Below are 461,373 nucleotides of genomic sequence, written 5' to 3'. Positions count from 1 at the left end.
ACCCCCAACCTGGGCATCGTCACCGGCACGGTCCCGTCCTACGAGGCCTTCTCCGCCTCGGAGGCCTCGTCCCCGTCCGACACGACGCTGCTCCCCCAGTACGCGACCACCCTGGCAGCCCGCGGCCGCGCAACGGCCTGGCCGCCTCAGCGGGGGGTTGTGTGCTGGTGTGGGTCGGGGCGGGGGTATGGGGAGTGTCACGGGGCGTCCAACTAACCGAAGGAACGCCCGTGCTCTGGCCCTGGCCTGTCGGCCGGGGCCCCGTAGGTCGCTTCCGCCGGACACCCTCGCAGAGACCGGCCGCCTCGTACGACGCCCGTCGGTGACGGGGCAGCCACCGGCCGGATGAGCCCGGGGTTTGTCATGGCCGGCGCGTACGGAAGCCATCCCCCTGTGCATCGGGGTCGCGCTCGCTTGCCGCCGTACCCGAAGGCCGGCCGACCCCCACGCAGCGCCCGGTCAGCCGGATACCCAACAGGGGGTCCGGACAGGTCGCAAACCGCGACTCGTACTGACGTCTGTGGGCCTTCCTCAAACTCTTCTGCTAACTCGCCACGTCCCACAACTCGGTTGTCTACAACGGCAGTTGTTAGAGTCATGACATGGCGACAGAAAAAGACACGATTGTTCCCGGAAACGTGCGTACGCGCGCAGAGATCAGACAGGTCTTCGGGGGGAGCTCACAGGGCGGCATATGCCCCGCCGTCGAAGAACGAAGCGTCAACCTCTACTCGGACCCTGCAGTGGGGGAGGTCAACGGCTACTACGACGGCTGGTTAGCAGAGGAAGACAGCCTCGGGCCCATATTCGAGTACACAGGGGCTGGGAAGTCTGGCAATCAGACGTTCACTGGGGTCGCCGGCTCAGGCAACCGCGCCATCCTGCTTCACGTCGAGCAAGGTCGAGCGCTGCGCGTTTTCACGCAGGTCGGCCAAGTTCCTCATAGTGGCACCAAGACGCATGAGTATCTCGGCGAATTCACTCTGGACGCTCTGGAACCTTACGTGTGGCGCAGGGTGCACGGCGAAGACAAGAAGGAACGCAATGTCATTGTCTTTCGTCTGCGACCAGATGGAGAAGTCCAGCACTCGCCACATAACGTCATCCCAGCCGCAGAAGAGACGATGGGGGAAATCGTCCCCTTCGAGATAGTTACTGCAGCATCACTTCAAAGCGACCCTGCGACGACTGGCGTACTGCCCTCCCTACAGAACCAGAGAAGTAAAAGAAGTAGCTCCAAGGCCTTGCGGCAGGCAGCCGAAAATGCAGCTACTAGCGGCAGCCTTGTTGTTTCAGAAACCTTCAACAAGAGGATGAGCGTTCGCTCGTCCACCGCAGCCCATATCGCCGTGCACCGTAAGGCCGAGCTCACCCGCACTTACGTGGCCTACCTTAAATCCATTGGGCGCAAGACTGGTGCATTCCAGATCAAGGTCAAGGGGCTCACATCCACGTTGCGGACAGATCTCTATGACGCAACAGGGCACGTACTCTATGAAGCCAAAGGATCTCCAAGCCGCGAGGACGTGAGGATGGCTTTAGGGAAGATTCTCGACTACAGCCGCTACGTGCGGACCGAGGAACACCAAGAACCGCCCAAACGGGTCATCCTCCTCCCCGCAAAGCCCGATCTGGATATGTTTGACCTCTGCGAATCCTACGGAGTTGAAATAGTTTACATGGCGGAAAACGGTAGCTTCATTGGAGAATCGGTACCAGACGAGTCAGCTTTCTAAATTTCCACTTACGGACCTTCCAATATCCTGGGGGGCGTACCCGCGGGAGTCATGCGCCATCGGCGTGAAATGCTGCCGAGGCGAGTGGCTCCCGCATACGGTATGAGATCGAGCGGGTGCATCCAAGCATCCGAGAAGTGAATGTTCAAGTGGAGGGCGAGGGCCAGCAAGATGTCTTGAGTAGGATCTGCATCTATCTGTGCGAGCAGCGATCCTGGCTGAGGCGAACGCTCAAGAAGTTGAGTTTCAGGATTCTGCCATTGCAATTGCCCCTTACCAAGGATCCACACACTGTCCGGCCAATCCGATGGAGGCCTAGTCTGGCACCAGTTCATGAGATGGCCCCCGATGGTCTCCAACTTAAGACTGTCGAAGGCGACGATGATTCCTGAAGTGGGAAAAAAGTCGTAGATTTTTCCGTGAGCGACGGTTTTCCGCGGGATAAGGCCGGGCGTCGGGCGGAAGGAATTCTTCGACATGCGCCGCAGCTTGCTAATTTTGTTGCACGCGTCTAAGAGTTGATCCTTGTCTAGCTTGGTCTTTACTTCAACGACCCCATACACACACTCATTGGGAAGTATTCGATATCCGCTCAGCGTGGTGAAAGGCGGAGTCCCTCGATCTGCGAGGACGATGTCGCATTGCGGAGACGTCTCGCCTGATGCGGTGACGATCTCGGCGTTGTGTACCGTTTTCACATGAGATGGCAGATAGCTGGCGAGAAAATCCCGTACGAGCGCTTCCCGAGAAGTACCGGCTTCACCGTTATGACCGAAGTTTCTTGACTGCTCGAAATCTGCATGCATTCGCCGGGCTACCGAACGCAGGATATTTCCGAGTTTCACTTGAGACATGAAATGATTCTAAGGCAACACGGCATAGTTGGCACGTATCAGCATCGTCTTTAGGAGTGCCAGCGGGCCCATTACCTTCCCCCGGCCAGCTAGCGCCACCCCTCACGACCGCCGCTTGACGGCTTCACCGCATCGGATGTCTGATCACTGAGGGGCGCGGCCCCCATGCCAGTGGAAAACCGACGGACCTCTTCTACGTCCAGCGGTTGGTCAGCGCCAGCCCGCTGTCGGCGGCCTCTGTTAGACATGAGCAGAGCTACTTGAGCGACCAAGGGGATCAGCGTGTCCGAGTCGGGGGATCTGACGCAGCCGGCCGTGGGGGTGTACGAGGAACTCATCACCGTGCGCTTCGAACAGAAGTTGAAGGAGTTCGCGAGCCTCGGGTGGCATCCGGTGAGCGACGCAGTCGGGACCGAGTCCGTTCCCCATGTCCTGGCAGGACACATCGCCCGGACGGTACGCCACGTGCTACAGAACCTCCCCGCAGAGGAACGGGTATACGCGGCAAACCACATCTTGGACTCCATCAGCACGCTTGAGGGAGCGCAACAGTGGGTGGACCTGGTGGCAGACGGGCCTCGCCAACTCCTCGCGCTGACCAAGCAGGAGGCACCCGGGGTCTTCACACTGCGCCCCGGCATCCCGCTCTCTGACACTGCGCTCATCACCAACTCGCCCGAAGATCCAAGCCTCGGCTTCGAACTGCGCGCCGAACTCGCCACCGCCGACCGCGTCGATCTGCTCTGCGCCTTTGTGAAGTGGCACGGTCTACGCATCATCGAGCAGTCCTTGAAAGCCGCCCACGATCGGGACGTGCCGATACGCGTCATCACAACGACCTACATCGGAGCAACTGAGCGGCGCGCCCTGGACCGGCTGGTGCGGGAGTTCAACGCCGAGGTCAAGGTCAACTACGAGACGCGCTCCACTCGCCTGCACGCCAAAGCCTGGTTGTTCCGGCGCGGCAGTGGCTATGACACGGCATACGTCGGTAGCTCCAACCTCTCCAAGGCCGCCCTGCTCGATGGACTGGAGTGGAACGTCCGACTGTCTTCCATCGCCACTCCAGACGTCTTGCGTAAGTTCGAAGCAACCTTCGAGGCGTACTGGAGCGACCCCTCCTTCGAGACCTACAACCCTGATGCGGATGGAGCCCGCTTGCAGGAGGCGTTGGCGATCGCGGGAGGTACGTCCTCGACGTCGTCCGCGGCCCGAAGAATCACGCTGTCCGGCCTTGAGGTGCGGCCTTACCCACACCAGCGCGACATGCTGGAGCGACTCGAAGTTGAGCGCAGCGTTCATGACCGACACCGGAATCTGCTGGTGGCCGCGACGGGCACCGGTAAGACCGTCATGGCGGCTCTCGACTACAAGCAGCTGTGCAAGAAGCACGACCGCAACCTGCGGCTGCTGTTCGTCGCCCACCGCAAGGAGATCTTGCAGCAGTCTCTGCGGACCTACCAAGATGTCTTGGTGAACCCGAACTTCGGGGAATCCCTCCACAGCGGGGAAATCCCGGAGCGATGGACACACGTCTTCGCCAGCGTGCAGTCGCTGAACGCTGGCGCACTGACCCGGCTCTCTCCCGACCACTTCGACGTGATTGTGATCGACGAGTTCCATCACGGCACCTCGCCGACGTACCGGAAGATTCTCGATCACTTCCAGCCGTTGGAACTGCTGGGGCTGACAGCGACCCCTGAGCGCATGGACGGCAAGAACGTCCAAAATGAGTTCTTCGATGGCCGCATCGCTGCCGAGATGCGGCTGTGGGAAGCCTTGGAGAACGATCTCCTCAGCCCGTTCCACTACTTCGGAATCAGTGACAACACCGACCTGAGCACGGTGGAGTGGAAGCGTGGAGCGTACGACGCGAGCGCTCTAAGCAATGTACTTACGGGTAATGACGCGCGGGCTCGACTGGTTGCGAAGGCGGTCGAGGAGAAGATCGCTGAGCCTGGAACCATGCGCGCCTTGGGCTTCTGTGTGTCGGTCGCGCACGCGCACTTCATGGCCGAGTACTTCCGGGCAGCGGGTCTCCATGCCGTTGCTCTGTCGGGCGAGACCCCAACCAACCAGCGTGATCAAGCACTGGCCGATCTCCGGTCGGGGTCACTACAGGTAATCTTCTCGGTCGACCTCTTCAACGAGGGCCTCGACATCCCCGACGTAGACACACTGCTCCTGCTGCGCCCTACTTCCAGCGCGACCGTGTTCCTCCAGCAACTTGGCCGTGGCCTCCGTCGCACGGAGGGCAAAGCAGTGCTGACAGTACTGGACTTCATCGGTCAGCACCGTAAAGAATTCCGCTTCGAGAACCAGTTCAGAGCGTTGACGAACCTCACCCGTAAGCGACTCCTGGACAACATCGAGCATGACTTTCCGCAGCTCCCCTCTGGCTGCCAGATCATTCTTGAGGAGAAGGCTAAGAACGTCATCATCGCCAACATCAAGGAGCAGATCGGTGTCAATGTGACTGCTCTCGCTAGGGAAGTCGCAGACTACGCCGAGCCGAGGCTTAGCAAGTATCTAGACGAGAGTGGGCGGGAGCTACGGGAGCTCTACCGCGGAAACGGGAACTCATGGACTGGGTTGCTCCGGCGTTCTGGACTTCTGAAAAGCGAGGCGCCCGAAGGTGAAGCCACGCTACTCAAGCGCGTTTCCGCCTTCCTTCACGTGGACGACCCGCTGCGCGTCGCCGCGTACACGCGACTGCTGGAAGATGACGCCCCTGATTACCACGCATTGGACGAACAGGGACAGGCTTACGCCCGCATGCTGTTCTTCCAGATCTGGCCGCTCGGTGGAATCACCCGGAAGAGCTTCGCGAGTTATGATGCCGGATTTTCGACGTTGCGCCGCCAGCACGCCGTGCGCGACGAGCTCCGTCAGGTGTTGGCGTACAACCTCGCCCACACCGAGCATGTGCCCATCCCGCTGCTCGGGGTCGGCGGGAAGGCGGGCATTCCGCTGACGGTGCACGCCTCCTACAGTCGAGAAGAGATCCTCCCCGCGCTCGGCCAATCCTTCATCGGCGGCTTTATGCCAGGCGACTTCCGCGAGGGAGTCAAGTGGTGTGACTCGATCAAGACCGACGCCCTACTGATCACTTTGGATAAAGACGAGAAGGACTTCTCCCCTCAGACCCGCTATCACGACTATGCGCTGAGCGAGACCCGCTTCCACTGGGAGTCACAGAACCAGACCTCGGCCACTTCCCCTACCGGCCTCCGCTACCAGCACCACTCCAGGGAAGGTAGCCATGTCTTGCTCTTCGTTCGCCGCTACAAGAACGCTGATATCGGCGGAGCCCAGCCATGGATGTTGCTCGGCCCCGGCGAGTATGACGGGCACGAAGGGAGCAAGCCGATGGCGATCACGTGGAAGTTGGCACATGAGATTCCGGCGGACGTCTGGACATACTCCGCAATCGCTGCGGGGTAGCACCTCATAGTCGATCTTCTTCCCCCGCGCATGCTTCCGCCTCAAAGTGCCTCTGCGCGCGTTCCAGCGCATCGTCCACGTCGCGGCCGTGTGCTTGCAGCCAGTGGAGGAGATCAGTGATGACGTCGACTGCCGTTTCCGCCGCCATAGCCGCTGCCAGAGCTGAGGTGCTCGAGCTCGTGTGTCGGGCCGCCCTCGCCGAGCCATAGGCGCTGAGGAGGACGTCCGCTCTTGCTACGCCGGCACCACCAGTGTGGCTGTTGGGTGCGTTCAGACTGGTCGCCAGCTCACACCAGGTGACCTTTCGATCGGCATGGAGTTGGACGCCCCAGTGATCCGCAATCGCGCCGACGAGCGCCATGCCACGGCCACCTTCGGAGTCGGCACTCGCGTCAAGAAGCGTCGGGAGAGCCCTGGTGTCGGGGTCGTGGACTTCAATGCGCAGATAGGTGCCCTTTATTGAGACGGCGAGCGTGGTCGGGGTGCCCGGGCCGACATGAGTGATCACGTTCGAGACGAGCTCGCTGACACAGAGTTGGGCCGTATCAGTGGCTTCCCCTAAGCCCCAGAGCTCAAGTTGCAACCGCACGATGCGGCGCAGCGCGGCCACTTCCTCGGGTTCGGCCAGAAAGGCCAAGTCCCACGGCTTCCGTGACATGCACGCCTGTTGGATCACCGAGACCCCTCTCATCGACGGAACGCCATCCCCGTAGATTGACAGAGCGTTACGTACGCTCACACCGAGTGGCGTCGCTTGTCAGGATGGCGGCTGCGAATCCCCCCGTGCAATGTGCACGGGGGGATTCCCACTTCCGAGTGATTGGCACGCACCCCCCTTGGCGAAAGACTGAACGCCCGTTATCAGGGGAGGGGTTGGGATGGCCGGATCGCCGACTGCACGTCGTCGACGTCTCTCGATCGAACTGAAGAAGCTCCGCGAGCAGAGTGCGCTGACCTGCGCTCAGGTTGGTGCCGCGCTGGACTGGAGTGGCTCCAAGGTCAATCGGATGGAGACGGGCAGCGGCAAGATCCAGCCGTCCGACATCGATGCCCTGTGCCGGTTCTACGCCACAAGTGACGAGCTGCGTGAGTTTCTGAAGGCGCTGGCCCGGCAGGCAAGGACTCGGGGTTGGTGGCAGGTGCACGGCGCCGGGGTTCCGGAGTGGTTCTCCATCTACATCGGTCTGGAGCAGGACGCCTCCACGTTCCGCCAGTACCAGTGCGAGCTGTTGCCGGGGCTGATGCAGACCCCGGCGTACGCCGGTGAACTCCACAGGACCGGCGCGCATCTGTCCGCCCAGGACATCGACCGTGCCGTGCGGGTGCGGATGGAACGGCAGGCAATGTTGACGCGGGCCGGCGGTCCCGAGGCCTGGTTCATCGTGAACGAGGGCGCGTTGCGCAATGTCATCGGGGATCGAGCTCTCATGCGCGAACAGCTCGAACGAATCCTGGAATCTATCGAGTTGCCTAGTGTGACGCTGCAGGTGCTGCCCTTCGATGCGGGCACCTACCCGGCCACTGGTTCGTTCACGCTGCTCGGCTTCCCCGACCAGGAGGACCCGGACCTCGTCTATCGAGACGGCATCACCGATGCCGTATACCTCGAAGGCGAGCATCATGTGCGTGAGTACACGAGGGCCTTCGACGGACTGCGAGCAGCGGCTTTGAGCCCTCGGCGCTCCGCCGAACTGATCGAGACCGTCCTCAAGGGGTATGCGAGATGAACGTCGCACCGTCCATGGCCGCCCACACCTCCGGCTGGTTCACGTCCTCCTACAGCAACGGCGCGGGCGGCGAATGCGTCGAGTGCGCACGCGGCGTGGACAGCGTCCTCGTGCGCGATTCCAAGGAGACCTGCGGACCCGTCGTCGCCTTCCGCTCGCACCCCTGGCGGGCGTTCATACGAGGGTTGGAGGGCGACCGTCGGTCAGCCGTCCGTCCGGGTTAGCCTCGGTTTGTTCAGCATGTGCAGGTAAGTGCAGGCACAGGTAGGCGCAGGAGGCAGCAATGGCGAAGGTACCGGCCGCGGTGGTGGCCGCCGGTGGGCTTGTCGGTGGGTACGGCGTGGCCCGGTGGACGAAGAAGCGGCAGCTCGGCGGGGTCGTGCTGGCCGCCGCGGGGGCCGCGGCCGCGCAGCAGTGGCGGCGGCAGGCCGGCGGGAAGGCCGCCGGGGCGCTGACCGTCGCGTACGTCGCCGCCTTCGCCGGGTCGCATCCGCTGGCCAAGAAGGTGGGCGCCTGGCCCTCCGTGTTCGGGGTCGCCGGGGCCGTCGCCCTCGCCTCCTGGGCCGTGGCCGACCGGCGCGCCTGAGCACCGCAGCGAGGCCGAGCACAGAGCACGGAGGGCCGGCGCGCAGCGCGACCGCGCCTCCGCCTCAGGAGACCCGCTCCTCCGCCCCCTGAAACGCCCGCCGGTACGCGTACGGGCTCGTCCCCACCACCCGTTTGAAACGTTCGCGGAAGGCGGTCGGGGAGCCGAAGCCCGCCTGGGTCGCGATGCGTTCGACCGGGTACGTGGTCGTCTCCAGGAGGTACTGGGCGCGGCGGACGCGGGCGCGGTGGAGCCACTGGAGTGGTGTGGTGCCGGTCTGTTCGCGGAAGCGGCGGTTGAGGGTGCGGGTGCTCGTGCCGGCCCGGACGGCGATGTCCTCCAGGGTCAGGTCCCGGTCCGCGTTGTCCTCCAGCCAGCCGAGCAGCGGCTCCATGGTCGTGCCGGCCGGTGCCGGCGGCTGGGCGTGGACGATGAACTGGGCCTGGCCGCCCTCCCGTTCGAGCGGCATCACCGACAGCCGGGCCGCGTGCGCCGCGACGGCCGAACCGTGGTCCCGGCGGATCAGGTGCAGGCACATGTCGAGGGCCGCGGCCGCGCCCGCCGAGGTGAGGAACTGGCCGTTGTCGACGTAGAGGACGTTCGGGTCGACGGTCACGGCGGGGTGCAGGGCCGCCAGGTCCCCGGCCGCGATCCAGTGGGTGGTCGCGCGCAGCCCGTCCAGCAGGCCGGTGGCGGCGAGGACGAAGGCGCCGACGCAGATCGACGCGATCCGGGTGCCGTTCGCGGCCGCCGCGCGCAGCGCCTCGGCGACCCCCGGCGGGAGCGGGGCGGTGGGGTTCTCGGTCCCGGGCAGGATGATCGTGTCCGCCTCGGCCAGCGCCTCCAGGCCGTAGGGCGCACGCAGCGTGAACAGGCCCGCGCCGACCTCCTGGCCCGCCTCGACCGAACAGACCCGGATCCGGTACGCCGCGCGGCCGTCCGGCAGGCGCGCCCGGCCGAAGGCGTCGATCGGGACCGAGAGGTCGAACGGGATCACCTGGTCGAGGGCCAGTACGGCGACGGTGTGCATGGCCAGAGCGTAGGCGTCCGACGGATTATGGCCAAGGGGCCCCACTACCGCCACGGTGAGCCGCCGGTCGGTCCCGCTGCGGCGCCCTCAGCTCGTGCGACCCCTGTGGCCTCCTACGGGCCCCTTACGGACGCGTGCGGCCTCGTACGGCCCCCTACGGCCACGTACAGGTCCTACGACCCGTACGACCACTGAGGATCGGCACTGCGACAGCCGCTGGCGGGAATCCGTCGAGCCCTGGCAAAAGTGCCACTTCTCCAAGATCCAGGCCGCCCATAGCGTCGGCCCGTGACCAAGTTCCTTCTCGCTGTGCACGTTCTCGCCGCGATCGTCGCGATCGGGCCCGTCACCGTCGCCGCCAGCATGTTCCCGCCCGCCGCCCGTAAGGCGCTCGCCGAGCCCCGGGACGGTCAGGCCCGCTCCACCGTCCAACTGCTGCACCGCATCTGCCGGGTGTACGCGACGGTCGGCGTCGTCGTCCCCGTGTTCGGGTTCGCCACCGCCAGTGCCATGGGTGTCCTCGGCGACACCTGGCTGATCGTCTCCATCGTCCTGACGGCGCTCGCCGCGGCCGTGCTCGCGGCGCTGGTGCTGCCCCGGCAGACCGCGATCGTGGAGGGCATCTGGCACGACACCGACGTGGTGGGCCCCCGGGCGACGGTCCGGCTCGCCATGTTCACCGGCGTCTTCAACCTGCTCTGGGCGGCCGTGACGATACTGATGATCGTCCGACCGGGGTCCACCACGGGTGCCTGAGGGCTGTCCCGTAATCCCTGGCGGATCAGCGCGCGGTGTCAGATGCGGTGCCTCGCAAGGCGGAGGGTCGTCCTCATACCGCGGTGTGTCCGGGCGATCCGACAACGCGGCGAGGTGCCGTAGCTGTCGTCGTGCACCCGCCGGGGATTACGGACAGCCCTCAGCCGCAGGATCCGGCCCGACGGCCCGTGAGGAGCGGGGTGTCGGCCTGTTCCTCCAGGTCCGCCCTGAACTGCCGTGCCACCGCCGTCGCGACCAGCACCCCCGCCGCGACGACCAACGTGAAGGATGCCCACGCCAGTGGCCAGACCGCGGCGTCCGGGGGCTCCGGGTGGGCGTGGAAGGAGACGTACATCAGGGCGGCCGGCGGGGCCGCGACCAGCAGCAACGGCCAGGCCAGCGCGTCCCGGCGGCCGAAGTAGGCCGCCAGGAGCAGCAGGGCCCCGCCGAGCAGCACGATGCCGAGGACGGTCACCGGGGTCGTCTCGGTGAGTGACCCGGGCGTCTCGGGACGGTTGCGCAGGTCCCAGGGCAGGCAGAGGAGGTACGCCGCGCCGGAGAGGGCGGCGCCGAGCACGCGCGTCAGCCAGCGTTCCGGCCAGGGGCGCGTGCGCAGAGGGCTTAACAGCTTCTCGGTCATGCGTACGAGGGTTCCCGTCCGGACGGCGGCCCGACAGAGTACGCGTACTCAGATCCTCGTAACTCGGCGGACCGACCAGGTCCTCGTCCCCGGCGGACCGACCAGGTCCTCGTACCCGGCGGGCCGAATCCGCTCGGCGGACCTCCCCGGTTCGGTGCACGGAACCGGGGAGGCGGGCAGAACCGAGGCGGCGGGCGGAGCCGGGGCGGCTCGTCGTCCGTGAGGCGGGTCAGGCCGTCTTCTGGGACGTGCCGGACGAGGCCGTCGACAGCGGGGCGGCGATGTCCTCCAGGGAGCGCCCCGCGGCCTTCACCGCGAGGAACGCGGCCACCAGGCCCGCCGCGCACATCAGGGCCGCGCCGATCTGGAAGGCGAGCACCGTGTCGCCGACGACACCGGACGACGTGAGGTCCGCGAAGACCAGCGGTCCGCTGATACCACCGGCGGCCGTTCCGAGGGCGTAGAAGAAGGCGATGGCCATCGCGCGGGTCTCCATCGGGAAGATCTCCGAGACGGTCAGATACGCGCTGGAGGCGCCCGCCGAGGCGAAGAACAGCACGACGCACCAGCACGCGGTGAGCGTCATGGCGTTCAGCGAGCCCTGGCCGAAGAGCCACGCCGTGCCGAAGAGCAGCACGCCCGACAGCAGGTACGTGGAGGAGATCATCACCTTGCGGCCGACCGTGTCGAAGAGCTTGCCGAGCAGCAGCGGGCCGACGAAGTTGCCGGCCGCGATGACGGCGAAGTAGTAGCCGGTGCCGCCGGAGGGGACGTCGTAGAACGTGGTGAGGATGGCACCGAAGCCGAAGGTGATCGCGTTGTAGAGGAAGGCCTGGCCGATGAAGAGGGAGAGGCCGAGCACGGCGCGTTTGGGGTAGCGACGGAAGACGGTCTGGGCGATGAGCCCGAAGCCGATGCTCTTGCGCTGCTCGATGGTGATCTCGCCCTCCGCGCGCGGCAGCGGCCTGCCCTTCTCCCGCTCGATGTCCTGCTCGACGGAGGTGACCAGCTTGTCCGCGTCCTCGCCGCGACCGTGGATGAACTGCCACCGCGGGCTCTCCGGCACATGCCGCCTGACCAGCAGGACCACCAGCCCGAGGACCACTCCGAGGGCGAAGGTGAGCCGCCAGCCGACGTCCTTGGGGAAGATGTCCGTGTTCAGCATGACGATGGACAGCAGTGCGCCGCCGACCGCGCCGAGCCAGTAGCTGCCGTTGATGATCAGGTCGACGCGGCCCCGGAACTTCGCGGGGATGAGCTCGTCGATCGCCGAGTTGATGGCCGCGTACTCGCCGCCGATACCGAAGCCGGTGAGGAAGCGGAAGGTGAAGAACCACCAGGCGTCGAAGGAGAGCGCGGTCAGCGCGGTCGCCGCGAGGTAGACGACGAGCGTCACCATGAAGAGCTTCTTGCGGCCGTAACGGTCGGTCAGCCAGCCGAAGAAGAGGGCTCCCGCGCAGGCTCCCGCGACATAGAGCGCCGCGGCGACGCCGGTGACCTGGGCCGAGGAGATGGACAGACCGCTGCCGTCCTCGGAGAGCCGGCTCGCGATGTTGCCGACCGTGGTGACTTCCAGACCGTCCAGGATCCAGACGGTTCCCAGGCCGATCACGATCATCCAGTGCCACCGGGACCAGGGGAGCCGGTCGAGGCGGGAGGGGACACTCGTGGTGATGGTTCCCATGGAAGCGGGCACGGGGGCCGGCGGGGCTGGTGGGGTCATGGCTCCCTCTCCGTTCGACGAACCCTGACCGGATTCCCCGCCGCGGGGTGGTTACGCCCCCAGCGCTCGCGACACCACGTAGATCAGCAGTCCGGCCAGTGATCCCACCACCGTGCCATTGATCCGGATGAACTGCAGGTCACGGCCGATGTGTGCCTCGATCTTCCGCGTCGTGTGCTCGGCGTCCCAGCCGGCGACGGTGTCGGTGATCAGGGAGGTGATCTCCTTGCGGTAGGTCGTCACGACGTACACCGCGGCGCCCTCGACCCACCGGTCGACCTTGGCCTGGAGCTTGGGTTCGGTGGCCATGCGTGTGCCCAGCGAGAGCAGCGAGGCCCGCACCCGTAGACGCAGCTCGCTGCGCTCGTCCTCGGCGGCGGAAACGATCATGGATCGTACGGCCGTCCAGGCGGATGCGATCAGGTCCTGGACCTCACCGCGGCCGAGCACCTCACCCTTGAGGCGCTCCACCCGGGCGCGGGTGTCGGTGTCGGACTGGAGGTCGGCGGCGAAGTCGCCGAGGAAACGGTCGAGGGCGCCGCGCGCCGGGTGGGACGGGGCGTCGCGCATCTCGGTGACGAAGCGCAGCAACTCCTTGTAGACCCGCTCGCCGACCTTCTTGTCGACGAAACGCGGGGTCCAGCCGGGCGCGCCGCCCTGCACGGCGTCCATGACCTGCTCGTCGTGGAGCACCAGCCAGTCGTGGGCACGGGCGCAGATCAGGTCCACGACCCGCTTGTGACCGCCGTCCGAGACGATCTTCTCCAGCATCTTCCCCATGCCGGGCGCGATCTCCTGGGCATCGGCGCGGCGCGTGATGGCCTCGCCGACCACCGCCTGCACGTCGGAGTCGCGCAGGACGGTCAGTGCTCCCCTGAGGGCGGTGGCCAGCTCGGCCGTGACCCGGTCCGCGTGCTCCGGTTCGGCGAGCCAGACACCCAGCCTGCCGGCGATGCCGACGGCGCGCAGACGCTGGCGCACGACCTCCTCGGAGAGGAAGTTCTCGCCGACGAACTCGCCCAGCGAGACGCCCAGCTGGTCCTTCTTGGTGGGGATGATCGCGGTGTGCGGGATGGGCAGGCCGAGCGGATGGCGGAAGAGGGCCGTGACCGCGAACCAGTCGGCGAGCGCGCCGACCATGCCGGCCTCGGCGGCCGCGGCGACATATCCGGCCCAGGGGCCCGCACCCTCCTGGGAGGCCCACTTGGCGAGGACGTACACCAGTGCGACCAGGAGCAGCAGGCCGGTCGCCGTCGCCTTCATCCGGCGGACGCCGCGCTGCTTCTCCTCGTCGGCGGGACTGAACGAGGCCATCGTGCGGTTCGCCGGGCCGGGTGCCGTCGCCGCGCGGTGCGTGGTGCCGCCCGGCCGGGCGCTCTGCCCCTCGGTATCCGCTGCTTCCGGTTCTGTGCGTTCCATTCGCTCCACCCGTTCGCCGACCCGTCCGAGGCCTCGTACCCATTGTCCCTTCCTGACCGACTCCTGGAACGGAACAGGAGTTCCCGGCGTCTTGTTCGGATGGGGAGAACTCAGGGAGATCTCCGGGACGCCTCAGGGTCGTCCCGGAAGGGGCCCTGTCCTTCTCCGTCTACCCCATGACGCATCATGGGTTCATCACATCGGAGCCTCGGGCTCCCATCGCCCGAGGAGACACGCACCGCATGACCAAGCGTCACGGTTATGCCCTGCTGGCCGCGATCGTCGCCGTGATCGCGGTCATATCCGCAGCCATATACATGGGCGCCGCGGCCGACGACGGAAGCGGCACCCGCGACGCCCTCGCCGGCGCCCCCGGCCCGCGCAACTCCGCGGCCCCCGCCTCCGTGGGCACCTGGGTCGGCGCCTGGTCGGCCTCACCCGGCGGAGCCGAACCCGGCACCGAGGCGAGCGGCATGGCGGGCCGCTCCGTGCGCAACGTCGTGCACGTGGGCGTCGGCGGCACCAACGCCCGCATCACCCTCTCCAACCTCTACGGACAGCAGCCGCTGCGCATCACGCACGCCTCGATCGCGGTCGCCGCGGGCGAGAACGACGCGGCGGCGGCAGCCGGGACCATGAGCCGCCTCACCTTCGCCGGCAGCCCCGCGGTGGTCGTCCCGGCGGGGCAGCAGGTGATGAGCGACGGCGTACGGATCCCCATTCCGCGCGACACCGACGTCCTCGTGACCACCTACTCCCCCACCCCGTCCGGCCCGGTCACCTATCACCAGCACGCGCGGCAGATCTCGTACGTCGCCGAGGGCGACCGCACCGAGGACCCGACCGGCGCCGCGTACACCGAACAGACCCCGTACTGGCGCTATCTGACCGCCCTCGACGTGCTGAGCAACGAGTCGGCGGGCACCGTCGTCGCCCTGGGCGACTCGCTCACCGACGGCATCACCTCCACGACGGGCGCCAACCACCGCTGGACGGACGTCCTTTCGGAGCGGCTGCGCGCCGCGGCCGGTTCCGGGGACGTGCCGCGCTACAGCGTCGTCAACCAGGGCATCAGCGGCAACCGCGTCCTGGCCGACGGTCTCGGGCGGCCCGCCGACAACCCGAGCGGCCTCAACCGTTTCCGCCGTGACGTGCTCGACCGCACGAACGTCAAGGCCGTCGTCATCGACCTCGGCGTCAACGACATCCTGCGCAACCCGTACCAGGTAGACCCGCGCACGATCACCGACGGACTGCGCCGGCTCGTCCAGCAGGCGCACGCCCGGGGACTGCGCGTCGTCGGCGCGACCCTGATGCCCTTCGGCGGCCACCGCGGCTACACGAGCGGCCGCGACGCGGTGCGCCGGGCCGTCAACGAGGAGATCCGCGCGGGCCTGGTGTACGACGCCGTCGTCGACTTCGACAAGGCGCTGCGCGACCCGTACGACCCGCGCAGGCTCCGCTCCGACTACGACTCGGGAGACCATCTCCACCCGAGCGACAAGGGGTACGAGCGGATGGCGGAGGTCTTCGACCTGGACGACCTGAAGGGGTCGGCCCCGGCGGAGCTGTAGCGGGGCCGACCCGGTCCGGAAAACGGGCCGGCGGCGATCCGCCCCGTTCGGACGTCGCGGTGACGGCGGCCGCGCACCGTTCGGACGTCGCGCCGCCGGCGGCTGCGCTCCGCTCAGAAGTCGCGGTGGCGGCGGTGGCGTTCCTCACGGCGGGCCTCGTGGCGTTCGCGGCGCTCGGCGTGCCTTTGCCGGCGTTCCTCGTGGCGCTCGCGGATCAGGTCGCGGGCCTCTTCGAGCGCCTCGAGGTGGGCGTCGTACACGTCGTCGAGGCGGCCGCGCGAGCCGTCCTCCAGCGCCCCGCGGCCGGCCTTGCGCTCCAGCTTCTCCTGGCGGCGCTCCTCCCTCAGGCGCTGCCGCTCGGCGCGGGTGATCTTCCGCTCCACGCCGACCCCGCCCCAGAACGCGAAGCCCGTGACGATCACGCGCGGGGCCCCGGGGTCGCCCGGTCGCCCCTCCTCACGGTGGTCGAAGCCGCCCATGATGCCGATGCCGCGGACGACGACCTCCACGCCGGGCGGCACCACGACGTTCACGCCGCCCATGACGGCCACGCAGTTGATGACGACCTCACGCTCGGCGAAGTTCGCCTCGCGCAGGTCGATCTCGCCGCCGCCCATGAAGGCGAAGGAGCTGAAGCGCCGCGGCACGGTCCAGCGGCCCTTGCGCTCGAACCCGGACAGGATCGCGACCCCCCACGCGGACGATCCCTCCCCGCCGACGATCCGCGCGGCCCAACTCCCGCTCTCGGCTGGCTCCTTGACCATGTTCACGGGAGTCGCGGCGGCCGGACCCGGCAGATCCTGAGTGAGCGGCGCCAGGTCCCGGTAGGTACGGGCCTTGAACGTCGCCTCCAGCCGCTCCTCGAACTCCTCCATGTCGAGGCGCCCCTCCGCGAGGGCGTCCCTGAGCTTTTCGGCGACCCGTTCACGATCGGCGTCGGAGGCTCGTAGCTCCGGGCCCGCGGGTTCGGGAGCCCGCGGCACCGGGCGCTGGTCGTCGCTTCCCCGGGAAGGCACATCCTCGGTCATGGGGCCAGCCTACGAGAGAGCCTTCTCCTCGTACATGCGGCTGATGACGGCCTCGATGTCCGGCTCCCGCACCGAGAGGTCCACCAGGGGGTACTCGGCCGCGATCCGCGCCACCAGCTCGGCCGCCGACGCCGACGCGGGGAAGGCCAGCCACTGCCGGGGGCCCTCCACCTTCACCACCCGCGCCGACGCCACCTCGACGGGCGGCAGTTCGCGCTCCAGGTCCACCACGAGGGTCCGCTCGCTCTCCCCCACCTCGTGCAGCCCGGTCAGCGGGCCGTCGTACATCAGACGCCCGTGGTCGATGACCATCACCCGCCGGCACAACTGCTCGATGTCGGTGAGGTCGTGCGTGGTGAGCAGCACCGTCGTGCCGCGCTCGGCGTTCAGGTCGCGCAGGAACGAACGGACCTTGGCCTTGCTGATCACGTCCAGGCCGATCGTCGGCTCGTCGAGATAGAGGACCTCGGGGTCGTGCAGCAGCGCCGCCGCGATGTCCCCGCGCATCCGCTGGCCGAGGGACAGCTGCCGGACCGGTACGTCCAACAGCTCGCCCAGTTCGAGGAGTTCGACGCATCGGTCGAGGTTCTCGCGGTAACGGGCGTCGGGAATGCGGTACATGCGGTGCATCAGCCGGTAGGAGTCGATCAGCGGGAGGTCCCACCACAGCGTCGTGCGCTGCCCGAAGACGACCCCGATCCGCCGCGCGAGCCGGGTCCGCTCCCGTGACGGGTCGATGCCCGCGACCCGCAGCCGCCCGCCGCTCGGGGTGAGGATCCCGGTCAGCATCTTGATGGTGGTGGACTTTCCGGCGCCGTTCGGCCCGATGTAGCCGACCATCTCACCGCGCGGCACGGTGAAGGAGAGGGAGTCCACCGCGCGCACCTGACGGCGCTCGCTGCGCAGGAAGCCGGTCTTCTTGCGCACGTCGAAGACCTTCTCGACGCGGTCGAGTTCGATGAAGGCGTCAACCGGGTCCGCGACCAGGTCCGTTGTCATGTCGGTTCAGCTCCCCGTACTGCGATAGGAACGAAGTCCCGCCCGCCAGGCGGCTCCTGCCAGCACGCAGCAGCACGCCGCGACCAGCGGTGGCGCGAAGGCGACCCAGGCCGGCAGGTCGAGCGGATAGGGCCGCCCCAGGACGTAGAGGGCGGGCAGCCAGTTCACGAAGGCGAGCGGAAGCACGAAGGTGACACCGCGCACCAGGTCCTTGGCGAAGACGGTCGGCGGGTACTGCAGGAGCGTACTGCCGCCGTACGTGAAGGAGTTCTGCACCTCGGAGGCGTCCTGCGCGACGAACTGGAAGGCCGCGCCGGCCACGAAGACGGCCGAGAAGATCGCGGCGCCGCTCAGCACCATCAGCGGGACCAGGAGCAGCTTCAGCGGCGTCCAGGTGATGTCGAGTGCGGTGACCGCGTACCCGAAGACCAGCAGTCCCTGGGTGATCCGGCCCAGCCTGCGCAGTGCGAAGCGGTCCGCGGCGACCTGCGCGAGCACGGGCACGGGCCGCACGAGCAGCGTGTCGAGCGTGCCGTCGCGCACCCGGCGCCCGAGCCGGTCCATCGAGCCGAGCGCGAGGTCCGTGAGCCCGAACGCGGTGGCCGAGACGCCGTACAGGAAGGCGACCTCGGGCAGGCTGTAGCCGCCGAGCCGGTCGATCTGCGAGTACATCAGCAGGATCGCGACGAAGTCGAGACCGGTCGCCGCGAAGTTGCCGAAGGTGGTCATCGCGAAGGACGCGCGGTAGGCCATCGTGGAGCGGATCCACATGGCGGCGATCATGCGGTAGGCGCTCAGTCCGTCGCGCAGCCGGGCGTACGTCCTCTGCCGGGCCCACGGGTCCTCGGCCGTCCGGGACCGCCCGTCCACCGGACCGTCCAGCGGGCTGTCCATCGAGCTGTCCATCGGGCTAGCCACCCTGCACCACCACCCTTCGCGTCGCCGCCGACTGGAGGAGCCGTCCAAGCGCCAGCAGCCCGACCGCCCAGGCCCCCTGGAACGCGTACGTGCCGAGGGGGTCCGCCGTGCCGAGCAGCACGTCGACGGGCGCCTGGATCAGGGACGACCACGGCAGGGCGCGCACCACCTCGCCCAGCGCGCCCGGGAAGACGTTCAGCGGCAGCAGCATCCCCGAGCAGAAGACGCCCGCGATCATGGACATCTGTGCCGTGCCCGCCCCGTCCAGGAGCCAGAAGGCGGACAGGGCGACGAGATAACGGATGGAGAAGCTGACCAGCACCCCGAGGGCCACCGCGACCAGGAACTCCAGCCAGGTCAGCGGGTCGGTGGGCAGCGCGAGCTCGAAGCAGAGCGCGCCGAACGCCAGCGGGACCACGCCGCGCCCCAGCAGATGGAACAGCGCCCGGCCCGCGTCCTGGGCCAGCCACCACAGCTGGAGGTCGGCGGGACGGTAGAGGTCGATCGCGATGTCACCCGTACGGATACGCTCCAGGAGCTCGTCCTCGAAGCCGCCGCCCATGGTGGCGACCACCATGAGCAGCGCCTGGGACAGCCACACGTAGGAGAGCGCCTGCGCCTGGTCGTAGCCGCCGAGGTGCGGTTTCTCGTCCCACAGCGCTGTCATGATGTACGCCAGGATGAGCCCGAAGACGGTGTTCGTGAACACACCGGCGGCCGTCGCCGTCCGGTACGTGGCGTAGCGCCGGAACCCGCCCAGGGCGACGGCCGTGTACAACCGCCCTGTCCCCACGAGGTTGTCCTCCTTGCGCCGGGAAAGCCGTTTTCGGCCGAAGCGCAGGAGCCTAGCCCCACGGCGGCGCTCGCTGCCAGGCATTTTCCGGTGCGACACGTGCCGGAATCCGGGAACGGAACGCTTGGTGCGACAGTCTTCAAGAGGGGGCGCACAAGGCGTATGAGGTCGTACGGGTGCGTACGACGTGAAACAGGAGTCCGGCAAACAGATGAGCGACAAGCCGCAGCCGCAACAGGACGACCAGGGCTGGGCACCCAGGGAGCCCGAGCCGGCTGCCCAGGCGGCACCGGGCGGACCCGGTGAGCCCGGGAAGGCGCCCGGAAAGCCGGGGGACCCGGAGCAGCCGGAGAAGCCGGGAAAGCCGGAGGAACGCGCGACGCCGGAAGCGCCGGGGAAACCCGAGGAACCCGGACAGCCGGAGGAACGCGCGAAGCCGGAGGCGACCGGAAGGCGGGACGAACGCGCGACGCCGCAGGAGCCCGGGAAGCCGGAAGGAATCGGAAGGCCGGAAGAGACCGGGAAGCCGCGGGAACGCGCGACGTCGCAGGAACACGCGACACCGCAGGGCCCCGCGGCACCGGAACAACGCGCGACACCCCAGGAACCCGCGACACCGGAACAACGGGCGACACCCCAGGAACCCGGGAAGCCGGGGAAGAAACCGAGGCGGAGGCGTACCGGCTGGGGACGGCTCATCCCCACCTGGCGAGTGGTCCTCGGCACCTTCATCGGCCTCGTACTGCTGGTGGTCGGTCTCTTCGCGCTCGGCTACTACCTCGTCCAGATCCCGTCCGCGAACGCCGCCGCGACCAAGCAGAGCAACGTCTACCTGTACGCGGACGGCAGCCAGCTCGCCCGAGACGGCGAGGTCAACCGCGAGAACGTGTCGCTCGCGCAGATCGCGAAGGACGCCCAGCACGCGGCGCTCGCCGCCGAGGACCGGGACTTCTACACCGAGTCCGCCATCGACCCCAAGGCGATGATCCGCGCCGGCTGGAACACCGCCACCGGCAAGGGCAGGCAGTCCGGCTCCACGATCACCCAGCAGTACGTGAAGAACTACTACCTGGGCCAGGAGCAGACGGCCACCCGGAAGGTGAAGGAGTTCTTCATCTCCATCAAACTCGACCGCCAGCAGAGCAAGTCCGACATCCTCGAGGGCTACCTCAACACCAGCTACTACGGCCGCAACGCGTACGGCATCCAGGCCGCCGCGCAGGCGTACTACGGCGTCGACGCCAAGGACCTGACGGTCGGCCAGGGCGCCTACCTCGCCGCACTCCTCAACGCGCCGAGCGAGTACGACGTGATCGCCCACCCCGAGAACAAGGCCGCGGCCCTGGCCCGCTGGAACTACGTCCTCGACGGCATGGTCAAGAAGCAGTGGCTGACCCCGGCGGCACGCGGCAAGGTCACCTTCCCCGAACCCAAGCAGTCGGTGATCGCCACCGGCATGTCGGGGCAGCGCGGCTACCTCGTCAAGGCCGTGAACGACTACCTCGTCGAAAACAAGATCATCGACGAGGACACCCTGCAGACCGGCGGTTACCGCATCACCACCACCCTGCAGAGGCCCAGGCAGGACGCCTTCGTCAAGGCCGTCGACGACCAGGTGATGAGCCACCTCGACAAGAAGGACCGAAAGGTCGACCGCTACGTCCGCGCCGGCGGCGTCTCCATCGACCCGGCCACCGGCAAGGTCGTCGCCATGTACGGCGGCATCGACTACACCAAGCAGTACGTGAACAACGCCACGCGCCGCGACTACCAGGTCGGCTCGACCTTCAAGCCGTTCGTGTTCACCTCCGCCGTGCAGAACGACTCACGGACCGAGGACGGCCGCACGATCACCCCGAACACCTACTACGACGGCACGGACAAGCGTCCCGTACAGGGCTGGAACGGCGGCCCGTACGCACCCGAGAACGAGGACAACGTCTCCTACGGGCCCATCACCGTGCGCACCGCCACCGACAAGTCGGTCAACGCCGTGTACGCGCAGATGGCCGTGGACGTCGGCCCGTCCAAGGTCAAGGAGACCGCCGTCGACCTCGGCATCCCCGCCGACACCCCGGACCTCACCGCCACCCCCTCCATCGCGCTCGGCCCGTCCACCGCCAGCGTCCTCGACATGGCGCAGGCGTACGCGACACTCGCCAACCACGGCAAGCACGGCACGTACACACTCGTCGACAAGATCACCAAAGAGGGCGCGGAGGACGTGCACCTGCCCGAGCAGGCCACGAGGCAGGCGGTGACCCGGCAGGCCGCCGACACCACCACCTCCGTCCTGCAGAGCGTCGTCGAGGGCGGCACCGGCACGGCCGCGCAGGCCGCCGGCCGGCCCGCCGCGGGCAAGACCGGCACGGCGGAGGAGGACCAGGCGGCCTGGTTCGCGGGCTACACCCCCGACCTCGCCACCGTCGTCGCCGTCATGGGCCAGGACCCCGACACCGGCGTCCACAAATCCCTGTACGGCGCGCTCGGCCAGGCCCGAATCAACGGCGGCGGCTACCCGGCGCAGATCTGGGCGCAGTACACGAAGTCCGCGCTCAAGGGCACCAGCCCGAGCGACTTCGACCTGCGGCTCCAGCCGGGCGCCGAGGAACAGCAGCAGCTCCCGAGCACCGGACCCACCGACCAGTCCCCCGGAACCGGCGACCAGGACAACGGCGGCGCCGCGACCGGCGGCCAGGACACCCAGAGCCCGCCGCCCGGGGACAACGGCGGCCAGACCCAGGGCCAGACGGACGGCGGCACCACGGACGGGGGCGGCACCACCGACGGATCGACCACCGACGGCACCACGACCGACGGCGGCACCACCGACGGGGGCGGCACCACCGACGGCGGCACCGACGCGGGCACCACGACCGACGGCGGCGCCACCGACGGCGGCACCCCCGGCAACGGCGGCGCCACCGACGGCGGGACGACGGGCACCACCACCGGCGTGGGACCGCTGAACGGGCTCACCCAGAGAAGGCAGTAGCCGCGGGCGCGGATCGCGACGGGTCAGTGGCCGGAGGTGACCTTCAGACCGACCACGGCCACCAGCAGCAGACAGACGAAGAAGATCCGGGCGGCGGTCGCCGGCTCACCGAGCACGACCATGCCGAGCACCGCCGCACCGGCCGCGCCGATCCCCACCCACACGCCGTACGCCGTACCGATGGGCAGTGACTTCGCCGCGTACGACAGCAGCACCATGCTCGCGACGACGCCCGCGCCCGTGAGCACGCTCGGCACCAGCCGCGTGAAACCGTCCGTGTACTTCATCCCGATCGACCAGCCGACCTCCAGAAGGCCGGCGACGAGCAGCAGGATCCAGGCCATGACAGGCACCTCCGTCAGTGGGGCAACAGGGGTGCGTCGTCTTTGCGGGATCCCGGTACGGCGCGTCTCGTCGGGTGTCTCCACGGTAGCAAAGCACAGGCAAAAGGGGCTGGTGACCATGGTCACCAGCCCCTTTCGGCCCGCGGACTACAGGTAGAGGCCGGTCGAGTCCTCGGAACCCTCGAACCGGTCGGCGGCCACGGCGTGCAGATCCCGCTCGCGCATCAGCACGTACGCGATCCCGCGCACCTCGACCTCGGCCCGGTCCTCCGGGTCGTACAGCACACGGTCGCCCGGCTCCACCGTCCGCACGTTCTGCCCCACCGCGACGACCTCGGCCCAGGCGAGCCGCCGGCCCACGGCCGCCGTCGCCGGGATCAGGATGCCGCCGCCGGAACGCCGCTCGCCCTCGGCGGCGTCCTGCCGCACCAGCACACGGTCGTGCAGCATGCGGATGGGCAACTTGTCCTGGTGGGTGTTCTGCTTGTCCTGATTGGCGCTCACGCCCCGAACCTACCTGCCTTTGAGCCGTCCGTACGCAGCCGGGTCAGCGCTTGCGGCGCCGCGAGCCCACGGCGAGCAGCCCCACCACGCCCACCACCACGAGCGCCACGGGCACGATCCGCTCCAGCCTCGGCGCGCCCTCCTCGGTCACCAGCCGGCCCTTCACGTCGCCGACGACCCGGTGGACACCCACGTACGCCCGCCCGAGGGTGTGATCGACGTTCGCGACGACCTTGGCCTTCGCGTCCCCGACGATCGTCTTCGGGTGCACCCGCACACCGATCTCGTCCAGCGTCTCCGCCAGGGTTTCACGGCGGCGTTTGATGTCCGCCTCGATCTGCGCCGGAGTCCTGGTATCCGACGTTCTCGACGTATCCGACACCGCGCTGCCTCCGTGGTCGATTCTCGAACTCTGTGCCGTCGACAGTCTGTCAGCTCACGCTGCGCCTCACCCCTCGGCACCCCCCATTACGCTCAACCCGTAGTTCCGTAACCATCCCCCGGCCACGTGAGGTACCGATGAGCGAGCGACTCCAGCCCGGCGACACCGCCCCCGCCTTCACCCTGCCCGACGCCGACGGCAACGAGGTCTCCCTCGCCGACCACAAGGGCCGCAAGGTCATCGTCTACTTCTACCCGGCCGCCCTGACCCCCGGCTGCACGAAGCAGGCCTGCGACTTCACGGACAACCTCGACCTGCTGGCGGGCGCGGGCTACGACGTCATCGGCGTCTCCCCCGACAAGCCCGCGAAGCTCGCCAAGTTCCGCGAGCAGGAGTCCCTGAAGGTCACCCTGGTCGGCGACCCCGACAAGACCGTCCTGGAGGCGTACGGCGCCTTCGGCGAGAAGAAGCTGTACGGCAAGACGGTGGTCGGCGTCATCCGCTCCACGATCGTGGTGGACGAGGAGGGCAAGGTCGAACGCGCGCTGTACAACGTGAAGGCGACGGGCCACGTGGCGAAGATCATCAAGGACCTGGGGATCTGAGGCCACCCGGTCCTCCGGAAGGGGATCCACACACCGGGAGGCAGGTACGGCCGCTGCGGCACCGGCCTGCCTCCCCGCCCCTGCCGTCCCGCCCCTGACATCCCGACCGGCACCGCGCCCTGCCCGCGGGCCGACCTTCACCAGCCCCGGACACCGAGCGTGACTGTCCGATGAGCGGTTCGTTACTCCGTACGAGGTCGCGAACACGCGAGCGGAGCGGAGGGGCGAAGGGCATGGGAAACACACCGGGACCCGAAGGCGGGACAGTACGCGGAGGTGAGACCCCGCCGTCGGATCCCTGCGCAAGGGAGCGGCTCGCCCAGGTCGTCGCGGAGGCCCGCAATTGGACCGACCTGATGAGGCGACTCGGTTTCAAGCCCAGCGGCGGCCGGCGACGCGTGCTCCAGGAGAAGGTGGTCGCGTACGGACTGGATACCGGTCACTTCGTCAAGCGCACCCCGTGGCGGAAGTATCCCGACACCGCCCTCGCCGAGGCCGCCGCTTCCTCCTCTTCGCTGCGCGAAGTGGCACTGAGGCTGGGCGCGACCCCGGCGACGGGAACTCTGTCCCACATCCGCCGCCGTATCGCAGCGGCCGGCATCGACATCGGTCACTTCCCCGGCATCAAGCGCTCCGAGCCTGAACTTTCCTTCACCACCGAGGAGTTGAGAGAGGCGGCTGCCGCGGCGAACAGTGTCCGCGGCCTGGCCCGCTCACTCGGTGTGCCGGACGACAGCCGCTCACGCGCCGCGCTGGCACACATGCTGCGCACAAGGGGCGTGGACATCGAGCACTTCTCCCACCGGCGCCTCTCGATCCCCGAGGACCGGCTTCGCAGCCTCGTGGAACACTGCGCGAGCTACGCCGATGTCATGCGCGGTCTCGGGCTGGAGGTCAACGACACCAACCACAGACGAATCCGGCGCGCGGCAACCCGCATCGGCCTTGAGACGCGTCACTTCAAGCGTCGGAGCTGGGGACGGCCCGCAGACCCCGCACCCGCGGAGAGAGCGAGCAAGGTACTGGTCGTCCTGCCGGAGCGCGCGGGCCGGACCAACAGGACTCAGCTCCATCGGGCCCTGACCGAGATCGGGGTGCCGTACCTGTGTGTGGCATGTGGCAACACCGGTGAGTGGCTGGGCCGGCCCATCACCTTGCAGATCGACCACGTGGACGGGAACTGGCGGGACAACCGCAGGGAGAATCTGCGCTACTTGTGCCCGAACTGCCACGCGATGACGAGCACCTGGTGCAGGGGACGCGCCCGAAGCCGGAAATCGGCGTGAGACAAAACCGCCGCTCATCGACAAGCTCGCGGCCGGTACGATGGCAGGCGGTTGGCGGCGGTGGCGCAATGGCGACGCAGCAGACTTAGGATCTGTGGCCCGTGAAACGGCTTGAGGGTTCGAATCCCTTCCGCCGCACCTCATACGGCCTGCGAATCGAAAGATCCGCAGGCCGTATTCGTACGCCCCCTCAGACCGACAACTCCCGCAGCACCGGCACCAGCGCCCGGAACGCCTTCCCCCGGTGGCTGATCGCGTTCTTCTCGTCCGGGGTGAGTTCCGCGCAGGTGCGGGTCTCGCCGTCCGGCTGGAGGACCGGGTCGTAGCCGAAGCCGTTCGTGCCCGCGGGGGTGTGCCGGAGGGTGCCCCTCAGCTGGCCCTCCACCACCCGTTCCGTGCCGTCGGGCAGGGCGAGGGCCGCCGCGCAGGCGAAGTGGGCGCCCCGGTGCGGTTCGTCGATGTCGGAGAGCTGGGCGAGCAGGAGGTCAAGGTTGGCCTTGTCGTCGCCGTGCCGGCCGGCCCAGCGGGCGGAGAAGATGCCGGGCGCGCCGTTCAGGACGTCGACGCAGAGGCCGGAGTCGTCGGCGACGGCGGGCAGGCCGGTGGCCCGGGCCAGGGCGTGGGCCTTGAGGAGGGCGTTCTCGGCGAAGGTGACGCCGGTCTCCCGGACGTCGGGGATCTCCGGGAAGGCCTCCGCGCCGACGAGGTCGTGGGAGAGACCGGCGTCGGCGAGGATCGCCTTCAGCTCGGTGATCTTTCCGGCGTTGCGGGTGGCGAGGATCAGGCGGGTCATGGCCCTCAGTATCCCCAACCCCCGCGGGTGGTTCCTACGGGGTGCAGACCTTCGTCAGTTCTCCCGCGGCGTCGGTGACGGGGCTGATGTCGGGGGTGTCGTCCCCGTTCCTGACGGCCGTACGGACGTGGTCGACGGCCTTGCCGAGGTCGTCGACGGCCTTGTTGACATCCGTGTTGTCGGTCTTGTCGCCGATCTTGTCGAGGTTCTGCTCTATGGCGTTGAGGGACTGGTCGGTCTGCGTCGGGTCGTTCGCCGCGTTCTCCACGGCCTGCTGGAGGTTGGTGACGCTGTCGGCGATGGCGTCGGCGGTCTGGACGCAGTCCAGTGCCTTGTTGACGGCATCGCAGCCGACCGCCGCGGGCAGGGCGACGAGTGCGGCGGCGACGGCGATTGCGGCGGTGCGGCGACGGTGGCGCGCGGCCATGGAACGGTCCCTCCCCGTGGACAGGATGTGGTCGACCGGTGGTGCGGTCGGCCCGCCCCGTGGGGGGCCGGCGGGGCGCACGGCTGGACCGTACGCCCGTACCCCTAAGAACGCGAAGGGTTAACGCACGGTTGCCTCGAGCGCCGCCCGCTGGATCGCCGCGAGCTCGTCGCAGCCCGAAACGGCCAGGTCGAGCAGCGCGTTGAGCTCCTTGCGGTCGAAGGGCTCGGCCTCGGCGGTGCCCTGGACCTCGACGAAGCGGCCGTCGCCGGTGCAGACGACGTTCATGTCGGTGTCGGCCTTGACGTCCTCCTCGTAGCAGAGGTCGAGGAGGGGGACGCCGGCGACGATGCCGACGGAGACGGCGGAGACCGTGCCGGTGAGGGGCTTGCGGCCGGGCTTGACCAGCTTCTTGTTCTGCGCCCAGGTGACGGCGTCGGCCAGGGCGACGTAGGCGCCGGTGATGGCCGCCGTGCGCGTGCCGCCGTCGGCCTGCAGGACGTCGCAGTCGAGGACGATGGTGTTCTCGCCGAGCGCCTTGTAGTCGATGACGGCGCGCAGGGAGCGGCCGATCAGGCGGCTGATCTCGTGGGTGCGGCCGCCGATCTTGCCGCGGACGGACTCGCGGTCGCCGCGGGTGTTGGTGGCGCGCGGGAGCATGGAGTACTCGGCGGTGACCCAGCCTTCGCCGCTGCCCTTGCGCCAGCGCGGGACGCCTTCCGTGACGGAGGCGGTGCAGAACACCTTGGTGTCGCCGAAGGAGACGAGGACGGAGCCTTCGGCGTGCTTGCTCCAGCCGCGCTGGATGGTGATGGGGCGCAGTTGCTCAGGGGTGCGGCCGTCGATTCGAGACATGGCGCTGAGCCTAGCCGTATGCGGATGAGGGGCTGCCTCCGATGGCGGAAGCAGCCCCTCAGGGGTGAGCCGGGCTCGAGGGAGCGTGGCTCACATCATGTCTTCGATGTCCGCGGCGATCGGGTCGGCGTCGGTGCCGATGACGACCTGGATGGCGGTGCCCATCTTGACGACGCCGTGGGCTCCGGCTGCCTTCAGGGCGGCCTCGTCGACCTTGCTCGGGTCGATGACCTCGGTGCGCAGGCGGGTGATGCAGCCTTCGACTTCTTCGATGTTGTCGATGCCGCCGAGCCCGGCGACGATCTTCTCAGCCTTGGTGGCCATGTCCTACTCCCTGATCCGAACCGCTTTGTCGCAGTAACCCACAGTTGGCCCAACTTCGCGAGCGTTCATGCGGTGTGTACCGAATGATGGCGTTCACGACAGTGCGGCCGTTCGCCGACCGGTCTTCCCCGACCAGCCCACACCCGACTGGTCTACACCAGCTGACGGACGGTCGCCAAACCGGCTCCGCCCAAAGGACGCCCATGAGTGCCGACAGCGCCGCCGTACCCGCGCGCGCCCGCTGGAACAACTTGTTCCAGGGGCTGCAGAAGATGGGTCGCAGCCTTCAGCTCCCGATCGCGGTACTGCCTGCCGCGGGCATTCTCAACCGCTTCGGCCAGCCGGACATGTTCGGCTCGGACGGACTCGGCTGGGACAGCGTCTCCAAGGTCATGAAGGGGGCCGGCGGGGCGTTGCTCGACGGCTCGCTCGGGCTGCCGCTGCTGTTCTGCGTCGGTGTGTCCATCGGCATGGCGAAGAAGGCGGACGGCTCCACCGCGCTCGCGGCGGTGGCGGGGTTCCTCGTCTACTTCGGTGTGCTGCACCAGTTCCCGGAGAGCTGTGCGCAGCAGGCGAAGGTGATCCAGAACATCGGCTGTCAGTTGCCCGACACCTCGGTGACGGCGTTCACGTACCAGAATCCGGGGGTCTTCGGCGGCATCGTCATGGGGCTGCTGACCGCCTATTTCTGGCAGCGGTTCCATCGCACCAGGCTGGTCGACTGGCTCGGCTTCTTCAACGGGCGCCGGCTCGTGCCGATCATCATGTCGTTCGTCGCCATCGTGTTCGCCGCGCTGTGTCTGTGGATCTGGCCGCCGATCGGCGACGGCCTGCAGACCTTCAGCGACTGGCTGGTCAGTCTCGGCGCGTGGGGTGCGGGCGTGTTCGGTGTGGCCAACCGGGCGCTGCTGGTGATCGGTCTGCACCAGTTCCTGAACGTGCCCATCTGGTTCCAGTTCGGCAGTTACACCACGCCGGACGGGACGGTGGTGCACGGTGACATCAACATGTTCCTGCAGGGCGACCCGAACGCGGGTCAGTTCACCTCGGGCTTCTTCCCCATCATGATGTTCGCGCTGCCGGCCGCCTGTCTGGCCATGACCCACTGCGCGAGGCCGCATCGCCGCAAGGAGATCGGCGGCATGATGCTCTCGCTCGCGCTGACGTCGTTCGTCACGGGCATCACCGAGCCGATCGAGTACTCCTTCGTGTTCATCGCGCCGGTGCTGTACACGGTCCACGCGCTGCTCACCGGTGTCTCCATGGCGGTGACGTGGGGGCTGGGCGTGCACGACGGCTTCAGCTTCTCGGCCGGTCTCATCGACTACGTCATCAACTGGAATCTGGCGACGAGACCGTGGGCGATCATCCCGATCGGGCTGTGCTTCGCGGTCCTGTACTACGTGATCTTCCGGTTCGCGATCACCAGGTTCGATCTCAGGACGCCGGGCCGGGAGCCGGAGGAAGAGGTCGAGGACCTCACCAAGGCGTAACCCTCCCCCGCACTGCATTCATGCCGAAAGGCCCCCGGACCTGCGGGTCCGGGGGCCTTTCGGCATGAATGCAGGGGTATTTCCGGTATGGCCGAGGCCACAAAATTCGTGGGTTCCTTATCCAGCCTTCACCGTGCTACAACAGGTCTACACCACTGAGTGGTGTAGACCACGACGCCCCCACCCCTTCCTTGTCCCCCGGGCGGCGCCTTGTCCACTGGAGGAAGTTGTGACCACGGCCAGTGCCGCTCCCGCGGCCGACAAGAAGAAGGGCCCCGGCGTGATGTCTGTTCTGCAGCGCATCGGCCGCAGCCTGATGTTGCCGGTCGCCGTACTGCCCGCCGCCGCGCTCCTGGTGCGACTGGGCAACACCGACATGCTCGGCCGTCCGTCCTTCCCCACATTCTTCACCAAGATCGCCGGCTTCATGGCGGCCGGCGGCAACGCGATCCTCGACAACATGGCGCTGCTGTTCGCCGTGGGCATCGCGATCGGCTTCGCGAAGAAGTCGGACGGCTCGACGGCGCTCGCGGCGGTGGTCGGCTACCTGGTCTTCAAGAACGTGCTGGCGACCTTCACCGACAAGAACCTGCCGAAGGTGGCCACGGCCGTCGACGGCAAGGTGGTCATGGTCGACGCACCGGTGGACGCCAAGGTCCTGGGCGGCGTGGTGATGGGCATAGTCGTCGCCCTGCTGTACCAGAAGTTCCACCGCACCAAGCTGCCCGACTGGGCCGGCTTCTTCGGCGGCCGCCGGCTGGTCCCGATCCTGTCCGCCTTCGCGGGCCTGCTGATCGGCATCGTGTTCGGATACATCTGGCCGGTGCTCGGCACCGGTCTGCACAACTTCGGTGAGTGGCTGGTCGGTTCGGGCGCCGTCGGCGCCGGCATCTTCGGTGTCGCCAACCGTGCGCTGATCCCGATCGGCATGCACCACCTGCTGAACTCCTTCCCCTGGTTCCAGGCGGGCGAGTACCACGGCAAGAGCGGCGACATCGCCCGCTTCCTGGCGGGCGACCCGAGCGCCGGCCAGTTCATGACCGGCTTCTTCCCGATCATGATGTTCGGCCTGCCGGCCGCGTGCCTGGCGATCGTGCACTGCGCCCGCCCCGAGCGCCGCAAGGTCGTCGGCGGCATGATGTTCTCCATCGCTCTGACCTCGTTCGTCACGGGTGTCACCGAGCCGATCGAGTTCACCTTCATGTTCATCGCACCGGTCCTGTACGCCATCCACGCCCTGCTCACCGGCGCTTCCCTGGCACTGACCTGGGCACTCGGCATGAAGGACGGCTTCGGCTTCTCGGCCGGCGCGGTCGACTTCGGCCTGAACATCGGCATCGCGAGCAACCCGTGGGGCCTGGTCCTGGTCGGACTCTGCTTCGCGGTCGTCTACTACGTCGTCTTCCGCTTCGCGATCACGAAGTGGAACCTGCCGACGCCGGGCCGCGAGTCGGACGAGGAACTGGCGGAGCTGCTGAAGGCCGAGGCCAAGTAGACCCGCCCAAAAACGAGTGAGGGCCCCCGGAGAGTGATCTCCGGGGGCCCTCACTCGTCGTACGGCCGCCGATACCGCGGCACTAGGGCGTCTTTCGCAACACGCCCTAGATCTCGTACGACATCCGAGGCGTCGCCAGATCCGCCGGGCCCGAGTACGCCGTGCGGGCGTCGGCCAGGTTGATCCGGGGGTCCGTCCACGGCGGGATGTGGGTGAGCAGGAGACGCCGGGCGCCGGCGCGGCTGGCCGTCTCGCCCGCCTCACGGCCGTTGAGATGCAGGTCGGGGATGTTCTCCTTGCCGTGCGTGAACGCGGCCTCGCAGAGGAACAGGTCGGTGTCCCGGGCGAGTTCGTCCAGCGTCTCGGTGACGCCCGTGTCCCCGGAGTACGTCAGCGACCTCCCCCCGTGCTCGACACGGATGGCGTACGCCTCCACGGGGTGACGGACCCGTTCCGTGTGGACGGTGAACGGGCCGATCTCGAACGAGCCCGGCTTGACCGTGTGGAAGTCGAAGACCTCGCTCATCGAGGAGGCGGTGGGAGTGTCCGCGTACGCGGTGGTCAGGCGCTGCTCCGTGCCCTCGGGTCCGTAGACGGGGATCGGGTCGCAGCGGCCGCCCTCGTGGCGGTAGTAGCGCGCGACGAAGTACGCGCACATGTCGATGCAGTGGTCGGCGTGCAGATGGCTGAGGAAGATCGCGTCGAGGTCGTAGAGACCGCAGTGGCGCTGCAGCTCGCCAAGGGCACCGTTGCCCATGTCGAGAAGCAGCCGGAAGCCGTCGGCCTCTACGAGGTAGCTCGAGCAGGCCGATTCCGCGGACGGGAACGACCCCGAGCAGCCGACGACGGTGAGCTTCATAAGAGCTGGAACCTCCGCGCTGACAGGAAGTGCAGAGAGTAAGTGCGGTAGGCAACTACTCGGAGCAGATACGGGAACGGGGGTCGTGCGGTCCGTCGAGCGTAAGGCGCAAAAGGGCGGGTCGCTCCTCCGCCAGGGGCCGTTGTGGGCGAACTCACCTGTGCTGTCACCGGTTCGGATGGACGCTCGGACGAAGGTGGCACGGGCGCGTCGCGCGGGCGGGGGGCGCGGCGGGGTGCGCGCCGGTACCTTCTTTGGTATGGACACGTCCTGGTGGCTCGCGTTGGCGGCCGTGGTGCTGCTCGCGCTCGTCGCGACGCTGGTGGACGGCTGGGGGCGCCGTGGGCGCCGGCCCGCCGCGCGTACCCGGCCGCCCGGCCGTCCCGGCCGGCGCCCCGGCGGGGTGCGGCGGGGGACGCGGCCCCGGCCGGCGGAGATCTGGTGGGCGAACGTTCCCTACGAGGACATGTCCGGGGGGAAGGACCGGCCGTGTCTGGTGCTGGTGGTGCGGGGGAAGCGGGCGACCGTCGCGAAGATCACGAGCAAGTACCACGACGAGCGGGCCGGGGTGATTCCGCTGCCGCCCGGGGCGGTCGGTGACGCGCACGGGCGGGCGAGTTTCCTGGAGACGGATGAGCTGCGCGAGGTGTCCGTGGGGGAGTTCCGGCGGCGGGTCGGGGTGGTCGATCCGGTGCTGTGGGACCAGGTCCGCCACCTGGCCGACTGAGCCGCCTCGCCCACCTGACCCGCCCCTGGCGGCTGCGCCCCCAGACCCCCGCCAGGGGCGCTGCGCCCCCTGGACCCCCGCACCGCCCGAAGGGCTCGTCCTCAAACGCCGGACGGGCTGAAATGCGTGACCCCGGCGCCAGCCTCGAGGGCGGCCATCGGCGCGGGCTCGCATCTCCAGCGCGGGCCGGCCTATCCAGCCCGTCCGGCGATCGAGGACGAGGCCGTCCGGGCCGAAGCGGGGGTCCGGGGGCGGCAGCCCCCGGGTGGGGGCGAACCCCGCCGTGGGCCCTACGCCCAGAGCTGCCCCTGGAGCGTGGCGATGGCCTCCTCCGTCGTCGCCGCGGTGTAGACCCCCGTCGACAGGTACTTCCAGCCCCCGTCGGCCACGACGAAGACGATGTCGGCGCTCTCCCCCGCGGCGAGCGCCTTGCGGCCGACCCCGATCGCGGCGTGCAGCGCGGCCCCGGTGGAGACCCCCGCGAAGATGCCCTCCTGCTGGAGCAGCTCCCGGGTACGGGTCACCGCGTCGGCGGAGCCGACCGAGAAACGGGTGGTCAGGACGGACGCGTCGTACAGCTCGGGGACGAAGCCCTCGTCCAGGTTGCGCAGCCCGTACACCAGGTCGTCGTAGCGCGGCTCCGCCGCGACGATCTTCACGTCCGGCTTGTTCTCCCGGAGGAAGCGCCCGACGCCCATCAGCGTGCCGGTGGTGCCGAGACCCGCCACGAAGTGGGTGACGGAGGGCAGGTCGGCAAGGATCTCCGGCCCGGTCGTCGCGTAGTGCGCCCCCGCGTTGTCGGGGTTCCCGTACTGGTACAGCATCACCCAGTCGGGGTGCTCGGCCGAGAGTTCCTTCGCGACGCGCACGGCGGTGTTGGAGCCGCCGGCGGCCGGACTGGGGATGATCTCCGCGCCCCACATGCCGAGCAGCTCACGCCGTTCCTGCGAGGTGTTCTCGGGCATCACGCACACCATGCGGTAGCCCTTGAGCTTGGCCGCCATCGCCAGCGAGATGCCCGTGTTGCCCGACGTCGGTTCCAGGATGGTGCAGCCGGGTGTCAGACGGCCGTCCTTCTCCGCCTGTTCGATCATGTGCAGCGCGGGCCGGTCCTTGACCGAGCCGGTGGGATTGCGGTCCTCCAGCTTCGCCCAGATACGGACGTCCGCGGACGGCGAGAGCCGCGGCAGGCGCACCAGAGGGGTGTTGCCCACCGCGGCGAGCGGGGAGTCGTAGCGCATGAGTGACCAGCGGCCGATCAGGCCATACCGCCGGCCACGGCCGGCAGGATCGTCACGTTGTCGCCGTCGGCGAGCTTGGTGTTGATGCCGTCGAGGAAGCGGACGTCCTCGTCGTTCAGGTAGACGTTGACGAAGCGGCGCAGCTGGCCGTCGTCGACGATGCGTGCCTGGATGCCCGCGTGCCGGGTCTCGAGGTCGGCGAAGAGCTCGGCGAGGGTCTCCCCGCCGCCCTCGACGGCCTTCTCGCCGCCGGTGTAGGTACGGAGGATGGTGGGGATGCGGACCTCGATGGCCATGGGTTCGGGCTCCTGTCGGAAGGAAGTCGGTCGGTGGGCGCGCGGCAGCGCGGAAAAAGCATGGGGTACGCCGGTTGCGGATCCCCGAAGCCCTCGGCTTCGCCCGGGGTGCCCCGATGGCTCACGGCCGTACGGCGGCGGCAGGATCAGGGTGTACAGATGGCGCTCTGCAGCCTGCACAGGTCGACGTGCAGCCGCGCCACGAGCAGCACGCCCGGCGTCTTCTCGCTCACGTCCTGGGAAACCATGGGCTCATCGTATCGATTCCCGCCCGGGATCCCCGAGTGTGGTCTCGCATTCCGGATACTTTCGGGCCAGAGGGTGAGATCAGTAGGCCTCAACGACCTTGACCTCCTCCTCCGTCACCTCGCCCTCCAGGATCCGGTACGAACGGAACTGGAAGGGCCCGGCGTCGTCGGTGTCCGCGGTCGAGACGAGGACGTAGTGGGCGCCGGGCTCGTTGGCGTAGGAGATGTCCGTACGGGAGGGGTACGCCTCGGTCGCCGTGTGGGAGTGGTAGATGATCACCGGCTCCTCGTCACGGTCGTCCATCTCGCGGTACAGCTTCAGCAGGTCGCCCGAGTCGAACTCGTAGAAGGTGGGCGAGCGGGCGGCGTTGAGCATGGGGATGAAGCGCTCGGGGCGGCCCGCGCCCGCGGGGCCGGCGACGACGCCGCACGCCTCGTCGGGGTGGTCCTGGCGCGCGTGCGCGACGATCTGGTCGACGAGCGTTCGAGTGATGGTCAGCATGTCGGCCAGGATAAGCAGACGGGCCGCCCCGTACCGAGGAGTGGTACGGGGCGGCCCGTATGCCGGACGTCCGAGCGGCGGCCCGTGCGGGCCGGACGTCCGCGGCCGGTCAGCCGGCCTTCTCGAAGGTGGGCTCACGGCGCTCGGTGACCTGCGGGTTGCGCGTCTTGAGGACGGCCCAGCCCACGGCCAGCGCGACGGCCCAGACGGCCATCACGTAGAGGCAGATGCGGGAGTCGGCGTCGTAGGCGATCAGGCCCGTGACGAAGAGCAGGAACGCGACCGCGACCCAGCTGCACTTCGCGCCGCCCGGGGCCGGGAAGGACGAGGCCGGCAGGCGTCCGGCGTCGACCGCGCGGCGGTAGAGGATGTGGCTGACCAGGATCATCAGCCAGGTCCAGATGCCGGCCGCGGTGGCCACCGAGGTGACGTAGCCGAAGGCCTTCTCCGGGACGATGTAGTTCAGGATCACGCCGATGCCCATGAAGAGCACGGAGACCGTGATGCCGAAGGCCGGGGTCTTGGTCGAGGAGAGCTTGTTGAAGACCTTCGGCGCCTCGCCGTTGTCGGCGAGGGTGCGCAGCATGCGGCCCGTGGAGTACATGCCGGAGTTGCAGGACGACAGGGCGGCGGTGAGCACGACGAAGTTGACGATGCCGGCGCCGGCCGGGATGCCGATCTTCGCGAAGGCTTCCACGAAGGGACTCACCCCGGGGGCGAACTCCGTCCACTTCACGACGCAGAGGATGACCGTGAGCGCGCCGACGTAGAAGAGGGCGATGCGCCACGGGAGGGTGTTGATGGCCTTGGGAAGCGTCTTCTCGGGGTTCTCGGACTCGCCCGCGGTGACGCCGACGAGTTCGACGGCGAGGTAGGCGAACATGACGCCCTGGAGGGTCATCAGGGAGGAGCCGATGCCCTTGGGGAAGAAGCCGTCGAACTGCCAGAGGTTGGCGACGGAGGCGGTGTCACCGGCGGAGCTGAAGCCGAAGGTGAGCACGCCGAGGCCGATCACGATCATGCCGATCAGCGCGGTGACCTTGACCATCGAGAACCAGAACTCGATCTCGCCGAAGAGCTTCACCGAGATCAGGTTCGCCACGAAGAGGACGACCAGGAACACCAGTGCGGTCACCCATTGGGGGACGGCCGGGAACCAGTAGTGGACGTAGATCGCGGCGGCGGTCAGCTCGGCCATGCCGGTGACCACCCACATCAGCCAGTACGTCCAGCCGGTGAAGTAGCCGAAGAACGGGCCGAGGAACTCGCGGGAGTACTCCGCGAAGGATCCCGAGACCGGGCGGTACAGGAGCAGCTCGCCGAGTGCCCGCATGATGAAGAAGATGATCACGCCGGCCAGGGCGTACATGAGGATGAGGCTGGGGCCGGCCTTGGCGATGTTCGCCCCGGCGCCCAGGAAGAGACCGACGCCGATGGCGCCGCCGATCGCGATCATCTGGACCTGGCGGCTTCCGAGCCCGCGCTCGTACCCCTCTTCGGGGGCGTCGCCGCCCACGGCCTCACTGCCCGCACGCGGCTCGTCGGTCTGGTCGACCTGCGATGAGGTCATGTGTGGTGCGCCTTTCTCCATGCCGTTCCGAGCCAGTCCCCCTGGCTTCGGATCGGGTTCCGATCCCCCCGGATTGATGGAGCGTGTGCCTGGCCGGCGATCCGCCGGCTCGGTGGCGCACCCGACCGGACGTGGGTGGTGTCCTGTCGGGCGGTCGTGAAGATTTATCACGACCGCAACGGACGGGGCGGGCGGCGCGTGTTGTGCACACCACAGGGAGAAGCGGACAAAAAGACCACGACGCTATATAGCAGGCCGCAACGGTGACGGGATCGTTATCCGGATTTGAGCGTCCTCTGAGCGAACGCAGAAATGCGGAGAGATCACGGCATAAGGGTCTCGACGAGCGTCTCCTGGAGACCGCCCAGCCAGAGGTAGGCCATGACCATCGGCTTGCGCGGGTCCTCGTCGGGAAGGCGGTAGAGGAGGTCGGTGTCCTCCTCGTCGACGACGTCGAGCCGGGCGCCGATCGCCAGCCGCAGGTCGTTGAGCGCGCGCAGCCACGACTCGGACTCCGGGACGGAGAGCTTGAGGACCGCGCCTCCGTCGCCCGCCGTGGTGAGCGCGTCGAGGCAGCGGATCACCACGAGGGCGTTCTCACGCTTGCCCGCGCGCAGGTCGTTCTCGGTGAAGCGGCGGAACTCGGAGGAGTACGCCCGCTGCTCCTCGGCCTGCTCCGCCGAGGCGGCCTCGACGTCGGGGCCGCTGTAGGCGTCCGGGAAGAGGCGCTGCAGCACCGGGTCGGAGGGCGGCTCGCTCGGGCCCTCCGCGAACAGCTCCGCGAGCGGGTCGTCCGGGGCGTCCTCCGCGGGGCCGGGACCGATGAGCTCCAGGAGCTGCACGGCGAGGGAGCGGATGATGGAGATCTCGACCTCGTCGAGCGCGACGGCCGCGCCGCCGTCGGGGAGCGGTTCGAAGTGTCCTGGCATGGAGTGAGTTCGCTACTTCCGGTCCTGCTCGCGGTTTCGGGGCTTTTCGGTGGTCCGGTTACTTCCGGTCCTGCTGAAGGGTGGCCCACAGACCGTAGCCGTGCATCGCCTGCACGTCGCGCTCCATCTCCTCGCGCGTGCCGCTGGAGACGACCGCCCGGCCCTTGTGGTGGACGTCGAGCATGAGCTTGGTGGCCTTGTCCTTGGTGTACCCGAAGTACGTCTGGAAGACATACGTCACGTAACTCATGAGGTTGACCGGGTCGTTGTGCACGATCGTGATCCAGGGGACGTCCGGCTCGGGCACGGCGAAGACCTCCTCCGCCGACTCGGTCTTTTCGGTCTCTAGGGGTGCGGGAGCCGTCACACGGCCCATGCTGCCACCACAAGGGGGTGCCCGCACAAACGGGCCCCACAAACCGGACCCACAAATCGTCAGAGTGACGAGATGGGGGTACGATCCCGTGCTGTGCGGCGATCCGGGGGACGACCCCCGGCCCCCTCGGCCCCGTGCCGGGGGACACGGAGCGATGAGTGCGAGGAGAGCACAGTGAATCCAGCGGACCTCGGACTGCCGGTGGACGTGCCCTCCACGGCGCTCTTCACCGACCAGTACGAACTGACGATGCTGCAGGCCGCGCTGGCCGCCGGGACCGCCGAGCGGCGCTCGGTCTTCGAGGTCTTCACCCGGCGACTGCCCGAGGGGCGCCGCTACGGCGTCGTGGCGGGCACCGGGCGGGTCCTCGACGCCGTCGAGAACTTCCGCTTCGACGCCGACGTCCTCGGCTTCCTGCGCGAGCGGGCCGTCGTGGACGAGCCGACCCTGGAGTGGCTCGCCTCGTACCGCTTCCGCGGGGACATCTGGGGCTATCCCGAGGGCGAGGTGTACTTCCCGGGCTCGCCCGTGCTGCGGGTCGAGGGGTCCTTCGCGGAGTGCGTGCTCCTGGAGACCGTGATCCTCTCGATCCTCAACCACGACTCGGCGATCGCGGCCGCCGCCTCCCGGATGTCCTCCGCCGCCGGCGAACGCCCGCTGATCGAGATGGGCGCCCGGCGCACCCACGAGCTGGCCGCGGTCGCCGCCGCACGGGCCGCGTACGTGGGCGGTTTCACGACCACCTCCGACCTGGCGGCCGGCTTCCGCTACGGCATCCCGACCGTGGGGACCTCCGCGCACGCCTTCACCCTCCTGCACGACACCGAGCGGGACGCCTTCCAGGCCCAGGTGAACTCGCTCGGCCGGGGCACCACGCTGCTCGTGGACACGTACGACGTCGCCGAGGCCGTACGGACGGCCGTCGAGATCGCCGGGCCCGAGCTCGGGGCGGTCCGGATCGACTCCGGGGACCTGCTGCTGGTCGCGCACCGGGTGCGGCAGCAGCTGGACGAGCTGGGGGCGACCGGGACGAAGATCGTCGTGACCTCGGACCTGGACGAGTACGCGATCGCCTCCCTGGCGGCGGCGCCGGTGGACGCGTACGGCGTCGGCACCCAGCTGGTCACGGGGTCCGGCCATCCCACCTGCTCGATGGTCTACAAACTGGTCGCCCGTGCCGAGTCGGCGGACCCGAAGGCTCCGCTGGAGCCCGTGGCCAAGAAGTCGACCGGAGGCAAGACCTCCATCGGCGGGCGCAAGTGGGCGGCGCGACGGCGCGACGAGCGCGGGTTCGCCGAGGCCGAGGTGATCGGGACCGGGCCGGTGCCCGGCGGACTCGCCGACCAGCAACTCCTGGTCGAGCTGGTCAAGGGCGGCCAGGTCGTCTCCCGGGAGCCGCTCGACATGGCGCGCGACCGGCACGCGGCCGTCCGTGCCCGGCTGCCTCTCTCGGCGACCCAGCTGTCGCGCGGGGAAGCGGTGATTCCCACGGAGTACGTCTGAGGTTTCCCCCGGAGTACGTCGGAGAAGGACTACGCGTCCGTCGAGAAGGCGTCTGCGCGGCGGGGTCCCGGGCGGCGTCCGGCCACGCCCGCCCGCACACGTCCGTTGCGCCCAGGGTGCGCCGGGGTGTGCGCGGGCAGCGCCGTGGCGGCACCCGGCTTCTTCGGCCGCCCCCGGGCAAACACGAATGAACGGGCGGTCAGCGGGAATGCAACGGCAGCACGCACGAGCACAGCCGTCGGGGCCGACAGTACTGACCCAACCCCTCCCGCGCCGCACGTGAAGTCTCCAGGCGGGCCCGACAGGCCGGGCCCGCATCCCCACACCGACCCCATAGTCGAAGGACACCGACCATGCGCCGCGCCTTGATCGTCGTAGACGTGCAGAACGACTTCTGCGAGGGAGGCAGCCTCGCGGTGGCCGGGGGCGCCGACGTGGCCGCCGCCATCACGGAGCTGATCGGGCAGGCGCCCGCCGGCTACCGGCATGTCGTCGCCACCCGTGACCTGCACATCGCCCCCGGCGGCCACTTCGCCGACAACCCCGACTACGTCCACTCCTGGCCCGCGCACTGCGTGGCCGGCACCGAGGGCGTGGGGTTCCACCCGAACTTCGCCCCGGTGGTCGCCTCCGGCGCGATCGACGCCGTCTTCGACAAGGGCGCGTACGCGGCGGCCTACAGCGGGTTCGAGGGCGCCGACGAGAACGGGGTCGCGCTGGGCGACTGGCTGCGGGCCCGCGAGATCGACGAGGTGGACGTGGTGGGCATCGCGACCGACCACTGTGTACGGGCGACCGCGCTGGACGCGGTGCGGGACGGTTTCCGTACGCAGGTGCTGCTCGACCTCACGGCCGGGGTGTCCGAGGCGACCACGGAGCGGGCGCTGGAGGAGCTGCGGGGGGCGGGCGTCGAACTGACCGGCAAGCCGGTCGTGTGACGGCTGTCCCGATCACCCCGGGATCCGTCCGTCAGGGCTGAGGGGCCGGGCGTCTCAGGAGGGCTCTGATCGGGTGCCAGAGCTCCTGGGACGGGACCGGGCACGCGACCCCGCTGTCGGGGGCCGTACGCCATATCAGGCCGTCGGGATGGTGCAGGACGGCGGTGATCTCGTCGGGTGTGGGCGGAGCCCCGTTGCCACTGAGGTACACGGCGCGCAGGCCCAGGTTGCGCAGGCGGGTCAGGGCGCGGGCCCGGTTCTGGGCCAGCACCAGGAAGCGCACGCAGCCCAGCGCCGAGCCCGGCGGGCTGGGCAGGTTCAGCGCCACCACCACGCTGCCGTTCGGCAGCTTGCAGAAACCTCCTGCGGCCATGCAGTCACACCCCCGTGCGTCCCGGTGTCAATAAGAAATCCACAGGACGCACCTAAACACGATCGGCCGCAACCCGCCAGGGGGTCACGGTCGATCATGCTCTGACCTGCTAAAACATCGCTTACTTCGTCGACGGACCCACCAGGAGCGTGATCGTCGAGCCGTCCTTGGGCTCCTTCACGATCCGGATCTTGGTGTTGGTGTCAGTGACCTTGACGCCACCCGTGGGGTTCGCCGGGTCGTAGTACGAGCTCCTGCCGTCGTCGAAGACGGAGACCCCCTTCTGCGACTTGATCTTCAGCGCGACGTCGGCGTTGTGGAGCTTGAGCGCGTCCGTCGGATAGGTGCTGAAGGTCGAGTCGAAGGTCTGGATCTTGTTCCGGAGGATCGTTCCGTCGGTCCACTTCAGGGCCGCCGGGTGCGCGTCCACCGGCAGGATCTGACCCGCGCCCGGGTGGGCGCTGGTGTTGTTGTCCGCCTGGGAGGTGTCCCACTTCCAGATCAGCAGACCGTTCTGGTACGGGTAGTGCTCGACCCAGTCCGGACGCGTCGTCGAGAAGCCGAAGTTGTACGGGCCGACCTTGAGGGTCTTGTCGTACGAGACGTACTGGCGGTTCTCGGCGATGTAGTACTGCGCGTACTCGTCGGAGAAGGACGCGCCGATCCGGGAGAAGCCGGCGGCGGTCCACGCGGCGTCCGCGCTCTCCGCGTTGTCGGAGAAGAGCGGCGTGCCGTCGGCGGTCACGGTGATCTCGTCGGCCGTGAAGCCCTTCAACGCCACGCCACCGTCGCTCTGGTAGCGGAAGCGCAGGTCGATCTTCTTGCCCGCGTAGGCGTCGAGCGGGAAGGACAGCTTCTTGTACGCGTCCACGGAACCGGTCAGCGCGGGCTTGCCGCTGCCGTCCCGCGGGATCGCGGCGCCGTCCACCGTGCCGTCGAGAGCGGTCCAGTTGGCGCCGCCGTCGGTGGACACCTCGGTGTAGAGGTAGTCGTAGTCCTGCTCGATGTCGTACCAGCCGTCGAGCGTCAGCGTGGCCGCGGACTTGCCGGTGAGGTCCACCGAACGGGTCAGCGTGTTCTTGAGGTCGTTGCCGCTGCCGCTCCACCACTGGCTGGCGCCCTGTGCGGGCGTGACGACCGTGGTGGTGACTTCCTTGTCAGGCAGCGAGACCACGACGGCCTGCCTGTTCTTGGTGTTGTACTCGGCGACGCCCAGCTTGTGCTCCGACGTCACGCCGGCCTTGGCCCGGTCGTAGTCGAGCCAGCCGAGCTGCAGCTTGTCCCAGGCGTTCATGTCGCCGGGCAGGTCGCCGATGGCGTTCTTGCCGGTGCCGAGCCAGGAACCTGCCGACATCAGCGTCCAGAAGCCGGTGCCGTTCTCGCCGCCGCCGGAGGTGTCGTACTCGTCCGGGAGGCCGAGGTCGTGGCCGTACTCGTGGGCGTAGACGCCGAGTCCGCCGTTCTCCGGCTGGATGGTGTAGTCGCCGACCCAGATGCCGGTGTCGCCGATCGCGGCACCGCCGAGCTTGTTGCCGACCGGGCCGGTCGCACCGGCGTCGGTGCCGAACGCGTACCAGCGGTGGGCCCAGATCGCGTCCTCGCCCTGCGCACCGCCGCCCGCGGACTCGTCCTCACCGGCGTGCACGATCTGGAAGTGGTCGATGTAGCCGTCGGGCTCGTTGAAGTTGCCGTCGCCGTCGTAGTCGTAGCGGTCCCACTGGTCGTACTGGGCGAGGTCCGCCTTGATGGCCGCGTCGGACTTGCCGGCCGCCTTCTGGTCGGCGACCCAGGCGGTGACGCCGTCCTGGACCGCGTACCAGGCACCGGTGGACGCCTGGTTGGAGCCGTAACGGGCCTCGTTGTACGGGACCTTGACCCAGTCGGTGACCTCGCCGTCGACCGAGTAACGGCCCGAGGACTCCTTCTCGTAGTACTTCTTCAGCGACTCGGTGTTCTTGCCGGTGCCGAAGTAGAGGTCCTGGAAGTGCTTCTGGTTGTAGTCCGCCTGCCACGCCGTGCTGTTGTCCTTGGCGCGGTCGGGCGCGGCTATCTGGTTGTGCAGCGGGCCGGCGGTGCCGCCGTAACGGCTGTCCACCTGGTCGCCGAACTCGACGAGGATCGTGAAGATCCGGTCGGTCTTCTCGCGGCCGAGCTCGACGTACTTGCTCTTGCCCTTGTTCTTGCCCTTGAGCTGGACGACGCGCGAACCGTTGCGGTCCTGCACCTTGGCGTCGCCGGATATGACCTGATCCAGGGCTTCCTTGCGCTGTGCGTCCTGGGTCTTGCTGAGCGGGCCGTCGAGGTCGTGGTCGACCTTGTTCCTGGCCGGCTGCGGGTCGTGGCGCTCCACGGTCGACGGCGACGCGGCGCCGTCGGCCTGCGCAACGGCGAACGTCGAGAACGTGGCGGTGGCCGCCGCGAGGGCGACGCCCACCGCGGCTGCTCTGAACGTCCATGGTCTGCTGGTCACTTGAAATCCTCCCCCGCGTGTCCGTCCGCGCGGATGGGGGGATCCCGGTGTCACGCTCCGCGCGCGTATACGCGTGTCAAGTGACGACATTTGACCGGAGTTACCAAAGAAAAGACAGATCTTGACTTGCACAAGTCAACTGCACTATGTAGGAGCGCCCGTTCGGTATCCGAACCCCCACAAGTGCACCCAACGGGCGCGTCCACACGTCCACTTGATGGACGCGATGAATCCGTGCGCCCCCTGTGCACCGGCACCGTGGGTTAGGTCACGCTTACCGGGCGTTCCAGTCGGGCATGCAGGCGAATAGAGTCGATTGGCGCAACGCTGGAATGCCAACGGATCGACAGGCGGACAGCGTTGTCGCCCCGCGATTCACCGTTCCGTCCGAGCTCGCGGCTCCACCCGGGCTCGGGGCTCCACCCGAGTTCGCAGCACCGCCCGAGTTCGCAGCACCGCCCGAGTTCGCAGCACCACCCGAGTTCACAGCACCGCCCGAGTTCGCAGCTCCACCCCGTTGTTGTCCGCATCCTCCCCCATCTCGAGAGGCACGGGGGGAGTACCCCCACCCCGAGGAATCGCCATGCCTCGTCCGACCGCCGCACAGCTCGCCTACGGTTCCTGCACCGTGATCTTCTCGACGCTCGCCATGCTGCTGCTGTCTCAGACGAGTTCGGGCCTGGGGATCGCGGTGATCACCCTCTCGGCACTCGCTCTCGGACTGCTCGTCGCCGTAACGGTTCCGCTGCCGAAGCGCGCACCGTCGGCCGCCGCGGCCCCCGCCGTCCAGGCGCGGGTTCCGGTGCGGCGCGAGACCGCGTCCGTCGCCGCTTCCGTATCCGCGTCCGTCTCCGTGTCGCCCGAGCCCGTTCACGAACCGGCGGGTCAGTGACCCCACGCACGTCCGGCGGGCCCCCGAAGCGCGGACCCGCCGTCCCGGTCAGCCGTCTCCCCGTGGAGTGCGGCTGATCGCGTGTGTCAGCCGGTGGCCACCACCACCGTCTTGGCCGCCTTGTCGTGCAGACCCTGCTTGTAGGGCTTGTCGAAGAAGCTCCAGCCCCCCGCGATCGCGGTCCAGATGCACGCGCAGCAGAACGCGAACGGGATCCACAGCACCAGCGCGCGGATCAGCGAGGTCTGCGTGGAGGGTGTGGCGCCGTTGTCCAGGTCGGCCACCCGCATGTTGAACAGTTTCATGCCGAGGGTCTGGCCCGACTTGCGGATCAGGAGGGTGTCGTAGCCGGTGTAGAGCACCGCGGCGATCACGGACTGCCCGAGGCCCTTGCCGTACTCGACCCGGTCCGCGTTCACGTTGTACTCGGTGACCCCGAACGCCCAGGACAGCAGCCACACCACGATGCCCACGAGGATCATGTCGAGGATCCTCGCCAGCACGCGTTTGCCGCTGTCGGCGAGCGGCGGCATGCCCTCCAGCGGATCGCCGCCGTAGGGGCCGCCGGGTCCGTAGGGGTCGCCGCCACCGGAGCCGTAGGGGCCACCGCCACCGGCGCCGTAGGGACCGCCGCCGCCCGAACCGTAGGGGCCCCCGCCGGGGGGCGGGGGCTGCTGACCGCCGTGCGGCGGGGGCTGACTCCCGTACGGCGGAGTCCGGTTGTCGTGCGGGGAGTCGTACGGCGAACCAGAAGGCGGCGGGGGCGAGGTGCCGTCGTACGGGGAACCGCCGCCCTCAGCCGGCGGGGGCTGCTTCTTGAACGGGTCATCCTCCGGTGGCTGCCCGGAGCCGGGGGGCGGCGGTTCGCTGCTCATGGCCCGAGTCGACCGCGAACCCTCCGGCTCCGCATCCCGCGGGCGGCCGTCCGGGGGACCGCGGAGCCCGCCGCCGCCTGACCCGGACGGCAGACCTCAGGCGGAGGGCGGCTGGGCGGCCACGAAGGTGTGGGCCGCCTTGTCGTGCCAGCACTGCCGCCAGGGCCGGTCGAACAGACACCACAGGACGCCCACGACACCGATGCCCAGGACGCCGGTGACGCCGTAGACGAGCCAGCGGCGCAGCGCCGCACCGAAGGACGGGGGTTCGTGGCCCTCGATGTCCCGGACCTCGATGCCGCACAGCTTCTTGCCGAGGGTGCGGCCCCAGCGTGCGGTGGGCAACGCGTCGTAGACCACGCCGAACAGGAGCAGGACGGCGAGGCAGACACCCAGGTAGCCCGTGGTCGTGCCGTCCAGCAGCCACACCGTCACGGTCTGCCCGGACCGCTTGGCCGCGTCGATCTTCTCGTTGATGTGGTCGATCGCCTTGGTGCCCAACGGCACGGCGGCCACGGCGGTGACGGTGCCCAGCACCGCGGTGTCCACGATCCGGGCCACCAGCCGTCTGCCCAGGCCCGCGGGCCGTGCCGCGGAGTGGCGGCGGGCGGCGGCCTGGAACACGTCGTCGACCGGCGGCTTCCAGGGCGGGACGGGCCCCTCGTCGCCCGCGAGCCGGTGCACCTGCTGGGCCCAGGAGGGCTGTCCGCCACCGGCGCCGCTCGACAGCGGCGTGGCGGCGGGGCCGCTGGACTGCTGGGGCACGGCCGGGGCGGGCGGCTGCTGGGCGGCGGCGGCCTTGGCCGCCTGGGCGGCGGCCTGTCCGGCGCCGAAGCCGCCCCCGGCGCCCGTGGGGCCGTCCGCCGGCGCGGCCGCCCCCGCCGCGCCGCCAGCCGGGGCCGTGCTCCCGCCCCGCGCCCCGCCCTGCTGCTCCGTGCGCGGGGAGCGCGCGCGGAAGGTCATGGTGCCCTCGGAGGGGACGGAGTCCTGGGCGCCCGGGGCACCGGTGGCCGCGGACGCTCCGGGGCCCGTCTGCTGCCCCGGGCCGGCGAACCGCGCGCCGCTCGCCACGGCCGGACCGGCGTCCTCGCCCGCGGCCCCCGCGGCGCCGGTCGCCGCGCCGGGACCCGCCGCCGGGGGCCGGCGGTGGAAGACGAAGGTGCCGTCGGACACCGGGGGTTGCGAGCCGCCCGCCGGGTCCGTGGGCCCGAGCGTCGCCGTGCCGTCCGTGTGCGGCGTCTCGCCGCCCGGCGGGCGGACCGCTTCGGCGGGCTCCGCCGCGCGCGGCAGACGCGGATCAGCGCCCTGGGGCGCCCCCCAGGACACCCGGCGGTCCTGCTCGCCGCCGAAACCGGACTGGTGCGAGCGGTCGGCGCCCCACGCGGTCGCGGGCTCGGGCCGGCTGCCGTGCTGCGCCTCGGCCGGGGTCACCCGGCGCGGCTCGGCGGCCGGCCCGGGGTCCTCGTCGAAGAAGTGCGGTCCCGTCTCCTCGGTGGGCGCCGGTGCCGGAGCGGGTACGGGGGCCACCGGGCGCGTGCCGGGGGGCGGCGCGAGCGGCACGCCGTCGGACGGCGCGGGACGGCTCGTACCCGGTACCCAGGCGGCACCGTTCCAGTACCGGACATATCCAGGAATGGAGGGGTCCGGGTAATACCCTTCGCGGGGCCTGTCGTCACCGGGGGCCGGGGTTGGGGCGCTCATGTCCGTCGTCCCGTATCTGCTCGGGGGTCTTTTGGGGGCTCCACATCTATCAGACCGACGCACCCGTCAGCGGCGCTCCCGCGGTACCCACCTCTTTCGGGCAAGGATCCGCCACTTCCGATCACCGGCCGGACGGTCGGCTCCGGCCCGCCCGCCAAAAGATTTCTCCGAACCCGCGTAATGGTTCCGCGCCGGCGCGCTCTCCACTCGTACGGACCCGCCTTGGAGGCCCGTAGACGAAGGGAAGCGCACCGACATGCACATCGTGGTGGAACGCGAACTCGAACTGCACCTCGTCCTGTCCCCCGAGCGCAGCATCCCCGTGCCGGCCCGGCTCGGCTACCGCTCCGACGACCCGTACGCCGTCCACATCACCTTCCACATCGGCTCGGACCATCCGGTCAGCTGGACCTTCGCCCGCGAGCTGCTCGTCGAGGGGGTGTTCCGGCCGTGCGGGCACGGCGATGTGCGGGTGTGGCCGACGAAGGTCGCGGGACGCGGTGTCGTGCTGATGGCACTCACCTCGCCCGACGGCGACGCGCTGCTGGAGGTGCCGGCCGCGCAGGTGTCCGCCTGGCTGGAGCGCACCCTGCGGGCGGTTCCGCCGGGGTCCGAGGGCGAGCAGCTCGGCCTCGACGACGGCCTCGCCGAACTGCTCGCGCCCTCCCCCAGGTTCTCGGCCTCTCCCCCGGGTTCGGCCTCGCGGGAGCGCGGGGACCTCCAGGACCAGCCGGGATCCCTGCCGGCCGACGAGCTGTGGCTGCGCGACCCGTGGCCGTCGGACGAGTCGAAGGACGGGGAGTGAACCCACGCGCGGGCACGGCGCCGCACCTGCCCAGGCCGACGCCGCGACAGGAACCGGGGCGTGGTGCGAGAGTCCCGCCTGCCTCGCGACGCCTGCCGGGCGGACGACGGGACTCTCGCAACACGCCCTAGAACACCTTGCCCGGGTTGAGGATCCCGAGCGGGTCGAACGCGGCCTTGACGGCGCGCTGCATCTCCACCCCGACCGGCCCGATCTCGCGCGCCAGCCACTCCTTCTTCAGGACACCGACCCCGTGTTCGCCGGTGATCGTGCCGCCGAGTTCCAGACCGAGGGCCATGATCTCGTCGAAGGACTCACGGGCGCGCCGGGACTCGTCGGGGTCGGTGGCGTCGAAGCAGACGGTGGGGTGGGTGTTGCCGTCACCGGCGTGCGCGCAGACGCCGATGGTCAGGGAGTACTTCTCCGCGACGCGCTCGATGCCTTCGAGCATGTCGCCGAGCCGGGAGCGCGGCACGCACACGTCGTCGATCATCGTGGTGCCCTTGACCGCTTCGAGCGCGGTGAGCGACAACCGCCGTGCCTGGAGGAGGAGTTCGGATTCCGCCGCGTCCTCCGCCGGTACCACCTGGGTGGCGCCCGCGGCCTCGCACAGCGCGCCCACGGCGGCGAGGTCGGCCGCCGGGTCGTGGGTGTCGAAGGCGGCGAGGAGGAGCGCCTCGGTGGTCTCCGGCAGGCCCATGTGGGCCAGGGCGTTGACCGCCTTCACGGTCGTACGGTCCATCAGTTCGAGGAGGGAGGGCACATGGCCGCCCTCCATGATCCGGCAGACGGCGTCGCAGGCGGCCCGCGCCGACCCGAACTCGGCGGCCAGCACGAGTTGTCGGGGCGGCTGCGGCTTCAGGGCCAGCACCGCCCGTACGACGATGCCGAGCGACCCCTCCGACCCGACGAGGAGCCGGGTGAGGTCGTAGCCGGCGACCCCCTTCGCGGTGCGGCGGCCGGTGCTCATCAGCCGTCCGTCGGCGAGCACGACGTCCAGGCCGAGGACGTACTCGGCGGTCACCCCGTACTTCACGCAGCACAGACCGCCGGAGGCGGTGCCGATGTTGCCGCCGATCGTGCACATCTCCCAGCTGGAGGGGTCCGGCGGGTAGTACAGACCGTGTTCGTTGACCGCGCGCGAGAGCGTGGCGTTGACGACGCCGGGTTCGACGACGGCGATCCGGTCGACGGGACTGATCTCGAGGATCCGGTCCATCTTCACCAGGGAGAGCACGATGCACCCGTCCGAGGCGTTCGCGGCGCCGGACAGGCCGGTACGCGCACCCTGCGGGACGACCGGGATCCGCAGGGCGGTCGCGGTGCGCATGACGTGCTGGACCTGTTCGACGGTGCGTGGCAGGACGACGACGGCGGGTGTGCCGGCCTCGCAGAAGCTCGCCATGTCGTTGGCGTACGAGACCGTGACGTCCGGGTCGGTGAGGACCGCCTCGCTCGGCAGGCCCGCCAGGAGACGGTCGACGAGGGTGCCGGTGACGTCGTCGCGCGGGGCTTCGATACGGCTCATGATCACAGCGTCGCACTCGGGGCCATCGGTGTGAACCCCGTCTGCCGCACCCTTCGTGTGTCGGGATGTGGTCGTCGTACTGACGCATGGTGAGCGGCATGGAGATCGAGCAGCGAGAGCGGGACCTCACCGGGCCGGGATCCCGAAAGGCGTCCGGGCGGCGCCGCTCCCGCGCCGCCCGGCGCGCGCTGATCGGCGTGGTCGCGGGGTGTGCCGTTTTCGGCGGGGCGATGGTGCTGCTGCCCACCGTCGGGTTCACTCCGACGCCGCCCGCCCCGGGGCCGGTGGCCGGGGCGATGACGGCGGTGGCGGCCGGGATGCCCGTCTCGCTGCACGATCTGACGGCGCTCGTCCGCGACCGCGAGGCGTATCTGCGCACCCATCCGCGGGACGCGGCGTCGTGGGCGGTGCTCGGGACGGCGTACGTGGAGCAGGGGCGGCGCACCGCCACGCCCGGATACTTCCCGAAGGCCGAGCGGGCGCTGCGTGCGTCGCTGACGGCCGGGCCGACGGGGAACCTGGCCGCGTCGCAGGGCCTGGCCGCGCTCGCCAACGCCCGCGGCGACTTCCGCGAGGGCCGCACGTGGGGGGAGACGGCGCTGAAGCTGGCGCCCAAGCAGTGGACGACGTATCCGCTGCTGATCGACTCCTTCCGGGGCCTCGGTGACTACAAGGCGAGCCGCAAGGCGCTGGAGAAGCTGCAGAAGCTGCACTCCGGGCCGCCGGTGATGGCCCGCGCCGCCCAGGTGTACTGGGACCGGGGCTGGCGCGAGGACGCGGTGGCGGAGCTCTCGGACGCGGCGGCGGGCGCCCGGACGCCGGCCGAGCGGGCGGTCTGGCTGGCGGAGGCCGGCCGGCTGGCGTGGGAGCGCGGTGACCGGGCGGAGTCGCTGCGCTCCTACGAGGGCGCGCTGCGCATCGACCGCAACGAGCCGGCCGCGCTCGCCGGGCGGGGGCGCGCGCTGGCATCGCTCGGGCGCGTGCCGGAGGCGCTGCGCGCGTATCAGGCGGCGTTCGCCGGGCGGCCCGCGCCGGGGTACGCGCTGGAGCTGGGCGAGCTGTACCAGGCGCAGGGCCTCGACGCGGCGGCGCGTGCGCAGTACGACCTGGTGCGGGCGCGGGTGCGCACGGAGACCGCGGGCGGTGTCGACGACACGCTGGTCCTCGGACTGCTGGAGGCGGACCACGGGGATGCGGCGGAGGCGGTGCGGCGGCTGCGCGCGGAGTGGAAACGGCAGCCGGGTATCGGCGTCGCGGACGCGCTGGGGTGGGCCCTGCACCGGGCCGGGAAGAACAAGGAGGCCCTGACGTTCGCGGCGCGGGCGACGGACAAGGAGCACGGCGGCGGGGTACGCAGTGCGCTGTACGTCTATCACCGGGGGCAGATCGAGCGCGGCCTGGAGCTGACCGGGGCCGCCCGCCGGCACCTCGCGGAGTCCCTCCAGATCAATCCGTACTTCTCGCCCCTTCTCGCTCCCCTGGCCCGGCGAACGCTGGACACGCTGGGCGAGCCGTCCACGTCGTCCACGGCGCTCCCGAGCGAGCTGGACGAGGATCCGGCGTTCCCGGAACCGGAGGTCCCGGAGCCCGTCCGCACCCCACCGGCCGCTTCCGCGCCGGACGTGTCCACCGCGCCCACCGCGTCCGTCCCGGCCCCGGCCGGGTCGTTCGAGGCACCGGCACCGGCGGCCTCGGCGCCCCCGACGTTCTCGGCCGGCCCGGCGACGGGCGGGCAGCGGCCGGAGTCCTCGACCGCGCCCCGCCGTACCGCCCCGCACTGACCGGGCGGGCGGTACGGCGGGGCGGTACGGCGGGCGGCGCCGCTACAGGTTGCCGCGCTTCTCCTGCTCGCGCTCGATCGCCTCGAACAGGGCCTTGAAGTTGCCCTTGCCGAAGCCCATCGAGCCGTGCCGCTCGATCATCTCGAAGAAGACGGTCGGACGGTCCTGGACCGGCTTGGTGAAGATCTGGAGCAGGTAGCCGTCCTCGTCGCGGTCGACGAGGATCTTCAGTTCGCGCAGGGTGTCGACGGGGACGCGGGTGTCACCGGCCCACTCGCCGAGGGTGTCGTAGTACGAGTCGGGCGTGTCGAGGAACTGGACCCCGGCCGCGCTCATGGTCCGTACGGTCTGGACGATGTCGTTGGTGTTCAGCGCGATGTGCTGGACGCCCGCGCCGCCGTAGAACTCCAGGTACTCGTCGATCTGGGACTTCTTCTTGGCGACGGCGGGCTCGTTGATCGGGAACTTGACCTTGAGCGTGCCGTCGGCGACGACCTTCGACATCAGGGCGCTGTACTCGGTCGCGATGTCGTCGCCCACGAACTCCTTCATGTTCGTGAAGCCCATGACCTTGTTGTAGAAGCCGACCCACTCGTTCATGCGGCCGAGCTCGACGTTGCCGACACAGTGGTCGACGGCCTGGAAGGTGCGCCGGGCGGGGGGCTCGACGATCGGGGCAGCGGCCTCGTACCCGGGCAGGTAGGGGCCGTCGTACCCGGTCCGCTCGACGAGCGTGTGCCGGGTCTCGCCGTACGTGGCGATCGCGGCCAGCACGACCGTGCCGTGCTCGTCCTTCAGCTCGTACGGCTCGGTGAGCGCGCGGGCGCCGTGCTCGACGGCGTACGCGAACGCGGCGCGCGCGTCCGGGACCTCGATGGCGAGGTCGACGACCCCGTCGCCGTGCGCCGCCACGTGCTCGGCCAGGAAGTGGCCCCAGGGGGTGGAGGGCTTGATCACGGAGGTGAGGACGAAGCGCGCGGAGCCGTTCTCCAGGACGTACGACGCCGTCTCCCGGCTGCCGTTCTCCGGTCCGGAGTAGGCGACAAGCCGCATGCCGAACGCGGTGGAGTAGTAGTGCGCGGCCTGCTTGGCGTTGCCCACGGCGAAGACGACGGCGTCCATTCCCTTGACCGGGAAGGGATCGGCCTGCCGGGCGGTGTCGGGAGTCTGGTCTGGGTTCGCGTCGATGAGGGACATGGCCGCAGGCTCTCGCCCTTCCACAAGGTGCGCAATAGTTTGAGTATCGGCTGGGCAATGTGTTCAGCACACCGCCCCGAATGCCGGGCGGTCTGTACAGGATGACCACTCCGGAGGCGCGCGTGGCGATCGATCATCTGGACGGCCGGCTCATCGTGCTGCTGGCGCGGGAGCCGCGGATCGGCGTCCTGGAGATGTCCCGGCGGCTGGGGGTCGCGCGGGGCACGGTGCAGGCCCGTCTGGACCGTCTTCAGTCGAATGGAGTCATCCGGGGATTCGGCCCGCAGGTGGATCCCGCCGCGCTCGGATACCCCGTGACGGCCTTCGCGACGCTGGAGATCCGGCAGGGGCAAGGCCCGGACGTACGGGCTCACTTGGCGACCGTCCCGGAGGTGCTGGAGCTGCACACGACCACCGGCAGCGGGGACATGCTGTGCCGGCTGGTGGCCCGCTCGAACGCCGATCTCCAGCGGGTGATCGACCGGGTCGTCGGTTTTGATGGCATCGTCCGGGCCTCCACGGCGATCGTCATGGAGAACGCCGTACCGCTGCGGATCATCCCGCTGGTGGAGCAGGCGGCGGCCGAGCACTGACCGACGACAGGGTGAGGCGGCGTGAATTTCTGGGAGTACCTGAGCGGCCGCCGTCAGCAGTTGCTCGTGGACGCGTATCAGCACGCCAGCGTGGTCTTCCAGTGCATGGTCGTCGCAACACTCATCGGCGTGGTGCTCGGTGTGGTCACCTATCGCAGCGACTGGGCGGGCGGCCTCGCCACGATCACCACCTCCTCGATCCTGACCGTCCCGTCGCTCGCCATGATCGGTCTGCTGATCCCGGTCGTGGGGCTGGGCGTCCCGCCCACCGTGATCGCGCTGACGCTGTACGGACTGCTGCCGGTCGTGCGCAACTCGATCGTGGGCCTGCGCGGCGTCGACCCCGCGCTGGTGGACGCCGCCAAGGGCATCGGCATGTCACGGGCGGCCCGGCTGCTGAAGGTCGAACTGCCGCTCGCCTGGCCGCCGATCCTCACCGGCATCCGGGTCTCCACGCAGATGCTGATGGGCATCGCGGCGATCGCGGCCTACGCCTCCGGGCCCGGCCTCGGCAACGAGATCTTCCGTGGCATCGGGTCCCTGGGCAGCAAGAACGCGCTCAACCAGGTACTCGCGGGCACGGTCGGGATCATCATCCTGGCGCTGCTGTTCGACGCCGCGTACGTGCTCGTCGGGCGGCTGACCATCCCTAGGGGGATCCGTGGCTGAGACGACCGAGGCCGGGCGGGACGGACACGCCGCCGCTGTCGCGCACACGTCCACGACCGGCGCCACCATCGAGCTGGAGCACCTCACCAAGCGCTATCCCGGCAGCCATGACCCCGCCGTGGACAGCGTCAACATGGAGATCAAGGCAGGCGAACTCGTCGTCTTCGTCGGCCCGTCCGGGTGCGGCAAGTCCACCACCCTCAAGATGATCAACCGGCTGATCGAACCGACCGGCGGCCGTATCCGCATCGGCGGCGAGGACGTCACCGACATGGACCCGGTGAAGCTGCGCCGCAGGATCGGGTACGCGATCCAGTCGTCCGGGCTCTTCCCGCACATGACGGTCGCCCAGAACATCGCCCTCGTACCGAAGATGGTCGGCTGGCCGAAGTCGCGGATCAGGGCGCGGGTCGAGGAGATGCTGGACCTGGTCGGTCTCGACCCGGGCGAGTTCCAGGGCCGCTATCCGCGTCAGCTCTCCGGCGGCCAGCAGCAGCGGGTGGGCGTGGCGCGGGCGCTGGCCGCCGACCCGCCCGTCCTGCTCATGGACGAGCCCTTCGGCGCCGTGGACCCGATCACCCGTGACCATCTCCAGGACGAGCTGATCCGGCTCCAGCGCGAGCTGCACAAGACGATCGTCTTCGTCACGCACGACTTCGACGAGGCGATCAAGCTGGGCGACCGGATCGCCGTCCTGCGCGAGCGCTCGCACATCGCGCAGTTCGACACCCCGGAGGCGATCCTCACCAACCCCGCCGACGACTTCGTGTCGGGGTTCGTGGGCGCGGGCGCGGCGCTGAAGCGGCTCAACCTCACCCGAGTGCGGGACGTGGAGATCACCGACTATCCGACGGTCACCGTCAACGACCGGCTCCAGGAGATCTTCAACAAGCTCCGGAGCAGCGGGACGAACGAGATCCTGCTGCTCGACAAGCGGCGCCGTCCCTACAAGTGGCTGCGGCGCGGCGACCTGATGCGGGCCAAGGGCTCGCTGGCGCGGGCCGGCACGCTGGTGCACGACACGGTGACCCGGGACGCCACGCTGCGGGACGCGCTGGAGGCCGTGCTCACCGACAACACCGGCCGGGTCGCGGTGACCGGACGGCGCGGCGAGTACATCGGTGTCGTCGACATGGAGACGCTGATGAACTCCGTGCACGAGCTGCTGGAGGAGGACCGGCTCGAGGCGATGGAGCACCAGCACGAACTGGAGGACGCGCGCGCCCAGCAGACCCACTTCGAGCAGGAGGGTCCGGGCGGGGAGGCGAAGGCATGAGGACTCCCCCGTCCGGGCGCAGGCCCGAGGGCGAGCACGAGGTGAAGGGGCTCGCGTTCCGGGACGACGGCGCGTTCCCCGACGACGAGGTCCTCCCCGAGGACGCCGGTCCGCCCGACGAACGGGAGGGCGTGCCGCCGCCCGCCGCGCCGCGGCGCAGGATCAGCCGGCAGAAGCTGACCGTCCTGCCGGCGGTGCTGGTGGCCGTGCTGCTGGCCACCTGGCTGTGGTTCCAGCAGGCCACCCTCGACCCCATCTCCAGGAACGCGCTGTCGAACGGGCAGGTGTCGAAGGCCCTGTGGCAGCAGATCGAACTGACCGTGATCTCGACGTTCTTCGTGCTGATCATCGCCATCCCGCTGGGCGTGCTGCTCACCCGCAGGATGTTCCGCAGGGCGGCGCCGGTCGCGATGGCCTTCGCCAACATGGGGCAGGCCACCCCGGCGATCGGTCTGCTGGCGCTGCTGGTCATCTGGCTCGGTACCGGCCAGAAGGCGGCCCTGATCGGCATCACCGTCTACGCCATCCTGCCGGTCCTCTCCAACACGATCGCGGGCCTCAAGGCCAACGACCCGACGCTCCTGGAGGCCGCGCGCGGTATCGGCATGTCCCCGATGGGTGTCCTGTCCCGCATCGAACTCCCGCTGGCCGTCCCGCTGATCCTGGCCGGTGTCCGCACGGCCCTGGTCCTGAACGTGGGTACGGCCACGCTGGCCACCTTCGGCGGGGGCGGCGGCCTCGGCGTCCTGATCACCACCGGGATCACCAACCAGCGGATGCCGGTCCTGGTGCTCGGTTCGGTCCTCACCGTGACGCTCGCGCTGCTCGTGGACTGGCTGGCCTCGCTGGCCGAACTGCTGCTGCGGCCACGGGGGCTGGAGGCGGGCTCATGAGGCGGGCGGGTCCGTGCGCGCTGCTGGCCGGTGCGCTGGTCCTGGTCTCCGGCTGCGGTCTGACCAGCGGCTCCCCCATGGTCGACGACGTCTCTCCCGGCTCCATCGGGCAGGGGCTGCCGCTCAAGGGCGCCCATCTGACGGTGACGTCGAAGGAGTTCACGGAACAGCTGATCCTCGGCGCGATCATGGGTATCGCCTTCCAGGCGGCCGGTGCGGACGTCCTCGACCGGACCGGCATCCAGGGGTCGATCGGCGCCCGGGAGGCCGTCAAGAGCGGCGACGCGGACGGCATGTACGAGTACACGGGCACCGCCTGGATCACGTACCTCGGCAACAGCAGGCCCATCCCCGACCCGCAGAAGCAGTGGCAGGCGGTGCACGACGCCGACCTGCGGAACGGAATCACCTGGCTGCCGCCGTCCGCGCTCAACAACACCTACGCGCTGGCCATGAACCAGGCCAACTTCAAGAAGTACGGCACGAAGACGCTCTCCGACGTGGCCGCGCTGGCCAGGAAGGACCCCGGCGCGGTCACCCTCTGTGTGGAGAGCGAGTTCGCCAACCGGGCCGACGGGCTGCCGGGCATGGAGAAGGCGTACGGGATGAGCGTGCCCGCGAAGAACATCACACAGATGGACACCGGGATCATCTACACCCAGGTGGCGAAGGGGAGTTGCACGTACGGGGAGGTGTTCACCACGGACGGGCGCATCAGGTCGATGCACCTGGTCGTGATGGCGGACGACAAGAAGTTCTTCCCCAACTACAACGCGGCGCCCGCGATCAACTCCAAGGCGCTGAAGAGATATCCGGCGATCGCCCGGGTCCTCGATCCGGTGACGAAGAAACTGGACAACACGGTGGCGCAGGAGCTGAACGCCAAGGTGGACGTGCAGGGGCAGGATCCGCACGAAGTGGCGCTGGACTGGATGACGGCGGAGGGGTTCGTGAAGCAGGGCTGACGCCCTGGCGCCGCGCCTCGGTGTCCGGCGGTCGGCATCCAAAGACCTGGTTGCAAAGAAACCCTTGCAAGCACTTCTTTGCAACGCTACCTTTGCATGCATGCAGGAGCACGGAGAACCGACCGACCCGACCGACCCGAGCGCACTCGGTGCACCGGCCGAACCCGCCGCAGCCGAACCGTCCGTATCCGACCCGACCGCACCGGCACTGAGCGCCCGCACCCTCGACGCCCGCTCGCTGCGCGGCATCGCGCACCCGCTGCGGATGCAGCTGCTGAACGCGCTGCGGCGCGGCGGCCCGGCCACCGCGTCCCAACTGGCCGCGAAGCTGGGCGAGTCCAGCGGGGCCACCAGCTACCACCTGCGTCAGCTGGCCGCGCACGGCTTCGTCGAGGACGCGCCGGGGCACGGCAAGGGGCGGGAGCGCTGGTGGCAGGCGGTCGATCAGGCGCTGGTCTTCGACAACGACCGTCTCGACGGCTCGGACCCGGAGATACGAGGAGCCGCCGACCTCTTCCTGCACGAGGTCGCGACCACCCACAACCGCGAGCTGTCCACCTGGATCGCGAACCGGGACGACTGGCTGCCGGCCTGGTCGCGCGCCAGCGACATGAGCGACTGGACCCTGCGGCTCACGCCCGAGCGCTCCGCGGAGCTGGTCACCAGGATGCACGAACTCCTGGACACCTACCGCGCGGATGCCGCGGCCGCGGACGACCCCGAGGCCGCCGAGGTCCGCGTCCACAGCCACGTCTTCCCTGTCCAGAAGGGCTGAGCCCGCCCCACCGTCGCCACCTCGACAAGGACAGAGCCCGCCCCACCGACTCCCTTCACCAGGCACCGACAGGACCGAGAGGTACTCCGATGATCGACGCCCAGACGCACCTCGCCCTGCACCACGCCCGCACCGCCGAGCTCCGCGCCGAGGCCGACGCCCACCGGCTCGCCGTCGCCGCCCGCGTACCGGGCGAACTGCGCACCCGCCTCGGCTGGACCCTGGTGGAGGTGGGCCTGCGCCTCGCCGCCGCGCCCAGGCCGGCCGTCGCCTCCTAGGCCACGGCCCCTGCCCCTGCGCGCCCGGCAGGAGAGGCCGGCGACACGTCCTAGCAGCCCGGAACCGAGCCCTTCCCCTTCTCCAGGGACACCAGCGCGTCCACCGCCCCCTTGAGCGTGGTCACCGCCACCAGCCGCAGCCCCTTCGGGAGCTCGGCCTTGGCGTCCGAGCACTCCGCCTTCGGAACCAGGAAGACCGTCGCGCCGTCTCGCCGCGCGGCCTGCGTCTTCAGCGCCACGCCACCGACCGCGCCGACCTTGCCGTCCGCGTCGATCGTCCCCGTACCCGCGACGGTGCGACCGCCCGTGAGGTCGCCGCCGCTGCCGTCGCCGTCCAGCTTGTCGATGATGCCCAGCGTGAAGAGCAGTCCGGCGCTGGGGCCGCCGACGTCGGCCAGCTTGAGCGTGACCTTCACGTCGTTCTTCTCGTGCAGATAGGACAGCGCGGCCTTGGTGGCCGTGTCCTGCGACTGCTTCATCTCGTCGGCGTTGTGCTGCTCGATCTCCTTGACGCTGTTCCCGCTCGGGTAGACCGAGTCGCGGGGCATCACCGCCCGGTCCTCGGCGAACCAGCCGCTGATCACGTCACCGAGCGAGACGTGCGCGTCCGGCCCGGTCGCCTCGATCGTCGTCATCCGCAGCTGTCCGCGGGTGGGGCGGACGGGCGATCCGCTGATCGTGATCACCGGGTCGCCCTTGTTCTCGCCGAGGACGTTCGCCGTCAGTCCCGGCTGCGCGAGGGAGAAGGGCAGCGGCGCGAACACCGCCGTGGCGAGCAGGGCCACGACGGGAACGGCGCAGACGGCGACGGCCTTGGGACGTGTGAGGCGAGAGAGCACGGGATCAATCTAACGTCCGTGCCCTCCCGGATCTTCAGGGCGTCGTCCGCCGGGCCGCCGGACCGGCCTCAGCGCAGGGCGTCCGCGACCTCACGGGCCGCGTCCATGACCCGCGGCCCGACCCGCTCCGGCACGGAGTCCGCGAGCATGACGACGCCCACGCTGCCCTCGACACCGGTCACGCCGAGGAGCGGTGCGGCGGCCCCGCTCGCGCCCGCCTCCAGTTCCCCGTGCGTGAGCGTGTATCCGGGCTCGCCCACGGGCGCCTGCCGGGCGGAGAGGATCGCGCGGCCCGCCGCACCCCGGTCCAGCGGGTGGCGGAACCCGGCGCGATAGGCGACGTGGTAGTCGGTCCAGGTGGGCTCGACGACGGCGACGGCGAGGGCCTCGGTCCCGTCGACGAGCGTGAGATGGGCGGTGGCCCCTATGTCCTCGGCCAGCGCGCGCAGCGCGGGCAGCGCGGCCTCCCGCACCAGCGGATGCACCTGGCGGCCCAGGCGCAGCACCCCGAGACCGACCCGGGCGCGGCCGCCCAGATCACGGCGCACCAGCGCGTGCTGCTCCAGCGTGGCGAGCAACCGGTACACGACGGTCCGGTTGACACCCAGTTTGTTCGAGAGCTCGGTGACCGTCAGCCCGTGATCCGTGTCGGCGAGCAACTTGAGGACGCGCAGTCCCCGGTCGAGCGTCTGAGAGGTCTCCGCGGTCACGACGCCCACTCCTTAGTGGTGAGGTCGGCGGCCCCCTCCCGGCGGTCGCGGCACCGAGTCCCGTCGGCGACGCGCTTCAGAGGCCGCCGTCGGCTGACGACCCGGGCTCTTCCCGGGCGGAGTCGCTACACGGCTGCGCTCCGCGGCTGCGCTGCCACGGGGCGTGTGCGTAGCGTGACAGTAGCGAGCCGGTCCGCTCAGCGGAAGTCTCCGTCCAGAATCCGGGCATGGGCCGGTACGGACTCTCTCCCTTTGTCCCGTTACACGCCGCGCCCGCCACACGGCGCGCACCACCCCCGCACACAGCGCACACACCCCGGGTCACACGCCGTGGCGCACACAAAAGCGCGCGCCGACGTCGATCGGCGCGCGCCAGGGGCGGGCGGAGAAGGTGCACGGGCCGTCACCGCATCCGGGTGGCCCACTCCTGCACCTTGGCGATCCGCTGGCGCAGCTGCCCCGCGGTGGCCTCCGCGCTCGGCGGCCCGCCGCACACCCTCCGCAGCTCGGTGTGGATCACCCCGTGCGGCTTGCCGCTCTGGTGGACGTACGCGCCGACCATGGTGTTGAGCTGCTTGCGCAGTTCCAGCATCTCCTTGTGCGAGACCACCGGACGCCGGTCGGCGGGGAGTTCGAGGAGATCGGCCTCCTCGTCGGGCTTCTTGCGGCTGTGCGCGATCTGCCGGGCCTGCCGCTTCTGCAGCAGCATCTGCACCTGGTCGGGCTCCAGCAGCCCGGGAATGCCGAGGTAGTCCTGCTCCTCCTCGCTCCCCGGGTGGGCCTGCATCCCGAACTCGGCGCCGTCGTACAGCACCCGGTCGAAGACGGCCTCGGACTCCAGCGCCTCGAAGGAGAACTGCTCCTGCTCGCCGGTGTCCTCGTCCTGCTCCTTGTTCGCCTCGTCCATCTCCTTCTCGGACTCGGCGTACGGGTCCTCCTCGCCCTCCTTCCTGGGCTTGTCGAGGACGTGGTCGCGCTCGACCTCCATCTCGTTGGCGAAGCCGAGGAGGTCGGGGACGGTCGGGAGGAAGACGGAGGCGGTCTCGCCGCGCCGCCGGGAGCGGACGAAGCGGCCGACGGCCTGCGCGAAGAACAGGGGGGTCGAGATCGTGGTCGCGTACACGCCGACGGCGAGCCGTGGAACGTCGACGCCCTCGGACACCATGCGCACCGCGACCATCCACCGGTCGTCGCTGTGGCTGAACTCGTCGATGCGGTTCGAGGCACCCGTGTCGTCGGACAGGACGAGGGTCGCCTTCGTGCCGGTGATCTCGCGGATCAGCTTGGCGTACGCACGGGCCGAGTCCTGGTCGGAGGCGATGACGAGGGCACCGGCGTCCGGGATGCCCTTGCGCACCTCGGTCAGCCGCTGATCGGCGGCGCGCAGCACGCTGGGCATCCACTCGCCGCGCGGGTCGAGCGCGGTGCGCCAGGCCTGGCTGATGGCGTCCTTGGTCATCGGCTCCCCGAGCCGGGCCGCGATCTCGTCGCCCGCCTTCGTGCGCCACCGCATGTTGCCGCTGTAGGAGAGGAAGATGACGGGCCGCACGACCCCGTCGCCGAGGGCGGACCCGTACCCGTAGGTGTAGTCGGCGGAGGACCGCCGGATCCCGTCGTTCCCCTCCTCGTAGGTGACGAAGGGGATCGGGTTCGTGTCGGACCGGAAGGGCGTACCGGTGAGCGCGAGCCGCCGGGTGGCCGGCTCGAACGCCTCGAGGCAGGCCTCGCCCCAGGACTTGGAGTCACCGGCGTGGTGGATCTCGTCGAGGATGACGAGGGTCTTGCGCTGCTCGGAGCGGTTGCGGTGCAGCATCGGCCGCACGCCGACACCGGCGTACGTCACGGCGACGCCCTGGTACTCCTTGCTGAGCGGGCCCGCGCTGTACTCGGGGTCCAGCTTGATCCCTATCCGCGCCGCCGCCTCCGCCCACTGCTTCTTGAGGTGCTCGGTCGGCGCGACCACGGTCACCTGCTGCACCACGTGATGGTGCAGCAGCCAGGACGCGAGGGTCAGCGCGAACGTCGTCTTGCCGGCGCCGGGGGTGGCGACGGCGAGGAAATCGCGCGGCTGCTCCTGGATGTACCTCTCCATCGCCCCCTGCTGCCAGGCGCGCAGCTTGCCCGCGGTGCCCCAGGGGGCGCGCCCGGGAAAGGCGGGTGACAGGTGGTGCGAAGAGGACGCGGTGGCGGCGGTGGTAGTCACGGTCTCCGTGGGGTGGTCGAGCGGCTCGGCTACGTATGACAACCGGGCCACCCTACCGGCGACCCGGATGTGTCACGGCGCGGACGACGCCGGGGCACCCGCGGATGCGACCCACCTCACAGCGCGCGCAGCCGGGTCGTCACCCAGGCGCCCGCCAGTGCCACGCCCGCCATCGGCAGGAACACGGCGGCGAAGGCGGCGGGGTGGGAGCCGGCCGCCGAGGTGGCCGTGTCCGTGACCGTGCCGCCGCCCAGGGAGGCGAAGGCCGCGCCGCCCGCCGCGAGGAGGACGATGTTGGAAAGGGCGTCGGAGATCTGCAGCGAGGCGGAGTTCGCGCCGGCCTCCTCGGGCGCCGAGAGATGGAGCAGCAGCACACTGGTCGAGGCGATCACCAGCCCCATCCCGAAGCAGCCGAACCCCCAGGCGACCGCGACGGTCCACACCGGCACGGCGTGCACCAGGACGCTGGGCACGGCGGCGATCGCGGCCGCGACCAGCACCATCCCGAAGAACATCAGCCGCTCCCGGTACGGCTCCACGCGCGGTCGCGACTGCACGTACGAACCCAGCGCCCAGGTCCCGCCGCCCGCCGCGAGCGAGAACCCGGCGAGCGTCGGTGACAGTCCGCGCTGGGTGACGAGCATGAGCGGCACGAAGGACTCGGCGGCGACGAAGGCGCCGGCCGCGACCCCGCGCAGCAGCACCACGGAGGGCAGGCCGCGCGCGGCCCGGTAGGTGCCGGCCGGGAGCAGCCGCAGTACGGCCGGGACGAGCAGGGCGGCCCCCGCCGCGGCCGGGACGAGGGACAGCCATCTCAGGTCCTGGGCGGCGTACTGGAGCAGCCCCGCACCGAGGGCGATCCCGAGCGCCGAGCGGATGCGCCGCCGGCCCGCGGGCACGAAGGCGGCGTCCGCCGTACGTCCCCGCGTGCGCCGCCGGATCTGCGGCAGGGCGAGGGCGAGCGGGAGGACGACCAGAACCGGTATACCGACGAATACCCAGCGCCAGCCGAGGTGTTCGGTGACCGCGCCGGCCGCGAGCGGCCCGACCACGGAGGGCACCACCCAGGCCGCCGCGAAGCCCGCCATGATCGACGGCCGCAGCCGCTCCGGGTAGGCCTGCCCCACGACCACGTACAGCGCGACGATCACCAGGCCGCCGCCGAGCCCCTGCACCGCGCGTCCGAGCACGAACAGCCACATGCCGCCGGCCGTTCCGGACAGGATCAGTCCCGCCGCGAAGGCCCCGATTCCTGCGGTCAGCGAACCCAGGGGGCCGTCCCGGTCCGACCACTGGCCGGCGAGCACCATCCCGAACAGGCTCGTCGTGAAGTAGCCCGAGAACGCGAACGCGTAGAGGGCGACCCCGTCGAGTTCCCTGGCCGCCACGGGCATGGCCGTGCCGACCGCCGTCGCCTCGAACGCGATCAGCAGCACGACGGAGACGATCCCGACGCTGAGCGCCCGGTACGGCCCGCTCAGCACCCCTTCCCGGGCCTGGGCCCCGGTCTGCGGCCGGGCGGTTGCGGCGTCCCGTGGTTCCAGTGCGGTCATGGCCGTCAGCGTAAGGGGCGCAACCGGCACTGGCTCCTGTCCGAAGACCGTGATCAGCTGGTTCTTTGGTCGTACGACCACCCGTGCGCCGCATCCGCGCGGCGTTTCGTGAACGGCGTGTGGCAGTCCCGTTGCAGCCCGTGCGGACCTCTTGAGCCCCGCCGGTGCCTGCGCCTACGTTCGACCCATCAGGTTCGGAACGAGTGAGCCGTGCCGCACCTGAGAACGGCCGTGTGCCCGAGTGGTTCAGGGACTCGCCTGCAAAGCGAGTTACGCGGGTTCGATTCCCGCCACGGCCTCAAAAGGTCCGCAGCCCCCGCCCCGGGGCGGTCGAACGGGGCGCCGCGCGTGGTGGGTCCGCGCGGGCCCCGGTGTCGGCGGGCCGGTGCCCCGGTGAGGGCGGTCTCAGCGGGGCTTCTCGGTGGGCCGGAGGCCTCAGTGCGGCCCCAGGCCGCCGCTGCCGAACGAGCCGCTTCCGCCCTCGACCCAGCGTGGTCGCTCCTGCGACGCGCTCGGCCGGGACGAGTGGGCCAGCTCGTACGGGGTGAGGGCGTGCCCGCTCTTGTCCACCTTGGGGACCTCGGCGGCCTCTCGGATCTCACGGATCTCGTGGACCGCGCCGCCCGGTGGCAGCTGCGGCTGCTCCTCGGGACGCGGCAGCTGTTCGCGTGCTCGTATGCGGCAGCCCAGCCAGAGGCTGCCGGCCAGCAGGGTCACGAGGGCCACGGCGACCAGGAACAGCCCGAGGCTGAGCAGGCCGCTGGGCGCTGCAATCTGCATCGATGCGGTACTCATATCAGTCAAATACCCACAAAGGCCCTCGCCAATCGGCCACCCTGCCCGATACGGGGAGTCCTGCCCTGATAAGGACCGCCAAGGACCGCCATGACCCGATACGGGTTGCCTTGGTGCGAGGGGGCCCGCTACGCGTACAGCGTGCCGCCCGCCTGGTCGTCGAACGCCTCCGGCCAGTAGCGCCGGCCGTCGTCGCCGTCGAGCCCGGGGGTCGGGTCGCAGGCGACCGGGTCGACCGCGGCGAGGGTCTGCGCCATGGTCGCGGCGAGCTGCTCGTAGGAGTCGGTGAGGTCGTACGCCGCGTCGATCGACTTCTCGCGGTGCAGCAGCCAGAGGGTGAAGGCGAGCGTGGAGATGTCGGCGTTGAGCGGGCGCAGCGTGGCGTCCGGCTCGCTCCAGGCGAGGACCGCGCCCGTCGTGCCGTCCACGACGAGACTGGTGTCCTCCAGGAGATAGCCGAGGCGTACGAGCCGGTCCGCCGTCGCGGGCAGCTCCTCGGCGGTGAACTCCTCGGGACGCTCGTCCGCGTAGTACTCGGTGAGGGCCGGCAGCGGCACCTCCGTGTCCAGCTGGAAGAGCAGGCCGTCCTCCGGCAGACCCGTCTCGCGCAGGAAGCGGCGCGTCGGCTCGTGGACGAGCGCGGGCGGGAAGTCGACGTCCTCGAAGCGCATGATCGCGCCCGGACCGAACTCCTCGTCCAGCAGCCGCTGCGGCAGGTCGAGCAGGAGCCCCTCGCCGGGGCCCGCGATCCGCGCGAGGGGACGGATCAGCGCGGCCATCCGCCAGTACGCCGCCACCTCGCCGCCCGCGCCCGCCTCGAAGACCTCGGTCAGCGACTCGGAGGCCTCCATGACCGCCTTCGGCCCGAACCGGCCCCCGTGGGACGCGAACTGCCCCTGGGGCGCGGTCAGTTCCTCCGTGGCCGCCGCGAAACGCACCAGCGCCTCCAGGGACGGGGCCAGCGGAGCGAGGTCCATCAGGACGGGGTGGGAGGAGAGGTGCGTCGTGCCGACCTTTCCGGTCGACCCGTCCAGCACGATCGCCTCCAGGTCCCGGTCGAAGATCCGCAGCGCCCCGATGACCAGCTGGTCACGGAGCTCCTCGGCGAGCTTGTCGGCGTCCGAGGCCAGGTCCGTCACCCGGCGCAGACCGTGCTCCCGCAGGGCGCCGAACTCCAGCAGTGTGCCGTCGGACGGCAGTCCCGGGCCCGTCAGCCGGTGCCGTGTGTCCGCGTGTGTGATGTACGGATCCAGCTCGCCCTCGGTCAGCGTGATCGCGCCGACGACATCGGTGTCAGTCGTGCTCATGGCTCCCCCGCGCATGTGAACGCTTGTGTGCTTCCCCCGGGCAACACCCCACCGCCCAGCGGCTGTTCCCCACTGACCGAGAACCATACGCCGCCCCACTGACAACGCCGGAAACTCGCAGGCACACGGGGGGCACCGCCGGGAAACCTGCCGGTTCAAGCCACCCACGGCAGGACCCCGCACCCGGTGCGGGCGTCCCGCGCGCGGGGCGTCGAGCAGTCGGGCCCGCGCTCCGGCCCGTCGCCCTGGCCTCAGGTGAAGTACACGCCGCCCAGCACGACCGCCAGGGCCGCCACGAAGAACAGCAGCACCCAGATCATGAGCTTGCCGACACTGGGCGGGGGTTCGTAGCGCGGCAGGTCCCCGTCGCCGTCCTGCGGCTGCGGCTGGGGCTGCGCAGGCGGGGGCTCCTCCCCCAGGGGCCCTGGCGTGGTCATGCGGTCGTCACCACCGCGGCCTGCGGGCGGATCGGGAGGCGGTTGACCGGGCGTCCGGTCGCCGCCCGTACCGCGGAGGCGACGGCGGCCGGGGACGTCACGACCGGCACCGCGCTGGCCGCCTTCGCGCCGAAGGGCGCCACGACATCCCGCTCCTCGACGAGCTTGACGATGCGGATGTCGGGCGCGTCCAGGGCGGTCGGGAGGGCGTAGCCGGTCAGGTCGGGGTGGCGGACCAGGCCGCGCGCGGTGCGCAGGTTCTCGGTGAGCGCCGCGCCGACGCCCTGGGTGACGCCCGCCTCGATCCGGGCCGTGAGCTGCGCCGGGTTGAGGATCCGGCCGACGTCCTGGGCGAGCGCGAGTTCGACGACCCGTACCGAGCCCAGTTCGATGTCCACGTCCACCACCGCGCGGATCGCGCAGAAGGCGAGGCCCACGAAGGCGTCGCCCTGTCCCGTTTCGTCCAGCGGCTCGGTCGGGTGGGGGCGGCACTGCGCGGTGGCCCACAGCTCCTTGCCGTCCATCGCCTCGGTGACGGTCGTGGAGAGCACGCCGTCGTACGACGTGATCTTGCCGTCGGTGATCTGGAGCAGTTCGGTGGACATGCCGAACTTGTGCGCCAGGGGCTGCAGCAACTGCGTACGGACCATCTTCGCCGCGCGTTCGACCGCCCCGCCCGACACCCAGGTGTGGCGGCCCCGGCAGCTCGGTCCGGCGGGCGGCTGGTCGGTGTCGACCGGTGCCACGTGCACCTCGTCGATGCCGAGCGTCTCCTGGACGATCTGCCGGGCCAGCGTGGTGAAGCCCTGACCGGTCTCGACGGCCGCGCAGAGCACCGTGGCGACACCGTCGTGGACCTTGACCGTGGCCGTGGAGACCTCGTCCGTGCCCTCCGCGCCGAGCATGTGGACCATGCCGAGGCCGTAGCCGACCCCGCGGCGCACGGCGCCGGGCTCGCCCGCGCCCTCGGGGCCGCCCGGGAGCAGCCACTCGTCCTCGGGGGTGTCCTTGGGAAGCGCGGGGAGCGGGAAGTCCCGTACCGCTTGGAGGAGTTCCGCGACCGGGGCGGGGCAGGTCACCGTCTGGCCGGTCGGCAGCACGTCACCGGTGGCCATCGCGTTGCGCAGGCGCAGCTCCGCCGGGTCGACGCCGAGTTTCTTCGCCAGCTTGTCCATCTGCGCCTCGTAGGCGGCGCAGACCTGCATGGCGCCCTCGCCGCGCACATGGCCGGAGGGCGGGTTGTTGGTGCGTACGGCCCAGCCCTCGATGAAGGCGTTCGGGACGACGTAGGGGCCGCACGCGAAGGAGACCGCCGCGGCCAGGGACTCGGAGGACGTGTCGGCGTACGCGCCCGCGTCGAGCAGGATCTGCGCCTCGACCTTCACCAGCTTGCCGTCGCCGTCCGCGTGGTGGCGGTAGCGCAGCAGCGTGGGGTGGCGGTGGGCGTGGCCGAGGAAGGACTCCTCGCGCGTAGCGGTGAGTTTCACCGGGCAGCCGGTCTTCAGGGCCAGCAGTCCGAGCGGAAGCTGGAAGCCCTGGTCCTCGCGGTCCGCGGTGGCGCCGGGCACGCCGGTGACGACGACCTTCACGCGCTCGGGCTCCAGGCCGTAGCAGGCGGCGGCCGTGTCGCGGTCGGTGTGCGGGTCGGTGGAGGCGATGTAGAGCTCCACCCCGCCGTCGGGCCGGGGCACGGCGAGGCCGGCCTCCGCGCCGATCGGGGCCGGGTCCTGGCGGCCGATGCGGTACAGGCCCTCGACGACGATCTCGCCCGCCGCGTCGGGGTCGCCGTGGCGCAGCGGGATGTGCCGGATCAGGTTGCCGTCGGGGTGCAGCGGTTCGGCCTCGAAGGCCTGCTCCGGGTCGGTGACCGGGTCGAGCACCTCGTACTCGACGATGACGGCGGCCGCGGCCATCCGCGCGGTGTCGGGGTGGTCGGCGGCGACGGCGGCGATGGGCTCGCCGTGGTGGCGGACGACCTCGGAGGCGAAGACGGGACGGTCCGCCCTGCCGCGGCCGTGCAGGGCGGCGCCGGGCACGTCCTCGTGGGTGATGACCGCCCGTACGCCGGGCATCTCGCGCGCGTGGCTGGTGTCGATCGACACGATGCGCGCGTGCGGGTGGGGCGACCTGAGGACGGCCGCCCAGAGCAGGCCCTCGGCCCACAGGTCGGCCGCGTACGGGAAGGTGCCCTCCGTCTTGGCGCGGGCCTCCGCGGCGGGCAGCGACACGCCGAGCCCGTGCGGCAGCGGCTCCGGTCCGGTCTCGGTCGCCGCGGCAGTCGCGGTCACGGTCTCGTTGCTCACGCCTGGCCTCCGTCCTGGCCGTACGGCTGCTCGTACGGCGCCCGGGCGTCGTACGGAGCGGGGTCCTCGTACGCCGAGGGGTTGACTCCCCCGGCGCCGGGGCCCGCCTGGTGCGGGATGCGTGGTTCGTCCGCGTCCGGCACGGACTCGGCGGCGGCCGCGCTGTGCGCCTCGCGTTCGGCGACGACCTCGCGCACGGCGTCCAGGACCCCCCGGTAGCCGGAGCAGCGGCACAGGTTGCCGCAGAGCGCCTGGCGGGCCTCCAGTTCGGTGGGGGCGGGGTTGCCCTCCAGGAGGTCGTGCACGGTCATGGCCATGCCCGGTACGCAGAAACCGCACTGCACCGCACCGCACTTGGCCAGCGCGCGCTGCACGTCCGAGGGCTGGCCGTCGGTGGCCAGGCCCTCCACGGTGCGCACCTCGCTGCCCGCGGCGGTGACGCCCGGCACCAGGCAGGACGCCACGAGCCGCCCGTCCACCTGCACGTTGCAGGCGCCGCACTCGCCCTGCGAGCAGCCGTCCTTGGCGCCCGCGAGGCCGAGCCGCTCGCGCAGGACGTAGAGCAGCGACTCGCCGATCCAGGCGTCGGTCACCGGGCGGTCGGCGCCGTTGACGCGCAGGACGTACGAGGCGAGGGGGTGTTCGTCGTGCGCGGACGGCGTGCCGGAGGGCTCGTCCGGGGCGTCGGCGGCGACGTCGGTGTCGGGGGCCGTGGAGTCGTCCTCGCCGGAGGCGGGGCCGGGCGGCCGGGTGGAGTCCGGTTCGCGCGCTTCGCGGTCCGCGGAGAGGGCGCCCTCCGCGGACGGGGGTCCGGCGGCCGGTTCGGAGGCCTCGTGAGCGCGTTCCGCGGCCTGCTGGGCGGCCTCGGCGGGCCGTTCGGCACGGGTGGGCCGCGAGGGCGCCACGGGGGCCTCAGCGGCCTCAGGAGCAGCCGACGGCGGTGCGGCAGACCAGGGTTCCCCGATGGCCTCCGTCGTCGCCCAGGGCGCGGACGCGCCGCCGGGGAGCGTGGCGGGCGGGGTGCCGCCCCACTGCTCGACGAGCGCCGACGTGGTGAACTCACCCGATTCGTCCGGAAGATCACCTCCGGCGACCGGGATCGACCACTGTCCGGTGACGTCGTGCCCGGGCGCGCCGTCCGCGTGGTGTCCGCCGGAGGCGCCCTCCTGGGCCACCTCTCCGAAGTCCCACTGCCCGGTGGCGCCGGGGTGGTACGAGAACCCGTCGTGCGAGGTCCGGTGACGTCCGGCGTCCTGGTGCTCGGTGCCCGGCTCGGGCCATTGGGCCGCCTCGGCCGGCGCGCCCCAGGCGCCCGTGCCGCCCTGGTCCTGCGCCGGGGGCGCCGCGGTGATCTCCGGGGGCACGTAGCCGTGTCCGGGCGCCGCGAGCGGGCTGTTGCTGTTGCGGTCCCGTTCCGCGAGGAGGGCTTCGATGCCTCCCTCGGGGAGCTTGACGAAGGCGGTGGCGCCGTCGTCGTAGTCGCCCTGCGGGAGGGGATCCCAGCGGCCCCTGCCCTGCGGAGCGCCCTCTTCGTGCTGGTCGTCGGTCACGACAGTGCCCTCCCCAGTGCTCGTCGGGCCAGCGCGGCGACGGTGCGGCGCAGATGCAGTACGGCGGGCGGAAGTGGTTGTACGGAGCCGTCCTCGGCCGGGACGGGGTCGGGAATGCAGGCCGCCGCGACGTACTCGCCGAACGCGGTGAGCGCCTCCGGCACGATCGCGCGGTTGTTGTCCCAGTCGATCAGCTGGGCGACCCATGCCTCCGCGTCCAGCGGACGCAGCGGCATCGGAGCTATGGCTCCGACGGCGCACCGCACGCCGCGCCGGGCCGGGTCGAGGACCAGCGCCACGGACGCGATCGCCCGCCCGGGTCCGGTGCGTCCCGTCGCCTTCAGGAAGACCTGGGGGGCGTGCAGCAGCGGAACGCGCACGTAGCCGATGAGTTCACCGCCGCGGAGCATCTCCATGCCCGCGAGCAGGTGGGACACCGGGATCTCCCGGCGGGAGCCGCCCTGGCCCGCGATGACCAGCGTGGCCTCCAGGGCGGCCAGCACGGGCAGCGCGTCCCCGGTGGGCGCGGCCGAGGCGATGTTGCCGCCCAGGGTGCCCGCGTTGCGGATCTGCGGCGGCCCCGCGGCGCGCGCGGCGGCGGCCAGCGCGGGGATGAGGGCGGCGAAGTCGGGGCGCCCCATGCGGGCGTGGGTGAGGCCGGCGCCGAGCAGCGCGTGGCCGTCCTGGTACTGCCAGCCGCGGATCTCGCTGATCCGGCCGAGGCCGACGAGCGCGGCGGGCCGCAGCTGTCCGGAGTTGACCGCGGCCATGAGATCGGTGCCGCCGGCCACCGGGACGGCGGCGGGCATGGCGGCCAGCGCCGCCACTGCCTCGTCCAGCGAGGCGGGCAGCGTCACGGCCTGCGCCGCCTGCGGTGCGTGCGTGGTCAAACCGGCTGCCCCTTCCCGCTGCCCCACCTGGTCCCACCTGTGTTGCGCGTACGGTACGTGCTGACAGGGCGGACGTGGCAACTCTGGCACATCTTCCCCGGCCCCCGACGCGGGGGTCCGCTAGGAGGCATTCGCCCCCCTCACCAGGGAGATGGTCCGTTTTCGTACGGCATCGCCGGTCAGTGCGAATTGCCACTCTTCGGTGACCCTTGGGCCTCTTTTTCCTCGTCGGGCCCCGGTGGCGGACCCGGCGGTCCGGGACACGCCGCCCGGGAGCCGCCTCACACGTTTGGGGGCGCCCCCTCGATCGGGCGTCCGAGCACCCCCGGGCGCTTCTGCCACGGAAGCGGACCTCCGGGCGGGCGATACGCCACTCCCAGAGCGTCAAGTCGCCCGTAGTGGGCGGCCACCCGCCGCTCGAAGCCGGTGAAGTCACGCTCCGCGGGGGCCGGAAGCGCGCTCCAGGCGACCTCCGCGAAGGCCGCGAGCCGGGGGAAGACCTGGTAGTCCACGCGCGCGGGGTCCTCCATCACCTCGGTCCACACGTTGGCCTGAGTGCCCAGCACATGCCGCGCCTCCGCCTCGGTGAGCTCGGACGGAACGGGCTCGAAGCGGTAGACGTCCTCCAGGGTGCGGACGTAGGCGATGGGCACCGGCTCGTCCTCGCCGGCGTCCTGGCGGTAGTCCAAGTACACCTGCTGCTCGGGGCACATGACGACGTCGTGGCCCGCGCGGGCGGCCGTGATGCCGCCCTGGTACCCGCGCCACGAGGACACCGCCGCACCGTCCGCGAGTCCGCCCTCCAGGATCTCGTCCCAGCCGATCAGCCGACGGCCGCGCGCCGAGAGCCAGTTGTCGAAATGCCGGACGAACCAGGACTGCAACTCGTCCTCGTCCGCGAGACCCAGTTCCTCGATACGCGCCTGCGCGGCCGGCGACCGCTTCCACTGGTCCTTGGCGCACTCGTCGCCGCCGATGTGGAAGAAGTGCGAGAACGGCCCGGCGTCCGCCGGGAACAGGTCGAGGAGTTCCTCGAACACCCCCTCGTAGAAGCGCAGGGTGTCGTCAGTGGGGGCGAGTACGTTTTCGGAGACGCCCCAGGAGTCCCAGACGGTCAAGGAGGCGGTGTCGACGACGTCGGAGTTGCCCAGTTCCGGATACGCGGCGATGGCGGCCTGCGAGTGCCCCGGGATGTCTATCTCCGGCACGACGCTGATATGCCGCTCGGCCGCGTACGCGACGATCTCGCGGATGTCGTCCTGGGTGTAGAAGCCCCCGTGCGGCTTCTCCTCCCACAGCGGCGAGGCGCGGTGGCCGAATTTCGTGCGTGCCCGCCAGGATCCGACCTCGGTCAGCCTCGGGAAGCGCTTGATCTGAACACGCCATCCCTGGTCGTCGGTGAGGTGGAAGTGGAAGACGTTGAGTTTGTGCGCGGCCAGCAGGTCGAGGTGACGCAGGACGCCTTCCTTCGGCATGAAGTGCCGGGACACGTCGAGCATGAGGCCGCGCCAGGGGAATCGGGGAGCGTCCTCGACGGTCACCTCCGGCAGTTCCCAGTCCCGGCCCGGCCGCAGCGGAGCCCTGCGGTACGCGTCGGGGCCGAGCAGTTGCCGGAAGGTCTGCGCGCCCCAGAAGACGCCGGCCGGGCCGCCTCCCTCGATCCGGTGCGTGCGGCCGTCGACGACGAGCCGGTAGCCCTCGGGGGCGAGGTGCGGATCGATGGCCAGCACGATGCGGTGGTCGGTGTCGTGCCCGTCCGCCAGGCCGAACCCGGTGGCCGCGCCCAGCGTGGCCCGCAGCCAGCGCGCCACGCCCTCGGTGCCGAGCCGGGCCTCGATCGTCGTCCGCGCGTCGATGCCCGCCCGCCCGCCGGGACCTTCCCGCCGGGAGCGGGCCGGTGCCCACGCGAGGTGCCGCGGCGCCGGAATCAGCCCGGAATCCGTCATGTCCATCAGTCCTTCACCGCTCCGCCGAGGCCGGAGACCAGTCGTCGCTGTACGAGTACGAAGAAGATCAGCACGGGAATCGTCATCACCGTGGACGCCGCCATCACGCCGCCCCAGTCCGGTTCGTCGGGCTTGTAGAAGACGAGCAGGGCCATCGGCAGGGTGGACTGCGAGGTGTCGCTGATGATGAAGGACTTGGCGAACAGGAAGTCGTTCCAGGCCGAGATGAAGGAAAAGACGCTCGTGGCCACCAGTCCCGGGAAGACGAGCGGGAAAAGGATCTGCCAGAGGAATCGCGCGCGGCTCGCCCCGTCGATGTACGCGGCCTCCTCCAGCGCGTCCGGCACGGCCTTCACAAAACCCCGCAGCATCCAGATCGCGAAGGGCAGCGAGAAGGCGATGTGGGGCAGGATCAGCGAGCCCAGTGTGTTCAGCTGACCGAAGTCCCGCATGAGGAAGAAGAGGGGGATCGTCAGCGCCTCCACGGGCACCATCTGCGCGACCAGGAACATGATCAACAGAGTGGTCCGGAAACGGAAGCGGAATCGCGTCACCGCCGTCGCCGTGAGAAACGCGATCAGTGCCGAGACGACGACCACCGAGCCCGCCACCACAAGGCTGTTGAGGAAGTAGCGGCCGAATTCCTGCTGCCCGAAGACCCGCCGGAAGGAATCCAGGGAGGGCGAAAGCGTCCAGGGCCGGGGCTCGGTGGACTCGATCTCACCGGCCGGTTTGAAGGCGCTGAGCACCATCCAGTAGAGGGGGAAGGCGACGACCACCGCGATCAGCAGCGCCGACGCCTCCGCGGCGAGCCGCCACGGCCGGCGCACGGCGATCCGTGGAAGGCTCACAGTTCCTCCCCCTGCCCGCGCAGCAGCCTCAGGTACACGAGCGTGACCGCCAGCAGGATCACCAGCATCACCACACCGATCGCCGAGCCGAGGCCGTACTGCGAGGAGGCGAACGCCTTCTGGTACGCGTAGACGTTCAGCACGAGGTTCTGACCGGCGATGCCGCCTCCGTTCGTCATCACGTAGATCTGCGTGAAGACCTTGAAGTCCCAGATGACCGACTGGATGGTGACGACCACCAGGATCGGCCGGAGCATCGGCGCGAGCACCGAGCGCCAGATCCGCCACTGCGAGGCGCCGTCCAGCGCGGCCGCCTCCAGCACCTCGGCCGGTACGGCGCGGATCCCCGCGTACACCGTCACCATCACGAACGGGAAGGAGCACCACACCACTTCGAGCAGGACGAGCGCGAAGGCGCTGTAGCGGCCGTACGTCCAGGAGTGGTCCCCGAGGCCGAGCATCCGGTCGACGGGACCGAAGTCGGGGTCGAAGAGGAACAGCCAGACGGTGGAGCCGGTGACCGCCGGGGTCGCCCAGGCGCCGAGCGCGGCCAGCATCAGCGCCAGCCGCGGCAGGGCCCGCACCCGGGTGAGGAGCACCGCGAGCGCGCAGCCGACGGCCAGCGTGGAGACCACGCAGGCCGCCGCGAACACCACGGTGGCGGCCAGCACCTGCCAGAACTGCTCGTCGGCGAAGAGCGCCGTGTAGTTGCCGAAGCCCTCGAAGGTGGTCGGCTCGCCGCCGCTGACCTGCGCCTGGGTGTAGTTCAGGAACGAGATCAGGCCGAGCTGGTAGACGGGGTAGACGAGCAGCCCGCCGAGGACGACGAGGGCGGGGGCGAGGTAGAGCCAGGGGGCCGGGCCCGCACCACGGCGCCGGGGCCGGGCGGGCGCCGCTTCGGTCACCGGGGCCCGCTCGGCCACGGCCTCTTGCGTGGTCATCCGCTCAGCCCGCGGAGCTGAACGCGTCGTTCATCTTCTTCGCCGCGTCCTTCGAGGCCGCCGCCACGTCCTTCTTGCCGCTGATGACCTCCTGGAACATGGTCGGCAGGACGAGCGAGGCGTCGATCTGCGACCAGGCCGGCGACGCGGGCACGAACCTGGCACCCGAGGCGAGCGTCTTCACGAAGGGCGCGACGAACGGCTGCTTCCTGGCCACGTCGTCCCGGACGTCGGTGTACGTGGGCAGGAACCCCATGGCGTCGAAGAGCGCGGCCTGGGTCTTCTTGCCCGCCAGCGCCTCCATCAGGTCGACCGCGAGGGTGCGGTGCGAGGTGCTCCTCAGGACGCCGAGGTTGTTGCCACCCGCGAACGCCGGGGCGATCCCGCCCGCCTTCAGGCCCGGCAGCGGCACGACGGCGTACTTGCCCTTGATCTTCCCGGCCTCGATCGCGGCGTGGCTGAAGTCGCCGCCGATGGCCATGGCCGCCTTGCCGGAGGAGAACGCGGTGACCGTGTCGTTGCCGGTCATGCCCGCGCACTTGGCGGCCGGACAGTTGTCGTCGCCGAAGAGCGAGGTGTACGTCTTGATGCCCTTCTGGGCGGCGGCGCTGTCGATGGTCGCCGCGTACGAACCGCCCTTGCCCTCGGCGAGTTCACCGCCCCGGGCCCAGATGAACGGCATCGCGCCGTAGGTGTAGGCACCGCCGACCGCGAGTCCGTACAGGTCCGGTTCGGCCGCCCGGATCTGCCGGGCGGCGGCGACCAACTCGTCCTGGGTCCTCGGGACTTCGATGCCGAGGTCCTTGAAGATGTCGGTGCGGTAGTAAAGGGCGCGGACGCCGACGAAGAAGGGGGCGCCGTAGATCTTCCCGTCCACCGTCACCGACTGCCTGGCCGTCGGGTCGGTGTCCTTGGACTCGCTCCAGTCCGCGAACTCCTCGGTGACGTCGGCGAGTCCGCCGTCCTTGACGTACCCGGCGGTGTCCGTGTTGCCGTACTCGATGACGTCAGGGGCGCTCTTCGGGTCGCTGAAGGCGGCCTTCATGCGCTGCGCGCGGGTCTCCACGGGGATGTACTCGATGGTGACCCTGGTGTCCTCGTGGGCCTTCCTGAAGGTGTCGACGGCTGCGTCGACGACCTTCTCCTTCGGCGCGTTGCTGACCTCCTGGAAGAGCCAGACGCGCAGCGTGCCGGTCTTCTCGTCCTTCCCGGAGGCGGAGTTGCCGGAGCTCTGGGGGGCGCAGGCGGTGGCGGTGAGAGCGCCGACGGCGAGTGCCGTCGCGACGGCGGCCGTGCGGACGGAGAGATTCGCCGTGCGGGCAGAGAGGTTCAGCGGGAGCTTCATCGAGCGTCCTCCGTGGGGGTGCGTTGCAACATGCGCAATGGGGGTTTTGCTCTGCACAACACACCGGAGGCTATGGAGTACATGAACATGCCCACAAGAGGTCTCCACCACTCTGTGACCACAGGACGCACTCCGTGCAACGCGCGCACGACAGGACCGCGGCACCCCGCACAGGGATGCCGCGGTCCTGCTCGCTCCACGCGGCGAGCCGCGCCCGCGAGGGCGCGGGGGCTCTACTTCTTGTCGCCGCCCTTGTCCTTGTCGCCACCGGCGCCCATGGACTCGTAGATCTCCTTGCACATGGGACACACGGGGTACTTCTTCGGGTCGCGGCCCGGGACCCACACCTTGCCGCAGAGGGCCACGACGGGCGTGCCGTCGAGGGCGCTCGCCATGATCTTGTCCTTCTGGACGTAGTGGGCGAAGCGCTCGTGGTCCCCGTCGCCGTGCGACACCTGCGGCGTCGGCTCCACGAGGGTCCCCGTCCCAGTGCCGCGCTGGGGCTGGGTCTCAGGCTCAAGAGTGCTCATGGGAGCAAGGGTAATCAACGACGCGCCGCTACAGCGACGGGCCCGCGTCACAGATGGACGGCCGCACGAGGAGCGACCGCGCGTTCCCGGCCGTTCGCCCCGCCGGAAACCCCTGCCCGAGACCGGGCGCGGGGGCGGAATCCGGCCCGGAGCCCGCACGTCAGTTCAGGGAAGGGTCGTCCGGATACGTCGCCACCATCGCCAGCTCGTTGCGCTGGCGGCGCAGCACCTCGCGCCACAGGCGTTCCGGGGACGGGGACGAGACGTCTCCCGGTTCGGACTCGACCACGTACCAGGCGCCCTCGACCAGCTCGTCCTCCAGCTGGCCGGGGCCCCAGCCCGCGTACCCGGCGAAGATCCTCAGGGAACCGAGGGCCGAGGCGAGGAGTTCGGGCGGTGCCTCCAGGTCGACCAGGCCGATCGCGCCGTGCACGCGCCGCCAGCCGAGTGGCGCGCGCTCCCCGGACGCCATGCCGCCCGGGATCACCGCGACACCCAGTGCCGAGTCCAGCGACACCGGGCCGCCCTGGAAGACGACACCGGGCTCACCGGCCAGGTCCGCCCAGGCCTCCAGGATGTCGCTGACATCCACCGGGGTCGGGCGGTTGAGGACGACACCGAGCGAGCCCTCCTCGTCGTGGTCGAGGAGCAGCACCACCGCGCGATCGAAGTTCGGGTCCGCCAGGGCGGGCGTGGCCACGAGCAGCCGCCCTGTGAGCGAGGACACCTCGGTCATGCCAGACATGATCCCGCATCTTCCCCGCGTAGGGGGACCCAATACCCGTAACCGAGTGAATGCAGCTCAGGGCGCAGAGAAGCGCCCCCCGCGCACACGGGTTCCGGTGACCCGGTGTGCCCGATACGAAACGGTTCGTGTTGTGGCAAAGCTATGACGCTCTTGGGTGGTCCTCGGGCTTACGGAAGGGGGGTGGGCGGCGATTACCCTTGCTGTTCGGCTCCCGCCCAACAGGCCTGCCGATGCGCACCCCTGCCCAACTCTTCGGATCGCGAGACACATGACCGTCAACGGCTCTGACGATGTACTGATTGTCCACGGCGGAACCCCGCTCGAGGGCGAGATCCGGGTCCGCGGTGCGAAGAACCTCGTACCGAAGGCCATGGTCGCCGCCCTGCTGGGCAGCGAGCCGAGCCGGCTGCGGAACGTCCCCGACATCCGCGACGTGCGTGTCGTGCGCGGACTGCTGCAGCTGCACGGGGTGACGGTGCGCCCGGGCGAGGAGCCGGGCGAACTGGTGCTCGACCCCTCGCACGTCGAGAGCGCGAACGTCGCGGACATCGACGCGCACGCGGGCTCGTCCCGGATCCCGATCCTCTTCTGCGGTCCGCTGCTGCACCGCCTGGGCCACGCCTTCATCCCGGGCCTCGGCGGCTGCGACATCGGTGGCCGTCCCATCGACTTCCACTTCGAGGTGCTGCGGCAGTTCGGCGCGAAGATCGAGAAGCGGGCGGACGGGCAGTACCTGGAGGCCCCGCAGCGGCTGCGCGGCACCAAGATCAAGCTGCCGTACCCGTCCGTGGGCGCCACCGAGCAGGTGCTGCTGACCGCCGTCCTGGCGGAGGGCGTCACGGAGCTCGCGAACGCGGCCGTGGAGCCGGAGATCGAGGACCTCATCTGCGTGCTGCAGAAGATGGGCGCGATCATCGCCATGGACACCGACCGGACGATCCGCATCACCGGCGTGGACTCGCTCGGCGGCTACACCCACGCCGCTCTGCCGGACCGTCTGGAGGCCGCCTCCTGGGCGTCCGCGGCGCTGGCGACGGAAGGCAACATCTACGTCCGGGGCGCCCAGCAGCGCTCGATGATGACGTTCCTGAACACCTACCGCAAGGTGGGTGGCGCGTTCGAGATCGACGACGAGGGCATCCGCTTCTGGCACCCCGGCAGCCAGCTCAAGTCGATCGCGCTGGAGACGGACGTCCACCCGGGCTTCCAGACCGACTGGCAGCAGCCGCTGGTCGTCGCCCTGACGCAGGCCACCGGCCTGTCGATCATCCACGAGACGGTCTACGAGTCCCGCCTCGGCTTCACCTCCGCGCTCAACCAGATGGGCGCGCACATCCAGCTCTACCGCGAGTGCCTGGGCGGCTCGAACTGCCGCTTCGGCCAGCGCAACTTCCTGCACTCCGCGGTCGTTTCGGGCCCGACCAAGCTCCAGGGCGCCGACCTGGTCATCCCCGACCTCCGCGGCGGCTTCTCATACCTGATCGCCGCTCTCGCGGCCCAGGGCACCTCCCGGGTCCACGGCATCGACCTCATCAACCGCGGCTACGAGAACTTCATGGACAAGCTCGTGGAGCTCGGCGCGAAGGTGGAGCTGCCCGGCAAGGCGCTCGGCTAGACACGGTCGAAGGCGCCCGGCACGTCTCGGGCGCCGGCACGACGATGGGGCGGCCCCCCGGTGAAGGGGGCCGCCCCATTGGCGTTACCGGACCTCGTGCGCCGTCCCGCGGCACACGCAGGAACCTACTTGCCCTTGGCCGCTTCCTTGAGCTTGCTGCCCGCGGAGACCTTCACGCTGTAGCCGGCCGGGATCTGGATCGGGTCGCCGGTCTGCGGGTTGCGCGCGGTGCGAGCGGCACGGTGGGTGCGCTCGAAGGTCAGGAAGCCGGGGATGGTGACCTTCTCGTCGCCCTTGGAGACGATCTCGCCGACGGTCTCGGCGAACGCGGCCAGAACGGCGTCGGCGTCCTTGCGGGTCACCTCGGCGCGGTCGGCCAGCGCGGCCACCAGCTCACTGCGGTTCATGTTGTTACTCCCGTGTTCTTCTTGCCGTTGAGGCGTGCCACGCGGCGGAGCCGCATGTCGGATGCGGCGAAGCCGATGCTGCCAGGGTCCTCGGTCGGTCCCCGGACCCGGGTCCGTAGCCAGACCCTCGCGCCCGAAGACGCATCCTGCCCCCACCTGCGGCGGGAAAGCCAATCCGGCACCCCTGGGAGTCACACGAACACCCTTGGGAGTCACACGAAAAGCGCCACTGCCTCAGTGTGGTGACGCTCCGTCCGCTCCCGGCAGCGGACCGCAGGGCCTGCGAAGGCCTGAGCCTGGCCGCCACCCTAGAGGGCGCCCACGGGCCCCGCGTTCCACGACGCGCCGGTGCCGGACCGGCCGTGGCGATCGTCACAGCCGGTGCGCGCCCGGGCGTGGCCCGCGCCGGCGGTCCACGCGTCCGGCGCGCCCCCGAACCGGCGCGCCGGGGTCTACTCGGCCGCCGACGCCCCCGCCGCCTTCGCGGCGTTGCGCACCGCTCCGGCGACCGCGCCCGCGACCTTGTCGTTGAAGACGCTGGGGATGATGTAGTTCGGGTTCAGCTCGTCCTCGGTCACGACGTCCGCGAGGGCGGCCGCGGCGGCCAGCATCATCTCCGTGTTGACCGTGCGGGACTGGGCGTCCAGCAGGCCGCGGAAGACGCCCGGGAAGACCAGCACGTTGTTGATCTGGTTGGGGAAGTCGGAGCGGCCGGTGGCGACAACTGCCGCCGTCTGGCGGGCGATTGCCGGGTCGACCTCGGGGTCGGGGTTCGCGAGCGCGAACACGATGGCGTCCTCGGCCATGGCGGCCACGTCGTCGCCGTCCAGCACGTTCGGGGCGGAGACGCCGATGAAGACGTCGGCGCCGCGCACGGCTTCCTTCAACGTACCCGTGAGGCCCTCGGGGTTGGTGTTGTCGGCGATCCAGCGCAGGGCCGAACCGTGGGCCGCGTCGACGAGGTCCGCGCGGTCGGCGTGCACGACACCGTGGATGTCCGCGACGACCGCGTTCTTGACGCCCGCGGCGATCAGCAGCTTGAGGATGGCCGTACCGGCCGCGCCCGCGCCGGACATGACGACCCGGATGTCACCGATCGCCTTGCCCGCCACCCGCAGCGCGTTGGTGAGGGCGGCCAGGACGACGATCGCGGTGCCGTGCTGGTCGTCGTGGAAGACGGGGATGTCGAGGGCCTCACGCAGCCGGGCCTCGATCTCGAAGCAGCGCGGCGCGGAGATGTCCTCCAGGTTGATGCCCGCGAATCCGGGGGCGATGGCCTTGACGATCTCGACGATCGCGTCGGTGTCCTGGGTGTCCAGGCACAGCGGCCAGGCGTCGATGCCGGCGAAGCGCTTGAAGAGGGCCGCCTTGCCCTCCATGACCGGCAGCGCGGCCTTCGGGCCGATGTTGCCCAGGCCCAGCACGGCCGAGCCGTCCGTCACGACCGCAACGGAGTTGCGCTTGATGGTGAGGCGGCGGGCGTCCTCGGGGTTCTCGGCAATGGCCATGCACACCCGGGCCACGCCCGGCGTGTAGATCATCGAGAGGTCGTCACGGTTGCGGATGGGGTGCTTGGACTGCATCTCGATCTTGCCGCCGAGGTGCATCAGGAACGTACGGTCGGAGACCTTGCCGAGCGTGACGCCCTCGATGTGACGCAGCTGCTCCACGATCTCGTCGGCGTGCGACGTGGAGGTCGCCGCGATGGTGACGTCGATCCGGAGCTTCTCGTGACCGGAGGCGGTCACGTCGAGGCCGGTCACCGAGCCTCCGTGGGACTCGACGGCCGTGGTGAGCTGGGAGACCGCGGTTCCGCTCGCGGGCACCTCCAGCCGGACCGTCATCGAGTAGGAGACGCTGGGCGCCGTTGCCATGGCCGACTTCCTCTGCTTTTCACCGTGTACTGCCGTGTCGCGGGTATGCCGTCCGATCGTCGCACCTACCGCGGAGTACGTGGTAGCCGCCCCGGGTTGCGAACGTTTTGTTCGCGAGCGGGAGAACTTTTCGGAAAACTGATTCCACCATACGAGAACCCACCTGGCGGTGGAAGGGCGGACCGGGAAGGACCACGCGCCGCGAAAATGAACTTTCGGGACGGGAATTGCCTAGCGGGGATCCTTTGTTACCGTGGACGTGACACCGGCCCGATCCAAGCCCCCGGGCCCAACCTTCGTCGCTACGAGCGACCACTTGCCGCGAGGCGAGCATGGCGGGTCGGTGTCGTGAACGAACGAGAGGCCCACGTCACCCCGTGACGTGGGCCTCTCGCCGTAGCCCCGGACGCCCCAGCGCCCGGGCGGAGGGCGCGCTTCAGTCCCGCAGCAGGTCCGGCACCCCGTTCCCGTCCGGCTCGTCCCGCTCACCGGAGACGATGGTCAGCTGCTGCGTGGCCCGGGTCAGCGCGACGTACAGGACCCGCAGGCCCGCGGGCGACTCGTCGGCGATCTCCGCCGGCGAGACGACCACCGTCGCGTCGTACTCCAGCCCCTTCGCCTCCAGGCTGCCGAGCGCCACCACGCGGTCGCCCAGGCCCGCGAGCCAGCGGGCGGCCTCCTCGCGCCGGTTCATGGCCACGACGACGCCCACGGTGCCGTCCACCCGGTCCAGGAGGTGCGCGGCCTCGGCCCGCACGGTCTGCGCGAGCGAGTCCTCCACGACCGCGAAGCGCGGCGCCACGCCGGTGGACCGGACCGCCGACGGGGCCTCGGATCCCGGCATGGCGAGGGCGAGGACCTTGGCGGCCAGCTCGGCGATCTCGGCCGGGTTGCGGTAGTTCACGGTCAGGGTGAAGCGGCGCCGGGGACGGCTGCCCAGCGCCTCGTCACGGGCCTGCGCGGCCTCGTCCGGGTCGGACCAGGAGGACTGCGCGGGGTCGCCGACGACGGTCCAGGTGGCGTGCCGCCCGCGTCTGCCCACCATCCGCCACTGCATGGGCGTGATGTCCTGCGCCTCGTCGAGGATGACGTGCGCGTACTCGGTCCGCTCCTGGGCCAGCCGCTCGGCCCGCTCGCGCTGCGTCTCCTCGCGCACGGGCATCAGCTCCTCGAGACCGGTGAGCTGGTCCAGCGGGTCCAGATCGCGCCGCTTCCTGGGCCGCGCGGGCGCGCCGAGAATCGCCTGGAGCTCGTCCAGCATCGCCACGTCGTGCACGGAGAGCCCGTCCCGCTTGAGCGAGCGCGCCACCCTGCGGACCTCGCCCGGGTTCAGGATCCGCCGCGCCCACCGCCCGAGCCGCCGCTCGTCGGCCATCGCCTCCAGCACCCCGCGCGGGGTCAGCTCCGGCCACCACGCGTCCAGGAACGCGATGAAACTGTCCTCGGAGGCGACGTCCTCGTCGAACGACGAGCGCAGCTCCGCGGCCAGCTCGGGGTCCGAGTGCCGGGTGCCGGCGCCGGACTGCGCCCACAGCGCGTCCAGCAGCAGCTTGCGGGCGCGCGGGCGCAGCAGGTTCACCGGGGCGGTCCCGCTCAGGGCGTTCTGCTTGACGCGGTCCAGCTCGGCCGCCTCCAGCTCCAGGCGCCGCCCGAAGGCGACGACCCGCAGCCGCGCGGGCGGCCCGGTGGGGGCCTCGGAGGTGTCCGCGCCGAAGGCGAGCTGCTCCCCGGAGCCCTCGGAGCCCGCGGGGCTCCGCCCGGAGCCCCTGTCGGGCCGCCGCGGGCCCGATCCCTGGCGGGAGCCGCCCGGCGCCTCCAGCGCCCCGCGCGCCGCCTTCCGGAGCACCTTGAGCATGCGGTAGGAGCCCTTGGCGCGGGCGACGGCCGGGGAGTCGTACAGGGTGGCCTCCGCGTCGTCGACGAGGGAGCCGATGGCACGGATGGCGACCTGGCCCTCCTCACCGAGGGAGGGCAGCACACCCTCGGTGTAGGCGACCAGGAGCGGGGTCGGGGAGACGATCAGGATGCCGCCCGCGTACCGGCGGCGGTCCTGGTAGAGGAGGTAGGCCGCGCGGTGCAGGGCGACGGCGGTCTTGCCGGTGCCCGGTCCGCCCTCCACGTACGTCACGGAGGCGGCGGGGGCCCGGATCACCAGGTCCTGTTCCGCCTGGATCGACGCCACGATGTCCCGCATGGTGTGGCTGCGGGCCTGGCCGAGGGCGGCCATGAGGGCGCCGTCGCCGATCACCGGGAGCGCCTGGCCGTCCAGGGTGGCCTTGAGCTCCGGGCGCATCAGGTCGTCCTCGACCCCGAGGACCCGGCGGCCCTTGGAACGGATCACCCGGCGGCGGACCACCCGGCCCGGGTCGACCGGCGTCGAGCGGTAGAAGGGGGCCGCGGCGGGCGCCCGCCAGTCGATGACGAGCGGCGCGTAGTCCGCGTCCAGCACCCCGATACGGCCGATGTGGAGCGTCTCGGCGATGGAGGCGTACTGACCGGTCTCGTCCGTGCGGACCGCGCCCTCGGCCGGTTCGACGGCCGTGTACGCGCCGTCCGGACCCTTCTTGCCGTCCTTCCCGGGCAGGAGGTCGATCCGGCCGAAGAGGAAGTCCTCGAACTCGTTGTTGAGGCGGTTGAGGTGGATTCCCGCCCGGAACACCTGGGCGTCACGCTCCGCGAGCGCTCCCGGCGTACCGACCTGGCCGCGCTGGGCGGCGTCGTTCATGAGGAACTCCGCCTCGTGGATCTTCTCCTCGAGGCGCCGGTACACCCGGTCCAGATGTTGCTGCTCGACCCCGATCTCCCGCTCCCGTACGGAGTCGTCCTTGACGGACTCCTCCGGTACGGAACCGTGGACCGGGCCGAGCGCGGTTTCCTGCTGAGCCTGAGCGGCCACCGGGCCCCCTTCTGACGTGCTGGGCAGCCGTCAACCGTACGCGAAGGGGACCCCGTGAGGCTACGTGCGCGCCCTGGCCTCGCTCACGCGTTCACCTGTACGAGCCGCTGGCCGTCGAAGGTCATGACCTCGAAGTGGTCGATCTGGTTGGGCGTGAAGGCCGCTCCGCCGTGCACGTAGAGGGGGCTCTTCGCCTTTTCCTCCGTGGCACCGGGGATGCCGTAGCCCCAGCCCGGGACCGCCCAGGAGGTGACCGTCTCGCGCTCGCCGTTCTTGCCGACGGCGATCAGGGAGCACTTGAGCGGTCCCTTGACGTTCGAGAGCTGGAGGACCGCGTGGGTGCCCCAGTCCTTCGACTCCACCGCGACGGTCGCCTTGACCTTGGTCTTCGGGTCCGTGGCCGTGACCTTGTCGGTCATCGTCTGGAACGCCGCCTTGGCCGGGCTGGTGGCCATCGCCGCGGGCGTCCGGGTACCGCCGTCGCCGCCGCCGTTGACCGCCATCACGGTCAGCGGACCGCCGATGATCAGAGCCGCCGCCGCGGCCACCAGGTACATTCCGCGCCGGCGCTTGACGGCGCGCCGCTGCGAGACCTCGTCGACCAGCCGTTCCGCGAGCCGTGGGCTCGGGCGGGCGGACAGCGACTCGCCGATGGCCGGGGTGCCCTGCGCGGCGGGCAGATCCGCGAGCGCGGCGAGCATCGGTTCCATGCCGGCGAGCTCGTCGAGCTGCTGGCCGCACCACTCGCAGGTGGCGAGGTGGGCCTCGAAGGCCGTGGCCTCCGCGTCGTCGAGGATGCCGAGGGCGTAGGCGCCGACGGTTTCGTGGATGTTGTCACCGGGGTTCTGCTGTCCCCGTGGTCCCTGCATGGCTCCTGGACCGCCCGTTCCGTATCCCCCGTACGCGTTCATGCCGTCACCCCCCGCTCCTCCAGCGCCAGCTTCATCGAGCGCAGGGCGTAGAACACCCGGGAGCGCACCGTTCCGCTGGGTATGCCGAGCGTTTCGGCCGCCTCATTGACCGTACGCCCTTTGAAGTACGTTTCGACCAGAACCTCCCTGTGAGCAGGGGTCAGGTCGTCCAGCGCGTCAGACAGTGTCATCAGCCACAACGCCTTGTCGATCTCGTCCTCCGCGGGGATGACCTCCAGCGGTGCCGGGTCCACCTCCTGCGGCCGGGCCTGCCGGCTGCGGTGACCGTCGATGACGATGCGCCGGGCGACCGTCACCAGCCAGGGTCGTACCGAACCGGTCGCCCGATTGAGCTGACCGGCGTTCTTCCAGGCACGGATGAGTGTTTCCTGTACGACGTCCTCGGCACGCTGCCGGTCGCCGGCGACCAGCCGCAGCACGTATGCGAGCAAGGGCCCCGCGTGCTCCCGGTACAGCGCACGCATCAGCTCCTCGTCGGGTTCGTTGTTCGACGAAGCCGACGCGGACGGATTCATGCGATGTCGGGCCCTTGACCTTCGTTCATCAGCCACGGCCGAATCCTTGCGCACGCCTACCTCCGGTGTCCGGGGGTTCCCCCAGTCGGTCGCTCATGACGGGGTACGTGCGGGGTCGGGCCCGTGTTCAAAGGGGCGGTACATATTTCCTGGGGGAGTTGTGAAGATCTCTCCATGACCACTCCGTGCGATCGGAAGATCACGTAGGGGTGGAGAAGAGGCCTTCGGAGGGCGGTTTCACGCTCGGGCGAGGGCAGCCCGTCGGCGGTGCCGGGCCACTCGCTCCCGGTTGCCGCACACCTCGCTCGAGCACCATCGGCGGCGCCTGCCACGGGAGGTGTCGAGATAGACGATCGGGCAGTTGTCACCCGCGCATTGTCTCAGGCTCGCGCGCGCCGCCGGATCGGTGAGCAGTTCGAGGGCGTCACGGGCGATCACGGCGAGCAGCCCGGGACAGCCGGGCGGGGTGTGCAGTCCGCGCCGCAGCGAGCCGTCCTCGGCCCGGACGGCCGAGGGGGCGGGCGGGGCGGCGAGGGCGCGCGCGTTGACCCGGGCGAGCGCCGTCTCGGCGGGCCGCCCGTCCAGTTCCCCCCGGACCAACTGGGCGACTTGACCGCGTAGTTCGCGAAAGCCCACGAGCCAGGCGGGATCGGCCGCCGTCAGCGGTGTGCCCGCCGGGACGAGGCCGGACCGGGTGATCCAGACCCGTAGCCGGTCCACCGTGTCGAGCCGTTCCTCCGGGTGGGTGGTCGCCAGGAGGTCCAGGCAGATCCGCCCGGAGTCGAACCGCAACTCGTACGAGGCCGTGGCCGTACCCGATGCCATGTGCCTGTCACCGCCTTGGGGTTACCGCCGTGGGGGGTACCTCCTACAGTGCATGCCCGCGCGCGTCGCCGGAAGACCCGGTACCGCACAGGCCGTGGACGGGCGCGGGGGCGGCGGCGCGGGCAGCCGCGTGGACGTCCGCTTATGCGGCCGCGCGCCTCGGCCATGTCCCCTTTTCCGCCACGCCGGTTGACTCGGTGCCATGACAGAGAACAGCACGGGGCGGCCGGCGGCCGCAGGTGTCCTGGGCGCGGCCACGGTCGCGACGGGTCTGATCGCGGGCGTCTTCTACATCTTCGCCTGCGCCGTCATGCCGGCGCTGGCGCGCAGCGACGACCGCGTCTTCGTCGAGGTCATGGGGAACATCAACGAGGTGATCCAGAACTCGGTGTTCTTCCTGAGCTTCGTGGGCGCGCCGGTCCTCACGGCCGTCTCCGCCTGGCAGACGCGCAGGTCCCCCCACCGCCGGTGGGTGTGGGCGGCCCTGGTCGCCCACGGACTCGCGTTCCTGGTCACCACGGTCGTGAACGTCCCGCTCAACGACCGGCTGGCGGCCGCGGGCGCCCCGGCGCGGATCACCGACCCGGCCGCCGTGCGCGAGCGGTTCGAGGACACCTGGGTCGCCTGGAACGTCGTACGGGCCCTGCTGTCGGCCTTCGCCCTGGCCTGCCTCGCCCGCGCCCTGCTCCTTCACCGCCGGGCCTGAGGGCTGTCCCGTGCTTCCGGCGGGCCGGGGGATCGCGGGACAGTCCTCACCCGTCCGCGTACTTGGCGTCGGCGGCCGGGTCGAGGGCCAGCCGGTAGCCGCGCTTGACCACGGTCTGGATGAGTCCGGGGGCGCCCAGCGCGGTGCGCAGCCGGGCCATGGCCGTCTCGACGGCGTGCTCGTCGCGCCCGGCGCCCGGCAGCGCCCGCAGCAGTTCGGCCCGCGCCACCACCCAGCCCGGCCGCCTCGACAGGGCCCGCAGCAGCGACATCCCGGCGGGCGGTACGGGACGCAGCGCGCCGCCGACCAGCACCGCGTGCCCGCGGATCTCCACCCGGTGGCCGGCGATCGGCAACGTGCGGGCGCGGCCCGGGAGTTCCTGGCAGAGCAGCTGGACGAGGGGGCCGAGCCGGAAGCGTTCGGGCTGGACCGTGGTGACGCCGTGGGCCTGGAGCGGCAGCGCGGTGACCGGGCCGACGCAGGCGGGCAGCACGTCGTGGTGGAGGGCGGCGAGCAGTTCGGGGAGCAGCCCGCGTCCCTCGGCGCGGGACAGCAGGGAGGCGGCGGCGGGCGCGCTGGTGAAGGTGAGCGCGTCCAGGCCCCGGGTGACGGTGGCGTCCAGCAGCCGGTCGACGGGGCCGATGTCCTCCGGCGGCATCCACCGGTACACCGGCACGGGCACCACCTCGGCGCCCGCCGCCCGCAGCGACTCCACGAACCCGGGCAGCGGTTCACCGTGCAGTTGTACGGCGATCCGGCGGCCCTCCACGCCCTCCTCCAGGAGCCGGTCGAGCACCTCGGCCATGGACTCGGAGGACGGCGACCACTCCTCGGTCAGTCCCTGGGCCCGTATCGCGCCCTTGACCTTGGGCCCGCGGGCGAGGACCTCGACTCCGCGCAGCCGTCCGAGCAGGGCCTCGCCCAGTCCCCATCCGTCGGCGGCCTCGATCCAGCCGCGGAAGCCGATGGCGGTCGTGGCCACCGCGATGTCCGGGGCCCGGTCGATCAGTTCCTTGGTGGCGGCGAGCAGTTCGCCGTCGTCGGCGAGCGGCACGATGCGCAGGGCCGGGGCGTGCTGGACACAGGCGCCGCGCCGCTGGAGCAGCGCGGCGAGTTCGTCGGCGCGGCGTGCGGCCGTCACGCCCACGGTGAAACCGGAGAGGGGGCCGTGGTCCTGCGGGGCGGGTCGCTGCGGTTCCTCGTACATGGGTCTCGTCTCACGCTGGAGTCGTCGTGCACTTGCGGCCGACCGAGCCTGTCAACGCCCCGTGACGGGCCCGGTTCCCCGTGATGTCACCCGTGTTACGTCAGACCTCGGCGTAGTCGAGCCGCGGCTTCGCCTCCGCGGCCGCGACGGTCCGGGTCCGGGGTGCGGGCCCGCGAAGGTATACGGCCCAAGTGACCGCGAAGCAGAGCCCGTAGAAGGCGAGGAAGGCCACGAAGGCCCCGGTGCCGGAGCCGTAGGAGAGGAAGGACTGCCTCAGGGCGAGGTTGATGCCGACGCCGCCGAGCGCGCCCACCGCGCCGATGAGTCCCATGGAGGCCCCGGACAGCCGCCGCCCGTAGGAGGCGGCATCCTCCCCCCGCAGCCCCTCGGCGTCCGCCTTGGCCCGGAAGATCCCGGGGATCATCTTGTACGTCGAGCCGTTGCCGAGTCCGGTGAGCACGAACAGCGCGATGAACGCGACGGTGAACAGCGGCAACGACCTCTGGACCGAGGCGACCACGACGACACCGGTCGCGCCGGCCATGGCGACGAAGCTCCACAGCGTGATCCGCGCCCCGCCGTACCGGTCGGCGAGCCGTCCGCCGACGGGTCGGACCAGCGAGCCGAGCAGCGGGCCGACGAAGGTGACGTACGCCGCCTGCAGGGGCGTACGCCCGAACTGGTTCTGCAGCACCTGTCCGAACGCGAAGCCGTAGCCGATGAACGACCCGAAGGTGCCGGTGTAGAGGAGGGACATGATCCAGGTGTGCGCGTCCTTCGCGGCGTCCCGGACGGCGCCGGTGTCGTTCCGCACGGAGGCGAGGTTGTCCATGTGGGCCGCGGCGAGCCCGGCGGCGACGAGGACGAGCGGGATGTAGATGCCGATCAGCACGCGGGGCCCGCCGTGCGCGCCGATGACCGCGAGCGCCGCGAGTTGGATGACGGGCACGCCGATGTTGCCGCCGCCGGCGTTGAGGCCGAGCGCCCAGCCCTTCCGGCGCAGCGGGAAGAACGCGTTGATGTTGGTCATGCTGGAGGCGAAGTTGCCGCCGCCGACGCCGGCGAGCAGACCGACCAGCAGGAAGGTGGAGTACGAGGTCCCCGGCTCCATCACGACGAACGCGGCGACGGTCGGCACGAGCAGCAGGGCCGCCGAGACGATCGTCCAGTTCCTGCCGCCGAAGATCGCCACGGCGAAGGTGTACGGCACCCGCACCACGGCCCCGACCAGCGTCACCAACGACGTGAGCAGGAACTTGTCGGCGGGGGTGAGCCCGTACTCGGGCCCCATGAAGAGCACCATGACCGACCACAGGGTCCAGACCGAGAAGCCGATGTGCTCGGAGAGTACGGACAGGAGCAGGTTGCGCCGGGCCACCTTCGCCCCCGTCTCGTTCCAGAAGGTCTCGTCCTCCGGGTCCCATTCCTCGATCCAGCGGCCTCCCCTGTTCCGGGCGGGGGCTGTGCTCGGGGCTGTCATGACGCCTCCACGGTTCTCCGGTGCGGTGCCCAGGTGTCGGCCGACGACCTGCTGAGTCCCGAAGGTAGGGAGGACGCGTTTCCGGGCTGTGGCCGCGAGTGACCGGAGCGGAACGTTGCTCTCACCAAAGAGCGGGGGCGACGGTGAGGAATTCCCGGCGTGCCGTCGCCTCTCCGCCCGGGTTCAGGCCCGGTGGCCGCCTCCTGACGGTGTCTCGGGCCGGCCCCGGTGGCTGCCCCGGGAGGCACCGCCCCTCGACTTCGCTCCGTTCGGCCACAGCCGTGGGCTGCGCTTCGCCGCGATGTCCTCGATCCAGCCGAAGGCCAGGACGGCCAGGCCGATGAGCGGCCACACCAGGACGAACGTCCACAGCGTGTACGTCGCGTCCAGCGCCGCCGCCGCGCGGTCGCTGTCCATGAAGGGAAGGCTGTACACCCGGTCGAGGATCGGGACCGTGGCCATGATCAGCATGTTGTGCCACAGATAGATCGTGACCGCGCGGTTGTTGGACAGCGTCACGAGCTTGTCCCACCTGGCGAGGCGGCCCGGCAGTTCCTTCCAGGACGGGCTGTACTGGAGCAGGATCACCACGAAGCCGAAGGACCACAGCGCGTCGGCCAGCGGGATGTCGTTCAGGTCCCAGCCCTCGGAGCCGAGATGACCCGAGGCCCACCACAGGGCGAAGGCCATCACCAGTGTCGAGCCCGAGATCGCGAGGTAGCGGGGGACCTTCACCAGCATCCCCTCGTGGTGGGCGAAGCCGAGGACCCAGCAGCCGCCGTAGACCGCGAAGTCGGTGACGGCGTTGCCCGTCTCGCCCGGGATGGTGACCAGCCCGGTGCCGACCACCGCCGTCAGCGCGAGCGGAGCCAGCAGGGTCGCCCAGGGAACGCGGCGGAACGCCCACAGCAGGAGCGGGGACGCGACCACGAACCACAGGTAGGCGCGCAGGTACCAGAGCGGGCCCGCGCCCTGTTCCGCCCAAGTGGAGTCCAGCAGGCCCGAGTCGGAGCCGGCGTGCGCGGGGTACGGCGGGGCGCCGACCGGGACGATGTAGTTGAGGACGTCGGCGACGCCCCAGACACCGCCGCCGGTGTCCGGGTCGTGCGCGGGGTTCCAGCCGCCCGCGAACATCAGGGCCAGCACGACCGCGCTGAAGGCCCAGAGCGGAGGCAGCAGACGCCGCACGCGCCCCCGGATCACACTCCACGCGGGACGGCTCAGCGAGCGCGCCATCAGCGAGCCCGCCAGCGCGAACATCACGCCCATGGAGGGGAACAGGATCGACAGCCACGCCCAGCCGAAGAGGTGGTAGACGACCACCCGGACCAGGGCGATCGAGCGCAGCAGGTCGAGGTAGCGGTCGCGGCCCGGCTTGACGGCCGCCGCCGTGGGCGCCTGCGCGGGCACCGCCACCGGTTCGGTGCGGACGCGGGGGGCACCCAGGGGCGGGGTCGCACCCGCCGTGTACTCGTGCGTCGTCATGCGACCGGCCTCCGGTCCTTCCCGCTCTCGCTCCGTGCCGTCCGCTGCCGCGGGATCGCCCCGGGCGCCTCCACCACGCCCGTGCGCCGGAGCTTCTGCCAGCGCAGCCGGCCTCCGGTGAGAGCGGTGATCCAGGACTGGATCAGGACCATGTACATCAACTGCCGGTAGAGGATCTGCTGGAGCGGGAGCGATATGAGGTGGGTCATGCGCTCGCGGTCCAGCCGGAAGGCGTACGCCGCGCAGACCGCCTGGACGGCGAGGACACCGAGCCAGGCGATGATCGTCTTCTGCGTCGGACCGAACACCACCCCGTAGAGCAGGAAGACGTCGATCAGCGGGGCCAGCAGCGGGGCCAGCACCATGAACAGCGCCACCAGCGGCAGGCCCACCCGGCCGAAGCGGCCCGAGGGGCCCTTCTCCACGACGGCCCTGCGGTGTTTCCAGATCGCCTGCATCGTGCCGTACGACCAGCGGTAGCGCTGGGACCAGAGCTGCTGCACGGACTCCGGGGCCTCGGTCCACGCGCGTGCCTTCTCCGCGTACACCACCCGCCAGCCGTCGCGGTGCAGGGCCATCGTGATGTCGGTGTCCTCGGCGAGCGTGTCGTCGCTCATGCCGCCGACCCGGTCCAGGGCGGACCGGCGGAAGGCGCCGACCGCGCCGGGGATGGTCGGCATGCAGCGCATGATGTCGTACATCCGCCGGTCGAGGTTGAAGCCCATCACGTACTCGATGTGCTGCCAGGCCCCGATGAGGGAGTCGCGGTTGCCGACCTTCGCGTTGCCGGCGACCGCGCCGACGCCCGGGTCGGCGAAGGGCTGCACCAGTTCACCGACGGTGGCCGGTTCGAAGACGGTGTCACCGTCCATCATCACGACGATGTCGTGCCGGGCGTTGGCCACACCCCGGTTGAGGGCCGCGGGCTTGCCCGCGTTCAGCTGGCGCACGACGCGGACGTTCGGCAGCCGCAGGTCCTCGACGATCCGGGCGGTGCCGTCGCTCGAACCGTCGTCGACGACCACGACCTCGACGGGGTGCTCGCTCGCCATGAGGGAACGGACCGTGTTCTCGATGCACTTGGCCTCGTTGTACGCCGGCACGAGCACCGACACCGGTTCGGTGACCGGGACCGGGCCCCAGCGGAAGCCGTCGCGGCGCACTCGGCGGGCGTGTGCGGCGGAGAGCACGAGCATCATGCCGAAGCGGGTGAAGACCAGGACGCCGATGACGGCGATGCCCGCGACCAGCACGTCGGTGATGTCGTCGGAGGCCCCCACCAGGTGGATCCAGGCCCTGCCCTTCCACAGGTCGAGGCCGGTGACCGGGGTGTGCGCACTGGGGGCGTCCAGCGCCTCGGTGAGGTTCTGGAACTCGTAGCCCTGCCGCTGGAGTCCGGGCAGGAACCTGTCGAGCGCCTCCACCGTCTGGTGCCGGTCACCGCCGGAGTCGTGCATGAGGACGATCGCGCCCTTGCCGCCCTTGGGCGTGGCACGACGGATGATCTCGTCGACGCCGGGCTTCTGCCAGTCCTCGCTGTCGGTGTTGTTGACGACGGTGATGTAGCCGCGGGAGCCGACGTACTTCGTCACCGGCCAGGACTTGTTGTCCATGGCGTCGGCGAAGGAGGAGTACGGGGGGCGGAAGAGGGAGGTCCGGATGCCCGCCGCGCCCTCCAGGGCCAGCTGGCTCTGCGACAGCTCCCAGTCGATGCGCCCCTTCGACTGGTACGACAGGTCGGGGTGGTTGAAGGTGTGCAGGCCGACCTCGTTCCCCTCCTCGACCATGCGCCGCACCAGCTCCGGATAGCGCGAGGCCATGGTGCCGGTGACGAAGAAGACGGCGTGCGCGTGGTGCTTCTTGAGGACGTCGAGGACCTTGGGCGTCCACTTCGGGTCCGGGCCGTCGTCGAAGGTGAGGACGAGCCGGTGGTCGGGGACGCCGAGGCTGGTCGTGCGGCCGCCGCGGGTGTCGATGACGGGGCCGCCGTCGAGGATCTTCTCGGGCACCTTGTCGGTGGCGGCCTCGGGCTGGATGCGGTGGTCGGCGAGGATCTCGCTGTGGACGTAGCCGCGCAGCATCAGCATCGCGAGCAGGGCGACGAGGAGCAGCGAAGGCAGCAGGAAACGCATCGGCAGCCGTCGGCGCCGGGCGTCGGGAACCGGGCGCCGCGCACGGGGAGCGGACCCGTGCGCGCTGGTGCGGGAAGCCATCAGACGAGGTTCTCCGGAGACGGGGTGCCGGTGGTGCCGGGCGCGAGGTCCAAGGGGTGCGGCTCGACGGGGCCGTCGGCGACGGTTCCGCCGCCACCGGCGGTGGGGCTCTGCGAGGTGCCCGCGGAGGGGTCCACCGACGGGCTGGGGTCGGGAGAGCTGGACACCGGCAGGGACGGTTCGACGACCGGCTCCTTGGTGGTGCTGGCGCTCGGCTTCGGCCCGGTGGTCGTGGACGCCGAGGGCTTGGGGTCCGCGGAGGTGCCCGACGGCACGGCGCTGCCCGAGGCGGCGGGCGTCGGGGCGACGCCCGCCGCCGGCGTGGTGCCGTCGCCGACCACCGCGCTCGCGCCGGGTGTCACGCCGCTGCCCGCTTCGGAGGGCTGCACCGAGTCGGTGGGCAGCGGTGAGGTGTGGACCTGGCCGGCCGGTGGGTCGTCCTCCTGCCCCGGCACGGGCAGCCAGGGCGCGTTGGAGTTTCCGGACAGCAGCGTGGCGACGATGACCACGGCGTACACGGCGCAGGCGATGCCGACCAGGATGCCGAGGCGGCGGAACCTACGGCTGCGGCGCCCCGACTCGTCGACGAAGACCGGTCCGTCCGAACCGTCCGGAACACCGGGAGTGACCGTGGTCCGGTCGACGAGCCGGTCCTCCAGCCGGCGTCCGGCTCCGTCGAGCTGGACGGTCACCTCGTGGGGATCGTGGGTGTGGTCCGGCTCCTCCGGCCGCTCCCAGGGGACGGCGGCGAAGGCGGCACGGGGGCCGCTCTGCGGCGGACCGCCGGCCGCACTCCGGTGACTCACGTCGGCCGGGCGGTCCGCGCCGGCCGGTCGCGCGGCCGCGATCCGGCCGCCGCCCACCGTCGCCGACCGGTCGTCTCCGGACCGGCCCTCGACCTCACCACGAGGCTCCGAACCCGTCGGGCTCGCCCCGGACGTCGGACGGTCCGCACCCGTCGAGGTCTCCCCCGGGATCGGACGGTCCGCACCCGTCGGGCTCTCGCCCGACACCGGCCGGTCCACCGACGCCGAGCGGTCCGGCGGCATCGCACGGTCCGCCCAACTCGGCCGGTCTACGCGGAATCTGCGGTCCGTACCGAATCTGCGGTCCGCACCTATTCGGCGTTCCACCCCGATTCGGGGTTCCGTCCCGGTTCGGGACGGCGTCGCAACACCCCACTCCACCGCAGCTCCACGAGCTGTTTCGGCATCGTGTTCGATCTCGGTCTCAGATTCCGCTTCCGCGGCGCGCGAGGTCTCGGAGCCGATTCCGGCCTGCGGCCAGGTCGACGTCGCCTGGGCCGCGTCGGGCCAGACAAAGGGCTCTTCGGGGCCGTCCGACGTCGCGTCGCCGGCCGGCCGCCGTTCCGACGGATCAGGACCGGGCCCCTCCACCTGATCATCATTCCGATGATCAGGTTGGGCTTCTTCTCGCCACTTCTCCACGTGCACGTGCATCCCCCCAGGGACGGATTTCGGGGTGCGCGCACGACGCCAGGAACTACTGGCTCGCCGTCCGGAACGGGCCCCCACCCGTTCCGAGCGCCCCCTTTACCACAATGAACCCGGAAGATGAATGTAGCGCACGTAGAGGACCGGTGTGGTTATGTGTCAATCCTGCCCCGTCATGATGTCCGCGTCGCTGGCCGGAATCCAACTGTCCATCGGGCGTCGCAACCAGCCTTCCTCCGCCGCGAGTTCGACCGCCGCCCGCCGCAGGGCATCCAATCCGGGATGCTCCAGCCCCCTCCGCCACACCAGCGACACGGGCGAAAGGGGAACGGGATCGATCAGAGGTCTGCGCACGGTTTCGGACATCATCGGAAAGTCCACGACGGCCAGCACCGGGTTCCGCTTCTTCGCCATGATCCGCCGGAACTCCTCGACTCCGAGGGCCACGGGCGCGGGGGGCGCCAGCGCGATCCCACGTCCCTCGAAGAGGTGACGCGCCAGGTCGGTCCACTCCAGCGTCCGGGGATTCCCCGCGCCGGCGTACACGGTCTCGCCCGCCAGCGCGTCCAGCGGCACCGCGTCCAGGGCGGCGAGGGGATGGTCCTCGGGCAGGACGACGGCCATCGGCTCGTACCGTACGGGCTGCTGTGCGAGGCCGGCCCGGACCGCCGGACCGAGGCCCGCGAACCGTCCGAACGACGCGTCCAGGCGCCCGGCGAGCAGCTCCTCGGCCGCACCGGTGAGCCCGCTCTCGAAACGGGCCATCAACTCGCGGTCCGGGGCGAGCGAGCGGGCCCGGTCCAGGACGCGCCCGCAGCTGAGCCCCGGGGAGTTGACGTCGACCAGCAGCGGCCGGTCCGGGCCGTTCCCCGCGAACGCGGAGAGCAGGGCCTCGTTCGCCTCCAGCACCCGCCGCGCGTACGGCAGCAGGCGCTCACCGTCCGCCGTCAGCGTCACCTGCCGGGTCGTCCGCACGAACAGCTCCGCCCCGAGGTCCCGCTCCAGCCGGCGGACGTCGCGGCTCAGGGCCTGCTGGGCGACGTACAGCCGGGCCGCGGCCCGCGTGAAGTGCAACTCCTCGGCGACGGCGAGGAAGGCGCGCAGCAGACGGGGGTCGGGGTGGGCGCCGGGCCGGAGTGCGGGACGAGGGGCGGGACGGCAGGCGGGAGGCACGGTGCGGGATGCGGCCGAGGGCCGTTGACCAGGCATCACGCGAATTTACAACGCGGATGCGTGAATCACCGCCGAACAGGTGTTGGACCGCTCGCCCCACCCAGGGCGACGGTGGGCCCATGCCGCGACAGCCCTCCGAGCAGGCACGTACGCCACCGCTCCCCGTCACCGGCGCCGGCCCGGCGCCCGCCGCCCCGGACGTCCGCCCCCGCCCCCTGAAGACAACCCGACCCACCCGCACCCCTCGGACCACCCGCACCTCCCGAAACCCGTACCACCGCCTCTTCGCCGTCCCCGGCGCCCGTGCCTTCACCCTCGGGAACCTGCTCGCGCGGCTGCCCATGGGCATGTTCAGCGTCAGCGCGGTCGTCATGATCGCCGGGGCGCGCGGCTCCTACGCGCTCGCCGGTGCCGTGACGGCGACGGGCCTCGCGGCGACCGCGCTGATCGCCCCCTGGACCGCGCGTCTCGTCGACCGCCACGGTCAGGCCCGGATCGCCGTGCCCGCCACGGCCTTCGCCCTGCTGGGAAGTCTGGCGCTGCTGCTGTGCGTGCGCTTCGGGGCGCCCGACTGGACCCTGTTCGCCGCGTACGCCGCCACCGCCACCACGCCCAACACGGGCGGCATGTCGCGCGCCCGCTGGGCCCACCTCTTCCGGGACGACCCGGACGCCGTGCACACCGCGAACTCCTTCGAACAGGCCGCGGACGAGCTGTGCTACATGCTGGGCCCGGTGTGCGCGGCGTTCCTGTGCACCACGCTCTTCCCGGAAGCGGGGACGCTGGTGGCCGGGATCCTGCTGATGACCGGCGTCCTGGTCTTCGCCGCCCAGCGCGCCACGGAACCGCCGCCCCAGCGGCACCCGAGGTCCAAGTCCCCCGTCCTGGCCCCCGGAATGCCTCCGCTCCTGCTCGGCTTCCTCGCCACCGGAGCGGTGTTCGGTTCGATGGAGGTCGTCACGATCGCGTTCGCGGACGCGCAGGGGCACCGGGCGGCCGCCGGCGCGGTGCTCGCTCTGCAGGCCGCCGGCTCGTGCGCGGCGGGGCTGCTGTACGGAGCCCTGAAGCCGGCCGGCCCCGCCGAACGGCGGCACCGGCTCGGTCTCGCCGCCATGACGGTCACGATGTCCCTGCCGCTGCTCGCGGCCTCGCTCACCGGTTCGCTCCCGGTTCTGGCGGGCGCGCTGCTCCTCGCCGGGACCGCCACCGCGCCGACCATGGTCACCGGTATGGCGCTCGTCCAGCGGCGCACGCCCGAGGGCCGCCTGAACGAGGGCATGACGCTCGCGGTGACGGGTCTGCTCGGCGGGATCGCCTGCGGCTCGGCGGCCGGGGGATGGGTGGTGGAGCGCTTCTCCTCGACAGCCGGATATGTCGTGCCGGTCGTGGCGGCGGCGACCGCGTTCACGCTCTCGGCCCTGATATCAGGGCGTTTTCGAGGGAGTTCACCGACTTTTCGAGGGAGTGCGCCGTCCGGCGGGTCGAACCCGTGCGCCAATTACGACGCACCCCATTGACGCGCCCAGGGCCCCCACATACCTTCCCCCGTCGAAGCGCTTCGACGTCACGCATCGAATCGATTCGACGACTGCTGCGTGACGGCTCCGATCCCCATCCGACTCCCCGGAGGCAATGGATGTCGACGACACGAAGGCGTGTGGTGGCGACGGCGGCGGTGACCCTGACGGGCGCCCTGCTGCTGGCCTCCTGCGGCAGCTCGGACAGCGGTGCGCCGGACGGCAAGACGCTGAGACTGTGGCACTACGAAGGACCGGACAGCGCGATGGGCGTGGCCTGGAACGAGGCCATCAAGGAGTTCGAGAGGACCCATCCGGGCGTCAAGGTGAAGTTCGAGGAGAAGGGCTTCGAACAGATCCAGAAGACCGCGCCGATGGTCCTGAACTCGAACGACGCGCCCGACCTCATGGAGTACAACAAGGGCAACGCGACCGCCGGACTGCTCTCCAAGCAGGGGCTCCTCACCGACCTGACCGCGGAGGCGGCCAAGCGCGGCTGGGACAAGAAGCTCAGCGCGGGTGTGCGCACCACCAGCCAGTACGACACCAACGGGGTCATGGGCTCCGGCAAGTGGTACGGCGTGCCCAACTACGCCGAGTACACGATGGTGTTCTACAACAAGGACCTCTTCAAGAAGTACGGCATCGCGGAGCCCGCCACCCTCGACCAGCTCACCGCCGCCATGGACACGTTCGTGTCGAAGGGCATCACCCCGCTGGCCAACGCGGGCGCCGAGTACGTGGCCCAGCAGTACCTGTACCAGCTCGCCCTCTCCAGGGCCGACCGCTCGTGGGTCGACAAGTACGAGCTCTACAAGGGCAGGACGGACTTCCACGACGCCGCGTGGACGTACGCCGCCACCACCTTCGCCGACTGGGTGAAGAAGGGGTACATCAGCAAGAAGTCCACCTCGCTCAAGGCCGAGGACGCCGGCGTCTCCTTCATCCAGGGCAAGAGCCCGATCCTGTTCAGCGGCAGCTGGTGGTACGGGCGCTTCCAGGCGGAGAGCAAGTTCGACTGGGGCACCTTCCTCTGGCCGGGCAGCGATCTCACCCTCGGCTCCGGCGGCAACCTCTGGGTCGTCCCGAAGGGCGCCAAAAACAAGGACCTCGCCTACGACTTCATCGACATCACCATGTCGCGGAAGATCCAGAACCTGCTGGGCAACAAGGGCGGGGTCCCGGTCGGCGCCGACACCGCCGCCATCACCGATCCGAAGGCCAAGACCCTGATCGCCGACTTCAACACGCTCTCCGGCAAGGACGGTCTGGCCTTCTACCCGGACTGGCCGGTCGCCGGCTTCTACGACGTCCTCGTCTCCGAGACCCAGAAGCTGATCACCGGGAGCGAGAAACCGGACGCCTACCTGAGCGCGCTGCAGACGGCGTACGACAAGGGCGCGCCGAAGACATGACGGCCACCGTCGAACGGGGCGGCCAGGTGGTCCGGCGGCACCACGGCCGTACGGACCGCCCGCGCCGCCCCCGCTCCTCCTACGCCCTCTTCCTGCTCCCCGGCGCCCTCGCCTTCCTCGCGGTGATCGTCGTCCCGTTCCTGATGAACACCGGTGTGAGCTTCACCGACTGGCAGGGCGTCGGCTCCCCGAAGTGGTCGGGGCTCGCCAACTACCGCGAGCTGATGGACGACTCCGAGTTCTGGGCGTCCTTCCGGCACAGCCTCTTCATGGTCGTCGCGATGGCCGCCGTACCGACGGCTCTCGGGCTCGTGCTGGCCGCCGCACTCTTCGACTTCGTCGGCAAGCACTTCGGCACCAGGATCGCCGCCGTCCTGCGTGCCTGCTTCTACCTCCCCCAGGTCCTGCCCATCGCCGTCGCCGGCATCGTCTGGAGCTGGATCCTCGCCCCCGACGACGGCTCCCTGAACGCACTGCTGAAGGCGGTGGGCCTCGGCTCGCTCCAGCGGGACTGGCTCGGCGACCCCGACCTCGCCCTCTACAGCGTCATGGGCGTGATGGTGTGGGTCCAGATCGGCTTCCCGCTGGTCGTCTTCATGGCGGGTCTGCAACGCGTCGACCCGCAGCTGTACGAGGCGGCGGAACTGGACGGCGCGGGCTGGTGGCGCCGTTTCGGGCACATCACGCTGCCGCAGATCCGCCCGGAGATCTACGTCGTCCTCCTCTGGTGCACGATCGCCGCGCTCAAGGTGTTCGGCGCGGTGTACGTCCTCACGAAGGGCGGTCCCGGCGGCGCGACCGACGTGCCGTCCTACTTCTCCTTCACCACCTTCTTCGAGAAGACCCAGGTCGGCTACGGCGCCGCGATCTCCACCGTGCTGACCGTGATCATCCTCGTCCTCGCCCTGATCGGCCTGAAGCTCCAGACCCGTGCCGAGGACGCCGAGGAAGGACTCCGCGCATGACCGCCGTACGCCGTTATCCCGTCCTCGTGGCCCTGATCATCGCGGCCCTGTTCATGGTGCTGCCGTTCGCCATCGTCGCGGTCAACGCGGTCAAGTCCCCCGCCGAGTACGCGTCGAACGGGCCCCTCGGCCTGCCCCACGGCCTCTACCTCGACGGACTCGAGGACTTCTGGCAGCGCGTCGACTACGGCCAGAAGCTGGTCAACTCGGTCCTGATCTCCGGTTCGGTGGCGATCGGTGCCGCCGCGCTGTCCGTCCTGAACGCGTACGCGATCGGCATCGGCCGGATCAGGGGCCGCACCTGGGTCCTCGCCTTCTTCGTGCTGGCGAACATGCTGCCGCAGGAGGCGCTGGTCTACCCGGTCTACTACCTGAGCAAGCAGGCGGGCCTCTACGACACCCGGCTCAGCGTGATCATCGTGTTCACCGTCGTCCAGGCGGCTTTCGGCACGTATCTCCTGTCCTCCGTCCTCGGGCAGTTCCCGCGCGAGATCATCGAGGCCGCCCGGATCGACGGGGCGGACAAGTGGCAGGTGCTGTGGCGGATCGTGGTCCCCGTCAGCCGCCCCACCCTCGGCGTCCTCCTGGTCTTCTTCTTCATCTGGACCTGGAACGAGTTCCTGCTGCCGCTGGTCATGCTGATCTCCAACGACAACCAGACGGTGTCGGTGGCGCTCGGCGTCCTCCAGGGCCAGCGCCTGATGGACGCGACCATGACCAACGCGGCGGCCCTCCTCGGTGTGCTCCCCGCGATCGTCTTCTTCCTCGTCTTCCAGCGGACGCTGACCCGCGGCATCGCCGTGGGCGCGGTCAAGTAAGGGGTGTGGGCGTGAAGTTCACCGACGGCTACTGGCTGCTGCGCGAAGGCGTCACCGCGGCCCACCCGGTCGAGGTCCTCGACGTGAGCGCGTCCGACAGAACCCTGGAGATCCACGCGCCGACCCAGCCCATCCGCCACCGCGGCGACCTGCTGAAGGGACCGGTCGTGACGATCAGCGCGCACGCGCCGATGCCGGACGTCATCGGCGTGACGTTCACGCACTTCCAGGGCGAGGAACCGCGCGGTCCCCGCTTCGAAGTCCACCGGAGCGAGTTCTCCCCCCTCGTGGAACACGACGACGAGCACGCGACGCTCACCGCGGGCGCCCTGTCCGTCCGGGTCGCCCGCACCGCCCCCTGGCACATCGACTTCCTCGCCCACGGCCGCGTCCTCACCACCAGCGGCCCCAAGGGCATGGGCATCATGCGGGACGCGGCCGGCGCCCACTATCTGCGCGAGCAGCTGAACCTCGGGGTCGGCACCCAGGTCTACGGCCTGGGCGAGCGCTTCGGCCCGCTCGTCAAGAACGGCCAGGTCGTGGACATGTGGAACGCCGACGGCGGCACCGCCACCGAACAGGCCTACAAGAACGTGCCGTTCTATCTGACGGACGCGGGCTACGGAGTCTTCGTCGACCACCCGGGCCGGGTCTCCTTCGAGGTCGGCTCGGAGGCGGTGTCGCGGGTCCAGTTCAGCGCCGAGACACAGCAGTTGACGTACTACGTGATCCACGGACCGAGTCCGAAGGAGATCCTGAGCAAGTACACGCGGCTCACCGGCCGCCCGGCCCTCCCGCCCGCCTGGTCCTTCGGCCTGTGGCTGTCGACGTCCTTCACCACCTCCTACGACGAGGCCACCGTCACCTCCTTCATCGACGGCATGCGGGAGCGCGAAATCCCGCTCTCCGTCTTCCACTTCGACTGCTTCTGGATGCGCGAGTTCAACTGGTGCGACTTCGAGTGGGACCCGCGCGTGTTCCCCGACCCGGCGGCCATGCTGACCCGGCTGAAGGACAAGGGCCTGCGCATCTGCGTCTGGATCAACCCGTACATCGCGCAGCGCTCCCCGCTCTTCGCGGAGGGCAAGGCCCTGGGCCATCTGCTCAGGAGGCCCGACGGCAGTGTGTGGCAGTGGGACCTGTGGCAGCCGGGCATGGCGCTGGTCGACTTCACCAGCCCCGCCGCCCGCGACTGGTACGCCGCCAAACTGGAGGCACTGCTCGACCAGGGCGTCGACTGCTTCAAGACCGACTTCGGCGAGCGGGTCCCGGTCGACGTGGCGTACGCCGACGGCGCCGACCCCGAACGCATGCACAACTACTACACCTACCTCTACAACCGCACCGTCTTCGAGGTGCTGCGGGGGCACCGGGGCGAGGCGGAGGCCGTCGTCTTCGCCCGCTCGGCGACGGCCGGCAGCCAGCAGTTCCCGGTGCACTGGGGCGGCGACTGCGAGGCGACGTACGCGTCGATGGCCGAGTCACTGCGCGGCGGGCTGAGCCTCGGCCTGTCGGGCTTCGGCTTCTGGAGCCACGACATCGGCGGCTTCGAGGGAACGCCGCCGCCGGCCCTCTTCAAACGGTGGATCGCCTTCGGACTCCTCTCCTCCCACAGCCGGCTGCACGGCTCGTCCTCCTACCGGGTGCCGTGGCTGTTCGACGAGGAGGCCGTGGACGTGCTGCGGCTGTTCACCCGGCTGAAGCTCGGCCTCATGCCCTACCTGTACGAGGCCGCCCGCGCCGCGCACGCCGAGGGGGTGCCGATGATGCGGGCGATGGTGCTGGAGTTCCCGGACGACCCGGCCTGTGCGCAGCTGGAGCGGCAGTACATGCTGGGCCCCGACCTGCTGGTCGCGCCCGTCTTCAACGACGAGGGAGACGTCTCCTACTACGTGCCGGACGGCACCTGGACGCATCTCCTCACCGGGCGGACGGTGACCGGTCCGCGCTGGGTACGCGAACGCCACGGCTTCCTGAGCGTGCCGCTGCTGGTGCGGCCGGGCGCGGTGATCCCGGTGGGCGCGGTGGACGACCGGCCCGACTACGCCCACGCCGACGGGGTCACCCTGCGCGCGTATCGCCTGGAGCGCGGCGCCCGGGTGACGGTGCCGGTGGGCGGGGTGACCTTCACCGTCGTCCGTGAGGGCGACACGCTGCGGGCCTCGTCGAGCGATCCGGCGGCACCGTGGGGGCTGGCGGCGGACGGGCGGGAGGTGCGGGCGGAGGCGGGGACGGGCTTCCTGTCCCTGGTGCCGGGCTCCGAACCGGAGCCGGAGCGGGGTCCGGTGTCCGAGTGATGGTGAAGATCAACGATGTTGCGCGGCACGCCGGGGTCTCCCCCAGCACCGTCTCCTACGCGCTGAGCGGCAAGCGCCCCATCTCCGAGGAGACCCGGCAACGCGTCGAGGCCAGCATCCGCCGGCTGGGCTACCGTCCGCACGCCGGGGCGCGCGCCCTCGCCAGCAGCAGGTCCAACGTCCTGGCGCTGGTGGTGCCGCTGAGGGCGGGCATCCACGTGCCGGTGGTGATGCAGTTCGCGGTGTCGGTGGTGACGGCGGCACGGCGGCACGACCACGACGTCCTGCTGCTGACGCAGGAGGAGGGCGAGGAGGGGCTGCGGCGGGTCGCGGACACCGCGCTGGTGGACGCCCTGATCGTGATGGACGTCCAACTGCACGACCCCAGGCTGTCGTTGCTGCGCGCCCTGGACCGGCCCTCCGTCCTCATCGGGTTCCCTTCCCGGCCCGCCGGGCTCACCTGCATCGATCTGGACTTCAAGGCAGCGGGTGAGCTGTGCGTCGAGCTGCTGGCGGGACTCGGGCACCGGGTCGTGGCGCTGGTCGGGTCGCCCCCCGAGGTGTACGTGCGGGGGACGGCGTTCGCCCAGCGCGTGGTGGAGGGCTTCACCGCCGCCGCCGACCGGTGCGGACTCGCGTCCTCCGTCCACCCCTGCGACGCCTCGCCCGCCACCGCCCGCCGGGTCGCCGAACGGCTCCTGCGCGAACAGCCGGCGCTCACCGGCGTCGTCGTCCACAACGAACCGGTCCTGGAACCGCTGATCGACGCCTTCGAGCAGCTCGGTCTGCGTGTCCCCGCCGACCTCTCGGTCACCGCGATCTGCCCGGACGAGCTCGCCGAGAACGTCCGCGTCCCCGTCACCTCCGTCACCCTCCCGTCCACCGAGGTGGGCGCACGGGCGGTGGAACTGCTGATGAGGAAGCTGGGCGGCGCCGACGTCCCCGAGGCCACGCTCCTCGCGCCCCGGCTGACGGAACGCGCGAGCACCGCGCCGCGCGCGCCGACCTCTTGAGGGACCGTGCCCCCGAGGAGAGGCGGGGGACGGAGTCCGCGTACGACCGCGCGCACGACCCTCGCCGCTCCCCTTCATCCGGCACCGAGACGGGTCAGCGAGCCTCGGTGAGGTGATCCACGTCGGAGACGTGGTACGCGCCGTACCCGATGCGCTCGCCGATCGCGCCGTACCGGTCGTACTGCTCCTGGGTGAGCGGCACGGACAGCTCGATCAGGACGCGGAGGAACAGCCGGAACCCGAGATCGGGATCGATCCGGGTGACCACGTGCTCCAGCGCGTCCGTGACGTCCACGGCGAGAACGGGACGCCAGTGGGGACTGATGACCCTGACCATCACCGTGGACGCCACCTCCCGGACTTCCCGCAGCACCACGTCGGCGAGCTCGGTCCGGGCGGGCGCCACGACGGGCCTGTACGCGGGGGCGACCTCCCGCAGCCGCTCCCGGCACACGTCCGCGATCAGCCGTAGCCAGTCCCGGCCTTCGACGGGCCCCGGCACACCCGAGGCTCCGCCCCACAGCGCGGACAGCGCGGCGTCGGGCAGTGCGGACCCCAGCAGCCGGAGCGTGTCCTCCAGGAGGACGGCCGCCGCGGAGCCCGGGGTCTGTCCGACGTCGTCGCCGTCGGCCGCGCTGCGGATCTCCTCCCGGCTCGCACGCCAGTCCCAGTGGGCCTTGCCGGCGAGGCCGGACAGCCCGAAGTCCCAGGTGGTGTCGCGACGGGCGGGGTCGAGGGGCGGCCACACGATGTCGAGACCGGAGTCGACCAGCGCGGAGCTGTGACCGAACCTTTCGGCGAGCGCCTGCAACCGGTCGTACCACTCCTTGTCGATCCGTACGGAGTGGGTCTTCAGAGCCCGCAGGAAGAGCCGGAAGCCGAGTTCGGGAACCCGGGCGGCCACCTCTTCCAACGCGCCCGGAGTGTCGGGGGAAGGGAAGGAACCCGCCGACCGCTCGCGGCAGAACCGTATCTCCGCGACGACGTCGTCACGCACCTCGTCGGCCGCCGGCGGCCGGTGATCCCACAACGCGGAAGGTGCCGGCCGCCGCCCGGGGATTCTCCGGTGAGGGCGCGCGACGCAGATCCCGTCGACGCGCCGCAGCCAGTCGCGGGCGCTCATGCCGTGCGCCGCGGGATCCCACGCGCCCCCGGCGGCGGCTCGCCACACGGTCCGGATCGCCTCGTCCGTCAGCGGCGACTCGACGAGCCCGCGCACGTCCTCGCGCAGATCGTCGGCGTACCCCCACTCGTCGTGGCTGATGTCAAAGCCGAGGATGCTCCGCTCGTCCGCACTGAGATGGCCGACGCCGTCCACGGCGCATTCGAGGTCGTACGCGTCGAGCTTCGCCGTGACGAGGCCGAGTGCCGCGCCGGTGTCCTTCGGGGCGGGTGAGAGGGTGAACGCCTCGGTCAGCCCACTGAGCCCGAAGTCCGCGTCGTAGTCCACGTAGTACGGCTCCTGCCGTCCCGTCACGGTCGTCCCTCCACCTTCCTGATCGACCGGGCCGACCCCTCGACGCCGAGCGCCCGGCGCTCGAAGCCCCTCGGGGGGCGTCCGCATCGAGCCCCGTCGGGACCATCCGGTTCCCCGTCGGACGGCGCGCACCCGACGCTCACGCCGACAGGGCCTGCTCGCCGCCTTCCGCGTCCTCCGCGCAGGCGGCGGCCAGTTCATCGAGTGACAGGTGCAGGGCGTGGGCCAGGGCCGCCACGGTGAAGAAGGCCGGGGTCGGGGCCCGGCCCGTCTCGATCTTGCGAAGGGTCTCGGCGGACACCCCGGCCGCTGCCGCCACGTCGACCATGCTGCGCTCACCGCGGGCCTCGCGGAGCAGCGCCCCGAACCGCTCTCCACGTTGCCGCTCTTGCGGGCTCAAGGGAACTCTCACCATACCCGTGATACTAATACCGGTATAAGTATTGGACAGCATCGCAGGGCAGGGAGTCACGGCACATGGTGGAGATCAAGACCGACACGGCACTGGAGGCGATGCGCGAAGCCGGACGCGTCGTGGCCCACGCACTCGCGGCCGCCCGCGCGGCGGCGGCCGTGGGAGTTCGTCTGCGCGAGCTCGACGAAGCCGCCCGCACCGTGCTCACCGAGGCCGGAGCACGCTCTCCGTTCCTGGGCTACCAGCCCTCCTTCGCCCCCGTCCCCTTCCCCGCCGTGATCTGCGCGTCCGTCAACGACGCCGTCGCGCACGGCATCCCCGACGACCGCCGCCTGCGCGACGGGGACCTGGTCAGCATCGACTGCGGAGCCGAACTCGACGGCTGGACCGGCGACGCCGCGATCAGCTTCACCGTCGGCACCCCTCGCCCCGCCGACCTCGAACTCATCGCGGCCACCCAGCAGGCCCTGGACGCCGCCATCGCCGCCGCCACCGTCGGCCATCGCATCGGGGACATCTCCCATGCCGTCAGCACGGTCGCCCGCAAGGCCGCCTGCGGCATGCCATCCGACTTCGGCGGCCACGGCATCGGCCGTCAGATGCACGAAGACCCCCATGTCCCCAACCACGGGCGACCCGGCCGCGGCTTCCCCCTGCGCCACGGCCTCACCCTCGCCATCGAACCCATGCTCATGGCCGGAGGAAGCAACGAGTACTTCACCGACCGCGACGGATGGACCCTGCGCACGGTCGACGGCAGCCAAGCCGCCCACATCGAACACACCATCGCCATCACCGAGGACGGTCCCCGTATCCTCACCCTCCCCTGACCTCGAACCCGCTCCCGCCGGGCGGCCGGACCGGGAGGAGACGGAGCAGGGACGTGGACAGGTGGGTCCTTTACGCGTCGGTCGCCGGGCCGGTGGGACTCCACCGGACCACAGACTGGTGCCGGTGTGGGGGGCGCGGGGTAGCGCCCGCCCCCGGGTGAGTGCGGGCCCCCGGTCTACAACTGCCGGTCGCCCTGCCAGGTGACGGACGTCATCGCGGCCGGACCACCGTGGGCCAGGCCCTTGTACGTCACCTTCCGGGCAGGGCCGGCCTCGTGGGCGACTCGTCGCGCCAGCTCCGTCCCTTCGCGGAACCGCCGCTGCCACTCGTCGGCGTACTTGCCCTCCTCACGGTCCCGCAGGTCGAGGTTCAGCGTGAGGTCGATGCTCTTCGCCCACGCGTACAGGTCGACGACGAGCTGCTCGGACAAGTCCAGCCCGGCGGCGGGATCATCGGGGAAGAAGTCCCCGAATCCGTCCGCGCGCAGTGGAGCGAACTTGAACTCGCCCTCGACGGTGAGGTCGACCGGGTACACGGGTGTGCCGTGCCTCTCGCGTTCCCAGTGCAGGCGGTCGCATGTCCAGCACACCCACTTCGCCGTCCGGTGGCGCTCGTCCCAGTAGCGCACCGGCCACAACGGCCCGAGCTGCCGGGCCAGTCGCCGGGTGGCCACCAGCCCCTGCTTGACGTGCTTGCGCAGCTCCGGACGAGAGGGGAAACCCTCCGGTGGGCGGGACAGCGACCACGAGCGCAGCGCGTCCGCCAGCTCCGCCGGAAGGGCCAGCCGGTCGTCGTCCAGCGAGACGTTGCGGGTGAAGGTGCCGAGATCCTCGTACGTCCCGGCGTCCTCCGGCTCGTACAGCGGAGACGACTCGCCCCGGGCCCGCACGAGCAGGTCACGCGCTCCTTCGAGGGTCATGGCGGGCTTGCTCCGATCGTGTGTTCGCGGTCGACCCCGCTGAAGCCGCGTGCTGGGCCGCGCTGTTGAAGACGGCTTCGGGGGCGGCCTTCCGGACACCTGGGTGCCGACCCCGGTGTTCCAGGGCGGTGTCTTCTTCACGGGGGGCCGCGAACTGAGCCTACTCACACGGCGGAAGAGCACGGTGTGCCCTCACAGGACCTTTCCCGCCGGTCCGCCGGGAAAGGGGCGGCGGTCATTCCGGTGGACGGTTCACGGAATCCACGTGGTCGGGTAATTCGTCCCGCAGTGCGGTTCGTCCCAGGCAGGCGATATCGCGGCACGGCGGTCTTTCCCCCGTGGCGACGGTGTCGCCCGGGCGCCGGACACCGGGCGCCGGGCATGACGAAGGCCCCGCCGCTGGAGAGCGACGAGGCCTTGGCCCACATGGGATGTGGAGGTCCGAGGGGGACCTCCTGATCGTGGAGATGGCGGGAATCGAACCCGCGTCCACCGGTGCAGAATCAGGGCTTCTCCGTGTGCAGTTCGCTGCGATTTTCTCGGCCCCGGTGATCACGCGAACAAGTCGCCGACGGGCCCAGTCACTGTTTGATTTCCCATCGAACCCCGTGACCGGGCTCGATGGTTTAGTTCCCTAGATTATGCCAGGGTCCGGGTCGGGAACACCCCCGGGCTGACACCCATTAAGGGTCCTTCACTCACTGCTTATTAGGCAGCGAGGGCGAAGGACTGGGAATCGCTCTTGGAATTGGCGATTATTGGTTGCGACATATGGTTAACGAGATCATTGTCGCTTCCTCGACACGCTTCCCCTGCTTCGACAGCCGCTGTCGAAACCGATCATCCCCATGTTGTTTTTTCAAGCCCCTCCGAAGAGGGTCGCGCACCCGCTGTGGGATGCAGATCCCATCGTACGTGAACAACGCACGTCGGTGCCACCGTATTCCCCGTGGCCACCGCCTCGCGGTGGCGCCCGCGGCTACTCGCCCCGCTGCTTCCGCTTCGCCGCCGCGATCGCGCGGTCCGACTCCCGGCGGTCCTGCTTCTCGCGCAGGGTCTGCCGCTTGTCGTACTCCTTCTTACCGCGGGCGAGCGCGATCTCGGCCTTGGCCCGGCCGTCCTTGAAGTACAGGGCGAGGGGCACGATCGTGTGACCCGTCTCCTCCGACTTCGACGCCAGCTTGTCGATCTCCTCGCGGTGCAGGAGCAGCTTGCGCTTGCGGCGCACCGTGTGGTTGGTCCACGTGCCCTGGCTGTACTCGGGAATGTGGGCGTTGTGCAGCCACGCCTCGTTCCCGTCGATCTGGACGAAGCCGTCGGTCAGCGAGGCGCGTCCCTGGCGCAGCGACTTCACCTCGGTGCCGGTGAGCACGAGGCCGGCCTCATAGGTGTCGATGATCGCGTAGTCGTGCCGTGCCTTCTTGTTCTGCGCGACGATCTTGCGCTTGCCGTCCTTGGCCTTCGCGGCCCCTCCGCCCTGCTTGGGCTGGGACTCCTTCGGTACGTACATTCCCTTGCTCATAGTGCTGACCATTTTCGCACTACAGGGGGGCCCGGGGGAAAGCCGATTACGGGAGCCCCGAACCGGTGGCCACGAGGGGGCCGGTGATCACGACGGGCCAGTGGCCACGGCGGGCCGGACCGATGACTACGAAGGGTCGCCGAGGCCGCTGAGCACGGTCTCGGCGCGCTCCAGGGCACCCGCGTCGGCTTCCAGGTCGGGGGTGATGCCCCGCCCGTCGACCCCATGGCCGGAGGGGGTGCGGTAGTGCCCGACGGTCAGCTCGGCGACGGAACCGCCGGGGAGGGCGCTCGGCATCTGGACCGAGCCCTTGCCGAAGGTCCTGGTGCCCACCACGACCGCGCGGCCACGGTCCTGGAGCGCGCCGGTGAGCAGTTCGGCGGCGCTCATCGTGCCACCGTCGACGAGCGCGACCAGGGGTCTGGTGGTGTCGCCGCCGGGCGCGGCGTGCAGGGCGCGCTGTTCGCCGTTGACGTCGTACGTCGCGACGAGGCCGCCGTCGAGGAAGGCGGAGGCCGTCGTGACGGCCTCGGTGACCAGTCCGCCGGAGTTGCCGCGCAGGTCGAGGACGATCCCGGCCCGTTGGGGGGCCTGCTCGACCGCGGCCCGTACGGCGTCGCCCGCGCCCTTGGTGAAGGCGGCGACCTTGATCACGGTGACGCCGCCGGGGAGCTTGTGCACGGTCACGGAGTCCGTGGACAGCCTGGCCCGGCGCAGGGTCTCGCTCCACGCGCGCGTGCCACGCTCCAGACGGAGGCGGACCTCCGTGCCGGCCGCCGCGTCGTCCGCGTCCCCGCGCAGTAACGAGACCACCTCGGTGACGGGCCTGCCGTCGACGTCCTCGCCGTCGACGCTGCGCAGCCGGTCGCCCACGCGGATCCCGGCGGCCGCCGCGGGCGACGCGGTCTGCACCCGGGTCACCTCGATCCGGCCGTCACGCTCGCGCCGGGCCCACAGCCCGACGCCGGTGTACTGGCCGTCGAGGGCCTCCTCGAACTCCTCGTAGTCGCCCTGGGAGTAGACCGCGCCCCAGCGGTCGCCGCTGCGGCTGACCGCGCGCTCGGCCGCCTCCATGGGGGACTTGCCGTCGGCCATCGCCTCGGCCGCCGCCGCCGCGACGTCCTTGTGGTGGGCGGCCGGCGTCGAACGCGGCGACGGGAGCGGGGATTTCCGGTCGGGGTCGCCGAACGAACCGGTCGCCGCGCCGGCGACGAGCACGCTCGCAAAAACCAATGTCAGGGCAGCCCCGCGGCCGACGCGGCGGGGCTGACAGAACCGGTCACGACCTGACATGGCGGTGAGTCTAGGACAACGCGAGGGGCCGTACCGCCGGTTGACAGTACGGCCCCCTTGGCATGCGTCACACCTTCAGGTACTTGCGCAACGCGAAGAACGCGGCAAGTGCGGGCATCAGCAGACTCGTCGCGAGGATGAGCGGCAGCTTGGTGAGCACGGCGTCCCAGCCGATGAAGTTGATCAGGTTCAGCTTCTCGGACAGGGCCAGACCGTGATCGATGATGAAGTACCGCGCGATCACCAGGAATCCGCAGGCGACGCCGCCGCCGATGAGCCCGGCGACCGCGGCCTCCATGATGAACGGCGCCTGGATGTAGAAACCGGAGGCGCCGACCAGGCGCATGATCCCGGTCTCCCTGCGCCGGCTGAACGCCGAGACGCGCACCGTGTTGACGATCAGCATCAGGGCGACGACGAGCATCATCGCCATCACCGCGCGCGCGGCCCAGTTCATGCCGTTGAGCAGCCCGAAGAGGTTGTCCAGGATGCCCTTCTGGTCCTGCACGGACTGCACGCCGTCACGCCCGTCGAAGGCGGTCGCGATGACCTGGTACTTCTCCGGGTCCTTCAGCTTGATGCGGTACGACTCCTGCATCTGGTCCGGCGTCAGGGAGCTGGCCAGCGGGGAGTCGCCGAACTGCTCCTTGTAGTGCTTGTAGGCCTCGTCCGCGGACTCGTACGTCACTTTCTGGACGACGGTCATCTTGCCGAGGTCGCTCTCGATCTGCTTCTTCTGCTCGGCGGTCACGGCCCCCTTGGCGCAGTGGGGGTCGGACTCCGCGTCGCTCTTGTTGCAGAGGAACACGGAGACGTTGACCTTGTCGTACCAGTAGCCCTTCATGGTGCTCACCTGGTCGCTCATCAGGAGCGAACCGCCGAACAGGGCGAGGGAGAGGGCGACCGAGACGACGACCGCGAAGGTCATCGTCAGATTGCGACGGAGACCGACACCGATCTCCGACAGAACGAACTGGGCGCGCATGGCGTCTGCTAAGCCTTTCCGTGGACCGTCGTCAGTGCTGGTAGCCGTAGACGCCGCGCGCCTGGTCGCGGACGAGACGACCCTTCTCCAGCTCGATGACGCGCTTGCGCATCTGGTCCACGATGTTCTGGTCGTGCGTCGCCATCACCACAGTCGTGCCCGTCCGGTTGATGCGGTCGAGCAGCTTCATGATGCCGACGGAGGTCTGCGGGTCGAGGTTTCCGGTCGGCTCGTCCGCGATGAGGAGCTTGGGCCGGTTCACGAAGGCTCTCGCGATGGCCACACGCTGCTGCTCACCACCGGACAGCTCACCGGGTCTGCGGTCCTCCTTGCCGCCGAGCCCGACGAGGTCGAGCACCTGGGGCACGGACTTGCGGATCTCGCCGCGGGACTTGCCGATGACCTCCTGGGCGAAGGCCACGTTCTCGGCGACCGTCTTGTTCGGCAGCAGCCGGAAGTCCTGGAAGACGGTCCCCAGCTGGCGCCGCATCTGCGGCACCTTCCAGTTGGAGATGCGCGCGAGGTCCTTGCCCAGGACGTGCACCTGACCGTGGCTGCACCGCTCCTCGCGGAGGATCAGCCGCAGGAAGGTCGACTTTCCGGAGCCGGAGGACCCCACGAGGAACACGAACTCACCACGCTCGACCTCCAGGGAGACGTCCCTGAGAGCGGGGTGGGTCTGCTTGGGGTAGACCTTGGAGACATTGTCGAATCGGATCACGGATGCACCACGGGTCGCCGGGGGTAGGTGTGCGTGACCATACGCGAACCGGGTGTGGGTCCGCAGTCGGCGTCCGGGGTTGCGCGACGCTTGCACGTTTTGTCACGGATCTGACGGGCTGGAAAGCGTCCGGGCGGGGCAGGATAAGGCGGGCCGCGCCGAATTCCGCGGAACCTGGCACAGTGGAGGGGGAACGGTTGCGTTCCCCGCGGCGTTATGTACGCGGAGGACGGCGCAAGGAGGGCAAGCGCATGACGTACGACCGATTGGTGTGCGCGAACTGCGCGGCGCCCGTCAGTGAGGGCCGCTGCCCTGTCTGCCGCGCGAACCGGGAGCGGCTGCAGCAGGAGAGCCCCTTCGCCGGACTGAACCCGATGGCACTGATAGCGCTGCTGGCCGTGCTCATCGCGGCGGTGGCGCTGCTGGCCCACCAGACGGTGTAGGACCCGCGAGAGGGCACCCAGGGCGTACGAACAGCTACCCAGGGCGTACGGGAAGGGCCCGGAGCACTCGCTCCGGGCCCTTTTCGCATCTCACGCGCAGCAGGTGTCGCGTATCACACCGGTCTGCGTCAGGCAGCGGCGCCGCGGCCACCCATGAGGCGCGGCAGCAGGCGGAAGCCGATACCGCCGGCGATCATCGTGGCGGCGCCGACCAGCAGGAACGTGGTCTCGGCGGCACCCGTCTCGGCCAGCTCGCCACTCTTGCCCTGGGCGGAGGTGTCCGAGCCGGTGTCGGTCAGACCGGAGGAGCCCTTGCCCTGCTCGACGGGCTTGGAGCCGCCGTCGGGGTTGCTGTCGTTGCCGCCGGTGCCGGCCCCGTCGGTGGGGTTGTCGGTCGGCTCGTCGGTCGGGTCGGTGGGCTCGGTCGGCTCCTCGGTGGGGTCCGTGGGCCCGTCGGTCGGCTCGGTGGTGACCGGAGCGGACTCGGAGGGAGGCGGGGTGGTGGGCGGCTCGCTGGTCGGGGTCGAGCCGCTGGGCGCCGGGCTGGTGGGAATTCCGGTGGCGCTCGTCGTCGGGGTCGGGCCGTCGATCGTGACACCGACATTGATGTCGAGAGCCGAAGCGGCACCCGCGGCGGTCAGCGAGGCACCGGCGGCGATCACCGCGCAGGCGGCTATCCGCGCTGTGCGTATCCGCGTCTTCTTGGTCATCTGCTTGCTACCCCCAGTAGCTGATCGTCAATGGAGCAGCGCCCGGGGCCACGGCGTCACAGGGTGGCTTTGCTCGACCCCCCGGTTCACATGCGCCCCAGAGATACGCATGCCACGCGTCACCCTTCCCAGTTTTCAAAGCAACGTCAAGGTCGTTGCGGCCGCGATGTCCAGATCGGCGCCATTTGACCGCCATGAAGACATGTGACTGTGACGTAAAACCCAGACAACCGCCACACAAAAGGCAACTGCCGCTCAATGAGCGGCAGTTGCCTTGTCGACAAAGAGCCCCTGGGGCCCGGTGTCACTTCTCCTGCTGCTTGCGCCAGCGAATTCCGGCTTCGAGGAACCCGTCGATCTCGCCGTTGAAAACGGCCTCGGGGTTACCCACTTCGAAGTCCGTCCGCAGGTCCTTGACCATCTGGTAGGGGTGCAGCACGTACGAACGCATCTGGTTGCCCCAGGAGTTGCCGCCGTCGCCCTTGAGGGCGTCCATCTTGGCCTGCTCCTCCTGGCGGCGCCGCTCCAGGAGCTTGGCCTGCAGGACGTTCATCGCGCTCGCCTTGTTCTGGATCTGCGACCGCTCGTTCTGACACGACACGACGATGCCGGTCGGCAGGTGGGTCAGACGCACCGCGGAGTCGGTGGTGTTGACGCCCTGGCCGCCGGGACCCGACGAACGGTAGACGTCCACGCGGAGCTCGGACTCGTCGATCTCGATGTGATCGGTCTGCTCGACGACGGGCAGGATCTCGACACCGGCGAACGACGTCTGCCGGCGCCCCTGGTTGTCGAAGGGCGAGATCCGCACGAGCCGGTGGGTGCCCTGCTCCACGGAGAGCGTTCCGTAGGCATACGGCACGTGGACGGCGAAGGTGGTGGACTTGATGCCCGCCTCTTCCGCGTACGAGGTCTCGTAGAGCTCGGTCTTGTACCCGTGCCGCTCGGCCCAGCGCAGGTACATGCGCTGCAGCTTCTCGGTGAAGTCGGAGGCGTCGACGCCGCCGGCCTCGGCGCGGATGGTGACGACGGCCTCGCGGGAGTCGTACTCCCCCGACAGCAGCGTCCGCACCTCCATCTCGTCCAGCGCCTTCTTGACGGCGGTGAGCTCGGACTCGGCCTCGGCGCGGGTGTCCGGGTCGTCCTCCTCCTCGGCCATCTCGAAGAGCACGCTCAGATCGTCGATACGCCCGCGCAGCGCCTCGGCCTTCCTGACCTCCGCCTGGAGGTGGCTGAGCTTGCTGGTGATCTTCTGCGCCTCGTCCGGGTCGTCCCACAGGGACGGCGCGGCCGCCTGCTCCTCGAGCACGGCGACGTCTGCCCTCAGCTTGTCGAGGTCCAGGACGGCCTCGATCGACTCCATGGTCGAGGAGAGGGACTTGAGCTCTTCGGATACATCGACGACTGCCACGCCTCCAGCGTAACGGCTGCGGCAAGCGGGGCTCTCACCCCCGGGGACGGCGGCCCCCGGGCCTCCCCCGCCCCAGGGGCCGCCGCCCCCGGCCCCCCTGTCGGCCTGGACGGCCTCGTCCTCAAACGCCGGACGGGCTGTAGATGCGAGCCCGCGCTGAATGGTTCTGGATGGGCTGGAGGTGTGGGGCCTCGTGGAAAGGGCTGACGCCCGGGGTCATGTCTTTCAGCCCGTCCGGCGTTTGAGGACGAGCCCTTCGGGCGAGCGGGGGTCCAGGGGGCGGCAGCCCCTTGGCGGGGGTCTGGGGGCGGAGCCCCCAGGTACGGGACTGTCCACAGGTCCAGACGGGGGCCCCACGTCAGGGAGAGGCCGGCGCCGAGCTCTTCGTGTCGGACGGCTGCGACCCCGCGTCGTCCCCCGAGGTGGCGAGCCACGTCCCCACCCCCACCGCGGCGACGAGCACCACTCCCGCCGCCCCCAGCGTGATCCGGCGCCGCCGCGCGGAGGCCCGATGCCGGGCCGACCCGGGCCGGGGCGCCCCCGCGGCACGCGGCGCACGTGCCGTCCCGCGCGCCCCGCCGGCCAGCTCGTCCGGCCCCGGCACCCGCATCGACGTGTGCGTGTCCCGGTTCGAGTCCGGCGCGGCACCCGGCACCAGCGGCACGGCCCCTCGCCGTACCCGCGACGTCGGCTCGGCCGGCTCCGCGGCCTCCTCGGACGTCTCCTCCGCGGGTTCACCGTCCGGCTCGTCCACGTCGAGCGGCGGCATCCCCGCCAGCAACGGCAGCTGCTCCCGCAGCCGCGCTCCCAGCTCGGACGCCCGCAGCCGTGACGCCGGGGCCTTCGCCAGACACTGCACGAGGAGCTGCCACAGCTCCTCGGGGATCCCCGGCAGCGGCACCACCGTCTCGGTGACGTGCCGCCGCAGCACCGCTCCCGGGTGTCCGCCCCCGAAGGGCGTGAACCCGGCGAGCAGCTCGTACAGGACGGTCGCCAGGGCGTAGATGTCGACGGCGGCCCGCGGCGGCAGCCCCTCGATGATCTCGGGCGCGAGATAGTCCGGCGTGCCGATGATCTTCGTGGCCCGGGTCCGCCGGGGCGAGTCGATGAGTTTGGCCACACCGAAGTCCGTCAGCAGCGCGGGGTGCGCGCCACCCGGTCCGAGCGGCCCCTGCATGTCGAGCAGTACGTTCTCGGGCTTGACGTCCCGGTGGACCACCCCGGCCGCGTGCGCCGCCGCCAGCCCGTCCGCGACGTCGGCCACGATCGCGACCGCGGCCTCCGGCGCGAGCCGCCGTTCCCGGTCCAGCCGGGTGCGCAGGTCCGTACCCCGTACGAGGTCCATGACGAGCGCGAGGTCGTTGCCGTCCACCACGAGATCACGCACCGCGACCACATGGGGATGGTCGAGACCGAGCAGGGCCGTGCGCTCCTGCACGAAGCGGCCCACGAGCTCCTGGTCGGACGCGAGGTCCTCGCGCAGCAGCTTGATGGCGACGGGCCCCTCGGGTCCCTCGCCCAGCCACACCGTACCGGCGCTGCCCCGCCCCAGGATCTGGTGGGCGGTGTAGCGGCTCCCGATCTTCCGTGCCAAGACTGCTCCTACCGACGCGTGTTGCCGCTAAAAGTACGCGTCCGAGGAGCCAACCTTCACTCCGGAGGCGGAAATCACCCGCCAGATGTCGACAAGTCCCCAGAGTCGGCCGCGGACCGGCCGCCGGTCGGCGGCCCGTCGGTCATCGGCCGGGTGCGCGTCAGTTGCCGGACGAACCCGAGCCGAGATTCCCGACCCAGTCGCTGACGGTGTGGTACGTGTGGGTCACCTCGCCCCAGAACGACCTGGTGGAGCCGATCCAGTCCTGGAGGGGGCTGAACTCCCAGACCAGCCATCCGCCGACGAACAGGATGACGATCATGAAGAGGCAGCCCTTGAGGCAGCCGAGCCCCGGGATCCTCATCCGGTTGGCACTGCGCTGCCTCGGCTCGCGCGACTGCCTCGGCGCGGGCGCCTCGGGCTGCTGCGGCGCGGGGGCGTACCGCTGGGGCTGCGGCTGCTGACGCTGCGCCCGCCGGGACTGTTGTTGCTGCTGCTGCGCGTACTGCTGTTGCTGCTGTTGCTGCGCGTACTGCTGCTGGTGCTGCTGCTGCCCGTACTGCTGAGGCTGCTGACCTGCGTACCGCTGGGGCTGCCCCTGCTGCGGATACCCGTATCCGGGCGGCGGCTGATGGCCCTGCTGCTCGGGCCGCTGCTGCGGTCGTGCGACCTGCCGCTGCGGACGCCGGCGCAACGGGTCCTGGTCCGGGTCGACGTACTGCTGGACCTGCGTCTGCTCGTTGCGGTCGCGGGCCGCCCGCAGCTGGCTCTGCCAGGGATGCGGGTCCTCCGGCCGGCCGGCTCCGCCGCCGGGCTGGTTCTGCGGCACCGGCGGCATGACGGCGGTCGGGTCGGCGGCGCCCGTGTGCGGAAGGACACTGGTCGCGCCGTTCGGGTCGTACGCCCCCGGAGTGCCGTGCGGCAGCACCTGGGTGGGGTCGGCCGCGCCCGGCGTGCCCGGGACCGGCGCCGGTGCCGGGTCGGGGGCGAGCAGCGCGCCCACCCCGTCCGCGGCGGCGATCTGCGCGGAGGTGGCGTGCACGCCGACGCCCTCGGCGACGGTGCGCAGACCGCGCGCGAGGTTCTCGGCGCTGGGCCGCTCGTCCGGGTTCTTGCGCAGGCAGCGTTCTATGACCGTCCACAGCGGATCGGGCACGGTGGAGGGCCGGCGCGGCTCGGCGCTCAGGTGCTGGTGCAGGACTTCGAGGGCGGAGCCGCCTGAGAACGGCGGGCGTCCGGTGACCAGCTCGTACAGCAGGATGCCCGCCCCGTAGATGTCGACGGCGGACGTCTGCGGACGCCCCTCCGCGGACTCGGGCGCGACATACGCGGGCGTGCCGACGAACTCGTGGGTCCGGGTCAGGCCCGGGGAGTCGGCGAGCCGGGCGATGCCGAAGTCGGTGAGCAGCGGGTGCATCCCGCCGCCGTCCTGCTTGAGCAGGACGTTCGCGGGCTTCAGGTCCCGGTGCACGACGCCGTCGGCGTGGCTGGCGGCGAGCGCGTCGGCGACCTGGGCGGTGAGGAGCGCGGCGGCGACCGGCGAGAACGGCCCGTTCTCGCGCAGGTAGCGGTGCAGGTCGGGCCCCTCGACCAGATCCATGACGAGCGCGAGCAGGTCGCCTTCGACGACGAGGTCGCGGACCCGCACGATGTTCGGGTGGGTCAGCCGCAGCAGGACGGACCGCTCCCGCAGGAAGCGCATCACGACGTCCGCGTCGTTGGCGAGCTCCTCCTTCAGGACCTTGATCGCCACGGTCTCGCCGGGCTGGCCCGCGACGGCCGCCTCGGCACCCGCGGTCTCCCGCTGGCGGGCTCGCCAGACGGTGCCTGTGGCGCCGCGCCCCAGCGGCTCCTCAAGGAGGTACTTGCTCCCTACCGGCCGCACGTCATGCGCTCCCTGTTGCTTGCTTGCCTGGTCCGTCCGCCGTTGTCACTTCTGCCGCGGCGGTTCCGCCCACTGTAGTGCCGAGCTGCCCGGCACCGGGTTGTCGTCCTTGTGTGCTTCCCGTGAGCGCCTGTGGTCCGCATAAGCGCTTACGTACGCGTTCCCGTACATGTTCGATGGAAAGACGCTCACTCGCGACGGTTGGTTGCCGTTCGGCCCCTTCGGCGGGGGTGTGACGGATGCCGCGAGCGATCCCAAGCGGGCACCGGTCGGGCACTGGTCAGGCACTTTTACGGGCAGAGCCGACCAATCAAGATCACTTCTGCCCGGGTGGCGGGCGTGTTGTCAGTGGCAGGTGCGAGGATGCCCTCAGTACTGGCCGACGTGTCCGTGCGCGGTGGGGGGATCTGCGGTGGGGGGACCGCAGCACAGCCTCGTCCTCGTCGCGGGCGCCTGCGCGGAAGGGACCCCTGACGGCGATGCAGATCCGGCTGACCGTCGTAGACCCGCTGGGCCCGCCTTCGGAGCCGCGGGGGCGTGCCGCGGCCTGCGATGTGCTGGTCACCGCCCCCGCCGGGACGGCGCTGGCGGCGGTGGCGTCGGGTCTGGCCTCGGCGGTCGGCGGGGACGGGAGCGCCGCCCCGTCCGAGCGGAGCCGGGAGCTCGGCGGTGGTCCGGTCGTGCTGTACGCGGGCGCCGAGCGGCTCGACGGGCAGCGCTGCACGCTGGGTGAGCCGCCGCTGACCGACGGCGCGGTGCTGTCCCTGGGCGCCCCCACGGAACCCGGTCCGGACGTGGACGAGGACGCGGCCCAGCTCCATGTCGTCGCGGGCCCCGACGCGGGCGGCGTCCACCTCCTGCACGGCGGGCGGATCGACATCGGCCGCTCCGCGGAGGCGGACGTCCCGCTGGACGACCCCGACGTCTCCCGTCTGCACTGCGCGGTCACGGTCTCTCCGGAGGGCCGTGTCACGGTCGCCGACCTGGGGTCGACGAACGGTACGACGCTGGACGGCACCCGCGTCACCACCCGCCCGGTCGGCTTCCCGCCGGGCGCGCTGCTGCGCGTGGGCGAGTCCGCCCTGCGGCTGGCGCCCCCCGGCGGCCCGCACTCCGTGGGTACGGCGCCCGACGGGGAGGGACATGTCCGGGTGACCACCATGACCGGTGCGGGTGCCCGCCCCGATCCGGCGGCCGCCCGCGTCCCGTCCGTGCCGCAGGCCCGCACCGCGGACGCCTCCGGGCCGCCCCGCGGTGAGACCCGTCAGGCCTACGGATCGGCGCGGTGGGAAGCCGCCGGGGACGATCCCGGGACGCGCACGCACGGCCGGGCCGTACCCCCCGCCGCCCCTTCCGCCGCACCGGGCTCCGCCGCACCCTCCTCCATGCCCCCCGTCGTGCCGGAACAGGGCAGGGCGCCCGGGATCGAGAGCAGGCGGGCGGAGCCGTCCGGTCCCGGCACCCCGCCCGCGGGGGACGTCACCCGGGACCCGGCCGCTCCCGGCCAAGGCACCAGGAAGGGCACTCCCCCGCGGGGCACCGAGCTGCCGCCGGGTGTGCGCAAGCGGGGCGGCCTCGGGGCCTGGGCGCGCCGGCTGGCCGGAAGCCGGGGCGAGCCGGCGGACACCGGACAGGATCCGTACGAGTACGAGTTCGGGGAGTACGGCGCGTACGGGGAGCACGACAGCGCCGGGCCCACGGCGGACCGCGGCGCGGCTCAGGCGCCGGAGAGCTGGCCCGACCCCGCGGCGCTGCTGCTCACCGCGCTGGGACCGGGACCGCGGCTGTGGGAGCGCGGCCCGGGCCACCCGGAGGCGCTGACGGTGCGGCTGGGGACGTCCGACCGGGCGACGCCCCACGGTTCGGGGCTGCTGCCCGCCGTGCCGGTCACGGCCGGTCTGCGGGAGGTCGGCGCGCTGGGCCTGGCGGGACCGCGGGCGCGCCTCGCGGGGCTGGCCCGCTCGGTGGTGGCGCAGCTCGCGGCGCTGCACTCGCCGGACACCCTGGAGATCGTCCTGCTCAGCACCGACCGCTCCCGCACGGTCGAGGAGCGCACCGCGGAGTGGGCCTGGCTCGGCTGGCTCCCCCATCTGCGCCCCACCCACGGCCAGGACTGCCGCCTGCTCCTCGCCTACGACCGCGAGCAGGCGACGGCCCGCACCGACGAGCTCCTGCGCCGCCTGGAGGACCACCTCACGGACGCGGACGGCGGTCACGACACGCACTCACGGGGCGCGGGCACCACCGGCCCCGGCGCCCGCCCCCGGCCGTACGACGAGGCCGACCGCATCCCCCTGGACACCCGGGCGGCCGAACGGCGGCCGTCCTGGGCGCGGGACCAGGACCCGTCGGACGTGCGCGGGACCGGACACGGCGGCACGGACGGGGACCGGGACTTCGACGGGCCGTACACGCTGGTCGTCGTCGACGGTGACCCTGGGGGAGCCGATGTGCGGGAGGCCGTGCTGCGGCTGGCGCACGAGGGGCCCCGCGCGGGCATCCACGTGGTCTGTCTCGCCGAGACGCCGGCGGCGTCCCCCGCGTCCCCGGTGACGAAGACGTACGAGGCGGCCTGTTCGGCGTCACCGGCGTTCCGGGAGTGCGGGGCCGTCGCGCTGCTCAGCGGGGACGTGGCCACGGCGCTGCGGCTGACGCGGGTCGCGTCCGGCGGCCCCGTGGGGCACGGCACGGTCGCCACCGTGGACGCGGTGTCGCGGGCCTGGGCCGAGCGCTTCGCCCGCGCCCTGGCGCCCCTGCGCACGGACGGCGCGCACGGCGACCGGCACGCGCGTGTGTCCGCTCCGCTCCCCCAGGTCGCCCGTCTGCTGGACGAACTGGGGCTGGCCCGCGCCACCCCCGCCTCGCTGATGGCGCGTTGGGCGGACGCGGCGGACGACACGGAGGCGCTCGGCGGGCGCGGCCGGGCGGTCCTCGGCGCCGGTCCGCGGGGGCCGCTGGCCGTGGACCTCCCCGCCGAGGGCCCCCATCTGCTGATCGAGGGCCCGCCGGGCAGCGGCCGTACGGAGCTGCTCCGTTCGATCGCCGCGTCCCTGGCCGCCGCGGAGCGGCCCGACCGGCTCGGCATCGTGCTGGTGGACGGCCGGGACAGCACCGGCGGCCATGGCGCGGGACAGGGCGGCGAGGGGCTCCGGGTCTGTACGGACCTCCCTCACGTCACCACTCATCTCACCGCCAACGACCCGGTACGGATGCGGGAGTTCGCCCAGTCGCTGAGCGCCGAGCTGAAGCGGCGGGCCGAGCTCCTCGGGCGGCTCGGCTTCGCGGAGTGGCACACCCACCGGGAGGTGTCGGGCCGGTTCGTCGGCCAGCGGGCGGCCCGGCCCTCCCCCGGGGGACCGTCCGGCGCGTCCACCGGGGCCGCCGACCTGGACACGCCGCCCAGTGCGACGCTCCGGCTGCGTCCGGCGGCAAGCCGCGCGCGTGCCGAACCGGGGCCGCCGCTCGCCCGTCTCGTCGTCGTGGTCGACGACCTGGACGCGCTGCTCTCGCCCGCGCTGGGGTCGCCGGGTCGGCCTGCCGCCGGTTCGGTCGTACGTGCCCTGGAAGCGGTGGCCCGTGAGGGCGACCGGCTCGGTGTCCATCTCGTGGCGGCCGCCTCGGACGACGGGCGGGCGGCGGCCAGTGAGCCGGGGCGTTCCGCCGGGCTCCGTGTCGCCCTGGACCCGGTGTCGCCCGGGGCCGACGAACCCGCGCCCGGGCGTGGGCGGTTGTTCACGTCGGACGGCCGGGTCACGCCCTTCCAGGCCGGGCGGGTCACCGGGCGCATTCCGCGGACGGCCACGCTGCGGCCCACGGTCGTGCCCATCGAGTGGCAGCGCATGGGGGATCCGCCGGCGCGGCGGCCGGTACGGGAGTTGGGGAACGGGCCGACGGATCTGGCCTTGCTGGCCAGTGCGTTGGAGCGGGCGGCGAGGTCGGTTTCGGCCGCCGAGGTTCCGTCCCTCCTCTGACCCCGTTTCCCTCGCCCCCGCCGCCCCTACCCGACCCATCCCGTACCTGGGGGCTCCGCCCCCAGCCCCCCGCCAAGGGGCTGCCGCCCCCTGGACCCCCGCATCGCCCGAAGGGCTCGTCCTCAAACGCCGGACGGGCTGAAAGACATGCCCCCGGGCGTCAGCCCTTTCCACGAGGCCCCGCACCTCCAGCCGGTCCGGAACCATTCAGCGCGGCCTCACACCTCCAACCGTCCAGAACCATTCAGCCCGGCCCGGCACCTCCAGCCCATCCAGAACCATTCAGCGCGGACTCACACCTCCAGCCCATCCAGAACCATTCAGCGCGGGCTCGCATCTCCAGCCCGTCCGGCGTTTGAGGACGAGGCCGTTCAGGCCGACAGCGGGGGTCTGGGGGCGGCAGCCACCAGGAACGAGCCGGACGCCGACCTCACCACACCGGGCGTGCCTTTCAGCCCGTCCGGCGTTTGAGGACAAGGCCGTTCAGGCCGACAGCGGGGGTCTGGGGGGGGCGGCGGCCCCCGGGAACGGACGGGCCGGACAAGGACGGCGGCCTTGAGCCACGCCTCCAAGGGGCGCGGGGAACTGCGCGACCAGCCCCGCCCACCCGCACCCCTGGAACCACCCCCACACCCCAACCAGGCCGGCAGGCCACGTCACGACCCAATCACGATCTTCCCCTGGACACCGCAGGCGCTCTTGCCCCCCTTAAGGCCCCGGGCGTAGACCAGACCGCACGGGACAGCGCCGGACGTTCGACGAGGAACGAAGAACGGGGCAGTAATGCGCAGATCGCTTCGTACAAACAGGTCGCACACGCACTCGACGCACAGGGCCGCACAGGCCGCCGCGGTCGCCGTCATCGCCGGCGCACTCACCCTCACCGCATGCGGCGGCAGCGACGACAAGAAGAGCGACGACGGCAAGAGCGGCGCCGCCAGCGGCGACACGGCAGGCAGTGGCGGGAGCGTCAGTCTGCCCAAGCTCGACGGCGCGAGCCTGGAGGTCGCCGCCGTGTGGACGGGGCCCGAACAGGCCAACTTCAAGAAGGTGCTCGCGGAGTTCGAGAAGCGCACCGGCGCGAAGGTCACCTTCGTCCCCGCGCAGGACCCGATCATCAACTTCCTCGGTTCGAAGATCGCGGGCGGCGCGCCACCGGACGTCGCGATGCTCCCGCAGGTCGGCGCCATCAAGCAGGCCGTCGAGAAGAAGTGGGCCAAGCCCGTCGGCGCCGACGCCCAGGCGCAGCTCGCCAAGAACTACTCGCAGGGCTGGCAGGACCTCGGCAAGGTCGACGGCAAGCAGTACGGCGTGTACTACAAGGCCGCCAACAAGTCGCTGATCTGGTACAACACGAAGGTCTTCGAGAACGCGGGGGCCAAGGAGCCCGCCACCTGGAAGGACTTCCTCTCCACCGCGCAGACCGTCTACGACTCCGGGGTCACCCCCGTCTCGGTGGGCGGCGCGGACGGCTGGACCCTCACGGACTGGTTCGAGAACATCTATCTCTCCCAGGCCGGTCCGGAGAAGTACGACCAGCTCGCCCAGCACAAGATCAAGTGGACGGACCCGTCCGTGAAGGACGCGCTGACCACACTCGCCCAGCTGTGGGGCAACAAGAACTACCTCGCGGGCGGTCCGGACGGCGCGCTGCAGACGGAGTTCCCGGCCTCGGTGACACAGACGTTCACCGGCGGCGACCAGCCGAAGGCGGGCATGGTCTTCGAGGGCGACTTCGTGGGCGTCAACATCGCGGAGACGAAGGCGAAGATCGGCACGGACGCGAAGGTGTTCCCGTTCCCCGCGGTGGGGGAAAAGGCGCCCGTGGTCAGCGGTGGTGACGCGGCCGTCGTCCTGAAGGACTCCAAGGCGGCCCAGGCACTGGTCACCTTCCTGGCCTCCCCGGACGCGGCGACCATCCAGGCGAAGCTCGGCGGCTACCTCTCGCCCAACAAGAGCGTGGCGAACTCCGCGTATCCGAACGCCGTGCAGCAGTCGATGGCGAAGGCACTGATCGCCGCCGGCGACGACTTCCGCTTCGACATGTCCGACCAGGCCCCGCAGGCCTTCGGCGGTACGCCCGGCAAGGGCGAGTGGAAGGACCTGCAGGACTTCCTGAAGAACCCCAAGAACGTGGCGGGGACGCAGGCGAAACTGGAGGCCGACGCGGCCGCCGCGTACAAGGGCTGATCCGGCGATGACGTCGGCAACGGCGGGAGGGGTCGGCCCGACCCCTCCCGCGGCAACACGGCGCAAGAGCGTGACCGGTACCCGCAGGGCCGTGGCAGTGCTGTTCCTGCTGCCCTGTCTCGTGCTGCTCGGCGCGCTCGTGGTCTACCCGATCGGGTACTCGCTGGTCCGCAGCTTCCTCAACCAGTCCGGTGACGGTTTCGCCGGATTCGACAACTACAAGGCGTTGTTCACGGACGACGGCATTCGCACCGCGCTCAAGAACAACGTCATCTGGGTCGTGTTCGCGCCCACGATCGCGACCGCGCTCGGTCTCGTCTTCGCGGTGCTCACCGAACGGGTGCGCTGGGGCACGGCGTTCAAGCTGGTCGTCTTCATGCCGATGGCGATCTCGATGCTCGCCGCGGGGATCATCTTCCGGCTCGTGTACGACCAGGACCCGGACAAGGGCGTGGCGAACGCGGTCTGGGTCGGGGTCCACGACACGTTCGCGGAGTCGTCCGCGTTCCCGAAGGCCCACCCGGGGCGGCAGTCGCCGCTCCAGCCGGAGAAGGGCGGGTTCCTCACCGGTCAGCCCGTCAGGGCGGGGCAGTCCGTCGCCCTCCCGCTCGTCGGCGTCGCCCCGGACCAGATGCCCGGCAGCGCGAAGAAGGCCGTACGGGCCGCCGTCGAGCCGGGCAAGGTCACCGGTACGGCCTGGCAGGACTTCACCCGCGGCAAGGGCGTCGGCAGGCTCGGGCAGGTCGACCCGAGCGAGCTGGGCTACGCCGGCATGAAGGTCGAGGCCGTCAAGGACGGCAAGGTGGTCGCCTCCACGAAGGTGCGCGACAACGGCACGTTCACGCTCCCGGCCCAGGCCGACGGGGCCCGGCTCCGGCTCCCCGCGAGCAACTTCAAGGAGCCGTACAACGGCCTCGACTGGCTCGGCCCGTCCCTGGTCACCCCGGCGATCATCGGCTCGTACATCTGGATGTGGGCCGGTTTCGCGATGGTGCTGATCGCGGCGGGGCTCGCGGGCCTGCCGCGGGAGCTGCTGGAGGCCGCCCGGGTCGACGGCGCGAACGAGTGGCAGGTCTTCAGGAGGGTCACGGTGCCGCTGCTCGCGCCGGTGCTCGCGGTCGTCGCCGTCACCCTGATGATCAACGTCCTGAAGGTCTTCGACCTGGTCTTCATCATCGCGCCGGGCTCGTCCCAGGACGACGCCAACGTGCTGGCCCTCGAGCTGTACCGCAAGGGCTTCTCCGAGGACCAGCCGGGCATAGCGAGCGCCATCGCGGTGTTCCTGCTGCTGCTCGTGATCCCGGTGATGCTGTTCAACATCCGACGGCTCCGGCGGGAGGTACGGCGATGACCACACACGCCGGCACGGTCACCAAGACCACGCCCGTCACCGCCCGGGAGAAGGCCAGGACCTCGCTCGGCTCCCGCCTCGTGAACGGCGTCAGCGGCGGGATCCTACGCGTCTTCCTGCTGCTCGTCGGCCTGTTCTGGCTGGTGCCGACCATCGGGCTGCTGCTGTCCTCGCTGCGCAGGCCGGCGGACATGAGCGCGTCCGGCTGGTGGAAGGTGTTCAGCGAGCCCTCGCAGCTCACCGTGGACAGCTACCAGAAGCTCCTGGAGAACAGCGACATCACCAACTCGCTGCTGAACACGGTGCTGATCACCGTTCCGGCGACCCTTCTGGTCGTGGTGATCGGCTCGCTCGCGGGCTACGCCTTCGCCTGGATGGAGTTCCCGGGCCGCGACTGGTGGTTCCTCGGCACGGTCGGCCTGCTGGTCGTCCCCGTGCAGGTGGCGCTGATCCCGATCGCCGAACTCTTCGGGAAGATCGGCATCTTCGGCACCATCTTCGGTGTGATCCTCTTCCACGTGGGCTTCGGCCTGCCCTTCGCGGTGTTCCTGCTGCGGAACTTCTTCGCGGAGATCCCGCGGGAGCTGCTGGAGGCGGCCCGGCTGGACGGCGCGGGTGAACTGCGCCTGTTCGTACGGGTCGTGATGCCCCTCGGCGGTCCCGCGATCGCCTCGCTGGGCATCTTCCAGTTCCTGTGGGTGTGGAACGACATGCTGGTCGCGCTGGTGTTCTCCGACTCGGGCAGCCAGCCGATCACGGTCGCCCTGCAGACCCAGGTACGCCAGTTCGGCAACAACATCGACGTGCTGGCGCCGGGCGCCTTCATCTCGATGGTGATCCCGCTGGCCGTCTTCTTCGCGTTCCAGCGGCAGTTCGTGTCCGGTGTGATGGCGGGCGCGGTCAAGTAGCGGTACGGCAGGCGGATCGAGGGGCGGGCCGGACACCGGTTCGCCCCTCAGCGTTCACCCGGGGTCCCCCATATGCCACATCTGGCGTAACCAAGTCACCCCTTCGGCCGTTGCCGGGCAGTATGCCCGCGCCGACCCATGGATGTCCGTTGCCCAGGTTCAGTGTCATCGTCCCCGCGTACAAGGTTCAGGCGTACCTGCACGAATGCCTCGAATCCGTGCTGGAGCAGTCCTGTCCCGACCTCGAACTGATCGCCGTCGACGACTGTTCGCCCGACGCCTGCGGCGCGATCATCGACGAGTTCGCCGACCGTGACGCCCGGGTCCGTCCCGTACACCTGCCGCGGAACGTGGGCCTGGGACACGCCCGCAACGCCGGACTCGAACAGGCCACCGGCGACTACCTGGTCTTCCTGGACGGCGACGACACCCTCGCGCCGGACGCCCTGCACGCCATCGCCGGCCGGCTGAAGGAGACCGGCGAACCGGACGTCCTGGTCTACGACTACGCGCGCACCTACTGGTCGGGCGAGGCGGTCCGCAACCAGTTCGCGGCGCAGCTCACCGAGGAGGGCCCGGCGCCCTTCCGGCTCGACGACCGGCCGGGGCTGCTCAAGGTCCTGATGGTGGTGTGGAACAAGGCGTACCGGCGGGAGTTCGTCGAGCGCGCGGGCTTCACCTTCCCGCCCGGGTACTACGAGGACACGCCGTGGACGTACCCGGTGCTGACCTCGGCCGGGACGATCGCCACCCTCGACCGGGTCTGTGTCCACTACCGCCAGCGCCGCCAGGGCAACATCCTCGGCACCAGCAGCCGCAAGCACTTCGACATCTTCGCCCAGTACGACCGGGTCTTCGCGCACCTCGACGCGCACCCGGAACTGGAGCACTGGCGCCCGGTCCTGTTCCGCCGCATGGTCGACCACCTCTCGACGGTGTTCACCAAGCGGGGCCGGCTACCGCGCGGCACCCGCGCCGAGTTCCTGCGCGCGGCCCGCGCCCACTACCGCCGCCACCGCGCGCCGGGAGCGCCGGTCCGCCTCCGCACCCGTGTGCGGCACGGCCTGGTCCGGCTCGGCAACCACCGCACGTACCGGCTGCTGTCACTGGCCTCGCGCGTTCACAAGAAGACGCTGCGCCGCACCAAGGAACTGCTCCGCAGGGCCCGCGGCGCGGCGCTCCAGTTCCACTACCGCGTACAGCTCCGCCTCCCGCTGCGCGCCGACCGCGCCGTCTTCTCCAGCTACTGGGGGCGCGGTCACGGCTGCAACCCCGGCGCCCTGGAGTCCGCGTTCCGCGATCTCGCGCCGCACATCCGCACCGCGTGGATCGCGCACCCCGAACACCACCACACGGTCCCCCGGTCGACGCGCCGGCTGCGGCCGGGCACGGCCGGGTACTGGACGGCGCTGGCCCGCTCCAAGTACCTGGTCAACAACGTCAACTTCGACCGCAGGCTGGTCAAGCGGCGCGGCCAGGTCATGATCCAGACCCAGCACGGGACCCCGCTCAAGCACATGGGCCTGGATCTGCAGGACCGCCCGGCCGCCGCCCGCGGCACGGACTTCGCCGAGCTGCTGCGCAGCGCCGACAAGTGGGACTACTGCCTGTCCGGCAACCGCCACTCCACCCTGGTCTGGGAACGCGTCTTCCCCGCCGCCTTCACCACGCTGGAGTACGGTCTGCCGCGCAACGACGTGTTCCACCGGGCGACTTCGGCGGACGTCGCGCGGCTGCGCGAGTCCCTGGGCATCCCCGCGGACACGGTCGCGGTCCTCTACGCGCCGACGTACCGCGACTACCGGCGCACCCAGCGCCTCACCCTCGACCTGGAGCGCGTCCTGCGCTCGCTCGGCCCGCGTTTCGTCGTGCTGACCCGCGCCCACCACGCGTACGCGGGTCCGCTCACCGCCGTCGCCGGCGGCCGGATCATCGACGTCTCCGACCACCCGAGCGTCGAGTCCCTCTGTCTCGCCTCGGACGCGCTGGTCACCGACTACTCGTCCCTGATGTTCGACTACGCGGTCCTCGACCGGCCGATCGTGATCCACGCCGACGACTGGGAGGCGTACGAGGCCTGCCGCGGCACCTACTTCGACGTGCGCGCCTTCCCGCCGGGCGAGGTCGCGCGGAACGAGGACGAACTGATCGACATCTTCGCGGGCGGACACTGGCGCGGCTCACGCTCGGCCCAGCTGCGGGCCACGTTCCGCGAGCGCTTCTGCCCGTACGAGGACGGCTTCGCCGCCGAGCGGGTGGTGCGCCATGTCGTGCTGGGCGAGAGCGGCGGGCTGCCGCGGGCCGTCCCGCTGGCCGAGCGCCGCCCGGTCCCGTCGGCCGCCCAGGACCACCCCGTGCCGTCTCTCGCCACGGTGCCCGCGCCGGGTTCCCCCGTCCCCGTCACCGAGACCCTCTGAACCGGAGCAGGCATGCCCTCCAGCCCCTCCCGGCCCACACCGTCCCGGCCCGCCACCTGGCGTCCCGCCGGTCGGCCGGGGCGATGACACCCCTAGACCTCAGCTCCCTGTGAGAGAAAGAGCAGAATGCCCCGCTTCAGCATCATCGTCCCCACCCATGGAGTCGCCGGGCGGCTGGCCCTCGCACTGGACTCGGTCCTCGGCCAGTCCTTCGGCGACTTCGAGCTGATCACGGTCTGCGACACGCCGGACTCCCCGACGGGCGAGGTGGTCGCCGGGTACGCCGCGCGCGACCCCCGGGTCGTCCCGGTGCACTCGCCGCCGTCGGACGGGCTGAGCGCGGCGCGCAACACCGGGATCGGGGCGGCGGCCGGCACGTATCTGCTCTTCCTGGACGGTGACGACGTCCTGGTGCCGGGCGCGCTGGGGGCCCTGGACGGCGTGCTCCGCGAGGAGACCGACGTCCTGTACTTCGCGCACGAGCGGGTCCACTGGTGGGACGTCGAGACCAGCACGCCCCCGCTCCCGAGGACACCCGAGGGGGTCTTCGCGCCCGACCGGGCACCGCGGCTGACCGGTGTGCTGCTGCCGGCCTGGAGCGCGGCCTACCGACGGGACTTCCTGCGTGAGCGCCATCTCTCCTTTCCCCAGGGCCACTTCACGGACCTGGGCTGGGGCGGTCTGGTGAACGTCGCCGCCGAGCGGATGGCGGTGCTGCGCTCGGTCCTCGTACGCCATCTGCTGCGCCGGCAGGGCAGCCGGCTGAACGAGCCGGGCGAGCACCAGTTCCACCTGCTCGACCAGGTCGACCTGGTGCTCGGGCGGGCCGCCGGACAAGGGCTGTCCGAGGAGCGGAGGAGGGCGCTGTTCACCGACCTCTTCACGGCGGTGCTGAAGTCGGCGGCCCATCCCCGGCGGCTTCCCCTGAGCCGGCGCCGGGCCTTCTTCCGCCGTGCGGGCAGGCTCTACCGACTTCACCGCCCGGCCGGGTTCCGCCCCCCGACGGGCCGGATCGGGGTGCAGCACCGGCTGCTGGCGGCCGGGGCGTACAGCGCGTTCCGTGCGCTGCGCGGCGCCAATCAGCGGCTGCCGAGGATCTGGGCAAGGGTGCCGCGCCCCCGGCTGCTGCGCACCCGCACGCGGTACGCCGCGCAACTGCGCCGCCCGCTGGACGAGAACCTCGCGGTGTACTGCGCCTACTGGGGGCGCGGCTACGCCTGCAATCCGGCCGCGATCCACGCCAAGGCCCGTGAACTCGCCCCGCACATCCGGGGGGTGTTCCTGGTCGAGGCGGACGCGGTGGACGGGCTGCCCGCGGGCGTGGACCACGCGGTGATCGGCAGCGCCCGCTCCTGGGAGGTGCTGGCGCGCGCCAAGTACCTGATCAACAACGCCAATTTCGCGGACGGCGTCGTCAAGCGCCCCGGCAGTGTGCATCTGCAGACCCAGCACGGCACCCCGCTGAAGAAGATGGGCGTCGACCAGTCGACGTACCCGGTGGTGGCCGCGGCGACCGGCAGCTTCGCCAAGCTGCTGACCCGGGTGGACCGCTGGGACTACAACCTCTCCTCCAACCGGCACTCCACGGAGATGTGGGAGCGGGCGTTCCCGGGCACGTACGAGGCCCTGGAGTACGGCTATCCGCGCAACGACGTCTACTGCACGGCGACCGCCGAGGACGTGGCCCGGGTACGCGCGGAGCTGGGCGTGCCCGAGGGCAGGACCGCCCTCCTGTACGCGCCGACGCACCGGGACTACAGCACGGGATTCGAGTCCCGGCTGGACCTGGAGGCGTTCTGCGAGGAGATCGGCGACTCCTTCGTCGTGCTGCTGCGCGCCCACTACTTCTACGACGACGGCGGTCGCGCGGGCAGCGGCCGGATCATCGACGTGACCCGGCACCGCTCCTCGGAGGACGTCTGTCTGGCCGCCGACGCGCTGATCACGGACTACTCGTCGATCATGTTCGACTACGCCAACCTCGACCGTCCGATCGTCGTGTACGCGGACGACTGGGAGGTGTACCGGGAGACGCGGGGCGTCTATTTCGACCTGCTCGAGGCGCCGCCGGGGCCGGTGGCCCGTACCCCCGAGGAACTCGCGCGGGTGTTCCGCGACGGCTCCTACGCGGACGGCTCCTCGCGGGCCCTGCGGGCCGGCTTCCGGGAGCGGTTCTGCGCGTTCGACGACGGGCAGGCCGCCGAACGGGTCGTCCGCAGAGTGCTGCTGGGCCAGCCGCCCGAGGCGATCCCCCCGGTGATCCCGCTCGCCGAACGCCTTCCGGCTCCCGCCGCGTCCACCCTCGTAAGGAGCTGACGTGCCCCGCTTCAGCATCATCGTCCCCGTCTTCAAGGTGCAGGGGTTTCTGCGCGAGTGCCTCGACTCGGTCCTGGAGCAGTCGTACACGGATCTCGAGGTCATCGCCGTCGACGACTGCTCGCCGGACGGCTGCGGCGCGATCCTCGACGAGTACGCGGCCCGCGACCCGCGTGTGCGGGTGCTGCACCTGCCGCGCAATGTGGGCCTCGGCCGGGCCCGCAACGCCGGAATCCCTTACGCCGGCGGGGAGTTCCTCTTCTTCCTGGACAGCGACGACACGCTCACGCCGGGCGCCCTGCGCGCCATCGCCGACCGCCTCGACGAGATCGCCGGCACCGACGGCCCCGAAAGCCCCGATGTGCTCGTGTTCGACTACGCGCGCACCTACTGGTGGGGCGGGACCCGCCGCAACGTCCTCGCCCATCTGCTGTCCGAGGCGGGCGACGGCACCTTCCGGGCCGCCGAGCACCCGGAGATCCTCGAACTGCTGATGGTGGTGTGGAACAAGGTCTACCGCCGCGACTTCGTCGAGCGGGAGGGCTTCACCTTCCCGCCCGGCTACTACGAGGACACGCCCTGGACCTTCCCGGTCATGCTCAGCGCCGAGCGGATCGCGACGCTCGACCGGATCTGTCTGAACTACCGGCAGCGGCGCCAGGGCAACATCCTGTCCACCACCAGCCGCAAGCACTTCGACATCCACGACCAGTACGAGCGGGTCTTCGCGTTCGTGGACTCCCGCCCGGAGCTGGCGCGCTGGCGCCCGTATCTGCACCGCAAGATGGGCGAGCACTGTCTCGACATCCTGGCCAAGCCGGACCGGCTGCCCGCCTCCGACAAGGGCGAGTTCTTCGCGCGGACGGCCGCGCTCTTCCGCCGGCACCGCAGCGGCCCCGTGCCGCCCGAACTGCGCGTCCTGCTGGGCGGTTACGCGCGTTACCGGGCCGGGCGGCAGGCGGCCCGCGCCGGCGGGGAGCTGGCCCGGCGCGGGCAGCGGGCGCGCTCGGCCGCGGTCACCCGGATCAAGCGCGGCTGGTCCGCGGCGCACGGACTGCGGCCGCTGGACCCCGGCCTGGCGGTGTACTCGGCGTTCTCGCACCGCGGGGTGCACGGCGACCCGGGTGCCGTCTACCGCGCGGCCCGTGAACTCGCCCCGCACATCCGGGGGGTGTGGGTGGTGCGAGCGGACCAGGTGGCGCTGCTGCCGCCGGGTGTCGAGCACGTCACCCCGGACTCGCTCGACTACCGGCGGGTGACCGCGCGGGCGACGTACTTCGTCAACAACGTCAACTGGCCCGGCTCCCTGGTCAAGCGCGAGGGCAGCGTCCACATCCACACCCACCAGGGGACACCGCTGAAGTACATGGGCGCGGACCTGCTGGGCAAGCCCGGTGCCCGGTACGGCTTCGACGTGCCGCAGATGCTGCGCCGCGCGGACCGGTGGGACTACAGCCTGGTCGCCAACCGCCACTCCGAGCTGGTCTGGGACCGCGCCTACCCCTGCCACTTCACCTCGCTGCGCACCGGCAGCCCCCGCAACGACCTCCTCGTGCGGGCGCGGCCCGAGGACGGACTGCCGGTCCGGGCGCGTCTGGGCATCCCGGCCGGCCACCGGGTGGTGCTGTACGCGCCGACGCGCCGCGACTACGTCAGGGGCGGCCACCTCGAGCGTGTCGATCTCGCCCGGTTCGCCGCCGACCTCGGCGAGGGCCACACCCTCGTCGTACGTCTGCATCCCTCGCTGGCGGACGGTCCGGCGCGCGGGGCGGGTCTGTCCGAGCTGCACCGGCGCGGGGTCGTGGTCGACGCGACGGACGAGCCGCACGTCGAGGAGCTGATGCTCGCCTCCGACGTGCTGGTCACGGACTACTCGGCCCTTCTGTTCGACTACGCCAACCTGGACCGGCCGATCGTGGTGCACGCCGACGACTGGGGCGCGTACGCGGCGAGCCGGGGCGCGTACTTCGACATCACGGCCGACGCACCGGGTCATGTGACCCGCTCCTACCAGGAGCTCGCGCGGTTGTTCGCGTCCGGGGCCTGGCGGGACGCGGAGTCGGCGCGGCTGCGCGCCGGGTTCCGGGCGCGGTTCTGCGCGTTCGACGACGGGCGGGCCGCCGAGCGGGTGGTGCGGACGCTGATGCTCGGTGAGCACGTCGAGGGACCGGCGCGCTCCGTCCAGGTGCCCGCGCAGGCGGAGCACGACGTCCTCACCTCGTCGTGAGCGCCCCGGTGGACGTTCTGCCGTTCTCCAGGCCCGCGCGGTTCTGGGTGATCGTCCTGGCCGCCGTCTTCGCCGTCCTGCAACTCGCGAACGTGACCGGCCGGGACACCCCGGACAGCAAGAACTACCTCTCGTACGCGCTGAGCCTGGGCGGCGCGGGCAAGCACGAGGCGGCCTCGCTCACCATCGACTACGTCTGTACCGGCAGGGCCTCTCTCGCACGCCGTGACCAGAGCGTCGACGTGCTGCGCTTCCACGCGCCGAGCCCCACCCGGCGGGTCTTCGAGGAGTGCCGGCGGGAGCAATGGGAGGGGGTGTCGAAGCGGCTGCGGGCCGGGCAGACCTCGGGACACACCGTGCCGTTCATGTCGGCGCGCTTCATGCGGATCTTCGAGGCGCGGCCCGGGTATCCGGCGCTGCTGGCCCCGTTCGTCACGGTCCTCGGGGTGACGTGGGGCGTGTGGGTGTCGAGTGTCCTCGTCACCGTCGCCGGGGGCGTGCTCGCCTTCCTCCTGCTGCGCACCCTGCGCGCCCCCACCGTCGCGGCCCTGACCGGGCAGGCGCTCTTCTACGTCCTGCCGTGCGGCACGACCGCCATGCGGCCGATGACCGAGGGCCTGCTGCTGGACCTGACGCTGGCCGCGCTGTGGGGCTGCGCGCTGGCGCTGGAGGGCCGTGCGCGGGCCGGGACCCTGCTGGTCGGGGGGTCGCTGGCGGCGCTCTTCACGGTGAAGCACTCGCAGGCGTTGTTCCTCGGGCTGTGTCTGACGGGCGCGTGCGCGGTGATCGGTGTGCGGCGCGGGGGGCTTCGCCGGCCGCTGCGCGGGCTCACGCCGCCGCTCAGGGGCATCGGCGCGGTGGCGGCCGGGGCGGTCGTCGTGACGGTCCTCGCGGCGCGGGCGCTGCGCTACCCGTCCGAGGCGGAGAGCCTCCAGGACCTGCTCACCGGACACTTCGCGGTCCCGGACCGCACCCGCCCGTGGCCGGAGTTCCTGCATCTCGAAGCCGACTTCTGGGTGGAGTGGCTGCGCCGCGAGCTGTGGGAGCCGTCCGTCCTCCCCGCCCTGGCGGCCGGGGCCTGGGGAGTGGGGCGGCGGCGTCCGGCGTTCGCCGTCCTCCTGCTCGCGGGCGCGCTCACCGGCGTCCTCAACCAGGCCGGGCATCCCGACATCACCATCTACGGGGACCGGCTGATCGTGCTGGTGTGGGTGCTGCCGGTGGTGGGGCTCCCGCTGCTGCTGGAACAGGCCGTACGGCCACGGGTGCGCGGTCTGGACACGGTGCCGGGACCGCTGCGATCGGACACCGGAGTCACCCGGTGAGGTGAAGGGCGGGGTGTGCGCGGGGTGTGCGGACCCGCCCGGACACCGCGGGGCGACGAGGGGCGGGTGCGCACGGAACACCCCGTGCCCCCCGCAGGCGCGGGGGGCACGGGGTGGGGTCGCACGGCGCGGTACTACTCGACGACGAGCTCGACCGGGATGTTTCCGCGGGTCGCGTTGGAGTAGGGGCAGACCTGGTGGGCCTGCTCGACCAGCTTGCGGCCGGTGGCCTGGTCCACGGAGTCGGGGAGCTCGACGCGCAGCGTGACGGCGAGACCGAAGCCCTCGCCCTGCTTGCCGATGCCGACCTCGCCGGTCACCGCGGCCTCGCTGACGTCGACCTTCGCCGCGCGGCCGACGAGGCCGAGGGCGCTGGCGAAACAGGCGGCGTAACCGGCGGCGAACAGCTGCTCGGGGTTGGTGCCCTGCCCGTTGCCGCCCATCTCCACCGGCACGGCCAGCTGGAGGTCGAGCTTGCCGTCGGAGCTGACAGCACGACCGTCACGGCCGTGGGTGGCGGTGGCGACAGCGGTGTAGAGCGCGTCCATGAAGACCATCCCTCTCAGGTGAATGTCCTGTCGGAGCGGCCGGTCCGGCCGCCTCACGGAGTTGATTAGAGCACACAATTCAATTGCACACAACTTAGTGATGGACGAGACGCTATCCTGTGGGCATGACCGCCATGCCGACCCCGCGCCCCCAGGCCCCGTCCGACGGGGACTACCTCCGTCTCGACCAGCAGATCTGCTTCTCCCTGAACGCGGCGTCGCGCGCCTTCGGCGGCGTCTACCGGGTGATCCTCAAGGACCTCGGGCTGACCTACCCGCAGTACCTCGTGATGCTGGTGCTGTGGGAGCACGGCGAGCTGCCCGTGAAGAAGGTCGGCGAACACCTGCGGCTCGACTCCGGGACCCTGTCGCCGCTCCTCAAGCGGCTGGAGGCGGCCGGTCTGGTGCGGCGTGAGCGCAGCGCCCTCGACGAGCGCTCCGTGCACGTCCACCTCACCGACGAGGGCACCGCCCTGCGCGAGCGCGCCCTGCAGGTGCCGCGCCGGATCGCCGCCGCGACGGGTTTCGAACTCGGCGAGATCCTCGACCTGCAGTCCCGCCTGGACCGGCTGACGGCCGCGCTGGACGACGCGGCCCGGAAGGAAGCGCCGGACCCCGCGTCAGGCCGGAACTAGACCCGCGCCAGACCTGCGCCAGACCGGCCGGAGGGCGGCCCGCGGGTCGCCCGCCGACGGCTGGCGCACATACAGGCGCAGGGTGATGCCCCGGCGCGCGTATTGCTCGCGCAGGGTGAACTCCGCGCCGATCACGGCGAGTTTGACCCGCTCGGTCGGGGTGTGCGGATGCCAGCCCGGCCGCAGCGCGAACGGCGCGGCGACCAGCCACACGTGGTCGAGTCCGGCGAGCCGGCGACGCAGTTCGGCAGGGCCCTCCTCCTCGCCGTACAACGTCCCGGAGGCCGTCGCGGAGGCCCGGAGCGCGACGTCCCGCGCCCCGCGGAAACCCTTCGGATAGGCCAGCGCGGACCGCCGCGCGAGCGAGGGCAGGAACAACACCGGGTCACCGGGGCGCAGTTCGCGCCCGGCGGCGGCGGAGACGGCGGCGAGGTTGTCGGGGCGCCGGCCGGGGGCGCGGTCCTGGCACAGCAGCGGGAACTGGACGGTGAGCGCGAGCGCGACCGCGAGGACTCCGGCGAGCGCGGCCACCGGCAGCCGCGTCCTCGTCCGCGCCGTCCACGGCGACCGCGCCCCCGTCCACCGCTCCCACGGCCGTGCCACCGCCCGGGCCAGCCGGTCCGTCCCGGCGGCGGCCAGCAGCGGCGCCCCCGCCAAGGCGTAGAGGACGTACCGCTCGTCGTACAGCGGCCAGAAGCGGGAGACCGTGATCAGCACCGCGGGCGGAAGCACCATCAGTGGCGCGGCGACCGCCGCGAGGGTCACCTCCCCGCGCGGCACCGACCTCAGCACCCCGAGGACGACAAGGAACAGGTAGGGCACGAAGACCGGTTGGGTCGGCCCGGTGAACTCCCGCAGCAGCCGGTCCACGCTCTCCCAGTCCGGCGCCGTCAGCCAGGCGACCTGCCCGGACTGCCCGTGCGAGACCAGGACCAGCGGCGACAGCACCAGCACCACCCCTCCCGCCGCGCGCCCCCAGCGCCGCCAGACCCGGCGCGGCAGCCGGGCCGAGGCCAGGGTCGTGGCGTGCGCGAGCAGCAGGAGCACCGCGAACTCGTGCAGCAGACAGGTGACGGCGACCGTCGCGCCGTACCCCCACCACACCCCCGTCCCCGCCGACCGCACACCCCTGACCAGGAGCAGCGTCGCCCCCGCCGCACCCGCCGCGACCAGCGCGTACGACCGGCCCTCCTGCGCGAAGTGCCCGGCCATCGGGGTGACGGCGTACAGCAGTCCCGCCCACAGGCCGACCCGTGGGCGGCACAGACAGACACCGAGGGCGGCGACGAGGCCCGCGGCGGCGGCGGCGCCGCAGACCGAGGGGAGCCGGAGCGCGACCTCACCGGGGTCGGAGGCGAGGACGGCGTGCATGAAGAGGTAGTACAGGCCGTGCACCGCGTCCACGTGGTGCAGCAGATGCCAGATCTGCGGAACCGAGCGTCGCGCGACCTGGAAGGTGGCCGCCTCGTCGCGCCACATGCCGCCGCGGTCGAGCCCCCAGAGCCCGAGCGCGAGCATGACGAGCACGGGCAGCAGGACCGCCACGACCTCCGCGACGACCACCGGACGGCCGGCTCCGGACCGCTTCATCAACACCCTCACCCTGAGACCGATTTAATACTATTAGCCAACCTTTAAAGGGTCCTGACGGCGTATCGCCGCCCCTGAGGCATTCAGGAAGCTTACGATCCGGCATTGATGAGCGTTTACCTGAGCCCCCGACACCGCCTGTTCTCCCTCGCCGCCGCCTGGGCCGTCACCCGCGCCCTGATGCTGTGGCTGCTCGCGCACGACGACCTCGCCGTGCTCGGCGGCGGCGGGGTCTCGCGGGAGGTGAGCCATCTGTACTTCCGCTGGTACGGCGTCCTGTCGCACGGCGCCTGTCCGGCGGGCGACCGGCTGTGGCAGTACCCGCCGGGCGCGGGCGCGGTCCTGCTCTCGCCCGCGCTGCTGCCGGGCCTGACCTACCCGCAGGCCTTCGTCGCCCTCACACTCCTCGCGGACGCCGTGATCGCCGTGGCACTCGTGCGCGCGGGTTCCCGGGCGGGTCGCAGCCTGCGGGGCGCGACGCTGTGGACGCTGGGCCTGCCGCTGCTGCTGCACGTGCCGCTCGCCCGTTACGACGTACAGGTCACGGCGTTCGCGGTGATCTCCCTGCTGGCCCTGCCGCGCTCCCCGCGCGCGGGCGGCGTGTTCGCCGCCTGCGGCGCCCTGGTGAAGGTCTGGCCCGCACTGGCCCTGCTGGGCACACCGCGCGGCCGTACGACCCGGGAGGCCTGGACGTCGGCGGCCGTCGCGGCGGCCGTCCTGCTCGCCGTTCTGACGGCGGCCTTCAGCGACCCCTTCGACTTCCTGCGCCAACAGGGCGGCCGGGGCGTGCAGATCGAGTCGCTCGGCGGCACGGTCCTCGGTTTCGCGCGCCACGCGGGCTGGCAGGGCAGCGTGCGCTACCAGTACGGCGCGATGGAGTTCGTGGGCCCGCACGTCCCCACGGTCGCGGCGGCCTCGCTCGCGCTCACGGCCGTCTGCTTCGGGCTCCTGCTGCTGTGGCGGGTGCGCGCGCGCCGCTGGACGCTCGCCACCCCGAACGACGCGGCGCTCGCCGCCGTGCTGCTGTTCACCGTGACCAGCCGGGTGATCAGCCCCCAGTACATGGTGTGGCTGCTCGGCCTGTCCGCCGTCTGCCTGACCTCGCGTCACACCACCCAGCGCCCGGTCGCCGCGCTGATCGTGGCGGCGACCGCGGTCAGCTCCGTGGTCTACCCCGCTCTGTACGAGGAGGTCACCCGGAGCACCTGGACGGGCTGCCTGCTGATGCTCGTACGCAACGGTCTGCTGGCGACGGCCGCCGCGCTGTCCTTCACCCGGCTGTGGCGTTCCGGCCTCCCCGCGGCGCAACGGCCCGAGCCCGCCGCGGCCGTCGGGGACCCGCAGCCGGCTCCCGCCGTCTCCCCCACCGGGCACTGAACACCTCTTAACGGAACATATCTGCCATCACCTACGATTTCGGCCAGTGAATCCATGAAGCCTCAGCACGCGCAGGTCTGTGTCGTCGTCATCGGGTACAACGACGCCGCCCACGTGACGGACGCGGTGCGCTCGGCACTCGCGCAGGGCCCGGCCGTCCGGGAGGTGCTCGCGGTCGACGACCGGTCGACCGACGGGAGCGCCGGTCTGCTCGACCGCCTCGCCGCCGGCGAGCCGCGCCTGCGGGTCGTCCACCGCCGGGAGAACAGCGGCGGCTGCGGCAGCCCCCGCAACGACGGCATCGACGCGACGACCGCCCCGTACCTGATGTTCCTGGACAGCGACGACGTGCTGCCGCCGGGCGCGGTCGACGCGCTGCTCGGCGCGGCGCTCGAGCGGCGCGCCGAGGTCGCGGCCGGCCTGTGCGTACGCCGCGAGCTGCCCTCCGGGCGCGAGACCCCGTGGCAGGGCGCGCTCTACGCCGAACCGGCCGTGCTCCCCCACCCTTCCCGGCGGCCGCGCCTCGTCCACGACACGCTCTGCGTCAACAAGCTGTACCGGACCGACTTCCTGCGTGAGCACGGCGTCCGCTTCCCCGAAGGCCGCCACCCCTACGAGGACTTCGTGTTCACCGCGCGTGTGCTGGCCGCCGGGCCGCGCATCGCGCTGATCCCCGACACCGTGTACGTCTGGCACGTACGGCGCACCGCCGAGCGGCTGTCGATCTCGCTCGACCGCGCCGACATCGACAACTGGCGGGCCAGGACCGAGGCCGGCCGGGCCGCCCACGCGATCCTCCTCGACGCCGGCGAGAAACGCCTCGCACGCGCCTCGCACGCCAGGTTCCTCGACCACGAACTGCGCCTCTACGCCCGCGAGCTGGAGCTGCGCACCCCCGCGTACCGGCGTGCGTGGTGGGACCTCACACGCGCCCATCTGGGGTCGTTCGACGCGGCCGACCTCACCGTCGACCCGACCGCCCCAGGCCGCCTGATCGCCCGGGTCGTCCTGGCCTCCCCCGGCCCCCGTGACCTCCCCCGGCTCAAGGAGCTCGCCGCCCGCCCCGCACGACTGCGCCCGCCGTACGCGCGCGCCGCCGACGGCACACCGGTCTGGTCCGACGACCTCCCCCAGGTGACGCTGGACCACCTCCTGCTGCGGCCGGCGCGCGTGCTGCCGGCCGCCGTCGACGCCGAACTGCGGCCACGCGCGCGTGCGGCCCTGCTGCGACTGCGCCTGCACGACCTCTACGGGCGGATCGCGCAGGCCGGCCCGGCCGCGGCGGACGTCACGTTCTCGCACCGGGAGGAGGGGCGGACGGCCCCGAGCCTGAGGGTCGCCCTCGCGCCGGACCCGGACCGGGACCCGGACCGGGGCAGCTGGTCGGCCGAAACGCCGGTGGACCTGTCGGCGCTGGGCCACGGCACCTGGGACCTGCGGCTGCGGCTCCACTTCCGCGACGGCACGCACCGGGACGTCAGCGCCCACGCGGTCGGCGGCCCCGGCCTGCTGCGCCGCCGCGCGGTCCCCGACACCCGGTACGGCGTGCTCCTGGTGCAGCCTTACCGCACCCACGCGGGGGCGCTGGCACTGCGGCTGGCGCCCGGATGGCGAGGAATGACCGAAGTGGTACGCCGTCGCCTCGACCGCCTGCTTCACTGAAGGGCGACCATGTCACCGGTCCACGGCCACCCCGCCGATCCACGACCGGCGACACCGGCACGCCCGCGGCCGCTCCCGGCGGCACCACGGGACCTGCGGGACCAGCAGAACCTGCGGGACCAGCGGAACCTGCGACACCAGCACCGGCACCATCACCGGTCCACCGACGAGAGGACGACCGTCCATGACCTGGCTGATCACCGGCGGCGCCGGTTACATCGGGGCGCACGTCGTGCGCGCGATGCGGGATGCGGGCGAACAGGCCGTGGTCTACGACGACTTGTCCACGGGCATCGCGGAACGGGTGCCCGCGGGCGTACCGCTGGTGGTCGGCTCGACCCTGGACGCGGGGCTGCTGGCCCGGACGCTCACGGAGCACGCCGTCACCGGCGTGGTCCATCTGGCGGCGAAGAAGCAGGTCGGCGAGTCCGTGGACCTGCCGCTGCACTACTACCGGGAGAACGTCGAGGGGCTGCGGGTCCTGCTGGAGGCGGTGACGGCGGCCTCCGCCCGCTCCTTCGTGTTCTCGTCCTCGGCCGCGGTGTACGGGATGCCGTCGACCGCCGCCGGGGACCTGGTGACGGAGGAGACCCCGTGCGTGCCGATGAGCCCGTACGGCGAGACGAAGCTGGCGGGCGAGTGGCTGGTCCGCGCGACGGGCCGGGCGACGGGTCTGTCCACCGCCTCCCTGCGCTACTTCAACGTGGCGGGCGCGGCCACCCCCGAACTCGCCGACGTCGGCGTCTTCAACCTCGTCCCCATGGTCTTCGAGAAGCTCACGCAGAACGCGCCGCCGCGCGTCTTCGGGGACGACTACCCGACGCCGGACGGAACGTGCGTCCGTGACTACATCCACGTGGTCGACCTCGCGGAGGCCCATGTGGCCGCGGCCCGCGCGCTGGACGCCTCACCCGGCCGGGACCTGACCCTCAACATCGGGCGCGGCGAGGGTGTTTCGGTCCGCGAGATGATCGACCTGATCAACGCGGCCACCGGCTACGACCGCCCGCCGGTGACCGCGCCGCGCCGCCCTGGCGACCCGGCCAGGGTCGTCGCCTCGGCCGACCGCATCCGCGGGGAGCTGGGGTGGAAGGCGCGGTACGACGTCCAGGACATGATCACTTCGGCCTGGGCGGGGTGGCTGCGGCTGCACCCGGAGGCCGCACGCGCCTGACCCCTGACACCTCCTTCCCGTCAGGCCCCGGCCGACCCGGCCCGGACACCCGACGGACCTGGGCGCAGCCCGCCCGACGGAAAGGGGCGACCCGGCCCTCAGCTCCCTGCCACGACCGTCCGCGCGGCCTCGCCCAACCGGGGGAAGGTGACGCCGGTCAGCTCCTCGGAGGCCCGCCACAGACGGACGGCGGAGACCGGGTCGCTGGCCGCGGCCGAACGGCCGACGAGGGTCGGTCCGCCGCGCATCTCGCCGAACCCGTCCGGTCCGACATAGCTCGCGCCCGGCAGGTCCTGCGTGGCCGCGTACAGCGTGGGCAGCGCGCCGGCCCTGTTGTCCTGGGCGACGAACCTGTTGCCCACCGCCATCAGGGCGCGGCGCACCACGCTGGCGTCGTGGCCCTGGAGACCGGTGGCGGCCCAGCCGGGGTGCGCGGCCAGCGCGCGTACGGGCGACCCCGCCGCCGCGAGCCGGCTCTGCAGCTCCAGGGTGAACAGCAGGTTGGCCAGCTTGGACTGGCCGTAGGCGGTGATGGGCGTGTACTCGCCCGTCAGGTTCAGGTTGTCGAAGTGCATGTGGGTGCTGCCGGGAATCCGGTGGGCCCCCGAGGACACGGTGACCACGCGGTCGGTGATGTGCGGCAGCAGCAGGTTGGTCAGGGCGAAGTGCCCCAGGTGGTTCGTCCCGAACTGCATCTCGAAGCCGTCCCTGGTGCTGGCCTCGGGGATGTTCATGACGCCCGCGTTGTTGATCAGCAGGTCGAGTTCGCCCCGCCATGACGCGGCGAACTCACGGACGGAGGCGAGGTCCGCCAGGTCCAGCCGGCGCACCTCGACGCTGCCGTGGACGGTCCGGGCGGCGGCCTCACCGCGCTGCGGGTCCCGCACGGCGAGGACGACATGGGCGCCGGCCCGCGCGAGGGCGTCGACGGTGGCGACGCCGAGCCCGCTGTTGGCGCCGGTGACGACGGCGGTGCGGCCGGTCTGGTCACCGACGTCGCCCGCGCTCCACTTCTTCTTGCTCTGCTCGACAGCCGAGTCCTTGGTAGCCATGGCCTCAATGTAGGCGTCGCCAACAATGATGTCAACGACAACAATGGTGGCGATGCCAACAATGTAGTCGCCGGTCACATACCGGATAGACTGCCGCCCATGCAGACCCGCCCCCGCCCCTACCACCACGGCGACCTGCGCGCCGCCCTGCTGGCCCGCGCCGAGGAGACCCTCAGGGAGAAGGGGCCCGCCGCACTCTCGCTGCGCGAGCTCGCCCGCGACCTGGGCGTCAGCCACGCCGCACCGAGCCGCCACTTCAAGGACAAACAGGCCCTGCTGGACGCGCTGGCCCTGACCGGCTTCGAACGCCTGAGCACCACCCTGGCCGCCTCACAGGAGACCGCGGGCGACTCCTTCGCCGACCGCCTCGGCGCCCTCGCCCGCGCCTACGTCGGCTTCGCCACCGCCAACGCCGAACTCCTCGACCTCATGTTCTCCATCAAGCACGACCCCGCCGCCTCCGAAGCCCTCGTCCAGGCCTCCCAGGGCATGGCCGCACTCGCCGCCCGGCTCATCGAGGAAGGCCGCCGCACCGGCGAGGTCCGCGACGCCCCGCTCGAAGCCATCGCCGTCCCGATGTTCAGCACCCTCCACGGCTTCGCCAGCCTCGCCGTCAGCGGCACCCTGCCCCCCGACACCCTCGACACCCACCTCGACGACGTCATCGCCCACACACTCCGCGGCTGCGCACCCGACCACCCGGCCCCCCACCGACCCACCCTCCCCGGACAGCCCCGTACCCTGCCCCGATGACCGGGCCCCGTGAACTCCGCGCCCTCGGCAGCGTCCTGGGTTCCGCCGTGGGCGACGCGCTCGGCGCGCCCTTCGAGTTCGGGCCCGAGGGCGCGTTCTCGGCACGCTTCCCGCAGCCCGGCCACGGCGGGGAAATGTGCGGCGGCGGGTGGGAGCCGGGCGAGGCGACCGACGACACCCAGATGGCCGTGCTGGTCGGGGAGTCACTGCTGGCGCGGGATGGCCTCGAACTCCCCGACATCTTCCGGAGGTTCCAGCGGTGGGCGGCCGCGGAGCCCAAGGACATCGGGCTGCGGACCGAGGCCGTGCCGGGCAGCGGGGACCCCTGGGACCTCGCCGCCGGACTGCACTTCCAGATCAGTCAACGGGCGGCGGGCAACGGGTCGTTGATGCGCGCCGCCACCTCCGCCGTGTACTTCGCGCGGCACGGGCGGGATGCCACCATGGAGGCCGCCCGGCGCATCGCCGCGCTCACCCACGGCGACCGTGCGGCCCGGGAAGGCACCGCGGTGTTCCACGAGTTGGTCCGGGTGGCGCTGGACGGCGGCGATCCGCTCACCGCCGTACCCCCGGCGCTGCTGGCCGTGCACCCGGACCACCGGGCCCGCTACGCCGCCGTTCTCGCCGACGACTGGCATCCCGACCGGGCGACCGAGTTCAACGGCGCCGTGTGGCCGTGTCTCGGCTCCGCCGTCCGGGCGCTGCGGAACACGGACTCCTACGAGGCCCGCCGTACGCGCCGCCATCGACCTCGGCGGTGACACGGACACCGTCGCCGCGGTCACCGGCGGCCTGGCGGGGGCCGTGTACGGGGCGGACGGCATCCCCGGACGGTGGATCGAGCCGCTGCACGTGCCGCTGCCGGGCTTCGGCGGGCGGGTGCTGCGGGCGGCGGAACTGGGCACACTCGCCCGGCGCCTGGCGGAGTGAACCGGGCCCGGGGACCACGCGCACCAACAGCACCGAGGCCGCGCCGACGGTGCGCGTCGGCACCGTCGAGACCATGGGGACCGTACACGTCGGCGTCATCAGGACCGCGCGGACCATACGGGCCGGCGCCGCCGAGGCCGCGCGGAATCCCCACCCCGTCGCGGGTACGGGCCCGCTACAACGCCCGCAGCGCCGCCGCCGTCGACCGGGCCAGGCTCGCCAGATACCCCTTCGGCAGCTTGGGGCCACGGACCACGACCGCGCGCCAGTACAGCGGCCCCGACATCAGGTCGAGCGCGAGCTCCAGGTCGATCCCCTCGTCCACCTCGCCCCGCGCGGCCGCCGCCGCCACGATCCCGCTCGCCACTCCCTGCTGGCCCTCCCGCAGCGCCTTCTGCAGGGCGTCCGCGATGTCGGGGTTGCGCGCCGCCTCGGCCTGGAGGTCCGGGATGATCTGGCCGACGACGGGGTGCCGCAGCGCCCGCGAGGTGACCTCGTACAGCAGACGCAGGTCGCCCTCCAGGGAACCCGTGTCCGGGGCGGGCAGGCCCTGCACCGCTATGGCGGAGACGAGGTCGAGGACCAGGTGCAGCTTGGAGCGCCAGCGCCGGTACACCGCCGTCTTTCCGACGCCCGCGCGACGCGCGATGCCCTCGATGGACATCCGGGCGAAGCCGACGGCCGCGAGTTCCTCGAAGACGGCGGCCCGGATCGCCTCGGTCACGTCCTCCCGCAGCACGGCCGCACCGGCGGGAGCCCTACGACGCGGGGCCTTCCCGGCAGCACTCTCCGCACCCGCGGCGGCACTCGTGGTGTCGGCGTTCGTCGTCATACGGACCAGCATAGGCCGTAGCGACGAAACGGTTGCGTTCCGACGCTCCGAAGCTCTACGCTCCCGTTGCGACGATACGGTCCCGTCCCGACGTAAGCTACTGGCAAAGACCCAGTGGGGAAAACGTCAAGGACGGGACCGCGCATCCCACCCCCTGAGCGAAAGCAGCGGATGTGAGCCAGGTCCTCCACACACCGCCCCCGACGCCGGTCCCCCCGGCCGACGATCCCGCGGCGCTCGCCGCCCGGTACGGCCTCAGCGTCAGCGGCGCGCGTCCGACCCTGCGCGAGTACGTCCGTCAGCTGTGGGCGCGGCGCCACTTCATCACCGCCTTCGCCACCGCCAAGCTCACCGCCCAGTACAGCCAGGCGAAGCTCGGCCAGGTGTGGCAGGTGATGAACCCGCTCCTGAACGCGGCGGTCTACTACTTCATCTTCGGTGTGCTGCTCGGCTCCAAGAAGGGTGTGCCGGACTACATCCCGTTCCTGGTCACCGGCGTCTTCATCTGGACCTTCACCCAGAGCTCGATCATGGCGGGCACCCGGGCCATCTCCGGGAACCTCGGCCTGGTGCGGGCCCTGCACTTCCCGCGGGCCGCGCTGCCGGTCTCCTTCGCGCTCCAGCAGCTCCAGCAGCTGCTGTTCTCGATGGTCGCGCTGATCGTCATCCTGCTCTGCTTCGGCGTTCCGGTCAGCGCGTCGTGGCTGCTCGCCGTGCCCGTCCTGGTGCTGCAGTTCACCTTCAACGCGGGCGTCGCGATGGTGATGGCGCGGATGGGCGCCAAGACCCCGGACATCGCGCAGCTCATGCCGTTCGTGCTGCGTACCTGGATGTACGTCTCCGGCGTCATGTGGAGCATCGACAAGGTGCTCAGCAAGGACGATCTGCCGCGCTGGGTGATGGTCGCGCTGGAGAGCAACCCGGCCGCCGTCTACATCGACCTGATGCGCTACTCGCTGATCGACAGCTTCCACGCCCACCAACTGCCGCCGCACGTGTGGGCGGTGGCGATCGGCTGGGCCGTGCTCGCCGGGGCCGGCGGCTTCATCTACTTCTGGAAGGCCGAGGAGACGTACGGACGTGGCTGACACCCTGACCAAGGAATCCGGCCTGCCGCAGGACGCGGTCCCCGCGGCGACTCTCATCCCCACCGTCGTCGCCGCCGGGGTCGACATCGTCTACCGGGTCAACGGCACCGGCGCGGGGCGGGGTTCCGCCACCGCCGCGCTGAACCGCATGCTGCGCCGCAAGCAGTCCGAGAAGGCCGCGGGCGTGCGCAAGGTGCACGCCGTCAAGAACGTCTCCTTCACCGCCTACCGCGGTGAGGCCATCGGCCTGATCGGCACCAACGGCTCGGGCAAGTCGACCCTGCTGAAGGCGGTCGCCGGGCTCCTCCCGGTGGAGAACGGCAGGATCTACACCGACGGCCAGCCCTCCCTGCTCGGCGTGAACGCGGCGCTGATGAGCGACCTCACGGGCGAGCGGAACGTCTACCTCGGCGGGCTCGCGATGGGCATGTCCCGCGAGCAGATCAAGGAGCGCTACCAGGAGATCGTCGACTTCTCGGGCATCAACGAGAAGGGCGACTTCATCACGCTGCCGATGCGGACCTACTCCTCCGGCATGGCGGCGCGGCTGCGCTTCTCCATCGCGGCCGCCAAGGACCACGACGTACTGATGATCGACGAGGCCCTCGCCACCGGCGACCGCTCCTTCCAGAAGCGCTCGGAGCAGCGGATCCGCGAGCTGCGCAAGAGCGCGGGCACCGTCTTCCTGGTCAGTCACAACAACAAGTCGATCCGCGACACCTGCGACCGCGTGCTCTGGCTGGAGCGCGGTGAGCTGCGTCTGGACGGGCCGACCGAAGAGGTCCTCAAGGAGTACGAGAAGTTCACGGGCAAGTAGTTCACGGGTAAGTAGGGGGAAGCGGCGCTGAGGCCCGGGCCGGACAGGCCCGGGCCTCAGCGCTCACCGCTAGCGCTCCAGGAACGCGAACAGCTCCTCCCACCTGCGCACGATCTCGTCCGTCGAGTAGCGCTGGATGTTGACGCGGGCCGCCTCGCCCATACGGTCGCGCAGCCGCTTGTCGGACATCAGTGTGTCGAGGCGGCGGGCGAGTTCCCCGGTGTTGCCCCGGGTGGCGAGGAGACCGTCCTCGCCGTCGCGGACGATCTCGTGCACGCCGGGCGCGCAGTCGAAGGCGGCGCACGGGAGGGCCGCCGCCATGGCCTCCATGACGGCGAGCGGGAAGCCCTCGCCGCGCGAGGACAGCACGAAGACGGAGCCGCCCCGCAGCGCGCCCGGCACGTCCGTGGTCGCGCCCATCCACTCCACCGAGTCGTCGAGACCCAGGGCCGTGCACTGCTTCCGGAGGATCTCCTCGTCCTCCCCGGAGCCGTAGATCCGCAGACGCCAGTCGGGGTGGCGCGGCGCGACCTCGGCCCAGGTGTCGAGGAGCATGTCGATGCCCTTCTGGTCGGTCAGCCGGCCGACGCTGACCACCACCTTCGCGGTTCTGGGCGAGGGCACCTCGGGCATGAACGGGATCGGGTTCGGCATGAAGGACGCGTTGTCGAGGCCCTGCCTGATCCACAGGTCGGCGTCCTCACGGGTGAGCGTCAGCATCCGGTCCACGTCCCGGTAGTGCCGCCGCACCCGCCCGAAGCGCGAGGTCACCCGCGAGTAGGCGAAGGACTCGTGGCTCATGCCGATGACGGTCAGACCGGTGGTGTCGGCCAGTTTCACCCACTCCATCGCCCACACCTGGGTGACGATCACCACCGCCCCGGGGCGCGCGGACCGGAACAGCACGCTCAGCTTGGCGGCCTGCTCGCGCATTCCCGCCGCCCGTTCGGCACGCCGCCTGCGCTCGGCCAGGTCGAGCCGTCCCCTGATGCCGCGCGCGGGGCCGACGCGCGGCGGGTGGACGTCGTACAACGTGAAAGTGGGGTACGGGAGTTCGCCGAGCTCCTGGGGGACCTCGGGGTCGGTGATGCCGATGACCTTCACCCGATGGCCGCGCTCGGTGAACAGGCGGGCCATCTGGTGCGACCAGCTGGTCACCCCGCCCAGCTCGTCGACACTGTTGGAGACGAAGAAGATGTCCCGCCGGGGATCCGCGGTCACGTGCGCCTCCAGTGGGCGAAGAACTGGTCGACGACGCTCTGCGCGGCGTTCCCCCGGTCGAACTCGCTGAAGTCGGCGGCGAACCGCTCCCGCTGGGCCGCGAACTTCACCCTCTGGTCCTCCAGCGACCCGAGGACGGCGTGGAGTTCGTCCTCGGTGCGGACGACCGGCCCGGGGGCCCGCTCCAGAAGGTCGAAGTAGGTACCGCGGTTCTCGTGCACGTACTCCTCGTAGTCGTACGTGAAGAAGAACATCGGGCGGTCGAGGAGGGAGTAGTCGAACATCACCGACGAGTAGTCGGTGATCAGGCCGTCGGCGAGGGTCAGCAGCGGGGTCACGTCGTGGTGGTCCGTGACGTCGATGACGCGGCCGCGCACGGACGGCGGGAGCACGACGTGGTTGAGGTAGTGCGAGCGGACCAGCAGGACGTACCGGTCCTCGAAGGTGTCGGCGAAGCGCTCCACGTCGAAGGGCAGCTCGAACCGCTTCCGCTTGCGCCCGTGCTGCCGGAAGGTGGGCGCGTAGAGCAGCACCTCCTTGTCGGACGGAATGCCCAACTCGGCGGCCAGGATCACCGGTTCGCGCCGGCCTCCGGACGCCTCCGCGCGCTTCCTGGCCCGTACCAGCGCGTCGTTGCGCGGATAGCCCACCCGCAGCAGAGTCCGCTCCTGGAGTCGGAACGCCCGCGCGAGAGTGCGTACATCGTGCTCGGAGCGGATCAGGAACCGGTCGAAGCGGTCGAGGGTGCGCTGTTGTGCGGCCTGCGCGGCCTGGGACCTGACCTTCCACCCCGGCTCGTCGAAGCCCATGCGCTTGAGCGCGGAGCCGTGCCAGGTCTGCAGGTACGTGGTCCCCGGCCGTTTGGTGAGCTTCAGCGGGTAGCTCTGGTTGTCGACCCAGAACTCGGCCTGTGCCAGCGCCTTGAGGTACGGGAGCGACCAGCGGCGCACCAGTGTGGCGTCGGCCGGGAAGCCGTCGGGGCTGCCCGCGTACGCCCACACGGCCTCGAACTTCAGCCCCTGCCTGCGCATCTCCTCGTAGATGGCCTTGGGGCTGTCGCTGTACTGCCGGCCCAGGTGGCTCTCGAAGACGACGAGGCCCTTCCTGTGCGGGAGACGGCTGAACACCTTGTGGTAGAGGCGGAGTTTGGAGCGTCCCGACGCGAGGTCCCTGCGCCGTGCCCTGGCCTTGCGGTAGCCGGACTTGACGCGCCGTGCGGCCCTTCCGCGCATCCCGCGTCGCACCAGCTCGTCGGCCTTCTTGCCCGGGACGAGCCGGAAGGAGAGATGGCCGCGCGCCGAGACCTCCGGCTCCATGCGGTCGGCCACCAGCCGGGTGAGGCGGGGCCGCACCGGCAGCCCGCCGGCCGGCGGTCCGGCTTCGGCGGCGGTGAGCCGGGTCGTGGTCCGGGCACCGTCGACGTCGAGGTGGACGCGTACGTCCCACACGGCGTCCACGATGCCGATGGGCCGCACGCCCTTGGCGAGGTCTGCCGAGGCCTCCCAGTCGATGGTCTCGCCCTCGTGCCGCACCTCGGCCACGGGGAAGCGGAAGGTCTGGAAGCGCACCCCCTTGCGCCGGGCGTAGAACTCCAGCTGGGCGGAGAGCCGGGCGCCGGGCGGGATCACACCGAGCGGGTTGGTGATGCGGCCGGCCAGCCGCACGGTGCCGGCGCGCTCCTCGTAGAGGGTCAGCGCGTTGCGCAGGAACATCTTCTCGACCGGCTTGGTGTGGTAGCCCAGTTCGGTGACGTCCAGGACGTGCCGGCCGAAGGAGTCGTCCTCGATGTGCCGGGCGCACCAGTACACGCGTCCGGCGCGCTCGACGAGCGGCGAGGAGATCTTGTCGCGGTTGATGAGTGTGTCCACGGCGGGCAGCAGGTTGTCCCAGTCGCTCTCGTGGAGGAGGTAGGCGCAGATCGCCTGGATCGGCTCGGTCTCGTCGAAGGCGGCGCGGTCGATCGACTCCAGGTACGCGCGGGCGATCGCGGCGAACTCCCGCCGGTAGGCCGCGTCCCGGAACGGCAGCTCACGCAGGTGCAGGACCAGGTCGTGCTTGAGCCACTTGACGTCCTTGGCGAACTTCAGCTCCAGCAGTCCGTGCCGGGCGAGCAGCCGGTCCACCCGGCGGTGGATCTCCATGCGGTGCGCGAAGTTGGCGATCTCGTCACGCCGGTTGCTGATGGACCTCGCCGCCGTCGTCCCCGGCCGGTCCACGATCCGCCAGTCGTAGACCCGGTTGGGGATGAGGGTGATCCGTCGGGCGGCCACGTACGCCTGGGCGGAGAAGAGCAGGTCCTCGTAGTGGATGCCGACCGGGAACTCCAGTCCCTCGTCCAGCAGGAACCGTCTGCGGTAGCACTTGTTGGTCGACAAGGTGTCGAAGACCAGCAGGTCGGGCAGTTCGGAGACGGACTCCAGGGTGCGGGTGCGCTCGTACAGCCAGGGGTACCACTTGACCTCCTTGCGCGTGCGCGAGTCGACGTGCACCCGTACGCACAGCCCGGAGACGAGGTCGGCGCCGGTGTTCTCGGCGGCCTCCAGCATGTTGCGGCAGGCGTTGCGCTCCAGGACGTCGTCACTGTCGAGGAAGAGGACGTAGTCGCCGCGTGCCTGCTGGATGCCGTGGTTGCGCGGGGCTCCGCAGCCGCCGCTGTTCTCGGGCAGCCGGAAGGCGCGGACCCGGTCCGGGTGGGCGGCGGCCAGCCGCTGCGCCGCCGGGTACGAGCCGTCGGTGCTCCGGTCGTCCACGATGACGACCTCGACGCTCCGCAGCGTCTGGTCGAGGACGGAGTGCACGGCCGTGGGCAGCCTGTCCTCGTCGTTGTAGACGATCACGACCACGGACACGGCGGGTACGGCTCCGGTTCCGGGGGGCCCGGTCCCGGATGCGTCGGGCGCGCAGCGCTGATCCACTTTCACCCTGTCAAGGGTAGACATTTCCTATGAAACTACACAGGTGACTGCTCCATCCGTGTGTCACCCGGGCAGCTGCGGGTCGTGGGCAAGCTCTTGGCCGTCGCGTTTCGTCTGCTCGAACACCCACGTCCGGTACACCAGGAACCGGAAGGCCGAGGCCAGCACGATCGACAGCGCCTTGGCCAGGTTGGAGCCGAGCGGACCGCTCATGCCCAGGCCGTGGTACGCGACGTAGAAGAGCGCGCTCTCCATGACGACGCCGATGCCGCTGAAGACGAAGAACAGGAAGATCTGCCGCCGGGTGCGCGAGGCCCGGTCGCGGTAGGCGAAGAAGCGGAAGCCGAGGTAGTTGGTGCCCATGGCGACACAGCTGGCGATGACCGTGGCGACCATCGGGGGCCACTTCAGGCCGTGCAGAAGGAGATTGAAGACCAGGAAGTTGACCGCGACACCGCTCCCGCCGACGGCTCCGAACTTGACCACTTCGAGAGCGATGCGACGGGTCCGCGCGAAGGGACCGCGAGGACCGGCGGGCGAGGGCTGGGCGGGCGCGGGGGCCCGGCGCCCGATACGGGCCCACCCCTCGGAGAGATTCACGGTCACAATTGTCCCTTTTATCAGCAATAGGTAAAATCCAAGTCCGGTTTTTCCGTGAGGTCCACGAGAGATCGGCAAGAAAGACGGGGCGCCCCCGGCCTTGTCGGCCGGGGGCGCCCCAGGAGCGTCGGGAACGTACTACGAGTGGGTCCGCAGCAGGGTCCGCATCGTGCGCATCGCCACCGACAGGTTGGCGAGGTCGAACGAGTCGGAGCCCTGGATCTCCTCCAGAGTGGTGCGGGCGCGGCCCAGGATCGCCGCGTTCTTCTCCTCCCAGGCCTTGAAGCGCTGCTCGGGGGTCGAGGTTCCGTTGCCGACGGCGAGGACGTCGGCGGTGAGCAGGGCGTGGGCCGCGTACAGGTCCTCGCGGATCGAGGCGCGGGCCATGGACTGCCAGCGGTCGGCACGCGGAAGCTCGATGATGCGGTCCATGAGCTGGGTGATGCTCAGGCGGTCGGCGAGGTCGTAGTACACCTCGGCGACGGCCATCGGGTTCTTGCCCATACGGTCGGCCACCGCGACGATGTCCAGCGTCGGGAAGGCCGAGGAGAACCCGGCCACCCGGGTGGCCAGTTCCTCCGGCACGCCCGCACCGGACAGCTCGTCGAAGATCCGCTGGTACCACTCCAGGTCCGCGCCGCGCAGCAGCTTGGGCAGCTCGTCCCAGACCTGGGCGACCCCCTCACGGAAGAACGAGATGTTCTCGGCGAGCTGGAGCGGCTGCGGCCGGTTGTTGAGCAGCCAGCGCGTACCGCGCTCGACGAGCCGGCGGGAGTGCAGCCGGATCCGCGTCTGGACGTCGGCGGCGACGACATTGTCGAGCGCCTCCACCGCGTCCCACACCGTGCTCGACCCGAAGATCTCGCGGGCCGCGGTCTGCGCCCGGACGATCTCCTCGAGGGAGGCGCCGGTCTCCTCGCGCAGACGGTGCAGGAAGCTCGTACCGCCCGTGTTGACCGTGTCGTTGACCAGAACGGTCGTCACGATCTCGCGGCTCAGCGCGTGTCCCTCGATCTGCTCGCGGAACTTCTCCCGCAGCGCCGTCGGGAAGTACGCGAACAGCAGGCTCTGCAGATACGGGTCGTCGGGCAGCGAGGTGGCGAGCAGCTCGTCGGAGACCGTGATCTTCGTGTAGGCGAGGAGGACGGCCGTCTCAGGACCGGTCAGGCCCTGCCCGGAGTTGAGCCGCTCACGGATCTGCCGGTCGCTGGGCAGGAACTCCAGGGCCCGGTCGAGGTGGCCCTCCCTGACCAGGTGGCGCAGGAAGCGCTGCTGGGCGTGGAGCATGCTCCCGGACTGGGCGAGCGCGTTGGAGATCGCCACGTTCTGCGCGTAGTTGTTGCGCAGCACCAGACGGCCGACCTCGTCGGTCATCTGGGCGAGCAGCTTGTTGCGCTGCTTGACGGTCAGATCCCCGTTGGCCACCACGGCGTTGAGCAGGATCTTGATGTTCACCTCGTGGTCGGAGGTGTCCACGCCCGCGCTGTTGTCGATGGCGTCCGTGTTCATCTTGCCGCCGTGCTGCGCGAACTCGATCCGGCCGAGCTGCGTCAGGCCCAGGTTGCCGCCCTCGCCGACGACCTTGACGCGCAGGTCGGCTCCGTCGACCCGGATCGCGTCGTTGGCCTTGTCACCGACGTCCGCGTGCGACTCGGTGGACGCCTTGACGTAGGTGCCGATGCCGCCGTTCCACAGCAGGTCGACCGGCGCCTGGAGGATCGCCTTCATCAGGTCGGCCGGGGTCATCTTCGCGATCCCGGACTCGATGCCGAGGGCCTCGCGGACGTGGGAGTTGACCGGGATCGCCTTGGCGGTCCGCGGGAAGACCCCGCCGCCGGCGGAGATCAGCTCGGTGTTGTAGTCGGCCCACGAGGAGCGCGGCAGCTCGAAGAGGCGGCGGCGCTCGGCGTACGAGCTCTCCGCGACCGGGGTCGGGTCGAGGAAGATGTGCCGGTGGTCGAAGGCCGCGACCAGCCGGATGTGCTCGCTGAGCAGCATGCCGTTGCCGAACACGTCACCGGACATGTCACCGACACCGACGACGGTGAAGTCCTCGGTCTGGGTGTTCACGCCCAGCTCCCGGAAGTGCCGTTCGACGGACTCCCAGGCACCGCGGGCGGTGATGCCCATCTTCTTGTGGTCGTAACCGGCCGAACCGCCGGAGGCGAAGGCGTCCCCGAGCCAGAAGTCGTAGCTCTGGGCGACCTCGTTGGCGATGTCGGAGAAGGTGGCGGTGCCCTTGTCGGCGGCGACCACCAGATAGGTGTCGTCCTCGTCGTGCCGGACCACGTCCGCGGGGGGCACGATCTCACCGGCGACCATGTTGTCGGTGATGTCGAGCAGCGCGGAGATGAAGGTCCGGTAGCTGCGGATGCCCTCCGCGAGCCATGCGTCGCGGTCCACGGACGGGTCGGGCAGCTGCTTGGCGACGAAGCCGCCCTTGGCACCGACCGGCACGATGACGGTGTTCTTCACCATCTGCGCCTTGACGAGCCCGAGGATCTCCGTCCGGAAGTCCTCCCGCCGGTCGGACCAGCGCAGACCTCCGCGGGCGACCTTGCCGAACCGCAGGTGCACACCCTCCACCTTCGGCGAGTACACCCAGATCTCGTACGCGGGGCGCGGCGCCGGCAGGTCCGGGATGGCCTGCGGGTCGAACTTCATGGAGACGTACTCGTGCGGCTTGCCGCCCAGCGCCTGCTGGAAGAAGTTGGTGCGCAGCGTCGCCTTGATGACCGTGAGGAAGGAGCGCAGGATCCGGTCCTCGTCGAGCGAGGCGACCTGGTCCAGGGCGGCGTCCAGCTCCTCCATCAGGGCGTCCGTCAGCTCGACACCGGCGTGCTGGCGCTCCGGCGCCATCCGCGCCTCGTAGAGCGAGACGAGCAGCCGGGTGGTGTGGACGTTGTTGCGGAGGGTGTCCTCCATGTAGTCCTGGCTGAAGGTCGACCCGGCCTGGCGCAGGTACTTGGCGTACGCGCGCAGCACCATCGCCTGCCGCCAGGTCAGTCCGGCGCTCAGCACGAGGGCGTTGAACCCGTCGTTCTCGGCCTCGCCGATCCAGGTGGCGGCGAAGGCCTCCTGGAAGCGCTCGCGGCCGTCGTCGCCGAGGTAGTCGCCGTTGCCGTTCAGGAACTTGGGCAGACGCAGCCCGAAGTCGTAGATCCACGCCGTCGTACGGTCCGAGCAGCGCAGTTCGTAGGGACGCTCGTCGGTGACCTCGACGCCGAGGCGGTTGAGGGCCGGCAGGACCGCGGAGAGGGAGACCTGCTCGCCGGTGCGGTAGATCTTGAAGCGGCGCTCGCCGGGACCGGCGCCCACCGGCTCGTACAGACTGAGCGCGAAGTCCTTGGTGTCGTCGTCGGTGAGCTTCTCCAGGTGGACCAGGTCGGCGACGGCGGCCCGCGGGGTGTGGTCGGCCTTGTAGCCCTCGGGGAAGGCCCCGCCGTAACGGCGCAGCAGCTCGGCCGCGCGCTCCTCACCGCACTCGGCGTTCAGCGCCTCGGCGAAACCGTCGGCCCAGGAACGGGCGGCCTCGACGAGCCGCACCTCGAGCCTGTCCTTGTCGGCGTCGCTGAGCTGCGCCAGCTCGGTGCCCTGCGGGACCCGGACCACGAAATGCAGCCGGGAGAGGATCGACTCGGTGTTCCAGGCCGTGAAGTCGACGCTGCTGCCGCCGAGTTCCTCCTTCAGGATGTCGATGATCCGAAGGCGTACGCCGGTGGTGTAGCGGTCGCGCGGGAGGTAGACGAGCGCCGAGTAGTAGCGGCCGTACTCGTCCTGGCGCAGGTAGAGCCGCAGCCGCCGCCGCTCCTGGAGGTAGAGCACGGAGGTGACGATGGAGCGCAGCTCGTCGGGGGGCGTCTGGAAGAGCTCGTCGCGGGGGTACGTCTCCAGGATCTGCAGCAGGTCGCGGCCGTCGTGGCTGTTGGGCGAGAAGCCCGCGCCCCTGAGGACCTCCTCGACCTTGCGGCGGACGACGGGAACGCGCCGTACGGACTCGGTGTAGGCGGCCGAGGAGAACAGGCCGAGGAAGCGCCGCTCGCCGACGACGTTGCCGTCGGCGTCGAACTTCTTCACGCCGATGTAGTCGAGGTAGGACGGCCGGTGCACGGTGGCGCGGCTGTTGGCCTTGGTGAGCACCAGGAGCTTGTGCTCACGGGCCTTGGCGCGGGCGTCGGCGGGCAGCCGCTCGAAGGAGGGGCTGACGGGGTGGCTGTCCTCGCCGGCGTGCTGCGGGTCGGAGCGCAGGATGCCGAGCCCGGTCCCGGGCACGGCCGCGAGCACATCGTCGTCGCGCAGCTCGTATTCCCGGTACCCGAGGAAGGTGAAGTGGTCGTCCGAGAGCCAGCGCAGCAGCTCACGGGCCTCTTCGACCTCCCGGTCGCGCAGGTCCCCGGCGGTCGGCTCGGCCGGCAGTTCCTCGGCGATGCGCAGCGAGGCGTCGCGCATCTTCTCCCAGTCCTCGACGGCCTCGCGGACGTCGGACAGGACGCGCAGCAGGTCGGCGGTGATCTGCTTCAGGTCGGCCCGGTCGGTCTCGCGGTCGATCTCGACGTGGATCCAGGACTCGATGTGCGCGTCGTGCGACAGCTCGTCGGCGACGGGCCGGCCGGGCAGCACCTCGATGAGCTCGCCGGTCACGTCGCGCCGGACGACGACCTGCGGGTGGATGACGAGGTGGATGCCGCGCCCCTGCCGGGACAGCTCGTTGGTGACCGAGTCGACGAGGAAGGGCATGTCGTCGGTCACGACCTCGACGACGGAGTGGCTGCAGGTCCAGCCGTTCTCCTCGACGGTGGGCGTGTGCACCCGGACGCTGGCCGTGCCCTGGGGGCGGTTCTCGGCCAGTCGGTAGTGCGAGAAGGCGGCTCCGAAGACGTCGACCGGGTCGCGGTCGGTCAGGTCCTCCGGGGCGGTGTGCAGGTAGTAGCGCTGGAGGAACGCGAGCACGGTCTCCCGGTCCGGGGTGCCCCCGCCCGTCTTCACGGTCGGTAGGTGCCCCCCGACCGGACTGTTCTCAGCTACCCGGGCGGCCCGTTCGAGCAGCTCGGCCTTTGCTTCGTCCAGCTTGGTCTGCATTGTCCTCTGGCTCCTGTCGCGCGCCATTGCGTGACGTAGAAGGAAGTACGGTCTCTTCTCCGACGTGACGCCGTGACGCGGGGTGTCCGGTCTGGTCCGACGCTATGCCGCATGGAGAGATGAGCGGGGGGATATCGGCCATGTTCGGCATCCCTGGAGACTGTGACGCTGCTCTCGGCGACGTCCGTCCACGGGGTGTCATCGGCATACGGAGTGCGCTTGCCGCTCCGTCCCGCCCGCGAAGGTCAGCGACTGACGCCCGGTCACGGATGTCGTCCGTGGTCTCCGGGCGCGGGGCAGGGGCGACGGCGCCCCCGCGAGATATCGCGCTGATCACGCCACCAGGCTATCGCTCCTCACCCCGGACTCGTCATGAGCCGTATGTGTACAAAACCGGGGGTCGAACTTTGACAGTCTGCACAGGGACGAAAGGGGCGGTAACGTGCAGTGCGGGCCACGGGGGCCCTCGGCGCGGGCCCCGTACGGGCCGTGGGCACGGCTTGCGAGCCCCTGGAGGGACGCGGGGAACCGCACGACCCGGACGACCACCGGACGACCGGCCACGAGTGGCCCGCGGCCGGCCCACCCCGCGGTGCCCCGGCCGGCCGCCACTCCGCGCCCGAAACACCTGCACGCCCCCTTGGCAGACCCCGCCCGCGCAGGCACGTTGCCCAGGACGGCTGACGAAGACGCACCCACGGCTTCACAGAGCGGAGCGACATGGCAGCGAAGATCCTGATCGTCACCGGTGACGCGGCGGAGTCACTGGAGGTCCTGTACCCCTACCAGCGCCTGCGCGAGGAGGGCTACGAGGTCCACATCGCGGCCCCCAGCCGCAAGAAGCTCCGGTTCGTGATCCACGACTTCGAACCCGGCTTCGACACGTACACCGAGAAGGCCGGCTACACCTGGCCCGCCGATCTCGCCTTCAGCGAGGTCGATCCCGGCCAGTACGTCGCCCTGGTGATCCCGGGCGGCCGCGCCCCCGAGTATCTGCGGGGCGACCCCGAACTCCGCAAGATCCTCAGGTCCTTCTTCGAGGCGGACAAGCCCGTGGCCCAGATCTGCCACGGGCCGCTCCTCACGGCCTCCGTCGACGCCCTGCGCGGGCGCCGCGTCACGGCGTATCCGGCACTGGAGCCGGACATGCAGACCGCCGGCGCGACCTTCCAGGACACGGAGACGGTGGTCGACGGCACACTCGTCTCGGCGCGCGCCTGGCCGGACCACTCCAGCTGGATGCGCGAGTTCCTCACCGTACTGCGCGCGAAGGCGCCGGTGAGCTGACGGCCGTGAGCTGACGGGAACGACGCCGTGCGGGCCGTACGGGCCGGGCGCAGAACACCGTACGAGGCGGGCGTGAGGGCCCGTACGGCGTACGGGGCTGGGCGCGAGGCCCGTACGGCGTAGGGGGCTGGGCGCGAGGCCCGTGCCGAGCGGGCGCAGGGCCCGTACCAAGCGGGCGCGAGGCCCGTGCGGAGCCCCTCTTCCCGCCGTGCCGGCCGCCCGGCGTCGCCGTGGTCAGGCCGCCAGCCGCTCGGCCTCCTCGACCGCCTCGGCCAGGCTGTCCACCACGGGCACGCCCACCACCTCGAGGCTGGCCCGGCCGTGCGATCCGCCGGTGTAGAGCACGGCCCGGGCCCCCACGTGCAGCGCGGCGACCGCGTCGTCGGCGGCGTCCCCGATCACGACCGTGCGCCGCGGATCCACCCCGGCGAGCGCGCCGATGTGCCGCACCATGTGCTCCGCCTTGCTGCCGCCGGACGGTCCTGTCCGGCCCTCCACGCGTACGAAGTGCGGCTCGATCCCGAAACCTCTGACCAACGGGACCAGCTCGTCGTGGACGTACATGCTCAGCAGTGACTGGCTGTGCCCCGCCGACCGCCACCCGGCGAGCAGCGTCGCCGCCCCCTCGGTCAGCTCGCAGGCCGTGCGGTGCTGCGTGTAGTACCGGTGGAAGGTCTCGTCCATGATCTCCCACTCGGCGTCCGTCGGCAGCCTCCCCATCAGCCGCTCGTAGAACTTGGGCACCGGGACGCAGTACAACGCGCGGTACCGCTCCAGCGTGATCGGTTCCAACCCCAGTTCGGCGAACGCCGCGTTCGTCGCGCCGATGATCGCGGTGTTGTCGTGGAACAGAGTCCCGTTCCAGTCCCACACGATGTGCGCTGCTGTTCCCTGCTTCCCCATACGAAGAACGTACCCGGCCCCACCGACATCGTCGTGCCGCGTCGGACCGGACACCGGTGCGCGGCGTGTCCGTACGCGCGGCGGGTTCGGGACGGGCGGCGGAACGGGACGGGGGGGTGCCTCAGTCCCCGAGTCCCACCAGGTTGGGGATCTCCTGCGTCGCGAACCACAACAGCTCATGGTCCTCCGCGCCGTCCACGACGAACTGCGCGTCGTCGTCCCCGTGGTCGGCCGCCCCGAGCGCCCGCACGGCGGCTGCCACGTCCTCCTCGGCGTCGTCGGCGTCGACGTGCACCGCGGCCGCCTTGGCCAGCGGCACCGCCCCGGACACCCGCACCTCACCGAGCGCCACCGGATCGAGCCCCCGGTCGGGATCCGCGACCGCCGCGCGGTCGGGGACGTCGACGGCGACGACCACCCGGCGCCGCGCGGTGTCCCGTTCCCCCGCGAGCAGCCGGAGCGAGGCCAGCGCGGCCCGGTTCAGCGCCGCGTACTCGAGCTCCTCGATGTCGTCGGAGAGATACCACTCGCGCAGGGCGGGCGTGACGGCGTACGCCACGAACGGTCCCGCTCCCAGTTCCCCCGTCTTGTGCGCCTCGGCGAGGCCGGAGAGGGTCAGGGGGACGTAGACGCGCATGGCTGGCCGCTTTCGTAGTCGGGAGCTCCAGGGCGGTCGGGGAGCTCCTGGGAGGGCTGTCCCGCGCCTCCCGGGAGGGCCTTCAGGATACGTGCGGGCGTCCTCTTTCGGGTCCCGGGCCCCACTGCCCCCGACGTCCACACGCGGCCCGCGATTCACCCGGTACGCCCCTTTCGCGTCAAGGCCCCCGCACCCACCGACCACCCTGATAGGTGAATCCCACGGCCACCGCGACATGCGCCGGACATCCTTGCGGGCCCCCGCCCCCGCCTCGTACAAGATCTCCAACACGAAAGTTACCGCCCGGTACCGATCGGGCCGCAGCGAACGGGGACGACGCATGAACAAGGTGATGACCAGGACGCAGCGCCGCCCGGGCACCCGCCCTCCCGGCCGCCAGGACACCCGCCGCCCGGGCACCACCCCGCCCCGCGCCCCGGGCGGCGACGCTCCTCGCACGTCCCCCGCGGGCAGCCCGCCGCCGTCACCCCCGCGGGCGACTCCGGTCCCGTCCCCCTGCCCCAGGGGAACCCGGCAGGGCCCCGCTCCACAGCCCCGGCCCACCGACCTCTTCGCCGAGCGCCTGCTCGCCGTGCTGAGCGGTCAGCGCCCCGTCCACTGCATGCTGCGCCACACCGCGGGCCGCGCCTACGACGAGCTCGCCTGGCTCGCCGAACGCGGCCGACTGCGCACCCGCGGCAGCCGGCCGGTCGTCCGCGACATCGGCTACTACGTGCCCCGCCCCGGCGCGATCGAGGCATTCGCGCGCATCGGCGCGGGCGACCGGATCCGCGCGATGGCCTTCCGCCTGGAGCAGGGCCCCGACCTCCGCTGGCGGTGCACGGCGGTGGAACTCGGCGGCCCCCGCATGCCCCGCGCCGCCGACGACGGCTGAACGACGCGAAGGGCCGGACACCCGAGGTGTCCGGCCCTTCGACCCATCAGCACGTCACGGCGCCGCCCCACCGGACCGCTCAGCCCTCACGGACCGCTCGGCCCTTCCGGGCGCGCGGCCGTCACTTCTTGCGGCGGCGACCGATGCTCTTCTGCTGCTTGCGGCGCTCCGCGCGCGTGAGGCCGTCCGCCTCGGAGCGCACCGGCTCGTCGTCGTTGGCGAAGTCGCCCTCGACCACGCCGCCCTCACCGTCCACGGTGGGCGCGGAGAAGTGCAGCCGGTCGGGGCGCTGCGGAGCGTCGAGGCCCTTGGCGCGGATCTCGGGACGCGCACCCGCGGGGACGGCGTCCTCCTTCTCCAGCGACGGCACGGCGTCCTCGACCGGGACCTCCTCGACCTGCTGCTCGACCTGGACCTCCAGGTTGAACAGGTAGCCGACGGACTCCTCCTTGATGCCGTCCATCATGGCGCCGAACATGTCGAAGCCCTCGCGCTGGTACTCGACCAGCGGGTCCTTCTGCGCCATGGCGCGCAGACCGATGCCCTCCTGGAGGTAGTCCATCTCGTAGAGGTGCTCACGCCACTTGCGGTCCAGCACGGAGAGCACGACCCGACGCTCCAGCTCGCGCATGATCTCGGAGCCGAGCTGCTCCTCGCGCGCCGCGTACTGCTCGTGGATGTCGTCCTTGATGGACTCGGAGATGAACTCGGCGGTCAGACCGGCGCGGTCACCGGCCGCCTCCTCCAGCTCGTCCACGGTGGCCTTCACCGGGTAGAGCTGCCTGAAGGCGCCCCACAGACGGTCGAGGTCCCACTCCTCGGCGAAGCCCTCGGCGGTCTCGGCCGCGATGTACGCGTCGATCGTGTCGTCCATGAAGTGCTGGATCTGCTCCTGCAGGTCCTCGCCCTCCAGGACGCGGCGGCGCTCGCCGTAGATGACCTCGCGCTGACGGTTGAGCACCTCGTCGTACTTCAGGACGTTCTTGCGGGTCTCGAAGTTCTGCTGCTCGACCTGCGACTGGGCGGACGCGATCGCGCGCGTGACCATCTTGTTCTCGATCGGCACGTCGTCCGGCACGTTCGCCATCGACATCACGCGCTCGACCATCTGGGCCTTGAAGAGGCGCATCAGGTCGTCACCGAGGGAGAGGTAGAAGCGGGACTCGCCCGGGTCGCCCTGACGGCCGGAGCGGCCGCGCAGCTGGTTGTCGATGCGCCGGGACTCGTGGCGCTCGGTGCCCAGTACGTAGAGCCCGCCGAGGTCCTTGACCTCCTCGTTCTCCGCCCTGACGGCCTGTTCGGCCTTCTCCAGGGCGGCGGGCAGGGCGGCGGCCCACTCCTCGATGTGTTCCTCGGGGTCGAGACCGCGCTGACGCAGCTCGGCCTCGGCGAGGTCCTCGGGGTTGCCGCCGAGCTTGATGTCGGTGCCTCGGCCGGCCATGTTCGTGGCGACGGTCACGGCGCCCCGGCGGCCCGCCTGGGCGACGATCGTGGCCTCACGGTCGTGCTGCTTGGCGTTCAGCACCTCGTGCTGGATGCCGCGCTTGGAGAGCTGCTGCGAGAGGTACTCGGACTTCTCGACCGACGTCGTACCGACGAGGATCGGCTGGCCCTTCTCGTGCTTCTCCGCGATGTCGTCGACCACCGCGTCGAACTTGGCCACCTCGGTGCGGTAGATCAGGTCCGACTGGTCCTTGCGGACCATGGGCTTGTTGGTCGGGATCGGGACGACACCGAGCTTGTAGATCTGGTGGAACTCGGCGGCCTCGGTCATCGCCGTACCGGTCATGCCGGAGAGCTTGCTGTAGAGGCGGAAGAAGTTCTGCAGGGTGATCGTGGCGAGGGTCTGGTTCTCGTCCTTGATGTCCACCCCTTCCTTCGCCTCGATCGCCTGGTGCATGCCCTCGTTGTAGCGGCGGCCGGCGAGGATACGGCCGGTGTGCTCGTCGACGATCATGACTTCGCCGTCGATGACGACGTAGTCCTTGTCCTTCTTGAAGAGTTCCTTGGCCTTGATGGCGTTGTTCAGGTAACCGACGAGGGGGGTGTTCACCGACTCGTACAGGTTGTCGATCCCCAGCCAGTCCTCGACCTTGGCCACGCCGGGCTCGTGGATGGCGACGGTGCGCTTCTTCTCGTCGACCTCGTAGTCGCCGGTCTCCTCGATGCCCTTGAGCGGGTTGCCGGCCTCGCCCTTCTTGAGGCGGGTGACCAGCTTGGCGAAGTCGCCGTACCACTTGGTGGCCTGGTCGGCCGGGCCGGAGATGATCAGCGGCGTACGGGCCTCGTCGACGAGGATGGAGTCGACCTCGTCGACGATCGCGAAGTTGTGACCGCGCTGGACGAGTTCGTCCTGGGCCCACGCCATGTTGTCGCGCAGGTAGTCGAAGCCGAACTCGTTGTTCGTGCCGTAGGTGATGTCGCACGCGTACTGCTCGCGGCGCTGGGCCGGCGTCATGTTGGCCAGGATGCAGCCGACGCTCAGGCCCAGGAACTTGTGGACGCGGCCCATCATTTCGGAGTCGCGCTCGGCCAGGTAGTCGTTGACCGTGATGAGGTGGACGCCGTCTCCGGAGAGGGCGTTCAGATACGCGGGCAGCGTGCCGACCAGGGTCTTGCCCTCACCGGTCTTCATCTCCGCGACGTAGCCGAGGTGGAGCGCGGCGCCACCCATCATCTGCACGTCGTAGTGACGTTGGCCGAGGACGCGCTTGGCGGCCTCACGGACCGTGGCGAACGCCTCGGGCAGCAGGTCGTCGAGGCTTTCGCCGTCGGCGTACCGCTGCTTGTACTCATCGGTGAGGGCCCGCAGCTCGGCGTCGGAGAGGTCGACGAAGTCCTCTTCGATGGAGTTGACCTGGTCCGCGATGCGGTGCAGCTTGCGCAGGATCTTGCCTTCGCCTGCACGCATGATCTTCGAGAGGACGGACACGGGGGTTTGTCTCCTTGCCGGTCGGGCCTGGGACGGTCGGTTTCAATGGCGGTGTCAAGAGCAGCTTGAGCAACGGCCATCGTAAGCGAGGACCCCACCGCACCGGGAGGTCTGCCCACGACAGCCACTAGGACAACGGACAGGGGTTGCGTAAGGTGCCGCGTCCACGCTGCGAAAAGTAACCGAAGCATCACCCACGGCAAAGGAATGGCGCCCTTACGGCAGCCCGAGCAGAATCGGCCCGATGGACCCCGTCACGCTCACCACCGACCGCCTGCTCCTGCGCACCGTGGGCTCGCACGACACCGACGCCGTGTTCGACGCGGCCCAGGATCCCGACATCCAGCGCTGGACCACGATCCCGTCGCCGTATCTCCGCGAGCACGCGGCGGGGTTCACGGACCAGATGGTGCCCGACGGCTGGGCGGACGGCTCCATGTTCACCTTCGGCGTCTTCCTCCCTTCCGGGGAACTGGTGGGCATGCTCGGCATCACCATGCGCTCCCTGGGCGTCGGCGAGGTCGGCTTCTGGGCCACGAAGGAGCACCGCGGCAACGGCTACCTCACCGAAGCCACCGTCGCCGCCTCCCGCTGGGCGTTCACCAGCCTCGCCGTCGACCGCGTCGAATGGCGCGCCGAGGTCGGCAACCAGGGCTCCCGCGCGGTGGCCGAACGGGCCGGCTTCACCGTGGAAGGCACTCTCCGCTCCGCCATCAACAACAAGGGCGTACGCCGCGACTGCTGGATCGGCTCCCTGCTCCCCTCGGACCTGGGGCTGCCCTCGACGGCGCCGTACCTCCCGGGTCCCTCCGGCGCGCCGAACCCCTGAATCCGGGACACCCCGCGCGACGCCGGCCTTTCCGCGCGTCCCGGCCACCGCCCGGGCGCGTCGGCGGGCTCCCCTGCGCCCGGAGGACGGGCCCGGCCCCCACTGTCAGTGCCACCGCCTATCGTGCGGGCATGACGAGTTTCCCGCGTCCCGCCACCGACCTCTCCGCCGACGAGGCCCGCCGCATCGCCCTCCGCGCCCAGGGTTTCCTGGGCGCCCCGGACCGCAGGTCCGGCGTCCGCGGAGTCCTGCGGCACCTGGGCGCGGTCCAGCTCGACACGATCTCCGTCCTCGCCCGCTCCCACGAACTCATCCCGTACGCCCGGCTGGGCGCGGTGGGCCGCGGCACGGTGGACGAGGCGTACTGGACACCGGGTGCCGGCGGCGCCCCTCACGCCTTCGAGTACTGGTCCCACGCGGCCTGCATCCTCCCCATCGAGGAGTGGCCGCACTTCGCCTTCCGCCGCCGCGCCTACCGCGCCCGCCCGCATTGGAACCACGCCCTGCCGGACGGCACCTACGACCAGGTCATCAAGCAGCTCCGCACCGAAGGCCCCCTCACGGCCACGGACTTGGGCGGCGCGAAGAAGACCAGCGAGTGGTGGGACTGGTCGGGCACGAAGGTCGCCGTGGAGCGCGCGCTGATGTACGGCGAGGTGGTGTGCACCGAGCGCCGCGGCTGGAAGCGGGTGTACGACCTCGCGGAGCGCGCCGTCCCCGACGCCCTGCTCCATGACGAGCTGGACGACGCGGAGTGCCTGCGCCGCCTGGTCCGCCTCGCGGGCCAGTCCCTGGGCGTCGGCACCCGCGCGGACATCGCCGACTACCACCGCCTCAGGGGCGAGCAGGTCGACGCGGTGATCGCGGACTCGGGGCTGGTCCCGGTGGCCGTGGAGGGCTGGGGCAAGCCGGCCTGGGCCGATCCGGCGGCGCTGGAGACGACGCCGCGCGGCCGTCACCGTACGACGCTGCTGTCCCCGTTCGACTCGCTCGTCTGGGAGCGGGCCCGGACGGAGCGCATCTTCGGTTTCACCCACCGCCTGGAGGCGTACACGCCCAAGCCGAAGCGGGTCTACGGCTATTTCGCGATGCCGGTCCTCGCCGGCGGCCGACTGGTCGGCCGGGTGGATCCCGCCCGGGAGGGACGCACCCTGGTCGCCAAACAGGTCACCCTGGACGGCGCCAAGGCGGTGCCCGCCGTGGCCCAGGCCCTGGTGGAGGCCGCCGGCTGGGTGGACTGCACGAGCGTGCGCGTGGAGCGGGTGGACGCGCCCGAGCTGCGCGACCCGCTGGCGAGGGAGCTGACGCGCGCCCTCGGGTGACGACACCGGACCGGCCAGCCCCGTGGCGACGGACCGGGCGGGCGGCGTCGTGGGCCGGACCCGGCGGACGACATCGTGGGGACGGAGCGGCCGGACCGCGCGCCGAGCGGGCGCCGGCCGTGCGACGGCACCGCACCGCCCTCGCCACGCCACGCACCACCCCCCGCGGCGCGGCGCGGTGTGTGCGGCTAGCGGATCTCGAGGATCTTCTCCCGCATCGCGTACACCACCGCTTCCATCCGGGAGTGCAGCTGGAGCTTCTCCAGGATGTTGCGCACGTGGTTCTTCACCGTGTTCTCGGAGATGAACAACTCCTTGGCGATATCCCGGTTGTTCATGCCGGTCGCGACGAGCTTGAGAACTTCCAGTTCGCGATCGGTGAGCCGCGGCGCGGGCACCAGCCTGCGCTCGTCGGTCCGCTGGATCATCGACTTGAACTCGGTGAGCAGTTTCGACGCCATCGAAGGGCTGATCTGCGACTGACCGTCCGCCACCGCGCGAATGGCCGTGGCCACCTCGTCCGTGGAGATCTCCTTGAGGAGATATCCGGTCGCACCGGCCTTGATCGCGTCGTAGAGGTCGGCCTCCTCGTCGCTGATCGTCAGCATGATGATCTTCGCGCTGGGGGCCACCTCCTTGATGGAGGTGCATGCCTCGATGCCGCCCCTTTTCGGCATGCGTACGTCCATCAGCACGATGTCCGGAAGCAGGTCGGCCGCCTTGTCGACCGCCTCCGCCCCGTCACCCGCCTCGCCGACGACCTGGATGTCCTCCTCGGCCGCGAGCACGATCTCCAGACCGCGGCGGAAGAGGGCGTGGTCGTCCACGACGAGGACACGGATGGGCTCCTTGCGCGAGGCGCCCGCGTCCGGACTCGTGCCGACGAGCCCGCCGTCGGCATCCTCGGCACGCATCGGTCCGAAGCTGTCCGCCATCGTTCCTCCCCCTGAAGGCCGTGGCCTGTGTTCCTGTGCCATCGCCAACCCAAGGCAACGGCCCCCCGGTTGGGGCCGGTGCGGTCATGATTTCATGCCCGGACGACAGTGGGGTGACAGAGCGGGTCGTGAAGTGGTCGCACACCGGTGCCCCTGGGGGCGCACGCGCGCACCAGGGGCACCGGCTCAGTCGTCATCGGAGCGGGTCTAGCCGCCGAGCGCACCGCCCGGCGCGGCCGATCCGGCCTGGGTGACCATCGGGTCCGTATTGAGGTGGATGACGCCGTAGTCGTACGCGTGCCGCCGATAGACGACACTCGGCTCCTTGGTCTCGGAGTCGACGAACAGATAGAAGTCGTGCCCGACCAGCTCCATCTCGTAGAGCGCCTGGTCGAGCGTCATCGGGGCGGCCACGTGGGTCTTCTCCCGGACGACGAGGGGCCCTTCTCCCATGACCTCGAGGGAGCCGATCTTCTTGGTCGGCACGCTGTCGGGCTCGTCCTCGTGGACAACACTCCCGTTCCCGTTCAGTGTCGCGGCACCCGGGACGTGGTCGGCGACCTCGGCTGCCGAGAGCCGACCGTTGCCACGACGGGTGTAGCGCTTGTCGTGCTGCTTGCGCAGCCGGGCTTCGAGCTTGTCCGCCGCCAGGTCGAGTGCTGCATACGGGTCGCTCGCCGCTGCCTCCGCCCGGATCACCGGACCGCGGGAGCGGAGCGTGATCTCCACTCGGTCACAACGGTCGGCCTGCCGGGGGTTGGGCTCCTTGGACACCTCGACGTCGAGGCTGATCACCTTGCCATCGAGCTTCTGGATCTTCTCCAGCTTCAGCTTCTCGGCCACGTGCTTGCGGAACCGCTCGGGCACCTCGGTCTTGCGGCCCTTGACGACGATGTCCACGCAGAACTCCGTTCCCGGATAGCCCCGCTCCACAGGCGGAGCATCTCCCTTTTGCACCAGATCCCGGTGAGCCCCGGAACCTCGGACTCGGTGACTTTCACCTCCTCCTCCCCCATGGGCAAGATCTACACCCCATGGCGGGCGGGTGATTCAGAAACCCGCAGCACGGCATTCGGATATACGAGGTGTGGCCAGCGCCGTTGCCTCACAACCGAACATATCTCGCGCGGGCGGATGTCGTCACCCTCTACTGCGGCGTACCTCCGTTCAGGTGAATTGACCTGGTCATTACCAGCAACGATGGAAGTTCTCAGTCAGTTCCGGTTGATTTCGAAACCATCCGGCGACGCCGCGACCACAGCGGCACAAATCATGGCGCCGGCTCCGTTCGCGTCCGTCTTTCCCCGGGCTGCCGGATTCCGGCCCTCGCCCTCTGTCGTTGCCTCAGTCATCCGTTTCCCCGCTCGTCTCCGGATCCGTTCTCCCGTTGCTTCCCCGGCTTCCCTTCCGTATGCATCCGCGCCCGCCACCGCCACCCGTACGGCGCGCGCCGCCTCGGCCAAGGACGCTCCCGTCGTCATCAGGTCGTCCACCAGCACCACCCGTCCTGCGCCCGCCAGCAGCCGGTCGCCTCCCGTGGCGACCTCCAGCGCGCCCGCGAGATTGTGCCGCCGCTGCCGGGAGTCGAGTCCCGCCTGGTCGGCCACCACGCGACGCTGCCGCAGCACAGTCAGCACCCGGACCGGCGCCCCGGTGCGCCGCAGTTCTCCGGCGGCCGCGAGAGCGATCCGACGTGCCGGATCGTGGCCGCGCGCCCGCACCGCCCGCCGCGAGGAGGGCACCGGAACCAGCAGCACGGGTCCCCGCCCGCCGGCGGACCCCAGCCACCCGCTGCCCTCGCTCAGAGGCCCACCCGAGGCCGCCGCACGCCTGCGTGGGTCCAGGGGGCTCGGATGCTCCAGAGCCGCCCTCACAGCCCCCGCCAGGGCCGTTCCCAGTGGTGTCGCCAGTGTCAGTGCCCCCCGTTCCTTGTGCGCGAGGAGTACCGCGCGCACCTCGTCCTCGTACGGGGCCGCCGCGTGCACGACCGGCAGCCCGGGCGGCGCCGGATCCGGGCGCACCCGGCGCGGTGCGGCCCCGCTCAGGGCGGCACGGCACTCCGGGCAGAGCACCGCGCGAGGTCTCCCGCAGCCTCCGCACTCGGCCGGCAGCACCAGGTCGGTGAGGTCCTGCCACCACGCCCGCATGTCCACCACTGTGCCAACAGCACGGCCCACCGGCCACCCCTGTGGACAACCACCTGTGGACAACCGGACACCCGTCACCCGCGGGGCTGACCCTCGACCGACAGACCTGGCGGACCGACCCACGGAGCCCCACGGACCGCCAGGGAACGCGGACAGTTCCCCCACGCAACGCGATCAGGGCCGCCCCGGAACCACGGGACGACCCCACCTCGACACGGACACGGAGGACACGGACACGGCAGGGAACCGGGCCGACCTACCCGGGGTAGACCGGCGCCGTGCCGTTCTTGACGACCTTCTGCCACTGCTCCCCGGACGACAGCCGCACGATCCCGTCCTCCTCCGAGTGCGCCACCAGAGGCAGCCGCTCGTCCTCGGACGCGGCGATCTCCTTCACCCCCGTCAGCGCGGAGGGCGCGGCGCCCACCGGAGTGGAGCCGTCGACCTGGACGTACCGCATCTGCAGCACCCCCTCGGATTCCCGCCCGACGACCACGAGCCGGCTGTCCCCGGCCCACGACATGGCCGTGACCTCCTCCAGCTGCGGTGCGACCGAGTGCAGTTCGAAGACCGAGACGCTGGGCCGCTCACCGGCGTCCCGGTCGATGCGCCCGATCTGCAGGGAGCTCTTGCCGTCCTTCTCGACGATCAGCGCGATCCGCACCCCGTCGGCGGCCACCCGCACCGCCTGGATCCGCCCGTCGAGTCCCGGCGTCGAGACCTCCAGCGGTTCGCCCGCGCCCTTCTCCAGCAGCAGCAACCGGGGTTTCGCGGGATCGCGGTCCGCCACCCACAGGTCGCCCCGGCCGTCCCAACTGGGCGTCGTCAGCCGGTCCTGCGGCGTCCTGCCCTGGCTGCGCAGCACCGCGTCCCCGAGCGAGGCGCCCGACACCAGCGAGCCGACGTACAGCGAACTCCCGTCCGCCGACACGCCGGCCGCGCTGTCCTCGTCCCGTGACACCGCGGCGGCCCGCAGCTTCCTGCCGCCGTCGCCCAGCGCGCCGGGCACCGGCTCGGGCTCCTTGCCGCCGCCGGCGCTGGGCAGCCGTACGAGGCGCTGCTTGCCGTCGATGAAGTACTCGAACTCGGGATGCTCGGCCGTACCGTGCGAAGCGATGATCTCGGCGTGGTTCTCGGTGAGCACGCACAGCTGCGAACCGTTCGACCGCTGCAGCTCCACCTCGTCGACCCCCGTGGGCGTCAGGTCCCGGAAGGTGAGCAGGAGTTGGGCCGCCATCCTTTCGCACTGGGCCTCGTTGACGTGGTCGGCTCTGCGGTTCAGCGGGACCGTCACGCGGTTGCGGTCGTCGGGCGACAGCGAGGTGACGCCCTCCTTCAGATCCGTACCGGACGGGAAGCTCGACGTCACCACCGGATCGAGCCAGCGCGTGGGCCCCTTCAACAGCGCCCGGGCCATCTCGGTCATCGGGTCCACCTTCTCGCGCACGTAGACCGGATCGGCGACGGTCCCCAGCTGTCCGGCCGACCCTGCGGGCGCGTTCGAGGCGAAGTAGTACTTGTTGACGGACACGTAGTTGCGCTGGAAGTCGGAGTTGCCCATCACCACGCCCTGCGGCAGCCCGTCGATGCGCCACTGCTTGGTGTCCTTCTGCCGGGTGAGGTGCACCGTCGCGTGGTATGCGGCCGAGTCCGGCGTGTACGCGTGCTGGTCGTTGACCGTGGCGACCTTGGTCCCGGCCAGCACGTAGGAGTAGCTGCCGTCGCTGCCGTCCGCGTTCACCTGCTGCTGGCGGTTGGCGTCGGGGCCGTCGGTGAGGACGGTGGTGGAGCTGAAGGGGTCCCAGGTCTTGCGGGCGGCCGGCGTCAGGTACTTGAGCGCCGTCTTGTACTGCGCGTCGTCACTGGTCAGCGCCTCCAGGAAGCCCTGCACGATCTCGGCGGGCCGGGCGTCCTCGCGCGGCGGCAGTGCGAAGACGCGGACCTGCGAGTCCTGCCGCGGCGTGGACTCGACGCCGCGCAGATCCCCGCTGTCCGGCATCGAGGCGCACCCCGTCAGCAGCAGCGCACCACAGCCGAGGTACACCCCCACGCGTACGGGAATCAGCCGGCCGCTCCCCTCGCGGTCAGCGCCCACGGAATGTCTCCCCTTGTCCGAGCTCTTCGTGCTGCCCGAGCTCCTCGTGCTCGCCGCGGTCCTCCGCGGTCCGCTCCCCACCCGCGGCCGGTGTGCCGTCCGGCCGTCGCACGGCCCCGGCGGGCCGCGGTACCACGCGTGCGCCGTTGCCCGGCAGCGCCGTCGGATCGGCCGTGGGCGACACCCCGGCCATGCGCGACTCCATGGACGTGCGCGGCGGCATCGGGGGCGGTGCGTGACCGCCCGTGGACTGCGCCGGCACCGTGGCGAGTTTGCCGCCACCGCCGGAGGGCAGTCCCGCTTCGCTCAGTCCACGATTGCGCCGTGAATCCTTGGGCTCCAGGGGTATCGGGGACCCCCGCAGCGGCTCGTCCGCCGTCCGCGGCAGCGTCAGCCGGAACTGCGACCCACCGCCCGGTTCGCCCCACGCCTGGAGCCAGCCGCCGTGCAGCCTGGCGTCCTCCAGGGCGATCGACAGCCCGAGTCCGGTACCGCCGGTGGTCCGCGCCCGGGCCGGGTCCGCGCGCCAGAAGCGGCTGAAGACCCGGGTCGCCTCGCCGGGCTTGAGGCCCACGCCGTAGTCGCGCACCGCGATCGCGACCGCTCCGCCCGCCGCGGCCAGCTTGACCACGACCTCCTTGCCGTCGCCGTGCTCCACGGCGTTGACGACGAGATTGCGCAGCACCCGCTCCACCCGCCGGGCGTCCGCCTCGGCGATCACGGGCTGCGCGTCGCCGACGATCCGGATCGGGGATCCCTTGCGCTCGGCGAGCGGCTCGGCTCCGCTGACCACCCTGCGTACGACCTCCCTGAGGTCGATCGCGTCGGCCTCCAGCGCCGCCGCGCCCGCGTCGAACCGGCTGATCTCCAGCAGGTCCGCGAGCAGCGTCTCGAAACGGTCCAGCTGATCGGCGAGCAGCTCGGCCGACCGGGCGGTCATCGGATCGAAGTCCACGCGCGCGTCGTGGATGACGTCGGCCGCCATCCGGACGGTCGTCAGCGGCGTGCGCAGCTCGTGCGACACGTCCGACACGAAGCGGCGCTGCATCCGCGACAGGTCCTCCAGCTGCTGGATCTTCAGCTGGAGGTTCTGCGCCATCTTGTTGAAGGCCTCACCGAGCCGCGCGATGTCGTCCTCGCCGGTGACCTTCATCCGTTCCTGGAGATGGCCGGCGGACAGCCGCTCGGCGATGCCGGCCGCCATCCGCACCGGCGTGACGACCTGGCGCACCACGAGCCAGGCGATGGCCCCCAGCAGCACCACGACGAACAGCCCCGCCGTCGCGAGCGTCCCCTTGACGAGGCTCAGCGACTTCTCCTCCTGCGTCAGCGGGAAGAGGTAGTAGAGCTGGTACGGGTCTCCGTTGGGGTCGTTGACCTGCTTGCCGACGACCAGCGCGGGCTGCGACTGCGTGCCGTCCTTGTACACGACACGGGTGTAGCTCTGGGCCGCCAGCGTGCTGCTGTCGACGCGGGCCCGCAGGTTCTCCGGCACGCTCAGCGTCGGATCGACGTCGCCCGAGGAGCGCGGCCCGAGCCCGGCGCCGCCGGAACCGGCCGCGGTGGAACTGAGCGTCACCACGTCGAAGGCACCCTGGCCACCGCTGGAGAGGGACACCACGAGGTCGCTCATCCACTGGCTGACGTTCTTGGAGGGGCGGTCGTCCGTGCCGGACCCGGCGTCACCGTTGGCCGTGGCGGTCGCGTCCGCCTTCTGCTTGGCCACCGAGAAACCACCGGTCGCCTGGCTCTGCGACGCCTTCACCTTGGCGTCCAGCAGTCCGTTGCGCACCTGCCCGATCACGACGAAGCCGAGCAGCAGGACAACGCCCAGCGACATCAGGAGCGTCGTGACGACGATCTTGAGCTGGATGTTGCGCCGCCACAGCCGCATCACCGGCAGCAGCGGACGGCGCACCCAGCGCATGAGCAGCCGGAGGATCGGGCTGCCCTTGACTCCGCCCTGGAGCAGCCCGCCCGCCATGAGCCGCTCCCAGCCGGAGCCCGTCATGTTCCGGCCGACAGGCCGCTCCGCGCGGTTCCCCGGCTGTCCGGGCGCCGAAGCGGCACTGTCCCTGGACACGTCAGCTCGGTCCCGCCTTGTAACCGACTCCGCGGACGGTCACCACGATCTCCGGCCGCTCCGGGTCCTTCTCGACCTTGGAGCGCAGCCGCTGGACGTGGACGTTCACCAGACGGGTGTCCGCCGCGTGCCGGTAGCCCCACACCTGCTCCAGGAGCACCTCACGCGTGAACACCTGCCAGGGCTTGCGCGCCAGCGCCACCAGGAGGTCGAACTCCAGCGGCGTCAGTGCGATCGACTGCCCTTCCCGCTTCACAGAGTGACCGGCGACGTCGATCACGAGGTCGCCGATGGCCAGCTGTTCCGGCGCCGGCTCCTCGGAACGGCGCAGCCGCGCCCTGATCCGTGCCACCAGCTCCTTTGGCTTGAACGGCTTCACGATGTAGTCGTCGGCACCCGACTCGAGGCCCACCACGACGTCGACGGTGTCGCTCTTCGCCGTGAGCATCACGATCGGTACCCCGGACTCCGCCCTGATCAGGCGGCACACCTCGATGCCGTCCCGGCCGGGAAGCATCAGGTCCAGAAGCACCAGATCGGGCTTGGTCTCACGGAAAGCGGCCAGCGCCTTGTCGCCGTCGGCTACGAAAGACGGCTCAAAACCTTCACCACGCAACACGATGCCGAGCATCTCGGCCAGTGCGGTGTCGTCATCGACGACAAGGACTCGTCCCTTCATAAACGACATCATCCCATTAACTAAATCGTTACCTGGCGTGACCTGTCACACAGCTCGGCAAGCGCCTCAGCCGTCACGGGCGAAACAACGCCCTCTTCGGTCACGATCGCCGTCACCAACTCGGGCGGCGTCACATCGAATGCCGGGTTGTACGCCTGGGTTCCCAGGGGTGCCACCGGTATCCCGCCTCCCGCTTCCACTCCCACCACCGGCACCTGCGGCGCCGTGAGCTCGGTCACTTCATGACCGGCGCGCTGCTCGACCTCGATGGATGCTCCGTCCGGGGTGTCCGGATCCACCGTCGTCAGCGGCGCCACCACGATGAACGGCACATGGTGGTACCTGGCCAGCACCGCGAGCGGATAGCTCCCCACCTTGTTCGCCACCGAACCGTCGGCGGCGATCCGATCGGCCCCCACGAGCACCGCGTCCACCTCACCCGCCGCGAACAGGGATCCCGCCGCGTTGTCCGTGAGCAAGGTGTACGCCATTCCGTTGCGCGCCGCTTCGTAGGCCGTCAGGCGAGCACCTTGCAGCAACGGACGCGTTTCGTCCACCCACAGCCGCCGCAGCTGCCCCACCCGGTGCGCCGCGAGGGCCACCGCGAACGCCGTGCCCTCCCCGCCGGACACCAGCGCCCCGGTGTTGCAGTGGGTCAGAATCCGGTGGCCGCCGCCCGGCAGCAGCTCGTCCAGCAGCGCCAGCCCGTGCACGGCCATCCGGGCACTGGCCCGGGCGTCCTCCCGGTGCAGCGCCCGTGCCGCGGCGAGCGCCGCCTCCCCGGCCGCCCGCTGATCACCGCCGTCCGCGAGTGCTCCTCGGTACGCCGCCTGCGCCCGGCGCACCCCCACGGCGAGGTTCACCGCCGTCGGCCGGGCCCCGGCCAGCGCACGGGCGGCGTCCTCGACGTCGAAGCCGCGCACGGCGGCGAGCGCGACACCGTACGCCCCGGCGATGCCGAGCAGCGGCGCACCGCGCACGGCCAGCGTGCGGATGGCCTCCACCAGCGCGGGGGCATCCGTGCACACCAGCTCGACTTCCTCGGCCGGCAGCCGTGTCTGATCGAGAAGGACCACTACAGGCCCTTCGGGTGGTTCGTCCCAGCGGATCGCCGGTATCTCCATCGGCCCGTCGTGCTCGCGGGATTGCGCGTACTGATCAGCCATCCGCCCAGTCTGCCCCGTACCCGGCGGACAATTGAAGATGTGCAGCCCATACTGCGGCCGGTCCCTGCCGGGCACACCGTGGCACGATGGCTGCCAACCTGCCGCCGCGTCCCGCGGACGGGCACCGTGAAGGAGCGACGATGAACGACACTCCGGGCTGGGCCTCGCCCGGATCCGCCCCCTCCGACGGGCAGGAGCCGGACGGCTCCGGCACCGCGCAGCCCACGGAGCGGCCCTCGGCCCCGGGCGGCACCAACCAGCCGGAGCCGCCGTCGAAGTGGTCCAAGGAGCAGCCCCCGGCCGGCCAGTGGTCCGCTCCGAGCCCCCAGGGGCCCGGCCGGACCTCGCCACCGCCCCCGCCCGGCACCGGCCGGGCCGCCGGGGCCGGCCGGCCGCCCGGCCCCGGCGGCCCGGCGGGCCAGGGCGGCGGCTACGGAGCCTGGGGCGGCCCCGGCCGTGGGCCAGGGGGTCCCGCAGGCTGGGGCGGCAACTGGGGCGGCCCGCCCCCCGCCGCCAAGCCCGGCGTCATCCCGCTGCGCCCGCTCGGCGTCGGCGAGATCCTCGACGGCGCGGTCTCCACGATGCGCACGTACTGGCGCACGGTGCTCGGCATCTCGCTGACCGTCGCCGTCGTCACGGAGGTCGCGGTCGTCCTGCTCCGGGGCTTCTTCCTGGACGACAACGCCGGCGCCGACGCCCTCAACGACCCGAGCGCCACCGTCGGCGAACTGAGCCACGCCCTCGGCGCCGCCATGCTCAGTTCCGGCGTCGTCCTGCTCATCACCCTGCTCGGCACCATCGTCGCGACGGCGCTGCTCACCTCCGTCACCAGTCGCGCGGTGCTCGGCAAGCCCGTCACCGCCACCGAGGCCTGGCGGGACGCCCGGCCCCAGCTGCTGAAACTGTTCGGTCTGACCTTCCTGCTGCCGCTCCTCGCCGGCGCGATCATCGGCGTCGGCGTCCTGCCGGGTGTGATCATCGCGTTCGCCGGCGCGAGCGGCGCCGGCGCCGCGCTCGCCGTCCTCGGCGGACTCGGCGCGGCCGTCGTCGCCCTCTGGCTGATGATCCGCTTCTCGCTCGCCTCGCCCGCGCTCATGCTGGAGAAGCAGGGCGTCCTCAAGTCGATGAGCCGCTCCGCGAAGCTCGTCCGCGGCTCCTGGTGGCGGATCTTCGGCATCCAGCTGCTCGCCACGATCATCGCCAACATCGTCGCGGCGATCGTCGTCGTCCCGTTCTCCATCCTCGCCGCCGCCCTCAGCGGCAACGGCATCAGCGGCTTCCTCAACAGCGGCAACGGCAGCCTCGGCTGGACGTTCCTCGTCATCAGCGGGATCGGCTCGGTCATCGGGTCCATGCTCACCTTCCCGATCACCGCGGGCGTCACCGTGCTCCTCTACATCGACCAGCGCATCCGCCGCGAGGCCCTCGACCTCGACCTGGCCCGCGCCGCCGGCGTACAGGACTACGAGTCCCACGCCCCCGGCACCACTGCGGGGAGCTGACGGAGTGAGTCCCGCGGGGGGAGTTCTCACAGCGCTGCGAGCGCTGCCGCACACCGGCGCCGCGGCCGTCCTCGCGCTGCCGCACGGCGGCGACGAACCACCGGTGACGATCCCGCGCGACCCCGCGCGGGAGGCGGCCAGGCGCGAACTGTCCAAGCCGATGTACCACCAGAACGAACCCAGCCTGGTCCAACGCGCCCTGAACGCCTTCTGGGACTGGGTCGGCAAACTGTTCGGGGCCGCTTCCTCCGCGACCCCCGGCGGCACCCTCGGCCTCCTCGTGATCGTGCTGGTCGTACTCGCCGTCGCCGCCGCCCTCTGGTGGCGCCTGGGCACCCCGCGGCGCACACCCACCTCGTCCGCCGCGCTGTTCGACGACCGCCCCCGCAGCGCCGCCGAACACCGCGCGGCGGCAGAGGCCCACGCCGCCCAGGGCCACTGGAACCAGGCCGTCCAGGAACGCATGCGCGCCCTCGTCCGCTCCCTGGAGGAACGCACCCTCCTCGACCCGCGCCCCGGCCGCACGGCGGACGAGGCGGCCGCCGAGGCGGGCCGCACCCTGCCCGGACACACGGACCGACTGCGCGCCGCCGCCCGCGACTTCGACGACGTCACGTACGGCGGACGGCCCGCCGACTCCCGCACGTACGGCCGCCTCACCGAGCTCGACCGCGATCTGGAGCGCAGCAAACCCGTGCTCACCGGCAGCGCCCACCCCACCGGCCACGGAGCCGCCTCATGACCGAGGCCGCCCTCCCCTCCACCTCGGCCTCGCCCACCGCCCGCCAGGTGTGGACCCGCGCCCGGGGAATCACCCTCGCGGTCGTGATCCTGCTGGCCGCCGCGGTGGCGATCGCCGCGATCCGATCCGGCGCCCAGCACGGCCGCCTCGACCCACGCTCCGCCGACCCCTACGGCAGCCGCGCCACCGCCGAACTCCTGGGCGACCGCGGCGTCTCCACCCGCGTGGTCACCACCCTGGACGAGGCCCGCGCGGCGGCCGGCCCCGACACCACCCTGCTCGTCGCCGCCCCCGACCTGCTCACCGACAGCCAGCAGACCGGCCTCCACCGGGCCACCGCGAGCTCCGGCGGCCGCACGATCCTGATCGCCCCCGACGCTCCCTCCCTCGGCACCCTCGCCCCCGGCGTCACCGCCGACCCCGCGATCAGTTTCGACTCGACGCTCCCGCCCGGCTGCGACCTGCCGGCCGCCCGGCGCGCGGGCAGCGCCGACACCGGTGGCATCCGCTACACCACCACCGACCTCGGCGCCGACTCCTGCTACCCCAGCGAGGGCCTGCCCACCCTGCTGCGCATCCCGGCAGCCTCCGGGAACGGCGACACCGTCGTCGTCGGCGCCCCCGACATCCTCTACAACAAGCGTCTCGACAAGCAGGGCAACGCCTCGCTCGCCCTCCAACTGCTCGGTTCCCGCCCCCACCTGGTCTGGTACCTCCCCTCGCTCTCCGACACCTCGGCGACCGACACGGGCCGCAAGACCTTCTTCGACCTGCTCCCCTCGGGCTGGCTCTGGGGCACCCTGCAGCTCTTCATCGCGGCAGCCCTGGCCGCCTTCTGGCGAGCACGCCGGCTCGGGCCCCTCGTGTCCGAACGCCTGCCCGTCGCGATCCGCGCCTCCGAAACCGTCGAGGGCCGCGCCCGCCTCTACCGCAAGGCCAACGCCCGCGACCGCGCCGCCGGCGCCCTGCGCTCCACCACCCGCACCCGCCTCGCCCCCCTCGTCGGCGTGTCCCCCGCCCAGGCACACACGCCCGAGGCCCTGCTCCCCGCCCTGTCCGCCCAGCTCCACGGCGACGGACAGACCTCCCTGCACTCCCTCCTCTTCGGGCCGCCGCCCCGCGACGACGCGGCCCTCGTCTCCCTCGCCGACCGACTAGACGCCCTCGAAAGAGAGGTACGCCGTTCATGATGGCCCCGACCACTGACAACGCCGGGTACAGCGGGGATCCGGGCGCCGCCCGCGCCTCCCTGGAGGCCCTGCGCGCCGAGATCGCCAAAGCCGTGGTCGGCCAGGACCCCGCCGTCACCGGCCTCGTCGTCGCCCTCCTGTGCCGCGGACACGTGCTCCTCGAGGGAGTCCCCGGGGTCGCCAAGACGCTGCTCGTCCGCGCCCTGGCCTCGGCCCTGGAACTCGACACCAAGCGCGTCCAGTTCACCCCCGACCTGATGCCGAGCGACATCACCGGCTCGCTCGTCTACGACGCCCGCACCGCCGAGTTCTCCTTCCAGCCCGGCCCGGTCTTCACCAACCTGCTGCTGGCCGACGAGATCAACCGCACCCCGCCCAAGACGCAGTCGTCCCTCCTCGAGGCGATGGAGGAACGCCAGGTCACGGTCGACGGCACCCCCCGTCTGCTCCCCGAGCCCTTCCTCGTCGCGGCCACCCAGAACCCGGTCGAGTACGAGGGAACGTATCCCCTGCCGGAAGCCCAACTGGACCGCTTCCTGCTCAAGCTGACGATCCCTCTCCCCTCCCGCGAGGACGAGATCGACGTCCTCACCCGGCACGCCGAGGGATTCAACCCCCGCGACCTGCGTGCCGCCGGCGTACGCCCCGTGGCGGGCCCGGCCGACCTGGAAGCCGCGCGCGCCGCCGTCGCCAAGACCGCGGTCTCCCCCGAGATCACCGGCTATGTGGTGGACATCTGCCGCGCCACCCGCGAATCGCCCTCCCTCACCCTCGGTGTCTCCCCGCGCGGCGCGACGGCCCTCCTCGCGACGGCCCGCGCCTGGGCCTGGCTGACCGGCCGCGACTACGTCATCCCGGACGATGTGAAGGCCCTGGCCCTCCCCACGCTCCGCCATCGCGTCCAGCTGCGTCCCGAGGCCGAGATGGAGGGCGTGACCGCCGATTCGGTCATCAACGCGATCCTCGCCCACGTCCCCGTCCCCCGCTGATGGCACTCACCGGACGCGCGGCTCTCCTGGCGGCCCTCGGCACCCTCCCCATCGGCATCTGGGAGCCGAGCTGGACGGGCATTCTCGCCGTGAACGGCCCCCTGGCGCTGGCCTGCGCCTGCGACGCCGCGCTGGCCGCACCGGTACGCCGTCTCGGTCTGACCCGCTCCGGCGACACCTCGGTACGCCTGGGCGAGACCGCCGACGTCACGCTGACCGTCACCAACTCCTCGGGCCGCCCGCTGCGCGCCCGCCTCCGCGACGCCTGGCCCCCGAGCAGTTGGGAGCCCGGCACCGAGGTGGCCGCGTCCCGCCACGGCCTGAGCGTCCCGCCCGGTGAACGCCGCCGGCTGACGACCCGGCTGCGCCCCACCCGCCGCGGCGACCGGCACGCCGACCGCGTCACGATTCGCTCGTACGGTCCGCTCGGTCTGTTCTCCCGCCAGGGCAGCCACAAGGTCCCGTGGACGGTCCGGGTCCTGCCCCCGTTCACCAGCCGCAAGCATCTCCCGTCCAAACTGGCCCGGCTCCGCGAACTCGACGGCCGCACCAGCGTCCTGACCCGCGGCGAAGGCACCGAGTTCGACAGTCTGCGCGAGTACGTCCCTGGTGACGACACGCGGTCCATCGACTGGCGTGCCACGGCCCGCCACTCGACGGTCGCCGTCCGCACCTGGCGACCCGAGCGAGACCGCCACATCCTCCTGGTCCTCGACACGGGCCGCACCTCGGCGGGCCGTGTGGGTGACGTCCCGCGCCTCGACGCCTCTCTGGACGCGGCCCTGCTCCTCGCGGCACTGGCCTCACGGGCCGGCGACCGGGTGGACCTGCTCGCGTACGACCGCCGGGTACGCGCCCTCGTCCAGGGCCGCGCGGCGGGCGACGTCCTGCCTTCCCTGGTCGCCGCGATGGCCACTCTGGAGCCCGAGCTCGTGGAGACCGACGCCCGCGGCCTGACGGCCACCGCACTCCGTACGGCCCGGCGCCGTTCCCTGATCGTCCTGCTGACGACGTTGGACGCGGCCCCGGTCGAGGAGGGTCTGCTCCCCGTCCTCTCCCGTCTCACCCAGCGCCATACGGTCCTGGTGGCTTCGGTGGCCGATCCGCATATCGCCCGTATGGCGAGGGCCCGTGGAACCACCGACGCCGTGTACGAGGCGGCGGCAGCGGCCCACGCCCAGGCGGAACGCCGTCGCACGGCCGAGCAGTTGATGCGTCATGGAGTCACGGTCGTGGACGCGACGCCGGACGATCTGCCGCCCGCTCTCGCGGACGCATATCTGGCCCTGAAGGCGGCCGGACGCCTGTAAGCCGGCACAAAAAAGGGGCCTCTTGTTTCAAGAGGCCCCTCAAACAAAACGATCCCGAACGCAGAAAACCCCCGTACCGGTTTCCCGGTACGGGGGTTTTCTTCAAAATTTGTTCGGCGGCGTCCTACTCTCCCACAGGGTCCCCCCTGCAGTACCATCGGCGCTGTAAGGCTTAGCTTCCGGGTTCGGAATGTAACCGGGCGTTTCCCTCACGCTATGACCACCGAAACACTATGAAACTGTCAACCGGAGCCGTGGCAAAGCTACGACGGTTGTTCGTGGTTTCAGAACCAACACAGTGGACGCGAGCAACTGAGGACAAGCCCTCGGCCTATTAGTACCGGTCACCTCCAGCGGTTACCCGCCTTCCAGATCCGGCCTATCAACCCAGTCGTCTACTGGGAGCCTTAACCCCTCAAAGGGGGTGGGAATACTCATCTCGAAGCAGGCTTCCCGCTTAGATGCTTTCAGCGGTTATCCCTCCCGAACGTAGCCAACCAGCCATGCCCTTGGCAGGACAACTGGCACACCAGAGGTTCGTCCGTCCCGGTCCTCTCGTACTAGGGACAGCCCTTCTCAATATTCCTACGCGCACAGCGGATAGGGACCGAACTGTCTCACGACGTTCTAAACCCAGCTCGCGTACCGCTTTAATGGGCGAACAGCCCAACCCTTGGGACCGACTCCAGCCCCAGGATGCGACGAGCCGACATCGAGGTGCCAAACCATCCCGTCGATATGGACTCTTGGGGAAGATCAGCCTGTTATCCCCGGGGTACCTTTTATCCGTTGAGCGACGGCGCTTCCACAAGCCACCGCCGGATCACTAGTCCCGACTTTCGTCCCTGCTCGACCCGTCGGTCTCACAGTCAAGCTCCCTTGTGCACTTACACTCAACACCTGATTACCAACCAGGCTGAGGGAACCTTTGGGCGCCTCCGTTACTCTTTAGGAGGCAACCGCCCCAGTTAAACTACCCATCAGACACTGTCCCTGATCCGGATCACGGACCCAGGTTAGACATCCAGCACGACCAGACTGGTATTTCAACGACGACTCCACCATGGCTGGCGCCATGACTTCAAAGTCTCCCAGCTATCCTACACAAGCCGAACCGAACACCAATATCAAACTGTAGTAAAGGTCCCGGGGTCTTTCCGTCCTGCTGCGCGAAACGAGCATCTTTACTCGTAGTGCAATTTCACCGGGCCTATGGTTGAGACAGTCGAGAAGTCGTTACGCCATTCGTGCAGGTCGGAACTTACCCGACAAGGAATTTCGCTACCTTAGGATGGTTATAGTTACCACCGCCGTTTACTGGCGCTTAAGTTCTCAGCTTCGCCAAACCGAAGTTTGACTAACCGGTCCCCTTAACGTTCCAGCACCGGGCAGGCGTCAGTCCGTATACATCGCCTTACGGCTTCGCACGGACCTGTGTTTTTAGTAAACAGTCGCTTCTCGCTGGTCTCTGCGGCCACCCCCAGCTCACCGAGTAAATCGGATCACCAGTGATGGCCCCCCTTCTCCCGAAGTTACGGGGGCATTTTGCCGAGTTCCTTAACCATAGTTCACCCGAACGCCTCGGTATTCTCTACCTGACCACCTGAGTCGGTTTAGGGTACGGGCCGCCATGAAACTCGCTAGAGGCTTTTCTCGACAGCATAGGATCATCCACTTCACCACAATCGGCTCGGCATCAGGTCTCAGCCTTGATGTGCGACGGATTTACCTATCACACGGCCTACACCCTTACCCCGGGACAACCACCGCCCGGGATGGACTACCTTCCTGCGTCACCCCATCACTCACCTACTACAGGTCTGGACCATCGGCTCCACCACTCCCCTTTGCCCGAAGGCTCCAGGGCGGCTTCACGGACTTAGCATCGCCTGGTTCAATGTTTGACGCTTCACAGCGGGTACCGGAATATCAACCGGTTATCCATCGACTACGCCTGTCGGCCTCGCCTTAGGTCCCGACTTACCCTGGGCAGATCAGCTTGACCCAGGAACCCTTAGTCAATCGGCGCACACGTTTCTCACGTGTGTATCGCTACTCATGCCTGCATTCTCACTCGTGAACCGTCCACCACTGCCTTCCGGCGCGGCTTCACCCGGCACACGACGCTCCCCTACCCATCACAGCAGGCGTTGGCCCTATAGCTGCAATGACACGACTTCGGCGGTACGCTTGAGCCCCGCTACATTGTCGGCGCGGAATCACTAGACCAGTGAGCTATTACGCACTCTTTCAAGGGTGGCTGCTTCTAAGCCAACCTCCTGGTTGTCTGTGCGACTCCACATCCTTTCCCACTTAGCGTACGCTTAGGGGCCTTAGTCGATGCTCTGGGCTGTTTCCCTCTCGACCATGGAGCTTATCCCCCACAGTCTCACTGCCGCGCTCTCACTTACCGGCATTCGGAGTTTGGCTAAGGTCAGTAACCCGGTAGGGCCCATCGCCTATCCAGTGCTCTACCTCCGGCAAGAAACACACGACGCTGCACCTAAATGCATTTCGGGGAGAACCAGCTATCACGGAGTTTGATTGGCCTTTCACCCCTAACCACAGGTCATCCCCCAGGTTTTCAACCCTGGTGGGTTCGGTCCTCCACGACCTCTTACAGCCGCTTCAACCTGCCCATGGCTAGATCACTCCGCTTCGGGTCTTGAGCGCGCTACTAAATCGCCCTATTCGGACTCGCTTTCGCTACGGCTTCCCCACACGGGTTAACCTCGCAACACACCGCAAACTCGCAGGCTCATTCTTCAAAAGGCACGCAGTCACGACGCACTGAGTAAACTCAATGCGCGACGCTCCCACGGCTTGTAGGCACACGGTTTCAGGTACTATTTCACTCCGCTCCCGCGGTACTTTTCACCATTCCCTCACGGTACTATCCGCTATCGGTCACCAGGGAATATTTAGGCTTAGCGGGTGGTCCCGCCAGATTCACACGGGATTTCTCGGGCCCCGTGCTACTTGGGTGTTTCTCAAACGAGCCGTTGACGTTTCGACTACGGGGGTCTTACCCTCTACGCCGGACCTTTCGCATGTCCTTCGCCTACATCAACGGTTTCTGACTCGTCTCACGGCCGGCAGACCGTGAAAGAGAAATCCCACAACCCCACATACGCAACCCCTGCCGGGTCTCACACGCATATGGTTTGGCCTCATCCAGTTTCGCTCGCCACTACTCCCGGAATCACGGTTGTTTTCTCTTCCTGCGGGTACTGAGATGTTTCACTTCCCCGCGTTCCCTCCACTTGCCCTATGTGTTCAGGCAAGGGTGACAGCCCATGACGACTGCCGGGTTTCCCCATTCGGAAACCCCCGGATCAAAGCCTGGTTGACGACTCCCCGGGGACTATCGTGGCCTCCCACGTCCTTCATCGGTTCCTGGTGCCAAGGCATCCACCGTGCGCCCTTAAAAACTTGGCCACAGATGCTCGCGTCCACTGTGCAGTTCTCAAACAACGACCAACCACCCATCACCCCCGGCTCACACCGGAGTTCACTGGGGCCGGCACTGAAGGCAGCCAAAATCGGCCGTACCTTCAGACACCCAACAGCGTGCCCGACCAGATCCCGTCCGGAGATCATGCTTTCCACGCTCCTCTCAGAGCAGTACTCGCAAGCCTCCGACCCGTGAAACCGGCCGAATAATCAACGTTCCACCCATGAGCAACCACCGTCGAACATTTGCCGACGTAGTGGCCTCTGACCTCACCCCGGAGGGATCGGTAAGAAGTGCTCCTTAGAAAGGAGGTGATCCAGCCGCACCTTCCGGTACGGCTACCTTGTTACGACTTCGTCCCAATCGCCAGTCCCACCTTCGACAGCTCCCTCCCACAAGGGGTTGGGCCACCGGCTTCGGGTGTTACCGACTTTCGTGACGTGACGGGCGGTGTGTACAAGGCCCGGGAACGTATTCACCGCAGCAATGCTGATCTGCGATTACTAGCAACTCCGACTTCATGGGGTCGAGTTGCAGACCCCAATCCGAACTGAGACAGGCTTTTTGAGATTCGCTCCGCCTCACGGCTTCGCAGCTCATTGTACCTGCCATTGTAGCACGTGTGCAGCCCAAGACATAAGGGGCATGATGACTTGACGTCGTCCCCACCTTCCTCCGAGTTGACCCCGGCAGTCTCCTGTGAGTCCCCATCACCCCGAAGGGCATGCTGGCAACACAGAACAAGGGTTGCGCTCGTTGCGGGACTTAACCCAACATCTCACGACACGAGCTGACGACAGCCATGCACCACCTGTACACCGACCACAAGGGGGGCACTATCTCTAATGCTTTCCGGTGTATGTCAAGCCTTGGTAAGGTTCTTCGCGTTGCGTCGAATTAAGCCACATGCTCCGCTGCTTGTGCGGGCCCCCGTCAATTCCTTTGAGTTTTAGCCTTGCGGCCGTACTCCCCAGGCGGGGAACTTAATGCGTTAGCTGCGGCACCGACGACGTGGAATGTCGCCAACACCTAGTTCCCACCGTTTACGGCGTGGACTACCAGGGTATCTAATCCTGTTCGCTCCCCACGCTTTCGCTCCTCAGCGTCAGTAATGGCCCAGAGATCCGCCTTCGCCACCGGTGTTCCTCCTGATATCTGCGCATTTCACCGCTACACCAGGAATTCCGATCTCCCCTACCACACTCTAGCTAGCCCGTATCGAATGCAGACCCGGGGTTAAGCCCCGGGCTTTCACACCCGACGTGACAAGCCGCCTACGAGCTCTTTACGCCCAATAATTCCGGACAACGCTTGCGCCCTACGTATTACCGCGGCTGCTGGCACGTAGTTAGCCGGCGCTTCTTCTGCAGGTACCGTCACTTTCGCTTCTTCCCTGCTGAAAGAGGTTTACAACCCGAAGGCCGTCATCCCTCACGCGGCGTCGCTGCATCAGGCTTTCGCCCATTGTGCAATATTCCCCACTGCTGCCTCCCGTAGGAGTCTGGGCCGTGTCTCAGTCCCAGTGTGGCCGGTCGCCCTCTCAGGCCGGCTACCCGTCGTCGCCTTGGTGAGCCACTACCTCACCAACAAGCTGATAGGCCGCGGGCTCATCCTTCACCGCCGGAGCTTTCAACCCACCCAGATGCCCAGGCAGGTATTATCCGGTATTAGACCCCGTTTCCAGGGCTTGTCCCAGAGTGAAGGGCAGATTGCCCACGTGTTACTCACCCGTTCGCCACTAATCCACCCCGAAGGGCTTCATCGTTCGACTTGCATGTGTTAAGCACGCCGCCAGCGTTCGTCCTGAGCCAGGATCAAACTCTCCGTGAATGTTTTCCCGTAATCGGGACGACACCACGAGAGCGGAACCAGGAAGAGGAATAATCCTCCCGGTTCACAGCGTCCTCGCTGTGCGCCCACCCCAGTCAAGGAGCGGGACTTTTTCAAAGGAACCTCGCCCCGACCGATCGGCCGGAGACGGGGTATCAACATATCTGGCGTTGATTTTTGGCACGCTGTTGAGTTCTCAAGGAACGGACGCTTCCTTTGTACTCACCCTCTCGGGCTTTCCTCCGGGCGCTTCCCTTCGGTCTTGCGTTTCCGACTCTATCAGACCGTTTCCGTATCCGATTTCCTCGGTGCTTTCCAGGTTTCCGCTTTCGCGTTTCCCTTTCCGGCGGTTCCGACTTTACCAGATCCGTTTCCCGTTCCGTTTCCGGTCGGAATTCATTTCCAGTGGCCGTTGGAAGGGCCTTTGCCTATTCGCGCCTTGCGGCTCTCTTTCGGCGTGATCCGACTTTATCAGAAGCTTTTGATCGGCCTTACCGGCCGCTCGGTCCTGACTAATCGGGAGGTGCTTCTCGGAACCACGTTCACAAGAAGCTCGCAGATGCTAACCGTCGCCGACTGGACGTGTCCAGTTCTAGGCAACTGTTCGAATCTACCTCCCCACCGGCTCCATGTCAATGGCTCCTGTGGGGCGAAGAGGAGACTAGCAGGTCAGCGGGCGCGGTCGCACATCACGCGGCCGTCGGCAGCGTGGCGCTGCGCTCGGCCTCCTCGACGTCGCCGGTGTCGCCGGCCCGCACGGCGCGACCGCCCAGGACATAGACGTACGTGAGGAAGGCCAGTTCAGCCGCGATCCCTATGGCGATGCGGGCCCAGGTGGGGAGGCCGGACGGGGTGACGAAGCCTTCGATGGCGCCCGAGACGAAGAGGACCAGCGCCAGGCCGATCGCCATGCCGAGGGCGGCTCGGCCCTCTTCGGCGAGGGCTGTGCGGCGGGAGCGGGGGCCCGGATCGATCAGGGTCCAGCCCAGGCGCAGTCCCGTACCCGCGGCCACGAAGACGGCCGTCAGTTCCAGGAGACCGTGCGGAAGGATCAGGCCGAGGAAGGTGTCGAGGCGGCCGGCCGACGACATCAGGCCGATGCCGACGCCTACGTTGAGCATGTTCTGGAAGAGGATCCAGAGCACGGGTATCCCCAGGAAGACGCCCAGGACCAGGCACATCGCGGCGGCCTCGGCGTTGTTCGTCCACACCTGGGCCGCGAAGGAGGCCGCCGGGTGACTCGAGTAGTAGGTCTCGTACTCGCCGCCGGGGCGCGTGAGCCGGCGGAGTTCGGCGGGTGCCGCGATCGAGGACTGGACCTCCGGGTGCGCGCCTATCCACCACCCCAGGAGGACCGCGACGGCGGTGGACACGAGTGCCGTGGGGACCCACCAGTGGCGCGAGCGGTACACCGCGGCAGGGAACCCCTGGGTGAGGAAGCGGGTGACATCGCGCCAGGAGGCGCGGCGGGTGCCGGTGACGGCGCTGCGCGCGCGTGCCACCAGCTGGCTGAGGCGCCCGGTGAGCTGCGGGTCGGGGGCGCTGGACTGGACGAGGGAGAGATGGGTGGCCGTGCGTTGGTACAGGGCCACGAGTTCGTCCGCCTCCGCTCCGGTGAGCCGGCGCCGACGGCGCAACAGGGCGTCCAGCCGGTCCCATTCCGCGCCGTGCGCGGACACGAAGACGTCGAGGTCCATCGGTTCTGCTGCTCCTCGTCCTCTCGTACCGCGTGTCAGCTTGTCGTACCGCGGCGCGATGTTGCCCTCAGCTTGGCAGACTGGCGGTTCTCGGGGCAGGTCAGGGGAAGGACGGACGAGCGTGAGTGAGCTAGTGACGGGCGAGGCGGTGGCGTTGGAGCTGCGCCCCGCGAAACTGCCGAGCCGGGCGCTGGCCGTGCTGCTCGACCTGGTCGTGGCGATGGCGGCCTATCTGATCGTCACCGTCGCCCTGATCGCGTCGACGGCGGCCCTGGACGAGGCGGCGCAGGTCGCGGTGTCGATCGCGAGCTTCGTTCTGCTGCTGGTCGGTGGGCCGATCGCGGTGGAGACACTCAGTCACGGCCGCTCGCTGGGGAAGCTGGCCTTCGGGCTGCGGGTGGTCCGGGACGACGGGGGGCCGATCCGGTTCCGGCACGCGCTGGTGCGCGGCGCCATCGGGGTGGTCGAGATCCTGATGACGTTCGGGATCGTCGCGTGCATCGCCTCGCTCGTGTCGGAGCGGGGGCGGCGACTCGGTGACGTGTTCGCGGGGACCCTCGTCGTGCGGGAGCGGATCCCGGCCGGGCGGAGCGCCTTCGTGCCTCCCCCGCCGCCCTGGTTGGCGGGACGGTTCTCCGGGCTCGACCTGTCGGCGGTGCCGGACGGGCTGTGGCTGGCCATCCGCCAGTACCTGACGCGGATGCGGCAGCTGGATCCGCAGGTCGGTGCGGCGATGGCGGAGCGGCTTGCCTTCGATCTCGCCGCCCGTACCGGGGCTCCGGCGCCCCAGGGTGTCCCGGCGGCCGCGTATCTGGCGGCCGTGGTGCACGAGCGGCAGGCGCGGGATGCCAGGCGGGCCTTCGGGGGCGGGCCGGCCGCCGCAGCGGGACCGGGAGGTCCGGGCGGGTTCGTCGCCGGGATGCCGGGCGTGAGTGGACCGACCGTGCGGCAATCGGGATTCCCGGCTCCGCACGCCGCTCCCGCCTCCGCTCCAGTCGGCGGATTTCCCCATGCGTCGCCGTCGCCGGTCGTGGACGGCGACGGGGCGCCGGGGCGGCAGGCGGTTCCGCCCTCGGCGGCGCGGGAGGAGCGGACCGACCGGCCCGCGACCGGATTCGCGCCGCCCGCCTGACGCCCGCCGCGGCGGGCGTCAGCCTCAGGCGAACGCCGACGGCGGTGATTCGAGGTGTTCCAGCTCGATGCCGGGTGCCGCGAGGACGACGTCTCCCGCCAGGTGCACGGCGTGCTGTTCTCCCGTGTCCAACGCTGTGACCTGGTACGCGTCCACGATCAGGGGGCCGTTGTCAGTGGCGTGTGTTTCTCTCGAGACCAGGGCCCAGGACTGGTCGAGGGTGCGCGGGGCGAGGACCGGGTCGGTGAAGGCGACGAGACGGACGCGGGTGGCCGACGCGGAGGGGGTGAGGCGCAGGAGACGGGCCGTGGCGACGAGGAACGCGGGGGACGTGCCGGTGAAGGCGTGGGCGTGGGCATTGCCCTCGGTGGCCTCGGTGCCCGTGGGATCGGTGCGGACCCAGGTGACGCCTTCGAGCGCGGCGCCCCGGACCTGCCAGCTCGCGGCGTGCAGTTCCAGCCGGATGGGGCGGCCCAGCTCGTCGAGAGCGAGGTCGACGGAGCCGGCGTGGTCGCCGGAGGGTGCCGTCAGCTGGGAGACGTAGCGCCAGCCGGAGGGCCCCGGCGCGCAGTGGAAGTGTTCTTCGACCAGGGGGGTGTGATCGTGCGGATCGTGGAGCGAATAACGGCCGCGTGGCATGGGCGTTCAGGTCCTCATCGGGGACAGGCCCCCGCCACGGGGGCGGGGGCCTGTCGACATCCGTACGCCGCACGGCCGGTGCGGCCGCGTGGCGGGGGTGCTCAGTAGCGGTAGTGGTCCGACTTGTACGGGCCATCGACCTCTACGCCGATGTAGGCGGCCTGCTCCGGGCGGAGCGTCGTGAGCTTGACGCCGAGGGCGTCGAGGTGGAGGCGGGCGACCTTCTCGTCGAGGTGCTTGGGCAGCACGTAGACGTCGGTCGGGTACTCGTCGGGCTTGGTGTACAGCTCGATCTGGGCCAGCGTCTGGTCCGCGAAGGAGTTGGACATCACGAACGACGGGTGGCCGGTGGCGTTGCCCAGGTTCAGCAGGCGGCCCTCCGACAGCACGATGAGCACCTTGCCGTCGGGGAACTTCCAGGTGTGGACCTGCGGCTTGACCTCGTCCTTGACGATGCCCGGGATCTGCGCGAGGCCGGCCATGTCGATCTCGTTGTCGAAGTGGCCGATGTTGCCCACGATCGCCTGGTGCTTCATCTTGGCCATGTCCGAGGCCATGATGATGTCCTTGTTGCCGGTCGTGGTGACGAAGATGTCGGCCTTGTCGACGACCTCGTCGAGGGTCGTGACCTGGTAGCCGTCCATCGCCGCCTGCAGGGCGCAGATCGGGTCGATCTCGGTGATGATCACGCGGGCGCCCTGGCCGCGCAGGGACTCCGCGCAGCCCTTGCCCACGTCGCCGTAGCCGCAGACGACGGCGGTCTTGCCGCCGATCAGGACGTCGGTGGCGCGGTTGATGCCGTCGATCAGGGAGTGGCGGCAGCCGTACTTGTTGTCGAACTTCGACTTGGTGACGGCGTCGTTCACGTTGATCGCCGGGAACAGGAGGGTGCCGTCGCGGTGCATCTCGTACAGACGGTGCACGCCGGTCGTGGTCTCCTCGGTCACGCCGCGGATCTCCGAGGCGAGCTGGGTCCACTTCTGCGAGCCGTCGGTGATGGTGCGGTTCAGGAGTTCGAGGATGACGCGGTGCTCGTCGGACTCGGCGGTGTCGACCGAGGGGACCTTGCCGTCCTTCTCGTACTCGACGCCCTTGTGGACGAGGAGGGTGGCGTCACCGCCGTCGTCCAGGATCATGTTCGGGCCGCCGGTGGGGGTGTTCGGCCAGGTGAGAGCCTGCTCCGTGCACCACCAGTACTCCTCCAGGGTCTCGCCCTTCCAGGCGAAGACCGGGACGCCCTGCGGGTTGTCCGGCGTGCCGTTCGGGCCGACGGCGATGGCCGCGGCGGCGTGGTCCTGGGTGGAGAAGATGTTGCAGGAGGCCCAGCGGACCTCGGCGCCGAGGGCGACCAGGGTCTCGATGAGGACGGCGGTCTGCACCGTCATGTGCAGGGAGCCGGTGACGCGGGCGCCCGCCAGGGGCTGCGTGGCCGCGTACTCCTTGCGGATCGACATCAGGCCGGGCATCTCGTGCTCGGCGAGGGTGATCTCCTTGCGGCCGAAGTCGGCCAGCGAAAGATCGGCGACCTTGAAGTCCTGTCGGTTGTCGACAGTCGTCATGGGGAGCTGCTCCTCGGGATTGTGGCGAGGTGGGTACGGCTGTTCTGCGCGACGGCGGACACAAGGGTGCCCACGGGCACAGGCGTGCCCGGTGCGCGCAGCTCAGTCCGTCGGAGGCCCTCTCTCCCTCGGCCGGTCCGCGGTGGGACCGCCCGACCGCCATCAGCAGCGACGTCTGGCTCAGTCACCAAGCTACACCGGTCACCCCAGGCCTCCCCAGTCCGGCTCCGGCCATAGTGTGCCTCGGAGGTTCCCGGGAAACCCCTAGCGTCTGGGTGCGCGGGCGCCCGGGCATGGGCTCGCCGCGCACGTCGCCGGGGTTCGAGGTCAGTGCTCGGCCGGACGTGCCGGGCCCCCGGGGGTCGCGTCGGGGTCCGGGCCCTTGGCCGCCTCGGCCTCGCTGTAGATGTCCGGCTCCAGGTAGATGACGCGCGCGATCGGGACGGACTCCCGGATGCGGGCCTCGGCGGCGTTGATCGCGGCGGCGACCTCGCCCGCCGTGTCGTCGTGCTGGACGGCGATCTTCGCGGCGACCAGGAGTTCCTCCGGGCCGAGGTGGAGCGTGCGCATGTGGATGATGCCGGTGACCGTGTCGCCGTCGACGATCGCGGTCTCGATCTTCTTCACGTCGTCGACGCCGGCCGCCTCGCCCAGCAGCAGGGACTTGGTCTCGGCGGCCAGGACCAGTGCGATCAGGATGAGCAGGACGCCGATGCAGAGCGTGCCGATGCCGTCCCAGAGGCCGTCGTCGGTGAGCAGGGCCAGGCCGACGCCGCAGAGGGCGAGAACCAGACCGATCAGCGCGCCGAAGTCCTCCAGGAGGACGACCGGGAGCTCGGGGGCCTTGGCGCGGCGGATGAACTGCGACCAGGACAGCTTGCCGCGCGACTCGTTGGACTCCTTGATGGCCGTGCGGAAGGAGAAGCCCTCGGCGATGATCGCGAACACCAGGACGCCCACCGGCCAGTACCAGTGCTCGATCTCGTGCGGGTGCTTGATCTTCTCGTAGCCCTCGTAGACGGCGAACATGCCGCCGACCGAGAAGAGGACGATCGAGACGAGGAAGGCGTAGATGTAGCGTTCACGGCCGTAGCCGAAGGGGTGCTGGGGCGTCGCCTCGCGCTGGGCCTTCTTGCCGCCGATCAGGAGCAGGGCCTGGTTGCCGGAGTCGGCGATCGAGTGGACACCCTCGGCGAGCATCGAGGACGAACCGCTGAAGGCGAACGCGACGAACTTCGTTACCGCGATCGCGAGGTTGGCGCCGAGTGCCGCCACGATCGCCCTGGTGCCGCCTGAAGCGCTCATCTGCTCCTGCTGTCCCTTCGTACGCCGTCCCGGTCCCCGTGCGTACCCTCGTACCCCGGTCCGGGCTTTGCCCGCCCTTTGCGGTGGGTCATTCTTGCAGCCCGGTCCGGCGGCGGCGCGGCTGGCCACCCTGGCGACCGGGCCGGGCGGCTGCCGTCACCCCGTCAGGCGACCACTGTCGCACGGAAGATCGTGCCGGAGCCGGACACCTCGGCCTTTTCGCCGGCCGGTACGAAGACCGACTGGCCGGGGGTCAGAACGTCGCCGTCCGCGTGGACGGAACCCGCCGTGCAGAGCAGGATCTGCGGGGTCTCGCGGGTGAGGTCGTGCGGGGCGGCACCCTCCGCGAGGACGTAGCGGGAGAGGCGGAACTCGTCGATGGGGGTCGCGTAGACCTCCTCGCCGCCGGGCGACTCCTCCGGGCGCAGGACACCGGGGTCGCTCGCCTCGAAGCGGACGACGCGCAGCAGTTCGGGCACGTCGACGTGCTTGGGGGTCAGACCGCAGCGCAGGACGTTGTCGCTGTTGGCCATGATCTCGACGCCCAGGCCGTTCAGGTACGCGTGCGGGACGCCGGCGCCGAGGAACAGGGCTTCGCCGGGCTGCAGTTGGACGTAGTTGAGGAGCATCGCGGCGATGACGCCGGGGTCGCCGGGGTAGTGGTGCGCTATGTCGGCGTACGGGGCGTAGGCGCCGCCGAGGCGGTCGCAGGCGGCCGCGGCCTCGGTGACCGTGCGGGCCATGTCGTCGGGGTCCGCGCTCAGCACCGCCGTCAGGACCTCGCGCAGGGCAGCGTCCTGCGGGTGGGCGCGCAGCAGGTCGACGTACGGCTTGAGGGAGTCGACGTCCAGGGCGGCGAGGAGAGCGGCGGCCTCGTCCGGGGTGCGGAAGCCGCACAGGCCGTCGAACTCGGTGAGCGCGCAGATGAGTTCGGGCTTGTGGTTGGCGTCCTTGTAGTTGCGGTGCGGGGCGTCGATCGGGATGCCCCGGCGCTCCTCGTCCTCGAACCCCTCCCTCGCCTGTTCGAGGTTCGGGTGCACCTGGAGGGAGAGGGGGGCGCCCGCGGCGAGGATCTTCAGCAGGAACGGCAGCCGGGGGCCGAATTTGGCGACGGCCGCGCGGCCGAGCTCCTTCTCGGGGTCCTCGCCTATGACCTCGGTGAGGGGACCGCGCGCCGTGAGCGAGGGGGCGCCGGGGTGCGCGCCCATCCACATCTCCGCCTGCGGTTCACCGGTCGGCTCGACGCCGAGCAGCCGCGGTATGGCGGTGGTCGAGCCCCAGGCGTAGGGGCGGACGGTGTTGTCGAGGCGGTCCATGTGCGCTGTCTTCTCCGTACGTACGCTGCTCTGCGGTCGTTTCCCCACCGGGTGGGCACCCGTGCGTGCGCCCGCGGTGGGGCGTCAGCCGGTGTGGCTCAAGGTCAGGCCCCCGAGGCGAGCGCCAGGTAAACGGCGGCGAAATCCGTGACGGCGATCAGTTCCGCGAGTGTCTCGAGGTCGCCGCCCTCCTCGGGTTCGAGCTCGCTGATCGCGGTGTCGTGGCTGAGGGCCAGCTCGCGGGCGGCGGGCGCGGCGGTGAGGCCGCCTGCCGGGCGGTCGCGCAGGAGCACCACGCGCGCGTGCAGGACCTGCTGCTCCTCGACGCGGTCGCGGAAGAAGTCGTCGGGGTCGGCGGCCGCGGCCAGCGCGCCCGAGAGCAGGACGCTGTGGGCGGCGAGCGCCTCGGGGAGTTCCGCGGCGAGCGCGGGGCGGCCCGCCAGTTCCGCGAGCGCGGCGGTGAAACGGCGGCCCGCGGGGCCCGCGGAGGTGCCCTCCGTCCAGATCACCGGGAGTGCCTCGGCCAGATCGGCGGCGAGCGTCTTGGCGGGGTTGCCGTAGGTCGCGATGGCCGGGCCGCAGCGTTCGGCCACGTGGTCGAGGCGGTCGGCGACCTTCTGCAGCGCCTCTGGCGGGGCCGAGACCAGGCCGGTGCGGTCCAGCAGGGCGAGGAGCGGGGTGAGCAGCGCCCACAGGACGCCGGGGGCGGAGGCCGCGAGGGGTGAGTTCGGCTCGTACGGGGCGGTCGCCATCGGTACGAACAGGCCGTGCGTGCCCTCCACCGCTTCCGCGATCGGGGTGCCGGTGGGGGCCACCGCGACGACGGAGCTGCCGCGCCGGTACGCCTGCTCGACCAGGAGTTCGAGGCCTGGTTCGGCGCCGTCCGGGGTGGCGATCAGCACGAGGTCCACCGGGCCGGCCCAGCCGGGCAGCTCCCAGCGCAGGGCGCCTCCCGCGGGGGCGACGCCGGTGGGGGTGAGCCGGGTGACGGGGCAGCTGGCTCCGGCGAGCGTGCCGAGCAGTTCGGCCACTCCGGTGGCCGCAAGTCCGGGGCCGGCGATCAGGACCGCGCGGGGGCGGCCGTCCGGCTTCAGGTCCGGGATCCCGGCCTCCGTGGCGTGCCGGACGGCGGTACGCACGCGGGCGCCGGCCTCGGCGGCGCCTCGGAGCAGCTCACGACGGTCGGCGCGGGCGAGCGCCTCTGGGTCGTCGAGCAGCGAGTCGTCGAGCATGGGTCGGCAGCCTCCCGATCGCCGGTGTGTCGCCTGTGTCGCCTGTGTCGCTGTGGTGCGGGGTGGGCGCCCGGGTGGTGGGGGCGCCCGGTGGCTCGCTTACGCGGGGCGGCGGGCCTCGTCGACGAGCAGTACGGGGATGCCGTCCCGGACGGGGTAGGCGAGGCCGCAGTCCTGTCCCGTGCAGACCAGCTCGCTCTCCTGCTCCTTGAGCGGGGCGTGGCAGGCCGGGCAGGCGAGGATCTCCAGGAGGCCGGCTTCGAGCGGCATGGGGTGTCCTTTCGAACAGGTGGATGCGGCCTGGTCAGAGTACCGCTGTGGGGGGCCGGGTGCCGGAGTTAGGTGACCGGGGGTTCCGTCGTCCCGCGCGTGGGGCTCCGCCCTGGACCCCGCCTGTCTCTGCCTCGGGCGCCCGGTGGGCTCCGGTCCCGCACCTCGCCAAGGGGCTGCCGCCCCCTGGACCCCCGCATCGCCCGAAGGGCTCGTCCTCAAACGCCGGACGGGCTGGAGATGCGGGCCTGCGCTGGAAAGTTCCGGACGGGCCGGAGGCGTCAGCCCGCGCCGGACGGTTCCGCACGAGCCGGAGATCTCAGCCCACACCAAACAGTTCCGGTGTCGGCCCACACCGAACAGTTCCGGACCGGCCGGAGGCGTCAGCCCACACCCGACGGTCCCGGACCGGCCGGAGGCGTCAGCCCACACCCGACGGTCCCGGACCGGCCGGAGGCGTCAGCCCGCGGTTCCGGCGCGGCCGGACCTCAGCCCACAACAAACGGTTCCGGACCAGCCCGAGACCTCAGCCCACACCAAACAGTTCCGCACGCGCCCGAGACCTCAGCCCACACCAAACAGTTCCGGGCCGGCCGGAGGTGTCGGCCCGCGCCGAATGGTGCCGGGGCGGGCCGTCCGGGACGGGGTCAGTCTCGGATGAGGTCCAGTACCTCGTCGCGTACCTTCGCCACCGTCGCCTCGTCCCTGGCCTCCGCGTTGAGACGGAGGAGGGGCTCGGTGTTGGAGGGGCGGACGTTGAACCACCAGTCGTCCGCTGTGACGGTCAGGCCGTCGAGTTCGTCGATGGTGACGCCCTCACGGCCCTGGTAGGTGTCCCTGATCGCGGTGAGGCGGGCCGTCTGGTCGTCGACGGTGGAGTTGATCTCGCCGGACGCGGCGTAGCGGTCGTACGCGGCGACGAGCTCGGAGAGCGGGCCGTCCTGGCCGCCGAGCGCGGCGAGGACGTGCAGGGCGGCCAGCATGCCCGTGTCGGCGTTCCAGAAGTCGCGGAAATAGTAGTGCGCGGAGTGCTCGCCGCCGAAGATCGCGCCGGTGCGGGCCATCTCGGCCTTGATGAAGGAGTGGCCCACGCGGGTGCGGACCGGCGTGCCGCCCTGCTCGCGGACGACCTCGGGGACCGACCAGGAGGTGATCAGGTTGTGGATGACCGTGCCGCCGCCGTGCTTGGCGAGCTCGCGGGAGGCCACCAGCGCGGTGACGGCGGACGGGGAGACCGGGTCGCCGTGCTCGTCGACGACGAAGCAGCGGTCCGCATCGCCGTCGAAGGCGATGCCGATGTCGGCGCCCTCGTCGCGGACGCGCCGCTGGAGGTCCACGATGTTCGCCGGGTCCAGCGGGTTCGCCTCGTGGTTCGGGAACGTGCCGTCCAGCTCGAAGTACATCGGGACGAGGTCCAGGGGCAGGCCGGCGAAGACGGTCGGGACGGTGTGCCCGCCCATGCCGTTGCCCGCGTCGACGACGACCTTCAGGGGGCGGATGGAGGCCAGGTCGACGAGCGAGCGCAGATATCCCGCGTAGTCCTCCAGCGTGTCGCGCTGGGTGATCGAACCCTGCGTGGCGTCCGAGGTCGGGGCGCCCGAGTCGAGCCAGGACTCGACGAGTTCGCGGATCTCGGCGAGGCCGGTGTCCTGGCCGACGGGGGACGCGCCCGCGCGGCACATCTTGATGCCATTGTACTGCGCGGGGTTGTGCGAGGCCGTGAACATGGCGCCGGGCAGGTCGAACGCGCCCGACGCGTAGTACAGCTGGTCCGTCGAGCAGAGCCCGATCTCGGTCACGTCGACCCCGCGTGCCGCCGCCCCGCGCGCGAAGGCCCGCGACAGGCCGGGCGACGAGGGCCGCATGTCGTGCCCGATCACGATGGCTTCCGCTCCGGTCACCTGGACGAAGGCGGCCCCGAACAGCTCGGCCAGCGACTCGTCCCACTGGTCCGGGACCACCCCGCGTACGTCGTACGCCTTCACGAGCTGCGACAGATCAGCAGTCACGGCCAACCCTCCAGAAGTCCACTTCGGTCACCCCAAGCTACCCGTCCGTGCTGACAGTCCGCTGTGCGGCGGTTGATCGGACGCGCATCCGTCACCTGGGAAGCCCCACTCGTCACCCAGGGGTAACGCACGGGCCGTACCCCGTCAGGGCAGCATCCACCCGAGGACGGGCGAGCTCTGCCCCAGCACGATCAGGCACATGATCAGCAGCAGCCCCGCGCTCCATGGCAGCACCTTGCGCAGCAGATCCCCCTCACGGCCCGCGAGCCCGACCGCCGCGCACGCGATGGTGAGGTTCTGCGGCGAGATCATCTTGCCGAGGACGCCTCCCGAACTGTTGGCGGCGGCGAGCAGTTCGGGAGAGAGCCCCGATTCACGGGCCGCGCTCACCTGGAGGGCGCCGAACAGGGCGTTCGCGGAGGTGTCGGAGCCGGTGACGGCCACACCGAACCAGCCGAGGACGGGTGACAGGAAGGCGAGGCCCGCGCCGGCGGCCGCCACGAACTGGCCGATCGTGGCGGCCTGCCCCGACAGGTTCATCACGTAGGCGAGGGCCAGCACGGAGGTGACGGTGAGGATCGCGAACCTCAACTCACGGACGGTGGCCACCCATTCCTCGACCGCCACGCGCGCGTGGACACCGAGAACGGCGGCCGTGCACAGCCCGGCGAGCAGCACGAGGGTGCCGCCGGTCGAGACGATCGGGAGCGTGAAGACGTTGCCGCCGACCGGCTTGCCGTCCGGGTTCACGACGTTCAGGAAGGGCCAGTCGAACGTCCGTGTCGCTCCCGCCAGCCAGTCCTTGACCGGCGGGATCTGGGCGACCGAGAAGACGACGACGATCAGCGCGTACGGGGCGTAGGCGCGCACGACTTCCGGACGCGGGTCCTCCTCGTCCAGGTCCGTGCTGCGGACGCCGGTCAGGACCGCGACGCGTACGGGCTCGGCCGCGGGCCGGCGCGCCTGCGGCAGGGCGACCAGGGCGGCGGCGCCCGCCAAGGCCGCGGCGATGTCGGCGAGTTGGGCGGAGACGTAGTTGGAGGCGGCGAACTGGGCGACGGCGAAGGCGACTCCGCACGCCAGAGCGGGCGCCCAGGCCTCCCGCAGTCCGCGCCGCCCGTCGACCAGCGCCACGAGCAACAGGGGCACCACGAGGGCCAGCAGGGGCGTCTGACGGCCCACCACGGAGGCCACCGAGTCCAGTGGCAGGCCGGTGACCTGGGCGAGGGTGACGACCGGTGTGCCCATCGCGCCGAAGGCGACCGGCGCGGTGTTGGCGACGAGTGCCACCACGGCCGCGCGCACCGGGTCGAAGCCGAGCGCGACCAGCATCACGGAGCAGATCGCGACGGGCGCGCCGAAGCCCGCGAGCGCCTCCAGGAGCGCGCCGAAGCAGAAGGCGACGACGAGTGCCTGGATGCGCGGGTCGTCGGAGAGGCGCCCGAAGGAGCGTCGCAGGATGTCGAAGTGCCGGGTGCGGACCGTCATCCGGTACACCCACAGGGCGTTGACGACGATCCACAGGATGGGGAAGAGGCCGAAGGCGGCTCCCTGGGCGGCGCTGGACAGCGTCTGGCCGACCGGCATGCCGTACGCGAACAGGGCGACCAGGGCGGCCGCGAGGAGACCGAGGAGGGCGGCCACGTGCGCCTTCATGCGGACGCCGCCGAGCAGCACGAGGACGAGGACGAGGGGCAGGGCCGCGACGAGGGCGGACAGGCCGAGCGAGTCGGCGACGGGTTCCACTTCCTGGACGTACACGGGCGCCTCCCGGATCCGGCCGCGTGGGAGATTCCGCGATGCGGAAAGCGATTTCTCACGGCTGCCGAAATGGTCGTGTCCGCGACAACCAGTCGTCAATGGGCGTGCACCGCCCTGTGACACCGGGGCGCGCGAAGGGGAGAGGCGGGGAAGGGGGAGGAAGGGCGAGGAAGGGGAGAGGTGGCGGGTGGGGCGCCGGTCGCGCCGGGGGCGGAGCCCGGAACGGGGGAACTGGACGGAGCGGGAGCTCAGTTGTCCGGTGAGCGCAGCACTCGCAGGTGGCCGCGGCGGGCGACCTCCATCGGGTCCGCCGACCGCGCGCTGCCGCCGGCCTCGGCGGCGCGCTGCTGCGGACGGGCCGCCTCACGCACCGCGTTGGCGAGCGCCTCCAGATCGTCACCGCTGGGGCGGGAGGGGGCGGAGGCGTCGGCGAGCCGGACGACCTCCCAGCCACGGGGCGCGGTGAGGCGCTCGGAGTGCTCGGCGCACAGGTCGTAGCAGTGGGGTTCGGCGTAGGTGGCGAGCGGGCCGAGGACCGCGGTCGAGTCGGCGTAGACGTACGTCAGCGTCGCGACGGCCGGACGGCCGCAAGCGGTTCGCGAACAGCGACGTACAGGGCTCACGATGTTGGACGGTACCGCACTCTTGAGCGGGCCGCGACGACTCTCCCCCAGGTCACCCCACCGTGTCGTGCTGTGAGACCGCCCACAGGGGCCCGTGGACCCGCCTGGCCGACCTGGGACGACATCCGCCGCCGGAAGGCCGAACGGACCTGAATCCGGTCGCCACTTGGTGCAAACCATGTCAATTGCCATGTGTGCGACGGTCCTGGAGGGATACGGAATCGAGCCCAAGGTTGGCTGGAATGGTCATCCGGCGACATCCGGAACACCCGCCGGGGCCCCGTCGAGGGGTCGCGGGCAGCCGCGTGGGGGCCGGGCGCGCGGCCCTCGCGGGGACTACGCTTCGTCAGTGATGGACACCCCCGTACCGCCCCGCGCCGCAGCACCCGGGCCCCGCCGCCGTGATCGCCACGGAAGGGGCATGCGCGGCCCCGTCGCGCCGCCCCAGGTGCCGCTCGCCGCGAGCCGCGCCGAGGTCTTCGCGGACCTCGTGCAGGACTCGGTGGAGCGCCTGGAGCGGCGCTGGCCGCAGCTCGCCGACATCGATTTCATGGTCCTGGAGGTGCCGCGCCTGGACGGCCCCGGCGAGAGCTGGAACGACGAGGCGGTACCGCTGGGCGGCACGATCGCCGCACGGGAGGGCCATCCCGCGCGTGTGGTCGTCTACCGCCGCCCGGTCGAGATCCGCACCAAGGGCCGCGACGAGCGTGCGGCGCTGGTGCACGAGGTCGTCGTGGAGCAGGTCGCGGAGCTTCTGGGGCTGACTCCGGAGACGGTGGACCCGCGGTACGGCGAGGAGTGAGGACCCACCGTGTCCCCTCGGGACCCGGTGGATCACCCGTACGGGATCACTCGTACGTGATCAGCTCTTGAGCAGTACCGACAGGTCCTGGTCCGCCTCCGGGACCGCCACCGTCCCGTGGTCGTCCGGGAGTGTCTGGATCGTGAAGCCGGGCACGCCCTCCTGGGTGGAGGCGAGCGTCCGCGAGGCGTAGACGGGACCTCCGGAGACCGACTCGACCGTCAGGGCGTACGTCCCCCGCAGACCGCTGGGCGCGGGGGCGTCGACGTCCTGGGTCGTGCCGGCCTTGATCGTGTACGTCTTCGTCGCCGGTGTGCCGCCCTGGCTGCCCGCAGACGCGGTGACCTTGACCTGGGCGGTCCGGCCGGGCGCGGACAGGGCGAGTGTGGTGCCCTTGGCGCTGTTGTCGGCGACCGTCGCGCGCGCGGCGACCGGAGCCGTGGCCGGGATGAACGCCGACTCCTGCTTGTCGCCCTTGCCGCGCACCACCCGCAGGGCGGCGACGACCGGCACCGGGGTGCCGCCGGTGGGGGTGAGCACCAGGGAGCCCGCCTCGCCGCGTGTGACGTCGCCGAGGTCGACCGCGGTGGTCATGCCGGACTTGATGTGGAGCGTCTCGTTGCCGGCCGGGGTGATCAGGCCCGAGGGGGAGGCGAGTCGCACCTTCAGGTCGGCGTCCTGGTCGCCGGGCGCGAAGGCGACCAGCCGCACGGAGGTGGCGTCCTTCGGGATGCCCGGCATGACGAGGCTGCCCGCCGGGTCGGTGGAGGCGCCCAGCCAGTCGCCGCCGGTCCGGTCGTCCAGGGCCTGGACGGCCGCGCCGACACGGCCGCTGCGGACGGTGACGTGGACCGTGAGGTCGGTCTGCGGCGCGCCGGTGAGGGTGTTCAGCAGGATCGGCTCGGCGGCGTGCGGCGGGACCGTGATGCCGTCGCCCACGGTGGACTTGAGGGTGCCGTCCTTGCCGTACAGCTCGACGTCGACGACGGCGGCCGAGTCGTCCGGGTTGGTCAGGTGCACGTAGTCGGTGCGGCTGTCGGCGGTGCTGGCGCCCGGGAACCAGAACTCGGTATCCGGAGCCGTGCAGTTGGTGCCGAGCAGGCCGCGTCCGGTGCCCGCGGCGACCTCGGTGGTCTCCTGAACGGTCCAGCCGGGCGCGAACCGGCCCTCGGCGGTGCCGACCAGGGCGGGGCCCTCGGCGCCCGAGCTGTCGCCGGTGGCCGGCGTGCCGGGCGCCTTGGGCACCACGGCGGGCTTGGAGGCCTTCTTGCCGGTCTTCTTGCCGCTCGGGGAGTCCGGCGACTCCTCGGTCGCGGGCTGCAGTTCGGCCTTGCCGCCCTCGCTCGTGCCCCGGGTGACGGGCGTGAACGACGTGTACGCCGTCTCCGCGAGGTCGGACGTGCTGGGCTGGGGGCACAGCAGGCGGCTGCGCTCCACGGGCTGCTGGACGGCCGCGCGCGCGGTGCTGTCGCTGGAGGCGGCAGGCGCGTTGAGCGAGGCGAATCCGGTGACGGCGGCGAGCGCGGTCGCGCCGGCGATCAGGGACAGGGTGGTGCGGTTCACTGCTGGCTCCCGTCGGGGCGCTCACTGTCGGTGCCGTGCGGCGGCTGCGGGGGCATCGGGGGCTGCTGCGGGTCGTACGCCGTCTCGTAGCCCTGCTGGTACGTCTGGTCGTACGGCGTCGTGTTCCCGTACCCGTACGGGTCGTACTGGCCGGTCTGGTACGGGTCCGCCTGATACGGATCGGCCTGGTACGGCTGTTCGTAGGTGCCCGCCGGGTACTGCTGTGTGCCCTGGTACTGCTCGCCGCCGTAGGAGCCGTAGTCGGCGCCCGCGTAGCTGGGCGCGTCCCATTCGCCGTACGTCTGCTGGTGCGGGATCGCGGCGGCTCCGTGCTCCGGCTCCTCCTCGTCGTCGGGCTGGAGGTCCGTGTCCTGGCCCGTCCGGGCCGCCTCGTCCGCCTCGGCCTCGGCCTGGGCGCGCAGGCGGCGGGCGCGGCGGCCCTCGCCCGTGACGTCCTGGGCGGGCAGGACCGGCTCCTCGGGGAGATCGTCGTCGATGTCGCGGCGCCGCCCGGGCAGGGCGAGGACCACGAGGACGACGGCGAGCGCGCCCTGGGCCCACAGCCAGCCGGTGTGGCTCAGCGGGGCGTCGAAGGCGACGTCCAGCCTGCCGCCGTTCGCGGGCAGTTCGAAGCCCTGCGCCCAGCCGTCGACCGTGGTGCGGGTCAGCGGCTTTCCGTCCAGGGTCGCCGTCCAGCCGGCGTCCGCGGTGTCGGCGAGGCGCAGGACGCGGCCCTCGGAGCCGGCGGGGACGGTGGTGTGCAGCTCTACGGGTCCGGCGGCGATGGCCAGCGGCTCGCCACCGGACCTGGGGACGATCGAGGCGCGCGAGACCTGACGGTCCAGACGCCACAGCGCGCTTCCGTCCTGCTGGCTGAGCCGGGACAGACCCGGGGTGGCGTCCAGGACGCGGCTCACCTCGCGGGGCGCGCCCTTGCGGACCAGGACGTAACGCACGGCGAATCCGCCGAGTTGGTCGGCCTGGTCGGCGCCGGAGCCCGCGACGAGGTTGGCGACGACCTTGTCGAGCCTCTTGTTCTCACCGCCCGCCGCCGCGAGTTCGCCGTCGCCCATGCGCCCGCCGGAGCCGCGTACGAGGGTGTAGCCGACGCGGGCGCCGGTGTCGCTGTCGAGCACCAGGGTGCGGGCCTGGTCGCGGGTGCCGCTCTCCTCGGCGACGAACGCCGGCACCTGCACCGGGTCGCGGCGCTCCACGGGACCGTCGGCGCCGCCGATGATCCACCCGGCGGCCACGAGCAGCGGGCCCGCGGCCGAGGCGAACGCGATGAGCGCGGCGACCGGCTGGCGCCAGCCGAAGCTCTGCTCGGCCACACGGGAGCGTGCCCCGTCGGCGCCGATCACGGCGGCGACGAGCAGCGCGAGGCCGTAGACCAGGGTGGCGGGGCCGGCCCACGCCGACTTGTTGGACAGCACGGCGAAGACGAGCGCCACCAGGGCGACGGCCCAGGCCGTCCACACCGCGCGCTGCCGCTCACCGCGCAACAGGGCGGCCAGCGCGGCGAGCACGATGCCGATGAGCATCAGTCCGCCGACCGTGCCGGGACCGCCGGGGCTGGCGCCGAGCAGGTCGAGTGCGGAGGCCGCGCTCGCGCCGTACGGCAGGCCGGCCTCTTTGAAGAAGCCGGACGGAAGCAGGGTCAGCGACCAGGGGGCGAGGACCAGCAGCGGGGTGCCGAGCTGGGCCAGGAACCGCGGCGCGTAGGCCGTGAGCTCCCTGCGGCGCACGGCGAGGAGCGCGATCCCGAGCACCAGCGCGATGGGCCACACGATCGGCGTGAACGCCGTGGTGAAGGTCAGCAGCAGGGCGTACGCCCAGGTGGCGCGCCAGCTGCCGCGCGCGCCGGAGGCGTGCGCCAGCCCGCTCGCGGCGATGCCCGCGCGGGCGATGAGCGGCAGCAGGATCGCGAGGAAGGCGGTGCCGACGCGGCCGCCGGCGAGCGCGCCGGCGGCCGCGGGCAGGAACGCGTACGCCACGGACGCCCAGGCGCGCAGCAGGCGCGACTCGACGAGCGGGCGGGAGGCGAAGTACGCGGCGAAGCCGGCCAGCGGCACGGAGGCCACCATGAGCACGGTGACCGCGAGCCCGGTGGAGCCGAGGAGCAGCGAGGACAGCAGCGCGACGAGAGCGAGGTAGGGCGGCGCGGACTCGGTGCCGCCGGCTCCCACCGGGTGCCAGCCGTCGAGGTAGCGCGACCAGAGCTCGGAGGCGTCGGCGGGCGCGGGCAGCAGCGCGCCGCCCGCGAGCGCCCCGCCGCCGAGGAGGCCGCGGCAGGCGAGCAGGGAGACGAACAGCAGCACCAGGAAGAGCATCGGGCCGGGGTTGCGGGCGATGCGCTTGAGACGGGCGAACTGCTCGATCTCGAGGAAGTCGGCGTCGTCGCCGCCGGGGCCGGACTCGACGGCGCCGCCGTGCCGTCCGGCGCCGGAGGTGGCCTCGGGGTCGTCGCTGCCCATGATGTTGCCCGCGGCCTGCTCGACGGTGGCCCGCACGGTCGCGCCGGGGGGCGGGAACAGCGCGCGCAACTCGCCCTTGTCGACCTGGGGGCTGCCTCGCCTGCGGCGGCCCGCGAGGATCCGCTCGGGCCGCAGCAGGGTGCCGAGCAGACCGCGGATCTCGTCGACGGCCTGCCCGGGGACCTTGCCGACGAGGTAGGCGAGGGTGCGCAGCAGGGTGCCGAGGACGAGCCGGATCAGGATCCAGGGGAGCTGTGCCGTCCGGGCGTTGACGAGGAGGGTGTAGACGGCGCCCGCCTTGTCGACCTTGTGCGGGGAGGCGGAGGTGCGCCCCACGCAGTCGACGGTGCGGCGCTCGCGGGAGGCCGCCTCGGCGTGCCGGACGACCGCCTCGGGGGCGACCAGGACGCGGTGTCCCGCGGATTGGGCGCGCCAGCACAGGTCGACGTCGTCACGCATCAGGGGCAGACGCCGGTCGAAGCCGCCGAGCTCCTCGAAGACATCACGGCGGATCAGCATGCCGGCGGTGGAGACGGCGAGCACGGGGTGGACGTGGTCGTGCTGGCCCTGGTCCTGTTCGCGACGGTCCAGACCGGTCCAGCGGCGGCCGGAGTTGGCGATGGTGACGCCGACCTCCAGGAGGGCGCGCCGGTCGTACCAGCCGCGGAGCTTGGGGCCCACGACGGCGACTTCCTTGCCGAGCTCCTGTTCGTTCTCCACGACGCGGAGCAGGTGGGCGAGGGCGTCGGGCTCGGGGGCGCAGTCGTCGTGCAGCAGCCAGAGCCACTGCTCGGGTTCGCCGTACGGAAGCTCCGGCATGTCGTACGCGTCGTCGCGCCAGGTACGGGTGACGGGGTCCCAGCCGCTGGGGCGCTTCAGGTAGGGCAGGTCGTCCGGGGTGAGCACACCGGCGCCGCGGATGGCCTCCTCGACGGCCTGGCCGAAGCCGGTCCGGCGGGCGAGGTGCAGCACCCGGTCGGCGCCGAGTGCGTCGGTGAGCAGCTGGGCGGAGTCGTCCGCGCTGCCGGTGTCGGCCGCCACCGCGTTCTGCACGGGGCGCTCCTGGCCGAGCAGGCCGGCGAGCGCGTCGGGCAGCCAGCGGGCGCCGTCGTGGGAGACGAGCACCGCGGTCACCACGTGGCGCGGGAACTCAGGAGCGGCAGCGTCTTGTTGGGCTGCCGTATGGCTGTGCACGGACATCGAGGTACGGGCCCCGGTTCGATGGACTGCGGTGGACGCCTGTGTCCGGCGGGGACAGCTGGACGTCTCGGACGAGGGCCCACACTAACGGCTGGGCAACACGGCGGCCCGCCGCCTGTGGATAACCCACCTGCGACGGGCCGTTCCTTACGTGTCGGTACGGAGAGGTGTGCGCCGTTCGGTCGGACGGCGGCCTGCTTCGGACGGTGTCGTGCGCGGTCAGACGGCGGCCTTCTTGAGACGGCGCCGCTCGCGCTCGGACAGACCGCCCCAGATGCCGAACCGCTCGTCGTTGGCGAGCGCGTATTCAAGGCACTCGGAGCGGACCTCACAGGCGAGACAGACCTTCTTGGCCTCGCGGGTGGAGCCGCCCTTCTCGGGGAAGAAGGACTCGGGGTCGGTCTGGGCGCACAGCGCGCGCTCCTGCCAGCCGAGTTCCTCGTCCGCGTCGTCGACCAGCAGTTGCTGCACCAGCTCGGTCATGTGCGCCCCTCGTCTGTCTTTCGCGTCCCCGTGATGCTGTCGTTACCGTTTTCGGCTGAACGACACGAGTGAAATTACAAGTGTGCCGATCCGGGCCAGTCAAGCCGAGATCTGCTATTGGGCCCCTTATTCACTCTGCGGAACCAAGGCTATGCGGAAAGTGTTCAAATCGGCATAAACCATGACAGCCTCAAGGGTCCGACCGGACCTCCGACCCGCTACAGGGAAGGACGTCCAGAAGTTCGATCTCGTTCCGACGCGCACCCCGAAGCGAACCGGATCACATTTGGATCACAGGATCGCGCCGAGGTTTGCGCGCCCGGTTGTGCGCCATGTGTCCGGGGCGGCTCCTGAGCAAACCTTTCGCCTTACAGATGAACCGGATGAGGTGAAACATCTCCCACATACCGGACAGGAAGTTGACAGTCCGGGTGTGAACCGGTGTGCTAGTGGGCATGCTCGCGAACTTGGCACGCACGACGACCCGCACCGCCGGGTCACAGGGTGCTGCCCTCGCTCGCCGCAGCTGTTGTTGCTGTTCCAGCTGTTGAGCCTCACCGCGCTCCGGCTGCCTCGCCGCCACTGAGGCGAATCCCCGCCCCCGCAGGGGCGAACGCCCGCACCAGGGCACCCCTCCCCGTCCGCGACCCGGACGCAACGGCCCTCCCCCACGTTTTCGGCTTCGCTCGAACAGGGGGTCCCCCGCACTCTCCGCCGAGGAAACCACCGCACCCATGAACAGCGACAGCGACCTCCAGATCGCCGGCGACATCCTCGAAGTCCCGCACCTGCTCCAGCCGCCGCGCGAGCACCCCGCCACCGTGGCCGACTTCGTCGGCCTCGCCCGCACCGTCTCCGCCGACCGCTCCCGGTGGGAGCACCTCGTCCAGTACGACGCGACCTCACGCTGGTACCACCGGCTGCACACCGGGCCCGGCTACGAGGTGTGGCTCCTCTCCTGGGTGCCCGGACAGGGCAGCGGTCTGCACGACCACGGCGCCTCCTCCGGCGTACTCACCGTCCTGGACGGCGTGTTGACGGAGCGCACCGACCGCGGCAGGCGCACGTTGGGCGCGGGCGCGCAGCGGGTCTTCGCGCCCGGGTACGCCCACGAGGTCGTCAACGACTCCCTCGAACCGGCCGTGAGCCTGCACGTCTACTACCCGGGTCTCACCGAGATGCCGATGCACGGGGCGCGGTGCGCCGTCGCCGAGGTCCAGTAACCGACTCACACCTTGTCGTGGCCGCCTGCGAGACTGAACACCATGCGCATTGTGGTTCTGGCAGGCGGCATCGGTGGTGCCCGGTTCCTTCGTGGTCTCCAGCGGGCCTCGCCGGACGCGGACATCACGGTCATCGGCAACACCGGTGACGACATCCATCTCTTCGGGCTGAAGGTCTGCCCGGACCTCGACACGGTGATGTACACCCTCGGCGGCGGCATCAACGAGGAGCAGGGCTGGGGTCGGACCGACGAGACCTTCCACCTCAAGGAGGAGCTCGCGGCGTACGGGGTCGGGCCCGAGTGGTTCGGGCTCGGCGACCGCGACTTCGCCACGCACATCGTGCGGACGCAGATGCTGAGCGCGGGCTATCCGCTCAGCGCGGTCACGGAGGCCCTGTGCGACCGGTGGAAGCCGGGCGTCCGGCTGATCCCCATGTCCGACGACCGCGTGGAGACCCATGTCGCCGTCACGCTGCCGGACAGCGGCGAGCGCAAGGTGATCCACTTCCAGGAGTACTGGGTGCGGCTGCGCGCCTCCGTGCCGGCCGAGGCCGTCGTGCCGGTCGGCGCCGAGCAGGCCAAGCCCGCGCCCGGGGTCCTGGAGGCCATCGCGGAGGCGGACGTGATCCTCTTCCCGCCGTCCAACCCGGTCGTGTCCATCGGCACCATCCTCGCTGTGCCCGGCATCCGGGAGGCCATCGCCGACGCGGGCGTGCCCGTGGTGGGCCTGTCCCCCATCGTCGGGGACGCGCCCGTGCGCGGCATGGCCGACAAGGTGCTCGCGGCGGTCGGCGTGGAATCGACCGCGGCGGCGGTCGCCGAGCACTACGGCTCGGGGCTCCTGGACGGCTGGCTCGTCGACACGGTGGACGGGTCCACCGTGGAGCGCGTGGAGGCGGCCGGCATCCGCTGCCGTGCCGTACCGCTGATGATGTCCGACCTCGACGCCGCCGCACGGATGGCCCACGAGGCGCTGACGCTGGCGGAGGAGGTGCGGGGCGCTTGAGCGGCGGACCGGTCGAGGACGAGGGAGCCACGGGCGACGTGCGGCCCACGGACGACTCGGGCCGTGCGCGCGGTGCGGGCGACGGTACGGGCGGCACGGGCGGCGGCGACGGTACGGGCGGCCAGGGCGGCAAGGACGACGGCAGGGGCGCAACGCGTGGCACGGGCCCGGATGCCGCCGTCGGCTACCGGGTCTGGGCCCTGCCCGGCCTTCCGGAGGTGCAGCGGGGCGACGACCTCGCCAAGATCATCGCCGGGGCCGAACCGGGGCTGGCCGACGGGGACGTCCTGCTCGTCACCTCGAAGATCGTGTCCAAGGCCGAGGGGCGCCTGGTGGAGGCCTCCGACCGGGAGGCGGCCATCGACGCCGAGACCGTACGGGTGGTGGCGCGCCGCGGCGCGCTCCGGATCGTCGAGAACCGGCAGGGCCTCGTGATGGCCGCCGCCGGGGTCGACGCCTCCAACACGCCGGCCGGGACCGTCCTGTTGCTGCCCGAGGACCCCGACGCGTCCGCCCGGACCATCCGGTCCGGCCTGCGGGACACCCTCGGGGTGGACGTCGGCGTCGTGATCACCGACACCTTCGGGCGCCCTTGGCGCACCGGGCTCACCGACGTCGCCATCGGCGCCGCGGGCGTACGGGTGCTCGACGACCTGCGCGGCGGCACCGACGCGCACGGCAATCCGCTGAGCGCGACCGTCGTCGCCACCGCCGACGAGCTCGCCGGCGCCGGTGACCTGGTCAAGGGCAAGGCCTCCGGGCTGCCGGTGGCCGTCGTGCGCGGGCTGCCCCACGTGGTGGCCGAGGACGACGGCGAGGGCACGCGCGCGATGGTGCGGGGCGCGCGCGACGACATGTTCCGGCTGGGCACGTCCGAGGCCGTACGGGAGGCGGTGATCCAGCGCCGTACCGTGCGGGCCTTCACCGACGAGCCGGTCGACCCGGGCGCCGTACGGCGCGCGGTCGCCGCCGCGGTGACCGCGCCCGCGCCGCATCACACCACGCCCTGGCGGTTCGTGCTGCTGGAGTCCGCCCGGTCGCGGACGCGGCTGCTCGACGCCATGCGGGACGCGTGGATCGAGGATCTGCGCGGGGACGCGAAGAGCGAGGAGTCGATCGCCAAGCGGGTGCGGCGCGGCGACGTGCTGCGCAACGCGCCCTACCTGGTGGTGCCGTGTCTGGTGACGGACGGGTCCCACACGTACGGCGACCCGCGCCGGGACGCGGCCGAGCGGGAGATGTTCGTCGTCGCCATGGGCGCGGGGGTGGAGAACTTCCTCGTCGCGCTCGCCGGGGAGCGGCTGGGCTCGGCGTGGGTGTCCTCGACGATGTTCTGCCGTGACGTCGTACGGGACGTGCTGGCCCTTCCGGAGGACTGGGACCCGATGGGGGCCGTCGCCGTCGGGCACGCGGCAGAGGCGCCCGGGACGCGGCCCGAGCGGGACGCCGCGACGTTCGTCGAGGTGCGCTGACCGGCGGCGGTAGGACGCCCGTGGCCCGCGGCTCCGGGGGACATGGGCGACTCGTGTGTCCACGGTGCCGGGAGCGCCTACCCTCGTAGGGCGACCCGAGCATCCCGAGGACCTCTTCCGTGGCTGGACGATTCACCCCCCGGCCGACGCGTACGACCGTGCGCGGCGGGCACGTCGACGTGCCCGCGGGCGCCGGTCCCGGCATACCGCGGCAGTCGGCCGGGCCCGGACTCGGGCGGACCTGGACACCGCCCGGTCCGCTCGATCTCGGCCTGGTGCTCGGGCCGCTGCGCCGGGGGCCGGGCGACCCGGCCTTCCGCGCGACACCGGACGGGTCCGTGTGGCGGGCCAGCAGGACGCCCGCCGGCGCCGGGACCCTGCGGGTCGCGGTGCGGGCCGGGGAGGTCCGGGCCGAGGCGTGGGGGCCGGGGGCCCGGTGGCTGCTCGAACAACTGCCCGACATGCTCGGCGCGTCGGACGATCCCGCCGCCTTCGAGCCGCGGCACCGGCTGGTCGCGTCGACGCGGCACCGGCGGCCGGGGTTGCGGCTGACCCGTACCGGGCTGGTGCTGGAGTCGCTCATCCCGTCCGTTCTGGAGCAGAAGGTCACGGCGGACGAGGCCTACCGGGCGTGGCGACTGCTCGTACGGAAGTTCGGGGAGCCGGCGCCGGGGCCCGCGCCGGAACGGATGTACGTCATGCCGGCGCCTCGGACCTGGGCCCTGATCCCCTCCTGGGAGTGGCACCGGGCCGGGGTCGACAACAAGCGGGCTTCGACGATCCTGCGGGCCGTGCGGGTGGCGGCACGGCTGGAGGAAGCGATGGGCATGGAGGCGGAGCGGGCGCAGGCGCGGCTGGAGCTGGTGTCCGGGATCGGGCCGTGGACCTCGGCGGAGACCGTGCAGCGCAGTCATGGGGCGGCGGACGCGGTGACGGTCGGGGATCTTCATCTGCCGGGGATCGTGGGGTACGCGCTGGCCGGGGACCGGGACGCGGACGATGCCGTGATGCTGGCGTTGCTGGAGCCGTATGCCGGGCAGCGGCATCGGGCCGCCCGGTTGATTCTGTTGTCGGGGCGGACGCCGGCGCGGCGGGTGCCGCGGATGCCGCGAGGGGATATCGGGCGGTTGTGATCCGGGGGGTGCGTGGGGTGACGGGGCCGGATGTTCCTCGCCCCCGCCGCCCCTACCCGACCCATCCCGTACCTGAGGGCTCCGCCCCCGGACCCCCGCCAAGGGGCTGCGCCCCCTGGACCCCGCATCGCCCGAAGGGCTCGTCCTCAAACGCCGGACGGGCTGAGGGGGCGGGCCCGCGCTGAACAGTGCCCGCCCGCGCCGGGTGACGGGCTCCCGTGCCCGGCGGTTACTGGTCCGACGAGAAGCGGAGCGCTCCCGCTGGGATGTGGGCCTCGCACCAGATGCGTACGCCCTCGCGGAGTTCGTTGTCGGGGCCGATCACCGCGCCGTCGCCGACGACCGTGCCGGAGAGGACGGTGCGTTCGCCGATGCGGGCGTGGGCTCCGACGAGGGAGTCGGTGATGACGGCGCCGGGTTCGACGACGGCGCCGGACAGGATGGTGCTGCCCATGACCCGCGCGCCCTCACCGACGTGCGCGCCCTCGCCCACGACCGTGCCGCCGGTCAGCTTGGCGTCCGGGGCGACCCGGGCCGTGGGCAGGACAAGACGGTCGCCGCAGCGGCCGGGGACGGCGGGCGAGGGGGCTCGGCCGAGGACCAGGTCCGCGGAGCCCCGCACGAAGGCCTGGGGGGTGCCCAGATCCAGCCAGTAGGTCGAGTCCACCATGCCCTGCAGGTGGGCCCCGGTGGCCAGCAGCTCCGGGAAGGTCTCCCGTTCCACCGAGACCGGCCGGCCGGTCGGGATCGAGTCGATGACGGAGCGGCGGAAGACGTACGCCCCCGCGTTGATCTGGTCGGTGACGATCTCCGCGGGCGTCTGGGGCTTCTCCAGGAAGGCCGTCACCCGGCCCGTGGGATCCGTCGGGACCAGGCCGTACGCCCGGGGGTCCTCGACCCGGGTCAGGTGCAGGGACACGTCCGCGCCGGTCGTCTCGTGCGTGGTGACCAGCGCCTGGATGTCCAGCCCCGTCAGGATGTCACCGTTGAAGATCAGGACCGGCTCGTCCGGGCCCGAGTGCAGACGCCCGGCGACGTTGCGGATCGCGCCGCCCGTGCCGAGGGGTTCCTCCTCGGTGACGTACTCGATGTGGAGACCCAGCGCCGAGCCGTCACCGAAGTACGGCTCGAAGACCTCGGCCAGGTAGGAGGTCGCCAGGACGATGTGCTCGACGCCCGCCGCTCTCGCCCGCGCCAGCTGGTGCGTGAGGAAGGGCACCCCGGCCGCCGGAACCATCGGCTTGGGGGTGTTCACCGTGAGCGGGCGCAGCCGGGTGCCTCTGCCACCGACCAGGAGGATCGCTTCTGTCACCTGTCGTCTCTGCTTCCTGCCGGGACCGGCCGAAGGGTGTTCCGGCCGGTCAGTGTATGCAGTCCGTTCGATGGCGCCTTCGACGGCGGTGGGGTGTCCTGGACGGCCGGGGCCGATGCCGGGCCGGACGGCCGGGTCCGTGGGACGTGGGGCTTCGCGATGGCCTCCAGCCCTCTCAGCGGCCCTGGTACCGGGCCGCGGTCGTGCGGGCCGAGCCGAGTTTGCCGTACAGGAGTCGTCCCGGGCACTCCGTGGCGAACCCGTCCCGATGGCCGGAGATCACGTTGAGTCGTACGTTCTTGCCCTTTCGGTAGAGATTGCCACCCGCGGACTTCAGGTATGTCTTGCCGCGCGGATTGACTCCGTAGAGACCGAGCTTCCATGCCGTGAGCCGCGCGATGGCCCTCAGCGCGGCAGCGGCCGGCTTCGTGCGGGCGAAGCTGCCGAGGACGGCGATCCCCATGGTGTCGCTGTTGAAACCGAGGGTGTGGGCGCCCATGACGGGCTTGGCCACGCCCCCGGCCCGGCCTTCGTAGATGTTTCCGCACTTGTCGACGAGGAAGTTGTAGCCGATGTCACGCCAGCCGCTGCTCTTGACGTGGTAGCGGTAGATACTGCGGATGACCGAAGGGGCTTGCGAGCAACGGTAGTTGTTGCCGGAGGCCGTGTGGTGGACGAAGGCGGCCTTCACCTTTTTGGTGTACACCGAACCGCGCTCGCGCAGGCTCTCGTCGGCGCCCCAGCCGCGCCGGGTGACGATGCGCGGGCGCGCGCCGATGTACGGCTTCGCACGCGGTTCGCCCGGGCGGGCGGCGAGGTACGCGCGCTCGGTGCGGGCCTTGGAGAGTGCCGGGATCACGGTGGCGCCCAGCGGCGCGAGTTCGGCGTTGGCCGCGGTCGCTTCGTGGGCGGCGGCGGTCGCTGAGGCGGCGTCCACGGCGGCGGCCGCGGAGCCCGGCCCGGCGTTCGGCCCGGCGTTCGACCCGGCGGTGCGGCTGCCCGCCGACGGCGCGGCCTCGGACCGCGGCCCCCCGTCGGGGTCGACGAGTTCGAGGTGCATGCCCCTGGGGAGGGGCGACTCCCCGGCGGAGGTCGAGCGTTCGTCCACCTCCGCCTGGACGCGTACCTCGACGCCGTCGGAGTCCCCGACCCACAGCGGCGCCGTGGAGCCGCGCACCCGGCCCGAGCCGCTCTCGGCGGTGTCGGGGTCGGCGCCGTGTTCGTGGTTGTGCGTCTCGATGTCCTGCCACCCGGTCCAGTGGGCGGTGCCGAAGGCGCGGGTGCGGACCTGGACGCGGCCGCGCAGTTCGGTGCCGGGGTCGTCCCAGATGACGCCGACGAGCGAGAACGACCGTACGGCCCGTCTGGCCACCCCCTGTTCGGGCGCGGCGGGTCCGAGGCCGCGGTCGTCGCCCAGCGGGACGAGCGGGAGGGATTGGGTGCTGCCCGGGACGGCGGGCTCGGTCTTCGCCGCCTGGGGAACGGCCTGTGCCGGGGCGGACAGGGCCAGCGGAAGGGCGAGAGCGGCCGCGCAGGTGACGCCGACCGAGGAAGCAAGGAATCCACGCATGCCCCTGATCGTGGACATAGGCATACATATCTGTCCATTGGTGATGTGACGGACCGTCTGCCGCGCTCGGCCGAACCGGTGGCACGGCCGGTCCGCCCCGCGCGCGGGGTCCGCGTACGCTTCTGCGCGTGAACGCCACCGATCGCACCCCTGCCGACCTGCTGCGATCCGCGCTCGCCGCGGACCCGGCCCGCCCGCTGGTGACCTTCTACGACGACGCCACGGGTGAACGTGTCGAATTGTCCGTGGCCACCTTCGCCAATTGGGTGGCCAAGACCGCCAACCTGCTCCAGGGCGAGCTGTCCGCCGAACCCGGCGACCGGGTGGCGCTGCTGCTGCCCGCGCACTGGCAGACGGCGGTGTGGCTGCTGGCGTGTTCGTCGGTGGGGGTGGTCGCGGATGTGGGCGGCGACCCCGCCGCGGCCGACCTCGTGGTCAGCGGGCCGGACACGCTGGAGGCGGCCCGTGCCTGCTCCGGCGAGCGGATCGCGCTCGCGCTGCGGCCGCTCGGCGGGCGCTTTCCGCAGCCGCCGGCGGGCTTCGCCGACTACGCGGTGGAGGTGCCGAGCCAGGGGGACCGTTTCGCGCCGTACGCGGTGGTGGACCCGGAGGAGGCCGCGCTGATCGTCGCCGGGGCGGAGTACACGGGGGCCGAGGTCGTGGAGCGGGCCCGGTCCGGCGCGCCCGCGCTCGGGCTGACGGGGCCCGGTTCGCGGATCCTGTCGGGACTCGCGTACGACACCTGGGAGGGGCTGAGCGCGGGGTTGTACGCGCCGCTGTCGACCGGTGCGTCCGTGGTGTTGTGCCGGCATCTGGAGCGGCTGGGTGAGGAAGGGCTGGCGAAGCGGGTCGAGAGTGAACGGGTGACGGCGACGGTTCGCTAGCGCGGGCTTGTGCCGGTGCCGGTGCCGGTGCCTGTGCCGGGGGCGGGTGTGGGTGTGGGGCTGGGTTGTGGGGTGCGGGCCGTGTGTGGCTGGGCGCGCCGTTCCCCGCGCCCCTGACGGGGCACCGCCCGTGCAGGCTGCCGGAGGGCCGGGCGCCCGGAACCAGCATGTGGGGCTTGGGCTGTCGGGTGCGGGCCGTGTGTGGCTGGGCGCGCCGTTCCCCGCGCCCCTGGCGGGGCACGGCCCGTGTCAGGCCGCCGGAGGGCCGGGCGCCCGGAACCAGCACGTGGGGCTTGGGCGGTCGGGTGCGGGCCGTATGTGGCTGGGCGCGCCGTTCCCCGCGCCCCTGACGGGGCACCGCCCGTGCGGGTCGTCGGAGGGCCTGGGCGGCGGGACCAGGTCCGTGGGATGACAGCGGTCGGGTGTGGACCGTGCGTGGCGGGGCGCGGCGGTCCCCGCGCCCCTGGGGGTGTCGCCCGTTTGGGCTATCAGCGGCCGGCCCCGGGCGGTCCGGCGGGCCATGGTCGTAGGAACACCGCAGCGCGACACGCCCGTACGCCAGGAGGGGGTTCCCCGACGTGACCGACAGCGCAGGGCCGGGAGCGGGGGCGTCGGCCACCGGTACCGGGCTCGCTCGGCGGCGTCGGCGGTTGTGGCTGCGCAACGCGTCCCTGGGGCTCAGTGTCTTCGTGCTGGCCGCGAGCGGGACCGGCTGGGCCGTGTACGAGAAGCTGAACGGGAACATCACGGCGGACAACGACGCGGCCGCCGAGCTCGCCCGGTACGACAAGGAGCGGCCCACCGCGCTCGTACGGGGGGCGCAGAACATCCTGCTGATCGGATCGGACTCGCGCTCGGGGAAGGGGAACCGGAAGTACGGCCGCGACTCCGGCACCGAGCGCTCCGACACCACGATCCTGCTGCACCTGGCCGCGAACCGGCACAGCGCGACCGCCGTCTCGCTGCCCCGCGACCTGATGGTGCATCTGCCGGACTGCCGCCGCCCGGACGGCACCCGCAGCCGGCCGGCGTTCGCGATGTTCAACTCCGCCTTCGAGCAGGGCGGTTCGGCCTGCACGATCCGGACCGTCGAGAAGCTCACGAACATCCGCGTCGACCATCACATGGTCGTCGACTTCCACGGCTTCAAGGACATGGTCGACGCCGTGGACGGGGTCCAGGTGTGCCTGAAGCAGCCCATCGACGACAAGGACGCCAAGTTGAGGCTGCCCGCGGGCGAGGTGACGCTCAACGGCGAACAGGCCCTCGGCTACGTGCGCGCCCGCAAGAGCATCGGCAACGGCAGCGACACCGACCGGATGGACCGCCAGCAGCGGTTCCTGGGCGCGCTCGTCAACAAGGTGCGCAGCAACGACGTCCTGCTGAATCCGACGAAGCTCTATCCCGTGCTCGACGCGGCCACCTCCTCGCTCACCACGGACCCGGATCTGGCGAGCCTGCGCGGGCTGTACGAGCTGGTGCGCGGCATGCGCGACATTCCCGTGGAACGGGTGCAATTCCTGACGGTGCCCCGGACGTCGTACGCGTACAACGCCAATCGCGACCAACTCGTCGAGCCCGAGGCGGCCCAGCTCTTCGCACGGCTGCGTTCGGACACGCCGGTGGCGGTCGCCAAGGGTCTCCCGAAGGGGTCTCCCGCGGACGTTCCGGAGGATTCCGGAACGCGGAGCGGGAATGCGCCGGCGGGCCGTCCGGGCCCCGCGCGGAACTCGTTCGAGGGCCGCCGTGAAGGCGCGTACGACGTCGCATTCGACTACGAAGAGCAGTCGCGCGACGACGGGAAGTGGCCGGGTGAACAGGGTCTCTCCCCCGCCGGCACCCCTCCCCCCGCGCCGACTTTCCGGGGCAACACCGCGGCCGAGGACGCCTGCGGGTAAAGCGTGCGCCAAGGACGGGAACTGCTGAGCTAAGAAGTCCCTGAGGTATAGGGCGGATTGCCCAGTTGTAGGCAAGTGGAATTTGTCACCGTCGTCGCTCGACACGGAACTGGGCAGATAGTGTGAGCGATCCGGTGCACCCGAGGTCTGTCCTGGGGGTCGCGCACTGTTTGACCGAGAGACCCGAGCGCCTTGAGGGGGAAGGGCGCCGCGTGGCCCCGACGGAGGATTCAGACAACCGTGGACGCGCAAGGCCGTGGGCGGGCGGACAATATCGATCCCGCAGACCAATGGGTGCTCAACCCGAACACCGGCGAATACGAACTGCGACTGAACGCTTCCGCACCGCAGTCGGCGGTCCCGAGACCGCGTCGCGGCAACCCCGCGCCGACGGGGGCGGGAACGAGGTCGGGACAGCGAGCGCGCACGGCGCCGGAGCGGGACAGTCCCGCGCCGCCCGGCACCGACGTCCCAGGGCCGCGCCGACGCCGCGGCGCCCCGGCCGAGCCGCCTCCCGGCCGCCGCCGGACGAAGCCCAGGAAGTCGAAGGCGAAGAAGGTCCTGCTGTGGACCGGCGGTTCGATGGCCTTCGTGCTGGTCGCCGTGTCGGCCGCGGGGTACCTCTACATCAAGCACCTGAACGACAACATCACGTCGGTGTCCGACGACGGTGCGAGCACCGGTGGCTTCAGCAAGGACCAGGCGATCAACATCCTGGTCATCGGGACCGACAAGCGGACCGGCAAGGGCAACGACGGCTACGGCGACGCGGGCAGCGTCGGGCACGCCGACACCAACATCCTGCTGCACGTCTCCAAGGACCGGTCCAACGCCACCGCGCTGAGCATCCCGCGTGACCTGATCGTCGACGTCCCGGACTGCCCGACGCAGCAGGCCGACGGCACCGACAAGGTCATCCCGGGCACGCAGGGCGTCCGCTTCAACACGAGCCTCGGGCAGGACGACCGGACACCCAGCTGCACCATGCGCACGGTGACCGAGCTGACCGGGATCAAGCCGGACGACTTCATGGTCGCGGACTTCAACGCGGTCAAGACGCTGACCGAGGCCGTCGGTGGTGTCGACGTCTGTCTGGCCAAGGACATCAAGGACCCGGACTCGCACCTGAACCTCTCCAAGGGCACGCACAACATCTCCGGCGAGCAGGCGCTGGCGTTCGTCCGCACCCGCCATGCCGTCGGTTTCGGCGGCGACCTGAGCCGGATCACGCTGCAGCAGCAGTTCCTGAGCGCGCTGATGCGCAAGCTGAAGGGGAACTCCACGCTCTCCAGCCCGACGAAGATGCTGAAACTGGCGGAGGCGGGCACCAAGGCGCTGACCGTCGACGACAAGTTGGACAGCATCGGCAAGCTGAAGGACCTGGGGCTGGAGCTGGGCAAGCTCAACCCGAAGAACCTGACTTTCACGACGGTGCCGGTGCTGGACAACCCGGCGGAGAAGGTCAAGGCCACGGTCGTCCTCAACGACGCGAAGGCTCCCGCGGTCTTCGACGCCATCAAGAACGACGTCTCCTTCACCGAGGTGAAGAACAAGCAGAAGGCGGCGAAGGACGCCGAGGCGGCTCGTCTCAAGGGCACCAAGTCCGCGGCCTCCGAGGTGCGGGTGCGGATCCTCAACGGCGGTGCCGCCGGCGGCTCCGCTCAACTGACCCTCGCCTGGCTGCAGAACTCCGAGGGCGTGCTGAAGTCCGAGAACGCGGGCAACGCGCCCGCGGCACTGAGCAAGACCACGCTCGAGTACGCGCCCGACCAGGCGGCTCAGGCACGCCGGCTGGCCGAGATCATGGGGCTGTCCGGATCCGCGCTGAAGCCCGGCAAGAGCGTGACCAACTCCCAGGGGCTGCCCGCGATGACGCTGACTCTGGGCAAGGACTTCAAGGGCGCGGGCGAGCCGCTCACCGCCGCGACGAAGGCGCCGGAGGTCGACAAGTCCACGGCGGACAAGGTGAAGTGCGCCTCTTAGGTAACCCATCGGGTCCGTCGTGCGTCTAACCGGGCGCGGGGCGGACCCGTGTCAGGCGCAGGGTGGGGAGGGCAGGGAGATGGCGCAGAGCGGTGTGCGCGGGGAGGGAACGCGACCACGCGACCAGCAGGCAGGTCAACTGGGCTGGGACGAGAGTCTTTACGACGGGAACGGCAAGCCCCCGGGGAAGGGCGGCGACGGCCCGTCGGCCAAAGCACGAGAGCGGAGCCCGCGGGGAGGCGACAGCAAGGGCGGGGGGCGTCCGCGTCGCAGACGCCGCATACTGCGCTGGTCGGCCAGCGTCCTGGCGGTACTGATACTCGGCACCGCGGGAGCGGGCTACCTGTACTACCAGCACCTGAATTCCAACATCAAGAAGGACGCCCTCAACCTCGGCGACGAGAAGGACAGGGCCGCCAAGTCCCGGGCGAACTCCGCGGGACAGACTCCGCTGAACATCCTGCTGATCGGCTCGGACGCCCGGGACACCAAGGAGAACCAGCAGCTCGGCGGTGCCCGGGACACCTTCGGCGGAGTGCCGCTGGCGGACGTCCAGATGCTGCTGCACGTCTCCGCCGACCGCACCAACATGTCGGTGGTGAGCATGCCGCGCGACACCCTGTTGCAGATCCCCAAGTGCACGGACCCGACCAACGGGAAGGTCTACCAGGCCACCATCGGACGGATGATGACCAACGAGTCGCTGGGCCGTGGCGGCCCCGGCTGCACGGTGGCCACCTGGGAGAAGCTCACCGACATCCACATCGACCACTTCATGAAGATCGACTTCTCGGGTGTGGTGTCGATGGCGGACGCGATCGGCGGCGTCCCGGTCTGTGTGGACGCCAACATCTACTCCAAGGACAGCGCGGGCCACGGCTCGGGGCTGAAGCTGGAGAAGGGCACCCACCCGGTCAAGGGCAAGCAGGCCCTGGCATGGCTGCGCACCCGCTACGGCTTCGAGGACGGCAGCGACATCGCGCGTGCCAAGGCACAGCACATGTACATGAACTCGATGGTCCGCCAACTGCGTGAGAACGCGACGCTCAGCAACCCGAACAAGCTGCGCATGCTCGCCGAGACGGCCACCGACGCGCTCACCGTCGACGACGGCCTCGGGACCGTCAAGAAGCTCTTCGACCTGGGCAACGAGCTGAAGAAGGTGCCGTCGCAGCGCATCACCATGACGACGATGCCGTTCCGGTACGTCGGGGCGCGCGTGGAGCCCACCGCCGACGCCGCGAAGCTGTTCCGGCTGGTGCGCGAGGACATCGCGCTGGACGGCAAGGACAAGAAGAAGACGGCCGACGACGCGACCTCGAAGGACCCGGCGGCCGCGGACGACCAGATCGGGGTGCTGGTGCAGAACGGCACCCGCACCTCCACGCTGGCCGCGGCCCGCGGGCGCGCGAGCACCGTGGCCCAGCGGCTCGTCGGGAAGGGGTTCACCAAGGCGGCGGCCGACACGTCGACGGCGGTGTCCGAGGCCACCACGGTGATCCGCTACCCGAGCGCCGACCTGGCGGGCGACGCCCAGCGGGTCGCCAAGTCCCTCGGTATCCCGTTGAGTTCGGTGGAGAAGTCGACCGACGTCTCCGGTGTCACGCTGGTCGTGGGCGCCGACTGGCGGGAAGGGACCACGTACAAGGCCGCGGCCGACGACAACAGGACCCCCAAGTCCGCCGACGCGCTCAACGGGGCCGACACCAAGGCCTGCATGCACGTGAACCCCGGCTACACCTGGTCGTAGAGCGCGAGGCGCAGCGGCCGTGAACGCGAGCGGGTCCGCCCCCTTCCGGAAGGGGGCGGACCCGCTGTTCGTTCCGCGTCCTCGGTCAGCCCGTCGGCGCGTCCGCCCGTACGGCGGGACGCCGTGAGGCGATCACCTTTCTGGCCAGCGCTCGCGGGCTGGTCAGGAAGCCGAAGCCCCAGGACATGTGCATGGTGGCGAGGGCCACCGGGATCTGCAGGCGGGCCCTCGCCGACAGCCCCTTGCCCGCGGGCAGCGAACCCGCGGCTATCGCCGCGAGGTAGCCACCGGGGATCAGGAAGCCCCAGGGCGTCAGGGCCGCGCCCACCACGACGCCCGCCGCGATCGCGCACACCGCGGTCGGCGGGGCGAGGTAGCGCAGGTTGATGGAGCCCTCGTGGTAGCGGGCGACGACATGGCGCCAGCGCCCGTAGTCCTTGTACTGCTTGGCGAGTGCCCTGACGGAGGGCCGCGGCCGGTAGGACACCTTCAGCTCGGGCGAGAACCAGATGAGGCCGCCGGCCTCCCGGATCCGGAAGTTCAGCTCCCAGTCCTGGGCGCGGATGAACTCCTCGTTGTAGCCGCCCTGCCGCTCCAGCGCCTCGCGCCGGAAGACGCCGAGGTACACGGTCTCGGCCGGTCCGGCCTCCCCGCCCGTGTGGAAGGCCGCGTTGCCCACGCCGATCTTCGAGGTCATCGCGGCGGCGACGGCGTGCTCCCAGTCGTTCTCGCCCTCGGCGTGCATGATGCCGCCGACGTTCTGCGCGCCGGTCTCCTCCAGGAGACGGACGGCGGTGGCGATGTAGTTCGGCGAGAGCATGCCGTGCCCGTCGACACGGACGACGACGGGATGCCGGGACGCCTTGATCGCCGCGTTGAGCGCGGCGGGGGTACGGCCGGTCGGGTTCGGCACGGTGTGCACGCGCGGGTCCTCGGCCACGAGCCGGGCCGCGATCTCGTCCGTACGGTCCGTGGACGGACCGATGGCGATCACCACCTCCATCTCGCCGTCGTACTCCTGCGCCAGGATCGCTTGGACGGCTCCGCGCAGGTGCCGCTCCTCGTTGAGGACGGGCATGATCACGGATACGGCGGGGGGCTGCACGCCAGACTTCTCGCTCATCGGACGTCACGTTACCGCGAATGGGGGACACGGGCGCGCGCCGCCCTGCCTACGGGCCGGGCAGGAGATCGTATCTGCCTACCGTGCTCACGCATCCCCACGCCCAGCTTCGCGGAGGTGTCCCTCTTGCCCACGTCGCCCCGCTCCGTCGCCCCGCCCCACGCTCCCGACCCCGCCCGCCCGCGGCGGCCTCCTCACCAGGGCCGCCCGCAGCCGTCCCGCACCCGGCGGCCTCCGGCGCGGCCCCCCGTACGGAGGAAGAAGCCGCGCTGGGCCATGCGGGTCGTCACCACGCTGTCGGTGGTGGTCCTCGCCTCGGCGGGCATCGGGCACGCGGTGGTCACCAGCCTCGACGAGGACATCACCCGGGTCGACCCCTTCAAGGACATGAAGAACCGCCCCGCGGCGGGCCACGGCATGAACATCCTGCTGGTCGGCACCGACGGCCGCGACAGGATCACGGAGAGGGAGCGGCGCAAGTACCGCCTGGGCGGAGCCCCCTGTCACTGCACCGACACGATCATGATCGTGCACATCGCGGCGGACAAGGAGCGCGCCAGCGTCGTCAGCCTGCCACGCGACTCGTACGCCGAGACGCCCGCGCACACCGACCAGACCACCGGCGCACAGCACGGCGCGCACCCGATCAAGCTCAACGCGGCGTACGCGGAGGGCGGCCCGCAGCTGACCGTGCGCACCGTCGAGAACATGACCCACCTGAAGATCGACCACTACCTGGAGGTCGACTTCACCAGCTTCATGAAGACCGTGGACGTGCTCGGCGGCGTCGACATCTGCACCACGCGGCCCCTGAAGGACGCGTACACGGGACTCGACCTGACGGCCGGCCCGCACGAGCTGAACGGCGGGCAGGCGCTGCAGTACGTGCGCTCCCGGCATGTCGACGGCGCCTCCGACCTCGGCAGGATGCAGCGCCAGCAGCGGTTCCTGGCGGCACTGATCAGCCGGGCCACCTCCTCCGGGGTGCTGCTGAACCCGATGCGGTTCCGTGACGTCACCCGGGCCGTGCTCGGCTCGGTCCGCGCGGACAAGGGCTTCGGCACGGACGAGCTGCTGGACCTCGGCCGGGCGATGCGCAACTTCTCCCCTTCCTCCTCCGAGTTCACCACCGTGCCGATCGGGCAGATGGGCTACGCCGTGAAGGGCATCGGCTCGACGCTGAAGTGGGACGGGCCGAAGGCCGCCCACCTCTTCCGGTCGCTGCGCGACGACGAGCCGCTCGCCCCGCCCCACCAGGCGGCGGTGCGCGACGCGGTCGCGCGCGTCGAAGTGGCCCCGCAGCAGATCCACGTCCAGGTGGAGAACGCGACCTCCACCGAGGGCCTCGGCAGGCGGGTGGACGGCGCGCTCGCCGCCTCCGGGTTCCGTACGACCGGCCGGCCCACCGCCGCGCGGGAAACGGGCCTGAAGCACACCGTCATCGCCTACGACCCGCGCTGGGACCGTTCCGCGCGCTCCCTGGCGGCGGCGCTGCCCGGCAGCGAGCTGCGCGCGGTCGCCGGACAGGGGCCGGTGCTGAAGGTGCTCGCGGGGGCGGACTTCAAGGAGGTCAGACGGGTACGGGTGGACGCTCCGCCCCAGCCGGGGTCGTCCGCCGTGGTGACCGGCGACGAGGTGCTGTGCCGCTAGGGCCGGCCTGCGACAGGGCCCCGCCGAGGTGCTCGGCGGGGCCCTGTCACGGCTGCGGGGCGTCGGGTCCTCAGTTGCCCGAGACCGTCACCTTGTCGTCGTTCTTCAGCTCGCCGACCAGCGCCTTGACCTTGGTCTTGTCCCAGACGAGGTTGCCGCCCGTGGAGCCGGAGATCGGCATGTTCATGGACTTGCCGTCGCCGCCGGTGACGCCCTTCATCGCCCAGAACATGTCCGCGAGGTCCCACAGGCTCATGTCCTTGTCGACGGTCAGCGAGTCCAGGCCGGCGCCCATCGTCGGATAGAGCGTGAAGGGGTTCAGGACCGTGGTCGGGGTCGCGACCTGGTGGGCCAGGGCGGCCAGGAACTTCTGCTGGTTCTTGGTGCGCTCCAGGTCCGAGGCGGCGAAGGCGTGCCGGGTACGGACGAAGGCGAGGGCCTGCTCGCCGTTCAGCGTCTGCTTGCCCGCCTTGAAGTCGGCGCCGGAGTACTTGTCCTTGAAGCCCTTGTCGAGGGTCATGTCGACGCCGCCGACCGCGTCCACGATCTTCGCGAAGCCGCCGAAGCCGATCTCCACGTAGTGGTCGATGCGCAGACCGGTGTTGAACTCGACGGTCCGCACGAGGAGTTCGGGGCCGTCCTCCGCGTACGCCGCGTTCAGCTTCACGTGCCGGCCGGTGCCCTGGTACGTCTTGCCGGAGTCGGAGCCCTTGTACGTCGGTATCTCCACGTCCGAGTCACGGGGCAGCGAGACGAGCGTGGAGCCGTTGTCGCCGGTGTGCAGGATCATCATGGAGTCCGTGCGCTTGCCCTCGGCGGACCCGGTGTGCAGCTTCTTCTTCTCCTCCGCGGACATGCCGGCGCGGCTGTCGGAGCCGACGATCAGGTAGTTGGTGCCCTTGCCCCCGTCGGGCCGGTCGATGACCTTCGACAGATCCACGTCACGGTGGAGCTTGGAGTCCGCCCAGAAGTACGTGCCGACGGAGACCACGACCAGCAGCGTGACCAGCGTGATCGCGGTCCACTTGATCCGGCGCCGCCAGTTCGGCGCGGGACGCGGACCGCGGGTGCCGGTGCCACCGGGACCCTGCGGACCCCCGGGACCGTTCGGCGATCCGTAGACCTGGCCGGTGTTGTAGCCGGAGTCGTATCCGTTGTCGTAGCCGTCGCCGTACCCCTGGCCGTCACCGTAGTTCGGCTGCTGGGGCACTCCGCCGTAGGGCGGGGCGCCGGGGCCCGGACCGGGCGAGGCCGGGCCGCGCCGAACCTGCCGCATGACGCGGGCGCTCTCGGGCTGTGCGCCCGCGCTGCCGCGACCGTACCGGTTGCCGCCGTTGTTGCGGCTGTCGTCCCACCCGTCGGGCCAATCGTTCATGCGGACCAGTGTGCAGGGCCGCACCATGCGCCTAACAAGAGAGGGAGGAGATCTGGGTCACGCCTGTTGCAGACCTGATGCAAAGCGGACCGTGTCCGCACCCCGCATAGGGTGGAGGGCATGACAGACCACGCGCCCACCCCGGAATCCGATATTCCGGGCAAGCCGACCTCCGCGTCCCGAACCACCCTCAGCCACATCATGACCCACAACGACACCAACCTTCTGGGCACGGTGCACGGTGGAGTGATCATGAAGCTCGTTGACGACGCGGCGGGCGCGGTGGCAGGGCGGCACTCCGGTGGGCCCGCGGTGACCGCCTCCATGGACGAGATGGCCTTCCTCGAGCCCGTGCGCGTGGGCGACCTCGTCCATGTGAAGGCCCAGGTCAACTGGACGGGCCGGACGTCCATGGAGGTCGGCGTCCGCGTGCTCGCCGAGCGGTGGAACGAGTCCACGCCGCCCCAGCAGGTCGGCTCGGCCTATCTCGTCTTCACGGCGGTCGACGCCGACGGCAAGCCGCGCCGCGTCCCGCCCGTCCTCCCGGAGACCGAGCGGGACGAACGCCGCTACCAGGAGGCGCAGATCCGCCGCACCCACCGGCTGGCCCGCCGCCGGGCGATCATGGAACTGCGGGAGAAGCGGGTGGCGGACGGCCTGGACGCGTAGAGCCCGCGGCGCGCGGTGTCGCGGATGTCACGCGGTGTCGCGGAAGTACGGAGAGTGCCCGCCCTGGTCGACGGCTTCCCGGGGCCGGATGTCAGGGTGGCGGCATGACCCTCTCCCCCGCCTCCCGCCCCACCTCGGACGGTCGCCCCTTCGACGCGGTGCTGTGCGACGTCGACAACGTGATCCGCGTCTACGACCCGTCCCGCCTGAACGCGCTGGAGCGCGCCGCCGGACTGGCCGAGGGCACCACCATGAAGCTGGCCTTCGCCCCGGACACGGTGCTGCCGCTGGTCGTCGGCCGGATCACGCCGGACGAGTGGGCGCGGTCGGCCGTGCGGGGCCTGGCCGGACTGGTGTCGCAGGAGACGGCCCGGGAGCTGGGCGGAGCGCTCGTGCGGACGCCGTTCCGGGCGGACGCGGCGGTGGTGTCGCTGCTGCGCGGGGTACGCGCCCGGGTGCCGCTGGTCCTCGTCACCAACACCTCGGTGCAGCTGGAGGAGGACCTGGAGGTCCTGGGTCTGACGGACCTCGCCGACCACGTGGTCAGCAGCGCTCGGGTGGGCATCGCCAAGCCCGACCGGCGCATCTACGACATCGCCGTCGAGCGGGCCGGCGTTCCGGCCGAGCGCTGCCTGTTCGTGGACGACACCCTGGAGAACGTGGAGGCGGCGGCCGCACTCGGGATGCGGGCCGTCCACTACCGCGGCCCCGAGGACCTGCGCCGCGCACTGGGCACCCTGTGACCACCGGTCGGCAAGGGCCCTGAATCCGCCCCGCTCCGTACCGCCCGCTCCGTCCCGTCCCGACGGCAGCAGCCCCCGGCGGCGGGCCGGGGGCTGCGGTGACTGTGACGGCCGGGGCGGCCGGGGCGGCGGTGGCTACGGCAGGTTGCGCGCCATCACGATCCGCTGAACTTGGTTCGTGCCTTCATAAATCTGCGTGATCTTGGCGTCGCGCATCATGCGCTCCACCGGGTAGTCACGGGTGTAGCCGTAGCCGCCGAGCAGCTGGACGGCGTCCGTGGTGACCTCCATGGCGACGTCGGAGGCGAAGCACTTGGCCGCCGCGCCCTGGAAGGTCAGGTCGGCGTCCCCCCGCTCGGACTTGGCGGCCGCCGCGTACGTCAACTGGCGGGCGGCCTCTATCTTCATGGCCATGTCGGCGAGCATGAACTGGATGCCCTGGAAGTCGGCGATCGGCTTGCCGAACTGCTTGCGCTCACGGACGTAGCCCTTGGCGTAGTCGAGAGCGCCCTGGGCGATGCCGAGCGCCTGGGCCGCGATCGTGATGCGGGTGTGGTCCAGGGTCTTCATCGCGGTGGCGAAGCCGGTGCCCTCCTCGCCGATCATGCGGTCCGCGGGGATGCGAACGTTGTCGAGGTAGACCTCGCGCGTCGGGCTGCCCTTGATGCCGAGCTTCTTCTCCGGAGCGCCGAAGGAGACGCCCTCGTCCGACTTCTCGACCACGAAGGCCGATATGCCCTTGGAGCGCTTCGTGGGGTCGGTGACGGCCATCACCGTGTAGTACTCGGACTCGCCCGCGTTGGTGATCCAGCGCTTCACGCCGTTGAGGACGTAGGTGTCGCCGTCGCGGACCGCCTTCGTCTTCATGCCCGCCGCGTCCGAGCCCGCGTCCGGCTCGGAGAGGCAGTACGAGAACATGCCGTCGCCCGCCGCCAGGGGCGCCAGGTACTTCTGCTTCAGAGCCTCGGAACCGGAGAGGATCACCGGGAGCGAGCCGAGCTTGTTCACGGCCGGGATAAGAGAGGAGCTGGCGCACACCCGCGCCACCTCCTCGATCACGATCACGGTCGCGAGCGCGTCGGCGCCGGCACCGCCGTACGTCTCCGGCACATGCACGGCGTGCAGATCGGAGGAGACCAGGGCATCCAGGGCCTCCTGCGGGAAACGGGCTTCCTCGTCGACCACCGCCGCGTAGGGCGCGATCTTCGCCTCGGCCAGCGAGCGGATCGCGTCTCGGAGCATGTCGTGCTCCTCGGACGGGCGGTACAGGTCGAAATCAGCCGATCCGGCCAAGGTCTCTCACGCTCCAAAGACGCTAATTACCGTTAAGTAACCCAAATTTTAGGGGTCCGCCCACAGGAGGTATACGTGAGCTTGGCGACAGCGGAGAACCTGCCCGACGAGGGGGCCCGTCATGCCCCGACTATGCTCGGGCAGCGCACCCACGGCCGTATACCCCAGGAGCACGCATGGCCCTCAAGATCACCGTGATCGGCACCGGCTATCTCGGCGCCACACACGCCGCGGCCATGGCCGAACTCGGTTTCGAGGTGCTGGGGCTCGATGTCGTCCCCGAGAAGATCGAGATGCTCCAGCGGGGCGAGGTCCCGATGTACGAGCCGGGCCTGGAGGAGCTGCTGCGCAAGCACGTGGCGGGCATCGAGGGGTCCACCGGGCGCCTGCGCTTCACCATGGACTGGGCCGAGGTCGGGGCGTTCGGCGACGTCCACTTCGTCTGCGTGAACACCCCGCAGAAGCACGGCGAGTACGCGTGCGACATGTCGTACGTCGACGCGGCCTTCGAGTCGCTCGCCCCGCACCTCACGGGACCCGCCCTCGTCGTCGGCAAGTCCACCGTGCCCGTGGGCTCCGCGGAACGGCTGGCGCGGACGCTCGCCGAGCTGTCCCCCGCGGGCGAGGACGCCGAGCTCGCCTGGAACCCGGAGTTCCTGCGCGAGGGCTTCGCCGTACAGGACACGCTGCACCCCGACCGGATCGTGGTGGGGGTGCGCGGCGAACGGTCCGAGAAGCTCCTGCGCGAGGTGTACACGACGCCGGTCGCCGAGGGCTCGCCCTTCGTCGTGACCGACTTCCCGACCGCCGAGCTGGTGAAGACGTCCGCGAACTCCTTCCTCGCGACCAAGATCTCGTTCATCAACGCCATGGCCGAGGTCTGCGAGGCGGCCGGCGGCGACGTCGCCATGCTGGCCGAGGCGATAGGGCACGACGAGCGGATCGGCAAGAAGTTCCTGCGGGCCGGGATCGGCTTCGGCGGCGGCTGTCTGCCCAAGGACATCCGCGCCTTCATGGCACGCGCCGGTGAGCTGGGCGCCGACCAGGCGCTGACCTTCCTGCGCGAGATCGACTCCATCAACATGCGGCGGCGCGGCCAGATGGTCGAGATGGCCCGGGAGGCGCTCGGCGGCGGTTCGTTCCTCGGCAAGCGGGTCGCCGTGCTCGGCGCGACCTTCAAGCCCGACTCCGACGACGTACGGGACTCGCCGGCGCTGAACGTCGCCGGGCAGATCCACCTCCAGGGCGGCCAGGTCACCGTCTACGACCCCAAGGGCATGGCGAACGCCCAGCGGCTCTTCCCGACGCTCGGGTACGCCGACTCGGCCGCCGGGGCCGTACGCGGCGCCGATGTCGTCCTGCACCTCACCGAGTGGCGCGAGTTCCGTGAGCTGGACCCCGCGGCCCTGGGCGAGGTGGCCACCGCCCGCGTGCTCCTCGACGGGCGCAACGCCCTCGACCCGGAGCTGTGGCGGCGGGCCGGCTGGACGTACCGGGCGATGGGACGGCCCACCGCCTGACCCGCCCGCTCTCCTCCGCTTGCGGGCCCTTGACGCAGGACCCCACGCTGTCCCTGACGCCCCTTGTGTTCGATCTGTCCCGTTGCGGCCCGGTCACGTGATGCCACGGCGTTGATCGCAGGCGCCTCCTCGGCCACGCGCCTGTCCGGTCCCGGCGACGGAGGGCGGTGACGCACGGGTGACCGACGGATCGCGTCGTACGCACGGACGGGCGGACGCGCCCGGCACCGGACCTGGCACGGGTCCGGATGCGGGCCGCGGCTCCGGTCGTGGCGGGCGACGGGCGCGGTACGTCGTACGGGGGAGCCGGCCCGCGGGCGGTGTGGGCACGGTGGCCCGGGCACGTACGGCCGGGACGGCGGCGCGGCGCGGCGGCGGCCGCGACAGCGTGACGCCGAGCGTGAACAGCGGCCTGCGGGTCACCGCCGCGTACGCCTGGCGGCTGCTCGTGCTGGGAGCGGCCGCGTACGCGTGCTTCAAGATCCTGGGGCGGCTGCAACTGGTCGCCGTCGCGCTGTTCCTCGCGCTGGTGGTGACCTCGGTGCTGCGGCCGGCGGCCAATCTGCTGGCGCGGTGGGTGCCGCGGGGCGTGGCGGCGGCGGTGAGCCTGGTCGGGAGCCTGGTGGTGGTGCTCGGGCTGCTGGCCCTGGTCGGCAGTCTGGTCGCGGGGGAATCGGACCGGCTGAGCCAGGAGTTCGCCGGCGGCGTCGGACGGATCGAACGGTGGCTGGAGGGGTCTCCCTTCCACGTGGACCACACGGCGCTGGCGAACTTTCAGGACAAGGTGACCGCGTACCTCTCGCAACACCGTTCCGCACTGCTCAGCAGCGCGCTCAGCGGTGCCGGGCGGCTGCTGGAGGTGCTGACCGCCGCCGTGCTCGCGCTGTTCTGCTCCCTGTTCTTCATCCTCTCCGGGGAGAGGTTCTGGCACTGGTTCCAGGGGCTGCTGCCCGAGAGCGCGCGGGAGTCGTGGGACCGCGCGGGACGGGCGGCCTGGCGGACGTTCGCCGGGTACACCCGGGGCATCATCATCGTGGCGGCCACCAACGCCGTGCTGGTGGGTGTGGCCCTGTCCCTGCTGGGCGTGCCGCTGGCCATGCCGCTGACCCTGCTGGAGTTCTTCGCCGCGTTCGTCCCGCTGGTGGGCTCGCCCGTCGCGCTCGGCGTGGCCACGGTCGTCGCGCTGGCCTCACGGGGTCCGGTGGTCGCCGTCGTGGTACTCGCCCTGATCGTGGTCATCGGCCAGCTCGAGGGTCATGTGCTGCACCCGCTGGTGCTCAGCTGGGCGGTCCGGCTGCACCCCGTGGTGGTGGCCCTCTCCGTCATCGCCGGCGGCGTCCTGGCCGGGGTGATCGGCGCGGTCGTGGCCGTTCCGATGGTGTCGGTCGCCTGGTCCGTGTTCGGCGCGCTGCGCGGCCCGCCCGTGCCGGTCTCACCGGATCCGCGCACCCCCGACAAACCACACCCTTAGCCGCGTTCAGAGCATTCCACGCATCTCGTTTCAACCCCGGGGCTGGGGGGACCCGACAGGTAGAGGCGCACATCGGGCGCCGGCGAGGAGGCTCTGCCCCATGTCAACAGGAACACTTCTGGCCATCATCATTCCTGTCGTGGTGGTGATCGCCCTGATCGCGGTGGTGGCTTCACAGCTCATGCGGCGCCGGAAGCTGCGCGAGCGCTTCGGTCCGGAGTACGAGCGAACGGTGGAGAACGCCGACAACCGCTCGGACGCCGAGCGTGACCTCAAGGCCCGCGAGAAGCGGCACGACTCCCTGGACATCCGGCCGCTGGACAGCGGCGCCAAGGACCGGTACACCCGCGACTGGGCGGGCGTACAGGAGGACTTCGTGGATCACCCGGAGGGCGCCGTGCACGACGCGGACCGCCTGGTGACCTCGCTGATGAACGAACGCGGCTATCCGACCCAGGACTTCGAGCAGCAGGTCAAGGACCTCTCGGTCGAGCACGGCCGCACCCTGGAGCACTACCGGGCCGCCCATGACGTGGACGCGCTCAGCATGCGGCACCAGGCGACCACGGAGCAGCTGCGGGGGGCCATGGTGCACTACCGCGCCCTCTTCGACGAGCTGCTCTCCGACGGCGGCCGTCGCCGCCACGCACGGGCCTGACCGGCCCGGACGGATCGGAGGAGTAGATGCACCGCCAGGACATACGAGGGCATGACATGCCGGACACCGCCACCGAGAGCGGTCTGTCCACCGACGACCTCGCCCAGCCCCGCGACCGGGCCACCACCGAGGACACGTCGGGCCCGCCGCCCGAAGCGCCGACGTTCCCCGGAGAGAGCACGGCCACACCGAGCGACGCCCCGGAGCGCGACGACACCGGACGCGAGGACGCGGGAGGCGAGGACACCGATCGCGAGGGTGTCGACCGCGCGGACACCGGACGCGAAGCCGGCGGCCTGGAGGACCCGGCCGGGAGCGCCGACCCGCAGACTACGAGCTCGCGGGAGCGGACGGCCGCTGGTGACTCCCAGGCCACCCGGGCCACCCAGGAGGGGGACGACACTCCCCAACTCCTCAGTCCGCAGGACGAGGAGGCGTTCCGCGCACGCTGGCAGGAGGTGCAGAGCCAGTTCGTCGACGACCCGCGCGACGCCGTGCACACCGCCGACGCCCTCGTCGCGGACGTGATGCAGCGGCTCGCCGCCACCTTCGCCGATCACAAACAGGAGCTGGAAGGACAGTGGAACCGGGGCGAGCAGGCCGACACGGAGAACCTGCGCCTGGCACTGCGCCACTACCGTTCGTTCTTCAACCGGCTGCTGGTCACCTGACGCGGCGCGGCAGCACCCGGGCGACGCCGGTCCGGCCGAGGCTCAGTCGGCCGGACCGGCGTCGCCCCACATTCTCCACCGTCCCGGTGACCGGCGGGGCCGGACGGCCCACTTCGTACGGCTGCGTCGGCCGCTGCTACTTCGCGCGGTAGCGGCGCATCTTGGCGCGCGCCCCGCAGACCGACATCGAGCACCAGCGGCCGCGGCCGGCCGGGGAGCGGTCGTAGTACGCCCAGTGGCAGGTCGACGCCTCGCAGGCCTTCAGCCGGGCCCAGGTGCCTTCGACGAGCGACTCCGCGATGGCCGCGGCGACACGTGAGGCGAGGGACTCGCTCGCGGCGGGCAACGGGGCGCCAGAGGTCGAGAGTGCGCCAGGGGCCGCAGGGGCGGCCGGTGCCGAGGTGACCGCGGGGGCGGCGGGAGCGAAGCCCGCGCCGCCGTCCCGTCCGTCGACCATGAGGTACAGGGGCGCCCCGGCCAGCAGCTCGCCGAGCGGGGTGACCGGCCGGTGCGGCGGGTGGTCGGCGTGCGCCAGACACACCGCGCGCAGCGACTCGCGCAGTTCGCGTGCCGCCTCCGTGCCGCCTGTCGCGAGGCCGAAGGCCGCCCGGCCCTCGGCGGTGTCCAGTCGGTCCGCGCCCGATTCGAGGTCGAGGGTGTTCACCAGGGACTGGATCAGCGCCAGCCGTCCGGGCGCGGGTGCGCGGTCGTTCATGGTTGCGACGTTACCTCCTGTGCGGGACCATGCAGTAACCGTTACCCCATTCAGGGGTCTACGGGTAACCATTCTTCCTCAGGAGGAGTCATGGCTCTCGCCGAACTCGGCGCCGTCGTCCTGGACTGTCCCGACCCGCGCGCGCTGGCCGGGTTCTACGCCGAGGTGCTGGGCGGCACCGTGGAATCGGACGGGGGAGACGGAGGCGACTCGGACTGGGTGGATCTGAAGGTGCCCGGCGGACGGTCGCTGGCGTTCCAGGCCGCCCCCGGGCACGTACCGCCGCGGTGGCCCGCGCCCGAGGGCTCGCAGCAGTTCCACCTGGACCTGACCGTCGACGACCTGGACGCGGCCGAGAAGGGCGTGCTCGCGCTCGGCGCGCGGCCGCTGGACACCGAGGACCGCTCGCGGGGCTGGCGGGTCTACGCCGACCCCGCGGGGCACCCGTTCTGCCTCTGCGCCTGCTGACCGGCGCGGTTCCGGGTCCGGGCGGCCCGATCAGCCGTCCAGATCGGCGATCCTGGCCGTGGAGGGCTCGCGGCGCTGCTGGGCCGCTCGCGCCGTGAAGTCCGCGGTGCGCACGATTCGCTGGACATTTCCCCAGGTCAGCAGGGCGAGGTCGGCCTCGGACCAGCCACGGTCGAAGAGTTCGGCGATCAGGTTCGGGTAGCAGGACGCGTCAGCGAGGTCCTGCGGGTGCGCGGCCCCGGAGTCGTACGTCCCCGAGACGCCGACGCACTCCGGGCCCGCGACGGACCGGACGTGGTCGAGGTGGTCGGCGACGTCCCGGACGGTCGGGCCCGCCTGCTCGGCCGTGAGCGGGACGAGACACACCCCCTTGGCCGCGCCCAGTACGGCGAGTACGTCGTCGGAGAGGTTCGCCGGGTGGGGACGCAGCGCGCGGGCCGCGGAGCGGGTGAACAGGACCGGGGCCTTGGATGCCGCGAGGGTACGGGCGATGGTGGCGTCCGAGGTCCCGGAGAGGTCGGCGATCACGCCCAGCCGGTTCATCTCGCGCAGCACCTCCTCCCCGAACCTGGTCAGGCCCGCCTGGCTCGCCCAGGAGGCGCCCGCGAGGGTGAGGACCCGCAGGCCGAGGGAGTGCAGGGCCCGCAGGATGCCGAGCGAGTCGCCGAGCGCGGCGGCACCGGCCGGGCCCAGCAGCACGGCCACCCGGCGGCAGTGCCGGGCGTCGTTGACCTCGGAGGCGGTGTGGGCCATCCGCAGCCCCTCGGGGTGGGCCCGGACCACCGTGCGCACCAGGTCCAACTGCTCCAGGGTGGCGCCGACGGCCCGGTCACCGGCCAGCCCCTCGGGCAGGTGCAGCGACCAGAACAGCGCGCCGACATGCCCCTCCCGCAGCCGCGGCACGTCCGTGTCCACGGCGCTCTCGCCCACCTCCAGGTCGTACCAGGGCAGGTGCCGCAGCGCCCAGGGCAGACCGCTGTAGCCGTCGGCGACGGGATGACCGGCGAGGAAACTGCGCGCCCGCTCCAGGGGATCGGCGTCCGGGGCGGTCTCCGGCGCCGCCGCCGGCGCGGGCTCCGGGACGTCCAGGTCGGCCGTCCCGGACTCCGGCCCGGCCTTCGCCCAGGCAGTGGGCCGGTCGAGCTCCGCCACCTCGGGGGTGGGGTGCAGTTCTTCCTGCAGGTCTGCCATGACGTGGCTCCGTTGGGTGGACGGTGATCGCAGTACCGTCACCGTCGCACGGGGCGCGGGGGAGCTTCCTGGTGGACGGGGCGTTCGGGGGTACGGCCCGTCCACCGGGAAGCGTCCGGAGCGGTCAGCCGTCCAGCTGTCGCAACGTCGCGTTCGACGGGCCGCGCGTCGCCCGCAGGTCGCGGGCCACGTCCTCGGCCGCGCCCAGCACCCGTACCGCGTTCTGCCAGGTCAGCTTGGCGAGGTCGGCGCGGGACCAGCCGCGGGCGAACAGCTCCGCGATCAGGTTCGGATAGCCGGATACGTCGTCGAGGCCCTCGGGCGTGAACGCCGTGCCGTCGTAGTCGCCGCCGATGCCGAGGTGGTCGACGCCCGCGACCTCACGCATGTGGTCGAGGTGGTCCGCCACCGTCGACACCGTGGCGACGGGCCGCGGGTTGGTCTCCTCGAAGGCACGGTGGACCTTCATCCCCTCAGGGGTGGTGTCGAGGTGGTGGAGGCCGTGCGCGCGCATGTTCTCGTCGGCCGCGGCCGTCCAGTCGACCGCGGCCTGCAGGACGAACTTCGGTACGAACGTCACCATCGCCACTCCCCCGTTGGCGGGCAGCCGCTCCAGGACGTCGTCCGGGATGTTGCGCGGGTGGTCGCAGACCGCGCGCGAGGAGGAGTGCGAGAAGATCACCGGGGCGGCGGAGGTGTCCAGCGCGTCCCGCATGGTCGTCGCCGCGACGTGCGAGAGGTCGACCAGCATGCCCTCGCGGTTCATCTCCCGCACGACCTCGCGGCCGAAGGCCGACAGACCGCCGACGGCGGGGACGTCCGTGGCCGAGTCCGCCCACGCGACGTTGTCGTTGTGGGTGAGCGTCATGTACCGCACGCCCAGCGCGTACAACCCCCGCAGCGCACCGAGGGAGTTGTCGATGGAGTGGCCGCCCTCCGCGCCCATGAGCGAGGCGATACGGCCCTCCGCCCGCGCCGCCGTCATGTCCGCCGCCGTCAGCGCGGCGCGCAGGTCGGCCGGGTGCCGGTCGATCAACTGCCGTACGCAGTCGATCTGTTCGAGCGTCATGGTGAGCGGGTCGGGCAGGTCCGAGCGGACGTACACCGACCAGTACTGCGCGCCGACGCCACCGGCGCGCAGACGCGCCAGGTCGGTGTGCAGATGGGCGCTCTGGTCGGCGGCGATGTCACGGGCGCCGAGGTCGTAGCGGACCTGCTCGCGCAGTGCCCAGGGGAGGTCGTTGTGCCCGTCGACCACGGGGAACTCCCGCAGCAGGTCCCGGGCTTCGTCGAGGGATGCCATCCGCGTCACTTCCCGAAGCCGAAGCCGCCGGCCGCGCCCTCGACCTTGGCCCGCAGCCGCTTGCCCTTCTCGGTGGCCTGGTCGTTCAGCTCCTGCTGGAAGTCCCTCATGCGGGTGAGGAGTTCCTCGTCGTGCGCGGCGAGGATCCGGGCCGCCAGCAGCCCGGCGTTGCGCGCGCCGCCGACGGAGACGGTCGCGACGGGGACACCGGCCGGCATCTGCACGATCGACAGCAGCGAGTCCATGCCGTCGAGGTACTTCAGCGGGACCGGTACGCCGATGACGGGCAGCGGGGTGACCGAGGCGAGCATCCCGGGCAGGTGGGCGGCGCCGCCGGCACCCGCGATGATCGCCTTGAGCCCACGCCCCGCGGCCTGCTCGCCGTACGCGATCATCTCGTGCGGCATGCGGTGCGCGGAGACGACGTCGACCTCGTAGGGGATCTCGAACTCGTGGAGGGCCTTGGCGGCGGCCTCCATGACGGGCCAGTCGGAGTCCGACCCCATGACGATGCCTACAACTGGGCTCATTCTGTGATCGTGCCTCTCAGGTAACCGGCTGCGTGACGGGCGCGATCGAGGACGTCGTCCAGGTCGTCGCCGTAGGTGTTGACGTGGCCGACCTTGCGGCCGGGCTTCACGTCCTTTCCGTACATGTGGATCTTCAGCTGGGGGTCGCGGGCCATGCAGTGCAGGTACGCGGAGTACATGTCCGGGTAGTCGCCGCCGAGGACGTTGACCATGACCGTCCACCTGGCGCGCGGGCGCGGGTCGCCGAGGGGGAGGTCGAGGACCGCGCGGACATGGTTGGCGAACTGGGAGGTGATCGCGCCGTCCTGGCTCCAGTGGCCCGAGTTGTGCGGGCGCATGGCCAGTTCGTTGACGAGGATGCCGGGCGTCCCGTCGGGCTCGCGGATCTCGAACAGTTCGACGGCCAGGTGGCCCACGACGCCGAGTTCCTTCGCGATGCGCAGGGCGAGCTCCTCGGCCCTCAGGGCCAGCTCGTCCGAGATCCCGGGCGCGGGGGCGATCACCGTGTCGCAGACGCCGCCGACCTGCTGGGATTCGACGACCGGGTACGCGACCGCCTGGCCGTGCGGTGAGCGGACGACGTTCGCGGCGAGTTCCCGCACGAAGTCGACCTTCTCCTCGGCCAGCACGGGGACGCCGGCGCGGAAGGGCTCGGCCGCCTCCTCCGGGGAGCGTACGAACCAGACCCCCTTGCCGTCGTAGCCGCCGCGGACGGTCTTCAGGATCACCGGGAAACCGTCGCCCTCGACGCCGGGCGCGAGACCCTCGGCCGCGAACGCGGCGACGTCGTCGACGTCGCTCACGATCCGGTGCCGCGGGCAGGGCACGCCGATCGCGTCGAGCTTCGCGCGCATCACACCCTTGTCCTGGGCGTGCACGAGCGCGTCGGGCCCTGGACGGACGGGGATGCCGTCCGCCTCCAGGGCCCGCAGATGCTCGCTGGGCACGTGTTCGTGATCGAAGGTGATCACATCGCAGCCCCGCGCGAAGTCACGCAGCGTGTCGAGATCGCGATAGTCGCCGATGACGACATCGCCGACCACTTGCGCCGCGGAATCCTGCGGGGTGTCACTGAGGAGCTTGAACCTGATGCCGAGCGGGATGCCCGCCTCGTGTGTCATACGAGCGAGCTGACCCCCGCCGACCATGCCGACTACCGGGAACGTCACGCTCCAAGAGTATCGGCCGCACCGCGGGGACCGGATTCCGCTCTCCGCGCCCCGGCCCCCGCCCGCCGCGCGGCCCGCCCGTCCCCCTGTCGTACGCCCCGCGCCCGCCGCCCTCGGCCCCCGTCGGTGAACCGCTTTTTCCACACCCGTGAGTCTGCCCACAGGCAGGACAGGGAGCCGCTGGTTAGCATGGCCGGGTTGAAATAACCGAACGACGACCGACCGATGACCGATCGACGGGGGCTGGCGACACCATGGGCAGTGCTTCTTCGGGGCTTCATACGAGGCCTCGCAGCGCGGTTCGCCGCCGGTTCGACCAGCTCCTGCGCGAAGTCGCCAAATTCGGCGCGGTCGGCGGAGCGGGGCTGCTCGTCAACCTGGTGACCTTCAACCTGGTCCGGCACGCCACCGGCCTTCAGGTCGTCCGGGCCAGCGTCATCGCCACGGTCGTCGCCATCGTCTTCAACTACGTCGGGTTCCGCTACTTCACCTACCGGGACCGCGACCGCGGCGGCCGTACCCGGGAGATGACCCTCTTCGTGCTGTTCAGCGCGGTGGGGCTGGTCATCGAGAACGGTGTCCTGTACGTGGCGACGTACGGCTTCGGCTGGGACAGCCCGCTGCAGAGCAACGTCTTCAAGTTCGTCGGCATCGGCATCGCGACCCTGTTCCGCTTCTGGTCGTACCGCACCTGGGTGTTCCGCACGCTGCCGGCCGAGGAGCCCGCGACCGAGCCGGAGCCCGGGGCGGTGCTGCGGACGCGGCCCGTCCTCGACGCGGAGGCGCAGGCCGGCGCCGAGCGCGCACCGGCCAGGGCCCGCGCCAACTAGCGCGGGCATCTCCGCGCACCCGCCGCGTGACCCTCCGCCGCGCCGGAGCCCCGCGTCACCGGACCGTCGGCTCCTCGTCGTCCACCAGCGGAGCCCTCTTCAGCGGCGTACGCGACAGGAACAGGCCGAACACCGGCGGCTGCGCCTGCAGCATCTCCAGACGGCCCCCGTCCGCCTCCGCGAGGTCGCGGGCGACCGCCAGACCGATTCCGGTGGAGTTGCGGCCGCTGATCGTGCGCTCGAAGATCCGGGCGCCCAGGTCGGTGGGGACCCCGGGGCCCTCGTCCGTGACCTCGACGACGGCCTGGTTGCCGGTGACGCGGGTACGCAGGGCGACGGTGCCGCCGCCGTGCATGAGCGAGTTCTCGATGAGCGCGGCCAGCACCTGGGCGACCGCGCCCGGGGTGCCGACCGCCCGCAGGTGCCGCTTGCCGGAGCTGACGATGGCCCGGCCCGCGCTGCGGTAGGCGGGGCGCCACTCCTCCAGCTGCTGCTTGATGACCTCGTCGAGGTCGAAGGAGACGGCGGAGCCCGTACGGGGGTCGCGGGCGTTGGTCAGCAGCCGCTCCACGACGTCCGTGAGCCGCTCGACCTGGGTGAGCGCGATCGTCGCCTCCTCCTTCACGATGTCCGGGTCATCCGTGAGGGTGATTTCCTCCAGCCGCATGGAAAGGGCCGTGAGGGGCGTACGGAGCTGGTGGGAGGCGTCGGCGGCCAGGCGGCGCTCGGCGGTCAGCATGCGGGCGATGCGCTCCGCGCTGCCGTCCAGGACGTCCGCGACCCGGTCCAGCTCCGGGACGCCGTAGCGCTTGTGGCGGGGGCGGGGGTCGCCGGAGCCGAGCCGCTCGGCGGTCTCCGCGAGGTCGGTGAGCGGGGAGGCCAGGCGGTTGGCCTGGCGTACGGCGAGCAGGACGGCGGCGATGATCGCGAGCAGGGCGACCGCCGCGATGATCAGGAGCGTGCGGCCGACCTCGCGGGTCACGGCCGAGCGGGGCTCCTGGACGACGACCGTCTCACCCTCCTCGCCCTTGGCCGTGGAGTGGATGACGTCGCCGCTGGGCTGGATCCCGACCTCGACGGGGGCCTGGCCGGGGACCCGGATCACGGCGTAGCGGTCCTCCGCGACCTGGTTCTTGAGGATCTCCGCGTTGATGTGTTCCTCGCCGAGGATGCGGCTGTCCACGATGCTGGCGAGGCGCAGGGCCTCGGAGTCCACGCGTTCCTGGGCGCTGTTGCTGATGGTGCGGGTCTCGACGATCACCAGGGAGACGCCGAAGACGGCGATCACCACGAGGACGACGGAGAGGGTGGACTGGATGAGGCGGCGACGCACGGGGCCCTCCGGGCGGGTGGCTGTACGGGGACCAGTGTGCACTGTCGCGGTGGCGGACGGGTTTCTTCGCCCCCGCCGCCCCTACCCGTCCCTTACCTGGGGGCTCCGCCCCCGGACCCCCGCCAGGGACGGCGCCCCCAGACCCCCGCTTCGCCCGAAGGGCTCGTCCTCAAACGCCGGACGGGCTGAAAAGCACCGGGCGCCGTCAGCCCGTCCGGCCATCGAGGACAAGGCCCTTCGGGCCGGAGCGGGGGTCTGGGGGCGCCGTCCCCAGGGGACGGGATGCGCGCGTCAGCTCTTCTCGAAGCGGAAACCGACACCCCGTACCGTCGCGATGTACCGCGGATTCGCCGCGTCGTCACCGAGCTTCTTGCGCAGCCAGGAGATGTGCATGTCGAGGGTCTTGGTGGACGACCACCACGTGGTGTCCCAGACCTCGCGCATGAGCTGGTCCCGGGTGACGACCCGCCCCGCGTCCCGGACCAGCACCCTCAGCAGGTCGAACTCCTTCGCCGTGAGCTGGAGTTCCTCGTCACCCATCCAGGCCCGGTGCGACTCGACGTCGATCCGTACGCCGTGCGTGGCGGGCGGCTGCTGCGGCTCCGCGGCTCCGCGCCGCAGGAGCGCCCGGACGCGGGCGAGCAGTTCGGCGAGACGGAACGGCTTGGTCACGTAGTCGTCGGCGCCCGCGTCGAGACCGACGACGGTGTCCACCTCGTCGGCGCGTGCGGTCAGGATGAGGATGGGGACGGTGTGGCCTTCGGCACGGAGCCGGCGGGCCACTTCCAGGCCGTCCATTCCGGGCAGCCCCAGGTCCAGGACGACCAGGTCGACGCCGCCCTGCATTCCGGCGTCGAGCGCGGTGGGGCCGTCCTCGCGCACTTCGACCTCGTAACCCTCCCGGCGCAGGGCACGGGCCAGCGGCTCCGAGATGGACGCGTCGTCCTCGGCGAGCAGTACACGGGTCATGGGGTGATGGTAGTCCGCCTCGGACAGCACCTGTGGTGTGATCGGCGACCGGGATTCTTACCTTCGGCCGGTCGGAGAGCCGCCTTCGGCTGTGGGGCGCGATCTTGAGTAGGGCCTTCGAATACGCTTCCGTGGTTCCATTGTCACCTGTGATCCATCTCTCAAGTCCTTCCATATGCCGCATTGACATGTCGTATGGTGACCGAACGCCTGTAGCACCACACGGGGACCTTTGGCGCGTTACGTGACGCTGAGGGTCTCTTTTGTGTGCGGGCTGGTGTTTCGCCAGCCTTGAAAGGAATGACCTGTGGCCGGGCCCGAGCGCATCGACGCGTGACGGGCGTGGATCCCGGTGGTCGCCGTGCACCGCTTCGCAATCCGGAGCGGACTCCCCGTGGGCGTGGGGTGGACGGGTCGGACCTCGCCGGTGCCGGCCGCCCCCCACCGGGCGCGCCACGCTCCAGCAGCGCGTCCCGACCAGCAAGGAACGACCATGGCGTCCAGCCTGACGAAGGACTCGGTCACACCGGGCACCCCCGGTTCCGAGAAGACCTTCTTCGGCCACCCCCGCGGACTGGCCACTCTCTTCATGACCGAGATGTGGGAGCGTTTCTCCTACTACGGCATGAAGGCTCTGCTCCCGCTGTACCTGGTGGCACCGGGCGGCCTGCACATGAGCGCGGCCACCGCGACCGCGATCTACTCCGTGTACCTGTCCCTGGTGTACCTCCTCGCCCTGCCGGGCGGCTGGTTCGCCGACCGTGTCCTCGGCCCCCGCAAGACGGTCGCCGTCGCGGGCCTGATCATCATGCTGGGCCACCTCACGCTGGCCCTGCCGACCTCCGGGACCTTCTTCGCGGGCCTCGGCCTCGTGGCCATCGGTTCCGGTCTGCTCAAGGCCAACATCTCCACGATGGTCGGCCACCTCTACGACGGCCCGGACGACCCGCGCCGCGACGGTGGCTTCACGCTCTTCTACATCGGCATCAACCTGGGCGCCTTCATCGCGCCGCTGGTCATCGGCACCGTCGGTGAGAACGTCAACTGGCACCTGGGCTTCGCGCTCGCCGCGCTGGGCATGGCCCTGGGTCTGGCCCAGTACCTGCTCGGCGGCCGTCACCTGAGCCCCCGCTCGCAGGAGGTCCCCACGCCCCTGTCGGCCGAGGAGAAGGCCGCGACGCTGCGCAAGTCGGCGTTCTGGGCGGCCGTCGCCGTCGTCTTCTACGCGATCGTCGGCTTCTCGGGCCACTACACGCTGAACTGGCTGCTGGTCCCGATCACGGTCGCCGGTCTGGTCATCCCGGTCATGGTCATCGGCCGTATCAAGCGGGACAAGAGCCTGAACCGCGCCGACCAGTCGAAGATGTCCGCGTACATCTGGTTCTTCGTCGCCGCGGCCGTCTTCTGGATGATCTACGACCAGGGCGGCTCGACCATGTCGATCTTCGCCGAGTCGTCCGCCAAGAACACCATCTTCGGGTGGAACTTCCCGGTCTCCTGGTACCAGTCGGTCAACCCGGTCATGATCATGGCGCTCGCCCCGGTCTTCGCCTGGGCGTGGCTGGCGCTGAACAAGCGCGGCAAGGAGCCGAGCACGGCCACGAAGTTCGCCTCCGGTCTGATCCTGGTCGGTGCGTCGTTCTTCCTCTTCCTGGCCCCGCTGACGATCGCCGAGGGCGGTCACAAGGCGGCCGCGATGTGGCTGGTGGCGATCTACTTCGTGCAGACCGTCGGCGAGCTGACGCTCTCTCCGGTGGGTCTGTCGGTCACGACGAAGATGGCTCCCGCGAAGTACGCCTCCCAGATGATGGGTGTCTGGTTCCTGGCGGTCACCGCCGGTGACGCCACGACCGGCCTCCTCTCCATCGCCGAGGTCGACCTCAACAAGACGGGCATCGTCGCCCTGGAGGCCACGCTCGCCGTGGTCGCCGGTGTGGCGGTCTGGATGTACCGCAAGAGGGTCAAGCAGCTGATGGGCGACGTCAACTGAAGCACCCCGGCAGGGGCTACCCCCGAGTCGACGCCTTGCACCCGGAGGGCCACCGCACCACATCGGCGCGGTGGCCCTCCGGCGTTCCCGCGCCCGGACGCGGGGACGGTCAGTGCGGGTGCCGGCGGGGCAGGAACGTGAAGACCGCTCCGCCGAGCAGGATCACCGTTCCGGCGACCAGCCCCAGCGCCCTGAGCGCGCCGTGGCTGTCGGAGCCGGTCTCCGCGAGGCCGCCGGACGTCGACGCGGACCCCGCCGACGTGCCGCCGGAGGTGGAGGAGGAACCTCCGCCGCCCGACGCCCCGCCCTCCTGCCGCGTGGTGTCCAGGGTCAGGGAGACCTGTGACGTCGCCGGGGTGCAGGTCGTCGTGGTGCCGAGGGCCGTCACCGTGAGCACACCGGGCGCCAGGGTGGACTCACCGCTCGCGCCGGGCTTGTACGTACCCGTGAGGTCGGGCACCTCGATCGGGTCGCCGGACTTGATCGGCTGGGCGTTGGCGGGCCCCTCGACATGGACCGTGCCCTTGTCCGCACCGCCCAGGACCACCTCCATCGACGGCTTGACCGAGTTCGCCGGGATGTCGGCCGGACTGTCCATCACGGACTTCTTGAACCTGACCGTGAGATCGAAGTCCTCGCCGTTCTTCCGTGCGTCGATCTGCACGGGAGAGGTGGCGTTCTTGTCCCCGATCGGCGTCTTGCACGCGTAGGCGACGGAGACCTCCTTGCCGGTGAAGTCCGTCTGTCCCCCGCTGTCGCTCGGGCTCGCCGACGCCGATCCGGTGGGCTGCGTCGAGGGCGTGCCGGAGGGAGTGGTCGAGGGCGTCGTCGACGGTGTCGGAGTCGGCGTCGGTGTCGTCGGCGACCCCGTCACCTCGATCGTCGCCGCCGGCTTCACCGTCTCGGTGGGTGCGCACTTCGTGTCCGTCGAGAAGGCGTTGATGCTGTACGCGTCCGGGGTCAGCGTGACCGTGCCCGGCGCCGTCAGCTTCAGGGTGCCCTTCATGTCGGAGAGCACCATGGCCCCGCCCTTGGGTATGGCCGGGTTCTGACGTGGTCCCTGCATCGCGAGGTCCGCGGTCTGCGCGCCGGCCGCCTTGAGGGTGCCGCTCGGCTGGACCGAGTCGGCCGGGAGGTCGATGAGGTCGGGGTTCTTCGACGCGGCCTGCGTGAACTTCCAGACCACCTCGACCTCGTCGCCCACGCTCGCCGTCGCGGGCGCGGTGATCTGCACCTCGGTGGTGCCCATGACGGGGTCCAGGCCGGAGGCCGCGGGCGGGACGCATCTGGTCGCGTACGCCACCCCGGCGGCCTGTGCCGGGCCCGCCGCCACGCCCACCAGAAGGCCCGCGCCGGCGAGCATCAGCGCGCATCCGGCCGCGCTCGCTCTCCGGCCGCCCCGGGGGACTGTTCTCCGCCCGTCCGAGGGGGCGCCTCTCCGCCCTCCCGCCGGCACGACTCTCCATCGCGTACTCACGTGTTCCCCTTCGTCGTCGGACTGTTCTCCTGCGGTGCGGAGAGCTGACCGTTCGCGGCGCCACCGGGATCGCTGTCCGGTGTGAACCACGGCAGGGTCGGGGTCGTGGCGGTCCTCGGCGCGCGGTTCCCCGCCGCGGCGGACGTCGTCGCCTCCGGCGCGGAACCCGGCGCGGGGGGTGCGGACGGCGAGGCGGGGGAACCGCCCGGCCACGGCAGCCGGACGGTGATGTCCGGCAGCCGCGGACCCCGGTGACGGCGCGCACGGCGCGCCGACCTGCGGGGCCGCACCCGGTCCACCACGGCCATCCCGATCCGGAACACCGCCGCCGGGACGACCACGCCCAGCAGGATCCAGAAGAGCGTCACCCCCCAGGGGCGGCCGACGCCCCAAGGCTGTTCGGCGAGGACCTTCCCGCCGTACTTCAAGGAGACCGTGTAGTCGCCGTGCGCCCCGGCCGCGAGCTCCACCGGGAGGGTGATCCGCGCCTTCCTGCCGGGCGCGACCGTGCCGCGCCACTGCTGTTCCTCCCACTGCGGCGCGAACACCCCGTGCGAGGTGCCGACCTGGAAGACGGGGTCCTTGACGGAGGCGGTGCCGACGTTGCCGACGGTGAAGACGAGATCCCGCGCGGGCGGCGCGCCGAACCAGGTCAGCAGTCCGCCGGAGCCGTCCAGCCGGGTGTCGGTGAGCATCGCCAGGCGGCCGGCGCCCGATTCCTCGGGCAGCGGTTCGACCGAGTGACCCGCGACCATGAAGACGGCGTCCGCCGCCGCCTGTTCGCCCGTGACCGTGGCGACGTGCACGACGCACGGGCACGGCTTGGGCGGCTCGGTGACCGGCAGTCTCTTCTCGAACTTCCCCTGCGCGTCGGTGGTGACGGCCCGGCCGTCCGCGTTGGCGCAGGAGTTGGTGCCGCCGATCACCCCGCGGGACGGTACGGACTGCCCGCAGATCAGCATCATCAGCAGTGTTTTCGGACGCCATCCACTGCCGGTCACGGTGACCGAACCACCCGTCCCCGCCTCGGAGGTGGACAGTCTCACCCCCGGTCTCCCCGTGTCGGACGCGACGGACACGGCCGACACGGCGGGTCCAGTGGATCCGGCGGACGCGACGGATCCCCCGGACGCGACGGACACGGCGGCCGTCCCCGCCACCGGGACCACGAGCAGCGCGACCGCCGCCGCCCGCACCGCCGCGCGCGCCCTGCCACCGACGAAGCTCACGACACCGCTCCCGTCCACTCCGCTTCCGTACACGCCGTTTGCGTACGCCGCGCTTCCGTACGCCGCGCTTCCGTACGCCGCGCTTCCGTACGCCCCACTTCCGTACACGCTGGTGCGCACGCCCCGTCGTCCGTCGTACGGCGCCCGCGCCGCCGTACGACGAGCGGCGCCGCGACCGCCGCGAGACCGCACCCGACACCCGCCACCGCGCCCCACGGCACGAACCGCACCGGCGTGGAGGCGGTGGCGCGCGCCCCTCCCGCCGCCGTCACCGTGAGCCGCACGTCCACCGCGTCCAGCGCCGGCGGGTCGCGCCACGGCTCGGTGAGCGTCACGCGGCGGCCCGGCAGGAGCTCGACCGGAAGGGTCCTCGCAGGGCGGTCGAGGACCCTGCCGAGGACACCGTCGGCGCGTACCGCGAGCTTCGGGGCGAGCACGGTGTTGCCGCGGTTGACCAGCTCGTACGAGATGCGTCCGCCGTGCAGGGCGACGTGCTCGACCGTGAGCGCCGACAACGCCGGTCCGCCGACCCGCAGCCGCACCCGTACCGCCGAGGAGCGGCCGCCGGCGCTCGCGACGATCGCCCCCGGATGGTCGCCGGGCGTCGCGCCCGGCGGAACGCTCAGGCTGAACGGCACGTCGGCACGGGTGCGCGCGGGCACCCGCACGGACACCGTGCCGGTCGGCGCCCGGTGTCCCTGCCGCTCCTCGGCGAAGGCGATCCAGGCGCCCGCGTCCGTCGGCCTCCCGGTGGTACGGACGGTGAAGCCGCCGCGCGCGGTGCTGTCGGCGTCCGCGCCGCGCAGCCGGACCGTCAGCGGCCGCGCGCCCGGGTTGAGCACGGACACGGTGTCCTGGAGGACCGTGCCGGGCGTCCCCTCCGCGTAGACGTACGGCCGCCCGGTGCCCGTGCCCGCGGACGGCACGACGGACCAGCCGTCCGCGCCCGCGGCGGCCGCGGGCGCGGCCAGCGACAGCAGCACGCCGACGGCACAGCACACAACACGGGCGTAGGGCATCGGCGGCTCCTGGTCGTCGAACGGGTCAACGCGTCAGCGGCGTGCCGCCTGATGCCTGCGCGTCAGCCACAGCGTGCCCGCGGCGCCCGCGAGAAGTACGGTGCCGCCGAGCGTGCCGAGGGCCAGCGCCGAGTCGGCCGGGCCGGTCTGCGGGAGCTGTCCGCCGGAGCCGGAGCCGCCCTGGGAAGCCGATCCGCCCGACCCGCCCGACCCGCTCGACCCGCCCGACCCGGACCCGCCGCCCGCGGCCGTGACGTCGAGGGTCAGCGAGGGCCCCGGGTCGTTGGTGGGCGTGCAGGTGGTCGTCGTGCCGAGCGCCTTGATGGTCAGCACACCCGCCGTGAAGGTGACCTTGCCGCTCTTGGACGGGGTGTACGTCCCGCTCAGGTCGCTGATCTTGATGGGGGTGTTGGCGGGGATCGCGGCCGCGTTGGCCGGCCCGCTCACCGCGACCGTGCCGCTGTCCGCGCCGCCCACCTTGATGACCGCGCTCGGGCTCATCGCGCCCTTGCCCAGCTCGACCGGGCTGGACGAGACGCCCTTCTGCCAGGACATGGTGAGCTTGTAGGCGCTGCCGCTCCTGACGCTCCTGATGTCGATGGGCGACACGGCGCTCTTGTCGCCGATCGGTGTCTTGCACTGGTAGTTGACGTCCACCACGGCGGCCTGGGCTGCCGGGGCGGCCATCAGCACCGCCGAGCCGGCCAGGGCCGCGGCGAGCGCGAGCGCGGCGGTTCGTTTCTGGTACGTCCGGTTCGGCACGGCCTGCCCCTCACTCCCGACTGGTTCCTGACGGAACATCAGATCGGCCGTCAAGGTACGCCCGGGGCCTTGTGGAGGGAAGACAAAGCGCGCGCCGGATCTGAGGAGATCCAGCGCGCGTGCGGCACGTACGAAGAGACGTCATGACCGCGGGTAACTCCTGGTGGGCGTCAGGCAGGTGCCCCGAGTTCCGCCCATACGGTCTTGCCGGTGACGCCCGGGGCACGGACGACTCCCCAGTCCAGGCACAGCCGCTGCACGATGAACATGCCGTGGCCGCCGGGCCGTCCGGCGCGGTGCGGGGTGCGCGGGGCGGGCTGGCCGGTGCCCCGGTCGGAGACCTCGACGCGCAGCACCTTGTTGTCGCAGCTGATCCGGAGCTCCTCCGGACCCTCGGCATGCAGGCAGGCGTTGGTGACCAGCTCGGAGACGACCAGCAGGACGTCCTCGGCGGCGGCTCGCCGGTCGGCGCCCGCGGCGGGCAGCCAGCCCCACGCGTGCAGCGCCTGACGGGCGAAGTCACGGGCGAGCGGCACGACGGCGCTCTCACCCTCGAAACTCAGACTGCGGGCCGAACGGGCGGCGGACGGAACGCCCGCGTCGCCCGCGGACACCGTCACGGACACGCCGTCGGCGGTCGGGGCCACCGAGTGCCCGGACACGCTCACGCCGTCTCCCGACGCCCCGGAAGCGCCGCCGTCGCCCGACTCCGGGCCGCGGTCGCCCGGCGAGTAGGGCCGGGTGGTGCTCATCAGCGCTTCACCTCACCGATTCACCAGTATCACGATTCAAGACTCAGTACTCAGCATGTGGTACGCACACCAGGGGCTTCCGCACTCAGGACATCAGGACACTTCCGTGTCCAGGACGCTCGGGACGAATATCTACAGCGCTTCTCTACGACGTTCCCACCGATTCTCGCCGACATAGTCAGGATGTCTCCTGCCCGACTGTCGCGCCGGAACACCCCCCGACGAGGCCGGGAATGTGTGACAGACGTGACGCGGCGGCCGCGCGGGCGCACCGGGGCGCGGCAGAGCGGCGCCCGAGCGCCCCGCCTAGTCGGCCAGCGCCGCATCGAGCGTCTCGTGAACGGTGAAGACGGCCTCCGCCCCGGTGATCTCGAAGACCCGAGCCACCACCGGCAGCATCCCCGCCAGATGGACGCCACCGCCCGCGGCCTCGGCCTTGAGCCGGGCACCGAGCAGCACGTTGAGCCCGGTGGAGTCGCAGAACTCCAGCCGTGAACAGTCCACGACGAGCCGGGCATACCCCTTTTCGAGGCAGGCCTCGAGTGGCTCACGCAACAATTCGGCCGTGTGGTGATCCAACTCACCCGCGGGAGTCACGACGGCACTAGAGCCCTCTTCCCGCACCTCGACCAGAAGCCGGCCCGACTGTGCGCTGCCGACCGTCCCGCGGTCCATGCCGTCTCTCTCCCGAGCGTCGTGAGTGCTGATTACGCACTCGAACACTACGCCTTCCTTACGATCCCCGACACCCGAACAACCCCCATAAAACGGACATTTAGCAGTGAAACGCACTTGCGAGGGATGAGCGAAAGCGGGTAGGGCTAGTAGCGACAGCTATTCGACACGGCCGGCTACGGAGGCGCCGCACACCGCAGTGCACGTATTGGCATCGGCGGCCATATGCCGAGAACGATGGAGGACACATGTCACCCCGGCTCGACGCATCGCAGACCCAGAGGGCGACGTCGGCACCCTCTCCGGAGCACCCGGACCACGATCCCGCCGACCTCGGCGCGGAGCTCGCCGGTCTGGAAGGGCTCCCGGAGATCCCCCCGTACGACGAGGTGGGGGCGGTGGACGCGCGAGCGCTGTCCAAGACGCTCTTCGAGCGCCTGGAGTCCCTCGAAGAGGGCACCCACGACTACTCGTACGTCCGCAACACGCTCGTCGAACTCAACCTCGCGCTGGTGAAGTTCGCCGCCTCCCGCTTCCGCTCCCGCAGCGAGCCGATGGAGGACATCATCCAGGTCGGCACGATCGGTCTGATCAAGGCGATCGACCGCTTCGAGTTGAGCCGCGGCGTCGAATTCCCCACCTTCGCCATGCCGACCATCATCGGCGAGATCAAGCGCTTCTTCCGCGACACCTCCTGGTCCGTGCGGGTGCCGCGCAGGCTGCAGGAACTCCGGCTCGACCTGGCCAAGGCGGGCGACGAACTCGCCCAGCGGCTCGACCGGTCGCCCACCGTGGCCGAGCTCGCGGAGCGCCTGGGCATCACCAACGACGAGGTCGTCGAGGGCATGGCCGCCTCGAACGCCTACACGGCCAGCTCGCTGGACGCCCAGCCCGAGGAGGACGACTCCGAGGGCGCGCTCGCGGACCGCATCGGCTACGAGGACCACGGGCTCGAAGGCATCGAGTACGTGGAGTCCCTCAAGCCCCTGATCGCCGGTCTCCCGCCGCGCGACCGGCAGATCCTGTCGCTGCGCTTCGTCGCCAACATGACCCAGTCCGAGATCGGTGACGAACTCGGCATCTCGCAGATGCACGTGTCGCGGCTCCTGTCGCGCACGCTGGTGCGGCTCCGCAGGGGCCTGACGGTCGAGGAGTGACGGGGCCTCACCCCCACGAGCGGTCCCGGAACTCCCCCACGCACTCCTGGTACCCCCACAAGCGGTCCCGGAACTCCCCCGCGTGGTCCCGGTGGAAAGCGGTCCGGCCCTGACGGTGCCGGACCGCTTCTTTCCGCTTCATCCGGTTCATTCCGCACAGTTCCTTTTCCCGGGCGGAAGTTACCCCGGGAAACCTCCTCCCCACTCTTTCCCCGGAGGGTCACCCCTGTCACTGTGGGCACCCCAAACCGGCCGGTAGGTCAGTACGGGGCGAGCGACCGCACGGGGGACGAGGAGGCGGAGGGATGGCTCAGGGCGATCCGGCCGGCAAGGACGACGGGACCGGGGCCGGCGACGGCGGTGCCCACGCGCGGACGCCCGACGCGCGCCTGACCGAACTGCTGCGCGCCGCCACCCCGACCGCGTACCCGGCCCTGCAGGAACTCCGCGGCCGCCACCGCGCGTCGGTCCTCGCCTACGCCCGCCTCTGCACCACCAGCGAGTCCGTGGCACGCCAGCTCGCGGCGCAGGCCTTCACCCTCGCGGCCCAGGAGACGGCCCGCGGCAGCGACCCCGGCGTCCCATGGCGGCACCAGCTCCTCCTGCTGACCTCGCGGGTCGCCGCGTCCTGGGCCGCCGACGAGCGGGCCGCCGGACTCGACGCCGGGCTGCTCCTGGTCCTGAACACGACGGGCCCCGAGGGCCCCGCCCCACGGATGCTCCCGGCGTTCCAGTCCCTCCCGTCCCGCGCCCAGGGCCTGATCTGGTACGGGCTGGTGGAGCGGGAGCCCGAGGAGCGGACGGCGGTGCTGCTCGGCCTCACCCGTGAGGATGTGACGTACGGCACGGAGCAGGCGCTCCAGGCGTTGGGCCAGGCCGGGGTCAAGGCCCGGCTGGCGGCGTCCGACGACCCCTCCTGCGGGGACTTCCGGCGGCTCATCGAGGAGTCGCTGCGGCCCGACAACCCTCGCTTCAGTCCCGACCTCGACGCCCACATGGCGCACTGCGCGCACTGCACGACGGCGTACGAAGAGCTGTCCGCCCTGCGCGACCACCCGCGCACCGCCCTGGCCGAGGGCCTGCTGCCCTGGGCCGGCACGGCCTACACCCTGACCGGCGCCCACGAGCCGGCGCCCGACGTCCGGGCACTGTCCGGACCGCCCTGGCCGCCGTCCCGCCGCCTGGTGCTGGCGTCGGCGGCCCTCGGGGTCGCCCTGGCGCCGCTGCTGCTCTTCCTGCTGCCGTCCGGTGGCCCACCGGCCCAGAACGCGGCGGGCGCGGCCGGCACCCCCGTGAGCCCGCCGTCGGTGACGGTCACGGCGACGGTCTCGGCGACGCCGTCCCCGTCCCCGTCCGGCGCGTCGGCCTCGGCGAGCGGCGCCTCCGCCCCGCCGACCGCGTCGTCGTCCCCTTCGAGGTCCCCGCGCCCGAAGCCGTCCCCCACGCCCGCCCCGGCCGCTCCGCCGGGAGGCGCGTACGCCCAGGTGGTGAACGCCGCCTCGGGCCTGTGCCTGGACATCCGGGACGGCGACCTGGAGAAGGGCACGGACGTCGTCACGGCCTCCTGCGACTCCTCGCCCACCCAGCGCTGGCGCGTCGACGCCTCCCGCGGCGTCCTCCAGTCGTACGCCGACTCCGGCTTCTGCCTGGACAGCCGCGGCTCCGTCGACAACGGCGTCGGCATCTGGGAGTGCTCCTCGGCCGAGGGCCGGCACGCCCAGAACCTTCGGTTCACCGTGGACGACGACGGTGTGATCCGCCCGGCCGTCGCCCTCGAGACCGCGCTCACCCCGGACGGCGGCGACGGCCTGGCGCTGCTCCCGCTGAACGGGAGCGGGGAGCAGCGGTGGCGGGCGGGGGCGTCCTGACCGGGCCCCGCTCCGGGACGCCCGGACCGGGGCCCGGGACGGTCAGACCTCGCGTACGCCGCGCCGCCAGACGCCGGTGACCAGCGGTACGCCGGGCCGGTAGGCGAGGTGCACGTGGCTGGGCGCGTCCAGGAGGGTCAGATCCGCGCGGGCGCCGACGGTGAGGCGGCCGATGTCCTCGCGCCGCAGGGCCGCGGCGCCGCCCGCCGTGGCCGACCACACCGCCTCGTCCGGGGTCATCCCCATGTCCCGCACCGCGAGCGCGATGCAGAACGGGACGGAGGAGGTGAAGGAGGAGCCCGGGTTGCAGTCGGTGGAGAGGGCGACGGTGACGCCCGCGTCCAGCAGGCGGCGGGCGTCCGGCCACTCGGCGCGGGTGGAGAATTCGGCGCCGGGCAGCAGGGTCGCCACCGTGTTCCCGCTCGCGAGTGCCGCCACGTCGGCGTCGGTGAGGTGCGTGCAGTGGTCGGCGCTCGCCGCGTCGAGTTCGACGGCGAGCTGGACGCCGGGGCCGTAGGTGAGCTGGTTGGCGTGGACGCGCGGGTGCAGGCCCCGCGCCTTTCCCGCGGTGAGGATCGCGCGGGCCTGGTCGCCGTCGAAGGCGCCCTTCTCGCAGAAGACGTCGATCCAACGGGCGTACGGGGCGCAGGCGTCGAGCATCTCGCCGGTCACCAGGGCCACGTACGCGGCCGGGTCGTCGGCGTGATCGGGGGAGACGATGTGCGCGCCGAGGTAGGTGACCTCGTCGGTGTGGCGGGCGGCGATCCGCAGGGCGCGCGCCTCGTCCTCGACGGTGAGTCCGTAGCCCGACTTCGTCTCGAAGGTCGTGGTGCCCTGGCGCAGCGCCTCGCCGAGGTAGTGCGTGAGGTTGCGCTCCAGGTCCTCGTCGCTCGCGGCACGGGTCGCGGCGACGGTGGTGCGGATGCCGCCGGCCGTGTAACCGCGGCCGGACATCCGGGCGTTGAACTCCTCGGTGCGGTCGCCCGCGAAGAGGAGGTGCGAGTGGGAGTCCACGAAGCCGGGGATGACGGCCCGGCCCCCGGCGTCGACCCGGTTGTCGGTGGCGGGTGCTTGCCTCGAGTCACCGGTCCACGCGACGCGGTCGCCGTCGATGACGACGGCCGCGTCCCGGATCAGACCGAGGGGTCCGTCGCCGAGGGAGGGATCGTTGGTGACCAGCGTGGCGATGTTGGTGATGACGGTGCTCATGGCGTCCTTGTCGGTGGTGAGCCTGTGGACGGGTTTCAGGCGCGCAGGGCTTCGACGGCGTCCGCGAGGGCCTTCGGCACATCCGGTACGAGGGTGTGCGCGCCGTCGCGTACGACGGGCCGGCCCGCCACGACCGTGTGGCGCACGTCGGCGGCCGTCGCGGCGAACACGGCCGACTCCGCGCCGAGCCGCGGCAGCGTGCCCGCGGTTCTGACCGAGTCGAGCGCGATGGTCGTGAAGTCGGCGCGCGCGCCGGGTTCGAGGATGCCCGCGTCGTCCCAGCCCAGGGCCGCGTGACCGTCCGCGGAGGCGGCGCGCAGCAGGGCGGCGGCCGTCCAGTGGCCGCGGGTGCGGGTGCGCAGGCGTTCGTTCAGCTCCATCGCGCGGGCCTCTTCGAGGAGGTCGATGACGGCGTGGCTGTCGGATCCGAGGGAGAGGGGTGAGCCCGCGCGCTGCAGGGCCGCGGCGGGGCCGATGCCGTCGGCGAGGTCGCGTTCGGTGGTGGGGCACATGCAGGTGCCGGTCGAGGAGCCGCCGAGCAGCGCGATGTCCTCGTCGGTGAGGTGTGTGTTGTGGACGCCCGTGGTGCGCGGGCCGAGCACACCGTGGTCGGCGAGCAGCCGGGTGGGTGTGCATCCGTGGTGCTGGAGGCAGGCGTCGTTCTCCGCGGTCTGCTCGGACAGGTGGACGTGGAGCGGGGCCCGCCGCTCCTCGGCCCAGCGCGCCACCGTCGCCAGCTGTCCGGCGGGCACGGCCCGTACGGAGTGGACGGCCGCGCCGATCCGCGCGTGGTCCCGGTCCTTGAGGAGGGATGAGCGTTCCGCCCAGGCGTCCGCGTTGCCGTCGGAGAAGCGCAGCTGGTGGCGGTTGGGCGGCTGGCCGAAGCCCGAGGAGACGTACGCCGTGTCGAGCAGCGTGATCCTGATCCCGGCCTCCCGCGCGGCCTCGATCAGTGCCTCGCCCATCGCGTTCGGGTCGGCGTAGCGGGTGCCGCCCGGGGCGTGGTGCAGGTAGTGGAACTCGCCGACGGCCGTGACGCCCGCGAGCGCCATCTCGGCGTACACCGCGCGGGCGAGTGCGTGGTAGGTCTCCGGGGTCAGCCGGTCCGCGACGGAGTACATGGTCTCGCGCCAGGTCCAGAAGGTGCCGGACCCCACCTGGACGGTGCCGCGCAGGGCTCGGTGGAAGGCGTGCGAGTGGGCGTCGGCGAGCCCGGGGAGGGTGAGTCCGCGCAGGATCTCGGCGCCCGGGGGCGGTGTGCGGACGCCCGTGCGGAGGGCGGTGATGCGTCCGTCCGCGCCGGCGGCGGAGCCGGTGGTCGACACGGTCAGGGCGACGCCCGGCTCGACGTGGGTGTCGAGCCAGGCGTGTTCCAGCCAGTACGTCTGCGTCACCTGCAGGCCAGCCCTTCGAGTACGTCGGCGAGTGCGGTCACCCCGGCCACGCAGTCGTCCTCGGCGGCGTACTCGGCCGGGGAGTGCGAGACACCCGTGGGGTTGCGTACGAACAGCATGGCGGTCGGGACGGTCCCGGAGAGGATTCCGGCGTCGTGTCCGGCGCCCGTTCCCAGTACGGGGACGGTGAGGTCGGCCGCGGTGGTGAGGATGCGGGCGAGCTCGTCGCGCAGGGCGTGCTCGAACTCGACGACGGGGGTGAACGACTCGCGCACCACGTCGAGTTCGACGCCCTGGGCCTGCGCGTACTCGCGGGCCGCCTTCTCGATGCCGGTGACGACGGTGTCGAGGGTCGGCTGGTCGGCGGCGCGGGAGTCGAGCCAGCCGCGCACCAGTGACGGGATGGCGTTCACGCCGTTCGGCTCGACGGAGATCTTGCCGAAGGTGGCGACGGCGCCCGTGAGCCGGGCCTCGCGCCGGGCGGCGAGCACGGTCTCGGCGTACGGGAGCATCGGGTCGCGGCGGTCCACGAGCCGGGTGGTGCCCGCGTGGTTGGCCTCGCCCCGGAAGTCGAAGCGCCAGCGGCCGTGCGGCCAGATGGCACTGGCGATGCCGACCTGGTCGTCGGACAGGTCGAGGGCCCGGCCCTGCTCGACGTGGAGTTCGACGAAGGCGCCGATACGGGAGAGGCGTTCCGGGTCCGGTCCGATGGTGTCGGGGTCGTACCCGGCCCGCTCCATCGCCTGCGGCAGCGTGACGCCGTCGGCGTCCGTGAGCCGGTGTGCCTGCTCGACGGTGAGCTGCCCGGCGGCCAGCCGGGAGCCGACGCAGGCGAGTCCGAACCGGGCGCCCTCCTCGTCCCCGAAGTTGACGACGGCGAGGGGCCTGGTGAACCGGACCTGCCTGCCGCGCAGTACGTCGAGGGCGGCGAAGGACGACACGACGCCGAGCGGGCCGTCGAAGGCGCCGCCGTCGGGCACGGAGTCCAGATGGGATCCGGTGACCACGGCGTCGCCCTCGGCGGGGTCGCCGAGCCAGGCCCACTGGTTCCCGTTGCGGTCCAGTTCGTAGCGCAGCCCGCGGGACTCGGCCTGCGACCGGAACCACGCCCGGCAGTCGGCGTCGGCCCCGGTCCAGGCGAACCGGCGGTATCCGCCGCTGTCCGCGTGGCGCCCGATTGGCCGAAGGTCCCGCCACATGGCGTGGAAGGAGGCCGGCGCGGAGCCGCCCGGGGCGGCCGGGGCGGCCGGGGGCACGGTCCCCGGCCCGCCGTCGTGCTGGGTCACGCGGAGTCGCCTTCCCGCATCGGGACGCGCACGCCGCGCTCGGCGGCGACGGACTCGGCGATGTCGTAGCCGGCGTCGACGTGGCGGATGACGCCCATACCGGGGTCGTTGGTCAGGACGCGGCGGATCTTCTCGCCGGCCAGCGCGGTGCCGTCGGCGACGGTGACCTGGCCGGCGTGGATGGAGCGGCCCATGCCGACGCCGCCGCCGTGGTGGATGGAGACCCAGGAGGCGCCCGAGGCCACGTTCACCATGGCGTTGAGCAGCGGCCAGTCGGCGATCGCGTCGGAGCCGTCGAGCATGGCCTCGGTCTCGCGGTACGGGGAGGCGACGGAACCGCAGTCGAGGTGGTCGCGGCCGATGGCCAGGGGCGCGGCGAGCTCACCGGAGGCCACCATGTCGTTGAAGCGCTCGCCCGCCTTGTCGCGCTCGCCGTAGCCGAGCCAGCAGATGCGGGCGGGCAGGCCCTGGAAGTGGACGCGCTCACCGGCCAGCTTGATCCAGCGGTGCAGGGACTCGTTCTCCGGGAAGAGGTCGAGGATCGCCTTGTCCGTCTTGTGGATGTCGGAGGCCTCGCCGGACAGGGCGGCCCAGCGGAAGGGGCCCTTGCCCTCGGAGAAGAGCGGGCGGATGTAGGCGGGGACGAAGCCGGGGAAGGCGAACGCCCGCTCGTATCCCGCGAGTTGTGCCTCGCCGCGGATCGAGTTGCCGTAGTCGAAGACCTCGGCGCCGGCGTCCATGAAGCCGACCATGGCCTCGACGTGGCGGGCCATCGACTCGCGGGCGCGGGTGGTGAAGCCCGCCGGGTCCTTGGCCGCGTACGAGGCCATGTCGTCGAAGTCCACACCGACGGGGAGGTAGGCGAGCGGGTCGTGGGCCGAGGTCTGGTCGGTCACGATGTCGACGGGGGCGCCCTCGGCGAGCATCCGGGGCAGCAGCTCGGCGGCGTTGCCCAGGAGGCCGATGGAGAGCGGCCTGCGCTGGTCGCGGGCCTCGACGGCGAGCTGGAGGGCGTGCTCCAGGGAGTCGGCCTTCACGTCCAGGTAGCGGTGCTCGATGCGGCGCTCGATGGCGCGCGGGTCGACGTCGATACAGATGGCGACGCCGTCGTTCATCGTCACGGCGAGCGGCTGGGCGCCGCCCATGCCGCCGAGGCCGGCGGTCAGGGTGATGGTGCCGGCGAGCGTGCCGTTGAACTTCTTCGCGGCGACCGCGGCGAAGGTCTCGTAGGTGCCCTGGAGGATGCCCTGCGTGCCGATGTAGATCCAGGAGCCGGCCGTCATCTGGCCGTACATGGTCAGGCCCAGGGCCTCCAGGCGCCGGAACTCCTCCCAGTTGGCCCAGTCGCCGACCAGGTTGGAGTTGGCGATGAGGACGCGCGGGGCCCACTCGTGGGTCTGCATGACACCGACGGGACGGCCGGACTGGACGAGCATCGTCTCGTCCTGCTTCAGGGTCCGCAGGGTGCGCACCATGGCGTCGAAGGAACGCCAGTCGCGGGCGGCCTTGCCGGTGCCGCCGTAGACGACGAGCTTGTCGGGGTGCTCGGCGACCTCGGGGTCGAGGTTGTTCTGCAGCATCCGCAGCGCGGCTTCCTGCTGCCATCCCAGGGCACTCAGTTCCGTACCGCGCGGCGCTCGGACGGGGCGGGGTCCTGACATGGTCTGCCTCCTGTGCGGAACTGTTCCGGCTGACGCTGCAGCGAACTGTTGCAGCAGATATTCACATCCTGGCTTCTTGAATAGAGCTAGTCAATAGCTGTGTAGGCCAGCGCGGGCGCGCCGCGGGTGTTTGGCTGGGATGTATGGGCTCAGACAGGGACAGGTCGCGGGAACCGATGAGCGACGGGACGGGTGGGCACAGGGTGATGCCCGTGACGGCCCCGGGCGATGGCAGGCCGCCCGCGGGGGACGGTGGGCACGGTTCGGACTCCGATCGGGTGGCGCGGCGCGACGAAGCGGTCCGGGCCGCCGTGGAACAGGGGCTGCTGGGGCCCGAGTCCCCCATCATCGCGCTGCTCGACGTTCCCGGCATCAGGGCCTCGGCGGCGGAGCTGCGGGCGGCCTTCGACGTGGTGACCGCGCCCGGCACGCCCGTCCTGCACGCCTTCGCGGTGAAGGCGACGCCCCTCGTGGCCGTCCTGCGGCTGCTGCACGAGCACGGCATCGGCTCCGAGGTGGCGAGCCCGGGCGAGCTGGCCCTCGCCCGGGCGGCCGGGATACCGCCGTCCAGGACCGTGCTCGACTCCCCGGCCAAGACGCTCGCCGAGCTGCGCGAGGCGCTGGCGCTGGGCATCGCCGTCAACGCGGACAACCCGCAGGAGTTGGCGCGCCTCGACGCCCTGGTGGGGACCACGACTCCCGCCTCACCTCTCGGAATCCGGGTGAACCCGCAGGTCGGCGGGGGTTCCATCGAGGCACTCTCGACCGCGACGGCCACCTCGAAGTTCGGCGTCGCCCTGCGCGACGAGGGTGCCCGAGAGTGGATCGTCCGGGCGTACGCCGACCGCCCCTGGCTGACCCGGCTGCACGCGCACACCGGGTCGCAGGGCATCCCGCTCTCGCTGATGGCCCGGGGGATCGCCGAGACGTACGCGCTCGCCGAGGAGATCAACCGGCACGTCGGACGGCGGCAGATCGACACGCTCGACATCGGCGGCGGACTGCCGGTCAACTTCGGCTCCGACGCCACGGCCCCGACCTACGCGCAGTACGCGCGCCTGCTCGCCGAGGCCGTGCCGGGGCTCTTCGACGGGCGCTACGGACTGGTCACCGAGTTCGGGCGGTCCCTGCTGGCCAAACACGGAACCGTGGTCGCGCGGGTCGAGTACGCGAAGTCCGCAGGCGGCCGCCCCGTCGCGGTCACGCACGCCGGGGTGCAGATCGCGGCCCGTACGGTGTACGCGCCCGCGTCCTGGCCGCTGCGCATCGCCGCCTACGACGCGAAGGGGCGGCCCAAGCCGGGACCCGACGTGGTGCAGGACGTCGCGGGCCCGGCCTGTTTCGCGGGCGACCTGCTCGCCGAGGGACTCGCGCTGCCGCTGCTCGAACAGGGCGACTACGCGGCGGCGCTGGACACGGGCGCGTACTACTTCGCGCACCACTACGCGTACAACTCCCTGGCCCGCCCCGGCATCCACGGTTACGCACCGGCCGGCGGCGGCGACCGGGACACGGGCGGGCGCGGGAACCCGGGGGTGCGTTTCGCGGTCGTACGGGAGCCGCAGACCGTCGCCGAGATCGTCGCCGAGTCGGGCGGTGCCCACCCCTCCGCGCTCTCGGACCTCTAGGACGTGTGCCGCCATTGACCCGGGAAACCCGGCGGCGGCCCGGGTCGGCATCGAAGACCGGACCGGACCGGGCGGTGCGGCGCGCGGAGGCCGGCCGCGCGCCGCGGCGGGCTCACGAACGCCCCCGGCGGGCCTTCGGACGGAGGCCCAACCCGGCGGAAAATGTGGTCAGTCGACCCACCTTAGTCAACGCCGGGCATGTACCACAGGAAAATGCCAATTCCCTCACCCGTCACGCACACGTTGCGTAACTTCGTCGTCACTCGGCCGAACCCTTTGGCGGGAGGGGATGAACGGTGCCCGGAATCGACGAGTGCCTACTGGAAGCCATGCGACTGCCCGGTGCCCGGGGCGCCGCGGTGGTCGACTGGACCAGCGGGCTGGCCCTCGGCACGGTCGGGGACGCGCCGGGCGGTGACCACGAGACGACCGCGGCCGAGGCCGCCGAACTCGCCCGGCTCGCCGCCGAGCACAAGGCGTTCGCCCCGGCCGACGGTTCCGACTGGTCCGAGCAGGAGACACCGGTCGAGGACCTGATCATCAGCAACCGCGACAGCTACCACCTGCTGCGGTTCGTCAGGACCACCTTCGACAGCAGCGTCTTCCTGCACCTGTGGCTGGACCGCGCGGACGGCAATCTCGCCCTGGCCAGGATCAGGCTCGGCGAGATGGCCGGACGGCTGGTGCTGGGATGACCACGGTCAGAACACCGCCTCCGCTCGAACTTCCGGTGCGCGACAAGGGGGCGGGCCCCGTCAACGCCGTCTCGCCGATGCTCAGCCGGCTCGCCGCCGAGCGCGCCACCGGCGTCCTGGTGCGCGAGCGCGGTGTGCTCTACCTCTGCGACGGAGACGTCGTGCACGCCGAGAGCCCCGCCACCCCGTCGCTCGACGTGCTGCTCACCGCACGCGGGGTGGTGGCAGCCGAGGCCTGGCGGGAGGCGGTCGCGGAGGCCGGCGCGCGCCGCCGGGTCGGCCGGTTCCTGGTGGAACGCGGCCGGATCGCCGAGGGCGCGCTCGAACTGTGCCACCTCGGGGCGCTGTACGACGCGGCGTACTTCGTGCTGGGGCCGAGCAGCACCCCGGCCCGGTTCCGGTACGGGGCCGCGCACTGGCTCGGTCCGGTACGCCCCGTACCGGTGGCCGCGCTGGAGCGCGAGACGGTGCGCCGCCGTCAGTTGCTGCACCGCGTCTGGCCCGACTCCGCGACGGACACCGCTCCGCTGGCGCGCTCCCGGCGCTCCTGCGAACCGTCGGTCCCGCTCCGGCAGTGGTCCGTGCTCGGCCGGGTGGACGGCCTGCGTACGGCCTCGGACATCTCGCTCGCCCTGGGGCGGCCGGCCTTCCACACCCTGGTCGACGTCCGCCGGCTGGCCGCCGCCGGAGTCGTGACGGCGGCGACCCCGCCGGAGCGGCCTCCGGTGCCCACTGTGCTCACCCAGTCCTCCTCCGCCGACCCCGACGTCGCCCTGCTGCGCCGACTGCGAGACGCGCTGGAGGCGCTGTGACCCCGCAACGACGGGAGGCCCTGTGATCCGCGCGCTGCGACAGCGTGCCGAGAGGAGACTGCTGATGGCGGCGGAACCCGAAGTCCTCGACGAACTGCACCGGTTGAGGGCACGCGTGCCCCAGCTGACCGGAGCTCTGGCGGCCAGCGTCGACGGTCTCGTGCTCGCCCACGACACGCCCGGCGTGGAACCCGAGGGCGTGGCCGCGCTCACCGCGGCCGCACTGGGGGTCGCCGTGCGGATGGCGGACGCCACCGGGCAGGGCGACTTCCGCGAGCTGCTGGTGCGTGGCGTCGACGGCTATGTGGCGACGTACGCGGCGGGCACCTCCGCCGTACTGACGCTGCTGGCCGAGGACCGGGTCAACGTCGGCCGGCTGCATCTGGAGGGGCGGCGCTCCGGCACCCGGATCGGCGAGCTCGTGGAGGCCGCGACGGCGCGCGGCGAACCGGTCACCCCGGCGAGGGCTCCCACGCGGGCCACCAGCCCGCTCCCCACGCGCGCCCGCCCGGCGCGCGGCGCATCCCGTACACCGACCACTCCTACACCCAACACCCCACGCACATCGGAAAGCTGAGAAGGAGAACCACACCATGACCAACACCGAAACCGCACTGAAAGAGGCGCTGGCGTCCATCGAGGGCGCGACCGGAGCGGCTCTCGTCGACTACACCAGCGGCATGGCGCTGGGCACGATCGGCGGCAGCAAGGGCTTCGACCTCACCGTCGCGGCGGCCGGCAACACCGACGTCGTCCGCGCCAAGCTGCGCACCATGGAGCACCTCGGGCTGAAGGGCGAGATCGAGGACATCCTGATCACGCTGTCCGACCAGTACCACCTGATCCGGCTGATGAAGGGGCGCGGCGGCAACGGGCTGTTCCTGTACCTGGTGCTCGACGCCAAGCGCTCCAACCTGGCGATGGCGAGGCACCAGCTGAAGAGGATCGAGGCGGACCTCGAGGTGTAACGGCCGGGCCGGTGTCCGGTCAGCGACGCCGCGCTCCTCCGGGCGCGGCGTCGCCGGCCGCCACCCCGGTGGCCCGGCAGGCCTTGACCGCCTTGCCGGCGGGGGCACCGGACCCCCGGCCGAGCCAGTCGACCCGTACCCAGATCAGCGCCTCCGCGGCGCGTTCGCGGCGCCCGAGCCAGCCGGCCTTCAGCCACAGACCGACGCCCGCGCCGGCCAGCAGCATGCCGCCAGCGGCGGGCAGGGCGAAGGAGCTTCCCAGCGCGGCCACGAAGGCGAGCAGCAGCCACCAGCGGTGGCCGCGGCGCCAGTTGCGCATCGTCACGGCCCGGTCCTGGAGGATGTCGTGCTTGCTCGCCCGGGCCGCGGCACGGACCAGTGCGGCATACCGCTTCCTGCGGCTGTACGCCGTCACGGCGGCGGCCAGGACGAACAGTGCGGCCCCGGCCAGAACGCCGATGCGCCGCCCGGTCAGGCCCGGCACCAGCACTCCGATTCCGGCCGCGAACACTCCGCACCACCACAACGGTGCGGCCCCGGCCCGCACGACGACGGCCACCCGAGCCAGTCCCTGCCCTCCGTGTGCCACCTTCCGCCTCCCTTTCGTCGCCGTCAGCGTCCTCGGGCGGGCACGCTAACGAGCGAAGGTGAGACGAGTCTGAGAAGCGCGGCGGCTCCACCGAACCGTGACCACGGAACCTATTCCACGAACAGTCCCCGGGCCGAGGCCCGGGTGTCGAACTCCTCCAGCCGCGCCTGCGCGTCCGGCAGGTCGTCGCACATCGCCTCCAGCAGGACCCGCCCGAGGAGCATGGGGGCGCAGGCCGTGTCGAAGGCGAGGCCGGTGCCGACCGCGGCCGGCAGCAGCAGGTCCGACACCTTCGCCACCGGCGCGAAGGCGGAGTCCGCGACCGTGACGACCGTCAGTCCCGCCTCCTTCGCATAGCCGAGGGCGTCCACGACCTCGCGCGGGTGGCGGGGCAGCGCGAAGCAGAGCAGGGCACTCGCTCCGGCGCGTACGGCAGCGTCGACACGGTCGTGCAGCATGGTGCCGCCCTCGTGCAGCAGCCGGACGTCGGGGTGGACCTTGGCGGCGAAGTACGCGAAGCCGTACGCCTGGGAGGCCGCGGCCCGCAGCCCGAGCACCGGGAGCGGGCGGGAGGCGGCCAGCAGTCGTCCCGCGCGCTGCACCGGGCGCGGGTCGGCGAGCACCGCCGCGAGATGCTTCAGGTTCTCGATCTCCGCCTCGACGGCCTGCTGGTACTCGTTGTACGAGCCCGGGGCCGCCGCCTGTTCGGCGGGGGCGACCTCGCGCAGGTGCCGGCGCAGCGCCGGGTAGCCGTCGAAGCCGAGCGCGACCGCGAAGCGGGTCACGGACGGCTGGCTGACGCCGGCGAGTTCGGCGAGTTCGACGCTCGACAGGAACGGCACGTCGGCCGCGCGCCGCACCATGCTGTGCGCGATGCGCCGCTGGGTCGGTGTCAGCCGGTGCCCCTCGAAGAGCGCCTGAAGGCGCCCGGCCGGGCTGTCCGTCACGTTCATGTCCCTGTCCACGCTCATGATCCGCTCCCCCTCCAGATGTCCGTGAACCGGTCGAGCAGCGCGGCCGCCGCCGTCACGTCGTCGGTGAGCGGCCGGTCGGCCTGGTCGAGGCCGAGTACCGACTCGGCCAGTTCCAGCGCCCGTCCGACCGGCAGCTCCGGGTCGGGCCGCAGGTCGCGCTGGCGCAGCGCCCTTACGGCGGCGACCAGTTCACAGCCGACGACGAGACGGTAGGCACCGCACGCCCGCAGTGTCTGCCGTGCGGCGAGCGAGGCGAAACTCGCCTGTTCCTCGACGCCCCGGGAGAGTACAGCGTGGCCGAGCGAGGCGGGCGCGGAGAAGGCACGCAGGTCACCGAGGGCGGCCCCGGCGGCGTATTCCAGGATCATCACACCCGAGGACGCGGGCTCGTGGTCGGCGAGGAAGGGGCGCAGCCGGGTGTAGGCGGGTTCGTTGAGGGTGGAGAGCCGCGAGGTGGACAGCCGGGCCACCTGGGTGACCGCCAGCCTGAAGTGGTCCAGGGCGAGGGCGAGTTGGGCCTGGTAGAAGCCGCCGTGGTGGTAGGCGGCCATGTCCTCGGGGGAGATCAGGGGGTTCTCGGCCGCGGCGTTGATCTCGACGGAGAGGACCTCGTCGAGCGCGTCCGCGGCGTCGTGCGCGGGCCCGTGGATCTGCGGAACGCAACGGAAGCCGTACGGGTCCTGGATCCGCCCGAGCGGCGGGGTGGGCCGGTCCGCGGCGCCGATCAGCTCCCGCATCCGCCGGGCCACTTCGCCGGACCCCCGGTGCGGCCGTGCGGCGTGCACGGGGGCGGCGTACGCCTCGTGCGAGCCGTCCACGGCCAGCAGCGACAGCGCGGCGACGACCTGGGTGGCCGCGATCAGCCCGCGCAGCTCGTGCAGGGCGAGGGCGGACTGTCCGAGGGTGAGCGCGTTGCTGCTGATCAGCGCGAGCGCGTCGTTGTTGTCGAGGGGCTGGGGCTCCGGAGCGCCCGTTCCCCGCCACCGGTGCTCCCCCACCAGCGCCAGTCCGAGCTGTGCCAGCGCCGCGATGTCCCCGGTGCCGACCGATCCGAACTCGTTCACCACGGGGTACGCCCCGGCCTCCAGCGCCTCGCACAGGGCGGTGACGACGGTGGGCCGCAGGCCCGCTCCGCCCGCCAGCAGCTGGTTGGCGCGGACGGCGAGCATGGCCCGTACCTGCCGGGCGGGGAGCTCCTCGCCGATCGCCCCGGCGTGACTGCGCAGCAGCCGCAGACCGTGCTCGGCGGCGGCCTCGGTCGGCACGTCCTCGTTCCGGTTGGCGCCGACGCCGGTGGAGCGACCGTAGACCCGGCCGGTCGCGGCGATCTGCCGGGCGGCGTCCCAGGACAGCTCGACGCGCTTCATCGCCTCGGTGCCGGGGACCGGGCGCGCGGTGCCGTCGGCGAGCCGGACGATGTCCGCGACACCGGTGCCGCACCCGTCCAGGACCACGAGTCCGGCCGTGGCCGGTGCGTCCACCGCGCCGAACGTGTCCGCATTTCGAGACGACATAGAGCCCGAACTCCCCTCGATCCCGACATTGAATCTTGCCTGGCGGCCATAAGTAACCAGCGATTAACGCCGGACCGTTGACAACCTATTCAGGTACAGAGAACTCTGCATGACGATATGCAGACCGGGCAAGGGACACCTCATGATCCAGTTCGACACGGTCCACAAGCGCTTCCCCAACGGCACGACCGCAGTCCACGACCTCTCTCTGGAAATGCCGGAAGGCGGCGTGACCGTCCTCGTCGGATCCTCCGGTTGCGGTAAGACCACCACCCTGAGGATGATCAACCGGATGGTCGATCCGACCTCCGGCACCATCCGCGTCGGCGGCAAGGACGTCCTGGAGCGGGACGCCGCCGAACTGCGCCGCTCCATCGGCTACGTCATCCAGCAGTCCGGCCTCTTCCCGCACCGCACGGTGCTCGACAACATCGCCACCGTGCCGCTGCTGCTGGGCTGGGGCCGCAGGAAGGCCCGCGCCCGGGCGGCCGAACTGCTGGAGACGGTCGGCCTGGCCGCCGACGCGGGCAAGCGCTACCCGCACCAGCTCTCCGGCGGCCAGCAGCAGCGCGTCGGCGTGGCCCGCGCGCTCGCCGCCGATCCGCCCGTCCTGCTCATGGACGAACCCTTCGGCGCGGTCGACCCGGTGGTGCGCACCCAGCTCCAGGACGAACTGCTGCGGCTTCAGAAAGAGTTGAGCAAGACCATCGTCTTCGTCACGCACGACGTCGACGAGGCGGTCCGGCTCGGCGACCAGATCGCGATCTTCCGGACCGGCGGCCACCTGGTGCAGTGCGCGAGCCCCGCCGAACTGCTCGCCCGCCCGGCGGACGACTTCGTCGCCGACTTCCTCGGCGCCGAGCGCGGCCTGAAGCTCCTCTCGCTGGAGAACCTCACCGACGTGCCGCAGGGCCCGGCCCCCGAAGGCGGCCCCTGGACCCTCGTCCTCGACGAGGACCGCCGGCCGCGGAACTGGCGCTCGACGTCCGGGGAGGCGACCTTCCCCGTACGGCCGCTGCGCGACGGCGATTCCCTGCTCGCCGCCCTGAACGAGTCGATCGCCTCGCCGACCGGCCTGGTGGCGCGTGTCGACGCACAGGGCGCGCTGACCGGCGTCACGTCCCGGGACGACATCCACGAGCACGCCGCCAGGGCCCACGGCACCACGGGCGTCGCCATATGACCATCGACTGGTCCTGGCTGGGCGACCACACCGACGACCTGACCAGCCTCACCCTCTCGCATCTGCAGGCCGCGCTCTCCGCGGTCCTCCTCGGCCTGCTGATCTCCCTCCCGCTGGCCGTCGTGGCCCACCGGGTGCGCGCCCTGCGCGGGCTGCTCCTCGGCCTCTCGAACGTCCTCTTCACGATCCCCTCGATCGCGATCTTCGTCCTCCTGCTCCCGGTGAGCGGCCTGACCCGCACCACCACGGTCATCGGTCTGACGGTCTACTCACTCGTCGTCCTGCTGCGGAACACCGTCGAAGGCCTCGACTCGGTCCCGGCGAAGACCAAGGAGGCCGCGAAGGCCATGGGCACCCGCCCGCTGCGCACCCTCCTCACCGTCGAGCTCCCGCTCGCCCTCCCGGTGATCATGGCGGGGGTCCGCATCGCGACGGTGATGTCGATCTCCCTGGTCTCCGTCGCCACGTACATCGGCGACGGCGGACTCGGCCAGCTCTTCACGGACGGATTCCAGCGCAACTTCCCGACGCCGGTGATCGTCGGCGTGGTGCTGACCCTGCTGCTGGCCCTGGTCGCGGACGCGCTGCTGGTCGCGATCCAGTACGTACTCACCCCCTGGACGAGGCGGCGAGCCTGACATGTACGAACTCTTCGAGAACCTCGCCAAGTGGCTGGTCAGCGGCGATCAGTGGGCCGGCACCGACGGCATCGCGCACCGGATCGCCGAGCACCTGGAGTACTCGCTGTTCGCCACGCTCATCGCGGCCGCGATCGCGCTCCCGCTGGGCCTGCTGATCGGTCACACCGGCAAGGGCGCGTTCCTCGCCATCAACCTTTCCTCCTTCGGCCGCGCGCTGCCCACCGTGGGCCTGGTCGTCCTGGTCTTCCTGATCAGCGGCCTCTCACTGTGGTCGGTGTACGTGGCCCTCGTCGTCCTCGCGGTACCGGCCATCGTCACCAACACCTACGCGGGCATGACCGCCGTCGACCCGGAGGTCAAGGACGCGGCCCGCGGCCAGGGCATGCGCGGCCACCAGGTCCTCTTCCAGGTGGAGATCCCGCTGGCCCTCCCCCTGATCATGACGGGCCTGCGGCTCTCCCTCATCCAGGTGGTGTCCACCGCCACCATCGCCGCGTACGTCAGCTTCGGCGGACTGGGCCGGTACGTCTTCGACGGCCTGGCGCAGCGCGACCTCGTCCAGGTCCTCGGCGGCGCGGTCCTGGTCGCGGTCGTCGCCGTCGTGCTCGACCTCGCGCTGGCCGGACTCCAGCGCTACCTCTTCCGTCATCTCCGTACCGCCGCCGCCCACTGAGGAGCCGAAGAACCATGAACCGTAGGACTCTGCTCGGGGGCCTGTTCGCCGCGGCCTCCGTCCCCGCCCTGGCCGCCTGCGGCAGCGGCATCACCTCGCTCGACAACTCGGGCGGCGACAGCGGCGGCGGCTCCGGATCCAGTGCCGGCGGCCTGACCATCGGCACCGCCAACTTCACCGAGAACCAGATCCTCGGCTATCTGTACGCGGGTGTCCTGGCGGCCGCGGGCATCAGGACGCAGGTCCGCCCCAACCTGGGCTCGCGCGAGATCGTCGTGCCCGCGCTGGAGGGCGGCGACATCGACCTGCTCCCCGAGTACCAGGGCAGCCTTCTCCTCTACCTGGACGCGAAGGCCACGGACACCGAGGCCGGCGCCATGCAGAACACGCTGACGACCGTGCTGCCCGCCGGTCTGGAAGTCCTGCCGTACGCGGCCGCCGAGGACCGCGACAGCTTCGCGGTCACCCGGGAGACCGCGGACAAGTACGGCCTGAGGAGCCTCGCCGACCTGCGCAAGGCCAACGGCCGGCTGGTTCTGGGCGCCGCGGCCGAGATGAAGAAGCGGGTCGTGGGCGCGGTGGGCCTCAAGGAGCGCTACGGCGTGGAGTTCAAGGAGTTCAAGTCCCTCGACTCCTCCGGGCCGCTGGTCAAGGGCGCCCTGAAGAAGGGCGACGTCGACGTCGCCAACGTCTTCACCACGGACGTGGACGTCATCGAGAACGGCTGGGTCGTCCTCACCGACCCGCTGAACCTGATCCCCTCCCAGCACATCGTCCCGCTCATCGCCTCCCGCAAGGCCGACGCCAAGGTCCGCAAGGCCCTGGCGTCCCTCGGCAACGTGCTCTCGTCCGAGGAACTGACCAGGCTCAACCGGCTCGTGGACAAGGAGAAGAAGGACCCCGACGAGGTCGCGGACGCGTGGCTGAAGACGAAGAAACTCTCCTGACCCGCCCCTTTCGCCTGAACGGCCTCGTCCTCAATCGCCGGACGGGCTGGAGATGCGAGCCCGCGCCGAAAGGGTGCTGGAAGACCGACGCCCGGGGTCACGCATTTCAGCCCGTCCGGCGTTTGAGGACGAGCTCGGGCGAGCGGGGGTCCAGGGGGCGCAGCGCCCCTGGCGGGGTCCCGGGCGGAGCCCCGGGGACGGGTCGGGAAGGGGCGGCGGGGGCGAGAACCTCGTGGAACTACACCCGTACGGCCGACCCGCGTTCACTCATCCGAGGTGCGCACAGGATCCTCTTCCTCCGCACCCGCTTCCCCTCGATCGCCGCAACGGTCAACCGCGCAGCCTCCGCGGCGATCTCGGACAACCCCCAGTCCACCGTGGTCAACGGCGGAGCCAGCACCCGCGAGACGGGATGGTCGTCGAACCCGACCACGGACACGTCCCGGCCCACCACGAGCGACGCCTCGGCCGCCGCCGCGTACACCCCGTACGCGAGCGAGTCGGAGAAGCAGAACACGGCGGTCGCGGGCCGGGGCCCGTCCAGCAGCCGGCGCGCCACCACCGTCGCCTCACCCAACTCCTGCGGACACGGCACCAGTTCGGCCCGCAACCCGAGCCGCTCGGCCGCCTCGCGCACATACACGTCGGCGGGCCGGTCCGGCGTGCTCGGCCGGGTCGGGGTCAGCACCGTCACCCGCCGGTGGCCGAGACCGTGCAGATACTCCAGCACGGCGTCGATTCCGGCCCGGTTGTCGAAGATGACCTGCCCCGCCGTACGGGCCGCGCTGAGCGAGTCCCCGACGGCCACCACCGGCAGCGCGTCGGCGATCGCCGCCCACCCCTCGGCCGAGGGGTTCACCGGCGACACCAGCAGCGCGTCCACCCGCTGGTCGCGCAGCTGCTTGGCGAGCACCAGCTCACGGTCGGGATCGCCACCTGCGTCCAGGATCAGCGCGTAACGGTCACCGGCCAGCAGCTCCCGCCCGATGGCCGCCATCAGCTGCTGCTGCCACAGGTCCTGGAGGTCCCCCGCGAGGACGCCGACCATGCTGGTACGGCCGCTGGCCAGCGCGCGGGCGATGGGGTCCGCCTCGTAACCGAGCTCGGCGGCGGCCTTGCGCACCCGCTCCTCGGTCTCCTTCGAGACGTGCTTGCCCCGCAGGGCGTAGGAGACGGCGGCGGTGGAGAGACCCGTGGCCTCGGCCACCTCCCGGAGGGTGGTGCGCTTATTGGGCCTGGCCATGCCGGGAAGCCTACCGGGAGGCGTCCGCGCTACGGGCGCAGCCTTGACACGACACGTTGTTAACCGCTTAAGTTAAGCGCATAAGTGAAGCGGTTAACCTGTCCCGACCCCACCCCTTCCGGCCCTTCCCGGCCCCCTCCCACCCTCCCCGAGGACTCCTCCCAAGGACCGCCGCGTGCCCACCGACGTCCACCAGCACCTATGGCCGCCCGCGTTCATCGAGCTGCTGCGCGCCCGCACCGCGCCACCGCGCCTCGACGGCTGGACCCTGCATCTGACGGGCGAGCCGCCGTACGAGGTCGACCCGGCCGACCACGACCCCGCCGCCCGCACCGCGCTCGCCCGTACCGACGGCCTCGACCTTGCCCTGGTCTCACTGTCCAGCCCCCTCGGCATCGAGTTCCTGCCGCCCGCGGACGCCGCACCCCTGCTCGCCGCCTTCCACGACGGCGCGCTCGCCCTCCCCGCACCCTTCGGCGTCTGGGCATCCCCCTGTCTGTCCGCACCGGATCCCGAGGCGGTCGAACGGGAGCTCCGCCGCGGCTGCGCGGGCCTCCAACTCCCCGCCACCGCCCTGCTGGACGCGGCCGGCTGGGAGCGCCACGCACCGCTCCTCGACGTCCTGACCCACGAGGACAAGCCGCTGTTCGTGCACCCGGGCGCGGCGCCACCGGCCCCGCACGCCCCGCCCTGGTGGCCGGCGCTGGTGCCCTACGTCCACCAGATGCACGCGTCCTGGTTCGCCTTCCGCGCCTTCGGCCGCGCCCGCCACCCTCGGCTGCGCGTCTGCTTCGCCGCCCACGCGGGCCTGGCCCCGCTGCACGGCGAGCGGCTCGCGGCCCGCGGCGGAGGGCGTGGCGAGATCGACTTCGACGTCTTCTACGAGACCTCCTCCTACGGGACGCGCGCGGTGGACGCGCTCGTCCGGGCCGTCGGCATCGACGTCGTCGTCAGCGGCAGCGACCGCCCCTACGCGAGCCCCGTCGTCCCCGACCTCGGCGCGGACGCCGCCGTCCACGCCCTGCGCACCGCCAACCCCGACCGACTGCTGAAGGGAGCCACCCCATGACGTACCAGGCACTGCCGGACCGCACGCTCGACAAGCGCGAACTCCACGCCCTCGTCGACGATCTCGCCGCCCGCCCCGAACACTGGCGGGAACAGGTCGCGTTCTCCGACGAGGAGCGGCACTACGCCTCGCTGTACCGCGACGAGTACGTCGACGTCTGGCTGCTGTGCTGGACCCGGCAGAACGACACCGGCTGGCACGACCACGACATCTCCTCCGGCGCCGTCGCCGTCGTCCAGGGCGCGCTGAACGAGTCCAACCCGCGCATAGGCGGCAGCCATCTGTCCGTCACCGTCGGCGCGGGCGAGTCCTTCTGCTTCGGCCCCGAGCACATCCACCGCCTCACCGGCGCCACCGACGACACGGTCTCGCTGCACGCGTACTCGCCGCCGCTGTGGCGGCTGGGCCAGTACGACATCACCGAGGACGGCCTGATGCGCCGGATCTCCGTCTCCTACGCGGACGAGCTGCGCCCGCTGGACCTTCCCGCCGCGTGAACCGGGTCTGATCGGCCTTCTGCCCTGAACCCCTCCGTCCTGGCGGCCGCCGAGCCGCCCGGAGTTGCTCCGGCTCGCCCGGGGGCCTTCCGTACGGGGGTGCGGCCCCTCCCCAAGAGGGGGGCTATCCCCAGTGCCACGGAGGCGCGCACTGCCTACCGTGAACACCATGACCGGTAGGGAAGCGGGCGGCGACGCCGAACTGAAGAAGGAACTCGACGCCACTCTGCACGCACGCAGGGAGTTGGGCGACGAGTACGAATCCGCGCTCGTCGACTCCTTCCTGGAGAAGGTCGAGCAGCGACTGGACGGGGCGGTCGACCGAAGGGTGCGGCGACAGCTCGCCGAGCAGCAGATGGTGGTGGCCCGGGGCGCGCGCTCACCCCAGGGGACCGATTCATGGGGCGAGCGCTTCGGCTTCGGCATCGTCTCGCTGGTCCTCGCGGTCCCGCTGTCCGCGATCGGCGGCGGGGTCGCGCACCTGCCCGGACTGCTCGTCGCCTGGATCGGCATCGTGGGGGTGAACGCGGTGCAGGCCGCGCGGGTCTCCCCTGGCCTCTTCGGCCGCCGCCACCGGGAGAAGTCGGACTGGGAAGACTGACCCGAGGCGGGACAACGGTCACGGGGGGCACGGGGGCACCGGGGGGAACGGCGCGAACGGGAAACAACAGAAGGGCCCGGCACCCTCGGGGTGCCGGGCCCTTCCGACGTGTTGCGCGGGGACCGCCGCACCCCCGTTGCCGGGGGGCGGGACGACGGCGGTCCCCGCGAGGGACGCGGGCCGGGTCAGGGCCAGGCTTGCGCGTCCTTGGCGTCCATGGAGGTCCGGGAGCCGCTCCGGAGGTCCTAGGCGCCGTTTTGGTGCCGGCCGGGGCGGGGAGCCGCTCCCGCCCTGCCGACACCCACCAATGTGCCGGACGCGTGTTAAGCGGGTGCTGCGCGGACGTGACACGCTCGTACCACTTCCGCGAAGTTCCGCACCGACAGACCGGAAGATCCGTGCCAGGAGGGGAACTTCCGGAGATTTCCCCCCGCCACCTGCGGAAATCCCGCTGACCGGGGCCTTCTCGCCTCCCGCCGGCAGCTCCCGCCGGCTCGGGTCCGCGCCCCTCTCCGCGCCCAGGCCCGCACCGCGCCGCGGCCGGTTCGCTCCGCGCCGCGGCCCACTCCACCCGGTGCCCGGCCGTCCTTACTGCCGGGCGCCGCCCTTGGCGAGGAAGGACAGCAGGTCCTGGCGGCTGACGACGCCGGTGGGCTTGCCCTCGACCAGCACGATGGCGGCGTCGGCGGTGCCGAGCACGGACATCAGGTCGCCGACCGGCTCCCCGGAGCCGACCTGCGGCAGAGGTGCCGACATGTGCTTCTCCAGCGGGTCCTGCAGCGAGGCCCGCTGGGTGAACAGCGCGTCGAGCAGCTCGCGTTCGACCACGGATCCGACGACCTCGGCGGCCATCACGTCCGGGTGACCGGCGCCGGGCTTGACGATCGGCATCTGCGAGACGCCGTACTCACGCAGCACCTCGATGGCCTCGCCGACCGTCTCGTCCGGGTGCATGTGGACGAGCGAGGGGATGGAGCCGCCCGCCTTGTCGCTCAGGACGTCGCAGACCCGCGCGCTCGGGCCCGTGTCCTCCAGGAACCCGTAGTCCGCCATCCACTCGTCGTTGAAGATCTTGCTGAGGTAGCCGCGCCCGCTGTCTGGCAGCAGGACGACCACGACGTCGTCGGGTCCGAGCCGCTCGGCCACGCGCAGCGCCGCCACCACGGCCATGCCGCAGGACCCGCCCACGAGCAGCCCCTCCTCCTTCGCGAGCCGCCGCGTCATCTGGAAGGAGTCCTTGTCGGACACGGCGACGATCTCGTCCGCGACCGTCCGGTCGTACGCCGTCGGCCAGAAGTCCTCACCGACGCCCTCGACGAGGTACGGCCGCCCGGACCCGCCGGAGTACACGGACCCCTCGGGGTCGGCGCCGACGACCTGCACCTTGCCGTCGCTCGCGTCCTTCAGGTACCGCCCGGTGCCGGAGATCGTCCCGCCGGTCCCCACGCCCGTGACGAAATGGGTGATCCGCCCCTCCGTCTGCTCCCACAGCTCAGGGCCGGTGGAGTGATAGTGCGAGAGGGGGTTGTGCGGGTTGGAGTACTGGTCCGGCTTCCAGGCGCCGGGCGTCTCACGGACGAGCCGGTCGGACACGTTGTAGTACGAATCCGGGTGCTCCGGGTCGACGGCCGTCGGGCAGACGACGACCTCGGCGCCGTACGCCCGCAGCACGTTGATCTTGTCGGTGGAGACCTTGTCCGGGCAGACGAAGATGCACTTGTAGCCCTTCTGCTGGGCCACGATCGCGAGTCCGACCCCGGTGTTTCCGCTGGTCGGCTCGACGATCGTGCCGCCGGGCTTGAGGGCGCCGCTCTCCTCCGCGGCCTCGATCATGCGCAGGGCGATGCGGTCCTTCACGGACCCGCCCGGGTTGAAGTACTCAACCTTCGCCAGGACGGTCGCCTGGATGCCTGCGGTCACGTTGTTGAGTCTCACCAGCGGGGTGTTGCCGACGAGACTGATCATCGAGTCGTGGAATTGCACCGTTGTCTCCGGAGCTGCGTTCTAAAGGGATGGTCCCGTCAGCCTAAGGCCCGCCGTGGGCGTTCACGTGTCGTTGAGATTGGCCGACCCGTTCCACGGGGCAAGCAGTGGTTGTACGGCTACGAGGAGGTGGCGGCGACGCATGACGAGCTTGTCGAGGGCGAGGGTGGCACGGCGGATCGCGGCGGGTGCTGCGTACGGCGGCGGCGGGATCGGTCTGGTGGGCGCCGCCGCGATCGGTGTCGTGCTGGCCGAGGTGCAGCTGGCGAAGCGCCATGTGGGCAACGGACACGGCCAGGCGCCCCGCGCGAACGGTCTGTACGGGTACGCGTACGCGGCCCAGGACGGGCCGCCGCTGCGGCTCGCGATGCTCGGTGACTCCACCGCGGCGGGGCAGGGGGTGCACCGCCCCCGCCAGACACCCGGCGCGCTGCTGGCCTCCGGGCTCGCCGCGGTCGCCGAACGTCCCGTCGAGCTCTGCAACGTCGCGCTGCCGGGCGCCCAGTCCGACGACCTCGACCGGCAGGTCGCGCTCGCCCTCGCGGACACCGCTCGGGTGCCCGACATCTGCGTGATCATGATCGGCGCGAACGACGTCACCCACCGGATGCCGCCGACGCGATCGGTCCGTCACCTGTCCGCTGCGGTGCGCCGGCTGCGCACCGCCGGTGCCGAGGTCGTGGTCGGCACCTGTCCCGACCTGGGCACGGTCGAGCAGGTCCAGCAGCCGCTGCGGTGGCTGGCACGGCGGGCCTCCCGGCAGCTCGCCGCCGCGCAGACCATCGGGACGGTCGAGCAGGGCGGGCGGACGGTGTCGCTGGGTGACCTGCTGGGCCCCGAGTTCGAGGCGAACCCGCGCGAGCTCTTCGGCCCCGACAACTACCACCCCTCCGCCGAGGGGTACGCGACGGCGGCGATGGCGGTGCTGCCCACGGTGTGCGCGGCGCTCGGCCTGTGGCCGGCCGAGGAGGAGCGGCCGGACGTCTCCCGCCGCGAGGGGTTCCTGCCGGTGGCACGGGCGGCCGCGGAGGCGGCGTCCGAGGCCGGTACGGAGGTCACGGCGGCCATGCCGACGGGGCCGCGGGGGCCGTGGGCCCTCCTCAAGCGGCGCCGGCGCCGGCGTGTCCCTGCCACGGACCCGGCGCCCACGCCGACCCCCTGAACCGGGGCTCCGCCCCGATCCCGGTGGGTTCTTCGGGTGCGGGTCGGAACCGGGGCTCCGCCCCGATCCCGCTGGGTTCTTCGGGTGCGGGTCGGTGGGGGCTGATCGCGCAGTTCCCCGCGCCCCCAAAGGCATGACCCGCACCCGGCACCTTCAGCCCGGGCTCCAACCCGGCCGGAACATCCCAGCGCGGCCCCGCACCTCCAGCCCGACCGGAACCTTTCGGCGCAGGCCCGCATCTCCAGCCCGTCCCCGGAACCTTCCGGCGCAGGCCCGCACCTCCAACCCGACCGGACATCCCAGCGCAGGCCCGCATACCCAGCCCGTCCGGCGTTTGAGGACGAGCCCTTCGGGCGATGGCGGGGGTCCAGGGGGCGCAGCGCCCCTGGCGGGGGGCCGGGGGCGGAGCCCCCGGGGACAGGAGGGGACGGGTAGGGGCGGCGGGGGCGTCACCCGGGCCGGTCAAAAAAGCAAGCGCTTAGAAAAGTGCGGCCGGAGTCACACGACCGGAGCGGTGACCTGGACGGTACGGACGGGTAACTTCCCAAGCAGTCCCGCCCGTCATCCCCTCGTGCCCATGGAGCCGTGATGCCCGAAGCCGTGATCGTCTCAGCCGCCCGCTCCCCGATCGGCCGCGCCTTCAAGGGCTCCCTGAAGGACGTCCGCCCCGACGACCTGACCGCCACGATCATCCAGGCCGCCCTCGCCAAGGTTCCCGAGCTCGACCCCAGGGACATCGACGACCTGATGCTCGGCTGCGGCCTCCCCGGCGGTGAGCAGGGCAACAACCTCGGCCGCATCGTCGCCGTACAGATGGGCATGGACCACCTCCCGGGCTGCACGATCACCCGTTACTGTTCCTCGTCCCTCCAGACCAGCCGCATGGCCCTGCACGCCATCAAGGCCGGCGAGGGCGACGTCTTCATCTCGGCCGGCGTCGAGCTGGTCTCCCGCTTCACCAAGGGCAACTCCGACTCGCTCCCCGACACGCGCAACCCCTTCTTCGCGGAGGCCGAGGCCCGCACCGAGGCCGTCGCCAAGTCCGAGGGCTCGACCTGGCACGACCCGCGCGAGGACGGCCTCGTCCCGGACGCGTACATCGCGATGGGCCAGACCGCCGAGAACCTGGCCCGGATCAAGGGCGTCACCCGCCAGGACATGGACGAGTTCGGCGTCCGCTCGCAGAACCTCGCCGAGGAAGCCATCAAGAACGGCTTCTGGGAGCGCGAGATCACCCCGGTCACGACCCCCGACGGCACGGTCGTCAGCAAGGACGACGGCCCGCGCGCCGGCGTCACCCTGGAGGGCGTGCAGGGCCTCAAGCCCGTCTTCCGCCCGGACGGACTCGTGACCGCCGGAAACTGCTGCCCCCTCAACGACGGCGCCGCCGCCCTCGTGATCATGTCCGACACGAAGGCCCGCGAGCTCGGCCTCACCCCGCTCGCCCGGATCGTGTCCACCGGCGTCACCGGCCTCTCCCCCGAGATCATGGGCCTCGGCCCGGTCGAGGCGAGCAAGCAGGCGCTCCAGCGCGCCGGCCTCACCGTCGACGACATCGACCTGTTCGAGATCAACGAGGCCTTCGCCGCCCAGGTGATCCCGTCCTACCGCGACCTCGACATCCCGCTGGACAAGCTGAACGTCAACGGCGGCGCCATCGCCGTCGGCCACCCCTTCGGCATGACCGGCGCCCGCATCACCGGCACGCTCATCAACTCCCTCCAGTTCCACGACAAGCAGTTCGGCCTGGAGACGATGTGCGTCGGCGGCGGCCAGGGCATGGCGATGGTCATCGAGCGCCTCAGCTGATCCGGCCGAGCTGATCCACGATCAGTCCACGACGGGGCCGCACACCATCCTTACGGGTGACCGCGGTTGGACCCAGCGTGACCGAATCGGCCTGGATCCCGGTTGCCACCGGGATTCCGGGCCGATTTGTGATCCAATCCCTCCCAAGATGTGACCTATCTCCCCCTGGAGAGCGATTTACGCAGGTCAGAGCCGTTGCGTAGGTAAACCCGAGGCCCAAAGCCCTGTCCTATTCGTGACGTTACGCACTGACAGCTCGGTGGTCCGCCCTTCAAGCTGATGTAGGAAGTCGGGGGTCGACTTTGAACCGGGAGTACGTCAGTGAGCGCCATGCCGATTGCTTTGCTGCTCACCACCGCCGCGACCGCGGCCGTGGGCGTCGCCGTTCTGCGCACCCTGCTGGGTCTGCGCGGGCAGGTCGCAGCACTGCGCAACGAACTCGCCGAGAACCGTGCCGGCGCCGCCCGCGGTCTCGTGCCCGCCGCCCGCTCGGCCGCGGACACCGACGAGATACGCGCCGCGGTGACCGAGGCGCTCGCCGAGGAGCGGGAGCGGGAGCTCGCCGAGGCCCGGGCCTTCTGGGCCGCCCAGGAGGCGCGTGACGCCTCGGACGCGCCCTCGCTGCTCGGTCTGACCGACAGCGAACTGTTCACGGCCCGCCCCTCGGACTTCGCGGGGCTGGAGTACCTGGAGACGGTCACCGAGCCCGACCTGGACGCCGAGGAGTTCGCCGCCAGGGACTTCGTGCAGGGAGGCACCGCCGGGGACTCTCCCGAACTGGCCGCCGCCCGCCGCCGTCACCCCTCGCACCCGGACTTCGTGCCGGTCCAGTCACCCGTCGCGAACGACCACGAACGCACGGTGGCCTGCCTGGAGGAACTCGCCGAGGCCCGCACCGAGCTGGCGGACGTCCGCCCCGGTCCGCTCGGCACCCTCGACGTCTACGTCTTCACGGACGGCACGACGCTCTGCATGACCCCGGGCCACCGCGAGACCGCGGAGCGACTGGCCGCGGCCCTGCGCGCGGGCGAGACCCCGGTCCTGCTGGGCGGCTCGGGCGTCTCGGGCGCGTACGCCCTGACGTTCGCGTGCGGCGAGGAGAACGTCTACATCCTGGCGGACCGCGTCATAGCGTCGCTGTAGCGCCACCGTCCCGCGGCGAGCGCCCCGGAGAAGGGGGCGCGCGCCCGCGCACCGACACCGCACGCACACCACACGCGCCGGGCGACGCGCCGCACGCCCCCACCGCACCCACGCGCCGCCCGCACCCTTCGGACCCCCGGCAGCCCTCACCCGGATCAGACGACGGCAGTCGCCCACCCGGACCAGGCCCGCGGCGGTCCCCCCGCACACTTCGGACCCGCGGCAGCCCCACGCGGACCAGGCCCGCGGCTCTCGCCCGCGCAGGTCGGACCCGGAGCAGCCGACCGCGCGGGTCAGACCCCGGCCCGCTTCTGGGCCTCCTCCACCAGCGCCACCGCCTCCGCGACTTCCGCCTCGTCCCTCAGCACGAGCGCCAAATCGTGCGCCGCGACCGTGATTTGGTCGGCGGCGGCGAACATCCCCGCCTCGGGCATCTCCCTGGGTTCCCCGGACGGGTCCTCCACACGCTGGGCACGCAGTGCCAACTCCCTGGCCAGACCCAGTGCCTCGGCGGCCGCCCCCCGCTGCAGCCGGCTCTGCGGGGCGGCCCGCAACCGGTCGGCGAAGTGGTCCACGGCTCGGGTCAGCGACGTCGTATCAAGCACGCCGCGAGACTACGCGCCGCGACGGGACTGTTGCCAACAACCCAACCCTCAGGCACCGTGGCGTGAAGGACCGGCTTACATCCCCTTTGCGTCCGGAGGCGCCGATGTCCCAAGTGTTCTCGCAGGAGACCCACCGCAATCTGCTCGCCCGCATCCCCCACTGCACCGGTCGTGAGATCTCCGACTGGCTGCGCACCGTCGACGAAGGCCCCGCCCTCTTCCGCTTCGAGGAGAAGGTCAGCTGGCTCCGCGCCGAGCACGACCTCGCGTACGGCCACGCCAAGGCGATCATTCACGAGTACGACCTGAGGAGGGCCGCGCGCAAACTGCTCTGAGCGCGCACCACCGGCACCACCCGGTGTCCTACCGACATCCCGACAGGCATCCGCGATACGGCGAAGGGCCCGCGAACCGTCGGTTCGCGGGCCCTTCGGACGCCTGTCGCCGGCCATCGCCGACGACGCGGTCCGCGTCGCTAGTCGTTGCTGCTGAAGATGGCGACCAGCCGCAGCATCTCGACGTAGATCCACACGAGGGTCATGGTCAGGCCGAACGCGGCCAGCCAGGCCTCCTCGCGCGGCGCGCCGTACGCGATGCCGTCCTCGATCTGCTTGAAGTCGAGGGTCAGGAAGAACGCGCCGATCAGGATCGCCAGGATGCCGACGATCGCCCCCAGCGGACCCATGCTGCGCAGTCCGCCGTCCCCGGCCACACCGAAGGCGACGAGCAGCAGGTTGACCGCCATGACGACCACGAAGGCGATGGCGATGGCCATACCGATGCGGGCGTACCGCGCGGTCACGCGGATCCAGCCCGCCTTGTAGACGAGCAGCGTCGCGCCGGCCACCGCCATGGTGCCCAGCACCGCCTGGAAGGGGGCGCCGCTCCACCGCTCGTTGTACATCTCGCTGATGACCCCGAGGAAGACGCCCTCGAAGGCGGCGTAACCGAGGATCAGCGCGGGCGTGGCCTTGCGCTTGAAGGACTGCACCATCGCCAGGACGAACGCCACGAGGGCGGAGCCGATGGCGAGGCCGTAGCTGGTGGACGACACGGGCAGCAGCGCCCACGCCAGGACGGCGCCGACGGTGACGGTGCCGAGTGTCATGGCGGAGCGCATGACGACGTCGTCCATCGTCATCCGGCCGGTGGTGACCGGGGCCTGCGGCGGGGCGCCGTACTGCTGGCCCTGCTGTGCGTAGGGGTTCTGCGCGTAGGGGTTGCCGCCCTGCTGGGCGTACGGGTTGGCCTGCGTGCCGACAGCGGGTCCCCCGGCCTGCGGCGCCGCGTTGAATCCCGCGTAGCCGTTGTCGCGGCTGAACCCCCGTCGCGAGAAGACCGGGTTGCTGCTCCTCATTTCACTCCTCCATGGCCACCCTGCGCGGCCTTGGCCTCAAGGGTAATAGGTAGGCAAAGGATCGACCCTACTGCTTGGGGAGGATCTTTCCCTCGTCCTGCCAAGGTACGCGTGTGTTCCCTGGCCTGCGAGCACTGGTACCAAGCCGTGACAGGCCCTTGTCGCGGCGCCCGGCCAGGCCTTTCGGCGCCGGATCGGCTCCGGTTCTCTCAGTCCAGCGGAAACCCGGTGTACCCCTCGGCCAGATCCGTCTCCGCCGCCCGCGAGGTGGCCATCCGGCGCAGCCGGGCGAGCTGGATACGGTCCTCGAAGGGGGTCGCTCCGGGGGCACGGTGCAGCAGGGTCGTCATGTCGTACGAGAAGCGCTCGGCCTGCCAGACACGGCTCAGACAGGTTTCGGAATACGCGTCCAGGCGCTCGGCCGAACCGGTGTCGCCGAGGTGCGTCAGGGCGCGGGCGAACGTCACGACGTCGCCGACGGCGAGGTTGAGCCCCTTGGCTCCGGTCGGCGGGACGATGTGGGCGGCGTCCCCGGCGAGGAAGAGCCGCCCGTGCCGCATGGGCTCGTGGACGAAGCTGCGCATGGGGGTGACGGACTTCGAGGTGACCGGCCCGCGCTCCAGTCGCCAGTCGTCACCGGTCTCGAGGCGCCGCTCCAGCTCGTCCCAGATCTCGTCGTCCGCCCAGGCCCCGGCCTCCGTGCCCTCGGGCACCTGGAAGTAGAGCCGGGAGACGGTCGGCGAGCGCATGCTGAGCAGGGCGAAGCCTCGGTCGTGGCGGGCGTAGACCAGCTCGTCGTGGGAGGGCGCCACATCGGCGAGTATCCCGAGCCAGCCGAAGGGGTACGTCCGCTCGTACACCCGGGAGAGCTCGGCGGGCACCGCCTTGCGGGCCACGCCCCAGAACCCGTCGCAGCCGACGACGTAGTCGCAGTCGAGCACGTCCTCGTGCCCCTCGTGCCGGAAGCGGACCCGCGGCCGGTCGCTCCGCGCTCCTTCGACGGCCAGCGCCTCGGCCCCGAAGAGCAGCGGACCCCCCTCCTTGAGCTGGAGCGCGATCAGGTCCTTGCAGACCTCCGTCTGGGCGTACACCAGCACGGAGCTGCCTCCGGTGAGGGCCGGGAAGTCGACCCGGTGCCGCTGCCGCTCGAAGCGCAGCTCGATCCCGTCGTGCCGCAGCCCCTCCCGGTCCATCCGCTCGCCGGCCCCGGCGGCCCGCAGGACGTCGACGGTCCCCTGCTCCAGGATCCCGGCGCGCTGCCGCTGCTCCACGTACGCCCGGTCCCGGCTCTCCAGCACCACGGAGTCGATGCCCGCGTTCCGCAGCAGCCGCGCGAGCAGCAGTCCGGCCGGTCCGGCTCCGATGATCCCGACGGTGGTACGCATCCGGTACGCCCCTTCGCGTTCCCTGCGGCCGCTGTTCGTCCGTGGCGCCTGTTCGCCTCCAGCGCCTGTTCGCCCGCAACGACTGGTCGTTCGCCTACTCGTTCGTCTGGTGAAATTACCTTCACCTGAGCCGCACGTGAGTCTCCGGGGGCACGCGCTCGCTGTCAACGGATCGCGACGAACTCCTCCGGCGGGCGCGCCCGGGGAGGACGGGTCGGGAGAGAGCGGGAGAGGTCGGAGGTGCCCGGAACCGGACTTGAACCGGTACGCCCGCGAGGGGCAGCGAGGTTTAAGCTCGCCGTGTCTGCATTCCACCATCCGGGCAGGCCATGGGCTCCGCGTCGAGATTCCGAGCCTATCGGGGCCCGCTCCTCGAACAGCGGTCGGGCGAACCGATGTTGTCTTATTTTATTGACGTCTGAGGGTGCATCAGCCCCCGGTACGGGCCATCCGCACTTGCCAATAGCCTTTCGGGCGCCGCGGGGACGCGTATACGGAATGACGGAATTTCACCGTCCGAACGGACGCGCCCCGCGCGGCCGTACCCGGACGGAGCTCAGGGAGCACCCTCATCCCCAGGTATGACTCCGCCGCTCGCGGTCCGACCGGAGGCTGCCCCGGGAACCGGAACAGCGGCTGACTACACGGCGCCGAACGGCCGCGACGATGGGACACGTCCCCTTGAAACGCCGTCGTCCCGACAGGAGCACCCTCCCGTGACCACCACGCCCCTTGCCGACCGGACCACCACGGTGGCCGCCCGCGCCACGGAACTGTCGAAGGTCTACGGACAGGGCGAGACCCAGGTGGTCGCCCTCGACCGGGTCTCCGTCGACTTCCGCCAGGCCGAGTTCACCGCGATCATGGGCCCCTCGGGCTCGGGCAAGTCCACGCTGATGCACTGCGTGGCGGGCCTCGACTCCTTCTCCTCCGGCTCCGTGCGCATCGGGGAGACCGAGCTGGGCTCCCTCAAGGACAAGCAGCTCACGAAGTTGCGCCGGGACAAGATCGGCTTCATCTTCCAGGCGTTCAACCTGCTGCCGACGCTGACGGCCCTGGAGAACATCACCCTCCCGATGGACATCGCCGGCCGCAAGCCGGACCGGGAGTGGCTGGACAAGGTCATCGCGATGATCGGCCTCGCCGACCGCCTCGGGCACCGCCCCTCCCAGCTCTCCGGTGGTCAGCAGCAGCGCGTCGCCGTCGCGCGGGCGCTGGCCTCCCGCCCCGACATCATCTTCGGCGACGAACCGACCGGAAACCTCGACTCGCGTTCGGGCGCGGAGGTGCTGGGCTTCCTGCGCAACTCGGTGCGGGAGCTGGGGCAGACCGTCGTCATGGTCACCCACGACCCGGTCGCCGCCGCCTACGCCGACCGCGTGGTCTTCCTCGCCGACGGCCGCATCGTCGACGAGGTGTACGGGCCGACCGCGGACTCCGTCCTGGACCGCATGAAGCAGTTCGACGCCAAGGGCCGCACCAGCTGACCCGGCGTCACCTCGCCCCGGACCCAAGCACCGTCCCGAACAGCCTCACCCTCCTGGACTGAGAAACCCCATGTTCCGTACCGCCCTGCGCAACGTGCTCGCGCACAAGGCCAGGCTCCTGATGACCGTGCTCGCCGTGATGCTCGGCGTGGCCTTCGTGTCCGGGACCCTCGTCTTCACCAACACCATCTCGGACGCGTACCAGAAGAGCTCCGCCAAGGGCTTCGGCCAGGTCGACGTCGCCATCCAGCCGGAGGGCCGCAAGGACTCCGGCGACACGATCGGCAAGGACCCGAAGCTCACCCAGGCCCTGCTGGACAAGGCGGCCAAGGTCCCCGGCGCCGGTTCCGCGATCGGCGTCGTGAACGGCTTCACCGCCGTCGCAGGCAAGAACGGCAAGCTCGTCGGCAACGGCTTCCAGTCGCAGGGCGGGAACTACTGGGGCACCAAGGACCCCCGGTACCCGCTGACGAGCGGTCACGCGCCCCGGGGCGGGAACGAGGTCGCCATCGACTCCAGGACCGCCGCACGGGCGGGCTACAAGGTCGGCGACACCGTGCGGCTCTCGGTCGACGGTCCGGTCCTCACCCCCACCGTCGCCGGCGTCTTCACCACCGACGACGGCAACGTCGCGGCCGGCGGCAGCCTCGCCCTCTTCGACACGGCGACCGCCCAGCGGCTCTTCCACCGGGTCGGCGAGTTCGACGAGATCGACGTGAAGGCCGCACCGGGCACCGGCCAGACCGCCCTGCGCGACGCCCTCGACCAGGTCGTCCCCGAGGACGTCGCCTCCACCACCACCGGCAAGCAGCTCGCCGACGACCAGGCCACCCAGATCGCCTCGGCGATGAGCGGCATGAAGACGGGCCTGCTGGTCTTCGCCGGCATCGCGCTGTTCGTCGGTACGTTCATCATCGCCAACACCTTCACCATGCTGGTCGCCCAGCGCACCAAGGAACTGGCCCTGCTGCGCGCCGTCGGCGCCTCCCGCAGGCAGGTCACCCGGTCCGTCCTCGTCGAGGCGTTCTTCGTCGGCGCGGTCGCGGCGGTGGCGGGCCTGGTCGCGGGTATCGGCATCGGCGCGGGGATGCGCTCGCTCATGGGCACCCTCGGCGCCACCGTCCCGGACGGCCCGCTGGTGATCTCGCCCGGCACGGTCGCCACGGCCCTGCTCGTCGGCGTCCTCATCACGATGCTCGCCGCCTGGCTGCCCGGCCGCCGCGCCGCGAAGATCCCGCCGGTCGCGGCGATGAGCAGCGTGCACGCGCAGGCGACCACCAAGTCCCTCGTCGTACGGAACGCGCTCGGCGCCCTGTTCGCCGCCGCGGGCGTCGCCGTGGTCCTGTACGCGACGACCATGAGCGGCTCGGACGGGCAGGCCCCCATGGGCCTGGGCGCGGTCCTGCTCATCCTCGGTGTCTTCGTCCTCACCCCGCTGCTGTCCCGCCCGCTGATCGCGGCGGCCGCGCCGGTCCTGCGGATCTTCGGGGTGTCGGGCAAGCTGGCCCGCCAGAACTCGGTCCGCAACCCGCGCCGGACCGCCGCGACCGCCTCCGCCCTGATGATCGGCCTCACGCTCATCACCGGGATGACGGTGATGGCGGGCAGCCTGCAGAAGTCGATCGACAAGATGGCCAGCTCCGCGATCAAGGCCGACTACGTCGTCTCGATGGCGAACGGCAACTCCCTCTCCCCCGACGTCGCGAAGACGCTGTCCGGGCTCGACGGAGTCACCGCCACCAGCCCCCTGCGCAACGCGCCCTCGCGGATCGACGGCGAGACCGAGTACCTGACGGGCGTCAACGGCGCGTCCATCGCCCGGCTCACCGACCTCAAGGTCGACGACGGCGCCTTCAAGGTCGGTGGCACCCGGGTCGTCGTCGACAAGGACACCGCCGAGTCCCACCACTGGAAGGCCGGTTCCGGCTTCACGGTCTCCTACGAGGACGGTGCGAAGAAGCGGCTCACGGTCGCCGGTGTGTACGAGGGCAACCAGATGATCAACGGCATCATCCTCGACAACACCGCGCTCGCGCCGCACCAGACCGACACCTCCGACATGCAGGTCATGCTGAAGACGTCGAGCGGCACGTCCGGCGCCACCAAGACCAGGCTGGAGAAGGCCCTCGGCGACAACCCGGCCATCCAGGTGCAGGACAAGAAGGACATCTCCAACGGCATCGCGCAGATGTTCACCCTGATCCTGAACATGCTCTACGGCCTGCTCGCGATGGCGGTGATCGTCGCCGTGCTCGGGGTCATCAACACCCTCGCCATGTCGGTCTTCGAGCGCTCGCAGGAGATCGGGATGCTCCGCGCGATCGGCCTCGACCGCAAGGGCATCAAGCGGATGGTCCGCCTGGAGTCCCTGGTCATCTCGCTCTTCGGCGGTGTGCTCGGCATCGGTCTCGGCGTGTTCTTCGGCTGGGCGGCCGGTGAGCTCGTCGGCAGCAGGATGGCGACGTACGAACTGGTCCTGCCCTGGGCCAGGATGGCCCTCTTCCTGCTGCTCGCGGCCACGGTCGGCGTCCTCGCGGCGCTGTGGCCGGCCCGGCGGGCGGCCCGGCTGAACATGCTGACGGCGATCAAGTCCGAGTAGCCGCGACGGCGGTACGCGGAAGGGCCCCGTTCCGGGCAGGAACGGGGCCCTTCCTCCGTCGGCGCCGAGGGACCGGCGCCGGGACCGGTCACGGGTCTACGGCACGACCGGGTTCCAGGTCCTCGCCCGCAGCGGCAGTCCGGAGGCACCGGAGGGCTCCGGTGTCCTGACCGCCAGCACTTGGTTGACGCCGATGCGGTTGCGCTCGAAGGCGAGCGCGGAGGCCGCCATGTAGAGGCGCCAGACGCGGGCCCGGCCGGGGCTGGTGAGCTGCACCGCCCGGGGCCACTGCGCCTCCAGGTTGGCGACCCAGTGGCGCAGGGTGAGCGCGTAGTGCTCGCGGATCGACTCGACGTCACGGACCTCGAAACCGGCCCGCTCCAACTGCGTCACCGTCGTGCCCACCGGGGCCAGTTCGCCGTCCGGGAAGACGTACGCGTCGATGAACTCGTCGACCGCGTACTCCGATTCGTCGCGCTGCGGCCGACGCCCGATCTGGTGGTTGAGCAGCCGCCCGCCCGGCGCGAGAAGCCGGTACAGCACCCCCGCGTACTCCAAGTAGCGCTCGGCGCCCACGTGTTCGGCCATGCCGATGGAGGAGATCGCGTCGTACGGTCCGTCGGCGACGTCCCGGTAGTCCTGGACCCGGATCTCCACCCGGTCGGTCAGGCCCTCGTCCGCGACCCGCTTACGGGCGAACGCGGCCTGCTCCTGGGAGAGCGTCACCCCGACGACACTCACACCGTGCTCGCGGGCGGCGTGGATGGCCATCGAACCCCAGCCGCAGCCGACGTCGAGGAGCCGCTGACCCGGCCTCAGGGCGAGCTTGCGGGCGATGAGTTCGAGCTTGTCGCGCTGCGCGCTCTCCAGGGTGCCGTCGTCCTCCCAGTAGGCGCACGAGTAGACCATGGACGGGCCGAGGACGATCTCGTAGAAGTCGTTGCCCACGTCGTAGTGGTGGCTGATCGCGCGCCGGTCGCTGCGTTTGGTGTGCAGGTGACGGCGTCTGCGTACCTCCTCGCGGGGCGGGGCGGGCGGCAGCGGGGACCCGGCCATCCTGACCAGTCCCCGGACGGCGGCGCGGACGTCGGGGTCGCGCAGGGACTCCGCGAGGCTCCGTGCGTCCTCGCCCCGGTCCCAGATCAGCCCCGACACCAGGCCCAGGGCGGTGTAGAGGTCTCCCTCCACGGCGAGGTCGCCGGAGACCCAGGCGCGCGCGAGCCCCACCTCGCCCGGTTTCCACAGCAGCCGGCGCAGGGCGCGCCGATTGCGCACCACGAGAGCGGGGGCGCCGGGCGGGCCCGCCTCCGAACCGTCCCAGGCGCGAATACGCACCGGCAACGGGGACCCCAGCAACTGCTCGACAAGGCTCTTCAGCCGCGGCGCGGCGTCCTGCATGGCGTACACCTCCGAGACAACACTCCCGAACGCTCCAACACCACGTAAACACCAACCGGCCTCGTGCGCAGTCCCCCTTCCGCGTTACAGCTGAGCAAAATAGCTGTAGCCGCCACGCGTTCCGCCCCCGCGGCCCCTTCCCGACCCCGTCCGCACCCGGGTGCTCCGCCAAGGGGCTGCGCCCCCTGGACCCCCGCATCGCCCGAAGGGCTCGTCCTCAAATGCCGGACGGGCTGAAATACATGACCTGGGCGCCAGCCTCCGAGGGCGACCCATCAGCGCGGGCTCGCATCTCCAGCGAGGGCTCGCATCTCCAGCTGGCCCGCATCCCCAGCGTGGTCCCGCATCCCCAGCGTGGTCCCGCATCTCCAGCGCGGGCTCGCATCTCCAGCCCGTCCGGCGATTGAGGACGAGGCCGTCCAGGCCGAAGCGGGGGTCTGGGGGCGGCAGCCCCCAGGAACGAGCCGGACCCCGACCTCACCACACAGCCCCGCACCTCCAGCCCCGGCCCCTACGGCGCACGCCGAAGGGGCCCCCCGCACCACGGATGGCGGAAGGCCCCTTCGGGCTGAACAGTTTGAGACAGAATGACCGACGACGGGTCAGGAGGCCTTGGCCCGCTCCTCGGTCTTGGCGGCCGGAGCCGCAGCCGCGGCAGCCGGCGCCGGCTTCGCGGCCTCGTAGAACTCCTCACGCGGAGTCTCCATGGCCCCGAGCGAGACGACCTCACGCTTCAGGAACATCGCGAGCGTCCAGTCCGCGAAGACACGGATCTTCCGGTTCCACGTCGGCATGGCGAGACCGTGGTAGCCACGGTGCATGTACCACGCCAGACGACCCTTGAGCTTGATCTTCGTCTTGCCCATGACGATCATCGCGACGCCCTTGTGGAGGCCGAGACCCGCGACAGCACCCTTGTTGGAGTGGCTGTAGTCCTTCTGCGGGAAGCCCCGCATACCGGAGATCACGTTGTCGCCGAGGAGCTTGGCCTGCCGGAGCGCGTGCTGCGCGTTCGGCGGGCACCAGGCGTTCTCCACGCCGGCCTTGCGGGCGGCGAGGTCCGGCACCTGGGCGTTGTCGCCCGCGGCCCAGATGTAGTCCGTGCCCTGCACCTGCAGCGTGGTCTGGGTGTCCACGTGGCCACGCGGGCCGAGCGGCAGACCGAACCGGGAGAGGACCGGGTTGGGCTTGACGCCCGCCGTCCACACGATCGTGTCGGAGTCGACCTCGAGGCCGTTCTTCAGCACGACGTGGCCGTCGACGCAGGAGTCCATGGAGGTGGAGAGGTAGATCTCGACCCCGCGCGACTCCAGGTGCTCCTTGCCGTACTGGCCGAGCTTGGGGCCGACCTCGGGAAGGATCTTGTCCGCCGCGTCGACGAGGATGAAGCGCATGTCCTCACGGGACACGTTGCCGTAGTACTTCGACGCGTCGCGGGCCATGTCCTCGACCTCGCCGATGGTCTCCGCACCCGCGAAGCCACCGCCGACGAAGACGAAGGTCAGCGCCTTGCGGCGGACCTCCTCGTCCGTGGTCGAGTCGGCCTTGTCCAACTGCTCGAGAACGTGGTTGCGCAGGCCGATGGCCTCCTCGATGCCCTTCATGCCGATGCCCTGTTCGGCAAGGCCGGGAATCGGGAAGGTGCGGGAGACCGCGCCCATCGCGATGACGAGGTAGTCGAAAGGCAGCTCGTACGCCTCACCCACGAGGGGGGCGATCGTGGCCACCTTGCGGTCCTGGTCGATGGTGGTGACCCGACCGGTCAGAACCTCCGCCTTGGGCAGCACGCGTCGCAGTGGGACGACGACGTGCCGCGGCGAGATGCTGCCGGCGGCGGCTTCGGGGAGGAAGGGCTGGTAGGTCATGTACGACCGGGGGTCGACGACCGTGACGGTCGCCTCTCCGTAGCGCATCTTCTTGAGAATGCGCCGAGCTGCGTACAGGCCTACGTACCCACCGCCTACTACGAGGATCCTGGGACGCTCCGTGGTGCTCATGCCATCGAGTATCCACCCGCCCCTCGGGGGTCGCTCGTGCGCCCCTTCACAAGCTTGGGTGGGCCCTCTGCTACACTGCGCGGCTCACGTGACCCAGGTCATGTCGCCGCGAGGGAACCAGTGTTCGGGGCGGACCGTTGTCAAGAGCCCGTGAGCTGCTACTCCGAGCGTTCGAGTGCACCGAACCACTCTTCGACTTCACCCGCCGGAAACACTCCCGGAATGCTCCGGTGAGCATCGCCCCGAGACCGGCGAGCACCCCTGCGGCACCCGAGTGGCCCAGTCGTCGCCCAACAGGGCCGAATTCCTTGTGAAGAACTTCACGAAGTTTTCCGACGGCGTGTCGCAGAGAGGGCCCGGATGGCCCCTTGCGCGCGCTCATACGTTATCCGACCTGCTCAGGAGAGGCTACCAGCGGGTAGCAAGCGCTCCCCAGCCCCCGTGGCCAGGGCTCAGGCGACGGACCACGCGATCCCGTCGAGGATGTCGTGCTCGCTGACGACGACCTCCTCCGCGCCGATCCGCTCCATGATCGCGAGCAGGACGAGGGCGCCCGCGGCGATGACGTCGACCCGCCCGGGGTGCATCGAGGGGATCGCGGCCCGTTCGGCGTGGGTGGAGCGCAGGAGCCGCTCGGTGATCTCGCGGACCTTCTCCCGCGGGATGCGGGAGTGGTGGATGGCGGCCGAGTCGTACGCGGGGAGGTCAAGCGCGATGGCCGCGACCGTGGTGACCGAACCGGCGAGGCCGACCAGGGTGCGGGCCTCGCCCAGCGGGACCGTCCCGGCCACGAGGTCCAGCGCGGCTTCGATGTCGGCGCGGATCGCGTCGATCTCCGCGGGCGCCGGCGGGTCGCTCACCACGCCGGCGTGCACCAGGTGGCGCTCGGTCATCCGTACACAACCGATGTCCACGGAGCGGGCGCCACGTACGTGGTCGTCGCCGACGACGAACTCGGTGGAGCCGCCGCCGATGTCCACGACCAGGTACGGCTTGGCGAGGTCGTCCCGGCCCGCGAGTTCCCTGGTCGCTCCCGTGAAGGAGAACTCGGCCTCCTGGTCGCCCGTGATCACCTCGGGCTCGACGCCCAGGATGTCGAGGACACCGCGTACGAACTCGTCCCTGTTCTCGGCGTCGCGGGAGGCGGAGGTCGCGACGAAGCGGAGGCGCTCCGCGCCGTGCTCCTTGATGACCGCCGCGTACTCGTGGCAGGCCGCGAAGGTGCGGTCGAGGGCCTCGGGGGCGAGGCGGCCGGTGCGGTCCACTCCCTGGCCCAGCCGGACGATCGTCATACGGCGGTCCAGGTCGACGAGTTCGCCCGTCGCCGGGTTCGCGTCGGCGACGAGGAGACGGATGGAGTTCGTACCGCAGTCGATGGCGGCGACCCTGGTCATGAGCTGTGGTCTCCTGTGGTGGTTTCCGATTCCGGCGTGCAGCCGTCCCAGCCTATTTGGCTCCGCCGTCCCTGCCCTCCCCCGAGCTCTCGGCTTCGCTCGAGCAGGGGGACACCGTCATCCCGTACCTGGGGCTCCGCCCCATACCCCGCCAAGGGGCTGCGCCCCCTGGACCCCCGCATCGCCCGAAGGGCTCGTCCTCGAACGCCGGACGGGCTGACATGCATGCCCCCGGCCGCCGGCCGTTCAGCGAGACCTCGCACCCCCGGCCCGCACCGGAACCACCCGACGTGGACCGATGTCTCCGGACCGATGTCTCCAGCGCGGGCCCGCATGTCCAGCCCGTCCGGCGTATGAGGACGAGGCCGTTCAGGCCGATGCGGGGGTCCGGGGGCGGCAGCCCCCGTGGGGTCGGAAGCTCACCCCTCCGCGCAGGCCCCGTCGGCCACGGAATGGTCCACGCACGGACCCTTGCGCCACCACTCCGGCAGCATCGCGATCGCCTCGTCCCCCAGCGGGTTCACACCGGGGCCCGCGGCCAGGGAGTGCGCCACCAGGACGTGCAGGCACTTCACCCGGTCCGGCATGCCCCCCGCGCTCGGGAACCCGGCGAGCACCTCGATGGCGTCGCGGCGCGCGATGTAGTCCTCGTGGGCGGCCCGGTACGCGGCGGCCAGCTCGGGGTCGGTGGCGAGACGGTCCGTCATCTCCTTCATGACGCCGTTGGCCTCCAGCGTGCCGATCGCGGAGGCCGCGCGCGGACACGTCAGGTAGTACGTCGTCGGGAACGGCGTCCCGTCGGGAAGCCGGGGCGCCGTCTCCACCACGTCCGGCTCGCCGCAGGGGCAGCGGTGCGCGATCGCGCGCAGTCCGCGCGGCGGCCGGCCGAGCTGCTGCTTGAAGGCCTCGACGTCCGCGTCGGTGGGCTCGGTCCGCGGGGTGGGCGGCGGGGGCGTTTCCATGCCTGTGCTCAAGTCACTTTCTCTGTCGTTTCACCGGTCCGTGTCAGCTCACCGGTCGGAGCGGTCGGACTTGTCGACGCCGTCCCAGACGTTGGCGTACCAGGGGCGGGCGTCCGCCCCGCGGTTCGTCCGCGACTGCTTCACCGCGTCCGGGTCGATCACGACGTAGCCGGTCTCACCCGGCATCACATAGTGCAGCCGTTCCCGGATCCGCTGCTCCGCGTACGCGTCGTCCTGCCAGCGCGCCTTCAGGTCGCGGAGCTGTTCGACCCGGGCGCGGGCCTGCTCCTGCTGCCGCTGCAGATCGGCGATCTCGGCGCGCTGGGACACGTACTGCCTTATGGGGTACGCGAGGGCCACGACCAGGGAGCAGACGACGAGCGCGAGCAGCGCGGCCCGGCCCGTCAGCCGCGAGCGCCGGGCCTGACGCTTGGTCTGGGAGCGGTAGACCCGGGCCGCCGTCTGCTCGCCGAGCAGCCGCAGCCGGGTCGCGGTGGAGAACCGGTCCCGGTCCTTCACGGCCATGTCCCCGCCTCCCCTTCACACGTGCGTACGTCCCCGCACACGGTACGGGACCGGGTACGGGGACGTACGTGCGACTGGCTAAGCCTTAACCCTGCCGGGGTCAGCCCTTGAAGCGCGGGAAGGCCGAGCGGCCCGCGTACACCGCGGCGTCGTCGAGGATCTCCTCGATGCGCAGCAGCTGGTTGTACTTGGCGACGCGGTCCGAGCGGGCCGGGGCGCCGGTCTTGATCTGGCCGCAGTTCACCGCGACGGCCAGGTCGGCGATGGTGACGTCCTCGGTCTCGCCGGAGCGGTGGGACATCATGCACTTGAAGCCGTTGCGCTGGGCCATCTCGACGGCGTCCAGGGTCTCGGTCAGCGAGCCGATCTGGTTCACCTTGACGAGCAGGGCGTTCGCGGAGCCCTCCTCGATGCCGCGGGCGAGGCGCTCGGGGTTGGTGACGAAGAGGTCGTCGCCGACGATCTGGACCTTGTCGCCCAGCTTCTGGGTGATGACGTTCCAGCCGGCCCAGTCGTCCTCGTACAGCGGGTCCTCGATGGAGACGAGCGGGTACGCCGCCACGAGCTCCTCGTAGTACTCCGTCATCTCGGCGGCCGAGCGGGACTTGCCCTCGAACTCGTACTTGCCGTCCTTGTAGAACTCGGACGCGGCGACGTCGAGCGCGAGCGCGATCTGCTCACCGGGGACGTAACCGGCCTGCTTGATGGCCTCGAGGATGAGGTCGAGCGCGGCGCGGTTCGACTCCAGGTTCGGGGCGAAGCCGCCCTCGTCGCCGAGGCCGGTGGACAGGCCCTTGGACTTCAGGACGGACTTGAGGGTGTGGTAGACCTCGGCGCCCCAGCGCAGCGCCTCGGAGAAGGACTCCGCGCCGATGGGGGCGATCATGAACTCCTGGATGTCCACGTTCGAGTCGGCGTGCGAGCCGCCGTTCAGGATGTTCATCATCGGAACAGGCAGCAGGTGCGCGTTCGGGCCGCCCAGGTAGCGGAAGAGCGGGAGGTCGGACGCCTCGGAGGCGGCGTGCGCGACGGCCAGCGACACACCGAGGATGGCGTTGGCGCCCAGCGAGCCCTTGTTGTCGGTGGCGTCCAGGTCGAACATGGCCTGGTCGATCAGACGCTGCTCGGTGGCGTCGTAGCCGACGAGCTCCGGGCCGATCTGCTCGATGACGGCGAGGACGGCCTTCTCGACACCCTTGCCCTGGTAACGGTTGGGGTCACCGTCACGGAGCTCGATGGCCTCGAAGGCACCCGTGGAGGCGCCGGACGGGACGGCGGCACGACCCGTGCTGCCGTCGTCGAGGCCGACCTCGACCTCGACCGTGGGGTTGCCTCGGGAGTCCAGGATTTCCCGGGCTACGACGACGTCGATGGACGGCACGAGCATCTCCTTCTGGGATGTGACGCGGGTACGCGGGCCCGCGGGGCCCGCACTGCACGGTGCCGCGTTCGGCTCCGCGGGATGAGCCTAACCGGCCCGGAGCGATCGGCCAGCCGCTCGACCACCCCTTGAGCAGAACTGAGGGTAAATATTGTTCCCCTTCGAAACAAAAAGCCCCGCTCCGGTGCGTACGGGGGAAGACGCACCGGAGCGGGGAGCCCGTGGGGACGGGGGTGGACCCTTATCGGGTCTCCGGCGTGGAGACCCTTCCTACGGGAGGCCTGCCAGCCGAGGGGCCTGTCATCCGAGAGGCCCCTCGTCCGGGGGACCGTCGTCTCAGCTGAGGTGGAGCTGCTGACCCGGGTAGATGAAGTCCGCGTCGTCGACGATGTCCTTGTTCAGCTTGAACAGCTGCTGCCAGCCGCCCTTGACCTTCTTCTTCTCGGCGATCGAGCTGAGGGTGTCGCCCTTGACGACCTTGTACTCGCCGTCGCCCTTCTTGACCTTCTTGCCGGTCGGGGTGGAGACGGTCTTCTTCTGGGCCGCCGGGCGCTCGGAGGAACGGGAGGCCGCGGTGTCCGTCGACCGGGTCTCGCTGCTCTGGGTGCCGCCGGAGGTGGACGGCTTGGCGGGGGCGGTCGTGCCACCGGTGTACGCGGCGCCGGACAGGCCCGTGCCGCAGGTCGGCCAGGCGCCCTTGCCCTGCGCGGCGAGGACCTTCTCGCCGATGGTGATCTGCTGGGACTTCGAGGCCTTGTCGGCGGTGGAGGCGTAGGCGGTGCCGCCGTACGCGGCCCAGGTGGAGGCCGAGAACTGCAGGCCGCCGTAGTAACCGTTGCCGGTGTTGATCGACCAGTTGCCGCCGGACTCGCACTGGGCGACGGAGTCCCACTCGGAAGCGGTGGCGGCGGAGGCGTTGCCTGCCGCCATCAGCGGAGCGGCGATGGCGACGCCGGTGACACCGGCGAGCGTGGCGACACGAGTGGCCTTGGACGGACGGCGGTGCTTGCCCTTGCTGGAAAACAGCATCGAGTGATCCCCTCACCGACGCCTGCGAGGTGAGCTGTCGGGTTCGGGCGGGTGAGTGCCCGGCCGTGCGCTCTCGGCGCACGTCTTCACCCCAAGCCGCTCCCGGTCAACTACCGGGCGCGGCGCTTACCTTGGGTCCCCCGCTCCTGCCTACGGCGCTTGACGCGTCGACTGTTCCCGTACGGCCGCTGGCAGGATTCGGCGTTGCGACCGTCGGGGCCCGCTGTGGCGAGCGGTGATGACCGTAAGCAGTCGATCGACCGAATTTCAAAGACGATCAGGGCCTTTGAGATCCATCTCTCACTTGCGCCAAACCGGACATTACCCAGCGAACCGTGACGTGAACTCCCGCTACTTTTCGCCCGATTCGGCATCAACTGCAAGGCTCTGACCGGGGAGAATGAGGTCCGGGTCGACGCCGACCGTCTTCGCGTTCGCGGCGTAGAGCCCGGTCCATCCGCCTTCGAGGTCAAGGGTGTCGGCGATGGTCGAGAGGCTGTCTCCGGTGCGGACGACGTACGAGCCGTCGACGACGCCGCGGGCGGCGCCGGAGTCGCGCGAGGCGTGCCGGCCGGAGGAGTCGTCGCCGCGGTCGTCCGCCGTGGCGTCGGTGGAGTTCTCGGCGGCACTGCCACCGCGGTGGCGCCCGGCACCGGTCGTCGACCCCTCGGAGGCCGTCGAAGCGTCCCCGTCCTGGCCCGAGTTGCCCGATTCGCCACCCTTCGCCGACCTCGCGCCCGCACTGTCCGTCTCCCGGGCGCTGCCGGACTCCTCGTCCGAGGGCGTGTCCGATTTCGTGCTGTTCCCGGTCCCGTCCGATGACGAATCGGTCGAGGACGAATCGGTGGAGGAAGAGTCGGAACGGGAGGAGTCGGACGAGGAGGCGCCGATCCCCAGCGAATCCCCCAGGGAGCCGGATCCATCGGACGAAGTGGATGAATCGGATGAACTGGACGAGTCGTCGGCCACGCCGGTGTCGACCGAGACCTCGCCCGAGTTCTTGCTGAGCCCGGAGAGCGGGCCGCAGGTCGGCCAGGCGGCGAGACCCTGGTCGGCCAGGACCTTCTCGGCGATGGCTATCTGCTGCGACCGGCTGGCCTCGTCGGCGCTCGGGGCGTACATGCGGCCGCCGTACCGCTGCCAGTTCTCCTGGGTCAACTGCAGTCCGCCGTAGTACCCGTTGCCGTCGTCGGCGCTCCACTGCCCGCCGCTCTCGCACTCGGCGACCCGGTCCCACGTGGTGCCGTCGGCCGCGTTCGCGCTGGCGGCACCGAGCAGCGGGATGGCGATGGCCGATCCGGTCACTCCTGCCGCGACGATGAGGGCCGGGGCCTGACGGGGGCGACGATGGCGGCCGTTCCCGGAGAGCATGCGAGAGCCTTTCACGTGACAGCAGGTGACTACGCGGCCGATGAGCCGCGTTGATGGGTGAACGTATCCGCACCCGATCACTTGTCACAAGTAGGTGCAGCGCAGATCACGTGAAGATCACAGAGTTGAGGGAGCATCACCTTTTGGCGACCGGACCTTCATACTCTGCGGCCACCACTACGGGGCGCCGCGACAGCCACCTCGCGCACACCGTACGACTGCCGCATGACTACCGACCAGGTGTGAACTCCACCGGAAGCGTGCGCAATCCGCGCATAATGAGTCCGCCACGCCATCGCAAATCAGCCGAATCGACCGCGAGTTGGAGGTCGGGCAGCCGGGTGAGGAGGGTGGCCAGCGCGGTCTGTCCCTCCAGCCGGGCGAGCGGCGCGCCGAGGCAGTAGTGGATGCCGTGGCCGTAGCCGAGGTGTTGGTTGTCACGGCGGGAGAGGTCGAGCGTGTCGGGCCGGCCGAACCGGGCGGGGTCACGGTCCGCGGCCGCGAGGACGACGAGCACGGGGTCGCCGGGCGCGATGTCCTGTCCGCCGATGCGGACCGCCTCGGTGGCGAACCGCCACGTGGCCAGCTCCACCGGGCCGTCGTAGCGCAGGAGTTCCTCGACACCCGTCTCCAGCAGGCCCCTCTCCCCGGCGGCGAGCGAGGTCTGCAGCCGCTCCCGCTGCCCGGGGTGGGTGAGGAGCGCGTACGTGCCGTTGCCGATCAGGTTCACCGTCGTCTCGAACCCGGCGAAGAGCAGGATGAAGGCCATGGCGGCGGCCTCGTTCTCGGTGAGGTGCTCGCCGTGGTCGGAGGCGCGGATGAGACCGGAGATGAGGTCCTCGCCGGGCGCGGGCACGTCGGGGAGGGCCTCACGCTTCTTGTGGATGAGCTCGCCCAGATACCCGCGCATCTTCTTGACGGACCGCCCGACCCCGCCCCTCGGGCCGCCGCCGTGCCGGATCATCATCCCCGCCCAGTCCCGGAAGTCGTCCTGGTCCTCGCGGGGCACGCCCAGCAGGTCGCAGATGGCGTAGATGGGGAGCGGGAAAGCGAACTCGTGGATCAGGTCGGCGGAGCCCCTCTCCTGGAACCGGTCGATGAGGTGGTCGGTGAGCTCCTGCACGCGCGGTGCGAACTCGGCGACCCGGCGCGGGGTGAACGCCTTGCTGACGAGCCGCCGCAGCCGGGTGTGGTCCGGCGGGTCGATGTTGAGCAGATGGGTCATCAGCTCGGCCTTGCGCTCGCCCGGGATGCCCGTCTTGCCTTTCGCGTGCGCGGGTTCGTCGTGGTGGGCCGGGTTCTTGCTGAGCCGTCCGTCCGCGAGCGCCTGCTTCGCGTCCGCGTACCGGGTGACCAGCCAGGCCTCCACCCCGCTGGGCAGCCGCGTCCGGTGCACGGGCGCGTGCTCCCGCAGCCAGGCGTACGCCGGGTAGGGATCGGTGGCGAACTCCCAGGTGAAGAGTTCGGGTGCGGGGCTGAGCGGCGGGGGCTGGTCGGTCACTCCCCGACGGTATCCGGCGGGCGGAGCACCGGCGTCCGCAGGGCGCGCGGGCCCCGAATGCGCCCCGGCGCAGCCGCCGCGCGGACTTCACCCCGGACTGTCCGTAAATCACCTGCCGTTTGACTCCGCGGCTCGACGACTCTCTACATTCGCGCCGTGGACCCCGAAATACTCAGATCCAGCTTCGCGGTCGTCGAGAGACGGGCCGAGTTCGCGGTCAAGTACTTCTACTCGCATCTCTTCCGGCACAACCCGGACCTGCGCGGGCTCTTCCCGCTGGACCACCCGGAGGACATGGAGCGGCAGCGGGACCGGTTGTTCGCGGCGCTCACCCATGTGCTGGAACGGCTGGAGGACCCGGCGCTGCCGGGGTACTTACGGGAACTGGGGCGCGATCACCGGAAGTACCTGGCGGAGCCGGAGCACTACGCGGCCGTGGGGGCGAGTCTCGTCGCCGCGTTCGCCGTCGTCGCGGGGTCGGCGTGGAACGCGGAGGCGGAGAAGGCCTGGGGCGAGGCCTACGGGGCGATCACGAACGTCATGCTCCAGGGCGCCTGGGAGGCGCAGCACGCGGGCGAACCGCCCTGGTGGGACGCCGAGGTCGTGTCCCGGACGCGGCACGGCGACGACCTCGTCGTCCTGACCCTGCGACCGCACCAGCGGCTCCGCTACTTCCCCGGCCAGTACGTCAGCGTCGGCGTCCCCCATCTGCCGGGCGTCTGGCGGCCGTACTCCATCGGCAACGCGCCCCGCGCCGACCTCACCCTCGATCTGCACGTCAGCCGGGTGGAGAACGGGGTGCTCTCCACCGCCCTGGTACGGCAGACCCGGGAGGGCGACGTCCTGCGGCTCGGCTCGCCCGGCGGCGGGCTGATCCTGCGCACGCCGGTGGAACGGCCGCTGACCTTCATCGCGGCGGGCACCGGGTGGGCGCCGGTCAAGGCACTGCTCCAGCGGCTCGACGCCACGCACGAGGCCCGGCTGTTCCTCGTCGCCCGTGACACCTCGTACCTCTACGACCGGTCGGCCGTGGAACACCTGCAGGCCCGGCTGCCCCGGCTGGGCGTCACCTTCATCACCCCGGCGCCCGGCCGCCCCAGGACGCAGGCGACCGAGCGGCTGCTGACCGCGCTGGGCAACCGGGCCGGCTGGGCCCGGCACGACGTCTATCTGACCGGTCCGCCCCAGCTCGTCGAGGAGGTCGGCGAGGCCCTTCCGACGCTCGGCACTCCGCCCGACCGGCTCTTCCGCGACCTCCTGCCGCCCACCGCGGAGGCGCGCGGCCGGCCGCTGGGCGCGGCGGAGTGGCTGCTCGACCGGCCCCGGCCGAACTGGCACAACCCGTCGGCCCGCGCGCCGGACGTGTGACCCCGGAACGGGGGACGCCGCCCCGGCCTCAGCCGTCGAGGGCCGGCGAACCCTCCCGCGCACGGATCGCGTCCCGGTACGCCCGCGCCGCCGCGCGCAGTGCCGCCTCCGGGTCCACGCCCTCGGCCTCGGCCCGCGCGGCCACGGCCAGCAGCTCGTACCCGACGCCCTCACCACGCGGCAGCTCGACCTCGAGTCCCGCCGTGCGCGCCCGTGAGGCGAGCTTGGCCGCGAGCGCCAGGCCCGGCTGGCCCAGCGGTATCCCCTCCGTCACGGACGTCCGGCGCTTCTCCTCGGCCTTCGTGCGCAGCCAGTGCTCCTTGACCTCTTCGGGGGTCGTGGCCGTCTCGTCGCCGAACACGTGCGGGTGGCGGTGGATCAGCTTGGCGACGATGCCGCCCGCCACGTCGTCGATCGAGAAGGGCTCGGCACCGTCCTCCGGGCGGCCCTCCTCCGCGATCCGGGAGTGGAAGACCACCTGGAGCAGGACGTCGCCGAGCTCCTCCCTGAGCTCGTCCCGGTCCCCCTCCTCGATCGCCTCGACCAGTTCGTACGCCTCTTCGATCCCGTACTTCGCGAGGCCCTCGTGGGTCTGCCGGGACGACCAGGGGCACTCGACGCGGATGCGGTCCATGACCTGGACGAGGTCGAGGAGGCGGGCGCCCGGCAGGTCGTACGAGGCGGGGAGCAGCTCCAGCTCGGGCATCTGGACCCGGCCGGAGCCGGCCAGCCTGGCCAGGCCGTCGGTGAGGCGGGGCTCGCCCTCGCCGGTGGCCACGACCACCACCGTGCGCCCGCCGGCACAGGCGTCCACCAGCTCCTGCGCGTCGGGCGAGGTCTCGTCCACGGTGACGCCGGCCTCCCGCAGATAGGGCAGCTGCGGATGCGCGCCGTCCGCGCACAGCACCTGGTCGGCGCCGCGCAGCGCCTGCCAGGCGGGCCAGGACAGCAGTCCGGGTGCGACGCGGTGGCTGGTGGTGAGCAGGACGATACGGCCGGAGGCGGCGGGGCCGGCCTGGGCGGCTGCGTCGGAGCTGATTGCGTTCACCCCTCGAACGTAACTCACGCCGCCGACACCCCCGGAGTTGTCCACAGGATCGACGGAACCGGTTGCCGAACCGCCTTCACGCCCGCCGCTCGCGCGCCGTGACCCGGCGCCGCCGACGGCCGTTCTCGGCCGTCTTCGGCGTCCGCCGGGGCGCACTCCTCCCGCCGGGTCCCGCCCCCGCCCGCCGGGTCCCTCCGTCTACCGGCTGCCCGTCCTCACGCCGACTGCGGGGTTCCCGCCGGCGTGACGTCCCGCAGCCACGGCGTCTTCGCGTCGACGCGGCCGCTCTTCTGCACGTCCCAGGCGCCGTAGCGCGGGTTCAGGTCGATGTGCAGTTCCTTGGAGGCCTGGGACATGGCCTTCCAGAACGTGGCCTTGCCGTCGGCGGTGTTCATGTCGGCGCCGAGCGAGGCCGCCACCTTCTGGGCCTCGATCTCGGTACGCAGGTTCTCGTCGAGGCGCGTCGGCGGCACGCCGTACTGCTGGAGCCAGACCGTCTCCAGTCCGTGCGCGCCGCCCGCCTGCTGTTCCAGGGACGACCGCAGCTGCTGGACGTCCCTGCGGGTGACGCTGACACGCGCGTCCTTCGCCGCCCGGTCGAGGACGCGGTCGAGGACCATGCTGTGCAGGGTGTCGCGGGTGAGGCTGCCGGACTTGGCGATGGCCTGCTCGTACTGGGCCTCGTCCTTGGTGTCGGCCCGCTGGGCCGACCGCACCTCGTTCACCCGGCCCTCGAGCTGGGCGACGGTGATCCGCTGGCCGCCGACGACGGCCGCGGCGCCCGGATGCGCCTCGCTGCCGCACGCGGTGAGCAGGGGAGCCGCGGCGACGATCGCTGCGGCGAGGACGACGGCGGTGCGACGGCGGCGGTGCAAGGAAACCTCCCGAGGAGATTGTGCGGCGGTGCACAAAGTCTTGCGGTGATCGATGTTAGGCAGTGGCCCGGCTCTCGGCCAGCCATTCGACCAACGATTCGCGGAGAGTTCGGGTACCACCGCGCACCCGTGCGGTACGTGCCACCCGCCCCGGGCCGCGTCACGCCGTCAACCGCGTGTGCCGACCTGTCGCTCGACCGCGTCCGCGACCTCGGCGCGCAGTCCGTCGCCGAGGGGCGCGAAAGTGATGTTGCCGGGGTCCTTGCCGCTCCCGGCGTTCGTGGCGCTCCCGGTCCCCTTGGTGCCGTTTCCGGGGTCCTCGGAGCCGCTCCCGCTGTCGCCGACGAGGACGAAGTCCACCGTCCGGTGCTGCGGTGCGGCCTGCTCGGCGGCCTCGACCTGGGGGCGTCCGGCCGCGAGCACCACGTCGCAGGAGCGCTGGAGCAGGCTGTTGAGGTAGGGCCGCGCATGGGCCGCGGACTGTTCTCCGGTCACCGTTACGTAGCTGACGCGCGCGCGTGTGGTGAGGGACGCGTCCTGCATGCCCTCCCAGACCTGGGCCGCCGTGGTCCCGGCGGTGATCCCGTCCTTGCCGGTGAGCAGACAGGCGTCGACGTCCTTGTAGGACCGGGCCCTGGTGTCCGGGAGGTGCCGCGCGGTCTCGGTACGGGAGAGGAAGTACCCGGTGACGGCGACGGCGGCCACCACGATCACGGCGCCCGCCAGCAGGGCGAGGGTGCGCCCGCCCAGTTCCCGCAGCCACAGCCGCGCGGACCGGGCGGCCGTGGTGAGCCGTGAGCGCGGCGTGGCGTCGCGCACCGCCTTCGCGCGCCGCGCCGGCGGTCCCTGCCTGACCCGCTTGACCACTGGTTGTCTCGTGCTCTCTGTCGTGCCTGCTGCCGCTGCCTACCGCCTGTTGCCGTCCGTCGCCTGTCGTGGCCCCGCTACGGACGGGCCGGCCGGCGGGGCCAGACCTTCCAGGCGTGGACCGAGGCCGCCACCATCGACAGCAGGATCAGCAGCACGTCGGCCGCGAACTCGCCGCCGTGCGTGGTGTCGAGTGTCAGCGCGAGCTGCGCGAGCCAGGCCGCGGGGACCAGACCGACGACGGGAACGGCCGCGACCCCGGCCCGCACGGCCGTCGCGGGATCCTCATGCCCCACTCCTTCGCCCTCGTCGGCAGGCTCAGCCGGTGATGGCGACCGGCGCGTCCCACGCGTCCCGGTCCACGGTGATGGTGTAACCGCCGTACGTTTCCTTGCTGTTGACCATGTACTGGTGGGCGCGGCTGTGGTTGGTCCACCGGTCGGCGCCGAACGGCCAGTCGGCGGTGGTGGTGTTCTGCTTGTCCCACAGCGCGTACCAGAGGTTGCCCGGCAGGTTCGTACGGTCGGTGGCGTCGGCGATGGCCTTCGCACTGGAGCTGCGGAAGCCGTAGAAGCCCGCGCGGTACGTCTTGGCGTTGAGCGTCTTGTCGAAGGCCCGGATGTACGTCAGCGTGGCGGTGTTGCACGACTTGTTGGTGATGTCGTACGACTCCATGTCCAGGTAGATCGGGCTGCCCGCCTTCATCCCCAGCGCGGACGCCTTGGCCACCGCGTCCGCGGCGTCGGTGGCGCCGAGCGAGGCGGCGTTGGAGGAGGTGAGCTTCTCCGGGTTGGAGCCCGTCTGGCAGGAGGGCTGGGCGCCGACGTACAGCGGGATGAGCTTCCAGCCCAGCGTGCTGACCGACTTGACCCAGGACGAGGTGAGATTGGGCTGGGCGCAGCCGCGGTTCTTGCCGCCGATGTACACGGCGGCCGCCCCGTACATGCCGGTGTGCCAGGCCTTCATCGCGTTCAGCGAGGGCGCGGCGCAGGTGTCGAAGGCGCGGCCCGTGTAGGTCCGCTGGGCGGGCCACGTGGTCGCCGCCATCGACGTCTGCGCCGCTATCCCGGCGCCCGCGACCACGGCGGCACCCGCCGTCGCCCAGGCGAGGTAACGGCCCTTCTTGGACATCCGATGGCTGGACATCCCCACCCCGATTCATGACACGCGCGGATCACGGCACGTGTGAACGCGCGTGATCCGCGGACAGTTGAGAACAGCGAAGAAAGCCCCTGAGACGGCGCCCATCCCCGGCACACCGGCGAACGGTGTCCGGCCCCCGGCGCCCGGGGCGGATCGCACCCTAACCGACACCACCCCCAGCCCCGGGAAACCCCTGATCTCGATCACCACAAGATTCCCTCAAGTCACAGCAAAGAGTCCCGAGTCGACGGCGATCCCGGGCCAACGCCCCGCTCCCGCCGCGGATCTTTGGCACATGCATACCTGTGCATGACCTGTACCTGACCTATGCATGGCTTGTGCGTGGTCCGCCCGCCCCTACAGTCCGCTCGGCTGCATCGCCCCACTTCACAGAGGACTCAGAGACCCCTATGCGTCACCCGTCCCCGTACCGTCCCGCCAGAACGCTGCTCGCCGCCGCGGTTCTCCCGCTGGCCCTGGCGGCCTGTTCCTCCGGAACCTCCGACCACCCCTCCTCCGCCCCTGCGAAGGCGGCCAAGGACCCCGACGCCGGTCTGCTGACGGGCGCCCGGCTCAAGAGGGCGCTGGCGCCCGCGTCCTTCTTCGCCTCCGGCTTCGCGGTCGACCCCGACGGCGCCCGGGACTCCGGGACGGCGTACACCGCGCCGTCCGCGTCCGCCGCGGCGAAGCCGGACTGCTCCCTGCTCGGCGGCACCAGCTGGATAGCCGTCTCCGGCGTCTCCGGGGTGTCCTTCGCCCAGAACGACTACGTCAGCAAGGCCACGTCCGAGGACATCGCCCAGGAGATCGACACCTTCCGCGGTACGACCGCGGCCGAGGTGCTGAAGGACCTGGAGAAGACCGCCACCGCGTGCGCGACCTTCACCGACACCCAGACCCACAGCCAGGTGAAGGTCACCGGTGCCGCGGCCCCCGGTCTCGGCGACACCGCGTACGCGCTCACCCTGACCGACAGCGCCTGGCAGAACGGCTCGACCCTGATCGCCGTGCGCTCGGGAACCGACGTCGTCAGCGTGATGTCCACGGACGGCCACGACAACGGCGCGGCCACGGCCGCGAAGCTCGCCGCGCGGATCGTCACGTCTCTGCGGGGCGAACACCAGCGCGCATGACCCCCCGAATGGGAACATGACGGCTCGGAGGGTGTCCCCGGGGTGTCCCGGGGCGGCTCCGGGAAGCCTCGGGGGTCTTGACGGTGAGCATGGACAAACGCCTGGAAGCCGGCTGGATCCAGCGGATCGCGTGGTCGGTGCTGGCCGTGGGATCGCTGGGTCTGCTGGTCTGGGTGCCGTTCCTGTACGTGGCGATCCGCCGCGGCCGGGGTTCGGACTGGGGTGCCTTCGCCGCGTTCCTGCTGTACGAGCTGGTGACGCTGCCGTGGGCGACCACCCAGCAGAGCGACTCGGGTGATCCCGTCCTCGGCGTGGTCGCGCTGGTCAGCATCGGCATGGCCGTGGGCATGCTGCTGTTCGCGGTGTTCGACAAACGGCAGCCGAAGTACCGGCCGACCGGCCGCGGTCCGGTGCCGGATCAGTTGCGAGGCCCCGTACAGGGCCCGGCGCAGGGACAGGGCGGCCCGGTGCAGGGCAACCCGTACCTCCGCTAGCCATCGAGCACGGGCGGGCACCGGCGGACGTACGCCGCTGCCCGCCCGGTCGGCCGCCGGCTCCGACCGCCGCCTCAGGCGCGCCGGGTGCCCCGCAGGACCCGTACGGCGGGCCAGGCCAGCAGCGCGCCGACACCCCAGAGGAAGACGGCGAGCACCGCCCATTCACCGACGCCGGTCTCCGGGTCCGAGAAGCCGAAGACGGTGTAGGCGAGCGCCACCAGGGACCACAGTCCCGCGAGGACACCGAAGATGACGAGCAGCGCGGTCTGGCCGCCGGTACGCCGGGCCGGCGCCGCCTTCGCCGACGCACCGGTCTCCCCGCCCCCGCCCGCCTCCGGTCGCGGCTGCCGCTGCCGGGGCGGCAGCCGGACCACCGTGCTCGGGTGCACCGCGGCGTCGATGGTCGCCATCGTGTGCGCGTCGATGCCGTTGAGCCCCGGCTCCACCTCCACGGACAGACCGTCGTGGCCGATGAGCCTGCGCCCGCCGTCGGGCCAGTTCAGTACGGCCGCGCACGCCCGGTAGAGCACGGTGGCGGTCTGGTCGCCCGCCGTCACGCTGACGCCCTCGCTCCCGACGATCAGCGACGCACCGTCTTTCCGCCGGGGGGCGAACGCGGTCCCCGTGACCGCGTACGTCGAACCGGTCGGCGCCTGCGCGTACCCGGCCCAGTCGGCGCCGTGGCCCGCGGGCGCCTGGAGCAGGGCGGTCCCCGCGGCCTCCAGCGCGACCCCGTACAGGTGCTGCGGAGTGATCGCCCACAGCTCGGACCGCAGTTCGTCGAACCCGCGCGGCGGCCGGTGAGCGAGGAGGTCCTCCGCCGCGCCGGGCAGCCTCCGTACCGCCGCGTCGGGCGCGGTCAGCGTCGCGTCGGCGCGGGCGCGTACGGCGTCCAGGTCGCCCTGCGCGATCCGGCCCGCCTGGAGCGCCGCGAGGACGTCCAGGAACCCGCCGAGCACCGCGTCCTGCTTCGCGGGCAGCGCGTCCGCGAAGGCGGTGACGACCGCGAACCCGTCCCGTCGTGACGTGTAGTCGGTGGCCGCCGTGTAGGAGTAGCCGCCCTCCTGCCGCAGGGACCGGGACAACTCCCGTTCCAGTACGCCCGCGTACAGCCGGGCGGCGGTGCTGTCACCGACCACGCTGTCCAGCAGGACGCCGCCCTTGCCGTCGGAGAAGTAGGCGGGGGTGGTGGGCAGGGCCGAGGTGACGGCGGGCATCGGACGGCGGTGACCGGCGGGCAGCTTGAGCGAGAGCCCGGCCGGCAGGCGTTCCCCCGCGATCCACAGCACGGCGTTGTCCCGGGTGAACCAGGTCTGCGCCCAGTGTCCCAGGTCCTCCGGCCGCAGTTCCCGTACGCCCCACTCCGGGTAGCTGACCAGCCCGTACCCCTGCGCTCCGTAGCGCCACAGGGGCAGTTGACCAGGCTCCCGGCGCGCCTCCTCGGTGCGCAGGATCTCCTTCTCGGTCTCCAGCCGCTCCATGGGCAGGTCGGTCAGGGAGGCGCACACTCCCTCCAGGTAGGCGACGATCTCGTGCTCGGCGCCCTCCGCGTGGAAGTGGGTGAACGCGCCCTTGGTCGCGCCGTTGAAGTGGTAGTCGGCCAGGCCCTGGCGGTGCAGGGCCAGGTGCTCGACCAGGTGCGTGATGCCGGACCGGGCGAGCGTCTCGTCGGCGACACCGACCCGGAAGACCAGTCCGGCGCGCATCGGCCCGGTGGCGTAGGCGAAGAGGGTCGGTATGCCGTCGACCTCGGTGGCGTGGATGGCCTGGCTCATCTGCTCAGCCTCTCGCGAGCGCGGCGGAACGGTGTTCGGCGTAGGCGTCCGCCGGCTCCCCGAGGTAGGTCCAGGGGTACTCGGTGGCCAGGTTGCCCAGCGCGCGGAAGTGCGCGGCGGCGCGGGCGGTGTCCCCCATCAGCGAGAAGAGCGCGGCGAAGTTGCCCTGCACGGTGACCCAGCCGTACGCCGGCCGGTAGTGCGGGTGCAGCACGGACCGTTCGGCGGCCTCCACGAGTTCGGAACGGACGTGGGCCTGGCGCAGATACCCCGTCCGTTCCTGCCCGGCGGGCAGGTCGAGCCAGCGCTCCAGGTGCACCTCCGCCACCAGGCCGCCGCTGAGCGTCCCTTCGGGCGCGTTCAGCAGGCACTCGCGGGCGAAGCCGTGCGCCGCCTCCCAGCTGCCGCTCCACTTGGGGCACAACTGCTGGAGCAGCCGGGCCTGTCCGCTGTAGTGGTGCGGGTGGTGGGCGGCCAGCCGGTCGTAGCGGCGCCGCGCCTCGTTCTGTCCGAGTTGCAGCCCCATGGCCGTGGTCAGCCGCGACACCCACGCGCCGTCGTGGGTCGGGTCGAGAGCGGTGGCCCGCATGAGCAGCTGCTCGGCCTGCCGCAGGTGCGCGCGCAGCCCCGCGAACTGTTCGCGGCTGACGTTCTTGGCGCGCGCGCTGGTCCGGATCTCCCAGCCCAGCATCACTTCACGCGTCCCGAGCAGTGTCAGGGCCAGTACGTCGTCGGGGGCGGCGGCGACGAGTTCGCGCAGCGGGTGCTCCACCCCGGGGATGTCGGCGATCACGCCGACGAGGAACGACCGGTTGACGCCGTGCGGGAGCCCGTCCGCGTACTGCCTGATCCCGGCCCAGTCCCGCGCGGCGACGGCCTGCCGCAGCCAGCCCGCCTCGGGAAAGGCCGAGGCGAGCTCGAAGTCGGGGGGTGGGAGGGGTGGTGCATCGGGTGACATGGCGCGGATCTTAAGCGAGCTCTGTGACAACGGGGCAAGTGGATACCCGGTGCGTAATTCCCAGGCGCGTGAGGGACTTCGACAGGTGAGGGTTCGCGATTCGTAAGTTCCCCTGCCGCACCGGGTCCCCGGGGTATCCGCGGGCTACACACGTTCCCCCGGCGGCTATATACTCCGCCTGGCAAATCTGCCGTGCCGCGCGCGAATGCATCCCCCGTTCGACAGCGCGCCCCCACGCACTCGCTCACTCGCCCGTCGGCATCGCCGTGCGTTCTTTTGCTCTGCCATTGCGCTTTCTTTGCGCGGCTTTTCCCCTGCCCTTTCTTTCCCGAATGCCAAGGAGCCCCCGTGTCCCTCAACTCGCGCCGCCGACGTCAACTGCTGGAGGCCACGGGCCCCTTGCTGCTCCAGGGGGAGCGGGTCGAACTCGCCACGCTGGCGGCGGTCGGCACGGTCTCCGTGCGCAGGCAGGTCCTGACCGCGGCAGTGGTCGGCGTACTCAGTGCCGGAACGGTGACGGCCACGGTCAGACCGCGTCCGCTGTACATCGCCCTGACCGACCAGCGTCTGCTGTTCTTCGACGGCAACAACGGCGGAAAGCCCGGCAGACTCCTGATGAACCTGCCCCGCCCCTATGTCTCCGTCGGCGCGACGAAGAAGGGCCTCTTCGGCCTCACCCTGATAACCCGGCTGTCCGTCGTGGAACAGGAACAGGGCCTCAAGCTGACCTTCCCCGTCCAGCACCGCGCGGACGGCCACCAGTTCGTGTCCCTTCTCCCCGTCACGCGCTGACACCCGGATTCCTCTTCCGACGAGGGGCGGCCGTCGAACGCATCGGTCGGCGTCCGCCTTTCCCGTCCTTCCCAGCCGACCGGGACATCGCGCACCCCACTCGGCCGGCACTCACACAGCGCCGCCACCGAGCCCGTCACCGGTCCGAGCGGCGCGCAGGACCTTCGCGCTCAGGGCGCGGATCCGGGTGTGATCGGTGGGCGTCAGTGACGAGGTGAGGGCGGCGACCCGCTCGTCCATCTCGGCGGTGCACCGGTCGGTGAGCTCCCGGCCGAGCGGGGTGAGCGCGACGAGGACGGCACGGCCGTCGTGGGGCGACGGCTCCCGCCGGACCAGGCCGCGCTTCTCGGCACGGGTGACCAGGCCGGTCATCGAGGACTTGTCCAGGTCCAGATAGCGGGCGAGTTCGAGCATGCCGGGGCGGCGGTCGCGCAGGATGCCGAGGAGCCGGGCCTGGATGAGGGAGAGGTCGTGCTCGGCCGCGATACCCGCCAGCACGCCTTGGACCAGGAACGACAGCTGGACCAGGGCGTCCACGGTGCCCTGCGGTTCGTCCGCGCCCGGATCGCCCGTCGTGGCCGGGGTGTGACTGGAGGTCATGGCGCCTTCCTCTGTTCGCCGCCGCGCGGCCTGGTACGTGACACAAACTACCTTGACCCAGTACGCGCCGCAAACTATCGTCACGGTCGACAGGTAGTACGTGCCACAAACCACTTGCGCGCCCATCAGGTCCCGGGAGGCCGGCCATGCATGCCGCCGTAGTCCACTCCTTCGATGCCCCGCCCCGCTACGACACCGTCGACACCCCTCGCCCCGAGGGGGATCACGAGGTCCTGGTGGACGTCCTGGCCGCCGGCCTCCACCCCCGCGTACGCTCCGGCGCCGACGGCACCCACTACACCTCCACCGACGCCCTGCCCCTCGTCCCCGGCATCGACGGAGTCGGCCGCACCCCGCAGGGCGAACTGCTCTACTTCGTCGCACCGGACACCGCCCTGGGCACCATGGCGGAGCACGCCGTGGTGGACCGTCGCCGCGCCATCACGCTCCCGGACGGCACCGAGCCGGTCGCGGTGGCCGCCGCGATGAACCCCGCGATGTCGTCCTGGGTCGCCCTGCGCCGCCGCGTCACCCTCCCGCCCGATGCCAAGGTCCTGATCCTGGGCGCGACCGGGAACTCCGGCCAGCTCGCCGTCCAGATCGCCAGCCACCTCGGCGCCGCCCATGTCGTAGCCGCCGGCCGCGACCCCGAACGTCTCGCCCTGCTGCCCGGCCTGGGCGCGGACGAGACGGTCTCCCTGTTGGGCGACCCCCAGCAGATCGCCGACGACCTCGGCCGGACCGCCGGCGACGCGGACGTCGTCGTCGACTACCTGTGGGGCCCGGCCACCGAACAGGCCATGCCCGCCGTGCTCACCGCCCGCCCCGACCGCGCCGAGGCGCTGGCCTGGATCCAGATCGGCTCCATGGCCGGGGCGGAGATCACCCTGCCGTCGGCCCTGCTGCGCGCCGCGAACCTGAACCTGATGGGCAGCGGCCAGGGCTCGGTCACCACGGCCGGAATCCTCGCCGAACTCCCCGCCCTGGCACGGGACATCACGTCCGGCACCCTGACCGTCACCCCACTCCCCCTTCCCCTCTCCGAGGTCGAACGGGCCTGGACCGCCCCTACGGCCCCCGGACGACGCGTCGTGCTGACCCCGGGCGGCTGACCGACGCCCCTGGGACCGTGTCGAACGGCCACTCCCCCTGTCAGAGGCGATCGGTATGGTCGGCGCACTTGATCAGCTGAGGAGCCCCGGCATGAAATCTCCGGCCGAACTGGACGACGTCCCGTGGTCCGCCCTGACCCACGCCTACGGCTCCGCGGAGGACGTGCCCGAGCTGATCAGGGCGCTGTACCAAGGCGACGAAGAGACGGCCGCCGAGGCGATCCACGAGCTCTACGGCAACATCCACCACCAGGGAAGCGTCTACCCGGCTTCGGCACCTGCCGTCCCCTTCCTCGCCCACGCCGTGCATCACGCGTCGGGCAGACGTGAAGACCTGCTGATGCTGCTCGCCACCCTCGCCGACCACGACCCGGCGGACACCGAGTTGCCGCACTGGCCGCGCAGTTCGGTCGCCGCCATCTGCGCCGGGCTCTGCGACGTGCTCCCTGATCTGCTGCCGTGCCTCGGGGACCCCGAGCGTGGGGTACGCCGGGCGGCGCTCCGAGTGGTCGCGGCCGTGGCCGAGTTGCTCCCGCACAAGACGGGGGCCCTGGCCGCCGAGCGGATCGACGCGCTCTACGTCGACGATCCCGTCCCGGCGGTGCGGGCCGACGCGCTCATCGTCCTCGATCGGTTCGGCCGGCCGCTTGAGCCCCTCGACAGCCCGCTGCCCGAGATCAGGCTCGCCGGGGCGCTGTTGGCCGCCGAGCGGTCCGGGCCGCCGTATCCGGCCGAGCTCGTGGAGGTCATCGCCGAGGACGGCGCCGAACCCGACCCGGGGGACGACGACTTCCCGTGGTCGGGCACCGCCACCCAGGACGAGCGGCTCACCCGCCTGCTGACCCGGGATCCGGACGCCGCCCTCGCCGTGGCCGCCCGTTGGATCGCGGCCGAAGACCTCGGCTCACGCGGTTCCCGGCTGGCCCAGCAGACCGCCGAGACCTGGCGCGACCAGGAGCGCGAAGTCCTGAATCTGCTGCTGGCCGCCCTGCCCCGGCAGCGGGACACCGTCGCCGTCGCCGCCCGCCTCCGCACGATCGGTCGCTGGATCGGCCACCTGCCCGAACCGGACGCCGACCTCCGGGACGCGCTCCACCGGTACACCGGTGCCGACGACGGGACGGCCGGGGCGGCCCTCCTCGCCCTGGTCCACTCCCGCGACCCCCGTGCCCTGGACCTGGTGGTGCACCGTCCCAGTGCCCAGCTGCTCGAAGCGGCGGCGCGACACTTCCCCGAGGCGGCCGGCCGACTCATCCCCGTGATCCGCCACGAGCTGGCCGCGGGCGCCACCGGGAACCCGGGGATCGACCTCGTCAACGCACTGGCACCCTTCGGCGCCGCCGCCCGCGAGGCCCTGCCCGAACTGGTCGACTGCCTCAGGACCCGTCGCGCGGCCATCGTCGCCGCCCGCCGGATCGGGATCGACGGCATACGGACGCCGGAGATCACCGACCTGCTTCGCGAGGCCACACGGAGCACCGACTCCTCACTGAGGGCCGCGGCAGCCGTGGCCCACTTCCAACTGGCCGATGACACCGACACGACACTTCGCACCTTCGAGGAGCTGCTTTCGGGCCCGGGCCCCGTCCACTGGTACCTGAGCGGCCTGGAGCCCCTGGGGAGCGCCGCCGCTCCGCTGCTGCCCCTCATCGAGCCTCGGCTGGAGGCCGGCTACGAATGGACGCGGATGGCGGCCGCCGAGGCCCACCACTGGATCACCGGGTCCCCGGACCGCGCCGTCCCCGTCCTCGCCGAGCTGGTCGAACCCACCCCGGTCGGCCTCCGCGCCCTCAAGGCCCTCGCCGCCATCGGCCGGGTCCCGGAGGAGCTCCGCCCCACCCTGCGTTCCTTCGTGTCCTCCCCGCTCCGCCTGCTCAGCGACTCACCTCTGTCGCGGGAAGGCCATCCGGACGAGGAACTCCGCGCCTTGGCGGGCGGGTTGCTCGCCACCGTCTGACGAAGCATGAGCGGTGACACAGAACGCCCCACACCAACTCGCCTCCCCTAAAGCCACCTTGAGCGGCGAAGGATCGGCGTCCAACCGACACCGCTTCAAAAGGGCGGCCGCTCCGAACCGGACGGAGGCGTTGTCTGCCGGCGGTACCCCTCCCGCATCTCCCACGGGTAGCACGGGTCGATGACGGCCGCAGCGTCCTCGCAGGATCGGCAGGCATTGGCCCATTCCGGAATCGTGCGTTCTTTGCAAGTCGCCCCCCCCGACCAGATCTGTTCATCCTCGGGGAGTGGTGCGCCGGCGACAACGACGAGGGGATCAGGGCCCAGAAGGAGGAACGGGGTCGCCTCCAGGAACGCGTAAGCCTCTCCCTTGGCACAGAACCCGCCGAAGGGGCCGTTGTGATAGGCAGGTCGCGTGATCGGCCGACTCCCTCTCGACCAGCAACTCGACTGCCTGCGCGCGACGCTGTCCCGGAACGAGGTGTTGAACGAGGTACTGGCCCGCACCGCCACGTTGGGCCTGCCCGGCTGGTATGTGACGGCCGGGTGCCTGTTCCAGACCGTATGGAACGTGGTCACGGGCAGACCGCCGACCAGCGGCATCAAGGACTATGACGTCTTCTACTTCGACGCCGACGATCTTTCCTGGGAGGCGGAGGACGCAGCGATCAAGGCCGGGCGGGAGGTCTTCTCCGGCCTGCCCGCGGAGGTCGAGATCCGGAACGAGGCGCGGGTGCACCTCTGGTACGAGGACAAGTTCGGGGTGGCATGTCCTCCGTACGAGTCCACCGAAGCGGCGATCGACAGTTTCGCCGCGACGACCTGCTGTCTGGGGGTGCGAACGGGGCCGGACGGCACGTGGCAGGTCTATGCGCCCCATGGACTGTCGGACGTGTTCAACCTCGTCGTCCGGCCCAACCCGGTCCTCGCTCCGCGATCGGTCTACGAGGCCAAGACGGCACGATGGCGTGGGCAGTGGCCCGAGTTGACCGTCCTGGAGTGGCCCCGTACGAGCGCCACCGCTCCCGCGGCCGGCGGCTGATGCCGACGGCCGCGTCCGTCCTGCTCAGCCGCCGCACTGCTCCAGCATCATCCGCTTGTCCGCGGACGTCACCGGAAGGTCGTACTTCAGCGACACCTGGGCGAAGCGCACCACGTAGGAGCAGCGGATCTGCTTGTTCGGGGGCAGCCAGGTCGCGGGCCCCGAGTCGCTCTTCGCGCCGTTGGTCGGTCCGTCCACCGGGATCAGGTTGAGCGGGTCGTTGGCGATGTCCTCGCGCTTGCCCTTCGTCCAGCGCGAGGCGCCCATCTGCCAGTCGTAGGACAACGGCATGACGTGGTCGATCTGGACCGTCGTCGCACGGGACTTGGCCCACTCGATCGTCTTCCCGGTGTACGGGTCGTGCAGCGTCATGGAGGTGACGATGCAGTCGGAGCCGGCCCGGAAGCGGGCCTTCTCGCCATCGCGCTTCAGGAGATCGTTCCGCGAGTCGCAGCCGTTGTGGGCAAAGGGGATGCTGCCCGGAGCCGAGTCCATCCAGGCGTAGCCGAACTCGTCCCTCTTGTAACCCGTCTTCGGCCCGCGTCCCTTCGTCGCCACCTTCCCGATCAGTGACCGCGCCTTCGCCTTGTCCGCGGCGGAAGTGATCACCGCCATCCCCGGCTTCGTACCGTCCGGATTGTCCAGCGGGTTCACCGCCCGGCTGTTGCCAGCGGGCGGGACGGCGGAGCCGGAGGGTCCGGCGTCCGCGGGCGGAGCGATGTCCTTGCAGCCGGCGACCACCATTCCGGCGGCCACCACCGCGGCGGACACCAGGAGGACGCGCCGTCCCCCGCCGCCGTACCTCACGCGCCTCTCAACGGGCATGGCGCACCGCCCCCTGGATGAACCGGGAAAGCACCGCGCCGAGCGCGGCGCCATCCGTGTCCTCCTCGCAGCCGCCGGCTCCGACGGCGAACACCGTCAGCGCGGCCACGGCCGCTCCACCCCTCAGACGCACCACGACGCCCCTCCCCTTGCCTCCCCGGACCCGCCCTGTGCGGGCGCATCTCCCCTGGTGCCCACGGTAGCGGCCGGTATGCCATGGCCATACCGGCCTTCAACGGGCAATAGGCGCACGCCGGGCGTATCGTCGGAGGTGACCCACCTCCGGAGGGAGTTCCTGGATGGGTATCTTCGACAGGTTCAAGGAACATGCGAAGTCCAAGGGCAAGAACATGTCCGACACCGCTGAACGGGACGTCAACCAGAAGACGGGCAACAAGTACACCGGCCAGGTCGACGACGCCCAGCAGCGGATCGAGGGCACGACGGGCCTGGAGCGTGACCGGCCCGACCGGCCCGACCAGCGGTAGCCCCTCCCCGGGGCATTCCCGTCGGACGCGCGGAAACACGACTCGCCCGTAAGCGCCGCGTCGTCCACCGATCGACCGTGACACCGAGGCCGTCCGCGACGGGCAACTCCCGCGGACGGCTTCTTCTTTGCCCCGCACCGGCGCCGCCCCGAGCCGAGCCATCCCGAGCCGAGCCGCGCCGTCCCGACCCGACCCGACCCGCGCCGCGCGGACGCCCGCGCGTCACACCCGCCCGATCCCCAGGGTCGACTCCGAGGGCAGCAGCCCCGAACCCAGCACCGCGACCCAGAACTCGCCGAGCAGTTCGACGAGACGGGCACGATCGGCCGCGGCGAGGACCTCCCAAGGAGCGGCGGCGAGTTGGTCCGTGCGTCGCTCGACCTCCGCGCGGAGGTCACGGCCCGCCGGGGTGGCGGTACCGGATTTTGCCACCAGACCGCGCGCGACCAGCCGTTCGCGTGCGGCGCCCCACTCCTCGGCGCTCCAGCCACGACTCTCGAAGCGCTCCACGGAGGCCGCCCCGATCGCCGCGAACGAGACCAGTGCCTCGACGGGGTCGAGTCCGGCGACGAGCAGCGCCGCGAGGTGACCGTCGCCACGGTGTTCGCGCAGGATCGTCGCCGCATGCCACAACTGGAGGTGCGGGGCCTTCGGCCACGGCAACTCCGCGTTGGCGGCGGCCAGGGGACGGCCCGCGGTGTTCGCGGCCTCGGCGACGCGGCGCAACAGTGCGGCGGACTCGGCGAGTTCGGGGCTCGAGACGCGGTCGCCGAATATCGCGCGGTACGCACGGTCCATGCCCCGCTCCCTCGCTCTCAGCACGTCCGCCGGACTCGCCTCGGCCCAGGCGGAGTCCATGTGCGCGGCGACCATCCGCGGGCTGAAGCTGTAGAAGGCGGACGCCACCCGCTCCCCGCCGGCCGCTCCGAGGGGCGCGGCGCGGAAGGGGAAGTACGACGGCCAGCGCTCATCCGTCCCGTACCCCAGCGCGGCCACCTCCTCGAAGACCTGTGGCGCGTAGTAGAGCACCGCGTGCAGGGGCTCCAGCAGATGCCACAGCCGACGCGCCTCGCCGGGATCGATCACGTCGCCGACCCGCACCGCCTGCCGCCCGGCCCCGACCTCGCCGATCCCGCTGTCGACCCCCCTGCCGTCCCGCGTCATGACGCCCTCCCCCTGTCACGCCCCCACCCGACAACTTGACACTGACAAGATTGCCTCGCCCGACCGAACTTGTCAATGCCTAGATTCCGCGTACGCTGACGACCATGGAGACCACCGCCCCCCGCCCGTACCACCACGGCGACCTGCGGCGCGCCATCCTGGGCGCCGCCCTGGACGTCATCGCCGCGGAGGGCCCGTCCGCGCTCAGCCTGCGCGACCTGGCCCGCCGGGCGGGCGTCTCGCACGCGGCGCCGGCGCACCATTTCAAGGACCGCACGGGCCTGCTCACCGCGATCGCGGCCGAGGGTCACGGACTGCTGGCCGCCTCGCTCGCCGAGGCCACGGACCTGCGGGAGGCGGGCGTCCACTACGTGAGGTTCGCGCGCGAGCACCCCGCGCACTTCCAGGTGATGTTCACACCGGAGCTGCTGCGGGCGAACGACGTCGAGCTCACCACCGCCCGCGCCCTGACGGCCGACAGCCTGCGCCGGGCCGTCGCCGCCCGGCACCCGGCCCCGGACACCGACCCCCGTCTCGCCGAGGTCGCCGCCTGGTCCCTGGCCCACGGCTTCGCGACCCTGCTCCTCGGCCACAACCTGGACGGCGCGGTCGGCGACCAGGACCCCGAGGAGGTCTTCCGCGCCCTGACGGGAATGCTGTTCGCGTCCCCGCCGAAGTGACCCCGCCCCCCGGACCACCCGGACCACCCGGACCGTCCCTACGACGAGGGCCCCGCCACCACCGATCCCCCGCGCGGCGCCGCACCCTCTTCACCGCCCCGGGACGTGGCCTCTACGACCCCAGGATCGTCGCCAGGAACTCCCCGGTCCACCCCAGCAACTCCCGCCCGACCAGCGGCTTCCCGCCCACCTTCGCGGTCTTCGGGCGGGGGACCAGCAGCTGGTGCGCGGCCGGCTTGATGACCGTGCCCGGGTACAGCCGCTTCAGACGCAGCTCCTGCGACTCCCGCAGCTCCGCCGGTGCGAAGCGGATGTTGTTGCCCTGGAGCACGACCTCGCCGACGCCGCACGCCCGCGCGAGCATCCGCAGCCCGGCGACCAGCAGCAGGTTCTCCACCGGCTCGGGCAACTTGCCGTAGCGGTCGACGAGTTCCTCCCGTACGGACTTCACGTCCTCCTCCGTGTTGGCGGAGGCGATGGCGCGGTAGGCCTGCAGCCGCAGCCGCTCGCCCGGCGCGTAGTCGTGCGGGACGTGCGCGTCGACCGGCAGCTCGATCTTGACCTCCAGCGGCGGCTCCTCCTCCACACCGCCCTCCAGCGAGGCGCGGTAGTCGGCGACCGCCTCGCCGACCATGCGTACGTACAGGTCGAAGCCGACGCCCGCGATGTGGCCGGACTGCTCCCCGCCGAGCAGGTTTCCGGCGCCGCGGATCTCCAGGTCCTTCATCGCCACGTACATGCCCGCGCCCATCTCGGTGTGCTGGGCGATGGTCGCGAGCCGCTCGTGCGCCGTCTCGGTGAGGGGCTTCTCCGGCGGGTAGAGGAAGTACGCGTAGCCGCGCTCCCGGCCGCGTCCGACCCGGCCGCGCAGCTGGTGCAGCTGCGAGAGGCCGAAGTTGTCACCGCGCTCCACGATCAGCGTGTTGGCGTTGGAGATGTCGATTCCGGACTCGACGATCGTCGTCGAGACGAGCACGTCGAACCTCTTCTCCCAGAAGTCGACGACGACCTGCTCCAGGGCCTGTTCCGACATCTGCCCGTGGGCCGTCGCGATGCGCGCCTCGGGGACGATCTCCCGCAGCCGGGCGGCCGCGCGGTCGATGGACTCGACGCGGTTGTGGATGTAGAAGACCTGGCCCTCGCGGAGCAGTTCGCGCCGGATGGCGGCGCCGATCTGCTTCTCCTCGTAGGGGCCCACGAAGGTCAGCACCGGGTGCCGCTCCTCCGGCGGGGTGGTGATCGTGGACATCTCGCGGATGCCCGTGACCGCCATCTCCAGCGTGCGCGGGATCGGGGTCGCGGACATCGTCAGGACGTCCACGTTGGCGCGCAGCTTCTTCAGCTGCTCCTTGTGCTCGACGCCGAAGCGCTGCTCCTCGTCGACGATGACCAGGCCCAGGTCCTTGAACTTCGTCTCCGAGGAGAACAGGCGGTGGGTGCCGATGACGACGTCCACCGAGCCCTCGCGCAGCCCCTCCAGGACCGCCTTCGCCTCCGTGTCCGTCTGGAAGCGCGACAGCGCCCGGACGTTCACGGGGAACTGCGAGTAGCGCTCGCCGAACGTGCCGAAGTGCTGCTGCACGAGGAGCGTCGTCGGTACGAGCACGGCGACCTGCTTGCCGTCCTGCACCGCCTTGAAGGCGGCGCGGACGGCGATCTCCGTCTTGCCGTATCCCACGTCGCCGCAGACCAGGCGGTCCATCGGGACCGTCTTCTCCATGTCCTCCTTGACCTCGGCGATGGTCGTGAGCTGGTCGGGGGTCTCCGCGTACGGGAAGGCGTCCTCCAGCTCCCGCTGCCAGGGCGTGTCGGAGCCGAAGGCGTGGCCCGGGGCCGCCATGCGCGCGCTGTACAGCTTGATCAGGTCCGCGGCGATCTCCTTGACCGCCTTCTTGGCGCGGGCCTTCGTCTTCGTCCAGTCGGCGCCGCCGAGGCGGTGCATGGTCGGTGCCTCGCCGCCGACGTACTTGGTGATCTGTTCCAGCTGGTCGGTCGGGATGTAGAGGCGGTCGCCGGGCTGGCCGCGCTTGGCCGGGGCGTACTCCACGACCAGGTACTCGCGGGTCGCGCCCTGCACGGTCCGCTGGACCATCTCGATGTAGCGGCCTACACCGTGCTGTTCGTGCACGATGTAGTCGCCGGCTTCGAGGGTCAGCGGGTCGATGGTCTTGCGGCGGCGGGCGGGCATGCGCGCGCCGTCCTTGCCGGCCGCCTTCTGGCCGGAGAGATCGGTCTCGGTGAGGACGGCGAGCTTGAGCGCGGGGTCCACGAAGCCGTAGTCGATCGAGCCGCAGGAGACGTGCACGACGGACGGCGCGATGCCCGCCAGGTCGGTTTCGAGGCGGGCCGCGATGCCCTCGCCGCCGAGCACCTCGACGGTACGGGCGGCGGGGCCGTGCGCCTCGGTGACGTACACCGTGCGCCAGCCCTCGGCGAGCCAGCCCTTGGTGTCGGCGAGCGCGCGGGCGGTGTCGCCGCGGTAGGTCTCGGGGGCGTGCATGCCGAGTTTGAGGGTGTCCGCGTCGCCCAGGCCGCCGGAGCCCTCGGTGAACGACTCGTCGGCCGCGAACGGCGACACCGACCACCACATCATGCCCAGCTCGCGTGCCCGGTCCCGGACGTCCGCGATGGACCACAGGGAGGCCGCGTCCACGTCGATGGGGGCCTCGCCGCCGCCCGCGGTCGCCGCCCAGGACGCCTGCAGGAACTCCTGCGAGGTCGCCACCAGGTCCGCGGCCCTGGTCCGTACCCGCTCCGGGTCGCACACGACGGCCATGGAGCCCTTGGGCAGCACGTCGAGCAGCAGCTCCATGTCGTCGACCAGGACCGGAGCCAGTGACTCCATGCCCTCCACGGCGATGCCCTCGGCGATCTTGCCGAGCAGCTCGCCCAGTTCGGGGTGGGCCTCGGCCAGCCGGGCGGCCCGCTGCCGTACGTCGTCGGTGAGCAGCAGCTCGCGGCAGGGCGGTGCCCACAGCCCGTGCTCGGCGACCTCCAGGGAGCGCTGGTCGGCGACCTTGAAGTAGCGGATCTCCTCGACGTCGTCGCCCCAGAACTCCACCCGGAGCGGGTGCTCCTCGGTGGGCGGGAAGACGTCGAGGATGCCGCCGCGGACCGCGAACTCGCCGCGCCTCTCGACCAGTTCGACCCGGGCGTACGCGGCTGCCGCGAGCGCTTCGACGATGCCCCCGAGGTCGGCGCTCTGGCCGGTGCGCAGCGCCACCGGTTCCAGGTCTCCGAGGCCCTTGACCTGGGGCTGGAGCACCGAACGGATGGGGGCCACGACGACGGAGACGGGGCCGGTCTCGGGGTCGTCGGGACGCGGGTGGGCGAGGCGCCGCAGGACGGCGAGGCGACGGCCGACGGTGTCGGAGCGGGGGGAGAGCCGCTCGTGGGGAAGCGTCTCCCACGAGGGGTACTCGGCGATCGTGTCGGCGGGCAGGAGCGATCTCAGCGCCGCGGCCAGGTCCTCCGCCTCCCGGCCGGTGGCCGTGACCGCCAGTACGGTCCGGCCGGCCTCGCGGGCGAGCGCGGCCACCGCGAAGGGGCGGGCGGCGGGCGGCCCCACCAGGTCGACATGCATCCGGACCTCGCCGGTCGCGGCCTTCACCGCTTCCGCGAGAGCGGCGTCCTTGACGACGGCGTCGAGCAGACCGTGCAGGCTCATGAAGGGCTTCCATCCGGAGAGTGAGCAACGCGAACCGCCCGACACGTCGCTACGGGCCGGGGATCTCCAGCCTACGACGGCGCGCTCCCTCACGCCGGGCCTGTGGACAACGCCCGCGCCGGGCGTCCGGCACCGCGACGGGCCCGGCCGGGGAGGTGATCACCTCCCCGGCCGGGCCCGTTCCCCCGCAACCCCCGTGTGCGGCGGCCTTCGGTTCCTCCCCCGCTCGCCCTCAGTGGCGCTCGCTCACCTCTCGATCGCCAGGCTGCCGGAGGAAGATCGTCAATCGGCCGTCGACCGGTCGCCGATCGGTCGTCAGTCGGTCGCGATCGCGTTCAGTACATTCATCCGACCCGCCCGGAACGCCGGGATCAGGGCGGCGAACAGGCCCACGAACGCCGAGCCGATGAAGACCGCGATGATGGTGCCCCACGGGATCTCCAGGACCTTCAGGCCCTCCAGGGCCAGCAGCTTCTGGGCGGTGGCGCCCCAGGCCATGCCCAGGCCGAGGCCCAGCAGGGCTCCGAAGAGGGCGATGACGACGGACTCCAGGCGGATCATGCGGCGCAGCTGGCGGCGGGAGAGACCGATGGCCCGCATCAGGCCGATCTCGCGCGTCCGCTCCACCACCGACAGGGCCAGCGTGTTGACCACGCCGAGGACCGCCACGACGATCGCGAGGGCGAGCAGGCCGTAGACCATGTTCAGGAGCTGGCCGATCTGGTCCTTCAGTTCCTGCTTGTAGTCGGTCTGGTCACGGACCTCGTACTGCGGGTAGCCGGCCAGCGACTTCTTGAGGGCCGCGTAGGCGGTCTTCTCCTGGCCGTCCTTGGCGCTGGCGAACATGATCTGGTCCGGCGGGATCCGGTCGGCCGGGAGGTACTTCCGCATGGTCTCGGTGCTGAGGTAGCGCGCGCCCTGGTCGATGGCCACGTCGTCGTCGGTGATCGCGGCGACCTTGAGCTTCGCGGTGCTGCCGCCCTTGAAGGCGACGGTCACGGTGTCCCCGAGCTTGACGTGGTGCTCGGTGGCGAAGTCGGAGCCGACGGACATCGAGTCCTTGCCGTAGGCGGCGGTCAGTTCACCGGCCGTCGTCTTGCGGTGCAGGTCCTGCGCGTAGGTGGGGTCGGCGGCGGTGACGCCGTCGCTGTCCGAGGAGCCGTCGGGGGCGATGAGCCTGGCCTCGATGTCCCGGTAGTGCGTGACGTGCGACAGACCGGGCGTGGACTCGATGGCCTTCGCCGCCTGCGGGACGACCCGCTGGTTGCCCTGGATGATGAAGTCGGTCCCGACGGTCTTGTCGAGTTCGTCGGTCGCGGAGGCGACCATGGAGGAGCCGACGACGGAGAGGCAGGCGACCAGCGCGAGGCCGATCATGAGGGCCGCGCCGGTGGCGCCGGTCCGGCGCGGGTTGCGCAGGGCGTTGCGCTCCGCCATCCGGCCGACCGGGCCGAAGAAGCGCAGCAGTACCGCGCTGATGACCCGGACCACACCGCCGGCGAGCAGCGGGCCGATGATGACGAACCCGATGAGGGTCAGGACGACACCGGCGCCCAGCACCAGCGAACCGTCGCTCGCCTTGTCCGCGCCGGCCGCCGTGTAGAGCGCGAAGGCTCCGGCGCCGGTGAGGACCAGGCCGATGATGCCGCGGACGAGACCTGCCCTGCCGTCCGCGGGGGTCCCGGCGTCGCGGAGCGCGGCCATCGGGGAGACCTTGCCGGCCCGGCGGGCGGGCAGGTAGGCGGCGAGGACGGTGACGACGACACCGAGGAGGAGCCCGATGGCCGGTGTGGTCGCCTTCACGGTCAGGTCGCGGGTCGACAGGTCCATGCCCGCCGCCGACATGAGCTTCATCAGGCCGACCGCGAGGCCGACGCCGGCACCGACGCCGAGGACGGAGCCGACCACACCGAGCAGGGTCGCCTCGATGAGCACGGACCGGTTGACCTGCTTGCGGGACGAGCCGATCGCCCGCATCAGGCCGATCTCACGGGTGCGCTGGGCGACCAGCATCGAGAAGGTGTTGATGATCAGGAAGATGCCGACCAGGAAGGCGATGCCGGCGAAGCCGAGCATGGCGTACTTGATGACGTTCATGAAGGAGCCGACGCCGGAGCGGTTCTCGTCCGCGGTCTCCTTCTGCGTCTGCACCTTGTAGGACGTCCTGGCGGTGGTGTCGGCGCCGAGCGTGGCGGTGACGTTCCGCTTGAGCTGCGCGTCGGTGACGCCGCTCGCGGCGGAGACGTTGATCTGGGTGAACCGGCCGGTGGCACCGAGCAGTTCGCGCTGGGCGGTGGCGGTGTCGAAGTAGACGATGGCGGCACCGGGGTTGGTCACCTTGAAGGTGGCGATGCCGACGATCCGGGCCTTGAAGTCACCGGTGACGGCTATGGTGCGCAGTTCGTCGCCGAGCTTGAGGTGGTGCTTCTTGACGGTGTCGGCGTCGACCATCGCCTCGGTCGGCCCGCGCGGGGCGTGACCGGTGGTGATCTCCATCGAGCGCAGGTCGTTGCGCGTCCAGTTGCCCGCGATGGTGGGGGCGCCGTTGCTGGAGCCCATGTTCTTGTTGGCGCTGTTGACGACGGTCACGTTCATCGAACTGACCGCGCCTTCGGCGTACTTGACGCCGTCGGCCTTCTCGGCCCGGGTCAGCACGGAGGCGGGCAGCGACTCCGGCCTGCCGTTCTGCGGGGTGTCGTCGGTCTTGGCGGCCTTCGGCGAGACCGTGACGTCGGACGAGGTCGCGGCGAACAGCTTGTCGAACGTCGTGTTCATGGTGTCGGTGAACACCAGCGTGCCGCAGACGAAGGCGACGGACAGCAGGACCGCGACGGCGGAGAGGGCCATCCGCCCCTTGTGCGCGAAGAAGTTGCGCATCGAGGTCTTCAGGACGGTCATGACGTACGCCCCCGGGCGTCGAAGTCCTTCATGCGGTCGAGCACCTGGTCGGCCGTCGGCTGGTGCATCTCGTCGACGATCCTGCCGTCCGCGAGATACAGGACGCGGTCCGCGTACGAGGCGGCCACCGGGTCGTGCGTGACCATCACGATGGTCTGGCCGAGCGAGTCCACGGAGCGGCGCAGGAAGCCCAGCACCTCGGCGCCGGCCCGGGAGTCGAGGTTTCCGGTCGGCTCGTCGCCGAAGATGATCTCGGGCCGGGCGGCGAGCGCCCTCGCCACGGCGACGCGCTGCTGCTGGCCGCCGGAGAGCTGGGTCGGCCGGTGCTTGAGACGGTCGGAGAGCCCGACGGTCTCGACGACCTGGCTCAGCCAGGCCTTGTCCGGCTTGCGGCCCGCGATGTCCATCGGGAGCGTGATGTTCTCCAGCGCGTTCAGCGTCGGCAGCAGGTTGAACGCCTGGAAGATGAAGCCGATCCGGTCCCGGCGCAGTTGTGTGAGCTTCTTGTCCTTGAGGCCGGTGATCTCGGTCTCGTCGAGGTGGATCTGCCCGCTCGTCACGGTGTCGAGCCCGGCGAGGCAGTGCATCAGGGTGGACTTGCCGGACCCCGAGGGGCCCATGATCGCGGTGAACTGTCCCCGCGCGATGTCCACGTCGATGTGGTCCAGGGCGACGACGCGGGTCTCTCCGGACCCGTACGCCTTCACGACCTGCCGCGCTCGCGCGGCAACGGCCGTACGCCCTCCAGTGCCCCCGTGCCTGGGAATGGTTACAGCCGATGTCACGGTAAGTCTCCTATGTCGGTCAGTCGATGAGCCGGTCGGTCCGCGGATGCGGTGTTGCCGGGCGGATGCGGTGCTCTTGGCTACGTCGGTAAGTCTGGTGGCGGGGGTGCTGTGGCGCGCTGGTGCCCATCGCAGTCTTTTGCTGGGGAAAACCCCACCCCCGGGAGTGCGGTCCGTACGACCCCCGTACGTCCCGACCGCGTCCCGACCGCTCGTCAGCGGCGTAAAGCCAGGTTAAGGAGGCACACCCCCTCTTCTCCTCCTCCGGCAGTACGAACCCTCCCCGAGCCGTAGTACGGAGGTACCCCTAGGGGCCGTCCACCCTTCGGTGGAGTCCTTCTCGGGGTCGGCTCCACCCTCGGGCGCGGTCAGCTTCCACCCTGCCGCGACGTGAGGGTCAAGTGAGAGGGTGGCCCGAGGCGGATGGATGCAAGGGGAAGGAATCCCGTGGACCAGGGGGACACCGAGATACGCACCGCGGGGGCCGCACGCCCGGGGGCTCCCCCCGACCGCAGGGGCGCGGTCGTCGCGGCTCTCATGCTCGCCATGGCGCTCGCCGCGCTGGACTCCACCATCGTGTCGACCGCCGTGCCGCAGATCGTCGGCGACCTCGGCGGCTTCTCGGTCTTCTCCTGGCTGTTCTCCGGCTATCTGCTCGCGGTGACGGTCACCCTGCCGGTGTACGGCAAGCTGTCGGACACCTTCGGCCGCAAGCCGGTGCTGATCACCGGCGCCGTCGTCTTCCTCCTCGGCTCCGCGCTCTGCGCCACCGCCTGGAACATGGCCGCGCTCATCGTCTTCCGCGTCGTCCAGGGCCTCGGCGGCGGCGCGCTCCAGGGCACGGTGCAGACGCTCGCCGCCGACCTCTACCCGCTCAAGGAGCGCCCGAAGATCCAGGCCAAGCTGTCCACGGTGTGGGCGACTTCGGCGGTCGCGGGCCCGGGCCTCGGCGGTGTGCTCGCCGCGTACGCGGACTGGCGGTGGATCTTCCTCATCAACCTGCCGATCGGCGCGCTCGCCCTGTGGCTGATCGTCCGTCATCTGCACGAGCCGGTACGGGAGTCCTCCGGCCGTGCGCGCATCGACTGGGCGGGCGCGCTCGCCGTCTTCGCCTGCGGCGGCGTCCTGCTGACCGCTCTGGTGCAGGGCGGGGTGGCCTGGGACTGGCTGTCGGCGCCCTCGCTCTCCCTGTTCGGTACGGGACTCGCGCTGATCGGGGCCGTGGTGGTGATCGAGCGCCGGGCGGCCGAGCCGATCATCCCCGGGTGGGTGTGGCGGCGCCGCACGATCGCCGCGGTGAATCTGGCGCTGGGCGCGCTGGGGCTGCTCATGGTCGCCCCCTCGGTGTTCCTGCCCACGTACGCGCAGGCGGTCCTCGGTCTGGCCCCGGTCACGGCCGGGTTCGTGCTGTCGGTGTGGACGCTGAGCTGGCCGGTGTCCGCGGCGCTCAGCCAGCACGTGTACCGGCGGATCGGTTTCCGCAACACCGCGATGGCCGGCATCGGCGCGGCGGCCCTGATCCTGCTGGCCTTCCCGTTCCTCCCCTATCCGGGCGCGCCCTGGCAGCCGACCCTGCTGATGCTGCTGCTGGGAGGCGCCCTGGGCCTCTTCCAGCTCCCACTGATCATCGGCGTCCAGTCGACGGTCGGCTGGGACGAACGCGGCACGACCACCGCGTCCGTCCTCTTCTGCCGTCAGACCGGTCAGACCGTCGGCGCGACCCTGTTCGGGGCGATCGCCAACGGAGTGCTGGCCGCGCGGCTCGGCGGGGCCGGGGACCTGGACGCGGTGACGCGGGCGCTGGACTCGGGCGCGGCGGGCGAGCGGGTGCGGCACGCGGTCGCCGACGCGGTCCACGCCGTGTACCTCGGCGCCGCGTGCGCCGCCGTACTCGCCTTCCTGGTGCTGCTGTTCGTGGCACCGAGGCGCTTCCCGGTCCTCGACAACCCGACGGACTGAGGGCGTCGCGGCTGCCGCCGGGTACGTGTTCCGGTGGGAGTGGAGTCTGTCAGCGGGGTACGCGGGGGAGGCACACGGTTGCGAACACCCCCCACCTCAGACACCACTCCCCTACCTCTTCACACTTCCACCACAGGGGTCACTCGGGTAACACCCCAGGTCAGCGAAGTAAGCGCATACCGACCGACCAGTTCGGCGAAACCCGCGCCCACAACGGCTACCTGCGAGTAGCGTGCCTCGCCCACCCCCTGCTCCCTGCGGTCCGCACCGGACCCGAGCCACGCAAGGAGAACCGGGATGCCAGACGCGTTCTCGTCCCCCGAGTACCAGACGCCGCACCGACCGCCCGGACAGCCCCCGCATCCACCCTCGTACCGGCCGCCGTATCCGCAGCGGTCCCCGTCCCCGTATCCGGAGTTCCAGGACGCTCCGGGGTTCCAGGACGCTCCGGAGTTCCAGGACGCTCCGGAGTACCGGGACGGACCCGCCCCGTACTCCCCCGCGTTCGCCACCTACCCCTGGCAACCGCGGCCCCCCGAGCCGCCGAGAAGGCGGCGGCCGCGGCATCACGCGCTGGGGCAGCACAGCGACATCCGGCTGCTGCGCGGCGCCTACCGCCGGCAGCGGCGGGTGGCGACGCTCACGGCGCTCGGGTACTTCACCCTCTTCCTCCTCCTGTCGGCGTTCGCACCGGGCCTGATGACGAGCACGGTGTCCGGCGGACTGCCGACCGGGCTGCTGCTCGGGCTGTTGCAGGTGCCCGTGACCTGCCTGGCGATCGGCGTGTACGAGTACACGGCACGCCGGGGCGTCGACCCGGTCGCGGACCGGATCCGGCGGCAGAGCGAGCTGGACGCCAAGCGGGAGGCGGCCCGATGACCGGGGCGATCGAGAGGGGCGGGACCGGGTTCAGCAGTTCCGCGCAGACCATGTCACTGGTGGCGTTCACCGCGGTCACCACGGTCACGCTGCTGCTGTGCGTGATGACCGGGCCGGACCGCGACGACCTCGACGAGTTCTACACGGGGTACGGGTCGCTGTCGCCGATGCGCAACGGCCTCGCCATCGCCGGGGACTACATCTCGGCGGCGACCGTGCTCGGCACCGGCGGGGTCATCGCGCTCGCCGGGTACGACGGGGTCGTGCTCGCGCTGAGCACGGCGCTCTCCCTGATGCTGCTGATGTTCCTGCTGGCCGAACCGCTGCGCAACGCGGGCCGGTTCACCATGGGCGACGCACTCGCGCGGCGGATGCCGGGGCGTGCCGTACGCGTCACCGCGTGCGCCGCGACCATCGTCGCCCTGCTGCCGCTGATGCTCGTCCAACTGGCCGGCACCGGCGACCTGCTGGCGTTCATCCTCGGCTTCTCCGGTGACGCGCTGAAGACCGGCTGCATCGTCGGGCTCGGCACGCTGATGATCGGCTACGCGGCGATCGGGGGCATGAAGGGCACGGCCCTCATCCAGATCCTGAAGATCGTGATGCTGCTCGGCTCGGGCACCGTGGTCGCCCTGCTCATCCTGAACCGCTTCGACTGGGACCCGGGGGCGCTCTCCCGGGCGGCCGCCGACCACAGTGGTGTCGGCAGCGCGTTCCTCCACTCCGGTCTGCAGTTCACGGGTGGCCCGAGCCCCCGCCTCGACATGATCACTTCGGAGCTGACGGTCGTCCTGGGCGGCGCCTGTCTCCCGCACGTCACCATGCGCATGTACACCGCCGGCAGCGCCCGTCAGGTACGCCGCTCGCTGTCCTGGGCCGTACCGTGCGTGGCCCTCTTCGTACTGGTCATCACGGTCGTCGGCTTCGGGGCCACGGCGCTGATCGGACGCGGGGTGATCGCGCAGGCCGATCCGCAGGGCAACACGGCGTATCTGCTCGGCTCGCGGGCCGCGTTCGGGCCGGACGTCTCGACGGCCGAGACGCTCCTGTTCACCACCGTCACCACGGCGATCTTCCTGACCGTGCTCGCCTCCGTCGCCGGAATGATCCTGGCCTGCGCCAACTCCCTGGCGCACGACGTGTTCGCGCACGCCCGGCTCTTCCGGGGACGGCGCCACGACGACGAGCTCTCCCCCCGCCGCGAGATGCTCCTCGCCCGCCTGTCGGCCCTCGCGGTGGGCGCGCCGGCGATCCTGCTGGCCACCCTCGTCCAGCACCGCAGCCTGCAGCCGCTGATCACGCTCTCCTTCTGCCTGGGCGCCTCCGCGCTGGCGCCCGCGCTGGTCTACGGGCTGTTCTGGCGCCGCTACACCCGCACGGGCCTGCTGTGCACCCTCATCGGCGGTTCACTGACGGTCCTGATCCTGATGACCGGCACCAACCTGGTCTCCGGATCACCCACCGCCGCGTTTCCCGAGGCCGACTTCAACTGGTTCCCGTTCACCACGACCGGGCTGGTGTCGATCCCGCTGGGCTTCGCGTACGGATGGCTGGGGACCGTGGTCTCGGGGCGCCGGAAGTCGGAGGAGCAGCGCAGGCAGTACGAGGCGGTGGAGGGCTGGATCCTGGCGGGAGCGGTGCGGTCACCGGGCCGTACGGGTTCTCGCGGCACGCGCTGAGCCTCCGGCGGCTGCCCCGTCGCCCCTCCCGTCGGCCGCCGGCGGACCGTGCGCCGCGGGGCGCTGCGGCGGGGCGCTGCCGCGGGGCGCTGCCGCGGGCCATGGGGCGGGGCGGGGGCGATGGTTCGGAGCGGGGCCGATGGCCGTGCGGCGCGGCGGCCGCGGCCGCCGCCAGGAGCGGGAACACGAGCCACGAGCCGTCCGTCGCGGGCCGCAAGTCCGCTGCTCCGGACCGCTGTCCGGAGCAGGACCGCTGTCCGGAGCAGGACCGCGGGCCGACGTGCGGAGCGGGGCCGCGGGTCGGAGCAGGACACGGGCCGTGCGGAGCTGGCCGTTGTCGGGGGCCGCAGGCCGGTGCGGGGTCACGGGCCGGAGCAGAACCACGACCCGTGCGCCGCAGACCCCTGTCGCGAGCCGCGGCCCGAAGCCGGCCCGCACGCCGTCATCCCGCGCGGGGCCGCGGGCCGGAGCAGGACACGAGCCTCGTGCGCCGCAGGACGCGGGCCGTTGTCGCAGACCGCAGCACGCCGTTGTCGCGGGCCGCAGGCCGGAGCGGGCCACGGGCCGTGCGCCGCAGGACGCGGGCCGTTGTCGCAGACCGCAGCACGCCGTTGCTGCGTGCCGCAGGCCGGAGCGGGCCACGAGCCTCGTGCGCCGCGGAACGCGGGCCGCTGTCGTACGCCGCGGGTCGGTGCGGGGCCGCGGGCCGGTGCGGGGCCGTGGGTCGGGACCGGGCCGCGGGCCGGTGCGGGGGCGTCGGTCGGCGTGCCGTCGTGGCTACTCCACCGGGGCCCGGCCCGTCAGGGTCATGAGGCTCGACCGTACGTGGTCCATGTGGGCCCGTACGTCGTCCCAGCGCTCGCCGTGTTCGCGCAGCACCCGCTCGGTCTCGCGGACGGTCCGCTCCTCCCGCACCCGCGCCTCGGCGATCAGTTCGGCGGCCCGCGCCACCGCGTCCTCCTGCTTGTGTCGGGCCGACTCCTCGGCCTGGGCGTAGTCGCTCCGGGCCGCGGCGAGGGCGGCCTGGGCGCGGGCCACCCGCTGTTCGTGGTGCGCCTCGAACGCCGCCACCCGCTCGGCGGCCCCGCGCTCGGCCTCCTCCCGGCGCGCGGCGTGCTCCTTCTCGTGCTCGACGAGGAGCCCCTCCGTGCGCCGGCGCACCTCGCGCAGCGCGGCCAGTGCCGCCCCGCGGTTCTCCTTGATCTCCCGGCGGGCGGCGATCCGTACGCCGTCGGCCTCGGCGCGGGCGGCGAGCAGCCGCTGCCGGGCGCCCTCCTCGGCCTCGGCGCGCAGCCCGTCGGCGTACTCCTGGGCGGCGTCGCGGACCCGGCGCCCCGCCGCCTCGGCCTCGTCGACGGCGTGCCGGGCCTCGTGGCGCGCACTCTCGCGCACGGCCGTGGCCTCCTCCTCACCGAGTTCGAAGAGCCGGCGGGCGCGTTCGCCGAGCGTGTCGTACGTCTGCGGGGCAAGCCGTGTCACGGCCTCGCGCAGCCGCCGTGCCTCCCCGTCCATCTCCTTGGCCAGGACGGTCAGCCGGGCGGCCCGCTCCCAGGCGGCGTCCCGGTCCCGCGAGAGGGCCGCGGTGTACGCGTCGACCTGCTCGGGACGGTAACCGCGCCCCCGTACAGCCGGGAAGCCGTGCGGCGACACCGATGCGCTGCTCATCCCTGAACCCCTCTCCGATGTGCGCCCTGCGACATGATTCGTCGACATCATGTGGCGCATATCCTGATGGATGAGGCGTAAGTGTTCATAACGCGACACTCCGCCCGCCCGTTCCGGTCGAGGGAAGTAAAAAATGGGTTGAACCCGGTCATGTGCACCGGGTTCAACCCATGGGTGGTGTTCCGCGCGGAAGCCGCGACGCTCAGCGGAAGGTGGAGGTCACAGCAGGCCGTCCCACATCTGTTCCAACAGGACCGACCACCAGCTCTCCGGCGAGCCGAGCGCCGCCGGGTCCAGGGACGCGAGCTGGGCCTGGAAGTCGACGGTCCAGCGCCCCGCCTGCTCCTGGTTGAGCCCGAACCGCAGCCGCCACATCCGGCCGAGCAGCGCCAGGCAGCGCGCGAACTCGGGCAGACCCGTGTTCACGAACTGGGGCGGCACCGGGGCACCGCCCGGACCCGCCTCCACCGGCACGGCCACGATGTTCGCCGTGCCGTACTGGACACAGATCGCCTTGCCGAAGTCGCTGCCCATGACCAGGTACGAACCCGCGTCCGGCGCCGGATGCACCCCGCGCTCCTGCGCCAGCTCGGCGAGCGTCGGCACCGGACGGCCCGGCTGCGCCTGCGCCCAGAAGAACGGGCCCATGTCGACCGGGAGTCCGGCCACCACCAGGGTGTGCGCCACGATGTTCGGCACGCCCTGCCGGGAGACCGCGACCTGGTCGAACCGGAACACGCCCGGTCCGAACGCCGCCGCCAGCTCGTGCCCGATCGCCTCCGGCGGGACCGGCGGCGCGGGCTGCACCGGCGGGATCGGCGCCCGCACCGGTGCCGGGCGCGCCGGACCGTCCGCCACCTGGTGCAACTCGCCCTGGTGTGCGAGGAGTTCGTGCATACCCTGCTGACGGCTCGCGTGGTCCGTCCCGTACGGGGCGATGCTCGTGATCCGTGCCTGCGGCCAGGTCTCCCGGATCATCCGTGCGCAGTACGCGCCCGGCAGCTCGCAGGACTCCAACTCGGTGTGCAGCTCCAGCACTTGCTGCGGCGGCACGTTCATCGCCCGCAGTTCGTGCAGCATCTGCCACTCCGGGTGCGGGGTGCCCGGCGCCGAACGCCGGATCAGCTGCTGCTCCGAGCCGTCCTGCGCGCGGTAGCGCAGGACGGCCTGGTAACCGGGGCCGACCGTCGGCTGACCGGTCGGCGGGTACCCGTACGCCGGGGGCTGCTGGCCGGGGGGCATGGGGTGGCCGGGGACCGGACCCCCCATCGGCTGGCCGGGCATGGGCTGGCCGGGCATGGGCTGGCCGGGCATCGGCTGGCCCGGCATGGGCTGTGGTGCGCCCTGCGGCACGCCGGGGACCTGCGGCGCGCCTGGACCCTGCGGGGGCGGCGGTGCGCCGGGGCCGCCGGACTGCGGGCCCGCCAGCATCGTCGCGGCGTGGTGCACGCCGGGGGGCTGACCGCCCGGAGCCCCGGGAGCACTTGGGGGCCCGGGGGTACCGGGCGGCTGGGGTGCGCCGGGGCCACCCGCGGGCGGACCCGCCAGCATCGTCGCGGCATGGTGGACACCGCCGGGCGGCGTCCCGCCCGGAGGCTGCGGGGCGCCGGGCGTGGCAGGCGCCCCGGGAGGGCCGGGAACGCCCGGCGCCGCCGGGCCCCCGGGGCCGCCCGGGCCCAGCTGGGAGACGAGTTGGGTGGGTACGTACCCGCCCGCCGGGGTGCCCGGAGCACCGGGCCCGGACGGCGCGGGCGCGCTGCCCTGCCGTACGCCCGGGGCACCCGGGGCGCTCGGCGGGGGCGGCGCGCTCGGGACGCCGCCCCGCGCGCCCCGCGGCGGCTGTGCCTTGCTGGTCGCGGCGTCGGCGATGTCACCGGCGTTCGGCGGCAGCGGCCGGGGAGGCGTCACGGGGGCACCCGGACCGGCGGGCGGCTGCGGGGAGTTAGGCGCGTCGTCCGGCGCCTGTGGGTAGCCGTACCCGGGCGCACCCGCGGAGGGCGTGCCCTGCGGACCGTCGGGAGCGGAAGGACCGGGCGGCGGAGGCGGCGGGGTACTCGGAGCGCCACCGGGCCCCTGCGGGAACCCGTAGGCGGGCGGGGCGGCGGGAGGTGGTGTGCCGGGCACCGGCCGGCCCTGCGGGTAGCCGTACGGCGGGGCCGGTGCGGGGTCGTCGAGCGCGGGTGCGACCGCCGTGCGCGGAAGTTGGCTGCCGCCGGAGATCAGGGCCGTCTTGGCGTCCGCGATCGCCCCGGGCAGTGGCGTGCCGGTGTCGTCGACATCGGTCAGCGGCGGCGCGAACACCGTCGCCGGCAGCGGTACGGAACGGTCCTCGCCCGCGTCGGCGTTGGTGTCCGTCCCCGCCCACGGTGTCGCCGACGCGGGAACCCCCGGCGCTCCCACGGCGTCCTGCGGACCGGCGTCCGGTTCGTCACCGGCCGCGGCGGCGGGCCAAGGCGTGGCTCCACCGGAAACGCCGGAACCACCGGACCCACCGGGAAGACCGGCCACACCGGGCACACCGGGCGCGGTGCGCGGTCCGGCTCCGAAGGGCCCTGCGTGCGGCACCGCGTCCTCCGGCTCACCCGGCGCCGGGACCACCGGACCACCGCCCGCGGAAGCCGGGCCCTGCCCCGGGCCGGATGCCCCGGCGGCGGCAGCCGCAGCCGCAGCCGCAGCCGGACGGGATCCCGCCCCGTCGGAGCCCGACCCCTCGGACGCCCCCGGACGTCGGTCCGGAATCCCCAGCTTGTCCGCGGCCTCCTGCAGCCACTCCGGGGGACTCAGCAGGAACGACGTCTGGTTGAGATCGACCCGGGCCGAAGGCGCCGGCGCCGGTTCCGGGGGCCCGTCCGGCACCCCGTACTCCTCCTCGTACCGGCGGATCACCTCACCGACCGGCAGCCCGGGCCAGAGCGTCGCCTCGCCGCTGTCCCGCGCGATGACGAGCCGCTGCGCGCCACCGTCCGAGCGCGGACCGTCGGCGCGGTCCTCCGCCCAGACGACGAAGCCGAGTTCGAACTCCCGGACCCGCACCTCGCGATGCTGGTAGCCGGGCACCTCGCCGTTGATCCACTCTTCCGCGCGCTCCTGCGCCTGCGCGAAGGTCACCATCGGACGTTCACTCCCCCACCGAAGACTCGGAAGAGACGGGAACGGCGTGCGCGAAGCCGCCGTCCACCATCAGGTTCGCCACCGTCTCCAGCTCCGGCGGATTGCCCGCGAGCCGGGACAGGAACTGGTCGAAGTCGGCGCCGCAGGACAGCAGCAGCCGCTGCACACGCTCGGCCGGCGGCCACGCGTCCTGGTCGCGGGCGTCGTCGTACGCGCAGAACCACACCGACCCGATCGCGTCACCCTTCACCTTGACGGCGAGCAGGCCGCCCTGCACGAACCCGACGCACAGGTAGTCCTTGGTCAGATGGTCGCGCAGACACTTGTTGATGTACACGAGGTCGTTGACCGCGGCCTCTTCGCGCACCGTGAAGAACGGCTGGTCGAGCAGGAGTCCGAGTTCCGCGTCGAGCACGGCACCCACCGGCGCGCAGCCGCCCGCCGCCTTCAGGAAGGACCGATAGGCACCCGGCAGCCGGTACCCGAGATCCTCCTCGACCGCCAGCACCTGCTGCTCCGTGACCGCGACCGAGGACTTCGGCAGCGCGAAGTGCGCGGGCCGCGTCTCCTGCAACGGCCGCGTCCCACGCTTGGTGTGGTCGACGTTCGTGGTCGCGATGCCACCGTGGTGGCGCAGCAGCGCCTTCACCTCGACGGGGACGAGCTCCAGCCGCCGGGTACCGGCCACGTGGTGCCAGGTCCAGCCGTGCGGCGTGGCCACGGGCGGGATCGTGTCCCACAGCTCGTGTCCGGTCGCGGCGAGCGCCGCGTTCGCGGACACGTAGTCCGTCAGGCGCAGTTCGTCGACGCCGAAGCCCTCCGGGGGTTCGGCGATCTCGGCGGCGGCACGCGCGTACGCCGAGAAGTCGGGGTAGCCGTGCGCGTCGACCCGTACGCCTCTGGGGTGGCGAGCGGCCCGGACCGGATCCGGGAAGTGCACGACCTGCCCGGCGTAGGCCGCGTTCGGCGGCGCGGCTTGCTGCCCGAGCCGACCTGTCGTCATGGCTGTTGCCCCCTGCGGCGTTCTCAATAGCTGTATGGATCGCGGATGTCGACAGCCTATGCGGTTGAAGGACACCGGTCACCGGGCCTCCGGTTCCGTGACCTGCCGTCACCTGGCCGTGACGGTGCGACGAAGCCCGGGCGTGTCGCGCGCCCCAGCTTCCCCACCCGCCACGCCGTTTGGCAGTCTGTAGCCGCATCGGGGGATGCACGGGAGGGAAGAGCGATCATGAACGCGACGCATACAGGCACGTCCGGGGACCCGCGCGTCGGCTGGAGCGGCTCCGAGGCACCGCACGCCCCCACCCTCCTGCACCGCCGGGACGGCATACTTCCGACCGTCGCCGCCGCCCTCTCCGTGCGCGGCGCGACCCTGACGGGCACCGCGGCCCGCGGCGACCAGCCGCCCGCCCTGCACCCCCTGGTCCAGGACTTCCTCGACACCCTCACCAGCGCGCAGCGCGACCGCTTCACCGGCCGCTGCGCCGAGGCGATCCTGATCTCGCGGCACATCACCGGTCTGGACGCGGCGCGCAGCAAGCGGGCCGCACGCAAGCCGATGACCAACGGCGAGGCGCGCAGGGCCCTCAAGCAGGCCAAGCTCACCGCGCGTCGCATCCGCGAGGACGGTGACCCGCTGCACGGGAGCTTCGCGGCGCCCTGCCGTGCCTGCACGGCGCTCAGTGAGCACTTCGGCGTCCGCGTCGTCGATCCGACGGCGTCCGCCGACGCCTGAACCCATCCGCCCCCGCACCCGTACGTACAACGGCGCCCGTCTTCTCCCACCGCCACGCCCCGCCGCGCCGCCGATCTCCTGTCCCCGACTTTCTCGTCCCCCGCTCCCATGTCGCTCGACGAACGAAGGGCAGATGCACGCCGACCGCACCTCCACCACACGCTTCTCCGTCCCCGTGGACGCCGCGCTCCGCTCCGCGGGGTGGCAGCCCGGACGCTGGGACATAAAGCAGGCCGAGTACTGGGCCGACGCACTGCGGGAGTACGAGTCGCCCGCCGGGCACCGGCACGCCGTGTTCCCGGCCGCGGTGGAGGCGTGGGCGGAGTTCGGCGGTCTACGGGTCGTGCCGTCCGGGCCCGGACGGCAGCTCGCCCCGACCGCGCTCCACTTCGACCCGTTGCACGGGCTGCACATGGCGCGCACCCTTGGTGACCTCGGGCGGGCGCTGGACGCCGAGGTGTGTCCGCTGGGTGAGGAGTCCGACTCCCGGGCGCTGCTCGCCATCGACAGTGAGGGGCGGGTCTACGCGCTCGATCACACCGGTGACTGGTATCTCGGACCGGACATCGACGCGGCCCTGACGACCCTCGTGTCCGGTCTGGAACCGGTGCGCCTGACGGCGGGCTGACCGGGTTCCTCGCCCCCGCCGCCCCTACCCCCGACCCGTCCCCGGGCTCGGACCCCGCCAGGGGCGCCGCGCCCCCTGGACCCTCGCCTTCGCCCGAAGGGCTCGTCCTCAAACGCCGGACGGGCTGATGATGCGGGCCCTGGCTGCAGAATTTCAGCCCCCGTCCGGCAATTCATCTCGCCCGGACGAGGCCGTCCAGGCCGAACGGGGGTCTGGGGGCGGAGCCCCGGTCACGGGACTGCGGCACCCGGGAACCCGGGGTCGCGGCGGATGCGTTCAGGCCTGCGCGGGGAGGACCGCCGACACCCGGAAACCGCCCGCGTCCGTGGGACCGGAGACGAACACCCCGCCGAGCGCGGCAACACGTTCCTTCATGCCCAGCAGCCCGTTGCCCCCGCTGGGAAGCCGCACGGCGGACACCGCCCCGGGCTCGGGCGGGCACTCGTTCTCGACCTGCATGGCGATCTCGGACACCCGATGAGCGAGCCGCACGTACGTCTTCGCACCGGCCGCGTGCTTGTGGACGTTGGTCAGCGCCTCCTGGACGACCCGGTAGGCGGTCTGTTCGATCTCCGGCGCGTACGGGCGCGTGTCGCCCTCCACCGACAGAGCGACCACCATCCCGGCCGCCGCCGACTGCCCGACCAGCTCGTCCAGTTCCGCGAGGCTGGGCCCGTCACCCGGATCGTCTGCCGCGCGCGACGCCGCCGCGGCCGCCGCCATGCCCACCGCGGCCAGCGGCACCGGCTGAGGCCGCGAGGCCAGCCCGTCCCCCGTGCGCAGCACGCCCAGCATCTCGCGCAGCTCGGTCAGCGCCTGCCGTCCCATGTCGCCGACCAGCGCCGCGTTCCGTACGGCCTTCTCGGGGTCCTTCCGGGCCACGGCCTGAAGAGCCGCCGCGTGCACCACCATCAGGGACACCCGGTGCGCGACCACGTCGTGCATCTCCCGCGCGATCCGCGTCCGCTCCTCGTTGCGCGCCCACTCCGCCCGCTCCTCGGCCCGCTCGGCCAGCAGTTGCAACTCCCGCTCCAGCGAGTCGGCCCGCTCCCGCAGGCTCTCCATCAGCCGGCGCCGTGCCCCCACGTACAGGCCGAGCAGGACGGGCGGGGCGGTCATGCCGATGGCGGTCGTGATGGAGACGAAGGGGACGAACCAGTCCCCCATGGTCACGTCCCCGCGCACCATGCCCTGATGGGCCCGGACGAACGTGACGATCAGCATCCCGGCGAAGGACATTCCGGCGAGCGCCGCGATGATCCGGCGCGGCAGCTCGGACGCGGCGAGCGTGTACAGCCCGACGAGTCCCATCGCGAAGCCCATCTGCGCGGGCGTGATCGCGATCGACACCAGCACGACGGCGATCGGCCACTTCCGCCGCAGCAGCAGCACGGACCCGGCGAGCAGACCGAACACCGCGCCCACCGCCGCCGGCAGGCCCGCGTCGTGTGCGAACGGAATTCCCTCCGTCGCGCACTCGGCCGCCGACACCGCCGCGAGGCCCGCGTCGAGCGCGGCACCGCGCCACCTGACCCACCACCACGGCCCTGTCCCGGCCTCGGTGTGCTCTTCCCCCGTCGTGGTCATGCCTCCAGCCTACGTTTGCTCCCCGCCCCTTTTCCGGTGAGTTTCGCCTCCTCTCCGACACCGCGGCCCGCTGTCGATCGGACGCGAAACCTGCCGGTATCCCTCGAACTGCCGAATCGCTCACCGTTCGACCCCGGAAGCCCCGCTCGCATCAGTACCGTCGCGTCGAAGGCACCCGGTACGGCATAGTGTTGGGTGCCCACTCGGCGACCTGACCAAATGTCCGGTTCAGTCGGGTTTGATCCCCCGTGGTGTAATTGGCAGCACTGTGGCTTTTGGTGCCATCTGTCCGGGTTCGAGTCCTGGCGGGGGAGCCACGACCGATTCGGGCCCTGACAGTTCCGTCGGGGCCCGCTCTCATGTCACTCCTGATACGCCCCGGTATCCTGCGGTTGTCCACACCCCAGCCATCCGTAGCCGAAGGGCATTCCCGTGAGCGCCAATCGCCCGGCAGCCGTCGTCGTTCTCGCAGCGGGTGAGGGCACCCGTATGAAGTCGGCCACACCCAAGGTCCTGCACGAACTGTGCGGCCGTTCCCTGGTGGGCCATGTACTCGCGGCCGCCCGCGCGTTGGAGCCGGAGAACCTGGTCGTCGTCGTGGGCCACGCCCGCGAGCAGGTCACCGCGCACCTCGCCGCGGCCGACCCCGCGGTCCGCACCGCCGTACAGGCCGAGCAGAACGGCACCGGACACGCCGTCCGCATGGGCCTCGAAGAACTCGGCGGCGGCATCGACGGGACCGTCGTCGTGGTCTGCGGCGACACCCCGCTGCTGAGCGGCGAGACCCTGCGCCGCCTCGCCGCGGCCCACGACACCGACGGCAACGCCGTCACCGTGCTCACCGCCGAGGTCCCCGACGCCACCGGCTACGGCCGTATCGTCCGGGACGGGGCCAGCGGCGCCGTCACCGCCATCGTCGAGCACAAGGACGCCACCGAGTCGCAGCGCGCGATCCGGGAGATCAACTCCGGGGTGTTCGCCTTCGACGGACAGCTGCTCGCGGACGCGCTCGGCAAGGTGCGGACCGACAACAGCCAGGGCGAGGAGTACCTCACCGACGTCCTGGGCATTCTGCGCGAGGCCGGGCACCGGGTCGGCGCCTCCGTCGCCGCCGACCACCGGGAGATCGCCGGGATCAACAACCGCGTCCAGCTGGCCGCGGCCCGCCGCACCCTCAACGACCGGCTGCTGGAGCGGGCCATGCTCGCCGGCGTCACCGTCATCGACCCGGCCTCGACCTGGGTCGACGTCACCGTCACCTTCGAGCAGGACGCGATCGTGCACCCCGGCACCCAGTTGCAGGGCGCCACGCATCTCGCCGAGGGCGCCGAGGTCGGGCCCAACTGCCGTCTGAAGGACACCAGAGTGGGCGCGGGGGCGCGGGTCGACACCACGGTCGCCGACACCGCCGAGGTCGGCCCCGAGGCCACCGTCGGCCCGTTCGCCTACCTGCGCCCCGGCACCCGCCTCGGCCTCAAGGCCAAGGTCGGCACGTACGTCGAGACGAAGAACGCCACGATCGGCGAGGGCACCAAGGTCCCGCACCTCTCCTACGTGGGCGACGCGACGATCGGCGACCACTCGAACATCGGTGCCGCCAGCGTCTTCGTGAACTACGACGGGCAGGAGAAGCACCACACCACCGTGGGCTCCCACTGCCGCACCGGTTCGGACAACATGTTTGTGGCTCCCGTCACGGTGGGGGACGGCGCGTACACCGCGGCGGGCTCCGTCATCACCAAGGACGTACCGCCCGGTTCGCTCGCCGTGGCCCGTGGCCAGCAGCGGAATATCGAGGGTTGGGTGGCCCGCAAGCGTCCGGGGAGCGCGGCCGCGAAGGCCGCCGAGGCGGCCTCCCGGGAGCCGGAAGGCGAAGCCTGACCGGAAACAGGTGCGTCTGACACGGCGTACCGTGATAAGTGCACACCCGCACCGTGCACCCGCACCCCCAGCTGAGACGGCCTCCCGCGCCCAGTGGAGATGTCCGCTCACCATCCAGCTGAGACACCTCTGAGGAGACAGTGCTGTGACCGGGATCAAGACGACCGGCAAGAAGAAGATGATGTTCTTCTCCGGCCGCGCCCACCCCGAGCTTGCTGAGGAAGTCGCCCACAAGCTGGGTGTCGGGGTAGTCCCGACGAAGGCCTTCGACTTCGCCAACGGCGAGATCTACATCCGCTACCAGGAGTCCGCCCGCGGCGCCGACTGCTTCCTGATGCAGAGCCACACGGCTCCCATCAACAAGTGGATCATGGAACAGCTGATCATGATCGACGCCCTGAAGCGGGCGTCCGCGCGGAGCATCACGGTGATCGTGCCGTTCTACGGTTACGCCCGGCAGGACAAGAAGCACCGCGGACGTGAACCGATCTCGGCGCGTCTGATCGCGGACCTGATGAAGACGGCCGGTGCCGACCGCATCCTCACCGTCGACCTGCACACCGACCAGATCCAGGGCTTCTTCGACGGCCCGGTCGACCACCTCTTCGCGCTGCCGATCCTGGCGGACTACGTGGGCGCCAAGGTCGACCGGTCGAAGCTCACCGTCGTCTCCCCGGACGCGGGCCGGGTGCGCGTCGCCGACCGGTGGTGCGACCGCCTGGACGCCCCGCTGGCGATCGTGCACAAGCGCCGCGACAAGGACGTCGCCAACCAGGTCACCGTCCACGAGGTGGTCGGTGACGTGAAGGGCCGCGTCTGCGTCCTCGTCGACGACATGATCGACACGGGTGGCACGATCTGCGCCGCCGCCGACGCCCTCTTCGCGCACGGCGCCGAGGACGTCATCGTCACGGCCACGCACGGTGTGCTCTCCGGTCCGGCCGCCGACCGCCTGAAGAACTCCAAGGTCAGCGAGTTCGTCTTCACGGACACCCTGCCGACCCCGGGCGAGCTGGAGCTGGACAAGATCACGGTGCTCTCCATCGCGCCGACGATCGCCAACGCGGTGCGTGAGGTCTTCGAGGACGGCTCGGTGACGAGCCTGTTCGAGGAGCAGTAGAGATCCTTTTGGGTGTGGCCTTCCCGCCGAGTACACTGCCAAAGTTGCTCGGCGAGGGAGGCCACACTTCTGTGTGGCGGTCCGTTATCGACGCGCTCTTCGTAGCAGGCCGTTGTTCGGCCGGGTGACTCATCCCCAGGCCCTTCGGGTCCCTTACTACGAGGAGTGAACATGTCCGAGGTCAAGCTCGCCGCCGAGACCCGTACCGAGTTCGGCAAGGGCGCCGCCCGCCGCATCCGCCGCGAGAGCAAGGTTCCCGCGGTCGTCTACGGCCACGGCACCGAGCCCGTCCACATCGCGCTGCCGGGCCACGAGCTGCAGCTCGCCCTGCGCACCCCGAACGTCCTGCTCACCCTGGACATCGAGGGCAAGACCGAGCTCGCGATCCCGAAGGCCGTCCAGCGTGACGCCATCAAGGGCTTCCTCGAGCACGTCGACCTGCTCCTCGTGAAGCGCGGCGAGAAGGTCAACGTCGAGGTCTACGTCCACACCGAGGGCGAGCTCGCTCCGGGTGCCTACCTGCTCGAGCACGTGCTCAGCACGCTGACGGTCGAGGCCGAGGCCACCCACATCCCCGAGTCTGTCACCGTCTCCATCCAGGGCCTGGAGGCCGGCGCGGCCATCCTCGCCAAGGACATCCCGCTCCCCAAGGGCACCACGCTGGCGATCGACGAGGACGCGGTCGTCCTCCAGGTCCTCGCCGCCCAGGCGGAGGAGGCCCCGGCGGACGCCGAGGCCGAGACCACCGAGGCCTGATTCCTCCCGGAATCGCATGCGCCGGCCGCCGCTCCCTCCCGGGGCGGCGGTCGGTGCGTTGTCCAGGACACAGGCGCATCAAGGACCCATGGGAGACACCGACGTGACGACGGACGCAGGCGCCCCCTGGCTGATCGTGGGCCTCGGCAATCCCGGCCCCGAGTACGCCATGAACCGGCACAACGTGGGCTTCATGGTCGCCGACCTGCTGGCGGAGCGGATCGGCGGCAGCTTCAAGCGGGCGGGGAAGGCCCAGGCGCAGGTGATCGAGGGCCGCATCGGCCCGCCCGGTCCGGCGAACCGCCGGGTGATCCTGGCCAAGCCGATGTCGTACATGAACCTGTCCGGCGGCCCGGTGAACGCGCTGCGCGACTTCTACAAGGTGCCGCTCGCCCATGTCGTCGCGATCCATGACGAGCTGGACATCGACTACGGGGTGCTGCGGCTCAAGCTGGGCGGCGGCGACAACGGGCACAACGGGCTGAAGTCCATGACGAAGGCGATGGGTCCCGACTACCACCGGGTGCGCTTCGGCATCGGCCGGCCCCCGGGCCGGATGCAGGTCGCCGACTTCGTCCTCAAGGACTTCGCCTCGGCCGAGCGCAAGGAGCTGGGCTACTTCGTGGACCGGGCCTCGGACGCGGTGGAGTGCCTCGTCATCGACGGCCTGGAGCGGGCGCAGGGCACGTACAACTCCTGAGCGGCCGTCAGGGGCGAGCGATCTGCTCGTACAACTGTGGACTTGTCCCCCGGCCGAGTTGACCGAACGCAGGGCCATGGCCAAGGATCGCCGCCATGCCCGCCGCCGCACACAAGCACGCCCGCAAGAACGCGCACACGGCGCTGCGGTTCGGGCGGCTCGCGGCGATGGGGACGGTCACGGCACTGATCCTGATCGCGGGTGTCTGGGGCTCCTGGGGCACGGCACAGCACGTGATGCTGAGCAAGGGCCGGGAGCAGGGCACGATGACCGTGACGGCGTGCTCGGAGGAACGGTGCACGGGGCCGTACCGGCCGGTGTCGGCGGGTTCCCGGGCGCGGGACCGCGTCACCATCGAGGAGTCGGCCGCGGTGCGCAAGGGGCGCACGTACGCGGTCACGGTGAAGCCCGGCAGCGGTGACGTGGTCCGCAGCGGCCCGGCCGGACTGCTCTACGCGTGGGTCCCGTTCGGAGGCGCGCTGCTGCTGGCCTCGGTAGTGGTCGCGGGTGGTCTGCGACGCCCTCGGTCGGCCTGGGTGATGGCGGGCGCGGGGCTCGCACTGCTGACGGCGACGTTCCTGGCCCTGTGAGCCGACGGCGGTACCCCCGGGCCGGGGGTACCGCCGTCGGCACGCCGAGGATCAGCCGGTGTTGCGCAGGCCGGCCGCCACCCCGTTGACGGTCAGCAGTAGGGCTCGCGACAGCAGCGGGTCGGGTTCCGCGCCGGCCGCGGCCTCGTCGCGCTGGCGCTTGAGCAGGGCGACCTGGAGGTAGGAGATCGGGTCCAGGTAGGCGTCGCGGATCGAGAAGGTCTGCTGGAGCACGGGGTTGGTGTCCAGGAGCCGCTCACCGCCCGTCACGCGCAGCACTTCGCTGACGGTGAGCCGGTGCTCGGCCTCGATGCTGGCGAACACGTGCTTCAGCTCGTCGGGGACGAGCGTGTCGACGTAGTGCCGGGCGATCCGCAGGTCCGTCTTCGCGAGCGTCATCTCGACGTTGGAGAGGAAGTTGCGGAAGAAGTGCCACTGCTCGTGCATCTCGTCGAGCACCGTGTCGAGGCCGGCCTCGCGCAGGGCCTTCAGACCCGAGCCGACACCGAACCAGCCCGGCACGATCTGCCGCGACTGGGTCCACCCGAAGACCCACGGGATGGCGCGCAGTCCGTCCAGCGAGACGCCCGAGCCGGGGCGCCGGGAGGGCCGCGAGCCCAGGTGCAGGTCGGCGAGCTGGTCGACCGGCGTGGAGGCGAGGAAGTACGTCGGCAGGTCCGGGTCCTCGACGAACCGCCGGTAGGCGGAGTGGGCGGCCTCGGAGACGACGTCCATGGCCGCGTCCCAGCGGGCCAGTGCCTCGTCGGACTGGCGCGGGGCGGTGTGCAGGGCGGAGGCCTGGAGGGTGGCGGCGACCGTCAGTTCCAGGTTCTCCCGGGCCAGCGAGGGCACGAGGTACTTGTCGGAGATGACCTCGCCCTGCTCGGTCACCTTGATCTCGCCCTCGAGGGTGCCCCAGGGCTGCGCGAGGATCGCGTCGTGGGAGGGGCCGCCACCCCGGCCGACGGTGCCGCCCCGGCCGTGGAAGAGCCGCAGCCGCACCCCGTACCGGTGGGCGACGTCGCGCAGCCGTCGCTGGGCGCGGTGGATCTCCCACTGGGAGGTCGTGATGCCGCCGAACTTCGAGGAGTCGGAGTAGCCGAGCATGACCTCCTGGACGTCTCCGCGCAGCGCGACGAGGCGCCGGTAGGAGGGGTCGGCGAGCATGTCGTCCAGGATCACGTCGGCGGCGCGCAGCTCGTCGGTGGTCTCCAGGAGCGGCACGATGCCGATCTTCGCCCAGCCGCCGTGCAGGTCGAGCAGGCCCGCCTCGCGGGCGAGCACGGCGGCGGCGAACACGTCGTCGGCGCCCTGGCACATCGAGATGATGTACGACTCGATGACCTCGGGTCCGAAGACCTGCAGGGCCCGCTTCACCGTCTGGAAGACGCCGATGGTCTTCTCACCGGCGGCGTCGACCGGTGCCGGGGTCGGGGCCAGCGGGCGCCGGGAGCGCAGTTCCTTGGCGAGGAGCTTGGCGCGGTACTCGCGGGGCATGTCGGCGTAGCGCCAGGACTCCTCGCCGAGCCGGTCGAAGAGCTGGCCGAGGGCGTGGTGGTGGGCGTCCGCGTGTTCGCGTACGTCCATGGTGGCGAGCTGGAGGCCGAAGGCGGCCAGCGTGCGGATGGTGCGGTTCATGCGGCCGTCGGCGAACAGCGCGCCGCGGTGCTCGCGCAGCGAGCTCTGGATCAGGGTGAGGTCGCGCAGCAGCTCGGCGGTGCCGAGATAGTCGCGGCCGGCCTCGTGCGGGATGCCCCTGGCGAGACGCTGCTTGGTGTTCTCCAGCTTCTGGCGGATGCAGGTGGCCTTGAGCCGGTAGGGCTCCTCGGCGTTCAGCCGCTTGTAGCGGGGGCTGATCTCCGGCAGCCGCTCCAGGTCGGCCCGGAGGGAGTCCAGCAGTTCTTCGGTGGCGCCGGTGTACCGGATCGAGTTCGACAGGAAGCCGCGCAGTTCGTCGATCATCTCCAGCGCGTCGTTGATGCCGTGCTCGTGCTGGAGGATCAGGACGTCCCAGGTGACGTCGGGGGTGACGTTCGGGTTGCCGTCGCGGTCGCCGCCGATCCAGGTGCCGAAGGTGAGCGGCCGGGTCTCGTCGGGCACCTTCACGCCGACGCGCTCCAGTTCGGCGGTGAGGTCCTCCAGTACGTCCCCGACGGCGCCGGCGTGCAGCTCGTCCAGGTAGTAGATGGCGTTGCGGGCCTCGTCGGCGGGTTCGGGGCGGACCACGCGCAGCTCGTCGGTCTGCCACACCAGGTCGATGTTCTCCGCCAGCCGGATGTCGTAGCGGCGGCGGTCGGCCTCGATGACGGGGGTCTCCAGCAGGGCGGCGATACGGCGCAGCTTGTTGAGGACCGAGCGGCGGGCCGCCTCCGTCGGGTGGGCGGTGAAGACGGGGCGGACGTTGAGGTTCTTGACCGTCTCGCGCAGGTGGTCCGGGTCGGCGTCCTTGAGCCGGTCGGCGGTCCGGGAGAGCAGTCCGCCCTCGGCGGCCCGCCTGGCGCGCAGCTCACGGCCGCGGTGCACCTGCTCGGTGACGTTCGCCAGATGGAAGTACGTCGAGAACGCGCGGACCAGCTTGGCCGCGGTCTCCAGCTCGGTGCCGCGCAGCAGCTCGGCGGCGGCTTCGCCGTCCTCGCGGGTCAGGCGGCGGACCTTCTCGACCAGTTCCAGGAGCTCGGGGCCCTCCTGGCGGACGAGGGTCTCCCCCAGCAGGTCGCCCAGGCGCCGGATGTCGGCGCGCAGCTCGCTGCTGGTCGTCGTGGTCTGGTCGTCGGCACTGCTCACAGGTGCGGCTCCTTGCAGTGTGGAAGCTCGGCTGAAGAGTGTGGAAGCTCGTCTGAAGCTCGTCTGGGAGGGAACCCGGGTGACGACCGCGCGGCGGGTGCCGCTTAGGGACGTGGCATCCGGGAATAAACAGAACGGACCGCGCTGTCCGACCGACTCCAAGGATAGGTGTCCAGGTGGACGCGCAGGGTCTCGGGCTGTTGCCGCTCGGCAGCGCGCTGCCATACTTACGATGCCGTAGGTTACGGAAGCGTAGGGATTCCCGTCAGACAACGGGAGAACCCTGGAGCCCGTACCCGGCCACTCTTCCCCACCCTCGAATCCCACAGGGGACGCCCATGCGCACGAGCTCGGATGTGATCGACGATGCCCCGGGGGCGAACGACGACCCCTCCATCCCCCCTGCCACGCTGGGCGGAGAGAAGAAGGGGTCGCTCGAACAGCTCACACTCCTCCTCTTCATCACCGTCCCGTTCCTCGCGCTGCTCGCCGCGGTACCGCTGGTCTGGGGCTGGGGAGTGAGCTGGCTGGATCTCGGCCTCCTGGTCTTCTTCTACTACCTGGGTTGCCACGGCGTGACGATCGGCTACCACCGCTACTTCACGCATGGTTCGTTCAAGGCGAAACGCCCGCTGCGGATCGCGGTCGCGATCGCGGGTTCGATGGCGGTCGAGGGCCCGGTCGTCCGCTGGGTCGCCGACCACCGCAAGCATCACAAGTTCTCCGACGCGGAGGGCGACCCGCATTCGCCGTGGCGCTACGGCGAGACGGTTCCGGCGCTGATGAAGGGCCTGTGGTGGGCGCATATCGGCTGGATGTTCGATGAGGAGCGGACCCCGCAGGAGAAGTACGCCCCCGACCTGATCAAGGACCCGGCGATTCGTGCGATCTCGCGCCAGTTCATCTACTGGACCATGCTCTCCCTCGCGCTGCCGCCCCTGATCGGCGGTCTGGCGACGATGTCCTGGTGGGGCGCGTTCACCGGCTTCTTCTGGGGCTCACTCGTCCGGGTGGCCCTGTTGCACCATGTGACCTGGTCGATCAACTCGATCTGCCACGCGGTGGGCAAGCGTCCGTTCAAGTCGCGTGACCGCTCGGGCAACGTGTGGTGGCTGGCCGTGCTGTCCTGCGGCGAGTCCTGGCACAACCTGCACCACGCCGACCCGACCTCGGCCCGGCACGGCGTGGAGCGCGGCCAGCTGGACTCCTCGGCCAGGATCATCCGTTGGTGTGAGCAACTGGGCTGGGCGTACGACGTGCGCTGGCCGTCACGCTCGCGTATCGATTCCAAGCGTGACACCGACGGGTCCGCCTCCCGGCGCAAGACGGAAGCCCCCGACCCGGCATGATTGACGGCGTGGCGACCGACTCCAGCAGCACCCCAGGCAGCAATGAAAAGCCGCGGCGTGCGCGTCGCACCCGCATGACCGGTGCCGAGCGCCGTCAGCAGCTGCTGGAGATCGGCCGCACCCTGTTCGCCGCGAAGGGTTTCGAGGGCACGTCGGTGGAGGAGATCGCGGCCAAGGCGGGCGTCTCCAAGCCGGTGGTCTACGAGCACTTCGGCGGCAAGGAGGGCCTGTACGCGGTGGTGGTGGACCGTGAGATGCGCCGGCTGCTGGACATGGTCACCGGCTCCCTGACGGCGGGCCATCCGCGTGAACTGTGCGAGCAGGCCGCCTTCGCCCTCCTGGACTACATCGAGGAGTACACGGACGGCTTCCGCATCCTGGTCCGGGACTCCCCCATCCCTCAGTCCACGGGGTCCTTCGCCTCACTCATCTCCGACATCGCCACCCAGGTGGAGGACATCCTGGGCCGCGAGTTCAAGAGCCGCGGCTTCGACCCGAAGCTCGCCCCGCTGTACGCGCAGGCGCTGGTCGGGATGGTCGCGCTGACCGGGCAGTGGTGGCTGGACGTCCGCAAGCCCCGCAAGGCCGAGGTCGCCGCGCATCTGGTGAACCTGGCCTGGCACGGCCTGGACGGCCTGGAGCCGAAGCCCCGTCTGATAGGGCACCGCAAGAGCTGAGTGTGCCGCCGCAGGCTCGATATCGACCACAAAGAAGGCGTTCCCCACGAGGAGGTCGGGCGAATGCTGGGGCCGCGTCCGTGACTTACCGCATCGTGACCACCGGCTCCAGGAACTCCAGCCGGTTGCCGACGGGGTCCTCCGAGTAGAAGCGGCGGTGGCCGGGCAGGTCGTCGTCCCAGGTGACCTCGGCCCCGTGGGACTCCAGCCGGGCGGCGTACGCCTCGATGTCCGTGACCCGCAGCCCGGGATGCGCCTTCTTCGCGGGCCGGAACCCTTCCGGTCCCTCGCCCTCGGAAGCGCCCTCGATCCCCAGGTGCAGGTGGACGGCCCCCGCCCGGAACCAGCAGCCCCCGCGCGCGGCCAGGACGGGCGGCTTGGGGATCTCGGTCATCCCGAGGGCGTCGACGTAGTAGCGGCGCAGGAGGTCCTCCGACCCCGGCGGGGCGGCGAGCTGGACGTGGTCGAGGGCGGTGAGCATCCTCAGGCCTCCTTCCGCGCGACGGCGAAGACACGGCGGAAGGGGAACACGGTGCCGTGCGCGGTCGCCGGGTACGCCTCGCGCAGCGCGTCCCGGTACTCGGCGACGAAGCCCTCCGCGTCCGCCCCCAGCTCGGTGAGGACCGGCCGCAGCCCGGTTCCCTTCACCCAGTCGAGGACGGGGTCCTCGCCCTGGAGGAGATGCAGATACGTCGTCTCCCAGACGTCGGCCGCGCAGCCCAGGGCCGTGAGCTGCTCCAGGTAGACGGCCGGGGTGTGCACGGCGTCGTCGTGGCGCAGCGCCCCGGCCAGGCGGTCCTTCCAGCGGGGGGAGTGGGCGAGTTCGCGCATCAGGCGGTGGCTCGGGGCGTCGAAGTTGCCGGGGACCTGGAAGGCGAAGGTACCGCCGGGGGCGAGGCCGGCCACCCAGTCGGGGAAGCGGGTGACGTGTCCGGGCACCCACTGCAGGGTCGCGTTGCTGATCACCAGGTCGTACGGTTCGGCGGGTGTCCAGGTCCTGGCGTCCGCCGGGGCGAAGTCGAGACGGCCGCCGCCCGGGGTGGGGCCCGCGTGCGCCTCGGCCCGCGCCAGCATCTCCGGGGAGTTGTCCAGGCCGGTGATCCGCGCGCCGGGCCAGCGTTCGGCCAGTCCTGCCGTCACGTTCCCGGGGCCGCAGCCGAGGTCGGCGATGCGGGCCGGGTCGCGCGGCAGCTCCGGGACCCGGGCGAGGAGGTCGGCGAAGGGGCGGGCGCGGTGGTCGGCGTGACGCAGGTACTGGCCCGGGTCCCAGATGGGGGCGGTGGCAGGCATGGGCAGGCCTCCTCGAAGTCGCGTACGGACAGCATGTCCGGTCGGGTCTCCACCCTCACATCGAAGTATCTCGACGTCAAGAGACTTGATATCAAGGAACTCACTCACAAATGACTTGATACCAAGAGGCTCCACATCAAGAGACTTCACATCGACACAACCACTACACTGATCGTCATGGAGGACGAGGTCGATCGGCTGGTCGGAGCGTGGCGCCGGGAGCGCCCTGACCTCGACGTGGAACCGCTCGAGGTACTCAGCAGGGTCAGCAGGCTGGCCCGGCACCTGGACCGCGCCCGCCGGCTGGCGTTCTCCGAGCACAGCCTGGAGCCCTGGGAGTTCGACGTCCTGACCGCGCTGCGGCGCGCCGGCTCCCCGTATCAGCTCTCGCCCGGCCAACTGCTCACCCAGACCCTCGTCACCTCCGGCACGATGACGAACCGCATCGACCGGCTGACGCAGAAGGGCCTGGTGGAGCGCCTCCCGGATCCGAGCGACCGCCGGGGCGTCCTCGTACGCCTCACCGACGAGGGCCGCGACCGCGCCGACCAGGCGCTGGCCGGACTCCTCGACCAGGAGCGCGCGATCCTGGCGGAACTCAGCAGGGCGCAGCGTGGCGAACTCGCCTCGCTGCTACGCCAGTTGACCGCCCCGTTCGACAACATCCCCGGCTAGGTCGACAGGCCCGACCCCGGCGCGCCGGGCGAGGGCCACGGCGGCGAGCGTCGAGTGCACGCCCAGCTTCCCGAGCACGTTCTGCATATGGGTCCGGACGGTGTGCGGCGAGAGGAACAGCCGCTCGGCCACGGCTTTGCGCCCCAGCCCCGCGACCATGCAGCGCAGCACCTCCCGCTCCCGGGGCGTCAGCGACTCCACCAGCCGCTCGCTCTCGGTGCGGTGCTTGCGCGCGGCCGTCAACTCCCGCAGCACACCGGTGAGCAGGGCGGGCGGGAGATGCGTCTCGTCCCGCAGCACACCCCGTATGACGGTGAGGAGCCGCGACAGGGAACAGTCCTTGGCGACCCAGCCCGAGGCACCGGCCTGCAGGGCGAGGGCGGCCCGGCGCGGGTCGTCCTTCTCGGCGAGTACGACGATGCGCACGCCGGGCTGACCCGCACGAACACCCGCTACCAGCGAGATGCCGTCGACCAGCCCGTCCTCGTTGCTCTCCTGCACCGGGACGGCGGGCCGCGCGCCCGGCACGTTTCCGCCGAGGTCGGCGTCCACGAGCAGCACGTCGAACCTGCGGCCCTCCGCTGCCGCCCGTTCCAGGCAGCGCAGTGCGGCGGGACCGCTGCCGGCGGCGGACACGTCGACATCGGGCTCGGCGGCCAGAGCCGCGGCGAGCGACTCGGCGAAGATGCGGTGGTCGTCGACGACCAGGACTCGGATGCGAACCACAGAAACCCCCTTCCCCACGCTCCTGAGGAGCAGGGGATACCCCATTGTCGGGGGACGACCCGCGCAGGTACGACACCCGGAGAGAACCCCGAACCGGTCTCCGGCTCGGAGAACGGGGCGCCGCAGCCGCACGGCCGCCGCCGTGCTGGAAGTGCTACCCCCACTCCGGGTGTCGTACCCGGCTGTCTCGCCCCCTGATCAGCACCGGCCCCCACCGGTGCTGTTCATCAGAGTACGGCCGGGGGCCGGGAGCGGAAGGTAATTTGCAGAACTGATTGGCCGGGGCGTTTAGGGTGAGTCGTATGTTTCGTATGGAGACAGAAGTCGACAAAGGCCGACGTGAACTGCTCCGCCAACGGCTGCTCGACGCCAACACGGCGGCGTCTCCCGTCCTTCGCGCGCTGCGCGGGACGCCGGCCGAACGGGAACTTCCGCTCCACGTCTGGGCCTTGGACTCCGCCGGTGACCTCGCGGGCGGGCTCGTCGGGCACACCTGGACGACGTGGCTGCACGTGACGTATCTGTGGGTGGACGGCGTCCACCGGGGTTCCGGTCTCGGTTCCCGTCTCCTCGCCGAGGGGGAGCGTCTGGCGCGGGAGGAGCGCGGCTGCCTCGCGGTCCGGTTGGAGACGTGGGACTTCCAGGCTCCCGAGTTCTACAGGAAGCAGGGGTACCAGGTGGTGTGCGTGGTCCCGGACTATCCGCCGGGGACCACGGAGTACACGCTGACCAAGCACCTGGGCTGACCCCTGGGTTCTCTCGCCCCCGCCGCCCCTACCCGGCCCATCCCGTACCTGGGGGCTCCGCCCCCAGACCCCCGCCAAGGGGCTGCCGCCCCCTGGACCCCCGCATCGCCCGAAGGGCTCGTCCTCGAACGCCGGACGGGCCGGGTATGTCGACCCGTCCGGCGTTCGAGGACGAGGCCGTTCAGGCCGAACGGGGGTCCGGGGGCGGAGAAGAGCAGGTCAGTGCAGTCGGCGTGCGCCCGCCGAAGGGACGGCCGGGAACACCCGCGGCGCGGTGTACCCGGCCCCCGCGAACGCCTCCGTCACCGCCTTGCCGACGGAGTCCACGTCGGCCGACTCGACCAGCACGATCGCCGAGCCCCCGAAGCCGCCCCCCGTCATCCGCGCCCCCAGCGCCCCCGCGGCGTTCGCCGTAGCGACGACCAGGTCCAGCTCCTCGCAGGAGATCCGCAGATCGTCCCGCAGCGAGGCGTGCCCGTCCGTGAGGACCGGCCCGATGGCCCGGACGTCCCCCGCGTCCAGCAGCGCGATGACCCGCTCCACCCGGTGGTCGTCGGAGACGACATGGCGCACGTACCGGCGCACCCGCTCGTCGGACAACCGGGCGAGCGCCGCGTCCAGCTCCCCGTACGCGACGTCCCGCAGATGGGATACTCCCAGCTGCCGCGCGCCCTCCTCGCACCCCGCACGCCGCTCGGCGTACGCCCCGTCGCCCAGCGCGTGCTTGACCCGGGTGTCGACGACCAGCAGCTCCAGGCCCTGGGAGGCCAGGTCGAAGGGGATCTGGCGGATCGACAGGTCCCGGCAGTCCAGGTGCAGCGCGTGCCCCTCGGCGCAGCACGCCGACGCCGTCTGGTCCATGATCCCGCAGGGCACCCCGACGAAGTCGTTCTCGGCGCGCTGCGCGAGGCGGGCCAGCTCGGGCCGGCTGAGCCCGAGTTCGTAGAGGTCGTCGAGGGCGAGTGCCGTGACGACCTCGAGGGCGGCCGAGGAGGACAGTCCGGCCCCCGTGGGCACGGTCGAGGCCAGATGGACGTCGGCACCCGTCACCGCGTGCCCGGCCTCGCGCAGCGCCCACACCACACCCGCCGGGTACGCGGCCCAGCTGGTGTTCGTCAGCGGCGTCAGTTCGTCGACGCGCAGCTCGACGACCGGTCCCTCGATGTCGGCCGAGTGCAGCCGAAGTACTCCGTCGTCGCGACGCGACACCGCGGCGACCGCCGTGTGCGGCAGCGCGAGCGGCATCACGAACCCCTCGTTGAAGTCCGTGTACTCGCCGATCAGGTTGACCCGGCCGGGCGCCGCCCAGACGCCCTCGGGCGCGGCGCCGTACAGCTCCTCGAAGCCCTCGCGAACCCCCACCTACTGCTCCCTTGCGATGTTCTGCGCGAACGCCCACGCGTCCGCGACGATTCCGGCGAGGTCCGCGCGGGACGGGTTCCAGCCGAGCCGGTCGCGCGCGGTCGCCGCGGAGGCGACCAGTACGGCCGGGTCCCCGGCGCGGCGCTCCGCCATGACCTCGGGGATCGGGTGCCCGGTCACCTGGCGGACGGTCTCGACGACCTCGCGGACCGAGAAGCCGTTGCCGTTGCCGAGGTTGCAGATGAGGTGTTCACCCGGAACGGCCGCCTTCAGCGCCAGCAGGTGCGCGTCGGCCAGATCCGCGACGTGGATGTAGTCGCGGATGCAGGTGCCGTCCGGTGTCGGGTAGTCGTCGCCGTAGACGGAGATCGCCTCGCGGCGACCCTGCGCGACCTGGAGCACCAGCGGGATCAGGTGCGACTCGGGGTCGTGCCGCTCGCCCTGCGCGCCGTAGGCGCCCGCCACGTTGAAGTACCGCAGCGACACGGCGCCCAGCCCGTGCGCCGCGGCCTCTCCGGTGATCATGTGGTCGACGGCGAGCTTGGAGGCGCCGTAGGGGTTGGTGGGCCTGGTCGGCGCGGTCTCGACGATGGGGGTGGTCTCCGGCTCGCCGTACGTCGCGGCGGTCGACGAGAAGACCAGCCTGCGCACGCCCGCCTCGCGCATCGCCGCGAGCAGCGCCATCGTGCCGCCGACGTTGTTGTCCCAGTACTTCTCGGGCTTCACGACGGACTCGCCGACCTGCGAGAACGCGGCGAAGTGCAGGACGGCGTCGTACGAGGCGTCCAGCCACTTGGCGGCGTCGCGGATGTCGCCCTCGATGAAGGTGGCCCCGCCCGGGACGCCCTCCCGGAAGCCGGTGGAGAGGTTGTCGAGGACGGTGACCTCGTGGCCGGCCTCGATCAGGTGCTGCGCGACCACACTGCCGACATATCCGGCGCCACCGGTGACCAGGTACTTCCCACTCATGTACTCGCTACCTCTCGCAGTCGCTGAGCCGCGGCCTCCGGCGGCACGTCGTTGATGAACACACTCATGCCGGACTCGGAACCCGCGAGGAACTTCAGCTTGCCGGAAGTGCGGCGAATGGTGAAAAGCTCGAGGTGGAGCGCGAAGTCGTCGCGGTTGACGCCGTCGAACTCCTCCAGCGTGCCGAACGGCGCCTGGTGCCAGGCGGCGATGTACGGCGTCGGAGGCTCCCCCACCCCTTCCTTCTCTCCACCCGGCCCGTCGAAGATCCGGTCGAAGCGCTTCAAGAGTTCCAGGTAGACCTGGGGGAATTCTGTGCGTGCGCCCTCGCCGAGGCCGAGCAGGTCGGGCACCCGGCGCCGGGGGTAGAGGTGGACCTCGTAGGGCCAGTGGGCGGCGTACGGCACGAAGGCCACCCAGTGCTCGGTCTCCAGGACGATCCGTTCGCCCTCGGCCAGTTCGCGCGCGACGACCTCGTCGAAGAGGTTCCCGCCGCCGGTCGCCTCCTTGTGCGCGGCCAGGGAGCGCAGCATCAGCGCCGTGCGGGGGGTGGTGAACGGGTAGGCGTAGATCTGCCCGTGCGGGTGTCCGAGCGTGACGCCGATCTCAGCGCCGCGGTTCTCGAAACAGAAGACCTGTTCGACGGAGGGGAGATGGGACAGCTCCGCCGTCCGGTCCGTCCACGCCTCCAGGACGAGCCCCGCCTGCTCCTCGGTCAGATCGGCGAAGGACGAGTCGTGGTCGGAGGTGAAGCAGACGACCTCGCAGCGGCCGGAGTCGCCGGCGAGGGAGGGGAAACGATTCTCGAAGACCACCACGTCGTACGAGGAGTCGGGGATCTCGCTCAGCCGGTCACCCTGGGAGGGGCACAGGGGGCATTCGTCGGCCGGCGGGTGGTAGGTGCGGCCCTGCCGGTGCGAGGCGACCGCCACGGCGTCACCGAGGAGCGGGTCGCGGCGCACCTGGGAGCTGGTGACGGTCGGCTCCAGCGGACGCCGGTCCACCGCGTCGCGCACCGTGTCGTCGCGTGAGTCGTAGTAGATCAGCTCACGACCGTCGGCAAGCCGGGTCGAGGTCTTCTTCACCGCTGGACTCCTCATCCGCACCGCTTCGAACCAGCAAAGCCACTCAACAGAACCCAACACAACAAATCACAAAGCAACAGTAACGTCAATGCCTGTGCGGGTTTGGGGGGTGTCTGTGAAGCTTGGGCGGCCCCTGGGGCGCACGGGGCATAGATACCGGCATGCCTACCCCCACCTACCTGGCCGACGGGGCCGTCCAGCTGGCCTCCGGCCACCTGGCCTCCGGCCCCACCGCCCACCTGGCCGAAGGGCTCCGGCTCCCCACCAACGGGCTCGACTACACGATCCTCGGGATCTACTTCGTCGTCGTCCTCGGCATCGGCTTCGCCGCGAAGCGCTCGGTCAGGACGAGCCTCGACTTCTTCCTCTCCGGGCGCTCGCTGCCCGCCTGGGTCACCGGCCTCGCGTTCATCTCGGCCAACCTGGGCGCCACCGAGATCCTGGGCATGGCCGCCAACAGCGCGCAGTACGGCGTCTACACCGTGCACTGGTACTGGATCGGCGCCATCCCCGCCATGGTCTTCCTCGGCCTGGTGATGATGCCGTTCTACTACGGCTCGAAGGTCCGCTCGGTTCCCGAGTTCCTTCTGCTGCGTTTCGACAAATGGGCACACCTGCTGAGTTCGATCCTGTTCGCCTTCGCCGCCATCCTGATCGCGGGCGTCAACCTCTACTCGCTCGCGATCGTCGTCGAGGCACTGCTCGGCTGGCCGCAGTGGGTGGCGATCGTGGTCGCCGGCTTCTTCGTCCTCGCCTACATCACGCTCGGCGGCCTGTCGTCGGCGATCTACAACGAGGTCCTGCAGTTCTTCGTCATCCTCGCCGCGCTGATCCCGATCGCGGTGCTGGGCCTGCACCGGGTCGGCGGCTGGAACGGTCTGACGGACTCACTGGACAAGTCCCACGGCGGCCACTTCACCACGGCGTGGGGCGGCACCGGCATCGGCAGTGACAACCCGCTCGGCGCCAACTGGCTGACCATCGTGCTCGGCCTCGGCTTCGTGCTCTCCTTCGGCTACTGGACGACGAACTTCGCGGAGGTGCAGCGCGCGCTGTCGGCCAAGAACCTGAGCGCGGCCCGGCGCACCCCGCTCATCGCCGCCTACCCGAAGATCTTCATCGTCTTCCTGGTGATGATCCCGGGGCTGGTGGCGGCGGTCCTGGTCCCGAAGATCGGCACGAGCGGCTCGGACCTCCAGTACAACGACGCGATCCCGTACCTGATGCAGGAGTTGCTGCCCAACGGCGTGCTGGGCATCGCGGTGACCGGTCTCCTCGCGGCCTTCATGGCGGGCATGGCGGCCAACGTGTCGTCCTTCAACACCGTGTTCACCACCGACATCTGGGCGAAGTACGTGGTCAGGGACCGCGAGGACGCCTACTACATCCGCTTCGGCCGTCTGATCACGGTGATCGGCGTCCTCGCGTCGATCGGCACGGCCTTCCTGGCGTCGTCCTTCTCCAACATCATGAGCTACCTCCAGACGCTCTTCTCCTTCTTCAACGTGCCGATGTTCGTGGTGTTCATCGTCGGCATGTTCTGGAAGCGGGCATCCGTGAAGTCGGGCTTCTGGGGGCTGCTGGCGGGCACCACCGCCGCGATGGTCAACTACTTCGTCATCTACAAGCAGGGCATCATCGGCATCCCCTCCGACCAGGGCGCGAACTTCGTGTCGGCGATCGCGGGCTTCGTGGCCGGCGCGGTGGTGATGGTCGCGGTCTCCCTCTTCACCGCGCCCAAACCGGCGGAGGACCTCCAGGGCCTGGTCTACGGCACCCGCTCACCGGGCACGGCCGAGCCGCCCGCCGCCGGCGACGACGCCTGGTACCGCAGGCCCGCCCTGCTGGGCTGGGGCGCGCTGATCCTGGCGGCGGCCTGCTACCTCCCGTTCTCGCTCTGATCCCGCTTCCGCGTCCGCTGCCACCCCGAAGAGAAAGGACCAGGAAACCATGTCCGACCACTACTCGGACCGCGACGTCCAGCGCGAGGTCACGGAGCTGGAGAAGAACTCCGCGACCGCGGCCCGCCTCTTCGACATCCGCCGCATCATCGGCGGCCTGTTCGTCGTCTACGGCGTCATCGTCACGGTCGCCGGCCTGACCGCCTCCGACACCGACCGCGCCAAGACGCAGGGCATCAACATCAACCTCTGGACCGGCCTGGGCATGCTGGCCCTGGGCCTCTTCTTCCTGGCCTGGCTGTGGCTGCGCCCGCTGGCACCGCCGGTACCGGCCTCCGGGGAGGAGGAGCCGGCCGAATAGCCGGGCGGCGAACACCGCGCACGGGGCCGGACCTCACCGACCGAGGTCCGCCCCCGTGCGCGGCCCCAGGGCACCCGCCGCTGGCATCCGGCCCGTGCGGACGCCCGGGTCACATGCCGGGAGCGACATCCGTGCCGTACGCACACCGGGGCCCGGTGACCGAGCACCATCCGGCCCGTACGCACACCCGAGCCCCGGTGACCGAGCACCATCCGGCCCGTACGCACACCCGAGCCCCGGGACCGAGCACCATCCGGCCCGTCCGCACACCCGAGCCCCGGGACCGAGCACCATCCGGCCCGTACGGGCGCCGGCGCACCTCACCGGGCGATCTCCGGGCCGGCAGGGAACCGGGACCCGGGACACCGCCCCGGCCCGGGGCTACGTCGCCACCGGCCCCGCCCGGTCCAGCAGCCCCGTCCGTGCCGCCAGCGCGGCCGCCTCCAGCCTCGACCCCACGCCCAGCTTCATCAGCACCCGCTGGACATGGGTCCGGGCCGTGGAGGGCGCGATGCCCATCCCCGCCGCGATCAGCCGGGTGTCCTCGCCGTCTGCGACCCGGACCAGCACCTCGACCTCCCGAGGCGTCAGCATCTGGAGCAGGCGCTGGCCCTCGTCGTCCGGCTGGGCGGCGGGGTTGAGCAGTTCGCTGAAGGCGCCCTGGAGCAGGCCGGGGGCCACCGCCGCCTCGCCCGCCCTCGCCTTCATGATCGCCCGCTCGACGCCCTCTATGCGCTCGTCATGGCGTACGTATCCCGAGGCGCCCGCGGCGAACGCGGCGGCGATGCCCCGCGGGTTCGGCACCGGTCCCAGCACCAGGACCGCCACCTGCGGACGCTCCCGCTTGATCTTGACCACCGGGTCGAACATCCCCGGCTCGGCGGGTGTCGCCGTACCGATCAGGCACACCTCGGGTGCCCTCGTGATCACCAGCTCCGCCGCTCCCGCGGCGGGCGCCGCCGCGGCGAGCACCCGGTGCCCGCGCAGCTTCAACGCCGAGGCCAGCGCCTCGGCGAGCAGTCGGTGGTCGTCGACCACCATGAGCCGCACTCCCATCGAGCAACCCCCCAGTCCCCCCAAGCATCCCCACTGGTTCCCCGTGGATTAGGAGCCCCCCGGCTCTCCATCCCCCGGAAGCTACACGCTTGTTCGACGTTGCGCTTCCCCTACCGGCGAGAAGTGCCCCGGAATACCGAAATTCCTCGCATTCGGGAATGATGAGGGGGAACCGCACGGCCCCGCCCCTGAGCAGGGACGGGGCCGTGATCACGTCGTGCCGGTCAGTGCGCGCCGAACGCGATCGCCAGATACTCCTTCTCGTCCGTGCCGGTCGGCTTGTGGGCGTAGACCGCGGACATGTAGAGACGACCGTCGCCGTAGAGGATCTCCGCGTAGTCCGGGAGCATGCTCGTCTCCGCGTCGCGGACCGACTGGGTCGCCGGGTTCTCCAGGAGCTTGGTCTCCTTGAAGGTGGTGCCGTCGATGCTGACGATCTGACCGCCCTTGTCGTACGGCGGCCGCTTGTACGCCAGGATGTTGGTGCCGTCCATGCGCAGCGGGGAGATCGTGTAGCCGTCGCCCGCGTTGGCGCGCTGGCCGGTCTGCTTCCCGGTGCCGAGGTCGAAGGCGACGATCTCGTTCGTCTGGCTGTACTGGCCGCTGCCGTCGTGTTCCTCGGTCGGAATGTAGAGCTTGTCGTTGCCGACCGCCAGCATCGTGCACGCCTCGGTCCTGCTGATGCCGTCGCACTTGGCGGCGTACGTCTTGCCGGGCGCGGAGATCCTGGTCCGCAGCCGGCCGGTCCTGTTGTCGATCGAGAAGAAGTCGGAGATGCCACTGCCGTCCCCGGCGGTGTCGCCGACATCGGCGGCGACCACGAGGGGGTCGGTCGACACGACACTCGCGTACTCGATGCCGGGCGACATCTTGTACTCGGAGATCACCTTCCCGGACTTCGGGTCGATGGTCTGGATGTGCAGCTGACGCGCGCTGCCGTACGCACCGCACTTGCGGACCGCGACCAGCTTGTCGCCGCCGGCGTACCCGGCGTCGTAGCAGCTGTCCGCGGGCTTCGGCGACCAGAGCGCCTTGCCGGTGGAGATGTCGAACGCGGCGCCGCCGCTGGTGCTGCCGGTGGCGACCGTGTTGCCGCTGACGGTGACGTTGTCCAGGCTGATCTTCTGGTCACCGGACTTGACGGACTTGGACCACAGCTCCTTGCCGGCGGCGAGGTCGAGCGCGGCGACCTCGCTGCAACCGTGCGAGGGCTTGGCCTTGGTCGGCATGGCGGGCTCGTAGACGATCGCGGTCCGGTCGGAATCGGTGGCGTGCCGGCTGGCCGTGCACACCGGACCCGGGAGCTTGATCGTCCACAACTTGGCGCCGGAGTCGGGGTCGTAGCCGTCGACCTCGGCGTTGCCGCTCTTGGCGTACACCTTGTCGGTGAGCCAGGAGCCGACGGTGGTCACGCTGCTCCCGGCGGCCACGGACGGCGCGGGGACCTGGAAGAGGACCTTGGAGCTGGTGTCGGCCGGCACCTTCTCCTCACCGTTCGACCCGGTGGTCCCGCCGCCGCCCGTACCGCCCTTGTCGTCCTTGCCGCCGGTGGCGCCGCCCGTACCGGAGGAGTTGTTCTTGCTGTCGTCCTTGCCGGAGGAGGTCGCGTACAGCACACCGCCGCCGATGATCAGGGCGACGGCCACGACGGCCGCCACGATGATGACCGCCTGGCTGCTCATCTTCCGCCCGCCGCCGCCCTGATGGGCCTGCGGCTCCATGGGGTAGGTCGGCGGCTGCTGCGGATAGCCGTAGCCGTACGGCGGCTGCGCGGGCTGCTGGCCCGGATAGCCGTAGCCCGGCTGGGACTGGGGCGGGGGCGGGGGTGCCTGCGGGTATCCGTAACCGGGTCCCGGCGGAGGCTGCGGGGCACCGAACCCACCGGGCGGCGGTGCCTGCGGGGCGCCGAACCCGCCGGGCGGCGGATCCTGGGGCGCACCGAACCCACCCGGCGGCGGATCCTGGGGCGCACCGAACCCACCCGGCGGCGGATCCTGGGGCGCACCGAACCCACCCGGCGGCGGATCCTGGGGCGCACCGAACCCACCCGGCGGCGGATCCTGGGGCGCACCGAACCCGTCCTTCTTCGGGGGCTCGTTGGGCGGCGGCGGGGGCGGCGGCTGGCTCATGGCGTGTGTACCTCGGATACGGATGCGTTGGGGACGTGGACGGAGAAGGTGCCGAAGGCGGCGTGAGCGCGCCTCACTTGCCGTAGGCCAGCATCAGCTTCTCCCTCGACTGGTCATTGCCCGTCAGCCGGGTGGTGGAGATGTAGAAGCGCCCGTCCACGTAGTCGACCGCCTTCGAGAAGAACCCGTTCTCGATCGACGCCGCGCCCTGCGGGTTCTGCAGCAGCTTCGCCGGCGTGTGACCACTGCCCGTGGTCGGTATCGACACGACCTGCCCACCGGCGTCGTACGACGGCTCGACGTACGCGATCAGCCGGGTGCCGTCCATCCTCAGCGGCATCATCGACTCGTCCGCCGGGGACTTGACGCGCCACTTCTCCTTGCCGGTCGCCAGGTTGAACGCGACGACCTCGTTGGCGCCGGTCTTCGCCTCGGTCGGCAGGTAGAGGGTGTTCGCGTCGGCGACGGCGCCGAAACAGCCCGGCAGATCCCGGTCGATGATGGCGAAACCGCACTCGGGCGCGAAGGAGTCCTTGCTCGACAGCTGCGAACGGACACCTCCGTCGTCCTTCAGGGTGGTGATGTTGACCGTCTTCTTGTCGTCGTTGGTCATGTAGAGGACGACGGGGTCGACGGAGTAGGCGCGCACGACCCGCCAGCCCTTGGGGATCTTCGTGGTCCACCTGGCCTTGCCGGTGGCCGGGTCCAGCTCCTGGACCTCGTCGTGCTGGGTCGGGCTGCCGGCCCCGCAGGACGCGACGGACAGCAGTTTGGCGCCGCCCGCGAACGCGGCCGGATAGCAGGCCTGGCCGTAGTTCTTCTTGTCCCAGAGCTTCTTGCCGCTGGTGACGTCGTACGCCGTACCGGACTGCGACCGGCCGACCATCAACGTCTTCCCGGCGACGGACAGTTCGACGGTGAGCGTGCTGTCGAAGAGCGCGCCGTCCGCGACCTTCCCGCTCCAGCCCTTGGCTCCGGTGGCGAGATCGATCTGCTGGAGCTGGTTGCACTTGGCGCTGTCGCCCGCGCCGCTCATGTACGCCACGACGACCTTGTCGTCGGACGTCTTGTGCGGGGTGACCGCGCAGATCTTCTGCGGAAACGTGATCGGGTCCCAAGTGGGCTTGCCGTCACCGACGTTGTACGCGAACACCTGCTTGTACGCGGCCTTCACCGCGGACTTGCCGGTGATCCACATGCCGGGGGCGTCGGCGCCCGAACCGGGCGCGTCCGGCGCCTGCTTGTACCAGAGCACCTTCGCCTCACCGGCCTTCCGGCCGTCGTTGAGGTTCTCCGGGTCCTCACCGCCGTCGCCGCTGCCGTCACCCGGGTTGGCCGGGGCCGGGGACGCGGTGTCCTTGCCGTCCGTGCCGCCCTTGCTGTCCTCGGCGACCGGCTTCTTCCCGTCGTCACCACCGCCGCCGCCGCTGACGGCCCACACCGTCCCGCCGACGACGAGCAGCGCGGCCACGGCCGCCCCGATGATCACGGCGGGCCGCCCCTTGAAGGGGTTCCTGGAACCGCCGGGTATGCCGGGCGCCGGAGTACCGGGCGCGCCCGGGTACGGCACCTGCCCGGGGTAGCCGTAGCCGGGCCCGTATCCCTGGCCCTGTCCGGGTGCCTGCCCGTATCCCGGCTGCTGGCCGTACGGAGCGGGCTGACCGTAGGGGCCCGGCTGCTGGCCGTACGGAGCGGGCTGACCGTAGGGGCCCGGCTGCTGGGCGTACGGGCCGGGCTGGGCGTAGGGGCCGGGCTGCGCGTACGGGCCGGGCTGCTGCGGGTAGCCGTAGCCGGGCTGCGGCGGTCCGGCCGGCGGCGCCTGCGGTGGTGGGGGCGCCTGGGGCGGCTGCGCGGGCGGCGGCGGCGCCTGCCGGGGATCCTGGGGCGGTCCGAAGCCGCCCTGCGCCGGTGGCTGGTCCTGTGGTGCTCCGAAGCCGCCCTGCGGCGGCTCGTTCGGCGGCTGACTCATCAGCGCGTCCCCCTCATTCACTGATGTGGCGCCCCACCGGCGGCGTCGGCGGCCCGACCCCGCACGGGTCTCGACCGCACCTCCGTCTCGCGTCACGCCGGTGGTTCTCAGACTGTTCTCAGACGGCCCTTTCTATCACTCCGCACGCCTCGTACAGGGGACCGATCGTTCCCCTGTTCCCAAGGGAGGACCGGCCCGTGATGCCCTCGTTACGCGCCTTCACGCCCCCTTCACGGGACGTGCGCGCCGCCCGCCCGAGGCTCAGGCGTCTTCCGCGAGCTCCAGCCAGCGCAGCTCCAGTTCCTCGCGCTCGCCGGCCAACTCACGCAGTTCGGTGTCGAGTTTGGCGACCTTCGCGAAGTCCGTGGCGTTGTCGGCGATTTGGGCGTGCAGCTTGGTCTCCTTCTCGGAGATCTTGTCCAGCTGCCGCTCGATCTTCTGCAGTTCCTTCTTGGCGGCGCGTGCGTCGGCGGCCGAGGCCGCCTTGGCGGGCGCGGGGGCGGCGGCGAGTACGGCGGCCGCGGCGACCTCCTCGATCCGCCTGCGCCGCTCCAGGTACTCGTCGATCCCGCGCGGCAGCATGCGCAGCGTGGCGTCGCCGAGCAGGGCGAACACGTTGTCCGTGGTCCGCTCGATGAAGAACCGGTCGTGGGAGATCACGACCATCGAGCCCGGCCAGCCGTCGAGCAGGTCCTCCAGCTGGGTCAGCGTCTCGATGTCGAGGTCGTTGGTCGGTTCGTCGAGGAAGAGCACGTTGGGCTCGTCCATGAGCAGCCGAAGCAGCTGGAGGCGCCGCCGCTCACCGCCGCTCAGGTCGCCGACGGGCGTCCACTGCTTCTCCTTGTTGAAACCGAACGTCTCGCACAGCTGCCCCGCCGTCAGCTCGCGGCCCGTGCCGAGGTCGACGCGGTCCCGCACCGCCTGGACGGCCTGCAGCACCCGCCACGTCGGGTCGAGCTCGGCGACCTCCTGGGAGAGGTAGGCGAGCTTGACGGTCTTGCCGGTGACGATCCGGCCGGCGGCGGGCTGCCGCTCGCCCTCGCTGCGGGCGGCCTCGGCCATGGAGCGCAGCAGCGAGGTCTTGCCGGCGCCGTTCACGCCCACCAGCCCGACCCGGTCGCCGGGGCCGAGGTGCCAGGTCAGGTGCTTGAGCAGCACCTTGGGGCCGGCCTGTACGGTCACGTCCTCCAGGTCGAAGACGGTCCTGCCGAGCCGGGAGCTGGCGAACTTCATCAGCTCGCTCTTGTCGCGGGGCGGCGGCACGTCCGCGATCAGCTCGTTGGCGGCCTCGACGCGGAAACGGGGCTTGGAGGTACGGGCCGGGGCGCCGCGCCGCAGCCAGGCGAGCTCCTTGCGGACCAGGTTCTGCCGCTTGACCTCCTCGGTGGCGGCGATGCGCTCACGCTCGGCCCGTGCGAAGACGTAGTCGGAGTAGCCGCCCTCGTACTCGTACACCGAGCCCTTCTGCACGTCCCACATGCGGGTGCAGACCTGGTCGAGGAACCACCGGTCGTGGGTGACGCACACCAGCGCGGAGCGGCGCTCCCGCAGGTGCTGGGCGAGCCAGGCGATGCCCTCCACGTCCAGGTGGTTGGTGGGCTCGTCGAGGATGATCAGGTCCTGCTCCTCGATGAGCAGCTTGGCGAGGGCGATACGCCGGCGCTCGCCTCCGGAGAGGGGGCCGATGACGGTGTCCAGTCCCTGCGGGAAGCCGGGCAGGTCCAGTCCGCCGAAGAGTCCGGTCAGCACGTCCCGGATCTTGGAGTTCCCCGCCCACTCGTGGTCGGCCAGGTCACGGATGACCTCGTGGCGGACGGTGGCCGTGGGGTCGAGCGAGTCGTGCTGGGTCAGCACCCCCAGGTGCAGGCCGCCGGAGTGCGTGACGCGTCCGGTGTCGGCCTCCTCCAGCTTGGCGAGCATGCGGATGAGGGTGGTCTTGCCGTCGCCGTTCCGCCCGACCACACCGATCCGGTCGCCCTCGCTGACGCCGAGGGAGACTCCGTCGAGCAGGGCACGGGTTCCGTACACCTTGCTGACGGACTCGACATTGACCAGGTTGACGGCCATTTCTCTCCTGCCAGGGGGGACGATCGACCCTCAAGAGTAGTCCGGCCGACCCGTCACCCGATCCACCACCTTTCCTCTCCCACCCGTCCCTGGGGGCTCCGCCCCGGGGACGGGACAGGCAGGGGGCGGCGGGCGCGGGGCACCGCGGTCACGTGCGGGCCGTGCGCTCCACCAGCAACCACCCCACCAGCGTCATCGCGACAGCACCCGGCGCCGTCACCCGCACGGCCACCAGCACCGCCGTACGCCCGTCCAGAAGCCCGCCGAACCCGACCAGCGACAGCCCGAGGATGCCGAAGAGGCACAGGCCGACCCCCACGGCGGCAGCCACCCGCGCGCCCCCGGACACCCCGCGCACCCCCTTCACGGCGGTGGCCCGCTCGAAGCCCCTGAACACGGCGACGAGCCCCGCGGTGACCATCCCGGCCACCACCCCCCGCACCGGCACCTGCGCCCACCACTCCCCCGTGGCCGGCTCCGGCAGCCGTACCCCCAGCCCCAGCAGCACCCCGTACACCCCGAGCATCGCGGTGAGATGCCACAGGAACGCGGTCATGGAGACACCGTTGGCCGCGACGACCACCCGCCACACCCGCGGCCTGCGCAGCCACCGTCCCGCGGCCCCGCGCACCAGCTCCACCGCGCCGACCAGCCACAGCCCGTGGCACAGCAGCGCGAAGGTCGGCGGCGCCATGTTCGAGATGCTCTCGCCGGGCATGCCGACCATGGAGAGCGGATAGGGCCCGCAGGCCACCAGGAGCACCGCCCCGGCGAGCCCGGCGCCCGCGAGGACGTACGGCCGCCGCACTCTTCCGTCCGCGCGCAGGAATCCGAGCTGATGGATCGCGAGCCAGACGAAGGCGAAGTTGAGGAATCCGACGTACGGGACACCGAAGCCGAACCGGAGGACGTCCACACCGCCTGCCGCCGCGACGAGCCCACCGAACGCGCCCCACCCCCCTCGCTCGTGGAGCCGGAGCAACGGCGGGGTGAAGGCCACCATCGCCAGATAGATCCCTATGAACCACAGCGGCTGGGCGACCAGACGCAGGGAGACGTCCAGCAGCCCGCCTCCCTCACCGGCGAGCTGCAGCACGAGGGCGGCCGCCCCCCACACCCCGATGAACACCATGGTCGGCCGCAGCAGCCTCTGGAGCCGCGCCCGCAGGAAGACGGCGTAGAGCGACCCCTCCGTGCCCTCCCGCTCCGCCCGGCGCCGCAGCGAGCGGTACGACAACGCGTGCGAGAACCCGCCGACGAAGAAGAAGACGGGCATGACCTGGAACACCCAGGTGAGCAGTTGCAGCCTGGGCTGCACGGCGAGCAGGTTGCCCACCTCGGCCCGCCCGTCGTCGCCCACGGAGACGGCGGCCATCAGCCAGTGCCCCAGCACCACCGTGCCGAGCGAGGCGACCCGGAGCAGGTCGATGTACTTGTCGCGCGCGGCGGGAGTGGCCGCGGCGAGGTCACGAGCGCTTGATGCCATACGGGTACGGTCGCGCCGCGGGGCCGCCCGGCGTCAGCGCGCCCGTACTCAACTCACCTCTGAGTACGGGAAGTCGGCGTCCGGAACGATCAGAAGGCCGGAGAGGCCGGAGAGGCCGGACGGTCCGAGAGGCCGGACGGTCCGCGAGGTCACACGACGGTGGCGCCCGGTGCGGGGCCTTCGGTGACCCTCACCGTCCGGCAGGTCCCGGAAGCGCGCAGGGCCCCGGCCACCGTCCGCGCGGACTCGGCGTCGGCCGCGAGGAAGGCGGTGGTCGGCCCGGAGCCGGAGACGAGCGCGGCGAGGGCGCCGGAGGCGCTGCCCGCGGCGAGGGTGTCGGCGAGGGCCGGGAAGAGGGAGAGGGCGGCGGGCTGGAGGTCGTTGGAGACCGTGGCCGCGAGGGCGGCGGCGTCGCCCTTCGCCAGGGCGTCGAACAGGTCCTGCGAGGCGACCGGTTCGGGGATCCGCACCCCTTCGTTCAGCCGGTCGAACTCCCGGAAGACCGCCGGGGTCGACAGCCCGCGCTCGGCGATGGCGAAGACCCAGTGGAAGGTCCCGCCGACCTCCAGCGTCCGCAGCCGTTCGCCGCGTCCGATTCCGAGTGCCGCCCCGCCGACCAGGCTGAACGGCACATCGCTGCCCAACTCGGCGCAGATGTCGAGGAGTTCCCGGCGCGAGGTGCCGGTTCCCCACAGGGCGTCGCAGGCGAGCAGCGCGCCGGCGCCGTCGGCGCTGCCGCCCGCCATGCCGCCCGCGACGGGGATGTCCTTGGCGATGTGGAGGTGGACGGCGGGGTCGATGCCGTGGCGGCGGGCGAGTTCGAGAGCGGCGCGGGCCGCGAGGTTCGTACGGTCCAGGGGGACCTGGTCGGCGTCGGGGCCCGAGCAGGTGACGCGCAGCTCGTCCGCCGGCGTCACCGTGACCTCGTCGTACAGGCCGACCGCGAGAAACACGTTGGCCAGGTCGTGGAAGCCGTCGGGGCGGGCGCCGCCCACGGCGAGCTGGACGTTGACCTTGGCAGGGACGCGTACCGTCACCGTCTGCGTCACGGCTGGACCGACTCCTTGTTCTCGACGGTGTTCCCGGCGACCCGGTTCTCCGCGATGCGGGCGAACTCCTCGACGGTGAGGGACTCGCCGCGGGCCTGCGGGGAGACCCCGGCGGCGACGAGCGCGGCCTCGGCCGCGACGGGGGAACCCGCCCAGCCGGCCAGGGCGGCGCGCAGCGTCTTGCGGCGCTGGGCGAAGGCGGCGTCGACGACGGCGAAGACCTCGCGCTTGGCGGCGGTGGTCGCCACGGGCTCGGCACGCCGGGTGAGGGACACGAGGCCGCTGTCGACGTTCGGAGCGGGCCAGAAGACGTTGCGGCCGATCGAGCCGGCCCGCTTCACGTCGGCGTACCAGTTGGCCTTGACGCTCGGCACGCCGTACACCTTCGAGCCCGGGGCGGCGGCGAGCCGGTCGGCGACCTCCGCCTGCACCATGACGAGCGTGCGCTCGATGGTGGGGAAGGTGTCGAGCATGTGCAGCAGCACGGGTACGGCGACGTTGTACGGGAGGTTGGCGACGAGCGCGGTGGGCGCGGGACCCGGGAGCTCGGACACCTGCATGGCGTCGCAGTGCACGAGCGCGAAACGGTCGGCGCGGGCCGGCATGCGGGCCGTGACGGTCGCGGGGAGCGCGCCCGCGAGGACGTCGTCGATCTCGACGGCGACCACCCGGTCGGCCGCCTCCAGCAGCGCGAGGGTCAGCGAGCCGAGGCCGGGGCCCACCTCGACGACCACGTCGTCCTCCCGGACGCCTGCGGTGCGCACGATACGGCGCACGGTGTTGGCGTCGATCACAAAGTTCTGGCCGCGCTGCTTGGTGGGCCGCACGCCGAGCGCGCCCGCGAGTTCGCGGACCTCGGCGGGGCCCAGGAGGGCGTCGGGGGTGGGGCTGTTCACGCAGCCAGGGTACGGGGGCGACGACCCCGGCCGACTCCACCGGGCCCCGCGGGCGGCTTCGGAGGCGGTGCGGGTAGGCGGGGGCCGGCCGCGCAGTTCCCCGCGCCCCTGGGAAACAAGGGGCACGGGCGGCGCTTTTTCAGCCCGTCCGGCGCTTGAGGACGAGACCGTCCAGGCCGAACGGGGGTCCGGGGGCGGAGCCCCTGGGCGGGAACCGCACGGTGAAACAAGGGGCGCGGGCGGCGCTCTTTCAGCCCGTCCGGCGCTTGAGGACGAGACCGTCCAGGCCGAACGGGGGTCCCGGGGCGGAGCCCCTGGGCCGGAACCGCACGGTGCCTCGGGCGCGAGTGGGCGGGGGGCTCGCCGCACACCGCCCCGCGCCCCTGGGAAACAAGGGGCGCGGGGCGGTGTTTTCAGCCCGTCCGGCGTTTGAGGACGAGCCCTTCGGGCGAGCGGGGGCCAGGGGCGGAGCCCCCGGACAGGCACACCGGAGGTCAGCCGTGGAGGCGGCCCCCGCAGTGGGGCCACGGAGCCGCACCCCGCCGCACGTACAGCTTCTTCGCCCGCATGGTCTGCTCCCTGGCGGGCGCGTCCTGGGGTCGCCCCGCCCCCCCGAGGCTGTGCCAGGTGTGGGTGTCGAACTGGTAGAGGCCTCCGTAGGTCCCGGAGGAGTCCACGGCGGCGGGCCGCCCTCCGGACTCGCACGCCGCGAGGCCGGACCAGTTCAGGTGGTCGGCCCCCCGGACGGAGTCCGGCCGCGGCTTGGTCCCGACCCGCACCACCCGTGTCCGCGGTTCCCGCACCACCTCGGCCCCCATCCGCCGGGGCCGCTCCTTGACCCCGTTGACGGTCCGCAGCAGATACAGGACCCGCCGGGTCCCCGGCTCACCGGCCCGGTCGACGACCTCCGTGCCGCGGAAGAGCGTGGGATCGTTCGTCCGCGTCACCTTGAAGGGGATCGGCTCCTCGCGGATCTCCCTGGACCCGGTGATCCGCATCACGCTGACCGTCTGGCCGTCCCGCGGGAAGCTCCCGGACGGCACCGACGTCGTGTCCTGGTTGCGCAGCGTGATCCCGGCCTCCTCGACGGCCTCCGCCACGGTCGCCGCGTTCGTCCGGATCGTCCGCGCCCGGCCGTCCGCCATGATCGTCACGGTGCGCTCGGTGCGGACGTCGAGCGCGAGGCCCTCCCGTCCGATGGGCCGGGAGCGCGAGGCGGACAGGTACGCCCCCTCGGCCCGCACCCCGAGCTGCTCCAGCGCCCCGTCCACGGTGGCCGCCGTCGTCCACACCCTGCGCCGGTGCCCGTCGAGCGTGAGGTGCACGGGCCGCCCGTAGTGGACCGCGACCTCGTCACCGCTGGCCAACGGGGTGCCGGGGGCGGGCGCGACGACATCGTGGGGGCCCACCCGCACGCCCTCGCCGCGGAGCAGTTCGCTCACGTCGTCCGCGAAGGTGTGCAGCGTGCGCGGCTTCCCGTCGACGGTCAGTTCGATGGCCTTGTCACTGGCGACGAAGGCGGAGGTGCCGCCGGCCAGGAAGGCGACGACCAGTGCCTGCGGGAGCAGCCGGCGCAGCGGATCGGTGCGTGCGGTGGTCCCTCGGCGCCGGGGCGCACGCCGGGAGGTGCGTCGCACCTCCGCCCGCCCGCCGGTCAGGGGTTCCACCAGCGTTGTCTCAGCGCCCCCCGCGTCCGCAGGCGCCGCCACCGGCCCCTGCACGTACTCCCGGCGGGGCAGCTGGGGCTCCGTGGGGGCCTGGGACAGCAGGGTGACCTGGGACACCTGGGTCGTCCGGTCGGCCAGTGCCTCGTATGCGGGCCGGTACGTGTCCCCGGAGCCGCCCGGCGGTCCGACGGGACCGTCCGGGGGGCCGTCTCGGTACGGCTCGGGGTTCTCGTACGACTCATACGACTCGTAGGCCTCGTAGGACTCGTGGGTCCTGTACGGCTCGTAGGGCTCGTACGGCGTTGCGCTCAGGCCAAACGTCTCGTACTGCGAGTTGCTCACGACGACACGCTCCAGGGTCCGGATCGGGCGACCAGAACCTAGCGGAGCGGTCGTCACTCTCCCAAGCAACGCGGCTACGCTGTGTCGCGACACTGTCCCCGGCCGAGCCCCCGGAAAACGCCTGCAAGCGTTATCGCTCAGTAATCAAAAGCGCGTGCCGTGTTCGCCGAGAGCGCCGTCGCCAGCACGTCTTCGTCGATACCGCGCACTGCTGCCATGGCGCGGACCGTGACCGGAATGAGATACGGCGCGTTGGGCCGTCCGCGGTACGGCACGGGTGTCAGGAAGGGCGCGTCGGTCTCGACGAGGAGCAGCTCCAGGGGCGCCACGGCGATCGCGTCGCGCAGCGGCTGGGCGTTCTTGAAGGTCATGTTGCCGGCGAAGGACATGAAGTAGCCCGCGCGGGCGCAGATCCCGGCCATCTCGGCGTCGCCGGAGTAGCAGTGGAAGACGGTCCGCTCGGGAGCGCCCTCCTCCTTGAGGATGCGCAGCACGTCGGCGTGGGCGTCGCGGTCGTGGATGACCAGCGCCTTTCCGTGCCGCTTGGCGATCTCTATGTGGGCGCGGAAGGACCGTTCCTGGGCGGCTGCGCCCTCGGGGCCCGTGCGGAAGTAGTCGAGTCCGGTCTCGCCGACGCCCTTGACCTGCGCGAGCGCGGCGAGGCGGTCGATCTCGGCGAGGGCCTCGTCGAGGGCGTCGTCGCCGCCGGGCCGCCGCGCGCCCTGGCGGGACCAGCCGTCGGGGTCGCCGTGCACGATACGGGGCGCTTCGTTGGGGTGCAGGGCGACGGTCGCGTGGACGGCGTCGTACGCGGCGGCGGTCTCGGCCGCCCAGCGCGAGCCGTTCAGGTCGCAGCCGACCTGGACGACCGTCGTCACGCCGACCGCCGCGGCCTTGGCGAGGCCTTCCTCGACCGTGCCGGACTGCATGTCGAGGTGGGTGTGCGAGTCGGCGACGGGCACCCGCAGCGGCTCGGGGAGCGGGGGTGCTTCGGTCTTGTCGGAGGGCATGCCCCGATCCTACGAAAGGGGCATGCCCGGTCTCACCCGAGCGGGGGCCGAGCGTCGGCCCGCGCCGCGGTGAGGGTCAGCCCGCCCGGCGGTAGGGGTCAGCCCGCCCGGCGGTGAGCGTCAGCTCGCCCTGCGGTGGTGGAAGGGGTGCAGCAGGTCGGAGAGGTGCCAGTGGTGCGACTCCCCGGGCGCCGCCGCCGACCGGTCGAGGTCCTCGTCCGGGCCCTCCCCGCGCACCTGCGCGGGCTGCCGGGGCAGCGGCCGGTCCGGGTGGTGCGTCCGGTGCATGGAGTTCTGGACGGAGGACACCTGGCCGGCGCGCATGATGCGCACCACGTGACCGTCGCAGTTCTGGCAGGAGGGGCGGCTCAGCGGCGACGGCACGACACGGCCCTCCGCCACGTACATCACGAACTCGCTGCCCTCGGCGTCGTGGTGGTGCTCTATCTCGTACGACTGCTCCCAGCCGTGCCCGCAGCGCATGCAGGCGAAGGAGTACGACTCGTTGACGATGGCGGTCGCCGCGCTGCGATGGCCCGTCTGCTGCCCAGTGACCGGGCCATCGATACGGCCGGTCCGTCCTGCGATCTCACTCATGCCAGTGCTCCTCTTGTCCGCTGGACAAGCGCCTTCGCCGACAGGATTCCCCCTGAATCCCTCCGGCTTTTCGAAGACTGGGGACCGGTGCGTCCCTTCGACCAGTGGACGCTTCTCCGAGCGCGAACGCATCCGGCCTGTCGACTGTTGGAGCCGTTTTGGCCTTTCCTTGTCGGAACGGACTCGGAACACGGTCCGAGCTTTGCTTTTGGCGACCGCCCTTTGCCCTTCTATGGGGCGTTGTGCGCCGCATTCTTTGCTGCGACGACCGCATCGAAGACATCGCGCTTGGGAATTCCGGCTTCCGCCGCGACCGCCGCGATGGCCTCCTTACGGCGTTCACCCGCCTCCTCGCGCACCCGCACCCGGCGCACGAGCTCTCCGGCGTCCAGTTCCCCGGCGCCCTTGGCGGGCGCGCCCTCGACGACGACGGTGATCTCCCCGCGCACGCCCTCGGCGGCCCAGGCGGCCAGCTCGTCCAGCGGCCCGCGCCTGACCTCCTCGTACGTCTTGGTCAGCTCGCGGCAGACGGCGGCCCGCCGGGTGCCCCCGAAGACCTCGGCCATCGCGGCGAGGGTGTCGTCGAGCCGGTGCGGCGCCTCGAAATAGACCATCGTCCGGCGCTCTTCGGCGACCTCCCGCAGCCGCGACAGCCGCTCCCCCGCCTTGCGCGGCAGGAACCCCTCGAAGCAGAAGCGGTCGACGGGCAGCCCGGACAGCGCGAGCGCGGTGAGCACGGCCGACGGGCCGGGCACGGCGGTGACCTTGATGTCCTTCTCGACGGCCGCCGCGACCAGCCGGTAGCCGGGGTCGGAGACCGACGGCATGCCCGCGTCGGTCACCAGCAGCACCCGCGCACCGCCCGCCAGCGCCTCGACGAGTTCCGGGGTCCGGGCGGCCTCGTTGCCCTCGAAGTACGACACGACCCGCCCGGTGGGCTGCACCCCGAGCGCCTGGGTGAGCCGGCGCAGCCTGCGGGTGTCCTCGGCGGCGACGACGTCCGCGCTCTCCAGCTCCTGGGCGAGCCGGGGCGGGGCGTCGGCCGTGTCACCGATCGGGGTGCCTGCCAAAACAAGGGTTCCTGTCACGGATCCATCCTCGCAGGGGCGATCCGCGGCAGCCTCATCCACCCATTAAGGCCCGTGCACGGGACTCGCACAGACCTGTTCCCTACGATGGCGCGGTGACCAGTACCGCGTCCTCCACGGACACCCGGCAGGGCCAGGCCGCCGAAGCGCAGCAGCCGTCGTGGCAGCAGCGGCTGCGCCGCTTCGGATACACGCCGCCGCCGAGAACCGATGTGCGCGACCGGCTCGTGCCGCCGTACGCCGAACCGAGCCCACGGATCTGGGCCGCGTTCGGCCTGCGCCACGAGGTCGCCGAGCGCCTCACACGCTGGTCGGGGTGGGGAGGACCGCTTCTGGTGACGCTGCTCGCCGGGCTGATGCGGTTCTGGAACCTGGGCCGTCCCAAGGCGGTGATATTCGACGAGACGTACTACGCCAAGGACGCGTGGGCGCTGATCCACCGCGGGTACGAGGTCAACTGGGACAAGAACGCCAACGACCTCGTCCTCCAGCACAACGGGCACGTCTCGATCCCCACCGACGCCGCCTATGTCGTCCATCCCCCGGTCGGCAAGTACGTCATCGGGATCGGCGAGTGGATGTTCGGGTTCAACCCGTTCGGCTGGCGCTTCATGACGGCGGTGCTCGGCACGCTGTCGGTGCTGCTGCTGTGCCGGATCGGGCGCAGGATGTTCCGCTCTACCTTCCTGGGCTGTCTGGCGGGCGCGCTGATGGCGGTGGACGGGCTGCACTTCGTGATGAGCCGCACCTCGCTCCTCGACGGTGTGCTGATGTTCTTCGTCCTGGCGGCCTTCGGCTGTCTGGTCGTGGACCGGGACCGGGCGAGAGCCCGGCTGGCGGCCGCGCTGCCGGCCGACGCGGACGGGGTCGTGCGCCCGGACGCGCACACCGCCGAGACGGTACGCCTCGGCTGGCGGCCCTGGCGCTGGACGGCGGGCCTCATGCTGGGACTGGCCCTCGGCACCAAGTGGAGCGGCCTCTACGTCCTCGCCGCGTTCTGCCTGATGTCCGTCCTGTGGGACGTCGGCTCGCGCCGCGTCGCGGGTGCCCGGCACCCGTACGCCGCCACCCTGAAGCACGACACGGGCCTCGCGTTCCTGGCGACGGTCCCGGTGGCGATCGTCACCTACCTGGTCTCCTGGACCGGCTGGATCCTCTCGCCGGACAACGGCAAGGGCGGCTACTTCCGCAACTGGGCCGTGACCGACGGCAAGGGCGGCAACTGGACCTTCCTGCCCGACTGGCTGCGCAGCCTGTGGCACTACGAGCACGAGGTGTACAACTTCCACGTCCACCTCTCGTCGCCGCACACCTACCAGTCGAACCCGTGGAGCTGGCTCGTCGTGGGCCGCCCGGTCTCGTACTTCTACGAGTCCCCGCTGCCCGGCAAGGACGGCTGCCCGGCCGACGCGGGCGACAAGTGCGCCCGCGAGGTGCTGGCGCTGGGCACCCCGATCCTGTGGTGGGCCGCCTGCTTCGCGGTCGTCTACCTGCTGTGGCGCTGGGCGTTCCGCCGCGACTGGCGCGCGGGCGCCATCGCCTGTGGCATCGCGGCCGGCTACCTGCCCTGGTTCCAGTACCAGGAGCGCACGATCTTCTTCTTCTACGCGGTGATCTTCCTCCCGTTCCTGTGCCTGGCCCTCGCCATGATGATCGGCGCGATCCTCGGCCCCCCCGGCTCCACGGAACGCCGCCGCGTCATCGGCGCGACGAGCGCGGGCGTCCTGGTCCTCCTGATCGCCTGGAACTTCATCTACTTCTGGCCCCTGTACACGGGCACGTCGATCCCCATAGACCAGTGGCGATCACGGATGTGGCTGGACACCTGGGTCTAGCCGGACGGACGCATCACGAGGGCGCGGCGGTCCGCCGCGCCCTCTCGTTCGTCCCCGGTGGCCGCCGGTGCCCGTGGTGTCACGGGAACAGGGCGATCCCGACGAGGATCAGCAGGATGATGCCGGCGACGAGCGCGACCGTCGCCCACGTGCCCCGGTGGTGCAGCGGTGCCGCGGGGCTGCCGCCGCGCGGCCGGTCCTCCGGCAGCAGGGGGGCGGCCGGCCGGCCGTGCGCGTAGAACTGTTCGTCGGTCGGATAGACGTTGCGCGGGTCGTCGAAGGCGCGCGGATCGATCTCGTGTGGACTGGTCATCACAACTCCCCGGCACGGCGCCTCGGCGGGGCCGGGGACCGGCGGACGCCTGGGTTCGCGCCGGAGGCGGCGGCTCACCGTCTCCCGGACGCGCAGCCCTTCGGGAAGACGCCGCACAGGCTCTCGCCCCGCTCGCCGCGCACCTTTCGATCGTATACCCGGGCCGTCCACGCGGCCCTGGGAAGCAGCTGCCTCATCCGTGACCACGGTTCGAGGATGTGAACCGAGGTCTGGTCTAACGATTCGGAAAATGTAGACCCCACGCGTCCCTCCTCCCGCATACAGTGCTACGCAGACCGACTTTTCTGAACGCGTTCAGAAGTTCGGGGGGCGGTCCACGGGGAGGGTTTCGCGCGATGCGCAAGGGGGCAAAGGCCGCCATCATCGGCAGTGTGTTCGCCGTGATGGTGGGAGGCGCCGGATACGGCGCGTTCAACGTGGTGAGCGCGCTCGACGGCAACGAGAGCGGGAGCGCGGGCGGGCCCGCGCCGGTGAAGAGCGGGCCGCCGAGCGGCGCGGAGGTCAAGGAGACCTCGGCGAAGTTCCTCGCCGCCTGGGCGAAGGGCGACGCGGCCGAGGCGGCGACGTACACGAACTACGCGAGCCAGGCCGAGGGCCTGCTCGCCGGCTACCGCGCCGACGCCCACCTCACCGGCGTCCGGATCACACCGGGCACGCCGTCCGGCGCGTCCGTGCCGTTCTCGGTGAAGGCCACGGTGTCGTTCGAGGGGAAGTCCAAGCCCTTCGCGTACGACTCGGAACTGACCGTCGTACGCGGCGAGACCACCGGCAAGGCGCTGGTCGACTGGAAGCCGTCGGTGGTCCATCCGGAGCTGAAGGAGGGCGACACACTGGTCACCGGCGAGTCGGCGAGCCCGCCGATCGAGGCCGTGGACCGGAACAACGTTGTCCTGACCACGGAGAAGTACCCCTCGCTGGGTCCGATCCTCGACGCGCTGCGCGAGAAGTACGGCGACCAGGCGGGCGGCACGGCCGGCATCGAGCTGGCGATCCACCACGCGACCGAGGGCGCGGGCGACACCACCCTGGTGACCCTCGCCAAGGGCGAGCCGGGCAAGCTGCGCACCACGCTCAGCGCGAGCGCGCAGGCCGCCGCGGAGAAGGCGGTCGCGCGGTACGCCGAATCGTCCGTGGTCGCGGTCAAGCCCAGCACCGGTGAGGTACTGGCGGTCGCCAACCACCGCGCGGACGGCTTCAACGCGGCCTTCCTCGGCAAACTCGCCCCCGGCTCCACCATGAAGATCATCAGTGCGGCCACGCTGATCGACAACGGCATCACCACGGCGAACGGCCCCGCGACCTGCCCGGACAGCGCGGTCTCGGAGAGCCAGACCTTCCACAACCTGCCGGGCATGGCACCCCAGCTGAACGCGACGCTCTCCGACAGCTTCTCGCGCTCCTGCAACACGGCGTTCGTGAAGTACGCGGACACGGTGAAGGTCGACTCGCTCACCAACGAGGCCGAACAGCGCTTCGGCCTCGGCCGGAACAACTGGAAGACCGGCATCGAGTCCTTCGACGGCTCCGTCCCGGCCTCCGGCGGCCCCGACACGGCCGCCAACCTGATCGGCCAGGGCCAGGTCCAGATGTGCCCGCTGAACATGGCGTCCGTGACCGCGACCGCGATGACCGGCGTCTTCCGGCAGCCGGTCATCGTGTCGCCCCGGCTCGACAACCGTGAGATCGCCACCGCCAAGGGGCTGCCGCCGGGCACGGTCGCCCAGCTGCGCACGATGATGAACCGCACCGCGGTCAGCGGTACGGCCGCCCAGGTGATGGCCGGCCTCACCGGCAGGATCGGCGCCAAGACCGGTTCCGCGGAGGTCGACGCGCAGTCCCGGTCGAACAGCTGGTTCACGGGCTACCGCAACGACATCGCGGCCGCCGCGATGACCCAGCAGGGCGGCCACGGCGTGGACGCGGCCGGTCCGATCGTCGCAGCTGTGCTACGAACGGGCGGCTGACGTCACCCTTCACAGGGCGGGACCCTAGGCTGGGAGCCCTCGTTGAGGAGCGTGAGGGCACCGGGGGCCAGGGGAAGCAGCGGAGGATCGGGAACCGTGGGGAAGAGAAGGCGCGTCGCCGAGCGACGGAAGACGAAGCCCGCCGTGGTCGGCGGGCTGATCGCCGTGGCTGTCGTCGGCGGGGCGTTCGGCGCCTACAGCCTGTACGGCGGTGGCGCGTCCGCCGAGGACGGGACGAGCGTCGGCCACAAGGCCGTGAAGAGCGGTCCGCCGACGGCGGCCGAGGTCACCGCCCTGTCCACGCGGTTCCTCGCCGCCTGGCAGAGCGGTGAGGTCGCGAAGGCGGCCGGTGCCACCACCGACGCCGGGGCCGCGACCACCGTGCTGACCGGCTACACCAAGGACGCGCACATCACCGGCGTCACGGTCACGGCGGGCACCCCGTCGGGGGCCTCCGTCCCGTTCTCCGTCAAGGCCACGGTCACCTACAAGGGCAAGAGCAAGCCACTGGCGTACGAGTCGAAGCTGACCGTCGCCCGGCGGGCCGAGGACGGCGTCGCGCTGGTCGACTGGAAGCCGTCCGTCGTGCACCCGGACCTCCAGGACGGCGACCGTCTGGTCACCGGCGCGGCGGGCACTCCCCCCATCACGGCGCTCGACCGCGCCGGCGGTGAACTGACCACGGCCAAGTACCCCTCGCTGGGCACGGTCCTGGACGGGCTGCGCGAGAAGTACGGCAAGACCGCCGGCGGCACGGCGGGCATCGAGCTGCGGGTGGTCCGCAAGGCCGCGGCGAAGGGCACCCAGAAGTCGCCCGACAAGACGCTGGTGACCCTCAGCGAGGGCACCCCGGGCACGGTGAGGACGACGCTCAGCGCGACCCTCCAGGCGGACGCCGAGCAGCAGGTCGAGAAGAAGACCCGGGCGTCGGTCGTCGTGATGCGTCCCTCGACCGGCGAGATCCTCGCGGTCGCCAACCAGAGCCACGGTTTCAACACCGCCCTCCAGGGGTCCCTGGCCCCCGGGTCCACGATGAAGGTCATCACCTCGTCGCTGCTGATCGACAAGAAGATCGCCTCGGCGGACAAACCGCACCCGTGCCCGAAGTACGTCACGTACGGCGGCTGGAAGTTCCAGAACGACGACAAGTTCGAGATCAAGGGCGGCACGTTCAAGGCGAGCTTCGCGCGGTCCTGCAACACGGCCTTCATCAGCCAGGCGAAGAAGCTGGAGAACGCCGACCTGACGCAGCAGGCCCAGCAGGTCTTCGGGCTGAGCATGAACAACTGGGCCATCGGCGTCCCCAGCTTCGACGGCTCGGTGCCCGTCCAGTCGCAGGCCCAGATGGCGGCCTCGCTGATCGGCCAGGGCGGAGTCCGCATGAACCCGCTGAACATGGCGTCGGTCGCCTCGACGGTCAAGTCGGGCGTGTTCCACCAGCCGTACCTGGTGTCGCCGGACGTGGACCACCGCAAGCTGGCCACCGCCTCCCGCACCCTCTCCGCGGACACGCTCTCCCAGCTCCGCGAACTCATGCAGTACACGGCGGCGTCCGGTACGGCCGCCGAGGCGATGTCCGGGCTCGGCCCCGACTACGGCGCCAAGACGGGCTCCGCCGAGGTCGACAACCAGAAGAAGCCGAACGGCTGGTTCACCGCGTGGAAGGGTGACCTCGCCGCGGCCGGCGTCGTCCAGCAGGGCGGCCACGGCGGCGACACCGCGGGACCGATCGTGGCGGCGCTCCTCAAGGCGGGAAGCTAGACCACGGGCGGCAGGCCGGTGGACGTGCGTGAGCGGCGCCGGTGACCCCACGGGTCACCGCGGCGGTGCTGTTCGCCGCGTTCACCCACGCCGGCCGTAGTCGCCTGAACACCCCGACCGCAGCCCGTTCCCGCTCTCCCCTACGGGGCGGCCGCAGCGGCCGCATCTCCGGCGCGGCGACATGACGCTCGAAGGTCACCGGCCCTCTTCGATGCGACGGGGCAGGGGCCGTCGCGCGTCGGCAAGGGGCTCAGCGGCGGCCTCGCCGGTCCTCGTAGTTGACGAAGAAGCTCACGACAATGAGCAAGCCGAAAATCCCCACGGCGAAGGTGCCGAGGATCGTCCAGATCCCCTTGCCGTCCAACGCAGAGCGCACCCCACCGGCGAGCCCGCCGACGGACATGCAAAAGCCGAAGACGAGCATCCGTGAACTTTGGGGTCTCAGCCAGTGCCGCAGATCCGGTCGGCGGCGGCCACGCGTGGGCGGGCCCGCGGAATGCGTCATTGGTACCTCACCTTTCCCGGTTCTTCCGGGGCGTCCACATGGGTGTCGCCCGGGGTCCTGGGCTGATTGGGCGTGTAGTAGAAGTCGATCCCCGTCGCAACCACGGCAACCGGCATGCCGAATATCTTCTCGCCGAACTTGCCGATCGTGTTGATGAACGTGGGGCGATGGTGTTTCCCGGTGACGTCGCTCAGGAGCGCGCCCTTGGCGAGGTGCTTGCTGGCCTCGCCGCCGGCCGCGGAGGGGGCGCCGCCGATTGCACCCTGTATCGCGCCGTTGAGGTCCCCATGCATGGCCGCCTCGGCCCCGCCCATCCAGGAGCGGTAACTGAGGAACTCGGCAATGGGCTTGATGGTGCCGCTGCCCCACTTCGCGGGCGGCGTGTACTCCACCGCATCCGTCTTCGTCCGCTGCGCCTGTCGGGCGTCGGTGCTCGCGTCCTTGAGGGAGCCGTAGTACGTGCTGCCGAACTCACGCTTGTCCTTGGCGAGTTGCCACAGGCCCCAGGAACAGGTCGAGTCCGCTTCCGCCGCCCGGGCGACGATCGCATCGATGCGGCGCTGCAGGGCGTCGAAGTCGTCCTGGGTCACCACAGTCTCAGGATCCCCGTGAGACATGCGGTGGGGGGAGATCCGGTGTGGCCAACGGCCTCGTACGGTCCACCCGCGGGCACGCCCCGGGTCACTCCCCGAGTGCCGCCCGCACCGCCCGTACCAGCGCCTGCGCCCGCGGGTCGGCCGTCACGCTCTTGCGAAAACCGTTCGTCACGTACCCGAAGGCGATCCCCGTCCCGGGGTCGGCGAAGCCGAGTGAACCGCCGCGTCCGGGGTGTCCGAAGGAGCCGTCGCCGAGCAGCGGGGACGCGCTGCCGTGCAGCATGTACCCGAGGCCGAAGCGGGTGTGCACGACCAGGATCCGGTCGGGCCCCGCGGACTGTTCGGCGCGGGCCAGTGCGACGCTCTCCGGCGTGAACAGCCGTACGCCGTCCACCTCACCGATCAGCGAGGCGTAGAAGCGGGCCAGGCCGTCCGCCGTCGCGACGCCGTTGGAGGCGGGCAGGACGGCGGCCCGGTAGGCCGGATCGTTCTCGTCCTGCTGCGGGGTGATCGCCGCGAACGCACGGCGGGTGAGCGACTCGGGGTCGGCGTACGCCTCGGAGACCGCCCGCTTCGGACGCAGCCGCAGGCCGCCGCCCTCCGCCGGGGCCTCGATGGGGGCGACCCGGCCCACCCGGCCCGCCTCCGCGTCCGGCAGCCCGACCCACAGGTCGAGTCCCAGCGGCCCGGCGATCTCCTCGGCGATCCAGGTGCCGATCGAGCGCCCGGTGACCCGGCGCACCAGCTCGGCCGTCAGCCAGCCGTACGTCTGCGCGTGGTACCCGTGATCGCTCCCCGGCTCCCAGGCCGGTGTCTGCGCGGCCACGGCGGCCGCGGCCACGTCCGGGTCCGCCGCCTCGGCCGGGGTGAGCGGACGGTCGAGGACGGGCACCCCGGCCCGGTGCGCGAGCACGTGCCGGACCAGGGCGCGCTCCTTGCCACGCGCCTTGAACTCGGGCCAGTAGTGGCCCACCGGGGCGTCGAGGTCCAGTTCCCCCCGCTGGGCGAGCAGCAGCAGGACGGCGGCGGCCACACCCTTCGTCGCCGAGCGCACGATCTGCGCGGTGCCGTGCTCCCAGGGCGCCTCGTCCGCCGGGAAGCCGGGGTCCCCCGCGTCCCGGGTGTCCCGGGTGTCTGCGGTGCCGTCCGCCCCGGCCGACACGGTCGCGTTCTTCGCGCCGCCCCACAGGTCGACGACCTTGCGCCCGTCCCGGTACACGGCGACGGCCGCGCCCCGGTCCCCGAGCGTCTCGAAGTTGCGCAGGAACGCCGCCCTGACCGGCTCGAAGCCCTCGGCCACTGTGCCGTTCACGTTCACGTCCGCACTCCGTCCACTCGCCTGCGACAGTGGCTGCAACACTCGTGCGAAGGCCTGGATTCCTAGCCCAGCAGGATCGTGACCTCGATGTTGTTCCGGGTCGCGTTCGAGTAGGGGCAGACCTCGTGGGCCGCGTCCACGAGCTTCGTCGCGAGGTCCCGCTCGACGACGGGGAGCGAGACGCTCAGGGCGACCGCGAGACCGTATCCGCGCTGTTTGTTGGGCCCGATGCCGACCTTCGCCGCGACGGTCGACCCGGACAGGTCGAAGCCCGCCCGGCGCCCCACCAGGACGAGCGCGTTGTGGAAGCACGCGCTGAACCCGGCGGCGAAGAGCTGCTCCGGGTTGGTGCCGTTGCCGTCGCCGCCGAGCGCGGGCGGCATCGCGACCTTCAGTTCGATCTGGCCGTCCTGGCTGGTGACATAGCCGTCACGGCCGCCGTGCGCGGTCGCCTCGGCGACATACATGATCTTCGTCGGACGAGTGTCGACAGCGGTGCCGTCGATCATGGCGGACCTCCCCCAGGACGGAAAACACAGGAGTGCACAAGTGCATCGTGCACAAGATACTGGCGGGTACGGAGGGCTTGACCACCAGGGGTCGAAGACCGCGGGTAACCCCCGCGCACTCGGAACGGGGCAGGTCAGCGGGCCCGCCCGGCGGCCTCCTCAGCCCGCTCGGCCAGCCCCCGCAACTCCTCCCGCAGGCGCCCCGCCGCGTCACCGTCGAGGCCGGTCGACGCCAGCAGCGCGCGCGGCACCCCCGCCGCGCGCTCCCGCAGCGTCTCGCCGCGCACCGTGACCGTCACCAGCACCGACCGCTCGTCGTGGGCCGAGCGCTCACGACGGACCAGGCCGGCCGACTCCAGTCGCTTCAGCAGCGGCGACACCGTGCCGTAGTCCAGCCGCAGCGCGCCCGCCAGTTCCTTGACGGTGGTCTCGCCGCGCTCCCACAGGAGCAGCAGGACGAGGTACTGCGGATAGGTGAGCCCGAGTTCCTCCAGCAGCGGGCGGTACGCGGCGGTCACGGCGCGCTGGGCCGCGTACAGCGCGAAGCACAACTGGTCGTCGAGGAGCGGCGATCCGGCGTCCTCTTGGTTCGTCACGCGCCCATTGTCAGGGAGCGGCGGGTGTCACGGGGTGCCGATGGCCACGGAACGCGGATCGAATCCGAAGGGCAGTTCCAGCCGGTGGGTGCGCATCAGCCCGTCGTCCGAGAGGAGTTCGCCGGTCCTGCCGTCGGCCGCGATCACACCGTCGCTCAGGATCAGTGCCCGGGGGCACAGTTCGAGCGCGTACGGCAGGTCGTGCGTGACCATGAGGACGGTGACGTCCAGGGACCGCAGGATGTCGGCGAGTTCACGGCGCGAGGCGGGGTCCAGGTTGGACGAGGGTTCGTCCAGGACCAGGATCTCCGGCTCCATCGCCAGGACGGTCGCCACCGCCACCCGGCGCCGCTGGCCGAACGAGAGATGGTGCGGGGGCCGGTCGGCGAAGGCGTCCATGCCGACCTGTTCCAGGGCCGTGCGCACGCGTTCCTCCAGCGCGGCGCCCTTCATCCCGGCCGCGGCCGGCCCGAAGGCGACGTCCTCGCGCACGGTCGGCATGAAGAGCTGGTCGTCCGGGTCCTGGAAGACGATGCCGACCTTGCGCCGGATCTCGGCCATGTGCCGCTTGTCCACCGGGAGTCCGGCCACCGTCACGGTCCCGGCGCCGCCGGTGAGGATGCCGTTGAGGTGCAGCACGAGGGTGGTCTTGCCGGCGCCGTTCGGGCCCAGCAGCGCGACGCGTTCGCCGCGGCCGACGGTGAAGTCCACGCCGAACAGGGCCTGGTGTCCGTCGGGGTAGGCGAAGGCCAGTCCGGCCACTTGCAACGAGGGTGAAGAGGTCACAGGGTCCATCCCAACAGGCAGACGAGCAGGGCGGCGGCGGGCAGGGCGAGCGCGTACGACCACTGCGCCCGCGACGCGGTCACCTCGTCGATGACCGGCATCGAACCGGCGTATCCCCGGCTCACCATGGCGAGATGCACGCGCTCCCCGCGTTCGTAGGAGCGGATGAAGAGCGCGCCCGCCGACTTGGCGAGGACGCCCCAGTGCCGTACTCCGCTCGCCTCGAAGCCGCGCGACTCCCGGGCGATCCGCATCCGCCGCATCTCGTCCGTGATGACGTCGCCGTACCGGATCATGAAGGACGCGATCTGCACGAGGAGGGGAGGCAGCCGCAACCGCTGGAGGCCGAGGAGCAGTTCGCGCAGTTCGGTGGTCGAGGCCAGCAGCACGGAGGCCGCCACGCCCAGCGTTCCCTTGGCGAGCACGTTCCACGCGCCCCACAGTCCGTTGACGCTGAGGGACAGGCCCAGGACGTCCACCCGCTCGCCCTCGGCCACGAACGGCATCAGCACCGCGAAGGCGACGAACGGGACCTCGATCAGCAGCCGTTTGAGCAGGAACCCGGCCGGCACACGGGCTCGCCACGCGACCGTCGCGAGCAGCGCGGCGTACAGCGCGAACGCCCACATCGCCTCGCGCGGGGTCGAGACGACCACCACCACGAAGGCGAAGGCCGCGGCGAGTTTGGTGTGCGGGGGCAGGGCGTGCACCGGTGAGTGCCCGTGCCGGTAGAGGCGGTGGGCGTGGCCCGCGCCCATCTCAGACGCCTTCCGGGAGGGAGGCGGGTGACGCGTCGGCCGTACGGCGCCTGCGCAGTGTCCAGAAGACGGCGGTGCCCGCGACGATCGTGACGCCCACGCCGATCACACCCGCGAGGCCGCCGGAGATGCGGGCGTCGGAGATGTCCTTGACGCCGTACCCGGCGAGCGGGGAGTCCTCGGTGTGGTGCTTCCTGGTGCGCTGGTCGATGCCCTGGTCCTTGGCGACCTTCTCCAGGCCGTCGGGGCTGGCGGAGGCGTAGAAGCTGACGAAGCCCGCGAGGACGAGGGAGGTGACGAGACCGGCGATCCACACCTTGCGGCGGGAGACCGGGGCGGCGGCGGGAAGGGTGGGGGTGACCGCGTCGACCAGTTCGCCGTCCACCCGCAGCTTGAGCCGCTGTTGCAGACCGCGGGCGCCGTACACGAGGTCCGGGCGTACGGCGATGACCGCGCCGACCGTGAGTGCGGTGATCGTGGCCTCGCCGATGCCGATGAGGACGTGGACGCCGATCATCGCGGTGGCGACCTTGCCGATCGCGACGTCGGTGGTGCCGCCGAGCGCGTAGATGAGGGTGAAGGCGACGGCGGCGGCCGGGACGGACAGCAGCGCGGACACGAAGGCGGCCGCGGTGATCGAGCGCCGTCTCCTCGGGAGCACCTTCAGCAGGCCGCGGAAGACGGCGTAGGAGACAACGGTGGTGACGATCGCCATGTCGGTGATGTTCACGCCGAGCGCGGTGAGGCCTCCGTCGGCGAAGAGGATGCCCTGCATCAGCAGGACCACGGAGACGCACAGAACCCCCGTGAAGGGGCCGACGAGAATCGCGGCCAGTGCGCCGCCGAGCAGATGTCCGCTGGTCCCGGCCGCGACCGGGAAGTTCAGCATCTGTACGGCGAAGATGAAGGCGGCGACCAGGCCGGCCAGTGGCGCGGTCCTCTCGTCGAGTTCGCGGCGGGCGCCTCGCAGGCTCACCGCGACGGCGCCGGCGGCGACCAGTCCGGTGGCGGCGGAGACCGGGGCGTTGATGAATCCGTCAGGCACATGCACCGTTCGATGATAGTGCCTTGTTGCGAATGGCTTGCAAGAGCGATGCGCCTATGAATAGCGGAAGGAACGGCGGCCCCGCGACGCGAGGAACCGAGGACCGCCGGCCGTCCCGCCGGACAGCCGTCGGAGGCGACCTGTCGCACCGCCGGGGAGTCCACAAAGGCGTCCTGCCGCACGTCCCGTCACGTGGCGTGCCCCACAGAACCGTGTCACGAGGGCCCCACAGGGGTACCCGATGTCCGAGAGCGGATTCCACGGAATGTGCGACATTGGAAAGGTGACGGATTCGTAGATTCCGCACAGGTTACGCAGCGTAAGGAGTCGGTTCATGTCTGCCGTCGAACAGTACGCACGCGCCCACATCGTCACGGACACGGCCGACTCCGCCGAGGACGAAGGCAGAGCCGTTCCGGTGGCCTTCCACTACGATCCCGAGGCCGATCCCCGCCAGGTGCGCATCACCCTGCCCGGGCCGCACGAGTGGATCTTCCCCCGTGAGTTGCTGGAGCAGGGGCTCCGGGTCCCCGTCAGCAACGGCGACGTACGTGTCTGGCCCTGCGGCCGGGTGCAGGCGGTCATGGAGTTCCACTCCGCCAAAGGGGTGGCGGTCGTGCAGGTCGACTCGAAAGCCCTGATGCGCTTCCTGCGCCGTACCTACATGGCCGCCACCCCGGTGGCTCACTGACCTCGGACGGTCAGACCCGCGCCAACTCGCGGTCGCCGTCCTCGTTCTTCGGGTGGCCGGCGCCCAGCTTGCGCAGCCCCTCGCCCTCGACGTCCACGTTCGGCAGCGCCCGGTCCAGCCACCTCGGCAGCCACCAGGCCTTCTTGCCGAGCAGCGCCAGGACCGCCGGGACGATCGCCATGCGGACGACGAACGCGTCGAAGAAGACGGCGATCGCGAGGCCGAAGCCGATCATCTTGATCATCGACTCACTGGAACCGATGAAGCCGGAGAAGACGGCGATCATGATGACGGCCGCGGCCGTCACCACCCGTGCACCGTGCCTGAAGCCGGTCACGATGGCCTGGCCGGGCTTCTCCCCGTGCACGTACGCCTCGCGCATCCGGGTCACGAGGAAGACCTCGTAGTCCATCGCGAGGCCGAAGACGACACCCACCATGAAGATCGGCATCATCGACATGATCGGGCCGGTCTGCTCGACGCCGATGAGGTTCGCCAGCCAGCCCCACTGGAAGACCGCGACCACCGCGCCGAGCGCCGCCATGACGCTCAGCAGGAAGCCGAGCGCCGCCTTCAGCGGGACCAGGATCGAGCGGAAGACCACGATCAGGAGCAGGAAGGCGAGGCCGACCACCAGCGCCAGATACGGGACCAGCGCGTCGTTGAGCTTCTGCGAGAAGTCGATGTTCATCGCCGTGCTGCCGGTGACCAGCACCTGGGCGTCGGTGTCCGCCTTGATGCCGTCGCCCGCGTCACGGATGGTGTGCACCAGGTTCTCGGTCTTCACCGAGGACGGCTTCGAGTCCGCGATCACCGTGATCATCGCGGTGTCCCCGGGCTTGTTGTACGTCGCCGGAGTCACCGAGACGACGCCCTTGAGGTCCTTGACCGTGTCGGCGACCCGGGTGACCGCGCCCTTGGGGTCGTCGCTCGCCTTGGCGTCCACGACCAGCATCAGCGGACCGTTGAAGCCCGGACCGAAACCGTCGGACAGCAGGTCGTAGGCCCTGCGCTGGGTGGTCGAGGCGGGCTGCGAACCGTCGTCGGGCAGACCCAGTTCCAGCGAGGCCGCCGGTATCGCGGCGGCGCCCAGACCGACCACACCGAGCAGCAGGACGGCGAGCGGACGGCGGACGACGAAGCTCGCCCAGCGGGTGCCCATGTTGGGCCGGCCCGCCTTCTTCGCGGCCCGGCCGCCGCCGAGCAGCCTGCTCTTCTGTCCGGCCGGCTGGACCTTGCGGCCCGCGTAACCCAGCAGGGCCGGGATCATCGTGAGCGCGATCAGGACGGCGATGGCGACCGTGCCGGCCGCCGCGACGCCCATCTTCGTCAGCATCGGGATGTTCACGACGGACAGGCCGACGAGCGCGATCACGACCGTCAGACCCGCGAAGACCACCGCCGAGCCCGCCGTGCCGACGGCCCGCCCGGCCGCCTCCTCGCGCTCGCGGCCCTCGGCGAGTTCGGCGCGGTAGCGGGAGACGATGAACAGCGCGTAGTCGATGCCGACCGCGAGGCCGATCATCATCGCGAGTGTGGAGGTGGTGGTGCCCAGGTCGAGCGCGCTGGCGAGGGCGGTGATGGTCGAGACGCCGATGCCGACCCCGATCAGCGCGGTGAGCAGCGGCAGCCCGGCGGCGATCAGCGAACCGAAGGTGATGACGAGAACGACCGCGGCGATCGCGATACCGATGACTTCGGTGGAACCGGTCTCCGGCGTGGCCTGGAGCGCGTCACCGCCCACCTCGACGGTCAGCCCGCCGTCCCGCGCCTGCTGCGCGGCGGCCTCCAGGGCGTCCTTCGAGGAGTCCTTCAACTCCATCCCGGAGACCTTGTACTTCACCGACGCGTAGGCGATCGAACCGTTCTTGCTGACGGCCTTCGCCTTGAACGGGTCGGTGACGGAGGTGACCTCCGAGCCGTCGCCGAGCGCCTTGACGGTCTTCTCGACGGTCGCCTTGTTGGCCTTGTCCGCCATCTTCTCGCCGCTGGGCGCCTTGAAGACGACGCGCGCGGTCGCTCCGTCGGCACTCATGCCGGGGAAACGCTGCTCCAGCAGGTCGAAGGCCTTCTGCGCCTCGGTGCCGGGTATGGAGAACGAGCTGGCGCCGGCGGCGGGGGCGTTGGCCGCGCCGACTCCCGCCAGCGTCAACAGTGCCACCCAGATCAGGGCGACGAAATGCCGTCGCCGGAAGGCGAGTCGGCCGAGTTTGTAGAGGAACGTGGCCACTAGGGCGTACTCCCGGTCAGGTCGTGGGATGGCAGGGGCTGGTGAGGTCACCCGGTGGGGGGCAGGGGAGATCAGCCCGACGACGTGAGCGGTCGCGTCAGGTACGGATACGGGGGTTCGTCCCGGGGGTGTGCGGGATCAGGCGCCGAGTGCGGGGAGCATCACGGCATCCACGTACGAGGTGAGGAAGGAACGGGTCGGTGGCCGCTCGTCGATGATGCCGCGCACCGCGAAGGCCCCGATCAGCATGTGCAGCACGTACTCCTGCGCGGGGTTGTCCGGGCGGATCTCACCCCGGGCGACGGCACGCTCCAGTACGCGGCGCAGCTCTACGGTCTCCGGTTCGATGATCAGTTCCCGGAAGGCCTTCAGGAGATCGGGGTTCCCGTGCAGTGCCATGGCCAGACCCCGCATCAGCGCGGAGTTCTGCTCCATGCGGCAGTCGTCCTCACGCGTCACCAACGCGTGGAAGTCGCCTGCCAGGGATCCCGTGTCGATGTCGCCGGCGCTCGGCTTCTCGTGCCGCAGCGCCTTCACCACCAGCTCGGCCTTGCCGCCCCACTGACGGTAGAGGGTGGCCTTGCTGGATTTGGTGCGAGCGGCGACGGCGTCCATGGTCAGAGCGTCGTAGCCGACCTCCCTGAGCAGGTCGAGCACGGCCCGGTACAGCTCGGCCTCGCGCTCGGGCGTGATCCGACTGCGACGCACCGTTGCGGCTCCAGTCATCCCACTCACCATCTCCCGCTCAGAACGACTCGGTCCTGTACGTCATCGTTGTACGGCATCTTCTTCGTCTTCGTACGTTTTTCAAGATACCTCGACCGCGAGCGAAACGAAACTGTTTCGTACGTGTGTTGGGTCACGTGCCCGCCGCGCCGGACGTGTCCCCCGCACAAGTTGCCGGGGCCCTCCGAGGGGAAAAGCATGGGGAGGTGAGCGACACGTACGAGAAGGCGACCGCGGACAAGGACACCACCGACCGCGCATCCGGATACCTGCGCTTCCCGCACCTGAGCGGCGACCGGCTGTGCTTCGTGACCGAGGACGATCTGTGGGTGGCACCGCTGGACGGGCAGGGGCGGGCCTGGCGGCTCACCGTGGACCGTACCAAGGTCGGACACCCCCGTTTCTCCCCCGACGGGAGAGACATCGCGTACACGAGCTGGCGCAGCCATGTGCCGGAGATCCATCTGGCACCGGTGGACGGCGGACCGGGCAGCCGCCTCACCTACTGGGGCAGCGCGGACACCCGGGTCTGCGGCTGGTCCCCCGACGGCGACATCCTCGCCGTCGCCTCGCACGGGCAGCCCTTCTCCTATTTCACCTGGGCCCACAGCGTCCCGACCGACGGCGACCCCGGCGGCAACCTGCCCTGGGGACCGGTGTCGGACATCGCGGTCGCCGACATCGACGGCGAACGCAGGACCCTGCTGCTCACCGGCACCCCGCCGCACGATCCCGCCGCCTGGAAGCGCTACCGGGGCGGCGCCATGGGCCGGCTCTGGCTGCACGGGCAGCGTCTGCTCGCCGGCATCGACGGCCACCTCGACTCCCCCATGTTCGTCGGCGGCCGGATCGCGTTCCTCTCCGACCACGAGGGCATCGGCAACCTGTACTCGTGCGCGTACGACGGTTCCGACCTGCGCCGGCACACCGACCACGACGCGTTCTACGCCCGCAACGCCTCCAGCGACGGAAGCCGGGTTGTGTACCAGTGCGCCGGGGACCTGTGGATCGTCGACGACCTGTCCCCCGACTCGATCCCGCGCCGTCTCGACATCCGCCTCGGCGGGCAGCGCGCGGGCCGGCGTCCCTACCAGGTGCCCGCGGCCCAGCACGTGGACGCCATCTCCGTGGACGAGACGGGACGGGCCGGCGCCGTCGTCGTACGCGGCAGCCTGTACTGGCTCACCCACCGCGACGGGCCCGCCCGCACCATCGCCGACACCCCGGGGGTACGGGTCCGGCTCCCCGAGATGCTCGGTTCGGGCGGCCAGGTCGCCTACGTGACCGACGCGGACGGCGAGGACGCCGTCGAGATCGCCTATCTGCCGCGGGCCTCCGGCGCGCGCGAGCCGCGCCGGCTGGCCTCCGGCGAGCTGGGCCGCGTACTGGAACTGGTGGCCGACCCCCAGGGGGAACGGCTCGCGATCGCCTCGAACGACGGACGGCTGCTGCTTCTCGACGCGACGGAGGATGCGGGAGAGACGGAGGAGGTAAGGGAGCCGGAGGAGCCGGAGGAGCCTGCGAGGACGGAGGCTGCGGAAGAGGCCGCTGAGGCGACGGAGGCGACGGAGGCGACGGAGGCGACAGAGGCGACAGAGGCGACAGCGGGCGAGGACGCGGAGGAGACGGGGGTATCCCGCGGGACCGGACGGGCGGAGAACGCGGGAGGCGGGGTCACGGAGCTGATCCAGTCCCTCAACGGACCGGTCCGGGATCTCGCCTTCTCCCCGGACGGGGCCTGGCTGACCTGGTCGCACCCGGGGGTCGGCCGCTCCCTGCGCCAGATCAAGATGGCGCGGATAAAGGACCGGCTCGTCGTCGACGTCACCGACGGGCGCTTCGAGGACGAGAACCCGGTCTTCACCAGGGACGGCCGCTATCTGGCCTTCCTCTCCTGGCGCGGCTTCGACCCGGTCTACGACGTCCACACCGGCGACCTGTCCTTCCCGCTGGGCTGCCGCCCGTATCTCGTCCCGCTGTCCTCCGCCACCCCTTCTCCCTTCGCCCTGAACCCCGACGGGCGGCCGGTCGCCGGAGGCCTGGACCCGGTCGACGACGAGGTTGCCGACGGCGCGGTCAGCGTCGAACTGGAAGGCCTGGAGAGCCGGGTCACCCCGTTCCCGGTCACCGCCTCCAAGTACTCGGCGCTCTACCCGGTCGCGGGCGGCGGGCTGGTCTGGCTGCGCTGGCCGATCTCGGGCGCGCTCGGCGAGACCTTCGCCAACCCCGACGACACCTCGGGGCGTCCGACCCTGGAGCACTTCAACGTCAGCAAGGCGAAGAAGTCGGAACTCGTCGGCCACCTGGACTGGTTCGCGGTGAGCGGCGACGGCTCCCGGCTGGTCGTGGTCGACGAGGGCGAGCTGCGCGCCGTCCCCTCCACCGAGCCCGGCGACAGCGACTCGACGGTCTGGATCGATCTGCGCCGCATCCTCCACGAGGTGGACCCGCCCGCCGAGTGGCGCCAGGCTTACGACGAGGCGGGCCGCATCATCCGCGCCTACTTCTGGGAACCCCACATGTGCGGCATCGACTGGGACGCCGTACTCGCCCAGTACCGCCCCCTGGTCGAACGGGTCGCCTCCCCCGACGAGTTCGCGGACCTGCTGCGTGAGGTCCTCGGCGAACTGGGCACCTCGCACGCCTACGTCGCCGCCGCCCGCCGCAACGAGGGCCCCGGGCACTACCAGCGCTGGCAGGGCCTGCTGGGGGCCAACTTCGTCCGGCGCGACGGCTGCTGGACCCTGAAGCGGATCCTGCCCGGCGACTCCTCCGACTCCAAGGCCCGCTCACCGCTGGCGGGCACCGGCATCCGCGAGGGTGCGGTGCTCACCCACATCGACGGCCGCCCGGTGGACCCGGTGACGGGCCCGTACCCGCTGCTCGCGGGCGCGGGCGGTACGACGGTGGAGCTGACGTTCGTCCCGCCGACGGGTCAGGGACCCTCGCGCCGGGTGGCGGTGGTCCCGCTGATCGACGAGCGGCCGCTGCGCTACCAGGACTGGGTGGCCAAACGCCGTGAGGTGGTCAGGGAGTTGAGCGGTGGCCGCTGCGGCTACCTCCACATCCCTGACATGGGTGGATCGGGCTGGGCACAGTTCAACCGTGATCTGCGGCTGGAGGTCTCGCGCCCGGCGCTCCTCGTCGACGTGCGCGGCAACGCGGGCGGCCACATCAGCGAACTCGTCGTCGAGAAGCTGACGCGCAAGATCCTGGGGTGGGATTTGACGCGCAACGCCCAGCCGGTGTCGTACGCCTCGAACGCTCCGCGCGGCCCGGTGGTCGCTCTCGCCGACGAGGCGACCTCCTCCGACGGCGACATGATCACGGCCGCCTTCAAGCTGCTCGGGCTCGGTCCGGTGGTCGGCCAACGCACCTGGGGCGGAGTCGTCGGCATGACCGGCCGGCACCAGCTCGGCGACGGCACGGTGATCACGGTCCCGATGAACGCGGCCTGGTTCGACGCGTACGGCTGGTCCGTCGAGAACCAGGGTGTCGCCCCGGACCTGGAGGTCCTGCGCACCCCGCTGGACTGGGCGGAGGGCCGTCACGCCGAGATGGACACCGCGATCGAACTGGCCCTGGATCTGCTGAGCACCCACCCGGTGGCCTCCCCGCCCGACCTCTCGGACGTACCGGACCGCACCCGCCCGAAGCTGCCGCCACGCACCCGCTGACCGACGTCCGGCACACGGCCGAGGACCGGCACCCCGCCGGGGCCCGACGCACGGCCGAAGACCGGCGCCCCGCCGAAGACGGACGCGCTGTCGAAGACCGGCGCGACGGCCGTGGACCGGCGCCCGAACCGCCTGGCGCCGCCCGGCCGTTGAGCGACACGCAGCCGTTGAGCGACACGCAGCCGAATGGGGCGCCCCGAAGCCGGGGCGCCCCACTCAGACTTCAAGCAGACGTCCGACGTCAGGCGTCGTAGTCCTCGTCGAAGCGGTCCTGCGCCTCACGGCGCACGCGCTCGTTCTCCGGGATGGAGCGGTCACGCTCCTGAGCCGAGCCCTGCGCCGAACGCTGGGCCGAGCCGGCCGAGCCCTGCGCCGAACGCTGGCCCGCCGCCTGCGGCGAACGCTGGGCCGAGCCCTCCTGCGGGGCGCGGTGGCCCGTCCCCTGCGGGGAGTGCTGGCCGGACTGCTGCGGAGAACGCCGTCCCGGCTCGCTGATCTCCTGGTCCATCTTCTTCTTGCCCTGCTGCTTCATGTTCTCCGCCTTGTTCTGCATCTGGTCCTTCTTGCCCATGCTGTTTCACTCCCATGTGTGGGTGAGGGGATCGGGCTCGACCAGACTTACACGGGGACACTACGCACGCATTTCGATCAGTAACCCACAGTGATCCAGGCGGAATAACCCATGGTCAGACGCCCTGTTCTCGTCTGTCGTCGGCCGCCCCTCCGGCCCCTACGAGCCCCTTGCCGACACTCCCCAGCCGGGGCTCGAACCGCCGCATCTCCCGCTGCCCGACCGCCCCGATGACCGCGGGCAGATAACCGCGGATGCCCTGCATGCCGCGCAGCCACCACTGCGCGTACACATGGCTCGACCGCCGCTCGATCCCGGCGACGACCCGGTCGACGGCCGGTCCGAGCGGATAGGTCTTGTTGGACGGCCAGGGCAGCCGCTGCCGCAGCTCGCGCATCACGTCGTCCTCGTCGGCCCCGCGCACCATGTCGGTGTCGGTCCAGGACAGATATCCGACGCCCACCCGCACGCCCTTGTGGCCGACCTCCGCACGCAGACTGTGCGCGTACGCCTCCACACCCGACTTGGACGCGCAGTACGCCGTCATCATGGGCGCCGGCGTGATCGCCGCGAGCGACGCGATCTGCAGCAAGTACCCCCGGCTTTCCATGAGTACGGGCAGGAACGCACGGGCGGTGACGGCCGAACCGATGAGGTTGACCTCGATGACCCGGCGCCAGGCGACCGGATCGGAGTCCACGAAGGGACCGCCGTTGGCGACACCGGCGTTGGCGACGACGATGTCCACCTTCCCGAACCGTTCCTTCACCTCGCCGGCGACCCGGGCCATCGCCTCGTGGTCGGTGACGTCGGCGTACCAGTGATCGCTCTCGCCGAGCAGCCGCTCCGACACCTGCTTGAGCGCGTCCGGCTCCAGACCGACGAGCGCGACCTTGGCACCACGCGCGGACAGCTTGCGGGCGAGAAGTTCACCGACGCCCCGAGCGGCCCCCGTGACGACCGCGACCTGTCCCTCCAGGCTCACCCTGCTCATGCGCCCTCCTTGATCTGTGCGTAGTCGGCGGCGAGTTCGCGTATCCGTGCGGTCACCACGTCCGGCGCCTCCACGGGTGTCATGTGTCCCATTCTGGTCAGCTCGGTGAGGCCGACGCAGTTCGGCAGCGTCGCGACCAGGGCGCGCGCGTGCACGAGAGGCGTCAGCCGGTCCGCCGTCCCCGCCACCACGGCCGTCGGCACCGCCAGCTCCCGTACCCCGTGGTCGAGGTCGAGCAGGTCGAGCACCTGCGACCAGGCGTGCCGCACCGCGCGCGGACAGGCGTGCACGATCCGCGCACACGCCTCGACCATGCCCGGCGACGAACCGGGGCCCATGGTCGCGTACTTGAGGATCCTGCGGGCGAGCGGCGTGACGGGCCCGAGCGGCGCCCGCGAACCGAGGATCCGCTTCGTGACCTCCGTGCGCAGCCGCCCGGCGGGGAACGGCAGCACGCGCGCCTCGGCCACCAGCCGCGAACTTCCCGTGCTGCACAGCAGAACCGCCGCCGCGTGCTCCCGGAAGCGCGGCCGCACCGAGGCGGCCATCAGCGTCATCCCGCCCATGGAATGCCCCACCAGCACGGCCTTCTCACCCGGCCCGAGGGCGGCCGCGAGCACGGCCTCCAGGTCGTCGGCGAGCGCGTCCGTGCCGCACGCGTCGCTCGCGGGGCTGCGCCCGTGCCCGCGCTGGTCGTACGCGATCACCCGGTGGTCGGCGGCGAGGTCCCGTATCTGCGCCGCCCAGAAGGCGGTCGAGCAGGTCCACCCGTGCGCGAGGACGACGGTGGGCACGGCGGCGTCCGCGGGGCCGTGCACCTCGACGTGCAGCCGGGCGCCGTCGGCGGAGACCACGGTCAGCTCGCGCGCGGGGGCGGGCGGCGCGTAGGGGCCGCTCGCCACGTGCGTCAGTCGGCTCATGCCCCGGCCTCCACCTTCTCCTGGCTCCCCGGCTGCTCGCCCTGCCGCGTCACCGGGGCCCGCAGCACCTCGTACTCCCCGAGGTCCAACCGGCGGGTGGCCGTGCGGAACTCGGTCGTCGTGCCCGGCCAGACCGTCGTGTTGCGGCCCTGCGCGTCGAGGTACCAACTGGTGCAGCCGCCGGTGTTCCACACCGTGCGCCTCATCCGCTCCTGGACCTTGCGGTTCCAGTCCGCCACCGCGCCGGGCCGCGCGTCGAGGGCCACCCGCCCGCCGAGCACACCCAACTGCCGTACGAAGTCGGCCATGTAGTTCAACTGGGACTCGATCATCAGGATCATGCTGGAGTTCCCGAGCCCGGTGTTGGGCCCGATGATCGTCATCCAGTTCGGGAACCCGGCCGCGGAGGCGCCGCGCAGGGCGCTCATCCCGCCCTGCCACGCCTCGGCGAGTGTCCTGCCCTCCGTGCCCACCACCCGATCGGCGATCGGCATGTCCGTGACGTGGAAGCCCGTACCGAAGATGATCGCGTCGACCTCGGCCGTGCTGCCGTCGGCGGCGACGAGGGTGGACCCGTCGATCCTGTCGAGCCCGGAGGCCACCACGTCCACGTTGGGGCGGGTGAGCGCGGGGTAGTAGGCGTTGGAGAGCAGGATCCGCTTGCAGCCGATCCGGTAGTCCGGCGTCAGCTTCGCGCGCAGCGCCGGGTCCTTGACGGCCCGCGCCATGTTGCGCTTGGCCAGCCGCTCGACCAGGCCCAGCTCGTCGGGGTGCTTGGTGAACGCCTGGACCTGCAACTCCCGGATGCCCCAGAGGAGTCCACGACGGGCCTGGGCGGTGAAGGGGAGCATCCGGTGCAGCCCGCGTTCGAGCCCGCTGATGGCCCGGTCGACGCGGGGCATCACCCAGGGCGGGGTGCGCTGGAAGAGGGTGAGGCGCGTGACCTCGGGCTGGACGGCCGGCACGATCTGGATGGCCGAGGCGCCGGTCCCGACCATCGCCACGCGCTTGCCGCGCAGGTCGTAGTCGTGGTCCCAGCGGGCCGAGTGGAAGACCTTGCCGGGGAAGGAGTCGATCCCCGGGATGTCCGGGATCTTGGGGTCGGACAGCGGTCCGGTGGCGGACACGACGAGGTCGGCGCTGAGGGACCCGCTGCTGGTCTCGATGTCCCACCGCAGTTTCTCGCCGTCCCACGTCATCCGCTTCACCTCGGAGTCGAAGCGGAGGTGGGGGCGCAGCCCGAAGACGTCGGTGACGTGCTCCAGATAGGCCCGGATGTGCTCCTGCCCGGAGAAGGTACGGGGCCAGTCGGGGTTCGGCGCGAACGAGAACGAGTACAGATGGGACGGTACGTCGCAGGCGCATCCGGGGTAGCTGTTGTCCCGCCAGGTGCCGCCCACGCCGCCGGCCCGTTCCAGGACGACGAAGTCGGTGACCCCTTCGCGGCGCAGCCGTACCGCCGCCCCCAGGCCTCCGAACCCCGACCCGACCACCGCCACGCGTACATGTTCGTGCTCGGTCATCCCGACGCCTCCCTAGCCGCACGACCCTGCCAGTGAACACTGGCGCAATGGGGAGCGTAGAGCAGCTCCGTACTGATGGGTAGGGGTCGCGACCGGGAAAGTTACCGAGGGTACGACGTAGGGTGCGCACGTGGCGGAGAAGCGTGAGTACCGAATGGAGGAGCTGGCCGAGGAAGCCGGCATCACGGTGCGCACCCTGCGCTTCTACCGGGAGCGCAAGCTCATACCGCCGCCCCGCCGCGAGGGCCGGATCGCCTGGTACGACGACACGCACCTGGCCCGGCTGCGCACGATCTCGGCGCTGCTGGAACGCGGCCACACGCTCAGCGGCATCGCGGAACTGGCCGAGGCCTTCGACCACGGCCGCGACGTCGGCGAACTCCTCGGCCTCGGCGAACCCACCGAGGAGACCCCGGTCCGCCTCTCCCCCGAGGAACTGGCCGACGTCTTCGCCGGCCAGGCCACCCCGGAGAACCTCGCCGCCGCCCTCGATCTCGGCTACCTCGGCACCGACGGCGGCGAGATCGTCCACATCAGCCGCCGCCTGCTCGACGTGTCGGCGGCCCTGGTCCGCGAGGGCATCCCGCTCGCCGACGTCCTCACCGCGGCTCGCCGCGTCCGTGACCACGCCGAAGCCCTCGCCGACCTCTTCGCCGGCATCGTGCTGAGCGAGAACCGCACCACGGAGGACCTGACGCGCCTGCGCCCCCTGGCGAAGAGCGTGGTGGAGGCGGAACTGTCGATGGCCCTGGACCGCCGGCTCAGCCGCCGCCCGGAATCCTGACCGCCCGCCCGCCGCGGCGAGCGGCTCGGCTTCCCGCGGGCCGGTGAGGCATACGGCCCGACCCGGCCCACGCGGGTCCGGTCGGGCCTGCTCCGGTCAGGCCCGGTCCGGTCGGGCCTGGTCCGGTCGGGCCTGGTCCGGTCGGGCCTGGTCCGGTCAGGTCAGGTCAGGTCAGGTCAGGTCAGGTCAGGCCTGGTCCGGTCTCGAAGACCACGGTGACGGGCGCGTGGTCCGACCACCGCTCCCCGTGAGTGGCGGCCCGCTCCACGAACCCCTTGACCGCGCGCCGCGCGAGCCCTCCGGTCGCGACGATCAGGTCGATCCTCCAGCCGGTGTCGTTGTCGAAGGCGCGCCCCCGGTAGGACCACCACGAGTACGGCCCCTCCGTGTCCGGGTGCAGGGCGCGCACGACATCGACGTAGCCGCCGTCTGCCGCGTCGAGGACCCGGCCCAGCCACTCGCGCTCCTCGGGCAGGAAACCGGAGTTCTTCTTGTTCGCCCGCCAGTTCTTGAGGTCGGCCTCCTGGTGGGCGATGTTCCAGTCGCCGCAGACGACGACCTCGCGCCCGTCGGCGGCCGCCCGCTCGCGCAGGCCCTTCAGATAGGCGAGGAACTCGCCCATGAACCGCGTCTTCTCGTCCTGCCGCTCGGTGCCGACCTCCCCGGAGGGCAGGTAGAGGCTGGCGACGGTGACGCCGGGGAGGTCCACCTCGACGTACCGGCCGCCGGCGTCGAACTCCTCGGAGCCGAATCCGACCTGGACGCGGTCGGGCTCGCGGCGGGTGTACAGGGACACGCCCGCCCGGCCCTTGGCGGCGGCCGGAGCGTGCACGACGTGCCACCCCTCGGGCGCCCGCACCTCCTCGGGCAGTTGTCCGGGCTCGGCCCGCACCTCCTGGAGGCACAGGACGTCCGCGGAGGTCTCCGCGAGCCACTCCACGAAACCCTTCTTCGCGGCGGCCCGGAGTCCGTTCACATTCACAGAGGTGACAGTCAGCACCCGGGCACGATACTTAATACGTCCGTTCCCCCGCACGCATGCATAGATGTACGATATTCGGTATGCATATCCGCCCGGTCCCTTTCGACCACCCCGACGCCGTCAAGCTCAACGACCAGGTGCAGGCCGAATACGCCGAGCGCTACGGAGACGAGGGCGATGTCACACCGCTGGACGCGTCGATGTTCAGGCCGCCGCTCGGCCTGTACCTCCTCGCGTACGACGAGCGGGACCGCCCGGTCGCGACGGGCGGCTGGCGCAGCCAGGACGAGAACGACGAGGGGTACTCGGACGGCGACGCCGAGCTCAAGCGCATGTACGTCGTCCCGGAGGCCCGCGGCCTCGGCCTCGCCCGCCGCATCCTGGCCGCCCTGGAGGACGACGCCCGCGCGGCCGGCCGCACCCGCATGGTCCTGGAGACCGGCGCCAAGCAGCCCGAGGCGGTCGCCCTCTACACCTCCAGCGGCTACGCGCCCTGCGTGAAGTTCGGCTACTACCGTTTCCACGACTTGAGCATGTGCTTCGCCAAGCCGCTCTCCGCGTCCTGAGCCGGGCGCACCGAGTTTCGCGCCGGAACATCCGGAGCGACCGGAACATGCAGAAACCCCGCCGGACGAATCCGGCGGGGTTCTGAATTGCGGTGGACCTGTGGGGATTTGAACCCCAGACCCCCTCGATGCGAACGAGGTGCGCTACCAGACTGCGCCACAGGCCCTTGCAACGAGTGAAACTCTAGCATCCTCATCCGGGTGCTTGGAAATCCGTTCCCGGCTGGTCAGCCGGGGCTCCCGGACAGACGGTCACACGGCCCGCGCGCACAGGGCCGTGCGGCCCGCGCGCGGGGTCACTCGTTGGCCGCGCGCGGCCGTTCGCCGTCCTCGTACTGGTCGAACAGCGGGGTGCGGCCGCGCTCTCGGGCCCGCCGGGCGGACGCGGCGCGCCGGGCGTCGCTGCGACCGTCGCCGTCGACCTCGGCCCCTTCGGCGGCCTCGGCTGGGCCGCCCTCCTCTGCGGGCTCCGCCTCGGGCTCGGCCGGTTCGACCGCGCTGGAGCGCGCGGAGCTCCACGCGTCCGGGGCTCCCAGGTCGACGCTGGACGTGGCCCGCGGCGCGACGGGCGCGGTCACGTACGTCGGCAGCGGAACCGGCACCGGGTCCCAGCTGTCACCCCGGCCGGGGCCCCGCTGACGCTCCCGCTGCTGGTCGACCCACTCGGCGTGGTCGGTCTGCTCGACGAGGGCGCGACGGTCGGCCGCGAGCACGGAAAGGCCGGGGTCGGCCTCCGGCTCGGGGCCTTCGTCCTGCTCCTCGGTGCCCGCGTCGAGGCCGGCCCGGCGGCGCGGCTGCCGCTCGCGCAGCCGCTGCGCCGCGGCCTCGGCCCGGCGGCGGTCCATGACGTAGGTGAAGCGCCGCCGCTCCTGGGCCCGCAGATAGACGATGTACGCGCTCAGCATCACGGCGGGCACGCCGGGAGCCCACAGGAACGCGAGTCCTCCGACGGCCGCCACGATCGCGCCGCAGGTGAAGGCGAGGAAGAGCATGACGGTCGTACGCCGCCGGCGCGCGAGCGCCTTCGAGCGCCGGGCGCGTGCTGCGGCCTCCGCCGCGGAGACCCGCCGGTCGGCGGGAACCCGCGAGGCCGCGGAAGCGCTCGACGCCGACGAGGGCAGGGGTTCGGTGTGCGCCGACGACTGCGGCACCGGTCTGGCGGTCGCCGCGGCGCCCTGCGGGGCACCGTGCCGGGCGGCCGACTGCGGTGCCTGCTGGGGCTCCGGCTCGGCGGGCTGCGGGAGTTGGGCCTTGGTGTGTTCCCGGGCCGGAGGCATGGCGAAGGCCCGGACGTCCACCGAATCGGTGGCACCGCCCGGGTCGGCGCTGGGCTCCCCCTCTTCGGTGGAGCGCGCCCGCAGGTCCTTGGCGTACCGGCGCTCCATCCCCGCCCGTCCGGACAGCAGCCGGATGGCGGTGCTGAAGCGTTCCGTCGGACGGGCTTCGTTCAGCTCGTCCTGCCTACGGAGCCACATCGGCACCAAGTAGGCGGCCCAGGCCCCGACGATGACTGCGTAGATGAGGCCGCTGCTGCTCACGCCTCACACGGTAGAGGGGTTTGCGTGAGGCCATCTGCCAATTGAGCCGGTGTGTCGCACGATCTGGCTGATATTTCGAGCTTTTTTTGTGACCGATGCGATCAGCAGGCTGCCGGGACCCGTGAATTTAATGCCGCGGGACGACCCGGAGAGGCACCGAGATGGTTCCGAGGTGATCGCCGACCGATCAATTTCGAACACACATTTCATTTACTGAGTACTCGGCCTGCTCCGGTTCTGTGAGCGTGCCCGCTGCCAGCGTCCGAGAAGCCCCTCGGGCACCTCTTCCGCGGTGAGCGCGAAGACGAGATGGTCGCGCCAGGCCCCGTCGATGTGGAGATAACGCGGCCGGAGCCCTTCCTCACGGAATCCGAGTTTCTCCACGACGCGGCGGCTGGGTCCGTTCTCCGGGCGAATGCAGACCTCGATACGGTGCAGTCCGACCGTGCGGAAGCAGTGGTCGGTCACCAGCGCCACGGCCGTCGGCATCACCCCGCGCCCCGCCACCGCCTGGTCCACCCAGTAGCCGACGTGCCCCGAGCACATCGAACCCCAGGTGATCCCGGCGACGGTCAGCTGACCCACCAGACGGCCCTGGTACTCGATCACGAAGGGCAGCATGCGGCCCGCGTTCGCCTCGGCGCGCAGATGGCGGACCATCTGCCGATAGGTCGGCCGGTGCGCTATCGGCCCGCTGGGGGTGGGGGGCGGAATGGTCGCCTCCCACGGCCGCAGCCAGTCGCGGTTGCGCCGGTTCACCTCGCGCCAGGCCCGCTGGTCGCGCACCTTTATCGGCCGGAGGACGACATCGCCGTCCACCAGCTCGACGGGCCAGGACGGGCTGTTCAGCTCGCACCCCCACTGCCGTTGGGTCTGGGGTGGTCGCCGCCGCGGATCTGCTCCACGGCGTGGACCAACAGGGGCTCCAGGACGGCCAGACCGTCCTTCACCCCGCCGGTGGAACCCGGCAGGTTGACGATCAGTGTCCGGCCCGCGACTCCGGCGAGCCCCCGGGACAGCGCCGCCGTCGCGACCTTCTCTCTACCGAACGCCCTGATCGCCTCAGGAATGCCCGGGACTTCGTGATCCACCACGCGCCGGGTCGCCTCGGGCGTCCGGTCGGTGGGCGAGATCCCCGTGCCACCGGTGGTCACGATGACGTCGTACCCGGCCTCGACGCCGGCGCGCAGCGCCGCCTCCACGGGGTCGCCGTCGGGTACGACCCGGGGACCGTCGACGGTGAAGCCGTACGACGTGAGCCCCTCGGCGATCAGGGGTCCGCCCCGGTCCGCGTAGACGCCCGCGGCGGCCCGGTTGGAGGCGGTGACCACGAGGGCGCGGTACGACGGCGATGTCATGCCCGGCTCCAGTCGCCCGACTTTCCGCCTGTCTTCTCCTCGACCCTCACGTCCGTGATGACCGCCCCCTTGTCGACCGCCTTGACCATGTCGATCACGGTCAGGGCCGCCACGCTGACCGCGGTGAGGGCCTCCATCTCGACGCCCGTACGGTCGGTGGTCCTCACGGTCGCGAGGATCTCGACGGCGTCGTCCGCGACCGACAGGTCGACCTTGACGCCCGACACCGACAACGGGTGACAGAGCGGGATGAGATCCGGGGTGCGCTTGGCGCCCATGATGCCCGCGATGCGCGCGGTGGCCAGGGCGTCGCCCTTGGGCACTCCCCCGCCGCGCAGCAGTTCGACCACACGGGGGGAGACCAGGACACGGCCGCTGGCGCGGGCGGTGCGCGCGGTCACGTCCTTCCCGGAGACGTCGACCATGCGGGCGGCACCCGCCTCGTCGATGTGGGTCAGTCGGTCCTGCGTACTCATGTGCGGCAGCGCTCCCGGTCGGGCCTGTTGTGCGCGACACGGTACCGCCAACTCGGGGCGGGCAGCCGGGCAGGACCCTTCCGGGCTGCCGCCGGTCAGCCCAGCAGGACCACGTCGACCTCGGTGCCGGGCTCGACCGAGGTGGTGTCCTCGGGCACGACGATCAGCGCGTCGGCGTGCGCGAGGGCCGCGACCAGGTGGGATCCGGCGCCGCCGACGGGCGTCACCCGGCCGTCCTCGTACGTGGCCCGCAGGAACTGCCGGCGTCCCGAGGGCGAGGTCAGCGCCTTCTCGGTCTCCAGAGTCGCCCGGGTGGTGGGGCGGTGGACGTCGTCCAGGCCCATGAGGGTGCGGATCGCGGGGCGGACGAACAGTTCGAAGGAGACGTACGACGACACGGGGTTGCCCGGCAGGGCGAGCAGCGGGGTGTGGTCGGGGCCGATGGAGCCGAAGCCCTGGGGCTTGCCGGGCTGCATGGCGAGTTTGCGGAAGTCGACGCCGGCGCCCGCCTCGTCCTCGTCGCCCACCGAGGACAGGGCCTCCTTGACGACGTCGTACGCGCCGACGCTCACGCCACCGGTGGTGACCAGCAGGTCGGCCCGGATGAGCTGGTCCTCGATGGTGGAGCGGAGTGTCTCGGCGTCGTCGGCGACCGCGCCCACGCGGTAGGCGATGGCCCCGGCGTCGCGGGCGGCGGCACACAGGGCGAAGCTGTTCGAGTCGTAGATCTGGCCGGTGTCCAACGCCTCGCCCGGCTGGACCAGTTCACTGCCGGTGGACAGGACGACCACGCGCGGGCGGGGGCGCACGCGGACGGTGCCGCGGCCGATCGCGGCCAGCAGACCGAGCTGCGGGGGGCCGAGGACCGTACCCGCCGCGAGAGCGAGGTCGCCCGCCCGCACGTCGCTGCCCTTCGCACGGACATGGGCGCGCGCTTCGGCCGGGCGGTGCACCCGCACCTGGCCGGAGGCGCCCTCGGGGGCGGCGCTGTGGGCGCGCATCCCGGAGACCGGGCCCTCGCCGAGTCCCCCGTCGGTCCATTCCACCGGGACGACGGCTTCGGCACCGGGCGGCAGCGGGGCGCCGGTCATGATGCGGGCGGCCTGCCCCGGACCCACGTGCGGCGGCTCGGCGCCGCCGGCCGCGACATCGCCGACGACGGTGAGAACCGCCGGATACTCCTCGCCGGCGCCCGAGACATCCGCGACCCGCACCGCGTACCCGTCCATCGAGCTGTTGTCGAACGGCGGCAGCGAGACCGGCACCGTGACGTCCTCGACCAGGACGCAGCCCTGGGCGTCGAGGAGTTGCAGCTCGATGGGTTCGAGGGGGCGGACGGTCGCGAGGATGTCCTCCAGGTGGTCGTCCACCGACCAGAGGCGGTCCTGGCCGGTGGTGCGGGCGGCGGCGTTGCTCAAGATCCCTGCATCTCCTCGGCTACGTAACTGCGAAGCCAGGTCCGGAAGTCCGGGCCCAGGTCTTCACGTTCGCACGCGAGTCTGACAATGGCACGCAGGTAGTCGCCGCGGTCACCGGTGTCATAGCGGCGGCCCTTGAAGACGACGCCGTGCACCGGGCCGCCGACCTTCTCGTCGGCGGCGAGCTGCTGGAGGGCGTCGGTGAGCTGGATCTCGCCGCCGCGGCCCGGCTCGGTCTTGCGCAGTATGTCGAAGATGTGGGGGTCGAGGACGTACCGCCCGATGATCGCGTAGTTGCTGGGGGCGTCCGCCGGGTCCGGCTTCTCGACCAGTCCGGTCACCTTGACCAGGTCGCTCTCACCGGTGGTCTCCACGGCGGCGGAGCCGTAGAGGTGGATCTGCTCGGGCTCGACCTCCATGAGCGCGATGACGCTGCCGCCGTGCTGCTCCTGGACCTCGACCATGCGGGCGAGCAGGGGATCGCGGGGGTCGATCAGGTCGTCGCCGAGGAGCACCGCGAAGGGCTCGTGGCCGACGTGCGGGGCCGCGCACAGGACCGCGTGGCCGAGACCCTTGGGGTCGCCCTGGCGCACGTAGTGCATGGTCGCGAGGTCGCTGGACTCCTGGACCTTGGCGAGGCGGCCGGCGTCGCCCTTCTTCTGGAGGGCCGACTCCAGCTCGTAGTTGCGGTCGAAGTGGTCCTCGAGGGGGCGCTTGTTGCGTCCCGTGATCATCAGGACGTCGTCGAGACCCGCCGACGCGGCCTCTTCGACCACGTACTGGATCGCCGGCTTGTCGACGACCGGCAGCATCTCCTTGGGAGTGGCCTTGGTGGCCGGCAGGAACCGGGTGCCGAGGCCTGCTGCGGGGATGACAGCCTTGCTGATCCTGGGGTGCGACTCAGTCATGCCCGTAACCATATCCGGTGGCTATGAGCAGAATCTGTGGCTCCGGTTACTTGGCTCTCATATGAGCACATAAAGAAACACGGGGAGAGATCTGTGCACCACGCCGGACGCGAGGCCGAGCCTGACAAGCGAATGTTGCGCCAAGGATTCCTCGCGGTGAGAAGCAGGTTGACAGCCGATGACCTGCGGGAGACCGCCGAGGCCCTGGCCGTGCGCGCACTGGAGCTGCCGGAACTGGCGCACGCGCGCACGGTGGCGGCCTACGTCTCCGTGGGGAGCGAGCCGGGCACCCTCGCGCTCCTGGACGCGCTGCACGCCCGGGGCGTCCGCGTACTGCTGCCGGTCCTCATGGCCGACAACGACCTGGACTGGGGCGCGTACGCCGGCGAGGACTCCCTCACCCGGGTCCGACACGGCGGGCGGATGGCCCTCCTGGAGCCGGCGGGTGAACGCCTCGGCCCCGAGGCCGTCCAGGAGGCCGACGCCGTCCTGCTGCCCGGCCTCGCGGTGGACCGGCGCGGACTGCGTCTGGGGCGCGGCGGCGGCTCGTACGACCGCGTACTGGCCCGTCTGGCGCGCGCGGGGACGGATCCGGCCCTGGTGGTGCTCCTTTACGACACCGAGGTCGTCGAGGACGTCCCGCGGGAGCCGCACGACCGTCCGGTGCACGCCGTGGTGACGCCTTCGGGGATTCGGCGCTTCCGGTGACGTCGCCCGGAGCTCCCCCGGCCGGGCTGGCGGGCGACCCGGCCGGCCCCGGACGGCTCGGCGTCCCCGGACACGGCTCGGCGTCCCCGGCGAAGCACGGAAAGGGCCCTCCACGCGTGCGTGGAGGGCCCTTTGCGCGGATGCCGTCAGTGCCTCACGGCTTGAGCACCAGGGTGTCCCTCGTGCTCTTGTCGACCGCCTTCGCCGAGAAGGCCCACGGCAGCAGCTCGCCCTCGGCCCACTTGTCCGTCTGGTCGGTGTAGTGCGCGCTGTAGGCGTGCCCGGACGCTCCGGAGAGGTTGATCCACTTCGACTTGTCGAGGTCGTCGAGGTTGACCACCATCCGCATCGACGGCACCCACACCACTCCGTAGCCGCCCGCGGCGTTCCAGCCGGTCGCGTTGACCGTCGCCTCGCCGCCACTGAGCTTCCAGGGGCCGCGGTTGAGCATGTACTTCAGGAAGGAGGGGCCCTCGGTGCCCAGGGTCTGGTTCTTCAGGAACAGGCGGTGCAGCCGGCCCCAGCTCCAGGTGTCGAGGTCCTTGCCGAGCTTGGCGGTCAGCTCCCAGCGGGCGTCCTTCATGGCCCGTACGAACAGCTCGTCACGGGTGTCGATCGCCTTGTCGAGGCGCGTCTTGGGCGCCTTCCACCAGTCGTTGTGCTCATCGTCGATGATCTTGCGGACGACCTCGAACCAGCGGTCGCCACCGTCCGGCTGTGCCTGGTCGGCGTCGCGCTGACCGCACTCGAGCACCTTCCGGTCGCCGTCCGCCGGACCGGTGGTGTCGACCGGGTCGACGTACAGGCACTGGCCCTTGACCCGCAGCTCCTTGGGCAGCTTGTTGCCGAAGGCCAGCTTGAGGATGTTGCGCCAGACCGCGTTGAAGTACGCGGCCGCCGCGGAGTCGGCGTCCTGGGTGTAGTCCCAGCCCTCCAGGAGCTTCTGCGTCTCGCGGACGTTCTTGTCGGCGATGTCCAGCTTGAGCAGCTTGGGCACGATCAGCTTGGCGATCTCGCTGCTGTTGTCGAGCTGCATCTGCCGCATGTCGTCGGTCGAGATCTTGCCGCCGCCGTCGGTCTTCGTCGTGATCAGATCGGTGATCCGCTGGCTGCGCGCACCGTAGCCCCAGTCCGTGGTGAGCGTGTAGGGGTACTTGTCCTTGTCGACGACGGCCTGGTTGGCGGTGACGATGTAGCCGCGCCTCGGGTCGAACTCGTAGGGCAGTTCGGACGGCTTGATGTAGCCGGTCCACCTGTACTTGGGGTCCCAGCCGGGCGAGGGGAGCGAACCGTCGTCGCCCTTGGGGCGGGTCGGGATCTTGCCGGGCAGCTGGTAGCCGATGTGGCCCTTGGGGCCCTTGCCGTCGGCGTAGATCAGGTTCTGCGAGGGCACCTCGAAGGACTCGGCCGCCTTGCGGAACTCGTCCCAGCCCGACGCCTTGTCGATCCGGAAGACGGCATCCATGGAGGTGCCGGGGTCCAGGGCGGTCCAGCGCAGCGCGATGGCGTAGCCGTCGCCGCGGTCGGGCGCCGCGGCGTCGACGGTGGCCTTCTTGCCGACCTTGACCAGCTCGTCGTCACGGTCGGACAGCAGCGGTCCGTTGTTGGTGGTGCGCACGACGATCGTCTTGCTGCCACCGCCCGCGATCTTGATCGTTTCCTTGCGGGTGGTGAAGGGCTTCACCTTGCCGTCGTACTGGTACCCGTCGCCGGTGATCTTCTCCAGGTAGAGGTCGGTGACGTCGACCCCGGAGTTGGTCATGCCCCAGGCGATGTTCTGGTTGTGGCCGATTATCACGCCGGGCATGCCCGCGAAGGTGTAGCCGGAGACGTCGTACGGGCACTTGCTGGAGACCGCGGTGCAGTGCAGGCCCATCTGGTACCAGACGGAGGGCAGCGAGGCCGACAGGTGCGGGTCGTTGGCCAGCAGCGGCTTGCCGGTGATGGTGCGCTCGCCCGACACGACCCACGAGTTGGAGCCGATGCCGTTGCCGTTCACCCCGACGGCCGTGGGCACGTCGTCGAGGACGTCGTAGAGCTTGGAGAGCTGGCTCTGCAGACCGCCGGGCGCCGTCGTGTCGCCGGCCAGCCCGGTGCCCGCCGTCGACTGCCCGGTGCCGCCGGTGGTGGTCGAGCCGTTCTGGACGTACGACTGCGTGACGCTGTCGTACGCACCCTCCTGGGTGATGGTCTTGTTCCGGTCGTACGGGTACTCCGGGTACAGGTCGGCGATCTGCTTCGGGCCCAGGCGGCTGGTCATCAGGGAGCGGTCGATCTCCTCCTGCATGTTGCCGCGCAGGTCCCAGGCCATCGCCTTGAGCCAGGCCACCGAGTCGACCGGGGTCCACTCCTGGGGCTTGTAGTCGTTGGTGAAGCCGAGGGCCGCGTACTCCAGGGAGATGTCCTTGCCGTCCTTGCCCTTCAGGTAGGCGTTGACTCCCTTGGCGTACGCCTGCAGGTACTTCTTCGTGGAGGCCGACAGCTTGGTGTCGTACTCCTCCTTGGCGACCCGGTTCCAGCCCAGCGTGCGCAGGAACTCGTCGTTCTTGACCTGGCCCTTGCCGAACATCTCGGACAGCCGGCCCGAGGTCATGTGCCGGCGCACGTCCATCTCGTAGAACCGGTCCTGCGCCTGCACGTAGCCCTGGGCCATGAACAGGTCCGCGTCGGAGGAGGCGTAGATCTGCGGGATGCCGTAGCCGTCGCGCTTCACGTCGACGGGCCCCGAGAGCCCTTCGAGCGTGAGGGAGCCCTTGGTCTGCGGGAAGGAGGCGCGGACGGTGCTGACTCCCCAGTACCCGCCGTAGGCCACGCCCCCGATCAGGGCCAGAACCAGGACGATCAGGATCAGACGGGCGCGGCGCCCCTTCTTCCTGCCGGACTTGCCGGGCTTCTGGCCGGAAGAGGCGGTCGTGTTCGGGGGCATCGCTGTCCTTGCTGTCCTAACGCGAGCGGCAGGCGGTCCTGGAGTGCTGGAGCAACCATAGGCGCAGGGCCCACCGCGCCTTGACGCGGAGTCGGGTACCCGGACGGCCGAGCGTTTGATCTCGGCCCCGGGAGCGTCAAGAAAGCGTCAAGAGTTAGGTAAGGTAACGAAGTACTTGGACCGCTGTACCGACTTCCGGCGCCCGGATCGACATGCTCGGATCCCGTGCCCGGATCGGCGAGAAGGGAACGGCCGCTGACTGTCCACCACCTCAACCAGCTCTTGCTCGTCTGCTCGCTCGTTCTGCTCGTCGCGGTGGCAGCGGTTCGGATCTCCTCGCGCAGCGGGCTCCCCAGCCTGCTCGTCTACCTGGGCATCGGCATGGCCATGGGCCAGGACGGCGTCGGCGACATCCACTTCAGCAACGCCGAGCTGACCCAGGTCATCGGATACGCGGCCCTGGTCGTGATCCTGGCCGAGGGCGGCCTCGGCACGAAGTGGAAGGAGATCAAACCGGTCCTGCCCGCCGCCACCTCGCTGGCGCTGGCCGGCGTCGCGGTGAGCGTGGGGGTCACGGCCACCGCCGCCCACTACCTGATCGACCTGGAGTGGCGACAGGCGCTCATCATCGGCGCGGTGGTGTCCTCGACGGACGCGGCGGCGGTCTTCTCGGTGCTGCGCAAGGTCCCCCTCCCCTCCCGCGTGACGGCCGTCCTGGAGGCCGAGTCGGGGTTCAACGACGCCCCGGTGGTCATCCTCGTCGTCGCGTTCAGCACGGCGGGCCCCGTGGAGCACTGGTACGTGCTGGTGGGAGAGATAGCCCTGGAGCTGGCCATCGGCGCGGCCATGGGCCTCGCGGTCGGCTGGCTCGGCTCCTGGGGGCTGCGGCACGTGGCGCTGCCCGCCTCCGGCCTCTACCCGATCGCCGTGATGGCGATCGCCGTCACCGCCTACGCGGCCGGCGCCCTCGCCCACGGCAGCGGCTTCCTCGCCGTGTACCTCGCCTCGATGATGCTCGGCAACGCCAAACTGCCGCACTGGCCCGCCACCCGGGGCTTCGCCGAGGGGCTCGGCTGGATCGCGCAGATCGGCATGTTCGTGCTGCTCGGCCTGCTGGTCACACCGCACGAGATGGGCGACGACATCTGGCCCGCGCTCGTCATCGGCCTGGCGCTGACCGTGGTGGCCCGGCCCCTGAGCGTCTTCACCGCCCTACTGCCCTTCCGCATCCCCTGGCAGGAGCAGACGCTGATGTCCTGGGCGGGGCTGCGCGGCGCCGTGCCCATCATCCTGGCGACCATCCCGATGGTGAGCGGCATCGAGGAGAGCCGCCGGATCTTCAACATCGTCTTCGTCCTGGTCGTCGTCTACACCCTCATCCAGGGACCCACGCTGCCCTGGCTGGCCCGCACGCTGCGGCTGGGCGGGTCCACGGGCCCCGCCGACCTGGGCATCGAATCGGCGCCCCTGGAGCGGCTGCGGGGGCATCTGCTGTCCGTGGCCATCCCCAAGGGGTCGCGCATGCACGGCGTCGAGGTGGCCGAGCTGCGGCTGCCCGCGGGCGCCGCCGTCACCCTCGTCGTACGCGAGGGGACCTCCTTCGTACCGCTGCCCACGACGGTGCTGCGGCGCGGCGACGAGCTGCTGGTGGTGGCCACCGACCCGGTCCGCGACGCGGCCGAGCGACGGCTGCGCGCGGTGGGCCAGGGCGGCAAGCTGGCGGACTGGCTGGGCCCTCTGGGCGGCGGACGCGGACGCTGAGACCGCGGAAATCCACCCCGTTGCGCATTCACAGGCGAGTGGCGCGGTGGTGCTCGCTTTCACAGGCACCGCACGCCTCTCCCCCTGTACCATGAAGGCATACTTTGATCGAACCAACTCTGCCTGACGCAGAGCTGGCGCGACCGTATGGCGGTCGTGGTGCCCTTGCAGGGGGCGGCGCGGCATCTACCGCAGTTCCGCGCAAGAGGACAGCTCTCGGCGCCCCCGCACGGGCGCGCTACCAGGCGGCAGAAAGGCACGGGCCGTGGCATCCACGGTCACCTCCCGCCCCGGGTACGGACAGCTGCTGCGCACCCGCGGCGCCTGGACGTTCCTGCTTCCCGGCTTCGCGGCGCGCCAGCCGTTCGCGATGCTGACCATCTCCCTCGTGCTCCTCGTCCAGCACACCACCGGCTCGTACGGGGCCGCCGGCGCCGTCGCCGCGGCCACCGGCGTCTCCATGGCGCTGTTCGCGCCCTTCACCGGCCGTCTCGCCGACCGTCACGGGCAGCGGGCCGTCCTGCTGCCCGGCGTCCTGGTGCACGTCCTGGCCGCCCTCTGCCTGACCGCCCTGGCCCTGTCGGACGCCCCCCTGTGGGCTCTTTTCCTCGCCGCCGTGCCGACCGGCGCCTCGGTGCCCCAGATCGGGCCCATGGTGCGCGCCCGCTGGGGCGTGAAACTCCAGGACTCGCCCCTGATGAGCACCGCGGCGGCCTTCGAGTCCGTCACGGACGAGCTGACCTTCGTCCTCGGCCCGCTGGTCGCGACCGCCCTGTGCACCACCGTGCACCCGGCCGCGGGCCTGCTGACCGAGGCCGGGCTGACCCTGGTCGGCGGCCTCCTCTTCGCCGCGCAGAAGAGCACCCAGCCCGCCACCGCCCGCGAGGGGCACGCGCGCGTGGAGCACGGTTCCGCGCTGCGGATCCCCGGAGTGCGCGTACTGATCGTGACCTTCCTGGGCATCGGCTCCGTCTTCGGCGGCATGCAGGTCTCGCTCGCCGCGTTCAGCGAGTCCATCGGCGAGCCCGGCATGAACGGCGTCCTGTACGGGGTCTTCGCCGCCGGCAACATGCTCTCGGGCGTCGTCTGCGGTGCCATCGCCTGGAAGGTGGCCCCGCGGCGCCGCCTCGTCATCGGGTACGCCGCCCTCACCCTCACCGCGTCCGGGCTGTGGGCCGCCCACTCGGTGGCCGTGCTCATCGGCATCGGACTCCTGGTCGGCATGTGCATCGCTCCGGCCCTGATCACCGGCTACACGCTGGTCGAGGGGCTGGTGCCGGCCGGCGCCCGCACCGAGGCCTTCACCTGGCTGACCGGTGCCGTCGCCCTCGGCCAGGCCGCGGCCGTCACCGTGGCCGGGCAGATGGAGGACCGCCTGTGGGACGGCGCCGGATTCCTGGTGCCGATGGGCGGTACGGCCCTGGCCCTGGTCACCCTGGTGGCCCTGCGTTCACGGCTCGCGACACGACCCGCCGGGCGCACCGTCGCACGTGGCGTCGGTCACCGAGTGCCGGTGACAGTGGACTGATCTCTCGGAATACGTCACTATGGACCGTCGTTAGCACTCACTGAGTGAGAGTGCCAGGAGGAAGACAAGTGCCGACCTACCAGTACCAGTGCACCGAGTGCGGCGAGGGCCTCGAGGCGGTGCAGAAGTTCACCGACGATGCCCTGACCGAGTGCCCCAACTGCGGTGGCCGCCTGAAGAAGGTGTTCTCTGCCGTCGGCATTGTCTTCAAGGGCTCCGGCTTCTACCGCAATGACAGCCGCGGCTCCTCGTCGACCAGCTCGCCGGCGTCCAAGCCGTCGACGTCCTCACCGGCGTCGTCCTCACCGGCGTCGTCCTCGTCTTCGACGACCTCGTCGTCGTCCTCGGAGTCGAAGTCGTCGGGCAGCGGTTCGTCCAGCAGCTCCGCCGCGTAGTCCGCACGCGGGACGCGATGCGTACCGGACCCTGTCGTCAGCCGACGGCAGGGTCTTCGGTGTGTCCCGGGCCCGGTTAGGGTGCGGTCCATGGCGAACACGGAGAATCCACTGAACCCTGCCGGGGAGCAGCCGCCGGCCGCGGCCGAGATCGGCGTCATCGGCGGCTCGGGCTTCTACTCCTTCCTCGACGACGTGACCGAGATACAGGTGGACACCCCTTACGGGCCGCCCAGCGACTCCCTGTTCCTCGGCGAGGTCGCCGGGCGACGGGTCGCCTTCCTGCCGCGCCACGGCCGCGGTCACCATCTGCCGCCGCACCGCATCAACTACCGGGCCAACCTGTGGGCGCTGCGCTCCGTCGGCGCCCGGCAGATCCTCGGGCCCTGCGCGGTGGGCGGTCTGCGCCCCGAGTACGGGCCGGGGACGCTGCTCGTGCCGGACCAGCTGGTCGACCGGACGAAGGCGCGGGCGCAGACGTACTTCGACGGACTGCCGCTGCCGGACGGCACGGTGCCGAACGTGGTGCACGTGTCGCTGGCCGACCCCTACTGCCCCGTCGGCCGCAAGGCCGCTCTGGAGGCGGCGCGCGGGCGGGACTGGGAGCCGGTGGACGGCGGCACGCTCGTGGTGGTCGAGGGGCCGCGGTTCTCCACCCGCGCCGAGTCGCTGTGGCATCAGGCGCAGGGCTGGTCCGTGGTGGGCATGACCGGCCATCCCGAGGCCGCGCTCGCCCGTGAACTCGAGCTCTGCTACACGTCGTTGACCCTCGTCACCGACCTGGACGCGGGCGCGGAGGCAGGCGAGGGCGTCTCGCACGACGACGTCCTCAAGGTGTTCGCGGCCAACGTGGACCGGCTGCGGGGCGTGCTGTTCGACGTGGTGGCGGGTCTGCCGGGGAACGGAACGCGGGACTGCCTGTGCACGACGGCGATGGGGGGCATGGACCCGGGGTTCGAGCTGCCCTGACGGTCGGCGGGCGGGACGGGGCGAGGCGGGTACGGACCGGCGCGCAGACCGGCCGGGGCGTGCGGAACTCCTCGTTCGGGTGAGGGAGTTGTCCACAACCGGTCGGTGATCCACCGGCTCCGACGGGATCCGCCGCGAAGCCTCATCGTGGGATCGCAAGCCCGGTCCCTCGTCACAGGTGGTGGTTCCCCATGGTCCAGCGCTCCCCGTCCACCCGCCCGCTCCCCACGGCTCCCGTCCTCCCCTGGGACGCGCAGGTCCCCGTGAGGCGTCCAGTCGGCCTCTGCGTGGGCCCGCCCATGGACCCGCCCATGGACCCGTACGACGTGGACGACCCGCCTCCGCCGGGTGTGGAGGCGCCTCCGACCTGCGAAGTGCCGCAGTTCCCGCCCGTTCGCGTGCGCGGCGGCCGGTATCGGCTGCGGCGCCTCACCCGGCACCGGCGGCGGGCCGTGGCCGCGGGTCTCGCGGTCACGGCGGCGGCCCTCGTGGCGGCCGGCCCCCGGGTCGCGGATCGGGCGCGCGGCCACCCGGCGTCCTCGACCCCGCCCCCGGCCTCGTCCTCGCTCCTGTCCACACCCGGGTCCGCTTCCTCCGCCTCGTCCTCTTCACCTTCCGGTTCCGCTTCCGGTTCCGTGCGGGGACCCGGCGGGGTCGAGATGGTGGCGGCACCGGTGCGGATCGCCGACGCGGCCACGGTGCGGCTGCTCAGGCCGGGGGACCGTGTCGACGTGGTCGCGGCGGACGGCCGCGGTCAGGGGCGCGTGGTCGCCGCCGGGGCCCGGGTGAGCGCGGTGCCGGACTCCGGCGGTACGGAACCCGGTGCGCTGGTCGTGCTGTCCGTGCCCCGGCCCACCGCGGCACGGCTGGCGGGCGCGGGCATCACCTCACGGCTGGCGGTGACCCTGTGCTGAGGACTCCGCGGGATATCGAATCGGTGTCAAGTCCCACACGGGAGCTACGGAATTGGACAGCTCCTGCATGCCCTGACGTAGGTTGCGGAGCTGTTTGTTCCACAACTTGTGCAGAGGGGCCTCTTGGTGAGCGAGAAGCAGCAACCCGGCGTCTGGGAGGGCTTCAAGGCCTTTCTCATGCGGGGCAATGTCATCGATCTGGCCGTCGCGGTGGTCATCGGAGCGGCCTTCACCAACATCGTCAACTCGGTGGTGAAGGGCATCATCAACCCCCTGGTGGGCGCGATCGGCACGAAGAACCTCGACAGTTACAGCTACTGCCTGAAGGATCCGTGCAAGGGCAGCGGGGACACCGCCAGGGGGGTCCGGATCCTGTGGGGCTCGGTGCTGGGCTCCACGCTCAGCTTCGTGATCACCGCGGCCGTCGTCTACTTCCTGATGGTCCTGCCGATGTCGAAGTTCCTGGCCCGGCAGGCGGCCCGCCAGAAGGCCAAGGAGGGCAGGCAGGAGATCGTCGAGGTGTCCGAGCTGCAGGTGCTCAAGGAGATCCGCGACGCCCTGCTGGCTCAGCGCGGTTCGGGACAGCGGCCCGACTAGGCCTGTTCCGACGAGGCCTGTCCCGACGCGGGCTGTCCCGACGGGGGCTGTCCCGACGCGGGCTGTCCCGACGCGGGCTGTCCCGACGCGGGCTGTCGTCACAGTGGGGACCGGGCGGGGGCCGGTCGCCAGGGGGTGGGGGTCGCGTCCGTCGGCCCCGCCGCCCGGCTCAGATGTGGTGGGGCGGCTTCTCGTCGAGGAAGCGCTTCAGGTCGGCCGCGCTGTCGGCGTCGTTGCGCGACCCCTCGCCCCATCCCCGGTCCGTGTCGTCGGAGGACTGCCGGCTCAGCGGGTCGTCGAAGACCAGCGTCGGCTTCCGGGGGGCGGGGCGTACCTCCCCGGACGCCTCGGTGCGCGGTTCCGGAGCATCGCGCGGTTCGGGCGCGGGGGTGTCACTCATGCGTCCAGGGTACGCCGAGGGCGTGCCGGCCCCTCGCGCCACAACCGGGAGATCAGGCCCCCGGCGTGGGCGTTCCGGGTTCTTATCTGCTGTGCTTGGCCGCATGACGTCCAGTTCCGCTTCCGAATCCGCACCGCCGCCCGACCCGTCCCGGCTCGGGCCCCTGCGCAGGATGACCGCCCGGGGCCGGGAGGAGGCGCACCGGGTCGCGACGCCGCTGGAGCTCTTCTTCGACCTGTGCTTCGTCGTGGCGATCGCCCAGGCCGGCGCCGAGCTGATGCACTCCATGGCCGAGGGCCACGCAGGCAAGGGCATCCTCAACTACGTGATGGTCTTTTTCGCCATCTGGTGGGCGTGGATGAACTTCACGTGGTTCGCCTCGGCGTACGACAACGACGACGTGCTCTTCCGAGTGGTCACGCTGGTGCAGATCGCCGGTGTGCTGGTGCTCGCCGCCGGGGTGTCGCGGGCGTTCGAGGACCACGTCTTCGTGGCCGTCTGGCTCGGCTACGTGATCATGCGGTTCGCTCTGATCACCCAGTGGCTGCGAGCGGCGCGCTCCAGCGAGGGCGCCGAGAGAACGATGGCGCTGCGCTACGCGGCCGGCGTGCTGCTGTGCCAGGTCGGCTGGCTCGGACTGGTGGTCCTGCCGGAGTCCGCCCGCGCCTGGGTGTTCCTGGTGATGGCACCCCTGGAGATGTGCGTCCCGCTGTACGCGGAGAAGGACTACGTCACCTCGTGGCACGCGCACCACATCTCCGAGCGGTTCGGCCTGTTCACGATCATCGTGCTGGGTGAGTCGATCTCCGCGGCCACGGTCGCCGTGAAGACGGGCGTGGACGAGCACGACGCGCTGGGCCACCTGATGCCGATCGCCGTGGGCGGACTGCTGATCGTCTTCGCCGCCTGGTGGATCTACTTCGCGGTGCCCATCCACGGCTTCCTGCGGTCCAACAGACAGTCGTTCCTGTGGGGGTACGGCCACTATCTGATCTTCTCGTCGGCGGCCGCGATCGGCGCGGGTCTGGAGGTCGCGGTCGAGCAGGCGGTCGGCAAGGCACACATCTCGACGCTCGCCGCGTCCGCCGCGGTGACACTGCCGACGGCGCTGTACTTCCTCATGGTGTGGCTCCTGCACGCGCGCCACTTCAAGGTGGGCACCGCACAGCAACTGGTGCTGCCGACGGCCGCGTTGCTGGTGATCCTGTGCACCTTCCTGGGCGAGTGGGCGGTGCTCGTGGCGGGAATCGTGGCGGCCCTGACGGTGGCGGTGGGCGTGATCCTGACGGCGCGGACGACCGGACCGGAGAGACGAGAGACGGCGGGGGCCGTGTAGGGGCCGGTCGAGCGGCTCGGGCACGGGCGGTCGGGGGCGATGGACAAACGGGCGGGCCCGCCCGACCGACGGGTCGATGGGCAAACGGGCAGTGGTGCAGAGGGGTAGAGGGAAGTACCGGCGGGCGGGCGAGTCGGTGGATGACCGAGTGGGCGAGCCCGGGTAGCGCGGAGGAAGCGCTGGGTGGAGAGGAGGGGAGAGGAGAGGGGAGCGCCGAGGGCGGGGCGGGGGAAACACTGGACCCATGACAGTTGACGCTCTGACAGATGTCGCGGGGCTGCGCGTGGGGCACGCGACACGCACCGGCGGCGGTTGGCTCACCGGCACCACCGTGGTGCTCGCTCCCCCGGGCGGCGCCGTCGCGGCCGTCGACGTGCGCGGCGGTGGACCCGGTACCAAGGAGACCGACGCGCTCGACCCGCGCAACATGGTGCAGAAGGTCGAGGCGGTCGTCCTGACCGGCGGCAGCGCGTACGGGCTGGACTCCGCGTCCGGGGTGATGGCCTGGCTGGAGGAGCGGGGCCGCGGCGTGCGAGTGGGCGTCGATCCGGCGCACGTCGTGCCGGTGGTGCCCGCCGCCTGTGTCTTCGACCTGGGCCGCGGCGGCGACTTCCGGGCACGGCCGGACGCGGCCACGGGCCGGGCCGCGGTCGAGGCGGCCGACGCGAGCGGACCGGGCGCTCCGGTGGCGGAGGGGTGCGTGGGCGCCGGCACGGGGGCGACGGTCGGGACCGTGAAGGGCGGGGTCGGGTCGGCGAGCGCCGTGCTCGACTCGGGGATCACGGTGGCCGCGCTGGTGGTGGCCAACGCTGCGGGATCGGCCGTGGATCCGGGGACGGGAGCGCTGTACGGGGAGTTGCTGGGGGGCGGCCGGGTGGAGTATCCCCCGGCCGGGGTCCACGAGGCGGCCCGGAACCGCCTTGCCGAGGCCGCCGCGAAGAGCGCGCCGCCGCCGCTGAACACGACGCTCGCCGTCGTCGCGACCGACGCCGCCCTCACCCGGGCACAGGCGCACAAGCTCGCCGGGACGGCACATGACGGCATCGCCCGCGCGGTACGGCCGGTGCATCTGCTGAACGACGGGGACACGGTGTTCGCGCTGGCCACCGGCGTCCGGCCGCTCGACGCCGGGAACCCCCTCGCGCTCAACGAGATCCTGGCGGCCGGCGCGGATCTGGTGACACGGGCGATCGTGCGGGCCGTACGGGCCGCCGGGCCGGTGGACGGTCCGGGCGGGATGTGGCCGTCGTACGAGGAGTTGTACGGGAGCCGGTAGTCAATGACCGGTGGCCGACGACCGCCGGCCGGTGCCTCGCGGCCGGTGGCCGACAACCCCTGGACGGTGGGCCGCTGGCCGCTGGCCGGTGGCGTGGGGGCGCCCACCAGAGGGGCGATTGTCCTGGTTCTGTCACCGGACGGCGACAGGCGGAGATCGTGGGAACCCTTCTCTTCACGGCGCGCTCTTTCCCCACGCACCGGAGCGGATCACCCACACCACAAGGAACTGGAGAAGCCCGTGAATACGCCGAACTCAGCAGCGCGGCGCGCACTGGGGGCCTGTGCCGCCCTGATGGTCGGCGCCCTCGCCCTCACCGCCTGCGGCGGCAACGCCAGCGCCGACACCGACGGCAAGGGTGGCAAGAACGGCAGCGGCTCGGCCAAGACGTCCACGGCGAAGATCGTCATCTCGGCCAAGGACGGTTCGACGAGCGCGTCCATCAACGCGACCGGCGTGAAGGTCAGCGACGGCAAGCTGACGGACGTGAAGATGACGGTGTCGGGGAGCGGGGCCGCCGTACCGGGGGCGATAACCGCCGACGGCGGCAGCTGGCAGCCCAAGGCACAGCTGGAGCGCGGGACGAAGTACCAGATCTCGGCCACCGCGAAGGACGGGAGCGGGCGCACGGCGGCCGCCAACTCCATTTTCACGACGGTCTCTTCGAGCAACAGCTTCATCGGGACGTACACGCCCGACAACGGCAGCACGGTCGGCGTCGGGATGCCGGTCTCCTTCACCTTCGACAAGGCGATCAGCAAGCAGAAGGCCGTGCAGTCGCACATCAGCGTCACTTCCAGCAGCGGGCAGCAGGTGGTCGGGCACTGGTTCGGCGCGCAGCGGCTCGACTTCCGGCCCGAGCAGTACTGGAAGGCCGGCTCCAAGGTGACGATGAAGATCGACCTGGACGGCATCGAGGGGGCGAACGGCGTCTTCGGCGTGCAGAAGAAGACGGTCACCTTCACGGTCGGTCGCTCGCAGGTCTCCACGGTCGACGTCAACACGCAGACCATGACGGTGGTGCGGGACGGCAGGACCCTCAAGTCGGTGCCGATCTCGGCCGGCAGCCCGGAGCACACGACGTACAACGGGCAGATGGTGATCTCCGAGAAGTTCACGCAGACGCGGATGAACGGCTCGACGGTGGGCTACGGCGGCGAGTACGACATCCCGGACGTGCCGCACGCGATGCGCCTGACGACCTCGGGCACCTTCGTCCACGGCAACTACTGGTACAACCGCGGGAATCCGCCCTTCGGCCGGCAGGGCACCAGCCACGGCTGTGTGGGAATGGCCGACGTGCAGGGCGCGCAGGGGGACACGACCGCCAAGTGGTTCTTCGACAACTCCCTCGTCGGGGATGTCGTGACGGTGAAGAACTCGCCCGACAAGACGGTCGCGCCCGACAACGGTCTGAACGGCTGGAACATGTCGTGGAGCGCGTGGACCGCGGGAAGTACCGCCTGACGGGGCGCCGTTGACACCGAAGCGGGCCGCGTGGGAACTCGCCGCGCGGCCCGCTCGTTTTTGTGTCCGTACGTTTTCTCGGTTCCCAGGAATGATGTCGGACCGAGGGGCTACGGTATGCACCCACAAGGTGACATGCAGCAACGCCGGGAGAAACCTTGAGCGTTCCGTACGAGACAGCAGCGTACGAACCACCCGAGTCGCCCGAGTCTCCGGAGGAGCACCTCGCGCGACTCCTCGGCCGTGCCCTGAACTCCTTCGAACTGCCCGACGAGGCGATACGTCGGCTCGACTGCGCGCTGGCGCACGACAGTTCGCTGCACTCCGCGCACCACAGCGCGGGTCTGCACCGCGAGACGTACCGGCACACCTGGCTGCTCGCCGACGGCTCCGCGGTCACGCTGTGGGAGCTCGTGCACAACACGGCGCCGGGAAGCGAGCCGCAGCACGAGGTGTACGTCGACGAGGAGGAGCTGCGCGCGGCCACGGCGCGGCTGCCGCTGCCGCCGGACGCGCCGGACTTCGAGCTGCCGGTGACGGCCAGTCCGTCCCCGATCCCCGAGCCGCGGCACGCGTACGTGCCCGACGACTCGGCGGACCACGCGCGGCGGCTGCTGCGGCGCGCGGAGAACGCGGACCGGCCGGGTCCCGACCTGGCGACGCTGCTGCTGCGGACCGCGTTCGCGCACCAGATCACCCAGGCCTTCGGCCGCCCCTGCCGGGCGGGCCAGGCAGGCCTGTGCTTCTCGCTCTACGAGCACGCGTTCCTGCTCCGCGACGGCCGGGAGATCTCCCTGTGGGAGGTCGAGCACACGGCGACGCCGGACGGGCGGCACATGTGCGAGGTCTACCCCACGGAGGAAGCGGCCCGCGCCGCGATGGAACGCCGGGCAGCGCGACTCGGCTGACACGCCTGCCGAGACGACTCGGCCGGCACCACTGGACTGACAGGACTCGGTGCGGATGAGGCCCGGCGTCCGGGTGCGGTCCGGTGTCGCAGGGGACGCGGTTGCGGTCCAGCGGCGCGCAGCACGCCTTCTACGGGCGGCTGTTGCTGAACTGACGTACCAGGCCCGCGAACGCGGCGCGCTCCTCGGGGGTGAGCTCGACGGACTCGGCGACGGGGCCGGTGCGCCGCTGGTGGGGAATCGCCCGCAGCACGGCTCCGCGGGGCCGCAGGACGCCCGCGGCGCGGGCCCGGCGCACCAGACGGATCAGACCGATGGCCCAGACGACGGTCAGGAGGGCGAGGACCGCCACTCCTATCAGCTGGGAGATCGATACATGCTCAGGCATACGCACCAGTAGACACCACGGTCCGGGGCTTGGCCCCGGACCGTGACGTATATCGCAGATGCCCCGAAGGGGCTGATCTCTCGCAGGAGCGGTGAACGGCTCACCACCGCACCAATCGGGCGGGCGGACGGCGGCGCGTCTCAGGCCGCGACCGGCTCCGTGGTGTCGGCCTTCGCCGCTATGGGAGCGTCCGCGACACCGGCGTCCGCGTCGGCGGAAGCCTGCTTCCGCATGCCCTTCAGGACGACCACCAGCGCGGTGGTGACACAGACACCGGCCGCGATCGCGATCAGGTAGAGGAACGGGTTGCCGATCAGCGGGACCACGAAGATGCCACCGTGCGGGGCCCGCAGCGTGGCGCCGAAGATCATCGACAGGGCTCCGGTGACCGCGCCGCCCGCCATGGCGGAGGGAATGACGCGCAGCGGGTCGGCGGCCGCGAACGGGATCGCGCCCTCCGAGATGAAGGAGGCGCCCAGGACCCAGGCCGCCTTGCCGTTCTCACGCTCGGTCTGGGTGAAGAGCCGGCCGCGCACCGTCGTGGCGAGGGCCATGGCGAGCGGCGGCACCATACCGGCCGCCATCACGGCCGCCATGATCTTCATGGCCGAGTCGCTGGGGCTCGCGACCGCGATACCGGCGGTGGCGAAGGTGTACGCGACCTTGTTGACCGGGCCGCCGAGGTCGAAGCACATCATCAGGCCGAGCAGCGCGCCGAGCAGGACGGCGTTGGAGCCGGTCAGGCCGTTGAGCCAGTCGGTCATGCCCTTCTGCGCGGAGGCGATGGGCTTGCCGATGACCACGAACATCAGGAACCCGACGATCGCCGCGGAGATCAGCGGGATCACCACCACCGGCATGATGCCGCGCAGGGCCGCCGGGATCCTCACCTTCTGGATCCCGATCACCACACCACCGGCGATGAGACCGGCGGCCAGGCCGCCGAGGAAGCCGGCGTTGATGGTGAGGGAGATCGCCCCGCCGACGAAGCCGGGCACGAGACCCGGCCGGTCCGCCATGCCGTACGCGATGTAGCCCGCCAGCACCGGGACGAGGAACCCGAAGGAGACGCCGCCGATCTGGAAGAGCAGCGCGCCCCAGCTGTCCGCCTGGGTCCACACGAAGTGGTCCATCACCGACGGCGCCTTGTTGATCTGGTAGCCGCCGATCGCGAACCCGAGGGCGATCAGCAGACCGCCGGCCGCGACGAACGGGACCATGTAACTCACGCCGGACATCAGCCACTTGCGGAGCATGGTGCCGTAGCCCTCACCGGAGGCACCGGCGCGCTCCATCGGCGCGCCCGGTGCGGAGCCCGCGGTGACCTCGCCGCGCTCCGCCTTGCCGCGGACCTCGGAGATCAGCTCGGTGGGCCGGTTGATGCCCGCCTTCACACCGACGTCCACGGTCGGCTTCCCGGCGAACCGGTCCTTGTCCCGTACGGGCACGTCGTGCGCGAAGATCACGCCGTCCGCGGCCGCGACGACCGCCGGGTCGAGCCGGGTGAATCCGGCCGAGCCCTGTGTCTCGACGACGAGTTCGACGCCCGCCGCGCGGCCCGCGTTCTCCAGCGACTCGGCCGCCATGTAGGTGTGCGCGATACCGGTGGGGCAGGAGGTGACGGCGACGATCCGGAACGGACGCTCGCCGGTGGTGCCCGTGGCGGTGTCGGCGGAGGCCGCCGCCGACACCGCCACGGAGTCCTGGGAACCCTCGGCCGCCTCGGTTGCCTCGGTGGCCTCGGTGGCCTCGGTCGTTGCCGGGGACGCGGCCGCGCCGGCAGCCGTGGCCGCCGGGGGCTCCTCGCCGCGGATGAGCGCGGCGGCTGCCGTCGCGTCGTCCACGGCCCGCAGCGCGGAGGTGAACTCGGCGTTCATGAGCTGGCGCGCCAGCGACGACAGGATCGTCAGATGCGCGTCGTCGGCGCCCGCCGGAGCGGCGATCAGGAAGATCAGGTCGGCGGGCCCGTCCGGCGCCCCGAAGTCGATCCCGGCGGCACTGCGTCCGAAGGCGAGCGTCGGCTCGGTGACGTGTTCGCTCCGGCAGTGCGGGATGCCGATGCCGCCGTCGAGACCGGTCGGCATCTGCGCCTCGCGGGCGGCCACGTCGGCGAGGAAGCCGTCCAGGTCGGTGACCCGGCCCTTGGCAACCATGCGCTCGGCGAGGGCGCGTGCCGCCGCCTCTTTGGTCTCGGCGGACAGGTCGAGATCGACCAGGTCCGCGGTGATCATCTCGCTCATCGCGGGCTCCTTCGCACGCGTATCGCCCGTGGGGAGCGGGCGGGGGTGGGGACGGGGGTGAGGACGGGGACGGGGGTGAGGACGGTGGTGCCGCACGCGGAGGACTCCGGAGGTGCGGGGATGGCGGGACCTACGGGGCCTGCGAGGCCTGCGGGATCCGCCGGACCTGCCGGATCCGCGGGATGCACGGGATCCGCGAGGCCGGCGCCGTGGGTGGGACCGTGGAAGTCCCGCCACATCAGCGCCCGTTCGGGAGGCGTCTTCGGGACCGGACCGCGGCGGCTCGACGTCTCCGGGACCGGTCCGGGGAGCGCGCCCCGGCGCGTGGCCGCGCCCGCGGCGGCGGTGTCCGTCATGACACCGGCTCCGTGAGGACGCGGTCCACGGGGATCTCCGTCGTGACGGTCACGCCGGCGGGGTCGAGATCGGCGGGTCCCGGCATGACGCTGCCGGGCAGCTGCACGGCGGCGGCACCGTGGGCGACGGCGGAGGCGAGGGCTTCCGGGCCACGGCCGCCGGCGATCAGGAAACCGGCGAGCGAGGAGTCACCGGCGCCCACGTTGCTGCGTACGGCGTCCACCCGGGCGCTGCCGAACCAGGCTCCCGAGGCGTCCACGAGCAGTTGCCCGTCCGCGCCGAGGCTCGCGAGCACGGCACCCGCGCCCATCTCGCGCAGTTCCTCGGCGGCCTTGACCGCGTCGCCCACGGTGGTCAGGGGACGCCCGACGGCTTCCGCGAGCTCCTCGGCGTTGGGCTTCACCACGTCGGGCCGCTCGCGCAACGCCGCGAGCAGCGCCGGCCCCGAGGTGTCCAGGGCGATCCGGGCACCTGCCGCGTGGGCACGGGCGACGAGGTCGGCGTACCAGGAGGGACCGAGTCCGCGCGGCAGGCTGCCGCAGCAGGTGATCCAGTCGGTGTCGCCGGAACGGTACTGCTGACGCACCGTCTCCAGCAGCGACTCGGCCTCGGCGGGGGAGAGTTCGGGGCCGGGCGCGTTGATCTTCGTCAGGGTGCCGTCGGGTTCGGCGACCGAGATGTTCGACCGGGTGGCTCCCGCGACCGGGACCGGGGCGACCTCGATGCCCTGCGCGTCCAGCAGCTCGGCGACGAGTGCGCCGGGCGCGCCGCCCAGGGGCAGTACGGCGATCGTGCGCCGCCCGGCCGCGGCGACCGCGCGGGAGACGTTCACGCCCTTGCCGCCCGGGTCCATGCGCTCACCGGTGGCCCGGTTGACCTCACCGCGGTCCAGCGAGGGGACCTCGTACGTGCGGTCGAGGGAGGGGTTCGGGGTGACGGTGAGGATCATGCGCGTACTACTTCCGTGCCGCCGCGCTCGATGTCGGTGGCGTCTTCCGGGCTCAGACCGGTGTCGGTGATCAGCAGGTCCACGTCACTCAGGTCGCCGAAGCGGGCGAAGTGCTCCTGGCCGTGCTTGGAGGAGTCGGCGAGCAGCACCACCCGGCGCGCCGCCTGGACGGCCGCGCGCTTCACGGCGGCCTCGGCGAGGTCGGGGGTGGTCAGTCCGTGCTCGGCGGAGAAGCCGTTGGCGGCGATGAACAGGACGTCGGCGCGGATCTCGCCGTAGGCCCGCAGCGCCCACGCGTCCACCGCGGCGCGCGTACGGTGCCGGACGCGTCCGCCGACCAGGTGGAGCTGGATGCCGGGATGGTCCGCGAGGCGGGCCGCGATCGGCAGGCTGTGGGTGACGACGGTGAGCGTCGCCTCGAGCGGGAGGTCGCCGGCGAGGCGGGCGACCGTGCTGCCCGCGTCGAGGATCACCGTGCCCTCGCCGGGCAGTTCGGCGACGGCGGCCAGGGCGATGCGGTCCTTCTCGTCGGCCGCGGTGGACTCGCGCTCGGCGAGATCGGGTTCGAAGTCCAGGCGCCCGGCGGGTATGGCACCGCCGTGCACCCGCCGCACGAGACCCGCGCGGTCGAGGGTCTTCAGGTCACGCCGGATGGTCTCCGCGGTCACCTGGAACTCCTCGGCCAGCGACAGCACGTCCACCCGGCCGCCGTCACGAGCCAGCCGGAGGATCTCCTGCTGCCGCTCCGGTGCGTACATGTCCGTTCGCCTCCGACTGATGCCCGAATCTGTGGTTTCAGTCGGAGGCTACGCCCGGATTTCCGGAAAGTAAACAGGTTCGGACGTGGGACGGACACAAACAGGCATCCACCTCAGCCCGCTCGGCCACTCGTGCCGCCCGCGCCGCCCCGAGCCACCGAGCCGCTCGCACCGCCCGCACCGCCCGCACGAACGGCCTGTGCCCGCCCTCCACCGGCGGAGAGCGGGCACATGACTGGCCTGGGCACCGGCCCCTCGGGGACCGCTCGCCCCCGAGCCTCGGGAGATCAGCCCGTCAGCACCGGCCCACCGTCGGACACCGCGGCGTCCTCCGACGAGCGCACCCTGTCCTGCGCGCCGTCCCGCACGCCGTCCCGCCCCGCGGACGGGGACTCCTCCCCGGCGGGCCCCTCCTCGGCGGACTCCTCCCCCGCCCCCTCCACATGCTGCGCCGGCCGCTTCGGCAAGGCGAACATCAGGAGGAAGATGACCGCCATGACCGCCGCGACCCAGCCCAACGCGTACTGGAAGGCGTTCACGAAGGCCGGGCCCACCTGGACCAGGGTGAGCCGGTCGGCGATCTGGCCGAAGAAGAGCACCGAGACCAGTCCGAGGCCGAGCGCGTTGCCCATCTGCTGCACGGTGTTGATGAGCCCGGACGCCGAACCGGAGTGCTCGCGCGGAACCTCCGACAGCACCGCGTCGGTCAGCGGGGCCACGATGAAGCCCATGCCCGCGCCCATCACGACCAGCGGAAGGGCCATCTGCCAGGAGGCGATGGACATGCCGTACCGGTCGGACTCCCAGATGTAGAGCAGTACGCCGACCCCCATGATCAGCGCGCCCGCCTGGAGCACCTTGCGCCCGAAACGCGGGACGAGCAGCTGCACCGACATACCGGCCGCGGCCGAGACCGCGATCGAGAACGGCACCCCGGTCAGCCCCGCCCGCAGCGGGGTCCAGCCCAGACCGACCTGCATGTACAGCGTCCAGACCAGGAAGAAGATGCCGAGGCCGACCCCGAAGACGGTCTGTACGGCGATGCCCGCGGCGAAGCTCTTCACCTTGAACAGCGACAGCTCGACCAGCGGCGAACCGTCCCGCGCGGCCTTCCGCCTCTCGTACGCCACCAGCGCCGCGAAGACGACGAGGGAGCCGGCCATCGACGCGTACCCCCACAGCGGCCAGCCCAGCTCCCGCCCGCGGGTCAGCGGGTAGAGCAGCATCAGCAGGGCCAGCGTCACGAGAGCCACGCCGACGAGGTCGAGCTTGAGGGCTTTCGGCGCCTTGGACTCGCTGATGAAGCGTCGTCCCAGGATCAGCGCGGCGACACCCACCGGCAGGTTGATGAGGAAGATCGGCCGCCACTCCAGGCCGAACAGGTTCCACTCGGTGAGCAGCGCGCCGAGGAGCGGACCGGACACGGCTCCCAGACCGACGATCGCGCCGAAGAGACCGAAGACCTTCCCCCGCTCGTGCGCCGGGAAGGTGGCGTGCACGATCGACAGCACCTGCGGCACCATCATCGCGGCCATGCCACCCTGCAGGATCCGCGAGGCGACGAGCATCTCCGGGTTCGCGGCGAAGCCGCACAGCGCCGAGGCGACCGTGAATCCGCCTATGCCGAGGAGGAAGACCCGCTTGCGGCCGTATATGTCGCCGAGCCGTCCACCCGTGATGAGGCCGGCGGCGAAGGCCAGCGCGTAGCCGGCCGTGATCCACTGGATCTGGCTGAACGAGGCGCCCTCGTCCCGCTGGATCGACGGGATGGCGATGTTGACGATCGTGACGTCGACGAGGTCCATGAAGGCCGCGGTCATCACGATGGCCAGTGCGAACCAGCGCCGCCGGTCGGCCGCGCCGGCCGAACCGCGCGCCTGCTCGGCCGCGCCGCTGGAAGGGGTGTCGGTGGAGGTCATGAGAAGAAGGTAGGCCCCCATTAGGTCAGGTCATGTCCTAGATCTGCGGCACTCTGGGAAACATGACGACGGACACGCCGGCCCGGCTTCTCCAGCTGCTCTCCCTCCTCCAGACGCCCCGCGAATGGCCCGGCGGTGAGCTGTCCGAACGGCTCGGGGTGTCCCGGCGTACCGTCCGCCGCGACATCGACCGGCTCCGCGAGCTGGGGTATCCGGTGCAGGCGACGAAGGGCGCCGACGGCGGGTACCGGCTGGTGGCGGGCAAGGCGATGCCCCCGCTGGTGCTCGACGACGAGGAGGCGGTGGCCATCGCGGTGGGGCTGCGGGCGGGCGCCGGGCACGCGGTCGAGGGCGTGGACGAGGCCTCCGTACGGGCCCTCGCCAAACTGGAGCAGGTGCTGCCGTCCCGGCTACGGCACCGCGTGTCCACGCTGCAGGCCGCGACCACCCCGCTGACCAGCGGGGACGGGGCGAGCATCGCACCCGAGACACTGACCGTGATCGCCTCGTCGGTGGCCGGCCGCGAACGGCTGCGGTTCGCCTACCGCTCCGGGGACGGAACACCGTCGCGGCGGCAGGCCGAGCCCTACCGGCTCGTCTCCACCGGCCGTCGCTGGTACCTCGTGGCGTACGACCTCGACCGCTCCGACTGGCGCACGTTCCGCGTCGACCGCATCACCGAACCCTTCGCGACGGGCGTCCGTTTCACAGCGCGCGAGCTGCCGACGGGAAGCGCCGCGGAGTATCTGCGGCAGTCGATGTACCGGCGTCAGGAGACGTACGACTTCGAGGTCACCTTCGCCGCGCCCGCCGCGTTCGTCGCGGCCCGGCTGCCCAACTGGCTCGGCGCGCCCGAACCGATCGACGAGCACAGCTGCCGGCTGCGGTCCTCCGCCGGTGACTCGGTGGAGTGGCTGGCCGTCCGGATCGCCCTGGTCGACTGCGAGTTCACGGTCCACCGGCCGCCGGAACTGGTCGGGTACATAAGGGAGTTGGGCGAGCGTCTGACACGGGCGACGGGTGGCACGGAGGACTTCGGCACCGTCATCGGGTGACGTACGCGGCGGTACGCCGAGGCGCCGATCCCCCCGGTGCGGCTCCGTCGGGGCCGGTCCGCCGGTCCGTCCGCTCCGTCGAGGAGTCGGGTGGGGGCGCGTCGTTCAGGCGCTGCCCCAGGGGAAGTCACGCAGCGCTTCGAGGTTGCTCAGCGCGCGAGGTGCCGGTCCGGCGGGGCCGTCGGCCGGGGCGTCCCCGGCGGCCCAGGTCTCCACCGCGACGCGCACCGCCGCACCGGCGACCGCGGCACTGAGCCGGATCCCGGGAGCCGTCACGCGCCCCGCCTCGGCATCACCCGCCGCACCGCCGCGATCGGCACCGTCACTGCCTGCGGCACCGCTGTCCGGCGCGGCCCCACCCGACTCCTCGCCACCCGGCGCACCACCCTTCGCGGCACCCCGCTGGGAAAGCCGCGCCGCCAGCACCCCCTCCAGTGTCCGTTCCGCGCCCTGGCACGCCTCGCCCCACACTCTGAGCAGGGCCGGGCTCCCGTCGGCCAGGCGGAGGAGGGAGCGAACCCATTCCATGGACTCCGGCCGCACCCCGACACCGGGTGTGAGGGTCCGGACGACGGCGTGGCGCAGCGCGTCGGGGACGGACAGGCCGGCCGGGGCGTCGCGTACCGCCTCGGCCCACTTCTCGACGCCCGCGGCGAAGAGCGGGCCGAGTGCCTCCTCCTTGCCGGCGAAGTAGCGGTAGAAGGTGCGCGGCGCGACCCCGGCGGCGCGCGCGATGTCCTCGGCGCGGGTGGCCCGCAGGCCGTGCCTCATGAAGAGTTCCGCCGCGGCGCGGGCGATCTCCATCCGCGTGGCGGCCTTCCGCCGCTCGGTCAGCGACAGAGCGGCGCCCGCGCCCGTACCGACGCCCGGTCCGGTTTCGGTGCGGGTACCGACGCCAGGTACGGAATCCGTGCGGGTACCGACGCCAGGGCCGGTGCTCGCGTTGATGCCGGCGCCGCGCGACGGGGAGTTCCCTGCGTGGGCGGCGGAGGCACGGGCGGCGGCGCGGGCCGCGCGTTCGGTACCGGTCACGGTCGGCAGGTTATGCCCTTGTGGCAGACTCTGCCATCCGGGTCACCCCGGGGTTCAGGTACGGGGTGGCCCGTCGGCCTGCCCGAAAACCGAGCCCCCCGCCGCCCTCCCCCGACGACCGCTCCGGGGCCCCGTAAGCGCGGACCGCGCAGGACCCCGCACGACGACGAACACGACGACAAAAATGGAGCCGAGCCCCGGCGCCAGGGGGGGGAGGCGCCGAAGCTCGGCTCTGGAAGAGTCCCGGCGCGGGGGGGGAGTGCGTCGGGACTCGGTTCTGGGGGGTCTGGGGCCTGCGCCCCGGGACCCTGAACCCTGGGCCCTGAGGTCTTGTGCCCCGAGCTCAGCGTTTTGAAGCGGCGTTACATGGCCATGTCCGGTCGAGTTATGGCCGACCTCAAGCGGTGACGGATCGGCCGCCCCGCCCGGACGTACCGGACGGGTGCTTCGGATCCCTACGAACCATACGCGGACCGGAACGGTATGAACCGCACGAACCGCGCGAACCGCACGTACTCATTACGTCGCCCTCGTCACGTCGGCCCCGTCACACCGCCCCCGTCACGCGGACCTCGTCACGCCGCCGCGTCGAAGCCCGTGTCGCGAGCGAGCTTCTTCAGCTCGAGCAGCGCGTGCTTCTCGATCTGGCGGATGCGCTCACGGGTGAGGCCGTGCTCCTTGCCGACCTCGGTGAGCGTGCGCTCGCGGCCGTCGTCGATGCCGTACCGCATCTTGATGATCGAGGCCGTGCGCTGGTCGAGGCGGCCGATCAGGTCGTCCAGCTCCTCGCTGCGCAGCAGCGTCAGCACCGACTGCTCGGGCGACACGGCGGAGGTGTCCTCCAGGAGGTCACCGAACTGGGTGTCGCCGTCGTCGTCCACCGCCATGTTCAGCGAGACCGGGTCGCGGGCCCAGTCCAGCACGTCGCCGACGCGCGCCGGGGTCGAGTCCAGCTCGGCGGCGATCTCCGCGTGCTCGGGCTCCCGGCCGTTCTTCCGGTTGAACTCGCGCTGCACACGGCGGATCCGGCCCAGCTCCTCGACGAGGTGCACGGGGAGACGGATCGTGCGTGACTGGTCGGCTATGGACCGGGTGATGGCCTGACGGATCCACCACGTCGCGTACGTGGAGAACTTGAAGCCCTTGCGGTAGTCGAACTTCTCGACCGCGCGCACCAGGCCCGCGTTCCCCTCCTGGATCAGGTCCAGCAGCGGAAGGCCGCTGCGGGGGTAGCGGCGCGCCACCGCGACGACCAGCCGCAGGTTCGAGCGGATGAAGACGTCCTTGGCCCGCTCGCCCTCGACGATGAGCGCGTCCAGTTCCTCACGGGTCGCGTCCGCCTTGGGGGCATCCACCTCGCCGTCGATGATCTGCCGCGCGAACACACCCGCCTCGATGGTCTGGGACAGCTCGACTTCCTTGGCGGCGTCGAGCAGGGGTGTGCGCGCGATCTCGTCGAGGTACATGCCGACCAGGTCGCGGTCGGCGATTTCGCCGCCTACGGCGCGAACACTGCGTGCCGCGTCGCTGGTCTCGCCGGTGGCGGACTGACGACGGGCGACGGCACGGGTTGCCATGCGTGCTCCCTTGCGTATGGAGGTACCCCCTGCTCCAGCCGGGGCCGAGAACTCGGGGGAGGGCTTGCGGATCCTGGTGGCGGCTCGGCCACTCATCCGAGTGCCCGGCATCCGAAGGAAACAACGACTGGAATCCGGACAGAATTCCCAACCCGTTGCTCAATTTTTCTGATCATGCAGTACCCTGTGCCGCCACAGCTGGGGGTCAGATGATGTCAGAACGTACAGATGTGCAGGTCAGGGCCGGAGCCGAGGGCGATCTCGCCGGCCTCACCGAGATCTACAACCACTACGTGCGCGAGACGCCGATCACCTTCGACACGGTGGCCCTCACTCCGGAGGACCGCCGTCCGTGGCTGCTCTCCCACCTGCAAGACGGTCCGCACCGCCTGATGGTTGCCACGGACACGGACCCGGAAGCAGGGGGTGGACGGATTCTGGGATACGCCACCTCCAGCGGCTTCCGCCCGAAGCCCGCCTACGTCACCTCGGTCGAGGTGTCCGTCTACCTCGCCCCCGACGCGGGCGGCCGCGGCATCGGCACGCTGCTGTACGAGGCACTCTTCGAGGCGCTGGCCGGCGAGGACCTGCACCGCGCCTACGCGGGCGTCGCGCAACCCAACGAAGCGTCCGTGCGGCTGCACGAACGCTTCGGGTTCCGGCACGTCGGCACGTACCGGGAGGTCGGCCGCAAGTTCGGCCGTTACTGGGATGTCGCCTGGTACGAGAAGGAGCTCTGACCCGGCGGCGGCCCGGCTCAGCCCCGATGCCGCCCGACGCCGCCCGACGCGGCCCCGCCGGTGACCCCGCCCCGCCACCGCCCGGTTCAGCCGAACTGCACCGACCGCTTCGCCAGCCCCATCCAGAAGCCGTCGATCACGGACTTCTGGCCGTCGAGCTCGCCGGTCGCGTCCGCCGCGCCCATCGTCACGAACAGCGGGGCGAAGTGCTCGGTACGGGGGTGCGCCAGCAGGCCGGCCGGCGACTTGCGGGTGAAGTCGAGCAGGGCGTCCCAGTCGTGGGCGTCCAGGGCCCGGTGACCCCAGTCGTCGAACTCCGCCGACCAGGACGGGACGCCGCCCTGCCGCAGCGCCGCCAGATTGTGCGTGAAGAATCCGGAGCCGACGATCAGGACGCCCTCGTCACGGAGGGGGGCCAGCTTGCGGCCGATGTCCATCAGCCTCACCGGATCGAGGGTCGGCATCGAGATCTGCAGGACGGGGATGTCGGCCTCGGGGAACATCTCGACCAGGGGCACGTAGGCACCGTGGTCGAGGCCGCGGTCCGGGATGTCCTGGACGGGGACGCCGGGTGCGCGCAGCAGCTTGCGCACGGACTCGGCGAGCCGGGGGGCGCCGGGGGCCGCGTATCGCACCCGGTAGTAGTGCTCGGGGAAGCCCCAGAAGTCGTACACGAGCGGTACGGTCTCCACCGCGCCGAGGGCCAGCGGGGTCTCCTCCCAGTGGGCGGAGACCATCAGGATCGCCTTGGGGCGGGGCAGTTCGGCGGACCAGGCGGCCAGCTGGCCGGGCCAGACCGGGTCGTCGGCCAGCGGCGGGGCGCCATGACTGAGATAGAGGGCGGGCATGCGCTCTCGCGGGGCACGCCCCTCGGTGACGTCGGACATGGCGACAGACATGGCGGCTACTCCCTCCGAGGGTTCCATCGTAGGACCGATCAGCCTGTTATTTGAAGTCTCAAGCTCTCAGAGACTCTACCCCCGACTTGTTTAAGCTTCAAGAAGAGGCTCGTACAGTGGAGTCCATGAACACGGCATCCGCACCCGCTGAAGAGCCGCGCTGGCTCACCGACGAGGAACAGCGCACCTGGCGTGCGTACATGCACGCCGCCACCCTCCTCGAGGACCACCTCGACCGGCAGCTGCAGCGCGACGCGGGCATGCCGCACGTCTACTACGGGCTGCTCGTCCAACTCGAGGAGGCGCCGCGCCGGCGCCTGCGGATGACCGAGCTGGCCATGAACGCCAAGATCACCCGCTCCCGTCTCTCGCACGCGATCGCACGCCTGGAGAAGAGCGGGTGGGTACGCCGGGAGGACTGCCCCTCCGACAAGCGCGGGCAGTTCGCGGTGCTCACCGACGAGGGCTACGCGATGCTGCGCAGGGCGGCACCGGGCCATGTCAGCGCCGTGCGCCAGGCCTTCTTCGACCGGCTCACCCCCGAACAGCACAAGTCCCTCGGCGACGCCATGCGCATCATCGCCGAGGGACTCCAGCCGAAGGACGCGGGCGCGGATCTGCCCTGGCTGCGGTAGCGCTCCGCCGGGTGCGCCGGTCCCCGGACGCGGGTCCGCCCCGGCTCCGAAGAGTTCGGAACCGGGGCGGACCCTGGGATTCGTACGGGCGAGGCGTCCCCACCCCGCGCCCGTACACGAAGTACCGCGTCGCGGGTGATCAGTGGGCGATCACCGGCACCTTGATCTCGTCCTCGGCACCCTCACCCGAGCCCGCCGTCGAGGACATGTCCGGACGGCCGGTGTTGACGAGGGTCACGGCGATCGCGGAGGCGAGCACCAGGATGCCGACGGCGAACCAGATCGCGTTGGTGTAACCGTTCACCAGGCCCTGCAGCTGGACCAGCTGCTGCTGCGGCTTGGAGGCGGCACCACCGATGTGGTCCGCGATGTACGAGGTGGTCGCCGAGGCGGCGATCGTGTTCAGCAGCGCCGTACCGATCGCGCCGCCGACCTGCTGCGAGGTGTTGACCATCGCCGAGGCGACACCCGCGTCCTGCGGCTGGACACCGTACGTGGCCAGGGACATGGCCGGCATGAACGCGGTACCCATGCCGAGGCCGAGCAGCAGCTGGGCCGGAAGCAGCAGACCGGCGTACGAGGAACCGATCTCCATCTGGGTCAGCAGCAGCATGCCGATCGCGGCGGTCAGGAAGCCGGGGGCCATCAGCAGCCGGGGCGGAACCCGGGTCATCAGACGGGCACCGATCTGCGTGGAGCCCGTGATCATGCCCGCGATCATCGGCAGGAAGGCGAAGCCGGTCTTGACCGGCGAGTAGCCCTTCACGATCTGCAGGTAGTAGGTCAGGAAGAGGAACAGGCCGAACATCGCGATGATCGCGAGACCGAGCGAGAGGTAGACACCGCCGCGGTTGCGCTCGGTGATCACGCGCAGGGGCAGCAGCGGAGCCTTGACCTTGGACTCGACGAGGACGAAGGACGCGAGCAGCACCGCCGAGGCGACGAACAGGCCGATCGTGCTGGAGTCGCTCCAGCCCGCGGACTCGGCGCGGGTGAAGCCGTAGACGAGGGAGACCAGACCGAGGGTGGACAGGACGACGCCCGGGATGTCGAGCGGCGAGCGGTTGCGGCCACCGGCCGGCTCACGGATGACGAAGTACGCGCCGAGGGCGGCGATGATCGCGAACGGGATGTTCACGAAGAACGTCCAGCGCCAGTTCAGGTACTCGGTGAGGAAACCGCCCAGGATCAGACCCACGGCACCGCCGCCACCGGCGATCGCACCGTAGATGCCGAAGGCCTTGGCGCGCTCCTTGGCGTCCGTGAACATCACGGCGAGCAGGGAGAGCGCGGCGGGCGCGAGCAGCGCGCCGAACGCACCCTGAAGGGCGCGGGCCCCGAGCAGCAGGGCCTCGCCCTGTGCGGCGCCGCCGAGGGCGGAGGCGCCGGCGAAGCCGATCAGCCCGGTGACGAAGGTGCGCTTGCGGCCCCACAGGTCGGCGATGCGGCCGCCGAAGAGGAGCAGGCCGCCGAAGGCCAGGGCGTAGGCCGTGATGACCCACTGCCGGTTGCCGTCCGATATCCCCAGGTCGCGCTGGGCGGAGGGCAGCGCGATGTTCACGATGGTCGCGTCGAGGACGACCATCAGCTGGGCGAGCGCGATGAAGGCGAGGGCCTTCCAGCGGTTGGAATGCGCGTCGGCCGCTTCCGCCGTCGCTGTCGGTGTTGCTGATGAAGACATGGGGATACCCACTCCGGGACTTCGCAGTGAAAAAAGGTGAGGGAAAGAGACGGCTCGTCCTCGTCGACGGCCGAAGGCTTTGGGGAGTCCGTGGCCCGGAGTCCGACGTCCGGCGCCCGCGGTCCGGAAGCCGCGCACGGAACACAAGGTACGGACTGCGGATTACGGGTTATGGACTACGGGTTACAGGTCGGGACTACGGCTACGGGCTGGCTGTCGGGCCATGGACCGGCGCCGCGCGCCGGACTCATCGCTCGGGTCTGATCGGTCAGGCGGTTCGCAGGCCCTCCACGGTGGCCGCCACTCCGGGCAGTACGGAGCGGGCCGGTGCCCGCAGACCGTCCAGGAACAGCTGCAGATGACGGTGTACGAACCGGTCGATGCCCTGACACGCGGTGCCGGGCAACGGCCGGGTGAGCTGGCTGACGGCGACCATCAGGTCACCGGACTCCACGTCGGAGCGCAACTGGCCGGCCTCGCGGGCCCGCCTCATCAGCGCTTCGATCAGGTCCATGGTCCGTTCGCGTGCCGCGTACAGATCCGGATGGTTCTGGTCGAAGGCCGCGGAGAGCATGGGGCACAGGGCACCGATCCGCTCGTCCGCCGAGAAGTGCACGAAGCGGCTCAGGGCGTCGAAGGCGTCGCCGCCCTCGACCAGTGCCGCCTCGATCCACTCCGACGTGCGGTCCATGACCGAGCAGACGACCTCCCGCGCGAGCGCGTCGCGGTCGGGGAAGTTGCGGTACACCGTGGCGTTGCCGACACCGGCGCGGCGGGCGATCTCGTCGAACGGCACCTCGGGGCCGAACTCGACGAACATCTCGCGCGCGGCGGCGACGATCCGCTCCCGGTTGCGCAGCGCATCGGCTCGGGGCCGGGGCATCCGACGCTTCACGGGGGTGGCGGTCTCCACGGCGTGCTCCTCGGAAGTAGGTGAAGGCTCTTGGCGCGATCCGGGGATTCCCTCCCCGTTTCACTCGGACACCTATGGCAAACGGGGAAACCATCCCCGGTTATTTCCCCGATCCGCGCCCACTTCCTGTGACCCGCGTCACACCTTCCTCGCCGAGAAACCCACGATCGGGCTCTTCCAGCGAGCGCCCGCGCATCCATCGACACAGGGTGATCGCACAGGGTGCAGTCGGTGACCGGGCGGCTGCCGTGAGCGAAGGACCCCTGCATGCAGCCGACCAGCCACCGGATACGCCGGCGCCGCGTGGCCGCCCTGGCCTCGGTGACCCTCCTCACGCTGGCGGTCAGCACCTCCGCCGGCACCGGGCACCTCACGGTGGGCTCCACGGCGGCGGGCTCCATCGCGCTGGCCCGTTCGACGGCGCTCGGTCCCTGCATGATCAGCGGCGCGAAAGGCGTGCAGATGGGGGAAGGGATACCCACCCTGCCGGGATACGCCCGCTCCACCGGCACGGTCCGGGCCCTCACCGTGATGGTCGACTTCTCCGACGCACCCGGTCAGGGCAGCGCGCTCGACCGGCTGGGCGAGTTCTTCCCGCAGACCCAGGACTGGTTCCGCACCAGTTCCTACGGCCGCCTCGACTACCGTCCCGAGACCCCGATACGGCACTGGCTGCGCATGCCCAAGCCCTTCAGCGCGTACGGCATAGAGCGCGGCGCCCCCTTCGACCCCGGGTACCGCGGTCTGGTCCAGGACATCGTGGCCGCCGCCGACCCCGAGGTGGACTTCCACTCGTACGACCTTCTGAACGTGCTGGTGACGCCGAACGCCGGGCCCTCCGCCCTGGACACCGTCCTGTCCGTCACCTTCGCCGGCAACGCCGAGGCCCCGGTCGCCGACGGTGTCCCCGTCTCCAACGCGTCCTTCGTCTACAGCCGCCAGGACGACGGCTCGGGCTCCTACGCGGACACCGGTTTCCGGGTGCTCCCCCACGAGAACGGGCACACCTTCGGCCTGCCCGACCTCTACACCCAGGACGGCGGCGGCTCGGTCGGCCACTGGGACATCATGAGCGAGGACTGGGGCGCCGACAACGATCTGCTCGGCTGGCACAAATGGAAACTGGGCTGGCTCGACGACTCGCAGGTCAGTTGTGCCGCGCGGCCCGGGACCACGCGGTACACGCTCACCCCGCTGTCCCGGCCCGGCGGCGCCAAGCTCGTCTTCGTCCCCACCGGCGCCCGGACGGGCTTCGCCCTCGAACTGCGCACCCCAGGGGGCAACGACACCGCGATCTGCCGCCCCGGCATCCTCGTCTACAAGGTCGACGCGGGCGTCGACACCGGTAGCGGCCCCATCACCGTCTACGACTCGCACAAGAACAGCGGCGGCTGCACCCGCAGCCCGAACGTCCACGCGGAGCTGTCCGACGCGCCCTTCGCCCCCGGCGAGTCCTTCAAGGACCACGCGACCGGCGTCACGATCGCGGTCACGGGGGCGAATCCCGCGGGCGACTACCAGGTGTCCGTGACACGGCGCTGACCTCCCCGCGTCCCCCGGCGCCGGCCGCACGCCGTCCGTGGGCACGGACGCCGCCGACCTGCTGAGTCGACCCGGTAAGCACTACCGTGTCTCTTCTGGGTCTCTGCCCACGCAGAGCCCCGACGGTCCCTCCCGCATCGTCCCTTCCGCATCACTTCCGCCGCACTTCCGAACAGCCTCCACCGAGAGTCGCAACGGAGACCACATGCCATCGAACGTCGAGGCGGCCCCGGGCAGCGGCGAGGCCGGGCGCCGGACCGAGGGCCGGACCGGGAACGAGTGGGCCGGACAGGCGGGAGCCGAGGACAGGGCCGGTAGCGGGCACGAGGCCCAGGACGGCGCCAAGGACGGGCACCGGGCCGAGGACGGGCTCAAGGAAGGCCACGGTGCCCAGGGCGGGCACGAGGCCGAGGCCGCCGTGCCCGTCGAGGCCGTCACCCCGCTGATCCGCGGGCTCGCGGTGCTGCGGCGGCTGACCGAGGCCGACGGGGTGTCCAGCCTCAGCGGCCTGGAGCGGTCCACCGGGCTCGCGCGATCCACCGTCGACCGCATCACCGCGACCCTGGCGCGCAGGGGGTACGTACGTCTCGACGGCCGGGACGCCGTACTGGCTCCCCGCCTGATGGAACTCGGCAACGCCTACCTGGCCGCCCTGCGCCTGCCCCGACTCCTCGACGCGCACGCCGACGCCCTCGCCGACGAGCTCGACGAGTCGGTCTCCCTCGCGGTCGGCGACCAGGACGGCATCCGCTTCATCCACCAGGCGACCCGGCGCCGCGCCATGTCGCTGAGTTTCCGCATCGGCGACCTGCTGCCCGCCGAGCGCACGGCGCCGGGACCGCTGTTCGCCACCGAGTGGGGCGAGCGGGAATGGGCACGCTGGCGGGAGCGGCGTGCCGCGGATCCCGAGGACCGCGGCTTTCCGGCCGTCCCGGCGCGCAGCCGGCCGATCGAGACGGAGGCGGACTCCGAGGCCGGCTCCGAGGCCGGCTCCGAACGACGGAACGCCTCCGGCGCGACGCGCGCCGACCGGTCCCCCGGCCCTGAGGACCAGCTGTCCCCCGCCCCCGCCGCGGGCGGCGGCCGGATCGTCCCCCCGGCCACCGGTCGGCCCCCCTTCCCGGAAACAGGCCCGCTCCACACGCTGGGCGACGACTTCGAGCGGCGTACGGCCGAGGCGCGGGAGCACGGCTGGGCGCTGGACGACCAGTTGATCGAACCGGGCCTGGTCGCCATCGCCATGCCCGTCCGGGAGGCGGGCCGGATCGCCTGCGTGGTGAGCGTGGTGAGCCACACCAGCCGGCACACCGCCGCCGATCTGCGCGACACCCTGCTGCCCCGGCTGCGGACGGCCGTCGCCGCGATGGAGCGGGAGCTGAGCGAGGTCCCGCCCGCCGCACCCGCCGCACCCGCCGCCCCTTCCGGCCTCGCCGTCTGGACCGGCGCGTCCAAGCAGGAGCTGGGCCGGGACTTCATCGAGTCGCTGGCCCGCGGTCTCACGGTGATCACCGCCTTCGGCGAGGGCCGCTCCGAACTGACCCTCACCGACGTCGCGCAGGCCACCGGGCTGGCCCGCGCGACCGCCCGCCGCGCGCTGATCACCCTGGAACACCTCGGCTACGTCACCACGCACGCCCGTGTCTTCCGGCTCACCCCCCGCGTGCTGGGCCTCGGGTTCGCGCCGCTCTCCCGTACCTCGCTCGCCGAGATCGCGGCCCCGCACCTCACCGGGCTCTCGGAGTGCCTGCGCGAGTCGGTGTCCCTGGCGGTCCTGACCGGCGACGAGATCCAGTACACGGCCCGCATCACCACCAGCCGCATCCTGAGCGTCCACATCACCGTCGGCACCCGCCTGCCCGCGTACGCGACCTCGCTGGGCCGGGTGATGCTGGCGGACCTGCCCGAGCCCCCGCTCTCCGAGCTGCGCCCCCTGACCCCGCGCACGATCACGGACCCCGGCCGCCTGAAGGCGGTGCTGGACCGCGTACGGGACGAGGGGTACGCCCTCGTCGACGAGGAGTTGGAGCAGGGGCTCCGCTCGATCGCCGTCCCGGTACGGGAGCGCGGCGGCCGGGTGGTGGCCGCCGTCAATGTCGCGATGCACAGCAGCCGTCGTACGACCGCGCAGTGCGTCGACGAGGTGCTGCCCGAACTACTGGCCACGGCGGGGAGCATCGAGGCGGACCTGCGGGTCGCGGGGCGGTTCCGGCGGGTTCCGAGAGCGTGAGGGAACGGGGAGCGGGGGTGCCCTCTCGTACGCGTGACCACACCCACGCGTACGAGAGTCCCGTCTCGCGTCAGCGGTGGACGTCGGCGAGCCGGGCGACCGGCTCGGAAGCGGCGCCGCCGTCGAGGGGAGAACCGTCCGCGACCGGCCTGACGTCCCGCATCAGGAAGACGGCGAGGACCGCCGCGACCACGACACCCCCGGCGCCGGCCAGGAAGCTCGCCGACATGGCGCCGGTGAAGGCGTCGTGGGCGGAGGCCAGCAGCGAGGTGTCGCCGGTGCGGCCCGCCACGGAGAGGGCGTCGCCGATGGAGCGGCGGGCGTCGGCCGGGGCGTCGGCGGGCATGCGGCCGGTGAAGGTACTGGAGAGGACCGCACCCAGCACGGCGACTCCGAGCGCCGCGCCGGCCTGCTGGACGGTGTCGTTGAGCGCGGAGCCCACTCCGGCGTGCTCGTCGGGAATCGCCCCCATCATGGCCGCCATCGCCGCGGGCATCGTCAGACCACCGCCGGCTCCCATCAGGCACATCGCACCGGCGAGCACACCCCAGCCGCTCTGCGGGTCCAGGGTGGACAGCAGCCCGAACCCGGAGGCGATGACCAGGAGACCGAGGACCACCATGACCCGGTTGCCGGTCTTCGGGAGCAGCGCGGCACCGACGCTGTTGAAGGCGAGGGTGGCGAGGGCCAGCGGGGTGAAGGCGAGCCCGGTCTGCGTGGCGGAGTAGCCGAGGACGAACTGCAGGTACTGGGTCAGCACCAGCATGAGACCGCCCTGGGCGAGGGTCAGCAGCACGAGGGAGAAGCTGGCTCCGGTGAAGACGCGGTTGCGGTAGAGCGACACCGGGATCATCGGCGAGGAGCAGCGGGTCTCCCAGAAGCCGAACCCGGCCAGACCGAGCACGGCCGCGGCGAGCGAGAGCTGGGTGCCCGGGTGGCTCAGGCCGCCCTGGGGGAACTCGATGATCGTCCAGATCAGCGCGGTCATGCCGACCATCGACAGCACCATGCCCACGGGATCGGCCCTGCGCCACGGCCCCTTGGACTCGGGCATCAGGACGAGCGCGGCAAGAATCGCGAGAGCGGTGATCGGGATGTTGACGAGGAAGACGACTCCCCACCAGAAGTGCGCGAGCAGCGCGCCGCCGAGCACCGGACCACCGACCAGCCCGACCATCGCGACCGCGCTCCAGGCGGCGATCGCCCTGGGCCGCTCGGCGTCGTCGAAGACGGTGACGAGGATCGACAGGGTGCTGGGCATCACCAGGGCGCCGCCGACGCCCATCAGGACCCGGCCCAGGATCAGCGCCCCGGGCGTCGCCGCCTCCATGGCCACCACCGAGGCCGCTCCGAAGAGCGCGAGCCCCACGACCATGACCCTGCGCCGGCCGAACCTGTCGGAGAGGCTGCCCGCGGTCAGCAGCAGTCCGGCGAAGACCAGCATGTAGGAGTCGAGGATCCACTGGAGGTCCTGGGTGCCCGCGTGCAGGTCCTCGGCGATCGTCGGGATCGCCACGGTGAGAGCCATGTTGTCCACGACCAGCACCAGGGTGCTGAGGCACAACACGATCAGGATGAGCCAGCGGCGCGGATGACGGTCCATTCCTCTACCCCCCAAACGTCTCGGACGGACTGAGCCGCACACACTGTGCGCTCAGGAGAACACCGTACGAGTCTGCGTACAGTGTGCGCAAGGGGGAACGGCGTACCGGACCGGGTAGGGTGTGCGCACCGCACGGAACGGGAGAGAGGGACGCCGCATGCCATCCCAGGAGCCGACAGGCCACCAGGCCGAGGCCCCGAAGGCGCCTCAGCCCCCGCAGCCTCCGCAGCCGATCACCTCCGTCTGGACCCGTCCCCGGTCCGGACGCGAGCAGCCGGCACTGAGCCGGGACCAGATCGTCGCCGAGGCACTGCGCCTCCTCGACTCCGACGGCATCGACGCCCTGAGCATGCGCAAGCTGGGCACCCGGCTCGGCGCCGGAGCCACCTCGCTCTACCGGCACGTCGCCAACAAGGACGAGCTCATCGAGCTGGCCATCGACGAGATCTACGGGGAGATCGAGGTCCCCGGGTCCCCCGACTCCGCGACCTGGCGCGCGGACGCCGTCCACTGCGCGCGGAGCCTGCGCGGCACGATGCTGCGCCACCCCTGGATCGCCTCGGTGCTGGGCGAGATGGGCATGTCCTACCTCGGCCCGAACGCGATGCGCCTGGCCGAGGGCATGCTCGCCCTCTTCACCCGCGCGGGCCTCCCCGTCACCGAGGCCGACCAGGCGGCGTCGACCCTCGTCGCGTACGTCACCGGCATGGCCACCAGCGAGGCCGCCTACCTGAACGTCCTCGCCCGCAGCGGCCAGAGCGAACAGGACTGGGTCGACAACGTCTGGCCCACCGCCGAACGGGCCGCCGAGTCCTACCCCCACCTCCGCGACGGCTACGCCGAACAACGCGGCAAGGACCCCCGCGCGTCCCGCGACACGAACTTCCAGTACGGCCTGGACCGCGTCCTGGACGGCCTGGAAACCCGAATCACCCACAGACCGGACGCCCCGACCCCCGCCCGCCCGCATCCGCTACGCTAGTCGCCGGACCTCACAGAGATCCGTCCCGCCTTCGTAGCTCAGGGGATAGAGCACCGCTCTCCTAAAGCGGGTGTCGCAGGTTCGAATCCTGCCGGGGGCACACGGGAAAAGGCACCTACGGAGATCCGTAGGTGCCTTTTGACATCCACTTCTGACATCAACGAGCACGGTCACCGACGACCGGGGCGCTTCCTGAGCAGCCGGTCCATGTGGTGGCGGATGGACGGGGCGCCGTATGCGGGTGCCGGCCCGTGGAGGGCGTGCGTGGAGTGCTTCCAGCCCGTCAGCCATCGACCCAGGCAGAGCCGAGCAGACGCGGCCCCTGGCGTCCACGTCGTTCGTACAGTGGCGCGCTCCACCTGGACGCCATGAACCATGCCCGCTCCACGGTGTGGGCCGACGGCAGACGGGATGGAAGCCGGGGCGAGTGGTGGGTGAGGTGCGACAGATGGCACGTGCGAGCGCACACCACTGCCACTAGGGCGCCGCATGAGGGGGATTGAAATGGCGGACAAGACCAGTTGGTGGCATCACCCGCACGGGAACCTAGTAGCCGTGCTACCGCTCGCGGTCTATCTCGTCACCGAAGACAACACGATCACACGTTGCCTCCTGGCCTCCAGCCTCGCAGTCGCGGCCGTTCGTTACGGGAAGGAGCTGGCCGCGTGGTCCCCCGCCAAGACCGACTCGACCCTGACACCAGCGGATGACACCAACAGTCGCAGACGACGGCGGTCGAGCTTGGACCTCAGCGACTGATCAGCCACGACACGATGTGGGTTGACCACCGTCGACAGGTCCCTGTGATCGACCTGATAGGGATGGGGCCAGACCTCAAAGCCTGGGTCCGACGCGAGCATCGCCCTCAGCCGATCGACTGCGCCCCGCCGGCTTGACTCGGCCATTGAGACTCCACCGACTGCGATCGCAGGCGCGGCATGCATCATGGCGCCGTGCATCAACTCCCGATCAGCGCGGACGACAGGAGAACCGTGGCCTACCAACTCAGCTTCTTCTGCCGCTCCGGGGAAGAGAACGGCGACGAGGCGCTTGATCGCCTGCTGGACTACTTGCTGGAGAGCGGCGACGGTTTGGTAGGCGAGTGGTTGGGTCCGTTCGAAGATCGGTGGCCGCGTTCAGGCTCGGTACTCGCAGTAGGGACAGCGACGGGCTGGTCCCGGACTTGCTGACACTGGAACTGCACGTGGGCGTAGCCGAGATCGCAGAGTCCGTGATCGCTGCATCGCCCAATGACGAGTGGGGTATCTGGGGATGCGACCTGCTTGCCATCGTCACTCTCAGCGGGGACAACCCCGACTGGACTCTCGTGCACCGCATCTGGGCCGCTGTGGTGAGCCTGTGGAAGGCGGTTCCGTGGGATGAATCCTCCGGATTCGAGATTGCCGCCGGGGAAGCGCCGCAGCACTGACCCCTACCAGGGCTTCGACCAACGGATCAGATGTTCTCCGTGCCACAACCGTGCCAGAACGAGCGGGGACTCGGGAAACAGCAGGCGCCAGTGGGCCGCGTGCCCCACGTCAGCCAGAGTGCTGCTCGGCAGGCCAGCCACGGGAAAAGGCACCTACGGATCTCCGTAGGTGCCTTTTGACATCCACTTCTGACATCAACGAGCACGGTCACCGACGACCGGGGCGCTTCCTGAGCAGCCGGTCCATGTGGTGGCGCGCTCCACCTGGACGCCATGGACCACGCCCGCTCCACGGTGTGCGGGTCGACGGCGGACGGGATGGGAGCCGGGGAAAGTGGTGGGTCGATCCGGTTGGTCAGTTCACGCAGCCGGGCACCGGGACTGCGCTGCCGGCGCAGTTGGTGGGCTTGTTGTACTTCACCTTGCTGTGGTTCAGGGCCACCGTGCCGGACTTGTTGTTGATCCCGCCGGGAGGGGCGCTGCTGGTGTTGTGCTCCACCTGGCTGCTGGTGAGCGTGGCGGTCCCACCGTTGTTGGTCAGACCACCGCCCTGGGCACCCGTACCGGTGGAGGTGTTGCGTTCGATCTCAAGCCGCTTGGTGCTCAGCGTGCCCTCGTTGTAGACGCCACCACCCTGGGCGTTGGTCCCCTCGGCCGAGTTGCGTCCGATCTTTCCGCCGTCGATCGTCACCGTGGCGGCCACTCCCTGGTTCGAGATCCCCCCGCCCACGCCCGGCGCGTTCGCCGTCGCGGTGGCCGTGTTGTGCTCCACACGGGTGTGGTGCAGGTCCACCTTGCCGAGGTTGAGGTTGAAGATCCCTCCACCGCCTCTGAAGCCACCGGTGCTGGCCGCGCTGTTCGAGGAGATCTCGGAATCATCGATCGTCGCCTGGCCGCTGTTGGCGAGTCCGCCACCCACGCCGCCGGTGGCGTTGTGACTGATCGTGGTGTGGTCGGCGATGGTGAGGTCGCCTCTGCTCGAGATGCCCGCGCCGAATGCTGCCGAGGTGTTGTAGCCGACGGCACTGTGACGGATCCGCACGGTGGCAGAGGCGAGAATGAAGAAGCCGCCGCCGTCGAAGGCGGTGCCGTTCTTCACGACGCTACGGGTGAGGTCGACGGTCCCACCCGAATTGGCGAAGATGTTGCCGCCGTCGGTGGCGGTGCCGTTCGTCACGACGCTACGGGTGAGGCTGAGAGTCCCACCCGGATTGACGAAGATGTTGCCACCAGCAGTACCCGGGACGCTGCCGTTGCGGACGGTGAGATCGTTGAGTGCCAGGTTCCCGGGTCCGTCGATTTCGAAGATGCGGAACAGGGCTGCCGTCGTCGGATCTCGTTGGATGGTGGCGTGGCGTCCATTGATGGTGAGTTTCTTGGTGATCACGGGCAAAGCGTTGTTGGCGTTGTCCGGCGTGGTGTAGCTGTAGACGCAGTTGTGGGCCAGCATCAGCGTGTCCCCGGAGTGGGCGCCAGTGATCGCGTTCTTCAGTGCGGTCGGGCTACAGGGCACGTTGGTTGTCGCGGCCTGGGCCGTCGCGGGCACGGCCACCAAGCTCACCACCATGCCGGCCACAGCGATCGCGCCGCGCAGACAGGCGCCTCGAAACGCTGCCATGGGGCCTCCTTCTTCTCGGGCGGTGGGCCCGGTCCAGAGCCACACGTCGATCACGTCTGCTCTCGCTCACAGTGACGACAGGCCGGATGTCAGCCCCCGCACGGCACGCCGACATCCACCGAACAGACCACAGGAGCGGCGGGCGCAGCACCTGCCCCTGACATCACCGGTTGACTCAACGACGACGGACCGGAGCGCACAGGCGCGGCCACGACTCGGAGACCCATGCAGCCCCTCGAGCGCGTTGCCGGACGTAGCCCGAGCTCTCGAGTGGAGGTCATCGAGGGCCAACGGGCCGTCAGGGGTGGCGGGATCCGGACGCACGGTCCGCTCGTCCCGAGGCGACTCTGGACGTTCACCGGCTACGGCCGCCCCCACCGGGTATCCGCTGAGCATGCTCGCTCTGGTCTGAGGGGTCGTGTCGGGCGGGTGCCAGGTCGTACGGGGGAACCGCGGGGAACACCCGAGAACCGGAGCACCCGTTGCCGGAGTGGCTCACCCCTGGTGTGACGGGGCATCGACGAAACGTCTGAACGTGTCCAGGGCCAGCCGGTCCGTCGTGACGCTCCTGCCGGACAGACGATGGACGACGACCCAGCCCTGCGGTGCGGCACCCGCGAAGACCGAGGCGCCCCCCGTCGCGCCGTTGTGCCACAGCAGGTGTCCCACTTTCTGCCAGGCCGGTGCGGGCTCGCCGAGCCTGCGGTCGACGAGCAGGCCGGTGACGAGGCGGGCGGTGGCCTCGGGCGTGGCCCACAGGCCGCCGGCGGGCAGGATCGCGCCGGTCATGGTCCAGGGCCGCTCCGGTCGTCCGAAGAACCCCCGGCGGGACAGCCGTCTGCCGGGCGGCGGGTCGACGGCGACGTCGGTGACGCCCAGGGGGTCGAGGACATGCCGGTGCAGGAGTTCCTCGTACGGGGTGCCGGTGGCCGCGACCAACGCGGCGCCCAGCAGGGCGTATCCGAGGTTCGAGTATTCCTCGGTGGTGCCCGCGGGAGCCGTGACCAGGGTGTCCAGGCGCCGTACGACCGTGTCCAGGGCCTGCGCGTCGAAGGCCGCGTAGGGGTCGCGGCCGCTGATCCCAGGGGGCAGCCGTGGTAGGCCCGAGGTGTGCTCGGCGAGGTGGCGCAGGGTGATGCCAGTGCCCTCGGGCGCGGGCAGGAACGACTCCAGCGGGTCGTCGAGGCTCAGGACACCGCGGCCGGCCAGGGCGGTCAGGACGGTCGCGGTGAGCGTCTTGGTCAGGGACCCGATCTGCACGAACAGGTCCAGGCTGTGGCCGTTGCGTACCCGTGGCGGCTCGAAGCTGCTGAGTACGCAGGTGGGGACTCGGATCATGTGGGTCCTCAGTCGTGCGTCCGGGGCAGCGCGCAGGCCGCCGTGCCTCCAGGCATGCGGTGCCGGTGGGTGGCCACCTGGCGATGGACGAGGCGAGCGGCCTGTCTGATGACGGGCGCGCGCGGGAGCAGTCCCGTGGCCCGGTAGCGGAAACGGGGTGACGACGCGAGGTAGGAGCCGAGCGCCTGCGCTCCGGAATCAGCCACGCGGGTCCCGCGGAGGACGAGGACTTCTCGGTCGAGGCGTTCCCGGTGCGGCCGGGTGATGTGGTCGGGCAGGGAATGCCACGGCGTGGCCCGCATCCGTGGCCTGGCACGGCGTTGCAGCCGGCTGACGGTGGCCCGGCAGAAGCCGCAGTCACCGTCGAAGGCGAGCGTGGGCGCCTCGGGGCCGCTGGCCGCCGAGAGGTCAGTGCGCACGGGCTTGTCCTCCTGTGCGGGGTTCGTGGGCGGGCCGGGGCAGACATGGGCCGCCCCTGAAGGGCCGGTCAGGCGCACGCGAGCCAGAGTTCGAGCACGGCCTCCCGCTCGCGTGACCGGAGGATCTTGGTCGGTCGGGTCTGTTCCCACCACTTGGTCATGACGGCGGGCGTGGCGGTGCCCTGGATGAAGTTGTCGAGCAACCGGCGTGAGAGAGCGACCTCGCGCGGGGAGTAGGCGACGGAGACACTGGAGTAGACCGGCGTCCGACAGGTGCCGTCGGACGCGATGACGGAGACGGTCATCTCGGTCGGGCTGCTCGGCACCCAGGCGTCCAGGGCTGCCGCGACGAAGCTCGCGGCGTGGGTCGCCCAGCGTTGCGGAGCGGAGCGGGTCGGGACTTCGGTGATCTCCAGGCCGACGAGGTCGGACCATGTCCACTCCCGTGGGTGCGGACCGGCGACGCGAGGCCCCGCTGTCGTGAGCACCATGTTGGGGGCCGGTGCCGTCGCCGGGGCCCCCAGGTAGACGCCGTCCGCCGAGACCCAGAACAGTCCCACCGTGGCGCCGTCCTCGGCGGGGTGAAGGGGCGGGGTTTCTTCCATGTCCTGTCGGTCTCCTTGGTCGACCCGGTGAAACTGCGAACCTGCCTGGCGCCCGGCACCGATGCGCCGTTTTCCGTCAAAGGCACCGGGGCCGTGCGGCCCCCTCGGTACGGACGTCCGGGCCCCTCTTGTACGGACTCCGCTACACGGACTCCTCAGCGAGCGCTCCTTCGCGGGCGTGCTCGGTGCGCTGCCGCGTCTTTCGGACCCACCGGCTCAGCCGTACGGCCGCCTCGCGCGCCAGGGAGACGGCCTTGCCGAGTTCCTTGTCGAGGAAGACGAGGTCACAGGCGATCATCGTCAGGGCGAAGCCGGTCAGACCCATGCACACCGCGATGGCGAGGTGGAAGCTGATCGACAGCGCGGCGGCCCAGGGACGCAGCGCCGGTACCAGCACGCCCAGGGGGAAGTAGACGAGGAAGATGACGGTGACGTACGTCCCGGCCACGACCAGGAAGTCGTTGCCGTAGACCAGGTTCGAGACGCCGGGGAGCGAGAACTCCGGGACCCGGAGCACGTAGAACAGGGCGGTCCCGTCCTGCCACATCTGCCCCTGCACCTTGTACAGGCCACTGACGACGTACACCAGGCACATCTGGGCGGCCACGGCCACGACCCCGAGATTGTGCAGCGGTGTGGTCAGCGAGCTCAGCTGCGCGGGCACGCGCCGGGCGAGTTTGTCCGCGAGGCCGGAGGACAGGGAGAACCGGTCGTAGCAGCGCGTGGCGAGGAGCATGAGAAGGACCAGGTAGGCGAGGTTGTCGCCGCCGTCGAGCAGGACCGGCTGGCGCTCGTAGAGGGACCACAGGAGCACCCAGTGGCAGGCGAGTACGGCCCTGCCGCCGATGCCCAGGGTCACCATCAGGGCGGCGATCAGGCCGAGATGGAAGACCAGTTGGGACCATGCCTCCGAGGAACTCCAGGCGTACAGGCTGAAGGAACCCCCCTCGTGCAACTGTGTGACGAAATCACGCCATGGCAGAACGGCGGTGGGCCCGAAGAGGTAGTCCCGGTCGGCGTACTGGCTGACGTAGAACATCAACCCGACGAACCCCAACAGGGCACGGGTTCCGGACACGCCGATGACGCCGAGCGGCACCGAACTCCACCTGTCGACAACGGAGATGAGCTTTTTCATCCCGCTGCCTCCGTATTCCGCCACTTGAGGTCCTCGAAGCTGGTCCTTCCTTTGGCGGAGGAATCCTTGCGCTGCGACCACGAGGGCAGTTCGTGCACATACATGCGCACCTGCACGGCGGAGGGTGCCGAGCCGTCACAGACCTTCGGCAACTGGGACTGTGAATACCGCGCCAGGAAGTTCTCCGCGTCGTTCCGGGACGTCTTCTCTTCGGGAAGGAGAGGAACCGGCCGCTTCTTCTTCTCCATTTCCTTGTTCCGCAAGCGCGCCAGAACCGGATCCGGGTTGGCCATCTGAGTGATGGTCCCACTGACGAGCCGGTTCATACGAGACGGAAAGAACCGGTCGTGTTGAACCCTGGCCACATAGGGCCGGGTGACGTCATAGAAGCCGGTGATCCGGCCGTCCCCGCACTTGGCCCGCGCGACGATGCCGCGGTCGTCCGACAAGGGGTCCGGAGCGAAAAGCATCCAGTTCTGCGACAGATAGGGCTCCGTCACGGAATTGATCTCGTCGTAGTAGCGCAGCTTGACGGGGTTCAGCGGGGCCTGGGTCAGTGCGGCGGTGGCGAGATAGGCGCCCAGGAGGGCGGCCCCGGAAACGAGGACCGCCCTCCTGAACACGACGTGCTCGGTCACTTGTCGAAGACCGTCTCGGCCGCCTTGGCACCGCTGACGCCCCCCGTGGGCTTCAGATGAGTCCCGAAGACGTCGTTGGCCACCTGGCCGAGCCCCTTCGCCACATGCGGACAGGCCGCGCGGCCGTGCACCACGGCCTTGCCCAGCAGGCTGCCGAAGCCGGCGGGCGTCCTCGCGGCGCCCGGCTGGACGGCCGCCGGAGCGGCGTGCACCTGCGGCGCGGCGGCCTGCGCGGTTCCCTGCATGCTCAGCACGGCCGCGACACCGGCCGTGGCGATACCCGCGACGGCGAACAGCTTTTTCATCTTCTCTCCTTGTACCTGCCGAATTTCGGGCAGATTTATCCGAGGGACAGAAGAGGGATGGAATGCCGACAGCACGGAAGTGCTGCCCAAATTTCCCCCTGTTGACCACGAGGACACTTTCGGCATGTGGTCAGCACGCCGTGCCCTCGTTGGCTTGAATACTTCCACATCGAGAGCCGATGTTTCTCGCCAGTAACAACCGTGCGACCGAAAACGATCACCCACGGGGCGAGGCGTGACCAAAATGGTCAAATAATGAACTTTTGCTTCATGGTCAATTCAGAACAAACAAGGACAACAGTTGAGGCGGTCCACGGCAATCAGGAGTGGATGCCCCTCCGGCGCCCAGCGGAAGGGTTGGCCGAAAACATGCGGGCTCGGCACGGTCGGCGCTGCCTGGCTCGTTCCGGTTCAGATGCCGGTGGTGGAGGACGGTCCCGACGGCTTCGGTCTCACGAGGGCCTGCCGGGGCGGACCGTGAGGTAGGTCCACGGGCTCCACACGCCGGCGGTCTGTGCGTCCTTGGCCGGTGGCGTGTAGTGGCTGCGGACGCGGTAGTGGTCGTTGCTCGTGAAGAGCTTCAGATCGCGGCCGTAGCCGTACCAGCCGTCGGAGTACAAGGGCACGCAGGACCGCGAGGTGACCTGATGCCAGGCCCCCGAGGAGTAGTGCTCGAGGTACACCGTGGTGCAGCCGCCGGACTGACGCGGAGTGACCTGGACGTTGAAGCCCATGGTGGCTTCGGACTTGTAGAAGACCTGGTAGGTGGTGGATCCGACTCGGGTGGTCGCCTGCGGCCACTGCATCGCCGTCCGGACCGTCGGCGTGAGGGCCGCACTGGTGGTCACCGTACGCGGCGCGTAGCGGTAGTCCCCCGCGAAGGCCGCGCTGAAGACGGTGTTGCGAGTGACCTTGTAGTTCGCGACGAGGTTCCCGTGCGCGTCGGCCTTGCCGCTCCCGAGCTGCGTCCGCGGCTTGCCCGCGGGCTGGGTGTACAGCGTCATGACACGGGAGTTGTACGTGGTCCCCAGGTGCGCGGTGACCTTGACGGTCGCGCCGGAGTGGTACGCCTTCGCGTCGGTCGTCACGCTCAGGCTCGGAGTGGCCCGGGACACCTGCACCTTCGCCGACGCCGTGACCGGGAGGTAGGACGTGCCACCGTCGTAGGTGAAGGCGTAGGTGTTCACGCCGCCGACCTGCGGGGTGTCGTGGAAGGTGAAGCTGCCGTCGGCGGCGACCGGCACGGTGGCCGGCGAGGAGCCGGAGGGGTGCGCCGGGTCGGTCCTGACGACGTGCACCGCACCGGTCCTCACCTGCGCGTGCGGCCAGGTCAGACGCCCGGTGACGGTCGTCGGCGCGGCCCGGCCGGCGGTGGACGGAGCGGTGAGCGCCAGCGTGGGCGCGTACTTGGCGACGGGGACGTCGAAGGTCTGGCCGGCCGGGCCGTAGTGGCCGCTTCCGGAGTAGTCGACGCGGAAGCTCAGCGGGCCGGTGAGGGGGGCGGTGCCGGAGACGTGATAGGAACCGAAGAAGTCGGCCGGCGCCCGTGCCGGGGTGGCTGTCGGGTCCGGGACGAGCACGCCGTGCGGATCGGCGGCGTCGTAGCGCGTGATCCGTACGGTGCCCGGAATCATGGATTCCCCGGCACCGAGGCCGAGGGGCGAGTCGAAGCCCGCCCGGAACGAGTAGGCCTCGCCGGGGGCGAGCGGAGCAGTGGTCGAACGTCCGTCGAACGGACCCACGCGGTTTCCGGGTCACGAGCCGTCCGGAGCGTCGGTGCTCCCCCGGAGGCGTCCGCTTCGACGGCGTAGAGACGGCTCCCGTCCGGTGCCCAGGCGAGGCCATGCGCGGCCAGGCTCAGCGGAGAGTCGTACGCGTACTCGTTGTAGTAGCTCTCGCCCGTTTCCGGAAAAGCCGCGAACGCGTAGGTGCAGCCGCAGCCGGCGACGGTGCCGTCCGGGGCCACGGCGACAGCCTTGGCGGCCAGCGGCATGGCGAACCGTCCGTCCGCCGTCAGGTCCGAGGTGCGGTAGCGGGCGTCGCTCGGGCGGGCCGAGGACGAGACCGCCAGGTGCTGCCCGTCCGCCGTGACCGCGAAGTCGCTCAGGCCGGGGACGGGGAGCGCCTTCGCGGCCTGCCGGGTCAGCGCACCGGCCTCGGCCCGGTACGTGACGAAGGCGGAGGTGTCGCCCGTCTGCACGGCGGCCGCGAGTACGCCGGAGGGCGTCGGGGTCGTCGCCAGCATCGGCGGGGCTGTCCAAGTGCCGGAGTCCTGACGCAAGGTGACCGCACCGGACCCGTCGACGGACCCGATGCCACCGGCGCCGGCGCCTGCGCCTGCCGTTCCGTACCCGAACCAGAGAGTGCCCCCGGCGACGGCCAGCGAGTCGGGATGCGTGCCCGCGCCCGTGCCGTGACGAGCCGACTCGGTCAGGTTCTCCGTACTGATCGCCGCGATCGCGTCCTGGTCCGGGAGAGCGGCGTACAGCTCCGAGCCGTCGACGGAGAGGGCGAGGCCGGTGGCACCCGGCTCGCCACCGATCGTCGTCGGGTTCCCGCCGTCGAGGTCGGTGACGAGAATGCCGTCGGTGCCGGCGCCGCCGCTGATGAACAGGTGTCCGTGCGGAGCGTCCACGACCATGTGCGCGAAGTGCGCGATCGGCAACGGGACGCCCGACGCCGCGTACGAGTCGACCGCGCCGGGACCGATGACAGTCGTCAGTCCCAGGAGCAGCGCTGCGGCGGTCGGCGGTGAGAATCGCGCCAGCTTCACGAAAGGCCCCCACATAACCTTCACGATCAAGGGGCGCAACGTAGCACGGCGACATACTGGGCCACCGGGCAGGTGTCACACGGCTTCGCCGGTCGAGCCGGCGGGCATGGAGGGGCCCGTCAGGCACCGTTGTCGGCCGTGCGGGAGCTCGCTGTCACCCGGTCGCGACGCTGAGGGCCGGTCCGGCGATGGACATGTCGCCGCTGAGCCGGGCGACCTGTGAGACGGTCACGTTCTCGAAGGTGATGGTGCGGGTGGGCACGGCGGGGTGGGAGAGCCACGGGGGCAGCGCGTCGGGGGTGACGGTGACGCTGCGGTCCGCCGGGAGCGGAGCGCCGCCCAGTCCGACGAGCGTCCCGTACAGCTTCCGGGTGTACAGGGTCACCACGTCCCTGCCCTTGAACGTGGAGGTGGTCGCGGGCTTGGCCCGCAGGCGCATCGCCGCGCGGCCGCGGCCCGCCGTCAGGTCGAGGTCGCCGAAGTCCAGCGACCGTGCGGTGAACTTCAGCAGCCGCTCGGTCCCGGCCGCGGTCCTGACGATGACCACGCCGCGGAAGGCACTCCCGTGGAGCACGAGCCTGTCGGCACGCAGCACCCAGGGGACGTTCGCCGGATGGTCCGGTGGTCGGGCGGCCGGCGTGCCGGCGCCTGCCGGCGACCCGGACGTGCCGATGCCGCCAGGGGCGAGCAAGGCCTTCGAGGCCGCTAGTGTGGCGAGTTGCAGGACCAGGGACAGGGCGGCCACTGCCAGCGCGCAGGCGAGGGGCCGCAGCAGTTGGCCGGTCGGGTGGCTCTTCGCCGCACCGTCCGGACGGCAGGGGTCGGGCTCCGGCCCGCTCACCGCGCAGCCGGACAGCGCGGACGCACGGCCGGACAGGGCGGACGCACAGCCGGTCAGGGCGTCACTTGCCACCCTGGTCCTCGCCCACGGGGACGGGGGTCGACGCACTGTTCGCCGCGGGCCGCGACTCGGCGGCGCCCGTCGGAGGAATCCAGGAACAGGCCAGGGATCCGCCGATCAGACCGCAGACCAACCCGATGAGAAGGCCCCCGAAATTGGCGACGGGAAACGAGATGAGGGCAAGCAGAATGACCGTGATCCCCGCGAATACGCGCACTTGCTGCTGGAACCAGAGGGAGATGGCGAGGGTCACCAGGAGAACGCCGATGATCAGCGACCCCGCGCCGGCCGAGGTCGACAGCGCCAGGGGGATGGCGCCGAAGTTCAGGTGCGCGTACGGAAAGTAGATGATGGGCAAGCCCGCTGCGAAGGTGAACAGCCCGGCCCAGAAGGGGCGTTCGCCGCGCCAGGTCCTGAATTTTCGTCGGGCGTCGGTGGCGGCGACGCGCACGTTCTCGCGTCTGCCGCTGCGTGGGAAGGACACGTGAGCTCTCCGTGATGTCCGGCGGTCGGGAGTACGTGGCGGTCGGGCGTGCAGGGTGCGGGTTGCGTGCCGCTGGATCAGAAGCACTCGTGGTGGCCCTGCCTGAGTCGCACGTCGAGGCCCGGAACGTTGAACGTGGCGGCCGAGACCGCGACGGTGGTGAAGCGCACGTCCCTCAGAAGGGCCGAATCCGCCTGCTGGGCAAAGCCGTTGGGATCGAAGAACCGGGAGTTCCGGTCTCCCCGGCTGATCGGGCCCTTGCTGACCGCTCCCGCCGCCACACCGATGTCGAGGTCGTTGAAATTCGCCTGTGCGCTCGACACGGATGTCGCGTCGAGGAACAGGTCCCTCGCCTCGATCCGGCTGCGTTGGCCGCCGGTGATCCTCAGGGTGTACGTGCCCAGGACCGGGATCGGGACCACCACGGACTGGCACAGCCCACTGATCTCCGCACGGCGGGCACCGGTGACCACGACCGGCACGAGGGTGCCCTCCCTGGTCACGTCCACCGTGCCGTAGATGCTCAGACCATGCGCGTCCAGAGTGTCCAGGGCCACCTGGAACTTCTGGCCCGAGATGAGGAACGACGCGGCCAGTGCTCCTTGGGCCATGCCGACACCGAGGGCCGCGGCGGCCACGACACCCGGGACGAGAACGCGGGCGAAGCGCTTCCAGGAGGTCCTGCCGGCGCGGTGCAGCATCCCGTCTCCTCCGGTCAGACGTGGGCTCGCCGATGCCAGACAGGGGTAGGCGACGTCTCTCTCTAGTGGCGGATCCTAGGCTTCCGGGCGCGGCAGCCGACGGCACCTCAGGTCGGCCGGACGGGTGAGTCGGTCTCCGTTGCGCCATCCGGACGAGTCCCGGTGCGGTGACGCCACCGGGCCCGATCCGGTTCGCTCTCCGATCCCTTTGGGGTCGGAAACGCTGTACACGGGGTCGGGTCACGGTGCGGGCGGTGTCACGCTTCCCGCGTCGGCCGGGAAAGCCTCATCCGTCACGGTGATGCGGTCCTCAGAGCCGGAGGCGCCTGTCCCGGCGAGTGCGGCGGTGGCCGATCCGGGCTAGAGGAGGCCGAGGTCGCCGAGTTCCTTGTGCAGGTCCGCGCGGGGATTGTCCGCGGCCGTCTGCGCGGCGCGGCGGGAGGTTCCCCCGGTGGCGCCGCCGGAGCGGGCGGGCGGGCCGGACCGTGGGCGCCGGTCCCGGAAGAGCCAGGCTCCGAGCAGACCGCCGATCAGACCCCCGAGGTGACCGAGCCAGCTCACCCCGGGTGTCCCGGGTACGGCAACGGTGAGCAGATAGGCGAAGGAGGCCGCCATGACGATGCCGATCAGCGTGTCGATCAGGTGCCGGTCGAAGATCCCGCGGACCACGACGTAGCCGAAGTACCCGAAGATCAGGCCGCTGGCGCCCACCGTGTCGACGCCGCCCCGTTCGAAGAACCACACCATGAGTCCGCTGGTCACCGCCACGAGCAGACTCAGCCCGAGGAAGCGGACGACACCTCGGTACGCCGCGAGGAATCCGAACACGAACAGGGGCCCGGAGTTGCTCTCGATGTGTGCCCAACTCCAGTGCAGGAAGGGCGCGCTGAGGATGTCGGGCAACGTCGCGAGGTCACCGGGGACAACCCCGTGGTCCCGTGAAAGGGCGTAGTGGTCGGCCGAGTTGGCCAACTGCACCAGCCAGACGACCACCAGGAACCCGAACATCACGAAGAACGCCTTGCGCGCCTCCGCGATCATCTGCTCGGGGTCGACCGGCCCCCGGCCCGCCCGCTCCTGATCCGGTCTGCCGCCCATGGCACGTTCCCCTCCCCGGCGGATCCGTATCCGCGTCACCGCGAACTCTATGAACTCCCGGCGGGTCCGCCCAGGGGGAGGCGGGGCGCGGAGTACGGGGCTGGTCCTGGTGCGCGCTCCTACGGGAGGGGCTTCGCCTGGTGCGCCGTCGGCGCCGGCCCGGTTCCGGCGACGCTCCCCCGGCCGGCCGACTCCGAACCCGGCCCCGCACCCGACCCCGACCCCGACCCCGACCCCGACAGCGTGACCGCCGCCGTCACGGCGATCGACGCCGTCGCCATCACCGTCATCGCCGTGCCGGGCGAGGTCAGTTGGGCGACCGAGCCCGCCAGGGCCGCGCTCGCGCCCTGCAGGGTCAGCATCCCGGAGGAGTGCAGCCCGAGGGCGTGGCCGCCGAGTTCCTCGGGTGTCAGCGCCATCAGCCGTTCCTGCTGGATCAGGCTCGACCCGAAGCCGACGGAGGCGACGGCCGCGCAGGCCGCGGAGACCGCGATGCCCGGGTGGAGGGCGAAGAGGAGGTACGGCGTGGCCAGGAGCAGGAGGAACGGGACGCCCAGCCGTGCCCGGACGCGCGGTGCGAGGAGACGGCCGGTGGTCACGTCGCCCAGCAGCATGCCGAAGGCCGCGGCGGCGAAGAGGACACCCGAGTGCTCGGGCTCGTACGGGACGAAGAGGGATTCGCAGCCGACGATCAGGCCGTTGGGGATCCAGAGCAGCAGAAAGACGGTGCGGCGGGGACCGTACGACCACAGGAGGGCGTTCGTGCGCCAGGTCCGGGCGACCGACGGGCGGCCGGAGGCACGGGGCGCGCGGCGCGTCAGACCGAGGCGGGTGCCGGCCGCCGCCGCCAGGTACAGCGCCGCCGCCGTCAGGAGTCCGACGCGGGGGGACACGGCGGCCACCAGGACGCCACCTGCCGCGTACCCCGTGACCTGGGTGATCCCGCTCATCATGTTGAAGACGGAGCGGCCCAGCAGATAGCCGTCCCTGGGGAGGATCTCGTTCAGCAGGCCCCAGCGGACTCCGCCGCCCAGGGAGGCGATCAGGCCGAGCGCGAAGAGGATGCCGAAGATCGCGGCCACCGGGAGGCCCGGCAGCGCCACCGCCGCCGTGCCGAGCGCGAAGGCGAGGGCGATGCCCGTCGTCATCGCGCGCGGCGGCAGCCGGTCCGCCGCGGACAGGAGCGTGGTCGCGCCGAGCACCTGGGCCAGGGACGGTCCGAACATGCTCAGTGCGGAGAGCAGGGGCGAGTCCGTCGCCCGGTAGACCAGTGTGCCCAGGGCCAGGCCGCCCACCGTCGAGGCCGCTCCCTGGAGCGCGGACGTCAGGAAGAGGGGGGTGAACTCCGGGGTGCGGAAGAGGTCGGAGTAGCTGCGCATGCGCGCAGTCTCGGGCGGTGTACGAGGCTGTCGGTATTGTTTCGCGGGGTGGCGAAAGCAAGAGGGGTGCGGGGCGGTACGGCGAGGAGGGCCACGGTCGGACGGCCGCCGAGACGGCCGGGGACCAGCGGGAATGCCGGGCCGGAGGGGTGCGGGGGCGGCCACGTGGGCAGGAGCAGGCCCGGAGGGACACGTCCGGGGCGGGAACAGGCCCGGGGACAGGGACGTCCGGGGCCGGAAGGCCCGGGGACAGAGACGTCCCGGGGCAGTAAAGGCCCGGGGGCAGAGACGTTTCCGGGGCAGGAAGGCCCTGGGCCGGAGCAGACGCCGGGGCGGGTGCGGCGGAAGGGACAGGGTGCGGACATGGGGTGGTGGCAGGTCAATGCCGACACCCTCGCCGGCAGCCGCTTCGTGCTCTCGCCGCTCGCCGAGACCTTCGCCAGCCTGAAGGTGCTGCAGTCGGGCACGGCCGCGCACCCCGGCGAACGTGCCTGGCTCGACGCCCATCTGCCCGCGTACCGCCGTCGGCTGGCCGAGGATCCGGTCACCGCGCTGCTCATCCGGTCCGGGCTCGGCCGGGAGTGGATCGCGGACTTCCTGACACCCACGCCACGGGGCGAGGCCGGCTTCGAGGAGGAGGTCGCACGGGTCAGGGAGGTGCCGGCCGCGGACGCCCGCGCCCACCTCGCCGTCGCTCTGCGCGGACCGCTCCCCGCCGCCCTGCACCGCGACGACCTGCCGGAGCGTGCCGCCGATCTCCTCACCGACGTCTGGACCGAGACCGTACGCCCCTACTGGGCGCGGCGTCGGCGCGTCCTGGAAGCCGACGTCGTCGCCCGGAGCGCACAGCTCAGCCAGGGTGGCTGGGCGACCGCCCTGGACGCGCTGCGGCCCGGAATGCGCTGGCTCGGCGACAACCGGCTGCAGGTCAACCACCATGAGTATCCGCCGCGCGAGATCTCGGGTGCCGAGCTGTACTTCGTACCGGTCACACCACAGAGGCACGGCTGGGTGTCGTGGGAGGAGCCGCACCGGTACGCGGTGGTCTACCCGTGCGTCGGGGCGCTCGCCCACGCCGGACCCGAGGTCGTGCCGGCGAGCCTGGGCGCGCTGCTCGGTCCCGCCCGCGCCGGTGTCCTCGTCCTCCTCGGTTCGCCGCTGAGCACGACCCAGCTGGTGGCGCTGACCGGGCAGGGGCTGGGCTCGGTCGGCCGGCATCTGCGGGTGCTGCTGGACGCCCGGCTGATCCAGCGGCGGCGGGCCGGGCGGTCGGTGCTGTACTCCCGTACGGCCGCCGGCGAGGTGCTCGTGAAGGCTCAGGGCGGCTGAGTCCGGTGACCGTAGGGGGCGGAGTTAGCATCCGTTCATGACTACTGACAACTCTGTGTTCGACGTCCGGATCGATTCCCTGCAGGGCGGCTCCGCGGATCTCGGGCAGTACCGCGGCAAGACCGTGCTCATCGTGAACGTGGCCTCCAAGTGCGGGCTGACCCCGCAGTACGCGGGCCTCGAGCGGCTGCAGGAGCGGTACGCCGCCCAGGGCTTCACCGTGCTCGGTGTGCCCTGCAACCAGTTCATGGGGCAGGAGCCCGGTACCTCCGAGGAGATCGCCGAGTTCTGCTCCGCGACGTACGGGGTGACCTTCCCGATGACCGAGAAGGTCGAGGTGAACGGGGACGCGCGGCACGAGCTGTACCAGCGGCTGGTGGACACCGCCGACGGCGAGGGCCACACCGGTGACATCCGCTGGAACTTCGAGAAGTTCCTGATCGGGCCGGGCGGGGATGTGGTGGCGCGGTTCTCGCCGCAGGTGGAGCCGGAGTCGGTGGAGGTCGTGGCGGCGGTGGAGAAGTCGCTCGCGTAGTTCGCGGCGCCGCTCGGGTTTCGATTCCGGGGCAGGTGCCGGATCCGCTGCCGGGGCCGGATCCGTTGCCGGGGCCGGATCCCTTGCCGTGCCGGTTTCGATTCCGATTCCGGTCCCGGTTCCGGTTCCGGTTCCGGTTCCGCGGGGTTTGACCTTGCCCCTGGGGCAGGGACCAGTGTTCCTCGTCACCGGGCGGACCCCGCCCGGTGACGGAGGATGGGCTCGTGCATCAGGAACTGCTCACGATCGGCGCCTTCGCCGCCCGCGCGCGGCTCTCGCCGAAGGCACTTCGGCTGTACGACCGGCTCGGACTGCTCGCTCCGGCCTACGTCGACGAGCTCAGCGGCTACCGCTACTACCGCGCCGACCAGGTCGAACGCGCCCGCACGGTCGCGCTCCTGCGCCGCCTCGACATGCCGCTCGCGCGGATCGCGGAGGTGGTGGAGGCCGACGGGACCGCCGGTGCCGCTCGGCTCGCCGCGTACTGGGCGGAGGCCGAGTCGCGGTTCGCGTCGCAGCGGACGCTGGCCGACTACCTCCGTGGACGGCTGTCGGGAAGGAGCTCCGAGATGTACGGGAAGTTCGTGGTCGAGACGGTGGACGTGCCGGAGCGCGTGGTGCTGACGGAGACACGGCACACGCTCGCGGATGAACTGCCGGTGTGGATCCCCGCCTCGCTCGGGCGGCTGGAGGAGGGGGCCCGGGAGTGCGGGGGGACGACCGGGGCGCCCTTCGTCGTCTACTACGCCGAGGTCAGCATGGAGAGCGACGGGCCTGCCGAGTCGTGCGTCCCCGTCGCCGACGGGGACGCTGCGCGGGGCTGGGCCGAGCGGTGGGGGCGTGGTTCCGGGGTGGGGGTGCGGGTTGAGCCGGCGCGGCGGTTGGCGTACGCGCGGATCGCCAAGGCGCAGGTGGCTCATCCGCAGATCGTTGCGGCGTTCGAGGCGGTGGAGGCGTGGGTTCGGGAGCGGGGGCTCTCGGTCGACGGGCCCTGTCGGGAGGTGTACTTCGGGGACTGGGATGCGGCGGGGCCGGAGGACGCGGTGTGTGATGTGGCGTTTCCGGTGACGTGACCCTCCGGGGGCGGGATTCTCGCCCCTGCCGCCCCTACCCGACCCATCCCCGGGGGCGGCAGCCCCCCAGGGATCACCCACGGGTCAGCGGAGTTCCTCCGGGCACGGGGTGCCCCTGGGGAGCTGATAGGGCGCCGCCAGGCGATACGTGCCAGGGCCCGGCGCCAGGAGTTCCGTCCACTTGTCGCCGGAGGCGTTCTCCTGGGTCTCCATCAGGCAGCCGTTGAGGTTGTCGTACGTCTTCGGGGCGCCCTCGGCCCGGTGCTTGGACTTCTCCGTCTCCTGCGGCGGCTTCACACTCTTGCCCTCGGCGTCGACGAGGCCCAGCCACGGCGAGTACGGAACGCGGATGAGAACGCGGCCGGCCTTCTTCACCTCGATGGTCAGCTCGCCCTGCTCCGCACGGTCGACGACGGCCGGCGGGTCGGCGAGCGGCGTCGGATCGGTCACCGCGAAGAGCTGCCAGTTCGCGTCGCCCCAGATCTGCCGGAGATAGGGCATGCCGCGCTGGACCAGCTGACGTTCGCGTTCACCGCCGTTGCCGTCCGGCTCCCCCTTGGGCAGCACCACGTAGTGGACGGCCCAGCGCTGGAGCCACTCGTGGTAATTCGCCGAGTTGAGCGTGTCGTCGTAGAAGAGCGGGTTCCTCTCCATGTCGGCCTGCCGGTTCCAGCCGCGGGCGAGGTTCACGTACGGCGCGAGCGCGGACGCCTCGCGGTGGGAGCGGGCCGGGACGACCTCGACGCGGCCCTTCTCGGCACCGACGACCTGGAGCTGGTTCACGAGCGGGGCGAGCTCCCGCGCCCAGGACGCCGCCGGTGTCGTGTGCACGATGTCGTCGACGGACTTGAAACCGATCCACCCGGTGAATCCGACGAAGGCGATGAGGGTCACGTACCACTTGCGCGTCTTCGGCACGGTGAAGGGAAGGGCCGCCAGCAGCGCCACCCCGGCGAACAGCATCGCCAGCCGCGTGATGTTGGAGCCGATCTGCGAGCTGATCAGCCAGACGAGGAGGACACCGAGGCCGTACACCGCCGACGTGATCCGTACCGTCTTCCACTCCTTGGGCACGAGCGCGAAGACCAGCACGGAGTAGATCAGCGGCAGCGAGGCCGAGCCCAGGGACATCGGCTGGGTCCCGGAGAACGGGAACAGCCAGGCCGAGGCGGCCACGACGAGTGTCGGCGCGATCCCGAGCGCGTACGCCCCCGGGCGCCGCTTCTGGAGGAAGAGGGCCGCCGCGACCAGGCCGACGAACAGCCCGGCCACCGGCGACGCGGCGGTGGCGAGCGCGGCGAGGGGCGCCGCGCACAGGGCCTTCGCCCAGCGTTTGTGGCGCCAGCGGTAGGGCCAGCAGAAGACGACGGCTGCCGCGGCGAGCGCGAACACCATGCCCAGGCCGTACGTGACGCGGCCCGACGCCGCGTTGCACAGCAGCGCGAAGACCCCCGCGAGCGCGGGCCACAGCGGCTTGCGCACCGCACGGCTGCGGATCAGGATCATCGTCAGCAGTCCGGCGGAGAGCGTCCCCGCGATCATCATCGTGGTCCGGACGCCGAGCACGGACATCAGATACGGCGACACCACGCTGTACGACACCGGGTGCATACCGCCGTACCAGGCGAGGTTGTACGCGGAGTCCGGGTGCCGTCCGACGAACTCCGCCCAGGCGTCCTGCGCCGCGAGATCCCCGCCGCTGTTCGCGAACGAGAAGAACCACGCGACGTGGAGCAGCCCGGCCAGCGCGGTGACGACTGCGACCGGGTGCCGGTCCAGGAAGCGCTTCAGGCGGGCGGCACGGGCCCCGGGCTCCTCGTCGGCGCCGTTCGGTCCGTCACCGTCGTTCGGTCCGTCAGCGCCGTTCGGTCCGTCGGCGCCGTTCGGTCCGTCGGCGTCGGCGGGACGTGCGGGTAGCCGTATTCGCGAACCCGCTCCGGGGCCCGGATCGGCGTCGTCGGCGTGTGTCGGCTCCGCTGTCGCCACTACAAGGCACTCCTGTGTCCCGTTTCCTCGCGCTCGCCCCGGGACCCGCGGCCCGCGACCGACCTGCCCCGATCTCGCGACGCTAGCACGCACCCCGCCGGGGAGCGCCCGGGTGGGGCGCCCCCGACGGGGTGCGGCACGTTCGCGCTGCGCTCACCGCGCGTTCAGGTGGTGTTCCGGGGCACGCTCGCGGCGCACGGGGACGCGCCACCGTGAACGCGCCCCCCAGGAACATCCGCTCAGCTCACGCGGGTCAGCTTGGCGCCGAAGCCCGGCTCGGCGAGGTCCTTCTGGAGCGCGACGGGGATCTTGACGGCGTGACGGGAACCGTCGCCGACCGTCAGCACACCGACGGTCTTGCCCGCCTTGCCCGTGTGCGGGACCGCCTGGCCGTCGTCGCCGATCGACAGCTTCGTCTTCAGACCGGGCCAGCCGACCGCCGTCATGTTCTTGGTGGCGACGACCGGGGTCCGGCCGCCGAGCTGGTCGTCCACGTACCCGACGACGTCGCCCTTCTTCACCACCGTGGCGGAAATCAGGCTCCGCTGGACCTTGTCGATCAGCTTCTGGCTGTTGGTGAGGGCGAGCTGGAGACTGTCCCAGACCTTGCCGGTCCCGGCGTTCTGGCCGAGGACCGCGCCGTAGATCGTCTGCTGCTTGCCGTTCACCGTCTTGGTGGCGGCCCACACCAGGTTGCCGCCGGCGGGGGTCGACGAGCCGGTCTTCAGGCCGATCACACCGACCTGCTTCACCAGCAGGTCGTTGTTGTTGTAGATCTTGCTGTCGAGGCCGGGGATCTGGGCGCTGGCCATCCCGACGATGCCGCGGAACACGTCGTTCTGCATGACCTGCTTGGCCAGCTTGAGCTGGTCGGTCGCGGTGCTCACCGTCGTCTTCTGCAGACCGCTCGGGTCCGTGTACGTCGAGTTCGTCATGCCGAGCTTCTTGGCGGCGGCGTTCATCTTGGCGACGAAGGTCTTGCTGTCGGAGTCCCAACGGGCGAGCAGCCGCGCCGCGTTGTTGCCGGACGGGATCATCAGCATCTGGAGCATCTCGCGCTCCGTGAACTTCTGCCCCTTCGACATGGCGGCGGTCGACTCGTCCGGCAGCTTCGACTCGTCCTCGGCCTGCTGGTCGACGGTGATCTTCTCGCCTCCCTCGTTCCCCTTCAGGGGGTGCTCCTGGAGGATCACGTACGCCGTCATGATCTTGGCGACGCTCGCGATGGGGGCGGGTGTCTGCTTGCCGTCCGTGCCGAGGCTGCCGACGCCCTCGACCTCTATGGCCGACTGTCCCCGGCCCGGCCAGGGCAGGTCGAGGGCGCCGCCCTCGAAGGTGTACGTGGCGTCGGCGGTGAGCCCGAGAGCCGCGCTCGGCAGGGGGCGTACGGCCTGCGCGATCGCGAAGATCACCACGAGCAGCAGGACCAGCGGGGTCCAGATCTTGACGCGGCGCACCAGCGTGCGCACCGGGGTCTGCGGGGGCGGCGGGGTGTTCGTCAGCTCGGCGAGCAGGTCCAGCGGCGGCTTCGGCGGAAGCGGCTGCTGGGTGGTGCGCTCGGGGCCGACCTGGGGCATCGCGGTGGTGGCGTCGGCGGGGGTCACCCGCGGCTTCGCCGGTGCCGGTTCGTCCAGGGTCCTGAGGGCGACGAATTTGCTGGTGCGTTCGGCCTCGGCCTCGGCCTTCGGCTTCGACTTCGGCTCGCCCTCGGGCTTCGCTCCGGTCTTCGTCCCGGGCTTCGATCCCGGCTTCGAGCCGGGCTTGTCCGTCGGCGTCCCGGTGGATCTGGCGGCGGGCTCGGAGGCGGGCTTGTCCGTGGCCGGCTTCGCGTCCGTCTTCGCGTCCGGCTTCGCGCCCGGCCGCGCGTCGCCCAGCTTGAGCATGGTGGTGGGCTGGTCCACGGCCGGTCGCCGCGGCGTCTTGAAGACGGCGGTGGGCTGGTCGACGGGGGGCTCCGAGGGCGCGGAACCCGACGGGGTCGCCATCGCCGATCCCCTGGAGTCCTTCGGGTCCTCGGAGTCGTCCCGCGAGTCCTCGGGCGAGCCCTTCGGGGAATCCTTCGGGCCCGGCTTCAGGTCCGACTCGGAGCCGGGCTCGCCGTCCTCGACCGGGTCACCATCGGGAACGGAGTCGTCACCGGAACCGGGGTCCTCGCCGGACCCGGAGTCGGTTTCCGCTTCGGCATCGGCTTCGGCATCGGCGGCCTTCGTCCCGGCCGCGGCCTTCACCTCGTCGGCGGCCAAGGGCTCGGCGTCCCTCTTCGGATCGGCCTTCGGATCGGCGTCGGCGTCGGCGTCCACATCCGTGTCCGCCTCGGCTCCGTCCGTCACCGCACGATCGGCCTCGGCCGCACCGTCGTCGCCGGCCCCGGCGCCGCCCTCGCCCTCGCCCTCGCCCTCGTCCTCGCCCTCGGCATCGTTGTCGCCCGCGGACTCCTCAGCCGACGCTCCGTCAGCCGCGTTCCCGGCATCCCCGGCATCCCCGGCGTTCCCGGCCTCCGCGTCGGCGCGCTCCTCGGCTCCGGCCCCCGCCTCCGCGTCCTCAGCGGCCGTCCCCGAGTCCTCCGCAGCCGTCTCCGCGCCCTTCGCGGCCGAGGTGGACTCCTCCGCCTCCTCGGCGCCCGCGGCGCCGCTACCGGCCTCCTGCGGAACCTTGGGCTCCTCCTCGTCCGCGCCCGACACCCACGCGGCCACCGCGGCCCGCAGCCGGGCGTCGCCGCCGGATCCCCGCTCGCCGGATCCCCGCTCGCCGGATCCCTGCTCGCCGGACCCGCCGGAACTCTCCTCCTCGGACCCGCCGGAGGCCCTCTCCCCGGTTCCGGCGGAACCTTCCGCCAGGGCCCGCGTCGAGAACACCGCCGTGGCCTGATCCACCCGCACGGTGGCGGCCCGTTCGCGGGCCACCGCCAGCCGGGGGTCCGCCGACGCGGCCGCGGCGGACCGGACCGGCCCCGGAACCGCGGCGGGGGTCCCCGACGTCGCTTCTGCCGACGACGCCGACGACTCGTGCTGCTTCGACCTGTCGGGGGACTCGCCCGCCACCGATGCCTCCTCCGTGCGCCACCCACCGGGCGCCCAACGACCCATGAAACCCTTGACCCGCTGCCCGGACATCGCTGTCCGAACCATGTACCAGTGTCCTGTGTGCGGGCTTAACCCCCGCGGTAGACGAGAACGACATACCTGCCGGTTCCACTACGAACCGGTCACGCACTCTCGACAGACCATTGTGAGAGGGGTCACCCTGTCATTCATCCACGCGGGGAGGCATGGATGGGCAGGAGCCGCAGAACACTTCCGGAGGAGCTTCTGCTGCTGGCGTTGGACCCGACCACGGGTACCACCGCACAGCCGCAGTCGCTCGACCTCGGTCTGGCCGGAGCACAGCTAGTAGAGCTGGCGCTGGCCGGACGGATAGCCCCAGACGGGGATCGTATCGCCGTGGTGGCACCACGGCCGACTGGAGATCCAACACTGGACTGTGCGTTGGAACTGCTTCGCCGACGCGGAGCACCCGTACGCGCGGTCAACTGGATTGGCGGGCCCCGACTGGGACTTCGCCAGACCTACCTCTCGCATCTGGAGAGGTGCGGCATGGTCCATGCCGTGGCCGGCCAGATGTGCGGGGTGCTTCCGACGACTCGCTACCAAGCGACGGACACGGAGATCAGCCGGGAGATCAGGTCCCGGCTGGACAGCGCGATCCGCACCGGCGTACCGCCGGACCCGCGGACCGCGGCGCTCGCCGCGCTGGCCCATGCGGTCGGTCTCGGCAAGCACCTGTATCCGGGTAATGAGGGACGCTCGTCCCGCTCCCGGCTGCGGGACCTGATCAGACACGACCCCATGGGCGGCCTCGTGGCCCACGCGGTCATGGACGTTCAGAACGGTGTGGCCGCACAGCCGCGCCGCAGCCCGGCACCGGCAGGCCGTCCGGCCACCGCCGGAGTCAGGTCCGCACCGGAACCCGCCCGTGGGGTTCCGATGCAACCGCGCCACGGTTCCATGGCGCGCGCCGTGGTCCACTGAGCCGCAGTCCCTCGGCACGCACCGGCGGGCACCGTCGTACGCACCAGTCGCACCGCGTTCACACGGCGCACGCAGGAGACGCACCACACGCAGTACCCAGCACCGCCGGCACCACCCCAGCATCACCCAGCGCCGCACCGCAGTCCCCAGGATCCGGTTCGGGAGCCGCTGGCTCGCGCGGGGCGGTGGGCCGTACGTCCGGACGACGACACGGCTCCGCCGCCCCGCGCGGCCGCATTCAGGGGTGGAGCGCATATGCGCGCGGTATGCGCCGACGGGACGCACGGGTGTCCGAGAGGCGCCCCGGTACGCGCCGCATCCCCGAACTGGCCCGTACCCAGCGCATATCCGCTGTTTCCCAGCGGTAGAAAGCACCTTGGTGGCAATCTGCTCAACAGCAGATACGCAAAGTAGAGGCCCGCAGCCGGAGGTGCACGTCCCGTGGCGTCAAGTGTCAATCCCACCGTCCGGCGGCGCCGGCTCGGCCAGGAGCTGCGCCGGCTCCGCGAGCTCAAGGGCATGACGGCCGAAGAGGTCGCCGAGCGTCTGCTGGTCTCGCAGTCGAAGATCAGCCGGCTGGAGAACGGGCGGCGCAGCATCAGTCAGCGCGACGTCCGCGACCTGTGCGGGGTCTACGAGGTCGAGGACCACCGGATCGTCGACTCGCTGATGCAGATGGCCAAGGACTCGCGCCAGCAGGGCTGGTGGCACTCCTTCGGCGACATTCCGTACAGCGTCTACATCGGCCTCGAGACCGACGCGGCGAGCCTGCGCGTGTACGACCCCCAGGTCGTCCCGGGCCTGCTCCAGACCCGGCCGTACGCCGAGGCACTGATCGCGGGCGCGCTGCCCGAGACCGCGCCCGCCGACATCGACAAACGCGTCCAGGTACGTCTGCGCCGACAGGAACGTATCTCCGCCCCGGACAACCCGCTGCGCCTGTGGACCGTCCTCGACGAGTCCGCGCTGCGCCGGGTCGTCGGGAACCGCTCCCTCATGCGCGACCAGCTGGAGCACCTGGTGGAGCAGTCCCAGTTCCCGCACGTCACGGTGCAGGTGATCCCCTTCGAGATGGGCGCGCACCCGGGCCTCAACGGCCAGTACGCGATCCTGGAGTTCCCCGACGCGGCCGACTCCAGCGTCGTCTACATCGAGGGTGTCACCAGCGACCTGTACCTGGAGAAGGCGAACGACGTCCAGAAGTACAGCGTGATGTACGAGCACCTGCGGGCGCAGGCGCTGAACGTGGAGCAGTCGCGCCGGCTCATCGCGGACATCGCCAAGGAGTACGCGCGCTGAGGCGTGTTCCGGTGCTCCGGACGCACCCCTGATGGAGAAGTGGGGCACCTTACACTCCCGCCACTCCAGGACGGAAGACCCCACTGGAATATGCCACCCGGTCGAGTGAATAGTCGCTTCGCCCGCCGATGTTGGCGAGTAGCGTCGATCACGCCATCAAGCAACAACGTTGGCGTAAACCGCACCGCGAGTTCCGTAGCGAATCCGCGGTGCGGTGACAGCAACTCGACGACTGGCTATCGGAGCAATCATGGCAATCCAGCAAGGCGCCACGGACACGTGGACCAAATCCTCGTACTCGACCGGCAACGGCGCTTGTGTCGAGGTCAAGTCCCCGGTTCTCGCGGCGATGGCCGTCCGGGACTCGAAGGTCCCCGAGGGTCCCACGCTGGCGTTCCCCGCGAACTCGTGGAACTCCTTCGTGGCAGAGGTGAGCCGGGGGGCTTTCGACCTCGCCTGATGCATCGACATCTTCGCCGACACCCACAACTGCACCGACCAACCGCATACGCACCACAGACAGAGCCCTCTCGACTGGCCCGCCGTCCCGGCCGAGGGGGCTCGGC

Annotated in this window: 382 protein-coding genes, 6 tRNA genes, 3 rRNA genes, 1 other RNA gene, 1 pseudogene and 2 riboswitches (1 of these 395 only partly in view); of the genes and pseudogenes, 161 read left to right on the top strand and 232 right to left on the bottom strand. The window is 71.1% G+C overall.

The window, feature by feature from the left end; genetic code table 11:
* Both OG199_RS26025 and OG199_RS26020 read left to right on the top strand, forming a co-directional pair.
* Positions 1–216, top strand: partial view of an SEC-C domain-containing protein gene (locus OG199_RS26025; protein ID WP_405831512.1) — the 3' portion only. The gene continues 801 nt to the left of window position 1, outside the view; only the last 216 of its 1,017 coding nucleotides appear in the window; its start codon lies beyond the left edge, outside the window; it ends in the stop codon at positions 214–216.
* Positions 217–602: 386 nt separating this feature from the next.
* The gene (locus OG199_RS26020; protein WP_405831510.1) at positions 603–1,736 is read left to right on the top strand and encodes a hypothetical protein; all 1,134 of its coding nucleotides are present in this window, start codon (positions 603–605) and stop codon (positions 1,734–1,736) included.
* 8 nt (positions 1,737–1,744) lie between these two features.
* On the opposite strand, the gene OG199_RS26015 is transcribed toward OG199_RS26020, so the two are convergent.
* A complete protein-coding gene (locus OG199_RS26015; RefSeq protein ID WP_405831509.1) occupies positions 1,745–2,590 on the bottom strand; it encodes a DUF6602 domain-containing protein in 846 nt (281 codons plus the stop codon).
* A 282-nt stretch (positions 2,591–2,872) separates the two neighbouring features.
* Between OG199_RS26015 and OG199_RS26010 the strand changes: the two genes are divergently transcribed.
* Entirely contained in the window at positions 2,873–6,034 is a 3,162-nt protein-coding gene (locus OG199_RS26010) for a DUF3427 domain-containing protein (RefSeq protein ID WP_405831507.1), read from the top strand.
* Between the two features lie 4 nt (positions 6,035–6,038).
* Here OG199_RS26010 and OG199_RS26005 read toward each other — a convergent pair whose 3' ends face one another.
* Positions 6,039–6,692, bottom strand: coding sequence for an ATP-binding protein (locus OG199_RS26005; RefSeq protein ID WP_405834666.1), 654 nt, complete (start codon positions 6,690–6,692; stop codon positions 6,039–6,041).
* Positions 6,693–6,912: 220 nt separating this feature from the next.
* Here OG199_RS26005 and OG199_RS26000 point away from each other — a divergent pair, with 220 nt between their 5' ends.
* The 3 genes from OG199_RS26000 to OG199_RS25990 are packed head-to-tail and all read left to right on the top strand — an operon-like array spanning position 6,913 to position 8,347.
* Positions 6,913–7,761, top strand: coding sequence for a helix-turn-helix domain-containing protein (locus OG199_RS26000; RefSeq protein ID WP_405831505.1), 849 nt, complete (start codon positions 6,913–6,915; stop codon positions 7,759–7,761).
* Positions 7,758–7,985: a DUF397 domain-containing protein gene (locus OG199_RS25995; RefSeq protein WP_405831503.1), complete on the top strand. Its 228-nt coding sequence runs from the start codon at positions 7,758–7,760 to the stop codon at positions 7,983–7,985. Before OG199_RS26000 ends, OG199_RS25995 begins: the two co-directional genes overlap by 4 nt.
* Before the next feature lie 59 nt (positions 7,986–8,044).
* Positions 8,045–8,347, top strand: a complete 303-nt coding sequence (locus OG199_RS25990) for a hypothetical protein (RefSeq protein ID WP_405831501.1) — start codon at positions 8,045–8,047, stop codon at positions 8,345–8,347.
* Between the two features lie 64 nt (positions 8,348–8,411).
* On the opposite strand, the gene OG199_RS25985 is transcribed toward OG199_RS25990, so the two are convergent.
* Positions 8,412–9,377, bottom strand: coding sequence for a GlxA family transcriptional regulator (locus OG199_RS25985; protein ID WP_405831499.1), 966 nt, complete (start codon positions 9,375–9,377; stop codon positions 8,412–8,414).
* Positions 9,378–9,665: 288 nt separating this feature from the next.
* On the opposite strand from OG199_RS25985, the gene OG199_RS25980 reads away from it, so the two are divergent.
* The gene (locus tag OG199_RS25980; RefSeq protein ID WP_356798525.1) at positions 9,666–10,133 is read left to right on the top strand and encodes a hypothetical protein; all 468 of its coding nucleotides are present in this window, start codon (positions 9,666–9,668) and stop codon (positions 10,131–10,133) included.
* 160 nt (positions 10,134–10,293) lie between these two features.
* On the opposite strand, the gene OG199_RS25975 is transcribed toward OG199_RS25980, so the two are convergent.
* The 3 genes from OG199_RS25975 to OG199_RS25965 all read right to left on the bottom strand — a co-directional run bounded on the left by OG199_RS25975 (position 10,294) and on the right by OG199_RS25965 (position 13,915).
* Positions 10,294–10,773, bottom strand: coding sequence for a hypothetical protein (locus OG199_RS25975; RefSeq protein ID WP_405831497.1), 480 nt, complete (start codon positions 10,771–10,773; stop codon positions 10,294–10,296).
* A 229-nt stretch (positions 10,774–11,002) separates the two neighbouring features.
* Positions 11,003–12,496: an MFS transporter gene (locus OG199_RS25970; RefSeq protein WP_405831495.1), complete on the bottom strand. Its 1,494-nt coding sequence runs from the start codon at positions 12,494–12,496 to the stop codon at positions 11,003–11,005.
* Positions 12,497–12,547: 51 nt separating this feature from the next.
* Positions 12,548–13,915 carry a DUF445 domain-containing protein gene (locus tag OG199_RS25965; RefSeq protein ID WP_405831493.1) on the bottom strand — a complete coding sequence of 456 codons (1,368 nt, stop codon included), beginning with the start codon at positions 13,913–13,915 and terminating at the stop codon, positions 12,548–12,550.
* 242 nt (positions 13,916–14,157) lie between these two features.
* On the opposite strand from OG199_RS25965, the gene OG199_RS25960 reads away from it, so the two are divergent.
* Entirely contained in the window at positions 14,158–15,489 is a 1,332-nt protein-coding gene (locus OG199_RS25960; protein WP_405831491.1) for an SGNH/GDSL hydrolase family protein, read from the top strand.
* A gap of 113 nt (positions 15,490–15,602) precedes the next feature.
* On the opposite strand, the gene OG199_RS25955 is transcribed toward OG199_RS25960, so the two are convergent.
* Genes OG199_RS25955 through OG199_RS25940 form a run of 4 tightly spaced genes read right to left on the bottom strand, consistent with a single transcriptional unit; the run spans position 15,603 to position 19,227 of the window.
* Positions 15,603–16,517 (bottom strand): DUF1707 domain-containing protein, encoded by a 915-nt coding sequence (locus OG199_RS25955; RefSeq protein ID WP_356798515.1) that lies wholly within the window; start codon positions 16,515–16,517, stop codon positions 15,603–15,605.
* 9 nt (positions 16,518–16,526) lie between these two features.
* Positions 16,527–17,516 carry an ATP-binding cassette domain-containing protein gene (locus OG199_RS25950; RefSeq protein ID WP_356798513.1) on the bottom strand — a complete coding sequence of 330 codons (990 nt, stop codon included), beginning with the start codon at positions 17,514–17,516 and terminating at the stop codon, positions 16,527–16,529.
* A gap of 6 nt (positions 17,517–17,522) precedes the next feature.
* Positions 17,523–18,422, bottom strand: a complete 900-nt coding sequence (locus tag OG199_RS25945) for an ABC transporter permease (RefSeq protein WP_405831489.1) — start codon at positions 18,420–18,422, stop codon at positions 17,523–17,525.
* 4 nt (positions 18,423–18,426) lie between these two features.
* Positions 18,427–19,227, bottom strand: coding sequence for an ABC-2 family transporter protein (locus tag OG199_RS25940; protein WP_356798509.1), 801 nt, complete (start codon positions 19,225–19,227; stop codon positions 18,427–18,429).
* 211 nt (positions 19,228–19,438) lie between these two features.
* On the opposite strand from OG199_RS25940, the gene OG199_RS25935 reads away from it, so the two are divergent.
* A complete protein-coding gene (locus tag OG199_RS25935; RefSeq protein WP_405831486.1) occupies positions 19,439–22,222 on the top strand; it encodes a transglycosylase domain-containing protein in 2,784 nt (927 codons plus the stop codon).
* Positions 22,223–22,245: 23 nt separating this feature from the next.
* On the opposite strand, the gene sugE is transcribed toward OG199_RS25935, so the two are convergent.
* The 3 genes from sugE to OG199_RS25920 form a co-directional block, all read right to left on the bottom strand.
* Positions 22,246–22,566 (bottom strand): quaternary ammonium compound efflux SMR transporter SugE, encoded by a 321-nt coding sequence (sugE, locus tag OG199_RS25930; RefSeq protein WP_148008600.1) that lies wholly within the window; start codon positions 22,564–22,566, stop codon positions 22,246–22,248.
* Positions 22,567–22,596: 30 nt separating this feature from the next.
* Positions 22,597–22,665, bottom strand: a riboswitch (guanidine-III (ykkC-III) riboswitch).
* Positions 22,666–22,713: 48 nt separating this feature from the next.
* The gene (locus tag OG199_RS25925; protein ID WP_187285621.1) at positions 22,714–23,016 is read right to left on the bottom strand and encodes a co-chaperone GroES; all 303 of its coding nucleotides are present in this window, start codon (positions 23,014–23,016) and stop codon (positions 22,714–22,716) included.
* Positions 23,017–23,113: 97 nt separating this feature from the next.
* Complete coding sequence (locus tag OG199_RS25920; protein WP_405831484.1) at positions 23,114–23,452, bottom strand: DUF3618 domain-containing protein; 339 nt, start codon at positions 23,450–23,452, stop codon at positions 23,114–23,116.
* A 137-nt stretch (positions 23,453–23,589) separates the two neighbouring features.
* On the opposite strand from OG199_RS25920, the gene bcp reads away from it, so the two are divergent.
* The 3 genes from bcp to OG199_RS25905 all read left to right on the top strand — a co-directional run bounded on the left by bcp (position 23,590) and on the right by OG199_RS25905 (position 25,481).
* Positions 23,590–24,057: a thioredoxin-dependent thiol peroxidase gene (gene bcp / locus OG199_RS25915; RefSeq protein ID WP_356798504.1), complete on the top strand. Its 468-nt coding sequence runs from the start codon at positions 23,590–23,592 to the stop codon at positions 24,055–24,057.
* Positions 24,058–24,413: 356 nt separating this feature from the next.
* Positions 24,414–25,343: an HNH endonuclease signature motif containing protein gene (locus tag OG199_RS25910; protein WP_401804203.1), complete on the top strand. Its 930-nt coding sequence runs from the start codon at positions 24,414–24,416 to the stop codon at positions 25,341–25,343.
* A 54-nt stretch (positions 25,344–25,397) separates the two neighbouring features.
* Positions 25,398–25,481 (top strand) — tRNA-Leu (locus OG199_RS25905).
* A 52-nt stretch (positions 25,482–25,533) separates the two neighbouring features.
* Here OG199_RS25905 and rdgB read toward each other — a convergent pair.
* The 4 genes from rdgB to OG199_RS25885 all read right to left on the bottom strand — a co-directional run bounded on the left by rdgB (position 25,534) and on the right by OG199_RS25885 (position 27,742).
* Positions 25,534–26,136: an RdgB/HAM1 family non-canonical purine NTP pyrophosphatase gene (gene rdgB / locus OG199_RS25900; protein WP_356798500.1), complete on the bottom strand. Its 603-nt coding sequence runs from the start codon at positions 26,134–26,136 to the stop codon at positions 25,534–25,536.
* Between the two features lie 34 nt (positions 26,137–26,170).
* On the bottom strand, positions 26,171–26,563 hold the full coding sequence (locus tag OG199_RS25895) for a hypothetical protein (protein ID WP_356798498.1): 393 nt from the start codon (positions 26,561–26,563) through the stop codon (positions 26,171–26,173).
* Positions 26,564–26,683: 120 nt separating this feature from the next.
* Positions 26,684–27,418 (bottom strand): ribonuclease PH, encoded by a 735-nt coding sequence (rph, locus tag OG199_RS25890; protein WP_356798496.1) that lies wholly within the window; start codon positions 27,416–27,418, stop codon positions 26,684–26,686.
* A gap of 90 nt (positions 27,419–27,508) precedes the next feature.
* Positions 27,509–27,742 carry a glucose PTS transporter subunit EIIB gene (locus OG199_RS25885; protein ID WP_030299876.1) on the bottom strand — a complete coding sequence of 78 codons (234 nt, stop codon included), beginning with the start codon at positions 27,740–27,742 and terminating at the stop codon, positions 27,509–27,511.
* A gap of 203 nt (positions 27,743–27,945) precedes the next feature.
* On the opposite strand from OG199_RS25885, the gene OG199_RS25880 reads away from it, so the two are divergent.
* Positions 27,946–29,235, top strand: coding sequence for a PTS transporter subunit EIIC (locus OG199_RS25880; protein ID WP_405831480.1), 1,290 nt, complete (start codon positions 27,946–27,948; stop codon positions 29,233–29,235).
* Positions 29,236–29,464: 229 nt separating this feature from the next.
* The gene (locus tag OG199_RS25875) at positions 29,465–30,730 is read left to right on the top strand and encodes a PTS transporter subunit EIIC (RefSeq protein ID WP_356804625.1); all 1,266 of its coding nucleotides are present in this window, start codon (positions 29,465–29,467) and stop codon (positions 30,728–30,730) included.
* 106 nt (positions 30,731–30,836) lie between these two features.
* Here the strand turns inward: OG199_RS25875 and OG199_RS25870 are convergent, their stop codons facing one another.
* The gene (locus OG199_RS25870) at positions 30,837–31,589 is read right to left on the bottom strand and encodes an MBL fold metallo-hydrolase (protein ID WP_401804210.1); all 753 of its coding nucleotides are present in this window, start codon (positions 31,587–31,589) and stop codon (positions 30,837–30,839) included.
* Between the two features lie 259 nt (positions 31,590–31,848).
* Here OG199_RS25870 and OG199_RS25865 point away from each other — a divergent pair, with 259 nt between their 5' ends.
* Positions 31,849–32,316: a type II toxin-antitoxin system PemK/MazF family toxin gene (locus OG199_RS25865; RefSeq protein ID WP_351716646.1), complete on the top strand. Its 468-nt coding sequence runs from the start codon at positions 31,849–31,851 to the stop codon at positions 32,314–32,316.
* A gap of 290 nt (positions 32,317–32,606) precedes the next feature.
* Here the strand turns inward: OG199_RS25865 and OG199_RS25860 are convergent, their stop codons facing one another.
* The 7 genes from OG199_RS25860 to clpS form a co-directional block, all read right to left on the bottom strand.
* Positions 32,607–33,557, bottom strand: coding sequence for a cysteine synthase (locus tag OG199_RS25860; protein ID WP_356272635.1), 951 nt, complete (start codon positions 33,555–33,557; stop codon positions 32,607–32,609).
* Between the two features lie 17 nt (positions 33,558–33,574).
* On the bottom strand, positions 33,575–33,853 hold the full coding sequence (locus OG199_RS25855) for a MoaD/ThiS family protein (RefSeq protein WP_148008611.1): 279 nt from the start codon (positions 33,851–33,853) through the stop codon (positions 33,575–33,577).
* 146 nt (positions 33,854–33,999) lie between these two features.
* Positions 34,000–34,101 (bottom strand): putative leader peptide, encoded by a 102-nt coding sequence (locus OG199_RS25850; protein ID WP_323138383.1) that lies wholly within the window; start codon positions 34,099–34,101, stop codon positions 34,000–34,002.
* 79 nt (positions 34,102–34,180) lie between these two features.
* Complete coding sequence (locus OG199_RS25845; RefSeq protein WP_356804620.1) at positions 34,181–34,603, bottom strand: M67 family metallopeptidase; 423 nt, start codon at positions 34,601–34,603, stop codon at positions 34,181–34,183.
* Positions 34,604–34,712: 109 nt separating this feature from the next.
* Positions 34,713–36,173, bottom strand: coding sequence for an amino acid permease (locus OG199_RS25840; RefSeq protein ID WP_356804618.1), 1,461 nt, complete (start codon positions 36,171–36,173; stop codon positions 34,713–34,715).
* 323 nt (positions 36,174–36,496) lie between these two features.
* Positions 36,497–37,102, bottom strand: a complete 606-nt coding sequence (locus OG199_RS25835) for a DUF2017 domain-containing protein (protein WP_356804617.1) — start codon at positions 37,100–37,102, stop codon at positions 36,497–36,499.
* A gap of 58 nt (positions 37,103–37,160) precedes the next feature.
* Entirely contained in the window at positions 37,161–37,478 is a 318-nt protein-coding gene (clpS, locus tag OG199_RS25830; protein ID WP_266699437.1) for an ATP-dependent Clp protease adapter ClpS, read from the bottom strand.
* A gap of 174 nt (positions 37,479–37,652) precedes the next feature.
* Here clpS and OG199_RS25825 point away from each other — a divergent pair, with 174 nt between their 5' ends.
* Together OG199_RS25825 and OG199_RS25820 are read left to right on the top strand one after the other, a co-directional pair.
* Positions 37,653–38,981, top strand: coding sequence for a nicotinate phosphoribosyltransferase (locus OG199_RS25825; RefSeq protein WP_405831475.1), 1,329 nt, complete (start codon positions 37,653–37,655; stop codon positions 38,979–38,981).
* Positions 38,982–39,334: 353 nt separating this feature from the next.
* Positions 39,335–39,919 (top strand): isochorismatase family protein, encoded by a 585-nt coding sequence (locus tag OG199_RS25820; protein ID WP_356804613.1) that lies wholly within the window; start codon positions 39,335–39,337, stop codon positions 39,917–39,919.
* 31 nt (positions 39,920–39,950) lie between these two features.
* Here OG199_RS25820 and OG199_RS25815 read toward each other — a convergent pair whose 3' ends face one another.
* Positions 39,951–40,292, bottom strand: coding sequence for a hypothetical protein (locus OG199_RS25815; protein ID WP_356804612.1), 342 nt, complete (start codon positions 40,290–40,292; stop codon positions 39,951–39,953).
* Positions 40,293–40,413: 121 nt separating this feature from the next.
* A complete protein-coding gene (locus OG199_RS25810; RefSeq protein WP_356804611.1) occupies positions 40,414–42,762 on the bottom strand; it encodes an immune inhibitor A domain-containing protein in 2,349 nt (782 codons plus the stop codon).
* Between the two features lie 583 nt (positions 42,763–43,345).
* On the opposite strand from OG199_RS25810, the gene OG199_RS25805 reads away from it, so the two are divergent.
* The gene (locus OG199_RS25805) at positions 43,346–43,654 is read left to right on the top strand and encodes a hypothetical protein (RefSeq protein WP_356804610.1); all 309 of its coding nucleotides are present in this window, start codon (positions 43,346–43,348) and stop codon (positions 43,652–43,654) included.
* 86 nt (positions 43,655–43,740) lie between these two features.
* Here the strand turns inward: OG199_RS25805 and OG199_RS25800 are convergent, their stop codons facing one another.
* Both OG199_RS25800 and OG199_RS25795 read right to left on the bottom strand, forming a co-directional pair.
* Positions 43,741–44,529: an RDD family protein gene (locus OG199_RS25800; RefSeq protein ID WP_401804226.1), complete on the bottom strand. Its 789-nt coding sequence runs from the start codon at positions 44,527–44,529 to the stop codon at positions 43,741–43,743.
* A gap of 96 nt (positions 44,530–44,625) precedes the next feature.
* The gene (locus OG199_RS25795) at positions 44,626–46,230 is read right to left on the bottom strand and encodes an RDD family protein (RefSeq protein WP_405831471.1); all 1,605 of its coding nucleotides are present in this window, start codon (positions 46,228–46,230) and stop codon (positions 44,626–44,628) included.
* Between the two features lie 256 nt (positions 46,231–46,486).
* On the opposite strand from OG199_RS25795, the gene OG199_RS25790 reads away from it, so the two are divergent.
* Positions 46,487–47,035 carry an SsgA family sporulation/cell division regulator gene (locus OG199_RS25790; RefSeq protein ID WP_356804606.1) on the top strand — a complete coding sequence of 183 codons (549 nt, stop codon included), beginning with the start codon at positions 46,487–46,489 and terminating at the stop codon, positions 47,033–47,035.
* 127 nt (positions 47,036–47,162) lie between these two features.
* On the opposite strand, the gene OG199_RS25785 is transcribed toward OG199_RS25790, so the two are convergent.
* A complete protein-coding gene (locus OG199_RS25785; protein WP_401804231.1) occupies positions 47,163–48,569 on the bottom strand; it encodes an FAD-binding oxidoreductase in 1,407 nt (468 codons plus the stop codon).
* A 92-nt stretch (positions 48,570–48,661) separates the two neighbouring features.
* Here OG199_RS25785 and OG199_RS25780 point away from each other — a divergent pair, with 92 nt between their 5' ends.
* A complete protein-coding gene (locus tag OG199_RS25780) occupies positions 48,662–50,344 on the top strand; it encodes a tetratricopeptide repeat protein (protein WP_356804603.1) in 1,683 nt (560 codons plus the stop codon).
* A 42-nt stretch (positions 50,345–50,386) separates the two neighbouring features.
* Here OG199_RS25780 and hppD read toward each other — a convergent pair whose 3' ends face one another.
* Positions 50,387–51,541 carry a 4-hydroxyphenylpyruvate dioxygenase gene (hppD, locus tag OG199_RS25775; RefSeq protein WP_266699447.1) on the bottom strand — a complete coding sequence of 385 codons (1,155 nt, stop codon included), beginning with the start codon at positions 51,539–51,541 and terminating at the stop codon, positions 50,387–50,389.
* Positions 51,542–51,663: 122 nt separating this feature from the next.
* On the opposite strand from hppD, the gene OG199_RS25770 reads away from it, so the two are divergent.
* The 7 genes from OG199_RS25770 to OG199_RS25740 all read left to right on the top strand — a co-directional run bounded on the left by OG199_RS25770 (position 51,664) and on the right by OG199_RS25740 (position 56,990).
* A complete protein-coding gene (locus OG199_RS25770) occupies positions 51,664–52,134 on the top strand; it encodes an Lrp/AsnC family transcriptional regulator (RefSeq protein WP_187285622.1) in 471 nt (156 codons plus the stop codon).
* A 21-nt stretch (positions 52,135–52,155) separates the two neighbouring features.
* On the top strand, positions 52,156–52,803 hold the full coding sequence (locus OG199_RS25765) for an ABC transporter permease (RefSeq protein ID WP_356799029.1): 648 nt from the start codon (positions 52,156–52,158) through the stop codon (positions 52,801–52,803).
* Entirely contained in the window at positions 52,796–54,079 is a 1,284-nt protein-coding gene (locus OG199_RS25760; RefSeq protein WP_401804236.1) for a betaine/proline/choline family ABC transporter ATP-binding protein, read from the top strand. The genes OG199_RS25765 and OG199_RS25760 overlap by 8 nt, the downstream gene beginning before the upstream one ends.
* On the top strand, positions 54,076–54,972 hold the full coding sequence (locus tag OG199_RS25755) for an ABC transporter permease (RefSeq protein WP_401804239.1): 897 nt from the start codon (positions 54,076–54,078) through the stop codon (positions 54,970–54,972). Before OG199_RS25760 ends, OG199_RS25755 begins: the two co-directional genes overlap by 4 nt.
* Positions 54,969–55,937, top strand: coding sequence for a glycine betaine ABC transporter substrate-binding protein (locus tag OG199_RS25750; protein WP_405831469.1), 969 nt, complete (start codon positions 54,969–54,971; stop codon positions 55,935–55,937). The genes OG199_RS25755 and OG199_RS25750 overlap by 4 nt, the downstream gene beginning before the upstream one ends.
* Before the next feature lie 100 nt (positions 55,938–56,037).
* Positions 56,038–56,712: a winged helix-turn-helix domain-containing protein gene (locus OG199_RS25745; protein WP_356799036.1), complete on the top strand. Its 675-nt coding sequence runs from the start codon at positions 56,038–56,040 to the stop codon at positions 56,710–56,712.
* Positions 56,713–56,801: 89 nt separating this feature from the next.
* On the top strand, positions 56,802–56,990 hold the full coding sequence (locus OG199_RS25740; RefSeq protein ID WP_401804244.1) for a hypothetical protein: 189 nt from the start codon (positions 56,802–56,804) through the stop codon (positions 56,988–56,990).
* A gap of 50 nt (positions 56,991–57,040) precedes the next feature.
* Here the strand turns inward: OG199_RS25740 and OG199_RS25735 are convergent, their stop codons facing one another.
* The 4 genes from OG199_RS25735 to OG199_RS25720 form a co-directional block, all read right to left on the bottom strand.
* Complete coding sequence (locus OG199_RS25735) at positions 57,041–57,829, bottom strand: S16 family serine protease (RefSeq protein WP_405831467.1); 789 nt, start codon at positions 57,827–57,829, stop codon at positions 57,041–57,043.
* 68 nt (positions 57,830–57,897) lie between these two features.
* Complete coding sequence (locus OG199_RS25730) at positions 57,898–58,539, bottom strand: IclR family transcriptional regulator (protein WP_266699453.1); 642 nt, start codon at positions 58,537–58,539, stop codon at positions 57,898–57,900.
* Positions 58,540–58,942: 403 nt separating this feature from the next.
* Positions 58,943–60,742, bottom strand: coding sequence for a DEAD/DEAH box helicase (locus tag OG199_RS25725; protein ID WP_356799108.1), 1,800 nt, complete (start codon positions 60,740–60,742; stop codon positions 58,943–58,945).
* A 116-nt stretch (positions 60,743–60,858) separates the two neighbouring features.
* Positions 60,859–62,295, bottom strand: coding sequence for an MFS transporter (locus OG199_RS25720; RefSeq protein ID WP_356799040.1), 1,437 nt, complete (start codon positions 62,293–62,295; stop codon positions 60,859–60,861).
* Positions 62,296–62,522: 227 nt separating this feature from the next.
* Between OG199_RS25720 and OG199_RS25715 the strand changes: the two genes are divergently transcribed.
* Positions 62,523–62,594, top strand: a tRNA-Cys gene (locus tag OG199_RS25715).
* A 136-nt stretch (positions 62,595–62,730) separates the two neighbouring features.
* On the opposite strand, the gene OG199_RS25710 is transcribed toward OG199_RS25715, so the two are convergent.
* The 12 genes from OG199_RS25710 to OG199_RS25655 all read right to left on the bottom strand — a co-directional run bounded on the left by OG199_RS25710 (position 62,731) and on the right by OG199_RS25655 (position 75,926).
* Positions 62,731–63,090 (bottom strand): DUF6479 family protein, encoded by a 360-nt coding sequence (locus OG199_RS25710; protein WP_356799042.1) that lies wholly within the window; start codon positions 63,088–63,090, stop codon positions 62,731–62,733.
* A gap of 128 nt (positions 63,091–63,218) precedes the next feature.
* The gene (locus OG199_RS25705; RefSeq protein WP_405831464.1) at positions 63,219–64,397 is read right to left on the bottom strand and encodes an SUKH-4 family immunity protein; all 1,179 of its coding nucleotides are present in this window, start codon (positions 64,395–64,397) and stop codon (positions 63,219–63,221) included.
* A gap of 251 nt (positions 64,398–64,648) precedes the next feature.
* Positions 64,649–64,834 (bottom strand): hypothetical protein, encoded by a 186-nt coding sequence (locus tag OG199_RS25700; RefSeq protein ID WP_356799046.1) that lies wholly within the window; start codon positions 64,832–64,834, stop codon positions 64,649–64,651.
* Positions 64,831–67,137: a xanthine dehydrogenase family protein molybdopterin-binding subunit gene (locus OG199_RS25695; protein WP_401804258.1), complete on the bottom strand. Its 2,307-nt coding sequence runs from the start codon at positions 67,135–67,137 to the stop codon at positions 64,831–64,833. The genes OG199_RS25700 and OG199_RS25695 overlap by 4 nt, the downstream gene beginning before the upstream one ends.
* On the bottom strand, positions 67,134–68,687 hold the full coding sequence (locus OG199_RS25690) for a 2Fe-2S iron-sulfur cluster-binding protein (protein ID WP_405831461.1): 1,554 nt from the start codon (positions 68,685–68,687) through the stop codon (positions 67,134–67,136). Before OG199_RS25690 ends, OG199_RS25695 begins: the two co-directional genes overlap by 4 nt.
* Complete coding sequence (locus OG199_RS25685) at positions 68,684–69,577, bottom strand: xanthine dehydrogenase family protein subunit M (protein WP_266699461.1); 894 nt, start codon at positions 69,575–69,577, stop codon at positions 68,684–68,686. Before OG199_RS25685 ends, OG199_RS25690 begins: the two co-directional genes overlap by 4 nt.
* A 281-nt stretch (positions 69,578–69,858) precedes the next feature.
* The gene (locus tag OG199_RS25680) at positions 69,859–71,523 is read right to left on the bottom strand and encodes a beta-N-acetylhexosaminidase (RefSeq protein WP_405831459.1); all 1,665 of its coding nucleotides are present in this window, start codon (positions 71,521–71,523) and stop codon (positions 69,859–69,861) included.
* A 5-nt stretch (positions 71,524–71,528) separates the two neighbouring features.
* Positions 71,529–72,374 (bottom strand): carbohydrate ABC transporter permease, encoded by an 846-nt coding sequence (locus tag OG199_RS25675; protein WP_405831457.1) that lies wholly within the window; start codon positions 72,372–72,374, stop codon positions 71,529–71,531.
* A complete protein-coding gene (locus OG199_RS25670) occupies positions 72,371–73,315 on the bottom strand; it encodes a sugar ABC transporter permease (protein ID WP_356799054.1) in 945 nt (314 codons plus the stop codon). The genes OG199_RS25675 and OG199_RS25670 overlap by 4 nt, the downstream gene beginning before the upstream one ends.
* Positions 73,316–73,319: 4 nt before the next feature.
* Positions 73,320–74,660 carry an extracellular solute-binding protein gene (locus tag OG199_RS25665; RefSeq protein WP_405831455.1) on the bottom strand — a complete coding sequence of 447 codons (1,341 nt, stop codon included), beginning with the start codon at positions 74,658–74,660 and terminating at the stop codon, positions 73,320–73,322.
* 233 nt (positions 74,661–74,893) lie between these two features.
* Complete coding sequence (locus OG199_RS25660) at positions 74,894–75,190, bottom strand: DUF3039 domain-containing protein (RefSeq protein ID WP_010986534.1); 297 nt, start codon at positions 75,188–75,190, stop codon at positions 74,894–74,896.
* A 160-nt stretch (positions 75,191–75,350) separates the two neighbouring features.
* Entirely contained in the window at positions 75,351–75,926 is a 576-nt protein-coding gene (locus tag OG199_RS25655) for a YqgE/AlgH family protein (RefSeq protein WP_266699464.1), read from the bottom strand.
* Positions 75,927–76,206: 280 nt separating this feature from the next.
* Between OG199_RS25655 and murA the strand changes: the two genes are divergently transcribed.
* Positions 76,207–77,553 (top strand): UDP-N-acetylglucosamine 1-carboxyvinyltransferase, encoded by a 1,347-nt coding sequence (gene murA, locus OG199_RS25650; protein ID WP_356799058.1) that lies wholly within the window; start codon positions 76,207–76,209, stop codon positions 77,551–77,553.
* A gap of 125 nt (positions 77,554–77,678) precedes the next feature.
* On the opposite strand, the gene OG199_RS25645 is transcribed toward murA, so the two are convergent.
* The 6 genes from OG199_RS25645 to OG199_RS25620 form a co-directional block, all read right to left on the bottom strand.
* Complete coding sequence (locus OG199_RS25645; protein WP_148008648.1) at positions 77,679–77,960, bottom strand: HU family DNA-binding protein; 282 nt, start codon at positions 77,958–77,960, stop codon at positions 77,679–77,681.
* 452 nt (positions 77,961–78,412) lie between these two features.
* Positions 78,413–79,834 carry an NAD-dependent malic enzyme gene (locus OG199_RS25640; RefSeq protein ID WP_356799060.1) on the bottom strand — a complete coding sequence of 474 codons (1,422 nt, stop codon included), beginning with the start codon at positions 79,832–79,834 and terminating at the stop codon, positions 78,413–78,415.
* A 436-nt stretch (positions 79,835–80,270) separates the two neighbouring features.
* Entirely contained in the window at positions 80,271–82,730 is a 2,460-nt protein-coding gene (locus OG199_RS25635; protein WP_356799062.1) for a UvrD-helicase domain-containing protein, read from the bottom strand.
* An 83-nt stretch (positions 82,731–82,813) separates the two neighbouring features.
* Positions 82,814–83,599, bottom strand: a complete 786-nt coding sequence (locus OG199_RS25630; protein ID WP_356799064.1) for a zf-HC2 domain-containing protein — start codon at positions 83,597–83,599, stop codon at positions 82,814–82,816.
* Positions 83,600–83,637: 38 nt separating this feature from the next.
* The gene (locus OG199_RS25625) at positions 83,638–84,177 is read right to left on the bottom strand and encodes a sigma-70 family RNA polymerase sigma factor (RefSeq protein ID WP_266699469.1); all 540 of its coding nucleotides are present in this window, start codon (positions 84,175–84,177) and stop codon (positions 83,638–83,640) included.
* Positions 84,178–84,414: 237 nt separating this feature from the next.
* Positions 84,415–85,002 (bottom strand): CGNR zinc finger domain-containing protein, encoded by a 588-nt coding sequence (locus tag OG199_RS25620; RefSeq protein ID WP_401804273.1) that lies wholly within the window; start codon positions 85,000–85,002, stop codon positions 84,415–84,417.
* Between the two features lie 202 nt (positions 85,003–85,204).
* Here OG199_RS25620 and OG199_RS25615 point away from each other — a divergent pair, with 202 nt between their 5' ends.
* The gene (locus OG199_RS25615) at positions 85,205–85,708 is read left to right on the top strand and encodes a DUF1772 domain-containing protein (RefSeq protein WP_405831448.1); all 504 of its coding nucleotides are present in this window, start codon (positions 85,205–85,207) and stop codon (positions 85,706–85,708) included.
* A gap of 46 nt (positions 85,709–85,754) precedes the next feature.
* On the opposite strand, the gene OG199_RS25610 is transcribed toward OG199_RS25615, so the two are convergent.
* From OG199_RS25610 to OG199_RS25585, 6 genes are all read right to left on the bottom strand, one after another.
* The gene (locus OG199_RS25610) at positions 85,755–86,915 is read right to left on the bottom strand and encodes a uroporphyrinogen-III synthase (protein ID WP_356799070.1); all 1,161 of its coding nucleotides are present in this window, start codon (positions 86,913–86,915) and stop codon (positions 85,755–85,757) included.
* A gap of 100 nt (positions 86,916–87,015) precedes the next feature.
* Complete coding sequence (locus OG199_RS25605) at positions 87,016–88,395, bottom strand: nitrate/nitrite transporter (protein WP_405831446.1); 1,380 nt, start codon at positions 88,393–88,395, stop codon at positions 87,016–87,018.
* A 183-nt stretch (positions 88,396–88,578) separates the two neighbouring features.
* Positions 88,579–89,880: an acyltransferase gene (locus OG199_RS25600; RefSeq protein ID WP_405831444.1), complete on the bottom strand. Its 1,302-nt coding sequence runs from the start codon at positions 89,878–89,880 to the stop codon at positions 88,579–88,581.
* Complete coding sequence (locus OG199_RS25595; RefSeq protein ID WP_405831442.1) at positions 89,877–92,093, bottom strand: glycosyltransferase; 2,217 nt, start codon at positions 92,091–92,093, stop codon at positions 89,877–89,879. Before OG199_RS25595 ends, OG199_RS25600 begins: the two co-directional genes overlap by 4 nt.
* Positions 92,093–92,899, bottom strand: coding sequence for a hypothetical protein (locus OG199_RS25590; RefSeq protein ID WP_356799078.1), 807 nt, complete (start codon positions 92,897–92,899; stop codon positions 92,093–92,095). Before OG199_RS25590 ends, OG199_RS25595 begins: the two co-directional genes overlap by 1 nt.
* Positions 92,900–93,706: 807 nt before the next feature.
* A complete protein-coding gene (locus OG199_RS25585; RefSeq protein ID WP_405831440.1) occupies positions 93,707–94,756 on the bottom strand; it encodes a LysR family transcriptional regulator in 1,050 nt (349 codons plus the stop codon).
* Positions 94,757–94,839: 83 nt separating this feature from the next.
* Between OG199_RS25585 and OG199_RS25580 the strand changes: the two genes are divergently transcribed.
* The 6 genes from OG199_RS25580 (at position 94,840) to OG199_RS25555 (ending at position 102,745) form a co-directional block, all read left to right on the top strand.
* Positions 94,840–96,237 carry an MFS transporter gene (locus OG199_RS25580; protein WP_405831439.1) on the top strand — a complete coding sequence of 466 codons (1,398 nt, stop codon included), beginning with the start codon at positions 94,840–94,842 and terminating at the stop codon, positions 96,235–96,237.
* A gap of 119 nt (positions 96,238–96,356) precedes the next feature.
* Complete coding sequence (locus tag OG199_RS25575; protein ID WP_405831437.1) at positions 96,357–97,652, top strand: ABC transporter substrate-binding protein; 1,296 nt, start codon at positions 96,357–96,359, stop codon at positions 97,650–97,652.
* Complete coding sequence (locus OG199_RS25570) at positions 97,649–98,617, top strand: carbohydrate ABC transporter permease (protein WP_401804295.1); 969 nt, start codon at positions 97,649–97,651, stop codon at positions 98,615–98,617. The genes OG199_RS25575 and OG199_RS25570 overlap by 4 nt, the downstream gene beginning before the upstream one ends.
* Complete coding sequence (locus tag OG199_RS25565) at positions 98,614–99,435, top strand: carbohydrate ABC transporter permease (RefSeq protein WP_356799087.1); 822 nt, start codon at positions 98,614–98,616, stop codon at positions 99,433–99,435. Before OG199_RS25570 ends, OG199_RS25565 begins: the two co-directional genes overlap by 4 nt.
* Positions 99,436–99,446: 11 nt before the next feature.
* Positions 99,447–101,732, top strand: a complete 2,286-nt coding sequence (yicI, locus tag OG199_RS25560; RefSeq protein WP_405831434.1) for an alpha-xylosidase — start codon at positions 99,447–99,449, stop codon at positions 101,730–101,732.
* Positions 101,732–102,745: a LacI family DNA-binding transcriptional regulator gene (locus OG199_RS25555; RefSeq protein ID WP_405831432.1), complete on the top strand. Its 1,014-nt coding sequence runs from the start codon at positions 101,732–101,734 to the stop codon at positions 102,743–102,745. The genes yicI and OG199_RS25555 overlap by 1 nt, the downstream gene beginning before the upstream one ends.
* Before the next feature lie 94 nt (positions 102,746–102,839).
* On the opposite strand, the gene OG199_RS25550 is transcribed toward OG199_RS25555, so the two are convergent.
* On the bottom strand, positions 102,840–104,222 hold the full coding sequence (locus tag OG199_RS25550) for a hypothetical protein (protein WP_405831430.1): 1,383 nt from the start codon (positions 104,220–104,222) through the stop codon (positions 102,840–102,842).
* A 139-nt stretch (positions 104,223–104,361) separates the two neighbouring features.
* Positions 104,362–104,637, bottom strand: a complete 276-nt coding sequence (locus OG199_RS25545) for a helix-turn-helix transcriptional regulator (RefSeq protein ID WP_356799095.1) — start codon at positions 104,635–104,637, stop codon at positions 104,362–104,364.
* 62 nt (positions 104,638–104,699) lie between these two features.
* On the opposite strand from OG199_RS25545, the gene map reads away from it, so the two are divergent.
* Positions 104,700–105,467 (top strand): type I methionyl aminopeptidase, encoded by a 768-nt coding sequence (gene map / locus OG199_RS25540; protein WP_405831428.1) that lies wholly within the window; start codon positions 104,700–104,702, stop codon positions 105,465–105,467.
* 176 nt (positions 105,468–105,643) lie between these two features.
* Here map and OG199_RS25535 read toward each other — a convergent pair whose 3' ends face one another.
* From OG199_RS25535 to ftsE, 6 genes are all read right to left on the bottom strand, one after another.
* On the bottom strand, positions 105,644–106,387 hold the full coding sequence (locus OG199_RS25535; RefSeq protein ID WP_405831426.1) for a hypothetical protein: 744 nt from the start codon (positions 106,385–106,387) through the stop codon (positions 105,644–105,646).
* Between the two features lie 459 nt (positions 106,388–106,846).
* Positions 106,847–107,235, bottom strand: a transfer-messenger RNA (tmRNA) gene (ssrA, locus tag OG199_RS25530).
* A 131-nt stretch (positions 107,236–107,366) separates the two neighbouring features.
* A complete protein-coding gene (gene smpB / locus OG199_RS25525) occupies positions 107,367–107,909 on the bottom strand; it encodes an SsrA-binding protein SmpB (protein ID WP_054229635.1) in 543 nt (180 codons plus the stop codon).
* Positions 107,910–108,035: 126 nt separating this feature from the next.
* Positions 108,036–109,202 (bottom strand): S41 family peptidase, encoded by a 1,167-nt coding sequence (locus tag OG199_RS25520; protein WP_405831424.1) that lies wholly within the window; start codon positions 109,200–109,202, stop codon positions 108,036–108,038.
* Positions 109,203–109,269: 67 nt separating this feature from the next.
* Entirely contained in the window at positions 109,270–110,187 is a 918-nt protein-coding gene (ftsX, locus tag OG199_RS25515) for a permease-like cell division protein FtsX (RefSeq protein WP_266699488.1), read from the bottom strand.
* A 31-nt stretch (positions 110,188–110,218) separates the two neighbouring features.
* Positions 110,219–110,908, bottom strand: a complete 690-nt coding sequence (ftsE, locus tag OG199_RS25510) for a cell division ATP-binding protein FtsE (protein WP_148008662.1) — start codon at positions 110,906–110,908, stop codon at positions 110,219–110,221.
* 251 nt (positions 110,909–111,159) lie between these two features.
* Here ftsE and OG199_RS25505 point away from each other — a divergent pair, with 251 nt between their 5' ends.
* Positions 111,160–111,351: a hypothetical protein gene (locus tag OG199_RS25505; protein WP_095854342.1), complete on the top strand. Its 192-nt coding sequence runs from the start codon at positions 111,160–111,162 to the stop codon at positions 111,349–111,351.
* A 128-nt stretch (positions 111,352–111,479) separates the two neighbouring features.
* On the opposite strand, the gene OG199_RS25500 is transcribed toward OG199_RS25505, so the two are convergent.
* The 4 genes from OG199_RS25500 to OG199_RS25485 all read right to left on the bottom strand — a co-directional run bounded on the left by OG199_RS25500 (position 111,480) and on the right by OG199_RS25485 (position 116,951).
* The gene (locus OG199_RS25500; protein ID WP_405831422.1) at positions 111,480–112,061 is read right to left on the bottom strand and encodes a hypothetical protein; all 582 of its coding nucleotides are present in this window, start codon (positions 112,059–112,061) and stop codon (positions 111,480–111,482) included.
* Positions 112,062–112,365: 304 nt separating this feature from the next.
* Positions 112,366–113,472 (bottom strand): peptide chain release factor 2, encoded by a 1,107-nt coding sequence (gene prfB / locus OG199_RS25495; protein WP_153290286.1) that lies wholly within the window; start codon positions 113,470–113,472, stop codon positions 112,366–112,368.
* A gap of 358 nt (positions 113,473–113,830) precedes the next feature.
* Positions 113,831–115,066: a serine/threonine-protein kinase gene (locus OG199_RS25490; protein WP_405831420.1), complete on the bottom strand. Its 1,236-nt coding sequence runs from the start codon at positions 115,064–115,066 to the stop codon at positions 113,831–113,833.
* A 160-nt stretch (positions 115,067–115,226) separates the two neighbouring features.
* On the bottom strand, positions 115,227–116,951 hold the full coding sequence (locus OG199_RS25485) for a protein kinase domain-containing protein (RefSeq protein ID WP_356808958.1): 1,725 nt from the start codon (positions 116,949–116,951) through the stop codon (positions 115,227–115,229).
* A 479-nt stretch (positions 116,952–117,430) separates the two neighbouring features.
* Here OG199_RS25485 and OG199_RS25480 point away from each other — a divergent pair, with 479 nt between their 5' ends.
* The 8 genes from OG199_RS25480 to OG199_RS25445 all read left to right on the top strand — a co-directional run bounded on the left by OG199_RS25480 (position 117,431) and on the right by OG199_RS25445 (position 133,653).
* Entirely contained in the window at positions 117,431–120,922 is a 3,492-nt protein-coding gene (locus tag OG199_RS25480) for an FHA domain-containing protein (protein WP_405831417.1), read from the top strand.
* A gap of 783 nt (positions 120,923–121,705) precedes the next feature.
* Complete coding sequence (locus OG199_RS25475; RefSeq protein WP_405831415.1) at positions 121,706–123,112, top strand: ABC transporter substrate-binding protein; 1,407 nt, start codon at positions 121,706–121,708, stop codon at positions 123,110–123,112.
* A gap of 7 nt (positions 123,113–123,119) precedes the next feature.
* Positions 123,120–124,463 carry a carbohydrate ABC transporter permease gene (locus tag OG199_RS25470; protein ID WP_405831413.1) on the top strand — a complete coding sequence of 448 codons (1,344 nt, stop codon included), beginning with the start codon at positions 123,120–123,122 and terminating at the stop codon, positions 124,461–124,463.
* Positions 124,460–125,371 (top strand): carbohydrate ABC transporter permease, encoded by a 912-nt coding sequence (locus tag OG199_RS25465; protein WP_402172133.1) that lies wholly within the window; start codon positions 124,460–124,462, stop codon positions 125,369–125,371. The genes OG199_RS25470 and OG199_RS25465 overlap by 4 nt, the downstream gene beginning before the upstream one ends.
* 149 nt (positions 125,372–125,520) lie before the next feature.
* The gene (locus OG199_RS25460) at positions 125,521–127,788 is read left to right on the top strand and encodes a CDP-glycerol glycerophosphotransferase family protein (RefSeq protein ID WP_405831411.1); all 2,268 of its coding nucleotides are present in this window, start codon (positions 125,521–125,523) and stop codon (positions 127,786–127,788) included.
* Between the two features lie 126 nt (positions 127,789–127,914).
* A complete protein-coding gene (locus OG199_RS25455; protein WP_405831410.1) occupies positions 127,915–130,104 on the top strand; it encodes a CDP-glycerol glycerophosphotransferase family protein in 2,190 nt (729 codons plus the stop codon).
* A 1-nt stretch (position 130,105) separates the two neighbouring features.
* A complete protein-coding gene (locus tag OG199_RS25450) occupies positions 130,106–132,331 on the top strand; it encodes a CDP-glycerol glycerophosphotransferase family protein (protein ID WP_356804820.1) in 2,226 nt (741 codons plus the stop codon).
* On the top strand, positions 132,328–133,653 hold the full coding sequence (locus OG199_RS25445; protein WP_356804821.1) for a hypothetical protein: 1,326 nt from the start codon (positions 132,328–132,330) through the stop codon (positions 133,651–133,653). The genes OG199_RS25450 and OG199_RS25445 overlap by 4 nt, the downstream gene beginning before the upstream one ends.
* 134 nt (positions 133,654–133,787) lie before the next feature.
* Here OG199_RS25445 and OG199_RS25440 read toward each other — a convergent pair whose 3' ends face one another.
* Positions 133,788–134,201, bottom strand: a complete 414-nt coding sequence (locus tag OG199_RS25440; protein ID WP_266699500.1) for an organic hydroperoxide resistance protein — start codon at positions 134,199–134,201, stop codon at positions 133,788–133,790.
* A 125-nt stretch (positions 134,202–134,326) separates the two neighbouring features.
* On the opposite strand from OG199_RS25440, the gene OG199_RS25435 reads away from it, so the two are divergent.
* Positions 134,327–134,836: a MarR family winged helix-turn-helix transcriptional regulator gene (locus tag OG199_RS25435; RefSeq protein ID WP_401804340.1), complete on the top strand. Its 510-nt coding sequence runs from the start codon at positions 134,327–134,329 to the stop codon at positions 134,834–134,836.
* On the opposite strand, the gene OG199_RS25430 is transcribed toward OG199_RS25435, so the two are convergent.
* Entirely contained in the window at positions 134,822–136,426 is a 1,605-nt protein-coding gene (locus tag OG199_RS25430) for a hypothetical protein (protein ID WP_405831407.1), read from the bottom strand. The two genes, OG199_RS25435 and OG199_RS25430, sit on opposite strands and share 15 nt — an antisense overlap.
* 108 nt (positions 136,427–136,534) lie before the next feature.
* Here OG199_RS25430 and OG199_RS25425 point away from each other — a divergent pair, with 108 nt between their 5' ends.
* From OG199_RS25425 to galE (OG199_RS25415), 3 genes are all read left to right on the top strand, one after another.
* Positions 136,535–137,803, top strand: a complete 1,269-nt coding sequence (locus OG199_RS25425; protein ID WP_356804826.1) for a glycosyltransferase family 87 protein — start codon at positions 136,535–136,537, stop codon at positions 137,801–137,803.
* Positions 137,804–137,857: 54 nt separating this feature from the next.
* On the top strand, positions 137,858–139,465 hold the full coding sequence (locus tag OG199_RS25420; protein ID WP_356804827.1) for a glycosyltransferase family 2 protein: 1,608 nt from the start codon (positions 137,858–137,860) through the stop codon (positions 139,463–139,465).
* A gap of 184 nt (positions 139,466–139,649) precedes the next feature.
* Positions 139,650–140,639 (top strand): UDP-glucose 4-epimerase GalE, encoded by a 990-nt coding sequence (galE, locus tag OG199_RS25415; RefSeq protein WP_405831405.1) that lies wholly within the window; start codon positions 139,650–139,652, stop codon positions 140,637–140,639.
* Between the two features lie 98 nt (positions 140,640–140,737).
* Here the strand turns inward: galE (OG199_RS25415) and OG199_RS25410 are convergent, their stop codons facing one another.
* Entirely contained in the window at positions 140,738–141,691 is a 954-nt protein-coding gene (locus OG199_RS25410; RefSeq protein WP_405831403.1) for an oxidoreductase, read from the bottom strand.
* 99 nt (positions 141,692–141,790) lie between these two features.
* Between OG199_RS25410 and OG199_RS25405 the strand changes: the two genes are divergently transcribed.
* Together OG199_RS25405 and OG199_RS25400 are read left to right on the top strand one after the other, a co-directional pair.
* The gene (locus tag OG199_RS25405) at positions 141,791–142,444 is read left to right on the top strand and encodes a TetR/AcrR family transcriptional regulator (RefSeq protein WP_405831402.1); all 654 of its coding nucleotides are present in this window, start codon (positions 141,791–141,793) and stop codon (positions 142,442–142,444) included.
* Positions 142,441–143,374, top strand: a pseudogene (locus tag OG199_RS25400) (ADP-ribosylglycohydrolase family protein). The gene OG199_RS25405 and the pseudogene OG199_RS25400 overlap by 4 nt, the downstream one beginning before the upstream one ends.
* A gap of 175 nt (positions 143,375–143,549) precedes the next feature.
* On the opposite strand, the gene OG199_RS25395 reads toward OG199_RS25400, so the two are convergent.
* Positions 143,550–144,206, bottom strand: coding sequence for a TetR/AcrR family transcriptional regulator (locus OG199_RS25395; RefSeq protein ID WP_405831400.1), 657 nt, complete (start codon positions 144,204–144,206; stop codon positions 143,550–143,552).
* Between the two features lie 173 nt (positions 144,207–144,379).
* Between OG199_RS25395 and OG199_RS25390 the strand changes: the two genes are divergently transcribed.
* The gene (locus OG199_RS25390) at positions 144,380–145,294 is read left to right on the top strand and encodes an ABC transporter permease (protein WP_356808253.1); all 915 of its coding nucleotides are present in this window, start codon (positions 144,380–144,382) and stop codon (positions 145,292–145,294) included.
* Positions 145,295–145,298: 4 nt separating this feature from the next.
* The gene (locus OG199_RS25385; protein WP_401810443.1) at positions 145,299–146,111 is read left to right on the top strand and encodes an ABC transporter ATP-binding protein; all 813 of its coding nucleotides are present in this window, start codon (positions 145,299–145,301) and stop codon (positions 146,109–146,111) included.
* Positions 146,112–146,180: 69 nt separating this feature from the next.
* Here the strand turns inward: OG199_RS25385 and OG199_RS25380 are convergent, their stop codons facing one another.
* The 4 genes from OG199_RS25380 to OG199_RS25365 all read right to left on the bottom strand — a co-directional run bounded on the left by OG199_RS25380 (position 146,181) and on the right by OG199_RS25365 (position 155,926).
* Complete coding sequence (locus tag OG199_RS25380) at positions 146,181–147,332, bottom strand: glycosyltransferase (protein WP_356803511.1); 1,152 nt, start codon at positions 147,330–147,332, stop codon at positions 146,181–146,183.
* On the bottom strand, positions 147,329–150,247 hold the full coding sequence (locus OG199_RS25375; protein WP_405834663.1) for a CDP-glycerol glycerophosphotransferase family protein: 2,919 nt from the start codon (positions 150,245–150,247) through the stop codon (positions 147,329–147,331). The genes OG199_RS25380 and OG199_RS25375 overlap by 4 nt, the downstream gene beginning before the upstream one ends.
* 63 nt (positions 150,248–150,310) lie before the next feature.
* Entirely contained in the window at positions 150,311–150,847 is a 537-nt protein-coding gene (locus OG199_RS25370) for a GtrA family protein (RefSeq protein ID WP_401810429.1), read from the bottom strand.
* A 138-nt stretch (positions 150,848–150,985) separates the two neighbouring features.
* The gene (locus tag OG199_RS25365) at positions 150,986–155,926 is read right to left on the bottom strand and encodes an NAD-glutamate dehydrogenase (protein WP_405831397.1); all 4,941 of its coding nucleotides are present in this window, start codon (positions 155,924–155,926) and stop codon (positions 150,986–150,988) included.
* 720 nt (positions 155,927–156,646) lie between these two features.
* On the opposite strand from OG199_RS25365, the gene OG199_RS25360 reads away from it, so the two are divergent.
* Positions 156,647–157,213 (top strand): DJ-1/PfpI family protein, encoded by a 567-nt coding sequence (locus OG199_RS25360; RefSeq protein ID WP_266699514.1) that lies wholly within the window; start codon positions 156,647–156,649, stop codon positions 157,211–157,213.
* A gap of 234 nt (positions 157,214–157,447) precedes the next feature.
* On the opposite strand, the gene OG199_RS25355 is transcribed toward OG199_RS25360, so the two are convergent.
* Both OG199_RS25355 and OG199_RS25350 read right to left on the bottom strand, forming a co-directional pair.
* Positions 157,448–158,116, bottom strand: a complete 669-nt coding sequence (locus OG199_RS25355) for an HAD family hydrolase (RefSeq protein ID WP_402172171.1) — start codon at positions 158,114–158,116, stop codon at positions 157,448–157,450.
* Between the two features lie 121 nt (positions 158,117–158,237).
* On the bottom strand, positions 158,238–158,753 hold the full coding sequence (locus OG199_RS25350) for a DUF6912 family protein (RefSeq protein WP_356803504.1): 516 nt from the start codon (positions 158,751–158,753) through the stop codon (positions 158,238–158,240).
* 340 nt (positions 158,754–159,093) lie between these two features.
* Between OG199_RS25350 and OG199_RS25345 the strand changes: the two genes are divergently transcribed.
* Positions 159,094–159,648 (top strand): Rv3235 family protein, encoded by a 555-nt coding sequence (locus OG199_RS25345; protein ID WP_405831394.1) that lies wholly within the window; start codon positions 159,094–159,096, stop codon positions 159,646–159,648.
* A gap of 121 nt (positions 159,649–159,769) precedes the next feature.
* Here OG199_RS25345 and secA read toward each other — a convergent pair whose 3' ends face one another.
* Positions 159,770–162,580, bottom strand: coding sequence for a preprotein translocase subunit SecA (gene secA, locus OG199_RS25340; protein WP_356803501.1), 2,811 nt, complete (start codon positions 162,578–162,580; stop codon positions 159,770–159,772).
* A 244-nt stretch (positions 162,581–162,824) separates the two neighbouring features.
* Between secA and OG199_RS25335 the strand changes: the two genes are divergently transcribed.
* Positions 162,825–163,409, top strand: a complete 585-nt coding sequence (locus OG199_RS25335; RefSeq protein WP_405831392.1) for a GNAT family N-acetyltransferase — start codon at positions 162,825–162,827, stop codon at positions 163,407–163,409.
* 131 nt (positions 163,410–163,540) lie between these two features.
* A complete protein-coding gene (locus tag OG199_RS25330; RefSeq protein WP_401810433.1) occupies positions 163,541–164,731 on the top strand; it encodes a winged helix-turn-helix domain-containing protein in 1,191 nt (396 codons plus the stop codon).
* 188 nt (positions 164,732–164,919) lie between these two features.
* On the opposite strand, the gene OG199_RS25325 is transcribed toward OG199_RS25330, so the two are convergent.
* From OG199_RS25325 to mtnA, 7 genes are all read right to left on the bottom strand, one after another.
* Positions 164,920–165,666, bottom strand: coding sequence for a response regulator transcription factor (locus OG199_RS25325; RefSeq protein ID WP_356803496.1), 747 nt, complete (start codon positions 165,664–165,666; stop codon positions 164,920–164,922).
* 207 nt (positions 165,667–165,873) lie between these two features.
* The gene (gene hpf, locus OG199_RS25320) at positions 165,874–166,566 is read right to left on the bottom strand and encodes a ribosome hibernation-promoting factor, HPF/YfiA family (RefSeq protein WP_401810434.1); all 693 of its coding nucleotides are present in this window, start codon (positions 166,564–166,566) and stop codon (positions 165,874–165,876) included.
* A gap of 314 nt (positions 166,567–166,880) precedes the next feature.
* Entirely contained in the window at positions 166,881–167,813 is a 933-nt protein-coding gene (locus OG199_RS25315; protein WP_405831390.1) for a ComF family protein, read from the bottom strand.
* Positions 167,814–168,069: 256 nt separating this feature from the next.
* Positions 168,070–169,908, bottom strand: coding sequence for an LpqB family beta-propeller domain-containing protein (locus OG199_RS25310; protein WP_356803491.1), 1,839 nt, complete (start codon positions 169,906–169,908; stop codon positions 168,070–168,072).
* On the bottom strand, positions 169,898–171,991 hold the full coding sequence (mtrB, locus tag OG199_RS25305) for an MtrAB system histidine kinase MtrB (RefSeq protein ID WP_405831389.1): 2,094 nt from the start codon (positions 171,989–171,991) through the stop codon (positions 169,898–169,900). The genes OG199_RS25310 and mtrB overlap by 11 nt, the downstream gene beginning before the upstream one ends.
* Before the next feature lies 1 nt (position 171,992).
* Complete coding sequence (gene mtrA / locus OG199_RS25300) at positions 171,993–172,682, bottom strand: two-component system response regulator MtrA (RefSeq protein WP_150136091.1); 690 nt, start codon at positions 172,680–172,682, stop codon at positions 171,993–171,995.
* Positions 172,683–172,690: 8 nt separating this feature from the next.
* Positions 172,691–173,836, bottom strand: coding sequence for an S-methyl-5-thioribose-1-phosphate isomerase (mtnA, locus tag OG199_RS25295; RefSeq protein WP_401810446.1), 1,146 nt, complete (start codon positions 173,834–173,836; stop codon positions 172,691–172,693).
* Positions 173,837–173,976: 140 nt separating this feature from the next.
* Here mtnA and OG199_RS25290 point away from each other — a divergent pair, with 140 nt between their 5' ends.
* From OG199_RS25290 to OG199_RS25270, 5 genes are read left to right on the top strand one after another with little or no spacing between them, the layout of a single operon-like run.
* Positions 173,977–175,338, top strand: a complete 1,362-nt coding sequence (locus tag OG199_RS25290) for a glycerophosphoryl diester phosphodiesterase membrane domain-containing protein (RefSeq protein WP_405831386.1) — start codon at positions 173,977–173,979, stop codon at positions 175,336–175,338.
* A 4-nt stretch (positions 175,339–175,342) separates the two neighbouring features.
* The gene (locus OG199_RS25285) at positions 175,343–176,080 is read left to right on the top strand and encodes a DUF4129 domain-containing protein (RefSeq protein ID WP_356809168.1); all 738 of its coding nucleotides are present in this window, start codon (positions 175,343–175,345) and stop codon (positions 176,078–176,080) included.
* Entirely contained in the window at positions 176,077–177,270 is a 1,194-nt protein-coding gene (locus OG199_RS25280; RefSeq protein ID WP_405831384.1) for a DUF4350 domain-containing protein, read from the top strand. Before OG199_RS25285 ends, OG199_RS25280 begins: the two co-directional genes overlap by 4 nt.
* On the top strand, positions 177,270–178,259 hold the full coding sequence (locus OG199_RS25275) for a MoxR family ATPase (RefSeq protein ID WP_356809170.1): 990 nt from the start codon (positions 177,270–177,272) through the stop codon (positions 178,257–178,259). The genes OG199_RS25280 and OG199_RS25275 overlap by 1 nt, the downstream gene beginning before the upstream one ends.
* Positions 178,259–179,569: a DUF58 domain-containing protein gene (locus tag OG199_RS25270; RefSeq protein WP_405831383.1), complete on the top strand. Its 1,311-nt coding sequence runs from the start codon at positions 178,259–178,261 to the stop codon at positions 179,567–179,569. Before OG199_RS25275 ends, OG199_RS25270 begins: the two co-directional genes overlap by 1 nt.
* 111 nt (positions 179,570–179,680) lie before the next feature.
* Here the strand turns inward: OG199_RS25270 and rrf are convergent.
* From rrf to OG199_RS25250, 4 genes are all read right to left on the bottom strand, one after another.
* A 5S ribosomal RNA gene (gene rrf, locus OG199_RS25265) occupies positions 179,681–179,797 on the bottom strand.
* An 86-nt stretch (positions 179,798–179,883) separates the two neighbouring features.
* A 23S ribosomal RNA gene (locus OG199_RS25260) occupies positions 179,884–183,007 on the bottom strand.
* A gap of 320 nt (positions 183,008–183,327) precedes the next feature.
* Positions 183,328–184,853, bottom strand: a 16S ribosomal RNA gene (locus OG199_RS25255).
* Together the 16S, 23S and 5S rRNA genes form the textbook arrangement of a ribosomal RNA operon.
* A gap of 689 nt (positions 184,854–185,542) precedes the next feature.
* Positions 185,543–186,550, bottom strand: coding sequence for a stage II sporulation protein M (locus tag OG199_RS25250; RefSeq protein ID WP_356809475.1), 1,008 nt, complete (start codon positions 186,548–186,550; stop codon positions 185,543–185,545).
* Between the two features lie 121 nt (positions 186,551–186,671).
* On the opposite strand from OG199_RS25250, the gene OG199_RS25245 reads away from it, so the two are divergent.
* Positions 186,672–187,682: an RDD family protein gene (locus tag OG199_RS25245; RefSeq protein ID WP_405831381.1), complete on the top strand. Its 1,011-nt coding sequence runs from the start codon at positions 186,672–186,674 to the stop codon at positions 187,680–187,682.
* Positions 187,683–187,706: 24 nt separating this feature from the next.
* On the opposite strand, the gene OG199_RS25240 is transcribed toward OG199_RS25245, so the two are convergent.
* From OG199_RS25240 to OG199_RS25200, 9 genes are all read right to left on the bottom strand, one after another.
* The gene (locus OG199_RS25240) at positions 187,707–188,321 is read right to left on the bottom strand and encodes a hypothetical protein (protein WP_405831380.1); all 615 of its coding nucleotides are present in this window, start codon (positions 188,319–188,321) and stop codon (positions 187,707–187,709) included.
* Positions 188,322–188,422: 101 nt separating this feature from the next.
* On the bottom strand, positions 188,423–189,880 hold the full coding sequence (gene ahcY, locus OG199_RS25235; protein ID WP_401800862.1) for an adenosylhomocysteinase: 1,458 nt from the start codon (positions 189,878–189,880) through the stop codon (positions 188,423–188,425).
* 327 nt (positions 189,881–190,207) lie between these two features.
* The gene (locus OG199_RS25230; protein WP_405831378.1) at positions 190,208–191,185 is read right to left on the bottom strand and encodes a cation diffusion facilitator family transporter; all 978 of its coding nucleotides are present in this window, start codon (positions 191,183–191,185) and stop codon (positions 190,208–190,210) included.
* A gap of 164 nt (positions 191,186–191,349) precedes the next feature.
* Positions 191,350–192,501 (bottom strand): mannose-6-phosphate isomerase, class I, encoded by a 1,152-nt coding sequence (gene manA, locus OG199_RS25225; protein WP_356809274.1) that lies wholly within the window; start codon positions 192,499–192,501, stop codon positions 191,350–191,352.
* A gap of 104 nt (positions 192,502–192,605) precedes the next feature.
* Positions 192,606–193,733, bottom strand: coding sequence for an SIS domain-containing protein (locus OG199_RS25220; RefSeq protein WP_266699538.1), 1,128 nt, complete (start codon positions 193,731–193,733; stop codon positions 192,606–192,608).
* A gap of 99 nt (positions 193,734–193,832) precedes the next feature.
* The gene (locus OG199_RS25215) at positions 193,833–194,003 is read right to left on the bottom strand and encodes a Trm112 family protein (protein WP_266699539.1); all 171 of its coding nucleotides are present in this window, start codon (positions 194,001–194,003) and stop codon (positions 193,833–193,835) included.
* Between the two features lie 647 nt (positions 194,004–194,650).
* Positions 194,651–196,012, bottom strand: coding sequence for a phosphomannomutase/phosphoglucomutase (locus OG199_RS25210; protein WP_405831376.1), 1,362 nt, complete (start codon positions 196,010–196,012; stop codon positions 194,651–194,653).
* A gap of 144 nt (positions 196,013–196,156) precedes the next feature.
* Positions 196,157–197,773 (bottom strand): L-lactate permease, encoded by a 1,617-nt coding sequence (locus OG199_RS25205; RefSeq protein WP_356809046.1) that lies wholly within the window; start codon positions 197,771–197,773, stop codon positions 196,157–196,159.
* A 248-nt stretch (positions 197,774–198,021) separates the two neighbouring features.
* Entirely contained in the window at positions 198,022–198,396 is a 375-nt protein-coding gene (locus OG199_RS25200) for a DUF3499 domain-containing protein (RefSeq protein WP_211117995.1), read from the bottom strand.
* Between the two features lie 352 nt (positions 198,397–198,748).
* On the opposite strand from OG199_RS25200, the gene OG199_RS25195 reads away from it, so the two are divergent.
* Positions 198,749–199,198, top strand: a complete 450-nt coding sequence (locus OG199_RS25195; protein ID WP_266706001.1) for a metallopeptidase family protein — start codon at positions 198,749–198,751, stop codon at positions 199,196–199,198.
* 60 nt (positions 199,199–199,258) lie between these two features.
* On the opposite strand, the gene OG199_RS25190 is transcribed toward OG199_RS25195, so the two are convergent.
* From OG199_RS25190 to OG199_RS25180, 3 genes are all read right to left on the bottom strand, one after another.
* Positions 199,259–200,761 carry a DUF5719 family protein gene (locus OG199_RS25190; RefSeq protein WP_356809047.1) on the bottom strand — a complete coding sequence of 501 codons (1,503 nt, stop codon included), beginning with the start codon at positions 200,759–200,761 and terminating at the stop codon, positions 199,259–199,261.
* Positions 200,758–204,435: a glycosyltransferase gene (locus OG199_RS25185; protein ID WP_405831373.1), complete on the bottom strand. Its 3,678-nt coding sequence runs from the start codon at positions 204,433–204,435 to the stop codon at positions 200,758–200,760. Before OG199_RS25185 ends, OG199_RS25190 begins: the two co-directional genes overlap by 4 nt.
* A gap of 219 nt (positions 204,436–204,654) precedes the next feature.
* Positions 204,655–204,918 carry a WhiB family transcriptional regulator gene (locus OG199_RS25180; protein ID WP_003975777.1) on the bottom strand — a complete coding sequence of 88 codons (264 nt, stop codon included), beginning with the start codon at positions 204,916–204,918 and terminating at the stop codon, positions 204,655–204,657.
* Between the two features lie 734 nt (positions 204,919–205,652).
* Here OG199_RS25180 and OG199_RS25175 point away from each other — a divergent pair.
* The 4 genes from OG199_RS25175 to OG199_RS25160 all read left to right on the top strand — a co-directional run bounded on the left by OG199_RS25175 (position 205,653) and on the right by OG199_RS25160 (position 209,754).
* Entirely contained in the window at positions 205,653–206,141 is a 489-nt protein-coding gene (locus OG199_RS25175; protein WP_356808605.1) for a cysteine dioxygenase family protein, read from the top strand.
* Positions 206,142–206,183: 42 nt separating this feature from the next.
* Positions 206,184–207,149 (top strand): 2-phospho-L-lactate transferase, encoded by a 966-nt coding sequence (cofD, locus tag OG199_RS25170; protein WP_405831371.1) that lies wholly within the window; start codon positions 206,184–206,186, stop codon positions 207,147–207,149.
* A complete protein-coding gene (locus OG199_RS25165) occupies positions 207,146–208,621 on the top strand; it encodes a coenzyme F420-0:L-glutamate ligase (protein WP_405831370.1) in 1,476 nt (491 codons plus the stop codon). The genes cofD and OG199_RS25165 overlap by 4 nt, the downstream gene beginning before the upstream one ends.
* A gap of 119 nt (positions 208,622–208,740) precedes the next feature.
* Complete coding sequence (locus tag OG199_RS25160; protein ID WP_405831368.1) at positions 208,741–209,754, top strand: DNA-3-methyladenine glycosylase family protein; 1,014 nt, start codon at positions 208,741–208,743, stop codon at positions 209,752–209,754.
* 229 nt (positions 209,755–209,983) lie between these two features.
* On the opposite strand, the gene OG199_RS25155 is transcribed toward OG199_RS25160, so the two are convergent.
* Positions 209,984–211,066 (bottom strand): sugar phosphate nucleotidyltransferase, encoded by a 1,083-nt coding sequence (locus tag OG199_RS25155; protein ID WP_405831367.1) that lies wholly within the window; start codon positions 211,064–211,066, stop codon positions 209,984–209,986.
* 175 nt (positions 211,067–211,241) lie between these two features.
* Positions 211,242–212,636, bottom strand: coding sequence for a peptidoglycan recognition protein (locus OG199_RS25150; RefSeq protein ID WP_401800837.1), 1,395 nt, complete (start codon positions 212,634–212,636; stop codon positions 211,242–211,244).
* 128 nt (positions 212,637–212,764) lie between these two features.
* Between OG199_RS25150 and OG199_RS25145 the strand changes: the two genes are divergently transcribed.
* The 4 genes from OG199_RS25145 (at position 212,765) to OG199_RS25130 (ending at position 219,151) form a co-directional block, all read left to right on the top strand.
* On the top strand, positions 212,765–213,520 hold the full coding sequence (locus OG199_RS25145; RefSeq protein WP_405831366.1) for a TIGR03089 family protein: 756 nt from the start codon (positions 212,765–212,767) through the stop codon (positions 213,518–213,520).
* Positions 213,521–214,098: 578 nt separating this feature from the next.
* Complete coding sequence (locus OG199_RS25140) at positions 214,099–215,418, top strand: LCP family protein (RefSeq protein ID WP_405831365.1); 1,320 nt, start codon at positions 214,099–214,101, stop codon at positions 215,416–215,418.
* Between the two features lie 240 nt (positions 215,419–215,658).
* Positions 215,659–217,401, top strand: coding sequence for an LCP family protein (locus OG199_RS25135; protein WP_405831364.1), 1,743 nt, complete (start codon positions 215,659–215,661; stop codon positions 217,399–217,401).
* A 79-nt stretch (positions 217,402–217,480) separates the two neighbouring features.
* The gene (locus OG199_RS25130; protein WP_405831362.1) at positions 217,481–219,151 is read left to right on the top strand and encodes an LCP family protein; all 1,671 of its coding nucleotides are present in this window, start codon (positions 217,481–217,483) and stop codon (positions 219,149–219,151) included.
* Positions 219,152–219,236: 85 nt separating this feature from the next.
* Here the strand turns inward: OG199_RS25130 and OG199_RS25125 are convergent, their stop codons facing one another.
* The gene (locus OG199_RS25125) at positions 219,237–220,274 is read right to left on the bottom strand and encodes a glycosyltransferase family 2 protein (RefSeq protein ID WP_356799821.1); all 1,038 of its coding nucleotides are present in this window, start codon (positions 220,272–220,274) and stop codon (positions 219,237–219,239) included.
* Between the two features lie 276 nt (positions 220,275–220,550).
* Here OG199_RS25125 and OG199_RS25120 point away from each other — a divergent pair, with 276 nt between their 5' ends.
* The gene (locus OG199_RS25120; RefSeq protein WP_401800829.1) at positions 220,551–221,924 is read left to right on the top strand and encodes an LCP family protein; all 1,374 of its coding nucleotides are present in this window, start codon (positions 220,551–220,553) and stop codon (positions 221,922–221,924) included.
* Positions 221,925–221,994: 70 nt separating this feature from the next.
* Here the strand turns inward: OG199_RS25120 and OG199_RS25115 are convergent, their stop codons facing one another.
* A complete protein-coding gene (locus tag OG199_RS25115) occupies positions 221,995–223,299 on the bottom strand; it encodes an LCP family protein (protein ID WP_356799823.1) in 1,305 nt (434 codons plus the stop codon).
* Positions 223,300–223,419: 120 nt separating this feature from the next.
* Here OG199_RS25115 and OG199_RS25110 point away from each other — a divergent pair, with 120 nt between their 5' ends.
* Complete coding sequence (locus OG199_RS25110) at positions 223,420–223,968, top strand: acyl-CoA thioesterase (protein WP_356799825.1); 549 nt, start codon at positions 223,420–223,422, stop codon at positions 223,966–223,968.
* 104 nt (positions 223,969–224,072) lie between these two features.
* Entirely contained in the window at positions 224,073–224,711 is a 639-nt protein-coding gene (locus OG199_RS25105) for an HAD family hydrolase (protein WP_401800826.1), read from the top strand.
* Between the two features lie 135 nt (positions 224,712–224,846).
* Here the strand turns inward: OG199_RS25105 and OG199_RS25100 are convergent, their stop codons facing one another.
* On the bottom strand, positions 224,847–226,004 hold the full coding sequence (locus OG199_RS25100) for an acyl-CoA dehydrogenase (RefSeq protein ID WP_401800824.1): 1,158 nt from the start codon (positions 226,002–226,004) through the stop codon (positions 224,847–224,849).
* 176 nt (positions 226,005–226,180) lie between these two features.
* Here OG199_RS25100 and OG199_RS25095 point away from each other — a divergent pair, with 176 nt between their 5' ends.
* From OG199_RS25095 to OG199_RS25080, 4 genes are all read left to right on the top strand, one after another.
* On the top strand, positions 226,181–227,524 hold the full coding sequence (locus OG199_RS25095) for a UDP-glucose/GDP-mannose dehydrogenase family protein (protein WP_356799830.1): 1,344 nt from the start codon (positions 226,181–226,183) through the stop codon (positions 227,522–227,524).
* 331 nt (positions 227,525–227,855) lie between these two features.
* Positions 227,856–228,995: an AI-2E family transporter gene (locus OG199_RS25090; protein ID WP_405831358.1), complete on the top strand. Its 1,140-nt coding sequence runs from the start codon at positions 227,856–227,858 to the stop codon at positions 228,993–228,995.
* Positions 228,996–229,095: 100 nt separating this feature from the next.
* A complete protein-coding gene (locus OG199_RS25085) occupies positions 229,096–229,653 on the top strand; it encodes a hypothetical protein (protein ID WP_356799834.1) in 558 nt (185 codons plus the stop codon).
* A 56-nt stretch (positions 229,654–229,709) separates the two neighbouring features.
* Positions 229,710–230,324, top strand: coding sequence for a hypothetical protein (locus OG199_RS25080; protein WP_405831356.1), 615 nt, complete (start codon positions 229,710–229,712; stop codon positions 230,322–230,324).
* Between the two features lie 136 nt (positions 230,325–230,460).
* Here OG199_RS25080 and OG199_RS25075 read toward each other — a convergent pair whose 3' ends face one another.
* The gene (locus tag OG199_RS25075) at positions 230,461–231,039 is read right to left on the bottom strand and encodes a CGNR zinc finger domain-containing protein (RefSeq protein ID WP_405831354.1); all 579 of its coding nucleotides are present in this window, start codon (positions 231,037–231,039) and stop codon (positions 230,461–230,463) included.
* A gap of 90 nt (positions 231,040–231,129) precedes the next feature.
* On the opposite strand from OG199_RS25075, the gene OG199_RS25070 reads away from it, so the two are divergent.
* The gene (locus OG199_RS25070) at positions 231,130–231,507 is read left to right on the top strand and encodes a VOC family protein (protein ID WP_356799839.1); all 378 of its coding nucleotides are present in this window, start codon (positions 231,130–231,132) and stop codon (positions 231,505–231,507) included.
* Between the two features lie 30 nt (positions 231,508–231,537).
* On the opposite strand, the gene OG199_RS25065 is transcribed toward OG199_RS25070, so the two are convergent.
* The 4 genes from OG199_RS25065 to OG199_RS25050 form a co-directional block, all read right to left on the bottom strand.
* Positions 231,538–232,698: a dipeptidase gene (locus OG199_RS25065; RefSeq protein ID WP_405831352.1), complete on the bottom strand. Its 1,161-nt coding sequence runs from the start codon at positions 232,696–232,698 to the stop codon at positions 231,538–231,540.
* Between the two features lie 124 nt (positions 232,699–232,822).
* Complete coding sequence (locus OG199_RS25060; protein WP_356799843.1) at positions 232,823–234,001, bottom strand: dipeptidase; 1,179 nt, start codon at positions 233,999–234,001, stop codon at positions 232,823–232,825.
* A 5-nt stretch (positions 234,002–234,006) separates the two neighbouring features.
* Positions 234,007–234,531 carry a 5-(carboxyamino)imidazole ribonucleotide mutase gene (gene purE / locus OG199_RS25055; RefSeq protein WP_356799845.1) on the bottom strand — a complete coding sequence of 175 codons (525 nt, stop codon included), beginning with the start codon at positions 234,529–234,531 and terminating at the stop codon, positions 234,007–234,009.
* Complete coding sequence (locus OG199_RS25050; protein WP_401800812.1) at positions 234,528–235,700, bottom strand: 5-(carboxyamino)imidazole ribonucleotide synthase; 1,173 nt, start codon at positions 235,698–235,700, stop codon at positions 234,528–234,530. Before OG199_RS25050 ends, purE begins: the two co-directional genes overlap by 4 nt.
* A 254-nt stretch (positions 235,701–235,954) precedes the next feature.
* Here OG199_RS25050 and OG199_RS25045 point away from each other — a divergent pair, with 254 nt between their 5' ends.
* Positions 235,955–236,530: a GtrA family protein gene (locus tag OG199_RS25045; RefSeq protein WP_356799849.1), complete on the top strand. Its 576-nt coding sequence runs from the start codon at positions 235,955–235,957 to the stop codon at positions 236,528–236,530.
* Between the two features lie 55 nt (positions 236,531–236,585).
* On the opposite strand, the gene OG199_RS25040 is transcribed toward OG199_RS25045, so the two are convergent.
* Positions 236,586–237,863, bottom strand: a complete 1,278-nt coding sequence (locus OG199_RS25040; protein ID WP_356799851.1) for an ATP-binding protein — start codon at positions 237,861–237,863, stop codon at positions 236,586–236,588.
* Positions 237,864–238,154: 291 nt separating this feature from the next.
* Positions 238,155–238,832: a response regulator transcription factor gene (locus OG199_RS25035; protein WP_018566970.1), complete on the bottom strand. Its 678-nt coding sequence runs from the start codon at positions 238,830–238,832 to the stop codon at positions 238,155–238,157.
* Positions 238,833–239,325: 493 nt separating this feature from the next.
* On the opposite strand from OG199_RS25035, the gene OG199_RS25030 reads away from it, so the two are divergent.
* Positions 239,326–240,822: an oligopeptide:H+ symporter gene (locus OG199_RS25030; protein ID WP_356799853.1), complete on the top strand. Its 1,497-nt coding sequence runs from the start codon at positions 239,326–239,328 to the stop codon at positions 240,820–240,822.
* A 109-nt stretch (positions 240,823–240,931) separates the two neighbouring features.
* On the opposite strand, the gene OG199_RS25025 is transcribed toward OG199_RS25030, so the two are convergent.
* The 6 genes from OG199_RS25025 to OG199_RS25000 form a co-directional block, all read right to left on the bottom strand.
* On the bottom strand, positions 240,932–242,185 hold the full coding sequence (locus OG199_RS25025) for a hypothetical protein (protein WP_405831348.1): 1,254 nt from the start codon (positions 242,183–242,185) through the stop codon (positions 240,932–240,934).
* 110 nt (positions 242,186–242,295) lie between these two features.
* Complete coding sequence (locus OG199_RS25020) at positions 242,296–243,528, bottom strand: hypothetical protein (protein WP_405831346.1); 1,233 nt, start codon at positions 243,526–243,528, stop codon at positions 242,296–242,298.
* Entirely contained in the window at positions 243,525–244,547 is a 1,023-nt protein-coding gene (locus OG199_RS25015) for a hypothetical protein (protein WP_405831344.1), read from the bottom strand. Before OG199_RS25015 ends, OG199_RS25020 begins: the two co-directional genes overlap by 4 nt.
* 33 nt (positions 244,548–244,580) lie before the next feature.
* Positions 244,581–245,348 (bottom strand): LPXTG cell wall anchor domain-containing protein, encoded by a 768-nt coding sequence (locus OG199_RS25010; RefSeq protein ID WP_401800799.1) that lies wholly within the window; start codon positions 245,346–245,348, stop codon positions 244,581–244,583.
* Between the two features lie 131 nt (positions 245,349–245,479).
* A complete protein-coding gene (locus OG199_RS25005; RefSeq protein WP_405831342.1) occupies positions 245,480–246,061 on the bottom strand; it encodes an ATP-binding protein in 582 nt (193 codons plus the stop codon).
* 306 nt (positions 246,062–246,367) lie between these two features.
* A complete protein-coding gene (locus OG199_RS25000; protein ID WP_266699584.1) occupies positions 246,368–246,736 on the bottom strand; it encodes an STAS domain-containing protein in 369 nt (122 codons plus the stop codon).
* Between the two features lie 248 nt (positions 246,737–246,984).
* Here OG199_RS25000 and OG199_RS24995 point away from each other — a divergent pair, with 248 nt between their 5' ends.
* Both OG199_RS24995 and OG199_RS24990 read left to right on the top strand, forming a co-directional pair.
* Positions 246,985–247,893, top strand: coding sequence for an RNA polymerase sigma factor SigF (locus OG199_RS24995; RefSeq protein ID WP_356799863.1), 909 nt, complete (start codon positions 246,985–246,987; stop codon positions 247,891–247,893).
* Positions 247,894–248,198: 305 nt separating this feature from the next.
* A complete protein-coding gene (locus OG199_RS24990; RefSeq protein WP_405831340.1) occupies positions 248,199–249,761 on the top strand; it encodes an RICIN domain-containing protein in 1,563 nt (520 codons plus the stop codon).
* A 42-nt stretch (positions 249,762–249,803) separates the two neighbouring features.
* On the opposite strand, the gene hutI is transcribed toward OG199_RS24990, so the two are convergent.
* From hutI to hutU, 4 genes are all read right to left on the bottom strand, one after another.
* Positions 249,804–250,970, bottom strand: coding sequence for an imidazolonepropionase (hutI, locus tag OG199_RS24985; RefSeq protein ID WP_356799867.1), 1,167 nt, complete (start codon positions 250,968–250,970; stop codon positions 249,804–249,806).
* A gap of 35 nt (positions 250,971–251,005) precedes the next feature.
* Positions 251,006–252,364, bottom strand: a complete 1,359-nt coding sequence (locus OG199_RS24980) for a formimidoylglutamate deiminase (protein WP_401800795.1) — start codon at positions 252,362–252,364, stop codon at positions 251,006–251,008.
* Positions 252,361–253,563 carry an allantoate amidohydrolase gene (locus tag OG199_RS24975; RefSeq protein WP_405834660.1) on the bottom strand — a complete coding sequence of 401 codons (1,203 nt, stop codon included), beginning with the start codon at positions 253,561–253,563 and terminating at the stop codon, positions 252,361–252,363. Before OG199_RS24975 ends, OG199_RS24980 begins: the two co-directional genes overlap by 4 nt.
* Positions 253,564–253,646: 83 nt before the next feature.
* Entirely contained in the window at positions 253,647–255,311 is a 1,665-nt protein-coding gene (hutU, locus tag OG199_RS24970; RefSeq protein WP_266699588.1) for a urocanate hydratase, read from the bottom strand.
* Positions 255,312–255,517: 206 nt separating this feature from the next.
* On the opposite strand from hutU, the gene OG199_RS24965 reads away from it, so the two are divergent.
* The 5 genes from OG199_RS24965 to OG199_RS24945 all read left to right on the top strand — a co-directional run bounded on the left by OG199_RS24965 (position 255,518) and on the right by OG199_RS24945 (position 259,414).
* A complete protein-coding gene (locus OG199_RS24965) occupies positions 255,518–256,939 on the top strand; it encodes a diaminopimelate decarboxylase (RefSeq protein WP_405831337.1) in 1,422 nt (473 codons plus the stop codon).
* 296 nt (positions 256,940–257,235) lie between these two features.
* Positions 257,236–257,634 carry a hypothetical protein gene (locus tag OG199_RS24960; RefSeq protein ID WP_153290196.1) on the top strand — a complete coding sequence of 133 codons (399 nt, stop codon included), beginning with the start codon at positions 257,236–257,238 and terminating at the stop codon, positions 257,632–257,634.
* Positions 257,631–258,446: a transcriptional regulator gene (locus OG199_RS24955; protein WP_356799873.1), complete on the top strand. Its 816-nt coding sequence runs from the start codon at positions 257,631–257,633 to the stop codon at positions 258,444–258,446. The genes OG199_RS24960 and OG199_RS24955 overlap by 4 nt, the downstream gene beginning before the upstream one ends.
* A 64-nt stretch (positions 258,447–258,510) precedes the next feature.
* Positions 258,511–259,023: a roadblock/LC7 domain-containing protein gene (locus tag OG199_RS24950; protein ID WP_405831336.1), complete on the top strand. Its 513-nt coding sequence runs from the start codon at positions 258,511–258,513 to the stop codon at positions 259,021–259,023.
* Positions 259,024–259,039: 16 nt separating this feature from the next.
* A complete protein-coding gene (locus OG199_RS24945) occupies positions 259,040–259,414 on the top strand; it encodes a hypothetical protein (protein ID WP_168528468.1) in 375 nt (124 codons plus the stop codon).
* 19 nt (positions 259,415–259,433) lie between these two features.
* On the opposite strand, the gene OG199_RS24940 is transcribed toward OG199_RS24945, so the two are convergent.
* The 3 genes from OG199_RS24940 to OG199_RS24930 form a co-directional block, all read right to left on the bottom strand.
* Positions 259,434–260,003, bottom strand: a complete 570-nt coding sequence (locus tag OG199_RS24940; RefSeq protein WP_405831334.1) for a hypothetical protein — start codon at positions 260,001–260,003, stop codon at positions 259,434–259,436.
* Between the two features lie 110 nt (positions 260,004–260,113).
* Positions 260,114–260,974: a MurR/RpiR family transcriptional regulator gene (locus OG199_RS24935; RefSeq protein WP_356799879.1), complete on the bottom strand. Its 861-nt coding sequence runs from the start codon at positions 260,972–260,974 to the stop codon at positions 260,114–260,116.
* Entirely contained in the window at positions 260,971–262,491 is a 1,521-nt protein-coding gene (locus OG199_RS24930) for an aromatic amino acid ammonia-lyase (protein ID WP_356799881.1), read from the bottom strand. Before OG199_RS24930 ends, OG199_RS24935 begins: the two co-directional genes overlap by 4 nt.
* 142 nt (positions 262,492–262,633) lie before the next feature.
* Here OG199_RS24930 and OG199_RS24925 point away from each other — a divergent pair, with 142 nt between their 5' ends.
* From OG199_RS24925 to OG199_RS24910, 4 genes are read left to right on the top strand one after another with little or no spacing between them, the layout of a single operon-like run.
* A complete protein-coding gene (locus OG199_RS24925) occupies positions 262,634–263,674 on the top strand; it encodes an ABC transporter ATP-binding protein (RefSeq protein WP_356799883.1) in 1,041 nt (346 codons plus the stop codon).
* Entirely contained in the window at positions 263,671–264,312 is a 642-nt protein-coding gene (locus OG199_RS24920; protein WP_356799885.1) for an ABC transporter permease, read from the top strand. The genes OG199_RS24925 and OG199_RS24920 overlap by 4 nt, the downstream gene beginning before the upstream one ends.
* Position 264,313: 1 nt before the next feature.
* Complete coding sequence (locus OG199_RS24915; protein WP_405831333.1) at positions 264,314–264,988, top strand: ABC transporter permease; 675 nt, start codon at positions 264,314–264,316, stop codon at positions 264,986–264,988.
* A 14-nt stretch (positions 264,989–265,002) separates the two neighbouring features.
* Positions 265,003–265,935: an ABC transporter substrate-binding protein gene (locus OG199_RS24910; RefSeq protein ID WP_405831332.1), complete on the top strand. Its 933-nt coding sequence runs from the start codon at positions 265,003–265,005 to the stop codon at positions 265,933–265,935.
* Between the two features lie 238 nt (positions 265,936–266,173).
* Here the strand turns inward: OG199_RS24910 and OG199_RS24905 are convergent, their stop codons facing one another.
* Entirely contained in the window at positions 266,174–267,178 is a 1,005-nt protein-coding gene (locus tag OG199_RS24905; RefSeq protein WP_168528475.1) for a LacI family DNA-binding transcriptional regulator, read from the bottom strand.
* Positions 267,179–267,353: 175 nt separating this feature from the next.
* On the opposite strand from OG199_RS24905, the gene OG199_RS24900 reads away from it, so the two are divergent.
* From OG199_RS24900 to OG199_RS24890, 3 genes are all read left to right on the top strand, one after another.
* Positions 267,354–268,247, top strand: coding sequence for an amidohydrolase (locus OG199_RS24900; RefSeq protein WP_405831330.1), 894 nt, complete (start codon positions 267,354–267,356; stop codon positions 268,245–268,247).
* Positions 268,244–268,744 carry a cysteine dioxygenase gene (locus OG199_RS24895; RefSeq protein ID WP_405831329.1) on the top strand — a complete coding sequence of 167 codons (501 nt, stop codon included), beginning with the start codon at positions 268,244–268,246 and terminating at the stop codon, positions 268,742–268,744. Before OG199_RS24900 ends, OG199_RS24895 begins: the two co-directional genes overlap by 4 nt.
* Before the next feature lie 169 nt (positions 268,745–268,913).
* The gene (locus tag OG199_RS24890; RefSeq protein ID WP_266699601.1) at positions 268,914–269,345 is read left to right on the top strand and encodes a hypothetical protein; all 432 of its coding nucleotides are present in this window, start codon (positions 268,914–268,916) and stop codon (positions 269,343–269,345) included.
* Between the two features lie 588 nt (positions 269,346–269,933).
* Here the strand turns inward: OG199_RS24890 and OG199_RS24885 are convergent.
* The gene (locus tag OG199_RS24885) at positions 269,934–271,328 is read right to left on the bottom strand and encodes a cystathionine beta-synthase (protein ID WP_401800778.1); all 1,395 of its coding nucleotides are present in this window, start codon (positions 271,326–271,328) and stop codon (positions 269,934–269,936) included.
* A 142-nt stretch (positions 271,329–271,470) separates the two neighbouring features.
* Between OG199_RS24885 and OG199_RS24880 the strand changes: the two genes are divergently transcribed.
* The 3 genes from OG199_RS24880 to OG199_RS24870 all read left to right on the top strand — a co-directional run bounded on the left by OG199_RS24880 (position 271,471) and on the right by OG199_RS24870 (position 275,442).
* Positions 271,471–272,490, top strand: coding sequence for an SGNH/GDSL hydrolase family protein (locus OG199_RS24880; protein WP_356809730.1), 1,020 nt, complete (start codon positions 271,471–271,473; stop codon positions 272,488–272,490).
* Between the two features lie 588 nt (positions 272,491–273,078).
* Positions 273,079–274,299 carry an acetyl-CoA C-acetyltransferase gene (locus OG199_RS24875; RefSeq protein WP_266699604.1) on the top strand — a complete coding sequence of 407 codons (1,221 nt, stop codon included), beginning with the start codon at positions 273,079–273,081 and terminating at the stop codon, positions 274,297–274,299.
* Between the two features lie 330 nt (positions 274,300–274,629).
* Positions 274,630–275,442 carry a hypothetical protein gene (locus OG199_RS24870; RefSeq protein WP_401800776.1) on the top strand — a complete coding sequence of 271 codons (813 nt, stop codon included), beginning with the start codon at positions 274,630–274,632 and terminating at the stop codon, positions 275,440–275,442.
* 293 nt (positions 275,443–275,735) lie between these two features.
* On the opposite strand, the gene OG199_RS24865 is transcribed toward OG199_RS24870, so the two are convergent.
* Entirely contained in the window at positions 275,736–276,047 is a 312-nt protein-coding gene (locus OG199_RS24865; RefSeq protein WP_168528482.1) for a hypothetical protein, read from the bottom strand.
* Positions 276,048–276,151: 104 nt separating this feature from the next.
* Between OG199_RS24865 and OG199_RS24860 the strand changes: the two genes are divergently transcribed.
* On the top strand, positions 276,152–276,382 hold the full coding sequence (locus tag OG199_RS24860) for a DUF4287 domain-containing protein (protein WP_148008763.1): 231 nt from the start codon (positions 276,152–276,154) through the stop codon (positions 276,380–276,382).
* A 140-nt stretch (positions 276,383–276,522) separates the two neighbouring features.
* Here OG199_RS24860 and OG199_RS24855 read toward each other — a convergent pair whose 3' ends face one another.
* The 3 genes from OG199_RS24855 to OG199_RS24845 all read right to left on the bottom strand — a co-directional run bounded on the left by OG199_RS24855 (position 276,523) and on the right by OG199_RS24845 (position 279,113).
* Positions 276,523–277,404, bottom strand: coding sequence for a Bax inhibitor-1/YccA family protein (locus OG199_RS24855; protein ID WP_266699607.1), 882 nt, complete (start codon positions 277,402–277,404; stop codon positions 276,523–276,525).
* Between the two features lie 209 nt (positions 277,405–277,613).
* Complete coding sequence (locus OG199_RS24850) at positions 277,614–278,789, bottom strand: 4-hydroxybenzoate 3-monooxygenase (RefSeq protein WP_405831327.1); 1,176 nt, start codon at positions 278,787–278,789, stop codon at positions 277,614–277,616.
* A gap of 241 nt (positions 278,790–279,030) precedes the next feature.
* Positions 279,031–279,113 (bottom strand) — tRNA-Leu (locus OG199_RS24845).
* 392 nt (positions 279,114–279,505) lie between these two features.
* Here OG199_RS24845 and OG199_RS24840 point away from each other — a divergent pair.
* Both OG199_RS24840 and OG199_RS24835 read left to right on the top strand, forming a co-directional pair.
* Positions 279,506–280,276 carry an ABC transporter ATP-binding protein gene (locus OG199_RS24840; protein ID WP_266699609.1) on the top strand — a complete coding sequence of 257 codons (771 nt, stop codon included), beginning with the start codon at positions 279,506–279,508 and terminating at the stop codon, positions 280,274–280,276.
* Between the two features lie 70 nt (positions 280,277–280,346).
* The gene (locus tag OG199_RS24835) at positions 280,347–282,875 is read left to right on the top strand and encodes an ABC transporter permease (RefSeq protein WP_401800771.1); all 2,529 of its coding nucleotides are present in this window, start codon (positions 280,347–280,349) and stop codon (positions 282,873–282,875) included.
* A 96-nt stretch (positions 282,876–282,971) separates the two neighbouring features.
* Here OG199_RS24835 and OG199_RS24830 read toward each other — a convergent pair whose 3' ends face one another.
* The 9 genes from OG199_RS24830 to OG199_RS24790 all read right to left on the bottom strand — a co-directional run bounded on the left by OG199_RS24830 (position 282,972) and on the right by OG199_RS24790 (position 294,433).
* Positions 282,972–284,273, bottom strand: a complete 1,302-nt coding sequence (locus OG199_RS24830; protein ID WP_401800769.1) for a class I SAM-dependent methyltransferase — start codon at positions 284,271–284,273, stop codon at positions 282,972–282,974.
* Between the two features lie 602 nt (positions 284,274–284,875).
* Positions 284,876–286,270, bottom strand: a complete 1,395-nt coding sequence (locus OG199_RS24825; RefSeq protein WP_356809572.1) for an NAD(P)/FAD-dependent oxidoreductase — start codon at positions 286,268–286,270, stop codon at positions 284,876–284,878.
* A gap of 452 nt (positions 286,271–286,722) precedes the next feature.
* The gene (locus tag OG199_RS24820; protein ID WP_405831324.1) at positions 286,723–287,664 is read right to left on the bottom strand and encodes an exopolyphosphatase; all 942 of its coding nucleotides are present in this window, start codon (positions 287,662–287,664) and stop codon (positions 286,723–286,725) included.
* A gap of 419 nt (positions 287,665–288,083) precedes the next feature.
* Positions 288,084–288,626, bottom strand: coding sequence for a DUF501 domain-containing protein (locus OG199_RS24815; protein ID WP_356807978.1), 543 nt, complete (start codon positions 288,624–288,626; stop codon positions 288,084–288,086).
* A 48-nt stretch (positions 288,627–288,674) separates the two neighbouring features.
* Positions 288,675–289,151: a septum formation initiator family protein gene (locus tag OG199_RS24810; protein WP_356807976.1), complete on the bottom strand. Its 477-nt coding sequence runs from the start codon at positions 289,149–289,151 to the stop codon at positions 288,675–288,677.
* 100 nt (positions 289,152–289,251) lie between these two features.
* Positions 289,252–290,538 (bottom strand): phosphopyruvate hydratase, encoded by a 1,287-nt coding sequence (gene eno / locus OG199_RS24805; RefSeq protein WP_356807974.1) that lies wholly within the window; start codon positions 290,536–290,538, stop codon positions 289,252–289,254.
* A 330-nt stretch (positions 290,539–290,868) separates the two neighbouring features.
* A complete protein-coding gene (locus tag OG199_RS24800; RefSeq protein ID WP_405831321.1) occupies positions 290,869–291,561 on the bottom strand; it encodes a transglycosylase family protein in 693 nt (230 codons plus the stop codon).
* A gap of 4 nt (positions 291,562–291,565) precedes the next feature.
* Positions 291,566–291,729, bottom strand: a riboswitch (cyclic di-AMP (ydaO/yuaA leader).
* A gap of 183 nt (positions 291,730–291,912) precedes the next feature.
* On the bottom strand, positions 291,913–292,932 hold the full coding sequence (locus OG199_RS24795) for a transglycosylase family protein (protein WP_405831319.1): 1,020 nt from the start codon (positions 292,930–292,932) through the stop codon (positions 291,913–291,915).
* A 229-nt stretch (positions 292,933–293,161) separates the two neighbouring features.
* Positions 293,162–294,433 carry a cytochrome P450 gene (locus OG199_RS24790; protein WP_356807968.1) on the bottom strand — a complete coding sequence of 424 codons (1,272 nt, stop codon included), beginning with the start codon at positions 294,431–294,433 and terminating at the stop codon, positions 293,162–293,164.
* 156 nt (positions 294,434–294,589) lie between these two features.
* Between OG199_RS24790 and OG199_RS24785 the strand changes: the two genes are divergently transcribed.
* A complete protein-coding gene (locus OG199_RS24785; RefSeq protein WP_405831317.1) occupies positions 294,590–295,801 on the top strand; it encodes a globin domain-containing protein in 1,212 nt (403 codons plus the stop codon).
* 28 nt (positions 295,802–295,829) lie between these two features.
* Here the strand turns inward: OG199_RS24785 and OG199_RS24780 are convergent, their stop codons facing one another.
* The 5 genes from OG199_RS24780 to OG199_RS24760 all read right to left on the bottom strand — a co-directional run bounded on the left by OG199_RS24780 (position 295,830) and on the right by OG199_RS24760 (position 299,737).
* Entirely contained in the window at positions 295,830–296,849 is a 1,020-nt protein-coding gene (locus OG199_RS24780; protein WP_356807964.1) for a nucleoside triphosphate pyrophosphohydrolase, read from the bottom strand.
* A 215-nt stretch (positions 296,850–297,064) separates the two neighbouring features.
* Positions 297,065–297,724 (bottom strand): SurA N-terminal domain-containing protein, encoded by a 660-nt coding sequence (locus OG199_RS24775; RefSeq protein ID WP_356807962.1) that lies wholly within the window; start codon positions 297,722–297,724, stop codon positions 297,065–297,067.
* 168 nt (positions 297,725–297,892) lie between these two features.
* Positions 297,893–298,591 (bottom strand): hypothetical protein, encoded by a 699-nt coding sequence (locus tag OG199_RS24770; protein ID WP_405831314.1) that lies wholly within the window; start codon positions 298,589–298,591, stop codon positions 297,893–297,895.
* A 77-nt stretch (positions 298,592–298,668) separates the two neighbouring features.
* Positions 298,669–298,887 (bottom strand): hypothetical protein, encoded by a 219-nt coding sequence (locus OG199_RS24765; protein WP_405831313.1) that lies wholly within the window; start codon positions 298,885–298,887, stop codon positions 298,669–298,671.
* 22 nt (positions 298,888–298,909) lie between these two features.
* A complete protein-coding gene (locus OG199_RS24760; RefSeq protein ID WP_405831311.1) occupies positions 298,910–299,737 on the bottom strand; it encodes a glycoside hydrolase domain-containing protein in 828 nt (275 codons plus the stop codon).
* A 407-nt stretch (positions 299,738–300,144) separates the two neighbouring features.
* Between OG199_RS24760 and OG199_RS24755 the strand changes: the two genes are divergently transcribed.
* Both OG199_RS24755 and OG199_RS24750 read left to right on the top strand, forming a co-directional pair.
* Positions 300,145–300,867, top strand: coding sequence for a hypothetical protein (locus OG199_RS24755; RefSeq protein ID WP_405831310.1), 723 nt, complete (start codon positions 300,145–300,147; stop codon positions 300,865–300,867).
* Between the two features lie 89 nt (positions 300,868–300,956).
* A complete protein-coding gene (locus OG199_RS24750) occupies positions 300,957–301,361 on the top strand; it encodes a hypothetical protein (protein ID WP_401800752.1) in 405 nt (134 codons plus the stop codon).
* Between the two features lie 74 nt (positions 301,362–301,435).
* On the opposite strand, the gene OG199_RS24745 is transcribed toward OG199_RS24750, so the two are convergent.
* Both OG199_RS24745 and OG199_RS24740 read right to left on the bottom strand, forming a co-directional pair.
* Positions 301,436–303,139, bottom strand: a complete 1,704-nt coding sequence (locus tag OG199_RS24745) for an insulinase family protein (RefSeq protein ID WP_401800750.1) — start codon at positions 303,137–303,139, stop codon at positions 301,436–301,438.
* Between the two features lie 4 nt (positions 303,140–303,143).
* Positions 303,144–304,097 (bottom strand): hypothetical protein, encoded by a 954-nt coding sequence (locus OG199_RS24740; RefSeq protein ID WP_401800747.1) that lies wholly within the window; start codon positions 304,095–304,097, stop codon positions 303,144–303,146.
* A gap of 348 nt (positions 304,098–304,445) precedes the next feature.
* Here OG199_RS24740 and OG199_RS24735 point away from each other — a divergent pair, with 348 nt between their 5' ends.
* Positions 304,446–304,889 (top strand): hypothetical protein, encoded by a 444-nt coding sequence (locus OG199_RS24735; RefSeq protein WP_356806907.1) that lies wholly within the window; start codon positions 304,446–304,448, stop codon positions 304,887–304,889.
* Positions 304,890–305,000: 111 nt separating this feature from the next.
* Here OG199_RS24735 and OG199_RS24730 read toward each other — a convergent pair whose 3' ends face one another.
* Entirely contained in the window at positions 305,001–305,489 is a 489-nt protein-coding gene (locus tag OG199_RS24730) for a MarR family winged helix-turn-helix transcriptional regulator (RefSeq protein ID WP_401800744.1), read from the bottom strand.
* Between the two features lie 146 nt (positions 305,490–305,635).
* Here OG199_RS24730 and OG199_RS24725 point away from each other — a divergent pair, with 146 nt between their 5' ends.
* The 3 genes from OG199_RS24725 (at position 305,636) to OG199_RS24715 (ending at position 309,599) form a co-directional block, all read left to right on the top strand.
* On the top strand, positions 305,636–306,601 hold the full coding sequence (locus OG199_RS24725) for a zinc-binding alcohol dehydrogenase family protein (protein WP_405831307.1): 966 nt from the start codon (positions 305,636–305,638) through the stop codon (positions 306,599–306,601).
* Positions 306,602–306,692: 91 nt separating this feature from the next.
* A complete protein-coding gene (locus OG199_RS24720; protein ID WP_405831306.1) occupies positions 306,693–308,558 on the top strand; it encodes a hypothetical protein in 1,866 nt (621 codons plus the stop codon).
* Between the two features lie 414 nt (positions 308,559–308,972).
* Positions 308,973–309,599, top strand: coding sequence for a nucleotidyltransferase family protein (locus OG199_RS24715; protein WP_401800736.1), 627 nt, complete (start codon positions 308,973–308,975; stop codon positions 309,597–309,599).
* A 24-nt stretch (positions 309,600–309,623) separates the two neighbouring features.
* Here OG199_RS24715 and OG199_RS24710 read toward each other — a convergent pair whose 3' ends face one another.
* A complete protein-coding gene (locus OG199_RS24710) occupies positions 309,624–310,424 on the bottom strand; it encodes an HNH endonuclease family protein (protein ID WP_401800735.1) in 801 nt (266 codons plus the stop codon).
* Between the two features lie 299 nt (positions 310,425–310,723).
* On the opposite strand from OG199_RS24710, the gene OG199_RS24705 reads away from it, so the two are divergent.
* A complete protein-coding gene (locus tag OG199_RS24705; protein WP_356806897.1) occupies positions 310,724–310,912 on the top strand; it encodes an antitoxin in 189 nt (62 codons plus the stop codon).
* A 222-nt stretch (positions 310,913–311,134) separates the two neighbouring features.
* On the opposite strand, the gene OG199_RS24700 is transcribed toward OG199_RS24705, so the two are convergent.
* On the bottom strand, positions 311,135–312,076 hold the full coding sequence (locus OG199_RS24700) for an SCO6745 family protein (protein WP_405831304.1): 942 nt from the start codon (positions 312,074–312,076) through the stop codon (positions 311,135–311,137).
* 104 nt (positions 312,077–312,180) lie between these two features.
* Here OG199_RS24700 and OG199_RS24695 point away from each other — a divergent pair, with 104 nt between their 5' ends.
* On the top strand, positions 312,181–312,756 hold the full coding sequence (locus OG199_RS24695) for a TetR/AcrR family transcriptional regulator (protein ID WP_405831302.1): 576 nt from the start codon (positions 312,181–312,183) through the stop codon (positions 312,754–312,756).
* Positions 312,757–312,868: 112 nt separating this feature from the next.
* Here OG199_RS24695 and mfd read toward each other — a convergent pair whose 3' ends face one another.
* The 3 genes from mfd to OG199_RS24680 form a co-directional block, all read right to left on the bottom strand.
* A complete protein-coding gene (gene mfd / locus OG199_RS24690) occupies positions 312,869–316,423 on the bottom strand; it encodes a transcription-repair coupling factor (RefSeq protein ID WP_401800730.1) in 3,555 nt (1,184 codons plus the stop codon).
* Between the two features lie 315 nt (positions 316,424–316,738).
* The gene (locus OG199_RS24685; RefSeq protein WP_401800728.1) at positions 316,739–319,321 is read right to left on the bottom strand and encodes an ABC transporter permease; all 2,583 of its coding nucleotides are present in this window, start codon (positions 319,319–319,321) and stop codon (positions 316,739–316,741) included.
* Positions 319,318–320,106 (bottom strand): ABC transporter ATP-binding protein, encoded by a 789-nt coding sequence (locus tag OG199_RS24680; RefSeq protein WP_266699638.1) that lies wholly within the window; start codon positions 320,104–320,106, stop codon positions 319,318–319,320. The genes OG199_RS24685 and OG199_RS24680 overlap by 4 nt, the downstream gene beginning before the upstream one ends.
* Positions 320,107–320,529: 423 nt before the next feature.
* Here OG199_RS24680 and OG199_RS24675 point away from each other — a divergent pair, with 423 nt between their 5' ends.
* From OG199_RS24675 to OG199_RS24665, 3 genes are all read left to right on the top strand, one after another.
* Positions 320,530–322,065, top strand: coding sequence for an MFS transporter (locus tag OG199_RS24675; RefSeq protein WP_405831300.1), 1,536 nt, complete (start codon positions 320,530–320,532; stop codon positions 322,063–322,065).
* A gap of 297 nt (positions 322,066–322,362) precedes the next feature.
* Positions 322,363–322,944, top strand: a complete 582-nt coding sequence (locus tag OG199_RS24670) for a DUF485 domain-containing protein (protein WP_401800724.1) — start codon at positions 322,363–322,365, stop codon at positions 322,942–322,944.
* Positions 322,941–324,623, top strand: a complete 1,683-nt coding sequence (locus OG199_RS24665; protein WP_401800722.1) for a cation acetate symporter — start codon at positions 322,941–322,943, stop codon at positions 324,621–324,623. The genes OG199_RS24670 and OG199_RS24665 overlap by 4 nt, the downstream gene beginning before the upstream one ends.
* A gap of 777 nt (positions 324,624–325,400) precedes the next feature.
* Here OG199_RS24665 and OG199_RS24660 read toward each other — a convergent pair.
* The 3 genes from OG199_RS24660 to OG199_RS24650 all read right to left on the bottom strand — a co-directional run bounded on the left by OG199_RS24660 (position 325,401) and on the right by OG199_RS24650 (position 330,402).
* Positions 325,401–326,288: a cellulose-binding protein gene (locus OG199_RS24660; protein WP_405831298.1), complete on the bottom strand. Its 888-nt coding sequence runs from the start codon at positions 326,286–326,288 to the stop codon at positions 325,401–325,403.
* A gap of 219 nt (positions 326,289–326,507) precedes the next feature.
* Entirely contained in the window at positions 326,508–329,399 is a 2,892-nt protein-coding gene (locus OG199_RS24655; protein WP_405831297.1) for an SUKH-4 family immunity protein, read from the bottom strand.
* Between the two features lie 7 nt (positions 329,400–329,406).
* The gene (locus tag OG199_RS24650; protein ID WP_405831295.1) at positions 329,407–330,402 is read right to left on the bottom strand and encodes an SMI1/KNR4 family protein; all 996 of its coding nucleotides are present in this window, start codon (positions 330,400–330,402) and stop codon (positions 329,407–329,409) included.
* Between the two features lie 228 nt (positions 330,403–330,630).
* Between OG199_RS24650 and OG199_RS24645 the strand changes: the two genes are divergently transcribed.
* Entirely contained in the window at positions 330,631–331,137 is a 507-nt protein-coding gene (locus tag OG199_RS24645; RefSeq protein WP_266699645.1) for a YwqJ-related putative deaminase, read from the top strand.
* A gap of 133 nt (positions 331,138–331,270) precedes the next feature.
* Complete coding sequence (locus OG199_RS24640) at positions 331,271–331,765, top strand: SUKH-3 domain-containing protein (protein ID WP_356805014.1); 495 nt, start codon at positions 331,271–331,273, stop codon at positions 331,763–331,765.
* A gap of 276 nt (positions 331,766–332,041) precedes the next feature.
* Here OG199_RS24640 and OG199_RS24635 read toward each other — a convergent pair whose 3' ends face one another.
* Positions 332,042–333,352 carry a histidine kinase gene (locus OG199_RS24635; RefSeq protein WP_356805016.1) on the bottom strand — a complete coding sequence of 437 codons (1,311 nt, stop codon included), beginning with the start codon at positions 333,350–333,352 and terminating at the stop codon, positions 332,042–332,044.
* A 242-nt stretch (positions 333,353–333,594) separates the two neighbouring features.
* On the opposite strand from OG199_RS24635, the gene OG199_RS24630 reads away from it, so the two are divergent.
* The 6 genes from OG199_RS24630 to OG199_RS24605 all read left to right on the top strand — a co-directional run bounded on the left by OG199_RS24630 (position 333,595) and on the right by OG199_RS24605 (position 338,399).
* Positions 333,595–333,669, top strand: a tRNA-Gln gene (locus OG199_RS24630).
* A 115-nt stretch (positions 333,670–333,784) separates the two neighbouring features.
* Positions 333,785–335,233 (top strand): bifunctional UDP-N-acetylglucosamine diphosphorylase/glucosamine-1-phosphate N-acetyltransferase GlmU, encoded by a 1,449-nt coding sequence (gene glmU, locus OG199_RS24625; protein WP_356805018.1) that lies wholly within the window; start codon positions 333,785–333,787, stop codon positions 335,231–335,233.
* A gap of 145 nt (positions 335,234–335,378) precedes the next feature.
* A complete protein-coding gene (locus OG199_RS24620) occupies positions 335,379–336,353 on the top strand; it encodes a ribose-phosphate diphosphokinase (protein WP_148008788.1) in 975 nt (324 codons plus the stop codon).
* A 171-nt stretch (positions 336,354–336,524) separates the two neighbouring features.
* Complete coding sequence (locus OG199_RS24615) at positions 336,525–337,109, top strand: 50S ribosomal protein L25/general stress protein Ctc (RefSeq protein WP_356805020.1); 585 nt, start codon at positions 336,525–336,527, stop codon at positions 337,107–337,109.
* A gap of 88 nt (positions 337,110–337,197) precedes the next feature.
* Positions 337,198–337,809: an aminoacyl-tRNA hydrolase gene (gene pth / locus OG199_RS24610; protein WP_266699650.1), complete on the top strand. Its 612-nt coding sequence runs from the start codon at positions 337,198–337,200 to the stop codon at positions 337,807–337,809.
* A gap of 95 nt (positions 337,810–337,904) precedes the next feature.
* Complete coding sequence (locus OG199_RS24605; protein WP_356805022.1) at positions 337,905–338,399, top strand: hypothetical protein; 495 nt, start codon at positions 337,905–337,907, stop codon at positions 338,397–338,399.
* 51 nt (positions 338,400–338,450) lie between these two features.
* Here the strand turns inward: OG199_RS24605 and ppc are convergent, their stop codons facing one another.
* Positions 338,451–341,183: a phosphoenolpyruvate carboxylase gene (gene ppc / locus OG199_RS24600; RefSeq protein WP_405831292.1), complete on the bottom strand. Its 2,733-nt coding sequence runs from the start codon at positions 341,181–341,183 to the stop codon at positions 338,451–338,453.
* A 338-nt stretch (positions 341,184–341,521) separates the two neighbouring features.
* On the opposite strand from ppc, the gene OG199_RS24595 reads away from it, so the two are divergent.
* Together OG199_RS24595 and OG199_RS24590 are read left to right on the top strand one after the other, a co-directional pair.
* Positions 341,522–342,532, top strand: coding sequence for a fatty acid desaturase (locus tag OG199_RS24595; RefSeq protein WP_356808821.1), 1,011 nt, complete (start codon positions 341,522–341,524; stop codon positions 342,530–342,532).
* Positions 342,529–343,209 (top strand): TetR/AcrR family transcriptional regulator, encoded by a 681-nt coding sequence (locus OG199_RS24590; RefSeq protein WP_148008794.1) that lies wholly within the window; start codon positions 342,529–342,531, stop codon positions 343,207–343,209. Before OG199_RS24595 ends, OG199_RS24590 begins: the two co-directional genes overlap by 4 nt.
* A gap of 85 nt (positions 343,210–343,294) precedes the next feature.
* Here OG199_RS24590 and OG199_RS24585 read toward each other — a convergent pair whose 3' ends face one another.
* Together OG199_RS24585 and OG199_RS24580 are read right to left on the bottom strand one after the other, a co-directional pair.
* Entirely contained in the window at positions 343,295–343,690 is a 396-nt protein-coding gene (locus tag OG199_RS24585) for a VOC family protein (RefSeq protein ID WP_405831289.1), read from the bottom strand.
* Between the two features lie 2 nt (positions 343,691–343,692).
* Positions 343,693–344,499, bottom strand: a complete 807-nt coding sequence (locus OG199_RS24580; RefSeq protein ID WP_405831287.1) for a trans-aconitate 2-methyltransferase — start codon at positions 344,497–344,499, stop codon at positions 343,693–343,695.
* A gap of 177 nt (positions 344,500–344,676) precedes the next feature.
* Between OG199_RS24580 and OG199_RS24575 the strand changes: the two genes are divergently transcribed.
* Positions 344,677–345,174 carry a MarR family winged helix-turn-helix transcriptional regulator gene (locus tag OG199_RS24575; RefSeq protein WP_153290130.1) on the top strand — a complete coding sequence of 166 codons (498 nt, stop codon included), beginning with the start codon at positions 344,677–344,679 and terminating at the stop codon, positions 345,172–345,174.
* On the opposite strand, the gene OG199_RS24570 is transcribed toward OG199_RS24575, so the two are convergent.
* Positions 345,133–345,900 (bottom strand): response regulator transcription factor, encoded by a 768-nt coding sequence (locus OG199_RS24570; RefSeq protein WP_153290129.1) that lies wholly within the window; start codon positions 345,898–345,900, stop codon positions 345,133–345,135. The genes OG199_RS24575 and OG199_RS24570 overlap by 42 nt on opposite strands.
* A 302-nt stretch (positions 345,901–346,202) precedes the next feature.
* On the opposite strand from OG199_RS24570, the gene OG199_RS24565 reads away from it, so the two are divergent.
* The gene (locus OG199_RS24565) at positions 346,203–346,646 is read left to right on the top strand and encodes a GNAT family N-acetyltransferase (RefSeq protein WP_405831284.1); all 444 of its coding nucleotides are present in this window, start codon (positions 346,203–346,205) and stop codon (positions 346,644–346,646) included.
* A 219-nt stretch (positions 346,647–346,865) separates the two neighbouring features.
* On the opposite strand, the gene galK is transcribed toward OG199_RS24565, so the two are convergent.
* Genes galK through galT form a run of 3 tightly spaced genes read right to left on the bottom strand, consistent with a single transcriptional unit; the run spans position 346,866 to position 350,062 of the window.
* Positions 346,866–348,008 carry a galactokinase gene (gene galK, locus OG199_RS24560; RefSeq protein WP_405831282.1) on the bottom strand — a complete coding sequence of 381 codons (1,143 nt, stop codon included), beginning with the start codon at positions 348,006–348,008 and terminating at the stop codon, positions 346,866–346,868.
* Positions 348,009–348,977: a UDP-glucose 4-epimerase GalE gene (gene galE / locus OG199_RS24555; RefSeq protein WP_401800698.1), complete on the bottom strand. Its 969-nt coding sequence runs from the start codon at positions 348,975–348,977 to the stop codon at positions 348,009–348,011.
* Positions 348,974–350,062, bottom strand: a complete 1,089-nt coding sequence (gene galT, locus OG199_RS24550; protein ID WP_405831280.1) for a galactose-1-phosphate uridylyltransferase — start codon at positions 350,060–350,062, stop codon at positions 348,974–348,976. The genes galE (OG199_RS24555) and galT overlap by 4 nt, the downstream gene beginning before the upstream one ends.
* A 161-nt stretch (positions 350,063–350,223) precedes the next feature.
* Between galT and OG199_RS24545 the strand changes: the two genes are divergently transcribed.
* Positions 350,224–351,963, top strand: coding sequence for a sodium:solute symporter family protein (locus OG199_RS24545; RefSeq protein ID WP_401800692.1), 1,740 nt, complete (start codon positions 350,224–350,226; stop codon positions 351,961–351,963).
* 49 nt (positions 351,964–352,012) lie between these two features.
* Positions 352,013–352,324 carry a hypothetical protein gene (locus tag OG199_RS24540; protein ID WP_351721692.1) on the top strand — a complete coding sequence of 104 codons (312 nt, stop codon included), beginning with the start codon at positions 352,013–352,015 and terminating at the stop codon, positions 352,322–352,324.
* Between the two features lie 381 nt (positions 352,325–352,705).
* Here OG199_RS24540 and OG199_RS24535 read toward each other — a convergent pair whose 3' ends face one another.
* The 11 genes from OG199_RS24535 to rsmI form a co-directional block, all read right to left on the bottom strand.
* Positions 352,706–353,380 carry a LuxR C-terminal-related transcriptional regulator gene (locus tag OG199_RS24535; RefSeq protein WP_153290122.1) on the bottom strand — a complete coding sequence of 225 codons (675 nt, stop codon included), beginning with the start codon at positions 353,378–353,380 and terminating at the stop codon, positions 352,706–352,708.
* A gap of 224 nt (positions 353,381–353,604) precedes the next feature.
* Positions 353,605–355,509 (bottom strand): PQQ-binding-like beta-propeller repeat protein, encoded by a 1,905-nt coding sequence (locus OG199_RS24530; RefSeq protein ID WP_405831278.1) that lies wholly within the window; start codon positions 355,507–355,509, stop codon positions 353,605–353,607.
* 73 nt (positions 355,510–355,582) lie between these two features.
* Positions 355,583–357,478: a PQQ-binding-like beta-propeller repeat protein gene (locus tag OG199_RS24525; RefSeq protein WP_405831276.1), complete on the bottom strand. Its 1,896-nt coding sequence runs from the start codon at positions 357,476–357,478 to the stop codon at positions 355,583–355,585.
* Positions 357,479–357,739: 261 nt separating this feature from the next.
* The gene (locus OG199_RS24520; protein ID WP_356807891.1) at positions 357,740–359,545 is read right to left on the bottom strand and encodes an ABC-F family ATP-binding cassette domain-containing protein; all 1,806 of its coding nucleotides are present in this window, start codon (positions 359,543–359,545) and stop codon (positions 357,740–357,742) included.
* 148 nt (positions 359,546–359,693) lie between these two features.
* The gene (locus OG199_RS24515; RefSeq protein WP_356807893.1) at positions 359,694–361,031 is read right to left on the bottom strand and encodes an acyltransferase; all 1,338 of its coding nucleotides are present in this window, start codon (positions 361,029–361,031) and stop codon (positions 359,694–359,696) included.
* A gap of 149 nt (positions 361,032–361,180) precedes the next feature.
* Positions 361,181–362,080: a 4-(cytidine 5'-diphospho)-2-C-methyl-D-erythritol kinase gene (locus tag OG199_RS24510; RefSeq protein WP_356807895.1), complete on the bottom strand. Its 900-nt coding sequence runs from the start codon at positions 362,078–362,080 to the stop codon at positions 361,181–361,183.
* Positions 362,077–362,976, bottom strand: a complete 900-nt coding sequence (gene rsmA / locus OG199_RS24505; protein ID WP_356807897.1) for a 16S rRNA (adenine(1518)-N(6)/adenine(1519)-N(6))-dimethyltransferase RsmA — start codon at positions 362,974–362,976, stop codon at positions 362,077–362,079. The genes OG199_RS24510 and rsmA overlap by 4 nt, the downstream gene beginning before the upstream one ends.
* A gap of 494 nt (positions 362,977–363,470) precedes the next feature.
* The gene (locus OG199_RS24500) at positions 363,471–364,985 is read right to left on the bottom strand and encodes a ubiquitin-like domain-containing protein (protein WP_405831274.1); all 1,515 of its coding nucleotides are present in this window, start codon (positions 364,983–364,985) and stop codon (positions 363,471–363,473) included.
* A gap of 137 nt (positions 364,986–365,122) precedes the next feature.
* Complete coding sequence (locus OG199_RS24495; RefSeq protein WP_356809224.1) at positions 365,123–365,995, bottom strand: TatD family hydrolase; 873 nt, start codon at positions 365,993–365,995, stop codon at positions 365,123–365,125.
* Between the two features lie 120 nt (positions 365,996–366,115).
* Entirely contained in the window at positions 366,116–366,592 is a 477-nt protein-coding gene (locus OG199_RS24490) for a hypothetical protein (protein WP_356809223.1), read from the bottom strand.
* Positions 366,593–366,822: 230 nt separating this feature from the next.
* Entirely contained in the window at positions 366,823–367,680 is an 858-nt protein-coding gene (gene rsmI / locus OG199_RS24485) for a 16S rRNA (cytidine(1402)-2'-O)-methyltransferase (protein ID WP_356809222.1), read from the bottom strand.
* Positions 367,681–367,775: 95 nt separating this feature from the next.
* On the opposite strand from rsmI, the gene OG199_RS24480 reads away from it, so the two are divergent.
* Positions 367,776–369,515 carry a dolichyl-phosphate-mannose--protein mannosyltransferase gene (locus tag OG199_RS24480; protein WP_405831271.1) on the top strand — a complete coding sequence of 580 codons (1,740 nt, stop codon included), beginning with the start codon at positions 367,776–367,778 and terminating at the stop codon, positions 369,513–369,515.
* Between the two features lie 79 nt (positions 369,516–369,594).
* Here OG199_RS24480 and OG199_RS24475 read toward each other — a convergent pair whose 3' ends face one another.
* The gene (locus tag OG199_RS24475) at positions 369,595–369,828 is read right to left on the bottom strand and encodes a hypothetical protein (protein WP_356806576.1); all 234 of its coding nucleotides are present in this window, start codon (positions 369,826–369,828) and stop codon (positions 369,595–369,597) included.
* A gap of 356 nt (positions 369,829–370,184) precedes the next feature.
* Between OG199_RS24475 and OG199_RS24470 the strand changes: the two genes are divergently transcribed.
* Positions 370,185–371,813: a penicillin-binding transpeptidase domain-containing protein gene (locus OG199_RS24470; RefSeq protein ID WP_356806578.1), complete on the top strand. Its 1,629-nt coding sequence runs from the start codon at positions 370,185–370,187 to the stop codon at positions 371,811–371,813.
* Positions 371,814–371,909: 96 nt separating this feature from the next.
* Positions 371,910–373,574: a penicillin-binding transpeptidase domain-containing protein gene (locus tag OG199_RS24465; RefSeq protein WP_356806580.1), complete on the top strand. Its 1,665-nt coding sequence runs from the start codon at positions 371,910–371,912 to the stop codon at positions 373,572–373,574.
* Positions 373,575–373,824: 250 nt separating this feature from the next.
* Here the strand turns inward: OG199_RS24465 and OG199_RS24460 are convergent, their stop codons facing one another.
* From OG199_RS24460 to OG199_RS24425, 8 genes are all read right to left on the bottom strand, one after another.
* Positions 373,825–373,998, bottom strand: a complete 174-nt coding sequence (locus OG199_RS24460) for a hypothetical protein (protein WP_356806582.1) — start codon at positions 373,996–373,998, stop codon at positions 373,825–373,827.
* Positions 373,999–374,075: 77 nt separating this feature from the next.
* Entirely contained in the window at positions 374,076–374,672 is a 597-nt protein-coding gene (locus OG199_RS24455) for a hypothetical protein (RefSeq protein ID WP_356806583.1), read from the bottom strand.
* Between the two features lie 88 nt (positions 374,673–374,760).
* Positions 374,761–375,993, bottom strand: coding sequence for a serine hydrolase domain-containing protein (locus OG199_RS24450; protein ID WP_356806585.1), 1,233 nt, complete (start codon positions 375,991–375,993; stop codon positions 374,761–374,763).
* A gap of 62 nt (positions 375,994–376,055) precedes the next feature.
* Complete coding sequence (locus tag OG199_RS24445) at positions 376,056–376,502, bottom strand: organic hydroperoxide resistance protein (RefSeq protein WP_356806587.1); 447 nt, start codon at positions 376,500–376,502, stop codon at positions 376,056–376,058.
* A gap of 134 nt (positions 376,503–376,636) precedes the next feature.
* A complete protein-coding gene (locus OG199_RS24440; RefSeq protein WP_356806588.1) occupies positions 376,637–377,098 on the bottom strand; it encodes a MarR family transcriptional regulator in 462 nt (153 codons plus the stop codon).
* A gap of 27 nt (positions 377,099–377,125) precedes the next feature.
* On the bottom strand, positions 377,126–377,893 hold the full coding sequence (locus tag OG199_RS24435; RefSeq protein WP_401800646.1) for an energy-coupling factor ABC transporter ATP-binding protein: 768 nt from the start codon (positions 377,891–377,893) through the stop codon (positions 377,126–377,128).
* Positions 377,881–378,642 (bottom strand): cobalt ECF transporter T component CbiQ, encoded by a 762-nt coding sequence (gene cbiQ, locus OG199_RS24430; protein ID WP_401800644.1) that lies wholly within the window; start codon positions 378,640–378,642, stop codon positions 377,881–377,883. The genes OG199_RS24435 and cbiQ overlap by 13 nt, the downstream gene beginning before the upstream one ends.
* Position 378,643: 1 nt before the next feature.
* Positions 378,644–379,693, bottom strand: coding sequence for an energy-coupling factor ABC transporter permease (locus OG199_RS24425; RefSeq protein WP_356806593.1), 1,050 nt, complete (start codon positions 379,691–379,693; stop codon positions 378,644–378,646).
* A gap of 328 nt (positions 379,694–380,021) precedes the next feature.
* Between OG199_RS24425 and OG199_RS24420 the strand changes: the two genes are divergently transcribed.
* Positions 380,022–380,378, top strand: a complete 357-nt coding sequence (locus OG199_RS24420) for an SsgA family sporulation/cell division regulator (protein WP_266699688.1) — start codon at positions 380,022–380,024, stop codon at positions 380,376–380,378.
* A gap of 10 nt (positions 380,379–380,388) precedes the next feature.
* On the opposite strand, the gene OG199_RS24415 is transcribed toward OG199_RS24420, so the two are convergent.
* Both OG199_RS24415 and OG199_RS24410 read right to left on the bottom strand, forming a co-directional pair.
* The gene (locus OG199_RS24415) at positions 380,389–382,608 is read right to left on the bottom strand and encodes an MMPL family transporter (RefSeq protein ID WP_401800639.1); all 2,220 of its coding nucleotides are present in this window, start codon (positions 382,606–382,608) and stop codon (positions 380,389–380,391) included.
* Positions 382,609–382,746: 138 nt separating this feature from the next.
* Positions 382,747–383,334, bottom strand: a complete 588-nt coding sequence (locus OG199_RS24410) for a TetR/AcrR family transcriptional regulator (protein WP_356805423.1) — start codon at positions 383,332–383,334, stop codon at positions 382,747–382,749.
* 206 nt (positions 383,335–383,540) lie between these two features.
* On the opposite strand from OG199_RS24410, the gene OG199_RS24405 reads away from it, so the two are divergent.
* Complete coding sequence (locus tag OG199_RS24405; protein WP_405831266.1) at positions 383,541–387,011, top strand: S41 family peptidase; 3,471 nt, start codon at positions 383,541–383,543, stop codon at positions 387,009–387,011.
* 241 nt (positions 387,012–387,252) lie between these two features.
* Here the strand turns inward: OG199_RS24405 and OG199_RS24400 are convergent, their stop codons facing one another.
* The 4 genes from OG199_RS24400 to OG199_RS24385 all read right to left on the bottom strand — a co-directional run bounded on the left by OG199_RS24400 (position 387,253) and on the right by OG199_RS24385 (position 391,019).
* Positions 387,253–387,582, bottom strand: a complete 330-nt coding sequence (locus OG199_RS24400; protein ID WP_356805427.1) for a hypothetical protein — start codon at positions 387,580–387,582, stop codon at positions 387,253–387,255.
* A 115-nt stretch (positions 387,583–387,697) separates the two neighbouring features.
* A complete protein-coding gene (locus OG199_RS24395) occupies positions 387,698–388,576 on the bottom strand; it encodes an SDR family oxidoreductase (RefSeq protein WP_401800632.1) in 879 nt (292 codons plus the stop codon).
* Entirely contained in the window at positions 388,573–389,496 is a 924-nt protein-coding gene (locus OG199_RS24390) for an alpha/beta fold hydrolase (RefSeq protein WP_405831263.1), read from the bottom strand. Before OG199_RS24390 ends, OG199_RS24395 begins: the two co-directional genes overlap by 4 nt.
* Positions 389,493–391,019 carry a flavin-containing monooxygenase gene (locus tag OG199_RS24385; RefSeq protein WP_405831261.1) on the bottom strand — a complete coding sequence of 509 codons (1,527 nt, stop codon included), beginning with the start codon at positions 391,017–391,019 and terminating at the stop codon, positions 389,493–389,495. The genes OG199_RS24390 and OG199_RS24385 overlap by 4 nt, the downstream gene beginning before the upstream one ends.
* Before the next feature lie 154 nt (positions 391,020–391,173).
* Between OG199_RS24385 and OG199_RS24380 the strand changes: the two genes are divergently transcribed.
* On the top strand, positions 391,174–391,803 hold the full coding sequence (locus OG199_RS24380) for a MerR family transcriptional regulator (protein ID WP_356805443.1): 630 nt from the start codon (positions 391,174–391,176) through the stop codon (positions 391,801–391,803).
* A gap of 181 nt (positions 391,804–391,984) precedes the next feature.
* Here the strand turns inward: OG199_RS24380 and OG199_RS24375 are convergent, their stop codons facing one another.
* On the bottom strand, positions 391,985–392,803 hold the full coding sequence (locus tag OG199_RS24375; protein ID WP_356805434.1) for an exodeoxyribonuclease III: 819 nt from the start codon (positions 392,801–392,803) through the stop codon (positions 391,985–391,987).
* A gap of 62 nt (positions 392,804–392,865) precedes the next feature.
* Here OG199_RS24375 and OG199_RS24370 point away from each other — a divergent pair, with 62 nt between their 5' ends.
* Positions 392,866–393,351 (top strand): GNAT family N-acetyltransferase, encoded by a 486-nt coding sequence (locus OG199_RS24370; RefSeq protein ID WP_266699697.1) that lies wholly within the window; start codon positions 392,866–392,868, stop codon positions 393,349–393,351.
* Between the two features lie 93 nt (positions 393,352–393,444).
* Here the strand turns inward: OG199_RS24370 and OG199_RS24365 are convergent.
* The 7 genes from OG199_RS24365 to galU all read right to left on the bottom strand — a co-directional run bounded on the left by OG199_RS24365 (position 393,445) and on the right by galU (position 399,049).
* Positions 393,445–393,518 (bottom strand) — tRNA-Ala (locus tag OG199_RS24365).
* A gap of 129 nt (positions 393,519–393,647) precedes the next feature.
* On the bottom strand, positions 393,648–394,889 hold the full coding sequence (gene glpR, locus OG199_RS24360; protein WP_405831260.1) for a gephyrin-like molybdotransferase receptor GlpR: 1,242 nt from the start codon (positions 394,887–394,889) through the stop codon (positions 393,648–393,650).
* Between the two features lie 210 nt (positions 394,890–395,099).
* Positions 395,100–395,708: a GNAT family N-acetyltransferase gene (locus OG199_RS24355; protein WP_248001966.1), complete on the bottom strand. Its 609-nt coding sequence runs from the start codon at positions 395,706–395,708 to the stop codon at positions 395,100–395,102.
* A gap of 26 nt (positions 395,709–395,734) precedes the next feature.
* Positions 395,735–396,247, bottom strand: coding sequence for a MogA/MoaB family molybdenum cofactor biosynthesis protein (locus tag OG199_RS24350; RefSeq protein WP_356805438.1), 513 nt, complete (start codon positions 396,245–396,247; stop codon positions 395,735–395,737).
* A complete protein-coding gene (gene moaC / locus OG199_RS24345) occupies positions 396,244–396,723 on the bottom strand; it encodes a cyclic pyranopterin monophosphate synthase MoaC (RefSeq protein ID WP_356805440.1) in 480 nt (159 codons plus the stop codon). The genes OG199_RS24350 and moaC overlap by 4 nt, the downstream gene beginning before the upstream one ends.
* 95 nt (positions 396,724–396,818) lie before the next feature.
* Complete coding sequence (gene glp / locus OG199_RS24340) at positions 396,819–398,141, bottom strand: gephyrin-like molybdotransferase Glp (protein ID WP_356805442.1); 1,323 nt, start codon at positions 398,139–398,141, stop codon at positions 396,819–396,821.
* A complete protein-coding gene (gene galU / locus OG199_RS24335) occupies positions 398,138–399,049 on the bottom strand; it encodes a UTP--glucose-1-phosphate uridylyltransferase GalU (protein WP_168528581.1) in 912 nt (303 codons plus the stop codon). The genes glp and galU overlap by 4 nt, the downstream gene beginning before the upstream one ends.
* Before the next feature lie 132 nt (positions 399,050–399,181).
* Between galU and OG199_RS24330 the strand changes: the two genes are divergently transcribed.
* Positions 399,182–399,757: a 5-formyltetrahydrofolate cyclo-ligase gene (locus OG199_RS24330; RefSeq protein ID WP_405831258.1), complete on the top strand. Its 576-nt coding sequence runs from the start codon at positions 399,182–399,184 to the stop codon at positions 399,755–399,757.
* 154 nt (positions 399,758–399,911) lie between these two features.
* Here OG199_RS24330 and OG199_RS24325 read toward each other — a convergent pair whose 3' ends face one another.
* The gene (locus OG199_RS24325; RefSeq protein ID WP_405831256.1) at positions 399,912–402,683 is read right to left on the bottom strand and encodes a penicillin acylase family protein; all 2,772 of its coding nucleotides are present in this window, start codon (positions 402,681–402,683) and stop codon (positions 399,912–399,914) included.
* A gap of 225 nt (positions 402,684–402,908) precedes the next feature.
* Between OG199_RS24325 and OG199_RS24320 the strand changes: the two genes are divergently transcribed.
* The 6 genes from OG199_RS24320 to mscL all read left to right on the top strand — a co-directional run bounded on the left by OG199_RS24320 (position 402,909) and on the right by mscL (position 408,847).
* Positions 402,909–404,444: a potassium/proton antiporter gene (locus OG199_RS24320; RefSeq protein ID WP_356805814.1), complete on the top strand. Its 1,536-nt coding sequence runs from the start codon at positions 402,909–402,911 to the stop codon at positions 404,442–404,444.
* A 265-nt stretch (positions 404,445–404,709) separates the two neighbouring features.
* Positions 404,710–405,972, top strand: a complete 1,263-nt coding sequence (locus OG199_RS24315; protein WP_405831254.1) for an MFS transporter — start codon at positions 404,710–404,712, stop codon at positions 405,970–405,972.
* Positions 405,973–406,040: 68 nt separating this feature from the next.
* Positions 406,041–406,367, top strand: coding sequence for an FmdB family zinc ribbon protein (locus OG199_RS24310; RefSeq protein ID WP_405831252.1), 327 nt, complete (start codon positions 406,041–406,043; stop codon positions 406,365–406,367).
* A gap of 90 nt (positions 406,368–406,457) precedes the next feature.
* A complete protein-coding gene (locus tag OG199_RS24305; protein WP_405831250.1) occupies positions 406,458–407,336 on the top strand; it encodes an S-methyl-5'-thioadenosine phosphorylase in 879 nt (292 codons plus the stop codon).
* Between the two features lie 311 nt (positions 407,337–407,647).
* Positions 407,648–408,250: a hypothetical protein gene (locus OG199_RS24300; protein WP_405831248.1), complete on the top strand. Its 603-nt coding sequence runs from the start codon at positions 407,648–407,650 to the stop codon at positions 408,248–408,250.
* Positions 408,251–408,376: 126 nt separating this feature from the next.
* Positions 408,377–408,847 carry a large conductance mechanosensitive channel protein MscL gene (mscL, locus tag OG199_RS24295; RefSeq protein WP_401800612.1) on the top strand — a complete coding sequence of 157 codons (471 nt, stop codon included), beginning with the start codon at positions 408,377–408,379 and terminating at the stop codon, positions 408,845–408,847.
* Positions 408,848–409,016: 169 nt separating this feature from the next.
* Here the strand turns inward: mscL and OG199_RS24290 are convergent, their stop codons facing one another.
* The gene (locus tag OG199_RS24290; protein WP_405831246.1) at positions 409,017–409,247 is read right to left on the bottom strand and encodes a hypothetical protein; all 231 of its coding nucleotides are present in this window, start codon (positions 409,245–409,247) and stop codon (positions 409,017–409,019) included.
* A 103-nt stretch (positions 409,248–409,350) separates the two neighbouring features.
* Here OG199_RS24290 and OG199_RS24285 point away from each other — a divergent pair, with 103 nt between their 5' ends.
* From OG199_RS24285 to OG199_RS24270, 4 genes are all read left to right on the top strand, one after another.
* Complete coding sequence (locus OG199_RS24285; RefSeq protein ID WP_405831245.1) at positions 409,351–410,583, top strand: low temperature requirement protein A; 1,233 nt, start codon at positions 409,351–409,353, stop codon at positions 410,581–410,583.
* A 244-nt stretch (positions 410,584–410,827) separates the two neighbouring features.
* Entirely contained in the window at positions 410,828–411,859 is a 1,032-nt protein-coding gene (locus OG199_RS24280) for a P1 family peptidase (protein ID WP_405831243.1), read from the top strand.
* Between the two features lie 240 nt (positions 411,860–412,099).
* Complete coding sequence (locus OG199_RS24275) at positions 412,100–413,326, top strand: Ig-like domain-containing protein (RefSeq protein WP_401800604.1); 1,227 nt, start codon at positions 412,100–412,102, stop codon at positions 413,324–413,326.
* Between the two features lie 158 nt (positions 413,327–413,484).
* On the top strand, positions 413,485–414,234 hold the full coding sequence (locus tag OG199_RS24270) for a DUF6227 family protein (RefSeq protein WP_401800602.1): 750 nt from the start codon (positions 413,485–413,487) through the stop codon (positions 414,232–414,234).
* Positions 414,235–414,364: 130 nt separating this feature from the next.
* On the opposite strand, the gene OG199_RS24265 is transcribed toward OG199_RS24270, so the two are convergent.
* From OG199_RS24265 to OG199_RS24245, 5 genes are all read right to left on the bottom strand, one after another.
* The gene (locus OG199_RS24265) at positions 414,365–414,622 is read right to left on the bottom strand and encodes a hypothetical protein (protein WP_356805795.1); all 258 of its coding nucleotides are present in this window, start codon (positions 414,620–414,622) and stop codon (positions 414,365–414,367) included.
* A gap of 140 nt (positions 414,623–414,762) precedes the next feature.
* Positions 414,763–416,862, bottom strand: coding sequence for a fructose-specific PTS transporter subunit EIIC (locus tag OG199_RS24260; RefSeq protein WP_401800599.1), 2,100 nt, complete (start codon positions 416,860–416,862; stop codon positions 414,763–414,765).
* Between the two features lie 352 nt (positions 416,863–417,214).
* The gene (gene pfkB / locus OG199_RS24255) at positions 417,215–418,168 is read right to left on the bottom strand and encodes a 1-phosphofructokinase (protein WP_401800593.1); all 954 of its coding nucleotides are present in this window, start codon (positions 418,166–418,168) and stop codon (positions 417,215–417,217) included.
* A complete protein-coding gene (locus OG199_RS24250) occupies positions 418,165–418,926 on the bottom strand; it encodes a DeoR/GlpR family DNA-binding transcription regulator (protein WP_168528595.1) in 762 nt (253 codons plus the stop codon). Before OG199_RS24250 ends, pfkB begins: the two co-directional genes overlap by 4 nt.
* A 287-nt stretch (positions 418,927–419,213) precedes the next feature.
* Complete coding sequence (locus OG199_RS24245; protein ID WP_405831239.1) at positions 419,214–420,845, bottom strand: MFS transporter; 1,632 nt, start codon at positions 420,843–420,845, stop codon at positions 419,214–419,216.
* A 62-nt stretch (positions 420,846–420,907) separates the two neighbouring features.
* Here OG199_RS24245 and OG199_RS24240 point away from each other — a divergent pair, with 62 nt between their 5' ends.
* Entirely contained in the window at positions 420,908–421,900 is a 993-nt protein-coding gene (locus OG199_RS24240; RefSeq protein ID WP_356797629.1) for a YafY family protein, read from the top strand.
* Between the two features lie 105 nt (positions 421,901–422,005).
* On the opposite strand, the gene OG199_RS24235 is transcribed toward OG199_RS24240, so the two are convergent.
* Positions 422,006–422,740: a TetR family transcriptional regulator gene (locus OG199_RS24235; RefSeq protein ID WP_405834658.1), complete on the bottom strand. Its 735-nt coding sequence runs from the start codon at positions 422,738–422,740 to the stop codon at positions 422,006–422,008.
* 767 nt (positions 422,741–423,507) lie between these two features.
* Positions 423,508–424,509, bottom strand: a complete 1,002-nt coding sequence (locus tag OG199_RS24230; protein WP_356797631.1) for a sigma-70 family RNA polymerase sigma factor — start codon at positions 424,507–424,509, stop codon at positions 423,508–423,510.
* A gap of 209 nt (positions 424,510–424,718) precedes the next feature.
* Between OG199_RS24230 and OG199_RS24225 the strand changes: the two genes are divergently transcribed.
* On the top strand, positions 424,719–425,249 hold the full coding sequence (locus OG199_RS24225) for a GNAT family N-acetyltransferase (protein WP_405831236.1): 531 nt from the start codon (positions 424,719–424,721) through the stop codon (positions 425,247–425,249).
* Between the two features lie 86 nt (positions 425,250–425,335).
* On the opposite strand, the gene OG199_RS24220 is transcribed toward OG199_RS24225, so the two are convergent.
* Positions 425,336–426,097: a dioxygenase gene (locus OG199_RS24220; protein ID WP_405834656.1), complete on the bottom strand. Its 762-nt coding sequence runs from the start codon at positions 426,095–426,097 to the stop codon at positions 425,336–425,338.
* A gap of 176 nt (positions 426,098–426,273) precedes the next feature.
* Between OG199_RS24220 and OG199_RS24215 the strand changes: the two genes are divergently transcribed.
* The gene (locus OG199_RS24215; RefSeq protein WP_356797638.1) at positions 426,274–426,783 is read left to right on the top strand and encodes a MarR family transcriptional regulator; all 510 of its coding nucleotides are present in this window, start codon (positions 426,274–426,276) and stop codon (positions 426,781–426,783) included.
* Between the two features lie 139 nt (positions 426,784–426,922).
* On the opposite strand, the gene OG199_RS24210 is transcribed toward OG199_RS24215, so the two are convergent.
* Together OG199_RS24210 and OG199_RS24205 are read right to left on the bottom strand one after the other, a co-directional pair.
* Positions 426,923–428,464 carry an MFS transporter gene (locus tag OG199_RS24210; RefSeq protein ID WP_356797640.1) on the bottom strand — a complete coding sequence of 514 codons (1,542 nt, stop codon included), beginning with the start codon at positions 428,462–428,464 and terminating at the stop codon, positions 426,923–426,925.
* A 268-nt stretch (positions 428,465–428,732) separates the two neighbouring features.
* On the bottom strand, positions 428,733–429,377 hold the full coding sequence (locus OG199_RS24205) for a TetR/AcrR family transcriptional regulator (RefSeq protein WP_153290065.1): 645 nt from the start codon (positions 429,375–429,377) through the stop codon (positions 428,733–428,735).
* A 267-nt stretch (positions 429,378–429,644) separates the two neighbouring features.
* Between OG199_RS24205 and OG199_RS24200 the strand changes: the two genes are divergently transcribed.
* A complete protein-coding gene (locus OG199_RS24200) occupies positions 429,645–430,919 on the top strand; it encodes a M6 family metalloprotease domain-containing protein (RefSeq protein WP_405831233.1) in 1,275 nt (424 codons plus the stop codon).
* A 205-nt stretch (positions 430,920–431,124) separates the two neighbouring features.
* Positions 431,125–433,146, top strand: coding sequence for an IclR family transcriptional regulator C-terminal domain-containing protein (locus tag OG199_RS24195; protein ID WP_405831231.1), 2,022 nt, complete (start codon positions 431,125–431,127; stop codon positions 433,144–433,146).
* Between the two features lie 70 nt (positions 433,147–433,216).
* Here the strand turns inward: OG199_RS24195 and OG199_RS24190 are convergent, their stop codons facing one another.
* Positions 433,217–434,749 (bottom strand): MFS transporter, encoded by a 1,533-nt coding sequence (locus OG199_RS24190; RefSeq protein WP_405831229.1) that lies wholly within the window; start codon positions 434,747–434,749, stop codon positions 433,217–433,219.
* Positions 434,750–434,906: 157 nt separating this feature from the next.
* On the opposite strand from OG199_RS24190, the gene OG199_RS24185 reads away from it, so the two are divergent.
* The 3 genes from OG199_RS24185 to OG199_RS24175 all read left to right on the top strand — a co-directional run bounded on the left by OG199_RS24185 (position 434,907) and on the right by OG199_RS24175 (position 437,160).
* Positions 434,907–435,731 carry a TetR/AcrR family transcriptional regulator gene (locus OG199_RS24185; protein WP_405831228.1) on the top strand — a complete coding sequence of 275 codons (825 nt, stop codon included), beginning with the start codon at positions 434,907–434,909 and terminating at the stop codon, positions 435,729–435,731.
* A gap of 27 nt (positions 435,732–435,758) precedes the next feature.
* Positions 435,759–435,831: transfer RNA gene (locus tag OG199_RS24180), tRNA-Arg, on the top strand.
* Positions 435,832–436,914: 1,083 nt separating this feature from the next.
* On the top strand, positions 436,915–437,160 hold the full coding sequence (locus tag OG199_RS24175; RefSeq protein WP_405831227.1) for a hypothetical protein: 246 nt from the start codon (positions 436,915–436,917) through the stop codon (positions 437,158–437,160).
* A gap of 355 nt (positions 437,161–437,515) precedes the next feature.
* Here OG199_RS24175 and OG199_RS24170 read toward each other — a convergent pair whose 3' ends face one another.
* From OG199_RS24170 to OG199_RS24105, 14 genes are all read right to left on the bottom strand, one after another.
* A complete protein-coding gene (locus OG199_RS24170; RefSeq protein ID WP_405831225.1) occupies positions 437,516–438,778 on the bottom strand; it encodes a hypothetical protein in 1,263 nt (420 codons plus the stop codon).
* A gap of 495 nt (positions 438,779–439,273) precedes the next feature.
* Complete coding sequence (locus tag OG199_RS24165; protein ID WP_405831223.1) at positions 439,274–440,116, bottom strand: serine hydrolase domain-containing protein; 843 nt, start codon at positions 440,114–440,116, stop codon at positions 439,274–439,276.
* Positions 440,117–440,124: 8 nt separating this feature from the next.
* Complete coding sequence (locus OG199_RS24160) at positions 440,125–440,535, bottom strand: thiol-disulfide oxidoreductase DCC family protein (protein WP_405831221.1); 411 nt, start codon at positions 440,533–440,535, stop codon at positions 440,125–440,127.
* Positions 440,536–440,603: 68 nt separating this feature from the next.
* Entirely contained in the window at positions 440,604–441,140 is a 537-nt protein-coding gene (locus OG199_RS24155) for a hypothetical protein (protein ID WP_356797656.1), read from the bottom strand.
* A 142-nt stretch (positions 441,141–441,282) separates the two neighbouring features.
* The gene (locus tag OG199_RS24150; protein ID WP_405831220.1) at positions 441,283–442,278 is read right to left on the bottom strand and encodes an HTTM domain-containing protein; all 996 of its coding nucleotides are present in this window, start codon (positions 442,276–442,278) and stop codon (positions 441,283–441,285) included.
* On the bottom strand, positions 442,275–442,916 hold the full coding sequence (locus tag OG199_RS24145) for a DUF5819 family protein (protein ID WP_401800509.1): 642 nt from the start codon (positions 442,914–442,916) through the stop codon (positions 442,275–442,277). The genes OG199_RS24150 and OG199_RS24145 overlap by 4 nt, the downstream gene beginning before the upstream one ends.
* Entirely contained in the window at positions 442,913–443,221 is a 309-nt protein-coding gene (locus OG199_RS24140) for a hypothetical protein (RefSeq protein WP_356797662.1), read from the bottom strand. The genes OG199_RS24145 and OG199_RS24140 overlap by 4 nt, the downstream gene beginning before the upstream one ends.
* A 452-nt stretch (positions 443,222–443,673) precedes the next feature.
* Positions 443,674–444,963 carry a hypothetical protein gene (locus tag OG199_RS24135; RefSeq protein ID WP_405831219.1) on the bottom strand — a complete coding sequence of 430 codons (1,290 nt, stop codon included), beginning with the start codon at positions 444,961–444,963 and terminating at the stop codon, positions 443,674–443,676.
* Positions 444,852–446,024 (bottom strand): hypothetical protein, encoded by a 1,173-nt coding sequence (locus OG199_RS24130; RefSeq protein ID WP_405831217.1) that lies wholly within the window; start codon positions 446,022–446,024, stop codon positions 444,852–444,854. The genes OG199_RS24135 and OG199_RS24130 overlap by 112 nt, the downstream gene beginning before the upstream one ends.
* 124 nt (positions 446,025–446,148) lie before the next feature.
* Positions 446,149–446,907 carry a hypothetical protein gene (locus tag OG199_RS24125; protein WP_405831216.1) on the bottom strand — a complete coding sequence of 253 codons (759 nt, stop codon included), beginning with the start codon at positions 446,905–446,907 and terminating at the stop codon, positions 446,149–446,151.
* On the bottom strand, positions 446,897–447,379 hold the full coding sequence (locus OG199_RS24120; RefSeq protein WP_405831214.1) for a DUF6114 domain-containing protein: 483 nt from the start codon (positions 447,377–447,379) through the stop codon (positions 446,897–446,899). The genes OG199_RS24125 and OG199_RS24120 overlap by 11 nt, the downstream gene beginning before the upstream one ends.
* A gap of 77 nt (positions 447,380–447,456) precedes the next feature.
* Positions 447,457–448,080 (bottom strand): DUF6230 family protein, encoded by a 624-nt coding sequence (locus OG199_RS24115; protein WP_356797669.1) that lies wholly within the window; start codon positions 448,078–448,080, stop codon positions 447,457–447,459.
* Positions 448,081–448,440: 360 nt separating this feature from the next.
* Positions 448,441–449,178, bottom strand: a complete 738-nt coding sequence (locus tag OG199_RS24110) for a rhomboid family intramembrane serine protease (RefSeq protein WP_405831212.1) — start codon at positions 449,176–449,178, stop codon at positions 448,441–448,443.
* 119 nt (positions 449,179–449,297) lie between these two features.
* Entirely contained in the window at positions 449,298–450,557 is a 1,260-nt protein-coding gene (locus OG199_RS24105) for an MFS transporter (RefSeq protein WP_405831211.1), read from the bottom strand.
* 363 nt (positions 450,558–450,920) lie between these two features.
* Between OG199_RS24105 and OG199_RS24100 the strand changes: the two genes are divergently transcribed.
* The 3 genes from OG199_RS24100 (at position 450,921) to OG199_RS24090 (ending at position 453,494) form a co-directional block, all read left to right on the top strand.
* Entirely contained in the window at positions 450,921–451,886 is a 966-nt protein-coding gene (locus tag OG199_RS24100) for a transcriptional regulator (protein ID WP_405831209.1), read from the top strand.
* Between the two features lie 37 nt (positions 451,887–451,923).
* Positions 451,924–452,421, top strand: coding sequence for a glutathione peroxidase (locus OG199_RS24095; protein ID WP_356797677.1), 498 nt, complete (start codon positions 451,924–451,926; stop codon positions 452,419–452,421).
* Positions 452,422–452,645: 224 nt separating this feature from the next.
* The gene (locus tag OG199_RS24090) at positions 452,646–453,494 is read left to right on the top strand and encodes a MerR family transcriptional regulator (protein ID WP_405831207.1); all 849 of its coding nucleotides are present in this window, start codon (positions 452,646–452,648) and stop codon (positions 453,492–453,494) included.
* Positions 453,495–453,578: 84 nt separating this feature from the next.
* Here the strand turns inward: OG199_RS24090 and OG199_RS24085 are convergent, their stop codons facing one another.
* Complete coding sequence (locus OG199_RS24085) at positions 453,579–455,480, bottom strand: MFS transporter (RefSeq protein ID WP_405831206.1); 1,902 nt, start codon at positions 455,478–455,480, stop codon at positions 453,579–453,581.
* Positions 455,481–455,719: 239 nt separating this feature from the next.
* Positions 455,720–458,521 (bottom strand): serine hydrolase, encoded by a 2,802-nt coding sequence (locus OG199_RS24080; RefSeq protein WP_405831205.1) that lies wholly within the window; start codon positions 458,519–458,521, stop codon positions 455,720–455,722.
* Between the two features lie 231 nt (positions 458,522–458,752).
* Here OG199_RS24080 and OG199_RS24075 point away from each other — a divergent pair, with 231 nt between their 5' ends.
* The 3 genes from OG199_RS24075 to OG199_RS24065 all read left to right on the top strand — a co-directional run bounded on the left by OG199_RS24075 (position 458,753) and on the right by OG199_RS24065 (position 461,267).
* The gene (locus OG199_RS24075; protein WP_266699834.1) at positions 458,753–459,508 is read left to right on the top strand and encodes a GPP34 family phosphoprotein; all 756 of its coding nucleotides are present in this window, start codon (positions 458,753–458,755) and stop codon (positions 459,506–459,508) included.
* Positions 459,509–459,949: 441 nt separating this feature from the next.
* Positions 459,950–460,807 (top strand): helix-turn-helix transcriptional regulator, encoded by an 858-nt coding sequence (locus OG199_RS24070; protein WP_356797685.1) that lies wholly within the window; start codon positions 459,950–459,952, stop codon positions 460,805–460,807.
* 250 nt (positions 460,808–461,057) lie between these two features.
* Complete coding sequence (locus tag OG199_RS24065; protein ID WP_153290048.1) at positions 461,058–461,267, top strand: DUF397 domain-containing protein; 210 nt, start codon at positions 461,058–461,060, stop codon at positions 461,265–461,267.
* Positions 461,268–461,373 lie beyond the last annotated feature (106 nt).

The sequence above is a fragment of the Streptomyces sp. NBC_01176 genome (genome assembly GCF_045039825.1).
Taxonomy (GTDB): domain Bacteria; phylum Actinomycetota; class Actinomycetes; order Streptomycetales; family Streptomycetaceae; genus Streptomyces.
Note: the sequence above shows the minus strand (reverse complement) of the source record. Positions and strands in the feature narration are given on the sequence as shown.

Coding starts and splice junctions, on each gene's coding strand:
- OG199_RS26020 (WP_405831510.1), top strand. CDS start 603: ATGGCGACAGAAAAAGACACGATTGTTCCCGGAAACGTGCGTACGCGC.
- OG199_RS26015 (WP_405831509.1), bottom strand. CDS start 2,590: ATGTCTCAAGTGAAACTCGGAAATATCCTGCGTTCGGTAGCCCGGCGA.
- OG199_RS26005 (WP_405834666.1), bottom strand. CDS start 6,692: ATGTCACGGAAGCCGTGGGACTTGGCCTTTCTGGCCGAACCCGAGGAA.
- OG199_RS26000 (WP_405831505.1), top strand. CDS start 6,913: ATGGCCGGATCGCCGACTGCACGTCGTCGACGTCTCTCGATCGAACTG.
- OG199_RS25995 (WP_405831503.1), top strand. CDS start 7,758: ATGAACGTCGCACCGTCCATGGCCGCCCACACCTCCGGCTGGTTCACG.
- OG199_RS25990 (WP_405831501.1), top strand. CDS start 8,045: ATGGCGAAGGTACCGGCCGCGGTGGTGGCCGCCGGTGGGCTTGTCGGT.
- OG199_RS25985 (WP_405831499.1), bottom strand. CDS start 9,377: ATGCACACCGTCGCCGTACTGGCCCTCGACCAGGTGATCCCGTTCGAC.
- OG199_RS25975 (WP_405831497.1), bottom strand. CDS start 10,773: ATGACCGAGAAGCTGTTAAGCCCTCTGCGCACGCGCCCCTGGCCGGAA.
- OG199_RS25970 (WP_405831495.1), bottom strand. CDS start 12,496: ATGACCCCACCAGCCCCGCCGGCCCCCGTGCCCGCTTCCATGGGAACC.
- OG199_RS25965 (WP_405831493.1), bottom strand. CDS start 13,915: ATGGAACGCACAGAACCGGAAGCAGCGGATACCGAGGGGCAGAGCGCC.
- OG199_RS25960 (WP_405831491.1), top strand. CDS start 14,158: ATGACCAAGCGTCACGGTTATGCCCTGCTGGCCGCGATCGTCGCCGTG.
- OG199_RS25955 (WP_356798515.1), bottom strand. CDS start 16,517: ATGACCGAGGATGTGCCTTCCCGGGGAAGCGACGACCAGCGCCCGGTG.
- OG199_RS25950 (WP_356798513.1), bottom strand. CDS start 17,516: ATGACAACGGACCTGGTCGCGGACCCGGTTGACGCCTTCATCGAACTC.
- OG199_RS25945 (WP_405831489.1), bottom strand. CDS start 18,422: ATGGACAGCTCGATGGACAGCCCGCTGGACGGTCCGGTGGACGGGCGG.
- OG199_RS25935 (WP_405831486.1), top strand. CDS start 19,439: ATGAGCGACAAGCCGCAGCCGCAACAGGACGACCAGGGCTGGGCACCC.
- sugE (WP_148008600.1), bottom strand. CDS start 22,566: ATGGCCTGGATCCTGCTGCTCGTCGCCGGCCTTCTGGAGGTCGGCTGG.
- OG199_RS25925 (WP_187285621.1), bottom strand. CDS start 23,016: ATGCTGCACGACCGTGTGCTGGTGCGGCAGGACGCCGCCGAGGGCGAG.
- bcp (WP_356798504.1), top strand. CDS start 23,590: ATGAGCGAGCGACTCCAGCCCGGCGACACCGCCCCCGCCTTCACCCTG.
- OG199_RS25910 (WP_401804203.1), top strand. CDS start 24,414: ATGAGGCGACTCGGTTTCAAGCCCAGCGGCGGCCGGCGACGCGTGCTC.
- rdgB (WP_356798500.1), bottom strand. CDS start 26,136: ATGACCCGCCTGATCCTCGCCACCCGCAACGCCGGAAAGATCACCGAG.
- OG199_RS25895 (WP_356798498.1), bottom strand. CDS start 26,563: ATGGCCGCGCGCCACCGTCGCCGCACCGCCGCAATCGCCGTCGCCGCC.
- rph (WP_356798496.1), bottom strand. CDS start 27,418: ATGTCTCGAATCGACGGCCGCACCCCTGAGCAACTGCGCCCCATCACC.
- OG199_RS25885 (WP_030299876.1), bottom strand. CDS start 27,742: ATGGCCACCAAGGCTGAGAAGATCGTCGCCGGGCTCGGCGGCATCGAC.
- OG199_RS25880 (WP_405831480.1), top strand. CDS start 27,946: ATGAGTGCCGACAGCGCCGCCGTACCCGCGCGCGCCCGCTGGAACAAC.
- OG199_RS25870 (WP_401804210.1), bottom strand. CDS start 31,589: ATGAAGCTCACCGTCGTCGGCTGCTCGGGGTCGTTCCCGTCCGCGGAA.
- OG199_RS25865 (WP_351716646.1), top strand. CDS start 31,849: ATGGACACGTCCTGGTGGCTCGCGTTGGCGGCCGTGGTGCTGCTCGCG.
- OG199_RS25860 (WP_356272635.1), bottom strand. CDS start 33,557: ATGCGCTACGACTCCCCGCTCGCCGCGGTGGGCAACACCCCTCTGGTG.
- OG199_RS25855 (WP_148008611.1), bottom strand. CDS start 33,853: ATGGCCATCGAGGTCCGCATCCCCACCATCCTCCGTACCTACACCGGC.
- OG199_RS25850 (WP_323138383.1), bottom strand. CDS start 34,101: ATGGTTTCCCAGGACGTGAGCGAGAAGACGCCGGGCGTGCTGCTCGTG.
- OG199_RS25845 (WP_356804620.1), bottom strand. CDS start 34,603: ATGCTGACCATCACTCGAACGCTCGTCGACCAGATCGTCGCGCACGCG.
- OG199_RS25840 (WP_356804618.1), bottom strand. CDS start 36,173: ATGACCTCATCGCAGGTCGACCAGACCGACGAGCCGCGTGCGGGCAGT.
- OG199_RS25835 (WP_356804617.1), bottom strand. CDS start 37,102: ATGCCAGGACACTTCGAACCGCTCCCCGACGGCGGCGCGGCCGTCGCG.
- clpS (WP_266699437.1), bottom strand. CDS start 37,478: ATGGGCCGTGTGACGGCTCCCGCACCCCTAGAGACCGAAAAGACCGAG.
- OG199_RS25820 (WP_356804613.1), top strand. CDS start 39,335: ATGCGCCGCGCCTTGATCGTCGTAGACGTGCAGAACGACTTCTGCGAG.
- OG199_RS25815 (WP_356804612.1), bottom strand. CDS start 40,292: ATGGCCGCAGGAGGTTTCTGCAAGCTGCCGAACGGCAGCGTGGTGGTG.
- OG199_RS25805 (WP_356804610.1), top strand. CDS start 43,346: ATGCCTCGTCCGACCGCCGCACAGCTCGCCTACGGTTCCTGCACCGTG.
- OG199_RS25800 (WP_401804226.1), bottom strand. CDS start 44,529: ATGAGCAGCGAACCGCCGCCCCCCGGCTCCGGGCAGCCACCGGAGGAT.
- OG199_RS25795 (WP_405831471.1), bottom strand. CDS start 46,230: ATGAGCGCCCCAACCCCGGCCCCCGGTGACGACAGGCCCCGCGAAGGG.
- OG199_RS25790 (WP_356804606.1), top strand. CDS start 46,487: ATGCACATCGTGGTGGAACGCGAACTCGAACTGCACCTCGTCCTGTCC.
- OG199_RS25780 (WP_356804603.1), top strand. CDS start 48,662: ATGGAGATCGAGCAGCGAGAGCGGGACCTCACCGGGCCGGGATCCCGA.
- hppD (WP_266699447.1), bottom strand. CDS start 51,541: ATGTCCCTCATCGACGCGAACCCAGACCAGACTCCCGACACCGCCCGG.
- OG199_RS25755 (WP_401804239.1), top strand. CDS start 54,076: ATGAGGACTCCCCCGTCCGGGCGCAGGCCCGAGGGCGAGCACGAGGTG.
- OG199_RS25750 (WP_405831469.1), top strand. CDS start 54,969: ATGAGGCGGGCGGGTCCGTGCGCGCTGCTGGCCGGTGCGCTGGTCCTG.
- OG199_RS25745 (WP_356799036.1), top strand. CDS start 56,038: ATGCAGGAGCACGGAGAACCGACCGACCCGACCGACCCGAGCGCACTC.
- OG199_RS25740 (WP_401804244.1), top strand. CDS start 56,802: ATGATCGACGCCCAGACGCACCTCGCCCTGCACCACGCCCGCACCGCC.
- OG199_RS25720 (WP_356799040.1), bottom strand. CDS start 62,295: ATGACCGCACTGGAACCACGGGACGCCGCAACCGCCCGGCCGCAGACC.
- OG199_RS25710 (WP_356799042.1), bottom strand. CDS start 63,090: ATGAGTACCGCATCGATGCAGATTGCAGCGCCCAGCGGCCTGCTCAGC.
- OG199_RS25705 (WP_405831464.1), bottom strand. CDS start 64,397: ATGAGCACGACTGACACCGATGTCGTCGGCGCGATCACGCTGACCGAG.
- OG199_RS25700 (WP_356799046.1), bottom strand. CDS start 64,834: ATGACCACGCCAGGGCCCCTGGGGGAGGAGCCCCCGCCTGCGCAGCCC.
- OG199_RS25680 (WP_405831459.1), bottom strand. CDS start 71,523: ATGACGGATTCCGGGCTGATTCCGGCGCCGCGGCACCTCGCGTGGGCA.
- OG199_RS25670 (WP_356799054.1), bottom strand. CDS start 73,315: ATGACCACGCAAGAGGCCGTGGCCGAGCGGGCCCCGGTGACCGAAGCG.
- OG199_RS25665 (WP_405831455.1), bottom strand. CDS start 74,660: ATGAAGCTCCCGCTGAACCTCTCTGCCCGCACGGCGAATCTCTCCGTC.
- OG199_RS25660 (WP_010986534.1), bottom strand. CDS start 75,190: ATGAGCACTCTTGAGCCTGAGACCCAGCCCCAGCGCGGCACTGGGACG.
- OG199_RS25655 (WP_266699464.1), bottom strand. CDS start 75,926: ATGACCGAGGTGTCCTCGCTCACAGGGCGGCTGCTCGTGGCCACGCCC.
- murA (WP_356799058.1), top strand. CDS start 76,207: ATGACCGTCAACGGCTCTGACGATGTACTGATTGTCCACGGCGGAACC.
- OG199_RS25645 (WP_148008648.1), bottom strand. CDS start 77,960: ATGAACCGCAGTGAGCTGGTGGCCGCGCTGGCCGACCGCGCCGAGGTG.
- OG199_RS25640 (WP_356799060.1), bottom strand. CDS start 79,834: ATGGCAACGGCGCCCAGCGTCTCCTACTCGATGACGGTCCGGCTGGAG.
- OG199_RS25630 (WP_356799064.1), bottom strand. CDS start 83,599: ATGCAGGGACCACGGGGACAGCAGAACCCCGGTGACAACATCCACGAA.
- OG199_RS25625 (WP_266699469.1), bottom strand. CDS start 84,177: ATGAATCCGTCCGCGTCGGCTTCGTCGAACAACGAACCCGACGAGGAG.
- OG199_RS25620 (WP_401804273.1), bottom strand. CDS start 85,002: ATGGCATCGGGTACGGCCACGGCCTCGTACGAGTTGCGGTTCGACTCC.
- OG199_RS25615 (WP_405831448.1), top strand. CDS start 85,205: ATGACAGAGAACAGCACGGGGCGGCCGGCGGCCGCAGGTGTCCTGGGC.
- OG199_RS25610 (WP_356799070.1), bottom strand. CDS start 86,915: ATGTACGAGGAACCGCAGCGACCCGCCCCGCAGGACCACGGCCCCCTC.
- OG199_RS25605 (WP_405831446.1), bottom strand. CDS start 88,395: ATGACAGCCCCGAGCACAGCCCCCGCCCGGAACAGGGGAGGCCGCTGG.
- OG199_RS25600 (WP_405831444.1), bottom strand. CDS start 89,880: ATGACGACGCACGAGTACACGGCGGGTGCGACCCCGCCCCTGGGTGCC.
- OG199_RS25595 (WP_405831442.1), bottom strand. CDS start 92,093: ATGGCTTCCCGCACCAGCGCGCACGGGTCCGCTCCCCGTGCGCGGCGC.
- OG199_RS25585 (WP_405831440.1), bottom strand. CDS start 94,756: ATGCCTGGTCAACGGCCCTCGGCCGCATCCCGCACCGTGCCTCCCGCC.
- OG199_RS25580 (WP_405831439.1), top strand. CDS start 94,840: ATGCCGCGACAGCCCTCCGAGCAGGCACGTACGCCACCGCTCCCCGTC.
- OG199_RS25575 (WP_405831437.1), top strand. CDS start 96,357: ATGTCGACGACACGAAGGCGTGTGGTGGCGACGGCGGCGGTGACCCTG.
- OG199_RS25570 (WP_401804295.1), top strand. CDS start 97,649: ATGACGGCCACCGTCGAACGGGGCGGCCAGGTGGTCCGGCGGCACCAC.
- OG199_RS25565 (WP_356799087.1), top strand. CDS start 98,614: ATGACCGCCGTACGCCGTTATCCCGTCCTCGTGGCCCTGATCATCGCG.
- OG199_RS25555 (WP_405831432.1), top strand. CDS start 101,732: ATGGTGAAGATCAACGATGTTGCGCGGCACGCCGGGGTCTCCCCCAGC.
- OG199_RS25545 (WP_356799095.1), bottom strand. CDS start 104,637: ATGGTGAGAGTTCCCTTGAGCCCGCAAGAGCGGCAACGTGGAGAGCGG.
- map (WP_405831428.1), top strand. CDS start 104,700: ATGGTGGAGATCAAGACCGACACGGCACTGGAGGCGATGCGCGAAGCC.
- OG199_RS25535 (WP_405831426.1), bottom strand. CDS start 106,387: ATGACCCTCGAAGGAGCGCGTGACCTGCTCGTGCGGGCCCGGGGCGAG.
- smpB (WP_054229635.1), bottom strand. CDS start 107,909: ATGAGCAAGGGAATGTACGTACCGAAGGAGTCCCAGCCCAAGCAGGGC.
- OG199_RS25520 (WP_405831424.1), bottom strand. CDS start 109,202: ATGTCAGGTCGTGACCGGTTCTGTCAGCCCCGCCGCGTCGGCCGCGGG.
- ftsX (WP_266699488.1), bottom strand. CDS start 110,187: ATGCGCGCCCAGTTCGTTCTGTCGGAGATCGGTGTCGGTCTCCGTCGC.
- OG199_RS25505 (WP_095854342.1), top strand. CDS start 111,160: ATGACGTACGACCGATTGGTGTGCGCGAACTGCGCGGCGCCCGTCAGT.
- OG199_RS25500 (WP_405831422.1), bottom strand. CDS start 112,061: ATGACCAAGAAGACGCGGATACGCACAGCGCGGATAGCCGCCTGCGCG.
- OG199_RS25480 (WP_405831417.1), top strand. CDS start 117,431: ATGCAGATCCGGCTGACCGTCGTAGACCCGCTGGGCCCGCCTTCGGAG.
- OG199_RS25475 (WP_405831415.1), top strand. CDS start 121,706: ATGCGCAGATCGCTTCGTACAAACAGGTCGCACACGCACTCGACGCAC.
- OG199_RS25470 (WP_405831413.1), top strand. CDS start 123,120: ATGACGTCGGCAACGGCGGGAGGGGTCGGCCCGACCCCTCCCGCGGCA.
- OG199_RS25465 (WP_402172133.1), top strand. CDS start 124,460: ATGACCACACACGCCGGCACGGTCACCAAGACCACGCCCGTCACCGCC.
- OG199_RS25455 (WP_405831410.1), top strand. CDS start 127,915: ATGCCCCGCTTCAGCATCATCGTCCCCACCCATGGAGTCGCCGGGCGG.
- OG199_RS25440 (WP_266699500.1), bottom strand. CDS start 134,201: ATGGACGCGCTCTACACCGCTGTCGCCACCGCCACCCACGGCCGTGAC.
- OG199_RS25435 (WP_401804340.1), top strand. CDS start 134,327: ATGACCGCCATGCCGACCCCGCGCCCCCAGGCCCCGTCCGACGGGGAC.
- OG199_RS25430 (WP_405831407.1), bottom strand. CDS start 136,426: ATGAAGCGGTCCGGAGCCGGCCGTCCGGTGGTCGTCGCGGAGGTCGTG.
- OG199_RS25425 (WP_356804826.1), top strand. CDS start 136,535: ATGAGCGTTTACCTGAGCCCCCGACACCGCCTGTTCTCCCTCGCCGCC.
- OG199_RS25420 (WP_356804827.1), top strand. CDS start 137,858: ATGAAGCCTCAGCACGCGCAGGTCTGTGTCGTCGTCATCGGGTACAAC.
- galE (WP_405831405.1), top strand. CDS start 139,650: ATGACCTGGCTGATCACCGGCGGCGCCGGTTACATCGGGGCGCACGTC.
- OG199_RS25410 (WP_405831403.1), bottom strand. CDS start 141,691: ATGGCTACCAAGGACTCGGCTGTCGAGCAGAGCAAGAAGAAGTGGAGC.
- OG199_RS25405 (WP_405831402.1), top strand. CDS start 141,791: ATGCAGACCCGCCCCCGCCCCTACCACCACGGCGACCTGCGCGCCGCC.
- OG199_RS25395 (WP_405831400.1), bottom strand. CDS start 144,206: ATGACGACGAACGCCGACACCACGAGTGCCGCCGCGGGTGCGGAGAGT.
- OG199_RS25365 (WP_405831397.1), bottom strand. CDS start 155,926: ATGCAGACCAAGCTGGACGAAGCAAAGGCCGAGCTGCTCGAACGGGCC.
- OG199_RS25360 (WP_266699514.1), top strand. CDS start 156,647: ATGGCAGCGAAGATCCTGATCGTCACCGGTGACGCGGCGGAGTCACTG.
- OG199_RS25355 (WP_402172171.1), bottom strand. CDS start 158,116: ATGGGGAAGCAGGGAACAGCAGCGCACATCGTGTGGGACTGGAACGGG.
- OG199_RS25350 (WP_356803504.1), bottom strand. CDS start 158,753: ATGCGCGTCTACGTCCCCCTGACCCTCTCCGGCCTCGCCGAGGCGCAC.
- OG199_RS25345 (WP_405831394.1), top strand. CDS start 159,094: ATGAACAAGGTGATGACCAGGACGCAGCGCCGCCCGGGCACCCGCCCT.
- OG199_RS25335 (WP_405831392.1), top strand. CDS start 162,825: ATGGACCCCGTCACGCTCACCACCGACCGCCTGCTCCTGCGCACCGTG.
- OG199_RS25330 (WP_401810433.1), top strand. CDS start 163,541: ATGACGAGTTTCCCGCGTCCCGCCACCGACCTCTCCGCCGACGAGGCC.
- OG199_RS25325 (WP_356803496.1), bottom strand. CDS start 165,666: ATGGCGGACAGCTTCGGACCGATGCGTGCCGAGGATGCCGACGGCGGG.
- OG199_RS25315 (WP_405831390.1), bottom strand. CDS start 167,813: ATGCGGGCGTGGTGGCAGGACCTCACCGACCTGGTGCTGCCGGCCGAG.
- mtrA (WP_150136091.1), bottom strand. CDS start 172,682: ATGATGTCGTTTATGAAGGGACGAGTCCTTGTCGTCGATGACGACACC.
- mtnA (WP_401810446.1), bottom strand. CDS start 173,836: ATGGCTGATCAGTACGCGCAATCCCGCGAGCACGACGGGCCGATGGAG.
- OG199_RS25290 (WP_405831386.1), top strand. CDS start 173,977: ATGAACGACACTCCGGGCTGGGCCTCGCCCGGATCCGCCCCCTCCGAC.
- OG199_RS25280 (WP_405831384.1), top strand. CDS start 176,077: ATGACCGAGGCCGCCCTCCCCTCCACCTCGGCCTCGCCCACCGCCCGC.
- OG199_RS25275 (WP_356809170.1), top strand. CDS start 177,270: ATGGCCCCGACCACTGACAACGCCGGGTACAGCGGGGATCCGGGCGCC.
- OG199_RS25270 (WP_405831383.1), top strand. CDS start 178,259: ATGGCACTCACCGGACGCGCGGCTCTCCTGGCGGCCCTCGGCACCCTC.
- OG199_RS25250 (WP_356809475.1), bottom strand. CDS start 186,550: ATGGACCTCGACGTCTTCGTGTCCGCGCACGGCGCGGAATGGGACCGG.
- OG199_RS25240 (WP_405831380.1), bottom strand. CDS start 188,321: ATGCCACGCGGCCGTTATTCGCTCCACGATCCGCACGATCACACCCCC.
- ahcY (WP_401800862.1), bottom strand. CDS start 189,880: ATGACGACTGTCGACAACCGACAGGACTTCAAGGTCGCCGATCTTTCG.
- OG199_RS25230 (WP_405831378.1), bottom strand. CDS start 191,185: ATGAGCGCTTCAGGCGGCACCAGGGCGATCGTGGCGGCACTCGGCGCC.
- manA (WP_356809274.1), bottom strand. CDS start 192,501: ATGGACCGCCTCGACAACACCGTCCGCCCCTACGCCTGGGGCTCGACC.
- OG199_RS25220 (WP_266699538.1), bottom strand. CDS start 193,733: ATGCTCGACGACTCGCTGCTCGACGACCCAGAGGCGCTCGCCCGCGCC.
- OG199_RS25215 (WP_266699539.1), bottom strand. CDS start 194,003: ATGCCGCTCGAAGCCGGCCTCCTGGAGATCCTCGCCTGCCCGGCCTGC.
- OG199_RS25195 (WP_266706001.1), top strand. CDS start 198,749: ATGGACACCCCCGTACCGCCCCGCGCCGCAGCACCCGGGCCCCGCCGC.
- OG199_RS25185 (WP_405831373.1), bottom strand. CDS start 204,435: ATGTCCGTGCACAGCCATACGGCAGCCCAACAAGACGCTGCCGCTCCT.
- OG199_RS25180 (WP_003975777.1), bottom strand. CDS start 204,918: ATGACCGAGCTGGTGCAGCAACTGCTGGTCGACGACGCGGACGAGGAA.
- OG199_RS25175 (WP_356808605.1), top strand. CDS start 205,653: ATGAACAGCGACAGCGACCTCCAGATCGCCGGCGACATCCTCGAAGTC.
- cofD (WP_405831371.1), top strand. CDS start 206,184: ATGCGCATTGTGGTTCTGGCAGGCGGCATCGGTGGTGCCCGGTTCCTT.
- OG199_RS25150 (WP_401800837.1), bottom strand. CDS start 212,636: ATGCGTGGATTCCTTGCTTCCTCGGTCGGCGTCACCTGCGCGGCCGCT.
- OG199_RS25130 (WP_405831362.1), top strand. CDS start 217,481: ATGGCGCAGAGCGGTGTGCGCGGGGAGGGAACGCGACCACGCGACCAG.
- OG199_RS25125 (WP_356799821.1), bottom strand. CDS start 220,274: ATGAGCGAGAAGTCTGGCGTGCAGCCCCCCGCCGTATCCGTGATCATG.
- OG199_RS25120 (WP_401800829.1), top strand. CDS start 220,551: ATGCGGGTCGTCACCACGCTGTCGGTGGTGGTCCTCGCCTCGGCGGGC.
- OG199_RS25115 (WP_356799823.1), bottom strand. CDS start 223,299: ATGAACGATTGGCCCGACGGGTGGGACGACAGCCGCAACAACGGCGGC.
- OG199_RS25110 (WP_356799825.1), top strand. CDS start 223,420: ATGACAGACCACGCGCCCACCCCGGAATCCGATATTCCGGGCAAGCCG.
- OG199_RS25105 (WP_401800826.1), top strand. CDS start 224,073: ATGACCCTCTCCCCCGCCTCCCGCCCCACCTCGGACGGTCGCCCCTTC.
- OG199_RS25095 (WP_356799830.1), top strand. CDS start 226,181: ATGGCCCTCAAGATCACCGTGATCGGCACCGGCTATCTCGGCGCCACA.
- OG199_RS25085 (WP_356799834.1), top strand. CDS start 229,096: ATGTCAACAGGAACACTTCTGGCCATCATCATTCCTGTCGTGGTGGTG.
- OG199_RS25080 (WP_405831356.1), top strand. CDS start 229,710: ATGCCGGACACCGCCACCGAGAGCGGTCTGTCCACCGACGACCTCGCC.
- OG199_RS25075 (WP_405831354.1), bottom strand. CDS start 231,039: ATGAACGACCGCGCACCCGCGCCCGGACGGCTGGCGCTGATCCAGTCC.
- OG199_RS25070 (WP_356799839.1), top strand. CDS start 231,130: ATGGCTCTCGCCGAACTCGGCGCCGTCGTCCTGGACTGTCCCGACCCG.
- OG199_RS25065 (WP_405831352.1), bottom strand. CDS start 232,698: ATGGCAGACCTGCAGGAAGAACTGCACCCCACCCCCGAGGTGGCGGAG.
- OG199_RS25060 (WP_356799843.1), bottom strand. CDS start 234,001: ATGGCATCCCTCGACGAAGCCCGGGACCTGCTGCGGGAGTTCCCCGTG.
- purE (WP_356799845.1), bottom strand. CDS start 234,531: ATGAGCCCAGTTGTAGGCATCGTCATGGGGTCGGACTCCGACTGGCCC.
- OG199_RS25045 (WP_356799849.1), top strand. CDS start 235,955: ATGGGCAGTGCTTCTTCGGGGCTTCATACGAGGCCTCGCAGCGCGGTT.
- OG199_RS25035 (WP_018566970.1), bottom strand. CDS start 238,832: ATGACCCGTGTACTGCTCGCCGAGGACGACGCGTCCATCTCGGAGCCG.
- OG199_RS25030 (WP_356799853.1), top strand. CDS start 239,326: ATGGCGTCCAGCCTGACGAAGGACTCGGTCACACCGGGCACCCCCGGT.
- OG199_RS25025 (WP_405831348.1), bottom strand. CDS start 242,185: ATGCTCGCCGGCGCGGGCCTTCTGGTGGGCGTGGCGGCGGGCCCGGCA.
- OG199_RS25015 (WP_405831344.1), bottom strand. CDS start 244,547: ATGCCCTACGCCCGTGTTGTGTGCTGTGCCGTCGGCGTGCTGCTGTCG.
- OG199_RS25010 (WP_401800799.1), bottom strand. CDS start 245,348: ATGTTCCGTCAGGAACCAGTCGGGAGTGAGGGGCAGGCCGTGCCGAAC.
- OG199_RS25005 (WP_405831342.1), bottom strand. CDS start 246,061: ATGAGCACCACCCGGCCCTACTCGCCGGGCGACCGCGGCCCGGAGTCG.
- OG199_RS25000 (WP_266699584.1), bottom strand. CDS start 246,736: ATGGACCGCGGGACGGTCGGCAGCGCACAGTCGGGCCGGCTTCTGGTC.
- OG199_RS24995 (WP_356799863.1), top strand. CDS start 246,985: ATGTCACCCCGGCTCGACGCATCGCAGACCCAGAGGGCGACGTCGGCA.
- OG199_RS24990 (WP_405831340.1), top strand. CDS start 248,199: ATGGCTCAGGGCGATCCGGCCGGCAAGGACGACGGGACCGGGGCCGGC.
- hutI (WP_356799867.1), bottom strand. CDS start 250,970: ATGAGCACCGTCATCACCAACATCGCCACGCTGGTCACCAACGATCCC.
- OG199_RS24975 (WP_405834660.1), bottom strand. CDS start 253,563: ATGTGGCGGGACCTTCGGCCAATCGGGCGCCACGCGGACAGCGGCGGA.
- hutU (WP_266699588.1), bottom strand. CDS start 255,311: ATGTCAGGACCCCGCCCCGTCCGAGCGCCGCGCGGTACGGAACTGAGT.
- OG199_RS24965 (WP_405831337.1), top strand. CDS start 255,518: ATGCCCGTGACGGCCCCGGGCGATGGCAGGCCGCCCGCGGGGGACGGT.
- OG199_RS24955 (WP_356799873.1), top strand. CDS start 257,631: ATGACCACGGTCAGAACACCGCCTCCGCTCGAACTTCCGGTGCGCGAC.
- OG199_RS24950 (WP_405831336.1), top strand. CDS start 258,511: ATGGCGGCGGAACCCGAAGTCCTCGACGAACTGCACCGGTTGAGGGCA.
- OG199_RS24945 (WP_168528468.1), top strand. CDS start 259,040: ATGACCAACACCGAAACCGCACTGAAAGAGGCGCTGGCGTCCATCGAG.
- OG199_RS24935 (WP_356799879.1), bottom strand. CDS start 260,974: ATGAGCGTGGACAGGGACATGAACGTGACGGACAGCCCGGCCGGGCGC.
- OG199_RS24930 (WP_356799881.1), bottom strand. CDS start 262,491: ATGTCGTCTCGAAATGCGGACACGTTCGGCGCGGTGGACGCACCGGCC.
- OG199_RS24925 (WP_356799883.1), top strand. CDS start 262,634: ATGATCCAGTTCGACACGGTCCACAAGCGCTTCCCCAACGGCACGACC.
- OG199_RS24920 (WP_356799885.1), top strand. CDS start 263,671: ATGACCATCGACTGGTCCTGGCTGGGCGACCACACCGACGACCTGACC.
- OG199_RS24915 (WP_405831333.1), top strand. CDS start 264,314: ATGTACGAACTCTTCGAGAACCTCGCCAAGTGGCTGGTCAGCGGCGAT.
- OG199_RS24910 (WP_405831332.1), top strand. CDS start 265,003: ATGAACCGTAGGACTCTGCTCGGGGGCCTGTTCGCCGCGGCCTCCGTC.
- OG199_RS24905 (WP_168528475.1), bottom strand. CDS start 267,178: ATGGCCAGGCCCAATAAGCGCACCACCCTCCGGGAGGTGGCCGAGGCC.
- OG199_RS24895 (WP_405831329.1), top strand. CDS start 268,244: ATGACGTACCAGGCACTGCCGGACCGCACGCTCGACAAGCGCGAACTC.
- OG199_RS24890 (WP_266699601.1), top strand. CDS start 268,914: ATGACCGGTAGGGAAGCGGGCGGCGACGCCGAACTGAAGAAGGAACTC.
- OG199_RS24880 (WP_356809730.1), top strand. CDS start 271,471: ATGACGAGCTTGTCGAGGGCGAGGGTGGCACGGCGGATCGCGGCGGGT.
- OG199_RS24875 (WP_266699604.1), top strand. CDS start 273,079: ATGCCCGAAGCCGTGATCGTCTCAGCCGCCCGCTCCCCGATCGGCCGC.
- OG199_RS24870 (WP_401800776.1), top strand. CDS start 274,630: ATGCCGATTGCTTTGCTGCTCACCACCGCCGCGACCGCGGCCGTGGGC.
- OG199_RS24860 (WP_148008763.1), top strand. CDS start 276,152: ATGTCCCAAGTGTTCTCGCAGGAGACCCACCGCAATCTGCTCGCCCGC.
- OG199_RS24855 (WP_266699607.1), bottom strand. CDS start 277,404: ATGAGGAGCAGCAACCCGGTCTTCTCGCGACGGGGGTTCAGCCGCGAC.
- OG199_RS24850 (WP_405831327.1), bottom strand. CDS start 278,789: ATGCGTACCACCGTCGGGATCATCGGAGCCGGACCGGCCGGACTGCTG.
- OG199_RS24835 (WP_401800771.1), top strand. CDS start 280,347: ATGTTCCGTACCGCCCTGCGCAACGTGCTCGCGCACAAGGCCAGGCTC.
- OG199_RS24830 (WP_401800769.1), bottom strand. CDS start 284,273: ATGCAGGACGCCGCGCCGCGGCTGAAGAGCCTTGTCGAGCAGTTGCTG.
- OG199_RS24825 (WP_356809572.1), bottom strand. CDS start 286,270: ATGAGCACCACGGAGCGTCCCAGGATCCTCGTAGTAGGCGGTGGGTAC.
- OG199_RS24820 (WP_405831324.1), bottom strand. CDS start 287,664: ATGACCAGGGTCGCCGCCATCGACTGCGGTACGAACTCCATCCGTCTC.
- OG199_RS24815 (WP_356807978.1), bottom strand. CDS start 288,626: ATGGAAACGCCCCCGCCGCCCACCCCGCGGACCGAGCCCACCGACGCG.
- OG199_RS24810 (WP_356807976.1), bottom strand. CDS start 289,151: ATGGCCGTGAAGGACCGGGACCGGTTCTCCACCGCGACCCGGCTGCGG.
- eno (WP_356807974.1), bottom strand. CDS start 290,538: ATGCTCGTGCCGTCCATCGACGTCGTCGTAGCCCGGGAAATCCTGGAC.
- OG199_RS24800 (WP_405831321.1), bottom strand. CDS start 291,561: ATGCTGTTTTCCAGCAAGGGCAAGCACCGCCGTCCGTCCAAGGCCACT.
- OG199_RS24795 (WP_405831319.1), bottom strand. CDS start 292,932: ATGCTCTCCGGGAACGGCCGCCATCGTCGCCCCCGTCAGGCCCCGGCC.
- OG199_RS24760 (WP_405831311.1), bottom strand. CDS start 299,737: ATGTCCAGCCATCGGATGTCCAAGAAGGGCCGTTACCTCGCCTGGGCG.
- OG199_RS24755 (WP_405831310.1), top strand. CDS start 300,145: ATGCGTCACCCGTCCCCGTACCGTCCCGCCAGAACGCTGCTCGCCGCC.
- OG199_RS24750 (WP_401800752.1), top strand. CDS start 300,957: ATGGACAAACGCCTGGAAGCCGGCTGGATCCAGCGGATCGCGTGGTCG.
- OG199_RS24745 (WP_401800750.1), bottom strand. CDS start 303,139: ATGAGCCAGGCCATCCACGCCACCGAGGTCGACGGCATACCGACCCTC.
- OG199_RS24740 (WP_401800747.1), bottom strand. CDS start 304,097: ATGTCACCCGATGCACCACCCCTCCCACCCCCCGACTTCGAGCTCGCC.
- OG199_RS24730 (WP_401800744.1), bottom strand. CDS start 305,489: ATGACCTCCAGTCACACCCCGGCCACGACGGGCGATCCGGGCGCGGAC.
- OG199_RS24725 (WP_405831307.1), top strand. CDS start 305,636: ATGCATGCCGCCGTAGTCCACTCCTTCGATGCCCCGCCCCGCTACGAC.
- OG199_RS24720 (WP_405831306.1), top strand. CDS start 306,693: ATGAAATCTCCGGCCGAACTGGACGACGTCCCGTGGTCCGCCCTGACC.
- OG199_RS24710 (WP_401800735.1), bottom strand. CDS start 310,424: ATGCCCGTTGAGAGGCGCGTGAGGTACGGCGGCGGGGGACGGCGCGTC.
- OG199_RS24705 (WP_356806897.1), top strand. CDS start 310,724: ATGGGTATCTTCGACAGGTTCAAGGAACATGCGAAGTCCAAGGGCAAG.
- OG199_RS24700 (WP_405831304.1), bottom strand. CDS start 312,076: ATGACGCGGGACGGCAGGGGGGTCGACAGCGGGATCGGCGAGGTCGGG.
- OG199_RS24695 (WP_405831302.1), top strand. CDS start 312,181: ATGGAGACCACCGCCCCCCGCCCGTACCACCACGGCGACCTGCGGCGC.
- mfd (WP_401800730.1), bottom strand. CDS start 316,423: ATGAGCCTGCACGGTCTGCTCGACGCCGTCGTCAAGGACGCCGCTCTC.
- OG199_RS24685 (WP_401800728.1), bottom strand. CDS start 319,321: ATGACCGTCCTGAAGACCTCGATGCGCAACTTCTTCGCGCACAAGGGG.
- OG199_RS24675 (WP_405831300.1), top strand. CDS start 320,530: ATGGATGCAAGGGGAAGGAATCCCGTGGACCAGGGGGACACCGAGATA.
- OG199_RS24670 (WP_401800724.1), top strand. CDS start 322,363: ATGCCAGACGCGTTCTCGTCCCCCGAGTACCAGACGCCGCACCGACCG.
- OG199_RS24665 (WP_401800722.1), top strand. CDS start 322,941: ATGACCGGGGCGATCGAGAGGGGCGGGACCGGGTTCAGCAGTTCCGCG.
- OG199_RS24660 (WP_405831298.1), bottom strand. CDS start 326,288: ATGAGCAGCGCATCGGTGTCGCCGCACGGCTTCCCGGCTGTACGGGGG.
- OG199_RS24655 (WP_405831297.1), bottom strand. CDS start 329,399: ATGGTGACCTTCGCGCAGGCGCAGGAGCGCGCGGAAGAGTGGATCAAC.
- OG199_RS24650 (WP_405831295.1), bottom strand. CDS start 330,402: ATGACGACAGGTCGGCTCGGGCAGCAAGCCGCGCCGCCGAACGCGGCC.
- OG199_RS24645 (WP_266699645.1), top strand. CDS start 330,631: ATGAACGCGACGCATACAGGCACGTCCGGGGACCCGCGCGTCGGCTGG.
- OG199_RS24640 (WP_356805014.1), top strand. CDS start 331,271: ATGCACGCCGACCGCACCTCCACCACACGCTTCTCCGTCCCCGTGGAC.
- OG199_RS24635 (WP_356805016.1), bottom strand. CDS start 333,352: ATGACCACGACGGGGGAAGAGCACACCGAGGCCGGGACAGGGCCGTGG.
- OG199_RS24615 (WP_356805020.1), top strand. CDS start 336,525: ATGTCCGAGGTCAAGCTCGCCGCCGAGACCCGTACCGAGTTCGGCAAG.
- pth (WP_266699650.1), top strand. CDS start 337,198: ATGGGAGACACCGACGTGACGACGGACGCAGGCGCCCCCTGGCTGATC.
- OG199_RS24605 (WP_356805022.1), top strand. CDS start 337,905: ATGCCCGCCGCCGCACACAAGCACGCCCGCAAGAACGCGCACACGGCG.
- OG199_RS24595 (WP_356808821.1), top strand. CDS start 341,522: ATGCGCACGAGCTCGGATGTGATCGACGATGCCCCGGGGGCGAACGAC.
- OG199_RS24590 (WP_148008794.1), top strand. CDS start 342,529: ATGATTGACGGCGTGGCGACCGACTCCAGCAGCACCCCAGGCAGCAAT.
- OG199_RS24585 (WP_405831289.1), bottom strand. CDS start 343,690: ATGCTCACCGCCCTCGACCACGTCCAGCTCGCCGCCCCGCCGGGGTCG.
- OG199_RS24580 (WP_405831287.1), bottom strand. CDS start 344,499: ATGCCTGCCACCGCCCCCATCTGGGACCCGGGCCAGTACCTGCGTCAC.
- OG199_RS24575 (WP_153290130.1), top strand. CDS start 344,677: ATGGAGGACGAGGTCGATCGGCTGGTCGGAGCGTGGCGCCGGGAGCGC.
- OG199_RS24565 (WP_405831284.1), top strand. CDS start 346,203: ATGTTTCGTATGGAGACAGAAGTCGACAAAGGCCGACGTGAACTGCTC.
- galE (WP_401800698.1), bottom strand. CDS start 348,977: ATGAGTGGGAAGTACCTGGTCACCGGTGGCGCCGGATATGTCGGCAGT.
- OG199_RS24545 (WP_401800692.1), top strand. CDS start 350,224: ATGCCTACCCCCACCTACCTGGCCGACGGGGCCGTCCAGCTGGCCTCC.
- OG199_RS24540 (WP_351721692.1), top strand. CDS start 352,013: ATGTCCGACCACTACTCGGACCGCGACGTCCAGCGCGAGGTCACGGAG.
- OG199_RS24535 (WP_153290122.1), bottom strand. CDS start 353,380: ATGGGAGTGCGGCTCATGGTGGTCGACGACCACCGACTGCTCGCCGAG.
- OG199_RS24530 (WP_405831278.1), bottom strand. CDS start 355,509: ATGAGCCAGCCGCCGCCCCCGCCGCCGCCCAACGAGCCCCCGAAGAAG.
- OG199_RS24525 (WP_405831276.1), bottom strand. CDS start 357,478: ATGAGTCAGCCGCCGAACGAGCCGCCGCAGGGCGGCTTCGGAGCACCA.
- OG199_RS24520 (WP_356807891.1), bottom strand. CDS start 359,545: ATGGCCGTCAACCTGGTCAATGTCGAGTCCGTCAGCAAGGTGTACGGA.
- OG199_RS24515 (WP_356807893.1), bottom strand. CDS start 361,031: ATGGCATCAAGCGCTCGTGACCTCGCCGCGGCCACTCCCGCCGCGCGC.
- OG199_RS24495 (WP_356809224.1), bottom strand. CDS start 365,995: ATGCCCTCCGACAAGACCGAAGCACCCCCGCTCCCCGAGCCGCTGCGG.
- OG199_RS24490 (WP_356809223.1), bottom strand. CDS start 366,592: ATGAGTGAGATCGCAGGACGGACCGGCCGTATCGATGGCCCGGTCACT.
- OG199_RS24475 (WP_356806576.1), bottom strand. CDS start 369,828: ATGACCAGTCCACACGAGATCGATCCGCGCGCCTTCGACGACCCGCGC.
- OG199_RS24470 (WP_356806578.1), top strand. CDS start 370,185: ATGCGCAAGGGGGCAAAGGCCGCCATCATCGGCAGTGTGTTCGCCGTG.
- OG199_RS24460 (WP_356806582.1), bottom strand. CDS start 373,998: ATGCTCGTCTTCGGCTTTTGCATGTCCGTCGGCGGGCTCGCCGGTGGG.
- OG199_RS24445 (WP_356806587.1), bottom strand. CDS start 376,502: ATGATCGACGGCACCGCTGTCGACACTCGTCCGACGAAGATCATGTAT.
- OG199_RS24435 (WP_401800646.1), bottom strand. CDS start 377,893: ATGGACCCTGTGACCTCTTCACCCTCGTTGCAAGTGGCCGGACTGGCC.
- cbiQ (WP_401800644.1), bottom strand. CDS start 378,642: ATGGGCGCGGGCCACGCCCACCGCCTCTACCGGCACGGGCACTCACCG.
- OG199_RS24420 (WP_266699688.1), top strand. CDS start 380,022: ATGTCTGCCGTCGAACAGTACGCACGCGCCCACATCGTCACGGACACG.
- OG199_RS24410 (WP_356805423.1), bottom strand. CDS start 383,334: ATGACTGGAGCCGCAACGGTGCGTCGCAGTCGGATCACGCCCGAGCGC.
- OG199_RS24400 (WP_356805427.1), bottom strand. CDS start 387,582: ATGGGCAAGAAGGACCAGATGCAGAACAAGGCGGAGAACATGAAGCAG.
- OG199_RS24395 (WP_401800632.1), bottom strand. CDS start 388,576: ATGAGCAGGGTGAGCCTGGAGGGACAGGTCGCGGTCGTCACGGGGGCC.
- OG199_RS24390 (WP_405831263.1), bottom strand. CDS start 389,496: ATGAGCCGACTGACGCACGTGGCGAGCGGCCCCTACGCGCCGCCCGCC.
- OG199_RS24385 (WP_405831261.1), bottom strand. CDS start 391,019: ATGACCGAGCACGAACATGTACGCGTGGCGGTGGTCGGGTCGGGGTTC.
- OG199_RS24380 (WP_356805443.1), top strand. CDS start 391,174: ATGGAGGAGCTGGCCGAGGAAGCCGGCATCACGGTGCGCACCCTGCGC.
- OG199_RS24370 (WP_266699697.1), top strand. CDS start 392,866: ATGCATATCCGCCCGGTCCCTTTCGACCACCCCGACGCCGTCAAGCTC.
- OG199_RS24350 (WP_356805438.1), bottom strand. CDS start 396,247: ATGACATCGCCGTCGTACCGCGCCCTCGTGGTCACCGCCTCCAACCGG.
- moaC (WP_356805440.1), bottom strand. CDS start 396,723: ATGAGTACGCAGGACCGACTGACCCACATCGACGAGGCGGGTGCCGCC.
- galU (WP_168528581.1), bottom strand. CDS start 399,049: ATGACTGAGTCGCACCCCAGGATCAGCAAGGCTGTCATCCCCGCAGCA.
- OG199_RS24330 (WP_405831258.1), top strand. CDS start 399,182: ATGTTGCGCCAAGGATTCCTCGCGGTGAGAAGCAGGTTGACAGCCGAT.
- OG199_RS24325 (WP_405831256.1), bottom strand. CDS start 402,683: ATGCCCCCGAACACGACCGCCTCTTCCGGCCAGAAGCCCGGCAAGTCC.
- OG199_RS24305 (WP_405831250.1), top strand. CDS start 406,458: ATGGCGAACACGGAGAATCCACTGAACCCTGCCGGGGAGCAGCCGCCG.
- OG199_RS24300 (WP_405831248.1), top strand. CDS start 407,648: ATGGACCCGTACGACGTGGACGACCCGCCTCCGCCGGGTGTGGAGGCG.
- OG199_RS24290 (WP_405831246.1), bottom strand. CDS start 409,247: ATGAGTGACACCCCCGCGCCCGAACCGCGCGATGCTCCGGAACCGCGC.
- OG199_RS24285 (WP_405831245.1), top strand. CDS start 409,351: ATGACGTCCAGTTCCGCTTCCGAATCCGCACCGCCGCCCGACCCGTCC.
- OG199_RS24280 (WP_405831243.1), top strand. CDS start 410,828: ATGACAGTTGACGCTCTGACAGATGTCGCGGGGCTGCGCGTGGGGCAC.
- OG199_RS24265 (WP_356805795.1), bottom strand. CDS start 414,622: ATGCCTGAGCATGTATCGATCTCCCAGCTGATAGGAGTGGCGGTCCTC.
- OG199_RS24260 (WP_401800599.1), bottom strand. CDS start 416,862: ATGAGCGAGATGATCACCGCGGACCTGGTCGATCTCGACCTGTCCGCC.
- pfkB (WP_401800593.1), bottom strand. CDS start 418,168: ATGATCCTCACCGTCACCCCGAACCCCTCCCTCGACCGCACGTACGAG.
- OG199_RS24250 (WP_168528595.1), bottom strand. CDS start 418,926: ATGTACGCACCGGAGCGGCAGCAGGAGATCCTCCGGCTGGCTCGTGAC.
- OG199_RS24245 (WP_405831239.1), bottom strand. CDS start 420,845: ATGACCTCCACCGACACCCCTTCCAGCGGCGCGGCCGAGCAGGCGCGC.
- OG199_RS24240 (WP_356797629.1), top strand. CDS start 420,908: ATGACGACGGACACGCCGGCCCGGCTTCTCCAGCTGCTCTCCCTCCTC.
- OG199_RS24230 (WP_356797631.1), bottom strand. CDS start 424,509: ATGGCAACCCGTGCCGTCGCCCGTCGTCAGTCCGCCACCGGCGAGACC.
- OG199_RS24225 (WP_405831236.1), top strand. CDS start 424,719: ATGATGTCAGAACGTACAGATGTGCAGGTCAGGGCCGGAGCCGAGGGC.
- OG199_RS24220 (WP_405834656.1), bottom strand. CDS start 426,097: ATGCCCGCCCTCTATCTCAGTCATGGCGCCCCGCCGCTGGCCGACGAC.
- OG199_RS24215 (WP_356797638.1), top strand. CDS start 426,274: ATGAACACGGCATCCGCACCCGCTGAAGAGCCGCGCTGGCTCACCGAC.
- OG199_RS24210 (WP_356797640.1), bottom strand. CDS start 428,464: ATGTCTTCATCAGCAACACCGACAGCGACGGCGGAAGCGGCCGACGCG.
- OG199_RS24200 (WP_405831233.1), top strand. CDS start 429,645: ATGCAGCCGACCAGCCACCGGATACGCCGGCGCCGCGTGGCCGCCCTG.
- OG199_RS24195 (WP_405831231.1), top strand. CDS start 431,125: ATGCCATCGAACGTCGAGGCGGCCCCGGGCAGCGGCGAGGCCGGGCGC.
- OG199_RS24190 (WP_405831229.1), bottom strand. CDS start 434,749: ATGGACCGTCATCCGCGCCGCTGGCTCATCCTGATCGTGTTGTGCCTC.
- OG199_RS24185 (WP_405831228.1), top strand. CDS start 434,907: ATGCCATCCCAGGAGCCGACAGGCCACCAGGCCGAGGCCCCGAAGGCG.
- OG199_RS24170 (WP_405831225.1), bottom strand. CDS start 438,778: ATGGCAGCGTTTCGAGGCGCCTGTCTGCGCGGCGCGATCGCTGTGGCC.
- OG199_RS24165 (WP_405831223.1), bottom strand. CDS start 440,116: ATGATCCGAGTCCCCACCTGCGTACTCAGCAGCTTCGAGCCGCCACGG.
- OG199_RS24155 (WP_356797656.1), bottom strand. CDS start 441,140: ATGGAAGAAACCCCGCCCCTTCACCCCGCCGAGGACGGCGCCACGGTG.
- OG199_RS24150 (WP_405831220.1), bottom strand. CDS start 442,278: ATGAAAAAGCTCATCTCCGTTGTCGACAGGTGGAGTTCGGTGCCGCTC.
- OG199_RS24140 (WP_356797662.1), bottom strand. CDS start 443,221: ATGAAAAAGCTGTTCGCCGTCGCGGGTATCGCCACGGCCGGTGTCGCG.
- OG199_RS24115 (WP_356797669.1), bottom strand. CDS start 448,080: ATGCTGCACCGCGCCGGCAGGACCTCCTGGAAGCGCTTCGCCCGCGTT.
- OG199_RS24110 (WP_405831212.1), bottom strand. CDS start 449,178: ATGGGCGGCAGACCGGATCAGGAGCGGGCGGGCCGGGGGCCGGTCGAC.
- OG199_RS24105 (WP_405831211.1), bottom strand. CDS start 450,557: ATGCGCAGCTACTCCGACCTCTTCCGCACCCCGGAGTTCACCCCCCTC.
- OG199_RS24100 (WP_405831209.1), top strand. CDS start 450,921: ATGGGGTGGTGGCAGGTCAATGCCGACACCCTCGCCGGCAGCCGCTTC.
- OG199_RS24095 (WP_356797677.1), top strand. CDS start 451,924: ATGACTACTGACAACTCTGTGTTCGACGTCCGGATCGATTCCCTGCAG.
- OG199_RS24075 (WP_266699834.1), top strand. CDS start 458,753: ATGGGCAGGAGCCGCAGAACACTTCCGGAGGAGCTTCTGCTGCTGGCG.
- OG199_RS24065 (WP_153290048.1), top strand. CDS start 461,058: ATGGCAATCCAGCAAGGCGCCACGGACACGTGGACCAAATCCTCGTAC.